Genomic DNA, 461,373 nt, shown 5'->3' with positions numbered 1-461,373 from the left:
GGAACCGATGACCGTCGCCCTGCTGACCAACCACCGCAGGATCCCGCCGTACGGCATGGCGGGCGGTGCCCCGGGTGCGCTGGGCGCCAACTCCATCGAGCGGGCGGACGGTTCGCGCGAGGAGTTGCGGGGCTGTGACGCGGCGGACGTCGGCGTGGACGACGTACTGGTGCTGCGGACGCCGGGCGGCGGCGGATACGGGGCGGCGGACGGCGGCTGACCGGCCGCCCGCCGGCCCCGGAGCGCCGCTACCGCGCGCGGACGAACCGCACCGGTGTCCCCGGTGTCGCCTGCGCCGCGGGGGCCAGGTAGCGCTCGGGGACGACGCCGATGACGGGGTAGCCGCCGGTGGTGGGGTGGTCGTGCAGGAAGAGCACCGGGAGGCCGTCGGGCGGGACCTGGAGGGCGCCCAGCGGCATGCCCTCGCTGGGGAGTTCGCCGGAGCGGGCGCGCTCCAGGGGCGGGCCTTCGGTGCGCAGACCGATGCGGTTGCTCGCCGGGGAGACCCGGAAGCGGCCGGTGGTCAGGGTGCGCAGACCGGCGTCGGTGAACCAGGCGTCGCGCGGGCCCGGCAGGAACGGCAGCAGCAGCTCCGTCACCGGGCCGGCGTGCGGGACGGCGTCGGCGGTGGCCGGCGGGCCGTGCGGGTCGCCCAGCGGGAGGACCGCGCCGTCGGTGAGAGGGTCGGGGCCCAGGCCGGAGAGGAGATCGGCGGCGCGGCTGCCGAGCACCTCTTCGGTGTCGATCCCGCCGGCGAAGGCGAGGTGCGAGCGCAGACCGTGGGTGGCGGGCCCGGCGTCCAGAACGGCGCCCGCCGGGACGCGGACCGGGGCGCCCCAGGGCGCGGGACGGCCGTCGACGGTCACCGGGCAGGGGGCGCCGGTGACGGCGACGGTGGTGGCCGTACGGACGCGGACGGCGCAGCCCGTCAGCGTCGTCTCCAGGCCGGCGGCCGATTCGGGGTTGCCGACCAGGCGATTGGCGAGGCGGTGCGCGGGCTCGTCCAGGGCGCCCGCGCGTGGCACGCCGAGGTGGGCGTGGCCGGGCCTGCCGAGATCCTGGACGGTGGTGAGCGCACCGGCCCGGACGACCGAGAGGGCGCGGTCGGTCATCGGGCGGTCTCCTGCGGGACGAAGCGGACCCGGGTGCCGGGTGCGAGCAGCGCGGCGGGTTCCCGGTACGGGTCCCACAGGACGGTGTCGGTGGTGCCGATCAGCTGCCAGCCGCCGGGGGAGGAGCGCGGATAGACACCGGTGTACGGGCCGGCGAGCGCGACCGAGCCGACCGGGACCTTGGTACGGGGAGTGTCCCGGCGCGGTACGTGCAGCGGCGCGGGCAGACCGGTCAGATAGCCGAAACCGGGGGCGAAACCGCAGAAGGCGACATGGAATTCGGTGGCGGAGTGCAGCCGCACCACCTCGTCCGGGGTGACGTCCCACAGGGCGGCGACATCGGCGAGATCGGGGCCGTCGTAGCGGACCGGGATCTCGACGGCGGGCCGGTCGCCGGCGGTGAGCGGCGGAATGTCCCAGGCGGCGAGTTCGGCGATCAGCCCGCGGGGGTCGGTGAGACCGTCGAGAAGCACCGTGCGGGCGGCCGGCACGATCTCGCGCACCGGCGGCAGGGTGCCGTCGGCCGCCCGGCGCAGCAGCTCGGCGTGCAGCGCCTCGACCTCCTCGGCGTCGTCCAGCTCGATGAGCAGCCCGTGTTCGCCGACCGGCAGCGGCCTCATACGAAGCTCCGTACGCGCACACCGGCCGAGGTCAGCTCGGACCGTACGCGCCGGGCGAGGCCGGCGGCGCCCGGGGTGTCGCCGTGCAGACACAGCGAACGGGCGGTGATCTCGACCCGCCGGCCGTCGAGGGAGGTGACGGTGCGGTCGCGGGCCATGCCCAGGGCGCGCTTGACGACCTCGTCGGGGTCGTGGAGTACGGCGCCGGGCTCCCGGCGCGGCACGAGGGTGCCCTCGGCGGTGTAGGCGCGGTCGGCGAACGCCTCGCCCACGACGGGCAGCCCGGCCCGGCGGGCGGCCTCGTGCAGCCGGGAGCCGGCGAGGCCGAGAACCGGGAGCGCGCCGCCCGCGGTGCGGATGCCCTCGATGACGGCGCCGGCCTGCTCCTCGTCGTGGACACAGCGGTTGTAGAGCGCGCCGTGCGGTTTGACGTAGCCGACGCGGGCACCGGCGGCGCGCGCGAAGACCTCCAGCGCACCGATCTGGTAGGTGATTTCGTCGGCCAGTTCACCCGGCGGCACATCCATCGCGCGCCGGCCGAAGCCGGCCAGGTCGCGGTAGGAGACCTGGGCGCCGATGACCACACCGCGCTCGACGGCCAGCTCGCACACCCGCCGCATCGTGGCCGGGTCGCCGGCGTGGAAGCCGCAGGCGACATTGGCGCTGGTGACCACGGACAGCAGCGCCTCGTCGTCGGTGAGCTGCCAGCGGCCGAAGCCTTCCCCGAGGTCGGCGTTGAGATCGATGACGGCAGGAGCCACCGCGTCACTCATGCCGAAACCTCGCTTCGCTCGGCCTCGCATTCGCTCGGCGCGCACCTTTCCATGATTCTCCCCCAGCCTTCGGCCGGGGGGACCCCCATGCTGCGCTCGCTCATGTATGTCCGTTCCAGAGGTGCTCGATACCGGTCGGGCGCGCTGCGCGCCGGGCGCGGCGGCCCGCTGGCGGGCGGGGCGGGCGGGGGCGTTCCGGCCGGCCGGCCCGTATCCGTAGTGACTCTCCCCCGAGGGCACTCGAGCCGACCGGCGTTGGGGACAACGTAAGGGATCGTTGAACGATCCGACAAGAGGGCCGGTGCATTCGCCCGGTGGTGTGTTGTCTCGTCCCCCTATCTGGGATTGACTTTCGCCACGACACCCGGGACGGCCTCGGACCGCCGCCCGGCACGGTGCGAGAACGGGGAGCGGTATGGCCGGCGGAGTGGCGAAGAACGATCAGTGGCGGCTCGCCGAGGTCTCGGGCCTGGAACGGGACCGTGCCCTGCTCGGGCGCTCCAGCACCGCCGAGCGGGTCGCCGACATCCTGCGCGACCGGATCACCGAGGGGTACTTCCCGCCCGGCGCCCGGCTCTCGGAGGAGAGCATCGGCGGTGCGCTCGGCGTCTCGCGCAACACGCTGCGGGAGGCCTTCCGGCTGCTGACCCACGAGCGGCTGCTGGTGCACGAGCTCAACCGCGGGGTGTTCGTACGGGTGGTGACGGTCGAGGACCTGGACGACATCTACCGGGTGCGCACGCTCGTGGAGTGCGCGGCGGTACGGGGTCTGGGGGAGGGGCCCTATGACGCCCGCACGACCGAAAACATCGCGGCGATCGAGGCCGCCGTGCGGGCCGGTGAGGCCGCCTCCGACGACCGGGAGTGGCAGGACCTCTCGACCGCCAACATCCGCTTCCATCAGGGCATCGTGGCCCTGGCCGGCAGCCCGCGCACGGATGAGCTGATGCGCGGTGTACTGGCCGAACTCCGGCTGGTCTTTCATGTCATGGCCGATCCCCGGCGCTTCCACGCACCCTATTTGACCCGCAATCGCCAGATCGTCGAGGCGTTGCAAGCCGGCGACCCCGCCGAGGCCGAGCAGCTGCTGCTGTCCTATCTGGAGGATTCGCGCAGCCAGTTGTCGGGGGCCTACGCCCAGCGCATCGCGGAGGGGTGACATCCGGGGGGCGGGCCGGCCGCAGACCTCCGCCCCAGGCCCGCCCCGGCACCCGCACGGAATTCGCTGCAGATCAGTATCCGCAGACCCCTTGTCGGATCGTTGAACAATCGCCTAGCCTCCGCTGCAATCTCTTCATCGCTCCCCATGGACCCGTGCCGGGTCCCGTACGCGGAAGGCGGACCCATGATCGTGCTCCTCGGCGTGCTCGTGGTCGTGATCGGCTTCGCCACGAAACGCAATCCCCTCCTGGTGGTCGGGGTGGCCGGCATCGCGACCGGCCTCCTCGGTGGTCTGTCACCCGGCAAGGTGCTGGCCGCCTTCGGCGAGGGCTTCGCCGGCAGCCGGGCGGTGACGATCTTCGCGATCACCCTCCCGGTCATCGGCCTCCTGGAGCGCTACGGCCTCCAGGAGCAGGCCCGTAACCTCATCGCCCGGTTCGCCAAGCTCACCACCGGACGCTTCCTCGCGCTCTACCTGGGCCTGCGGCAGATAGGCGCCGCGGTCGGGCTCACCAATGTCTTCGGGCACGCCCAGACCGTCCGCCCGCTCGCCGTCCCCATGGCCGAGGGCGCAGCCGAGCGCACATACGGCCAACTCCCCGACCGGACACGGGAGAAGGTCAGGTCGTTCTCCGCCAGCGCGGACAACATCGGCCTGTTCTTCGGGGAGGACGTCTTCCTCGCCGTCGGCTCCATCCTGCTGATCACCGGCTTCGTCAACACCACCTACGGCACCCACCTCGAACCGCTGCACCTCGCGCTGTGGGCGATCCCCACCGCCGTGTGCGCGTTCGTGGTCCACGGCTGGCGACTGCTGCGCCTGGACCGCCAGTTGGAGCGCGAACTGCTCACCGCCAACGTCCAGCCCAACGCCGCAGTGGAGGCAGCCCAGTGATCAAGGCAGAGTGGTTCTATTGGCTGGTCGGCCTCAGCTTCCTGGTGATGGCCTCCCAGATGGCCACCGACCGCAGCAACCCCAAGCGCTTCGGCACCGGCGCCTTCTGGGGCCTGATCGGCGCCGGCTTCATCTACAGCAGCTGGGTCGTCACCAAGCAGGCGCCGGCCGAACCGCTGGGCGTCGCGGTGCTCGTGATGGCCGTTCTGGCCGGCTTCGGCTTCACCGGGCGCGGCACCCCGCGCACCACCACCCCCGAGCAGCGCACCGCCAGCGCCGCCAAGCTCGGCAACAAGCTCTTCGTCCCCGCGCTCACCATCCCCGTCGTCGCGATGGCCTGCGCCATCGGCGTCAAGCATCTGTCCATCGGGGGCGAGCCGGTCCTCCAGGAGGGCAGCGAGACCATCCTGGGCCTGGGCATCGGGGCCGTCGTCGCCCTCGTCGTCGGCATGATCATGCTGCGCGAGAAGCGGGTGTCCGTGCCGGTGCAGTCCGGCCGCTCCATGCTGGAGGCGATGGGCTGGGCCATGCTGCTGCCGCAGATGCTGGCTACGTTGGGCGCCATCTTCCAGGTCTCCGGCGTCGGCGACCAGGTCGGCAAGCTCACCACCTCCGTACTGCCCAAGGACTCCCTGTACATCGCGGTCGTCGTCTACTGCGTCGGTATGTTCGCGTTCACCATCATCATGGGCAACGCCTTCGCCGCCTTCCCCGTGATGACCGCGGCCGTCGGCTGGCCCGTCCTGATCGGACACTTCGACGGCAACCCCGCCGCGGTCCTGGCCATCGGCATGCTCGCCGGATTCTGCGGCACCCTGGTGACCCCCATGGCCGCCAACTTCAACATCGTTCCGGCTGCCCTGTTGGAACTGAAGGACCAGTACGGGCCCATCAAGGCGCAGCTGCCCACCGCGGGCGTGCTGCTCGGGTGCAACATCGTGATCATGGCGCTGTTCGCCTTCTGAACCCGCTCCACCGCACCACGGCGCACTCCGCCGCCGCCCCCCCCCACGATCGTTATCGAGCCGCACCGAGGATGACCGTATGACCCGGGTACTGCTGACCGGATTTGCCCCCTTCGAAGGTGAATCCGTCAATCCCTCCTGGCAGGCGGTACGCGCCGCCGCGGCCGAACCGCCCGCCGGAATCGAGGCGTCCGCCGTCGAGCTGCCCTGCGTCTACGGAGCCTCGATCGCGGTGCTGCGCGCCGCGATCGAGGAGACCCGCCCCGAGATAGTGGTGTGCGTCGGCCAGGCCGGCGGCCGCCCCGACATCACCGTCGAACGCATCGCCGTCAACATCGACGACGCCCGCATCCCCGATGCCTCGGGCGCCGAACCGATCGACGAGGTGATCGTGCCCGGCGGCCCCGCCGCGTATTTCTCCACCCTGCCGATCAAGGCATGCGTGGCGGCCGTCCGCGCCGCCGGGCTGCCCGCCTCCGTCTCCAACACGGCGGGCACCTTCGTCTGCAACCACGTCTTCTACGGCCTCGCCCACCTCATCGCCACCGAACTCCCCGGCATCCGCGGCGGGTTCGTGCACGTCCCCTACGCCCCGGAACAGGTCGTCGACCGCGCCCTGCCCTCGCTGCCGGTCAGCGCGGTGGCCCAGGCCCTGCGGGAGATCGCCGCCACCGCCGCACACACCGTCACCGACCTCCGCGTCGCCGAAGGGGCCACCCATTGAGCGGCGGCCCCTCCGCCCAGGAGGCGGCCCCACTCGCCCCGCACGCCGACCGGTTCGCCGCCCTGGCGCTGGCCAACGTGGTCCGCGCCTACCCGTACGCGCCGATGCATCTGCTGACCGGCCCCCAGGACCTGGTGCCGCCGCGCACCCACCACCCCGCCTTCTACGGGTCGTACGACTGGCACTCCTCGGTCCATATGCACTGGCTGCTGGTCCGGCTGCTGCGCCGCTGCCCCGACCGGGTCCCCCGTAGCGAGATCACCGACGCCCTCGACCGCCACCTCACCGCCGCCCACCTCGCCGTCGAAACGGCCTATCTGCGCGCCCACCCCGCCTTCGAGCGGCCCTACGGCTGGGCCTGGCTGCTGGCCCTGGCCGCCGAGTGCCGGGCGCTCGGCGGCGCGGCGGGGGAGCGCTGGGCCACCGCCCTGGCACCGGCGGCCGAGGCCGTCGACGCCCTCCTTCGCGGCTGGCTGCGGCGCGCCACCTACCCGGTCCGGCACGGCACCCACACCAACAGCGCGTTCGCGCTCGGCCTGGTCCTGGACACGGCAGCCGCGGCCGGCCGCCCGGAGCTGGCAGCTCCGGTCACCGGGACACTCCTGCGCTGGTTCGCCGACGACCATGATGCGCCGGCCCACTGGGAGCCCTCCGGCCAGGACTTCCTGTCGCCGGCGCTCGCCGAGGCCGAGGCGATGGGCCGGGTACTGCCGCAGGCGGAGTTCGCCTCCTGGCTGGCCCGCTTCCTGCCCGGCATCGAGCGCCGCGCACCGGCCGCGCTGCTCGGCCCGCCCACCGTCTCCGACCCCGCCGACCCGCAGATCGGCCATCTCACCGGCCTCTCGCTCAGCAGGGCGGCCGCGCTGCGCCGGATCGCCGCCGCGCTGCCGTCGGACGATCCGCGCGGCGCCGTCCTCGCGGCGGCGGCCCGGGACCACCTGGCCGCCGGGCTGCCGCACACCGTCTCGGGAGACTTCACGGGCGACCACTGGCTCGCCACCTTCGCCGTCCTCGCGCTGGACGGCCCGCCGGCGCACGGCGGGACCTGGCGGCCGGCCGCGGCGGGCGACGCCGTAGACTGACGCGTCGGCCGGCCGAGGACCCTCCCCAGGGTCCGTCAACGGATCCACCTGCGGTTCCACCCATGAGCGGATCCGCGCCGTTTCGTCCGTTGTCAGTGCGAGCGCCTACTCTGTGCGACGTGACTTTTCCCGCCCCGGGGGCCGCTGCGCCCCAGCTCAACGGCCCTCACCGGCCCGCGCCGGGCCCGGCCGCCGACGAGGGCCTGGCCCGTCGGCTGCGCGCCCTCGCGTGCACCGCACCGCTGCACGACCTCGATGTGCGCAAGGCCAACCTCGCGGGTGAGTACGGGATCTACGCCATGGCGGAGGTGGCGCTCGCCGTCATCGATCTCGTCACGCTGAACATGGACTTCGACACCGGCGCCGACCACGAGGAGATAGTGGCGAAGGTGCTCCCGCGGGTCGCCGCGCAGGCACCCCGCCGTCCCACGGGTGAGCACGAGCGGGTGGCCCGCTGGGTGCTGGAGAATCTGATCAACGTCGGCAGCGTGGACCGCGGCTTCCGCGCCGTCTACGGCACCTTCAACACCGAGGGCGAGTACGTCCGCCGCGACTACGACTTCAAGCTCATCGAGGAGGTCCCCGGCGCCGGCGGCACCGTCTTCCTGCGGGCCACCGACGAAGCGGTCAACGTCCTGGTGGGCGCGCTCGACACGGACGTCACCAGCGCCCAGATCGCCGCCGAGGTCAAGCTGGAGGTGCTGATCAACCGCGGCCGGCTGGCCGACGCCCAGCTCGCCGCCGAACAGGCCCGCTACCGCACCGTGCAGTATGCCGAGACCCTGCGCCGGACCCTGGACGCCACCCGGCGCAATGTCCGCGCGGTCGACTGGCTGGAAACCGTCCCCGACATGATCAACGAGGCGCTGGACCACGTCGCGGACCGCTACCGCCACGAGAACGCCATCCTCACCAACATCCGCAAGGCCCGCGACGAGACCGAGGAGCCCGAGCACAAGCGGCGCGCCGCCGAGCTCGTCGACATCGTCAAGGACTGCATCCGCCGCCACACCCAGCTCCAGTCCCGGCTGCTGGAGGCCGGCCCGCTCTTCCGCGCTGAGCAGGACCGGCAGGCCTTCGCCACCCCCGTCGCCCGCTCCGGACTCGACCTGTACGGCCAGCTCGTCGCCCGCCTGCTGCCGCTCCCCGCCGAGCAGGCCATCCGCGTCACCGACGCCTTCTTCGCCCACGGCACGGGCCTGCGCACCCCCTCGGCCGTCCGTGTCGGCGACCTCGTCGAGGTGCTGCTGACCCCGCCCGTCGAGCGCGAGCACCTCGGCGCCGAGATGCCCGAGCCCGACCTGGTGGCGACCCCCGACGACAGCCGCTTCAGCGAGGCCCAGCTCGACGCCGCGATGGCGCTGCTCGCCCTGCCCGCCGACGCGCCCCGCCGACTCTCCGGCCTGCTCGCCGAGGCGCGCCGCAGCGATCCCGAACTCCCCTACCTCGTCGCCCTGCTGGCGGTGCACGCCGCCAGCCCGCCGGTCGGCACGGCCTACCGCCAGGGCGAACAGCAGCTGCTGTTCGCCGTCGACGACGGCACCGAGCTGACCGACCCGGAGTTCGGCGGCGCCGACCTCATCGTCGGCACGGCCCTGCTGGACGCCGCCGGGATGGCCGCCGACCGCTCGGAGGTGGCCTGATGCCCCGCGCCCAAGGCGTACGGCCGACGAACGGCGGTGCGCGCCCGGTCCAGCGGGACCGGACCCCGCCGTGCGGCGGCCCACCGCCACGGCGGCCAGAGATGTCCGAGATCGTCCCCCGCAAGGAGCTTGTTCCGTGACCGAGTACGACGCCGACGAGGTGCCGCAGCCGGATCCGGCGTCCGGGACCGGCGGGCCGGGCCGGGGCGTGCCCACCGCCGACGCCGAACCGGCCGTCGCGGGGCCGGCGCCCGTCACCCCCGCCGATGCCGCCGACGCCGCCCGGCTGGTCTCCTTCGGCCTCCAGCCCAAGCTGCTGCCCGCCCGCGACGCCGAATACGGCGAACTGCTGCGCCGCTATCGGGACGAACCCGCCTTCGCCCGGCTCGCCGACGCGGTCGCCACCGGCCTCGGCCTGGTCGTCCTGGAGGTCTCCACCCGCGCCGGGATGGCCGTCACCGCCGCCGAGGACTCCGTCTTCGCCGTACGCATGGGCGACTACGCCCGCCGCGCCTCCGCCGACTCCGCCGACCGCTTCCTGCACGGCCTGGCACATCTGGCGGTCGCCGCGCTGGCCTTCCCGCGCCCCGAAGACCTCGCCGACGACGGCTACATCGGCCGGATCACCGTCAACGGCGTCGACGCGTTCGTCCGGCAGGCCTGCCGCCGCCTGGAGGAGCGCGCCGAGCAGGAGGGCGAGAACACCGACCCCGCCACCGACGCCCCCGGCCTGGAATCCGCCTGGCGCATCTACGCCCGGCGCAGCGCGACCGGCGCCACCAAGGACGCCCGGCGGCTGGCCGGTTCGACCACCGGCATCATCGCCAAGGCCGTCACCTTCCTCGTCGACTCCGGCTTCCTGCAGCGCACCGGCGACGACGCCGGCGGCGCCTACCGCACCACCGCCCGCTATCAGCTCCAGGTCCGTGACATGGCCGGCAGCGCCGCCATGGCCGAGCTGCTGGAGCTGGGCATCGTCCCCGTCACCGACGGCAGCGCCGCGCTGATGCCGGGCGAGGACACCGACGACCTCGACCTGGTCGCAGACGCCGGACTGCCCTTCCACTCCGGCTGACCGCGCCGCACGACCTCCGCCCGCCCCGACCACCGCACCACTACCCGCCACGACAACGAGAGTCCGCCATGTACGAGCTGTCCAGGGTCCGCCTCTACTCCATCGGGCCCGCCGGTGCGCGCTACGCCGACACCGTGCTGGACCTGCGCGGAGTCGGCGCGCCCGTGCCCCAACCGGCCCCGGCCCAGGCGGACTTCTTCGAGGACGAACCGGTCGGCCCGCCACGCCGCCCGGCCCCCGCCGGCGTCCTCTTCCTGGAGAACGGCGGCGGCAAGTCCGTCCTGCTCAAGCTGATCTTCTCGGTGATGCTGCCCGGCCACCGCAACACCCTCGGCGGCGCCAGCTCCGGCGTGCTGCGCAAATTCCTGCTCGCCGACGACTGCGGCCATGTGGCCCTGGAATGGCAGCACGTCCTCACCGGCGAGAGCGTGGTCGTCGGCAAGGTCAGCGAATGGCGCGGCCGGCAGGTCTCCAACGACCCCCGCAAGTTCGCCGAGGCCTGGTACAGCTTCCGGCCCGGCCCCGGCATGAGCCTGGACTCCCTCCCCGTCGCCGAGGCCACCGTCGTCCGCCCCCGCCAGGAGAGCGGCGAGGGCACCTCCGGCGCCCAGGGCCGCCGCCGCACGATGAAGGGCTTCCGCGACGTTCTCACCGAGGCCGGGAAGAACTACCCCAACCTCGACGTCGTCTGGGAAGAGATCCACGAACGCTGGAACGAACACCTCGGCCACTTGGGCCTCGACCCCGAACTCTTCCGCTACCAGCGGGAGATGAACGCCGACGAGGGCGAGGCCGCCGGCCTGTTCGCGGTCAAGAACGACTCGGACTTCACCGATCTGCTGCTGCGTGCCGTCACCGACACCCGGGACACCGACGGCCTCGCCGACCTCGTGCACGGCTTCGCCCACAAGCTCGGCCGGCGCGCCGAGCTGACCGCCGAGCGGGACTTCACCGCCGGCTCCCTCGACCTGCTCTCGCGCATCGCCGACGCCGCCGAGCAGCGCGAACGCGCCCGTGAGGTGCACGCCGGCGCGGAGCGCCGCACCCGCGGCCTCGCCCAGCGGCTGCACGCCCGCGGCACTGAGGAGCGCGGCCGCGCCGCCGAGCTGGCCGAACAGGTCGCCGCCGCGGCCCACCGCGTCACCGACGCCGAGCGGATCCGCGAGCGCCGCTCCCTGGTCTCCGCCGAACTCGCCTACCGGCACGCCTCGCTGGCGCTGGCCGCCGCGGAGAAGGGCGCCGCCGCCCAGCGCCGCGAGCTGAACGACGCCCGTACGCTGCACAGCGCCTGGCAGGCCGCCGAGATCGCGCTGCGGCACCGCGCCGCCGCCGACCGCTCCACACGGGTCGCCGCCGCCATCCGCGAGGCCGAGCGGGACGCCGCACCGGCGCTCGCCGCCCGCGCCACCGCCGCCGCCGACCTCGTCCGCGCCCTGCATGCGGCGGCCGAGGCCGGTGAGGGGATCGCCAACGAGGAGGAGGAGCGCTCCGCCGCCCTCCAGGAAGCCGGCGAATCCGCGCACCGCGACGCCACCACGGCCGCCACCCACGCCCAGCGCGCCCGCAGCGAGGCCGACCACCTCAAGCAGCGGCTCGCCGAGGTCGCCGAGGAGACCGCCGAGGCCGTCCGGGCCGGCTGGCTGGACGACAGCGCCCCCGACGCCGACCCGGCCCGGGCCGCGCTCGCCGCCTCGGACGCCGAGAAGACCGCCGTCGAGGCCTGGGACTCGGCCCGCGAGGCCGCCCGGCAGGCCACCGACCACGCCCGCGAGGCCGCCGCCCGGCACTCCGCCGCGGAGCTCGCGGCGGCCCGCGCCGAGGACGCGGCGCAGGCGGCGGAGCGTGCGTACGACGCCGAGCGCCGGGCCGCCGAGTCCATCGGCGCCGAGCAGCGGCTCGCCGACCTCCTCGGCCTCCCGCAGTCCGAGGCCGGATCCCTCGGGGTGCCCGGCCCCCGTACGGCCACGCCCCCTATGGACCCGGTCGCCCCGCGCCGTCCCGCCGCCGGATCGCTGACCGCCGAGGAGCTGGACCGCAACGCCGATGCGCTGCGCGAGCTGCTGGAGGAGGGCGTCACCGCCGCCGAACGGCAGCTGTTCGACCTGCGGACGGCCGCCGCCGACGACTCCCGGATCCTCGGCGCGCTGGGCGACGGCGGGCTGCTGCCGCCGGGGCCCGATGTGCTGGCCGCCGTGGAGTATCTCGGCGAGCACGGTGTCCCCGCGCTGCCCGGCTGGCGCTATCTCGCCCAGTCCGTCGCCCCCGCCGACCACGCCCGGGTGCTGGCCGCCCGCCCCGAGCTCGTCGACGGCGTGATCATCACGGACCCCGACACCCACGCACGGGCCCGCGAGGTGCTCGCCCAGGCCGCGCTGCTGCCGCGCTCGGCCGTCGCGGTCGGCACCGCCGCCGCGCTGCTCGCGCCCACGCCCGCCCCCGACGAGCGGGACAGCGGCGTATTTCTCGTCCCGCCGAACCCGGCGATGCACGACGAATCCGCCGCCGACGAGGAGCGCCAGGCGCTGCGAGCGCGCGCCATAGAGCGTGACGAGGAGATCCGGGCGCTGGCCGCCCGGCTCGCCGGGGACCGTGCGCTGGCCGCCCGGCTCGGCTCGTGGCGTACGGGCTGCCCGGCCGGCCGCCTCGGTGAGCTGGCCGCCACCGCGGAGGAGACCCGGACGGCCGCGGAGGGGGCCGCCGCCGAGCTGGCCGAGGCCCGGACGGCCCGCGCCGAGGCCGACGAGGTCGCGGCCGAGGCCACCGGGGTGCGCGACGAGCGCCAGGAGACCGCGCAGCGCGCCCGCCGCGCCGCCGACCTGCTGGCCGGCCTCGCCCACCGACTGCGCGAGCGCGCCTCCTGGCAGTCCCGGCTGCGCGAACTCGCCGACGAAGCGGCCGAGTTCGAGGCCCGGGCCGAGGAGTGCGTGGATCGCGCGCGGGCCGCCGACGAGGACCGCAGGGCCGCCCAGCGGGCCGCCGACGACGCCCGCCGCACCGCCCGCGCGCTGCGCGCCGAGCGCGCCGAGATCGCCGGCGTACCGGACGACCTGGGCGAGGCCCCCGAGGGCGTGAGCACCTCCCTGCCCGCGCTGCGCGAGGCCTACCGCGCCGCCTCCCAGCTCTACGAAAAGGTCGGCGTCGGCGCCGATCTGCGCGCCGAGCAGGCCCGCGCCGAGGGCGACGAGAGCGCGGCCCTGGCCGAGCTGAACCGTCTCACCAACAAGGTCCGCACCCGCGCGGAGGCGCTCCTTCAGAGCCCGGACGCCGCCGACGGCCCGTCCCGGCAGGCCGCCGCGGCTCGCGCCGAGTCGCTGGTGCAGATGCTGGAGAGCCGCGCCTCGGCCGCCAGCGAACAGCTCGGCCGGCTGCGCGGCGAGGCCGAACGGCTCGCCCCCACCGACGGCGACGCGCACACCGAGCTGCCCGAGGAGCTGGTCCCCGCGGACGCCGACCGCGCCAAGGAGCTGCTGCGCGCCGCGGCCGGCGAACTGGCCACCGCCACCGAGGCGTTGGACGGCGCCCGGGCACAGCACGAAGAGCTGCTGCGTGCCCACCGCGCCGCCGAGGACGCGGCCGGCGGCTTCGACGAGACCGCCGCCCTGCTGCGCGATCTGCTGCGCGACCACCACGACACCGACGACACGGGCGACGCGCGGATCGAGCCGTACGCCGGCCGGCTCGACGAGGCCCGGCAGGCCGCCGCCGAATCCCGCCGCTCCCTGCGTGGCTGCGCCGCCGACCTCTCCGCCGCCGAGTCCGCGGTCCGGGAGGCCTCCGACATCCTCGTACGGCACGCCAACTCCACCCGCTACGAACAGGTCCGTACCCCCGCCCGGCAGCAGATCCGTGAGCTGCCCGCCGCGGCCCTCCCGGACCACGCCGTCAAGTGGGCGGAGGCCTTCGCGCCCCGGCTGCGGGTGCTCACCGACGAGCTGGAGCAGCTGGAGCGCAACCGCGACTCCATCGTCGACCGGCTCCGCGGCCTGGTCGAGTCGTCGCTGACGACGCTGCGCTCGGCCCAGCGGCTGTCCCGGCTGCCCGAGGGGCTGGGGGAGTGGTCCGGACAGGAGTTCCTGCGGATCCGCTTCGAGGACCCCGACCAGGCCACGCTCACCGAGCGGCTGGGCGAGGTCATCGACGAGGCGACCCGCGCGGCGGTCAGGAAGAACAGCGATCTGCGGCGGGACGGTATGTCCCTGCTGCTGCGCGGTGTCGGCGCGGCGCTCCAGCCGCGCGGCGTGGCGGTGGAGATCCTCAAGCCGGACGCGGTGCTGCGCGCCGAGCGGGTGCCGGTCGGGCAGATGGGCGATGTCTTCTCCGGCGGCCAGCTGCTGACCGCCGCCATCGCCCTGTACTGCACGATGGCGGCGCTGCGCAGCAACGACCGGGGCCGCGACAAGCAGCGGCACGCCGGCACGCTGTTCCTGGACAACCCCATCGGCCGCGCCAATGCGACCTATCTGCTGGAGCTGCAGCGCGCCGTCGCCGACGCGCTGGGCGTTCAGCTCCTGTACACCACCGGCCTGTTCGACACCACCGCGCTCGCCGAGTTCCCGCTGGTCATCCGGCTGCGCAACGACGCGGACCTGCGGGCCGGCCTGAAGTACATCAGCGTCGAGGAGCATCTGCGACCGGGTCTGCCGCAGCAGGATCCGGCCGGAGAGGTGGTGCACGGCCAGATCACGGCGACCCGGATGTACCGCCGCCCGGAAGAGCGCACTTCCCCGGAGCCGTCGGAGGGCGCCACGGGGTGACGGCTCCGGCGGGGCGGCCTGCGGGCGGTTACAGCACCACGACCGACCGCAGGACCTCCCCGCGCTGCATCTTCGCGAAGGCCGGTTCGATGCCGTCGAGCACAATCGTCTCGCTGATGAACCGCTCCAGATCGAGCTTGCCGCTCAGAAACAGATCGATCAGCACCGGGAAGTCGCGGCTGGGCAGACAGTCGCCGTACCAGGACGACTTCAGCGCGCCGCCGCGCGAGAAGAGATCGATCAGCGGCAGCTCGATCCGCATGTCCGGGGCGGGCACACCGACCTGGACCAGCGTGCCGGCCAGATCGCGCATATAGAACGCCTGCCGGTAGGTCTCCGGGCGGCCCACCGCGTCGATGACCACATCGACGCCGTGCCCGCCGGTGAGCGCGCGGACCGCCTCGACCGGGTCCGTACCACGGGAGTTGACGGTGTCGGTGGCGCCGAACCGCTCCGCGGCGTCCAGCTTGCCGTCGTCGAGATCGACGGCGATCACCCGCCGCGCGCCGGCCCGGGAGGCGCCCGCGATGGCGGCATTGCCGACGCCGCCGCAGCCGATGACGGCGACGGTGTCCCCGCTGCCTACACCGCCGGTGTGCACGGCCGCGCCGTACCCGGCCATCACCCCGCAGCCGATCAGGCCCGCGGCCTCCGGGCGCGCCGACGGATCGACCTTCACCGCCTGCTCCGCGGCGACCAGGGTCTTCTCGGTGAAGGCGCCGATGCCCAGGGCCGCGGTCAGCTCCGTACCGTCCAGCAGGGTCATCGGCCGTTTCGCGTTGCGGGAGTTGAAGCAGTACCAGGGGCGGGCGCGGCGGCAGGAGCGGCACTGCCCGCAGGGCGCCCGCCAGGCGAGCACCACGTAGTCGCCGGGCGCCGGCTCCGTGACGCCGGGACCGACCGCCTCGACGACACCGGCCGCCTCATGGCCGAGCAGATACGGGAACTCGTCGCCGATCGCGCCGTCGCGATAGTGCAGATCGGTGTGGCACACCCCGCAGGCCTGGACGGCCACGAGCACTTCGCCCGGGCCGGGATCGGGCACGAGGATCGGCAGCACCTCGACGGGCGCGCCCTTCTTGAGGGCGACGACGGCGCGGGCTTCGTGCGGCATGTCTCACTCCTAAAACAGCGCCTGCGGTGGCGGCAGGGGCGGGTGCGCGCGGAGGTGGCACGGATGCCTGTGAGGGGTGGAGTGGTGCGCTGCGCGGGGAACGAAGACGGGGGTGGAGGGCGCTCCACCCCCGTCTTCGGTGTTGCCTATAGTGCGCTGGGTTGCGCTATAGGAGACATGCTGGAAGTCCGTCAGGGATCCGTCAAGGGGGATTTTTCGCTACGGGTCGAGCGTCGTCCTCGTACCCCGGGCATGAGCTGCTCCGCCCGGGGCGCAAGGACGGGCCCTCACCCCGCGTACCCCATCCGGCGGGAGAGTTCGGCGGCCGCCTTCGCGGACCGCTCCGCGAGCTCCGGCAGCAGTCGGCGCTCCATCCGGTACGCCGGCCCCGAGACACCGATCGCGCCGATCACCGCACCGTCGTGCGCCCGCACCGGCGCCGCCACCGCGTTCAGCCCGATCTCCAACTCCTCGTTGGTACAGGCGAATCCGTCCTGGAGCACGGCGGTCAGCTGCTCGCGCACACCGGCCGCCGTGGTCAGGGTGTTCTCGGTGAACCGCGGAAGCTTGCGGGTGACCAGGGTCTCCCGGCGCTGCTGCGGCAGATGGGCCAGCAGCACCTTGCCGCTGGCGGTGGCGTGCAGCGGGGTGCGCCGGCCCAGCCAGTTGTACGCGGTGACCGCGGCGGCCCCCCTGGCCTGCATGATGTTGACAGCCGCGTCGCCGTCCAGCACCGCGATGTTGGCGGTCTCCCCGGTCTCGTCGGCGAGCGCCCGGCACACCGGCTGGCCCTCCTGCGAGATGTCCAGCCGGATCGCCGCGGCGCCGGCCAGCCGCAGCACCCCGGCGCCCAGGTAGTACTTCCCGCGCTCCTTCTCCTGCTCCACCAGCCCGCGGTTCTCCAGCACGCCCAGGATCCGGAACGCGGTCGACTTGTGGACGCCCAGCTCCTCGGAAATCTCGGTCACCCCGGCGTCGCCCAGCTTGGCCAGGATCTCCAGCACGCTCACCGCACGGTCCACGGACTGGACGGATCCCGCCCCGCCGCGCCGTTCCTCGGACCGGTCGTCTGACGTATCGGTCGTGTTCGACATGGGTCTTTGTGTCACCACCCGGTGGCCCCCGAGGGCCACGTCTGAGGCATCTGTCGGGAAGCCCTTGACGGCCCGCTTCCCGGCCTGGATTCTGTTGCGCATCGCGCTCTGCGATGCGTTATTCAGAACACATGATACCGATCAGCGCGAGGGGGGCCAGATGATTCCCGTCTGCCGCATCGAGGACCTGCCCGAGGGCGAGTCCGTACGGATCGAGATCGACGACGCCACGCCGGCCATCGCGGTCTTCCATGCCGAGGGCGGTTACTACGCCGTCGACGACACCTGCAGCCATCAGGATGCCTCGCTCTCCGAGGGCTGGGTCGAGGGCTGCTTCGTCGAATGCCCGCTGCATGCGGCGCTGTTCGACCTGCGCACCGGCGCACCGACCTGCCTGCCGGCCCGCCGGCCGGTGCGCACGCACGAGGTCAGCGTCCTGGACGGGATGATCCATGTACGGCCCGCCGTACGGGAAGAGGCGGTGGCGTAACGATCCCGGCCGCCGCCCGGCCCCGCCCCGCGCAGTCGTTCATGAGGTCATGTGCGGGCGCTCGGCGGGGAAACCGTGTGCGCGAGCGGCGATCACCACGACCAGCACCGGTATCAGAAGCGCAAGAACGCTCCAGGGGAAGGAAGCGGGACCGAGGAGGCCGAGGAGGATTCCGCCGATGACTCCGCCGCCGGCCATGGCCGCGTTCCACAGGGTGACGAGCATGGCTTGCGCGGCGTCGGCGACCTCGCCGCCCGCGTCGCCCACGGCGGTCTGCAGGAGAGTGGGGGCGCCGCCCCATCCGAGCCCCCACAGCGTCACCGCGAGATAGACCAGGGCGGGGCTGCCGGCCGCCACTGCCAGCAGGGCGGCCGCCCCGGCGACCAGCAGGCCGGCGGCGACGGTCAGGGCTCGCAGCCGGCGGTTGATGTGCGCGCCCACCAGCCAGATGCTCACCAGGGAGGCGGCGCCGAAGACCAGCAGGACGCGGTCGGTCGAGCCGCCCATGCCGAGGCCGTCGAGGAACGGGGCGATATACGCGTACAGGACGGTGTGGGCCAGCACGAAGACCAGGGTGACGAACAGGACCGGTGCCACACCGGGGACGGTCAGGGTCCGCAGCATCGGGGCCCGGCCGTGCTGCCGTTGCCCCGGGAAATCCGGGACCGTAGCGGCGATCCAGGCGAGCAGGGCGACGGTGAGCACGGTCATGCTCCAGAACGCCGCCTGCCAGCCGAGCGCCCTGCCGAGGAAGGTGCCCGCGGGTACGCCCAGCGACAGCGCCACCGGAATGCCGGCCATGGCGATCGCGATCGCCTTGCCCTGTAGGTGAACGGGCGCCATACGGCGGGCGTATCCGGCCAGCAGCGCCCAGGCCAGGCCCGCGGCCACCCCGGCGACGAAACGGGCGACCATGGTCAGCGGATAGTTCACCGAGACCGCCGTGACCGTGTTGGCGACGGCGAAGCCCGCCATCGCCGTCAGCAGCAGGCGCTTGCGCCGCCACCCTGCGGTGGCCGCCGACAGGGGGATCGCCGTGAGTGCGGTCCCGATCGCGTAGACGGTCACCGACTGCCCCATCGCGGACTCGCCGACCCCGAGGCCGGCACTCATCGCGGGCAGCACACCCGCGGGCAGCGTCTCGGTCAGGCTGGTGACGAAGACGGCCGTGGCGAGCGCCAGCAGCGCGGCCAGGGGGAGTCTCGTCCGGTCGCCGGATACGGTGGGGGAACCGGCCAGTTGTGTGGTGTGGTTGCTCATGGTCCGTATGCTCGAACCCTCACATTGATGTGAAGGTCAAGCGACTGGGCGTGAGGTGGACCACATGCGTATCGGAGAGCTGTCGGAGCGTACCGGCACCCCCCGCCGGCTGCTGCGCTACTACGAGGAGCAGGGGCTGATCGTCCCGGACCGCTGCCGGAACGGCTACCGCGCGTACGACGAACGCCTTGTGGACCGGGTCCTGCAGATCAGAGGGTTGCTGGAGGCCGGACTGCCCACCCGGATCATCAAGCAGATCCTCCCGTGCCTGGACAAGCCCCGGGTCATCCATTTCTCCGATGCGAAACCGGAGATGATCGCCACGCTGACCCGCGAACGCGATCGCATGACCGAACGCATCCAGTGCCTGACCCGCAACAGGGACGCCGTGGCCGAATATCTCGACGCGGTGGTCGGCGAACTCCGCCCGGACGCCGCCCCCGAAGCGTCGCCCGGCCCTTCACGCGAGGTGCCGGCGAACAGCGCGACGTAGCCGGTGAGTTCGTCCGGCCCGGGCCCGATCGCACGACGCTGCGTCGCTCACGCCGCCGCGCGGTCCACCCGCGAGCGGCCGTCCCGGGACTCCCGTCGCCCCTGCCGGCGTGCCCGGCGTCGCTCGCGCCGAAGTTCGCGGGCCGTGCTGCTCGGCTGCGACTGCACCCCGTTGCGCTGCACCCACACCTGACGGGTCACCCAGACGTCCAGTACCGCCCAGGTGGCGACCACGGTGCTGGCGACCGTGCTGAGCACCGCGGGGAACGCCAGCCAGGAGCCCGCCAGTGTGCTCAGGAACGCCACCATGGCCTGAGTCAGCGTGATCGCCACGATGATGACCGCGCGCACCGCGGCCGTGCGCACCGGATCCGCCATCCGGGGCCGGGCCGCCGGCTCCTCCTGCCACAACGGCCGCCTGTCGGTGTCCATGAACGCGTCACACTCCCCGCACTCTCCCCGCGTGTCCGACTCCTTGGTGGCTGCCCGGATTTCGCCGGATACACGCCCCTGGTGTCGCACCCCGTCCCCTCCCATGGTCATGCACCGCGGCGGCGCAGGGTTACCCGGGGTAGAGCAAATCCGGCCAACCGGCTGCGCACACCCCAGGATGCCGGTGAGGTCTCCGAGCCCATGAATGCGGGCGGGTTGTCCGGGAATCGTCGGACAACTCAGGACGATCCCTCCCCGGCGCTCCTCCCCAAGGCTTCCGCAACGCCATGAGAGGCCTTCGGGTTGGTCCCCCGACAGTAGTAGGCTCACGCCGTTTGTTGACGGAACACCACCCCCGTGCGCCGGGGTTGACGTAGGGGAGGCCATGCGCTTTCGCGGGAAGTCGGTCCGCCGGAAGATCGTGGCGTTGCTGCTCGTACCGCTGGTGTCCCTGACGTCCATGTGGGCGTTCATGACCTATATCACCGGGCGTGAGGCCAACCAGCTGCTGGACGTCGGCAACGTCGTACAGAACCTCGGCTATCCGGTCGAGGACGTCGTCCAGGCCCTCCAGCGCGAGCGCCGGCAGAGCCTGCTCTACCTCGCCGACCGGCGCGGCGCCACTGCGCTCAGCGAACTCCACGGGCGGACCCGGGCCACCGACGAGGCCGTCGCCCGGCTGCGCGCCGACGCCGATGTCCGCGACGTCCGCGAGGACTTGACCGGCGAGACCGGCGACCGGATGGACAGCGTCCTCAAGGGCCTGGCCTCGCTCGGCTCGCTGCGCGCCCAGGTCGAGGAGAACACCGTCACCCGCGACGAGGCCATGGAGGGCTACAACTCCCTGGTCGACCCCAGCTATGACTTCCTCGCCGCGCTCCACGCCCTGGAGAACGTGGAGATGGACAAGCAGGGCCGCGCACTGGTCAACATCACGCGTGCCCGGGAGGCGGTCTCCCGCGAGGACGCCCTGATGTCCGCGGTGCTCGCCTCCGGCAGCATGAGCAAGCGCGACGTGCGCGCGCTGTCCGACCGGGTCGCCGAACGCCGGGTGCTCTACGGCACCACCCTGCCCGTCCTGCCCACCAAGGACCGCGGGCTCTACGAGGACTACTGGCGCTCCGCCAAGGCCCGCGAACTGACCGCGTACGAGGACCGGGTGATCGCCGCCGGTGCACAGGCCGGACCGCGCGTGGTCAACGCCGAGCGCTGGAACACCGCCGCGGAGAAGGTCCTCGGCGATCTGCAACGGATGGGCAAGGAGACCGGCGACCGCTACCAGCAACGCGTCGCCCCGGTCGCCACGCGCATCCTGCTCAAGGCCGCCGTCGCCGGCGTCCTCGGCTTTGTCGCACTGCTGGTGTCGATCATCGTCTCCTTCCGTATCGGCCGCCGTCACGTCCGGGACCTGACCCGGCTGCGCAAGACCGCCCACGAGGTCTCCGGCGTACGGCTGCCGAGCGTGATGCGCCGGCTCGCGGCCGGCGAACAGGTCGATGTGGAGACCGAGGCACCCCGGCTCGAATTCGGCCACGACGAGACCGGCCAGGTCGGCCAGGCGCTCAACACCCTGCAACGGGCCGCCATCGAGGCCGCCGTCAAACAGGCGGACATGCGCCGCGGCGTCTCCGAGGTGTTCGTCAATCTCGCCCGCCGCAGCCAGGTCCTGCTGCACCGCCAGCTGACCCTGCTGGACGCCATGGAGCGGCGTACCGAGGACACCGACGAGCTCGCCGACCTCTTCCGGCTCGACCATATGACCACCCGTATGCGGCGGCACGCCGAGGGCCTGGTCATCCTCTCCGGCGCGGCCCCCTCCCGGCAGTGGCGCAAACCGATCCAGCTGATGGACGTGGTGCGCGCGGCGGTCGCCGAGGTGGAGGACTACGAGCGGATCGAGGTACGCCGGCTGCCCAGGCTGGCCGTGGACGGCCCCGCCGTCTCGGACCTCACACACCTGATAGCCGAACTCCTGGAGAACGCCACCGTCTTCTCCCCGCCGCACACCGCCGTCCAGGTGCTCGGCGAGCGGGTCGCCAACGGCTACACCCTGGAGATCCACGACCGCGGCCTGGGCATGACGCCGGATCTGCTGCTGGAGGCCAACCTCCGGCTCGCCGAGACCCCCGAGTTCGAGCTGTCCGACACCGACCGGCTCGGTCTGTTCGTGGTCAGCCGGCTCGCCCAGCGGCAGGACGTACGGGTCTCTCTGCAGCCCTCGCCGTACGGCGGCACCACCGCCGTGGTCTTCATCCCGGGGACGATCCTGACCGACACCGGTGACGGTGGCCGGGAGGACGACGAGCCGGGCGCCGGCGAGCTGCGTGGCGGGCCGGCCGGCAACGAACTGGAGCACGCCGCGGGCAAGTTGGCCGCGCTCTCGCAGGTGCCGGTGCCGATCCCGGCGCGCGAGCGGAGCAGCCCGGCCGTCATCGACGGCCCGGTCGAACTCGAGGCGCCGCTCGGCCTGGACGAGCTGGGCCCGGTCGAGGACGAGGACAGTCTCTTCAGGGGCCGTGAGCGGAGCCCGGACCGCGACCGCAGGGGCCGGGCCGGCAGGCCCGCCGGCCCGGGCGCCGCGCCGCGCGGTATCGCACCGGTGCCGCCCGTCCCCGAGGGCGAGCAGCATCAGCAGACCAGGGACCAGTCGCCGCGCGGCGGGCCGGCACCGCTGCCGCGCCGCCCCCGCCCGCCGGTGCTGGTCTCCGACCACGGCAGGACGGTCGACGACCGCGACGCAGACGGGAAGGGCACCACGGAGCGCCCCGAAACCGAGCGCCCGGGGCCCGAGCGTCCCGAGCTCGAACGGCCCGTCGCCGAGCGATCCGGCCCCGAAAGCCCCGGCTCCACTCCGTCGTCCTCCGCGCCGAAGGACCCCGCCCCGGACGCCCCGAACACGGCGGACGGGCCGGAGCCCACCGACGGCACCCCGGCCCGGGGCACGCCCGCGCCCACCACGCCCACGGGACTGCCCCGCCGGGTACGGCAGGCCAGCCTCGCGCCCCAGCTGAAGGCCGACGCCGCCGCCGCGCAGCCCGCGGAGGAACCACGGCCCGCGCCGCCCGCGGACGACCGGGACGCCGAGGCGGTCCGCGCCCGGATGGCTTCGCTCCAGCGCGGCTGGCAGCGCGGCCGTCGCGACAACGGCGAGGACCCGGGCGGGAACGGAACGCCACCGGACGAGAAGACGGACGCCGGGCAGCCGGCGGCCGCGGACACCACAGGCCCGGCTGCCCGTGACACGACCACGCACGACGGCGACGACACAGGCACCACAGCACCACCAGGAACCACATCGGGAGGGGACGGTCCATGACCGCACCGAAGGCAGCAGCTTCCACCGCATCGATCTCGGAGAAGGGATCCGGTGAGCTGAACTGGCTCCTGGACGAGCTGGTCGAGCGGGTCGGCTCGATCCGCAAGGCGCTCGTCCTCTCCAGCGACGGGCTGGCCACCGGCGCCTCGAAGGACCTGACCCGCGAGGACGGCGAGCATCTGGCCGCGGTCGCCTCCGGGTTCCACAGCCTGGCCAAGGGCGTCGGCCGGCACTTCGACGCGGGGCACGTCCGGCAGACCATGGTCGAGCTGGACGACGCGTTCCTGTTCGTCAGTGCGGCCGGCGACGGCAGCTGTCTGGCCGTACTGGCCGATGCGGACTCCGATGTCGGGCTGATCGCGTACGAGATGACGCTGCTGGTCAAGCGCGTGGGAACGCACCTGGGCACCGCGCCCCGGTCCGGTCTTTCGACCTGAACGACGGTGACGCCATGAGCGACCAGGACGGCCGGGCGGCGCGGGACCGGGAGGCGGCCCGTTGGTTCGACGACGACGCGGGCCCGGTCGTCCGGCCGTACGCCATGACGCGGGGGCGCACCCGTACGACCGCGGAGGGGCGCCTCGACCTGATCGCGCAAGTGGTCGCCGAGAGCCGCGCGCAGGAGACGATCGACGACCAGACGCTGTCGCCCGAGCATGTGGACATCGTCGAGCTGTGCCGGCAGGCGCCGCTGTCGGTCGCCGAGCTGGCGGCCGAACTCGATCTGCCGGTCGGCGTCGTACGGGTGCTGATCGGGGATCTGCTGGATGCGGAGCTGGTCCATGTCAGCAGGCCGGTACCACCGGCCGAGCTGCCGGACGAGAAGGTGCTGCGCGAGGTGATCGACGGCCTGCGCGCACTGTGACCGCCCCCGGTGCCCTCAGGCGCCGCCGCCGTCGTCGGGCTTCTTCTTGCGCGGCGGCGGCCACTGCCCGACGACCGTGTCCGCGTCCAGCCGGGAGACCGCCTCGGCCAGTTGTGCGCACACCCGCTGGATCTCCCGGTGGGTGTTGCGCCGCTCGGTGACGACCGCGGCGAGCAGCAGCGCCGTCAGCGCGGTGATCCCGTTGAAGGCTTGCAGGGTGACCATGTTCGTGAACAGATCATGGTGGGCGAACGGCCCCGACTGCTCGGCGGCCGCGATGATCGCGACCGTGGAGACGAGCAGCGCACACGGTGCGGCCCCGGCCCGCTCGAAGCGGAACGCGGCCCAGATCAGGCACGGCGAGACCAGGAAGAGCAGATTCACCGAGCTGCTCACGGCCAGGAGCATGACGGCGAGCGTGCAGCCCGCCAGCAGCACCGCCTCCGCCCACCGGTAGAGGCGGACGCGGGCCCCCGGCGGCCATCGGGCCGAGCTGAGGAGCAGCAGCACCGGCGTGATCACCAGCACCCCCATCGCATCACCGGTCCACCACACCGCCCAGGTCGGCCAGAAGTCTCCCGTCGTCAGCGCTCCGGAGAGCACCAGGACGCCGCTGCCGACGGTCGCGCTCACCAGCATCCCGGTCAGCGCGCCGAGGCACACCAGCGCGACGGCGTCGCGCAGCCGGTCCATCTGCACACGGAACCCCGCCCGTTCCAGCAGCCGGTAGGAGAGCACGGGGCCGAGGGTGTTGCCGGCGACGATCGCCAGCACCACGAGGAGCGACGGCCCCAGTGAAACATTGACCAGAAAGGCACCCAGGGCGATCCCCGGCCAGATCCGCGGGCCGAACAGGAGCAGCGCTGTCAGGGCGATGCCCGTCGGCGGCCACAGCGGAGTGACCTGCCCCCGGACCAGCTCCTGGAGCAGGCCGAGCTGGGCACTGCCGTAGTAGACGCCGGCGACGACGAGGATCTGCACGGCAGTGGTGCCATGACGTTTCAGCCACTCGTTGTGCACCACAGCCTCCACTCGCCGCCGCGCCCCCGCCGGGGGCGCGCGCCTAGGTGTAGGGACCGCCGTCATGGCGGAGGACGAGCACGGCGGCGTCGTCGCTGTGCCCGGTCAGATCGGCGACCGAGATCACCTCGGCGGCGAGATCGTCGGCGTCCCCGTCGTACCCCGCGCGGACCCGGGCCGCCACCTGTGCCAGCCCGTTCTCGATCGGGTAGGTAGGTCCTTCCACCACCCCGTCGGTGATCAGCACGAATGCGCCCACCTGGCTCAGCCGGCGGCGGGTGACCGGGTAGTGCTGGTCGGGGAAGACCCCCAGCGGCAGCCCGCCCGGGTCCTGGAGCACCTCCGTGCCGTCTGCGGTGCCCCAGACCGCCGGCACATGGCCGGCGCGGGCGTCGGTCAGCTCGCCGAGGACCGGATCGAAGCGCAGGAACGTACACGTCGCCAGGAGATCTGAGCTCATCGACAGCAGCAGATTGTTGGCCCTGCTCAGCACCTCGCCGGGGTCGGTGGTGGCACCCGCGACGGCGTGCAGCCCGGTGCGGACCTGGCCCATGAAGGCGGCGGCCTCCACGTCATGGCCCTGGACGTCGCCGATGGCGAAGCCGAGCGAGCCGTCCGGCAGCACGAATGCGTCGTACCAGTCGCCTCCGATGTCCAGACCCGTCTGCGCCGGTACGTAACGGGCCGCGGTCTGCAGTCCGGGCAGGCCCGGCAGCTCGGGCGGAAGCATGTGCCGCTGCAGTTCCACGGCCAGCGCCACCCGTGCCTGCTGGAGCTTGATCCGTTCCATGACCCGGCCGGTGAGCTGGCCGAGGAGGTGCAGAAGCTCCTCGGAGGGCGGACCGGTGGGGGTGCGGCGTCGATTCATTCAGCACTCCGCTCGGGCATGGCCAGTTCCGTTGTGGCGCATCACCGCTGAACTCTCACATTACCGCCGATGACCGGGAGGTTGTTGAGCAATGCTCAATACCGCGTTACGCTTCTATTGAGCAACTGTCAACAGGAGGAGAGCGCAGCCATGGCCACGGACGCGACCCCGGCCCCCTTCGAGCACCTGGAGATCCAGGTCGGCCCGCACACCTACGACGCGCTGGCCTGCGGGCCCGCGGACGGCGAGTTCGCCCTGCTGCTGCACGGCTGGCCCGAATTCGCCGACTCCTGGAGCGCCGTGCTCACCGCCCTGGGTGCGGCCGGCTACCGCGCCGTCGCCGTCGACCAGCGCGGCTACTCCCCGCGCGCCCGCCCGCCCCGGATCGCCGACTACGCCGTCCCCGAACTCGTCGCCGACGCCCTCGCCTTCGCCGATTCCCAGGGCGCGGGCCGCTTCCACCTCGTCTCGCACGACTGGGGCGGCATGGTCGCCTGGGCGCTGGCCGGCGCCCACCCCGAGCGGCTCAAGTCCCTGACCGTGCTGGCCACTCCGCACCCGGACGCGCTCAACCGCGCCGTCGCCGAGGACCTCACCCAGCACCGGCGCCTCGACTACGTCCGCTTCTTCCGCCTCGACGACGGCGCCGCGGAGGCCGCCCTGCTCGCCGACGACGCCGCCCGGCTGCGCGCCGCATACGGCGGCAAGGTCCCCGGCGCGCTCGTCGACGACAACGTCCGCAGGCTCTGCGCGCCCGGCGCGCTGACCGCCACCCTGAACTGGTACCGCGCCCCCGAGTCGGTCATCTCGGTGCCTGCGGGCCGGATCACCGTGCCCACCCTGTTCCTGTGGGGCAGCGAGGACACCGCGCTGGGCCGCGTCGCGGCCGAGTCGACGGGGGAGTGGGTGGACGGCCCCTACCGCTTCGAGGCCCTGGAGGGCGCCAGCCACTGGCTGCCCGAAGAGGTCCCCGACGTCGTCACGCCCAAGATCCTCGACCACCTCGGCCGGCACGCCTGACACCGTGACGGGCCGGGACGCACCGAGCGGCTCCCGGCCCCCGCCGCCGTAAACTGCGGGCATGTCCGGCAAGCGAGCCACCCGCCTCACCCCCGACCAGCGCAGGGAGCAGCTGGTCGGCATCGGTCTGGAGATGCTCGCCGACCGCTCCCTCGACGAGCTGTCCACCGACGAGGTCGCCCGCCGGGCCGGCATCTCCCGCGGACTGCTCTTCCACTACTTCGACTCCAAGCGCCACTTCTACCGCGCCGTCGTCCGCGCCGAGTGCGACCGCTTCACCGCCGCCACGCAACCGGACGACTCGCTGGAGCCGGTCGCCTGGATGCGGGCCTTCATCGCGGGCTTCGTGGCGTACGTCCTGGAGCACCGTCAGGTGTATCTCGCCCTGGTACGGGGCGCCGCGGGCAGCCACCCCGCGGTCACCGACATCGTCGGCGAAACCCGCGAGACGGTCGCCCGCCGGGTGCGCGACGGTCAGCGGCGGCTCGGTATGCCGGACGCCCCGCGGCTCGAACTCGCCTCCCGCGCCTGGATGGCGTTCGCCGAAGAGGCGGTCACCACCTGGCCGGTGGAGGAGGCCCACGCCCAGGAAGAGCTCTGCGCCTTCGTGGAGTCCAGCTTCGTGAGCCTGCTGGGACTGCTCGACCGGCCCGGCACCCTCGCCCCGCGCTGAGCGCCCACGACGCTTTCCCGTCGCACCAACGGACCCCCCTCACCGCCCTTATGAGACGGTTGGCGACCTCTGCCCCCGGGCGTCTCCCAAGCGTGATGCATCTCAAGTGGGCGCCGTGCCGAGCACGTTGTACCGTTCCCTTGCACCTGCTGCCTCGTTCGCCGAGGCTCGGGAACAAGCGTGAGCTCCACCCGCATACCCGGCAAATTCAGGAGAAGATCCCATGGCTTTCGGGCGTTCCGAACGCCGCCGGTCCGCCGCCGTCGAGCCGGTGACGCTCAAGATCCTGGTCGCGGGCGGCTTCGGAGTGGGTAAGACCACCCTGGTCGGCGCCGTCAGCGAGATCAAACCGCTGCGCACCGAGGAGCGGCTGACCGAGGCGGGCCGGCCGGTCGACGACCTCGACGGGGTGGAGGCCAAGACCACCACCACCGTGGCGATGGACTTCGGACGGATCACCGTCAACGACCACCTGGTCCTCTATCTCTTCGGCACCCCGGGCCAGGACCGCTTCTGGTTCCTGTGGGACGAGCTGGCGCTCGGCGCGCTCGGCGCGGTGGTGCTCGCCGACACCCGCCGACTCGCGGACAGCTTCGCCGCCATCGACTACTTCGAGCGGCGCGGTCTGCCCTTCACCGTCGCCGTCAACTGCTTCGACGGCGCCGACCGCTACCCGCCGGAGTCCGTACGGGAAGCCCTGGACCTGGACCCCCAGGTGCCGGTGATGCTGTGCGACGCCCGCCACAAGGACTCCGCGCGGGATGTGCTGATCTCCGTCGTCGAGCATGCGATGCAGGCCGGCGACCGCCGACGGGAGCCCGCACTGCCCTGACCGGGCGCGGGAGTACGGCCCGTACTCCGCCGTCCGGAGTACGGGCCGTACGTCTGCGCACCACCGAAGCCAGGGCCTGTCCGATGGGTCAGGGCCGGAAAGGCCCTAGGACGCCGCCGAGCCGTCCTCCGTCAGCCAGCCGAAGCTGCGCTCCACGGCCCTGCGCCAGTTGGCGAACTCGCGGTCCCGGGTCTGCCCGTCCATCCGCGGCGTCCACTCGGTGTCCCGCTTCCAGTGGGCCCGCAGCTCGTCCAGGTCCTGCCAGACGCCGGTCGCGAGTCCGGCCGCGTAGGCCGCTCCCAGACAGGTGGTCTCCGAAATCACCGGGCGGATCACCGGCACTCCCAGCACATCCGCCTGATGCTGCATCAGCAGTTTGTTGGCGGTCATCCCGCCGTCGACCTTGAGCTGGGTGATCTGTACGCCCGAGTCCTGGTACATGGCGTCCACGACCTCCCTCGTCTGCCAGCTGGTCGCCTCCAGTACGGCACGCGCCAGATGCGCCTTGGTGACAAAGCCGGTCAGACCGGTGATCACCCCACGCGCGTCGGAGCGCCAATAGGGCGCGAACAGACCGGAGAACGCGGGGACGACATACGCCCCGCCGTTGTCCGGGACGCTCGCCGCCAGCGGCTCGATCTCGTCGGCCGACGCGATGATGCCGAGCTGATCGCGGAACCACTGCACCAGCGCGCCCGTGATGGCGATGGAGCCCTCCAGACAGTAGACCGGCGCCTCGCCACCGAGCTGGTAACCCATGGTCGTCAGCAGCCCGTTCTTGGACGGCACCGGGCGGTTGCCGGTGTTCAGCAGCAGGAACGAGCCGGTGCCATAGGTGTTCTTGGCCTCGCCGACGCCGTAGCAGGTCTGCCCGAAGACCGCCGCCTGCTGGTCGCCGAGCGCGGACGCCACCGGCACCCCGTGCAGCTGCCCGACGGCCGTGCCGTACACCTCCGCCGACGATCTGATCTCCGGCAGGATCGCGGCCGGCAGATTCATCGCCGACAGGATCGCCGGATCCCACTGCAGGGTGGACAGGTTCATCAGCATCGTGCGGCCCGCGTTCGTCACATCGGTGACATGCACCCCGCCGTCGGTGCCGCCGGTCAGATTCCAGATCAGCCAGGAGTCGATGGTGCCGAACGCGATCTCGCCGCGCTCGGCACGGGCCCGCAGACCCGGCACCTCATCCAGCAGCCAGGCCGCCTTCGGCCCGGAGAAATAGCTGGCCAGCGGCAGCCCGGTGGCATCCCGGAACCGGTCCTGGCCGTCCGGGCCGCCCAGCTCCGCGCACAGCTGGGAGGTCCGGGTGTCCTGCCAGACGATCGCATGGTGCACCGGCCGGCCGGTGGCCCGGTCCCACAGGACCGTGGTCTCCCGCTGGTTGGTGATGCCCAGCGCGCTGAGCTGGTCCGCGCGCAGCCCCGCCTTGGCGAGCGCACCCGCCACCACGGCCTGCACCTTCGACCAGATCTCGGTGGCATCGTGCTCCACCCAGCCCGGCTTGGGGAAGATCTGGCGGTGCTCACGCTGGTCGACGGCGACGATCGCCCCGCCGTGGTCGAAGATGATGCAGCGACTCGACGTGGTTCCCTGGTCGATCGCGGCAACGTACTTCTCGGTGTGCTCCGTCATGCCGTCACGCCTCCTGAAGTCCTGGTGAGTGGATGCGGCGGGGCCCGCCGGCGTCAGAACGCCGCGGCATGAACCAGGCCGGCCAGCACCGCGCCGATCAGCGGCCCGGCCACCGGGATCCAGGCGTAACTCCAGTCGGAGGACCCCTTGTTGGGAATCGGCAGCAGCGCGTGCACGATGCGCGGACCGAGGTCACGGGCCGGGTTGATGGCGTAGCCGGTGGGACCGCCCAGCGAGAGCCCGATACCGACGACGAGCAGCGCGACCAGCAGCACATTGATCCCCGAGCCGTAGACCCCCGCATGCTCGCCGGGGACCCGGCCGATACCGATGCCCTTGTTCTCGCCGAAGAACAGCAGCGGCAGCACCAGACCGACGGTCGCGATGATCTCGGTGACGAGGTTGGCGACCGGCCGGCGGATCTCCGGGCCGGTGGAGAAGATCCCCAGTGTCGGCTGCGGAGTGACACCGGACCGCCCGTCGTTGGCCGCGAACTGCGCGTAGTACAGCGCCCAGGCCAGTACGGCGCCGATCGCCGCACCGACCATCTGCGCCAGGATGTACAGCGGCACCTTCGACCACTCGGTGCCGCCCGCGACCGCCGAGCCGACCGTCACCGCGGGGTTGAGATGCCCGCCGGACAGCGGTGCCGCGGTGTACGCACCGGCCAGGACGCCCATGCCCCAGCCGAACGCGATCGCGACCCAGCCCGCGGCCTTCGCCTTGGAGTGGTGCAGGGTGACGGCGGCGCACACACCCGCGCCGAACAGAATCAGTATCGCGGTGCCTATCACTTCACCGACGAAGATGTGCCCATTGGAATACATGGCGGCTCCTTGGCTCCCCGGGGGACGTCCCCCGGTCCTCCGTGCAGGGTGCGTGCCAACGGCGGACAGCGGGCAGCCGCCGCCACCCGGCCGGGGTGCCTGAGTGCGGCAATGCCGACCGGCATCCGGAAGTGTTCACCTGAGGTGAGGGAGCGTCAAGGTCGCACACAGCACGGGATGTTGGGGTCCCCGCACCTGCCCGCGGGCACCGCCGCGCCCCGTCACCCCCGGGCCCGTACGCCCCCCTGACCCGGCGGGGCGGTGCACGTGGGGCCGGCCGGGCCGGGCACCCGGGCCGTCGTACCGCGGCGGATCTCGGTGAGCTCCGAGCCGGGCCGGCCCAGCACCCAGCTCGCCCCCGGCAGCCCCTTCGCGGCCTTCTTCAGCGGTGCGAGCGCGGCCGCCGCCTCATGGTGGCCGGTGACGGTCCCGGGCGGACAGACCGCCGTCGCCAGCGACAGCGTGACCGGCCGCCCGCCCGCCTGCCACGCGACGTCCAACAGCGCCGCGGCGAACGGCTCCAAGCCGTCCGGCTCGGCCAGCACCAGGAAGTCATCGCCGCCGATATGGCCCACCCGGCTGGCCGGCTCGCCCGCCGCGACCTGGGCCAGCGTCCGCCCCACCGAACGGATCAGCTCATCGCCGGCCGCGAACCCCGCACCGTCGTTGACCTGCTTGAAACCATCCACATCCAGCCAGCTCAGCGCGAACGCCCGGCCCTCGGCGATCCGCCGGTCCACCTCGCCGTTGACCTCGTCCGAACCGGGCAGCCGGGTCAGCGGATTGAGCCGGGCCGCCTCCTCCACCCGGCTCTCGGCCAGCGCCCGCACGATGTCGGCGAGATGCACCACGCCCATGCACCGGCCGCGCTCGTCCACCACCGCCACATCGTCCCCGGTACGGTCCCGGTCCCCCTCGGCGATCACATCGAGGACCTGCCAGGCGGTGGCGTCCGCACCGACCGTCCGCGGCCGGTCCGCGAGCCGCAGCGCCGGCCGGTCGGCGTACAGCGCATGCCCGTACCGCCCGGACAGCGACAGCAGGAACCGGTCCCGGTCGATCGCCCGGACCGGCACCCCGTCGGTGTCCACCAGCAGCACCCCCGACACCTCGGGGAAGCCGGTGAGATGGCTGCGCACCGCGCCCGCGGACGCGGACATCGGCAGCAGTGCGGCGGGCTGCAGGAACTGGGCGACCGGCGGTCCCGAGGGCGGGCGGTGCGGCACCGCCGGCCCGCTCGCCGCCGGCGGGAGCGCGGCCGGGAAGTACACATCGGTGGCCGGCCGGCGCGCCGGCGGTGCGAACAAGTGGCCCTGCGCCAGCTGCACCCCCGCGTCCCGCACCGCCGCGTACTGCCGCTCGGTCTCCACGCCCTCGATGGCCAGCAGCCCGCCCACCCGCTCGCACAGCTGCCGCGCCGCGGCCACCGCGGCCTGCCGTCCCCGGTCGGTGTCCAGCCGCGCACACAGCGACGCATCGAGCTTGACGAGGTCCGGCGCGAGCTCGCCGAGCAGCCGCAGCGGCAGATCACCGTCCCCGACCCCGTCCGCGCAGATCCGGTAGCCCTCGTCGCGCAGCACCGCCACCGACTCCAGCAGCGCGGCGTGCGGGACATGGGTGAACGGCCCGCCGAGATCGAGAGTGATCTCCCACGGCCGCCGGCCCACATCGTGGACGGCCTTGCCCAGCGACGTCAGCCGGGGCAGTTCGGCGACGGTCGTGGCGAAGACATTGATGTGCAGCGGCAGCAGCGTCTCCTGATGTGCCGCCGTCCGTACCGCCAGCGCCGCGAGTTCCGCGTCCAGTTCGGAGCAGCGGCGCGCGGATGCCAGGACATCGACCTCGCCGTCCTCGGGGCGGGCGAGTATCTCCAGCGCCGCGACCGAACCGGTCGAGAGGTTCACGACGGGCTGGAAGGCGAATCGAAGCTGGTCCGTCCAGGCAGGCACGGGCAGTAGCTTGCCCCTCCGTCACGACGAACAGGGTGTGATTAACGCACTGTTCATGCATCCTTCCGGAGCGTATGGATCACTGCCCCCGCAATGCACACAGGACGTTCGAGGGGCGGGCTCCGGGGGCGCAGGGGAGGCGGCGCCGTACGGCGGCGTGCGCCGCGCCGCGGTGGCCGGGTGAGCCCGGCGGCGCAGGGGAGTCCCGGGGGAGCGGCCGTCGCACGACCGCCCCTCACCGCACCGCGACCACGGCCGATCCATGCCCGAACAACCCCTGATTGGCGGTCACCCCCACCCGGGCACCGGCTACTTGCCGCGCGCCCGCCTGTCCCCGCAGCTGCCAGGTCAGCTCGCAGACCTGCGCGATGGCCTGCGCCGGTACCGCCTCGCCGAACGACGCCAGGCCGCCGCTGGTATTCACCGGCAGCCGCCCGCCCAGCGCCGTCGCGCCCTCCCGCAGCAGCTTGGCACCCTCACCGGCGCCGCACAGCCCCAGATCCTCGTACCACTCCAACTCCAGTGCGGTGGACAGGTCGTAGACCTCGGCCAGCGAGAGGTCCTCGGGGCCGATCCCGGCCTCCTCGTAGGCGGTGTGCGCGATCGACGCCCGGAAACCGGTCGCCGGCTCCGGTACGGCGGCCGACGAGTCGGTGGCGATGTCCGGCAGATCCAGTACGGTCCGCGGATAGTGCGGGGTGGCCGTGGAGACCGCGCGGATCCTGACCGGGTCCGCGACGCCGTGCCGGCGCGCGAAGTCCATGCTGGTCAGGACCAGCGCCGCGGCGCCGTCGGAGGTGGCGCAGATGTCCAGCAGCCGCAGTGGGTCGGAGACCACCGCCGACGCCGCGACCTCCTGCGCGGTGACCCGCTTGCGGTAGCGGGCGTACGGATTGGCCGCGCCCGCCGCCGAGTTCTTCACCTTCACCTGGGCGAAGTCGTCCGTCGTATCGCCGTACAGGGTCATCCGGCGGCGTGCGTACAGCCCGAAGTACGCCGGGTTGGTGGCTCCCAGCAGCCGGAACCGCAACCAGTCAGGGTCGTCGGGCCGGTCGCCGCCCGCCGGGGCGAAGAAGCCCTTGGGCGCGGCGTCCGCGCCCACCACCAGCGCCACCTCCGCGAGGCCCGAAAGGATCTGCGCCCGCGCGGTGCCGATCGCCTGCGCGCCGGACGCACAGGCCGCGTAGACGCTGGTCACCCGGGCGCCCTGCCAGCCCAGCGCCTTCGCGAAGGTCGCGCCCGCCACATAACCGGGGTAGCCCCCGCGCACCGTGTCCGCCCCGACCACGCTCTGCACCTCGCGCCAGTCGAGCCCGGCGTCCACGAGGGCGTCCCTGGCCGCCTTCGTCCCGTACTCGACAAAACTGCGCCCCCACTTGCCCCAGGGGTGCATACCGGCACCGAGCACGGCCACATCGCCGGTCAGGGGGCGGGTTGGGGGCTCGGAATCGCGGCTTGCGCTTGTGTTTGCCCGCGCTTCCCACGAACCGCCTCGGTCTGCGCTCGGGCCTCCGTGCCCTGCGCTCGTACTGCTTTGCGGTGCGCTTGGGGGTGCGTGCCCTGCGCTCCTGTATACCCGCCGCCCACCCGCGCCTTTAGTTTTTTCCCCGCCGCCCACCCCCCTTCGGGGGGTGGGCGGGTGTGGTGATGCGGGTGCCGCTTCGGGGACGGGCGGATGTGGTGATGCGGGTGCCGCTTCGGGGACGGGTGGATGTGGTGATGTGGGTGCCGCTTCGGGGACGGGCGGGTGTAGTGATGTGGGTGCCGCTTCGGGGACGGGCGGATGTGGTGATGTGGGTGCCGCTTCGGGGACGGGCGGATGTGGTGATGTGGGTGCCGCTTCGGGGACGGGCGGGTGTGGTGATGTGGGTGCCGCTTCGGGGACGGGCGGATGTGGTGATGTGGGTGCCGCTTCGGGGACGGGCGGATGTGGTGATGTGGGTGCCGCTTCGGGGACGGGCGGATGTGGTGATGTGGGTGCCGCTTCGGGGACGGGCGGATGTGGTGATGTGGGTGCCGCTTCGGGGACGGGCGGATGTGGTGATGTGGGTGCCGCTTCGGGGACGGGCGGATGCGGTGACGCGGGTGCCGCCTCGGGGACGGGCGGATACGGTGACGCGGGCACCGCTCCGGAGGTGCCTTGTCCCAGCGACGCGGCCCCGCCACCTCCCACCACCCTCCAGCGCCACGTCATCCACGTATGCCCGTCATCCTCGTTCAGCACCCCGGGCACCAGCTCGACCTCCGTGCCCACCGTGAGATCCGCGACGCCGACGCCGGGCGCGGCCTGGCCGAGGACCACCATCCGTTCCGCCGCCAGTTCCACGGCGACCAGGGTGTACGGCTGCCACGCGGCGTCCGGATCGGAGATGTAGGGGGCGGGCGGGCGATAGCGCGCGTCGGTGTACGACCAGACCGTGCCGCGCCGGGACAGCGGCACCTCCGCCAGGTCGTCGCTCGTACACGCGGGGTTGCGGCAGTAGGTGTCCTCGCGGGGGAAGAACACCGCGCCGCAGGCCCGGCACCGGGTCCCCAGCAGCCGGAAGTCCGTCGCGTCCAGATCGAACCACCCCGGAACCACCGGTTTGCGCGTACGTGCCACGGCCCCTCCCCACGCAGAACTGACGGAACGTCAGAAGTGTGGCACGCTGCCGCTCGGCGCGGAACCCCGGTACAGTCACCGGCGCGATCAAGCCGTTCACGAGGGGGAGCACCCGTGACCGAAGCCGCCCGCACCGACGCCCGGCCCGCCCGTACGGGCGCCGCCCCCGCCGTACGGCTGACCGCCGTCAGCAAGGACTTCGGTGCGGTACGCGCCGTCGAAGGAGCCGAACTCACGCTCCAGGAAGGGGAATTCTTCTCCCTCCTCGGGCCGTCCGGCTCCGGGAAGACCACCCTGCTGCGTCTGATCGCCGGCTTCGAGCGGCCCACCGCGGGCCGTATCGAACTCGCCGGCCGCGATGTCACCGCACTCCCGCCCAGCCGCCGCGATGTCCACACCGTCTTCCAGGACTACGCGCTCTTCCCCCATATGACCGTCGAGCAGAATGTCGCCTACGCCCTGACCGTGCGCGGGGTACGTAAACCTGAACGCCTCGCCCGCGCCCGCGAGGCGCTGCGCACCGTACGGCTCGACGACTACGGCCCACGCCGACCGGCCCAGCTCTCCGGCGGCCAGCGTCAACGCGTCGCCCTGGCCCGCGCGCTGATCGACGACCCGGGTCTGCTGCTGCTCGACGAGCCCCTCGGTGCCCTCGACCTCCAGCTGCGCCAGGAGATGCAGCGCGAGCTCACCCGCATCCAGCGCGCCACCGGCGTCACCTTCCTCCTCGTCACCCACGACCAGGAGGAGGCACTGACCCTCAGTGACCGTCTCGCCGTTCTCGACCGCGGCCGCATCGCGCAGATCGGCTCGCCGCTGGAGATCTACGACCGGCCGGCCACCGCCTTCGTCGCGGGTTTCGTCGGCACCACCAATCTGCTGCGCGACCAGGCCGCGGTCCGCGTGGTCGGCGCCCCGGGGACGTACAGCATCCGCCCCGAACGGATCAGGATCGCCGCTCCGGAAGGCGCGGAAGGCCCGGACGGCGCGCCGGGGCCGGGGGAGCGGTGCGTGGCCGGCCGGATCACCGAGATCGCGCACGCCGGCGCCCACACCCGGTTCGTGATCCGGCTCGACGCGGGCGACGACCGGCTCACCGTACTGCGGCTGAACTCGGCGGGGCTGCCGGAAGCGGCCCGTATCGGCGCCGTCCATCTCCTGTGGAACGTCAACGACGCCTTCGCGGTCCCCGGCTGACGAGCCGTCGGTTTCGCGCAACCGGGCGCATTCGATCGAGGATGCGCTCTGGTGGCAGAGGGTCTGCTTCCGGATACTGGCGGGGCTCGACAGCCGTGTGCGACAGGGGAGCTCACCATGCGCAACGCGAATCAGTGGAAGGCCGCCGTGGCGGCCGGTGTCCTGCTGCCGGCCGTCGCCTGCGGCTCCGGCGGCGGGGGCCCGGACGGCGGGGGAGCCGCGGAGCAGAAGTCCGTCGGCAAGGGCGAGGGCCGGGTCGACATCATCGCCTGGGCCGGATACGCCGAGGACGGCTCCAACGACCCCAAGGCCGACTGGGTGCACCCCTTCGAGAAGCAGACCGACTGCCAGGTCAACACCAAGATCGCCGGGACCTCCGACGAGATGGTCTCGCTGATGAAGACCGGCCAGTACGACACCGTATCCGCGTCCGGTGACGCCACCCTGCGGCTGATCGCCGCCAAGGACGTGGTGCCCGTCAACACCCGCCTGGTCCCGAACTACCGCGAGGTCTTCAGCGGCCTGAAGATGCGCCCGTTCAATTCCAAGGACGGGAAGATGTACGGCATTCCGCACGGCCGCGGCGCCAATCTGCTGATGTACCGCACCGACAAGGTCTCGCCGGCCCCCGACTCCTGGAAGGCCGTCTTCGACAGCGCGGCGAAGTACTCGAGCAAGGTCACCGCCTATGACTCGCCCATCTACATCGCCGACGCCGCCCTCTATCTGATGAAGACCCGGCCGGCGCTCGGTATCAAGGACCCCTACGCCCTGGACGGCAAGCAACTCGCCGCCGCCGTCACCCTGTTGAAGAAGCAGCGGCAGCACATCGGCGAATACTGGAGCGACTACCAGAAGGAAGTCACCGCCTTCAAGGGTGGCGACAGCGTCATCGGCACCACCTGGCAGGTCATCGCCAATACCGCCATCGCGGAAAAGGCCCCGGTCAAGGCCGTCCTCCCCAAGGAAGGGGCGACCGGCTGGTCCGACACCTGGATGGTCTCCGCCAAGGCCGCCCACCCCAACTGCGCCTACAAGTGGCTCAACTGGATCGTCTCCCCGAAGGTGAACGCCCAGGTCGCCGAGTACTTCGGCGAGGCCCCTGCCAACGCCAAGGCCTGCAAGGAAACCGCCGACCCCCGGCACTGCGCGGTCTACCACGCCGACGACGAGAGCTACTACCGCCGCGTCCACTTCTGGACCACCCCCGTCCCGCAGTGCCTCGACGGCCGTAAGGGCGTCACATGCACCGACTACGCGGAATGGACCCGTGCCTGGACGGAGATCAAGGGCTGAGCGCGCGGAACCGGTGCCCGTCATGAGCCGCGAGCCGGGCGCGCGCGGCCGGCTCGCGGCGCTGCTCGCCCCGCCCCTCCTGTGGCTGGTCCTCGCCTATCTCGGCTCCCTCGCCATCCTCCTGCTCTCCGCCTTCTGGACGACCGACCCCTTCACCTCCGACGTGGTCCGCACCTGGACCACCGACAACTTCCGGGACATCCTCACCACCCCCGTCTACCGCACCGTCGCCCTGCGCACCCTCGGTATCGCCGTCGCCGTCACCCTCCTCGACGCCGTACTCGCGCTGCCGATGGCGTTCTTCATGGCGCGGGTGGCGCGGGGCCGGCTGCGCCGCGCCCTGCTGGTGGCCGTGCTCACCCCGCTGTGGGCCGGCTATCTCGTCAAGGCGTACGCCTGGCGGGTGATGCTCGGCGAACACGGCCTCGTGAATGCGGCGCTCGCCCCGCTGGGCCTGCGCGGACCCGGATACGGCGCGACCGCCGTGGTCATCGTGCTGGCCTACCTCTGGCTGCCGTACATGATCCTGCCGCTGTACGCGGCCCTGGAGCGGCTGCCCGCCCACCAGCTGGAGGCCTCCGCCGACCTCGGCGCGGGCACCGTACGCACCCTGCGCTCCGTCGTCGCCCCCGCCGTGCGCCCGGCGATCCTGGCGGGCTCCGTCTTCACCTTCTCGCTCAGCCTCGGTGACTACCTCACCGTGCAGATCGTCGGCGGCCGCACCCAGCTCATGGGCAATGTCATCGCCTCCCAGGTCACCCTCGATCTGCCGCTGGCCGCGGCGCTCTCCGCCGTCCCCGTCGCCCTGATCGTCTGCTATCTCGCCGCCGTCCGCCGGGCCGGCGCGCTCGACTCGCTCTGACCGGTCCCCGAGGAGGCAGCCGGATGCATCTCACGCGCACCGCCCGCATCGTGCTCGGCTGTGTGACGGCCGCCGGCCTGGCCCTGATCTACCTTCCGCTGCTTCTGGTGGTGCTCAACTCCCTCAATGCCGACCGCTCGTTCGCCTGGCCGCCCAGCGGGCTGACCGGCGAGTGGTGGAGCCGCGCCGTGCACAGCGCGGGCGCCCGCGACGCGCTGTGGACCTCGTTGCGGGCCGGCCTGGGCGCCACCGCCATCGCCCTGGTCCTCGGCTCGCTCGCCGCCTTCGCCGTGCACCGCCACCGCTTCTTCGGCCGGCAGACCGTCTCGTTCCTGATCGTGCTGCCGATCGCGCTGCCCGGCATCGTCACCGGCATCGCCCTCAACGCCGCGTTCCGCCCCGTTCTTGAGCCACTGGGCATCGGCTTCGGCCTGTTCACCGTCGTCGTCGGCCATGCGACCTTCTGCGTCGTCATCGTCTTCAACAATGTCGCAGCCCGGCTCCGCCGCATCGCGCCCTCGCTGGCCGAGGCCTCCGCCGACCTGGGCGCCCGCCCATGGCAGACCCTGCGGTACGTCACCTTCCCGGCGCTGCGCCCGGCCCTGTTCGCCGGTGCGCTGCTGGCCTTTGCGCTCTCCTTCGACGAGGTCGTGGTGACCACCTTCACGGCGGGCGCGGGCACCAGGACACTGCCGATCTGGATCTACGAGAATCTGGCCCGCCCCCACCAGGCACCGGTCGTCGATGTCGTCGCCGCGGTACTGATCGGCCTGTCGGTCCTCCCTGTCCACGTCGCCCAGCGCCTCTCCTCGGACCCGGCCGGCGGCCGGCTCTGAGCACAGCGCCGGCGACGCTCAGCTGCCCGCCTGCCCGCCTGCCCGCCTGCCCGCCTGCCCGCCTGCCCGCCTGCCCGTCGGAGCGTCAACTCCCGCTTTTTCCTTGGACGTCGTCCGCACCCGGTGCTATGTTGTTCTCGTTCCGAGAAAGACTCAGAGTGAGAATGACGAGCGGAGGTGGCGGTCGTGGACACGGACCGGCAGGGCAACGGGAGCGATACCGCCGACGAGGGCGGCGACAGCGCATTCCTCGCGGCCTACGACCCGCGTGACTTCCCCGCCATCGCCGTGACCGTCGACATCGTCGCGCTGACCCTGCGCGCGGGCATCCTGCACATCCTGCTCGTCGAGCGCGGCGGCCGCCCCTTCCAGGGCGCCTGGGCGCTCCCCGGCGGATTCGTCCGCGCCGGCCGGGAATCGCTCGACGAGGCCGCCGCCCGCGAACTCGCCGAGGAGACCGGGCTGGACGCCACGCAATTGGAGCGCGTCCACCTCGAACAGCTCGGCTCGTACGGCGATCCCGGCCGCGACCCGCGGATGCCCGTCGTCACGGTCGCCTACCTCGCCTTCGCGCCCGACCTCCCCGAGGCGCGGGGCGGCGGCGACGCCTCGTCCGCGGCCTGGATCCCGGTCACCGGGATCGATCTCGGCGCCCTTCGGGACGGCCGTACGGCGGAACCGGCGGCGGACGGGGACACTTCGCAGGCCGACGGCGAACCGGACGCGGCCCGGCCGCGTCCCCCAGAACAGGGTCCGGGGCACGGGATCGACGGGGGTGATTCCGTGCCCCGGCCCGCAGCCGATGCACCGCCGGCGGGGGAGCCCGCTCCCAAAACCCCGCTCCCGCTCGCCTTCGACCACGCCCGGATCGTCGCCGACGGACTCGACCGCGCCCGCGCAAAGATCGAGTACACCCCGCTGGCCACGGCCTTCCTCGGCGAGGAATTCACCATCGTCGAACTCCGCCGCGTCTACGAATCCATCTGGGGCAGCCCGCTGCACGCCGGGAACTTCCACCGCAAGGTGCTCTCCGTCCCCGGATTCGTCGAATCCACCGGCGCGACCGCGGCCCGTGGGGGAGCCCGCGGCGGCCCGCGCGCCCGCCTCTACCGTGCGGGCGACGCCCGCCTGCTGCACCCGGCGCTGCTGCGCCCCGACCGGGAGGAGAGCGTGCGATGACCACCACGGCCGCGGACGCCCCGCGCACCCGCGCCGCCGCCCGCACCGCGCTGGCCGCCGCCCGCCGGCCCGCGGACCTCTTCCCCGCCGACGACTCCGAGGCCGCCGGGACCTACCGCAGACTCGCCCGGCTGCTGCACCCCGACACCGCACCGACGGCCGAACGTCCGGGCGCAGAAGCCGAGTTCACCCGCCTGGGCACCCTCTGGCGGCAGCGCACCGCCACCGCCCACCCGACCCTGACCACCCGCCGCCGTACGTACACCCTCGGCGCCACAACAGCCACCGGCGATCTCGCGGTGCTCCGTGCGGCGACGTACGAGCAGGACGGCACCCGGCACGACGCCCTGCTGAAGATCCCGCGCACGGCCGGCGACAACGACCTCCTGGAGCGCGAGGCCCAGGCGCTGAACCGGCTGGCACGGCACGGCGAGCGCCGCCACCGAGGCTATGCGCCCCGCCTGCTGGAGTCCTTCCGCCACCGCGCACCGGACACCGGCATCGAACGCCGCGTCAACGCCCTCGTACCCCTGGCCGGATTCCACTCCCTCGCGGAGGTTCACGCGGCCTACCCGGACGGACTCGACCCGCGCGACGCCGCCTGGATGTGGCGCAGGCTCCTGGTGGCCCTCGGCTGGGCACACCGGGCCGGCCGGGTACACGGCGCCGTACTCCCCGAACACCTCCTCATCCACCCCGAGCTGCACGGCCTGGTCCTCGTCGACTGGTGCTACAGCACGCCCCTCGGCGACCGCGTCCCCGCGCTCGTCGAACGCCACCGGGACGCCTATCCGCCCGAGGTCACCGGCCGTTGCCCGGCGACCGAGGCCACCGACATCCACCTCGCCTCCCGCACCATGGCCGCCGTCATGGGGGAGCGCACCCCGCAGCCGATGCGGGCGTTCCTGCGCGGCTGCACCCTGCGCGCGCAGGCCCGCCGGCCGCACGACGCCTGGCGGCTGCTGGCCGAGCTGGACCAACTCCTCGACGACCTCTACGGCCCCCGCACCTTCCGGCCGTTCACGATGCCCGCGCGGCATCCGTAAGCCACACCGCGCGCTCTCCACCACAGGGCGCCGGACACCACCCAACCACGCAACCGGTCAACAACTCAGGGGGATTCACCATGGGCAGCGGAACCTGGTCCACCAACGTCTACGGCGCCGCGGCGAACTACCGCGCCGCCGCCGGCACCAGCGCCTTCGACTACAGCGACCGCACCACCGCCTCCTCCCCGCGCCACACCTGGACGGCGCACGCCTCGCTCGACCCCAAGGGGCTGACCACCCGCGAGAGCCGCGACTCCGACGAACACCCCACCTCGCTGGCGATCTCCGTCATCTTCGATGTGACCGGATCCATGCGCTCGGTGCCGCGGGTCCTGCAGACCAAACTCCCCGAGCTGTTCGGCCTGCTGCTGCGCAAGGGGTACGTCGCACATCCGCAGATCCTCTTCGGCGCCGTCGGCGACGCCACCTGCGACCGGGTGCCGCTCCAGCTCGGCCAGTTCGAGTCCGACAACCGCATGGACGACGATCTCGGCAACATCCTCCTGGAGGGCGGCGGAGGCGGTCAGATGACCGAGTCCTACGAACTCGCCCTGTACGCCATGGCGCGCCACACCAGCATCGACTGCCACGAGCAGCGCGGCCGCCGCGGCTACCTCTTCCTCATCGGCGACGAGATGCCGTACGGCAAGGTCAAGGCCCGCGAGGTCCGCGCGGTCTTCGGCGACCACCTCACCGAGGACATCCCCCTCACCACGATCCTCGCCGAGGTGCGGCAGAAGTTCGATGTCTACTTCATCGTCCCGGCCGGTGCCACCCACGTCGGCAACACCGCCGTCCTGGGCACCTGGCGCAAGCTGCTCGGCCAGAACGTCATCGAACTCGACGACCTCGGCGCCGTCTGCGAAACCCTCGCCCTGACCATCGGCCTCGGCGAGGAAGCCATCGACCTCGCCGCCGGACTCGACGATCTCGCCGACATCGGCTCCGACGCGGGCGAGAGCGTCGGCAAGGCGCTGGCCACCCTCGGCCGCGAGCACGGCACCGTCGCCCGCTCCTCGGCGCCGCTGATCGACGCCACCGGCGACACCGGGGCCGGCGGCACCACCCGGCTCTGACCCCGCAGGAACTCCACCGGAAGAGGACCCGTCCGTGCACACCATCGTGGTCGACCTCGGCTACGGCGACGCCGGCAAGGGCACCGTCGTCGACCGGCTCTGCGCCCCCCGACCGGGCGCGGCGCCGGTCACGGCGGTGATCCGCTTCAACGGCGGCGCCCAGGCCGCCCACAACGTCGTCACCGTCGACGGCCGCCACCACACCTTCGCCCAATTCGGCTCCGGCACCTTCAGCGGTGTGCCCACCCACCTCTCCCGTCTGATGCTGGTGGATCCCCTGGCGCTCGCCACCGAGGCCCGGCATCTCGCCTCGCTCGGCGTCCCCGACCCGCTCGCCCTGCTGACCGTCGACCGGCGCGCCCGGCTCACCACGCCTTACCACGCGGCCGCCAACCGGGCCCGGGAGCGCGCCCGCGGCACCGCCCGGCACGGCTCCTGCGGCATGGGCATCGGCGAAACCGCCGCCTACGCCCTCGCCCACCCCGCCGACGCCCCGACGGCCGGCGACTGCACCTCACGGACCACCCTGCGCCGCAAACTCACCCTGCTCCGCGACCGCCTCACCGCGGCCGTCGGCCCGCTCGACGCACCACCCGTCGACGCCTGCCTGGACGCCTTCACCGCCTTCGCCGACCACCTCACCCTCGTCGACGAGACCCACCTGCCCCGCCTGCTGCGCCGCGGCCCGGCCGTCTTCGAAGGCGCCCAGGGCGTCCTCCTGGACGAGTGGCACGGCTTCCACCCCTACACCACCTGGTCCACGACCACGTTCGACGGCGCCGAAACCCTCCTCGCCGAGGCCGGCCGGCCCCGCGCCGCGCTGCGCCTGGGTGTCGTACGGACCTATACGACCCGGCACGGCCCCGGCCCGCTCGTCACCGAGGACCCGTCGCTGCCGCGCGCCCTCCCCGAGGCCCACAACGGCCACGGCACCTGGCAAGGAGGCTTCCGCATCGGCCACTTCGACGCCGTCGCGCATGCCTACGCCGTCGAGGTCTGCGGGGGAGTGGACGCCCTCGCCGTCACCCACCTGGACGCCCCGGCCCGCCGCGGCGCCACCCTGCGCATGGCCCACGCCTACCGCACGCCCGACGGCCTCCTGGACCGCATCCCCACCGCGCCGCCCGGCTGCCTGTCCCGCCAACAGCGGCTCACCGAACGCCTGTTGACCGCCCGTCCCACCTGCTGGCAGTCCCCGGGCGCCGACCCGCAGGCCTGGAGCGGCGCCCTCGCCCAGGCGCTGAACGCCCCGGTCCTCATGGAGTCGTACGGACCCACGGCGGCCGACAAGGTCATCCGGCGGGTCGCCGGAACGGTCACCGAACGGGGAAGTCGAAGTAGGTATCGGGAAAGGTCTCCGGCTTGAAGGTGTAGTGCCACCACTCCTCCGGGAGATTCACGAACCCGGCCCGCTCCAGACCGTTCTTGAGCAGCAGCCGGTTCCTCAGCTGCCGCCCGTGGATGCGCGGGTCGAGGGTGTGCGCGAGCGTGTCGAAGCAGTCGAAGCCGGTCCCCATGTCGAGGGAGTTGTCCGGGAAGCGCTCGGCCCTCGGCCCGTAACAGGGTGCCAGCGGCTCACCCGGCACATACGGGCGGGTGGGCACGGCCGGCAGCCGCACCAGCGTCACATCGAGTGTACTGCCCCTGCTGTGACCGGACTTGGCGGCGATATAGCCGTCGTCGAACAGCTTCGTCTTGTCCTCCTGCGGATAGAACTCGGCCTTCATCCGCTGGTCGTCCAGGTCCTTGGCCCACCGGACGAAATGATCCACGGCGCGTTGCGGCCGGTAGCAGTCGTACACCTTGAGCGAGAACCCCCGCTTCAGGAACGAGAGCTGGGCACGGTGCAGCGCGTTCGCGGCATCCCGCGTCAGAAGGCACTTCGGCCTGCGGTAGCCGTCCACCGGTACGCCCATGAAGTTGTGCGGCGTGTAGTAGCGCATCTCCTGGATGATCGTGGGATCCACCGCGCGCAGCGCGACGAACTCCTTCGGCGCCTTGGACGCGGGCACCGGCCGCTGAGCGGTGCCCGCCTGTGCGCTCGACGGCAGCGTGGTGACGGTCATCAGGGCGGCGGCAGCGACGGCCAGGCCGCGCAGCATGGCAGCGAGTCTCGGCATGGCCCTCGTCTACCAGGCGCGGCACGCGGAGGGGAAGACCCCCACCGGGCCCCGCTACTCGCCCTCCAGCCCCCGCACCCGCACCGGATACCCCACCGCGCCCCCGTCCCGACGCTCCACGACCACCCGGCCGCCCTCCCGCCGCGAGGTGAAGCGCTCCACGGTCGGCCGCTGCCAGCCGTCCCCGGCATCCGGCACCACCAGACCGCTGCCCCCGCGCCCGGCCACCGGCGCCCACACCTCCAGCTCCGTCCCGCCGTCCGCCCCCGCCACCGGCAGCACCGCACCGGCCCGCGCCAGCACCGGAATCCGCGACAGCGGCGCATCCACCCACACCTGCCCGGGACCGTCGTATGCCCGCCCGGTCGCGGTGTCGTACCACCGCCCGCGCGGCAGCCGCACCGGCCGCCGGGTCACGCCCCCCTCCAGTACGGGTGCGACCAGCAGCGCATCCCCCAGCAAAAAGGCGTCCTCGCAGTCCCGCAGCGCCCGGTCCCTCGGCGAACTCCACCACACCGGCCGCACATACGGAGCCCCGGTCAGCCGCGCCAACTGGCCCAGCGTGCCGAAGTACGGCAGCAGCCGCTGCCGTTCGCGCAGCGCCGTACGGGCATGCCCGAGCACCTCGATCCCGTACTCCCACGGCTCCCGCCGCCCCGCCCAGATCGCCGAATGTGTACGGAACAGCGGGAGATGGGCGCCCAGCTGGAACCACCGCAGATACAGCTCGCGGGACGGCTCGGCGGAGAACCCGCCGACATCGGGACCGCTGTACGGCACCCCGCACAGCCCCAGCCCCAGCACCAGTGACAGCGAAGCCCGCAGCCCCGGCCAGCCGGTCGCCACGTCCCCCGACCAGGTGCCCCCGTACCGCTGCATCCCCGCCCAGCCCGAACGGGAGAACAGGAACGGCCGTTCGTCCGGCCGCAGTTCGCACAGCCCCTCGAAGCCGGCCCGCGCCATCGCCAGCCCGTAGACGTTGTGTGCCTCCCGGTGGTCGCCGCCCCGCCCCTCCAGCGCATGCCGGGCCGACCGCGGCAGCGTCGACTCCCCGAACGGGGCAAAGGAGACCGGTTCGTTCATGTCGTGCCAGACGCCCGAGAAGCCTTGCGCCAGCCGCTCCGCGTACAGCCCGCCCCACCACTTGCGCACCCGCGCATCGGTGAAATCCGGGTAGACCGACTCACCCGGCCACACCACCCCGCGCACCTCCCGCCCCCGCGCGTCCCGTACGAAGGCGTCCGCCGCCGCCCCACCCTCGTACACCGCGTCCCCCGGATCCGCCTTCACCGCCGGATCCACGATCGACACCAGCCGCACCCCGTCCGCACGCAACTCCCGTGCCAGACCCGGCAGATCCGGATACCGCTCCCGGTCGACGGTGAAGACCCGGTGCCGGTCGAAATGGTCGATGTCCAAATGGACGGCCGACAACGGCAGTTCGCGCTCCTTGTAGCCGGCCACCACGCGGCGCACCTCGGCCTCTCCGCCGAACCCCCAGCGGGCGTGCTGATATCCGAGCGCCCACCGGGGCGGCAGCGCGGGTGCACCGGTCAGTGCCGTCCAGCCCTGCAGTACCCGGGCCGGGGTGCCGGCCAGCACCCAGTAGCGCAGCGGCCCGCCGTCCATCCGCACCTCGCAGGTGCCCGGCCGGTCATGGCCGGAGCCCGCGCCCTCCACGCCCTCGCGCAGCGCCACCCGGCCGTCCCAGGAATTGTCGTGGAAGACCAGATGCGTCCCGGCGTCCGCCACCACCAGCTGCACCGGCATGGTCAGCGACAGCGGATCGTCGCCCGGCTCGAAGGCGCCGCCCGGATCCGTGTTCCACAGACGGTAGGTACCCGCCCGCAGCCGCGGCCCGTGCGCCCGGCCGCCCAGCCCGAAGAACCGGGCGTCGGCCGCGACCTCCGAGCGCTGTACCCACCGCGACGCCTCGCACCCCTCGGGCCGCCCGGCGCGCTCGACCGCGGCCGCCGCGCCGGCCCCGTCTATCCGGTCCCACCACCGCGGCGGCAGCTCCCGCCGCAGCACCATCCCTCCGGGCGTCCGCACCTCCACCGCGCCGTGCCGGGACACCGCCACCATCACCCGCTCGGAGACCACCCGCCAGCCGCCCTCCGTATCGGGCTCCAGCACCGCCCGCGCATCCACTTCGGGACACGCCCCGGCCAGCGCGTACGACGGCTCCGGCCCGGCACCGTCCCAGCCGCAGAACACCGCGCCGCCGGCCGCCACCCGCACCCGCAGCGACGACCGCGCGAAATGGATCAACCCGCCGCCCGGCTGGGGCTCCGCGTCACGCGCCGCCCCCGGCACCCGCGCCCGCTCCGCGACACGCCGCGGCAGCGCCTGCGCATCCGCCCTCCGCGCCCGCCACGCCGCACGCACGGACCGTAGCCCCTGCGCCGGCCCGACTGCCCTGACCACTCGTACCGACCGCACCAGATCACGCCCGTCCATGCCGGTCAGCCTGCCATTGACGCCAGGGTGTGCGGGCACCGTTCAACTGCCGTTCACCTGCACGGGGTCACGCTCGGCCACCTCATGGCCTGCGGATCGCCGTCCCATGGCCGAATCCCGCCGCAGCCCAGGCCACCGGCCCGCGTCACATGGCCCCACCACATCCGCCACCCCCCGAATGTGGGGAGCCCACCCTGGTGCACAAGTCGATCACATGGCATCGTCCAGGCAAGCCGTGTCACGCGCACACGTCAGGCCGGGGGACCCCCACCGCCGTGCGCGCCCGACGCCGACGACGTGTACCGCCCGGGAGCCGCATCATGACCACCGCACCGCACTCCGCACACCGGCCCGAACCCCTCTGGCAGCCAGGCCCGGACCGGATCGCCGGCGCACAGGTCACCCGTTTCCACACCTGGGCGGCCGCCCACCACGGCGCGCCCGCCCCCACCCCCGGCGACCCTGCCGCGAGCTACACCGACCTGCACCGCTGGTCCGTCGACGAGCTGCCCATCTTCTGGCAGGCCACCGCCGAATGGTTCGACGTCCGCTTCGCCACCCCGTACGAGACCGTCCTCGCCGACCGCGCGATGCCCGGCGCCCGCTGGTTCCCCGGCGCCACCCTCAACTACGCCGAGCACGCCCTGCGCGCCGCCGAGGACCCGGCCCGCGCCGACACCCCCGCGCTGCTGTACGTCGACGAGTCCCACGAACCCACCCCCGTCACCTGGACGGATCTGCGCGCCCAGGTCGGCTCGCTGGCCGCCGAACTCCGCCGCCTCGGCGTCCGCCCCGGCGACCGTGTCAGCGGCTATGTCCCCAACATCCCGCAGGCCGTCGTCGCCCTCCTGGCCACCGCCGCGGTCGGCGGCGTATGGACCTCCTGCGCCCCCGACTTCGGCGCCCGCAGCGTGCTGGACCGCTTCCAGCAGATCGAACCGGTCGTCCTGTTCACCGTCGACGGCTACCGCTACGGCGGCAAGGAACACGACCGCCGCGACACCGTCCGCGAACTCCGCGCCGAACTTCCCACCCTGCGCGCCGTCGTCCACATCCCGCTGCTCGGCACCCCCGCCCCCGAAGGCGCCCTGAACTGGTCGGACCTGACCACCAACGACACCGAACCGGTCTTCGAACAGGTCCCCTTCGACCACCCGCTGTGGGTCCTGTACTCCTCCGGCACCACCGGCCTGCCCAAGGCCATCGTCCAGTCCCAGGGCGGCATCCTGCTCGAACACCTCAAGCAGACCGGCCTGCACTGCGACCTCGGCCCCGACGACCGGTTCTTCTGGTACACCTCCACCGGCTGGATGATGTGGAACTTCCTCGTCGCCGGCCTCCTGGTGGGCTCCACGATCGTGCTCTACGACGGCAGCCCCGGCCACCCCGACATCGCCGCCCAATGGCGGGTCGCCGAAACCACCCGCGCCACCGTCTTCGGCACCTCCGCCGCCTACGTCATGGCCTGCCGCAAGGCCGGGATCCACCCCGCCCGCGACCTCGACCTCTCCGCCATCACCTGCGTCGCCACCACCGGCTCCCCGCTCCCGCCGGACGGCTTCCGCTGGCTGCACGACTCCTTCGCGGAGAGCGGCGCCGACCTGTGGACGGCGTCCGTCAGCGGCGGCACCGACGTCTGCAGCTGCTTCGCCGGCGCCGTCCCCACCCTCCCCGTCCACATCGGCGAACTCCAGGCCCCCTGCCTCGGCACCGACCTACAGGCCTGGGACCCCCAGGGCAAGCCCGTCATCGACGAGGTCGGCGAGCTCGTCGTCACCAACCCCATGCCGTCCATGCCCACCCGCTTCTGGAACGACCCCGACGGCGCCCGCTACCACGACAGCTACTTCGACATGTACCCCGGCGTCTGGCGGCACGGCGACTGGATCACCGTCACCTCCCGCGGCAGCGTCATCATCCACGGCCGCTCCGACTCCACCCTCAACCGCCAGGGCGTCCGGATGGGCTCCGCCGACATCTACGAGGCCGTCGAACGACTCCCCGAGATCCGCGAATCCCTCGTCATCGGCCTGGAACTCCCCGACGGCGGCTACTGGATGCCGCTCTTCGTCCACCTCGCCCCCGGCGCCACCCTCGACGACGCCCTGCGCGACCGCGTCAAACGGACCATCCGGGAACAGCTCTCGCCCCGCCACGTCCCCGACGACATCATCGAGGCGCCCGGCGTACCGCACACCCTCACCGGCAAGCGCATCGAGGTCCCCGTCAAACGCCTCCTGCAGGGCACCCCGCTGGACAAGGCCGTCAACCCCGGCTCCGTCGACAACCTCGAACTGCTCCGCTTCTACGAGCAGGTGGCCCGCGACCGCGCGGCCGACGACAGCGCGCAGTAGGCCGGGCCGGCGCCGGACCGCCAAGGCCCGAACGGGCTCCGGTCCGGCGCCGGGCCGCCATTGTCAGACCCCCCGATTACTCTCAGTGACAAGTGACGTGCGATCCCCGCACGCAGCTCACTCAGGGGGAATCATGACCGCCACATCCCGGCACACCGACCGGTCCGCCGCCCGCCGCAGTCTGCGCCGCGAAGTCCCCAGCACCGCCGCCGTCCTGGCCGACGAGCAGGACTTCACCGCCATGCGCCGCTACCGCACCTTCCCGTTCGACGACCACAACAGCTACCTCCAGCAGATGGAGGCCCTGCTGCGCACCCTCGCCTCCCAGGGCGTGCTCACGACCCTCAGCCTCTTCGACCCGGTCGCCTACGAGAAATACTGCGCGGACCGCGTCCTCGACCCCGACCACCCCGCCAGCCGCACCCGCTACACCGCGGAACTCGCCTGCACCGGCGCCACCTTGACGTACGAGGGCCAGCCGCTCAGCCAGCTGCTCCCCTTACTCGTCGAGGAATCCGACCGCCGGGCGACCTGGGACCACGCCTCCGCCCTCCTGGCCCGCGCCGGCACCTGCGAGGAGTGTGGCGAAGACCTGGCACGCGCCGCCTTCGCCCGCGCCACCCAAGCCCTCCGACAACTCCTCGCATCCCTCGGCGGTGGCACCCACCACCTCGTCTGCTCCGTCGCGGCAGGAGAGCCGTCCCTCCTGGCGACCCTGCACGCCACCGCCCGCGACGGCGCCCGCCCCGGGCTCGCCGAATCCGAAACCCTGCTGTTCTGCACGGTCCTGGCCGCCGGCTTCGCCCTGTGTACCCCCGGCGGCATCGTCTCCCGCACCACCCCCGACCCCGCCGGCCACGACGCCACCGGCGACACCACCCATGACACGGTCCGCGGCTGGTCCCTGCGCGACTCCTGGCCACGCCCCCTCACCGCCGCCGAGGTCTTCACCGCCTACTGCACCGACGCCGACACAGGCGAACCGATCCCACCCGAGCACCGCGTCGACTACGCCCCCGGCCTCCCCCTCACACCCCCGCCCGACACCCACCGCCACCGCTGACCCGGGCAGCGGCACACACAAAGGCGCACGCCAAGAGGCGCGCACAGCCGCACACAAAAGGGCCGCCCCGCCACAAGGGCGGGACGGCCATCACACTCCTGCGACGCACCGCGCCGCACGGAATCACTCCCCGGAGAGCACCACCTGCGCGGCCGCCCGCGCATCGTCGGCGGTGTCCGCGGCACGCGCCGCGGCCGCCGCACGCTCGCACTGCGCCAGCGTGTGCTTGGCCAGCGTCGCCCGCACATAGGGAATCGACGCCGCGCCCATCGAAAGGCTGGTGACACCGAGCCCCGTCAGCACACACGCCAGCAGCGGATCCGAGGCCGCCTCACCACAGACACCACAGCTCTTGCCCTCGGCCTTCGCGGCCTCGGCCGAAGCCGCGACGAGATCCAGCAGCGCCGGCTGCCACGGGTCCTGCAGACGCGACACGGCGCCCACCTGACGGTCGGCGGCGAAGGTGTACTGCGCCAGGTCATTGGTCCCCAGAGAAAGGAACTCGACCTCCTGCAGAATCGACCGCGCCCGAAGAGCCGCGGACGGAATCTCCACCATCGCGCCGAACTTCGCCCGCAGCCCGGCCTCCCGGCACGCGTCCGCGAACGCCTTGGCGTCGATCCGGTCCGCCACCATCGGCGCCATGACCTCGAGGTAGACCGGCAGCCCCTCGGCCGCCTTCGCCAGCGCGGTGAGCTGGGTACGCAGCACATCGGGGTGGTCGAGCAGCGTACGCAGCCCCCGCACGCCCAGCGCGGGGTTCGGCTCATCGGCCGGCGTCAGGAAGTCCAGCGGCTTGTCCGCACCGGCGTCCAGCACGCGCACGACCACGCGCCCCTCGGGAAACGCCTCCAGCACCTTCCGGTACGCCTCGACCTGCTTCTCCTCGGACGGCGCCTGCTTGCTGTCGTCCAGGAACAGGAACTCGGTCCGGAAGAGACCGACGCCCTCCGCACCCGCCTCGACCGCCGCGGCCACATCACCGGGACCGCCGACATTCGCCAGCAGCGGCACCTTGTGCCCGTCGGAGGTGGCACCGGGACCGGACGAAGAGGCCAGCGCCGCCTTCCGCTCCGCAGCCGCCTTCTCCATCTCCACGCGCTTCTCCGCGCTCGGCTCGACGAAGATCTCACCGGTGCTGCCGTCGACGGCGATCACGGTGCCCTCGACCAGCTCACCCGCGCCGGGAAGCGCGACGACGGCCGGCACACCCAGCGCCCGCGCAAGAATCGCGCTGTGGCTGGTCGGCCCGCCCTCCTCGGTCACGAACCCGAGCACCAGCGTCGGGTCCAGCAGCGCGGTGTCGGCCGGCGCCAGATCCCGCGCGATCAGCACATACGGCTCGTCGCTGTCCGGCACACCCGGCATCGGCACACCCAGCAGCCGGGCGACGATCCGGTTGCGCACATCATCGAGGTCGGCGACCCGGCCCGCGAGGTACTCACCTGCGCCCGCAAGCAGCGCCCGGTAGGCGGCGAACGCGTCGTACACCGCGCGCTCGGCGGTGCTGCCGACGGCGATCCGCCGGTCGACATCCGCCATCAGCTCGGGGTCCTGCGCCATCAGCGCCTGGGCCTCCAGCACGGCCTGCGCCTCGCCGCCCGCCAGATTTCCGCGGGCTATGAGGTCGGCAGCGACAGCTTCCACGGCCTGGCGGGCACGCCCCTGTTCGCGCTCCGCCTCGTCCGCCGGAATCCGCTTGGCCGGCGGCTCGAGAACCGCCGTCCCCATGTGCCGCACCTCGCCTATGGCCACACCGTGGCTCACCCCGACGCCTCGCAGCGTTGTCTCCATTGCACCCGTCTCCGGTTAATGCGACGGCCGCACCGCCGCGGTGGATGTCTATCTGCCGTCCGCGACGGCACCCGGCTACTGCCAGGAGAAGAGCGAGTCGCCCGCCTTGACGTCGCCGTCCTCACGCACATCGCCGAGCGAGTCCGCGGTGGCCTCCAGCGCGACGACCGGGCACACCGGCGACTTACCGGCCTCCTCGACCGCGGCCGGGTTCCAGCGCACGACCTCCTGGCCGCGGGTGACGGTGTCGCCCTTGTTCACGAGCAGCTCGAAGCCCTCGCCGTTGAGCTGAACGGTGTCGATACCGAGGTGGGTGAGCACGCCGTGCCCCTCGGAGTCGACGACGACGAACGCATGCGGGTGCAGCGATACAAGAACACCGTCCACGGGCGAGACGGCGGCCGACGGTTCACGAACCGGGTCGATGGCGGTACCGGGACCCACCATCGCTCCGGAGAACACCGGGTCGGGCACTGCCGCGAGTCCGATGGCGCGTCCGGCAAGAGGGGACGTCACGGTGGTCATGGGAAGCCTCCCAGGGGTGGAGATTCATCAGGCCGCCGTCACTACCTGTCCTGGACGGCGCACCGTTCAGAAGCGTAAGTCATAAGAACTGACGGTTCCGCATGACAGACGCTGGTTGCACACCGCGAGTCCCGCCGAATCGATTTGCCTCGCCCACAGCAGGGCTGTACTGTCTGAGACCTGCCCCAGACAGCCAGGACGCAATCAACTGCGGCCGGTTGAGGTGGGCGGCACTCCTCAGCGTCTTGATCGAGACTCAAGAATTGAGCGCTTCTGCATGCCTGCAGAAAAGCGGCGGTTCGAAAGCCCGAAAAGGCCTGATAGAGTGTGAAACACCGAAGGGAAGCGCCCGGAGGAAGCCCGAGAGGGAATCCAAAGGAAGCGTCCGTTCCTTGAGAACTCAACAGCGTGCCAAAAGTCAACGCCAGATATGTTGATACCCCGTCCAGCCGGAAGCATCCGGCGGATGATGTTCCTTTGAAAGTCCTATCGACACTATGTGCCGGTAGGCAACACACAGCGAGGACGCTGTGAACGAGAGGGCTTATTCCGCCCACTCGTTCCGCTCAACGCGAGTGTCACCCGCAGTTTTTAATTAAACGCAGCCGGGAAAACATTCACGGAGAGTTTGATCCTGGCTCAGGACGAACGCTGGCGGCGTGCTTAACACATGCAAGTCGAACGATGAAGCCTTTCGGGGTGGATTAGTGGCGAACGGGTGAGTAACACGTGGGCAATCTGCCCTTCACTCTGGGACAAGCCCTGGAAACGGGGTCTAATACCGGATATGACACACGACCGCATGGTCTGTGTGTGGAAAGCTCCGGCGGTGAAGGATGAGCCCGCGGCCTATCAGCTTGTTGGTGGGGTGATGGCCTACCAAGGCGACGACGGGTAGCCGGCCTGAGAGGGCGACCGGCCACACTGGGACTGAGACACGGCCCAGACTCCTACGGGAGGCAGCAGTGGGGAATATTGCACAATGGGCGAAAGCCTGATGCAGCGACGCCGCGTGAGGGATGACGGCCTTCGGGTTGTAAACCTCTTTCAGCAGGGAAGAAGCGAGAGTGACGGTACCTGCAGAAGAAGCGCCGGCTAACTACGTGCCAGCAGCCGCGGTAATACGTAGGGCGCAAGCGTTGTCCGGAATTATTGGGCGTAAAGAGCTCGTAGGCGGCTTGTCACGTCGGATGTGAAAGCCCGGGGCTTAACCCCGGGTCTGCATTCGATACGGGCAGGCTAGAGTTCGGTAGGGGAGATCGGAATTCCTGGTGTAGCGGTGAAATGCGCAGATATCAGGAGGAACACCGGTGGCGAAGGCGGATCTCTGGGCCGATACTGACGCTGAGGAGCGAAAGCGTGGGGAGCGAACAGGATTAGATACCCTGGTAGTCCACGCCGTAAACGTTGGGAACTAGGTGTGGGCGACATTCCACGTCGTCCGTGCCGCAGCTAACGCATTAAGTTCCCCGCCTGGGGAGTACGGCCGCAAGGCTAAAACTCAAAGGAATTGACGGGGGCCCGCACAAGCAGCGGAGCATGTGGCTTAATTCGACGCAACGCGAAGAACCTTACCAAGGCTTGACATACACCGGAAAACCCTGGAGACAGGGTCCCCCTTGTGGTCGGTGTACAGGTGGTGCATGGCTGTCGTCAGCTCGTGTCGTGAGATGTTGGGTTAAGTCCCGCAACGAGCGCAACCCTTGTTCTGTGTTGCCAGCATGCCCTTCGGGGTGATGGGGACTCACAGGAGACTGCCGGGGTCAACTCGGAGGAAGGTGGGGACGACGTCAAGTCATCATGCCCCTTATGTCTTGGGCTGCACACGTGCTACAATGGCCGGTACAATGAGCTGCGATACCGCGAGGTGGAGCGAATCTCAAAAAGCCGGTCTCAGTTCGGATTGGGGTCTGCAACTCGACCCCATGAAGTCGGAGTTGCTAGTAATCGCAGATCAGCATTGCTGCGGTGAATACGTTCCCGGGCCTTGTACACACCGCCCGTCACGTCACGAAAGTCGGTAACACCCGAAGCCGGTGGCCCAACCCCTTGTGGGAGGGAATCGTCGAAGGTGGGACTGGCGATTGGGACGAAGTCGTAACAAGGTAGCCGTACCGGAAGGTGCGGCTGGATCACCTCCTTTCTAAGGAGCACTTCTTACCAAGCCTGGCTTGGTCAGAGGCCAGTACATCAGCGAATGTCTGATGCTGGTTGCTCATGGGTGGAACGTTGACTATTCGGCGCACTTGGTTGGTTGTCACTAGTACTGCTTCGGCGTGGAACGTGGGGATTGATGGAGTGGGTCGGGCACGCTGTTGGGTATCTGAGGGTGCGGGCTTTCGAGTCTGAACCTTCGCGATGCCGGCCCCGGTGAAAATCTGCTTCGGTGGGTTGTGACGGGTGGCTGGTCGTTGCTTGAGAACTGCACAGTGGACGCGAGCATCTGTGGCCAAGTTTTTAAGGGCGCACGGTGGATGCCTTGGCACCAGGAACCGATGAAGGACGTGGGAGGCCACGATAGGCCCCGGGGAGCTGTCAACCAAGCTTTGATCCGGGGGTGTCCGAATGGGGAAACCCGGCAGTCGTCATGGGCTGTCACCCGCTGCTGAACACATAGGCAGTGTGGAGGGAACGCGGGGAAGTGAAACATCTCAGTACCCGCAGGAAGAGAAAACAACCGTGATTCCGGGAGTAGTGGCGAGCGAAACCGGATGAGGCTAAACCGTATTGGTGTGATACCCGGCAGGGGTTGCCAGTGCGGGGTCGTGGGAGTTCTCTTTCATCGTCTGCCGGCGATGAGACGAGTCAGAAACCGTTGATGTAGGCGAAGGACATGCGAAAGGTCCGGCGTAGAGGGTAAGACCCCCGTAGCTGAAACATTGACGGCTCGTTTGAGAATCACCCAAGTAGCACGGGGCCCGAGAAATCCCGTGTGAATCTGGCGGGACCACCCGTTAAGCCTAAATATTCCCTGGTGACCGATAGCGGATAGTACCGTGAGGGAATGGTGAAAAGTACCGCGGGAGCGGAGTGAAATAGTACCTGAAACCGTGTGCCTACAAGCCGTGGGAGCGTCGCGCATCGAGTTTACTCGGTGCGTCGTGACTGCGTGCCTTTTGAAGAATGAGCCTGCGAGTTTGCGGTATGTTGCGAGGTTAACCCGTGTGGGGAAGCCGTAGCGAAAGCGAGTCCGAATAGGGCGTTGAGTAGCGTGCCCAAGACCCGAAGCGGAGTGATCTAGCCATGGGCAGGTTGAAGCGGAGGTAAGACTTCGTGGAGGACCGAACCCACCAGGGTTGAAAACCTGGGGGATGACCTGTGGTTAGGGGTGAAAGGCCAATCAAACTCCGTGATAGCTGGTTCTCCCCGAAATGCATTTAGGTGCAGCGTCGTGTGTTTCTTGCCGGAGGTAGAGCACTGGATAGGCGATGGGCCCTACCGGGTTACTGACCTTAGCCAAACTCCGAATGCCGGTAAGTGAGAGCGCGGCAGTGAGACTGTGGGGGATAAGCTCCATGGTCGAGAGGGAAACAGCCCAGAGCATCGACTAAGGCCCCTAAGCGTGTGCTAAGTGGGAAAGGATGTGGAGTCGCAGAGACAACCAGGAGGTTGGCTTAGAAGCAGCCACCCTTGAAAGAGTGCGTAATAGCTCACTGGTCAAGTGATTCCGCGCCGACAATGTAGCGGGGCTCAAGCACACCGCCGAAGTCGTGTCATTGCAACATGTGGACCAACGTCCGTTGTGATGGGTAGGGGAGCGTCGTGTGCCGGGTGAAGCAGCCGTGGAAACGAGTTGTGGACGGTTCACGAGTGAGAATGCAGGCATGAGTAGCGATACACACGTGGGAAACGTGTGCGCCGATTGACTAAGGGTTCCTGGGTCAAGCTGATCTGCCCAGGGTAAGTCGGGACCTAAGGCGAGGCCGACAGGCGTAGTCGATGGACAACCGGTTGATATTCCGGTACCCGCTTTGAAACGCCCAATATCGAATCAGACGATGCTAAGCCCGTGAAGCCGGCCTGGAGTCTTCGGACAAAGGGACGTGGTGGAGCCGGTGACCCGGATCTGTAGTAGGTAAGCGATGGGGTGACGCAGGAAGGTAGTCCAGCCCGGGCGGTGGTTGTCCCGGGGTAAGGGTGTAGCCCGAGAGATAGGCAAATCCGTCTCTCGTTAAGGGTGAGACCTGATGCCGAGCCGATTGTGGTGAAGTGGATGATCCTATGCTGTCGAGAAAAGCCTCTAGCGAGTTTCATGGCGGCCCGTACCCTAAACCGACTCAGGTGGTCAGGTAGAGAATACCGAGGCGTTCGGGTGAACTATGGTTAAGGAACTCGGCAAAATGCCCCCGTAACTTCGGGAGAAGGGGGGCCATTTCCGGTGATGAGACTTGCTCTCTGAGCTGGGGGTGGCCGCAGAGACCAGCGAGAAGCGACTGTTTACTAAAAACACAGGTCCGTGCGAAGCCGTAAGGCGATGTATACGGACTGACGCCTGCCCGGTGCTGGAACGTTAAGGGGACCGGTTAGTCAATCTTCGGGTTGGCGAAGCTGAGAACTTAAGCGCCAGTAAACGGCGGTGGTAACTATAACCATCCTAAGGTAGCGAAATTCCTTGTCGGGTAAGTTCCGACCTGCACGAATGGCGTAACGACTTCTCGACTGTCTCAACCATAGGCCCGGTGAAATTGCATTACGAGTAAAGATGCTCGTTTCGCGCAGCAGGACGGAAAGACCCCGGGACCTTTACTATAGCTTGATATTGGTGTTCGGTTCGGCTTGTGTAGGATAGGTGGGAGACTGTGAACTCTGGACGCCAGTTCAGGGGGAGTCATTGTTGAAATACCACTCTGGTCGTGCTGGATGTCTAACCTGGGTCCGTGATCCGGATCAGGGACAGTGTCTGGTGGGTAGTTTAACTGGGGCGGTTGCCTCCTAAAGAGTAACGGAGGCGCCCAAAGGTTCCCTCAGCCTGGTTGGCAATCAGGTGTTGAGTGTAAGTGCACAAGGGAGCTTGACTGTGAGACTGACGGGTCGAGCAGGTACGAAAGTAGGGACTAGTGATCCGGCGGTGGCTTGTGGAAGCGCCGTCGCTCAACGGATAAAAGGTACCCCGGGGATAACAGGCTGATCTTCCCCAAGAGTCCATATCGACGGGATGGTTTGGCACCTCGATGTCGGCTCGTCGCATCCTGGGGCTGGAGTCGGTCCCAAGGGTTGGGCTGTTCGCCCATTAAAGCGGTACGCGAGCTGGGTTTAGAACGTCGTGAGACAGTTCGGTCCCTATCCGCTGTGCGCGTAGGAGTCTTGAGAAGGGCTGTCCCTAGTACGAGAGGACCGGGACGGACGAACCTCTGGTGTGCCAGTTGTCCTGCCAAGGGCATGGCTGGTTGGCTACGTTCGGAAAGGATAACCGCTGAAAGCATCTAAGCGGGAAGCCTGCTTCGAGATGAGGGCTCCCACCCCCTTGAGGGGTTAAGGCTCCCAGTAGACGACTGGGTTGATAGGCCAGATATGGAAGCGCCGTAAGGTGTGGAGTTGACTGGTACTAATAGGCCGAGGGCTTGTCCTCAGTTGCTCGCGTCCACTGTGTAGGTTCTGAAGTAATGACCTGTGTCTTTGCCGGGTTGGTTAACTTCATAGTGTTTCGGTGGTCATAGCGTTAGGGAAACGCCCGGTTACATTTCGAACCCGGAAGCTAAGCCTTTCAGCGCCGATGGTACTGCAGGGGGGACCCTGTGGGAGAGTAGGACGCCGCCGAACAATCATTGTGGGAAAGCCCCGTTGGAACCTTGGTTCCGGCGGGGCTTTTTCGCGTTTCCGGGATCTTGGGACCCGGGGCGCCGCGCGGCCGGCGGGCCAGGTAAGGTCAGGGGGCATCATTGGCACATTTCCCACAGGAGGCCCCCGCGTGGAGGTCCAGGAGACGCGGGTCCAGACGGATCGCGTCCTCACCATCCCGAATATCCTGAGCATGGCTCGCCTCGTCGGCGTGCCGGTGTTCTTGTGGTTGATCCTGTGGCCGAAATTTGGTGGTCCGAAGGCTGATGGCTGGGCGCTGTTGGTCCTTGCGCTGAGTGGCGTCAGTGACTATCTGGACGGCAAGCTCGCCCGGCGCTGGAACCAGATCAGCAGCTTGGGGCGAATCCTCGACCCGGCCGCCGACCGTCTCTACATCCTCTCCACCCTCGCCGGTCTGACGTGGCGCGAGATCCTGCCGGTCTGGCTCACCGCGGCGCTGCTGGCGCGTGAGCTGATGCTCCTCATCGCGGTCGGATTCCTCGGACGCCACGGTTACGGGCCTCCCCAGGTGAACTTCCTGGGCAAAGCGGCTACGTTCAACTTGATGTACGCCTTCCCGTTGCTCCTCCTGAGCGACGGAAGCGGCTGGCTTCACACGCTCGCTGCTATTTTCGGATGGGCGTTCGCAGGTTGGGGTACGGCGCTCTACTGGTGGGCAGGGATCCTCTACGTGGTCCAGGTCCGCCGAATCATCAGGGCGGACACCACGGCCGACTGAGCTCTCCGAACCGGCAGATTGTGCCAGGGCCCGGGCGCCCGTACGTGAGCACAGGAACAGTGGGCGATCCGGGCAGGTGAAGTCGGCAAGACCGTCGTCTCTTAGAGGAGGACGCTTCCGACATGAAGGCCGTTGTGATGGCCGGCGGCGAAGGAACACGCCTTCGCCCGATGACGTCCAGCATGCCCAAGCCGCTGCTTCCCGTCGCCAATAGGCCGATTATGGAGCACGTACTACGGCTGCTGAAACGGCATGGTCTCAACGAGACCGTCGTAACCGTGCAATTCCTGGCGTCGCTCGTCAAGAACTATTTCGGCGACGGCGAAGAGCTGGGAATGGAACTCACCTACGCCCATGAGGAAAAGCCACTCGGCACTGCCGGCAGCGTGAAGAACGCCGAGGAGGCCCTCAAGGATGACGCCTTCCTCGTGATCTCCGGTGACGCCCTCACCGACTTCGATCTCACCGATCTGATCCGTTTCCACAAGGAAAAGGGCGCGCTCGTCACCGTCTGCCTCACACGGGTTCCCAATCCGCTGGAGTTCGGCATCACCATCGTCGACGAGGGCGGCAAGGTCGAGCGTTTCCTGGAAAAGCCCACCTGGGGCCAGGTCTTCTCGGACACGGTCAATACCGGCATCTACGTCATGGAGCCGGAGGTCTTCGACTACTTCGAGCCCGATGTACCGGTCGACTGGTCCGGCGATGTCTTTCCCCAGCTCATGAAGGAAGGCAAGCCGATCTACGGCTATGTCGCCGAGGGCTACTGGGAGGATGTCGGTACCCACGAGAGTTATGTGAAGGCTCAGGCCGATGTGCTCGAAGGCAAGGTCGATGTGGAGATCGACGGCTTCGAGATCTCACCGGGCGTCTGGGTCGCCGAGGGTGCCGAGGTCCATCCCGACGCGGTGCTGCGCGGTCCGTTGTACATCGGCGACTACGCCAAGGTCGAAGCGGATGCGGAGATCCGTGAGCACACCGTCGTCGGCTCCAATGTCGTCGTCAAGAGCGGCGCGTTCCTGCACCGGGCCGTCGTGCACGACAACGTCTATATCGGGCAGCAGTGCAATCTGCGCGGCTGTGTGATCGGCAAGAACACCGATGTCATGCGGGCCGCACGGATCGAGGACGGCGCGGTCATCGGCGATGAATGCCTCATCGGTGAAGAATCGATCGTGCAGGGCAATGTGCGGGTCTATCCGTTCAAGACCATCGAGGCCGGCGCTTTCGTCAACACCTCGGTGATCTGGGAGTCCCGCGGCCAGGCGCATCTCTTCGGCGCCCGCGGCGTGTCCGGGATCCTCAATGTCGAGATCACCCCGGAACTCGCCGTACGGCTCGCGGGCGCGTATGCCACCACGCTCAAGAAGGGCTCCACGGTCACCACCGCGCGCGACCACTCCCGTGGCGCCCGGGCGCTCAAACGCGCGGTGATCTCCGCGCTGCAGGCCAGCGCCATCGACGTACGCGACCTGGAGAACGTCCCGCTGCCCGTCGCCCGTCAGCAGACCGCCCGCGGCAGCGCCGGCGGCATCATGGTGCGCACCACGCCCGGCGTGCCGGACTCCGTCGACATCATGTTCTTCGACGAGCGTGGCGCCGACCTCTCGCAGGCCGGGCAGCGCAAACTCGACCGGGTCTACGCCCGCCAGGAGTACCGTCGCGCCTTCCCCGGCGAGATCGGTGACCTGATGTTCCCGGCCAGCGTCTTCGACTCCTATACCGGGTCCCTGCTGCGTGCCTTGGACACCACGGGCATCAGCGAATCGGGACTGAAGGTCGTCGTGGACGCCTCCAACGGCAGCGCGGGCCTGGTCCTGCCCAGCCTCCTGGGGCGGCTCGGCGTCGACTCCCTGACGATCAACCCGGGGCTCCATGAATCCCGGCCGACCGAGACCGCCGATGCCAAGCGGTCCGGGCTGGTGAGGCTCGGCGAGATCGTGGCCTCGGCGCGGGCCGCGTTCGGCGTCCGCTTCGACCCCGTGGGCGAGCGGCTGTCCCTCGTGGACGAGCGTGGCCGGATCATCGAGGACGACCGTGCGCTGCTGGTCATGCTGGATCTGATCGCCGCCGAGCGGCGCACCGGCCGGGTGGCGCTGCCGGTGACCACGACCCGGATCGCCGAGCAGGTCGCGGCGTACCACGGTACGCAGGTGGAGTGGACGACCACCTCGCCCGACGATCTGACCCGGGTGGCGCGTGAGGACGGCACGGTCTTCGGTGGGGACGGCCTGGGCGGCTTCATCATCCCGGAGTTCAGCAGCGTCTTCGACGGCGCGGCCGCCTTCGTCCGGCTGATCGGCCTGGTGGCCCGCACCCAGCTCACACTCAGCCAGATCGACGCACGGATCCCGCGGGCGCATGTCCTGCGCCGTGACCTGGCCACCCCCTGGGCGGTCAAGGGCCTGGTCATGCGGCATGTCGTCGAGGCGGCCGGTGACCGGGACGTGGACACCACCGACGGCGTACGGGTCGTGGAGGCCGACGGCCGCTGGGTCCTGGTGCTGCCCGACCCGGCCGAGGCGGTCACGCACCTGTGGGCGGAGGGACCGGACGACGCCTCCGCTCAGCAGCTGCTGGACGAGTGGGCCGCCGTGGTGGACAGCGCGGGACGCTGACGCTGACCCCACCGGCGTGCCGCCAATCGGCACGCCGGTGGGGCCATTGGGAGACTGCGCGGGCGACGTGCGACGATGTGCGGCATGTCGCAGCAGCGCCCCGATCGGAGCACCACGAACACGTCGGCCGCGCGCCCCGATGCGTCCATGTCGCTGCTGACCAACGTGATGGATCACAGCCTCGACGACGGATACGCCGAGGCCGCCGCGCGCAAGTCCGAAGCCGGCGTGCGCGGTCTGCCGCGCACCCTGCGGGCCAAGTTGGGGCTGGCGGCCGGCCTGGTGCTGGCCGCGATCGTGGTGACGGTGGGGGCGGCGCAGGCGCGGATATCCGCACCGACGCTGGCCAAGGAGCGCGAAGAGCTGATCAATCGCATCCAGAAGGGCACCGGCGAGGCGGACAAGCAGCAGCAGCGGGTCGACGCGCTGCGGGACGACGTCAGCAGGATGCAGCGCGAGGCGCTGAAGAAGCACGGCGGCGACAAGGCCGAACTGCTGGCGCTGCTGTCCGGTTCGACGCAGGTGACCGGGCCCGGCGTGAAGCTCGTCGTGGACGATGCCAAGGGGGCGGAGTCCAGCGGCGGCGGGCCGCGCGAGAGCAGTGGTTTTTCGGACACCGGGCGGGTACGCGACCGGGACATGCAGCGCGTGGTGAACGGCCTGTGGGAGTCCGGTGCGGAGGCCATCTCCGTCAATGGGCAGCGGCTTACGTCACTCTCGGCGATCAGAGCCGCGGGAGACGCCATACTGGTCGACAACAAGCCACTGGTGCCGCCCTATACGGTGCTGGCGGTGGGGGACGGGCAGCGGCTGAGCACCGCGTTCCAGGACAGCGCCGATGGTCAGTATCTGCATGTGCTGCAGGAGAACTACGGCGTGCGCACCAGGATTTCCGCCGAGAGCGAGGTCACGCTGCCGCCCGCGCCCAGTTTGATCGTACGTACCGCAAAGCCGCAGGCCGGTGCCGCCAAGGCGGACGGCGCCGACACAGGGAAGGGCACATCGTGATCGCCGTACTGGGCCTCATCGTGGGAGTCGTGGTCGGACTTGTCGTCCGACCCGTGGTGCCGACGGTGGTCGAGCCCTACTTGCCGATCGCTGTCGTCGCGGCGCTGGATGCCGTGTTCGGCGGTCTGCGCGCGATGCTGGACGGCATCTTCGACGACAAGGTCTTCGTGGTGTCCTTCCTGTCGAATGTCGTCGTCGCCGCGCTGATCGTCTTCCTCGGCGACAAGTTGGGCGTCGGCGCCCAACTCTCCACCGGCGTCGTCGTGGTGCTGGGCATCCGGATCTTCTCCAACGCCGCCGCGATCCGCCGGCACGTCTTCAGGGCGTGAGGCGGATGGCAACCGATGGGACTCCGGAGCCGGAGAAGAAGCCCGAGCAGCCGCGGCCGGACCGGGAGAGCAGCCCCGTCGGCCGGCGGCCGATGCCGCCCGAGAGCCGGCGCGTCCCTGAGCGGCCGGCGACGGGTGACGGGACCGAAGCCCAGGAACCGGACAGTACTGGACAGAAGAAGGGTAAAGGGGCAGACTCCTCAACTCCGGACGCGGTCGCCGATGACGGGAGCACGGAACGCCCGAAGACCGGTCGGGAGCGGCTTGTTGCGAGCCTGTGGCCGCCTCGGCTGACCCGGGCTCAACTGATCGTTGCGTTGCTCCTGTTCATTCTCGGCCTCGGTCTGGCGATTCAGGTACGTTCCACAAGTGACAGCAGTGCGCTGCGAGGTGCGCGCCAGGAGGACTTGGTGCGCATTCTGGACGAGCTGGACAATCGCTCCCAGCGGTTGACGGACGAACAGCGGCGCCTGGAAGGGCAGAAGACCGAGCTGGAGAACAGCTCGGACCAGGCCGAGGAGGCCCGTAAGCAGACCGTGGAGAAGGAACAGCAGCTGGGCGTGCTGGCCGGGACCGTCGCGGCACAAGGGCCCGGCATCAACCTGACCATCGATGACCCGACGCACTCCGTCGAGGCGGACAAGCTGCTGGACACGATCCAGGAGCTGCGGGCGGCCGGCGCCGAGGCCATCCAGGTCAATGACGTCCGGGTCGTCGCGAACACCTATCTCTCGGACATCCGGGGTGGGGTGCAGATCGACGGCAAGCGCGTCATGCAGCCGTACCACTTCAAGGTCATCGGTAAGCCGGAGGACCTGGAACCGGCGCTGAACATCCCCGGTGGAGTGGTTCAGACGCTGGAAAAGGAGCAGGCCAAGGTGTCTGTGACCCGTGAAGAGAAGATCATTGTGAACGCCTTGCGAGAGGCGAAGCGGCCTGACTACGCTCGGTCGTCATCGCAGTGAGGCGTACAGGTATGTCGAGTGCCCGGCGAGGGCATGAGGTAGCGGGGGGTCGACGCACCGTGCGTGTGGTGTGTGGTGGAAACTGTCTGAAGGCCACGGACGTTTACAGGATGTCCGGATGGGTCGATGTGTGCATCGAGGGTTCGTCCTGCCCCACGGGCGGGTCTGTTTCGTACAAGGGGAATCGCCCGTGAAGTTGTTTGGAAAGCTGTTCGGAAAGAGCGCACGCCAGGAGGGCGGCAGCGGCTCCGCGCGGCACCGCGCTCCGCGCCAGCCCGACGAGAGCGGTGCGGCCGAGGACCGTCCGCTCTTCCGTGATGAGGTCAGCGGTCCGTCCGGGGGGCACGGCGCGGGTTCTGTTGACCCCTCCGGGTCCGGCCGCATAGGTTCCCAGGAACCATCAACCTCACGCACGGGTGGAGGGTTGGCCTTGCCGGTTTGTACGAGGTGTGGGCACCGGAACGCCGAGGCGAGCCGGTTCTGCTCGAACTGTGGAGCGCCGCTGCGCCCGGGCGCTCAGCCCGAGCGGGCGTCCGAGACGACGTCGACGATCTCCATTTCGGGGCTGGAGGCCTACGACTCGGAGGCGACGGGGCAGACCCTGACGCCGTCACTGTCCCCCGAGGCCCAGGCGGCCGTCGATGCCCTGCCGTTGGGTTCGGCGCTGCTGGTCGTCCGCCGGGGTCCGAATTCGGGCAGCCGCTTCCTTCTGGACGGTGAGCTGACGACGGCGGGCCGGCATCCGCAGAGCGACATCTTCCTCGACGATGTGACGGTCTCGCGCCGTCATGTGGAATTCCGTCGTGGCCCGGACGGGCTCTTCACGGTCGCCGACGTCGGCAGCCTCAACGGCACCTACGTCAATCGTGAGCGGATCGACTCCGTCGCCCTCGCGAACGGCGACGAGGTCCAGATCGGCAAGTACCGCCTGGTCTTCTACGCGAGCCAGCGAGGCGCCGGTATCTGACCGGCCAGGGAAGGCATATGCGCCATACACCGAAAGGCGGTGCCGGTTTCGCCGGCACCGCCTCCTCGGACGGCAAGCCGGTGAGCATCGGCACGGTGCTCAATGTGCTGCGCGAGGAGTTCCCCGAGGTCACCATCTCCAAGATCCGCTTCCTGGAGGCCGAGGGGCTGGTCGAGCCGAAGCGCACACCTTCCGGGTACCGCAAATTCACGCCGGCGGACGTGGAGCGGCTGGCGAGCGTCCTGCGGATGCAGCGGGACCACTATCTGCCGCTGAAGGTCATCCGGGAGCATCTGGACGCCCTGGAGCGTGGTGAGCAGGTACAGCTGCCCGCGCCGGCCGCCGCGCCCTCCCGGGATCTCGTCGAGGGCGTGCACGATGTGGGCGAGGAGCGCCCTACGGCTGCCCGGATCGGCCGGGCCGACCTGTTGGCCGCCGCCGAGGTGGACGAGGCGGCGCTCGCCGACTGGGAGTCGTACGGACTCATCGTCCCCCATGCGGACGGCGGATACGACATCGAGGCCGTCACCGTGGCCAAACTTGTCGCGGACCTGGGGCGTTTCGGTCTCGAACCGCGGCATCTGCGCGCCGTGAAGGCTGCCGCCGAGCGCGAGGCGGGGCTGGTCGAGCAGGTCGTTGCACCCCTTCGGCGGCACCGTAATCCGCAGACCAGGGCCCATGCCGAAGCCACTGCCAGGGAGCTGGCAACGCTGTCCGTACGGCTGCATGCGGCGCTGGTGCAGAGCGCTCTGCGGGTCCAGCTGCCGTGAGCAAAAGAGTGCCCGACTACCCAAACCTGCCGGGCACGTCCTAGGGTTGCTGTGTGAACGAGCTCGACGTCGTGGGTGTCCGGGTGGAAATGCCTTCCAGCCAACCGATCGTGCTCCTGCGGGAGGTGGGAGGCGACCGATACTTGCCCATTTGGATCGGGCCAGGGGAGGCCACCGCCATCGCCTTTGCCCAGCAGGGCATGGTCCCTGCCAGGCCGCTGACGCACGACCTTTTCAAGGACGTGCTCGAAGCGGTGGGTCAGGAGCTGACGCAGGTCCGCATCACGGACCTGCGCGAGGGGGTTTTCTATGCCGAATTGGTCTTCGCCAGTGGAGTCGAGGTCAGCGCGCGTCCGTCCGATGCCATAGCGCTGGCGCTGCGCACCGGAACGCCGATCTTCGGTACCGACGGTGTGCTGGACGACGCGGGGATCGCCATCCCGGACGAGCAGGAGGACGAGGTGGAGAAGTTCCGCGAGTTCCTCGACCAGATCTCACCCGAGGACTTCGGCACCAACAGTCAGTGACGCCGGCCGGGCGAAGCGAATGATTCCGGCCAAACTATTTAGCCATTCCCCGCGCGAGGTCACGAGAAACCACTCGTAGGGTGATTATCACTCGGCGTGGCGAGCGCGGCGATCGTTGACGCACCCCGAGTGACTGCATACCGTCGATATGGCAGGTCCCGTCCGGGACGTGGAGGACGGAGGGCGGCGTGGCAATCACCGGCGACGGTATGGCGGCCGAAGGGGCGTTGCCGCTCCACGCGGGCGCGGCAGCGAACCGTGCCGCGGCACCGGCCGCGGCGGTGTCGGGGGACTGCGAGGCGCAGAACATCGGCTATCGCGGCCCGACCGCATGTGCGGCAGCGGGGATCACCTACCGGCAGCTCGACTACTGGGCGCGTACCGGCCTGGTGGAGCCGAGCATCCGGCCCGCGTACGGCTCCGGCACCCAGCGGCTCTACAGCTTCCGGGACGTCGTCGTCCTGAAGATCGTCAAGCGGCTGCTGGACACCGGGGTGTCGCTGCAGAACATCCGCACCGCCGTCCAGCATCTGCGCTCGCGCGGGCTGGCGGATCTGACGCGGATGACGCTGATGAGCGACGGCGCCACGGTCTACGAGTGCACCTCGCCCGACCAGGTCGTGGATCTCCTCCAGGGCGGTCAGGGCGTCTTCGGGATCGCTGTGGGCGTGGTGTGGCGGGACGTGGAGGGCGCGCTGTCACAGCTGCACGGAGAGCGCGTGGACACCGGCGAGACGCTGATCGGGAAGAACCCGCACGACGAGCTGGCGCGGCGGCGCCACCGGGCCGGCTGAGCCCCGCACACAGGTCCCGGCCCGGCATCGGGTCGATTGTCAGTGCCATGCGGGAGCATCGGACATGTGAGAGCCGCGCCGACGATCCTGCATCTGGACATGGATGCGTTCTATGCGGCCGCCGAGCAGGCGGCCAAGCCGAGCCTGCGCGGCAAGCCCGTGGTGGTCGGCGGGATCGGGCCGCGCGGAGTGGTCGCCACGGCGTCGTACGAAGCCCGGGTCTTCGGCGTCCGCTCGGCGATGCCCACGGCCCAGGCGCGCCGGCTGTGTCCCAACGCCGCTTATCTCACTCCTCGCTTCACCCTGTACCGCCAAGTGAGTGAGGCGGTGATGGAGCTGCTGCATGCGCTGTCGCCGCTCGTGGAGCCGCTGAGCCTGGACGAGGCGTTCGTGGATCTGGAAGCGGGCGGGGTGCCGGCCGAGACGGCCGCCGTACGGGCCGTGGGGGAGCGGCTGCGGCGGGACATCCGGTCGGCGACGGGCCTGACCGGCTCGGTGGGGCTCGCGGGCGCCAAGATGCTCGCAAAGATCGCGTCGGAGGCCGCCAAGCCGGACGGCCTGGTGGTGATCGAGCCCGGCACCGAGCGGGAGCTGCTGGGGCCGATGACGGTGCGGACGCTGCCCGGGGTGGGCCCCGCGACGGCCGAGACGTTGCGCCGGGCCGGGATCCACACCGTCGCGGAGACCGCGGAGGCCGGCGAGGCGGAGCTGGTGCGGCTGCTGGGCAAGGCGCACGGCGCAGGGCTGTATGCGATGGCGCTGGGCCAGGACGACCGGCCGGTGGTGGCGGAGCGGGACGCGAAGTCCATCTCCGTCGAGGACACCTTCGAGGTCGATCTGACCGACCGGACGCGGGTGCGGACCGAGGTGCTGCGGCTGGCGGACCGCTGTGTCCAGCGGCTACGGGCGGCCGGGCGCTCCGGGCGCACGGTAGTGATCAAGGTGCGTAACTACGACTTCTCGACGCTGACCCGCTCCGAGACGCTGCGCGGGCCCACCGACGACCCCGCGGTCGTACGGGAGGCGGCCGTGCGGCTGCTGGAGCTGGTGGACACCACGGGCGGGGTGCGGCTGCTGGGCGTGGGGGTCAGCGGGCTGGCCGATTTCACGCAGGAGGATCTGTTCGCCCAGCTGGCGACGGAGCGGGAGGCCGAGGAGCTGGCCAAGGCGGCACCGGAGCCGGTCGGGGGCGAGAGCGGTGAGCGGGAGTCCGAGGAGGAGCGGCCGCGCCGCTGGCATCCGGGGCTGGATGTGGTGCACGACGAGTTCGGCGCCGGGTGGGTGCAGGGAAGCGGGGTGGGGAGAGTGACCGTCCGCTTCGAAACGCCGTGGTCCGCACCGGGGAGGGTGCGGACCTTTGCCGTCGAGGATCCGGCCCTGCGGCCGGGGGAGCCCCTGCCGCTGGTGGGCGGGGAGCCGGGTGGTGCTCAGTCCTCCGAGCCGGCGATCTTGCCGAAGTCCTTGTCGCCGGAGCCGTTGGAGGACACCGGATCCGAGTCGGGGGAGGAGATATCCAGTCGGTAGTGGTGGTAGAGCTGGAGTTCCTGTTCGGGGGAGAGGTGGCGGCCCACGCCGAAGTCCGGGGCGTCCTTGATCAGCTTGCGGTCGTAGGGAATGTGCAGGCTCTCGCCGATCATCTTGCTGGGCTCCAGGGGCACGAACGCATCCCGGCTGAAGAGTCCGGTGCGTACGGCCGCCCACTCCGGTTCCCCCGTCGCGTCGTCGAGATACACCTCGTCGATGGTGCCTATTTTCGCGCCGTTCCGGTCGAACGCTTTGCGGCCGATCAGGCTTCGGGGATCGATATCGGTTTGCACGGCCCCTCCAATTGGTCGCAACTGCCCTGTGACAACTACCAAACGGCACATTTCATGCCTCGGCCACTCGAAGGATCCTTCGAGTGGCGCGCTGGTAGGCTGGCCAATGGCCGTAGACCCCATGCGGGAGAGTCCTTTGTCGTTCGCGACCAGGGCGCCGAAGGAGCAAATCCTCCCCGGAATCTCTCAGGCACACGTACCGCATGGACGAGGTCACTCTGGAAAGCAGGGCGGGCCACGGACAGGCACAGCGCCGGGACCCCTCCTCACCGACGGTGAAAGCCGGGCCGCCTCGCGCGGGCCGGTGAAGCTCTCAGGTTGAGATGACAGAGGGGGAGGCCGTCCGGGCACCCACGCCGTGGTGCCCCTCGAAGGTCGTACCGACCAGGAGGCCCCCGCAGATGACCACCAATCGCATCTCCTTGACCGAGCTGGAGCGCGGCATCCCCTTCGAGCACCGCCACGTCGGTCCCGACCACGAGGCGCAGGCGAAGATGCTCGCGCACGTCGGATTCGGGTCGCTGGACGAGCTCACCGACGCCGCCGTACCCGATGTGATCAAGAGCGCCGAGGCGCTCGGCCTGCCGCAGGGCCGTACCGAGGCCGAGGTCCTCCAGGAACTGCGGGGCCTGGCGGACCGCAACCAGGTGCTGTCGTCCATGATCGGGCTCGGCTACTACGGCACGTTCACCCCGCCGGTGATCCTGCGCAACGTCATGGAGAACCCGGCCTGGTACACGGCGTACACGCCCTACCAGCCGGAGATCTCGCAGGGCCGCCTGGAGGCGCTGCTGAACTTCCAGACGATGGTCGCCGACCTGACCGGACTGCCCACCTCCGGCGCCTCCCTCCTGGACGAGGGCACCGCCGCCGCCGAGGCGATGGCGCTCTCCCGCCGTATCGGCAAGGTCAAGCAGGGCGTCTTCCTGGTCGACGCCGACTGTCTGCCGCAGACCATCGCCGTGATCGAGACCCGCGCCGAGCCGACCGGCGTCGAGGTCGTGGTCGCGGACCTGACCGAGGGCATTCCCGCCGAGATCGCCGAGCGCGGTGTGTTCGGCGTGCTGCTGCAGTACCCGGGCGCCTCCGGCGCGGTCCGCGACCCGCGCGCCGTGATCGAGCAGGCCCACGAGCTGGGCGCGATCGTCACCATGGCCGCCGATCTGCTCGCCCTGACGCTGCTGACCTCGCCCGGCGAGCTCGGCGCGGACATCGCCGTCGGCACGACCCAGCGCTTCGGCGTCCCGATGGGCTTCGGCGGACCGCACGCCGGCTTCATGGCCGTACGCGAGCGGTTCGCCCGCAGCCTGCCCGGCCGCCTGGTGGGCGTCTCCGTCGACGCCGACGGCAACAAGGCCTACCGCCTCGCGCTGCAGACGCGTGAGCAGCACATCCGCCGTGAGAAGGCCACCAGCAACATCTGCACCGCACAGGTGCTGCTCGCCGTCATGGCCGGCATGTACGCCGTCTACCACGGCCCCGAGGGCCTGCGGACCATCGCCCGGCGCACCCACCGCTACGCCGCCGTCCTCGCCGAGGGCCTGCGGGCCGGCGGGGTGGAGATCGTGCACGGTGCGTACTTCGACACGCTGACCGCGCGGGTGCCCGGCCGGGCCGCCGAGGTCGTCGCCGCCGCCCGCGAGGCCGGTGTCAACCTCTGGCAGGCCGACGCGGACCTGGTCGGCATCGCCTGTGACGAGACCACCGGCCGCGCGCAGCTGGCCGGTGTCTGGGGCGCCTTCGGCGTGCAGGGCGACGTCGAGCAGCTGGACGCGGCCGTCGCCGAGACGTTGCCGCAGACGCTGCTGCGCTCGGACGAGTACCTCACCCACCCGGTCTTCCACCAGCACCGTTCCGAGACCGCGATGCTGCGCTACCTGCGCACGCTCGCCGACAAGGACTACGCGCTGGACCGCGGAATGATCCCGCTCGGCTCCTGCACGATGAAGTTGAACGCCACCACCGAGATGGAGCCGGTCACCTGGCCCGCGTTCGGCCAGCTGCACCCCTTCGCGCCGGCCGCGCAGGCCCAGGGCTACCTCACGCTGATCCAGGAGCTGGAGGAGCGGCTGGCCACGGTCACCGGCTACGACAAGGTCTCCATCCAGCCGAACGCCGGATCGCAGGGTGAGCTGGCCGGTCTGCTGGCCGTGCGTGCCTACCACCGCGCCAACGGCGACGAGCAGCGCACCGTCTGCCTGATCCCGTCCTCGGCGCACGGCACCAACGCCGCCAGCGCCGTCATGGCCGGCATGAAGGTCGTCGTCGTCAAGACCGGTGAGGACGGCGAGGTCGACGCCGACGATCTGCACGCCAAGATCGAGAAGTACCGTGACGAGCTCGCGGTCCTGATGGTCACCTACCCCTCCACGCACGGCGTGTTCGAGGAGCACATCACCCAGATCTGTGCGGCGGTGCACGACGCCGGCGGCCAGGTCTACGTCGACGGCGCCAACCTCAATGCGCTGGTGGGGCTCGCCGAGCCCGGCAAGTTCGGCGGCGATGTCTCGCACCTCAACCTGCACAAGACGTTCTGCATCCCGCACGGCGGCGGTGGCCCCGGTGTCGGCCCGGTCGGCGTGCGCGCCCACCTGGCGCCGTACCTGCCCAACCACCCGCTGCAGCCCACCGCGGGCCCCGAGACGGGCGTCGGGCCGATCTCCGCGGCCCCCTGGGGTTCGGCCGGCATCCTGCCGATCTCCTGGGCGTACGTCCGACTGATGGGCGGCGAGGGCCTCAAGCGCGCCACCCAGGTCGCGGTGCTGAGCGCCAACTACATCGCCAAGCGCCTGGAGCCGCACTACCCGGTGCTCTACACCGGCCCTGGCGGTCTGGTCGCCCACGAGTGCATCATCGACGTCCGGCCGCTGACCAAGGCGACCGGTGTGAGCATCGACGATGTCGCCAAGCGGCTCATCGACTACGGCTTCCACGCACCGACGATGTCCTTCCCCGTGGCCGGCACGCTGATGATCGAGCCGACCGAGAGCGAGGACCTGGGCGAGCTGGACCGCTTCTGCGACGCGATGATCGCCATCCGCGCGGAGATCGAGAAGGTCGGCTCGGGGGAGTGGGACAAGGGCGACAACCCGCTGTGCAACGCCCCGCACACCGCGGCCGCGCTCGGCGGTGACTGGAACCACTCGTACACCCGCGAGGAGGCCGTCTTCCCGGCCGGTGTCGTGGCCGCGGAGAAGTACTGGCCGCCGGTGCGCCGTATCGACGGTGCCTTCGGTGACCGTAACCTCGTCTGCTCCTGCCCGCCGCTGGACGAGTACGACAACTGAGCCACCCGGGCAACATCAAGGGCCCTCGGCGATCCGCCGGGGGCCCTGTTGTACGTGCCGGGTGCGCGCGGGTCAGGCCGCGGCGGTGACCCGAGCCCGGTGCGGGGCGATGACCTGCCCGTCCGGCAGCAGCTCACCGGTGTCCTCGAAGAGCAGGACGCCGTTGCAGAGCAGGCTCCAGCCCTGCTCGGGGTGGTGCGCCACAAGGTGTGCGGCCTCCCGGTCGGTGGAGTCTGCTGACGGGCATGGCGGTTGGTGCTGACACATAGAGGTTGTCTTTCGCTGCGGTGTGGTGAACGTCGTTGTGCGGCTCGATGAGGTGTTCATGGCCGCTCCCCCGTTTCAATCGGTCGATCCCAGTGTTGCCCCACGGACGGGATTCCGCAGGGATTTCGCAGCAGCGGTACTCACTCGATACGGACGCGTCACCCGTGCGGGCGGTTGCTCCCAATTGCACTCCTCCCCAAGGGGGTTGGGAATGGTATTCGCGGGCTAGGCCGCGCGGGTGAGTACGACAGAGCGCTCCGCGGCCGGAAAGGGCCGCGGAGCGCGCTCTGGTGGGAGGTTTGCGCCGGTGCGCGGTCGGGTGCGCCGGGGTCAGGCGGGTTCGCGGAGCAGCGGGGTGGGGGCGAGGCGCAGGGTGAGCCGGGGGAGCAGGTCGGCGACGCGCTGCGGACGGTGGGCGGCGATCCCCGGCGGGGCGGGCGCCAGCGGAACCAGCAGGTCACCGGGTGCGGGCAGCCCCTCGGCGCCGTCCGAGTCGAGGTCGTGATGCAGCCATAGCGTGAGCATGTACAGCTCAGGGACGGACAGCAGGCGCGGCTGGTAGGGCGTGGTCAGCGCCTCGGCCTGCGCCAGGGCCCGCTCGGTCGCGGCGACGTAGGGGCCGCCGCAGAAGCGCGCGAACGTCCAGCCGTCCGCCGTGAGCATCGCCTCGGCGGTCGCCACGGCGCGCTCCCCGCCACGGACCAGGAAACGCCAGCCGGCCAGTCGGGTGTGCGGACTGCTGCCGGCCCGGTTGATGTCGTCCCAGACATGGACGGGCAGCGGGTGGTCGGGGCTGAGCGGGCCCTGGTGGGCGCGCAGCGCGGAGACCGGGGCCTCGCGGACGGCGGAGGGCGAGCCGAGGGCGGCGAGGACGCTGCGCAGGGCGGGCGCAGGGGCAGAGGGAACATGCAGCGGCATGGTGGGTCGCCTCTCACTTCGGAGACACGGTGGAGCGTGGCGGGTGCAAACGACGCTGTCTGCGTGCGGGGTCAGAGCATGGCCGGCCGGGGCTGCGGCCCGGCGAGGTCAGCCGCTGTTGCCCCGGCATCGGTGGAAACACCGCGACTCTGGGCGCCAACTCTCTGCCTCGTAAGCGGAGTTTATACGACGTATGTTCTGAAAGTGTTTCGGCTACCGGCCTTGTGGATTTCCGGCAAGGCGGAATCCAGGCCCGTGCGCGAGGTGTTTTCCGCCGCTTTGTTCCATGCTTTTGTCGTGCCACCTCGTATTACACCGACGACGCGGTAGGCCGGATCTCGTCGGTGTTTCTCACGAGCGAAATGCGGACGGCGATGGCCGCCGAGATATGCCCATGGAAAATGCCAGACGTTGCGCCACTTCGAGCCTATCGGTACCGGCACCCCCCTGAGGCGTTATCGATCAGATTGCCGGGGCATCATCGACCGTAGCGCGAGCCCCGGCGTGTCGGGGACGGCCCCAAGCGGCCCGTGGTCGCGGGCCGTTCACTCGAGGAGGGACCCTTCGATGGGGGAGAAGGTCGCCGCGGACGGGATCGACCTGGCGGACCGGGAGCGTTATCGAAGAAAGCTTCACGAGTGTCTCGAGGGATTGCAGAGGCTCTTGAGGGAGAAGAGGTTCGACCGGCCCAGGAATCTCATGGGTCTGGAGATCGAACTCAATCTTGCCGGTGCCGACGGGCTGCCTCGTATGCTGAACTCTCAAGTTCTTGAGCGCATCGCCAGCGGTGATTTCCAGACCGAACTCGCCCAGTGCAATCTGGAAGTCAACATCCTCCCGCACCGATTGTCCGGAAGCGTCCTGGATCAGCTCGCCGAGGAACTCCGTACGGGGCTTGCCTACGCCGAAAGGAAAGCCCGCGAGGTCGCCGCCAGAATCGTGATGATCGGCATTCTGCCGACCCTGCACGCCACCGACCTCACGGCCGCCAGCCTCTCCGAGAACGACCGCTATGTGCTGCTCAACGACCAGATGCGGTCGGCCCGAGGTGAGGACTTCGCACTCGACATCCAAGGCGTCGAGCACCTGGTCTCCCGTTCGTCCTCCATCGCGCCCGAAGCCGCCTGCACCTCCGTCCAGCTGCACCTCCAGGTGACACCGGGCCGCTTCGCCGCCATCTGGAACGCGGCACAGGCCATCGCCGCGGTGCAGGTGGCGGTCGGCGCCAACTCACCGTTCCTCTTCGGCCGTGAGCTGTGGCGCGAGTCGCGGCCGCCGGCCTTCCAGCAGGCCACCGACACCCGCGCACCCGAACTGCAGGCGCAAGGAGTACGGCCCCGCACCTGGTTCGGCGAGCGCTGGATCGACTCCGCGTACGACCTCTTCGAGGAGAATCTGCGCTACTTCCCGCCGCTGCTGCCGGTGTGCGGCCCGCAGGAGCCGCTGCGGGTCCTCGACGCGGGCGGGGTGCCCGACCTGGCCGAACTGGTGCTGCACAACGGCACGATCTACCGCTGGAACCGCCCCGTCTACGCGGTCGCCGACGGCGTCGCCCACCTCAGGGTCGAGAACCGGGTGCTGCCGGCCGGCCCCACCGTCACCGACGTCATCGCCAACACCGCCTTCTACTACGGACTGGTGCGGGCACTGGCCGAGGAACCGCGCCCCGTCTGGTCGCGGCTGCCGTTCGCCGCCGCGGCCCGCAATTTCGACACCGCCTGCCGGTACGGCATCGACGCCACCGTGCACTGGCCACGTCCCGGGCGGGCCGGCGCCCTCACCGAGATCCCGGCCGTACGGCTCGTACGCAAGGAACTGCTGCCGCTGGCGGCGCGCGGGCTGGATGCCTGGGGGGTGGAACCGGCCGACCGCGACCACTACCTGGGCATCATCGAGGAGCGCTGCCGGCGCCGGGTGAACGGGGCGTCCTGGCAGGCCGCGGCCTTCCACCACGCGCGCCGCCAGGGACTGGACCGGCACGCCGCGCTCGCCGCGATGACCCGTCGCTACAGCGAACTGATGCACACCGGGGAACCGGTGCACACCTGGCCGGTGGCCTGGGCGGTCGGCGAGCGGACCACCGTACCGGGACCGCGGCAGGCGGCGACGGAGGGGGCGTAGCGGGGGCGGGAGAGGGCCATCGAGGCAATCCGGACCGCCGTGCGGGCCATGGAGTCACCCGCCCACGGCCTGCTCAGCGCGGTCCTTTGCTGCCCGCCGCCATGATGGCCTTGAGGATCACCTGGTGGATCTGTGACGGATCGTCGACGCGGTGCGCCGAGCCACCGGTCGGCGCCGCGATGCGGTCCAGGGCCGATTTGTCGGCCTCGGAGCCGATCGCGATGGCGATCAGCGGCACCGGCCGCTTCGGGTCGGCGAGTTTCTCCAGCTTGCCGACCAGGGAGTCGAGGCCGATGCCGCTGGAGTCGTCGTTGGCGCCGTCGGTGACGATGACCAGCGCGTTGAACTTCCCGCTCGCATACGCCCCGCAGGCTTCCTCGTACGCCGCGAGCGTGGTGTCGTACAGACCGGTGGCGCCACCGGGCACGGGGGCCAGCGAGCCGAACGCGGCGGCGAGCGCGTCACGGTGGGTGGTGCCGTCCTTGTCCCGGTCGCCGAGGCGGTTGGTGAGCGACAGCTCCACATAGTCCTTGTCGCCGTCCAGGTAGGTGGCGAACTTCCACAGCCCGATCTCGTCCTCGGGCGTGAAGGTGGCCAGCGCCTGGAGCAGGGAATTCTTGGCGAGGTCCATCCGGGACTGGCCGCCCCGGTCCGGGACCGGGTTGGCCATCGAGGCCGAGGCATCCACGACCGTGGTGAGCCGGGCGCTTTGCACCGTGACCGTCCACATGCCCAGCAGCGCCTGGAGCTCCTTGACCGACGGCGGATCGGCGGGGTCGGCGGAGTACGGCTGGGGCTCGCCCCCGCCGGCCGCGTCCACCACCTCGCTGTCCGGCCTGCCGTTGTCGGTCCGGAAGCCGTGCTCGCGCAGCGCGCGCTGCCCGTCGGGCTCGCTCAGCAGCGTCAGGAAGCGGTTGGCGGCGCGGGTTTGTTCAGGGGTGATTTCATCGTCGTCGACCAGGGTGTACGGGTAGTCGAGCTGGGCGGTGCCGTCCTGGGGGTAGAACAGATCGAGATCCGGGCCGCCGTCCTCACCGGTGTTGTGGGCGTACGCGGCCTGCTCGGACAGCAGCAGCGCCTGGTTGCGGCGCGGATTGCCCTGCTCCGCACCGGAATCGTCGCGCGGCAGGGTGGCCAGCACCTGCCCGTCGCCGTCCGCGACCCGCTGGTAGAGCAGTTTCGCCGTGGCCGCGGTGCGGGTGTCGGCCTCGTCGCCGTCCTTGGCGTTGGCGGCGTTGATACGGGCGAGGGCGAGCAGGCCGGTGGCGCTGCGGGCCGGGTCGGCGACGCCCAGGCGCAGTGCGTCATCGGTCGTCGCGGCGTCGGTCAGCTCGGTCCAGGTGTAGGTCTTCTTCGGCCAGCCCAGCGCCTTGGCGGCCTCGGGGACGGCACCCAGCGCGATCGGTGACGAGGCGATGGTGCCTGCGGTGGTCAACGGGGTGCCGCTCCCCGCGTCGACCCGGTCCACCCACAGGCTCGAATCCGGTATCCAGACCTGGAATTCGGGGTCGACGGGCCGCTGTCCGAAGGCGTCGGCGATCTCGTGGGCGGGCCGCGGGGTGATCTTGACGTCCAGGCACCGGCCGTCGGTGCGGGCGGCGCCCTCGCGGGCCGTCTTGGCCACCGCGTCGAGAGCAGGGGCGATATCGGGGGAGGCGGCCACATCGAGCCGCACCGACTGGCCGTCACACGGCTCGCCGAAGGGGAGCAGATCGCTGCGCAGTGCCACCACGGAGCCCGCGGCGACGGCGAGGACGAGGCCGGTGGAGACGGCGATGGTGCGACGACGGGCACCGGGACGGGACCCCGTGCTCGCCGGTGTCGAGCCATCGGGCAAGCTGTGTCGTCCCATTGCGGTAGCGCCTCGCCGTCTCGGAGCTCGATCGGGATTCGATGGGGAGAGGGGAGAACGCGCCACGTGGATGGCGCCCGTCCCCGGCCTGTCGCGCGCGATCTTCGTACCTGCTGTCGAGACCCTAGCGGGGCGGTGGTGGCGAAGAGGCGGTAACGCGGAAGTGGAGGAAGCCGTGCAGTCGGATGCAAGTCCCGTGGCCGATGCGGACGTTCCAGGTCAAGGAACGGGTGCCGGGAAGGGCGCGGGGGTGGCCGAGGAGCCGTCCCGGAGCGTCTTGCGGAGCGAGACGCTGATCGTCCTGGCCCTTTCGCTGGGGGCCAGCGCGCTCTCGGCGCTGATCAGCTTCATCGGGTCGGTGACCAAGCCCGGCGGCCTCAAGGACCAGGCGGCGACGCTGAATGCCTCGCATGCGCCCGGCCGGCCCTGGCTGGATCTCGCCTGGCAGCTGTTCGGTATCGCGACCGCCCTGGTGCCCGTCGCGCTGGTGGCGCATCTGCTGCTGCGCGAGGCGCCCGCCGGGCAGAGGGGGCCCGGACTGCGCGCGATCGGTTTCGACCGGCGGCGGCCGGGCTTCGACCTGGGCCGCGGCACCGCGCTGGCGGCGGTCATCGGCGGCAGCGGGCTGCTGCTCTATCTGGGCGCGCGGGCGGCCGGATTCAATCTGACGGTGGTCCCCGAGGCGCTGCCCGAGGTGTGGTGGAAGATCCCGGTGCTGGTCGCCTCCGCGGTGCAGAACGCCGTCCTGGAGGAGGTCATCGTCGTCGGGTATCTGCTGCGCAGACTGGGGCAGTTGGGCTGGTCGCCGATGGCGGCGCTCGCGGCCAGTTCGCTGCTGCGCGGTTCCTACCACCTCTACCAGGGCATCGGCGGCTTCTTCGGCAACATGGTGATGGGCGTGATCTTCGTGCTGCTCTACCGGCGATGGGGGCGGGTCGGGCCGCTGGTCGCCGCGCATGCCCTCATCGACACCGTGGCGTTCGTCGGCTATGCGCTGCTCGCGGGGCGGGTGGGCTGGCTGCCGACGGCATAAGACGGGCGAGGCGCGGGACGCCGCTTGTGCGTACCGCGCCTCCTGGGCCCTGTGGTGGCCGGGGCCGGTTCAGTCGGTGGCCAGCAGCTCGCCGTCGATGACCGTGACCGCCGAGCCGGTCAGCAGCGTACGGTCGCCGCGCAGTTCGGTCCGTACGAAGCCGGTACGGGCGCCGCCCTGGAGGCCGACCAGTGTGTCGCGGCCCAGCCGGGCCGACCAGAACGGGGCGAGCGCGGTGTGCGCGCTGCCCGTCACCGGGTCCTCGTCGATGCCCAAACCCGGGAAGAAGCAGCGCGAGACGAAGTCATAGCCGCCGTCGGGGGTTTCGGCGCGCGCGGTGGCGATCACACCGCGGCCGCCGTGCCCGGCCAGCGCCCTGAGGTCCGGGGACAGGGCCCGTACGGTCTTCTCGTCGGCCAGCTCCACCAGCAGATCGCCGACATAGGGGCCGGTGTCGTATGTGGAGCGGATCTCGGCGCCCAGCGCGTCCGCCACGACCGGCGGCACCTCGACGGGTGTCAGCGGCGCGGTGGGGAAGTCCATGGTGATCGCCCCGCCGTCGTCGGCCGTGGTGATCAGCACCCCGCTGCGGGTGCGGAAGCGGACCGTGCCGGTGGCCGTCCCGGTGGTGTGCAGGACGTGCGCGGTGGCCAAAGTGGCATGCCCGCACATGTTCACCTCGGCGGCCGGGGTGAGCCAGCGCAGCGCCCAGTCGGCGTCTCCGCCCTCGGGCAGCGGGTGCGCGAAGGCGGTCTCGGAGAGGTTGACCTCCGTGGCGACCTGCTGGAGCCAGGCCGTATCGGGGAAGGTGTCGGAGTCCAGGAGTACGACTCCCGCGGGGTTGCCGGTGAACGGACGCTCACTGAAGGCGTCGACGATGCGAATCCTCATGGCCGTGAGCGTAGAGGTGCCACAGAGCCACAGGCCAAGGCCAATTGCAGGAAATTGGCCATGGATTGAGGGTGTGGTCATCGGCGGACGGGCCTGATGCCCGGCGACACCACGGGCCGCGCCGGCTCGTCGGTGGGCTCGTGCGCGCGGTCGCCGAGGATCTGCCGTTGCTCCGCGATTCGATTCAGGGCCTTGCTTCGACGAACAGTCCCGATATATCGTTGAAGCATCGCGATCGATCAATGAGAGATGAGAGAGAAGGAGGACGCGTCATGCGTTCCCAAGGGCACGATCACGGACATGAGCGTCGGCATGAGCAGTGCGGACCCGGGCGCCATGGCGGCCACGGCGACTTCGCGGGCGGCTGGGAGCGGCGGCGCGCGGCCTTCGGCCCGTTCGGCCCGCCTTTCGGGGGTCCGCCCTTCGGTGGCGGCCGGGGGCGCGGCGGACCGCGCGGCCGGGCGCGTCGCGGCGATGTGCGCGCCTCGATCCTGGCGCTGCTCAAGGACCGTCCGATGCACGGCTACGAAATGATCCAGGAGATCGCCGAGCGCAGCGGCGGGGCGTGGAAGCCCAGTCCCGGCTCGGTCTATCCGACCCTGCAACTCCTCGAGGACGAGGGGCTGATCGCCAGCGCCAGTGAGGGCGGCAAGAAGCTGTTCTCGCTGACCGACGCCGGGCGCGCCGAGGCCGACAGCGGCTCGGACGCCCCCTGGGAGGACGCCGGCCGCGGTGTCGACTGGGAGGCGATGAACGAGATCCGCAAGGCGGGCGGCGGCCTGGTGGAGGCGTTCCGGCAGGTGTGGGCCACCGGCAGTCCCGAGCAGCGGGAGAAGGCCATGGCGGTGGTCAACAAGGCCCGCAAGGAGCTGTATCTGATCCTCGCCGAAGAGGACTGAGTGAGGGGTGAGTGAGGGGGAATGCGGTGGTGAGCGGCCTCCGGGGGGCCGCAATGAGCGGTGGCTCCCGGAGGGTCAGGCGACCAGGCCGGCGAGCTTGCGCAGCGATTCGTTGAGCGCGGCGCTCGCCGAGTCCTTGAGTTTGCCGGCCATCAGCGAGACCGCGGCGCCGGTGAACGCCCCGTCGATCCGTACCGCCGTCGCCTCATCGTCCGGTGTGAGCTCGTAGCGCATCCCCAGGTTGACGCCCATCGGGCCCTTGCCCTCGATGTCGAGCAGCCGGCCGGTCTCCAGCTCCCGCACGGTCCAGGTCACCTCCGCGGGGAAGCCCATCAGCTTCATGTTCTCCTCGTAGGCCGCGCCCACCTCGAGTGTTTCCGGGCCGCCCTTGGGGAAGGTGGTGTGGGTGGCGTTCCACTCCCCGTACGCATCGAAGTCGGTGAGCCGGGCCCAGACCTCTTCGGCCGGTGCCTCGATGCGGGCCTGAGCGGTGACTTCGGCCATGCGATCACCCCTTCGGTGACGGTCCTGGCTGGTGCCGCGGAACGTAGCCGTACGGGGGTGAAGGTTCAATACCGATGACCGTGTATTGCTGATGAGTCGTCAGATTTCTGTGCGGCGCGGTTCGGGGCAGATGGGCGGCGGCGCCCCGCATGTCCGGCCTCCACAGTTCCCCTGTATCTCCTCCCTGAGGAGGAGACGCCGTGCGGGCATGCCCAACCAGCGTTGGATGCGCAAATGCTTCCCGCCGGGGATGCTCCGGCGCTCAGAGGCTGGTGGGGTAGGGGCTGTGCAAAACCGTACTGCGTACAGTGGCGGCGACGGCCCCGCCCAGGAGGACCTCGAAACCCAGGTCACCGTGGAGCTCGCGTCGGTGGTCTCCGCTGCCCGCAGGCGGGCCACCCGCGACGGTGACCGGCAGGTCGACACCGCGCATCTGCTGCACGGCCTGCTGGAATCGGACCCCGCCGTACGCGCCGCCTTCGACGGCGGACCGCAGGTCGCGCGGCTGCTCGGCTACCTCGTACAGCGCAGCATCGGCTACGGACTCGAGTGGCACGGCACCGTCGAGGACTCCGGCGCGGTCCCCATGGTCACCGAGGGCGGCGTCCCCGGCTGGTCGCCGGCCGCGGCCGCCGCCATGGACGGCGCCCTCGACCGCGCGCACGCCCGCTACGCCACCCGCGCCGGCTGCCTCGATCTGCTCGCCGCCCTGGTGGACGACCCCGAATCCCGGGCCGTCGAGGTCCTGCGTCGGGCCTCCGTCGACACCGCCCCGCTCGCCGCCCGCCTGGACGGGGAGCGCCCCGGCCAGGACTGACAGGGGTATCGGGGGTGGCACTGCTGACCGCGGCTGTCATCATGACCCGATGCACGCGTCTTCGGGGAGCCCGGCAGGTCCATCGACCGGCCCGGGCCAGGGAACTCCAGGGTCGGGGACCCAGGCACCGGCCACCGTCGGGGCGAGCCGCAAGGGCGCGCCCCGGGGACGTGGCGCCGGCCTCGGCATCGCCCTGCTCTCCGCGCTCGCGTTCGGCGGTTCGGGCGTCGCCGCCAAGCCCCTGATCGCGGCCGGCCTCGAACCGCTGCATGTCACCTGGCTGCGGGTGGTCGGCGCCGCGCTGGTGATGCTCCCGATCGCCTGGCGCCACCGCGATCTGCCGCGCCGCCGGCCCGCGCTGCTCGCCGGCTTCGGGCTGCTCGCCGTCGCCGGCGTACAGGCCTGCTACTTCGCCGCGATCTCCCGTATCCCCGTCGGTGTCGCGCTGCTCATCGAATATCTGGCGCCCGCCCTCGTCCTGGGCTGGGTCCGGTTCGTCCAGAAGCGACCGGTCACCCGTGCCGCGGCGGTCGGCGTCGTGCTGGCCGTCGGCGGCTTGGCCTGCGTCGTGGAGGTCTGGTCCGGGCTGAGCTTCGACGCCATCGGCCTCGCCCTCGCGCTCGGCGCGGCCTGCTGCCAGGTCGGCTACTTCGTGCTCTCCGACCATGGCAGCGACGGCGATGACCAGGTGGACCCGCTCGGCGTGATCGCCTACGGCCTGCTGATCGGCGCCGTCGTACTCACCGTCATCGCCCGCCCCTGGGGCATGGAGTGGTCGGTGCTGGGCGGCAGTGCGGAGATGAACGGGACCCGGGTGCCCGCCGCCGCGCTGCTCGCCTGGATCGTGCTGATCTCCACGGTGGCCGCCTACCTCACCGGAGTGGTGTCGATACGCCGGCTCTCGCCACAGGTGGCCGGGGTGGTCGCCTGTCTGGAGGCGGTCATCGCGACGGTCCTGGCCTGGGTGCTGCTCGGTGAGCACCTCTTCGCACCGCAGATCGTGGGCGGGGCGGTGGTGTTGATCGGCGCCTTCATCGCGCAGTCGGCCAAGCCGAAGGCGACGGAGACGGTCGTGGTGGCGGCTGCCGGTACGGGGACGATGGACGCCGAGGGAGCGAGTTCCCCTGGTGGCGCCGCATCCCCCGGTGGAGCCGCGGCCCGCTCCGGGGACGACTTGTCGGCCGGATCGTGTACCACGTAGGGTGACGATCATGCATTCGACCGTATTGCCCCCTCCCGCCGCGTAAGGCGGGCGGCGGCCTCCGAGGAAACCCCGGCTCGGGCAGGTTCCCGAGCCGGTCGTCGCTGCCTGCACACGGGATCACGCGACCATTCCACGGCGCACCGCGCCGTCCTGGATTTCCCGGAGCACACCTCCCATGCATGCCACTTCTTCCTCCGCCCTGCCCGTGGGCCGGGGGCTTGTGTACGTGACGTTCGCCGCGACCGCCTGGGGTACCGCCGGCGCGGCCGCCGCCCTCCTCTACCGAGACAGCGGACTCGGCCCGATCTCCCTCACCTTCTGGCGCACCTTCGGCGGCCTGGTGCTCCTGCTCGCCGTACGGGCGGTGCTCCGCCGCCGGACGGGCGCCGCGGCCGTCCCCGCCCCGTACGAGCCGATGCGCCGGCGTGTGCTGCGCATCGCCGTGACCGGCGTCGCCCTCGCCGTCTTCCAGGCCGCGTACTTCGCCGCCGTCGAAGCCACCGGTCTGGCCGTGGGCACCGTCGTCACCATGGGGGCGGGTCCCGTCCTGATCGCCATCGGAGCGCGCGTGACGATGGGTGAACGGCTCGGCGCGGGCGGGGTCCTGGCCGTCGGCGGGGCGCTGGCCGGGCTGGCGATCCTGGTCCTCGGCGGGGCCGGAGCCACCACGGTCCGTCCCGCCGGCATCGGCTACGCCCTGCTGTCCGCGGCCGGTTGTGCCGTGATGACGCTGGCCACCCGGCGGCTGGGCAAGGGCGGCGGCAGTGATCAGTACGCCTCGACCGTCAGCGCGTTCGCGGTCGGTGCGCTGTGCCTGCTGCCGCTCGCGGCGATGCAGGGGCTGTGGCCCCAGGCGCACGAGCTGGGTCGCAGCCTCTGGCTGATGGGTTATATCGCGGCGGTGCCGACGGCGCTGGCCTACGGGCTCTACTTCGCGGGGCTGGCGGTCGTGCGCGCCGCGACCGCCTCCGTGATCTCGCTGATCGAGCCGGTGTCGGCCGCGGCCATCGCGGTGCTGTTCCTCGGGGAGCGGCTGACGATGGCCACGGCGACCGGCACCGGTGTCCTGCTGACGGCCGTGGCCGCACTGGCGGTCACGGAGGCGCGCGGGGCGGTGGCGGCCGCCCGGGCGACGGCGCCGGTGGCGAGCTGAGGGCGGGTGCCCGGCCGGCTGTGTCGGCCGGGCACCCACCAGGCGGTCCGGGCCGTTGTGGCCATCGGGCCAAGGGGCCGTTCAGTGGGGCCGTTCAGGACGGGGGCGTCCCTGTGGAGGTACCGGCGGCCGCCAGGCGGCGCTGCTGGTGGCTGCGGGCCGCCGCATCACCGGGGCCGTCGCGCTGGGCGAGGCGCTCCGAGACACGCTGCTGGACCGCCTCGCTCCGCTTGCCGCCGTACTTGAACTTGGCGCGGACCTCCCGCACTTCGAGGCGTAGACCACGGATGCCGGACAGCAGCCGCCCGTACGGTGCCTCGCCCGCGGCGACCGGCGCCGAGCCGCCGTCCGGCTGGAAGTGGCCCATCTGGCGCTGCAACAGCGCCGCCTTGGCCTCCGGGTCGTCCACGACATGGGCGGTGCAGGTCAGCTGGACCGCGGCGTAGAAGCTGGTGGGGACGCCGTGCTCGGGCGGCTGGTCCTCGGTCGCCTGCCAGGGGCCGGGGACGAAGGTGTAGTCGTCCACCACGCTCAGCAGCACCGTCGGCCGGTCCTCCAGCGCGCCCCAGAGGGGGTTGGGGCGGGCCAGGTGGGTGACGGCCTCGCGGCGGGCGGGGTCGTAGGCGAAGTGCAGCGGCTGCACCATCGGCGGTTCGCCGGGCAGGCCGTTGACGGCCAGCTGGCCGAAGTCGTGGGCCGCGAGCCAGTGTTGCCACTCGGTGTCGTCGGTGGGTGCGTCCCAGGGGTGGATCAGCACGGTGGCTCCTCAGCGGGCGGAGAGGTACGCCGGCTCGGGGGTGCCGGGGGCCAGGTCGTCGGAGGGTATGGGGGCGCCGTACACCGGTGCCACGGGAAGGACGCCGCTCCAGTACGGCAGCGCGAGATCCTCCGGCTCCTCGCTGGGGCCGCCGGTGCGGATCTTGGCGGAGACCTCGCGCAGGTCGAGGCGGATCACGGCGGTGGCGGCCAGTTCCTTGGCGTTGCCGGGGCGGGAGTCCGCGGCGCGGCCGGGCACGACGTGATCGACGAGGGCATCGAGCGCGGCCGTCTTCTCCTCGTCGTCGGTGACCTGGTAGGCGGTGCCGTGCACCACGACGCAGCGGTAGTTGATGGAGTGGTGGAAAGCGGACTTGGCCAGCACCAGACCGTCGACGTGGGTGACGGTGACACAGACCTCGAGGCCGGGGTCCGGTGCCTGACCGGCCATCCGCAGCGGGCGGGAACCGGTCGAACCGTGCAGATAGAGGCGGTCGCCGACCCGGCCGTAGAGCGTCGGCAGGACGACCGGGGAACCGTCGCGGACGAAGCCCAGATGGCACACATAGCCCGCGTCGAGGATCGCGTGCACCGTCTCGTGGTCGTAGGTGGCGCGTTCTCGGGCGCGGGTGGGGGTCGTGCGGTCGGTCGGTGCGTACGACTCGGCGCGGGCCATTGCCATCTCCATTGCACTAGTGCATAATCAAGTTTGTGCTAGGAGAGTATCGGATCGAAGGGCGGCGCGCATCGGAGATTGCCGCCAGTGTCGAGCGAGCCGTCGGTGCGGGCGAGCTCCAACCAGGCGAAGTCCTGCCCCCGCTAAGGGAGTTGGCCGTCTACCTCGAGGTCAATCCGAATACGGTCGCGGCCGCGTACCGCACGCTCCGTGACCGAGGGGTGATCGAGACGGCGGGCCGGCGCGGCAGCCGGGTGCGCCCCCGTCCTCCGACCACGTCACGCGAGGCGTTGCGGGTGGAGGCGCCGCCGGGCGTCCGGGATGCCTCCGACGGCAACCCCGATCCCGCCCTGCTGCCCCCGCTCGAACGGGCGCTGGCCGAGGCCGCTGCGCGCAGCGCGCGGCGCCCCGTGCTCTATGGCGCGTCGGCCGTGGGCGACGATCTGGCGGCGCTGGCCCGCTCGGCCTTCGCCGCCGACGGTGTGGCAGAGGGGCCGATCGCCGTCACCAGCGGTTCACTGGACGCCATAGAGCGGGTGCTCGCCGCCCATCTGCGGCCCGGCGACACGGTGGCGGTCGAGGATCCCGGGTGGGGCAGCCTGCTCGATCTCATCCCGGCCCTCGGGCTGCGTCCCGCACCGGTCGGCGTGGACGAGGAAGGCCCGCTGCCCGAGCAGTTGGCGCGCGCGCTCCAGGACGGCGCCCGGGCCGCCGTCGTCACCGACCGGGCGCAGAACCCTACCGGAGCCGCCGTCAGCCGGGACCGCGCCACCGAACTCCGCACGCTCCTTGCCGGATATCCCGGCGTACTCCTCATCGAGGACGACCACGGCCACGGCATCGTCGACCTTCCGCTGCATCCGCTCTCCGGCGTCACCGACCACTGGGCCCTGGTCCGCTCGACGGCCAAGGCCTACGGCCCGGATCTGCGCCTCGCGGTGCTCACCGGTGACCCCGTGACCGTCGACCGGGTGCGGGGCCGCCAGCTTCTGGGCCCCGGCTGGGTCAGCCATCTGCTCCAGGATGCTGTCGCCCATCTGTGGCGGACCTCCGCGATCGACCCCGAGGAGGTGGCCGGAGCGTACGGCCGGCGCCGGGATGCGCTGATACGGGCACTGGCGGAGCGCGGAGTGCGTGCCCGAGGCCGCAGCGGGATGAACGTCTGGGTACCGGTCCCGGACGAGACCGGCACGGTCGCCCGACTCCTGCACTCCGGCTGGGCGGTGGCTCCCGGCGCCCGCTTCCGGATGCACTCCCCACCGGGCGTGCGCATCACCGTCTCCGGCCTCTCCGACGACGACATAGCCCCCATTGCCGACGCCGTCGCCGCGGCAACGGGGGTGGGGGAGGCGCGGCGGTACGAGTGAGAGGTGCGAGAGAGGTCTGAGTGAGGGGTCTGAGTGAGAGGTCCGAGTGAGAGGTCCGAGTGAGAGGTCCGAGTGAGGGGGAATTGGGGCGGGGTCGAGGGAGCCACGGGGCCTGGGGCATGGGACCCAGGTCCAGCGGTCGCCTGGGCCGGTGGGTGCGGTGGCGGCGGGGACCCTCGCCGATGAGGGCTCAGTCGCTGTAGCTCTGGAACCAGTGGGTTTCGACGTAACGGGCTACGGAGTGAGGGAGCGTCCGGTCGGTGAGCAGGCGGTAGACGTACTCGGTGGTGGAGCCGTCGAAGCGGCTCCATTCGCCCTCCTCGCAGCATGCGAGAAGAGGCCACGTGTCGGGGTCCGGGCCCTCGGTCAGCCAGAAGAACTCGTCCGCCTGCTCGGTGAATGCCCATCGCAGCAGCCCGCCCGGCGCGGGAAACGGCTGGTACGGCTTCCACATCGAGTACCCGTCCGTTCTCGCCCACCCGGCGATACGTAGCGCGTCCCCGACGAGATCGCTCTCCTCGGACGGCAAACCGGGCACTGCGAGATCGATGAAGCCGTCGAACGCCCCGTAACCGAAGATCTCCACCATGTCCTTGTAGTCGGCGGGCAGGCCGCAGCCCAGCCGGGCCTCCACCGCCACCCAGTCGACGGTGTACTCCCGGTCGGCCCGGTGGCCGGTCAAGGCGATCAGCCGGTCCAGCCACGTGGTGTCCTGGGGCAGACCGTCGGCCACCGGCGCGGGCCGGGTGGCGATGATCAGCACCACTCGCCGGCCCTCGCCCGTGTCGATCTCTCCACAGCCGATCCAACTGCCGCCCAGGATCCAGGCACGCATCTCCAGGACCGCGGTCCCGAACGGCCGAAGGAGTGGCAGCCCACGCTGTTCGGTGACCGTCGGATCGATGAAACCCCCGGTGGCGAGATTGCGCGGTGAGCCGTACCGGTCGGAGAGCGTTTCGACGAGCGGAGGGAGCGTCATTTCGGCCGAGCCCATACGGCAGATGTGTCCGGCTCCGTGCCCGCGCACGGAGCACTGCAACTCTTGTCGTGGGGGCCAGGCCAGGGAGTGCACCGAGTCCAGCAGCGTTTCTTCCTTCACGAGGCACAGTGAAGCGCACAACAGTGACAACCCCCGAGCCCGGGCTCGGGGGTCTGGACCTGGATCTCGGGCTGGACCTGGGGTTGGACCTGGGGCTGGATCTGCGGCCGGGGCCCCGGTGCGGCCGTCAGTCGGTGGCCGCTCCGGGCCGCGCGGGCGACGGGCCGGCGGAGCGCGGCTTGCTCTGGGTGAGTGCGGCGCCGGCCAGGACGATCAGCGCGCCGACCGGGGTGTTCCAGCTCAGTTGTTCGTCCAGGACGGCGACTCCGGCCGCGGTGGCGATCACGGGAATGAAGTAGGTGACCATCTGGGCGGTGGTGGGGCCGATCTCGGCGACCAGTCCGTACTGGAGGAGGAAGGCGAGGCCGGTGCCCAGTGCGCCGAGGGCGAAGACGGCGAGCAGCGGGACGAGCGGGTAGCTGGTCGGTGCGGTGGTGAACAGGGGGGTCACCAAGGCCAGTTGGACGGTGGCGAGCAGCAGCTGGGTGCCGGACATGGACAGATGGGAGTGCGGGGCGCCCGCCAGGGTGCGGCGGACGTAGATCCAGCCGATGGGGTAGCTGAGCGAGGCACCGAGCGCCATCGCGGTGCCGGCCAGATCCGTACCGGCGAAGCCCTGCCAGGCGCCGAGCACGGTGAGCACGCCCAGGAACCCGATGCCGAGCCCCGCGACCCGGCGCCGGGTGGGGCGGTCCTCGGAGAGTGCGACGACCGACAGCGCCATGCCCCAGAGCGGGGAGGTGGCGTTGCAGATGCCGGCCAGCGTGGAGGGGATGGTCAGCTCGGAGTAGGCGAACAGGGAGAACGGCAGCGCGTTGAGGAAGAACGCGGCGACGGCGAGGTGACCCCAGGTGCGGGCCGAGCGCGGCAGCCGCTCACGCTTGATCACGAGCATGGTCAGCAGTACCAGCGCACCGAACGCCACCCGGCCCAGCGTGACCTGTAGCGGCGCGAAGCCGTGCGTGCCCACCTTGATGAAGAGAAAGCTGAAGCCCCAGACCAGGCAGAGGGCGGCGAAGCGGATCGGCCAGCCGAGGGCGCGCCCGCGCCGCGCCGTCCCGCTGCCGGGGCCGGGGGCGGCGGAGGCCGGAGTGGCCGGAGGGGTCGTGCCGACGATCTTCGGACCCGCGGCGATGGCCGTGCGGGGCGACGGCGAGTTCGCGGGGTTCGTGCTGGGGGCGGAGGCGGTGGGTGCGCCGGCGGCGGTGCTCATGGCGTCCACGATGCTGTGTACAACTTCGTAGCACAAGCGAGTTTTTGTGCGTGGTATCGCGTAGAGTTGCTTACATGTTGAACCTTGATCGCCTACGGACCCTGAGTGCGGTCGCCCGCCACGGTTCGGTGAGCGCGGCCGCCGACGGACTGCATGTGACGACCTCGGCCGTCTCGCAGCAGATCGCCAAGCTCGAGCGGGAGACCGGGCAGCAGCTGCTGGCGAAGAACGGGCGCGGAGTGCGGCTGACCGACGCCGGCCGGCTGCTCGCCGATCACGCGGGGCGCATCCTCTCCCAGGTCGAGCTGGCACAGGCCGAGCTGGAGGCGCATCGCGGCCAGGCGGTGGGTGAGCTGCGGCTGGGCGCGTTTCCCACCGCGGCGCGCGGGCTCTTCCCGGCCGCGCTCGCGGCCCTGCGCGCCGAGCACCCGCAACTGCGCGCCCGGCTACGGGAGATGGAACCGGACGAGTCGGTGCGCGGCGTGGTGCGCGGCGACACCGATCTGGCGGTCGTCCTGGACTGGTACAACCGGCCGCTGTCACTGCCCGAGGGATTGGCGAAGGCCCCGCTGCTGGACGATCCGGCCGACGTGGCGATGCCGTCGGCGCATCCGCTGGCCCAGCGGCAGTCCGTGGAGCTGGAGGAGTTCGCGGACGACGAGTGGATCTCCTGGCCGCAGGGGGAGTTCTGCCACGAGTGGCTGATGTTCACGCTGCGCAGCAAGGGCATCGAGCCGCGCATCGCGCATATGGCGGAGGAGCATCACACCCAACTCGCCCTGATCGCGGCCGGGTTGGGCGTCGCGGTGGCTCCGCGCCTCGGCCGCGGGCCGGTGCCGGAGGGGGTGAGCGTGGTGCCCGTACGCCATACGATGCGCCGCCATGTCTACGCCATCTGGCGCGCGGATGCCGACCGCAGGCCGTCGATCCGCGCCGCGGTGGGCGCGCTCCGCACGGCCGGGAAGCGTATGGAGGGCTGCTGACGCCGGAGCCGCCGGCCGCATCAGGACTCGGCAGCCCCCTCTCCGGCCGGTCCGACGATGTCGCGGATGATGCCCAGTTCCCGCAAGTCCTGTGGGCGGATGCGGAGTTGGTCGGCCGTGTCGTGGATCTGCGCCTCGTCGCGTTTGAGGATGGCCGCGGCCAGTTCCGGGGCGATCACGGAGAAGTAGCTGTCCGGTGTCGCCCAGAGCCGGTCCGGTGCGGCGAGGGCCAGTGCGCCGCCCGAACCGCCTTCACCGATGAGCAGGGAGGTGACCGGCACCCGGGCGGTGGCCAGCGCCGCGAAGGTGTCGGCGATGGCCGCGCCGGCACCGGCCCGCTCGGCCGCCGCGTCGTTCGCGGCGCCCGGGGTGTCCACCAGGGTGAGGACCGGGATGCCGAGCCGGTCCGCGAGCCGGACGAGGCGCGCGGCGGTACGGAAGCCGGCCGGGCGGGTGGCCGTGCCGCACTGGGCCGCGAAGGCGATCGTACGGCCGTCACGACGGCCGAATCCGCAGCGTATTCCGGGGTCGACACCGCCGCAGCGGTCGCCGCTGATCTCCTCAAGGTCGTCGAAGTACGCCCGCAGATACGCCTCGGCGCGCGGCCGCCGGGCCGCACGGGCGCGGACCACCGCACCCCAGCCGGTCTCCGGCAGCCCGGATGCGCCGAGTGCGTACGGCGGCGGTGCCGATTCGGTGGCGGGACGGCCGGGCTCCCTCGGGGCGCACAGCAGATGCAGCCACCGCTGCAGCGTGGCGCGCAGCCGGTCCGGCGGGACGATGGCGTCGATATGGCCGGACGCCAGCTGTCCCTCGGCGGAGTAGGCGCAGGGATCGGCGTCCGGGGGCCGGACCCGCGAGCCCGCGAAGCCGATCTGTGCCCCGGGGAGCGCGAGGATCACATCGGCGCCCGCACCGAGCGTGGCCCAGCCGCCGCCGGTCGTCGGATCGCGGAGTACGGCGAGCTGCGGCAGCCCGGCGGCACGGTTCAGCGCCGACTGCCCGGCCACCCGCTGGAGTTGGCTCAGCGCGCGCATGCCCTCCTGCATCCGGCTGCCGCCGGTGGCGATCAGCGACACGACCGGCAGGCCCCGCTCACGCGCCCGGGTGTAGGCGGCCTCCAGGCGGTCGCCGGTGCGTTCGCCGAGGGAGCCGCCCAGATAGCGGAACTCGAAGGAGACCACGACCGCTTCCGCCCCGCCGATCGTGGCCAGGGCCGTGACCACCGACTCGTCCTCGCCGGTCCGCGCGCGGGCCCGGGCCCGCGCATCGTCGTAGCCGCTCCAGCCGAGCGGGCCGTCCGGTGTGGACGACGCGGCGGGCACGGCGGACGGGGCTTCGAGCCGGCCGGACTCGGCGAGCTCGGTATACGTATCCGCGACCGCCGCGATGGCCTGACGGGCCGTCAGTCGGATGCAGGGCTTCGCCGCGGCGGAAGCGCCCTCGTCGCGCCCGCCCTCACGCACGGAGCTCTCGCTTCAGGATCTTGCCCATGTCGTTGCGCGGCAGCGCGTCCAGGAAGTGCACCGTGCGTGGGCGTTTGTGCGGCGCGAGCTGGCGGGCGACATGGTCGGCGAGCTCCTCGCCGGACGGCGCCGGGCCGGCATCCGGACCGGTCTCCACCACGACCCAGGCGACGATCCGCTCACCGAGGTCCTCGTCCGGCGCACCCGTGACGGCCGCCTCGGCGACGCCGGGGTGTGCCAGGAGCGCATTCTCGATCTCGCCCGCGCCGATCTTGTAGCCGCCGCTCTTGATCAGGTCGGTGGCCTTGCGGCCGACGATGCGGTAGTTCCCGGAGGCGTCGCGGATCGCCATGTCGCCGGTACGGAACCACCCGCCGTCGAAGGCGGCGGCGGTGGCGTCGGGGCGGTTGAGGTACTCCACGAAGAGGTTCGGGCCGCGGACCTGGATCTCGCCGACCGTCTCGCCGTCGTTCGTCTCGATGGCCCGGCCCGCGTCGTCGACGAGCCGGACATACACCCCCGGAAGCGGTACCCCGACCGTGCCCGCGGCGTCCGGACCGTCGGCCCGCACGCTGGTGTTCATGAGGGTTTCGGTCATGCCGTAGCGCTCGATCACGCGTCGGCCGGAGGCGGCCGCGATCCGCGCATGGTCGGTCAGCGGCAGCGCGGCCGATCCGGAGACCAGCAGCCGGGCGCGGGAGAGCGCCTTGGCGAGCGCCGGATCCCGGCCGGCCTCGGCGGCCAGGCGGTGGTACATCGTCGGCACGCCGAACAGCATCGTGCCGTCCGCGGACAGCTCCCGGGCGACCGCGTCGGTGCTGAAGCGGCCCAGGTGGTGCACGCTGCCGCCACGGCGCAGCGGCCCCAGGATGCCGAGGATCAGACCGTGGACATGAAACAGCGGCAGGGCGTGGACGAGGACGTCGTCGGCGGTCCACTGCCAGGCGTCCTCCAGCGCGTCGAGGGTGTGCGCGATGGCACGCCGGGGGAGGACCACGCCCTTGGGCGGTCCTGTGGTGCCGGAGGTGTAGACGATCAGGGCGGGGGCCTCGTCGCCCGGTTCGTACGGGAGCGAGGCCGGCCCGGGCTCCTCGGCCGGCTCGGCGGCGTCGACGTCGATACGGGGCAGCGCGCCGAGCGGACCCGGCAGGTCGGCGCCCGGCTCGGCCAGCACGAGCGACGGCGCGCTGTCCGCCACGATGTGCGCAAGCTCGCTCTCGCCGATCTTCGGGTTCACCGGTACGGCGGCTACCCCGGCGAGCAGGGCGGCCACCACGCCGACCGAGGTCTCCAGCGTCGGTGTCGCCCAGATCGCGATCCGGGTCTCGCCGCCGATCCGTTCGGCGAGCGCCCCCGCCACCGACGCCAGTTGGTGGTAGCTGAGTGCGCGGTCGCCGAAGCGCAGCGCGGGTGCGGGCGAAGCGTCGCGCAGCGCGGGGAAGAGCACGTTCACCGGATCTCCTTCGTCCTCGTCGGCGCCCGGACCGTCGCGGCCGGGCCGTCCCGCTCCCGCACCCTTGCGCGGTGCGCAGCGGGCTGACCCGTACCACTCTCGCAGAGACCACCGACAACGCGATCACCTCGCCGGGATCGGCCCCGTCCGCGCACGGCAATCGCGCCGATCGCGCGCCCTCACCCCGGGATCTTGCGGAAGTCCCACGAGGCGACGGACTCCGGCGTCAGACGCAGCCATGCGTGGCGGCCGTCGTGCGGCATCTCCGCCATCCCGAAGTACTTCCGCGCGAACAGCCGCTCCGGGGCGGTCAGTTCGGGGCACGGCTCGCCGGTGCGCGGCGCCTCGCCGACGAAGTCCGCACGGCCCGCCAGCTCTGCCCCGCGCAGCTCGCCGTACTCGTGCCCGTCGTCGACGACCACCGCGATCCGCGGGTCCGTGCGCAGCTGCGCCCACCGCTTGCTGCGGGTGATCGAATACAGCCACAGCGCCGCCCCGTCCCAGACGAACCACAGCGCCCCGACATGTGGCGCGCCGTCGCCCCCGACCGTCGCGACCCGGCAGGTGCGCTGCGCCCCGAGGAATACGTCCAACTCGTCCCGCGTCATCATGATCCGGCGCCCGCGCCGCTGAGTGTCGGCCATCCGTCATCGCCCTCCGCCGTGCATCCGCGTATCTGACACCGCTCTGACACCGACCACCTGTACCGAATCGCTGGCGGCCGACCCACCTGACTGAGTGTCAGAAATCATGAGGGCTCTTCCTGGCGGGCGCAATGCCCGATAGCCTCGCGCGCTCGAACAGGCCCGCCAGGGATCAGGCCCATCAGGGATTGGCCCGCCGGGGATCAGGCCCGCCAGAGGGGAATGCGATGTCTTCACACGCTGCACGGCTCATCGAGCAACTGGACCCGGCCACGACGGTGCTGCTCACCGTCGAGTGCCAGCGCGGTGTGGTCGGCCCGGACAGTGCGCTGCCCGAACTTGCCGACGCCGCCCGCACGTCGGGGGCGCTGGCGAACGTGGCCCGCCTGGTGGCGGCCGCGCACGACGCCGGCGTCCAGGTGCTGCACGCGGTCGCCGAACGCCGCCCCGACGGCCGCGGCGCCAATCACAACGCCCGCCTCTTCACGGCGGCCGCGCGGCTGCCCGTCCAGCAGCTCACCGGGTCCACCGCGGTGCGGATCGCCGATCCGATACCGGTCTCGGCGGACGATCTGGTGGTGCGCAGGCTGCACGGTCTCTCGCCGATCGCCGGCACCGATGTGGACGCGCTGCTGCGCAACTTCGGGTGCCGCGCGCTCGTCGTCACCGGGGTGTCGGCGAATGTGGCGATCCCCAACGCCGTGTTCGACGCGGTCAACCTCGGCTACACGGCCGTGGTGCCCGCGGACGCCATCGCCGGGGTGCCCGCCGACTACACCCCCGCGATGGTCCGCAACACCCTCGCCCTGGTCGCCACCGTCACCACCACCGACGACGTCCTGACCAGCTGGAAACGACCGCGCCGCGGCCGCTGACCCGGCCGCGGGGCCCGCCGGGCGGCCCGCTCCGGTCGGCCGAGGGTGACCGAGCCGCCCTTGACGTTCACCTTGGCGGGCGCCAGCCCCTTGGTGGCGGGGCCGTCCTTCACGCTGCCATCGGTGACGTCGAACTTGCTGCCGTGGCACATGCAGTTGATGGTGCCGCCGGAGACCTCGCCGACGAGGCAGCCCGCATGGGTGCAGACCGCGGAGAACGCCTTGAAGTCCTCTACCGAACTTCTCTGACCTGCGGGTATGCGGCTCAGGGCTCGTCTGACCTGCGGAGATCCAACTTTCAGGAGCTTTCAGGGTCATGCCGTTTTACGCAGGCGATTCTCCCCATGCGCTCCCCAGCACTGTGAAACTCCCCAGTTCCTCCCCAACGGACGGCCACATCCGTAGGAGGGCCGTCCCGAGCGCCAGGTCCTCCTGCGCCCGTACACGGAGTCGTCGGGACATCTGTACGTGATTGGGCGGCAGTTGCCTTTAAGGTGCTCCAGCAGCGATTCACCCTTCTGGAGCCTCGGGGTGCACCGGCGCCAGTAGAGTCGGTGGTTCTTCTGTCGCGAGGTCTCCGGCCCGTTCGCGTGTCGAAAGCGGTTCGTCTCCGTCGGTGCGGAGTGCTCCGGGGCTATCGCGGTCACTTCCGTACGGTCGTGAAGGAGAAGTCGTCCGCAGCGAGGACAGGGAGGCGGGCCTTGGCGGTCACCGGTCAGACGAAACACCCCCGCGTCGGCGGGGAGGACGTTCCGGAGGCCGTGGCCGTCATGCCCGGCTTCGCTAACCGGGATTGGGAGTTGTGCATGGCGGTAAGCGCTCTCGGCTGCCCCGGTCTCCGATCAATTCGCCCGAATCGCCATTGCGAGACGCGGACGCTGTCTCCTCAAGCTGTTGAAAATGATCACGAACGCGGCCCAGTCTGCGGAATCGCGCCTTCGAGCCAAAGTGGATATATGGCGGAATCCATCGGATCAGTGAATTGAGGTACAGCGAACCTGGCGGAATGGTCTTACACCTCTCCGGCGGAGAGCGACCTTCAACGTGATCCAGTGACGTTGCGCGAGTATGGCGAGCACCCCGAGGTCCGCCGGGCTGCCACTGCTGAGATGCTGACCGCAATCGTTGAGCGCATCGGGCGGCCGATGCGGTGTGGACCACGGCGCTGAAGGGTTGCAGCTGCCGGTGCGACGCACAGTGGAGATTGAAGGCATGGACAAGGCCGGGTTCGAGTGTGTGGGGCAGGCCGATCCGGCGTCGTACTTCCGCCCGTTGCCATACCTCTGGCAACGGCGTACATGTTGTATCCGATCTCGTGTGCGAGCGGCATGGGAGCCGGAGGTGGCCAGGCCCTGACCGCCTACGTGACCGACAGCCAGGGCCGGATCGCGCGGGTCACCCGTAGGCCGGCCGACGGCGCGGGGTACCTGCCGTCGATACGAGACCAGGGACGCCGCAGACCCCGATTCCGTCGGCGAACCGAGTGAACAGCCTTGCAGAGAGGACGAGTTCATTCTCCGGCCGGTGGGCCAACCTGGAGCCGAGCTCCGCGGGCCGTTGACCTGCCACCGACGGCACGTCGGCCACCGAAGGCGCGCCGGAAGATCTGCTCAGTCCCAGTCGTGGTCCTGGTCGTCGTCGTAGTGGTCATGATCGTCGTCCATGACGCCGTAGCCGTTGCCGTGGTCCGGTACGACGTCGGTGTGCTCGATGTTGATGACGTTCTGCGGCTCGTGCGCACCGGCTGCGTCAAAGGAGTGACCGTCGCCGATGTGGTCATCGTGACCCTGCTGCGGATCATGGTCGCCGTCGTGGTCACTTTGGCCGGAGCCGCCGGCTGAGTCACCCGCGGCCTGCCCGGAGACCCCGGCAATCATGCCCGCGCCGAAGGTGGTTCGGCCGGTGAGGGCTTGCAGCAGTGCCCGACGTTCCCGCCGTCTGCCGAGCGTCTCCACCGCTCTGCGCAACCGCTCGGACTCCTCCATATGGCCATCCGCGGCGAAACAATCGGCGGCGGCGCGCCACGCGGCGCGCCCGGCGCGGACATTTCGGGCGGCGAGGTGTGTCAGGCCGAGGTTCTCCAGGGCCTGCGCTTCACCGTACCGGTCGTCGGCATCGCGGAACAGCTTGGAGGCGAGGTCGTAATCGGTGGCCGCCTGCCCGGGGTCCGCCTTGCGGCGGGCCACATTGCCGAGATTGACCAGCGACTGAGCCACGCCGCGTACGTCCCCGGCCCGTCTGCGTACCGCCATCGCCTCCAGGTGGCAGTTGGATGCGCTGGTGTAGGAACCGTTGTTGTAGTGGAGGTTGCCGAGGTTGGTCAGGACGTTCGCCAGCGTCGTGGGGTCATCCGCCGCACGGCAGAATTCCGCGACCCTCTCGTATCGGGTGATCGCCTTGGCCACGGCCCAAGGTGAGACTTCGACGTCCTGCAAGAGGCGCAGGACCTGGCCGAGCACCACCCGGGTGCCCTGGTCGTTTCCGGCCGTTCGGTACGCCCTGCGGGCCCGGTGGTAGCAGTCCAGGGCGTCATCGAACCGGCGCCGCTGGGCGTGCGCGCGCCCGATGTGTCGGAGGAGGTCGCCTTCGCTCGTGTGGTCACCGGTCTCACGGGCGCAGCGGGCGGCCAGTTCGTGGACGCCGGTCCAGTCGGCCCAGTGCTTGCGCAGATCGAAGTACGAGGTCAGAGGCAGGGCCAGCGCCGTCGCGTCGGCGGGGAAGCCGGAGGCGGCGGCCAGCCGCACGGCGCCAACCAGCGCCGGGTTCTCGCTGTCGAGCCATCGCAGCGCCGACGCCCGGTCGGCGAACCGGTCACCTGCGCCACGGGTCGAGCCGTACCTGAGCCATGCGTCGGCCTGACGGGCGATCCGCACATAATGGCGCAACAGCCGTGCGACGGCATGCCGCCTGACGGTATCCGGGTCCTCCCGCTCGGCGCGCTCGCGCGCATACAGCCGGAGCACGTCATGGAGCCGGTATGTGCCGTATTGCGCGCCGCTCTCCGCGACCACGTGGGCGTTCGCGAGCGATTCCAGGTGAGCGGTGACCTCGGAGAGCGGCAGACCCGTCAACTCGGCGGCGTCCTCGGTGGGGAAGTGGGATCCGGGGTGCAGTGAGACCAGGCGGAAGAGCCGAGCCTGTTCCGGTGGGAGCCGGGCGTAGGACAGATCGAAGGCAGCCCGTACCGCGGTGGTACCGGAGCCGAGATCGAGCGGCCCGGAGGCTTCCCGCAGCCTGGTGACGAGGGCCTGGACCGGCATGTGCTCGACGGCCACGAGCTTGGCCACCGCAAGGTCCAACGCGAGCGGGAGGTGCCCGCACACCTCCGCAAGTGCCCGGAGGTCCGTGAGGTCGCCCGCCCGCTCGTCGCCGGGCCGGGCCTTGGTCATGGCCATCTGGAGGAAGGCGACGGCCTCCGCCTCGTCGAAGACGGTGACCCGGCGCTGCCGTGCGCCCGTGAGTCCGGCGCCTGCCAGTCGCTGCCGGCCGATGACGAGCGTGCAGTTGCGCGGGTGGGGCGGCAGCAGTGGCTCGATCTGTTCGTGTGAGGACGCGTTGTCCAGCAGCACGAGGACCGGATGCCCGCACCGCGCCAAGCCGCTGAGCCGGGAGCGGTAATGCATCGAGCGCGCCTGCACGGTCTCGCCCATGGTCTCCGCGGGAAATCCCAGCGCGCGCAGCAGTGCGCCGAGCGCCCCGACGACATCGGGCTTCAACGAGGGGTCCTCGTAGGCCCGCAGGTCCACGTAGAGCTGGTGGTTGTACCACTTGCGGACTGCCGCCTCATGCCCGGCCCGCAGTGCCAGGCCGGTCTTCCCGCCGCCCGGTGGCCCGGAGAGCATCACCACCGTCCTGCCCTGCTCCCACGTATCGACGGAGCTCCGCCATTTCCGCACCGCCGTACGTGTGCCCTGCAGCCGCAGCGGCGCCTTGCGTGGCCGTACGTCCTCCAAGATCTCCGTCAGCAGCCGGTCCCGGCCGACGAAGATCTCCGGCGCCGGTGGCAGGCCGGCGAGCACCACCGGCGTGGGCGGCGGCAGCACCAGGGTGCCGATGCTGCCCGCCTGCACGACCGGGCCGAAGGCCGTACCGCTGAACTCGTTATGGACGTCCCCCATCCGCCTTTTGTAGCGCAAGGCGCGGCGGCTGGGGCGGAGAATGCCGTAGGATCCCCGCCCTCGAAGACGACCCGGCCGCCGTCGTGGCCCGCGCCGGGGCGGCCGGTCAGGAGTGGTTCACGGTGGACCCCGCCCAGCCTCTGGCCGGGCGGGGTCCACGGGCGACCGGCAGCGGAGCAGGGGCTTGCGCACAGTCGAGGCGGTGTTCGCCTGGCCGATTCAGTGCTCCTGGAACAGCGACTGGGCGTGGTTCAGGCCGTACCTGGCGACATCGGTTCCCAGTGTGACCCCGGCCTCGTCCGCGAGTCGGGTGTGGATGCCCAGCCAGACCCGCGCGTCCATGTTCTCCAGCGTGAGCTGGTGCCATGCGGTGTAGGTACGGACGACGCCTGGTGCGGTGCCGCTGGTCAGGGTGAACGGGGCCGTGCGCGGTCCTACGAGGGCGGTGAGAACGGTTTCCGCCGCGCCTGCGTAGGTGTTGTGGCCGCTGGGGTAGTCCGGGTGCGCCGGGGTGGTGTGCAGTGGGGTCCATGACGGGTCGGCAGGGATCTCGCCGACGCCTGTTCGGATCGCGGTGACGGGGCGCCACAGCGGGTAGGTGTACTTGCTGTCGGAGGTGGCGATCTGGGTGTCCACCAGCGTGGCGTTGGACAGGGCGACGAGTTCGGCCTGCTTGCGCAGCGGCTGGTGCGAGGTGGCGGCGAGCGCGACGCGAATCGGCTTGGTCCACAGGACCAGCGAGGAGCCGAACCAGAAGTTGGCCGTGTCGGTCTGCCGCGCGGTGCGCACGGTGCTGTTCAGCTCGCCGAAGTCTCGAACCTCCTTGAGGTCGGTCCGGTACCGCTTGGACGTCAGAGCGGGAGGCGCGGGCAGTCGGAACTGACGGGCGCTTTTCAGCAGGAAGGGCCGGGCGAACCGGCTGCCGTTTTGGATGGCGGGGGCGAACGCGGGCGGGGTGGGTTGCCAGACGCCTGGCGCGGCCGGCGGCACGGTGAAGGGGGCGTTCACCGAGGCCGCATCGAGGCCGTCTCCCTCGCGGTCGTGCAGGACCTCCAGCGCCTGGCGTTCGCCAGCTGCGGCGCCCAAGGTCTCGGCCGGGCCGTCGGGGGTCTGATCCAGGGTCTGCTGCAGGGCGGCATCCAGCTCCGGGGCACGGGTGGGCACCAGCTCGACCAGGGCGCGGTGCACCGCAGCGGCCAGCGCCGCGTCCTGGTAGTCCCTACGGTCGACCCCAGACGGCACGTGTTGCAGGGCCCGCGCCGCCGCGATCCAACTGATCGCCCAGGTACGGCTGTTGGTCACCGGAGGGAGTGATGAGCCAGCCGTCGCGATCGTGTCAGCTGTGGTGTCGTACCAGGCGAGCGCCACGGAGGTGCGACCGTGCGCAGGCGCAGGGGCGGCGGCGACGCTCGGCGCTGCGCCGGAGGTGACCAGCAGTGCCGTGGAGGCCACCAGGGCCACACGGGTCTTCGGGGAGTTCATGGGAGTAGCTCCTCATGGTGAGGTGGGGGCCGGGTGTCGGCCCGGTCGTCTGGCAGTCATGTGCGACGGGACGTAGAGAATTGACGGGACGTAGAGAATTGAGGACCGTGCACCGGCCGCAGCAGGTTCCCGGACGAAGCCGTGGGGCCCAGGCCCGGGAACCTGCGGAGCACGGTGCCGTGTCGGACCGGACGCCCTGCCCGCGGCCAGGGATGCCGCTGCGAGCGGGGGCGGTCTTCGGCGTGGCCGGGCGTGCGCCGGCAATGATGTATCCGGGGAGCCGGCGAGCCCAGGAAGTGCCCGGACATGTCTGCAGCCGAGTAACGGGTGTCCGCAGGGGACCACGTACGGAGCAGCAGACGAAGACGGGAAGACGGCATCGTCGTCGCTCCGTCTCATCAGCGCCGGCGCGCACTGCGGCACACGCGCAGGCGTTCACAGGCCCAGCAGCGGCGCCCTCCTGACCTGGCGGGGATCAGGCGGGGTCGGCGTTGATGTGGAAGGGGACGGTGACGATGTTGGAGGCGACGCCCATCCGCTTCAGGTCCTTGGCGCCGATCTTCCCATCGCCGTTGAGGTCCTTCACGACGCCGGGTGCGTCGTTGTAGATGCCGTCGTGGTTGAGGTCGTCGACGACGGCCACGGTCAGGGTGGTGTCGACGTTCTGCCCCACGATGGGGGCGCCGACGATCCAGGTGTCCCACAGTTCGGTCTTGTGCGGGGTGCGGTTGGTGACGCCGGAGAGGTTGAACAGGTTGGCCAGGTTGGTGCCGGGCCCGGAGAAGCCGGGGAGGGTGCTGTTGGTGGTGGAGTCCAGCACGACCAGTCCAGGGATCTTGTCGTCCTGGCCGGTGGAGAACGTGCCGGGGAAGGGGGTGATGTCGTTGTGCGCGGCCGGGCCGGTGAGCTGAAGCCCGTTGAAGCCGGTCCGGGCCAGGGTCTTGCCCCGGAAGGAGAGCTTCAGGTCCACGAACCAGCCCTTGCCCTCCACGCCCGCGTCGTCCCCGGGCTTGGGCGCGAAGACGTCCACCTTGACCGGGTGCTTTTTGGTGGAGGCGGACGTGTCCAGGCTCGAGGCGTTCGCGCTGGAGAGCCCGGAGACCGCGGCGCCCAGGCCGAGGATCATGGCCGCACCCGTGCCGAGGGCCCAGCCGAGCTTTTTCTTCCGCATGACGTGTTCTCCTGAGTGTTGGGAGGCTTGCCGTCATGTGTACGACCACCTGCGGCACCCGGTTCAGCCCGCAGGTCGACCGGTAATGCTTTGTTGGGTGGCGCGCGCCGGGGGGCTGGTCACGGTCGTGTTCCGGCGGTTCTTCGTCCGTATGGCTCCGGACGAGCTGGGCCGTTCACGCGATGAGCTGGAGGCGTTCGCGGCGGAGGTGTTCGTTCCCCTGCGGAGCTCGGACCAGCAGGGCAAGGGCGTGAGCTACCTGCGCGGTCAGCCGCTGGGCGGACGGCGCAAGTCGATGCGGCCAATGGCGAGCGGCTGGGCATCGACCACCAGTGCCTGCGACAGTTCATGGCAGGTCGGGCTCCCGAAGGGCGACCCGGGCGACGGACTCAGCGTCGATCGGGCGGATTTGCCCCGCTCGCGGGCGGAGCGCCGGGCGCCGGCCATAAGCCGGTCGTCGCGCTCGCCGGCATCGGCATGAACTTGAATCCCCAGCTCGTCGTATACGTAGGGCAAGGGCACACGATCAGTGCCTCAGGACACAAGAAACCGCATGTCGCAGCCGTCCTCGAAGACGGCGCAGCCGGTGCGGTCATGTAGGGAAGTGAGTCGGATGGATCGGATCTGGTTCCGCGCCTCCCCGGGGCGCGGACTGTCCACCGCCTGCTGGGCCCGGCGATGCTCCAAGCGACCCCAGCCTGCGAGACGAGGACATCGAGCGTGACGCCGGACGAGCAGTTGATGACTGCGTTGTACACCGAGCACCACGATGTGCTGCTCTCCTTCGTGCACAGGTACGTGCACAGTCCTGAGCAGGCGGAGGACGTCGTGCAGGAGACGCTGCTGCGGGCGTGGCGCAGCATCGACAAGATCGAGCCACGCCACGTCACCATCCGCTCCTATCTCTTCACGATCGCCCGCAACGTGCTCACCGACGGCTGGCGCGCTGAGCAGCGGCGTCCGGAACCGCTCTACGACAACGAGGCACTCGCGGCTGTACCTTCTGCCGATGATGTGGAGGCGGCGCTGGAGGGGCACGTGATTTCCGCAGCGTTGGAACGCTTGTCCAGCGAGCATCGTGACGTGATCCAGGCGCTGTACTTCGAGGGGCTGACCGTCGCCGAGTCCGCGTCACGGCTCACGATCCCGGAGGGAACGGTCAAGTCCCGCGCTTACTACGCCGTACGCAACCTGCGCGCAGCCTTTGAAGAAATGGGAGTTCTACGGTGAGTACCGACCACGATGACGTGCGCATGCTGATCGGCGCGTATGTGCTGGGCGGTCTCAGCGAGACCGACCGCCGCGTCCTGGAGTCCCATCTGCCCACGTGCCAGGAATGCCGTGACGAGCTCGCGCGCTCGGCCCCGCTGGCGGGACTGCTCCGCCGTGCCCCGGGCATGTCCGCGCCCGGTCCTCAGGCCACGCGCGAGGCCGACACCGAAGCGGCGCCCCCGGCTTCGTCGGCCGGGCTCGACCGCCTGCTGGAGCAGGTCCGCGCCGCCGATGTCGCACGCAGGCGCCGGGCTCGTCGGCAGTGGCTGGCACTGGCTGCGGCCCTGATCGTGGTTGCCGGGCTCGGACTGGGGTCGATGCTGCCGTTCCGGAACTCGACCGGCCCGGCCACGGCCTTCACCTCGGCCGCCGGGTACTCCGTGTCCGGCCGTGCCACGCTCACGGCCAAGCCCTGGGGCACTGCGGTGAGCGTCACCCTGGCCGACCTGCCCGCAGGAGCACCAGGACCCTTCATCCTCCAGGTCTCCTCGGCAGACGGCCGCAAGGAGCAGGCGGCCACCTGGGCAATCACCCCCAACGGCAGCGCCGCTGTGACGGGGGCGAGTGCCCTGCACCTTCCCGACATCCGATCCATCTCCGTGATGGACCATGCGGGACGCCTGGTCGCCACGACCCGACCACTCTGACCTTGCCTCGACCACCGGGCGTTACCTCTTGATCGTGGACACTCTGATCATTGGATCGTGAAGATCCATAGGGCAGGAGTTCCCGTTGGGGACGTCGAAATACTCGCCTGAGTTCCGGGCCGATGCCGTCACGCTGTACCACCCGAGCCCGAGTGGGACGTACGCGTCGGTGGCCAAGGACCTGGGCGTCAACCACGAGACGCTCCGCACTTGGGTGCGGGATGCCGAGCAGGTCGCCCGGCCCGGGGTCGTGGAGGCCACCGCGATGGAGAAGGAGAACCGGCAGCTGCGGGCGCGGGTGAGGAACTCGAGCTCGAGCGGGAGATCCTGTGGAGGGCCGCGAAGTATTTCGCGGCCGAGACCAGCTGGTGAGCAGCCGCTTCCAGTTCGTCGAGGATCACCGTGGCGCCTTCGGCGTCAAGCGGCTCTGCCGGCAGGCGGCGGTGCGAAACAGCAGCGGGGGTTCACCGGCCAGGCGGCGGACAGGAACTACCGGAGTCGGCAGCGGATCCACAGGCCCTACTGACCGTTCCGGTGGCGAGACTGTCATGGAGACCCGCGCCTGTCCCGGCGGGGGACCTGATCGTCGTCGGTCTGTGCCGCGCGCGGTCTACCCGTGGTCCAGCTGCCTCCTCAGCCACCGCTCGACCCCTGCGACGTGTACGGACGACGCGGCGCGGGCCGACTCCGGATCGCGGTCGATCAGGGCCTCGTAGATCCGCGTGTGCTCGAGGTGGGTCCGCTCGAAGGCGCTCTCTTCCTCGTAGCCGCGCCACACCCGGGTGCGGAACGTCTTTGACGAGAGGCCGTCGAGGACCGCGGCCATGGACTCGTTGCCCGAGGCCGTGGCGATGGCCCGATGGAAGGCGAGGTCGTGCGCGAGGATCTCCTCCGGGTCGCTGCTCATCTCCATAGCTTTGAGGTGCTGTTCCACCTCGGCCAGCTGCTCGGGTCCGATACGCGCCGCGGCCAAGCCCGTCGCCGAGGACTCCAAGACCCGTCGGACTTCGAGGAGTTCGAGCAGGCGCGGGCCGGGCGAAAGGCCCGCGACGGCGCCGAAGGCCTCCAGGAGGCCACCGGCGTCGAGCTGGGTGACGTAGACCCCCGAACCGTGCCGGGACTCGAGCACGCCCATGACGGTCAGGGCGCGGATCGCCTCGCGCATGGAGCTGCGGGAGATGCCGAGCTGTGCCGCCAGCTCACGCTCTGTGGGCAACCGCTGCCCCGGCTCCAGGGTCCCCTCTCCGATCATTGACTTGATCCGGTCGATGGCCCGTTGGGCCACCGTTACCTTCGGTACGTCTGCCCGTTCCGCGCGCGTCTCCATATCGTCCTCCGTAGTTCGCTAAGCGGAGTCTAGATCCGCAATTGGTCGGACCACCACGGCCGAATCTGAGGTAACTGCCGGGCTGAAGCCCATTGACGTGGCTAAGTGGTCCGATGAATAGTCTTACTCGGTCGGTGAAGAGCCCCGGACCCCATCTCCTGCACATCCCAGCAAACCCCCACGATTCAGTACAGCGCCATCAGTGAGGAGCCGCAGCAATGGCCAGAAGGACTCTGAGAATCACGTCGCGGACAGTCCGAACGGCGGCCGGGGTCACCTGTGCCGCTCTCGCCCTGTCGGCGTGCGGAAGCACCAAGGACACCGCCTCCAGCGGCGGAGAAGGCAAGGTCGGCGTCGTCCTTCCGCTCCTGACCTCGCCGTTCTGGCAGTCGTACAACGACTACATCCCCAAGATGGCGAAGTCCGAGGGTGTCGAGGCCATGAAGACGGTGAACTCCAACAGCGACCCGACGCAGCAGATCACCGACATCAACAACCAGCTCAACCAGGACGTCAAGGGCCTGGTTGTGGCCCCGCTCGACAGCGCCGCCATCTCCGCGAGCCTGGACCAGGCCGAGCGTAAGGGCGTTCCGGTCGTCGCCGTCGACGTCGCGCCCGAAAAGGGCAAGGTCGCGATGGTCGTACGGGCCAGCAACGTGGCGTACGGCGAAAAGGCCTGCGACTACCTCGGCGGGCAGGTGTGGCACGGCAAGGTCGTGCAGATCATGGGCGACCTGGCGTCGGTCAACGGCCGGGAGCGCTCGGAGGCGTTCCGTGCTTGCATCAAGAAGAAGTACACGGATCTGAAGGTCCTGGAGATCCCCGCCAAGTGGGAGTCGGACGCGGCCGCGTCCAAGCTGGATACGCTGCTCAACGCCAACCCGGACATCAAGGGGATCTACCTGCAGGCCGGTGGCGTCTACCTCGCGCCGACCCTGCAGATCCTCAAGGCCAAGGGGATGCTGAAGAAGGTCGGCGAGAAGGGGCACATCGCCGTTGTCTCGAACGATGGCATTCCGGAGGAGCTCGCCGCGATCCGCAAGGGCCAGATCGACGCCACGGTCTCGCAGCCCGCTGACGCGTACGCCAAGTACGCCATGCACTACATCAAGGCGGCGATGGCCGGGAAGACCTTCGAGCCAGGCCCGACGGACCACAACTCGACGATCGTCACGTTGCCGAACGGCGCCCTGGAGGACCAGCTGTACGCGCCGCTGGTCACCAAGGAGAACATCGACGACCCCGGTCTGTGGGGAAACACCGTCAAGTGAACGCCGTCGACACCATCACCCACCCACTGGTCGTGGCCGAGGGCATCGTCAAGCGCTTCGGCCCCACCGTCGCCCTACGCGACGGCCGGCTGACCGTCGTACCCGGCGAGTCGCACGCCCTCGTCGGCCGCAACGGCGCCGGAAAGTCCACCCTGGTCTCCATCCTCACCGGGCTGCAGGCCCCCGACGAGGGCACGGTGACCTTCGAAGGTGAGCCGGCGCCGCCCCTCACCGACCGCGACGCCTGGCGCAGCAAGGTCGCCTGCGTCTACCAGAAGCCCACCGTCGTCCCCCAACTCACCGTCGCCGAGAACCTCTTCATCAACCGCCAGCCCACCGGCCTCGGCGGCCTCATCAGTTGGCGCCGCATGCAGGCCGAGGCCGTCGAGCTGCTCGATACCTGGGATGTGCGGGTCGCGCCCGACGCCATCACCGCGGAGCTCTCGGTCGAGGGTCGCCAAATGGTGGAGATCGCCCGGGCGTTGAGCTGCGGTGCACGGTTCATCGTCCTCGACGAACCAACGGCACAGCTCGACAACAAGGAGATCGAGCGGCTCTTCGACCGCATGCGTGGCCTCCAGGAGTCCGGTGTGACCTTCCTGCTCATCTCGCATCACCTGCAGGAGGTGTACGAGGTGTGCCAGACCGTCACCGTGCTGCGCGACGCCCGCTGGATCACCACCGCACCGGTCGCCGAACTACCGCGCGCCGCCCTGGTGGAGGCCATGGCGGGCGAGGAGATCGCCGACCGGGAACGTGGCGCGCGCGCCGGCGTGCCCGACGGCTCGCCCGTGCTGCTCGACGTACGAGGACTGAGCAGCGAGGTGTACGCCGACATCGCCCTGACCATCCGAGAGGGTGAAGTGGTCGGCCTTGCCGGGTCCAGTGGCAGCGGCAAAATCCAGCTCGCCGAGACCCTTGCCGGACTCTACAAGCCGGACGCCGGGACGGCCCGACTGGCCGGTCAGAACCTGCCATTCGGGGATGTCTCCGCCGCGCTGCAGGCCGGAGTCGCCTGTGTGCCCCGCGACCGGCACGACCAGGGTCTCGTCTCCGGGATGACCATCGGCGACAACGCCACCATGAGTGTCCTCGACCGGCTCGGTAGGCATGGCCTCGTCGGGACCACGGCCAAGCGCAAGTTCGCCACCGACCTCATCCAGCGCCTGGACATCCACGCCGAGGGTCCTGACCAGCCGGTATCCGATCTGTCCGGCGGCAACGCCCAGAAGGTCGTGATGGCCCGGGCGCTCGCCTCGGAGCCGCGCCTGCTCGTCCTGATCAACCCGACCGCAGGCGTGGACGTGAAGTCCAAGGAGTCGCTGCTCGCCCGCGTCGACACCGCCCGCGAGGACGGTACCGCCGTGCTCGTGGTCTCCGACGAGCTCGACGACCTGCGCCGCTGCGACCGCGTCCTGGTCCTCTTCCACGGCCGGGTCGTGGCGGAGCACCCGGCGGGCTGGCACGACCACGAGCTGATCGCCTCGATCGAAGGAGTTGACCGTGGCTGACACCAAGGCCCGGACCGTCCCGGCAGCCACAGACGCGCCCGCCACGGCAGCCGGCGCGTCGGGCGCCGCCAAGAGCATACTGCTGCGCAGAGCCCGTGAACTCGCCCTGGTCCCGGCCCTGTTGCTGCTTCTGCTGCTCGGTGCCCTGGTCAACGACTCGTTCCTCACCGAACGCAATCTGATTTCCATCCTCGGCGCGTCCGCGTCCCTCGCGCTGGTCGTGCTCGCCGAGTCCCTGGTCCTGATCACCGGCAAGTTCGATCTGTCTCTGGAGTCGGTGGTCGGCATCGCGCCCGCACTCGGTGCCTTGCTCGTGCTGCCTGTAGCCAATTCCGGCTTCGGCGCCGAGTGGCCGGCGGCCATGGGGTTGCTCGCCATCCTGGTGGCTGGCGCGTTGGTGGGTGCCTTCAACGGCGTCATGGTGGTGAGGTTCAAGCTCAACGCCTTCATCGTGACGCTCGCTATGCTGATCGTGCTGCGCGGCCTGCTCGTCGGCGCCACCCAGGGCAAGACCCTCTTCGGCCTCCCGGAGAGCTTCTACACCCTCGCTACCAGCACTTTCCTCGCCCTCCCGATGTCGGTGTGGCTGGCTGCCGCTGCCTTCGGCACCGCGGGGCTGTTGCTCAAGTACCACCGCTGGGGCCGCGCCCTGTACGCGATCGGCGGCAACCCGGAGGCGGCGCGGGCGGCCGGCATCCGGGTGGAGCGCGTGATGCTCTCCGTGTTCGTGGTCGCCGGGGTGCTCGCCGCGCTCGGCGGCCTGGTGCAGACCGGCTATGTCGGCGCCATCAACGCCAACCAGGGCCAGAACATGATCTTTACGGTGTTCGCCGCCGCGGTCATCGGAGGCATCAGCCTCGACGGGGGCAAGGGCACCATGTTTGGCGCGCTGACCGGCGTCCTGCTGCTCGGCGTCGTACAGAACCTGCTCACCCTCGCCCAGGTGCCGTCCTTCTGGATCCAGGCCATCTACGGCGGAATCATCCTGGTCGCCCTGATGATCGCCCGCGTCACCACCGGCCGTGCCCAGGACTGAGGCCCGCCGGCAACGGCCCGCACGGGCTGAAGTTCCTGCCATCCAGCCCTGCGGAGCCTCCCCTCCGCACGCCGCAAGGAGAACTCCATTGAAACTGCTGCGCCTCGGCGACCGGGGCCGGGAACGGCCCGCCGTCCTCGACGGCGGCGGCCGGTTCCTCGACCTCTCCGGCCTGACCACCGACATCGACGGCGGCTTCCTCGCCTCCGGCGGCCTGGAGCGTGCCCGGGCAGCCGTGGAAGCTGGGGCTCTGCCCGAGCTCGACGCCCGCGGCCTGCGCACCGGAGCCCCTGTCGCCCGCCCCGGCAAGGTCGTCTGCATCGGCCTCAACTACCGTGACCACGCGGCAGAGACCGGTGCCGCTGTCCCACAGCGGCCCGTGGTGTTCATGAAGGATCCGGGCACGGTCGTCGGCCCGCATGACGTGGTGCTCATCCCGCGCCACTCGACCAGGACCGACTGGGAGGTCGAGCTCGCGGTCGTCATCGGCACCCGCGCCCGCTACTTGGACAGCGAAGAAGAAGCCCTCGGCTGCATCGCCGGATACGCGGTCAGCCACGATGTGTCCGAGCGGGAGTTCCAGCTGGACTTCTCCCCGCAGTGGGACCTCGGCAAGTCCTGCGAGACCTTCAACCCGCTCGGGCCGTGGCTGGTCACCCCCGACGAGGTGGGCGATCCGCAGTCCCTCGCTCTGCACCTCACTGTGAACGGGCTGGTCCGCCAGGACGGCCACACCAAGGACATGATCTTTCAAGTGGCCTGTCTCGTCCATTACTTGAGCCAGTACATGGTCCTGGAGCCCGGCGACGTCATCAACACCGGCACCCCGGCCGGCGTCGCGCTCGGCCTGCCCGGACAGCCCTATCTGCGCCCCGGCGACACCGTGGAGCTGTCGATCGACGGCCTCGGTGGCCAGCGCCAGACCTTCGCCGCAGCATGACGCTCGTGTCGCCAGTGAAGGAGGCCCTACCAGTGAATCAGGCCCGAATACCCGTGACTGTCAGCTCCCCCGAACCTGTGACCGCCGGCGTTCCGCGGATCACCGCCGTCGACACGTACGACATCCGCTTTCCGACCTCGCGCGAGCTCGACGGCTCCGACGCGATGAACCCCGACCCCGACTACTCCGCTGCCTATGTCGTGCTGCGCACCGACGCCGGCGACGGCCGCGAGGGGCACGGCTTCACCTTTACCATCGGTCGAGGCAACGACGTGCAGGTCAGCGCCATCGAGGCGCTGCGGTCGCACGTCATCGGGCGCCCGGTGGACGAACTGTGCGCGGACCCGAGCTCGTTGAGCAGCGACCTGTCCGGTGACAGCCAACTGCGCTGGCTGGGGCCCGAAAAGGGCGTGATGCACATGGCAATCGGCGCCGTCGTCAACGCCGTCTGGGACCTGGCCGCCAGACGTGCGGGCAAGCCGCTGTGGCAGCTGCTCGCCGACGCCGAGCCCGAGTGGCTGGCCAGCCAGGTCGACTACCGCTACATCGCCGACGCCCTGACCCCCGACGAAGCCCTGGCCCTCCTCAAACGGGGCCGCGACGGCGCCGCGCAGCGGGCGGTGCGCCTGTGCGCGACGGGCTACCCCGGCTACACCACGTCGCCCGGCTGGCTCGGCTACTCCGATGAGAAGCTCACCCGGCTTGCCGGACAGGCCGTCACGGACGGCTTCACCCAGATCAAGCTGAAGGTCGGCGCAGACCTACAGGACGACATCCGCCGCTGCCGTGCCGCCCGCGCCGCCGTCGGCGACGGCATCCGCATCGCCATCGACGCCAACCAGCGGTGGAACGTCGACGAGGCGGTCGAATGGAGCCGCGCCCTGGCCGAGTTCAACCCGTACTGGATCGAGGAGCCCACCAGCCCGGACGACATCCTCGGCCACGCGGCGATACGGCAGGCCGTGGCCCCGATAAAGGTGGCCACCGGCGAACACGTCCAGAACCGCATCGTCTTCAAACAGCTGCTGCAGGCCGGCGCCATCGACGTGCTGCAGATTGACGCCGCCCGCGTCGGTGGCGTCAACGAGAATCTCGCCATCCTGCTGCTCGCCGCCAAGTACGGAGTGCCGGTCTGCCCACACGCGGGCGGTGTGGGACTGTGCGAACTGGTCCAGCACCTGTCGATGTTCGACTACGTCGCGCTGTCGGGAACCACCGACGACCGGGTCATCGAGTACGTCGACCATCTGCACGAGCACTTCGTCGACCCGGTCCGCATCGTTCACGGTCACTACGCCGCCCCGGCCGCCCCTGGTTTCTCAGCGCAGATGCGGCAGGAGTCCCTTGACACCTACCGCTATCCCGGCGGTGCGTTCTGGGCGGCGGACGGCGCCGCTCGGGAGGAGAAGGCAGGAGCATGAGTGATCAGCACGCCACGCCGGGCCACGACGGCGAACTCCACGGCCTGAAGGCCATCGTCACCGGTGGTGGCTCCGGCATCGGCCTTGCCACGGCCCAGCTCCTGGCCGCCCGAGGAGCCGACGTCGCGGTCCTCGACCTCGAACCCGATGCCGCGAAGACGCCCTTGCGCGGTTACACGATGGACGTCGCCGACGCCTTCATGGTCAGAGCCGCGGTGCGGGAGGCCGCCCGCGGTCTGGGAGGCCTCGACATCCTCGTGAACAACGCCGGGATCGGCGCCATCGGCACCGTAGAAGACAATGACGATGCGGAGTGGGAGCGCGTCCTGGACATCAACGTCCTCGGCATGGTGCGCACCAGCCGCGCCGCCCTGCCCCACCTGCGCAACTCGGCACACGCCTCGATTGTCAACACCTGCTCCATCGCCGCCACGGCGGGACTGCCGCAGCGGGCGCTGTACAGCGCGAGCAAGGGAGCGGTGCAGTCCCTGACCCTGGCGATGGCCGCCGACCACGTGGCCGAGGGCATCCGCGTGAACTGCGTCAACCCCGGCACCGCCGACACCCCTTGGATAGGCCGTCTCCTGGCGCAGGCTCCCTGCCCGGCCGTGGAGCGCGCGGCGCTCGACGCCCGGCAGCCGATGGGCCGTCTGGTGACGGCCGGCGAAGTGGCGGCCGCCATTGTCTACTTGGCCGGCCCTGCCGCGGCGTCGGTGACCGGGACCGCCCTGGCCGTGGACGGCGGCATGCAGGGCCTGCGGCTCCGCCCGAAGGGACAGTGACAGGTCATGGCGAACCAGAACAGAGGGTGCAGCGCAGGACGGCCCTCCGGCGCCCTGACACGGCACACCCTCGGCCGCAGCCGCGTCGAGGTCACGGCACTCGGTTTCGGCGGCGCGGCAGTGGCCGGGCTCTTCCGCCCGGTCGGTGAAGAGAATGCCGTCGCTACCATCGAGGCGGCCTGGGCGGAGGGGGTCCGTTACTTCGACACCGCCCCGCACTACGGCCTGGGCCTGTCCGAGCGGCGCCTCGGTGCCGTTCTGCGGGCCAAACCCCGTTCGGAGTACGTCATCTCCACCAAGGTGGGCCGCCTTCTGGAGCCGTACCACGGCGGTGGCGACGACCTGGAACACGGCTTCGCCGTACCGGCAACGCACCGCCGCGTGTGGGACTTCAGCGCCGACGGCGTGCGCCGCTCCCTTGAAGAGAGCCTGACCCGCCTCGGCCTCGACCGTGTGGACCTCGCCCTGATCCACGACCCCGACGACCACGGCGAGCAGGCCTTCCACGAGGCATACCCGGAGCTGGAGCGGCTGCGCGCCGAGGGCGTGGTGCGCGCCATCGGCGCGGGCATGAACCAGACCGCGATGCTCACCCGTTTCCTCACCGACACGGATGTGGATGCAGTGCTCTGCGCCGGCCGCTACACCCTCCTCGAACAGCCCGCGCTCGCCGAGCTGCTGCCCGCCGCCCTGGACCGTGGCAAGAGCGTGATCGTCGGCGGCGTGTTCAATTCCGGTCTGCTCGCCGACCCCGGACCGGACGCCACGTACAACTACACCGCTGCGCCGGCGGAGTTGCTGCAACGGGCGCTACGGATGAGGGAGATCGCCGAAGCCGGCGGGATCCCGCTGCGTGCAGCGGCTCTGCACTTCCCCTTCGGCCACCCCGCGGTGGCGAGTGTGCTGACCGGAGGACGGTCCGCAGCGGAGGTCCGGGACTCCGTGGAGGCGTTGAACAGGCCGGTTCCGGCAGAGGTTTGGGACCGGTTGCGTGGCGACACCCTGATATCGGGCCATGTCCCCGTGCCGGAGACGCGGTAGCCATGCGCATCGCTCTGTTCATCACGTGCTTCAACGACACGATGTTCCCGCAGACCGGTAAGGCCGTCGTCAAGCTCCTGGAGCGGCTCGGCCACACGGTCCGCTTCCCTCAGGCCCAGACCTGCTGCGGCCAGATGCACTTCAACACCGGCTACCGGGTCGAGGCACTCCCCATGGTGCGGCGATTCGCCGAGGTCTTCGCGGACTACGAGGCGATCGTCACCCCCTCCGGCTCGTGCGCCGGAATGGTCCGGGAACACCACACCACGCTGGCCGCCCAGTACGGGGACGCACGGCTCCAGTCGCGAGTCCGGGATGTCGCCCTCAAAGTCTGCGAACTGTCGGAGTTCCTGGTGGACGTCCTCGGGGTCACCGATGTGGGCGCCTACTTCCCGCACCGGGTCACGTACCACCCCACCTGCCACTCCTTGCGCATGCTCCGCGTCGGCGACCGTCCCCTCCGACTCCTGCGCGCCGTCAAAGGCATCGACCTCGTCGAGCTGCCCGAGGCGGACAGCTGCTGCGGCTTCGGCGGCACGTTCGCTCTGAAGAACCCCGACGTCTCCCACGCGATGCTCGCCGACAAGGTGCGTGCCGTGCAGGGCACCGGCGCCGAGGTGCTCTGCGCCGGCGACAACTCCTGCCTGATGCACATTGCCGGCGGCCTCGGCCGGCTGCGCACCGGCGTGGGCGCACGACACCTGGCGGAGATCCTGGCCGCGACGGAAGGGGACGTGGCATGAGCGCCTCCGACAACGTGGTCTGGCTGGGGAGCCCGGCCTTCCCGGCAGCCGCGAAGGAAGCGGTCGCCGACACCCGGCTCCGGGCCAACCTGCGGAAGGCCACCGGCACCATCCGTGGGAAACGGCTCGCCGCCTCCCGCGAACTCGACGACTGGGAGGAGCTGCGCACCACGGCCGCCGCCATCAAGGAGGCCACACTCCGCCACCTCGACGCACACCTCCTGCGCCTGGAGGAGTCGGTCACCGCCGCGGGCGGCACCGTCCACTGGGCGGCGGACGCCGCCGAGGCCAACCGCATCGTCACCGAGCTCGTCCAGGCCACGGGTGAGACCGAGGTCATCAAGGTCAAGTCCATGGCCACCCAGGAGATCGGCCTCAACGAAGCCCTCGCCGGAGCAGGGATCAGCGCCTACGAGACGGACCTCGCCGAGCTCATCGTGCAGCTCGGCGCCGATCGCCCTTCGCACATCCTGGTCCCTGCCATTCACAAGGGTCGCGCCGAGATCCGTGAGGTGTTCCGCGATGCGATGGGGGAATGGGGCAGACCCGCCCCCGACGACCTCACCGACGAACCCCGCGACCTCGCCGAGGCGGCGCGCCTGCACCTGAGGGAGAAGTTCCTGCACACCAAGGTGGCCGTCTCCGGCGCCAATTTCGCCGCCGCCGACACCGGCACGGTCGCCGTCGTCGAATCCGAGGGCAACGGTCGGATGTGTCTCACCCTCCCCGAGACGCTGATCACCGTGATGGGCATCGAGAAAGTGCTGCCCGCCTTCACCGACCTGGAGGTCTTCCTCCAGCTGCTGCCCCGCTCGTCCACCGGCGAGCGGATGAATCCGTACACCAGCATGTGGACCGGCACCAGCGAGGGCGACGGCCCGCAGGACTTCCATCTGGTGCTGCTCGACAACGGCCGCACCGCCACCCTGCGCGACACCGTCGGCCGCCAGGCCCTTGGCTGCATCCGCTGCTCGGCCTGCCTCAACGTCTGCCCAGTGTATGAGCGTACGGGCGGCCACGCCTACGGCTCCGTCTACCCCGGGCCGATCGGTGCCGTCCTCACCCCGCAGCTGGTCGGTGTCGAGCAGGCCGCTTCGCTGCCCTACGCCTCCACCCTCTGTGGCGCCTGCTACGACGCCTGCCCCGTGAAGATCGACATTCCGGAAGTGCTCGTGCACCTACGCGCCCAGGTGGTCGACGCCAAGCGGAGAGGGCCGGTTCCCACCCCGGAGGCCCTGCTGATGAAGGCCGCGGCCGCAACTCTGTCCTCCCCGCGCCGACTCGGCCTGGCCCAGCGGGCGGGCGCGCTCGGCGCCCGGATCCTCGCCCGGCGCGGTGTGCTGCGCCGCCTCCCGGGCCCGCTCCGCCGCTGGTCGGAGACCCGCGACACCCCGGCCCCGCCAGGCGAGACATTCCGTACTTGGTGGCGCCGCGAAAGGAGCCCGGAATGAACAGCCGCAGGACCGTACTCGACCGGATCCGCTCCGCATTGACGGACGTCCCGGCCGCCGAGTCGTACGACGCCAAGGGCATCCCTCGCGACTACCGCCGAAGCCACGCCGAAGGCGATCTCGTCGACCTGTTCGCCGGTGTCGCCGCCGGCTACCGGGCCACCGTCACCCGCACCACTGAGCCCCGCGCGGCCATCGGCACCGCGCTGATCGACCGGAGCGTGTCCGGCACACTCGTCGTTCCCGAGGGCTTCCCCGCCGACTGGCTGCCGGACGGCGACTGGACCCGGCGCAGCGACACGCCACCGCTCGACGTCTGCGAGCTCGACACGGCCGAAGGCGTGCTCACCACCTGCGCTCTGGCCATCGCCACCACCGGCACGATCGTCCTCGACGCGGGTCCCGGCCAGGGCCGACGCGCCCTCACTCTCCTCCCCGACTACCACCTGTGCGTCCTACGCTCCGACCAGATCGCCCCGGACGTACCGGAAGCCGTGCGCCGCCTCGCCCCCCGCCGCCCGCTGACACTCATCTCCGGCCCGTCCGCCACCAGTGACATCGAGCTGGAGCGGGTCGAGGGTGTACACGGCCCCCGCACCCTGGACATCGTCATCATCGACGACTGAGGAAACAACAGCTGAGCAATCGACAGCCGGAGAGCCGCAAGCTGAGGAGCCAACGCCCCATGCGCATCGCCCTGCACACCACGGTCCGCGCGGACCGCGTCGAGGAGTACGAGGCAGCCCACCGCGAAGTGCCCGAGGAGCTGACGGCGGCGATCCGTGCCGCCGGCGCCACCTCCTGGACGATCTGGCGCAGCGGCACGGACCTCTTCCACGTCCTGGAATGCGAGGACTACACCGGACTGCTCGCCGCACTGGAGAAACTGCCGGTGAACATCGCATGGCAGGCACGCATGGCCGAACTCCTCGACGTCGTCCATGACTACTCCGAGGACGGCGTCGGCGCCGGACTGCCCGTCGTCTGGGACCTGTGATGCCCATAGCCACCACCGACGCCCACCACCATGTCCGGGATCTGTCCGTACGCACAGACGGCACCGCATGAGCCGCGTACGGGCGAAGACCTGGAGCGGAGAGACCTGGGACGACCCCGATGAGGACAAGCTGTACGACCTGCTGAGTGAGATGAACCTGGTCCATAGGGTCCTCATCGTCGAGCCCCTCGAAATGCCGGAGCCACCGGGCCAGCACTTCATCCGGGTTCACCTCAACGACGACAAGAGCTGCCTGATCGAGTACAGCGAGGGTGGCCCGGGCTCCCACTTCCAGGCCACGGTGCCCGCTCCCTTCGAGATGTACGGCCATGACCTCGTGGCCGAGGTCATCAAGAGTTGGGTCCGAGACGATGGCGAATGGCGGGCTGTCCTGCCGTGGACACCGGTGCCGATGCCATGAGCGCCGAGTGGTTCCCGCCTGTCGCCTGGGCAGCCATTTTCCGGCACCGTTCCACGTGCGATGGTGCGGTGAGCAAATGCGCCGCTTCACGCAGGACCCGGTCTGCCACGGCCGGTTGTTCGTGAGGGTCGCTGCTGGGGTCTGTGTCGGTGAGATCGTCCAAGAGGTCTGTGAGCAGGGCTCGCAACCACTCAATGGATTCCTTACGCTCCGTGATTCCCGGCGCTCCCGCGCGTCGTGGCTGTAGCGAGACCCGGTCCTGAGTGTTGTCTGCGACAGGGGACGGCAGCTCGAAGGGGAGCGGGCTTGGTTCTCCCCAGATTCTCCCCAGCGGCTTGAGCGGCGCCCCGTGACACCCGCCCGCCGGGGTTGCAGCCCGGCGGGCGGCTGGGCGGCCGCGCCGTCAGCCGAGGGTGACCGAGCCGCCCTTGACGTTCACCTTGGCGGGCGCCAGCCCCTTGGTGGCGGGGCCCTTCTTCACGCTGCCATCGGTGATGTCGAACTTGCTGCCGTGGCACATGCAGTTGATGGTGCCGCCGGAGACCTCGCCGACGAGGCAGCCCGCGTGGGTGCAGACCGCGGAGAACGCCTTGATCTCGCCGTCCTGCGGCTGGGTGACGACGACCTTCGCGTCCTTGAAGATCTTGCCGCCGCCCTTGGGTATCTCCGCGGTCTTGGCGAGCGCGGCCCCGCCGCCGCCCGCGCTGCCGTCACCGCCCGCGCTGCCGTCCCCACCGGCGGAGTTGTCACCCCCTCCGCTCGCGTCCGGGGCGCCGGCCTGACCGCCACCTCCCTCCTTGCTGCCGGTCGCGTCCGCCATGCTGCCGCCGCAGGCCGCGAGCGCCGCCGTCAGCCCGGCCGCGCCGACCGCGGCCACGACGGTCCGCCGCGCCGTCCCGCGCCCCGCCGGCTCCGCTGTGCCCGATTCCTCCGTCGCCGTCATCGCTTCGGTCTCCGTCCGCTCCGACGCTGCCTGTCGAGCCATGGTGTGCCTCCGGTTCCTGGTGCTTTCGGTGCGTGAGGTGCTCCAAGGACGTTGCACAGGGTCCATACGGAGGGACGGCCGGGCGCGTTCAATACCGGTCGCGATCGTTGCGGCGAAGAGAAGACCGCGCGGTCAGCCCCGGGCGGCGCGTTCTGCCAAGGCATCCAGCAGGAAGTCCCGCTGGAAGTGCAGCAGCTGCTCATTGACCGCGTCGTCGGCCGGCAGATGCGTGGCGCCGGGCAGCGGCAGCACGCTGTGCGGCTTGCCCGCGGCGAGCAGCTCCGCCGAGAAGCGCAGGGTGTGCGCGGCCGCCACATTGTCGTCCGCGAGCCCATGGACGAGCAGCAGCGGGCGGCTCAGCAGATGGCCGTGCCCGACCAGGGAGGAGCGCACATAGTTCTCCGGCTGCTTGTCCGGGTGGCCCAGGAACCGCTCCTTCCAGTGGGTGTCGTACAGCCGCTGGTCGGTGGGCGGGGCGCCGGCGACCGCCGCGTGGAAGACATCGGGCCGGTGCAGCACCGCGGCCGCCGCCAGGAACCCGCCGAACGACCAGCCGCGGATCGCCACCCGCGTCAGATCCAGATCGCCGCAGTGCGCCCCGGCCGCCCGCAGCGCGTCCACCTGGTCCTCCAGCGCCGGCGTGAGCTGGTCGCCGTGCACGGCCTTCTCCCAGGCAGGTCCCCGTCCCGGCGTCCCGCGCCCGTCGACGACCAGCACCGCGAAGCCCTGCTCGGCGAACCACTGCGACACACAGGAGAACCACTCGCGAACCCGCCCCACCAGCTGGATGCCGGGACCGCCGTAGGGGTCGAGCAGCACCGGCAGCTTCCCGGTGCCCTCCTTGTGCCACGACGGCAGATACAGGGCGCCGTGCAACTTCCGTTCGCCGAGCGTGAGATGGACCGGCCGCGGGGTGACCGTCGGCTCCTCGGCGAGCGAGGTGATGACCCCGTACGGCGTGCCCCCGCCCGTCGCCGTGCCCGTCCCCGCGTCCGTCGCCGTGCCCCTCCCCGCGCCCGTCGCCGGGTCCGCCCCTCCGTCCATCGCCGGGTCCGGCTCCGCATCCAGCACCACACCCGCCTCATGACCCCGAGGTGTCAGGCCCGCCACCACGACCGTGCCGCCCCGCCCCACGCCCGTGTACCGTCCCGGGCCCCGGCTCAGCCGGCGGTTGCCGTGACCGGGCCGGTGGCGCCACACATGGGTCTCCAACGGGTCCTCGCTCGCCGTGAACAGCACCCCGTCCCCCTCGACCCCGAGGACCGCTTCCAGCTGCAGCCCCTCCGGGGTGACCCGTCGGCCGCCGATGGTCAGATACCGGGTGTCGCCGTCGTCCTCGGGGAGCACCAGCGCGCCGGAGGCGGTACGGGCCGGGGTGCCGGGTACGAGCTCCACCCAGGCGGGATCGGTCCGTTCGTGCAGCACCTCGGTGCTGCCGGTCGCCGGATCGACCGCGAGGGTCCGCACTATGCGCTGGTCGCGGCTCTGCACGGCGAGGAACGGGCCGTGCGCGTCCCAGCCCGCGTCGACGACGTACTCGTAGGCCTCGCGGTCCCAGTTCACCGCGATGCGCTCCCCGTCCAGAGCGAGCAGGTGCAGGGAGACCTCGGCGTTGGCGGTGCCGGCCGCCGGATACGGAATCGTCCGCGGCGGCTTCGCCGGGTCGGCGGGATCGCCGAGGTAACGCCGTTCCACGGGGCTGGTGTCGACCCTCGCCACCAGGAGGTGGCGGCTGTCCGGTGCCCACCAGTAGCCACGCAGCCGGTTCATGGACTCGGCCGCCACGTATTCGGCGAGCCCGTAGGAGACCTCCGGTCCCTCCGCGTGGGCGAGCCGGACGTCGGCACCGGCCAGGTCGACGACATGGAAGGAGCGGCGACTCACATACGCGATGTGCCGGCCGTCGGGGGAGGGGCGGGGATCGACCACCGGGCCCGCCGCCGGGACGGGGAACGGCACGCCGCCGTCCGTACGCACCGCCCACAGGGCACCCGACAGCGCGAACGCCACCAAGTGGGCGGCGTCATCGGTCGCGTACGACACCACACCCACCGACCGCTCGCGGGCCCGCTCCCGGCGCAGCCGCTCCTCCTCGGGGACCGCCCCGGCGCCGGCGCCCACCAGAAGGCCCGGATCGGCCAACAGCCGTTCCCTGCCGTCCTCGTACTGCCAGAGCCGGCCCACGGGATCGGTGCCCGAGCCGGTACGGACGAAGAGCACACGGCGGCCGTCGGGGGAGACGGTGAAATGCCGCGGCACCCCTAGGGAGAAACGCCGGCTGCGCGCGAATTGACGGGGAAAATCAGCGGAGTTGGTCATGGTGCTGTCCTCCAGGACGGTGTGGTCCGGGCTGCGACGGCCCGGTTGCGGTGATCCCCGCATGCAATGCAGACATGCCGGGACTCCACGGCGGCGACTTCAGGCCAGTGACTTCAGGCCAGTGACTCGGGCCAGAGACTTCACGCCGCGCACTTCATCGGAAAGGCCTTGCCGCGAAGAGTTTTCGCGCAACGCTGTGTGCCGGTACGGGACCGGACACAAAAGAAATTTCGAGCGGCGAGTGGCTGCCGTAGCCTGTGGGGATGTTGACCGAAGTCATTGCGACGCGCTATGTCACGCCTTTGCGTGAGGGCGGATCGCTCCCGGGAATCGTCGAGGCCGACGATCTCGGTACTTATATCATGAAGTCCTCTACCTAGCTGCCCTGACCTGGGGTGATGCGGTCATACGGACCTCTGACCTGCGGGGATAGGTCTTTCAGCGTCTTTCAGGCTCGTGCTGTTCTACTCAGCCGATTCTCCCCATGCGCTCCCCAGCGCCGCCTGAACTCCCCAGATTCTCCCCAGGGGAAGGCACGTGCAGCGGGATGAGGGCACCGTCAGAAGCAAGATCATCTGAGGCGCTGTGAGCTACGTTGCGTGACTGCCGTGGGTCAGGCAGAGGACCACCAGCAGGTTCTTCGTCTGCTGGTGGTACAGCGCTCATGCTGGTGCTGAGCTGCTGAAATAGCGGCTGTGATTGCCGTCGGGAGAGTGTTGGTCCGTGAATGGTCCGGATCTTGGTGTCAGCTACCTGAATGCGGGGCAGGGCTGTCGGCACTGGCCTGGAAGGTGTCTCCCATCAGGCCGTCGGTGCATGTTCAGGAGCAGCGCGGCGTGGTGACCATCGGCTGGCTCGACGGCGGTCGGTGCCGCTGCCCTTCGCGGCTGTACCCGCCGCCTGCGCAGGCTCGGCGCAGGAGAAATTAGGTGTGCAGGACATGAGGGCCTGGGAGCGGCTGAATGTGCATAAGCACGTCAGCGCGTCCGGGGCTTGGCGCAGTGCCTCTTCGGCTTCAATTGAGAGCGTGGCATCCAACGACGCAGCGGCACCGCCGTCACCTTGGTGGGAGGGCACTCACTCTGGTGCGTTGTCGTCGTCGGCGGATGTGTCATCTGTCTCTGCTGTGCTGCCCGCCTGGCCATCGGCAGGGTCTGATTGATCGACATCGTCGTCAAGCGCCTCATCACGCCGTCTCGGCTGGTGCAAGTCAGCGGCGATGTCCAGCTTCGGCATGGAGACCGCCATCTGCCGGGCGACGCGTTGCAAGGAGCTATCGATCAGCTTCAGATGGTCGGCAGCCATCTTCTGGGCGAGACGTTGGGTGGGGGAGTCGATCAGCTTCAGTTTCTCGACAACCTGCTGGGCGAGGCGCTGCGCCGGGCTGTTGATCAGTGCTGCCTGCCGAGCGGCAGCTAGTAGGGCTTGGTCAGGTTGGTGTTGTTGCGGGTATGTCGCGGTGGCAGGTGGGGCAGGCGCCGGTCCAGGTTGCGAGTAGGAGCTGCAGTTCACGGACGACTTGGTAGAGGCTCAGGCTGGCGCCGTGTCTTTTGGGGCTCTGGCCAGTCGTTGCAGGGTGCAGAAGGCGTGGGCGACGGAGACGAGGGTGACGTGGTGGTGCCAGCCGTTCCAGGTGCGGCCTTCGAAGTGGGCCAGGCCGAGGGCTTGTTTCATTTCGCGGTAGTCGTGTTCGATGCGCCAGCGGAGTTTGGCCAGTCGGACCAGCGTGGTGAGCGGTGTGTCGGCGGGCAGGTCGGAGAGCCAGAACTGGACTGGCTCGTTCTCGGTGGCGGGCCACTCGGCCAGGAGCCAGCACTCGGGCAGCGCGGGGCCGTCGGTGGCGCGGGCGATCTCGCGTCCTGCGGGCCGGATCCGCTGGGCGGTGAACCGCGAGTACATCCGCTTCAAGCCGCTCTTGCTCTTGCCGGGGCGGGAGCCCTCCCGCCATTGCACGGGCCTGGCGGCCTTCCGGCCCGCCTCGATGACCAGTTGTTTCACCGATTGCGGCTTGCCCGGGTACTTCGCCACCGGCGGCCGTCCGGTGCCGGTGTAAGGCTCGGTCACCGGGACGGCCTCGCCGGGCTGGGCCGACAGCGTGGTGGAGATTCCGACGACGTAGTTGAGGCCGCGGGACTGCAGGCCGAGCCGGAAGGCCGCCGCGTCGCCGTATCCCGCGTCCGCGATGGCCAGAGGCACCTCGATCCCCCAGGAGCGGGTTTCATCGATCATGTCCAGAGCGAGCTGCCACTTCTCCACATGCCCGACGTCCTCGGGAATCTGGCAAGCGGTGCGGCGGGCGACCTTGTCCGGGTCGGCCTTCGCGGACCCGGGCGCCCAGGTCTCGGGCAGGAACAGCCGCCAGTCGACCGCCGCCGAGGCGTGGTCGGAGGCCAGGTGCAGCGAGACACCCACCTGGCAGTTGGTGACCTTGCCCGCGGTGCCGGTGTACTGCCGCGACACACACGCCGAGGCGTTCCCGTCCTTCAAAAACCCGGTGTCATCGAAGATCAGCGCCCTCGGCCGGATCGCCGCTTCCATCTTCCACGCCAGCCGGGCCCGCACATGCGCCGGATCCCACGGGCTGGTCGTCACGAAATGGGCCAGGGCCTGCCGGTTCCCGTCCTCACCCAGTCGGGCAGCCATCGGCTCGACCGACTTGCGCTGCCCGTCGGTCAGCAGTCCCCGCAGGTAGACCTGCCCCCACCGACGCTGATCGTTACGCGCGAACGGCTCGAAGACCTCAGCCGCGAAGCCATCCAACTCACCACGTACCTCCGCTATTTCATCCGGTGTCATGCCACCACAACTCCACACCACACCCAGAGGACACGCACCACGACCATCAACCTGACCAAGCCCTACTAGGAGCAACGCCGTTCAGTTAGGGCTTGCAGATCAATAACTCGCTGACTTGATCTCTGGTGTGGGGATGCCGAGGTGTGCGGCGTGGTCGGTGAGGTCGTCGAGGGTGGTCAGCTGCGTCTCGGCGGGTTCGATGGTGTGCCCGATGTCGTGGAGGAGTCGGCGGGTTTGGCTGATGGCCCGGTTGAGGGTCACGGGTGTCACGGTGAAGAGCGGGGCGATGGCGACCTGGGGGAGCCCGAGTCGCTGGTAGAGGATGGTGGCCAGGAGTCGGTCGACGAGGGTGAGGCCGGGGCGGCGGCCGGTGTAGAGGCCGGTTGCGGGGACTTTCTGCCGGTCGCCGCCGCGTCGTTGGTGCAGGGCTTCTTCCCGCTGGAGCTCTCGGGCGGCTCTCAACTGGGTGATCAGCTGGTCCCACTGGTCGTGCGGCAGACCGGTCAAGTCTGGATGTACCAGCCAGGCGCGACCGGGACCGGGCAGATCCTGGGGCGGGATGGGAGGGATCCCGTCCCGGCAGTGTGGCTCGGGGCGGACGGTGTAGTTCCAGTCGCCGTGCCAGTCGTGGCGGCTCAGGGGCAGGGCGTCCATCTGCCGGTCGCCGATGCGGATGCCGGTCTCGTAGGCGGTGGTGTCGAGTTCGGCGTGGACGCTCAATCCGGTGCGGGTGGTGGTCGCGGCGATGGACTGAACGATGACGTCATGGCTGGTCAGGGGCCTGCCGCGCCAGTTCATGGTGATGTGCGAGAACAGCCGGTGCTCGATCCGATTCCACTTCGAAGTTCCAGGCGGGAAGTGACACACGGTGATGTTCAGGCCTGTCTCCAGGGCCAGCGCGGCAAGTTCGGTCTTCCAGGCACGGGTGCGGTAGCCGTTGGAGCCACCGGCGTCCGCGGTGACCAGCAGCCGTGTGGCCTGCGGGTACTCGTGCCGACCGCACCCCTCCCACCAGCGGCGGATGGATTCCACCGCGAAGGCCGCGGTGTCGTGGTCGGTACCGACACTGACCCAGCCGGTGTTCGCGGCCAGGTCGTAGATTCCGTAGGGCACGGCTTTCCCGAGCTCCTTGTCGGGGAAGTCATGGGTGCTGACCCGCTCGGGATCGCCTGCGGGCCGCCACTCGCGGCCGCCGTTCCTGTACGGCCCCACGATTTCCTTCTTCTTCGTATCGATGCTGATCACCGGGTCGCCGGCGGCCTGGTGGACCTTGGCCTGCTCGTTGATGTAGCGGAACTGGCCGTCCCGGTCCGGGTGTTGTTTGCCTTCGACGGTCTTGGCGTTGCCCTGGAGGCTGAAGTCTTCCTCGCGCAGTACATCGGCAACGGTGTCGGCGGATATCCGGTGGCCTCGGCGGGTGAGTTCGCTGGCCAGATGGCGGGTGGACTTCGTCGTCCAGCGCAGGGGCGACATTGGGGCGCCCCGCATGTCCGGCTCGACCAGGGCCAATAGCGCCGGACGCAGTCCCGGGTCCAGATCGACGGTCCGCTTACGGCCGCCACCCGCCCGGCGCACCCGCCCCAACGGGGCCTCACCAGAGTCGAGTTCGCCCACTCCAAGCGACACTGTGGCCTCCCGGACACCGGCAGCACGGGCAACCAGCCTGATCCCACCATGGCCGATCGACCGAGCCTCCGCGCCCATCAGCAGACGCCTCTGCCGCTCATCCAGATGTGGCAGGACCGCCTCGAACTTGGCTGCCAGCGCGGCCTGTTGTCCTTCCAGGGCACCCATAGCACACCAATGAACCACAGAACGCGAAGCTACGGGTTAATTGTCTGCAAGCCCTAACTGAACGGCGTTGGTAGAACCTGCGGGTCTCGGCTGCGAGTTGGGCCTGGTTGCGGGCCCTGCTGCTCATGGGCAGGCTGCGTTTGAGGTCGGCGTTGACGAGTTCGTCGGGGTTCAGTTCGGGCGAGTACGAGGGTAGGAAGTGCAGCTCGATCCTGTCGGCGTGGTCGGCCAGCCATGTGCGGACCGCGCGGGAGCGGTGTGCGGAGTGACCGTCCACCACGAGGTGGATCTTGCGGTCGAAGTGGCCGATGAGCCGGTCGAGGAAGCGGCACATGACTTTCGCGTCGAAGGTCTCGGTGAACACCATGAAGTGCATCCGGCCCTTCGCGCTGATCGAGCTTGCGCCATACACCGGGGTACCCCACTTCCGGGAACAGACAGGCGGCCCGGAGCGGGTAGACCCCGACTCAGGAGGGCAGATCCCGCAGCCGCCACTGGACCGTGCCTGGCGCACCTCCAGAACCACGGCGAGGCGCCGTAACACAAAGTACTCATCCATTACACTCTGTGCCTGTGTGGAGTGCCCGGCGACACGGCCCTGCGCCACTCGCCCACGGCACGCACCCCCGCGCACAAGACCCGGAGATCGGAGCAGGACGATGGGCTCACACACGCGGCGGACCGGCAACGGGCCCGACAACCGCACCGCCACCGCGGACACATCCCGACGGCAGTTCCTGCGATCCTCGACGGGCGCCGCTCTCGCGGCCGGCGCACTGGCCGTCACCGCCACCCCCGCCCGGGCCGGTGCGACAACCGGCCCGGCCCGCCGCGTCCTGGTGCGCAAGGACGTCAAGGACCTCACCCGCCGGGAGAAGTACGAATACGTCGAGGCCATCCACCGGCTGAAGCGCATGCCCTCGCCCTACTCTCGCAACCTGAGCTACTACGACGAACTCACCAGCTGGCACCTGCAGGTCCATCGCTGCGGCTTCTACGGCCACATGTCACCAGTGTTCCTCCCCTGGCACCGGGCCCTCCTACTGTGCTTCGAAACCGCACTGGCCCACGCGGCCGGCGGACCGATCGCCGTCCCTTACTGGGACTGGACCGACCCATCGTCGACCGCGGCGGTCCTGGCCGACGACTTCATGGGCCCCTACGGCGCCCCCGAGGACGACTACGCGGTGCTCTCGGGGCCGTTCCGCCGCGGAGCATGGGAAGTGACCCTCCACGGACCGCCGTCGGACGACCCGGGACAGTTCAGGTACCTGGTCCGGGCGCCGGGAACGGCGTCGATCGCCCCCACCCTGCCGACGGCGGCCGACATGCGGGCCGCCCTCTTGCGGCCGGTCTACGACGTCGCGCCGTGGGACCTGTCGTCCGATCCCGAGCAGAGCTTCCGGCAGTACTGGGAAGGCTGGGTCGGCTTCGGGGGGCACGGGGAGTGCGTGGACGACATCATGCAGCCGACTGTGGGCAGTGACGTGTCCAAGGTCGCGATCGTCAACCACAACCGCGTGCATTTCTATGTCGGCGGCATCTTCGTGCCCAGCAGCGCGGTGAAGGTGTACGGCGAGGGCTACCTGGCTGCGCAGTTCGGACTGCACGGAGCCGTCTACGGCACCATCGTCCCCGCGACCGCACCCAACGACCCCCTCTTCTGGCTCTTGCACTCGAACGTCGACCGCGTCTGGAACATGTGGCAACAACACCACCCACACGCCTACCGACCCGTCACCGGCGGACCACGCCCCCAGAACCTCGACGACCGGTTCGACGTACTCGCGCCCTACACGAGGTTCAAGACCATCCGGAGCGTGCAGGACATCCGGGCCCTCGGCTACCGCTACACGTGAGGCGCGCAGGCGCCGCCCACCCCCACGCGCCGACTGGGTGAACGCCGTGACCGCGCCAGCCAGGGGTCCCTCAGCCGGGGCCTACGCCGAAGTACATGCCCATGCGGCGGCGGGCGCCAAGCATGTCCCGTCGCGGCGGAAGACATGGGTGCCGGTGTGCCCGGGAGCGCGAGGGCGACGGGCCAGGTGACGACCTCGAACACGTGCGTACCGCTCAGGCCGATGCAGATGGCGACCTCGGGACTGGTCACGTATCGCTCAGGCCACGTGAATCCGCTGGTAGATCCGGCATGCGGGCCGAGCGCGGTCACCACCGCACGGAGGTAGACGAGAGCACGGCGGCTGCGGGTCAGACCCCGCATCGTCAAACCCGCCATCTCGAAGTATCAAGCCCGAGGCCCCCGCATCGACCGAACCAGCTACAAGGCCACCACCAGCATCCACATCCTCACGCCCGCAGCCACTCGCCAACCCCACCCAGCCGCAAACTTCACGGCGTTGGTGCCAGGGAGCGTTCTAGGCTCGGATCATGTGGTGGGTTGGAGACCGAGTGCTGGTATGTCGCGGTGGCAGGTGGGGCAGGCGCCGGTCCAGGCTGCGAGCAGTAGCTGCAGCTCGCGGACGACTTGGTAGAGGCTCAGGCCAGCGCCGTTCCTTTTGGGGCTCTGGCCAGCCGTTGCAGGGTGCAGAAGGCGTGGGCGACGGAGACGAGGGTGACATGGTGGTGCCAGCCGGTCCAGGTCCGGCCCTCGAAATGGGCCAGACCCAGGGCCTGTTTCATCTCCCCGTAATCGTGCTCGATGCGCCACCGGAGCTTGGCGAGCCGGACCAGCGTGGTCAGTGGAGTGTCGGCGGGCAGGTCGGACAGCCAGAACTGGACCGGTTCCGGTTCGGTGGCGGGCCACTCGGCCAGCAGCCAGCAGCCAGCAGCCAGCAGCCAGCAGCCAGCAGCCAGCACTCCGGCAGCTGCGGCCCCTCGACCGCCTGCCGGATCTCGCGTCCGGCAGGACGAATCCGCAAGACCACAAACCGCGAATACATCCGCTTGAAGCCACGCGGCTTGTCCGGGTACTTTGCCGCCGGCGGACGTCCGTTCCCGCTGTATGCCTCAGTCACCGGCACGGCTTCGCCGGGCTGAGCCGACAACGTGGTGGAGATGCCCACGACGTAGTTGAGGCCGCGGGCCTGCAGGCCGAGGCGGAACGCCGCCGCATCGCCGTATCCGGCGTCCGCGATGGCCAGAGGCACCTCGATCCCCCACGAGCGGGTCTCATCAAGCATGTCGAGTGCGAGCTGCCACTTCTCCACATGCCCGATATCGTCGGGGATCTGGCAAGCGGTGCGTCGGGTGACCTTATGCGGGTCGGCCTTCGCGGACCCGGGCGCCCAGGTCTCGGGCAGGAACAGCCGCCAGTCGACCGCCGCCGAGGCGTGGTCGGAGGCCAGGTGCAGCGAGACACCCACCTGGCAGTTGGTGACCTTGCCCGCGGTGCCGGTGTACTGCCGCGACACACACGCCGAGGCGTTCCCGTCCTTCAAAAACCCGGTGTCATCGAAGATCAGCGCCCTCGGCCGGATCGCCGCTTCCATCTTCCACGCCAGCCGGGCCCGCACATGCGCCGGATCCCACGGGCTGGTCGTCACGAAATGGGCCAGGGCCTGCCGGTTCCCGTCCTCACCCAGTCGGGCAGCCATCGGCTCGACCGACTTGCGCTGCCCGTCGGTCAGCAGTCCCCGCAGGTAGACCTGCCCCCACCGACGCTGATCATCACGCGCGAACGGCTCGAAGACATCTACCGCGAGGTCCTCCAACTCGCCACGCACAGAGGCAAATTTCTTCCGGAGTCACACACCTTCAACGACACACTGAACCCACAGGACACGCACCACCAGCACCGACCTGACCAAGCCCTACTAGGGCGTGTATCGAATGTGCTGGTCACAGCCACTCATTGATGGCCGCTATGAGGACGGTCGCCTCGTAGCGGACCGCGAGTTTGATGCCCCTATGGATGTCAACTGACCGCTGCTGCTGGTGTGTTGCTTCTGGCGGGGGTGATGGTCTGGTAGATCTCCCGGGCGACGTAGCGTTTGAGGCAACGGATGGCTTCGCGACGTGTCTTGCCCTCGGTGATGCGTCGTTCCACGTAGCTGCGGGTACGGGTGTCCCAGCGTAGGCGGGCCGGCACGATGGTGTAGAGCGCGGAGTTGGCCTGGCGGTCACCGCCGCGGTTGAGCCTGCGGCGCTGGGTCTTGCCTGAGGACGCCTCAACAGGACTGACGCCGCAGAGGGCGGCAAAGGACGCTTCGCTGCCCAGCCGGCCGGGGTTGTCGCCGACAGCCGTCAACAGCGCTGCGGCAGTGTCCGGTCCGACTCCGTAGACGTTCAACAGCTTGGGTGCACAAGCGTCGATCGCGGTGGTGATCCGGGCCGTGAGATCGGCGATCTCCTCGGTGAGATGCATGACCCGCCGGGCCAAGAGCCGGAGCGTGCGGCGCGTAGCCGCCTCGGGGCTGGTGTCCTGCGCGGCATTCAGTTCCGAACACTGGCGGATGAGCTTGGGATTGCTCAGGCCGGCCAGTGACTCGCGCAGGGCCGGCTCGGCGGCGACCAGGACGGCCTTTAGCTGGTTGATCGCCTGCGAGCGCGACTTGACCGCAGATGTCTTGGCCATCTTGAACAGCCGAATCGTCTCCACCGGGCCATCGGTGGTCTTGGCCGTAGCGGTGGCCCGGCCAGAGAGCACTGCCTGTGCAGCGGCCGCAGCGTCGATCGCGTCGGTCTTGCCACGGCGGCGCCGGATGGCCTTGTCCGGCTGGTTGACCTCGGTGACCGCGATGCCCTCGCTGTTCAGGAAGCGTGTCAGTGCGGCTCCGTAGGAACCAGTGCACTCCACTCCGGCCCGCCGTAATTGCCCGAAAGCACGTGCCCACGAGAGAAGTTGACGATAGCCCTCTCGGGTTGTCGGGAAGCCGCGTGTGTCCAGAAGGACTCCTGTGGTGGTGATCACCGCGGCCACGTGGACGTCCTTGTGGGTGTCTATGCCCAGGACGACTTCCTCAGATGAGTCGGCCGCGTGGTGACGCGATGGGGTGTGCTGGGTCATGCTGGACACGGTGGTCTGTCTCCTGATCGCCTCGGGAACACCGGCGTTGCCGACGTCGGGCCAGGTGCGGCGGTCAGGACTGTGACGGTGCCTGTCGCGAGGGCCCTATCGGGACACGCCCACCGGTCCGGCGGCAGCATGCACCGCCTCAGGCCGCGGTCGGCAGATCAAACTCAGGGCATCAGAGCCAGTCGTACCTCGGGCCAGACCACCGCCCAAGGCGGCACCCCCACATCCTCACAGTCGTACCTCGTGTCCACGGCGCGGTGTCTTTTGAGGCGATTGATGCCGCACTCGACCGCGTGCCGAGCCTTGTAGTCCGCCGGGTCGAACTTCGGCGGACGGCCACCGCGCGAGCCACGCTTCTTACGGTTGCGGGCTTGGTCGGCCTTGTCCGGGATGGTGCAGCGGATGCCACGTCTGCGCAGGTAGGCGCGGTTCTTACGGGAGGCGTACGCTTTGTCGGCGCGCACTCGCTTGGGACGGGTGCGCGGTCGGCCCGGCCCCGGTCGGGGCACCCTGATGCGGCCCAGGACCACCTCGAACTGCGGGGAGTCTCCGCGCTGCCCTGCGGTGATCACGATGGACATGGGCTTCTGTCGCTGCTCGACGGCCAGGTGCAGCTTGGTGGTCAGGCCGCCGCGCGAGCGCCCGAGGCCGTGGTCGTCGGGCTCGGTGGCGACGCCGCCGGGCGGCTCCTTCTGCAGCTCCCCCTTTTCCTCGCTCCGGCGGCGTGTTGGTGGGCCCGGCAGACGGTGGAGTCGATGTTGAGGTCCCAGGTGATCAGTTCCTTCGCATCGGCCCGGGCCTGGAGTTGGGTGAAGACGCGATGCCAGGTGCCGTCCCGCTGCCAGCGGCGGAACAGGTCGTACGCCCGGCCCCACGGCCCGTACTCGGCAGGCACATCCCGCCATGGGATGCCGGTGCGGACCCGGAAACGTATGCCGTCGATCAGCTGCCGCCGGGTCCATATCGGCGGCCGACCCGGCTTCTTGCCCTTCGGCAACAGCGGCTCCATCACGGCCCATTGCTCGTCTGTCAGATCTCCACGTGCCACGAATCAAGATCACCTCATGGCCAAGATCCACTTTCGATACACGCCCTAGCTTGACTCTGTCGGGGATCTTGTAGTTGTCGAGGTCAGTCGCTGGCGGTCCGCCAGGACTTCGGCCGAGGGATCCCGTGCTGGTCCAGGAAGTCTTGGAAGGCAGTTGGTGGCCGGGGCGGGGATGCTTCTCCGGCCGGCGACACATCGCTGAGGCGCTCGATGTTGACAGCGATGGCCGTGAGCACGTGCTGCAGGTGGGCCTTCGGCTGTCCTCGGTAGCGGCAGCGGCGCATGCCGTGTCCGTGGGCGAACTCGTTGACGGTGCCTTCCACTCCGGAGCGGACTGCGTAGCGGGTTCGCCAGTCGGGTGTCTGCTGTTCGGCGCGGACTTGCAGGTCGCGGAGTTCACGCGGGGGAAGCCCACGTTCCGGGCGCTCTCGCTGGAGCTGGTGCACTGGGTGCGGACTGGGCAGGGCTGGCACTGGCCCTTGGTGAACCGCGCCACGATCAGTGGGGCCGCAGTGGGTGAGGACGTCGGGTAGGGGCTGCGCCAGCCCCTGCTGACCTGGCCGTTGGGGCAGGTCACCTGTCGGCGGTCGAAGTCGATGTGGAAGTCGATGTGGAAGTCGTCCCGGCCGAAGCCTTCGTTCTGGCGGTGCTGGCGGGTGGGGTTGCCCGGCAGCGGTCCGGAGACCGTGACCTGGTGTTTCCGGGCTGCCTGTTCCAGGTGGACCAGGGAGGTGTAGCCGCCATCGACGAGGTGCTCGCAGGGCAACAGACGGCGGCGGGCCAGGCGGGTGTGGATGCCGGGCAGGGCCTGGGCGTCGTTCGTGGTGGCCGGGGTGGTGGCCACATCCGTGATCACGTTTGTCCCGTCGGGAGTGCAGGTCTCGGTGAGGTGGGCGACGAACCCCTTCCATCGGGTGGTCTGCCCCGACGGGCATAGCGGACCGTCGGGTCGTAGGGGGAGACGATCGCCAGGGACGAAGGCGGCAGTCCGCCGTCGTCGGCGGTGCGCCAGCGCAGGCGGCCCGCCGCGTCGCGGTAGTAGTTCTGCACGAGGATCTGCCGCAGGGCCTGGAGGCGCGGACCGAACGCGCGGCCTGCCCCGTGCTCGCGCAGATGCTCCAACAGCCGGACGGCGTCCTCGCCGGTGGTGTTGATCCTGGTCTTGGGCCGGGTGGGATTCTTGTCCAGGCGGACCGGGCGTCCGTAGCGGCGTCCCCACTCCTCGTCCACCAGGCCAACCAGCAGGTGCGGAGCGGTGCCGGCGGTCTCTTCCAGGGCGGCCCGCACCGCCTCGGTGATCAGCTCCAGTCGGGTCAGGTCGCGCACCGCGGCCAGCACATGGGTGGAGTCGGCACGTTGGGTGGTGCGTTCGCGCACCAGCCCGGCGTCCTTGAGGCGGGCCAGTGCGAGGTCGAGCAGACGGTCGGCGCGATCGCCTCGGTGAGACGCTCGCGGAAGTCGGCCAGCACACTGTGGTGGAAGCCGGGATCGTCCAGCTCCAGGGCCATGGCGTATTTGAAGTCGATGCGGCAGCGCACTGCCTCGGCGGCCTGACGGTCCGACAGGCCGAGCAGAAACTGCAGCACGCAGACGGAGGCCAGCTGGGCGGGCGAGAGGCCGGGACGCCCGTCACGGGGGTACCAGTCGGCAAAGTCCTCGTCACACCACAGCCCGTCGAGGTGGTCTCTCACCCACATCGCCGTCGTACCGCCCGGATTACTCGCCCGCGCGACCTGCGCAGTCAGAGACGGGATCTGCTCACCGGAACGGGGACGGAGGGACAACGGACACCTCGGCAACTACATCGATCTACAGAACAGCCCCGAGCATGCCCGTTGATCATGCTGCCGCATGGAGAAACCCCAAGATCCCCGAGAGAGTCAAGCTAGATGACCTGGAAGTTCGCCATCATGGCCATGTCTTCGTGTTCGAGGTTGTGGCAGTGCAGCATGTATCGCCCTCGGTAGCCGTCGAAGCGGGCGAGAACGTCGACGACCTCATAGGGCCGTACGTCGACGGTGTCCTTCCATCCGGCATCGGTCGCGGCCGGGCGACGACCGTTCCTGGAGAGCACCTGGAAGTGCGCGAGGTGGACGTGGACCGGGTGGTGGAAGTCGCTGCTGAAGCGCCATCGTTCCACGGTGCCGAGGCGGGGTGTGGCCAGCAGTGTGGCGGTGTCGAAGGGGTGTCCGTTGACGGTCCACACCTGCTGTTCGTCCGCTCCCTCCGCGCGACGGAAGTCGAACCTGCGCACCGCCACCGCCTCGCGCGGTGTCAGGGCGTCGAGTGCGGACAGGCGGCGAGGGATCGCGCTGTCGTCCTTGACCCGGCGGGTGATGTGGAAGCGCATCACCTGGCGCATGCCGTTCTGGCCGAGGGTGTTGATCAGGGTGACGTGGCTGCCGACCGGGTAGGCGGAGAAGTCGACGATGACGTCGAAGCGTTCGGCCGGGGCCATGGTGAGGGTGGTCAGTTGTTGCGGGGCGGCCAGCAGGCCGCCGTCGCTGCCGATGTGGGTGAACGGGGTGCCGCTGCGGGGTGCCGGTTCCAGGGCCAGGCGGTAGCGGCGGGCGTTGGAGGCGTTCAGCAGGCGGAGACGGTAGCGGGTGTTGGAGACTTCGAGCCGGGGCCAGGGGGCGCCGTTGACGAGTTGGACGTCGCCGAGGACGCCGCCCATGTAGGCGTCGTGGACGCCGGGTGTGCCGGTGCAGGAGGGGTCCAGGGCGGGGTAGCGGAATGCGCCGTCGGCGTCGAACGCACGGTCGCAGAGCATCAGTGGAATGTCCCGCTCGCTGCGGGGCAGCGGCAGCGCGTCCTCCTCGTCGTCGTGGACGAGGAAGAAACCGGCCAGTCCGCGCCAGACCTGCGGGGCGCTGAAGTCCATGCGGTGGTCGTGGTACCAGAGCGTGGTGGCACGCTGGTTCAATGGGTACTCATATGTCCGGTAGCTCTCCCGTACGTTCCAGTCGGCCGGTGCGATGTGCATGGCGTGCCCGGCCCGCTGGGAGTCGAGGACGCCCTTGCGGAGTGCCGGGTTGCAGCCTGCGGGCAGGAGCAGGTCGGTCGGGTAGCCGTCGGACTGAGGCGGGGTGACGCCGCCGTGGAGGTGGGTCACTGTCGGTACGGGCAGCTTGTTGTGGACCCGCACCTGGGCAGGGCGGCCGGAACGGGTGACAAATGTGGGGCCGGGGAAGAGGCCGTCGTAGCCCCAGACGGTGGTTTTGAGGCCGGGCAGGATCTCGATGGCTGCCTCGCGCTGGACGACCTCGTAGGTGTCCCGGCCGCCGTCGGTGCTGGTCGGCCGGGCGACGGGAGGTATGGGCAGCGGCACCTTGAAGGGGGGCGGGAGCTTCGTGGTGCTGGCGAGGACGCGGCCGGTGGTCTGGCCGGCCAGATGTGCGTACCCGGTGGCGCCGAGGGTCATGGCCGTTCCGGCACCGGCGAGCAGGCCCAGCACGGTCCGGCGGGAGAACCGGGAAGTCATTGCAGCTCCTGCGCGGAGTCGGTGAGGGGGCGGAAGGTGAACGCCCAGCAGGTCAGTGCGGCGGCGATCCCGAAGACGGCCATGCCGAGCGGGATGTGTCCGGCGAGGATCCGGGCGTGGCCCAACGCTTGCTGTCCGGCGACCAGGGCGAGCAGCAGCGCTGTTACCGCGACCGGCCAGCGCGGACCCCGGGTGCGGAGCCGGATCAGCATGGCGGCGGCGATCTGCAGGGCTGCGAGCGCCGACAAGACCTGGGCGTTCGCATCGTGCCACCGCAGCAGGTCCACATCGCCGGTGACGAACAGTCCGGCCAGTGCGGCCTGGGCCAGGGTGTCGAGGAGAAAGAGGCAGGCAAGTGCCCGCATCACGGTGATGAGCCAGCGGCTCACCGTCGAGCGTGCCGGCCGCGTCCCGGGCGCCGGTACGACAACGCCGCTCAGGCCGCTCACGCGCCGGCCTCCTGCAGGCTGCCCTCGTATGCCTGATGGCCGTCCTCGATGCCGAGGAAGATGTCCTTGACCGTCAGATAGCCCTGGCCGACGAGCGGGGAGTCACGAAGCTCCTCCACCAGGAAGTAGTACGCCTGCAGGTCCTCGGTCTCCACCAGGGCGAAGTCCGTGAAGCGCGTCTGGAATGCCTCGGCGTCGAAGAACCGCATCCGCACCCGGTCCGCGTACTTCGCGACGAGCGGGCCGATATGGGCCTCCTTGAGACGCTGCCGCTCCGCACGGGGCAACGCCAGCCACGCCGGCGAGAACGAGTAGCCAAGGATGATCACGTACGGCATGCGGTCCCCCTCCATTGCCCCAGCCGGAGAGTTCCGGCTGGGACAAAATGGTTAACGCTGTTTACTGAGTGACACGTAAGATACAGCTAACACCGTTTACTGAGTCAAGTGCGGCCCTGGTCACGGCCGGGCCGGGACGCGAGAGCAGGAGCAGCCGCGATGGCCGACAAGCCGCCCACCCGACGCGCTCAACAGCGCAAGCAGACCGAGGCGGACATCCTTCGCACGGCCCGGCGACTGCTCGCCGAGGCGGGCCCCACGGCGCTGACCCTGCGGGCCATCGCCCGTGAACTCAACATGACCGCACCGGGCATCTACCGCTACTTCCCCGACCACTACGCCCTGGTCCAGGCGGTCATCGCCGACCTCTACCTGGACCTGGCGTCCACGCTGGAAGCGGCGCGCGACGAACGCCCGGAGGCCGCGACTGCCCAGAGACTGGCCGCCGCTGCCCGTCAGCTCCGGCGCTGGGCGCTCTCGCACCGCCGAGAGTTCAGCCTGCTGTTCGGCAAGCCCATCGCGGACTCCGGCACGGCCCCTGACGACCCCTCGCATGACGCGAGTTGGCGCTTCGGCCAGGTCTTCCTCGTCCTCATGACGCAGCTGTGGCGCGAGGGAACGATCCCACTACCTGCCGGCGGCCTGGCCGAGCCGGCCTGGCTGGAGCAGTTGGAGGAGCTGCGTGAGCACCTGACCGAGGACGTACCGCTACCGGTCCTGCATGTCTTCGTCCAGGCATGGGTGCGGCTGTACGGGGTGGTCTCCATGGAGGTGTTCGGCCACCTGGACTTCGCACTGGCCGACCCCGAGCCGCTCTTCGAGCAGACCCTGCACGAGGTCCTGGCCATGTTCGGCGCCCACCCATGAAATGACGCTGACGCACGGTCAGCCGTCGCTACGCAAAGTGGGATGAATTCGGCCAACGGCGGCCGTGACGGAGCCCCGGCACGACCGTCGTCCTGTACGCCACCGCCCCCACGATGGCCTTGGTGGAGCTGGCACGCATCGCGGCGGTCAAGGTCGGCTCCCCACGGGAGGTGTGGCGCGTCCACCGGAACCAAACCGGCATCAGTCGACGGGAGTTCGATGAGTACATGAGCGGCGCCGCCCAGGCCAGCGGGCTCACGCTTGAAGAACCCCAGCCCTTCGAGGAACCGGTGCCGCTCAGCGCTCTGCGTGCCGCCGGGACCTTTCACCCGCCGCAGAGCTACCGGTATCTCAACGGTGAGGCGCTGAGGCAGATGGCGGAAGCCTCGTCGGCCGCGGGCACGGTTCTGCGCGGAATCCTGGGGGACCCCGTACCGGCGTAGGTACCGGGGAACCGCCCGGCGCCCTGCTCGGTTCGACCGGCTGAAAGACGCGGTGCGCGGCATCAGCGACAAGAGGCTCAGCGACCGGCTGCGTGAACTCGTCGATGCTGGGCGCTCAGTCGGAGAAGTCCTGGGTGAGCCAGACGGTGCCGTTGGGATTCCGGTGGACGGCGATGCCGACGTGGGTGAACGTGCTGCTGAGGATGTTCTGGCGGTGACCGTCGTTGGGTGGTTTCTCGTTCAGCATGTCCTGGGTGAGGCTGACGGCAGCCTTCGCGATCTGCTGGGCGTCCGGTCCTGCCGATGCCTGCCCGATGTTTTCTCCTGCGGCGCCCCACTTGGCGCCCGCAGCTGTCTCGCGGTCTCCCAGCGGGGCTTCGCCCGGGCACTGGTGGGACAGGCCGCACCCGTTGTCCATCGCCGTGTTGTGCGCCGTCGCGCTGCGGGTGAGGCCGGTGGTGAGGGTGTAGGCCGGCAGTCCATGGGCGGCTCGTGCCTGGTTGATCAAGGCCAGGACCTGCTCGACCGCGTCGGCGGCCGGCTTGGCGGCCGGGGTGCTTGAGGGGGTGGGCGTCCGGCGGGTCGGGGACGGTGCGGCCGTGCGTGGCGCGACGGTCGGTTTCCGGCTGGGCGAGACCACCGGCCGGTGGGTGGCCGAGGGGGAAGGGGTATGGGGTGGTGGGTTGGATATCGGCGCCGCCTCCACCTGGACCGGCTGGACTGCGGCGGCCTTGGCGTCGGTCTTCCGGGTACTGCCCGGTGAGCCGAAGGATACGGATATCACGGTTGCCGCGGCCGTCACCGCGGCGCTTCCGGCGAGTAGGTGCGTACCTCGCGGCCGGACCCGTGGACGGCGGTGGCCGCCGAACCGCTTGCCGCCCTGACCGGTCAGCCGATGCGCCGCATGCCGTCCCGCCGTCGGGGTCATGGTGCCGGCGTGTCCGCCATGTGCACCGGTCGGCTGGGCCGCCGGCCCGAACGCCGCCGCACTGTGGCCTGCCTGAGCCGCCGACCAGGCGACAGCGGCACTCGGCGGTACCAGGGCGATGCCGACGAGGAGGCTTTGCGCGGGTATCAGGCCGCTGCGCCGCCCCGAGCAGGCCCTGCAGTCACGGACGTGCCGGGAAATGCGCTTGCGCCACAGTGCGGAGGGAACACCGTTCCACTGGGTAACGACGGGCTCCAGCCGCGGGCAACGAGACGTCGCCGACAGCGCGCGCACCACCAACCGGGAGGTTTCCAGCTGCGTCTTCATCCGCTGCACCCGTACCGCGATGAACCGTGCGGGCAGCTTCAAGGCGGAGGCCACCTCGGAGCGGGTCAACTCGCCCGCGGTTTCCAGCCACCACAAGGACAACAAGGCGCGATCGTCCTCGTCCAGCCAGCGGGTTGCCTCGGCGACCTCTTGGCGCTGACCGGAAAGGCCCAGCCGAATGATGGTCAGATCGACGAAGTCCGCACCGGGATCGGCTAGGTCGGCCACCTCGTCCACCCCGGTATCGGCGGCCGACACCTGTTTACTGCGCCAGTGGCGGCGTATCTCGTTCATCGTCACCGACACCAGCCACGAGCGGAACCGATGCGGTTTGCGCAGGCCGACCAGTCCGTCCAAGACGCGGAGCATGGTCTCCTGCACCACGTCGTCGACGTCCGCATGACCGTGGAGCGCGCGTCCGACGATGTTGTAGACCAGCGGCAGACAGCCGACCGCTAGCTCGTCCTGCGCTTGCTGGTCCCCTGCCTGCGCGGCCGCGATGACCGCGGCTTCACGTTCCGGCGTCATGTCCGTCCTCGCTCTCTGTCGCAATCGTTTCTGCATGCCTTCGATACCTGGGAGACCCTGGCGGGGCGGGCCGGATAACAGAAACCCAGGAATTTTTTTCCGGAACTCTCCGGGCCCCTCGACAACTCCCGTCATTCCGGCACATCAGATGCAGATCGGCGCCGATGTACGGACATTTAGGTTGTCCGTCGGGTATTGCCCGTGTCATCGGAGATGGCGGCGCCGGGCAATGGAGTTCACAGTGCGGCGAGTTCGTGGACGGAACAATCCCGTGCCCTCACAGCCCCTGGTGTGGGGTGCCGGCGTGGCCTGCCGCGCTCCGTCGCGCGCACCGGAGCCTGCGGCGACACCTGCTGCGACCTGTGCTGTTGCGGACCTGCCCAGGGCGCATCCAGTGGAGTGGAACGGCGTCGGCACGGTTCCGTACGGCCGTGGCACCGCGCGCCGCGCAGGGTCCGTTATGACCTCTCCCTCGACAACGAGTTTGTGATTGCTGCCACTTGGGACTTGCTTCGGGACGCGTGGCTCCGCTAATTTCTGCTGCCCATTGGACATGCCTTCGAAAGCGTCCAGTTCATGAGAGCTGGGGCAGCCCTCAATTCATTGAGCGGTGCCCCACATTTCTCTCCCATTTTCCGGGTCCATGCGCGAACCGTTCGCCTCGTCGAACGGCCGGATCGCGTACGGCGGGCCCCAAGACACCCACGCACGCCGGGACATCCATCCCGGCTGTCTCACCCAGGGCTCAGAAGTGCTGCCTCGCGGCGGCCAGTCAGAGCCCTGACAGTCCCAGGAGGACATCCATGCGTCGTGCTTCCCACAAGTGGAAGACCATCAGCGGCAAGTCGCGCACCGGCATCGCACTCGCCACAGCGGGAGCCCTGGGGGCCGTGACCGTCGGGGTCTCCTCGGCGAGCACCGACGTACCCCATCGCGACCCAGTCCCCGTCCAGGCACCGCAGGCCGGTCACGGCAACCTGCCGCATGGTCTCGGCGCCCTGCCGTCCCGGTCGCAGTGGCGCGATTCCGTGCTGCGCCAGTCGGTTGAGTCGAGGCTGGTGGCCGCCGCCCCCCGTGTGGCAGGCGCAGGCACATCGCAGGAGAAGGTCGGCGCAACCCCTCCCGCCAGCGTCGATCTGACCAAGTACGCCCCCACGCCCGGCCAGCAGGGCCAGGTCGGCTCCTGTGCCGCGTGGGCCATCGACTACACGGCCTACACCATCCTGGAGAGGGAGCAGAAGATCTCCGCCTACCCCCGGGCGCCCATGTACACCTACGCCCAGATCTCCAAGGGGCACGACGGGGGCAGCTCGCCGCAGCAGCACTTCAAGATAGCCATGTCGCAGGGCATCGACTCCAGGCCCCACTACTGGCAGGGGGACTTCGACTACACCACCCAGCCGACCGCGAGCGAGATACGCAACGCTGCGCACTGGAAGCTGTCCGGCTACACCCCGCTGCACACCGGCGCTCAGATCAAGGACGAAGTGAAATCCGCGCTGGCCAAGGGTGAGCCGGTCGTCATCTCGATGCGCGTGTACAACAGCTTCTTCTACCTCAACTTCCAAAAGGCCGCCTCCTACACGTACTACCCGGCCTCCGGTGAGCAGTACGCGGGCGGTCACGGGGTCACCATCGTCGGCTACAACAGCAAGGGCGTGCGGGTCGAGAACTCCTGGGGGCCCAACTGGGGCGACCACGGCTTCGTCAACCTGTCCTGGAAGTACCTGGCCAGCAACCAGCTGATGGAGGCCAACGCCGTCGGCAAGCTCGTCCACAAGCCGTAACACCCCCAACAGGGCCGACGAGCCCTGAGCGGCCGTGCCGTTCGGACCGACCTGCCAGGGTCGCGCCGAACGGCACAGCCCCGCTGGGACTCAGAACGGGTAGTCGGCGTGCCGGGTGGCAACGGTCAGCCAGCGGGTGTGGGAGAACGCCTCGATGCCCCAGCGGTCGTCGCCCCCCCGTAGCCGGAGGACTTCGTGCCGCCGAATGGTGCCTGCGGTTCGCTAACCCTGCCAGTTCCGCCGTTTCAGCCGTGCCGCCCGACGTGATGACCCGCCAGGACTCGATCGTCGTCCTGATCCGTCACCGCGTTCATCAGTGTCCCCCTTGATCGAGGGGTCTCCTGATGGATTCAGGATGCTCCTGAGGTGGTCCGGGTGCCGGCTGCGAGGGGTGCGTCAGTGAGGTAGGGAAGCGAGATGCGGATCTTCAGGCCGCCGCCGGGATTCGGGTGGGCGGTTACTGAACCGCTGTGTGCCTGCGTGATGGAGGAGACGATGGACAGGCCGAGTCCAGCGCCTTGGGCGGAGCCGGTGCGGGCGGTGCCGAGTCTGTGGAACGGCTCGAACAGATCGGGCAGCGCCTGTGGGGGTACGTGGGGGCCGGTGTTTCGGATGATCAGTCCGGCGGTGGCGGAGAGGTGGATGTCGACGCTGCGGCCGCGGTGATTGTGGCGGATCGCGTTCTGTACCAGGTTCGCTATGAGGTGGGTGAGCAGCACAGGGTCGCCGAGGACAGTGACCGGGTGCAGGTCGGTGTTGATCGTGACGTCGGCGGCCTGCGCGGTGGATGCATACAGGTCGGCCGCCTCGGCGGCCTTGTTCTCCAGTGCGACCGGTACACGCTCCAGTGGTCCCCGGTCGCTCTGCGCGAGGAGCAGCAACCCGTCGATGAGCCGTTCGGCGCGGCGGTTGGCATCGAGGAGTTGTTCCCGGACCGTCGCCAGCTTCTGGGGAGAGGCAGCGGCGTCGGCCAGGGCGATCTGGATGGCGGCGCGCTGGATGGTCAGTGGTGTGCGCAGTTCGTGGGAGGCGTTGGCGATAAAGCGTCGTTGGCTGTCGAAGGCGCTCCCCAACCGCGCGAAGAGGTCGTCGAAGGTGTCTGCCAGTTCCTTGAATTCGTCGCGGGGGCCGGCCAGGGCGATCCGTTCGTGCAGGTTCTGCCAGGACAGCCGTCGGGCGGTGGTGGTGATGCGGTGCACTGGGCGCAGGACGTGGCCGGCCATCCACCAGCCCGAGGAGCACAGCGAGCAGGGCCAGGAGGGCGAGGGCGATCGCGGAGACCGTGAGGAGGTGGTTCAGCATGGCGGCCTTGGCCTGCGCGGCGATGTGCTCGAGCTCGGCGTCGGGAGGCGGGGGAACGGCTCCGGCGGGGCCGGGGAACTGGTCCGGCGTGGTCGGGCCGGCCGCGGCGCCGCCGACTTCTGTGCCGCCGGAAACTGTCACCGGGATGCCGTCGAGGAAGAGGTAGACGACGGTGAGCAGCAGTGTTCCGGACAGGAGGAACAACGCGCCGTACAGGGCCGTCAGCCGGACCCGTACGGTCGGTGCGAGCCGGTGGCGGGTGGTGCTGGTCTTGTGGTGCGGTCTGGCAGGGTGCATCGGTTCCGCCTTCTAGATCCGGTAGCCCACGCCAGGCAGGGCCTCGATCACCGGGGGGTCCCCGAGTTTGGCGCGGAGCCTGGAGATGGTGACGCGGACCGCGTTGGTGAACGGGTCGGCGTTCTCGTCCCAGGCGCGCCACAGCAGTTCCTCGGCGCTGACCGTCGCGCCGCGGGCGCGCATGAGGACGTCCAGGACGGCGAACTCCTTGCGGGACAGTTGCAGGTAGCGGCCGTGCCCGTGAGCCTGGCGGTGCGCGGTGTCGAGGACGATGCCGTCTCGTTCCAGTACCGGGGGCAGCGCGGGCTGGGTGCGGCGGCCGAGCGCTTGGACGCGGGCGACCAGTTCCTCGTATTCGAACGGTTTGGGCAGGTAGTCGTCGGCGCCCAGGCGCAGCCCCGTCACCCGGCGCTGGCTCAGGTCCGCCGAGACCTGCGCGGGAGTCCGTCAGGTGGTCGCGGCGTGATCAGCTCCGGTTTCGGGTAATCACGGTGTTGCCGGTGCGCCGCCCCGTATGGCGGACAGCACTCCTCTGGGGTGGCGCACCGGCACTTTTGATCCGGTGTCCGGGGCGAGCACAGGCGCGTCCCAGGATCAGAGCCCGGCTTCGTCGAGCGCCGTCATGAGAGTGCCCAGCTCTCCGGCGTAGACGATCACAAGACCCGGCGCGAGATCGTCCGATGCCTCAAACGCTACGTTGCCCGAGAGGTCTTCAGCCTGGTCAAGCCCTCACCATCATGACCTCCGCCATAGGGGGCAGCTGTGATGCCGTGCGAGCTCGCAACGGAAGTGCCGCATTCAACAGGCCGCCATTGAGCCCCGAGTCCAGCGTCCATGTTGGCTACACCCGCTCGTATTCGACGTCGGCGTTTGTAACGCTTGCGGCAAGTTGGCGAAGGGCGTCGCGTTCGCGAGGGTCAGCAGTCAGAGGCCGACGCCAGTTTTCTGTCAGAAGCCGTTGCCGTACCGAGGAGTTCGGCTGGCGGTCGAACGTGAGAACCCGGCCGGTTGATCTTGGCCGGGCCCACGACAGCTCCTGGCTGTCTCATCACGGAAAGCCCGTCACGCTCACCGCCGACGTGTTCCCTCCCCGCCGCCCCCGCGCTCATGCCCGGAGAAGCCCGCATTCGTGCCCGGAGCGGAACCGCCAGTATGCTTCCGGCACCCCTCTCGCCATGATCACGTCAGACCGGAGTTCATCATGCCCATAACTCGGTTGTCCGCAGCAGCTTCGATCCTGGCCGCCAGCGCGCTGCTCGTCGGCTGCTCGGCCTCGGCCCACGTGGAAAAGGCCGAGCCGAAGCTGCCTGCGGACAAGCTGGCCACCACGGTCGCCGAAAAGCTCGCCGCCGCAACGGGCCGGCAAAAGCCCCACATCACATGCCCCGAGGGCCTCGCTGGCAAGGTCGGCACCACCACCCGCTGCAAGCTCTCGGCGGACGACGGCAGCACTTTGGGTGTGTCGGTCACGGTGACCTCGGTCGATGGATCCAAGATCAACTTCAACGTCAAGGCCGACGCCACGGCTTCCCCGGCGCAGTAACGCGAACTGACTGCTGATCAGAGATGGTCATGGTCGATCAGACCCCTGGCACGTACAAGCCGATCGGCAAGGTGATGGGGAAGCGGCGGGGCCTGGCCCAGGCGGTCGCGACGCTCAAGCAGGTCATCTGCGGGAAGGTCTGAGAAGCCGCCTCTCAACCGATCTTGGAATGTGTAAGTCGAACGAATTTCCAAGTCGGGTGATCTGCCGGCCCTACGCGCATGAAGGCAGGGCCTCCTGGTAGCTCGGGGGTGCGACCCCAGTGCAGGAATCAAACCCGTGCCCCGATCCTGGTGACCGGCGACCGTGCGCCCGATCTCGTCGCCGATCATGAACCTGTGCCGTGCCCATCCCCTTCACGGGGGCAGCGCGGTTCTCATGATCACGATGCCCCGCGTCCGCGTTGCCGATACAAGGCGGCTGAGAGCGGGACGGACAGCGGCGTGACCTCGTTCCCTTAGGCAAGCTCGGGGTAGCCGCAGGGTCGGCTCCTGGATTACGCCTTCTTCAGGAAGGCGGTCTTGAGGACCAGGCCCTTGACCTTCTTCGTGTTGCATTCGACCTCGTCGGGGCGGCCGGTCAGACGGATGCCCTTCACCAGCGTTCCGCGCTTGAGGGTCTCTGAGGTGCCCTTCACCTTCAGGTCCTTGATCAGGGTTACGGAATCGCCGTCCGCCAGCACGTTGCCGTTGCTGTCTTTCGCGTCACTCATCGTGCTTCCTTGCTCTCTTGATTCATGCGTGGCGGCTGCCAGGTCTGGTCCGCTCCGGCCACGACCGAGCGGCGCCCTATTGACTCCGGGGTCGGCACAGCTTCTGAGCGTCGTCCCTCCCCGGGCTTGCCAGAGTAGCGGGTTAGTGAATTGCGAATTTATGCAATTGGCTACATGCTGTACCTGTCGTGCCCGTAGGTAGCCGCGGGCACGACACTCAGCTGTGCCTCGCCGGGCGGGGCGGTGAGATATGAGGGTCGAGGGTGTTCGTGCCGGTTCCGCTGTACCAGGCCAAGGCCGAGTTCTTCCGGATGCTGGGGCATCCGGTCCGCATCCGTGCGCTGGAGCTGCTGCAGGACGGGCCGATGCCGGTGCGGGAGCTGCTGGCGGCGATCGAGGTGGAGCCGGCTGCGCTGTCGCAGCAGCTGGCGGTGCTGCGCCGCTCGGGCATTGTGACCTCGGCCCGTGAGGGCTCGACCGTCGTGTACGAGCTGGCGGGCGGGGATGTGGCCGACCTGATGCGGGCTGCGCGGCGGATCTTGACGGAGATGCTGGCCGGGCGGAACCAGTTGCTGGCCGAGCTGCGGGAAGCCGGGGTCGACGCGAAGTGAGCACCGTGCTCGGCCGGGCGTGGGCCCCGGTCCGCTCCCTCCTGCCCACCCGCGGCGATCTGACGGCTATGGGCCGCAATCCGCGCCGGGATCTGCTGGCCGGGCTGACCGTGGCGATCGTGGCGCTGCCGCTCGCGCTGGGTTTCGGGGTCTCCTCAGGGCTGGGTGCGGAGGCGGGGCTGGCGACAGCGGTGGTCGCGGGCGCGCTGGCGGCGGTGTTCGGCGGCTCGAATCTGCAGGTGTCTGGTCCGACCGGCGCCATGACCGTCGTCCTCGTCCCGATCGTGGCCCGGTATGGGCCGGGCGGGGTGCTCACCGTCGGGCTGATCGCCGGCCTGATGCTGATCGCGCTCGCCGTGGCACGCGCCGGCCGGTACATGCAGTACGTGCCCGCACCGGTGGTGGAGGGCTTCACCCTCGGCATCGCGTGCGTAATCGGCCTGCAGCAGGTACCGAACGCGCTGGGTGTGGCCAAGCCGGAGGGAGACAAGGTCCTCGTCGTGACGTGGCGCGCGGCCGAGGAGTTCGTACGGCAGCCCAACTGGACGGCCCTCGGCCTGGCGCTCGCCGTCGCCGCCGTCATGCTCATCGGCGCACGGTGGCGCCCCGCAATCCCGTTCTCGATCGTCGCGGTGATCGCCGCCACGCTCGTCGCCCAGGTCTTCCACCTGGACGCCGTCAAGCCGATCGGTGACCTTCCGGCCGGGTTGCCCGCGCCGTCGCTGTGCTTCCTGGATCTCTCCGCGCTCGGCTCCCTACTCGCGCCCGCGGTCGCCGTGGCCGCGCTCGCCGCGCTGGAGTCGCTGTTGTCGGCCTCGGTCGCGGACGGTATGACGGTGGGGCAACGGCACGATTCGGACAAGGAGTTGTTCGGGCAGGGGATCGCCAACCTGGCCGCGCCGCTGTTCGGCGGTGTCCCGGCGACCGGTGCCATCGCCCGTACCGCCGTCAACGTCCGTACCGGCGCGAGTTCCCGGCTCGCCTCGCTCACCCACGCTGCCGTGCTCGCCGTGATCGTGTTCGCCGCCGCGCCGCTGGTCTCCCGCATTCCCCTCGCGGCGCTCGCGGGCGTACTCCTGGCGACCGCGATCCGCATGGTCGAGGTCGGCTCGCTACGGGCCATGGCCAAAGCGACGCGCTCCGATGCCGTCGTCCTGGTCCTGACCGCGGTGGCGACGCTGGCCCTGGACCTGGTGTACGCGGTGATCATCGGCCTGCTGGTGGCCGGGGCGCTGGCGTTGCGGGCGGTCGCCAAACAGGCGCGCATGGAACAGGTGCCCTTCAGGCCGCACCTGCCCGGCGAGGACAGCGAGGAGGAGCACGCACTGCTCGCCGAGCACATCGTCGCGTACCGGATCGACGGCCCACTGTTCTTTGCGGGCGCCCACCGCTTCCTGCTGGAGCTCACAGAGGTCGCCGACGTACGGGTGGTGATCCTGCGCATGTCGCGGGTGACGACCATCGACGCCACCGGGGCGCTGGTCCTCAAGGACGCGGTGCAGAAGCTGAACCGGCGCGGCATCGCCGTACTGACCTCCGGGATACGGCCCGGCCAGCGCCAAGTCCTCGACTCCGTAGGCACGTTGGAGCTGCTCCGGTACGAGGGGCGGGAGTACGCCACCACTCCCGAGGCCATCCAGGGCGCGCGGACTCACCTCCAGTGTGCCGGCGTCCTCCCCATCCCTGCCCAGAAGACCGCACCCAGCCTTGTGATCACCGAGGAGTCCCCCCGATGACCACCACCCCGCGCATGATCGATGTATCCGGAGAGGAGGCCCTGTACCTCCTCGAAGGCGCCTCCCAGGGACGGCTGATGTACGACCAGAGGGCCGTGACCGCCGTACGCCCCGCCTCCCATGTCCTGGAGTACGGGCGACTGATCGTCCGTGCACCGGCCCCCACCGCCGCCCTGTTCGGGCGGGTCACGGTGACCTACCATGCCGACCAGATCCACCCCGTGACCGGGAGCGGCTGGGCGGTGACCGCCTCCGGCCTGGCCGAGGTCATCACCAACGAGGACGAGGCCGCCCACTACCGGCGCACCCTGCCCGGCTGGACGCATGGCCCGCACGACTCCCTGCTGCGCATCCACCCGCAGACCGTCAACGGCTACCGCTTCGCCCGCGCCGCAGGTACCCCGGACGCGGCGTCCGGCGCGGGGAGGCCCCGGTCCCGGTGACCCTGCCTGTCGCTCTGCCGCACCGTCATGTGCTGACCTGCCCTGCCGTGCCGAGCTCGGTTCGACTCGCTCGCCGGGAAGCCGAGACGACCTACGCCTCCTGGGGCATCAATCCCGGCCACCCGGCGCTCGGGCCTTCCCTGTTGGTGCTCAGCGAGCTGGTCACCAACAGCGTCCGCCACGCCGGCACCGTCTCGCCCCACCTCAGTGTCGTCTTCGCCGCGGGGGCGGACGTACTGGCCTTCGCTGTCCACGACCGCCATCCTGCCCCGCTCGACCCGCTGAGCTTTCTCCAAAGTCCGGGAGGGCTGGCCACCGTCGCCGAAGTGATCACTGATTGGGGCGGCACCTGGACGGTACGGCCGGATGCCGACGGCGGCGGCAAGAGCGTGTGGATCACTCTGCCCTTGTGACCTCGACCTCCACCGTGGCTCCTACGATCCCCGGCCCCGCGCCGAGGAAGGTGCGCAACATCATGACCATTCAGTGGCGCTGCACTGCCCGCGACCGTGTCTGTGTCCTGTCGCTGGCCGGATACCTCGGCCCGGAGGAGGCCGACCGCTTGGGCGGCGCTGTCGGCTGGGCACTGGCCCGGGGCAGGGGGCCGGTTGTCCTCGACCTCACCGCCTTGGACGGCTGGTCTGCGGCCGGGCGGCTGGCGATCGCCGAAGCCGCCCGGCAACTGGCTGCACAGGGACGGTCACTGGAGCTGGCGGCGATTCCCGCTGACGGTTCCCTCGTCCCGGACGGGATGTGCCCGCCCATCCCCGTACACCACGACCTGGACGCGGCCCTGGCCACGCACAACGCGTCGGCCGACGGGCCGGGCGCGCGGCGGGAATGGCGCACCGTGAATTGGCCTGGTGACACTCAGCCGGTCTTGTCCTGACCGGTGGCCCACGGAGCCGCGGCGCGGGAACCGAGCCGGTGCATGACCCGGTCGCGCAGCAGCTCGTACTCCGCGCGGTAGCGGGCCGGCGGCCCCGCCGGGCGCGGCACCACGCGGCCGGGAGAGACGGTCTCCTCCGGGCCGAACTGCTCGCGGGTCAGATCCAGTTCGGCCCCCGTGGAGAGGCGGTTCCACCAGTGGTAGCCGCGCGGCTGCCCGTACGCAAACGCATCGCCCAGCACCAGGTCACCGCCGAGCAGATCGTGCACGACCAGGGCCGTTATCCCGCACTGGCCGCGGGCGGGGTTGCCGGGATGCCAGAGCGGGCGGTCATCGGGGGAGCAGGTGTCAGCGGCCCAGCTCGCATGGAAGGCGCGGTCGAGATCGATCAGGTTCCAAGGCGTCATGCCGTACAGCGTGGCGGTCGGCACTGACAACGACGTGGCAGGAGAGCGGTTCTCAGCGCAGTGCCGTATGCGGAGGCGGAGCCCGGCAACGGCGGAACGAGCGCCGCTGCCGGGCGTGTCCTTCTCCCCTCCGCACAGGGGAGAAGGCTTCAGCCCTGGGAGGCGAGGGCGTCCAGGGCGGTGTCGAGGTCGGGGTAGACGCTCAGGGGGACGAGTCGGTTGGCGGTGATGACCAGAGTAGGGAGGTCCCCTACGCCGCACAGGGCCAGTGGCTGCTCGGCGCTGCCGAGGCGCCGGGCAGTGTCCACGATGGCGGCCTCACCGTCGTCGCTCCAGCTGACCAGCCCGGTCACGTCCAGGAGGATGGGGCCCGTGGCGCGGGGCCGGACCCAGTCGATGGCGCCGACGAAGCGGGCGGTGGTCTCGCCGCCGAGGTGACCGGTCAGGGTCAGGACGGTCACGTCGCGGTGGGTGGCGTACTGCCAGTCGAGGCTCATCTCCGGGCCTGCCCGGTCGCAGCAGTGGGCGGCTCGAATCGCGCCGGCTCGAGGGCGTGATCCGGTGTGGAGGCCAGCTGGACCAGGCGGTCGTGGCCGCAGCCGGGGCAGCAGCCCTGCTGCGCGAGAGCGGTGGGCAGGTAGACCAGGCCACAGGCCGGAATGGGGCACTTGAGCAGCGCGGTGCCCGCGCCACGCAGGGGGATGATCCGCACGAGTCTCCCTTCATCGACCTCACTAATTGCTAATGTTAGCAATTGGCTAGGTCGTCACTCTGGATGACCTGGGCGAGGATGGCCGCATGGCAGACAGGACGGAATGGTTGCGATGCGCGGGAAAACGGTCACTGTGGCCGTCGAGAGCTGGGAGCGGCAGGAGGACGGTCCGGTGACCGCGCCGCTGTACCAACTGAAGGCGGAGTTCTTCAAGACGCTGGGGCATCCGGTGCGGATCCGGGTGCTGGAGCTGCTGAGTGAGCGGGAGTACGCGGTGGCCGAGATGCTGCCGGAGGTGGGGATCGAGCCGGCGCATCTGTCCCAGCAGCTCGCTGTATTGCGGCGCGCGAATCTGGTCGTTACCCGCAGGGAGGGTTCGACCGTTTATTACTCGTTGACCAGTCCTGAGGTGGCCGAGTTGCTGATAGTGGCGCGGAGGATCCTGACGGGGGTGCTGTCCGGGCAGGCCGAGCTGCTGGCGGACCTGCGGGCCGCAGCGCCGGAGGAGAAGCCGCCGGGCACCGCGCTGTCGTAGGCCCTTGTACGGCGGCCGTCTCCCGGCGACGACCTGCGCTCTGGCTGACGGCGAGAGGCGGCCGCTTCCCGCATCGTGAGGCACCGAGTTCGCTGACGAGTAGGAGCCTGTGATGAGTCTGCTGCGCAAGATCCGTGACACCGGGCGGGTGGCGGAGGAGGCTCCGCCACGGCCGCAGGGCGAGCCTCCCGCCATCGCACGGGAGCTGGGCGGCTCGGTCCAGGTGCGGTGTGTGGACGCGGGCTCGTGCAACGGGTGCGAGATCGAGATCGCGGCAGCGTTCGGGCCGGTGTACGACGCCGAGCGGTACGGGGCACGTATGGTCGCCTCCCCGCGGCATGCGGATGTGGCGCTGGTGACCGGTCCGGTGACACGGAACATGGCCGAGCCGCTGCGCCGTACGGTCGCCGCGATGCCCGAGCCGAGGGCGGTGGTCGCCGTCGGGGACTGCGCCGTCAACTGCGGTGAGTTCGCCGGGGCGTACGGGGTCGAAGGTGCGGTCGGTGATGTGGTGCCGGTGGACCTGGAGGTACGCGGGTGTCCGCCGCGACCGGAGGAGATCGTGGCGGCGCTGCGTACGTTGACCGGCCGGTGAGCGTGATCGGGCCCGCCCTGGGCGCGGCGGCGGGGCTGGCCGGAGCAGGCGCGGCGGCCGGGCCGCTGACGTCCGGGCGGGGCCGGGCGACGGCGGCCGGCGCGGGTACCGCTGGTGCCGGTATCGCCGGACTCGTCGCGGGTGTGGCCGCGTTGGGCGGGGCCCGGTGGTCGATGGAACTGCCCGGTCTGCTGCCGCTGGCCGGGGTGCACCTGGCCGTGGACGCGCTGTCGGGGCTGTTCATGGCGGTAGCGGGCGCGGTGGTCGCGGCGGTCGCCGTGTACGGAATCGGGTACGCGAGAGGGCATACGGGGCACGGCGGGCACGGTGCGGGCTCGTGCGGGGCACAGACCGTTCTGCCGTTGTTCGCACTGACGTTGGTGCTGGTGCCGGCGGCGGCTTCGGTGTCCACGTTCCTGGTGCTGTGGGAGCTGATGGCGCTCACCTCGCTGCTGCTGGTCCTGGCCGAGCACCGGGAGCGATCCTCGGTGCGGGAGGCCGGAGTCTGGTACGCGGTCATGACCCACCTGGGGTTCATCCTGCTGCTCATCGGCCTGGTGTGGCTGGCCGCGAGCGCCGGCGGCGAGGACTTCGCCGCGCTGCGGGAGGGGGCGCACGACGTATCGGCGCCGGTGCGCGGGGCGGTGTTCGTGCTGCTGGCGGCGGGGTTCACCTCCAAGGCGGGGGCGGTCCCGCTGCACGCCTGGCTGCCGCGGGCGCACCCCGAAGCCCCCAGCCATGTCTCGGCGTTGATGAGCGCGGCGATGGTGAATCTCGGGATCTACGGGATCGTCCGGGTGGGCTTCGATCTGCTGGGCGGCGGGCCGCTGTGGTGGTGGCTGGGTCTGATCGCGGTCGGCGCGCTGTCGGCCGTGTACGGGATTCTGCAGGCGGCGATGGCCTCGGACCTCAAGCGGCTACTGGCGTACTCGACGAGCGAGAACATGGGCCTGGTGCTGATCGGGGTAGGGGCCGCAGGGCTGTTCGCCGCTTCCGGCAATGCCGCATTGGCCGCGCTGGCGTTGGCGGCCGCATTACTTCATGTGGCTAACCACTCCGCGTTCAAGGCGCTGTTGTTCTGTGCGGCGGGCTCGGTCCTGCGGGCCACGGGGCTTCGGGACCTGGACCGGCTCGGGGGCCTGCGGGCGCGGATGCCGGCCACGGCAGCGCTCTTCGCGCTGGCCGCGCTGGGGGCGGTGGCGCTGCCACCAGGGAATGGATTCATCAGCGAGTGGCTGCTGCTGCAGTCCCTGATCCACGGGCTGGTGGTGCCGGGAGTGGCCCCGGCGATCGTGCTGCCGCTGGGGGGCGCGGTGATCGCGCTGTCGGCGGGGCTGGCGGCGGCGGTGTTCGTCAAGGCGATGGGGGTGGGGTTCTTCGCCCGGCCGCGCAGTGAGCAGGCCGCCAACGCGAAGGAGAGCCCACCCAGCATGCTGGCCGGGATGGGGCTGCTCGCGGCGGCGTGTGCCGGACTGGCCCTGGTACCAGGAGTGTTGGGGAGCGGGCTGGATCGCGCGGTGGCAGCGGCGGGCCTCGCGGGCCGGGGCGCCGTGTCCGGTGGCGGAACGCAGCTGCGGCTGGAGGCGGTCTCCGCGTCGCTGTCGCCCCTGTGGGTGGTCCTCGCGCTGACGGTGGCCCTGGCGGTGGCGGCCGGCCTGCCCCGTCTGATCGATCGTAGGCGACGCCGTACGAAGGACCGGTTGTGGGACTGCGGGGGCGGCGCCCCGACACCTCGCATGGCGTACACCGCGACCTCGTTCGCCGAGCCGTTGCAGCGGGTCTTCGATGACGTACTGGCCCCGGAGCAGGACGTGAACGTCACCCCGGTGCGGGAGTCCGCGTACCTGGTGGAGCGGGTGCGCTACCAGCGGCGGGTCCCCGACCGCCTCGAACATCGCTTGTACGAGCCGGTGTTGGCTGGGCTCTCCCGCGTCGGGCAGGAGGCCCGGAGGCTGGCGAGCGGCAGTGTGCACCTGTATCTCGGCTATGGCTTCTTCGCGCTGGTGGCGCTGTTCGTGGCGCTGGTGGTGGGCTGGTGAGCGGATGGGGAGTGGCGGCGGTGGCCGCCCAGGTCGTGGTGGTCGTCGGCGGTGCGCCGCTGCTGACCGGGCTGATGCGGCAGGTGCGGGCGCGTATGGAGGGCCGGGCTGGGGCTGGGGCCGCCCAGCCGTGGCGGGACGTCCGCAAGCTGCTGCGCAAGGAGCCCATTACCCCGGTCGGGACCGGGCCCGCGTTCCGTACGGCGCCCGCGCTGCTGGTCGCCACCACGGGCGTGGTCGCCGCGCTGCTGCCGCTGCTGTCCACCAACACTCCGGTCAGCGCCGGCTCGGATCTGATCGTGGTCGTGGCGCTGCTGGCACTGGGCACGGTGGCCCTGGCGCTGGCAGGGCTGGATACCGGGACGGCATTTGGCGGCATGGGGGCCTCGCGCGAGATGACGGTGGCCGCCCTGGTGGAGCCCACCATTCTGCTGTCGGTGTTCGCCTTGTCGATACCGGCCGGGTCGACGAATCTGGCCACGATCGTCTCCGGAGCTGTCCACCACCCCGCCCGGCTTGCCTCACCCGCTGGGCTGTTGGCGACCGCCGCGCTGGCGGTGGCGGTGCTGGCGGAGACCGGACGGATTCCGGTGGACAACCCGTCCACGCACCTGGAGCTGACCATGGTCCACGAGGCGATGGTGCTGGAGTACGCAGGTCCCGACCTCGCGCTGGTGGAGCTGGGCTCGCAGATGCGGCTGACGGTTCTGCTGGGGCTGCTGGCTTCGCTGTTCGCGCCGTGGGGTGTCGCCACCGATGCTTCGTGGGTGGCTTTGGTGGTGGCGCTGGTGCTGTTCGCCGTCAAGGTCGCGGTGCTGGGGGCGGTGCTGGCGGTGGCCGAGGTGTTCTGGGCCAAATTGCGGCTGTTCCGTGTGCCCGAGCTGCTGGCGGGGTCCTTTCTGCTGGCGCTGCTCGCGGTGACCTCCTCGTACTTCCTGAGCGGAGAGTGAGCGCAGTGCGGATGGTGCGATTTTGGTGAGCGAGAGTACGTACACCCAATTGCTGGACCTGGCCTGCGGGGCGTTCCTGCTCGCAGCGGTGGTGGTGCTGTGGCGGCGCGAAGTGGCCGCGATCGTGAGGATCTTCGCCTTCCAGGGATTCGCGCTGGCTGCGCTGCCACTGCTGCTTGGGCTGCACGAGGAGCGCTGGGACCTGTTCGCCGTGGCATTCGGCCTCGGGGTGCTGCGGGCGGGGGTGCTGCCGTATCTGATGCGCCGCGCCCTGACCGCAGTCGCGACGCCTGCCGGCGCCGAGCAGGCCGAGGAACATCACTACGAGGAGGATGTCAGCGAGGCCCGCGAGACCCAGCCACTGGTCAATGTCGCCGCGTCCCTGCTCACCGCGGCCGTGCTGACCCTGCTGGCCTATGCCGTGGCCCGGCCGCTGGTCGCCCTGGATCCCACGCCCGCCACCCGGGCGCTGCCGGTCGGGCTGGCTGTGGTGCTCATCGGCTTCTTCGTCCTGGCCACCCGGCGCCGGGCGCTGGCCCAGGTGGTCGGCTTCCTGCTGCTGGACAACGGCATCACCGCCACCGCCTTCCTGGCGGCCTCCGGCGTGCCGCTGATCGTCGAACTGAGCGTCTCCTTCGACGTATTGCTCGCCGTCCTGGTCCTGCAGGTCCTCACCACCCGCATGCGGGCCGCCTTCGGCACCACCGACATCGACGACCTGCGGGAGCTGCACGACTGATGCCGAGTCCTCTGGGAGGAGCCGCCCCGCTGGGCGGAGTCGCCGCCGTCCTCGTCCTGTGCGCACCCGTCGCCGTCCCGGCCGCGGTCTGTGCGGCCCATGCGGCCCCCGGCCTGGGCGCCCTGGTCAAACGCGGGGGAACGGTTCCCCCTCGCGAGTTGGACGGAGCGCCGGCGGACGCCGCGCACGGCCGTGCCCGCAGAGCCGTCGCCGACTGGGCAGGGCTGCTCTCCCCGGCCGCGATCCTGGGCTGCGGGGCCGTCCTGTCCGCCACCGTTCCCGCCCACGGAGCGGTCACCGCCCTGGGAAGCCAGTTGCGCGCCGATGCCCTCACCGCCTGGATGCTCCTGGTCGTCGGCGCCGTCGCCCTCCTGGCCTGCGCCGCAAGCACCACCTACCTGGCGCACGAACGCGCCACCGGGCATGCCACCGACCACACCGCACGCCGCTACCACCTCCTCGTCCACGCCTTCCTCGGCGCCATGAGCCTGGCCGTGCTGGCCGCCAACCTCGGCGTGCTGTGGGCCGCCATCGAGGCCACCACCATCGTTACGGCCTTCCTGGTCGGACACCGCCGCACCCGCGCATCCGTGGAAGCGGCCTGGAAGTACGTGGTGGTCTGCTCGGCCGGTATCGCCCTGGCCTTCCTGGGCATCGTCCTGATCTATTACGCCGCGCGTGCCGCGGGCATCCCTGAGGCGAGCGCCCTGGACTGGCCCACCCTGGTCGCCCACGCCGACAGCCTGGACCCCGCGGTCATGCGCCTGGGCACCGCCCTGCTCGTCCTCGGGTTCGGGGCGAAGGCGGGCCTGGTCCCGCTGCACGCATGGCTGCCCGACGCCCACAGCCAGGCCCCCGCCCCCGTCTCCGCCCTGATGTCCGGGGTGCTGCTGTCCGTCGCCTTCACGGCGATCCTGCGTGGCAAGGTCATCGCGGACGCGGCGCTTGGGCCCGGATTCGCCCAGACCCTGCTGGCCGGCGCCGCCCTGCTCACCCTCGCCCTGGCCGCCGCCCTGTTGCTTCGCCAGGGCGACTACAAGCGCATGCTGGCGTATTCCAGCATGGAGCACATGAGCCTGATCGCGCTGGGCGCCGCCATCGGCACCCCGCTCGCAATCGCCGCCACCTTGCTGCACATCGCCGGCCACGGCCTAGCCAAGACCGTCGCCTTCTGCGCCTCGGGCGACATCCTGCACCTCTACCGCACCACCCGGATCGGGCGCGTCCACAGCCTCCTCGCCCGCGCACCCGCCCTCGGCGCCAACTTAGGCCTGGCCGTCGTGGCGCTGCTCGGCTTTCCACCGTTCAGCCTCTTCGCCTCCGAACTGGGCATCGCCCGCGCCGGATTCGCGGCAGGCTTCGGCTGGCCCACCGCGCTGGCACTGCTACTGGCCCTGACCGCGTTCGCCGCCCTCGCCGTCCGTACGGCCCACATGCTGCTCGGCCGCGCCGCAGTCGGCAGGAAGCCGCTTCCCTCCGAGGGCGCTCGTGTCGCCGGCCCTGCCGGGGCGGACGCCGCCAGGGCCGGAGCGCCTGACGGGGTCCCGGTTCCGGACGCCGGACAGGCCCACGCGACCCCCGAACCGGCCCCCGTATCAACCGACGCCGCACCCGTGCGGCTGGGCACCGGCCTCGGCCTGCCACTCGCTCTGGGCCTGCTCGCCTGCGCTGCGCTTGGCATCGCCACCGGACCGCTGACCGATCTGCTCTCCACCGCCGCCGCGATCACCGGAAGGCACTGAAACCGTGCAACCGCGCCCCGTCGAACGCCAGGTCATTGACATCACGGCATCCGAACTGTCGCAATATGCAGGGGACTTGTTGCGCGGGGGCCATCGCATCGCCCTGGTCGCGGCTCACCACGATGACGCGTCGGCTGCCGGAGACAGGACCCTCCGCGTGGTGTATCTCTTCCTCTCCTCCGGCCCTCCGGACACCCGCACGGAACTCCACGTACGCCTCGATCCCGACCGGCCCGAGCTGCCCACCCTGGCCCATCTTTCGTTCCCCGCCGGCCGGTTCGAGCGCGAGATGCGCGACCTGTACGGCGTCGTCCCCCTCGGCCACCCGCTGCCACGGCGCCTCGTGCGCCACTTCCACTGGCCCAAGGGCTGGTACCCCATGCGGCCCGACGCCGGCCCGCCCCCGCCCTTCGCTGAACAGGAGGGCCCCTATCCCTTCCTGGCAGTCGAGGGCGACGGCGTCTACGAGATCCCGGTCGGCCCCGTCCATGCCGGCCTTATCGAACCAGGCCACTTCCGCTTCTCCGTCGTCGGCGAGACCATCCTCAAACTCAAGGCCCGCCTCTGGTTCGTCCACAAAGGCATCGAGAAACTCTTCCACGGCCGCACACCCGAGCACGGCCTGCCACTGGCCGAACGCATCAGCGGCGACACCGCCGTCGGCCACGCCCTCGCCTACTGCCTCGCTGTCGAGGAGGCCACCGGCACCCACGTCCCCGCCGACGCCCAGCGCGCCCGCGCTCTCCTCCTGGAACTGGAACGCCTCCACAACCACGTCGCCGACCTCGGCGCGCTCTGCAACGACGTCGGCCACTCCATCCTCAACGCCCACACCCAACGCATCCGCGAACAACTCCTTCGCCTCAACGACGAGATCACCGGCCATCGCCTGCTGCGCGGCGGCGTCCTCCCCGGCGGCGCCGTGCTCCGTACTGTCCCCGACCCGGTCCGCATGCGGGACGTACGCGACGACATCCGGCAGATCGCCGACCTGGCACTGGGCCACCCCACCGTCCGCGACCGCTTCACCGGCACCGCCCGCCTGCCCCGCGAGGCCGCCCGCGACCTGGGGTGCCTGGGCTATGTCGCCCGTGCCAGCGGCCTCGCCGCGGACGCCCGCATCGCCCACCCTTTCACGCCGTACGACCATCCGCCGACAGTCCCCTGCCACACCAGCGGTGACGTGCTCGCCCGCTTCCTCGTACGCGCCGAGGAGATCGACGCCTCCATCGCCCTGACCATCCACCTTGCCGACGGCCTTCGCCCCGGTGCTGTCTGCACATGGCCGCCCCTCCCGGCCCCACGGGCTGCCGGCTCCGGCGTCGGCATCGTCGAGGGCTGGCGCGGCACCATCACCACCCGCGTCGAACTTGCCGCCGACCAGACCCTCACGCGGGTCAAGCCCGTGGACCCGTCCTTCTTCAACTGGCCCGCCCTGCCCGTCGCCCTTCGCGACACGATCGTCCCCGACTTCCCCCTGACCAATAAGAGCTTCAACCTCTCCTACGCGGGCAACGATCTATGACGCAAACGTGCGGACCAGCCGATAGCCCGTGACGATGTCGGGGCTGATTCTCACGACCTCATCCCTCGCACCGTCGACGGCGCCGTCGATCCAGAGGGGCAACAGGGTGCGATAGCGGGCGAGTTGCGCGGGGTCACGCACGAGGGTCGCTGTGCCTGTGACGCCCACGCTCCATCCGGTGCCCGTCACCGGATCGAGCTCGTCGGCCTCGTACGCCACCACTCCCGTCACCGAGACACGTCCCACCACACAAGCGCCCTCATGGGCACGGAACACCACGCAGCCGTCGAGGACGATGTGGCTGACCAGACGGATGGCGGGCAGCGCATGAAGCGAGAAAGCCACCCGGCCCACGGGCACACCGGCCAGCAGCGCCAACGACTCCTCGCGGGAGAGCTCGCCCCGGTGCGCGGGAGCAGGGGGTGTGGCGGTCATGAGGATTTCCCGGGGGCGGGTATTGTGCTGCGGCGCGTGTACTTCGGCGCCCAAAGAACGTCGGTGGAGACGCCCCGGCTGCGGGCGTAAGCGACCAGGTGGGCCGTGGGGTCCAGGTCGCCGGCGGGCGAGCCGTCCCAGACTGCGAGCAGCGTGGCGCAGGAAGCGATGAGGCGCTCGTCGGCGACCAGACACGCGGCGCGGTCGGCTGGGGCGTAAGTCAGGAGCCGTACGTGTGTGGCGAGGAAAAGCAACTCCCCAGCTGCTGCCCGATCCTGTTGGGGGAGTGGCGCGGGGACCGACTCCTGGGCGGGCATGACGGCCACCACCGGTACACCCGCCTTCCGCGCCGTACGCCCGGCTGCCAACGGCAGCCCCCGCCCGGCCCGGACCACGACGATCGCCCCCGGTGGCGCGAGCCGTTTCACCCTGCCGACCAGCTCGTCCTGCAGCAGCTTCAGCGTCTGCGCGGTGAGATCCGTACGCCCGGCAACGGCGATCACCGTCGGCTGCCTCCCTCGTCGACTGTCATCGGCTGACTCCTCACCGCCCCGAATCGGCAACCATCGCTTCACCTCACTTCTGCGCGTGCGAGCCCAGATAGAACAGCAGCGCCAGGAAGCCGAGCAGGAGATGGCTCCCGGCGATATAGATGAACACCCGCCAGGACGCGCCCCGTTCCTTCCGCTCCTCCGACATCCCGCCGCCGAAGGACGGCTGGTGTGCGGACGGCTCGCGGGCGGGCTGATGGTTGCTGTGGTCGTCAGTCATGTCTGCTCTTCCGGTGTTGCGGAAAATCGGGGGCCGGTGGTCCGGTGACGGGCCGTATCCCGACGGGCACCCCCGTACGACCGGCCCACTCGACCAGCATGGTGATCTCGTCGAGGCTCGCCTCATGCGAGGGATGGTCGCCGCCGTCGGTGTGCAGGTACGTGATCTCAAAGCGCATGGACGCCAGTGCTCTTTCCGTCGGGGCCATGGCTCAACGGGCATAGGCTTCGGCGCGGGCGTCGCCTCCGGGAATCACGAAGCGGGCCAGCACACTCTTGCCGTGGCCGGCCCAGTCGGGCTCCACGTTGAGGGTGCCGTCGTACCGGGACGCCACCTCGGCCACCATCCGCAGGCCCCCACCCGGCGCCGCCGCCTCCACATCCGGGACCCGGGGATCCCGGTCGGCCACTCCGATCACCAATTGGCCCGCCGCCACCGTGACCGAGACATCCGCCGTGGGCGACTGCTCAGCGGCATGCCGCAGCACATTCACCACCAGCTCACTCACCACCAACAGTGCCGCGTCGACGAGGGACGACCGCGGGGCGAAACCGAACTCTGCCAGCGTCGCGGCCACCTCCTGCCGGGCGAGCCGCACCGCACCGGGCCCGACGCGGACCGTGCACACATGCCGCCGCACCGTGGGCAGGACGTGCTCGCGGGCGGCGGCCGGAGGGCCCTGCCGCCGCCATGGCAGAGACCAGCCCTTGGGCGTCACGATGCCCTTCCCATCGTGAACTCACTACCGCGCAGCTGGACCAGCAGGTCCTCCTGCCCGGCCAGCAGCTCCACGAGAATCCGGCGGGCGGCCCTCAGCAGCTCCGCCACCTCCACGCCCGCCAGCTCATACACCACGGTCGAACCCTCGCGGGTGGAGGTCACGATCCCGGCCCGGCGCAGCACCGCCAGCTGCTGCGAGAGGCTGGACGGCTCGACCTCGATCGCCGCCAGCAGATCCCGCACCGGCCTCGGCCCCTCCTGCAGCAGCTCCAGTACACGGATACGCACCGGATGCGCGAGCAGCCGGAAGAACTCCGCCTTCGTCTGGTACAGCGGAATCTGCGCGGCGATCACGACTCGCCCCGGCTCTCTGGCTCTGATCCGGCGTCCGGATCGACGCCGCTGCTCCGGGCCAGCCGCAGCGCGTCGTCCAGCTCGTCCTCCGCCAAGGACACCAAGTACGCGTCCTCGGCCTCCCGCGCTGCGGCGGCCGCGGCCCGCGCCACTCGCACCCGCTCCCGCATCACCTCGGCGAATCCGCCCACCCTGACCTCCGCACGTTGATCTGATTTCCCTCTATGGCAACTAGCGAATTGCGAAACTCTGCAAGTCTAGGTCACGATGCGATGTCGACACGACAGCGGTGACCGCCCGATGATGCCGCGCGCCGTGATGAGCCGTGACGAGCACGGCGCCCAGTTGCGCGGTTGTGGCGGCGTCCGCGGCGGCGGGACACTGGAGGTGTCAGGCGATGAGGCTCGCCGTAACCGCGCCTCAAGGGCGTTGATGGGCTCTGCGTGTCCAGTGGAACCGCTGTCACGGGAGGTGGCTGCCATGGTCGGGATCACCGTAGCGGTGGAGGCGACCGCCGGGTCAGCCATCGGCCGGGAGGACCCCTGGCCGGGTCCGCTGCCCGGTTCTGCGGACGGGCCGCCCGTCGGGGGCGGATGGCCGGTGGGCAGGGGATGCGTGCCGGACACGCTCGGCGAGGGCGCCCGCCCGGTCGAGGCCCTGGTGCTGATGCGGGACCCGGCCGTGCCCGGCGCCGCAGTGCCGGCCCGGCCGGTCGCGGTGCTCCATCTGGCCGCACAGGGGAATCCGGAGGACGAAGTGCTGTGCGTGGCCGGGGACCCGTGCTTCGCTGACCTGGCGGATACACGGGACCTACCGCGTTGGCACGCTGGCCCCGACGCGTGGGCGGCCGTGCTGGCCAGGCTCTCACCGCAACCCGCCTACGAGGTGACCGGCTGCGGATCCCGCGAGGAGGCCGAGCAGCTGGTCGCGGATGCCCGTCACACCTACGAGCGGCTCACCGGATCCCTGGAATGAACGGCGGTATGCCGGTGCTGATCGCCGATCGGTCGCCGACGGACGAACTGGTGCTCCGGATCGTCGATGCCCGCTCTGGCCAGGCTGTCGAGATCGCGCCCGGGCGCCGCAGTCCGCTGCGGGTCTGTGTCCACGTGCCGGGCCTGGGCGGTCTCTCCGATCTGCGCGTGCTGGTGGTGGCCGATGTGCTGGGGCGCACGGCGGAGCTGCTGGGCGGGCAGGTGTTCACCGGGCTCACAGCCCGCGGCCGGTCCGAGGGGTGGTGGCAGGCGCTCGCGCGGCGGGCGTCCGCGCTCGGCATTCACCCCGCCGTGGCATACGGCGATCCCCAAGAGGTTGGGGAGGCGCTGGGCGGCCCGGTGGACATTCATGTGACCGGTCCCATGAAGAGGGAGGGGGCAGGGCGGCCGGCGGACGTGGTGGATGGGATCCGCCTTGCGGTCGACGCGGAAAGCCCACCGGACCGCTCGGAGTACACCGATGATCCCGGGGCCGCCGCATCTGATTCCGTGACAGCCGTATCCGACCCGCTCGCGGTTCGCCTCGCCCTGCTCACCCGCGCCCACCACACCCCCGTCGACCTCACGCCCAAGGCGCTCGCTGCCGCAGACGAGCGGCTCGTGCGCTGGCGCAGCGCAGTGGCCGACTGGGCGAGGGCACCGTCCAAACCCATGTGCGCCGACATCCTGCGCCAAGCCCTCACCGGACTGGAGGAAGACCTTCATACCCCGGCCGTACTGGAGGCCCTGAGCCACCTTGAGAGCCAAGCCCACATCCCCTACGGCGCCAAGTTCGAGACCTTCGTCTACCTCGACCGGGTACTCGGGCTGGATTTCGCCGACGAGGTGGGCCGCAGCAACTCACAGGATCCGCCGCTGTGACGGAGCAGAACAGCCGACAGCTGATCCTCCTTCGTCACGCCAAGTCGGCCTGGCCCGAGGCGGACGACCATGACCGACCGCTCGCCCCACGCGGCCGCCGGGACGCCCCGGCGGCCGGCCGCTGGCTGCGCGATGCCGACTACCTTCCCAATCTCGTCGTCTGCTCCACAGCCTCCCGCGCACGCCAGACCTGGGCCCTGGCCGCCGGGTACCTCGGCTGCGCACCGCAGGTGATCAATGACCCGCGGATCTACGACGGCGACGTCCCGGCCCTGCTCGTCGTCGTACGCGAAACCCCGGAGCCGGTGCGGACGCTGCTGCTGGTCGGGCACAATCCGGGCCTCCAGGAGCTGACGCTACGACTTGCCGGCGAAGCGGCCGGCGACGCGCTGCGCCGGGCACAGGAGAAGTTCCCAACGTCGGCGATCGCGGTGCTGACCTGGCAAGGACCTTGGTCCCAACTCGTGCCGGGCGCCGCCCGACTGGCCGAGTTCGCCGTGCCCCGCGGGAAGCCCCCATCGTCCTGATGGGCTCGGCGGGAAAGCTCACAGCCATGCGGGCTGCCGCTCCGGCTGGGTCTGCTGCTGACGTTCTAGCTAGGAGCGTGCCTCAGTACCGGCAACCGGACCGCGTCTCGTGATCTTTCGTACGGGATGATCTCGGTATGTGCGGTGAGGATGGGCTGTTCGAGGTCGAGGCGGTCGAGGCGAAACGACGGCAGGCCGTCCGGCGGCGGTGGACAAGACCTTCCCCACCCCCGGACACCTGACGGGCAGGACCCGCCAGTCAGAGAGGCGGTGCGATCCAGGTGAAGGCATCCGCAAGGGTGACGACGGTACCGCCCGTGGTGGTGACAGCTACGTCGACAGTTCCGGCGGGACCGGCAGGCGAGACCGCGACGATCGTCGTGTCGTTCACCACAGTGAAGTTGGCCGCGATGCCTCCGAACGTCACACTCTGAGTGGTACCCAATTCGGTGCCGGTGATGGTGACGCTGGTTCCCCCTGAACTGGGCCCTTGATTCGGCGAGATCTGCATGATACCCCTTCGGAGTTCGTCTACCCATAATGTCCCACCGGAAGAGGACGGGAACTTATGAGGAGCGGCGACGATCATTTATGAGCCTTCTGCGAGACCGATCATTTCAATTGAATCAACGGGCAAGAAATAACGAAAGGTGGAACAAGAGTGAAACGGGGAGCACTTGTCGAAATTGACGCTGAGCACAGTACCGGCGTGCGCTCCCGTGGTACCACAAGAGCGCACGCCTCCCGCGACCAAGACTGGGCGATTGCAACCGATTCTCGATCCCCCAGTTGCAGGCGAAGGATCTTCGCGAGGCGCTCTGGGGAAGCCTGTTGGCTGGTCAGGTCGGTGACGACGTAGACAGTCTCACGGCTGCGCTGCCGGTCTTGGTGTCGGTGCCGTGGCGGACGATGCGGGCGACGTGAGCGGCGTGGGGAAAGTCCACACCGAGTCGGTAACGGTCAGCACCTTGATCACGCAAGTCTCGGTGGCCGCGGTCGTAGAAGACGGCCGTCACTTCGCTCCAGGGCAGCGTGTGGAACCGCTGGTAGAGCGTCTTCTGGTTGCGTTTTGACGGTGAAAGCCTTCTTCTCCTCGACTAGCTAGCTAGGGAGACCAGCAACGCCTTGATATGTCGATGAGTTGGCCCCACGGCGGGGTGAGCTTGTTCCGCTTTGACGGACACCATCGGTGTGGTGGTCAGGCTGCGAGTGCGGTCTTGCATTCGGCGGGACTGCGGTAGCCGAGGCTGCTGTGCAGTCGGTGCAAGTTGTACCAGCCCTCGATGAAGTCGAAGATCGCGGTGCGGGCGACGGCGCGGCTGGGCCAGGTGCTCGTGCCGAGCAACTCCCGTTTGATTGTGGCGAAGAACGACTCGGCGAGTGCGTTGTCCCAGCACTGCCCGGTGCGACCGACGGACAGACGGACGCCGAACTCCGTTGCCAGGGTGGCGAATTGCTAACTGGTGTACTGGCAGACGCGATCCGAGTGAAAGATCGCCGGCCGGGTGGGACGACGCCGGCGGCAGGCGGACCTGAGAGCGTCTGCGACCAGTTCGGTCCGCAGGTGGTCGGCGGTGGACCAGCCGACCACGCGGCGGGATGCAATGTCGATGACGGTGGCCAGATAGAGCCAGCCTTCTTCGGTGGGGACGTAGGTGATGTCACCGCACCAGCGGGTGTCGAGGCCGTCCGGGTCAGGCGCGAAGTCCCGGATGATGAGGCCTGGCCGGGCAGCGGCCCGCGGGTCAGGGATCGTCGTCAGCCGTCGTCGCTTGCGGTGCCGGCCCTGCAGCCCGGCGTTGCGCATCAGTCTGGCGATGCGGCGGCGGCCGCAGTCCTCGCCCTGCCGTTGCAGGACGGCGTGGACCCGCGGAGCCCCGTAGGTTGCGCGGGACCGCTCGTGGACTTCGGCAATCTTCTCGGTCAGCTCGGCATCGCGGACCGCCCGCGGACCGGGCCTGCCGCTGCGGCGGGCGTAGAAGGCGGCTCGGGAGACCTGCAGCAGTTCACACGCGCGCTTGACGTTGTGACCGTCTCGCTTCTCCGCCTCGATGAACGGGTGCACCGTCACCGGGTCTCCTTCGCGAAGAAGGCCGTGGCCCGCTTGAGGATCCCCACGTCCTCCCGCAGCCGACGGTTCTCCCGCCGCAACGCGGCCAACTCCTCACGTTCGCTGCTTGTCAACCCGTCGCGCTCGTCCGCTTCGACCTCGGCCTGGCTGGCCCATAGCCGCACCGCGGTCTCGGTCAGGTCCCGTCTACTCGGGAACCCCGTCGATCTTCCTGGCGTGCAACGACACCGACAACCTCCCCAAACACAACGTCGGCCTTCACGACCACAACGGGTCGCGAAGGCCGACGTCACGTTCAGCCCCCAGGATTCGCCAACAGTGTCGCTGCAATGCCGGGGCCGCGCAGGCGGCACTGATCAAGCTGAGCAGGGCCGCCATCAGGCAACCGCCCGGTCCCGCCGTGCCCTGTGACCAACCTACGCTCGTTTGTACTCCTTGTACTTGTCGCCCAGCAGGTGCTTCAGGTCCTGTTTCAGCGCGGCCACCACCTGGGGCGGCGGAGTTTCCGGGCCTTGACCCGCGATCGTGGCGAACCACTCCGCCAGCACGCCCCCTGCGCTGGGTTGGTGGGGTGTCAGGCAGGGCCACTCGGGAGTGCAAATCGGATCGCCCGGGTCAGCCCCGAGTTCCTCGAACTTCGAGGAGGGGTAGGTCAGATGGACCCTCCACCCTCCCGGGATTCGCTTGGCGCTGTAGACGCGTATGCCGTCGCGCTCTGCGAGCCGCTGTAAGGCGTAGGAAGACACGCCGACCATGATGGCACCGGCACACGATCCAGCTGAAGGTTTTGAGCCGACCTGAACTCCCCCTGCCCTGCGGACAGTAGGAGACGCGACCGCCCGCGATCCGCAGTTCCGCAAACCGCCTGCGCGGCAGACGATTTCCTGCTACCGATCACGCCACCAACCAGCACGAGGACCCCCACGACCGGTCACACCAGCCCCGTGACCAGCAACTTCAAGATGAAACGATCTCAATGCGGGCACGCCAGGGGGCAATCCTTGACCGCGAACATCTTGTGGGTGGCACAATTATCCAGGTGCAGGTGTATTTCGGGGCCCTTTGGAGCCTGTAGGTGACTGGCCGGACGCGCCATATGCACCATGTTGATGCTGCATCAGCTTGATGGGCATACGGGGCTGACTGACTGGCCCGACAGATACGCCGCGCGTTCCTGCGGAGTGAGGTCACGGTTGACGGCCTGGCAGATTTTCTGGATCGCTGCGGCAGGTCGAGGGAGGACGACGTCCCAGAGCCGCGCGGTGTGGTCGTCGCTGCCGGTGGCAAGGGTGTGCCCGTCGGGGCTGAACGCCACCGAGTCCACGTCGTCGGTGTGGCCGGTCAGGGTGGTGCGTTTCTTTCCGGTGGCCACGTCCCACAGCCGCACGGTGTTGTCGGCGCTGCCGGTGGCGAGGGTGCTCCCGTCGGGACTGAACGCCACCCACCACACCTCGGCGGTGTGGCCGGTCAGGGTGGCACGGGTCCCGCTGGTAGCCATGTCCCACAGCCGCGCGGTGTGGTCGGTGCTGCCGGTGGCGAGGGTGTGCCCGTCGGGGCTGAACGCCACCGAGCCCACCGGTCCAGCATGGCCGGTCAGGGTGGTGCGTTCCTTACCGCTCGCCACATCCCACAATCGCACGACGTCGTCGGTGCTGCCGGTGGCGACGGTGTGCCCGTCGGGGCTGAACGCCACCGAGCTCACCGCATCGGTGTGGCCTGTCAGGGTGGTGCGTTTCTTTCCGGTGGCCACGTCCCACAGCCGCACGGTAGCGTCGCGGCTGCCGGTGGCGAGGGTGTGCCCGTCGGGGCTGAACGCTACCGAGTACACCGTATCGGTGTGGCCTGTCAGGGTGGTGCGTTTCTTGCCGGTGGCCGCGTCCCACAGTCGCACGGTGTGGTCGGCACTGCTGGTGGCGAGGGTGCGCCCGTCGGGACTGAACGCCACCGAGTACACCGTATCGGTGTGGCCTGTCAGGGTGGTGCGCTTCTTGCCGGTGGCCGCATCCCACAGTCGCACGGCGCCGTTGTCGCTGCCGGCGGCGAGGGCGCGCCCGTCGGGACTGAACGCCACCGCGTCCACCGCGTTGGTGTGGTCCGTCAGGGTGGTGCGGTTCTTGCCGGCCACGTCCCACAGCCGCACCGACTTGTCTTTGCTGCCGGTGGCGAGGGTGTGCCCGTCATGGCTGAACGCTACCGAGTACACCGTATCGGTGTGGCCTGTCAGGGTGGTGCGTTTTTTGCCGGTGGCTACGTCCCACAGCTGCGTGGTGTTGTCGGCGCTGCCGGTGGCGAGGGTGTGCCCGTCGGGGCTGAACGCTACCGAGTACACCGCATCGGTGTGGCCTGTCAGGGTGGTGCGTTTCTTTCCGGTGGCTACGTCCCACAGCTGCGTGGTGCCGTCGTCGTTTCCGGTGGCGAGGGTGTGCCCGTCAGGGCTGAACGCTACCGAGTACACCGCATCGGTGTGGCCTGTCAGGGTGGTGCGTTTCTTTCCGGTGGCTACGTCCCACAGCTGCGTGGTGCCGTCGTCGTTTCCGGTGGCGAGGGTGTGCCCGTCAGGGCTGAACGCCACCGAGTCCACCATTCCAGTGTGGCCGGTCAGGGGAGTGTGTTTCTTGCCGTCGGCCACGTCCAACAACTGCCAGGAGTCGTCGGTGCTGCCGGTGGCGAGGGTTCGCCCGTCAGGGCCGAACGCCACCGAGTTCCGCCAGTCCGCGTGGTCGGTCAGGGCGGTGCGGTCCTTGCCGGTGGCCATGTCTTGCAGCCGCACCGTGCCGTCGTCGCTGCCGGTGGCGAGGGTGTGCCCGTCGGGGCTGAACGCTACCGAGTCCACTGCGTTGGTGTGGCCGGTCAGGACGGTCCGTCTCTTGCCGGTGGCCATATCCCACAGCCGGACAGAGTGGTCGTCGCTGCCGGTGGCGAGGGTGCGCCCGTCAGGACTGAACGCCACCGACTCCACCGTGCCGGTGTGGCCGGACAGGTGCCGCTGCAGCGGGAGGGCTGCGGCGTTTTGCAGGCTTTCGACGGATTCGGGGGTGGGGCTGGTGCGATATGCCTGGATGGCCAGCAGCGAAGCAAGATCGGGACTTGCACTGATAAGCGTGCCGGACTGGGCGGCAAGCTGACGCGACAAGGCTTCTTGACGTTGGCCGACGGCTGTCCGCCACTGCCAGAGAGCTCCTCCAGCGGCGAGGAGCGCGACAACGAGCAGGCTGGCCAGGATCATGTTGAGGTGCCTGCTGCGTCGGATGACGGCCTGTTGGTGCTGCTGGCTCGTGGTGAGGAAGGCTGCGATGTCGCCCGGTAGGCGGCGTTGTTGTGACCATTCGAGGCCCTCTGCAAGTGCTGTTCCCCCGAGGAGGTCCCCAGGGTCGGTCCCTTGAGCCCAGCGTGCGCGCCGTTCACGGGTGCGGTCGAGCCATTCCTGGAAACGGTGGTCCTGGCTGACCCACTCGCGCAGCATGCCCCAGTCCCGGATGAGGGCGTCATGGATCAGTTCGGCCACCGGCTGCCCGGCAGGGGTGTCGGGGCGTCCAGGAGTGCGGGGTGTGTGGGTAGTGATGATGCGATGGCGAGTGAGGGCAGCCAGCACCTCGTCGGTGGCACTGTCGCCGTTAGGCACGGCGTCGGGGTCGGCTGCCAGGTCGCGCAGGTCTTGCAGGGAGACCTGCTCGCGGATGGCGGGAATGTGGTGGCGGGGGTCAGCGGGGCGCACCAGGGAAGTCAGAATCCGCTGTGCGATGGGTAGGTGCTCGGGGGGCAGGTGGTTGAGGGCGGTGTCGCACCAGGTCGTCAGGCTGCCGGTGACTCCGCCAATGCGCCGGTAGGCGTCATGGGTGAGATATCCGTCCTGGCGCCTTTGCCAAAGCTGGCTGAGTGTCAGCTCCAGCAGAGGCAGCACGGTGACGGGTGCCTGGCCGGATGCGGCCCCATCGGGTGTGATGGCTAGGACATCGCTGATGATTTGCTCAGGCAGCCCGTGCTCGAAGTGAGCTCCCATGTCCTGGGCGGGCAGGGTGATGATGTCGTGCAGATCGCGCTGGCTCAGCGCACCTGGCACGTTGAGGAGTCCTGGGATCGCCGCCTCCAACATTCGGGCCAGAGCCGCCAGTTGGGGGTAGAAGTCGTCACGCATGATCAGGATCACGCTGAGCTCGACGTGGGAGTTGACCGCGGTGGTGATCTGGTCCGTGGCGGCCAAGCGGCGCTCGCGTTTCGGGCCGGTGGTGGGCTGGGTGAGGAGCTCTTCGAACTGATCAATGATCAGGATGACACGCTGGTAGGAGGGTTCGGCCGCAAGTTTGCGAGTGACGGCTGCGGTGATCCCCTCCGTGGTGGCCCCGGATAGCCCAGCGCGCTCGAGTTCGGCCAGCAGGTCCTGCCTCGGTCGGGCGAGCACAGGCAACCACCGGTCGCTGCCCGGCAGTTCACCTGCGGCCAGCGCAGGCAGGACACCTGCTTCGACCAGGGAGGACTTGCCTGAACCGGAAGGCCCCAGCAGCAGCGTCAGCCGCTGCTGCTGGGCAAGGTTCGCCAGCACCTGCCGCACTGCGTCTTCCCGGCCTTCGAACCACTGGGCCTGCTCTGCGGTGAACGGCTCCAGTCCCCGGTAGGGGCACACCTCCTGCTCGACCAGTTCGGGCCAGACCTCCCGCAGTACCTGCGTAGGCGTGACATAGGCAATGCCTTGCCCCCTTTCGTGCTCATCCGGGGCGGTGATCTCGGTGAGCATGCCGATGACCAGGCCCGTCACCTCGTCGACAACCGGCCCGCCACTGAACCCGGTGGTCAGGTCGTTGGCGGAAGTCAACTGCAGATGTGTACCCCTGCTATCGGTGGCCGGCAGCAGATCGCCGGTCACCCCGAAGCCGAAGTGCCCGCCAGGCGGGGCCTGAGCGGGGAACCCGAACGAGCGCACCTGATGCCCCCGGCAGCCTGCCGCAGAGCCCAACGGCAATCCCTCCATTCCCGCTGCAGTACTGCTCAGGCGCACAATGGCCACGTCGTCGTCCTCGGGGGAACGCCACGGCTCCTCCAGGACATGTCCCTCAACCTGGGGCGCACCAGCCACGTGGGGGAAAGCCAGCTGCACGCTTTCACCGGGCCCGGCCCCGGCCCCACGCACGACATGCGCACAGGTGACCAGAACGTCCTCGGAGAGCAGAAAGCCCGCCCCAACCACCTCATCATTTGGCCCAAGGATCTGGCTCACGCCGTAAAGAAATCCCGACGCATGGTCACTTTCCGGGCCTCTGCCAGCTATCTCCACCGGATCAGTCCAAACCCTCGTCTGTGCCCGGATGGCCGGGACGATTCCTCTTCCACATCATGGTTACCTTTAAGTGGCAATTGGCGCCGCTCTTGGTGATCACGGCCCCGGCCTCGACCGCCAGATCGATACCGAACTCGACCGCGATCTCGTCAGGGCCGGCCTTGCGCAGTTGGTCGAGTGTGGCGCGCGCCGCCGCCGTGACCGGCTCCAGAGCCCCCTGCAGACTCCCCGGCAGGTCATGAATGGCATCACTGACGCGACCGGCCTTCACCGGCCCCTCCAACGCAGTCGGAGCCTCGACCAGAATGCAGCCCCCGCCACCCAATGGAATCCGAGCCAGCGCTGCCAAAACTCCTCCTTCGCTCGTTCGTGCTCGTTGCAGGCGCTGACGAGCTGGGTGCCGTCCACCAGCGGATGCGATCGATGGCCGCGGATGGCCCCTACGGAGTCCCAGCCAGCATCAACGAATCTGGCATATGCCGCACCTTGGGATGGGCTGTACGAATGAGATGCTCTGACCTGCGCCTCGTTGGAGATGAGATGCGGCTCCTTGTCCGGCATCTTGGTCGTGTGTCTGGTCGAGGGCGCCTGCTTCCTTGGCCAGGTACGTCATGACGTCTTTCCTTGGGCCGTCCTGGCCGCGCCGGACGAAAGTCGCTGCCCGGGCGGAGCTTGGATGATCGCGCCATATACCGGGGCGTCTGGCCTTCGATGACCCGCTGGCGGCGGGGTGGCGGGGCCGAGCGGAATCTCCCCGGATTCTCCCCAGGGCACAGACGGACGGTGGTGTACGCCGTTGCGTGAGAGCGGGTCGCTCCCGGGGATCGTCCAAGGAGACAATCTCGGGAACACCACGGGCTGCTCGGTGAGGGGCTGCCCCGGCCGCGCGTACCAGAGGGCGCCGAGACCGCCGGCGCCGTCCTACCCGAAGACTCGGCAGGCGCTGCCGTCGGGCTCGGGATTGCCGGTCCAGTGGTGCAGCCAGTCGGTGGTCTCCTGAACGGAGTCGAAGGCGTCGCATGGCTCGAAGTCGATGCCCTCGCCTTCGTCGCCGTAGTCGAACTCCACTCGGGCCATATCGGCTAGGGCGGGATGAAAGCGGCGGTCGTCACCGGTCGTCTCGGTCATCTTCGCAGGCTACGTAGCTGCTGCGAGGAAGCTGGCCGCGTACGTCTCAGGGGCCTCGCGTTCTGGTGCATCGAGGAACTGCAACTGATTCTGGGCAAGTTGTGGTGGCTTCTCACCCGTGAGTGAGACGCCCGCGAGCATCCGGCCCAGCAGGCCGAAGGAGCGTCTAGCACGCCACGCGCGCAGCTGCTCGCGAGTGGAACTGACGAGGTATCACTCACCTCCACCTGCCTCCTGCAGCGCCTGCATCGGTGTGGGCGGAGCAGTCGGTCATGAGCATCGTCCGACTTCACGCGGCGGGACGACGGCGGCGCCGTGAGCGATTTCGGAAGCCGAACAAAGTGGCCCCAAGGCGAGCACCATCAACGCTAAATGCAGGGCGGTTGTACTGTGTGGTGCGACAACTGGCATCGGGTCTCGACCTCGGACGTCTGCGGAGGTCTGGACCACGGCGTGCCGCATGACCCCTGGGAGTCGGCTCGTTTCCCGGCGTGGCGCCGCCGATGCTGACTTTGTGCTGACTTGCTGACCTTGAAATGCCCCTGACCTGCAACGATGTCGTGCCGTACCTCTTCGGCTTCCATTGGTACCGGGTTTGGGGCAACGTTGGTGGTGTAGCGGGTTGGCCAGCATCTTTGCAGCTCAGAGGTGGTGCAGAGCAGATCGGCGCATGTGCATGTGTCGTCACCTGTCACCACCTCTGGCAGGACGCATGCTGACTCAACGCTGACTTTGCTAACGCTTCGTCAGCTAAATCTGATGACGTGTCACTTCGATGGCCCTGTGCCTTGAATCGGGGAGCGGGCCGCCTCGGAGGCCCCGTGCGGTTGAGAGGGCTCGATTTCAGCAGTTGACGCCGATGTAAACGCCTTCCCTGAGGGATTGTTCGGTGTCGGGGAAATACCGTCTGAGGCACGATGGCTGAGGATGACGTGCTGGGGTGGCGCAACAGAAGCGTCGTGCTGGCGGAGGGGCTTATGTGCCCATCTCGATCGTGGTCCCGCTCTCAATGGGGATGGCGGTAGCGATTAGTGGACGGCGGGAACCGTCGGGCGACGAGGCTGGATACCGCTGGACTTGCAGGTGGTCTGCGGCGGTCTCCGAGGTGACATTGCCGAACGGATCCTCCCCGCGCCGACGTCATTGACGTCGGTCCCACCTCCGGCGCACCGCTCCCGTAGCCCGGCCACTCCCGCGACTTGAGTGCAGCGGCGAGGCGGGGCATGCGTCGAGTCGGATGCGAGTCATCGGTCTTTTCTCGATGACGCGTCATGTGGAGTGCGTTTCCGTCCTTGAACCTGCCGCAAAGGGCTTAAGACTTGCGGTTTTTGGCTTGTGCGGCACGTGCGTTGTGGGCGATGCGCGCCAGCAAATATCGAAGAGGTAGGCCCTAGCTGGGATGGCGCGCCGTGGACACGGCCCGTCGCGCATCATTCAGCCTTGGGGTGACCTGTGGCTTCGCGCCTTGATCCCCTAACACCACTTGGCGGGACACCATCCGTGAAGAGGCAAGACCGCCCAGACCCAGGCCATGCTGCACAAGGCGCACGCCGCCGGGGTCCGCGCGAGCTTCTTCACCGGCGACGAGGTCTACGGCGCCAAGGCCCTGCGGACCACCTGCCGCCGGCTCAGCCTCGGCTACGCGGTCGCGGTCCGCACCAGCCACCACGTCACCCTGACCTCGGGAGCCAAGCTGTCCGCCACCAAGGCGAGAGCCCTGCTCCCGACGCCGAGCCGGGTCCGCTCACTCCTCGACGTACAGGAATTCCGGTCCGTAGGTCTTCCCGCTGCCGTCGGGCAGCTCCTGCTGCACGAGGGACTTCGCCTTCGGGCTCATGGCGAACATATGGCCGACCGCCTTGCTCACCTCGCTCTTGCCCTCGGCCGGGTCGTCCGTCCGCCAGGCCCGGTCCAGGGCTCGCAGCATCGCGCTGAACTCGGTGTTGAACTCACCGAGCGTCTTCTGGATCTCGGCCGAGGGCGCGTTCAGCTCGTCGTTGGCCCAACCGCCCTGGGGGACCCTCCCCATCGGGTAGGCCGCAGGCATGGGGACGTCGTCGCCCTTGAATTCCCAGACGTCCGGGGACTCGGAGGTCTTGATCAGCTTCTTGCCGTGGAAAATCTCCCGGAACACGTAGAAGTGCGCCAGCTCGCCCGGCTTTCCGGGGAAGGGGTTCTGGGGGGAGGCGGAGGTGCCTTCGCCCTGCTCCTTGATGACCTCGATGGCGGCCCGGACCTTCTCGATGGTGTCGAGCGGGAGGATGTTGTTGCCCTCGCCGTGGTGCGCCAGGGAGTACTCGATCTGCCGGGTGCCCTTGATCAGGTGCTGGTGCACCTCGAAGGCATCCTCGATCGTGGTGTAGAAAGCCCCGATCGTGGTGAAGGTCTCGAACTGCGCGACCGGTTTGTCCGGTCGCTCGATCTCCGAGAACATCTCGACGGAGTCCTTGTTCAGGCCCTCCAGGAAGACGGTCAGCTCGGGCCGCACGCCGCCGGGCAGCGGGCCTTCGTACTTCGGGACGACCTTGGGGTCGGCGATGACCGGAGTCCCGCCGATGGTGGTGAGCATGTTGCACACCAGCCCCATGTGGGTCATCTCGTCGAAGATGATCTCGCGGATGTCGTTGTAGACCGTCTGGCCGGGCTGCTTGATCGACCACATGGCACTGGCGTAGGGGCCGATGGTCGCGAGCTCGACCATGACTGCCTGTTGCAGGGAGTTCTTCAGCCACTCCGCGTCGCGGTCCGCGGGGAGGACTCCCATCAGCTCGACGATGGCGTTGCTCTCGTATTCGAGGACCTGGGTCATGGCGTGCCCTTCTGAAATTACGCATACGGACCGAATGCACATATGCCATGCCATCCACTCGATGGCCGATGGTGGAAATCTACTGGTCCCTCCCGGTACGGCAGGTCATTTGTCTGAGAACTCAGGGGATTGTTCATCCGATTGAGGGCGTGGCGCTGATGGTCACCTCATTCGATCATCGAATCGCGACCGTGATTCCCGGCCTGCCTCTGACACGGCAGCTGCAGCACGGCCGCTCCAAGATCGATGATCTTGCTTAAAACGCCATCTCATTTGGCGAGTCTGCGGTAGCAGATGAGGGTGCAGGCGATGCTGGTGAAGGCCAGGAAGTGCTCGGCTTTGCGCTCGTAGCGACGGTGCAGTCTGGCCCCGGCAATCGCGGTCACTGCCACGCTGGCGATCAGTAGCCGGACGAACACCGATGTGTAGTCAGCGGGGTCCGCGGAACGCTGAAAGAAATAATTGAAGACTGAAAAGAGAGCGCTGCAGAGTGCCATCGCCACGTAACTGCCAGAACGGCGAGGGTCACTGTACAGACGCAGCGGCATCAACGGATGCGCAGTCCGTGCCTGAATGATCAGAAAGACGACGAGCAGTCCGATCGCTGCAGGGATCGAAGTGAGGACGGCTGTATCGGCCCAGCCATCGCGAAAGGCGCGGGAAAGCCCGAGTGCCAAGGCGAGCATGCCGCCGACTCCGGTGATCGCTCCCCACACATCCAGCCGCCCGCGCTGTCGCCCCGCCTCGACCAGGCCCCAGGTGCCGGCCAGGACAACGAGACCGAGGGGGACATTCATGAGGAGCGGCAGCCGCCAGTTCACACGGCCGTTGCGCATGATTCCGCTGAGCAATAGGCCGCTCGTAGTTCCTGTTACGGCCACGGCCGCGAAGACGCCCAGCGCGGTGGTGCGCCGTGCCAGCGAATCTTGAGCGCGTGCCACCGTGCTTTGACGCATGCGAGTTCGTGTCACCGAATCCTGAGCACGTGGATCACTGGGAAACTGTGGCGGTTGGTGGGGTCCATCGGCGGGTGCGAGGTGGCGTGGACGAGACGCCGTAGTCCTTCTTGAGGTGTTCGGGGATGGCGTAGTGCATGACGCGTCCGCGGGTGAGGGAGGACAGTTCGAGGACGCTGGTGAGGTGGCCGAGGCGGTCCAGGGCCCAGGCGCCGAGCGGGGAGCGGTCCTCGATGGTCTCCAGGGCGCCGAGGAGGTGGGGGACGGCCTTGACGACGGTGTCCCAGGGGGTGCGGGGTACCTTCAGCCAGTCGGCGCAGGTGTCGCCGACGAGGTGGCGGATGAGTGCGGAGACGATCGGGTCGAAGAGGGTGCCGGGCACGATCTCCTCGTAGAGGTCGATCAACTGCCGGGTCAGGTGCGCGCCTTCCTCGGACGGACCCATGTGCCGGATCATGTACAGATCGAGGAACTGGCGGGCCTCGTCGAGGGTCTTGGGGACGGCGTCCTGGTTGACGCCGAGCATGGCGCCGACCACGCGCCACACGTAGTAATAGGCGTCCGCCCCCTCCGTGGACATGTGGATGCCGAGGCGGTGCAGGCTGTCCAGGACGAGCAGCGAGAAGAACATCTGCCCGCCGATCATGTCCTCCTGACAGATCGGCACCCCCAACGCTCCGGCGTCCCAGCGGTTCTCGCGCGTGAGGTGGTGGCGGATGGAGGCGTGCAGCAGGCGGACCTTCTGCGCGGCCGGGATGAAGCGGCTGCCGGCCTCAAAGGCGCCGGGCTGCATCAGGTAGACGGTGAATTGGCCGGTCTCCGCCATACGTTTGGACGGGTATTTCAGACCGTGCGTCGCCGACAGCAGCTTCGCCACGTGCGGGACGACGTAACAGGCGGGCATAGAGGCAAAGGACAGCGCGGTGGAGATGTGCACGTTGTTGTCGATGAAGAACATCCGGGCCTTCTCCATCTCCCCCCAGTCCACCCAGGCCGGCGGGGCGCTCGTGGCCTCCAGGTACTCCCGGGCAATGTCGGGCAGCCCGTCCGGAAGGGGAGCGCCGACGGTGGAGACGTACCGCATCAGGGTGTTGAACTTGCCCACCTCCCCGCGCTCGAAGAGGGCGGCGACCGTGGCGTCGGCGAGTTCGTCGCCGTCCTGCCGTAGGGCGTTCATCGATGCCTCGGTGTAGGGCATGGCAGGGCTCCTTGTCTCCATCAGGAACGGCGGACCGCTGCCGAGTGCGCCAGGGCGGTGAGCGCGGCGGCGGCGGGCGCGGGCAGAGTCAGCTCGTCGAGAGCGCAGAGGGCCTCCTCGACCCGCGCGGTGATCATGTTCTCGATGCGGTCGGGCGCCTTCAGTCGGCGCATCACCTCGCGTACGGCCTCCAGACCGTCCCCGTCCGGGTCGCGTTGGCCGAGCAGGGCGCGCAGCCGCTCGCGCTCGTTGTCCCCGGCGAGCCGCCAGGTCTCCGCGAGCAGGGCGGTGGGCCGATGGCCACGCACGTCGTCGGCGCCGGACTTGCCGGTGAGCTCCGGATCTCCGAACACGCCGAGCAGGTCGTCCCTCAGCTGGAACGCCTCGCCCAGCGGCAGCCCGTACGCGGAGTATCCCTCGCGCATCCGCTCGCCGGCCCCGGCCAGGGTGCCACCGATCAACAGGGGCTGCTCGACGGTGTACTTGGCGGTCTTGTAGCGGATGACCTTCAGCGATGCCGCCGTGTCCGGGGCGGCACCGGTGTGAAGGATCTCCAGGCACTCGCCCGCGATCAGGTCCCGGGCGAGCGCCGCCCACAGTGGGCGGGCCCGGCCGAGGTAGGCGGCGGGCAGGCCGCTGGTGACGAACAACTGCCCGGCGAGCGACATCAGCAGATCGCCGACCAGCATCGCCAGCGACCGGGCGGCCGCAGCGGCCCGCGGGTGGTGCTCCACGGCGCCGCGCAGGGCCACGTGTGCGGTGGGCCGTCCGTGCCGCAGCGGGCTGTCGTCGATGAGGTCGTCGTGCACGACCGCGGCCGCGTGCACCAGCTCCATGGAGGCCGCCGCCCGCACCAGCGCGTCGCTGTCCGGCTGCCCCACCGCGCGCCAGCCCCAGTAGCAGAACGCCGCCCGCAGCCGTTTGCCGTCCGCGACCGCTGCCTCCACTTGTCCCGCCACCGGGTTCAAGGCCGGGGCGATCGCCGACAGCTGGTCGGTCTCCCGGGCGACGAAACGCTGGAGCACCTCATCGACGCGCGCCTTGAACGCGGTCGGCTCCCACCGCTCAGACGCCATCGTCGGCCCGTCGGGCCAGCACGTGCTGGGCGAGAACCTCCAGGTGGGCCGGGGGTGCGGACGCATACCGGTCGAGCACGAGGCGCCCGCGCGCCACCAGATCCTGCTCGGCCTCCGCTGCAAGCTCGGCGGCGTCCGAACGCCTCAACAGCCCCCGCACGGCCCCGAAAGCCGAACCCAGCGTGCTCACCGCCAGATCCGCCAGCCCCGCCGCCAGCAGCATCGCCTGCCCGTCCAGGCCCTCGCGGGCTCCCGTATCTCGCGTCATGCCATCCCCCACCCACAGCGCGTCCGAGCGGCGTCGTCCCGCGCCGCTCTTCCCAGCGTCGCGCCAGACAGGGCACCAGAGCATAAAAACTCACCAACGAGTGATCACATCGCTCGAATGTATGACGGACTGTTGTCGCGGCCCGTCGTCGGCCGTTACGAGATCGACGCCATGAACCTCGACCTCGTCACCGACGGCACCCGCCTCACCCTGGCGGTCGACACCAAGCCGGCGATCCGTGAGGCATCGGACGAGGAGATGCCCCCGGGCTACCCGGCCGCGGCTATCGGCTTCCTTCCCGGCGACGGCGACGAGTACATCGTCACCTGGTCGCCGCCTTCTGTGCCGAGAGGCCGGCGCACGCGTCGCGTGTGTCTTCCTGCTGCGGCGGCAGTGGCAGATGTTGCCTGCGGGCCCGTTGGCGGAAAATGGCGGGCTATCTTGGCGTGTTGGTCACGCATGATTGCGCTGCGGTCACGCACCGGCAACAGTTGGCAAGGCTCGATGCCGGGCATGTGAGGCTCCTGCATCTTAAAGGCGAGTATTTGGGCTGTTTTCCCTTCTGCTGTGGTTCGGAAGCTGAGGCTCTGTGGCCGTACGTGTGGGTGAGATCCGGGAAATCCTTGAGCAGGCAGCGCCGTGGGGAGTGGTCAAGATCCCGGCATCTGTGCCGGGTGACCACGCGCCCGACGCGGGCCTGGTGTTTCGTGGCGACGCGCTGCGGGTTGATGGTGCGGAGGGCGATGCGAGGGTGTTGTGGGTCGCCGGGCTGGCCGCCACCACCGCTTCTACGTCCCCGGTGCCGGTACGCATAGCTTTCACCATCCGGCGGGTCCCGGCGCGAATTTCGAGGTGGAACACCTTGGTATTTCATCCGAGACGGATGTCGGCCGGAAGTCGGGGGAAGACTCGATCCGTTCCCGGTGGTGTCGACCGGAATTCGGCATGCCCAGGCCCACACAGGCGCGGCGGAGACAGCGGACGATTCGCCGATGGTCGACGAAGTCGACCTCGACGAGAACGTTCTGCGCCGAACTTTCGCCCTGCCGGGCCGAGGCCGGTCCGGCGGGGTCACGCTCCGCGGCACGTTGCCCACAGATACCACGATCGCGTTGCGCCTCGATCATCGCGAACCACCGTGTCCGCCCGCGATTAGCAACTCCGGTGTCCCGGTGGCTGACCCGGTCGGCCATCGCCGCTGACCTCGCCTACACCCGCTGATGACGCATCGGTGCCACCACAACCGTCTCCAACCGACCCGCACAGAAGGACCCTCATGCCCGAGCACCAAGTGGACGCATTCTTCACGACAGCCAACGCCGGTCAGGGGGCCGAACAGACCGGATTCGTGGTCCAAGGGGACCGCGCGGCCCGGTTCGGCTGGGGGAGCCACCGGATGCTGGACGGGGCGTTGGCGCTCGCGCGCCGGTGGCCCGACCTCCCCGCGGCCTTCCGGTCTGGCTTCGACGCGACCTTGACGACACCGTTGGACGACCCGTGGACCATCGTCTTCCGCGGGACGCAGTGCCTGCGACTGCACCCGTTGGACGAGACGGTCGCGGAGGTCACCACGATCGCGGCGCGGTTCCCGGGGTTGCCGGCGGTGTTCGCGTCCGGGGTCGACGCGGCGCTGCCGGGATCGAGTGGGAATCAGGCGTTCCTGTTCCGCGGGAATCAGTGCGTTCTCTACGACATGCGGGCCCACGCCGTGGTCGAGACGAAGACGCTCGCGGAGATGTGGCCCGGCCTGCAGGCCAAGGCCCCGGAGTTCGTGAACGGGATCAGCGCGGCGACGTACGATCCGAGCAAAGGCGAGTTCCACCTCTTCCGGGGCGCGCACTACGCCAAGGGCGTCCTGGCCACCCGCACCGTGACGACCGATGCGGCCGTGGTCGACGAGAGTTCGTGGCCGGGCCTGGTCCCGACGTTCGCCCGCGGACACGTCTACGCCCAGGACGGCTACGCCAACCACAGCACCGTCGAGAGCGTCGACGTGGAAACCGGAAAGGTGACCTTCAGTCACAAAGTGAGGGGCAGCTACCTCACTCGGCACGCGATCGCCGTCAGCCCGGACGGTCGCTACGTGTACATCCGGTCGGTTTCCACCTGGATGTGTTTCGACACGACCAGCAACCTCCTCCTCGCCGAGACTCCGGTGACGGAGGACACATACGCCTCCAGCAACGTGGGATTCAGTCCAGACGGGCTGCACATCCACGGCATCATCCGCACGTTCGACCCGTCGGTCTTCCACCTGGACACGTTTCGCGTCGGTACCGCCGAGCGGACGCGGCGCATCGAGGTCCGTGGCACCGACTTGTTCGACGACCCGGCCGAGGCCGCCGAGACCGGCGGCCTGGCCCTGTGGGACACACCCATCCTCACCGCGCCGGGTGGTCGGTACCTCTACTTCGGCGGCTCACTCGACGGGGACGCCGTGGTGATCGAGGTCGACGACGAGGCGAGCCGGGTCCGCCAAGCCTTCCGGATCCCCAATTCCACCAAGTTTGAGGACCTGGCCATCTCTTCGGACGGTCTCTTCGTGCACGTGGCAACGCAGACCGACGTCGTGACGGTCGATGTGCGCAACGGGAGCATCCGATGCAGGGGTGTCCTGCCGCACTGCCGGAACGTCGCGCTGACGCCCGATGGGCAGTCGTTGTACTGCCTGCCCGACGCCGAGAAGTCCGGTGTCCTGGTGGCCGATCCGGTCGATCACCGCGTGCGCCATCGGATCCCGGTCAGCGCTCAAGGCGGCCTCGGCAGCCCTCGGGGGATCGCGTTCGACTTTGCCGGAACGTACGCCTTCGTCGGCGATCCCGAGTCGATTTCGGTTTCGGTCATCGACACCGATGAGCACGTACTGGATCGGACGATGCCGATGACCCTGAAAATCGGGCCGGGCGCCGTCGCCTTCACCATCTACTGACCACGCCGCGACCGGCGCCCCACCCGCCCCGCCCGCCGAGGAGGCCCCGTGTCCCCTGCCGCCGAACAAGTCACCCTGCTCGACATGTTCAACGCCATCGACCAACCGATGGTCGAACTCCCCGACGAACTGGTCCCGTACCTGGAGAACGTGGTCGAGCACACCGGCCTGCCGACCGGCGAGAAGCTGTACACCGCGCGCTCGCCGGGTTACGACCAGCCCGGCGAAGCCAGCCCCGTGGACCTGCTGTTCGTCAAGACCAACAAGGTCGGGAACGCCTCGCTGAGCGCGGCCGTACTCGACATCCGGATCGGTTTCGACGCCTCCGGTCTGAGCCTGGTCGGCGAGAGCATCCCCACGGGCGCGTTCGTCTTCCCGACCGTGCGGATCGTCTACATGTCCCGCGCGATCGTCGTGGACGAGGTGAACCAACTCAACAGGGTGCTGTGCGGGTCCGGCGTCACCGAGCCGACGTTCCCGCTCCCGAACGTGATGACCGAGCACGCGTGGCCCAAGAAGTTCAGCGCCGTAGTGAGCTGGTGGGTCAACGGCGGAGAGCTGCCCGCCCTGGCGATCTCGATGGACAAGGAGGAGAAAGACAAGCCGTCCGAGCCGGACAAGGACATCCGGGTACCCGGTCTGCCGGTCAGCTTCGGCCCGGTCGAGATCGCCGCCGTCCGGCGTTCCTTCGACGAGAAGAAGGGGTTACGGATCTTCCTGGTCGGCGAGTTCCGCCTCGCGGGCTTCACGTTCCAGCTCGACGGTCTCGGCATCGTCGTCCCGCTCGCGGGGGGCTTCATCCCCAAGCCGGAACTCATGGGCGCAGCCCTCGACATCACCCGCGTCAAGCCGCCCATGCAGATCATGGCCGCGATGCGCTGGGCCGGCGCCAGGGACCCGGGCATCGCCGGCGGGCTGGTCGGTCTCGTGCGGGTGACCACGCCCGCGGTCGAAGTCCTGGGCGCGGGCGGGTTCTTCCGCGCCACCGAAGGCTTCAACTCGGTGTTCCTGTACGTCGAGGCCCTGCTCGCGAGGGAGGCCCGGTCGCTGTTCGGGCCGTCGCCGTTCACCGTCACCGGGTTGTCCGCCGGTTTCGGCATCAACAGCACCATCCGGCCGCCCACCGCGGCCCAACTGCCCGCCTTCCCGCTGGTCTCCCGACTGGACGAGGCTCCACCGACACCCGCGGACCCCACGCCCGACCCGCCGACGCCGATGGACATGCTCGAAAACCTCGCCGGCAAGGCGGGGTGGGTCCGGCCCGAGGACGGCTCGTACTGGGCGGCGATCGGCGTGCGGTTCACGTCGTTCCGCTTCATCGAGACCAAGGCGCTCGCGCTCGTCGAGTTCGGCAACCGGCTCAACCTGATGTTGCTCGGCCGCACGTCCGTCACTTTCCCCAAGAACGCCGATGTCGGCGGCCGGGTGCACGCGCGCCTCAACATCGACCTGCGCCTGGCGTACCTCTCCGACGAGCATCTGATCAGCCTCGACGTCGCGGTCGCGCCCGGCTCGTTCTTCTTCGACCCGGCGTGCGAGCTGACCGGTGGGATCGCGCTGTGCGTGTGGACCGGCGGGGGGCGCGGCGGCGACTTCGTGATCAGCATCGGCGGCTACCACCCGCAGTTCGCGCTCCCCGACTACTACCCCAGGCCCGCCCGGCTCGGGTTCCGGTGGAACCCGTGCGGCCGGGTGGTGATCCAGGCCCAGGGGTACACCGCGCTCACCCCCGGCGCGATCATGTTCGGCGGCGCGCTCGCCGCCCGCTACGAGAGGGGCCTGCTCAGCGCGTGGTTCACCGCGCACCTGGACGCCCTGATCCAATGGAAGCCGTTCTACCTCGACATCGCGATGGGCGTCTCGATCGGCGTCGCGTTCACCATCAAGGTGATCGTCAAGATCCGGGTCTCCATCGAGGTCGGCATCGACCTGCAACTGTGGACCCCGCCGCTGGGGGGCCACGTCACCGTCAAGGTCTGGTTCATCTCCTTCGGCTTCGACTTCGGCTCCTCCCGCAAGGGCGCACCACCCGTGCCGTGGAGCGAGTTCCAGATGCAGCTGCCCTCGCCGATCCGGGCCAAGCCGGAAAAGGGCCTGCTCCTCGACGTCGACAAGTCCGAAAGGCAGGCGCGCGAGGCCGAGCAGGCGCCGCTCCTGGTCTCCTCCGACGGGTTCGCGTTCTCCACCGAGGCAGCACTGCCGGCGTCCGTGATCCGGCTCAACGGCCAGGCCATCGCGACCGCCCACAACAAGATCGACATCCGGCCGATGGGCAAGACCGGCCTGACCTCCGAACACATCGTCACGCTCGACCTCGACGGTGTGGAGTACACCCCCGACCCCAACCTGTGGACCCGCACTGTCATCCGCCGCGACCTGCCCCGAGCGCTGTGGGGCAAACCGGTGACCAAGCCCTCGCCCAAGGAACCCGGCCTCGAACCGGGCCTGTTCACCGGGCTGCACTTCGAGGTTCCTGGTCCCGACCTGGGCCCCGGCCTCGGCCCGGTCACCTCGGCCGCACTCGGCGTCGAACCGCAGCCCGAGGGCTACACGCCCCTGCGCGAAGCCGACTCCCAGGGCCCGGAGCCCGGCGTCGATCCGGACAGCGTCGGCGTCATCGTCGAAACGCTCGCCTCCCCTACCACGGCGACTCGCCGCAGTGCCGTGTACGACGCGTTGACCCGCCTAGGCGCCGCCCCCGGCAAGGACACCGACGGTGCGCTGACCGACTACGCCCGCCTGGTCGGCCGCAGCATGACCGACGCCCCGCTGACCACGGCCGCACCCGCCATGTCCACCCCGATCGCAGCGAGGTGAGCCGCGTGCCCGATGCCTTCCGGCAGAACGAACCGCCCCGACTCGACGTCACCTTCCACGACTACCTCGTCCCCCGTGCGGACCCCGGCGTATACACCGTGCACGCCGAACACCTTCTCAAGGAGGCGGACGGCACCCGCGTCGACACCGATCCGCTGCCGGCCGCCGAGCAGAAGTTCGAGGTCCGCGCGGCCCGGTTCACCCTGCACGAGACGTCCGTGCACGCCTACTACCCACCCGCCGGAACGAGCGGTCGCTACGACGCGGTGCTGCCGCACATCACCCTCGATCGGGCGATCCTGCCGTGGGAACGCTCGCTCACCGGCGTCCGCTCGCGCGCTCGCGCGCCCTGGGTCGCGCTGCTGGTGTTCCGGGAGGGCGAACTGCCCGACGACCCGGCGGCGGCCGGGGACACGGTTCTGCGCACCGTCGCCGAACTGATCAAGCCCACCGAGCAGGACGTGATCGGCCCCAGCAACCTCCGCGGGATCACCTCCGGCATCGCCGCGAGCAAGTGCGCCACCATCGACGTCCCCCGAGAGGTCTTCCGCCGGGTCGCGCCGTACCAGGAGGAGATGTACTACCTCGCGCACGTGCGCGACGTGGTCCGCCCGGTGCTGGGCGCCCAAGGGGAGGTGCTGACCGAGGGCAAGTACGCGGTGGTCACCGCCAACCGCTTCCCGCGCGAGGCCGGCCGCTATACCGCGCACCTGGTCTCGCTCGAAGGCTACGAGGCGCAACTGGAACCGGGCGCGCCAGGGACCCACCGCGCGCTGCGTCTGGTGTCGCTGTCCTCGTGGTCGTTCACCACCGACCTCACCCACGCGCTCGACATCCCGGACATGCTCCAGCACCTGGTCGAACCGAGCTGGTCCGGCGACCCGGAAGACCTCGCGCTGCGGATCAACCCGCCGAAGGGTGAACCCGCCGACGACGCGGAACGCTACGCCCGGGCCCGGCTCGCACTCGGCTACGCGCCGGTGCCTTTCCGCACCCTCTCCGGCGAACTCACCTACGCCTGGTACCGGGGACCCGCCACCCCGGTCACCACCCCGGACGTCCCCGGCCAGGCCGGCGAGAGCGGCCACACCACGGCCGACCACGCGCTGATCTACGAACGTGAGAACGGCCTGTTCGACGTCAGCTACGCGACCGCGTGGACGCTGGGGCGCACGATCGCCCTCGCCGACCCCGACTACTCGGCGCAGATCACCCGTGCCCGCCGCGAACTCGGCAACCGGGCCGCCACACTGCGCGCAATGGCAGCCGACCCGGTCCGCGCCCGCACCGACCCCGATGCCGGTCGCGGGCTCGCCGCGCTGCACGAACTCGCCGCTGACGGCGGCCGATCGCTGGCCGCCGCGCTCACCGACCGCGCCGATCCGGGCCCCACCCCGCGGGTGACCGGCCGCCGCCGGCTCAACCGGGCCGAGGGCCGCGCGCTGCTCACCGAGGAGCGTTCCATGTCGCTGCTGCGCGCGACCGCCGAGCGCAACACCGGCGACATGCCGGCCTGGCTCGACGAACTCGGCCTGCTGCGTGGCATCCCGTTCTGCTACCTCGTACCCGACCCCCGCATGCTGCCACCCGAATCGATGCGGATGTTCCGGATCGACGAGCAGTGGCTGGACGCCGTGCTCGCCGGTGCGAGCGACGTCGGCATGCACACCTCGATGGACCGCGACCTGGACCCGCAACTGCGCGCCGTCGTCGGCCGGAGCAGGCGGACCGAACTGCGGCCCGGTGCCGGCCTGTTGATCAACTCCGAACTGGTCAAAGCATGGCCGGACTTCCCGCTCGTCGCGAAGACCGCCGACGGCACACCCATCGTCGAACTGCGCCAGGACCGGCTGGCCACCAACCTCATCCTGTACCTCTTCCGGGACGTCCCCGACGTGATCGAGATCCGCGAACCCGGCCAGGGCATCCACTTCGGCATCGACGCCGGCGACCGGATCAACCTGCGCAGCCTCGGCGGCGCCGGGAACCCCCCGTTGGGCGAGGACACCGGCGCCTCCTTCCCCGCTCCCGATCACCCGGACACAGACACGGTGTTCTGCACATACCTGCGCGATCGCCCGGACGGCGGGACCAAGGACGTGCTGCGCCTGTGCGGCGACGCCGGCCTGGTCTCCGGCCTGGCCGCCGCGTTCGAGCTGGACGACCTCACTCCGTCGCAGTTCGCCCTGCAAATGGTCAACTCCCCGGTCCTCCAGCGCCTCGCGCCGAAGCCGCCCGCCTTCCCGGAAGCCACGACCGCCACGACAACCGGGAGCCCGCGATGACGGACACCGATCCCGACCTGATCGTCCCCGTCCAGTTGCACGCCCTGGTGGTCAACGAGACCGTCAAGGAAGGCAACGCCTTCATGCGGTGGCAGCCCAACTTCGCCAAAATGCTGGCGAACAAGACGGCCGCCGAACCCGCGCCCAGCAAGGACACCGAAGGCATCGCGACCGGCGTGCACGTGCAGTGGCAACTGCCCGAGGCACTCACCTCCGGTCACTACGACCCCGACACCGGCGAGACCACCTTCCCCCTCGTGCCCAACCGCTGGCTCGTGGTCCGCCATCACACCGTGCCCTCCCCGCGCCCCGGAGCCGGACAGACCCGGGCCGCGGCATGGATGATCCACAGTGACTACCTGGAATTCACGAACGGCGTCCCCGGCAAGCGCGGCGCGTCCCCCTTCCTGTCCGAGAACCCCGAGGACGGCGAACTCCGCGAGGACTGGATCGGCCGCGCACACGACCTGCGCGAAGGCGGCTGGAGCGAACCCGCCCCCGTCGAGCCCTTCCTCACCGCGATCGGCCCCGGCCTGCCCGCGTTCGCCGGCTTCCAGCCCTACCACCAGAACGTCTTCTCGTTCCACGACACGCTCCTCGACCTCAAGGGCGACGGCCACAACGTGCCCGCGCCCACCACCCTGAGCTACTTCGTGATCGGCTGGTACTCCGACGACACCGCCGAGTTCCTCCGGCGGGCGGCCGACATCCCCGGCCTGCTGCCGCCCGAAACGCCGAGTGATGACAATCCCGGCGTGTTCCCGCCCCTACACCGCACCGACGACCTGCTGCGGGCCCTGCGCTGGGCCCTGCCCGGGTACACCGACCTCCCCGAGGACCAGGACCCACCCGTCGGCGACGGTCCGCGACGCTCGGTCTACACCGGCACCGCGCTCGGCATCCCGTGGACGTACTACAACTGGGCGCCTCCGTCCGCCATGCCCGGCCACAACGACCTCCCGGTCGCCGTCGGCCACAGCACCGCCGACGCGCTCGGCGACATCGCCGCACTCCAGTCGCGCTCGGCCCGTACCGGGGAGCTGATCAAGGCCCTGTACCACGGGACGATCGACGGCCTCGATCAGGCGGACGGGGGCCACGACCTGGACGAGGTCACCCGACGTGCCTGGTTCTCCGCGTCCGCGTCCGGCTACTCGTGGCAGATCGTGCCCCGGCCCACCGACAGCCCCGAACCCGCCCGCGCCGCGCCGACGAACACACCGTCGTGGCTGGCCGAACTCAACGAGCACCAGCGCCGCCACGACGCGGCCGGACGCGAACTCGCCCACGTACAGGAGCGGTTGCGTACCCTGTGGTGGCTCAAGGGCCTGCCCGGCGAGCACCCCGACGGCTTCGACGAGGCCGCCGCGTGGCAACTCGAACCGGACAATGAGGGCACCCCGGCCGAGCGCGCCGCTGCGCTGATCGCCGAGCTGACCGACCTGCGCCAGCACATCCCGCAGGGCACCACCTCCGAACAGGTGCAGGAGGCGATCGACCGTTTCGCCGCCGACCACCATCTGCCCGCCGACCTGGAGCTGCGCCGCGTCGCCGAGCCGCCTTTCCACCGCACCAGCGACCCCGTCGTGCTGATCACCGGCGCGGGTGCCAAGGAACCTCTGACCCGCCACCCCGACGACCCGTTGCCGTGCCGCACCGTGTCCGGGCTGTTGACGGCGCTGCGGGTGAACGGCCAGTGGGACGACACGAGCGTCGCACCGCCGCCGCTGGATCGGCCCGAACCCGGGCCGATCGACGTCCCCAACCTGCCCGCCCCCGGACCCGCGCTGCTCGCCGAGTTCGCGCTGCTCGACCGGGCCGCCCGCACCCGCGCCACCGGCGACCCGGAACAGCGCAGCGCGCTCGAAGTGGCCCTGGAAAAGCCGGACGAGCACGTACAGGGAGTGCTCGCCGAGTACACCTCGGTGTGGAGCCAGCCCTGGCTGCCCATGTACCTGCAATGGGACTTGCGCTATCACCCCATCCCCTACCAGGCCGAGGACGGCACCCGGAACTGGTCCTTCGACGGCAGCGACTACAGCTGGGAGGGCACCGGCGCCGACCCCGGGAACGGCGAGGACGGGCCGGAGTGGATCCCGTTCACCGCACGGACCTTCCTCACCCCGAGTGCGCCGTACGTGTTGGCCAGGCAGATCGACCGGCTGAACGACACCCACGGCACCACCGCCGCCGAACGTGCGGGCCTGCGCACGCTGCGCGACGCCTACGCCGAACTGGACGTGCTCTCCCAGACCCTCGACGGCTTCAACGACGCCCTGCTCATGCGCGACATCGGGGCCCGCGCCGCGACTCCGGAGGCGGTGGCCCGGCTGACCGGGGAGGCCGGACACGTCGCCTCGCCCGGAGTGCCCGGTGACGACGTCGACTTCCGCTTCCAGCCGGTGCGCGCCGGCCAGTTCTACTTCCGTGACCTGCGCATCATCGACCGGTTCGGCCGCTCCGTCGTGATCGCCACTCCGGAGGGGGACGCCCACCTCCAACTGCAACTCCGCCCTGTGGTCAGCACCACCCCCAGTGCCCCGCTGGAGGAGGGCATCGAGGCGCCCAAGCGCTTCGCGCAGTTGCCACCGAGGCTGCTCCAGGACGCGCGGGTGCGGATGCGGACGGTCTCCGGGCGCGACGACGCCGAAGTTCGTGCGGGACGTGCCGGTCGCGCGGGTGACTCGGACAGTCCGCTCGTGGGATGGGTGCTGATCAACAACCTCGACGACAATCTGCTCGTCTACGGCCCGGGTGGAGAGGCGTTCGGCGAACTGCGGATCATCCGCACCGCGCAGAGCACCAGGGAAACCGCGTGGACGCCGCTGCCGTCCTCCCCTTACCACGACGAGACCGACGAAAGTTTCGGCCGCGAACACCCACACCTGGCCGGCTTCGTCCGAGGGCTGGTCGGGCCCACCGGCCCGTACACCGCGCTCCTTGCCACGATCGACCAAGGCGTGGAGAGCATGACCGACACCGCCGCCCAGGACGACCGCGCTCCCGCGCGGCTGGTCGGCCGCCCGGTCGCGTTGTACCGCGTGCGCCTCGACCTCGAGCTGCGCGGGGACCCGCTCAGCAACCCCGGCTGGGACCACGCCCTCGGGCAGTCGGCCGAGGAATACCCCGACTACCGGTGGCCGATCCGCCTCGGCAACCCCGGCCAACTCACCGACGGGCTCCTCGGCTACTACACGAGCGCCGAGGGACCCGGCGGCAAGACCGACTACAGCCGCCTGCACGTCGTCGAGCCCGCGATCGAGGACCCATACCTGGTCGACATCGACAACGGCGCGGGCCTGGAGCTCCCCGCGCGCCCGGCCGACGGCGACCCCGTCTCGCACCACCTCACGATCCTGGCCGATCCGCACAACCCGATCCACGCGACCACGGACATCCTCCCGGTCACCGACCTGGAACTGCCCGCCGACCTGGTACACAACGCGCTGCTGCGGATCCGCGCCGCGTTCCGCCTCAATCCGCTGCTGGCCCCCACCCGGATCCCGGTGACCGCGCCGGCCCGCCGCAACGGCGGCCGGCCCGGCACGTTCGGAGACGGACAGCCGCTGCCCGACGAGATGCTCGTGATGATCCGCCCCGCCGCCTGGCACGGAACGTGGACCTGGGCCGAGCCCCTCTCTGCGGCGGACGGGGACTGGCAGGAGCGCGCGATCCTGGCCGCCGACACCGACCCGCACACCGACGACCCGGTCCCGCACGCGCGCGCCGGCTATCTGCTCCTGCAACCGGCACAGGACGCCACAGAGGAGGAACTCGCGTGATCCTGCACGCCCGAACGGGCGACACTGTGCTCACCCACACGGTGACCACAGTGCCGACGCCGGTCAACGTCAGCAACCCGCAGAAACCCGAACCCCTCCGCCTGGAACTCACCGTCAGGGGCAGCGCCGACACGCCCGTGTACCTCGACCGGATCGACATCGCCATCCCGCACGGCGCCGGCGAGACCCACCTGACCTCGACCGCCGTGGCGACGATCAAGACCACCACGGACTACGCCTCGCCGCCCAACCAGAGCTGGACCACGGACGCGAGCCTGGCCGACGGGGTTGCGACCGTCACCTTCACGGCCCGGCGACCGGTGTACGCGGACGGCGACTTCGCCATCACCATGATCCTCTACGACTTCCTCGTCAACGAGGTGGTCGGCACCGCCGAGATCGTGGTCACCGAGTGGACCTCGCCCCAGAGCGGCGGCGAACCCACCGACCGGGAGACGCCGTTTCGCATCGACAAGTGGCCCGCCGACTTCACGCTCACCAACTTCCACCCAGACGACATCACGGTCGCCAACGGCGAGTGCACCACGCTGCGCTGGGAGCGCAGCCGAGGCCCGGAGTACACGCTGTACTGGGACGACAGATCCCAGCGGGTCGACGCCTGCAGCTCGTGGCCCTCGCACAAGCTCGACCACACCACCGGCTTCATGCTGGTCGCCGTGGACGGCACCGGTACCGGGCGCCGGACGTACGCGCTCACCACCGTCGTCACGGTCACCGAACCCAACCTGCTCGTCGGCAACCTCGACGTCAACGGCATCACCCAACTCCAAGGCCCGCGCCAACAATTCCCGTTGCCGACGAGCGGAACCTCGCAGTACTACAAGGCAGGCACCGACGGCACCCTCGTCGGCTACCTCTCCGGCCTCAGCGGCGCCCCGGGCGCGACCCTGGCCGCAACCGTCTACCGGGCCGGGCAGAACGAGTACACGATGCAATTCACCTCCGAGAACCCCGCAGCGGCGCCACCCGGCGAAACCCCGATCACCGTGCCCGTCCCGCAGGACGCCGAAGTCCTGCTGCACTTCGGCGGCCAGAGCGGCGACACCCTCGACCTGGTCTGGCTGCCCCAGGGCACCGGCAAGTTCGAGGTGATGCCCCGATGACACCGGCGCCCGAACCACTGCTCGCGTACACCCTCACCACCACCCCCGACCCGATCAGAATCGGCGCGCCCGCCACACTGCGCCTGGTCGCCCGCGGCGGCGCCGCCCCCGCGTACTGCCGCCGGATCACCCTCGGAGTGCCCACCGGCACGGGCGCCGGCGCGCTCACGGACAACCCGGCGGCGATCACCACCGCGCCGGTCCAGGGCGGCGGCCACCAGGACCAGGGCGGCGGCTGGACCATCGCCCGCTCCACACCGCCCGGCCGGGCCGACTTCACCGCGATCCCCACCGCGGGCCGGGGCTGGCTCGCCGGCGTCACCCCGCTCACCCTCGAACTCGGCGCCATCGCCGTCAACGCGGCGCTCGGTGGCACGGCGCTGACCGTCACCGAGGAGACCAGCGCCGACGGCACCGACTGGGCCACCCGCACGACCGAACTCCCGGTGCCCAAGTTCTCCGCCGACTTCGTCTTCCGCTACTTCGCCCCGGACGAGATCCACGTGCCCAACGGCGATTCCGTCCGGCTCACCTGGCAGGGCTCGCCCGCCACCTACACGATGCGCTGGGGCCGCCGAGGCGAGTGCGACGTCGGCGACACCAGGGAATGGACCTCCCCACCCCTGCACGACACCACGACCTTCCGCCTCACCGCGACCCAGCCCGGCAGCACCGCCGAACGCGTCCTGACCACCACCGTCACAGTGTTCCGCCCGCACCTGCGCGTCCGCGACCTCAGCGCCCGCCGCAACGTCCGCATGATCGGCGCAGACCAGCGCCTGGACCCACCGCCCCCCGACCGTCCGCTCCGGCTGCGGGCCGGGACCGACGGCATCCTGGTGGGTCACGTCAAGGCGAAGGCCGGCGCCGCCCCGGCCGCGATCAGCGTCACCGCCGGCGGCACCACCGCCGAGTACGCGCAGACCTTCACCTCCGACAACCGGGACACCTCACGGGTCCCGGCGGAAACCCCCTTCCATGTCCCCGTTCGCCGAGGCGCGACCCTCGACATCACCACCGAAGGGACGGCCGACGACGACTTCGGCCTCACCTGGCTGCCGCTGGGAACCGGCCGCCTCGACCCCGCCGACTGACCGACCCGACGGGCTCGGGTGATGTCGTCCGGGGCCAAGTCGGGGCGGAGCCGGTGCCAGGAGGGATGCCGCAGCAGTCCGGCCCGGGTGATCGTGGCGTACGTGACCTCGCTGACCAGCCGTGGCAGCACCCACCGCGCGCCGACCGCGGTGAGCCGCTTGCACACGATGCCCTCCAGGCCCGCTTCACGAGTCGCCTCCAGCGCCCCCGCGCCGTGGCTCACGAGCGCCGCCGACGTCGACCAGCTCGGGCCCGCGAGCCCCAGCCCCTCCCACGCCCGGCGGCGCTCGGCGTGCAGAGTCCGGGCGCGGACCAGGTTGACCCGTCCAGGAACATGGCGTCGAGAAGCATCAGGCGCGCGGGCACCTCGCGGGCCTCCGGGCGGCCTTCGCGGGTTGACCGGATAGCCCCAAGTGGGATTCACCATCAGTCGCTGGCTACTCGCCCCTGTCACGACCTGGCGCGCTCTCCGTATGACCAGGAAGCGTCCAGGCTTAGATCCACGGCGTGGATGGTCGCGCGCCTAGCCACCCATCCAGACGAGATGGGCCTGGCGCGTGCGCATTTGGTTGAAGATTCGAGTCGTCCGCACCGCGGGCCACGTCACCGGGCCGGAGGTACTGGGCAGCATCGAGTACGGAGCGAGCGTGCTGAACTGCCCCCTGGTGGTCGTTCTCGGCCACGACTCATGCGGCGCGGTCGCGGCCACCCGCGACGCCGTAGAAGATGGGGTCGCCGCGCCCGGGTACGTACGGGACGTCATCGAGCGCGTCACGCCCAGCGTGCTGGCCGCCCGCTCCGCCGGCCTCACCCAGGACAGCGACACCATCGCCGAGCACACCTGGCACACCGTCGACCTGCTGCTGGACCGCTCCCGGGTGCTCGCCGACCAAGTGAAGGCCGGACAGACTGCCGTGGTGGGCCTGTCCTACCGGCTGGCCGAGGGCCATTGCAGCGGACGCGAGACCCTCCCTCACCAGCACGTGCCCTGATGGACCGCCTCCTGCTCAGCGCATGCCTCCACAGCTTCACCGTCGAGGCGAATCCGGCCGATACCACGCTGCGCGTCGAACCACTGCACTACATCCACCGGCGCACGCACACTCCTATCCATTCATACCGTCATTTGTCGACCCGGCCAGGCGTGAGCCCCGGATCATCGCCCAGTCGGCACCGAGCGCGGCAGGAGCTCGAACAGCCCCGGACATGGGTGACCGCGCATCCCCAGGAAGCCGTCGGCCGCGAGTTCGAGGGGACCCGGCTGAAAGCGCTGTCGCACAACTTCGGTTGCCGCCGAGACGTTTGGGCTCCCGGATGCAGCTGTACTCTGGTGCCACAACTGGCATCAGGTCCGATCTCCGAATGCTGAGGAGGATCGGACCGCGGCGTCGGCGTATGGCCCCGGTAACCGACTCGTTCCCCGGAGTGGCGCCGCCGATCCTGACTTTGTGCTGACTTGCTGACCTGGAAACACCCTCTGACCTGCAGCGATGCCTTGCTATGCCTCTTCGGCTTCCACTGGCACCGGGTTTGGGGCAAGGTTGCGGGAGTAGCGGGTTGGCCAGCATCTATGCAGGTCAGAGGTGGTGCAGGGCGGATTGACGCATGTGCATGTGTCGCCACCTGTCACCACCTCTGGCAGGGTGCATGCTGACTCAATGCTGACTTGGCTGACGGTTCGTCAGGCAAAAGTGATGGCATGTCAGTTCCATGGTCTCGCGCCTTGAATCGGGGAGCGGGCAGCCTCGCATGTCTGAGTGGTTGAGCAGGCTCGACCTTTATGGTTGGCCCCGATGTAAACGTCTGTCCTGAGTTTTGTTCGGTGTCCAGGGAATGTCGTCGAAGACACAACGGCTGAGGGTGACGTGCTGGGGTGGCGCAAGAGAAGCGTCATGCTGGCGGGAGATGCTTGCATGCCCGTCGCGATCGAGGTCCCCGCTTCCAATGAGGGCCCCGACGGCGATTAGCGGATGGCGGATACCGTCGGGCGACGAGGCTGGATACCGCTGAACTTGCAGGGTGATCTGTGGCGGTCTCCGAGGCGACAATGTCGATCAGATCCTCCCCGCATCGACGTCATTGCCGTTGATCCCGCCTCCCACGCATTGCTCCCGTAGTCTGTGGCTGGCTATTCTCCAGTGACTTGAGCGCATCTGTGAGGCGGGGCGTATTTGCCCAGGCCAGAGGTGTGTTGCCGGTTGGTCTCGGGCGGTGTCGAAGGGTTTTCGGGAGCATTCTCCGATCCGGGGAGGTGGCGAGCCGCCTGCCTTAGGTCTCTTCAGCCTCGTATGGGGCGGGGGTCACCCCGTGAGGGCAAGGTTGTGCAGCCGGGCGATGCCGAGCATGGCGGTGTGCACGCCGTCGCCTTTCAGGCGGCAGTCACGAAGGATCTTCCAGGTCTTCATCCGGGCGAAGACGTGCTCGACGCGGGCGCGAACCTGCTTGTGGGACCGATTGTGTTCCACTTTCCAGTCCGGGAGTTCTTCGTCCTTGCGGCGGCGGTGCGGAATGACCAGTCCGGTGCCCTGATAGCCGCCGTCGGCGATGGTCATCGTGTTGCCGACGGCGGCCTTGGCGCCGGATTCTTCCCAGCCACGCGAGTCGTGTCGGTTGCCCGCTACGGGCCGGCCGACCACCACGACCAGACAGGTGTCGGCGTCGATGACGACCTGGTGGGCTGTGGAATAGCGGTAGTTCTAATAGGTCTTCGGTGAGCCCGAGCACGTGAGTGCAAGGGCCGCCAGGCGAGGCGGAAGTCTGCCGCCGTTCTGGGACTGGATCCCCGTGTTCAGACCGGCTCCGCCTCGCCCGCGCCCTACCGGGCGGAGACCTTCGGTAGTTCCGGGACCTTGATCTCTCGTCAAAGACCGGTCCCGCCCGGCAGGAGCTCGGACATCACCGGTTTCATGTCCTCAGCCCGCCGACAGGGGCCACCTCTCAGCAGTTCGCGAGCCTAGTTGCATGCGTCCGAGACCGGCACGCTGACCGACCGTTACGTGGTGGAGGTCGTCCGGCGCATCCCGGCCGACCAGCGCGGCGACGTGGCTGACGAGCTGCGCGCCACGATCGCCGACACCGTCGAGGCCCGTGGCCTGGCCGATCCGGAGAACGCCGAGCGCGAGGTGCTCACCGAGATGGGCGACCCGATCCGGCTCGCCGCCCGGTACGCGGACCGGCCGCTCGCACTGATCGGGCCCGGGCTCTACCCGACGTACGTACGGCTCCTCACGGTCCTGTTGTCCACCGTGCTGCCGCTGGTCACCGCCCTGAGTGCGGTGCTCGGCATCCTGGACGGCCAGGGGGTCGGCGAGGTGATCGGCGGGGCCGTCGGGGCGGTGCTCTCCGTCGGCGCCCAGATGATCGCCTGGCTCACCGTGGTGTTCGCCCTGATCGAGCGGTCCGGCAAGCGGGCCGGCGCGGTCGGCAGAGCCTGGACGCCCGACGACCTGCCCGACCGCCGCGTGTCGAAGGAACGCGGCGCGGCGGCCTACGCCGGGGTGGCGTGGCACGCGTTGCTGATCGCCCTGATCGTCTGGCAGCACACCGCGCAGCCGTACCAGACCGACGGCGGCACACGCCTCGATGCGCTTAACCCGGGCTTGTGGTCGGGCTGGATCTGGCCGATCCTGGCCGGGCTCGTCGGCCTCGTCACGCTCGACGCGATCCGGGCGGTGCGGGTATGGACGCGTTCACTGGCGATCTGGAGCGCCGGCGCCCAGGCAGCCTTCACGCTGCCGCTGGCGTGGATCCTGCATCGGCAGGAGCTGTTCAACCCGGCCTTCCTATCTGACGCCAACGGTGGCTGGCAAACCCCGCAGTTCCTCTACACCGTGGCGGTGGTGGGGGTCCTTGCGGTGGGCGCGGGCGAGGTGGTGAAGCGGTTCCGCGAGGCGCGGGACTGATTCCGCGGCAGCTGCTGGGGTTCTGCGCACAGGACGTTGATGTCAGGGGGTGGACCTGTGGGTTCGTGGTGAAGTCGCGGGGTCGGTCTCCAGGGGCCGTTCCAGGAGCGCGCGGGCGAGTTCGCGTAGCGGATCGCGGTCTTCTCACTGAGCCCGAAGACCGCGGTGAGGTGAGGGGATCGGGGCCGCGGACGAGTGCCTCTTCGAACTGGCGGTCCATGCGGAGTCGTTCCAATGTCGCGGTCTTGCCGTTCAGCGCCGGTCCGGCGACGGAGCTCTTGCTGATGGGACCGGTTCCCAGCGCGGTCTGCTTGTTGATCAGCAGATGCGGGTTGCCGGTGTCGGGCCAACGGTGGCGGCGGAACTCCAGCCACTCGTTGGCAAGTTGAAGGGTGAGGTCGTCCAGTCGGCGGGTGCGGCCGTCGATGGTCAGGAGGCGGTTGCCGATGTCGAGATCCTCGAGCTGGAGGCGGCGCATGGTGCCGGGCCGTGCCGCGTGGACCGCGGCGAGGGCGAGGATCAGCCGGTCGGCGGGGTGGGTGACGGCGGCGACGGAGCCGTTGATGTGCTCGGGCTCCAGGGCCTGGATGACGCCTTCTTCGCACTGGCCGACGCGGATGCGGAGGGTGGGGTTCTTGAAGATGGTGCCGTTCTTCTTCGCCCACCGGAACAGCGATCGAAGCGCGATGATGGTGTGCCGGCGTGGAGAGCCGTGGACGGTGTCGAGGTGTGTGATCACGTCGTTGCGATCCGTCATAGTGATCCTGTGCCAACTGCCGTCCACCAGATGTCGACGCTGCTGCCAGAACCGATGTCGGCTTTGACCGCGAAATTCCCGGCCGGTACCGGGAACACGGCGACGCCGCTTTGGTTGGTCTGCCAGTAGGTGCCGGTCAAGTCGGTGGCATCGGGAATGCTGACACCATCAATGGTCACGCTGACCTTCACACGTCCCCGACTTCCTGAGCGATAGTGGGCGATCACGAAGCCGGACGTGGTGGTGGTGTAGGTCCTTGTGCCGTTCAATCCCTGGGTGAGACGCTTCGGCTTGCCGAAGACATGCGCGATTCCGTTCACCTGCAGAGTGCCGTCGAAAGTGACGTTGGTGCCAGTGACGAACTTGGTGCTGCTGCCGATCTCTAGAGGTACGTTCCCGTTTCCAAGCAGTCGGCGGATCCTGACGATCTTGTCGGCTCCGACAGCAGTGACGTTGCCGTGAGCGGTGACGTCGCGGTTGGCGGTGACGTTGCCGTTAGCGGTGAGGGCACCTTCGATGGTGACGCCCTTCTTGTCTGCGTCAATGGTCAGGGGTTCATTGACGGGGCCGCGGATGTGCGTGGTCCTGATGCTGTTTCCGCCGGTCACTGTGACGTGAGCGTTGACTTCGACGTACTTGTTGAGCTCCGTTTCGCCGTTGACGGTGAGCTGACCTCCGACGGTGAGCGGGTTTCGAATGGTTGTGCTTCCTGCATGTGTTCCGACGTCGAGTGATGTATGGACCAGGAGTCCTGCGCCTCCGCGAACCGTGAGGGGGCTCTCGTCGTCGGGCCCCGTGATGCCGTCTCTCGCACGGATCAGTCCGCCGGCGGTTGCGGTGTTGACGATGATGTCGGGGTTGTTGACCTTGATGTAGGTGGTGAGGTAGCGGGTCTCATTGCCCATGGTTGCTTTGAGGGTGAAGCTGGTGTCGTCGACCAGGTTTTCCGGTGAGGTCCATGCGCCGTCTTTGGCCGTAGATGACCCCTGAGTGCCGTTCGGTTTCCGGTAGTACATGGTGTAGATGGCGTGGGGGGTGCCTTCCCAGTGGAGGGTGGCCTTGGTGTTTCGGTTGATGACGACGGAGGCCGGTCGGAAGCTGTGGAGGTAGAAGGAGTCGTCGCGCTTGCTGACTTCGCCTCGGCCGGTGCGTTCCCGGTATGCGCCGTCCGCTCCGGTGGTCGAGGTGGATTCCTCCCAGGTGATGTTGACGGGGCCGGCGCCGCCGTTGACCTCGATACCCCACAGCTCCAGCTGGACGTTCCATGTTCCGTCGAACGCGGCGGGCTCGTCCGGCGGTGGCGAGCAGGTGAAGACGACCTGGTTGGGGTCGCGGGCATCGCGCTCGACATTCCATGGCCGCTTGCCTGAGGGAACAGTCAACTCGCTGCGGATCAGGGCTGGTTCGCTGGTCAGGGCTGATGCCTGGCGCCCGGTCGGGATGCGGACCTTGAACCATTTGCAGTGCACGGGCCAGTTGGCGCCGGACTTCACCCGTCCGTAGGTGAAGGTCAGCTTGGCGTACTCCGGTTTGGCGAAGGTGGAGACATGGAGCGGGCTCGGGTCCGGGACCATGGCGGGCGGGAGCAGCATGGGGAGGTCTGGGGTAGTCATGGTTCTCAGGCTCCTGGGCTGGCGGGATGGTGTCAGTTGGGCAGGGGTGTGGCGGTGAGGGTGGCGTTGCCGGCGCGGCGCTGGGGGTTGGTGTCGCCGAGTGCGGTGTCCTCGGTGATGCGGGTCCGGCTGCCGAGCGGGGTGCTGATGTCGAGGGTGAGGGCGAGGGTCCAGGTGCCGTCGAAGCGGGCGGGTTCGGCGGGGAGGAGGGTGAGGAGGGTGGTGGCCGGGGCGGTGGTGGTGGTTTCGACCAGCCATTGCCGGCCTCGGCCGGGGCCGCGTTCGAGGTCGAGGCGGGTGCGCAGGATGGCGGGTTCGTCGGCCGGCACGGATGCGTTGTCGGCAACCGGGAGGGCGAGGGCGATCCGCTGGCACCGGATGGGCCAGGTGGTGCGGCCGGTCGGGTCGTCGCCGATGGTGAGGCGTACGCGGTGGAGGGCCGTCGCACCCGGTTGTGCGGTCGTCGCCGGGGTGTGTTCCAGGCGGTAGGGGAGGAGCAGGGGGGCTGGGTTCGGACTGGTCACGACGGGCTTCCTTCCGGGGCCGGTGCAGCGGCGGGTGCCGGGTTGGAGCGGGTGTGTCCGGGGGCGGCCGGTTGGAGTTGGAGGTAGCCGGAGCGGGCGATGGGCAGGGGCGCGTCCGGGTGGGAGAGCTGGTCTGCGTTGTAGATGAGGTGCTCGTCCCAGTCGGGCAGCGGGAGGCTGGTCGCGGTGCTGTCGACGGGGACGGGTTCGGCCCAGGTCCAGTCGCCGTGCCAGGCCGCGGGGCGGGGCATGACGAGGGACTTGTCCGGCGGTTCGGCGACGACCGTGAACTCCCGGACGGTGCAGGGTTCGTCGGCGGGGCTGGTGTGTCGCAGCCGCAGGTAGCGGGCGGTGAGCGGTGTTTCGGGCGTGTGGTGGATTTCGGTCACCCGGGTGTTGCTCTGGAGCGTGGTCCACTGCTCGCCGTCGGTAGAGGCTTCCAGTTCGGTGTCGGCGGGGGTGTGGCCGCCGTCCGGGCGGCCGAGGAGGATGTCGACGGCTTCCACCCGGCGTTCGGTGTGCAGGTCGAGGCGGACCCAGTCGCCGACGGCGGGCGGCTCGCTGCTCTCGTACGAGGTGGTCGCGTCGCCGTCCGCCATGGCCGAGGCCGGGTGGCCGGGCCGGGCTGTGACGGAGGCCGCTGCCGCCGGCGGGCCGAAGCGGTCGGGGGCGAGCAGCGGGTTGAGGCGGAAGGAAGCGCGGATGCGGGCGAGGGCCCGGTGGGTGGTGTCCGCGTCCACCGAGACTTCGGCGACGGGGAGGATGTCGGTGGTGGCGTGGACGGCGGTGTGGGGGCAGGCGAGGAGGGTGAGGTGGTGGGTGGCGGGGCGGTCGGCGGGCCGGGCGGGCAGGGTGAGGTGTGCGCCGGTGTCGATCGCCGTCACGTAGGTGTTGGTGGGGCCGTCTGGGTCGACCGCGTGGAAGCGGTGGTAGCGGGTTCGCTGGTCGTGGTCGTCGGCGGCGAAGTAGCCGATGAGGCCGTCGGTGAGGCGGTCGGGGTCGCCGAGTCGGACGGTCCAGCGGTGGTCGGGGTAGTCGCGGTAGTCGGGGTGGGCACCGTGGTCGGGGTAGTCCTCGCCTGACGGGGTGAGGACGCGTTTCCAGCTGGGGTCGTTGAGCGGCTCGCCCATCAGGTCCAGGTTGAGGCGGGTGCGGATGAGGGCGATGGGGCGGCCGATCAGCCGGGCCGGGGAGCGGTCCTCGTAGGGTGAGGGTTCGAGGATGTGGTCGAGCGCGGTGTCGATCGTCTTGCTGAGGGCGTCGAAGGCTTCGGGTTCGTGGCCGAGCAGGCCGCGGGCGAAGGCTGCCACATGGGGGTAGGCGGTGACGAAGTCGTCGTCTTCTGGTTGGCGGTAGGGGGCGTGCGGGAGCGCGTTCCAGGCGGTTGTGGGGGTGTTCTGGGCGTCGCGTACCACGCGCAGTTCGCCCAGTGGTTCCCCGTCGGGGCCGTAGACCAGCAGGGTCTGGTCGAGGTGGTTGACCAGCAGCCAGCCGGCCACCGGGGTGTCGGCGCCGGGGAGTTGTGGGGCCGGGCTGGTTGCGCTCGCCTCGGCGGGGGGCTGGTCGGCCCGCAGCGGCACGGGGTTCAGGCGGACGCGGGCCGGTTGGACGAGGCGGGGCGGCAGCTGTACGAAGCGCTGCGGTCCGGGCGGGTCGGGGAACAGGTCGTGGTCCGGCACGACGCTGTCCGCGCGGACCAGGGGGAACTGAATGGGTTCGGTCTGGTTCGGCTGCACCAGCGAGAGCACCCGGCCGAAGCGGTCGATGACGACCAGCTCGATGAAGTGGAACTGCCCCGCGCGTACGGGCTGGAAGCGCTGCTCGCTGTGGCCTTCGGCGCCGTCGGGGACGTGGTTGGTCTCGCCGGCCAGGGCCAGGACCGAGTGGTCGGTGACCGCCTGGGCGGCTCCGTCGTGCTGGATGAGCCAGTCGTGGAAGCCGTCGAGAGCCTGGGAGAGCACGTCCATGCTCTCCAGATCCTCGCGCATGGCCAGCAGTTGCCGCGCCAGGTGCGGTGGGGCATGCTCGGCGAGTCGGCGGGCCTGTTCGCTTAGCACGTAGCGGGTGGAGGGAGTGAGGAAGGCGCGTCCGCCGAAGGCGTTCCAGCGGCGTCCGCCGTCGCCGTCGCCGGAGGCTGCGCCGGTGCCCTTCCATCGGTAGCGGTCGCCGTCGAACTCCCAGTGGGGGGCGGTGTCCTTGCTGCTCTGGTAGGGGGTGGCGCAGTGCTTGATCTCCCACTGGAGGTAGAGCGGGAGCCAGGGCTGGCGCCAGACACGGGTGTATTCGGGCCACGGGCCCTGGGAGCTGGTGAGCGGGCGAGCGACGATGGCGTGCAGCGCGGTGAAATCGGCTTCGCCGCCGGTGACCTGGGTACGCACGGCCTTGTCGAGCAGCGCGAACTCGGCGACTACCGCCCGGATGATGCCTGGGACTTGGGGCGTATTGGCGGGGAGCAGCGGGTCTGCCGGGACGTCCACCCAGGTGTTGTTGATCTTCACTTTGGTGAGGAGGCGGGAGGGCAGGCGGCAGGGCAGCGGGTCGTCCTCGTCACGGCCGAGCGGCTGGGTGGTTCCCTTGCCGGTCAGGGCGAGGACGGGGTCGGCGGGGCGGTAGTAGCTCTGCCGTGGGCTGCGCTTGAGCTCCAGCTCTTTGGGGAGTTCCAGTTCATTGTCGTCGGGGTAGCGGTCGATCGCGTCCTGGACCTCCTCGGGGGTGAGGCCGTGCGGGACCTTGCCGCTCAGCTCTTCGACCTCCGCTTCGAGCTGCGCGACCTGCGCGCCGGCTTCCGCGATCTGCTGGTCCCAGACGGTTTCGTCGAAGTCGAAATTGAGGGGGCGGCGGTCTTCGGGCAGGTGGCGCAGCCACCACAGCGTCCACAGCCGCCAGCGGGCGGCAGCCAGCCGGTGCACGGCCTGGTCGTAGGCATCCTGGTCGTGGTTGAGGGTGGTGATCCAGTCCGGCTGCTCCGGTGGCGGGGCCTGGGTGTCGGCCTGTTCGCTGGGCCGGTTGACGACCTGCCAGGTGGCGCCGCCGTCGTGGCCGCTGAACCAGGTCCGGCGGGTGATCTCATCGAGGGAGACCTGCCAGTCGGGGCCGTCGAGGTCGTCGGGGTTGCCGTGGAACAGGGCGCTGAACTGGTCGGCGAGCGGGGTGCCGCCGGTCTGTTGGTCGGCGAGGGCGGCGACGGCGTCGGCGGTGCTGTGCCCGATCGCGACGTTGACGTCCCGGGTCCTGGGGCGGTCGGAGTCCGGGTGTCCGCCCTCGCGGTTCCAGGGGATGCCGAGGGCGGTGCCGACGTAGCGGGTGCGCGTGATCGTGCCGGACATGTCGTCGGGGGCGGCCCAGCCCAGAGCACGGAGCACGTCGGCCGTGTTGTCGGGGTCGGCGTCGGGGGGCAGCAGGCCCTCGATGTCGCGTGCCTTCTTGAGGATGTCGGCGGTGTCGTCGCTGTACCAGCCGATGACGCAGTAGCTGACGGTGCACGGCGGCGGGTAGTTGTCGTTGGCCTTGAGGTCGGCGAGGGTGTCGTGGAAGAGGAAGACGTTCTCGTGGTAGGGCGCGAAGGCGGCGAAGGCGGGCAGGCCGCTGCCGATGGCAGTGAGGAACAGCGGACGCGCGGCGGGCTCCTGCCAGGGGCCATCAGCCAGGGGGTGGACGCGGCCGATGTAGTCGGCGCGGGGCGTCTCCTTGGAGGAGGCCGGGTCGACGAAAGGCGTGGACGCTGATTCGACGGGCCCGCCGTCGGCCTTCTCCAGGTAGTCGCTGTGCACGAGGAATCCGGCGGCCTTCATCTCGCCGCGCAGCTCGGCGTAGCGGATGACGAGCCAGCGGTTGGGCACCAGGGGAAAGGTGCTGGTGCCGGTTTCGGGGTCGATCGCGCCGGTGGCCAGGGCCTCGGGCAGCTGCCACTGGACGTGGATGCCCTCGTCGGGAGGGCCCTCGGAGTGCTGGATGGAGGGCTCGGCGTTGCTGCGGTGGTCCTTGGAGAACGTCCACGGGTATTTCGGGGTCCAGCGGCGGAAGACGTCGTGCTCGTTCACGTCGCGGGTGGCCAGCAGCGCGTGGACCTCGACGGGGACGATCAGGTCGGTGTCGGTCATCGGGCACTCTCCTGGCCGGGCGCGGGGTCGAGGGTCAGGCGCTGTTCGACGGGGGCGTTGACGAGTTGCAGGGCGAACTCGCCGGGCGCGAGATCACTCAAGGCGGGGTCGAGAGCGGCGGCGAGGGCGGGCACCAGGCCCCGCTCGCCGCGCAGTGCGAGGACGTCCGGGGTATCCCTCCCGGGCAACCGCCGCAGGTGGCGGGTGAGCAGGCCGCCGCCTGCCGGGTAGTCGCGGTACAGCGGGTAGCCGAGGTCGTCGCCGGCCCGGTGGTCGCGCAGGTGGAGGACACTTCGATCGCCGTCGCCGTCGCCGTGGCTGTCGATGCCGAAGTGGATGCCCTGTCCAGGCTCGCGGATGACGATCTCGTCGGGCAGTGTGTCCAGGAGGAGCAGCAGGGTGTCGGGGGCGAGGTGGTCGCGGCGTAGTTCCTCGACGTTGCGGCCGCCGGCGGTGGTGAGGATGTCGAAGTCCGGCCAGGCTTCGACGAGTTCGGAGCGGATCAGCAGTCCGCCGCGGGGGGAGTCGGCGGTGCGGGTGCGGTGGCGGTCGGTGGCGGCGGTGAGTGCGGTGTCGGCGAGTGCGTCCAGGGAGGTGTGGACGCCGACGTCGCGGGCCCCGGCGAGCAGTGCCTCGATCCAGTTCTCGTCGATGCGGAACAGCCGGATCGACTCCGCGGGGAGCATCGCGGGGTTGGGCACCAGGTAGTTGAATGGCACCCGGCGCAGCAGCGTCAGGTCGTCGAGCCAGGCCGGCATGGTGCGGGTGTGGCGTTCGGCGGTGGCCTGCAGAGCAGCGGCCTGGGGTGCGGCGGTGAGCGCGGCGCGGGCGGCGGCCTGGGTGAGGCGGGTACGGCGGGTGCGGCGAGCCGGGGCCTGGTCGGGTGGGGCGAGCGGGCGGGAGAGCACCTCGATCAGTTCGGTGGCGAAACCGGGGGAGGCCAGTTCCCGCAGACTCCGCCCGTTCAGATCGCCGGGGTCGGCCGTGGCAAGCCTCGTGTCGGCGGTCAGGGCCATCATCGTCGCTGCGGTGTTGGCCAGTTCGCGACGGGCCCGGGTCATCTCCTCGCTGTAGTCGGGATCGCTCAGGGCCAGGGTCCGGCCCAGCGTCCAGGCAGCGGCGTAGGAGACGTCGAACAGACCGTGCTCCGGCTCGTAGATCAGTGCGTGGTCGGCGGTGGTCTGCGGGGTGTCGCGGGCGAAGTCGCGGGTCTCGGCGGCGATGACGGGAACGAGGGGGCCGCGGTACCAGCCGTAGGTGGTCTCCCCCGACAGCAGCCGGTAGGGCAGTGGGGTGTAGCCCAGGTGCAGGCGGCGGCGGGCGTACTGCTCGGCGTCCGGCGTGGACCGCGCTGCCACACTCCCGTGCGGGCGCAGGCGCAGCGCCAGGTTCTCCCGGTCGCCGCGGGCGGGTGCCACGAGGTTGCCGAGCAGGGCTGCGGCGTCGCGGGTGCCGGCCGGGTCGCTGGTGAACGTCCAGGAGTGCAGCACGCACAGCCTGACGAACTCCACGCCTTCGTCGAGCTGGCCTGGGTCGAGCTTGCCGTTGAAGCCCTCCAAGGAGACCAGGTGGGCTGTGTAGGTGCCCACCTGGCGGGGGAAGCGGTTGGACGCCAGGACGGCGTACTGGCCCTTGCTGAGGGTCTCGGCGTCGTCGCGCTGCTGCTGCCGGGGGGTGACGTCGCGGACATGGGCGAGATAGTGCAGTTCCTCCTCGCGTGGCACGAGGGCGGTGAACAGCTCGGCGGGGACGTCGATGCTCTGGCAGCGGCTGGCCTCGATGCCCGGGGTGATGCCGATGTCGCTGAGGTCGGGGCCGAGGATGCCCCCGCCGGGCCGGCGCAGCTCGGCGACCGTGCGGGTGGTCGTCTGCCCCAACCCTTCAGGATCGTCGGGGAGTTCGCCCGCGCGGAAGACCATCAGCGCCAGCCACGGGGCCTGCTCGGGCACCGCGCGGGCCTTCAGGAGCCGCTCCCAGGGCAGGATCGACCGGTTGAGGGTGATGTGCGGCAAGGTGCGGCTGAAGTCGCCGGCGGCGCCCTCGGCCGGGTAGTGGGCGTGCACGGACGAGGGGTCCAGGACGAACCGGACCGCGCGGATCTCGAACTGTTGCTGGGTGACGGGGAGGGCCGGGTTCACGTCGACCCGGTTGCCGTTCTTGGTCAGGCGGTGCTCCGCCGTGAGGGTGTAAACGCCGGCGGTGGCCTTCGGCCGACGGTAGTCGTGGAAGGCGACGCGGAGGTCTTCGGTGCCGCTCAACGTCGGTTCACCTCTCGACGGTGGTGGTCATGGGCGGGTTGGTGAACGTGGACCGGGCGAGGACCTCGTAGCCGGTCAGCGCCTCGTCGGTGCCAGGGGCGAGGCCGAGGCCGGCCAGGGCGGCGTGCACCGAGGAGCGGCGGGCGGCGGTGGTGGCGGAGGCGATGCCGGTGTCCGGATCGGCGATCGTGGCGATACTCCCCTCATCCGGGGCGGAGGGCGGCCCCTCCGGCCCGGAGCCCAACAGCGGGATCGGCGCGTCCGGCAATCCGTCCGCGTCCAAGGCCTCCGCGTCGACCCAGCCGACCGCCTCGGCCAGTTCGGGCTTCGGGATCTCGAAGGCCATCCCGGCCAGGCAGCCGCTCAGCAGGCCATCCCCGTCCAGGACGTCACGGGGGTCGCCCAGCGGCGCACCCCACATCGCCTTGGCCATGTCCTGCCGAAAGGCGTCAACCGTCCACCCGGTGGGGGTGTAGAGGCTCTCGAACCGTTTCAGGGTGACGCGGTGTTCGGAGACCACTCCCTGCAGGCGCATCGGCCGGATGTCGATGGTGTCGCCGACGGACCCGGTGAACGGCTCGTCGTCGTTGTTGTTGAAGATGATCCGGCTGGCGGGGATGGCGACCTCGGTGCGCACGGCGAACCCGTCGGCGGAGACCAGCAGGGGCTCCCCCGCGTCGGACCGGGCCGCGGACTCCTCCGGGTCGACGTCGACCAGCAGCCCGCGCAGCGGGGCGATCGACAGCGGGGCGGGCAGCTGGACCTGGAACTCCGGCCACTCGATCGCTGGTACGCCGTCCCGGCCGGTGCCGAACGAGACGGTGAACGAGATGAACCAGACCTTGATCTTGGCCCGGCCGCCGATCGGCGGCCCCCACAGGTCCAGCGACACCCCCACCGACAGGGAGACCCGCACCCGCACGAACAGCACCTTGACGGTGGCCGCGACCCCGATGCTCAGGCCCATCGACAGGTCGAAGTAGAACGGCTTCCACTGCACCAGCGCGTCCAGCCACGCGGTGAACCACGCCTGCAGCTGGATGCCATGGCCCTTGTCGTAGCTGGCGGACAGCTCACCGCCGGCCATGAACGCGCCATCGGTGAGCGCCGCGTACACCTTCCCGCGAATCGTCACCGGGCCGATCGCCCACCGCCAGCCCACACGCGGCGGCGTCGGGTAGTAGTCGGGCCGCTTGAAACGGGGGTGGTAGCCGCCGAGAGTGAACACGAAGCCTTTGCCACCGCCGACTGCGGTGCGGTCCTGGCCCCAGATGTACAGGGACAGGCCACCGGTGAGCTCGGCCGCCGGGTCGATGACGTACGAACCGGGCGCGACCACCGCGTCCATCGAGAACAGGCCCTGGTCATGGTGGTAGCCGATCGCCAGATCGATCACCAGCCGGGCGATCGGCTTCTTGACGGCCCTGCTGCGCGGCAGGTCGATCGTGGTGCGGCCGATCAGCAGCACCTTCCACGACTCACCGCCCTCGACCAGCAGCAGCGCACGGGTGCGCAGGAACTCGAACGAGCTGAAGTCGATCCCGCCCGCGCCCCAGTACTGGCCCTCACGCGGGGTGATCCAGCCGCCGGGGCCCGCCAGTTTCTCCAGCACCTGCTCCGGAGTGTCGCCGCTGCCGCCGCCGTCCAGCCGGTTCACCAGCGGGAACTGGCCGACCTGGTCGATGGTCGGGGTGCGGACGGTGCTGTTGACGCCTAAGCCCAGCGAGATGCCGATCACCCGGAACGGGGGAGGCCCGAACAGCCCACGCTCGCCCCCGGAGATCTCACCGAACAGGAACATCGACGACCAGCCGTCCACCGCCTTGGCATACGACCCGGCCGCGTGCAGGGCGAAGAACCCGGTCTCGATCGCGGCCAGCCCGACGAACTGCTCCTTGAGCCCCGGTGCGACCTCCGAGCCCGTGCGGCGCTCCACCATGCCACTGATCTTCAGCGGCGGCTTGTCCAGCTGCACACCGGCCCCGCGCAGCCGGGGCTCGACGTCCAACTCCCCATCGATGCCCAGACCCAGGCCCATCAGGACCAGACGGACCGGCCCCACCGACAAGACAGCGTCGAGGGCGACGAAGATCTGGCCGTCCGCGAATCCGATCCCGATCCGGGAGAACCGTACCGGCCCGAACGCCAGGTCGAGGTCGCGTGACCAGGTGTCGTCCGCCGCGCGCACGGCGAGCGGGCCCCGGGAGGCAGCCACCAGCGTGCCGCCCGCACCGGTGGTGATCGGCAGGACCAGTGGGGCTTGGGGCACTCCCCCGATACTCAGCTCGATCTGGACGGCGATACCGGGGCCGGCCGCCCTATCGGCGGCGAAGCGCGGCAGCCTGCGTTCCGCCGCGGAATCGACCTGATCCAGTGCGGAGTTGAGCGCGGCAGCCTGGTCGGCGGTCCATCCGGTAGGCGTCGAGGTGAAGGCGACGGCGTCCAGGACCAGGTCCGCGCCGGGCGGGATCGCCTCGCCGACCAACGGCAGATCCGAGGCCCGCGCCCCGAGCCGGGCCCGGAGCGCGGCCGCAGTGCTGCGGGGACTGCCGGGGCCGGTGCCAGGACGACTAGCGTAGACCCAGCCTGTGCGCTCGGTAGCCGCCGTCAACAGCACCTGGCCGGTCGTGGAGTCGTAGCGCACCGACAGGGCATGCAGTTCGGGTCGTAATACCTCGGGCAGATCAGGCAGGTCGACACCGAGCGCGGCCACCAAGTCGGCCAGTGGCACGCCCGTGTCGGCCGCCCAGGAGGCGGTGACTACGTTCGTACCGGACAGCTCCTGGTACACGACGTTGAAGCCCAGTGCGCGCAGATCGCCGTGACCGTCGGGGACCTGGACCGTGAGCGTCCCTGAGACGTCCTTGTCGTAACCGCTGTCCGCCCGCCGCGACAGGCGAGCCCGCAGGGCGAGGTCAGCGTCGGCGTCGCCCAGCGGGAACCCGGCATCCGCCTCGACCCGGAATCCGGTGGTTCCGGCGCCCGTGTCGTACGCCACCATCAGGCGCTCCGGGGCCATGTCCGTCAGGACGAACGGCGGCGCAACGCCGAACAACCCGAAGATCGCCTCTGCGACGTGCCACTCCTTTCCTGACTCAGGCATCAGGAGGAACTCGAAGCTCTGCTGCTCCGCATCGAAATCCAGCGGACAGGTAAGGACGAGTGATTCCCCGTCCTTGACAGCGAGACCCGCCTGGGCGTACAGCCCGCGAACGGCGGCGCCCTCCAGCATGCGGATTTCGTAGACCAGCAGGACGTCCTGCAGTCCGATGCCGCTGAGGACCGACAGCACGGGATGGTCCTTCAGCGACAAGGCGATCTGAACACCGATGATTTCCGCGTCGTCGTCCCCGGGTTCCGAGTCGGCGGCGGTGAAGAACCACAGGGAGACCGTCGGCGTGTCCGGGGCGACGATTCCGCTGAGACGCAGATTGCCCGCGTCCGGGTCGATTTCCGTGAGACCAGATCCGACGGTGAACCAGCCCGTGAGAGCTTTGATGTTCACCGCGTTCTTGAGATCTCCCAACTCGTCCGGAATTCCGTCGGGAAGATCCAGCCCCTGCCCCGGGGAAAGGCCGTTCAGCCATTCCTTGAGCTTGCCGCAGGTCATTGCCACAACGCATTCCCTCCCGACCGTCGGGCCGCGCTGAGCACGGGCCGTCGTAAGCCGACGTGAAACTCGGGCGCACGCTACCAGCGCCAAAATTCATATCGGAGATGATCCGGCCATTCGGAGGGTGGCCACCTCTGACGCTTTAGCCTGTTTCCATGGCATCAGTATGCTTTTGACTGTTTTGTCACAATATTCAACATTGTACCAGTGAATAACCCGTTAGAGCGATCATATCGTACGTTGAATCTGGACCAAGATGGGCCTAAAAGTGCCCTTTGCGGGGTGGCGCAATCCCGACCGGGTATCACTCGACAACGTCCAAAAACCCCTCTCGCCCTCGCGGTAAGACGGGGGCGCAATGCGACTCCGTGCTATTTTCTCCCGCATCTTCGACGCTTCGAGAGAAGGCTGCGCATGCCACCGAAAACAAGGCCCCGCAAGCCGGATAGTGAGCCGAATCTCCTGCACGGCGGGAAGCAGACCGACACCTGCCCTCGATGCCGCTTCCCCAGGAACAAAAAAGACAAGAGCAAGGGGAAGCTGCTGCACGGCATCCCAGAAGTCACCGACAGCGCGCAGCTACGCAATGTCCTCGTCACGATCGACCGCAACCTCAGGCAGGACCACGACCTGATGAATGACCCGGCCGCCATCTTCATGATGGGGGTACTGGAGGCCAGAATCGGCGGGCGCGAATACTTCCTCATCGCTTCCAGCGGGCGGACGGCGGATCCGTGGATCCGGGAAAAGCACCTCAGCGGAATCAGCTATCACCAAGGAGCCTGGGAGTCGGTGAACCCGACGATTCCCGCCGGCCACCGGGGCTGGATGACCATCCGGGGCGAGAAGGTTGATCTTAATACGAACATTGCGGGGGTGACCAGGCCGTGCTCCGCCATGAAACTTCTGCTCGGGCTGGGCGGAAAACGACTTGAATGGAAGTCCGTCGAGTACCTGCGCATGAGCGAAATGGTGTTTGTCGGCCCCGACGCGGACGACGCCGAAATGCGGCAATGGCACGGGAAAGGCGCCACCAGCTCCTGGACCGCCCACTCCTGCAACGCCTGCGAGGCCCGCATCCCGTACCTGATCTGCGATGTCCCTGTCAACCAGATCGTCGACTGACAGCGACGACTTCCGCGACCGACGGCTCCTGCCCGACCTGTCGAGCCATGCGCAAGAGGTTGGCGAACGGGATCCGTACGTGCGTCACCGATGCCCACCACCCAGACGCGCTCCGGCGCCACCCCGACCGCGGCGCCCCGCACGGAGCGCACGCCCGACGACCTGTTCTGTATGGGGCGGGAGTGATCGTTGGCCCTGGGCCCCGCACGAAGCGGTGTGGGACCACGCCCTCAGGCTTCCCGCGAGCTTGTTGTTGTCGATCGCGGAGAGCGTGCGGTGTATGTAGAGGGCGCCGCTCGTCGATCGCCAGCCGAGTTCACGCTGCTGCGGGGCGGGATGCTGATCTGATGGGAGGGCCGGAGAGTTGACGGTTACCCCGCTGATACTGGCGGCTCCAATTCCGGCGCCTCAAGGGAGTGCCGGGAGTAGTGTGGTGCCACCACTGGCACCGGGCCTCGACCTCGGACGTTGCGAAGATCTGGATCACACCGTGCCGCCGCATGGCGGGGAGTCGGCCTCTTTCCCGTCTCGGCGCCGCCGACGCTGACCTTGTGCTGACTTGCTGACCCGGAAACACGCTCTGACCTGCAACGATGCCTTGCCGTACCTCTTCGGCTTCAAGAGACATCGAGCCGTGGCCACGAGGTACGACTGTGAGGATGTGAGGGTGCCGCCTTGGGCGGTGGTCTGGCCCGAGGTACGACTGGCTCTGATGCCCTGAGTTTGATCTGCCGACCGCTGTTCGAGGCGGTGCATGCTGCCGCCGGACCGGTGGGCGTGTCCCGATAGGGCCCTCGCGACAGGCACCGTCACAGTCCTGACCGCCGCACCTGGCCCGACGTCGGCAACGCCGGTGTTCCCGAGGCGATCAGGAGACAGACCACCGTGCCCAGCATGACCCAGCACACCCCATCGCGTCACCACGCGGCCGACTCATCTGAGGAAGTCGTCCTGGGCATAGACACCCACAAGGACGTCCACGTGGCCGCGGTGATCACCACCACAGGAGTCCTTCTGGACACACGTGGCTTCCCGACAACCCGAGAGGGCTATCGTCAACTTCTCTCGTGGGCACGTGCTTTCGGGCAGGTACGGCGGGCCGGAGTGGAGTGCACCGGCTCCTACGGAGCCGCACTGACACGCTTCCTGAACAACGAGGACATCGCGGTCAACCAGCCGGACAAGGCCATCCGGAACTGAATGCCGCGCAGGACGCCAGCCCGGAGGCGGCTACGCGCCGCACGCTCCGGCTCTTGGCCCGGCGGGTCATGCATCTCACCGAGGAGATCGCCGATCTCACGGCCCGGATCACCACCGCGATCGATGCTTGTGCACCCAAGCTGTTGAACGTCTACGGAGTCGGACCGGACACTGCCGCAGCGCTGTTGACGGCTGTCGGCGACAACCCCGGCCGGCTGGGCAGCGAAGCGTCCTTTGCCGCCCTCTGCGGCGTCAGTCCTGTTGAGGCGTCCTCAGGCAAGACCCAGCGCCGCAGGCTCAACCGCGGCGGTGACCGCCAGGCCAACTCCGCGCTCTACACCATCGTGCTGGCCCGCCTACGCTGGGACACCCGTACCCGCAGCTACGTGGAACGACGCATCACCGAGGGCAAGACACGTCGCGAAGCCATCCGTTGCCTCAAACGCTACGTCGCCCGGGAGATCTACCAGACCATCACCCCCGGCAGAAGCAACACACCAGCAACGGCGGTCAGTTGACATCCATAGGGGCATCAAACTCGCGGTCCGCTACGAGGCGACCGTCCTCGTTGCCGCCATCAACGAGTGGTTGCGACGTACTGGTCCGACGACAACGCGAACACCCGTACTCGCCGACCGCAGGTGGGATTGACGGTCTCACGGACCGGATGCATCCCCAGTTTGGTCATGATCCGTTCGGAGGCGTCGTTGCCCACTTGAGTGATGCTGACGATCCGCTCCAGCCCTCGCTCTTCGAACCCGAACCGTACAGCGGCCGCAGCTGCCTCGGTGGCCAAGCCCTGCCCCCAGTGGGAACGTCCCAGCCGCCAGCCGACCTCAACCGCCGGCAGTACCTCCGGCAAGAAGTCGGGCACCGAAAGGCCGGTGAACCCGGCCAGCTCGCCAGTGGACCGGATCTCCACGGCGAACAGGCCGAAGCCCTGTGACTCCCACTCGCTCTCCCATGCCTGGACCCCGCCGCGAGTCTGCTGTTCGTCACGGACGCTGCCGTCACGGATCCACCGCATGACCTCGGGGTCGAAGGGCGGTGCACACACGACAAAGTACGTGAGGTACTGCAGTTTGCTCTCCGTATCGAGGGCATCCGCGTCTCCGTGATGGCTTACTTCGCCACGACGATCCAGTCCCTGCTCGTCGACGAGGTCTATGACGCGAACGACTTGGACCTTGGAGTCATCCGCCTTGCGGCAGACGCGGGGCTCGTCATCACCCTGGTGGGGGACCCTGGCAGGCTCTCTACGGCTTTCGCGGTGCACGCCCCGAGAACGTCCCCCGCCTCCTGAGCCGGCTGGGCTTCGAGCGCAGTGAACTCCAGACCTCGTTCCGCTGGCGTGGCAGTGCTGGCCAGACATCGTTGGCATGCCAGCTGCGCCGCAAGGAGAGGGCAGTCCTTCCCGCAGGGGAGGCAGGGGACGTCGATGTCGTCCTTGCTCGCCAGTGGAGGCTGTTGTGGAATGCTGACCCTCACATCCTTCCTCTGGCCGTCAGGCCCAAGACAGGCCAGTTCCAGGAAGCTGTGTGCACTCTGCTTCTGAACGAACTCGTCCAGAGCACCTTCGGTTGGCCGGCCGTCGACCTCATCGATGCCCGGGCCAGCTTGGGCATCATGGAGAGCGACACTCTTGCGGAGCTGCGTCCGCATCTGCGTAGCGCCCTTGAGCGCCTGGCGGGCCAGGGCAATCTCGCCGGAATCTGGGCCGACTTGGCAGCCACAATGGTCACCATGACGCCCGTCGAGCCGTCGAAGGGCCAGAAACGGGCACCCCGAACCGCCCTCGCCGATTTGCGGACGAGGCTGGAGGTCGCCCGCGAGGGACTGGTCCCTGGTATGACCTGCCACCAGGCGAAGGGGCGGGAGTGGGACCGGGTCGGGGTGAGGCTGGAGGAGGCCGACGCGGCCGCGCTCCGGAGAGGTCTCGACCCCACCGACGAGGCCCACCGCGCGCTCTACGTCGCGCTCACCAGGACACGTCACCTCAGTCTCGCGGTGTAAGAGGTCCGGGGGCGCCGACGTGTGGCGGCTGGGTCTCATACTCGTCGGCCCAGCCGCCGCGATACTCCATCCGCAGTCGGTCAACCGTGGCCGGATCCCTGAGAACACGGCCGGTGATCGACTACCGGTGTCACCCCATGGGGCGAAGCACGGGGCGAGTTGTAGACCTGCACCACCTGCCTCCGTAGCGTGCCAGTTCTACTGGGCAGTCAGGCGAATCGGGAACAATGGATGGGGAGTCGGATGGAAGGAAATCGGCGTCGCGCCAGCCGATCGGCCGGCTGTCGGCTTCGGCGGCCACCATCAGCGGGATGAGGTACGGCAGGGTGATGGGGAATGCCTGCTTCTTGCGTGACGCCCGCTTGCTCTTGGCGCGGTAGTCGCTGAGGAGTTGCAGGCAGAGGCTGTTGTCGGGCTGCTTGCCCACTGGCATGGACGTGCGGATCAGTGACATGTGGTTGCGGATCGTGGTGACGTTGAGCTTCTGGCTCATGAGGTGCCGGCCGTACTCGGTGTACGTGGCTGTGGTGCACGGAACGGCGACGCGGCCCTCATTGGCGCACCACTCCCGGAAGCGGCGCATGGCCGATCCCCGTGGCCCGAACTCGTTGCTGCCGGTTTCGTCCAGGGCGCGAGCGGTCTCCTCGGAGACACATGGTTCCGCTCGGTATAGCGCTGCCCGTCTGCCGCGGTGGGGATCTCGTCGCCCGGCCGGAGGACGGTGTTGTGGTCGACGTACGATCCGGCGGGCGGAGTCGCGACTATCAGTTGCGCGCCGTCTTCGACGAGTTCGGCGTCAACCATCTGGACGAGCTCAGCTCTTGCGCCCATCAAATCCCCGTGTGTCGGATCGCACCGCAGATTTCAGTCGGCGCGGCTGTGACCTGGCTGTTGAAGTCTTCCGTGCGGTCGCGCAGATCACTTCCGCCGCACGGATGGCGTCAGTCCGCCGAGGCTCATGTCCGAATCTCGTCGTAGCGGCTCCATGCGTCTTCAAGGGCATCCAGCGCACCGTCGCACGCGCTCATGGAATCGAGATACTCGTTGTAGAGCTCGAACGACTTGGGTTCGCCGTCGGGCCACTCGTCGTCGTCCCGTACGTCGCGGGCGAGGTCGCCGATGGGTGACTGCTCGTCGACGTGGCGCAGGAGCCAGGCTCGAAAGTCGCTCGGCTTGTTGGACATGCGTAACCCCCTGGGGCTTCGTGATGCCGACCCGTGTGGCCAGCATCCCTTGCTCAACGCCTATCAGGCACTGAAGTGTTCGGTGCGGCAATTGAAGTACCGGCTGAAATCTTCCGTGCGTGACTGAAGCCTTCCGCGCCGTCCGACACCGTGGTCAGCAGCATGTTGAGTCCAGATTACCGACGACAATCCTGATTATCGTCGGCTACCGGTGCGTAACATTTCTGGTGGCGATTACACCCCCTGTCGGTTCTCACTCGGTGTTTCAGTGTCTCGATGAGAATTTCAGAGCCGCGACCGGCGGGCCGACCCTGCCCCTATCTCCCAGGGAGTAGAAGCGTTTTCAGATCCGCTCGGCGGCATCCCCCAGGTGCCGCCGAGCGGGACGGTGAGCCGCCCTGCTGCTACTTGGTTCGCTACACAAGCCGGGCCAACCGCCGACTGGTCCGTACAGTGCGGAACGGCTGCAGGGAGGGCGAGTGTTCTCTCACGGTGCGGCGCTCCGTGCGGTGGACGGAGCAGTGGTGCGGCCCGCTCGGGGGCATGGGAAGGGAGTGACTCCAGCCACGTGTTCGAGGACCGCCACGGTGCCGGGGATGGTGACGAACGAGATGACGACCTGGCTGTACCCGGGCGTGCCAAGGACGAAATGACGAAATCCTCATCGTCATCAATGAGCAGGCGGGGACGGCCTCCCGCCCCCGAGAGTCCAGGAAGGCAGCCCGATTGCGTTGAAACGGTGGATCACGTCCCGGACGGTCCTCGTCCGACTGCGCCAGCCGCGCGTGGCCGGGACCGTGCTGCGCCCTCCGAGTCCGGTGCGCGGCTCCGCCATGGTTGATAACCGTCCGCAAGCGGTTCCCGTCTCGGCATTCGCCTACGGCAGACGAGAAAGAATCTCGAAAGACTGGAACCCTCTCCGGGGCTATGCCAACGTACAACACCACGGAAACACAAGGCCGGTGAGCGGCCTACCGGGTGACCCGATGAGGAGTCTCTTCTGCCGATGCACGCGCTGCGCTCTGTCCAGCTGACCGCACCTGTCCTCTTCGTATTGGGTGTACTTAACGTGTGGACTGCGCACGCCCAATCCAACTACGGGGGGTGCTCTCCACGGCCATCTGTTTGTGTCTGCGCGGCTGGCCTTTTCGGAGGGAACTTGGTGATGCAGCGCGGGTGCCGCCTCGATCGCCGCATTCTTGCCTATGTGGTCAGGAATCCCGGGTGGGTAGCCGTTTGATCGCAGAACAGGTTGGTAGGACGGAACGTATTGTCGCTGCTAGGCTCCAGCGCCTTTGGCAGGCAGAGCTGCTGGTCGCAGACCAGAAGGGGACCGAGCATTTGAGGTCCAACCCGCTGGTGCCGTGACTGGCGGCCAAGGGGGCCTCTGAGCCGGACGCGAGCGGAACATAGACCACGATCGCCGGTTGGCCAAACCGGCGATCGTCGCGACCATCGAGGGTGTTCGCATTCGACTGCGCTTGGCGGTGGAGTCATAACGGACGCAGGGCAGCGCTGCGTGTCGAGAGGAGGCACAGCGCGGCCCTGGCTTGTGCCTCTGGCATGGACAGCACCCGTCTGGTGACGGGCGGCAAACCCTGCACGTGCCGCGCGTGGTGTTGGTGCTGTCGATCCCGCCTGTCGCTCCTCGTCTCTGAGCAAGGAACTCCCAATTCATGTGCCGATCCGCGATACCTCATGCCCTCATTCAGTCTGGCCCGCCTGGCCCACCTGTATCCCCGTCTGAGTCTCCCCGCGCGGCACGCACAGCTTTCCTGACTGTTAAAGACGCCGCTGAGTACCTCGGCCTCTCGCCTCACACGCTCTACGTCTGGCGGCACCGGCGGCAGGGACCGCCGAGCTTCCGCATGGGGCCACGCGGTCGCGTCATGTACCGGAGAAAAGCTCTGGATGCCTGGATCCGTGAACAAGAACAGGCCGACTCCCGCTCCAACACGGCTCTGAGCCCGCTGAGTGCCGCTCCGCAGCATCGGTCCGGCCGCACAGTCGGCATCTGACGCGCCGTCTGTCGTGGAGCGCCGTTTCCACCCCTTTCGATAAGGAGACCAATTGGCCGGCTACATAGAAGATCGCTGGATCAAGAAGAAGAAGGATCCAGTAACGGGGAAAAGGGAAAGAACCGCTCGCTACGGGAAGGGGAAGCGATACAAGGTCGCTGGTATCCCTGGGATCCGGTACCGTTCCTTCGACACCCTGGAGGACGCCAAAGCGTGGTTTCGTCGGTCCGCCACGGACGAGGAGCGCGGGGAGTTCGTGGAGCCGCGTGACGGGTCCATCACCCTGGCCGACTACATCGCGATGCACTGGGCGCCGGGCAGAGGAGGCACTCCGAAGACCCAGCAGAATCAGGAGCGGAGAGCGCGGCTTCACATCGTTCCGCATCTGGGCCAACTCCCGCTCAGGAGCATCACGGCGGCGGAATTGCGCGCGTACACGGCCAAGTTGGAGGCCACGGTCTCCTCGGTCGACTACCGGCGCGGAATCTTGTCCGAGTTGTCCAGCATCCTGGAAGCGGCCGTTGACGACAAGCGGCTCGCCAGGAATCCGATGCACGCGAAATCCGTGCGGTGGCCCAAGGCATCGCGGGAGCGCCGAGAGGCGTGGTCGCTGGACACTGCGCTGCGAGTTCGTGACGTGATCAGCCCTCGGCATCGAGTGGCCGTCGTACTTGGTCTGGGGTGCGGGCTTCGTCAGGGCGAAGTGTTCGGGCTGAGCCCGGCGGACATCGACTATGCGAGAGGCGTACTTCGCGTTCGACGCCAAGTTCAGTCGATCGGCGGCAGGTTGTACTTCGCCCTGCCCAAGGGGGCGAAAACGCGTACCGTCGATATGCCCCCCTCGGTGGCTCAGGAGCTCAAGCGCCATGTCAAGGCGTTCCCGCCGGTAGAGGTTGAGCTCCCGTGGGAGAGGCCCGGGGCAGACAGGCCGCGAAAGAAGTTCTCCCTTGTTCTCGCTACGCGATTCGGCAACGCCGTGGCCGTGAACACGTGGAACACCTACACCTGGAAACCCGCGCTGGCCAAGGCCGGCGTTATCCCGCCGCGCCCCAAAGGAGCGAAGCCGTGGCAGTGGGAGGCGGCGCCAAAGGACGGATTCCACGTGCTGCGGCACACCTACGCCTCGATGATGCTGGAGGCGGGGGAGTCCGTGGTGACTGTGGCGCGGTGGCTCGGGCACTCCTCGCCGGCTGTCACGCTCGGTTACTATGCTCACTTCATGCCGGAGGCCGGAACCAAGGGGCGCACCGCCATTGACGGACTGCTCGAGAGGAAGGGGGATCCACCGTGCCAGTAGAAACTCCCCAGATTCTCCCCAGGGCTGATCGCGGCGGATTCCTCGGCTTGTACGCGTCTGGATTAAATCGTTGATTGTAAGGCCAGTTGGTCAGATAGCCTGGGAAAATGCTGACTGAAGTCACCGCGACCCGCTATGTCACGCCCTTGCGTGAGGGCGGCTCGCTCCCGGGAATCGTGGAAGCGGACGATCTCGGTACATATATCATGAAGTTCACCGGCGCCGGACAGGGCCGCAAGACCCTCGTCGCCGAGATCATCTGCGGACTGCTGGGGCGTCGGCTCGGGCTGCGGGTGCCGGAGCTGGTGCAGATGCAGCTCGACCCCGTCATCGGGCTGAGCGAGCCCGACCAGGAGGTTCAGGAGCTGCTCAAGGCCAGCGGCGGGCTGAACCTCGGGATGGATTACCTCCCCGGATCGCTGGGCTTCGACCCGCTCGCCTTCGAGGTGGGTGCCCGTGAGGCGGGCCGTGTGGTGTGGTTCGACGCGCTGATCAACAACGTCGACCGGTCCTGGCGCAACCCCAATCTGCTGGTCTGGCACGGCGAACTGTGGCTGATCGACCATGGCGCCGCGATGATCTGGCACCACAACTGGCCGAGTGCGGAGAAGGCCTCGGTCAGGCCGTACAACGCCTCCGACCATGTGCTCGCCACCTTCGGGCCGGATCTCGTGGCGGCGGCCGAGGAGTTCGCGCCGCTGATCACCGAGGAGCTGCTGACCGAGATCGCGGCCGAGGTCCCGGACGAATGGCTGACCGGCGAGCCCGGCTTCGACTCCCCGGACACGCTGCGCCAGGCGTATGTGAACACGCTGCTGGCCCGCGCCCGGATGATCAGTGACCAGATCACCATCGGTGAGCCCACCAAGGACAAGCCTTCGCAGGCACCGCAGTGGCTGGCGGGCAAGCCGCCGCGGAGGGTAGTGAAGTGACCGGTCTGCACAACGGGCGCGATGTCTTCGAGTACGCCTTGCTGAAGGTCGTGCCCCGGGTCGAGCGCGGCGAGATGATCAATGCCGGTGTGGTCGTGTACTGCCACGCCCGCCGCTTCGTCGAGGCCAGGACGTATCTGGACGAGGCCCGGCTGCTGGCCCTGGACCCGACGGTCGACGTGGCCGGCGTACGGGCCGCGCTCGGCGCCGTGGAGGGCATCTGCGCGGGCGGCGAACGGGCCGGACAGGCGGCGGGGGACGACGCGGGGCGCCGGTTCCGCTGGCTGATCGCGCCGCGCAGCACCATCGTCCAGCCGGGACCGGTACACACCGGTCTGACCGCCGATCCCGCCGCGGAGGCGGAGCGGTTGCTGGAACTGCTGGTGCGCTGAGGCCGGGACCCGACCGGCCGAAGGGGCGCCCGTCCTGGCCGTCGGCCGTGGAGGGGCGCCCCTTCGTGCGATGCGATCGCGCCAGTTCCGGCGCGCACCGCAGGTGAGGTCGGCGACCGCGCGGTGGTGGGGCGTTGACAGCGGGTTGCCGGGCTTCTAGCGTCAGCCCTGCTCAGGCTACTAAGCGGTTGCTCACCCACGGGATCGGTGCGGCGGACCGCTTGTCGAGGTTTCGAGGGTGAGGAGAACCCGCATGTCCACCACCGAGCAGCGCGTCGCCATCGTGACGGGCGCGGCCCGCGGTATCGGCGCGGCCACCGCCGTACGCCTGGCCGCCGAGGGCCGCGCCGTCGCCGTACTCGACCTCGACGAGGCGGCGTGCAAGGACACCGTCGAGAAGATCACCGCGGCCGGCGGCACGGCCATCGCGGTCGGCTGTGACGTCTCGGACGCGGAGCAGGTGGAGGCGGCGGTCACCCGGATCGCCTCCGAGCTCGGCGCGCCGACCGTCCTCGTCAACAACGCCGGTGTGCTCCGCGACAACCTGCTGTTCAAGATGAGCGAAAGTGACTGGGACACGGTCATGAACGTGCATCTGCGGGGTGCGTTCCTGATGTCCCGCGCCTGCCAGAAGCACATGGTGGACGCCAAGTTCGGCCGGATCGTCAACCTCTCCTCCAGCTCGGCGCTCGGCAACCGCGGCCAGGTCAACTACTCGGCCGCCAAGGCCGGTCTGCAGGGCTTCACCAAGACCCTCGCCATCGAGCTCGGCAAGTTCGGCGTCACCGCCAACGCCGTCGCCCCCGGCTTCATCGTCACCGACATGACCGCCGCCACCGCCGAGCGCGTGGGCATGGGCTTCGAGGAGTTCCAGGCCGCGGCCGCCACCCAGATCCCGGTGCAGCGCGTCGGCCGCCCCGAGGACATCGCCAACGCCATCGCCTTCTTCACCGGCGAGGCGGCCGGCTTCGTCTCCGGCCAGGTCATGTACGTCGCCGGCGGCCCGCTCAACTGACCGCCCCACCGACTCCAGGAGTACAGGACATGACCGAGCAGGACAGCGGGCTCCCCGAGCTCACCGGCAAGGTGGCGCTGGTCACCGGCGCCAGCCGCGGCATCGGCTACGGCATCGCCGAGGCCCTGGTCGCCCGCGGCGACCGGGTCGTCATCACCGGCCGCAACGAGGACGCCCTCAAGGAGGCCGCCGAGAAGCTGGGCGCGGACCGGGTGATCGGCGTCGCCGGCAAGGCGCACGACGAGGCCCACCAGGCCGTCGCCGTCGAGCGGGCGATGGAGGCCTTCGGCCGGGTCGACTACCTCGTCAACAACGCCGGTACGAACCCGGTGTTCGGCCCCATCGCCGACCTCGACCTGGGCGTCGCGCGCAAGGTGTTCGAGACCAACGTCGTCTCGGCGCTCGGCTTCGCGCAGCGCACCTGGCACGCATGGCAGAAGGACAACGGCGGCGCGATCGTCAACATCGCCTCGATCGCCGGCCTCGCACCCTCGCCCTTCATCGGTGCGTACGGGATGAGCAAGGCCGCGATGGTGAACCTGACGCTGCAGCTCGCCCATGAGTTCGCCCCGGTGGTACGGGTCAACTCCATCGCGCCCGCGGTGATCAAGACCAAGTTCGCGGCCGCGCTGTACGAGAACCGCGAGGAGGAGGCGGCGGCCGCCTACCCGATGGCGCGGCTCGGCGTCCCGGAGGACATCGGCGGGGCCGCGGCCTTCCTGCTGTCCGACGCCTCGGGCTGGATCACCGGCCAGACGCTGGTCGTCGACGGCGGTCTGTTCCTCAACGCCGGGGTCTGAACGCCGGGGTCCGACGGCCGGGCGGGGCCCTCAGGGGCCTTGCCTTGGTGTGCGCTCCAAGAGGCAGAGTCCGTGGTGCCGGTCCCCAGGGGGCCGGCACCACCCCGCGTCAGCGGACTGCCAGGAGAGAGCGAGACACGCCATGCACTACCGCACACTCGGCGGCGGTCAGGGGCCCCGGATCAGCGCCGTGTGCCTGGGGGCGCTGCCGTTCGGCACCACGGTCGACGAGCGGACCTCGTTCGCCATCCTGGACCGCTTCGCCGAGGCCGGCGGCACCTTCCTCGACACCGCGAACACCTACGCCAGCTGGGTGCCCGGCGCCACCGGTGACGAGAGCGAGCTGCTGCTCGGCCGCTGGCTGCGCAGCCGGGGCGCGGCCGGCCGCACGGTCCTGGCCACCAAGGTCGGTGCCCGGCCCGACCCGGCCCGCGGCCCCGAATGGCCCGCCAATGCCGAGGGGCTGGGCGCGCCGACCGTACGCGCCGCCATCCAGGGCAGTCTGCGCCGCCTGGGCACCGACCGGGTGGACCTCTACTACGCACATGTCGAGGACCGCGGTGTCCCCTTGGAGGAGACCGTCGAGGCGCTGGCCGGACTCGTCCAGGACGGCGTGGTGGGCACGCTCGGGGCCGGCAACCACCGGACCTGGCGGCTCGCCGAGGCCCGGCACACCGCCGCCGGGCGCGGGCTGCCCGGCTTCCGCGCCGTACAGCAGCGGCACACCTATCTGCGGCCGCGCCGGGGCCTGCCGCCCGACCTCCAGGTGGAGACCGACGAGGAGCTCCTCGACTACGCGGCGGCGCACCCCGATCTGACGCCGGTCGGCTACGGGACACTGATGGGGGGCGCCTACTCGCGTGCGGACCGGCCGCTGCCGGAGCGCTACGACCATCCCGGCTCGGTGGCGCGGCTGCGAGTGCTGGCGGAGGTCGCGGCGGAGTGCGGGGCCACCGTGAACCAGGTGGTGCTGGCCTGGCTGATGGGCGGCCCGGTGCCGGTCGTGCCGGTGCTCGGCGTGAGCTCGGTCGGGCAGCTGGACGAGAGTCTGGCGGCGCTGGATCTACGGCTGGATCCCGTCCAGCGTGCCCGGCTCGACACCGCCTGAGCCGGGCGGTGGCGCGCTCCGGGCCCGGGAAATCGGCCCGCGGACGGCGTTGTCAGTGGTCGCCGGTAGGTTTTGTGACGGAGAACGCAACACACACCGGAGGTTGTTGACGTGGTGACCGACATGCTGCCCGAGTCCTGGCGCGGGGTACTCGGCGACGAGTTGGAGAAGCCCTACTTCAAGGAGCTGACCGACTTCGTCGAGCAGGAGCGGGCCGACGGCCCGGTCTACCCGCCCCGCGAGCAGGTCTTCGCGGCGCTGGAGGCGACGCCCTACGACCAGGTGAAGGTGCTCATCCTCGGCCAGGACCCGTATCACGGCGCGGGGCAGGGCCACGGCCTGTGCTTCTCCGTGCAGCCCGGGGTGAAGACGCCGCCGTCGCTGCGGAACATCTACAAGGAGATGAAGGAGGAGCTGGGCCACCCGGTCCCGGACAACGGCTATCTGATGCCCTGGGCCCAGCAGGGTGTGCTGCTGCTGAACGCGGTCCTCACGGTCCGCGAGGCCGAGGCCAATTCGCACAAGGGCAAGGGGTGGGAGAAGGTGACCGACGCGGTGATCCGCGCGGTGGCCTCCCGGCCCGACCCGGCGGTCTTTGTGCTGTGGGGGAATTACGCCAAGAAGAAGCTGCCGCTGATCGACGAGGAGCGGCATGCCGTGGTGCAGGGCGCGCACCCCTCCCCGCTGTCGGCGAAGAAGTTCTTCGGCTCCCGGCCCTTCACCCAGATCAACGCGGCGATCGCCGCTCAGGGCCATGCCCCGATCGACTGGCGCATCCCTGACCTGGGCTGAGCCGGAGGGTCCGGCCGGCGGATCGGGCCCGGGTCCGCGGCATGATCCGCAGGACGGGCCCGGCCGACCGGCGCGTCGCGCACACCGAGCGAAGGTCCCCTGCGGCGGTTAGCGTCGAGGGAACAGCAGTGACGGTGGTGAGCGAATACGGGGAGTGCGCGGTGGTGGAGAAGCGGCGGAAGGCAACGTCCGAGGACGGTGTGCTGACCCGGATCGGCCAAGCGATCATGTTGCATCGCGCCGGTGACCGGGAAGAGGCACGCAACCGTCTCTCGGCGCTGTGGCACGAGATCGGGCCACAGGGAGACGCCTTCCACCGCTGCACCCTCGCCCACTACATGGCCGACACCCAGGACGACCCCAGGGACGAACTCGACTGGGACCTCAGAGCCCTGGAGGCGGCCGAGGGCTTTGTCACCGAGCGGCCCGAGAGCTCCGGAACCGCCCCCGCGGAGTCGGCCGTCGCCGACGGCCCCGGCCCCCGCCACCCCCTCGTCGCGCTGCGGGCGTTCTTCCCCTCACTGCATCTCAATATCGCGGCCGACTACGCCGCCCTCGACCGCCCGGCCGATGCGCGCGCCCAGCTGCGGCGGGCCCGGGCGTCGGCCAACGCGCTCGCCGACGGTGAGTACCGCCAAGGGCTCAGGGACGCGATCGACCGTCTGCAGCTGCGGATCGACGAGGCCGCGGGGCATGCGTCGTAGCAGGGTCGCAGCACACCCGGCGGCAAGCCGCTGAGCGGCGGCATCACCGCCGCAGCATCCCGGTGAGGAGCTCCGCGCAGGAGGCGCGCAGCGCGGCGCGGCCGGGGACGGCCGCATGGAACTGTCCCGCCGTGCAGGAGAAGAGCACGCCGTCGCACCAGGCGACCATGCTGAGCGCATGCCGCTCCGGCTCGGCGGAGCCGGCCGCCGCCAGCATCGCCACCATCGGCTCCCGGAAGGCCCGGCCGGCCCGGTCGTAGACCGCCCGCAGCTCGGGCCTGCGGGTGGCCTCCAGGGCCAGTTCGTAACGGGCGATGAGCAGCTGCCGGTGCCTGGAGAGATAGTGGTGCAGCGCCAGGGACAGCACATCGGCGACCGCCGCCACAGCCTCATCGGCCGCGGCCCCCGCCCCCTCCGTGAGAGCCGCAGGTGCCGCCGGCATCTCGCCCGGTGTCAGCACCGCCGCCTCCCGCTCGGCCAGCCGGCGTACCGCCGTCTCCAGCAGAGCCGCCCGGGTGCGCGCGAGATTCGACGTGGAGCCCTGTGGCAGCCCGGCCGCTTCGTCGACGGCCCGGTGGGTCAGGCCGCGCATACCGCGCTCGGCGAGCAGCTCCAGCGCCGCATCGGCGATCAGCTCATGGCGAGGAGCGGGGGCGGGCGCCGGGGTGCGGCCATTGCGGACGGTCATGGCAGGGGAGCCTATCGCGCCGACTACAGGTGTAGTCTCAGATTCCAAGGCAACTACACCTGTAGTTGCATGCGGCCGCGCCTGTGGTCGCATCCTGGGGAAGGTGGGAGGCGTCATGCGGCAGCGCACCGCGATCGTGATCGGCGGCGGGATCGGCGGGCTCACCGCCGCGGTGGCACTGGACCGCCGCGGCTGGTCGGTCACCGTCCTGGAGCGCGCCGCCGCGCCGGAGCCGGGCTCCGCGTCCGGATACCCGGCAAGGAGCGGAGGCGCAGCGCAGCCGAGCGGCGCGGGCATCGGCCTCGCGCCCAACGCCCAGCGCGCCCTGGACACCCTCGACGTGGGCGACGCCGTACGCGCCATGGCCGCCTGGCAGGCCACCGGCGAGATCCGCCTCCCCGGCGGCCGCCGACTGGCCCGTACGGACAACGCCGCCGCCGTCCGGCGCTTCGGCGGCCCGGTCGTGGTCGCGCACCGCGCCGAGCTGGTCGCCCTGCTCGCCGCCCGGCTGCCCGACGGCGCGGTACGCACCCGGGCCGCGGCCTCGCTCGTCGACGCGGGCGACCCGCGCGCGGCCGGCCGCCCGGCCCGTGTACGGATCGAAGGGGCCGCCGACGGCCATGAAGAGGAGTTGACCGCCGACCTCGTGGTCGCCGCCGACGGCATCCACTCAGCCGTCCGCCGCACGCTCTTCCCCGGCCACCCCGAACCCCGCTACGCCGGCTTCACCGCCTGGCGTCTCGTCGTCCCGGCCCCCGCCCGCCCCTACGTCGCGCACGAGACCTGGGGCCCCGGTGGCCTGTGGGGCACCGTGCCGCTGCACGACGGGCGGGTCTACGCCTACGCCACCGCGGCCGTACCGCCCGGCGGGCGGGCCGCCGACGACGAGCGGTCCGAACTGCTGCGCCGCTTCGGCACCTGGCACCACCCCATCCCCGCCCTCCTCGCCGCCGCCGACCCCGCCGCCGTGCTCCGCAACGATGTCCACACCGCGGCCGCCCCGCCGCCCGCCTTCCACCGCGGCCGGGTCGCCCTGCTCGGCGACGCCGTCCACCCCATGACCCCCAACCTCGGACAGGGCGGCTGCCAGGCCGTCGAGGACGCCGTCGTGCTGGCGGACGAGGCCGCGCCGGATGCCGATCTCGCCGCCGCGCTCGCCGCGTACACCCGGCAGCGGCTGCCGCGCACCATGGACGTCGTACGCCGGGCCGAGCGGATCGGCCGGCTCACCACCTGGCGCTCCCGGCCGGCCTGTGCGCTGCGCGCCGTCCTGATGGCCACCACCGCCCGCCTCGCACCGGATCTCGCGCTGCGAGCGCTGGACGGTATCGCCGACTGGCGGCCGCCGGCCGCCACGTATGCTGCCCGGGCGCGGGGCACCGGGGCCGCGGCACTACCCAAGGAGCATGAGTGAAGGTCGGCTGCATCGGACTCGGCGACATCGCCCAGAAGGCGTACCTCCCCGTGCTGGGCGCGCAACCGGGGCTCGAACTGCATCTGCACACCCGCACCCCGGCCACCCTCCAACGGGTCGGCGCCGCCCACCGGCTGACCGGGGAACAGCTCCACACGGATCTGGACTCGCTTCTCGCCACGGGCCTGGACGCGGCCTTTGTGCACGCGGCGACCTCGGCCCACCCCGAGATCGTGACCCGGCTGATCGAGGCCGGCGTACCGACCTATGTCGACAAGCCGATCTCCTACGAACTCGCCGAGACCCAGCGCATCGTCGCCCTCGCCGAGGACCGGGGAGTGGGCCTCACCGTCGGCTTCAACCGCCGCTTCGCGCCCGGTTACGCCCAGTGCCGCGAGCACGCCCGCGATCTGATCCTGATGCAGAAGAACCGCGTCGGGCTGCCCGAGGACCCGCGCACGCTGGTGCTGGACGACTTCATCCATGTCGTCGACACCCTGCGGTTCCTCGTCCCCGGCGAGGTCGACCACATCGATGTGCGTGCCCGGATCCGGGACGGGCTGATGGCGCATGTGGTGCTGCAGCTGTCCGGCGACGGCTTCACCGCGATCGGCACCATGAACCGCCTCAGCGGCTCCACCGAGGAGATCCTGGACGTCTCCGGGCAGGACACCAAGCGTCAGGTCGTCAATCTCGCCGAGATCATCGACCACAAGGGGCAGCCGAGCGTCCGGCGCCGCGGCGACTGGGTGCCGGTCGCCCGTCAGCGCGGGATCGAGCAGATCGTCCTGGCGTTCCTGGACGACGTACGTGCCGGCCGGCAGCCGTCCGCCCAGGACGCGCTGCGCACCCATGAACTGTGCGAACGCGTGATCATCGACGCGCTCGCGCAGGCCGCCTGCTGAGCGCCCGCAGGCCCGTGTACCCGCCGGCGAGCACCAGCGCGCCCACCGCCCCGTACAGCGCCCAGTCACCGAACCGGGTGTACGGGCTGGTGCCCGCGGCCAGCGGCAGGTCGTAGACGGCCGCCGCGCTGCGGTCGGTGCCGAGTTGCTCGCCGATCCGTTCGCCCCGGGGGCCGTACACCGCGCTGACGCCGGTCAGCGTGGCGTGCACCATCGGCCGCCAGGTCTCCGCGGCGCGCAGCGCGCCCAGCGAGGCGTGCTGCCGGGGCGCCCAGCTGTCCTGGAACGTCGAGGTCGAGGACTGGGCGACCAGTACCTGCGCACCGTCGCGCGCCAGATGGCGGCTCATGTCGGGGAAGGCGGTCTCGAAGCACACCAGCGGCCCGATGCGCAGTCCGCCGGCGCCGGCGACCGGCAGCACCACCTGGGCGGGGCCGCGCCTGCGGTCGGTCGTGGCCGCCTTGCCCACCCGGGTCGCCCAGCCCAGCACGGACCGGAACGGTATGTACTCGCCGAACGGCACCAGCCGCATCTTCGAGTAGCGCTCCCCGGTCGGTCCGTCCGGCCCGATCAGCACCGCGCTCTTGTAGATGCCCGGCCGGCCGTTCTGCTGCGAATCGGCGTTGACCAGCAGCTCGGTGCCCGTTCGGCGGGACAGCGCGGCCAGCCGGGCGGCGAGCGCCGGATGGTCCGCCGGATCCTGGTAGAGGCTGCTCTCGCCCCAGACGACCAGGCGCACTCCGCGGCCGGCCAGCGACCGGGTGAGTGTTTCGCTGCGCGCGAGCCGCTCGGTCGGGGTGCCGGTGACGCCGGGCTGGACGACCGCGATCCGCACCGTGCCCGCCGGGCGGGGGACCGGCGCCCAGAACCAGGCCGCGGTGCCCGCCAGCGCGCACACCAGTAGCCCCGCGACGGCGGGCAGCCGGGCCGCCGGGAGGGCGATCAGCTCGGCCAGCGCGGTGTTCACCGCCACAATCAGCAGGCTCAGCAGCCACACCCCGCCGATCGACGCCAGCCGCAGCGCGGGCGGCACCTGCCACTGGCTGGCGCCGAGCAGCCCCCAGGGCCCGCCCAAGTACTCCCAGGAGCGGACCAGTTCGACCATCAGCCAGCCGGCGGGCACCAGTACCAGCGCGGCGGTATACCGCCCGCCCGTGGCCCGCCGCCCCCCTTCGCCGGAAGCTCCCCCGGACGTCGTCCGGGGGGACCCCCATCGCGCCGCCCCGCTCGATCCGGGCGGTGGGTCGCCCAGCAGCGCACGCACCAGCACCCCCCAGGGCGCCCACAGCGCACCGAGCAGCAGAGCCAGTACGAGGATGAAGACATGCAGGCTCGGCAGCAGCCAGTGGTGGACGGCCAGTATGAAACCGGTGCCGCCCAGCCAGCCGTCCAGCGCCGCCCGCCGGTTCGTCGGCGCCGAGCGCACCAGCAGCAGCCAGGGCACCAGGGCGACATACGCCAGCCACCACCACGACGGCGCGGGGAAGATGAGGACCGGCAGCGCACCGGCGAGCGCCGCGGCCGCACCGCGTGACCAGGGGGAGCCGAGCCACCGCGCCCGATGGCCGAGCGGTCTGTCCATACGGTCTCCCTCGTGCCGGTTTCCGCCGGTAGGACGGTCAGTGTGCGCGCATGGGCCGATCAGGGAAAGGGGGCCTCGTTGGGTAGGCCGATCGGTGGCACAACGGTCGGTCAGGCGCCGGCGGGCAGCACCTGCCGCCACTTCTCGTGGACGACGACCCCGGTGAGCCGCCAGCCGTCGGCGGTACGGCGGGCGGTGAAGTGGTAGCGGCCGGCGCAGGTGTAGTTGGGGGCGGTGGGGCCGCCTTCCCCCTCCGTCGTGGGGCCGACGAGCCGCATCGGGTTGAGGTAGTCCGCCTGGACGGTGGCCGTGTCGCCCGGTGCCTCGTCCTGCCGGGCGAGGGTGATCCGCCGGTTGACGATCAGATGCTGCCGAATGGCGAAGTGCTGGAGCATCTCGGCGAGCCAGGCCGCGATCTCCTCGGTGCCGCCCTCGATGCCGCCGGCGGAGCGGTAGTCGGCCCGGCCGTCCGGGGTGAACAGGGCCAGATAGCCCGGCCAGTCGCCGTCGTCCAGGGCGACGGCATAGCCGGTGATCAGATCGTCGATGGCGAGGCGGTCCATGACGGTCGAGTGTTCCGCGCGCTGCGTCATCTCCTCAGTTTTCGGCATCCGGAAGGCCCCCGCCAAGGGGCGGGGGCCTTCCGGCGACATCCACCCCGGAGAGCCGGACCGCGCCGGCGTCGGTGTCGTACAGGCGCGGCAGCAGCTGGGCGACGGTCGACTTGCCGGCGCCCGAGGAGCCCACCAGGGCGACCATCTGGCCGGGTTCGGCGCGGAAGGAGATGTTGTGCAGGACCTCTTCGCCGCCCCGGGTGTCGAGGGTGGCGACCTCTTCCAGGGAGGCCAGGGAGACCTTGTCGGCGGACGGGTAGCCGAAGCGTACGGAGTCGAACTCCACCGACACCGGGCCGTCGGGCACCGCGCGGGCATCCGGCTTCTCGGCGATCAGCGGCTTGAGGTCGAGCACCTCGAAGACCCGCTCGAAGCTGACCAGTGCGCTCATCACCTCGATGTGCGCGCCGGACAGGGCGGTCAGCGGGGCGTAGAGCCGGGTGAGCAGCAGGGCGAGGGAGACGATCGCGCCGGGCTCCAGCTGTCCCTGCAGCGCGAAGAACCCGCCCAGGCCGTAGACGACGGCCAGCGCCAGTGCGGAGACCAGGGTGAGAGCGGTGACGAAGTACGTCTGGACCATGGCCGAGCGGACCCCGATGTCGCGCACCCGGCGGGCCCGGGTGGCGAATTCGGCGGACTCACGGTCCGGGCGGCCCATCAGCTTGACGAGGGTGGCGCCCGGCGCGGAGAACCGCTCGGTCATCTGGGTGCCCATCGCCGCGTTGTGGTCGGCGCCCTCCCGGCGCAGATCCGCCAGCCGCCGGCCGACCCGGCGGGCGGGCAGCACGAACACCGGCAGCAGCACCAGCGCGATCAGCGTGATCTGCCAGGACAGGCTGAGCATCACCCCGAGGGTGAGCAGCAGCGTCACGATATTGCTGACGACCCCGGACAGGGTGTCGCTGAACGCCCGCTGGGCGCCGATCACATCGTTGTTGAGACGGCTGACCAGGGCGCCGGTGCGGGTGCGGGTGAAGAACGCGATCGGCATCCGCTGGACGTGGTCGTACACCGTCGTCCGCAGATCGAGGATCAGCCCCTCGCCGATGCTCGCGGACAGCCAGCGGGTCAGCAGCCCCAGCCCCGCCTCGGCGACCGCGATGACGGCGATCAGCCCGGACAGGCCGACGACGATGGCCGACGAGTCACCGCCCACGATCGCGTCCACCACCCGGCCGGCGAGCAGCGGGGTGGCCACCGCGAGCATCGCGGTCACCGTGCTCAGGACGAGGAACCACACCAGGCGGCGGCGGTGCGGGCGGGCGAATGCCGTGATGCGGCGCAGGGTGCCGCGGGAGAAACGGCGCCGGCCCTGCTGTGCGGTCATCGTGCTGTGCAGCGAATGCCAGGCGGTGACTTCCATGTCCATGGTGGCCTCCAGATGTCGGGTCGTCACGGGATCGCCGTGAGTGACCGGCGACATATAAGGAACCTAGGACCTCAACCAATATTGAGGTCAAGGGATTCCTTCGCGATCACCCTCCTGGCCCGCGCCGAGCGCCCTGGAGGGGACGCTCCCACTAAAGGGCGTTGTTCGAGGCGGTTGCGTCGGGTGTCTGCTGTGCGGCGCGGGAGGCGATCAATGGGCCGATCACCTCGGTGCCGGGCCCGGTCCGTCCTCCGGGGCCGGGCAGTTGGGTGGTGTTGTCCGCGGTGAGCCGCTCGCCGCAGTGCGCACAGGCGGCCACCATCGCGGTGTCCCGGTCGCAGGTCAGATGGTGGATACGGGCCGGGGGGCCGGCCTCGCCCGCGTACCAGCGGTCGCCCCAGTCCATCAGCGCCAGCAGCACGGGGTAGAGCTCCCGGCCCTTCTCGGTCGCGATGTAGCGCTCGCGCGGCGGTCGCTCCTGATAGCGCTCGCGGGCCAGTACGCCCTCCTCGACCAGCCGTGACAGCCGGGCGGTGAGGACCTTGCGGGAGATGCCGAGGTCGCGGGCGAGCTCGTCGAACCGACCGATCCCGGTCAGTACGTCACGCATGATCAGCGCCGTCCATGCGTCGCAGAACAGATCGGTGGCACGGGCGATGGAGCAGGCGACATCGGCCAGGGGAGTGCGGGTCACATGTCCAGGCTAACCAAGTTCCCTGAAGGGACTGAGGCTGATAAGTTCCCTTAAGGAACTCGATGGGAAGCCCCGAGGGGCGACGGGCCGAGGAGCTGGGGAGAACGACATGGGCAGCGCTCCGCTGATCGCGCTGGACTCACCCGCCCCGGAGGCGGTCGACGGGCGGCAGATCCGTGCGGCCGCCTTCCAGGGCGTACGTCTGGAGTACACCCGTGGGGTTCTCGCCCGCCTCGGCCGTGCACCCTCCGGGCGCGCGCTCGTCGTCGGCAGCGGCCGCGGACTGCTGGCGCACGGCCTGGCCGGGCTCGGCTTCGAGGTCACCGCCATCGACCCGTCCGAATCCGCGACCGCGCTGGCCCGTGCGGCCGCCGCACGCGACAGCCTTACCGTCGAGCACCGCGCCGCCCCCGCGGAGCGGCTCGACGTCCCCGACGCCGCCTTCGACCTCGTCTACCTCGCGGACACCCTGGAGATCACCGCGGACCCCGACCGCGTGATCGAACAGGCCGCCCGCGCCCTCACGCCCGACGGCGTGCTCGTCTATGACACGGTCAACCGCACCCCGGTCTCCCGGCTGGTCTACCTCGTGGCGTTCCAGCGCCTGCCGATGACCCGCGTCGTACCGGCCGGCCGCTATGCCGCGCGCCGGCTCCGCCCCCCGGCCGAAGTCGCCGCGCTCCTGGCCCGCCACGGCCTTGCCGACGGCGGTATCTGCGACTTCAAGCCGCGCAGTGTCCGGAGCCTCATCGCGGGAGTCCTGGCGCGCCGCCGCGGCCGGATCACCGACGACGAGATCGAGGCCGTGGTCGGCTTTGCCCTGGCCCCGAAGAGCAAACCCTTGGTCACTTATCTCGGCCACGCACGCAAGGGGCGACTTTGAGACAACCTTCAGCGGTGTCGTGCGCCGGGACTTGAGCCGGCGGACGACGGGTAAGCCGTAGGCAACTACGGACAACTGCAGAAACACAGAGGCGCAGGCGACACGCAACAGCACCACCGACGACCCGGAAACGGGCCGGCCTGCCCGGAACGCGCCGGGCGCCCCCCACAACCTTCCGAATGTCTCCGCCGCAGACGCGTGGCCATCTCCCGCGCCGCGGCACGAAAGTGGGTCGGGCCGATGGACGAAGCACAGTACTACCCCGGACTCGTGGGCCCCAGCCGGGTGGCAGGCGGCACGACCGTGCTCGAACTCAGCGGCGATCTGGACATTCTCGCCGTGTCGGTGCTGTCGGGCCGGCTGGACGACCTCACCGGCGCCCAGGGCGCCGATCTCGTACTCGACCTGCGCGCGGTGACCTTCATCGACTGCGCCGGACTGTCCCTGCTCAGCCGCGCCCGTTACCGGACCCGGCAGCGCGGCGGCCGGCTGCGGCTGGCCGGCGTGATCGCCGGCGGGAGCGTCGCCCGGCTGCTCCGGATGACCGGACTGACCGGCGACTTCGAGATCGCGTCCGACGACGGCACAGCCGGAGCCGGGGACGCGGCCACCGAAGCCGCCGGGGCGCCCGGCGCCGGCAGCGCCGTGGCCTGACCGGCCCGCCCGCGCGGCTCAGGCCGGCAGGACCGCCTCGATGGCGGTGACCAGCTCCTCGGCCTCCGGCTCGGTGCGCGGCCGGAAGCGGCCCGCCACCTCGCCCCGGGCGTCGATCAGGAACTTCTCGAAGTTCCACTGCACATCGCCCGCCGCGCCTTCGCCGTCCTCGGTGCCGGTCAGCGCCGCGTACAGCGGGTGCCGCTCCTCGCCGTTGACATCGGTCTTCTCGAACAGCGGGAAGCTGACGCCGTACGTCGCCGAGCAGAAGGTGGCGATCTCCTCGGCGGTGCCCGGCTCCTGGCCCGCGAACTGGTTGCTGGGGAAGCCCAGCACGCTGAAGCCACGGTCCGCGTAGCGCTGCTGAAGCCGCTCCAGACCCGAATACTGCGGGGTCAGCCCGCACTTGGACGCCACATTCACCACCAGCAGGGCCTTGCCCCGGTAGTCGGCGAGCGAAGCGGGCTCACCTGTCAGGGTGCGCAGCGGGATGTCGTACAGGCTCACGGTCATGCTCCTCGTCACGGGTCCGCGGAAAGGGACGTCCATCATCGGTCCCAACAGCGGCGCCCGCTCTGATCTTCCCCGGATCGTCGACCGGCCACGAGACGACCGGCCGGAGCGCACCCGAGCGCCACTCCTTGAGCAGCTGGTCGAAGATCGGCGTCTCCTCCTCGGCCGGGCGGCGCGCCTGGGGGGCGGGAGGCGGCGGCAGCGGCGGGGGCTGATGGGGCAGGGAGATGCGCCGAAAGGGGTGGGAGGCGGGCTTCTTGGCATCCATGCCCGGACTCAACCGGAAATCGGCGCCCGGGTTGCGGGACGCGGCCGGGACGGCTCGCAGATGCCCCTGCGGTGGTGACGGGCAGAAGATACGTTCGCGCCCCACAGGGGCCGATGGTTGCCCCATCGGCCCCTGTGTAATCAACCGTCTCGTGTGCCTCACGACATCGTCCCGTATGCCGTACGACCGGGTTCGCGCCCTTCGTACGGGACCGGGGAGAGCCGGGCGGCTCAGCTCCGGCAGAGCAGCGATTCGAGGACTTCCCGGAGCGCCGCCTCGGGGTCGGCCACCCGCCCCTCCGCCCGCCACGCCACGAATCCGTCGGGGCGCACCAGCACCGCACCCTCGGACGTCGTCCCGTGCTTCTCGGCCCAGTCGGCGCCCTCTTCGGGGACCAGATCGTCGTCCGGCCCGGTGCCGACCAGATAGCAGTCCAACCGGAGGCCGAACTGCTCGACGGCCGCCTTCACCGCGGTCCGCCACATCTCGCCCTCGGAGCCGGTGAGCAGCACGAAGGACTTCTCGTACAGGTCGAGGGTCGAGCGCCGCTCGCCGTTGACCCGCAGCCACATGTGCGGGGCGCGGGTTCCCGGTTCGCCCGTCAGCCGCATCTGTTCGGGTACCACCGGCAGCTCGGGGTCGGCGCCGACGACCGCGCCGCGCGGATAGCAGTACCCCAGAGCGACGGTGAGCACCCCGCGCTGCCGGCCACCGCCCGCGCCGGGCGCCGGCGCATAGCCCGGGTGGCTGTGCTCGGCCGAGCGGGCCGAGGCACGGGCGCTCGTCTCCCGCGCCACCGGCTGCCGCTCCGTCTCGTACGTCGCCAGCAGTTCGGGGCCGGCCGAGCCGTTCAGCACCGCCGCGAGCTTCCAGGCGAGGTTGTGGGCGTCCTGGATGCCGGTGTTGGAGCCGAACGCCCCGGTGGGGGACATCTCGTGGGCCGAGTCGCCGGCCAGGAAGACCCGCCCGGCCGCATATCGCTCCGCGACCCGTTCGGCGGCGTGCCAGGGAGCCTTGCCGGTGATCTCAACATCCAGGTCCAGCACGCCCGTTGCCCGGCGGATGTGGTCGATGCACCGCTCGTCGGTGAAGTCCTCCAGGGTTTCCCCCTGGTCGGGGTGCCACGGGGCGTGGAAGACCCAGTCCGCCTCGTTGTCGACCGGCAGCAGTGCGCCGTCGGCCTCCGGGTTGGTCAAGTAGCAGGCGATGAAGCGGCGGTCGCCCACCACGTCCGCCAGCGCCGGTGCGCGGAAGGTGATGCTGACGTTGTGGAACAGGTCGCCGGGCCCGGTCTGGCCGAAGCCCAGCCGCTCCCGGACCGGGCTGCGCGGGCCGTCGGCCGCGATCAGGTAGTCCGCCTGCACGGTGGTGTGCTCGCCGGTCTCCCGGTTCTTGACGACCGCGGTCACGCCGTGCGCGTCCTGGTCGAAAGAGATCAGCTCGGTGGAGAACCGCAGATCGCCGCCGAGTGCGCGGGCACTGCCCACCAGCACCGGTTCGAGATCGTTCTGGCTGCACAGACACCACGCGGCCGGGCTGATACGGGCCAGCCCACCGCTCGGGTCGATCTCCTTGAACAGCCACTCCTGATCGTCGCCGGTGAGCGACGGCGTCTGCAGAATTCCGTGGTTGTCGGCCAGGATCGACGCGGCCTCGCGGATCTGCCGCTCCGCGCCGGCCACCCGGTACAGCTCCATCGTGCGGACGTTGTTCCCTCGCCCGCGTGGGTGACGTGAGGTGTCGGAGTGCTTCTCGACCAGCAGGTGCCGGACGCCCAGGCGTCCCAGGAACAGTGATGCGGACAGGCCTACCAGGGACCCGCCCACGATGAGTACCGGAACCCTGTCTTCGGCGGTGGGATTCATTGCGTGCTCCAGCTCGGGGGGCGCGTAGGGCAGATGGAGCACGCATGCCCGGCCCGGGACCTGTTCGATCACGGTTCACCTGCATGGCTCACAGATCTCGCGCCGCCCGTGGGTGGCGGCCACGATCGAATCCGGGACGCCCCCGGACACCGGGCGGGCCGCCCCCACCATCCGGCTCAGTCACCGGATCGCACCGGAACTGACGACGCACCACAGGGGCCATCGGGCCCCGAAGGAGATGCGTAGACGATGACAACGCTGTCGGAACGAATATCCCAGTCAGCCTTCGACGGCTCCCGGCTCCGGGTCGTGCTGCTTCTGGATCTCCACGACGGAGCCCAGCAGGACTTCCTGAAAGCCTACGAGCACCTGCGCAACCAGGTCGCGTCCGTGCCCGGACACATCACCGACCAGCTGTGCCAGTCCATCGAGAACCCCTCGCAGTGGCTCATCACCAGTGAATGGGAGAGCGCACCGCCCTTCCTGGCCTGGGTCAACAGCGAGGAACACGTCAAGATGGTCCAGCCGCTGCACGGCTGTGTACGCGACACCCGGTCGCTGCGCTTCAGCGTGCTGCGCGAGACCTCGAACGTCGCCCTCCACACTCCCGAGCCCCCCAAGGGCCGGCTGCAGGCCAACCCCCGCGTCGGCGACGGTGTGGTCCGGCACGCGCTGACCTTCACCGTGAAGCCGGGCAGCGAATCGATGGTCGCCGAGATCCTCGCCGGGTACACCTCCCCGGAGGCCCGGGTCGACGACACCACCCGGCTCCGCCGCACCTCCCTGTTCATGCACGGCAACCGCGTCGTGCGGGCGGTCGAGGTACAGGGCGACCTGGTCGCGGCGCTGCGCCACATCTCCCGGCAGCCCGAGGTCCGGGCCGTCGAGGAGGCCATCAACCCGTATCTGGAGCAGGACCGCGACCTCAGCGACCCGAACTCCGCCCGGGTGTTCTTCACCCGCGCCGCGCTGCCCGCGGTGCACCACGTCGCGGCGGGCAAACAGCAGCCCGACGGCGTACGGCGGCATGCGCTGACCTACCCCGCCAAGGAGGGGTGCGGCATGGCGCTGGCGCAGATGCTGGCGCGCCAGGACGAGCTGGCCGCCGACGACCCGGCGTGCCCCATCGCCGGTAGCACCATCTTCCAGCGTGACGACATCGTCGTCCGGCTCATCGATCTGCGGATCCCCGTCGACAGCGATCCGATGCTGTCGCTCGGTGTGCGCGGTCCCCGCAAGACGGCCGTGCTGCGGCGTCTCCTCGACACCGATGTGGCCGGCGGTCTGTCCAACGACCGCGAGATCGCGCACTTCCTGGAGCGCTCCGACATGGCCCTGATCACCGACCGCCGGGCACCGGGCGCCTGACCGCATCCGGCCGCGGCAGCCATCCACCCCCACTCAACCGCCGGCATCAGCCCCTGGAGGAATCAGCCATGACCACGCACCGCCCACGCATCGTGGACCTCAGTGAGACCCAGCCCAACCGCCGGCGCGGAGGTGATCTGCGCGCCATGCTGACACCCAGCGCGGTGGGCGCCACGAGTGGCTTCATGGGCATGGCACTCGTGCAGCCCGGCGAGCGCATCGGCGAGCACTACCACCCGTACTCCGAGGAGTTCGTGTACGTCGTCCAAGGCGCGCTCGAAGTGGACCTCGACGGGGAACCGCACCCGCTGCGTCCCGACCAGGGACTGCTGATCCCTCCCTATATGCGGCACCGCTTCCGCAATGTCGGCGACGTCGAGGCCCGGATGGTCTTCCACCTCGGCCCGCTGGCCCCGCGCCCCGAGCTCGGGCATGTCGATACCGAGGGCACGGAAGCGGGCACACCCGCCGCGCCACCCGAACGCACGGAGCCGGTGTCATGACCCGCCGCGTGGCGGTCACCGGCGTCGGCATCGTCGCCCCGGGCGGCGTGGGTGTGCCCGCCTTCTGGGACCTGCTGTCCGCCGGCCGTACGGCGACCCGTGGCATCACCCTCTTCAACCCGGAGGGTTTCCGCTCACGCATCGCCGCCGAGTGCGACTTCGACCCCGCGGCCCACGGTCTGAGCGAGGAGCAGGTGGCCCGCTCGGACCGGTACATCCAGTTCGCGATGGTCGCCGCGGACGAGGCGCTGCGCGACGCCGGCCTGGACACCGAGGAGGAGAACCCCTGGCGCATCGGGGTGTCCCTGGGCACCGCGGTCGGCGGCACCACGCGACTGGAGCACGACTATGTCGCCGTCAGCAACCACGGCCTGCGGTGGGATGTCGACCACCGGCCGGCCGGCCGGCACCTGGAGCGGGCGTTCTCGCCCAGTTCGCTGGCGTCCGCCGTGGCGGAGCAGATCGGCGCCCACGGCCCGGTGCAGACCGTCTCGACGGGTTGCACCTCCGGCCTCGACGCCATCGGGTACGCCTTCCACTCGATCGAGGAGGGCCGGGTCGATGTGTGCATCGCCGGCGCGTCGGACTCCCCGATCTCCCCGATCACCGTGGCCTGCTTCGACGCGATCAAGGCGACCTCGGCGAACAACGACGACCCGGCCCACGCCTCCCGGCCGTTCGACGCCCACCGCGACGGATTCGTCATGGGTGAGGGCGGCGCCGTCCTGGTCCTGGAGGAGCTGGAACACGCCCGCGCCCGCGGTGCGACCGTCCACTGCGAGATACGCGGCTACGCCACCTTCGGCAACGCGTATCACATGACCGGTCTCACCCAGGAGGGCCTGGAGATGGCCGAGGCGATCAACCGCGCACTCGGCCACGCCAAGCTCGACGCCACCCAGGTCGACTATGTCAACGCGCACGGCTCGGGCACCCAGCAGAACGACCGGCACGAGACGGCCGCGGTCAAACGGTCCCTCGGTGCGCATGCGCACAAGGTGCCGATGAGCTCCATCAAATCCATGGTGGGCCATTCGCTCGGTGCGATCGGCGCGATCGAGATCGTCGCCTGCGTGCTGGCGCTGACCCATCAAGTGGTGCCGCCGACGGCCAACTACGAGACTCCGGACCCGGAGTGCGATCTCGACTATGTGCCCAAGACGGCACGGGAGCTGCCGCTGCGTTCGGTGCTCTCGGTCGGCAGCGGCTTCGGAGGATTCCAGTCAGCGGTGGTACTGACCCGACAGGGTGGGAGGGCACGATGAGCTCCCCGAAAGAACGTCGTTCCGTCGTCACGGGCATTGGCGTCATCGCCCCCAACGGGGTGAGCACCGACGCCTTCTGGAAGGCGACCAGGGAAGGCATCAGCGTCCTCGACGTGGTGACCCGCGAAGGGTGCGAGCACCTGCCGCTCAAGGTCGCCGGCGAGGTCCGCGGATTCGACCCGGCGGATCTGATCGAGGAGCGATACCTCGTCCAGACCGACCGGTTCACGCACTTCGCCATGGCGGCGGCCAACCTCGCGCTGGACGACGCCCGCCTCGGCCGTGCCGACTACAACGACTCGCCGTTCGCGGTGGGAGTCGTCACGGCCGCCGGATCGGGCGGTGGTGAGTTCGGCCAGCGGGAGCTGCAACGGCTCTGGGGCCAGGGCTCCCGCCACGTCGGCCCGTACCAGTCGATCGCCTGGTTCTACGCGGCGAGCACCGGACAGATCTCCATCCGCGGCGGGTTCAAGGGGCCGTGCGGAGTGGTGGCCAGTGACGAGGCCGGCGGCCTGGATGCCCTGGCGCATGCCTGCCGCACCATACGGCGCGGCACCGACGCGGTCGTCGTGGGCGCCGCCGAGGCGCCGTTGGCCCCCTACTCGGTCGTCTGCCAGCTCGGCTACGACGATCTGAGCACACTCGACGACCCGGCCCGCGCCTACCGCCCGTTCACCAACGGCGCGTGCGGATTCGTACCCGCCGAGGGCGGAGCGATGCTGGTGGTCGAGGAGGAGGCGGCGGCCCGGAGCCGCGGCGCCACCGTCCGGGCCGTGTTGTCCGGGCACGCCGCGACCTTCACCGGAGCCTCCCTGTGGGAGGAGTCCAGGGAGGGGCTCGCCCACGCGATCCGCGGTGCACTGGAGGACGCGCGGTGCGCCCCGGAGGAGATCGACGTGGTGTTCGCCGATGCGCTCGGTGTCCCCGCGGCCGACCGGGCCGAGGCCCTGGCCATCGCGGACACCCTGGGGCGGCACGCCCCGCAGGTCCCGGTGACCGCACCCAAGACCGGCACCGGCCGGGCGTACTGCGGTGCCCCCGTTCTGGACATCGCGGCCGCGGTGCTCGCCATGGAGGACGGCGTCGTGCCGCCCACCCCCAACGTCGTCGACGTCTGCCACGACCTTGACGTGGTAACGGGCCGGGCCCGCCCCGGCGAATTGCGGACGGCGTTGGTGCTGAGCCGGGGACTGATGGGTTCGAACGCGGCGATGGTGCTGCGGAAAGGCCCCAAGTCCCCCTCGTGAGAAGGAGAAACCCAGATGACTGCTCAACTGACTCTCGACGAGCTGGCAGCGCTGATGAAGTCGGCCGCCGGCCTCACCGTCGACCCCAAGGAACTGGCGAACCGGTCCGAATCGACCTTCGCCGAGTTCGGCCTCGACTCGCTCGGCCTGCTCGGCATCGTGGGCGAGCTGGAGAACCGGCACGGCCGGCCGATGCCGACCGACGCGGAGCGCTGCAAGACGCCGCGTGACTTCCTCGACCTCGTCAACACCACCCAGAAGCACACCGACACCGTGCCTACGACAGGAGCCTGACATGCCCGGCCACACCGAGAACGACATCACCATCGCGGCGCCCCTCGACCTCGTCTGGGACATCACCAACGACATCGAGAAGTGGCCCCAGCTGTTCAGCGAGTACGCCTCGGTCGAGGTGATCTCCCGGGAGGGCGACAAGACCACCTTCCGGCTGACGATGCACCCGGACGACAACGGCACCGTCTGGAGCTGGGTCTCCGAGCGGGTCATCGACCGCCAGGGCCGCACCGTCCGCGCCCGCCGTGTCGAGACCGGTCCCTTCGAGCACATGGACATCCACTGGAAGTACGCGGAGATCCCCGGTGGCACCTCGATGCACTGGACCCAGGACTTCGCGATGAAGCCGCAGGCCCCGGTCGACGACAAGGGCATGACCGAGCTCATCAACCGCAACTCCCGGATCCAGATGGAGCTCATCCGGGACAAGATCGAACAGCGGGACCGCGAACTCCGGTCCGCCACCGTCAGCTGACGGCCCGCCAGGCCGTGCCCGGACCGCCACCCGGCGGCAACGAAGGGACCTCCCTGATGCACCACGCTCTGATCGTCGCTCGTATGGCACCCGGTTCGGCTCCGGACATCGCCGAGGTCTTCAAGGCCTCCGACCGTACGGAACTGCCTCACCTGGTCGGTGTCTCGCGGCGGACCCTCTTCCAGTTCGGTGAGGTGTATCTGCACCTCATCGAATCCGACCGGCCGCCCGGACCGGAGATCGCCAAGGTCACGGAACACCCCGAGTTCCGCGCCGTCAGCGAGAAACTGTCCGCCTTCGTCAGCGCGTACGACCCGCAGACCTGGCGAAGCCCCAAGGACGCGATGGCCCAGCAGTTCTACACCTGGGAGCGCGACGGCAGCGGCTGACGTGCACGCGGAGCCGAGGCGATCCCCCGGCTCCCGCGTCCATCCGTGAACGGGCAAGGTCGCCCGGCGAGGAGGCTCCTCCTCACCGGGCGACCTGCTGTTCACGGACCGGCTCATGCCGGGATGTAGCACTCGAAGGCGTGCAGATACGGGTTGACGACCAGGATGTCGCGGACCTCCAGCCCGGCATCCGCCATACGGCTGACGAGGCTCGCCTTGGAGTGCTTCGCGCCGCCGACGTTCAGGAGCAGCAGCAGATCCATGGCGGTGGTGAACTTCATCGAGGGGCTGTCGTCGATGAGATTCTCGATGATCACGACGCGGGCGCCGGGACGGGCGGCCGCCACGACATTGCGCAGCGTCCTGCGGGTGCTCTCGTCGTCCCATTCCAGAATGTTCTTGATGATGTAGACATCGGCCTGGACCGGGATGTCGTCGCGGCAATCGCCGGGCACGATGCGCACCCGGGAGGCGAGCGGGCCGCCCTTCCGCAGCCGGGGGTCCGGGTTCGCCACGACCGTGGGCAGATCGAGCAGCGTGCCCGTGAGCGTGGGGTACTTCTCCAGCAGGCTGGCCAGGACGTGCCCCTGGCCGCCGCCGATGTCCGCCACCGATGACGCCCCGGTCAGGTCGAGAAGCTCGGCGATGTCCTGCGCCGACTGCTTGCTGGACGTGGTCATCGCCCGGTCGAAGACCTGGGCGGAATCCCGCGCGTCCTCGTGCAGATAGTCGAAGAAGCCCTTGCCGTACAGGTCGTCGAAGACGCTGCGGCCGGAGCGCACCGCGTCATCGAGCCGCGGCCAGGCCTCCCAGGTCCACGGCTCCGTGCACCACAGGGAGATATAGCGCAGGCTGTTGGGGGTGTCCTCCCGCAGCAGCCGGGACATGTCGGTGTGGACGTACTTCCCGTCGTCGGTCTCCGCGAAGATCCCGTAGCAGGACAGGGCGCGCAGCAGCCGTTCGAGCGGCCGCGGCTCGGTCTTCACCGCGGCGGCGAGCTCCTCCGCGGTGGCGGGCCGGTCGTCGAGCGCATCGGCGACGCCGAGCCGTGCCGCGGCCCGTACGGCCGCCGCGCATGCGGCGCCGAAGACAAGCTCCCGCAGCCGCATGGCCGGCTGGGGGGTGGGACTTACGGTGGTCATTCCGCCTCTATTCTCCCGTTGAGGTGAGCGCACCGGGTGCACGTGGTGCACCCGGTGCACGTGGTGCACCCGGTGCGGCCGTCAGCACAGACCGGCCGGCTTCGAGGTCCGGCACTCATTGCGGATGAATCGGTTTCGCTTGCCCTTGGGGTCCCCGTTGACCAGGTCCGCCGGCCTGTTCCGCAGCACGATGTTGTGGCTGACGACATTGCGTTCGTTGAGCGCGTTCACAAAGCTGTGGAAGAGGACGATGCCGCCCGAGAGCGGGGACTTGCCGTGGTTGTCCAGGACCAGGTTGTGCCGCACCTGCGCCTTCTCGGTGCCGGTGAGGACGATGCCGGAGCCCTGGATGAAGGGCAGGCGGCTGTTGCCGGGGCAGTGCTTGTTGTTCTCGGTGATGCGGTTGTTCCGCACCGTCAGTTCGCCCGCCCGGGGGCGTGATTCGTCGCCGACGACGAACACTCCGCCGCAGTTCCGGGTGATGGTGTTGTAGGCGACCGTCAGGTTCCTGGCGCGTCGGACCGTGATGCCGAGCCGGTTCCGCGCCAGATAGTTCTCGCTGATCGTGGCGCCGCGGCTGTCGATCGCCCCGCCCTCCTCCTTGACGGTGTTCGCGAGGAAGATGCCGGCGTCGCCGTTGTCGACGGCGAAGTTGTCGCGGATCACCGAGCGGGTGGACTTCTCCTGCGCGATGCCCCACACACCGTTCTTGCGTACGGTCACGCCGTGCACGGACAGTCGGTCGGTGCCGGAGGCCCAGATGCCGTTCTTCTTGAAGCCCGCGACGGTCAGCGAGCGGATGTGGACGTCGCGGAGCGGGTGGCCGGCCTTGCCGATGACACAGATGCCGTTGCCGATCTGCCCGCACGCGTTCTCGGCCCGCTTACCGGGCGGTCTGATCACTGTCTTCTTGCCGGACCCGACGAGCCGCAGCCGCGACTTGTGGATCAGTACGCTCTCCCGGTAGATGCCGGGGCGGATGACGACGGTGTCGCCCGGCCGTGCCCGGTCCACCGCGTGCTGGATCGATTCTCCGGGGTGGACGACGTGCCGTCCCGAGGCGTCGCACGGCATGGTCGCGCCCAGCCCGCTGACCATCGCCGCTACCACGCAGCCCATGTATTTCATCTGTCGTAGCGCCATGAGGCGAAGCTATGGGCGATCACCACCGCTCGCCACACGTGGTAACCCGATGACGACGGTGGGTGCAGCGGCCAGCTTTCGACACGCCGTCAGTTCCCCTGCCCAGTCATCCAGCGGGCCATCCATCAGGGCCGGTCAGCAGGCATTTCCGAGCGCTCGTCGACGTCGCCGGCCGCACCGGCGCACGGCGGACAATCGGCCGGGCCGGAATCACCTGACCGGGTATCGGACGGGGTGTCGGACCGGGCATCGGATCGGTTGTCCGACGGGGCATCAGCCGACCCGTCCGGCCACACCTCGGTCAGGAAAGCCGCGAGGCTGGTCGGCAGGAACCACGGTCTGAAGCGGAAAACGGTCACGGATGCCCAACGCGCCGAACCCGGCCGACGACACCCGTCCAGGGCCGACGCGCCCACTTCATCACCCCAACGGCCGCGGGAGGCACGGCAGCTGCCGGTCAGTCCGTCTTGTGGATCGCCGCCTCGATCCCGTCCAGGATGACGCCGAGCCCGACCTCGAAGGTCTTTCGCGCCTCGCGTTCCAGATACGGCACCGACTCGTCCGTCTCCGGTGCGGCGCCCTCGGTCTCCAGGCGGACCAGTAGCGGGAAGCGCTCCGCGAAGTCGGGGACCATCTCGTCCAGCATGGCGGAACGGGCCTGCCACCACTCCTCGTCGGACACCCCCGTCGAGGCCGCGGCCTGCCGCGCTTCGGCGACGGTCTGCGCGGACCCGCGGACGAAGTGGACCAGTACCCCGACGACCCGCCGCAGCACCGCGGAGCGCAGCTCCGTGGCGTACAGCAGGCGCAGCAGTGTCTCCAGGCCGCGGTATTCGTGGGGGCCGAGCACCGGCCGGGCCTGGGAGACCTGGAGCACCCAGGGATGGCGCAGAGAGAACTCCCAGGTGTCCTCGGCCCAGGACGTCACCGCGGTTCGCCAGCCCGGCGTCAGGTCGTAGTCGGTGGGCAGCTCGGCCAGCACCTGGTCGTACATCAGGTCCACCAGCTCGCTCTTGCCGGGGACGTAGGTGTAGAGCGCCATCGCGGTACGCCCCAGGCGCTCGCCGACCGCGCGCATGGACAGCGCCGCCATGCCGTCGGCGTCGGCGACCGCGATCCCGGCTTCGACGATCGCCTCGACGCTCAGCGCCGGTTTGGGCCCCGGCCACCGTCTCGTACGTGTCCCGGTGGGGCCCTCGGCGCGCCACAACAGCGACATCGAACGGCGGGCGTCGCCCTGCCCGGCGAATACGACCACTTGCGACTCCTTACGGCATAAAGTAACGTCACCGGCTGAACTCTTTACGGCGTAAAGATATCAGGAGGGGTGGCAGCCGACATGGGGGCCGAGCGAACCGGCGGGCAGCCGGACAACGGGAAAACATCCGCCGCGGACAGCCACGACATGATCGAGGTCCGCGGCGCCAGGGAGAACAACCTCGCCGATATCTCGCTCGACATCCCCAAACGCCGCCTCACGGTGTTCACCGGAGTCTCCGGTTCGGGGAAGTCCTCCCTGGTCTTCGGCACCATCGCGGCCGAATCACAGCGACTGATCAATGAGACCTATACGGCCTTCGTGCAGTCCTTCATGCCGAGCCGCGGCCGCCCCGATGTCGACGCACTGCGCAATCTGAGCGCCGCGATCGTCGTCGACCAGGAGAGAATGGGCGCCAACTCCCGCTCCACGGTCGGCACCGCGACCGACGCCCACACCATGCTGCGGATCATCTTCAGCCGCCTCGGCACCCCGCACGCCGGCACCTCCACCGCCTTCAGCTTCAACAGCGCCGAGGGCATGTGCCAGACATGCGAGGGGCTCGGCCGGGTCTCCACGATCGACACCGACGCGCTGGTGGACACCGAACTCTCCCTCAACGAGGGCGCGATCACCGTGCCCGGCTTCACGGTCGGCTCGTGGTACTGGCAGACCCTCGCCCTCTCCGGATTCTTCGACCCCGATGTGAAGCTGAAGGACTACACCCCCGTCCAGTGGGACGATTTCCTGCACAAACCCGCCACCAAAATCACGGTGGGCACCTCCCGTATCACCTATGAGGGCCTGCTGGTGAAGGTGCAGCGGATCCATCTCGCCAAGGACCGCGCCTCCATGCAGCCGCATATCCGCGCCTTTGTCGACCGGGCGGTGACCTTCACCGCCTGCGGTGCCTGCGGCGGCACCCGCCTCAACCCCGCCGCGCTCGGCTCCCGTATCGCCGGCCGCAATATCGCCGAATGCTCGGCGATGCAGATCACCGATCTCGTCCGCTTCGTCCGGGCCCTCGACGACCCGTCGGTGGCCCCGCTGACCGGCACCCTGCGCCACACCCTCGACTCGCTCGTCGAGATCGGCCTGGGCTATCTGAGCCTGGACCGGGAATCCGCCACGCTGTCCGGCGGCGAGGCCCAGCGGGTGAAGATGGTCCGTCACCTCGGCTCCAGCCTGAGCGATGTCACCTACGTCTTCGACGAGCCGACCGTCGGACTGCACCCGCACGACATCCAGCGGATGAACGACCTGCTGCGGCGGCTGCGCGACAAGGGCAACACGGTCCTGGTCGTCGAGCACAAACCCGAGACCATCGCGATGGCCGACCATGTCGTCGACCTCGGCCCGGGAGCCGGATCGGCCGGCGGACAGCTCTGCTTCACCGGCGATGTCGCCGGGCTCCGCGCCTCCGGCACCCTGACCGGGCGCCATCTCGGCCACCGCGCCCGCCTGCGCGAGACCGTCCGGCGGGCCCGCGGACAGCTCCCGATACGGGGCGCGAACCTGCACAACCTCAAGGACGTCGGCGTCGACCTCCCGCTCGGTGTGCTCACCGTCGTCACCGGCGTCGCCGGGTCGGGCAAAAGCTCCCTGATCCATGGTTTCCTGCCGCGGCGGGACGGCGTGATCGTCGCCGACCAGTCTCCGATCCGCGGCTCCCGGCGCTCCAACCCGGCCACCTACACCGGGCTGCTCGGCCCGATCCGCACCGCCTTCGCCAAGGCCAACGGCGTCAAGGCCGCCCTCTTCAGCGCCAACTCCGAAGGCGCCTGCCCCACCTGCAAGGGCATCGGCCTGGTCTACACCGACCTCGCGATGATGGCGGGCGTGGCCTCGGTCTGCGAGGAGTGCGAGGGCAAGCGGTACACCCCCAAGGTGCTCACGTACACCCTGCGTGGCAAGAACATCAGCGAGGTGCTCGCCATGTCGGTGGCCGAGGCCCGGGAGTTCTTCCCCACCGGGCAGGCCCGCGCCCTCCTCGACCGCCTCGCCGAGGTGGGCCTGGGCTACCTCGGCCTGGGGCAGCCGCTCACCACCCTCTCCGGCGGCGAACGACAGCGGCTCAAACTCGCCATCCACATGGCGGAGCGGGGCGCCGTCTACGTCCTCGACGAGCCGACCACCGGACTGCATCTCGCCGATGTGGACCAGCTCCTGGGCCTGCTGGACCGCCTGGTCGACGACGGCAACACCGTCATCGTCATCGAACACCACCAGGCCGTGATGGCCCACGCCGACTGGATCGTCGACCTCGGTCCCGGTGCCGGCCAGGACGGCGGCCGGGTGGTGTTCACCGGCACCCCCGCCGATCTCGTCGCCACCGGCGACTCGCTGACGGCCCGCCATCTGCGGACCTACCTCGGGATGCGCACCGCGTAAGCCCCACCCCACCCCTGCTTCCCGCCACTTCCCTTCATGGAGGATCCGATGACGGACGTGCCCGTCGCGCTCATCCAGGTCACCGACGTCCGGCGGCTCACCCCGCGCATGGTCCGTATCACCTTCGCCGGGGACGGTCTCGACGACTTCCCCACCTGGCCCGACCAGCAGCTCAAACTGTGCTTCCCCCGACCGGGCCAGACCGCGCCCCGGCTGCCCGACGAGGGCGCGGACGGCGATGTGATGCGCTGGTACCAGGCGTTCCTCGCCATCCCCGAGGACGAACGGCCCTGGATGCGCAGCTATACGGTGCGCTCCTACGACCCCGTCCGGCGCCGGATCAGCATCGACTTCGTGCTGCACGGCACGACCGCGGCGACGGCCGGCCCGGCGACCCGATGGGCGGCCTCCGCCGCCGTGGGAGACACCCTTGCCCGGTACGGCCCGGCGGCGATGTACGCCCGGCCGCTGCCGCTCGACACCGCCGACTGGTTGCTGCTGGCCGGCGACGAGACGGCACTGCCGGCCATCGGCACCCTCGTCGAAGCGCTGCCGCCCGGTGCCCGCGCCCTGGCCTGCATCGAGGTGGCCGACGCGGCCGAGGAGCAGCAGCTCGTGAGCCCGGCGGACCTCACCGTGCGGTGGGTGCACCGGGACGGGCACGGCGACGCCCTGCCGGCGGCCGTACGCGCACTGCCCTTCCCGCCGGGTTCGGGCTTCGCCTGGCTGGCCGGTGAGGCGGGCGCGGTACGTGCGCTACGGCGTCATCTGGTCCAGGAGCGCGGCTTCGACAAGCGGCAGATCGACTTCAGCGGCTACTGGCGGCGCACGCTCACCCAGGACGACGCCCCGACCGAGGAGGACCTCGCCGAGGCACGGGAGCGCATCGAGGCCGCCCGGTCCCCGCAGGACTGAGGCTGCCGGGTTCAGCCGGCCCGCTCCGCCGCGCTGCGCTCCACACAGAACTCATTGCCCTCGATATCGGCCAGCGTCGCCCACCCCGTCCCGTCGGGCCGCCGATGGTCGGCCACCAGGGTCGCGCCGAGCGCCAGCAGCCGCGCCACCTCCTCGTCCCGGCTGCGGTCCTGCGGCTGCAGATCCAGATGCACCCGGTTCTTCACGGTCTTGGCGTCGGGCACCGCGATGAACAGCAGCGCGCCGCCGGCGGCCGTGACCGTGGCCTCCGGGTCGCCCGGCCGGTCGTCGTCGGCCAGTGATCCGTCCAGTACCTGCGCCCACCAGCCGGCCAGGCGAAAGGCGTCGGTGCAGTCGATCGTCACATGACGTATGAGTGAAGTCATGCGCGCCACTATGAGGTCGGCGGGTGGTGCTGTCCACCGGGTTGCCCGGCCGCCGACGGGGCGAATCGGGCCGCCGCAACGGCGATGCGAACGCACTGCGTTCGGGTGCCCGCCGCGGTGCGCCGTCTCGCCGGGCCCGGCATCAGGACGCGGTGGCCGGGGCGGGGCCGCTTTGTCCGCCACACCCATTCAAGTCGCCCGCCCCCGTCGTCTACAGTTGCAGAATTCCGCAATTCAACAGATGACGCGACGGCCGTTCGGCCTGAACGCGGAGGACATGCGTGGGCGGTTTCGCCGAATCGGTACGGGAACGGGTGCGCGCGGTACGGGCCGCGGACGGGCCCAAGAGCGGGGCGCGGACGTGAACGGCGCCTGGGTTCCGCTCTATCAGGCCAAGGCCGATTTCTTCCGGATGCTGGGCCATCCGGTCCGTATCCGGGTGCTGGAGCTTCTCCAGGACGGGCCGATGCCGGTACACGGTCTGCTCTCCGCCCTGGAGGTGGAGCCGTCCGCGCTCTCCCAGCAGCTGGCGGTGCTCCGCCGCTCGGGCATCGTGACGGCCACCCGCAGCGGCTCCACCGTCGTCTATGCGCTGGCCGGCGGCGATGTCGCCGAACTGCTGCGCGCCGCCCGACGGGTCCTCACCGATGTGCTCACCGGGCAGCATGCGCTCCTCACCGAGCTGCGGCAGGCCGAGGCCGGCGCGGTGCCGGCCGGCGGTGGCGTGCCGTTGACCACCGGGACCGGGTGATCGCCGATGGCCGGCGTACCGAGGCGTAAGGGGCCGCCGCCATGGCGCGCGGTCCGCTCACGCACCTGCATACCCAAGCCCTCCGGGCCGGGCACGGCATGGCCCTGCCGGGGGCGCCTCCAGGGGCGAGGACCGATCCGTACGACCCGTGGGCACGGCCGTGCCTGTCCGGAGCTCGCCGTCCGCCACCGCACCTCACCACGCTGCGGTGTCCGACGGGCCCGTACGACCGCGGTCCGTCCCGGGACACAACTGGCGAGGCTGCCCGGCACGGTGCTGCTGACCCACCGGGCTCCCCGGCCCAGCCCGTGGCGACGGGTGTTCCTCCACATCGTCGTCACGAATCTGCTGCTGGTCTTCCTGGCGCTGGTCATCTATCTGGGCCGGCACGCGGGGACGTGACGGAGCCGACGGGGGAGCGCGACGGGCCGACGCGGCGGTCTCATACCGTCGCCACCCGCTCCCTGACCCGCCACAGCCATGCGATGTCCCGCCCGAACGACCACACCAGCAACGCCAGCGCCACCGCTACCAGGGCGGCCGCGGACGCCCGCGGCACGATTCCGGCACCGGCCACGACCAGCACGATCCCCTGCAGCGCCGCCACCGTCTTGCGGGCCATGCTGTGCGGCAGGGCACCGCGCAGCCACGGCAGTGCCCAGGACGCCGCGACGAACGCGTACCGCATCAGACCGATGCTCAGCACCCAGGCGCCCAGCGGCATCGCGACATACACACAGAGCACCAGGATGAGAAAGGCGTCGACCTCCATGTCGAAGCGCGCCCCCAGGGGCGTCGCCGTTCCGGTGCGCCGGGCCACCTGCCCGTCGACGGCGTCCAGGATCAGCGCCACGGTGGCCAGTGCGATCAGCGCCGCGACCGGCGCCTGCCGGTCGAAGGAGTCCGCGACCAGCGCCGTCACCCCGCCGACGAGCGTCGCCCGGGCCAGTGTGACGCGGTTGGCCGGCCCGAACGAACCGTTCCACGACCGGCGCAGCGCGAAGGTGAGCACGGCCCAGGTGACCACGGCGAACGCGGAACCCGTGAGCCAGCCCGCGGTTCCCAGACCGACCACCCGGCACAGCACTTCGAGCACCAGCAGCTGTACGCCCATGCCCGCCGTGGTGTCCGGCGCGAACGGCCTTATGTCATAGCGCGCTTGTACAGCCACCGGACCTCCCGGACTTGTGGCGGAGTCGATGGGCGCCGCGTATGGTGACGGCGTCCTCATGATCCCCAGCATCAACGAACCCTCGCCGTAGCGTCCAGGAGGATCCCGATGCCGCGCGTCGCTTGTGCCTTTTGGCTAAGCGCTCCAGGTCAGGGCGAGATCCGGGCGGAGCCGTTGGCGAGCCCCGGCGCCGACGAGGTCCTGGTGCGCACGGTCTGCTCCGCGGTGAGCCGCGGAACCGAGACCCTGGTCTTCCGCGGCGGGGTGCCCGAGAGCCAGCACACCGCGATGCGGGCGCCGTTCCAGGAGGGCGACTTCCCCGCGCCGGTCAAGTACGGCTACCTCAATGTCGGCGTCGTCGAGGAGGGGCCGCCCGCGCTGCGCGGCCGTACGGTCTTCTGCCTCTATCCGCACCAGACGCACTACGTCGTTCCGGCCGGCGCCGTCACCCCGGTACCGGACTCCGTGCCCGCCGCCCGTGCCGTGCTGGCGGGCACGGTGGAGACCGCGGTGAACGCCCTGTGGGACGCCGCGCCCCTGGTCGGCGACCGGATCGCGGTGGTCGGCGCGGGCATGGTCGGCTGCAGTGTCGCCGCAATCCTCGCCCGCTACCCGGCCGTCCGGGTGCAGCTGGTCGACGCCGACCCCGCGCGTGCCGAGACCGCCCGGGCGCTCGGCGTCGACTTCGCGCTGCCGGAGAACGCGCTGGGCGAGTGCGACCTCGTGGTGCACGCCAGCGCCACCGAGGACGGGCTGGCGCGCTCGCTCGAACTGCTCGCCCCGGAAGGCACCGTCATCGAGCTGAGTTGGTACGGCGACCGACGGGTCAGCCTGCCGCTGGGGGAGGCCTTCCACTCCCGCCGGCTGGTCGTCCGCAGCAGCCAGGTGGGCGCCGTCTCCCCGGCCCGGCGGGCCCGCCGTACCTACGCCGACCGGCTCGCGCTCGCCCTCGAACTGCTCGCCGACCCCGCCTTCGACGCGCTGATCACCGGCGAATCAGCCTTCGAGGACCTGCCGCAGGTACTGCCCCGGCTCGCCTCCGGCGACCTCCCGGCACTGTGCCACCGCATCCGGTACGCACCCGCGGGCCGGTAACGGTTCCCCCGGGCGGACCCCGACGCCGCCCCTCCCACGACACCACCACTGAGACCGACATCACACCGGAGGAACGCCCGTGTTCAGCATCACCGTCCGCGATCACCTCATGGTGGCGCACAGCTTCCGCGGCGCCGTTTTCGGACCCGCGCAGCGGCTGCACGGCGCGACCTTCATCGTGGACGCCACCTTCCGCCGCGCCGAGCTCGACGGCGACAACATCGTCGTCGACATCGGCCTGGCCACCCAGGAACTCGGCGGTGTGGTCGGCGAACTGAACTACCGCAACCTCGACGACGAGCCCGCCTTCGCCGGCATCAACACCTCGACGGAGGCCCTGGCCAAGGTCATTGCCGACCGTCTCGCCGACCGCATCCACGCCGGCAACCTGGGGGAGGGCGCCCGCGAACTGACCGGGATATCGGTCACCCTCCATGAATCGCATATCGCCTGGGCGACGTACGAGCGCGCTCTGTGACCCCGGCCGGCGCCACCGCGGCGGCGGAGCGCGTGGTGCACTTCGTGCTGCCCGGTGACGTCGACGATCCGACGGCGCCCAGCGGCGGCAACACCTACGACCGACGGGTGTGCCGCGATCTACCGGCGGCGGGGTGGCGGGTGCGCCCGTACGCGGTGCCCGGGAGCTGGCCCCGGCCGGACCCCGCCGCCCGCACCCGTCTGGCGCGGCGTCTGGCGGCGCTGCCGGACGGCGCCGTCGTCCTCCTGGACGGCCTGGTCGCCTGCGGCGTCCCCGAGGTCCTGGCCCCCGAGGCGGAACGGCTGCGGCTCGCCGTGCTGGTGCATCTTCCGCTGGCCGACGAGACCGGGCTGGACCCCGGCCCGGCGGCGGAGCTGGACGCCCGTGAACGCCGCACACTGCACGCCGTACGGGCCGTGGTGGCCACCAGCGAGTGGGCCGCCCGACGGCTCGTCACGCACCACGATCTGGCGCCCGCGCGCGTCCATGTCGCCAGACCGGGCGCCGACCCCGCCCCGCTCGCGCCCGGTACCGACGGCGCCACCGCGCTGCTGTGCGTCGCCGCCCTCACCCCGCGCAAGGGACAGCACCGCCTGATCGACGCCCTGGCGACCGTCACCGATCTGCCCTGGAACTGCACCTTCGTCGGCGGGCCCGGCCGCGACCCCGGCTACGCCGACCAACTGAAGCGCCGCATCGCGCAGTCCGGCCTCGGCGACCGGATCGGCTTCGCCGGGCCACGAGCGGGCGCGGAGCTCGACGCACACTATGCCGCCGCCGACCTGTTGGTGCTCACCTCGTACGCCGAGACGTACGGCATGGTCGTCACCGAGGCGCTGGCGCGCGGGATTCCGGTGCTGGCGACGGCGGTGGACGGGGTACCGGAAGCCGTCGGGCGGGCCCCCGACGGCAGCCTGCCCGGCCTCCTCGTACCGTCCGGGCCTCCGGCGGCGCTCGCCGACGCCCTGCGTGGCTGGCTCGTGGATCCGCAGCTGCGCGACCGGTCGAAGAACGCGGCGCGCGGGCGGCGTGCCATGCTGGAGGGGTGGGAGATGACGTCGCACAGTCTGGCCGGAGTGCTGGAACGGCTTCGGCACGAGCCCGGGAGCGCGCGATGACCGCGCCCGCCGGGCCCCGATTCGCCCCGCGCTGGCTGGAGTTGCGGGAGCGCGCCGATGCCGCGGCCCGCGCACCGGAACTGCTGCGTCCGCTGCGTACCTGGCTGTCCGACCGGGCGGGCTCCCCGGGCGGCCTGGTGATCCGCGATCTGGGCTGTGGCATCGGCTCGATGGGGCGCTGGCTGGCCGTCCGGCTGCCCGGCCCGCAGCACTGGATCCTCCACGACCACGACCCCGTACTGCTCGCCCACGCCGGCGAGCGGATGCCCGTAACGGCCGCCGACGGCACGCCCGTTACCGCCCTGACCGAACGCGGTGACCTGGCCGCCCTCACCGCCGCGGACCTCGCCGGCACGTCGTTGGTCACCGCGTCCGCGCTGCTCGATCTGCTCACCCGCGACGAGGTGGAGGCGCTCGCCGAGGCCTGTACGGGCGCGGGGTGCCCGGCGCTGCTGGCCCTCTCCGTGGCCGGGCGCGTCGAGTTGACCCCGGCCGATCCGCTCGACGCCGAGTTCGCCGCCGCCTTCAACGACCATCAGCGCCGCACGGACGGGGGCCGCGGCCTGCTCGGCCCGGACGCGATCGGGGCGGCCGTCGCCGCGTTCGAGCGGCGCGGTTGGACGGTCCTGGTGCAGTCCAGCCCATGGCGGCTCGGCTGCGCCGAGTCCGCGCTGATCGCCGAATGGCTGCGCGGCTGGGTCGGTGCCGCACATGCCCAACGCCCGGAGCTGGCGCCCGAGGCCGTCGCGTATCTGCGCCGGCGGCTGGAGGAGTGCGCGGCGGGGGAGCTTGGCGTCGCGGTGCACCACACCGATCTGCTGGCGCTGCCCCGGCCGCCGTCCGGGAGTAAGTGATGAACCGGTCCGGCTGGGCGGCCTGGCTCAGAATGCTCACGGGGTTGGGGATCCTCGTGGTGCTGGTGTGGCATCTGGGGTCCGACGCCTTCCTGAACGGCCTGCGCCGGATCGACGCCGCCACGCTGCTCGCCGCCCTCGGTCTCGGCCTGCTGACCACGGTGTGCAGCGCCTGGCGCTGGTGCCTGGTGGCCCGCGGCCTGGGCCTGCGGCTGTCGCTGCGCCGGGCCGTCGCGGACTACTACCGGGCCCTGTTCCTGAACGCCGCGCTGCCCGGCGGGGTATGGGGAGATGTCCACCGCGCCATAGGGCACGGCCGAAGCGCCGGCGACCTGGGCCGCGGGGTGCGCGCGGTGGTCCTGGAACGCACCGCGGGCCAGCTCGCCCTGTTCGTCGTCGGGGCGGCGGTGCTGCTCGCCCGCCCGTCCCCGGTGCTGGCGCCGGTCACCCGCTTCCTCACCTCGCCCGGCGTCGCCCTGCCCGCCGCCGTGGTGGGCGTGCTCGTGATCGCGACCTCCTGCCGGCTGCGTCGCCGCCGAGGCGCCTCGCGCGGCGAACGCGCCCTGCGCACCGTACTCTCCGAAGCCCGCCAGGGCCTGCTGGCCCGCGGCGTCTGGCCCGGTGTCGCGCTCTCGTCGGTGGCGGTCCTTGCGGGCTACCTCGCGATGTTCGTGCTGGCCGCCCGTGTCGCGGGCGTCACCGCACCGACGGCCGAGCTGGTGCCGCTGGTCGTCCTGGCGCTGCTCGCGATGGCGCTGCCGCTGAACGTCGGCGGCTGGGGCCCACGGGAAGGCGTCGCCGCCTGGGCCTTCGGCGCCGCCGGCCTAGGAGCGGCGCAGGGCCTCACCACCGCCGTGATCTACGGCGTGCTCGCCCTCGCCGCGAGCCTCCCCGGCGTCGCGGTGCTGCTCGCCCGCTGGGCCCTCGGACTGCGTACCGAGCGCCCGCAGTTCGAGCTCGAAGAGCGTGTCCTCGCCGAGCAGGGCGCGCCGCAGCGGCGGACGTAGCGCCTCGCGCATCACCGGCGTACCGGGAAACCGCAGGCCGGGGACGCCGTCGCCGAGCAGGACCGGCGCGACGGTGAGATACAGCCGGTGCAGCGCCCGCTCCTGCAAGAAGCGCGACACGGTGACCCCGCCCCCCTCGATCAGCACCCGGCCGAGGCCGCGCCGCGCCAGCGCCGCCAGCAGGCGCCCCGGTGCGAACGCGGCCGCGTCCGGCAGCGCGAGGATGTCGACCCCGGTGCCCGCAACGTCCCGCACCGCGCCGGCATCCGGCCCCACCACCCACAGCGTCGGCGCGGCCCCGTCGGTGAACACCCCGCTGTGCCGCGGCACCCGGCCCCGCGGATCGAGCACCACCCGCACCGGGTTGTCCCCGGCACAGGCGCGGACGGTCAGCCGCGGATCGTCCGCCACGGCCGTGCCCGCCCCGACGACCACCGCGTCGGCCAGCGCGCGCAGCCGGTGCAGATGGCAGCGGTCGGCCGCACCGGTGACATAGTCGGCGTCGCCGGTGCGGGTCGCGATGAAGCCGTCCAGACTCTGCCCGAGCTGCCCGAACGCGATCCGCGGACCGGCCAGGCAGAGCGGCAGATAGCGCTCCGCGAGCCACCCGGCCTCGGGCGAGGCGGGCCCTGCCCACCGCAGCCCGCCGTCCCCGTCCGCCACCAGTCCGGCGGCTCGTGCCTGCTCCGTCGTACGGATCCGCCGCAGCCGCTCCCAGGCCGCAGCCGCGTCCAGCGCCTCAGCCATCGGCTGCCGCCCGCGCGCCGAACAGCGCGGCGTATTCGCCGAACGCCTCGACCAGTCCGGCCAGCAATTCCCGGCCCTTCCGGGCGGATGCGAGCGACGGGCACCCGATGACCCCGGATTCGGTATAGGCCGACATTCCGAGCGTCAGCAGATGCTTCCGGTCATCGGCGACGCAATCCGCCGATTCATAGCCGTCCTTGACCAATTCGGGATGGGCATGCAGCAGAATGGACGTCTCGACCTCTCCCGCATGCATATCGCGATGCCCGGGCGTGCGCACCCCGGCCCGGGCGCGCGCCGCGTCCCAGTCGGCCGATCCGGGGAACAGTGCCATCCGCACCCCGCTCCCTGCGGATTCCTGAACCACATTGCGCAGTACGTAATTTCCGCCGTGCCCGTTGACCAGAATCAGGGTGCCGATGCCGGACCGGCGGAGCGAATCGGCGATGTCCGTGACCACCGCATGCAGGGTCCGCGCCGAAATGCTCACGGTCCCCGGCCAGGCCGCGTGCTCCTGTGAACAGGACACCGTCAGCGGCGGCAGCAGCACCACGGGATGGACTGCGGCCAGCTCCCTCGCGAGGGTGCAGGCGATGACCGTGTCGGTGGTCAACGGCAGGAAAGCGCCGTGCTGTTCGAAGCTGCCGATGGGCAGCAGGGCCATCGCCGGCCGGCGTGCCCGTACGTCCTCGGTGGTATCCGCCGGCAACAGGCCGGGGGCCGAAGCCGGTTGTCCCGAAGCGGTCATGGTGTGCCGCGGCCTTTCGTCGCCAACTCGCCGAGCCCTGTTCGTCGCAGCATACTTGTTGTCTTCTGAGCGAGCGCTGCCGCTGGTTTCCCCGCACGGGTACCATCGCGCCATGACGGACCCCGACGATGATGCCGGCCCCGGCCCCGATGTCGCATTCAACGCTGCCATTCGTGAAAAACCTTTGGTGTCACGCATGGTGGAGACCCGGCTGCCCACCGTCCACGGTGAATTTCTTGCCGTCGGCTATCTCGACCGGCGGAGCGGGATCGAGCAAGTGGCCCTGGTCCATGGCGATGTCGTGGATGAGTCGGTGCTGACCCGGGTGCATTCGGAATGCCTGACCGGTGATGCCTTTGCGTCCACGCACTGCGAATGCGGCGACCAATTGTCCGCGGCGCTGCGCGCGATCGTGGCGGCCGGGCGCGGCATTCTCGTCTATCTTCAGGGCCACGAGGGTCGGGGTATAGGGCTGTTGGCCAAGCTCCGGGCGATGAAGCTGCAGGAGGGCGGGCTGGACACGGTCGAGGCGAACATCGCGCTGGGACTGCCCGTCGATGCCCGTGAATACGGCGTAGCGGCGGAGATCCTGCAGGATCTCGGCGTCCGCTCCGTGCGGCTGCTGTCGAACAATCCGCGCAAGCGCGAGGCGCTGCTGCGGCACGGCGTCGCCGTCGCCGAACAGGTCCCGCTGCTGATGCCGCCCGGGGTGGAGAACATCCGCTATCTGCGCGCCAAACGGGAGCGCCTGGACCACGATCTGCCCCATCTGGACGGCATCCCCGGTCTGTCCTGACTCCAGCGGCGGCACGGCAGTGAAGGCCACGGGAAAGGGCCCGCGACCAGGAGTCGCGGGCCCTTTCCCGGTGCTTCCCTTCCGGCAGCGGGCGCCGGATCAGGAGGTGACGGGTGCCGCCTGTGCCGCGGCGGCCTGCCGCGCCGGGACGACGCGCTCCGCGAGATGGCCGAAGATCAGCCCGAAGGTGGTCCACAGCACCAGTTGGATGGCGATCGTCGACAGCCGGAACTGCCACAACAGCGTGCCGGAGAAGCCTGCGGGCACGTTGTCGAAGCCCGGCAGGAACGCGTAGGCGATGCCGATGGCGACCACGAAGGCGCCGCCGGCCGCCACCGTCGCGTTCCAGTTGCCCAGCTTCGGAGCCAGCCGCCGGCCGAGGATCGTGGCGGCGACGGCCAGCAGGATGCCGAGCAGCATCATCAGGAAAAACAGGGCGGTGCGTGTGCCGATCGTGTCGGGGTCACCGACCGCGGGCGGGTTGGCGGGGTACTTCAGGAACGGTACGAGGTAGACGACCACCAGCGCCGCGCCGGAGAGCAGCGCGGCGGTGGTGCGGGCACCGAACCGGCCGATCCGCCCCAGTGCGAAGCAGAAGACGAGGGCGGCGATACCGCCCAGCGCCACGCCGTAGACCAGTACGCCGGTGGCCAGCCCGGCCGTGGACTGCACGCCCCGGCTGACCACCTCCATCTCGTGTCCGTGTTCGTGGCTGTGTGCTTCCTCGAACGCGATGGCGGCGTCCACCCTCGGTTCGCCCAGCAGATAGGCGATGACGAGGGCGAGGACACCGGCGGCCAGGCCTGCGAGCATCCCGCGCACCAGAAGGGTTCTGACGGTGACGGAGTTCATGGATGCGGCTTCCGATCAGTGGCAGGGGAAGCCGAGGAGATGGCGCCCGTCGTGGACCCACTCGTGCACGTCGGTACCGGAGAGCAACGAGGTGGCGCCCTGCTCGGCGCCGACGAAGTAGAGCAGAACCAGCATGAGGATGCCGACGAACAGCGCCCACGGGGCAATCGCCTTGAGGGGGAGCGGGGCCGGAGTGACGGCGCCGGCGGCCGGCGGTGCGATGGTCTGAGCCATGGCAGAACCTCCTGTTAGGGGAACTCGCGTCCCTAGTTGTTGGAGTGCGTTGCGACATGCCGGGTCTGGCTCGCCCGGTTCCGTCCCTGCTGGGCTGGTAAAAAACCGGACATACAGTGGCGCGACCGCGCCGGGATCCCACCGGCTTCCGTCATGTCATTGTCAATATCATCGGGAAGGTACCGCGATCCGGCCACGGGGCCAAGGTCCTAAGGGGGGCGGAGAGGCGCAGGACAGGGCGCACCGGCCGGACAACTTGCCTGTACGGGTGGCCTGTTGTCGGCGTTGGTGACGAGCGAGAGAAGAAGGCATGACAACCCGGGTGATGTTGGTCTCACCGGCCGCCGGCGACGCTCAGCGTGAGGTGCGCTTCGATGACGACGGCCCGCTGAACGAGGCCGGGCTGCGGCGCGCCCGCGCGGCGGCCGGGGCGCTGCCCACCGCCGACCGGGTCTTCACCTCGCCCTCCCTCCGGTGCCGGCACACCGCCGAGGAACTGGGGCTGTCGGCCCGGTCCGCGCCGGAGCTGGCGGGCTGTGCGATGGGCGCCTGGCGCGGCCGGACATTGGCGGAGGTCGCCGACGCCGAGCCGCTCGGGGTGTCCGCCTGGCTCTCGGACCCGGACTTCGCCGCGCACGGCGGGGAGTCGCTGCGGCAGCTCTGCGACCGGATCGCGGACTGGCTGACCCGGATGTCCCTGGATGCGGGCCGGGTGGTGGCCGTCGTCGAACCGGACGTCGTACGGGCCGCGGCGGTGTGTGCGCTCAGGGTCCCCGCGGACGCGTTCTGGCGGCTGGATGTGCCGCCGCTGACCGTGACCGAGCTGAGCGGCCGGGGCGGGCGCTGGAATCTGGGGCTGGGGCGGGCGCTGGGCCACGGCTGAGGGCGGGGCGCCGGAAAACGTCACAATTCACCAGCTCCGTCATCTACACATAAAGGCGACATAAGCGCAGAATAAAGATGCGCGGCCCGATGCCACGCGAAACGGCCAGGCTTGTGGACGAAGGAGGCGAGTCGCATGGCCGACGTCTCACACCACAGGGGAGATCTCGCAGGTCACCCCGACGCTACTGAGATGCAAGCCCGATACGAGCGAGTGCTCGGCGGGCGTGACGTCGTACTCGTCGACGGGCCAGTGTTCCTGGTCGGCGTGTACTGCGCCGCTTCCCCGTGGATCGTCCACTTCGCGGCCTCACAGCCCGCGCTCGTGGTGCACAACTTCATTCTCGGTGCCGCGATCGCTCTGCTGGCGGTCGGATTCACCGTGGCGCCTGAGCGGATGTACGGCCTGAGCGGTGCGATGTGCGCGATCGGCGTGTGGATGATCATCTCGCCCTGGATCGTCGGCAGCGGCCCGGACGCCGGCGTCATCTGGAACAACGTCGTCATCGGTGCCCTGACGTTCCTGCTGGGCGCCATGTGTGTCGCTGTGGCATCGAAGAGCCGCCGCGTCACGTGAGGCGCGCTCCCCACGGGGGCGTGTGACAAGCCGCCGACCCGCCCGCCCTCTTTGGGTAGGCGGGTCGGCGGCTGTGTGCCGGGCGGCGTGTGCGGCTGTGGATGCCGTACGGGGCGCAGGTCGGCCCCGGCCGTTACCGGTGCCGGTCGCGGCCGCCGGCGGTGAGGTGTCCGGACAGCCCGGCCAGCATCAGCCCGCTCGCGAGCAGCAGGCCGTGCGCCAGCGCGATGCCGGCGGCCAGGCCGACGACCGCGGCGGCCGCCACCGGCCAGGTGATGCCACGGGAGTAGGGGCGGGGCCGGGCCGGGCGGCCGGCGGTCGGGGTGCGGGTGCGAGTGCGGGGAGCGGCGTCGCGCCGGAACAGCTCGGCGAGCTCGCCGAAGGGGCGGTCGTCGTACGGGGACAGGGGGCGTCCCTCCTCTCCCGGGTGGTGCGGACGGCCGCGCCGTACGGGCAGGGTGCAGTGCGGTGAGCCGGGGGGCATTGCTCCGAAGATCGAGGGAAGTTAGGGTTACCTAACCAAAGGCCGGGGGTGTCACGTCACTGCGTTGTTGTGCCCTGCCAGACCCTGGCCGTAACGCTGTTGACCAGAGAGGTGTGGCACCATGTCGCGCGAAAATCAGCCATCGAACGAGGCCCGGGACACGCTGGTCCGGATCGCCTACGGCGCGATGGCGGCACACGCCGCGGGTGCCGCCGCCCGGCTGCGGATCGTCGATCTGATCGGCGACGGCGCGTGTACGGCGGACGAGCTCGCGACGGAGTGCGCGGCACAACCCCCGGCGATGGGGCGGTTATTGCGGGCGCTGGCCGGCATCGGACTCCTCGTCGAGCGGTCTCCCGGCGCCTTCGCTGTCACCCCGGCCGGCGCCCTGCTGCGCAGCGACGGCCCCGACTCGCTGCACTCCTTCGTCCGGATGTTCACCGACCCGACCATGCTCAGGGCCTGGGAGCGGCTGGACGACAGCGTGCGCACCGGCGAGACCGCCTTCGACGCGGTCTTCGGCAAGGACTTCTTCGGTCACCTCGCCCAACAGCCGCAACTCTCCGCCGACTTCAACGCCGCGATGAGCCAGGCCACCCGCGACACCGCCGCGTTGCTGCCGTCGGCCTTCGACTTCGGCCGCTTCACGACCGTGGCCGATATCGGCGGCGGTGACGGCACCCTGCTCGCCGCGGTCCTGAAGGCGTATCCGTCGCTCGGCGGCATCCTCTTCGACAGCGCGGAGGGCCTGGCGCAGGCCGGTACGAAGCTGGCGCGCGACGGGCTGGACGGCCGCTGTTCGCTGGTCGCCGGGGACTTCTTCGCCACCGCGCCAGAAGGCGCCGACCTGTATCTCCTCAAGAGTGTGATCCACGACTGGAGCGACGAGCAGTGCGCGGAGATCCTCCGGCACTGCCGGCGGGTGATCCCCGACAGCGGCCGGCTGCTGATCGTCGAGCCGGTGCTGCCGCCCGTCGTCGACGCGTCGGCGGCCGGCGTGGTCTACCTCAGCGACCTGAACATGCTGGTCAACGTCGGGGGCCGGGAGCGCACCAGGGAAGACTTCGAGAGCCTGTGTCGCGCCGCCGGCTTCGCCGTCCGCACCGTCACCCGGCTCCCGGAGCCCAACCGCTTCAGCCTCATCGAGGCCGCGCCGGTCTAGTACGGACCCCGGGCCGGTCCGGCGGATCGGGGCCGGCCGGACAGGCCCTGGACGCGCACGGCGGCGGGCCCCGGCGGGTGTCCCCGCGCCCACACTGCGGCAGCCGCCCAAATTGGGTTAAATCGGTTGCGTGGGGCATTTGACTGTGGCCCGCCGCCCCGGAGAGGTAGCGCCCCGTGACCGCTGTACCCGTGGATGACCACGAAGACTTCGCCGACGCGGACCGCGGCTTCATCGCCGCGCTCGACCCGCCCCAGGTCACCACGGACGACGGCCGGGTGGTCTGGGACGCCGAGGCCTATGCGTTTCTGGCCGGAAACTGCCCCGATACCGCGCACGAGAGCCTGTGGCGCCAGGGCCGGCTGGTGAGCCGGCAGGGCCTGTACGAGGTCACCGACGGCATCTACCAGGCCCGTGGTCTGGACCTGTCCACCATGACGCTGGTCGAAGGCGATCACGGTGTCATCGTCATCGACCCGCTCATGTGCGCCGAAACCGCCGCCGCGGCCCTGGAGCTCTACCGCAAACACCGCGGCGACCGGCCGGTCACCGGCCTGATCTACACCCACTCGCACACCGATCACTTCGGCGGCGGACGCGGCGTACTGCCGCACGGCCACCATCCCGTGCCGGTACTCGCACCCGTCGGCTTCCTCGACCACGCGGTCAGCGAGAACGCCTACGCCGGCACCGCGATGTCCCGGCGCGCCGTCTACATGTACGGCACCGAGCTCCCGAGGGGGCCGGCCGGCCAGATCGGCTGCGGTCTGGGCACCACCCTCTCCTCCGGCACCATGGCCCTCATCCCGCCGACCGTGGACATCACCAGCACGGGGCAGGAGGAGATCGTCGACGGCGTACGCATCGTCTTCCAGCTCACCCCGGGCACCGAGGCGCCCGTCGAGATGAACTTCTGCTTCCCGGCGCACAAGGCCCTCTGCCTGGCCGAGAACGCCACCCACACCATGCACAACATCCTGGCGCTGCGCGGCGCCGCCGTCCGCGACGCCAGGGTCTGGTCCCACTACCTGGGCGAGGCGCTCGCCCTCTTCGGCGACGAGGCCGAGGTCGCCTTCGCCTCCCACCACTGGCCGACCTGGGGCAAGGACCGTGTCAAGGCCCTGCTGGCCGACCAGCGTGACCTGTACGCCTATCTGCACGACCAGACGCTGCGGCTGCTCAACGAGGGGCTCACCGGCACCGAGATCGCCGAGGAGCTGCGGTTGCCACCGGGCCTGGAGCGGGTCTGGGCCAACCGGGGCTACTACGGCTCGCTGAACCACAACGTCAAAGCGGTCTACCAGCACTACCTGGGCTGGTTCGACGGCAACCCCGCCCACCTGTGGGAGCACCCACCGGTCGAGCAGGCCAAACGCTATGTGCACACCATGGGCGGCGTGGAGGCCACGGTGGACGCCGGCAAGCGCTACGCCGCCGAGGGCGATCTGCGGTTCGCCGCCACCCTCCTCAACCACGCCGTCTTCGCCGAGCCGGCGAACCTCCGCGCCCGGCGCGAACTGGCCCTCGTCTACGAACGGCTCGGCCACGGCTGCGAGAACGGCACCTGGCGCAACTTCTACCTCACCGGCGCCATGGAACTGCGCGGCACCCCCGCCGAAGGACGGCCGGCCACCGCCGGCCCCGAAATCGCCATGGCGCTCACCGTCGACCAGCTCCTCGACTCGCTCGCCCTCCGCATCGACGGCCCCCGCGCCTGGTCCACCTCGCTCACCCTCGACCTCTACCTCCCCGACGAGGACCGGACCTGGCATCTGACGCTGTCCAACGGGGCACTCACCCACCTCAGTTCGCCCGGCGCCCCGACCCCGAACGACGAGGGCGGCCCGGATCTGACCCTGACCCTCACCAAGCCCCAGCTGCTCGGCCTGCTCACCGGCGGCGGACCGGCCGAGGCCGCACAGCACGGCGAGGCCGGGGCGCTCAGCCGGCTCTTCGGCCTCCTCAGCACCCCGGACCCCAACTTCCCCATCGTCACGCCGTGACGGAGCGCGTCGCCCGCGCCGCGCCGCCGACCGTCAACGCGCGCCCCTGCCCGCTTTCGCCACCCTCCGCCACCCGCGCCGAAGCTGGGGCAAACTGGGCCCGTGGCGAGCAACATTCCCGAGGAGTCGACCAGCTTCGTCGGCCGGCGAACCGAACTTCGCCGGATCGACGACAAGTTGACGGAGCACCGGCTGATCACCCTTACCGGCCCCGGTGGCGTGGGCAAGACCCGGATCGCTATACGGGCCGCGCGCGCGGCGGAGCGGCGGTTCCCCGACGGAGTCCGCTGGGCCGATCTCTGGCCCCTGCACGGCGAAGGACTGCTGATGGCGGCCGTCAGCGATGCCGTCGGACTGGCCGACCACACGGCGCGGACCCCGGCCGCCGCGCTGTGCGCATGGCTCGCCGACAAACGGCTGCTGCTGGTGCTGGACTCCTGCGAACACCTCGTCGACGCCTGCCGCGACCTCCTCGGAGATCTGCTGACGGCGGCCCCCGGGGTGACCGTGCTGGTGACCAGCAGACAGCCGCTGGGCCTCGCCGGCGAGTGGACCACCGAGATCGGCCCGCTGCCCTGCACCGGCGACAACGACGCACTGACCCTGTTCATCGAACGGGCCGGCACCGCGGTCCCCGGACTCCGGCTCACCGCCCCACCGCACGCGGCGGCCGCCGACATCATCTGCCGGCGCCTCGAAGGCATCCCGCTGGCTCTGGAACTGGCCTGCGCCCAACTGGCGAGCACCTCCGTCGAGCGGATCGCCGAGCGGCTCACCACCCGCTTCGACACCCTCGACGGCGACGGGATGCCGCGCCCCCCGCGCCATCGGACGCTGCGCTGCGCCATCGGCTGGAGCCATGAGCTGTGCACCCCGCTGGAGCGGCTGCTGTGGGCCCGGCTCTCGGTCTTCCGCGGCACCTTCGACGAGGACTCCGCGGGCGCCGTCTGTGCCGGTGGCCCGCTCACCGGGCAGGGGGTGCGCACCGCGCTCGCCGGACTGGCCGCCAAGTCGGTGCTCAGCCGCGAGGGCTCGCGCTTCCGCATGCTCGACACGCTGCGCGAGTACGGCCGGATCTGGCTGGCCGAACTCGACGAGGTGGCGGACCTCTCCGACCGGCACGCCGCGCACTTCGTCGCCTTCGGCCGCCGTGCCGAGCTGGGCTGGCTGGGGCCCGAACAGGTCGGCTGGTACCGCAAGGTCGCCGACGCCCATGTCGATCTGTGCACCGCCTTGGACCGACTCCTGGTCACCGACCCGGAACGGGCCCAGGAACTCAGCGCCGCCATCGGCTTCTTCTGGAGCTGCTGCGGCCATCTGCACGAGGCCCGCGACTACTTGGCCCGCGCCCTGGCCGCGCATCACGGCCCCAGCCGGGCCCGTACCCGGGCGCTGTGGGCGCTCGGCGTCGCCGTACTCCTCCAGGGCGATCTGGCGCTGGCCGACGCCCTGGGCCTGGAGTGCTCACAAGCGGCGCGGGCGTCCGACGACGCGGAGGCGGTGCTGGCGGCCGGCTATCTCATCGGCCTCACCCATCTGATCGCCGGCCGCCCGATGTCCGCGCTCACCGTCGCGGACCAGGTGCTCGGCCCGCCGCCGGACGCCCCGTTCGACTCACCCGGGCGGCTGCGCTGCCATCTCGTACGGATCTTCGCGCTCACCGGTCTGGGCAAGCTCACCGAGGCCCGGGCCGAGGCGACCGAACTCCGGCGCGGGTGTGTCCGGCGCGGCGAACACTGGACCCGGTCCTACACCGACTACCAGCTCTCGCTGATCTCGCTGTTCCAGGGCCGGCCCGAGGAGTCGGCGGACCACGCCCGTGCGATGCTGGAGGCCAAACAGGGCATCGGCGACAACTTCGGGATCGCGCTCGGCCTGGACCTGCTCGCGGCCGCGGTGGCGGCCCAGGGCGACGGCGCGGCCGCGGCCCGCGTCTACGGAAGCGGCCAGGCCATCTGGCGCACCGTCGGACATCCGCAGCGCGGTACACCGGAGTTGCGGGCGGTACGCGAGGAGTGCGAGCGGCGGGCCCGCGCGGCGATCGGCGACGAGGCCTACACGGACACCTTCCACCGGGCCAGCGAGGAGCGCCCCGAGATCTCCCTCGCCCGGATCCTGGCGGGCGACCTGTGACCGGCGGCCGCCCCCGCTTCAGACCGGGCGTTCGCCGGCGAGCTCGTACAGCAGCTCGTAGGCGGTGGTCACCATCCGGCAGGTGCGGCCGCGGCGGGTCGCCAGCGCGACCAGGCCGGTGTGCGACGCCGGATGGTAGCCGAGGAACGCCTGCTGGCCGAAGGTCGCCCCGACGTGGAAGAGCAGCGGCCCGCCCGGCGCGGGGTGGTGATACCAGGTCAGGGTATGGGTGTTGCGGTGCCGCCAGCCGCGGCGCAGCAGTGGGACCTGGACATCGCGCAGCGGTCCGGCGAGTGGCGTGTCCTCGGGGGAGAGGTGCGCCTCCAGGTACGTGAGCAGATCGCCGGGGGTGGCGCGGACCGACCCGGCGGCGACGAAGGCGCCCATGTCGGCGCTGCGCACCGGCGTCACCCCGTTCGTACGGTGACCGATGGCGTCGGTGCCGGTGGTGCCGGGGCCCAGCGTGGTGTCGGTCAGCCCGAGGGGGCGCAGCACACGGTCGGTGAGCAGATCGGGGTACCCGGTGCCCGCGGCACGGGACATGGCCGGGCCGAGCAGCGCCAGCCCGAAGTTGGAGTAGCGCCAGCGGGTGCCCGGCCGGTGCCGTGGCCGGGTACGGGCGAAGGTGTCCAGCAGACGTTCGGTGTCGTAGTGGGCGTAGCCGTTGGCGTACGGATGCAGCAGCGCGCCGGCGATCAGGTCGCCGGGGATCCGTGGCAGCCCCGAGGTGTGGGTGGCCAGATGCCGCAGGGTGATACGGCGTGAGTGCGGGTGCTGCAGCGGCAGTTCCGGCAAATGGGCGACGAGCGGATCGTCCAGGGACAGCACACCGGCCCTGGCCAGCTCGGCGAGCAGCAGCACGGTGAAGGTCTTGGAGAGCGAGCCCAGTTCGTAGCGCAGCGCATGGCGTGGTGAGGGCGGCGCCAGGGCGGCGCCGCCGGTGATCACGGTCCGCCGGTCGTGCCGGGTGACCCCCAGCACGATGTCCGGGGCGTCGATCCGGGTGACCGCGTCCGCGAGGCGGTCGGCGAGTGCGGGGCCGCGTTCGGGGCTCATCAGGCGTCCGGGCCCATCAGGCGGCGGACATGGCCCGGGAGGTGGCCATCGCGGAGGCGAACGCGGCGACCAGGGTGGGGTGGTGCACCAGGTCGAAGACGCGCGCCGCGTCGCCCTGCGGCATCCGGCGCTGGATGGGCATCGCGCCGGTGGCCGACTGCGCGGCGGCGTAGCGCTCCCACAGCTCCGCGTCCAGCGTGGGCCGCGGCAGACAGGCGTCCACGACGAGGAGCTCGCCCAGCAGATCCCAGTGTTCGAGATCCGCCCAGTCCTCCATCCAGGCGGGCAGATACCGCGTGAGGTAGTCGGCGATGGCCTCCGGAATGCGCTCGGGTGCCTCGCCCCAGTTGGTGAGGTGGAAGACGGTGTGGGTGAGGTCGTAGGCGATGTGCAGCTGCACCGTCCACGGCTCGGGCAGCTGCCCCAGCCAGGTGCGCTCCACGGCCCGGTCGAAGTCGCTGCTGGGCGCCAGCCCGAGTTTGCGCTCCGCGTTGAGCACGCCGAGCCGCCGGTTGGGCATCATCTCCAGCGCCGTCCAGCTGGTGGTGCGCCGGCAGACCTCCACCGCCGCCTCCAGCCCCGGATGGCGGTGCCCCAGCTCGTGGAAGGTCGCATAGACCTCCAGCGGCACGGGGGAGAGCGGCTCGTCGTGCTGGAGGCGGGCCAGCACATTGCCGCCGTCCAGCAGCTCCCGCCAGGTGAAGTCCAGCAGCTGCCCGGCGCGGGCCTTCTGCCGGGATCCGGCCACACCCTCCCGGAACAGCACCTGCATATTGAGCGCCAGCTCCCCGATGGGCTTGAGCCGCTCGACGACCGCGCCGTTGGAGGCGAAGTCGTCGGGCGTCAGCCGGAAGTGCTCACGATGGTCGTCGAGCCAGGACAGGGCCCGGTCGCCGACAGCGTGCAGCAGGGCGGGGGATGCGGCCGTCACGGTCACAGAGCTGTCTCGCTTTCGCAGGGGGTCCGCCCGCCCACCGACGCCGTGTCCCCGGCCGGGGGACCGGCCTCGGCCTCGTCGGAGGCGATACGGGCGAGGGTGGCGGCGAACGCGGTCACCAGGGTGGAGTGGTAGCAGGCGGTGAACGCCTCGGCCGGGTCGCCCGTGGCCGGCGCGGCACCCATCTCGGGCACACTGCCGTCGGCCGCCTGCGCGTCGGCCAGCCGCTGCCAGGCCACCGGATCGTAGGGGGCGGCGGGCAGACAGGCCGTGACGGCCAGCAGCTCGCCCGCCAGGTCCCACAGCTGTTCCTCCAGCCAGTTCTCCAGCCAGGAGGGGACCCACAGCCGCAGATAGCCGGCGAGTTCGGGGGTCAGCCGCTGCCGGTTGCGCCCCCAGTCGGTGAGGTGGAAGACATCATGGGTCACGCCGTACGCGGACTTGCGGTCCAGCGCCCAGGGCTCCGGCAGCCCGCCGAGGCCGGTCAGCGCCAGCACCGCGCCGAAGTCGGCGTGCTGCCGCAGCCCGATCCGGCGCTCGGCGTTGAGCACGCCGAGCGTACGGGTGTGATCCTCGCGCGCCACCCGCCAGCCACGCAGTCGTGTGGTGGTGTGCACCAGCTCGTCGACCTCGGCATGGCGCAGCCCGGCCTGTGTGAAGACCCCGTAGAGCTCCACGGGGTAGGTCGCGAACGGCTCGCCGCGGATCAGCTCGGCGAATAGCTCGCCGTCACGGGTCTCGTTCCAGGCGAACGCGAACAGACCGCGGGCCGCCGTACGGATCTCCTCCCGCGGGTGCAGCACCCCGATCAGCTGGGTCAGTTCGGCCAGTTCACCCAGTGGTTTGAGGGTCAGATTCGGGTCGGCGTCCGTCGTCACGTTCGAGGGCAGGCGGAAGAGCGGGCGCGCTCCTTCCAGCCACCCCAGGCTGCGCCGGACCATGCGGTCCAGCAGCCCGGGGTCGCCCCGGCCGCCGGTCACCAACCCCGTCCGTAGAAACGCTGGGCGGCGACGACATGCAGCGCCACCCGTGGGTCGGCGCCACCCATCTGGCGGATGAACGCCAGTCCGCTGTCGAGCCCCAGGGTCGGGGGCGCGTCGGGCAGCCGGGCCAGCCAACGGCCCAGGCCGGCCGCCTGCAGCCAGTCCCGGCGGCGAACCGCCCGGACGAAACCGCGGGCCAGATCATCGGTACGGGCGGCCAGTTGCTCGGCGAGACCGGGCGCCAGGCCGGGCAGCGCGAGCGCGGCCACCTGCGACACCCGATGCGACAGCTTCGGCCAGGGGTCGCCGGCGACCCATGCGGCTTCGGCCTCGGGCGGCGCGGGCCAGGGCTGTGCGCCCGCGGGAAGAAATGCGTGCGAGGCCTCGATCAGGCCCCGGTAGCTCCATACCGACACCTGTGAGGCATCGGCTCCGGGTGGATAGGCCGCGAGCGCCTGCCGTACCACCGCTTCATCGTCCGCGCCGACGGGCGCCGCCCGGTGCTCCACCGCGTACGGCGCGAGCGCATCGGCGCCCAGCACCCGGACCGCGGCCGAGGTCAGCGCATCGCTCTGCCGCAGAATGCCGGACAGCGCATAAGGGTCGCCCTCACCCCGCAGGGCGAGGGCGACCCCGGTTGCGGCATCGGCGATCACAGCGCTCAGCGGGACTGCTCCCTGCGTCTGTTCAGCCAACGCTTTCCCCTCAGCCTTAGCGAACGTCAGTCTTGGGCCGGGGGGTGGGCGGCGAGATCAGGAGCAGCGCGGCCAGCAGCAGCGCACCTCCACACTCACGGGTATCGCGGAAAACACCGTCGGCCTCGGCGGGTTCAAGCAGTCCCTCGACCTCGGCGGCCAGGGTGGCCGTCTCGACCGGCGCTGTGCGATCCGTAACCATGCGATCAACTCCTTCGACGAATGGGACACCAGATTCACATCGTCATAAATCGGGCGCAACGGGAAAAAGCAACCTGCCGGGCATTTTGTCGGTTCACATGATGCTCTCTCAGTCGGTCGTCCCACCTGCAACTCCATTGCGTGATGGGGAAGTTGGCGATCCGTCCGGTATCGCCGAGGGGCGTTTCGAGCGATTGCGCCAAGGATGACGACGACGCGCCTATGGGGTGATCGGACTGCTCTGTTCGGAGCAGGGAACCTGGAGATGACGAGCACCACGGAGGGCGCCGGGCCGGGTCCGAGGAGCCACCCGCGCCCGGCGGCCCGCCCTGGCCGGGTCCCCGCGCGGAGAGCTAAATTGGTTGATGTCAAGCAAGTAAATGTCCCGGTGGGAGTGGATGCCCCGTGGGAAGGACTGCTGCTGATCCCGGCGACACCGGAGACCTGGTCGCCAGCGGCGCACGGCCGCGCTTCGCACCCGGGCCGGGCTACAAATGGGTCGCCCTGTCGAATACGACGCTGGGCGTGCTGATCGCCTCCATCAATATGTCGATCATGCTCATCGCGCTGCCCGACATCTTCCGGGGCATCGGCGTGGACCCGTTGCGGCCGGGCAACACGAGCCTGCTGCTGTGGCTGATCATGAGCTATCTGGTGGTCACCGCCGTGCTGGTGGTCAGCTTCGGCAGGCTCGGCGACATGTACGGCAGGACCCGGATGTACAACCTGGGCTTCGCCGTCTTCACCGTCTTCTCCGTGCTGCTGTCGGTGACCTGGCAGCACGGCACGGCCGGCGCCCTCTGGCTGATCGCCATGCGGGTCCTGCAGGGCGTCGGCGGCGCGATGCTGATGGCCAACTCCAACGCGATCCTCACCGACGCCTTCCCCGCCCGGCAGCGCGGCCTCGCCCTCGGCCTGAACCAGGTCGCGGGCATCACCGGATCGTTCGTCGGCCTGGTGCTCGGCGGGCTGCTCGGGCCCGTCAACTGGCGGCTGGTCTTCCTGGTGTCGGTGCCGTTCGGCGTGTTCGGCACCGTCTGGGCGTATCTGAAGCTGCGGGACAGCGGTATCCGCACCCCGGCCCGGCCCGACTGGTGGGGCAACCTCACCTTCGCGGCCGGCCTGATCGCCGTGCTGACCGGGATCACCTACGGCATCCAGCCCTACGGCGGCCACACCATGGGCTGGAGCAACCCCGCCGTGCTCGGCGCGATGGCGGGCGGGGTGCTGCTGCTGGCCGTCTTCTGCGTGGTCGAGACGAAGGTGCCGGCGCCGATGTTCCGGCTCGGGCTCTTCCGGATCCGCGCGTTCACCGCGGGGAATCTCGCCAGCCTGCTCGCCTCGCTCGGTCGTGGCGGCCTGATGTTCCTCCTCATCATCTGGCTGCAGGGCATCTGGCTGCCGCGGCACGGCTACGGCTTCACCGAGACGCCGCTGTGGGCCGGCATCTACATGCTGCCGCTGACGCTGGGCTTCCTGGTGGCGGGGCCGGTGTCGGGATGGGCGTCGGACCGGTTCGGGGCACGGACCTTTGCCACCGGCGGCATGCTGCTCGCGGCCGGCACCTTTGTGGCGCTGCAGGCCCTGCCGGTGGACTTCGGCTACCCCAGCTTCGCGCTGATCCTGCTGCTCAACGGCGTGGGGATGGGTCTGTTCGCGGCGCCCAACCGGGCCGCCGTCATGAACAGCCTGCCGCCCGACCAGCGCGGCGTGGGCGCCGGCATCAGCACCACCTTCCAGAACTCGGCCATGGTGCTGTCCATCGGCATCTTCTTCTCCCTGATGATCGCGGGCCTGGCCGGATCCCTGCCGCACACCCTCTCCAGCGGACTGACCGCCCAGGGTGTCCCGCCGGCCGACGCCGCCAAGATCGCGGCGCTGCCGCCGGTGGGGGTGCTGTTCGCCTCGCTGCTGGGCTACAACCCCGTCCAGACCCTCCTCGGACCGCAGGTGCTCGACCAGCTGCCGCCCGGTCATGCCGCGTATCTGACCGGCCGGGAGTTCTTCCCCCAGCTGATCTCCCAGCCGTTCTCCGACGGGCTGGCCGTCGCCTTCGACTTCGCCATCGCCGCCTGTCTGATCGCCGCCATCGCCTCGATGCTGCGTGGCGGGCGGTATGTCCACGACGACCGGGCGCCCACCCCGGCGGGGAGGGCCCCGGCGCCGGTCGCGGCAACCGTGGCCGAGACCCCCGACACCGCACCCCCAGCCCATCCCGGCGCGGCCACCGCCACCGACGCCCCGCCACCCCCGGCCCGACCCCCGGCCCCACCGGCGGCCCCACCGCCGGCCCCGCCCTCGCGCCACCCGAGGAGCCCCTGATGGACCAGTCCGACGCCACGACCGGGCGGGTGCGAGGCCCCGCGCCCGAGCCCGCCGAGCTGGCCGGCCGGCTGCGCGCGGTCATCCAGCAATTGCTGCCGCTGCTGCGCGGCCAGAGCCTGCACCGCGACCTCACCCCCAGCCGGATGGCCGCCCTCGCGGTGCTCGCCGCCCACGGCCCCCTGAGGGTCGGTGAACTCGCCGCGCGGATGAACATCGCGCTGTCCACCGCCTCCCGGATGGTCGATCTGCTCGGCGGCTGCGGCTGGATAGCCCGCCGCCCCGACCCCGACGACCAGCGCGCCAGCCTGATCAGCCTCAACGACGACGGGCTCGCGCTGCTCGGCGCCGTACGCCGGGAGACCACCGGCATGCTCGCCGAGCGGATCGCCCGGCTGGCCCCCGGCCGGCAGCGCCTGCTGCGCGACGCACTCCCCGCGCTGGAAGATCTTGCCGAGTGGGCACAGCCACCGGCCGCCCGCCCGGTGCGCAGACCGGCCGGCCCCGCCGACGCCGTGACCTGACGCCCGTCCCGCCTGTCGCCCCGTGCCCGTACCCGCACTCGTCCACCGAGGCGTGGTGGTCATCCACCACATGCCCGGCTACGACGCCGCCCCCAAGGCGATCACCCGCTGGTTCGCCGCCGCAGGGCGGTGTCCCCGACGCCCGGCTGATCGGCGATGCCGCGGGCGCCGCCCGGATGTGGGAGTCTCTGTGCGGGCCGGCGCGACCATCGTGCGGCGATGTCGATGCGCACCCCGGAGCGCACGCGCGGAGTCACCTACGGCAGTCTCTCGCCGCTGTACATCATCGGCCCTCCGCGTGCCCACCGCTCCCGGTGAGTGGGCAGCCGTGCCCCTGACAGAGTGCGCGACGACCGGCCGTGGCCCGGCCGGCCAACGTGCCGCCTTGGCTGCCTACCGGCCGAGGTAGGCGCTCGGCGAGAGCCACGTGGGACGGGGCAGGCCACAGTGCTCCTTGGCTTTGTTCACGAGAACGGGCTCTGGTCCACTTCGTGTGGTCGCGTGACTCTCGGTTACGCCAACAGGACTCGTTTGCGCAGGAGCTCGAATCCTGCGCGGCCGAACATCTGGCGCTTGAGCACGGTTCCGTAGACACGGCCCTTGCGCTGGGCGTACTCGTCCACGCCGACCACGCGGGGTACTGCGGTGGCGGGGTCCGGAAGCGAGGCGATCAGCCTCAACCGGGTGTTCCGGCCGACCGGAACCTTGAGGGCGTCCGCCATCCGGGCGCCGGCCCGGCCCGCGAGCGCAAGACCGACCGACACCAGCGTCGACCGAAGCCGCCCGGTCCGTCGCCCGAACCTGCGGGTGAGACCGGGTACGTGCTCGGCGAAGGTCATGCGCTCGCAGGATTCCTCCTCGCAGACGAACCTCCACACCCGCAACGACACCACGACGAACGTGCCCGCCGTCGGCAGATCACGAGGAAATCGCAGGTAGGAGCCGTGTATTCGCCCCGACCAGCACCCGCACCCCGGACAGGCCGCCCGCCCTGCGGTCGTACGGGCCTCGACCCGGACGACCGTGTCGATCACCTCGACCGATTCCACCCACACGCCCTCGACCGAGGAGAACAGCAGCTCGTTCAACTGCGGCAGCACTTCGTTCACGGCGAAGGGCTGTCGACCACACCACCGTCCAGCCAGGCGATTTTCGGGCGGACTTCAGTGGTCGTAGGCGGTCAGCGCGCGCATGACTGGCCGGCCGCGCATGAAGCTGGCTCCACTCATCAGCCCCCTTGGAATCGATCATCTAGGGAACCGGGAGGCGCTCTACCGGCGGACCGCCGAGATCAGTCCGCCGGGCCGCTCCTCGCGCTGCGGCGGGGTGCTGATCGGGCGGCCGTAGGCGGCAGCGCGCTCGCGCAGGGTGTGGCTGTCGGCCTCCCAGCCGTGCCCGGCCAGCCAGCCCACCGGGTCGTCGGGCATCTCCGAGATCCACATGGACGCCGCCGATCCCTGCGCGGCGTCCGCGCCGAAGCGCTCGATCACGCCGCGCGAGCCCAATGTCAGCCCCATCCGACTGCCTGCCGCCGACTGCGCGCTGATCCGGGCCAGCAGTAGCTCCACCGCCTCCTCGGGCAGATAGATCAGTAGTCCTTCGGCGATCCACACGGTCGGCACCGCCGGGTCGTGCCCTGCGGCGGCCAGCGCGCCTGGCCAGTCCTCACGCAGATCCACCGCGACGGTGATCCGCTCGCAGCGTGCGACGGCCCGCTCCTGGCGCAGCACCGAAGCCTTGAAGTCCAGTGGCGCGGCGGTGTCGACCTCGAACAGCCGGGTGCCCTCGGGCCAGTCCATCCGGAAGGCCCGGCTGTCCATGCCGGCGCCGAGCAGCACGACCTGCCGGACCCCGGACGCGGAGGCCTGTTGCAACAGGTCGTCGAGGAACTTCGTCCTGATGACGATGGAGAACGACACGGCCAGCCGGCGGCATCGCGCGGCCTCGTCATCGGGCAGCGGCGGCGAGGAGGGCCACAGGCCGCCGGCGGTGGCGAAGGCCTGTGCCAGTGGGTCGCGGAAAAGCGCGTTCTCCCGCTCGGTCTCCAGCGCCCGCACCCTGGCCACCCCCACCGCCGTGGCCCACACTCCCGACGGCTGCACCCGCTCCTGCCCATCAGTCACCGCGCCAGCCTAGATGATCGATTCCAAGGGGCCTGATAAGGGGAGCCAGCTTCATGCGCGGCCAGCCAGCCCCTGGCAGCGCGGTTCGCACGAGAACACCAACGGCCTGCTGCGGCAGTACTTCCCCAAGGGCACCGACCTGTCCACCCACACCCGCGAGCACCTGGACGCCGTCGCCGCCGAACTCAACGGCGACCACGCAAAACGCTCGGCTGGGAAACCCCGGCCGAGCGCCTGCATGAACTACTCGCCGCCTGATCAAACCAACCCGGTGTTGCGACGATGCCTGGAAACCGCCGAGTTCAGCAGGGGCCCACGGTGTAGAGAGCTGCGGAGGGCCGGGACCTGTCCTCGATGAGCGGCATGCCGGCCGACATCAGCTACCGTCTGCTGCCGGTCTGACGGCCCGGCCTCACTTCAGATGTCGGGTGAAGAACTGGGCTGCGGCGTCCCCCGCGAACTGCGGGACGCCGGTGTGCCCGCCCATATTGGCGTGCAGGGACTTCTCCTTGGAGCCGAAGGCGTCGAACAGGTCCAGGGCCGCCTGCCGGTCGTTCCCTTCGTCGTCCCACTGCAGCAGGACGTGCAGCGGAATGGTGACCTGCCGGGCCTCCTCGAACATGGCGCGAGGCACGAAACTCCCGGCGAACAGAACGGCGGCCGAGATGCGCGGCTCGACCGCCGCCAGGCGGATGCCGATGGAGATCACTCCCCCCGAGTACCCGACCGGGCCGCCGATCTCGGACAGCGCAAGGAGGGCGTCCAGGGCGGCCTGCCATTCCGGGACGGCCTTTTCGACCAGCGGGAGGGTGAGGGCGTCGACGATCTCGTCGCTGACCGGCTCGCCGGCCTCCATCGCCCGGCGCAGGTCGGCGCGGGCCTGCTCGGCGGCGGGCCAACGGGGCCGGTCGCCGCTTCCGGGGAGCTCGATGGTGGCCGTGGCGAAGCCATCCGCCGCGGAGTGCCGGGCCCGGGCCACCAGTCGGGGGTACATCTTGCGCAGCCCGAGGGGAGGGTGGCCCAGCAGGATCAGCGGCGCCGGTGCGGATGCGGATACCGATGCGGGTGTCCACAGGATGCCGGGGATCTCACCGAGGGTGAATTCGCGTTCGAGGACGCCGTCGTCGAGGCGCTGCTCGGAAGTGAAATGCATGGTCGTGCCTTTCGGGAGTGCACTGGAACGGCGCTCCCGGACGACCTGTCTATCGCCCGACCGTGACCCCGGAGGGGAGCACCCACGTCGATACTGCGTTCACGGGTACCACCTCCTCGATCTCTCGCACGGCCTCCGGAAAGCTAGCAGTGGTCGCCCTCGTCCGCCTAACGGGTTTTTGCGGAGTCTCCGTGGCGGGCGGAGGTAGGTGGCTGCGCTGGAACGTGCGGGGGCGCCGGGGCGGTGGCGTCCGTGGGGACTGCCGCCGGCTGTCCTGGTTCTGCTGGTTGCGGCCTACTTGCGCACAAACCTGACGATGCGCCAACTGGCCTTGCTGTTCGGGGTCTCCGTCCGCAGGCCGTGACGTCCCTGGTCGGCCCCGCTCGGCCGCTGCCCTAGAGTGCGAGGGTGCCGACGTACAGCATTGGTCAGGCAGCCGGGCTGCTGGGTGTGAGTTCGGAGACCGTCCGCCGATGGGCCGATGGCGGGCAGCTGCGGATGGACCGGGACGGCGCGGGGAACCGCGTCATCGACGGGGTGAGCCTGGCGGCGTTCGCCAAGGAGCGGGCCTCGGGACTGCATCCGGTGCCCGGCGATGTGCTGACGTCGGTGCGGAACTCGTTCGCGGGGATCGTCACCAAGGTTACCCTCGATGATGTGATCGCCCAGGTCGAGATCCAGTCGGGGCCGCACCGAGTGGTGTCGGTGGTCAGCCGGGAGGCGGTCGAGGAACTGGGCATCGAGGTCGGCGTGACCGCAACGGCCCGGGTGAAGTCGACCAACGTCCATATCGACCGGCCGGACGACCGGAGCTGAGCCCCCCTCAACGGCACAGCAACGCCGCCTGCAGATCCAGTTTGTGATCGAGCCGGGACAGATCGCGCCCGGTGAACGTCTCGATCCGCTGGATGCGGTAGTGCACCGTGTTCACATGCAGATGCAGTGTCTCGGCCGTACGTGCCCATGACCCGTGCTGCGCGAGGAACACCTCCAGCGTCTCCAGCAGCATCCGGTGCGAGGAGCTGCTGCCGCGCGCCAGCGGGCCCAGCACCCGGCTGCTGAAGGCCGTACGGACATCGGCGGGGACCCCGGCGAGCAGGGCGCCCAGCGTGCTGAGGTCCTCGACGGAGGTCACCCGGGCGGCCTCCGGGGCCGCGGCACGGGCCGCCGCCAGCGCATAACGCGCCTGGTCCAGCGCGGAGTTGAGCCCTTCGGCGGTCGCCACCGGTCCGCTGACCCCGGCGTGCAGCGGCGTCTGCGGCCGGCAGGCGTGCAGGGCCGGCCAGACCTCGGCGAGCGGGGTGCGTCCCTCGGTGCCCGGGTCCGCGTGCACGACGGCGACCGCCTCGCCGCCCGGGAGCCGGCCGGCCGCGAACGGTTCACCGGGGGAGTGCCGCAGCGCCTCGGTCAGGGCGCTCAGCGCCCCGCCGTCCTCCTCCCCGCCCAGCGCGGCCAGCACCACCCGGTACGGACCGGTGGTGGGCAGACCGCAGGCGCGCAGCGCTCCGTCGAGCGCCGCACCGTCGGCCGGGCCGGTGCCGGCGAGCGCGATCAGCTCGTCGGCCGCCCGCCGTTCGGCCGCCTCCCGCAGCTCGGCACGGTGGCGGTAGTGGGCGATGACCTCGGCGATCTCGTGCAGCACCCGCGGCGGGGCGTCGGCCGCCCCCCGAAGATGCAACTGCCAGCCGTCGTACGGTCCGTACTCCCCGTCGATCCGCAGACCGGTGCCGACCGCGGACCGCAGATCCCGGACCGCCTGCTGCGCCGAGAGGCCGGGGGCGGCCGGGGTCCGCGCGATCACCCGGCCGGTCGCCGTCAGCAGATAGCAGGGCGGCCCGCCCAGATGGGCAAAGGCGCGGTCCAGCAGCGCGTCCGGTCCGGCGTTCTCGGCGAGCAGACCGGCCAGCTCGGTGCGGACGTTCTCCGGCAGCGCGTAGTGATCGGTGGGGCGCCGGCTCAGATCTCCCCACTGGCGCAGATACACCGCCTCCGTGATGGCACGGAAGGTGGTGTGCGCGGGCACCGCGATCAGCACGATGCCGTGCGCTCGGCAGGCGTCGACGAGGACGTCCGGGACCTTGCCATGGGTCTCCTCGCCGGCCAGCAGCGCGGTGGCCCCGGCCGAGTGCAGCGCCGCGACGAAACGGTCGGTCTTCGCGGGGCTGTCGTCGGGCGACCACCACACCAGTCCGCTCAGCACCAGCTCGCCCGGCTGCAGGAACCGGGCCGGGTCCTCCAGGTCGGTGGCGGTGACACCACTGACCTCCCGGGCGAGCAGGGGGCCCTCGCCCCACAGCAGGGTCAGATCGAGCGAATCAACCTGGAGGAGATCTTGGACGTGCATGTGCTGGCTCCTTGGGCGGCTGCCGGGCGCGAGCCCTCGGCATCTCACATTCACGAGGCGAATGCGAGTGACAGCATCGTAAATGCAAGCTGATCAAGCCCATAGCCCTCTTGGTTGATCATCCAGATCCGCGGCCCGGCGTTGGTGTTTTTCCGTGCTGTGCACCAGTCGTGCCCGGCGGTGCGCCGTTGCTTCACTCAGCGGCACGGACCTGAACACGGTGCTGGAGGTGCGCGACGCCCGGCAGCGCACCCCTGGCGCACCGGCGACGCCTGGCTGGGTGGCGGCACCTACCTCTTCTCCGAACCGCAGCCGCACATACGGCGCCTGGTGGACCTCGGCCGGATGGGCCGGCAGCCGCTGACCCGCCGACCGGACGGCTCGCTGGAGATCGCGGCGACCTGCACCATCGCCCAGCTCTCCCGCTTCGCGGCGGCCTACGACGCCCCGGCGGCACCGCTGTTCGAGCAGTGCTGCCGCGCCTTCCTGGCCTCGTTCAAGATCTGGAACATGGCGACGGTCGGCGGCAACCTCTGCAACGGACTGCCCGCCGGGCCGATGATCTCGCTGACCGCCGCACTCGACGGCAGCTGTCTGCTCCAGGCGCAGGACGGCTCGCTGCGCCGCACCCGGGTCGCGGACTTCATCACCGGCGCCGGACGCAAGGACCTCGGCGCGGGCGAACTGCTCCGCTCGGTCACCCTGCCCGCCCGGGCGCTCATGTGCCGTACCGCCTTCCGACAGGCACCCCTGTACGGACTCGGCCGCTCCGGCGCACTGGTCATCGGCGCCCTCGACCCGCTCGACGGCTCACTGGCGGTGACCCTCACCGCCGCCACCGTACGGCCGTTCCGCCTCTGGTTCCCGCTGCCGCCGGACGCCGAGGAACTGCGCGACACCATCGAGCGGACGGTCGCCGACGGCGACTGGTTCGACGACATCCACGGACTGCCGGCCTGGCGCCGGCACATGGCGCTGCGGCTGGCCGAGGAGGTCCGGTCGGAACTCACCGGGAACCGCGGACTCACCAGGGACGGTGTGCGATGAGCTTCGAGATCCATGTCAATGAGCGGCCCTTCGACGCCGAACCGCGCCCCGGCCAATGTCTGCGCACCTATCTGCGCGACCGCGGCTGGTTCGGGGTCAAGAAGGGCTGCGACGCCGGCGATTGCGGGGCGTGCACCGTCCATGTCGACGGTGAGCCCGTGCACAGCTGCCTGTACCCGGCCGTCCGCGCCGAGGGCCGCCGGGTCACCACCGTCGAGGGGCTCGCCAAGGACGACGGTGAACTCCACCCCGTACAGCAGAGGTTCCTCGACGCGCAGGGCTTCCAGTGCGGATTCTGCACGGCGGGGTTCGTGATGACGACCGCCGCGCTCGACGAGGATCAACTCGCCGATCTGCCACGGGCGTTCAAGGGGAAATCTGTGCCGGTGCACCGGTTACCGGGCGATCGAGGGCGCGGTGCGCGGCGTCCGGCACGCCGAAGCGCCCTGCCCCGGACAGGGCGAAGCGCCCTGTCCGGGGCAGGGCGAAGCGCCCTGTCCGGGGCAGGCGGTGGGCCGCAATCTGCCCGCCCCGGCCGGGCCGCAGGTCGTCACCGGCACCGCCCGCTACACCTTCGACATCGACGTGCCCGTCACCCCCCGCGTTCCGCCGCTACCGGCTGCCGGCCTACGCCGATGTACCGCGCACCGAGGTGCACTTCATGCGGACCTCGGACGCCATCGGGCCGCTGGGCGCCAAGTCGATGAGCGAGAGCCCGTTCAACCCGGTGGCCCCCGCCTTCGCCCATGCCCTGCGGGACGTCACCGGGGTGCGGTTCACGGAGGTCCCGCTGCTGCGCGACAAGGTGTGGCCGGCTCTGGAGGAGCATCGCGCCGGCGGTGCGGTACCGGGCCGGTCGGCGGGACGGCATCCGTCGCGGGAAGAGTCGGTGTGAGGCGACCGGACGGCGAGCGGCGTGGGCGGCGTGGCGTCGCACGGGTGGCGTGGGGTGGCGTAATCCCGGTCCTGGACATGCCGCCCTCTTGGCCCCTTTTGCCTCACAACAGCAAGGGAAAAATGCGGCGGAGGGTGGCATCCGAGATTCACCGGCGGATCGGTCGGGCATCACAGGGAGGCAGCCGCCGCGTGGATCGCCCCAAGGGGGACTCGAATGAGCCGACTCAGCCCGCCGTCCCGCACCACCGCCGTACGCCCGACGCCCGGGGTTTCCGTATCAGCCGGACCCCGGCGCTTTCTGATCCACGGTCAGTTGCGCCGGCCGCTCACGCTGACCGTCGCGGACCTGCGGGAGCGGTGGCCGCAGCGCCGGGCCGAGGTGGTCTTCGACTGCGCGACCAACGGGCCGCAGCACCACACCTTCGAAGGGCCGCTGCTGCGGGACGTCCTCGACGAGGCGGGTCCGGCCTTCGACGCCCGGCGGCGCAAGGACCGCTCCCGCTACCTGCTGGCCGTCACCGGCGGGGACGGGCACCACACGGCGCTGTCCTGGGCGGAGATCGACCCCGACTTCGGCGATGCGCCGGTCCTGCTGGCCACGGCCATGGACGGGCGCCGGCTGGACGAGGCGGGCAGCCAGCTCGTGGTGCCCTCCGACCGTTGCGGGGCGCGTTACATCAGCGCGATCACCGGCATCTGGGTCGGCGTCTGTGACCCGCCGGAGCCGTCGTAGCGGCCGCCGGAAATGTCGAAGTCCCCCGTCGGCCGGGGGACGTGGGGGCGCGGCGTGCTCAGGCGGCGGCGAGTGAGATCTCGGTCGACTTGATCAGCGCGGTGACCTCGGAGCCCGTGGTCAGACCCAGGTCCTCGACCGCGTCCTTGGTGATCGCGGCGGTCAGCTCGCCGCCCGCGACGGCGACCTTGACGCCGGCCATCGCGCCACCGGTGGCGATATCGGTGACCGTGCCGGGGATCTGGTTACGGATGCTGAGGCCGTCGACCGTGCCGGTGGCGAGCGCGACCTCGGTGGACTTGATCAGCGTGCGTACCTCGAAACCCTCCTCGATGCCGAGCTCGTTGACCGCCTCCAGGGTGATCGCGGCGGTGATCTCCTGGCCGCTCGTCAGGCGGACCTTGACGGTCGCCATGACCTCGCCGGGGGTGACGGAGACGACGGTGCCGGGAATCTGGTTTCGGATGCTCAGGCTCATGGAAGTGCCTCATCTGGGAAGAGGAAGGTCAGAGCGAAATGTCGGGAATCTTCCGCTCTGTCGTCAGCACTCTAGCCACTTCCTCCCGGTATACGAGGTGGGTGCGAGCCGGGCGTCGGGCCTTTGTTCCTTCCTCCAAGGAGCCTGGCATCTGCCATATAGCTTCGCCTTATGAATTGCAAATGCGAGCCAAAGTCGCCTATCTTGTCGCACATGCAGTCCTACACGATCGGCCAGGCGGCGCGGTTGCTGGGCGTCAGCCCGGACACCGCCCGCCGCTGGGCGGACGCCGGCAAGGTCGCGACCCATCGCGACGACAGCGGCCGCCGCCTCATCGACGGCCGCGATCTGGCCGCCTTCTCCATCGAGGTGGCGCAGAACGGCACCGGTGAGGACGACCCCTCGTACACTTCCGCCCGCAACGCCTTCCCGGGCATCGTCACCGCCGTCAAGCTCGGCGATGTCGCCGCCCAGGTCGAGATCCAGGCCGGTCCGCACCGCCTGGTGTCCCTCCTTACCCGGGAAGCGGTGGAGGAACTGGGCCTGGAGGTCGGCATGCAGGCCACCGCCCGCGTGAAGTCCACCAGCGTGCACATCGACCGCGGCTGAGCCACCGCGGTCGCAGCTGATCCACCGCGGTACCACCCGCCCCGCACCGCACCTACCGTCCCCACCGGTCGGCTGCCTCATCTCAGCGGCGTCGCCCGTCCACGGCGCGGCTTTTCCATCCGCTCGGACGATCCCTGTCGTCCCGCGTCACAAGGAGTCCCGCCTCATGTCCCAGCTCTTCACCGGGCGCCGCGCCGCCGCCGCGATCGTGACCGCCGCCCTCCTCGTCCCGCTCGCCGCCTGCGACGGCAACGACGGCAAGAAGGACGACGGTGCCAAGAAGTCCGGCGGCGGCGTCACCAAGACGGAGCTCACCGTACTGGCCGCCTCATCGCTGACCGATGTCTTCAAGAAGGCCGGCGCGGTGTACGAGAAGGAGCACCCGGGCACGAAGGTGAACTTCTCCTTCGCCGGCTCCCAGGAACTGGCCGCCCAGGTCAGGGAGGGTGCCCCCGCCGACGCCGTGGTCACCGCCGACACCAAGACCATGGACGGGATCAAGGTGGACGTCGGCACCCCCACCGTCATCGCCAAGAACCGTCTGGTCATCGCCACCGGTGAGGGCAACCCCAAGAAGATCGGCAGCCTCAAGGACCTCACCGACAGCAAGCTGAAGGTCGTCCTCGCCGCCTCCCAGGTGCCGGTCGGCCGCTACAGCAAGCAGGTCCTGGACGCGCAGAAGCTGAACGTCAAGCCGGTCTCCCAGGAGCCCAACGTGCGCGCGGTGCTCAGCAAGGTCGAACTCGGCGAGGCCGACGCCGGTCTCGTCTACAAGACGGACGCCGCCACCGCGCCGAAGAAGGTCGACGCCGTCGACATCCCCGACGCCCAGAACGCCGTCGCCTCCTACCCGGCCGCGACCCTCAGCACGTCCCAGCACGCCGCTGCCGCCGCCGCGTTCGTGAAGTGGCTGAGCACGCCCGAGGCGCAGCAGATCCTGCGGCAGGCGGGCTTCCAGAAGCCGTAATCCCCGACGGCGCGCACGGGACTGTCCGGCTCGGGGGAGTGGACAGCCCCGTGCGCCGCCCGCCGTCCACCGGCCCGCCCCGCTCCGATCCCAGGAACCGCGATGAGACGCCCCCGCACCGCTGCCGCGCCCCCGGCCGGCAGGCTGCGCGCGCCCGGTACCCGAACCCCCGTCGCGCTGGCCGTCCCCGCGCTGGTCGCCGTCGCCTTCCTGCTGATGCCGCTCGTCGGCATCCTCGCCCGCACCACCTGGAGCGACCTCGGCACCCATCTGACCAGCCCGGGTGTCCTCGAAGCGCTCCGGCTGTCGCTGCTGGTGTCCTTCTGGGCGCTGGGGCTGTCGCTGCTGCTGGGCGTACCGCTGGCCTGGCTGCTGGCCCGGGTCAGCTTCCCCGGCAAGGCGCTGGTCCGCTCTCTGGTGCTGCTGCCGATGGTGCTGCCGCCGACCGTCGGCGGTGTCGCGCTGCTGCTCGGTTTCGGCCGCCGCGGGCTGCTCGGCCCCTGGCTGGAGGACACCTTCGGCATCGTGCTGCCGTTCCACACCTCGGGCGCGGTGGTCGCGGCCACCTTCGTCGCGATGCCGTTCCTGGTCATCAGCCTGGAGGGCACGCTCGCCGGCCTGCGCCCCCGTTACGAGGAGACCGCGGCCTCCCTCGGCGCCTCTCCGGTACGGGTGTTCCGCACCGTCACCCTCCCCATGGTCGCCCCCGGCCTCGCCGCGGGCGCCGCGCTGACCTGGGCGCGTGCGCTCGGCGAATTCGGCGCGACGATCACCTTCGCCGGCAATCTGCCCGGCACCACCCAGACCCTGCCGCTCCAGGTCTATCTGCTGCTCCAGGACTCCCCGGAGGCCGCCACCTCCGTCTCCCTGCTGCTGCTCGCCATCGCCATGGCCGTCCTGATCTGTCTGCGCGGCCGCTGGACCGGTGCCACCACCGACCGCGCGGCCCGCAGCGCACGCGCCGCCGACGACACCGTCCCCCCGGCCCCTCCCACCACCGGCGTCCACCCGCCCGTCGCGCAGTCCGTCGCGCAGTCCGCCGCGCCCCAGGAGCGCTGGCCGCTGCACGCCGAGGTCACCGGCTTCAACCAGCTGACCCTGGACGCCGAACCGGGCACCACCATCGCCGTCGTCGGCCCCAACGGCGCCGGCAAGACCACCCTGCTGCGCGCCCTGCTCGGCCTCACCCCGCGCGCCCGCGCCGCGCTCCGCCTCGGCGACACCGACGTCAGTGCACTGCCCCCGCACCGCCGCGGCGTCGCCTGGGTTCCCCAGGACGGCGCGCTCTTCCCGCATCTGAGCGCCCTGACCAACACCGCATACGGGCTGCGCGCGCACGGCACCCCGCGCGCCGAGGCCCGCCGCGCGGCACAGCAGTGGCTCGACCGGCTCGGCGTCGGCCACCTCGCGCACCGCAAGCCCGCCCAGCTCTCCGGCGGACAGGCCCAACGCGTCGCCCTCGCACGGGCATTGGCCGCCCGCCCCCGCCTGCTGCTGCTCGACGAGCCGCTCGCCGCGCTCGACCAGACCACCCGCGCTCACGTCCGCCACACCCTGCGCGGCCATCTCGCGGGCTTCGGCGGCGTCTGCCTGATCGTCACCCATGACCCCGTCGAAGCGGTCTCGCTCGCCGACCGGGTTCTCGTACTCGACGGCGGGCGCGCCCTCCAGGACGCCCCGCCCGCCGAGGTCACCCGCCACCCGCGCTCACCCTGGGTCGCCCGGATGCTCGGCCGCAACGCCTGGCCGGGCACCGCCACCGGCGACCGCCTCGCGCTGGCCGACGGCGGTCATCTCGTCGTCGCCGACCAACTCCCCGACGGCGCCCAGGCCCTGGCGATCATCGCCCCCGAGGCGGTGTCCGTACACCTCGACAAGCCCGCGGGCAGCCCCCGCAACGTCTGGCCGGGGACCGTACGGGAGATCACCTCGGCGGGCAGCCGGCTACGGATCCTCGTCACCTCGCACCAGGCCCCCGACCTGGTGGCCGAAATCACCCCGTCGGCCGCCCTTGAACTCGGCCTCGCCGACGGGGTGTCCGTATGGACCAGCGTCAAGGCCACCGAGGTCTCGCTCGTGACACTCTGAGCGCCGACGGTGCCCGGTCAGTGCTCCGTGGCCGCCGGCTCCAGCACGAAAACCGGGATCTGACGGTCCGTCTTCTTCTGGTAGTCCTCGTAATCGGGGTACGCCTCGACCGCGCGCCCCCACCACAGCCCCTTCTCCTCACCCGTGACCTCACGGGCCGTCATGTCCCGGCGCACCGGGCCGTCCTGGAGCTCCACCCGCGGATCGGCCGCGACATTGTGGTACCAGACCGGGTGCGTGGGGGCGCCGCCCATGGAGGCCACCGCGGCGTACGTCCCGTCGTGCTCCACCCGCATCAGCGGGCTCTTGCGGATCCTGCCGCTCTTTGCACCCCGGGTGGTGAGGACGACGACCGGCAACCCGCGCAGTGTCGTGCCTTCCGTGCCGCCGGAGCTCTCGTACAGCGCGACCTGATCGCGCACCCACTGCGCAGGGCTCGGCTCGTACTCACCCTGAAGAGGCATGCTGTCCGTCCCATCCAACGAAGGCCTGTGTGAATCGACCGTGGCCGGCAGGACCGCCGCCCACGACCGTCATGTCCTTCGCTCAACAACCGTGGTGGGCACCATTATTCCGCTCACGCCGTCGTGTTCCGTGCGCCTCCCGCACGCGGAATGCGCTCTTTCCCACGGGCCGCGCCGCGCCTACGGTCTCGCCAATGAGCACCCAGCCACCCGCGCCGCAAGCCTCCGCGGCCCCCGCGCCACCCGTGGCCCCAACCCTGGAACAGAACGCCATCGGCACCGCTGACCTGGTCTTCTTCGTCGTGGCCGCGGCCGCCCCGCTGACCGTGATGGCCGGTGCGGCCCCGGTGGCGATCAAGATGGCCGGGCAGGCCGCGGCGCTCGGCTATCTCCTCTCCGGACTGCTGCTGATCGTCTTCGCCGCGGGCTTCACCGCGATGAGCCGCCATGTCCGCAACGCCGGCGCGTTCTACGCCTATATCGGCCGCGGGCTCGGACGGGCGGCCGGCGTCGGCTCGGCGTATGTGGCCCTGCTGTCGTACAACGCCATCGAGGTCGGCCTGCTGGCGGTGTTCGGCTGGTTCACCGGGGCCGGGTTCCGCGATCTGACCGGCGTCCGCGTCCCCTGGTGGGCCTGGGCGCTGGCAGGGCTCGTCGCCATCGGTGTCCTCGGCTGCCGCAAGGTCACCCTCAGCGCCAAGGTGCTCGGTGTCGCGCTGGCGCTCGAAGCGCTGATCCTGCTGGTCTTCGAAGCCGCGGTGTTCGCGCACGGCGGCGGGCCCGACGGCCCCCGGTTCGGCGCGCTCTCGCCGGAGCACCTCGGCACCGCGGGCGCCGGCGGCATGTTCGTCCTCTGCGTCGGCGCGTTCATCGGTTTCGAGGCCACCGCGATCTACGCCGAGGAGGCGCGCCGTCCGGAGCGCTCGGTGTCGCGCGCCACCTGTATCGCGGTCGGATTCCTCGCGCTCTTCTACACCTTCACCGTCTGGACGATCATCAACGCCTACGGGGCGGACCACGCACAGACGGTCGCGAAAGCCGCCACGGGCACCGACATGGTCTTCGCCGCCACCCGGCGCTTCGCCGGGGCCTGGGCCGCCGACGCCATGCATCTCCTCCTCATCACCAGCGCCTTCGCCGCCACCCTCGCCTTCCACAACGGCGCCACCCGTTACTTCTACGCCCTCGGCCGCGAACGCCTGCTGCCCCGCCGCCTCGGCACGGTCACCGCGCGGCACCGCTCCCCGGCCGCCGCCGTTCTCCTCCAGTCGGCGATCGCCCTGCTCGCCGTGCTCGCCACGATCCTCACCGGCCAGGACCCGTACGCCGTCACCTTCCTGTGGACCAACGGCACCGGCATCCTCGGCATCATGCTGCTGCAGGCGCTGGCCGCCCTCGCCGTCTTCGGCTTCTTCCGCGGCGACCGCCGCGGGTTGCCCGCCTGGCGTGTCGTGGTCGCACCGCTGGCCTCCTGCGCCGGTCTCGTCGTCCTCATCGTGCTGGTCTGCCGGAACTTCGGCCTTCTGACGGACGCGCCGACGGGCATCAATATCGCCCTGCTGGCACCCCTGCCGCTCGTCTTCGCCGCCGGACCGGTCGTGGCGCTGCGCATCCGGCGCCGGGATCCACGGGCGTACGAGCGGCTGACGACGGTGGACGCGGAACGCGGCTGAGCAACCGACCGGAGAGCGCGCGGACGCCGGACGGACGGAACCGGCTGGGGGAGGCGCGGGTACCGGCCCTCGTGCTCGGGGGCGGCCGCGACACCGCGACCGCCCCCGAGCTCCTGTCCGACGTCGCCCGCCGGATCCCCGTCAGGACACCAGTTCCACCGCCCGGAGGTTACGGCGGTGCTGCTCGGACCAGTTGGTCAGCGCGGCGCCGCAGGCGTGGTCGAGGTGCCGCAGCCCGCTGAGATCGAGTTCCACGTCCCGGTCGGCGGGCAGTGCCTCCAGCTGGTCCAGGATCTTGGGCAGCCGCAGGAAGGTGGCATTGCCGACGGCGCGTACCTGCACCGGCTCCTCGGCGTCGTCCGGGGTGTGGACCTCCAGGTGCACATGGGAGGTCTCCCAGGCCGTCTTCGCGACGGCCATCAGAAGGCCGATCAGGACGCCCTCGAACATATTGACCGTCACGATCGCAAGGGCGGTGACGAGCAGGACGACGGCCTCACCGCGGTGTTCACGCCACAGGGGCCGCAGCTCGCGCAGCGGGATGAGCTTCCAGCCCGCGTGTACGAGGACGCCCGCCAGCGCGGCCAGCGGCACCACACCCAGCGCCGCCGGGAACGCCGCGGCGAACACCAGCAGCCAGACACCGTGCAGCACCCGCGAGGCCTTGGTCTTCGCGCCCGCCTGGACGTTGGCGGCGCTGCGCACGATGACGGCGGTCATCGGCAGGGCACCGAGGACACCGCAGACGGCGTTGCCCGCACCCTGGGCCATCAGCTCCTTGTCGTAATCCGTACGCGGCCCGTCGTGCAGCCGGTCGACCGCGGCGGCGCTGAAGAGCGACTCCGCGGACGCGATCAGCGTGAAGGCGAGGACCGTGCCGAGCACACCGATCTCGGTGAGCCGGCCCAGGTCGGCGAGGCCGGGTGGCTGGATCGCGTCCAGCAGGCCGCTGACCTGGACGCGTGCGACCGGCAGATCGAGCGCCCAGACCGCGCTGGTGGCGAGCGTGACCGCGGCCAGCGGCGCGGGCAGGATGCGTGCGGCGCGGCGCCAACGGGGCCACAGCACCAGGACGGCGATGGTGCCGGCGCCGATGGCGAACGCGGCCAGCGCGGTCCCCGACCGTACGGTGTCGATGACCAGGCCCGGCAGCGAGCCGAGGTTGGCCAGCCCGCTGCCCGGCGCCTTGGCGTCGGTGAGGGCGTAGAGCTGTCCGGCGATCAGGACCAGACCGATGCCGGCCAGCATGCCCTGCACGACGGCGACCGAGATCGCCCGGAACCAGCGCCCCAACTTCAGTGCGCCCATGGCCAGTTGCAGCACACCGGCCGCCAGCACCAGCGCACCCAGCGCGCCGATGCCGTACTCCTTGACGGCTTCGAAGACCAGCACCGTCAGACCGGCGGCGGGGCCGCTGACCTGCAGGCTGCTGCCGGGCAGCAGACCGGTCAGCAGTCCGCCGACGACGCCGGTGACCAGTCCCAGCTCGGCCGGTACGCCGGAGGCGACCGCCACTCCCACGCACAGCGGGACGGCGACGAGAAAGACGACGAGGGAGGCGGTGAAGTCCGCCCGGAATGAGGTGAGTCGCTTCATGAGGTGCACGCTTGCCTTCACAGCGGGAGGAACAGGTCGGAGGTCGGCTGATGTGCTGCCACCAGGCCGGTGTGCACCTCGTAGAACCACCCGTGCAGCGTCACCTCGCCGGCGGCCAGGCGCTCTTGCACACACGGGTAGCCGCGCAGCCGGTCGAGTTGTTCGCGCACATGCTGCTGGACCGCGGCGGCGACCGTCGGCTCCTCGTCCTTGGGCAGCTCGTCGGAGAGCTGCTGGGCGAGCCAGTCCCGTACGGCGGGTGCGCCGGTCAGATCCTCGCCACGGGCCTTGGCGCCGACCGCGCCGCAGTGCGAGTGACCGCACACCACGATGTCGGCCACACGCAGCACCCGCATCGCGTACTCGATGGTCGCGGCCTCCGCGCAGGCCGCCATGCCTTCCTGGTAGACGGGGACGGCGTTGCCGGCCGTCCGGAGTTCGAAGAGTTCGCCGGGCTGTGCCCCGGTGATCAGGGACGGGATGACCCGGGAGTCGGAGCAGGTGATGAACAGGGCGAGAGGCGACTGGCCGGCCGCGAGCCGGCCGTAGGTTTCCTGGGCGTCACGTCGGTCGGCGATACGGGCCATCAGGCCCCGGGCATGCTGGATGAAGGTCTCCATGAGGAGGTCTCCTGCTGATGAGTGGAGCCACTGTGGGGGTGGTGGCGAGAACGTGCGAGGTGCGGCTGGTGGGGCAGGCCACCACAACCGCGTTCAGCAGCGGAACACGCAGTGCAGGACGGGGAGTGAGACCGGTCTGGCCGCCTTGGTTGAGCTGCCGGCGGAGGGGCCGCCGGAGGCCGTGCCGGCATGAGGCGCCGGCGGGCCGTCGGTGTACGGCGGCAGCGGCCGGCCGGGGTGGTGAGGGACTCCGACGGAGGTCCGGGCGGCGCCCCGGGGCTGGCCGCGTTCGGCCTCGCGCTTGGTCTTTTCCTCGTTGTTGTCGGAGCTGGGCTTGGCGGCCGGCGGGGCGCCCGCGGGCTTCGTGGCGGGCGCGGCGAAGGCGGTGGCCGCCGCGCCGGCGGCGGGCCCCACACCGCCCAGCAGGAACGCCAGGACGACGACGAGGGCGGTCAGGAGAGTACGGAGCCGACGCGGCAGCGGTATGCCGGGTATGCCGGTGTCCTTCCGCATCGTGGCCCCCCGTGGCTCGTTCATGCGTCTACAGCCTGTCTCAATAGTGCAGCATCCAGGTTTCCGGCGTGATAACGAGAAATGACGCCAAGTTTCAAGATTTCCCCGATTGTGCGCCGGCCGCACGTGATTGCGGGCCAGGGCCGTGTACAACCGTCGGTCGGACGGGAGTTCATGTCCGTTCCGTATCCGTACGGGGGGCCGCGCGAGCGGCGGGGTGCGGCGGCCGGCGGACCGACCAGGCGACCACCGGCACGACCGCCAGCGCGAGGATCCCGCCGGCCAGCGCCAGCGTCGGATAGCCGCCGAGGACGACGACCAGGCCCGAGGACGCGCCGCCGGTGGCACCGGCGAGCGCGATGCCGACATCCACCAGCCCCTGTGCCGAGGCGCGTCGGGCGGGCGGCAGTGCGTCGGTGACGATGGCGGTGCCGCTGATCAGCCCGAAGTTCCAGCCCAGGCCCAGCAGTACCAGCGCGGTGGCCAGCGCGGGAAGGGAGGACGGCGGGGCCACGGCGGCGAGGACACCGGCGGCCAGCAGGGTCACACCGGACGCGCCGGCGACCCACAGCCGGCCGACCCGGTCGACGAGCAGCCCGGTGAGCGGCGACGGCAGGAACATCGCGCCGACATGGAGGGCGATGACGAAACCGGCCGCCTGGGTGCCATGCCCGTGCGCCCGCATGTGCACGGGCGTCATCGTCATGACCGCGATCATCACAAGCTGGGTGAGGACCATGACCGTGGTGCCGGTGACCACCCCGGCCCGCCGCGGGCGGGCGGCCGTCCGGTCGTCGGAGTCGGCCGTCGGGCCCTCGGCCGTCGGGCCCTCGGCCTCCGCCACGCTCTTGTCCTTGGCCAGCGCCTCGGCCAGCCGGAGTGGATCCGGCCGCAGCAGACAGGCCAGTACCACCGCGGCCGACCCGAACGCGGCGGTGGCCAGCAGGAACGGGCCGGCGAGGCGCGGGATGCCCCAGGAGTGCGCCACCTCTCCCGTCAGCGTCACCAGATTGGGGCCGACCACCGCACCGAGCGTGGTGGCGAAGAGCACCGTGCTCACGGCGCGCCCGCGCCGCGCGGGGGAGGCCAGATCCGCTCCCGCGTAGCGCGCCATCAGATTCGTCGCGGTGCCCGCTCCGTAGACCAGCAGGGCCAGGAACAGCAGCGGAGCGTTGCCGAGGGCGGCCGCCGCCACGACCCCGAGGCTGCCGAGCGCCCCGACGCCGTACCCGAGCGCGAGCCCGGGGCGCCGGCCCCAGCGCCGGCAGATCTGGCCGATGCCGACGGCGCCGAGCGCGGACCCGGCGGTGAACAGCGCACTGGGCACGCCGGCCAGACCCGTCGAGCCGAGCAGTTCTTCGGCCAGCAGTGCGCCGACGGTGATTCCCGCGGCCAGGCCCGCACCGCTGAGTATCTGCGAGAAGACCAGCACGGCCAGAATGCGCCGCTGTTCCGGCACCTCGCGTAGGGCCGGGGCGCCGTTCCGTGCCTTCATGATTCCTTTCCGATCGAACCGGCGGTGAATGTCAGGGGTGAGGTGAGGGACAGGCCTTACGGAGTTGCCATCGGCTCCAGCGCCGCGATATCCGCGAGCGACAGCCCCATCTGCTCATGGAGGAAACGCACAATCGTCCAGTGCGGCAGCGCGCCCTCGTCGAACGGGCCGAATTCCTGGCAGTACAACGGGATCCAGCGCAGGGCTTCTTCGAGCGCCTGCTCGCGGCCCGGCTCCTGCTGGTAGTCCTCGTAGGCGATGCTGCGGTGTTCGATGAAGAACCGTCCCGGCAGCCGCTCCTCGCACAGTGCACGGTATTCGCGGGTCTGCAGGATGAGGTAGTGCCAGATCTCGTCGATGTCCTGCTCGACCGGCAGGAACAGCCCGCCGAGCCGGTCGTGGTGCCGGGAGACGAGATAGAGATAGCGCAGGCATTCGGTGACCTGACGCGCCACGAACTCCCGGGGCGCGGCGCTCTTTTCGTCGAAATACGTCACGACCTCGGCGTGCAGCGCCTCACCGAGCAGGTCCTTGAGATCGTCGGCGGATATCCGCGGCCGGCTGGTCATGTCTCTCCTGTCCGGGTGCTACTGACGTCGTTCGCGAGCCAGGCGTACTTTCCCGACTTGCCGATGGGGATATGCGTACGGTGGTCGAGCCGGCAGCGCCGCCCGGTCAGTTCCCCGATGCCCCGCTCCAACGCCGCGGCCTCCGCGGCCGCGACGGGTGCGCCGTTGAACGTCGTATACGCCAGTCGCGCACCGGAATCCCCGGTCAACTGCAACTGATGCACGAAGACGTGCGGCGAGGCCTCGCCGATGCACCGGTCGAGGTCGCCCTGTGCGACGGGCCCGTGCGGCGTGCTGAGCAATTCCTTCTGCCGGCCGCAGAATTGGGCGATCTTTCCGGGGTCGGCCGTACCGTCCAGTGTGCGGACGCAGTCACCCGAGCGGTACCGGATCAGCGGCATATAGGGATTGCGCACACTGGAGACGATGAGCTGGTAGATCGTGCTTCCGGCGGCGACCGGATGGAGCTCGACGCTCATCTTGTCGAGATGCGGCCAGTAGGTGCCGCGGCGGTCGCTGAAGTAGAGATAGCCGAGCTCGGTGCTGCCGAACAGATCGATGATCGGGCAGGCGAAGTGCTGTTCCAGATAACGCCGGACGTTGACCGGTGTGTATTCGTAGGCGTGGATGATGCTGGCGGGCGGCGGGAAGTCGTCCCACAGCCCCCACTCTCCGACCTTTCGCACCAGATGCGCAAGGTGATATCCGGAGCAGTCGAGGTGATACCAGCCGCGCGGGTGCGCCTGCCGGGCGGCCTGGATCTCGCCGAGCATCCGCACCACCTCGGCGCGCTCCCACTGCGCCGGGTCGAGCCGCAGATTGAGATAGCAGGTGCGTTCGTCGAGCCAACGGTCGTCGAGAGTGGGGACCGGCTCCGGCGGAGTGCCGCGCCGTGTGGCATTGACCCGCGCCACGTGTTCCGTCGCCAGCACCGTGGTCAGCGAGACGCGCCGGCAGCCCGAATCCCAGGTATGGGCGATATCGGGGTGCTCGCTCCACAGCCGGTAATAGGAGCGCAGCAGGAAATACGGGGGCCGGATGATCTGCATCCGGGCGTGGTTGGTGCCCGTCGAGAGCACGAACTCCGCCTCGCCGGATTCCAACGCCGCGGCCAGCCGGGGAGTCATCCAGTTGTCGGGGAAGCCGCGCGCGATCTCCGGCTTGTCGAGCAGGGGGAAGTAGCCCTTCGCCAGCGACTCGCGGTAGATCGGTATGTCGCGGATCTGCTCGATGACCTCGGCGGTCGGCTGACCATCCATGGAATCCTCGTCAACGCTCGGAACGGGGTGTCCGCAGGGGGAATTCGGGGCGCGGTGCCCGGGAGCGGGCGGTGACCGGCGGCGGGGGAAGCGCCGCCGTCCCGCTCCCGGGCCATCGTGGGAGTGGTGCTCAGGAAATACAGCCGGCCTTGGGCGTGGCGCTGATGCAGCCGGCCTTGGGCGCCGCGCTGATGCAGCCGTTCTTCGCCGCCTGCGTGGCGGAGTTGGCGGCGAGCCAGTTCTGCCAGACGGTGTCCTGGGCCATCTTCTTGATGAGCTGCTCCATGGGGACCTCCGGTGAGAGTGCGGAAGACGGACGGGGCCCGGGCGGCGGCAGTGATCGCCTTCCCCGGACCGGGCATACGGCGCTGACCTGCGCTGATGCCGCTGCACCGAAAGTAAAAGAATGACCAAGCGAATGTCAATGAAGCGCAATACCGCCGGCCGTGGAAGCATGCCCGGCGCGCCAACTTTGGCGGAATTGCGTCGAGATGATCAACCGCGGAACCATATGACGAGCAGTCAGGACGGATCGTCCGTGCGCGCCCGGTGCGGGCATTGCGCCGCACGGCGGCCGTCGTTCGGGTGACCTGCCGAGCAGGTCCCGGGGCCCACGGCCACGGGTGGGGAACGATCACGACCAGTTACCCGCTCATCGGTTCCAGCTCCAGGGGGTCTGCCGTGCGCATTCTGCTCATCGCCGGCGCATTCAACAGCCTGACGCAGCGCGTGTACGCCGAACTCGGCGACAGCGGGTACCACGTGAGCGTGGAGCTGGTGACGCGAGAGACGCCGCTCCCCGAGGTCGTACACCGTCATGCGCCCGATCTGATCGTGGCGCCGATGCTCAAGACGGCCGTTCCCCGCGAGGTGTGGTCCGCGTACACCTGCCTGATCGTGCACCCCGGCCCCGTCGGCGACCGCGGCCCTTCCTCGGTGGACTGGGCGGTACACCTGGGCGCCGACCGATGGGGCGTCACGGTCCTGCAGGCCAATGAGGAGATGGACGCCGGTGATGTCTGGGCCGCGGCGAGCTGCCCGGTCCCCGATGTGGGCAAGAGCGATCTCTACCGGAACGAGATCGCCGATGCCGCGATCGAGGCGGTGCTGTCCGCCGTCGAACGCTGCGCGTCCGGCACCCACCGCCCGCAACCGCAGGACTCGCTGCCCGCCGCCGCGAAACCCGGCCGCCCCCGGCCGCCCTTCCGCCAGGAACGCCGCCGGATCGACTGGCACCTGGACCCCACCGACACCGTCGTACGCAAACTGCGCGCTGCCGACTCGCAGCCCGGCGTACGGGACGAACTGCTCGGCGACACCTGGCATTTGCACGGCGGCCACCCGGAGGACACCCTGACGGGCCGGCCGGGCGAACTGCTCGCCACCCGATGTGGCGCGATCTGCCGGGCGACGGCCGACGGCGCGGTATGGATCCCCGAACTGCGGCCGCCACGCGCCCCGGGGCGGCCCGGCACCGTCAAACTCCCCGCCACTCTGGCACTGGGCGACCGTCTCCCACCCGTGCCCGAGGTCCCCGCACCGCTCGCCCCCGGCGACGGCGGCCCTCGCACCTGGGCCGACATCCGCTACCACGAGGACGGCCCGGCCGGCTTCCTGGAGTTCTCTTTCCCCGGCGGCGCGATGAGCACCGACCACTGCCGGCGGCTGCTCGCCGCCTACCACCACGCCTGCGCCCGGCCGACCTCTGTGCTGGTCCTCGGCGGCCGACGGGACTTCTTCTCCAACGGCATCCATCTGAACGTCATCGAGGCCGCCGCCGACCCCGCCGAGGAGTCCTGGGCCAACATCAACGCGATGGACGACCTGGTGCATGCCGTCCTGACGACCACCGACCGGCTGGTGGTCGCCGTGCTCGGCGGCAATGCCGCGGCCGGCGGGGCGATGCTGGCCCTGGCCGCCGACGAGGTGTGGTGCCGCTCGGCCGTCGTGCTCAACCCCCACTACCGGCTGATGGGGCTCTACGGCTCGGAATACTGGACGTACACCCTGCCCGGCCGGGCCGGCTCCGAGGTGGCCGCACAGCTCACCGAACGCGCCCTGCCGATCACCGCGGCGGCCGGGCAGCGGCTCGGGCTGGTGGACCGGCTCATCGACTGCGCCCCGCAGGAGTTCGCCGCACAGACCGCCCATCTCGCCGTCCGGCTGGCGTCGTCACCCGCGACCCAGGCCCGGATCGCCACGAAGAAGGCCGACCGGGAACGCGACGAGGCCGAACGGCCGCTCGCCGCCTACCGGGAGGACGAACTGGCCCGTATGCACCGCATCTTCTACGACCCGGACCAGCCCTACCATGCCCTACGACGCGCCTTCGTCCGCAAGGAACCAGCCGCCGGTACCCCGTCGCACCTCAACGCCGGCCCTGCCGGGGCATTGTCCGGCGGGGCCGGATGAGGGACAACACGGATCTCTCCGGCGCGACGAAGCCGCCGCCGGTTCCGGTCCCCTCCCTCTGACGGGTCGACAGGCGTTGGCCGAAAGGTGACGCCCGGGGAGGCAGCCGTACGCGGTCGGCCGAGGGACGGTGGCCGGCCCCCGACCGGCCATCGTCCCCCCTGTGCGTACGGGCGGCGTCCGCCGCGGCGAAACCCGGCTAAGACGTGGGCTGGTACTTGTACCCGATGCCGAAGACCGTGCTGATCGAGTCGCGCAGCCCCGGTCCCAGGCGCCGGCGCAGCCGTGCGATATGGACATCGACGGTGCGGGTGCTGGACTGGCAGCTGGGCCAGACGGCAGCCATCAGCTGCTCCCTGGTGAAGGCGCGCCGTGGATGCAGCACAAGATGGGCCAGCAGATCGAATTCCAGCCGTGGCAGGCCGAGTTGGCGGCCCTTGATGAAGACGGTCCGGGCCGCGGTATCGATCCGGATCGGCTCCGGCCGGGGCCGGGCGGCCGGTTGCTCGTCGCGGTGGCGCGATTCCTCACGCGGCGGCGCCAGGATGATGTGGACCTCGTCCGAGGGCAGCCGGTGGACCGATACGGGTTCCAGGTCGTGCAGGGTCAGTTGCCACGTGCCGTCGGGAAGCCGGTCGACCGCCAGGGGTGGCCCTTCGCCGGGCCCGGCTATTTCCGGGCGGCCGAAGTCGGCGTCCGGTCGCAACGCAAGCGGGGTCGTCGAGGAGTTCATAAACATGATCTGGGCCCATTCCTCTTGCAAAGCAGGCGTGTACGGACAGACATGGCGGTGCTCGACGTTCAAGGGTGCTGAGGTGCTACGCAGCGAGCGCGACGCAGTCCGGTGGTGAGGCGGGGACGGCGCATAGGCACTCGTGATGCGGGTGCGCCGAGCGGGGGCGATCGCTCCGTTCGTGCCGTAAGAACGCTCGCGCCCATGCCCGTACTCGGCCATGACGTGGTGCGAAGCCACGGCCTCCGGTCCAGACGAACGCTACATGTGATCGCGCGCTTCCGGAAAGTAGCTTCCGCTAATTCGGTTGCTCTTGAGCCGAATCCGTGTTGTCCGGCGCCAAGTCGGGCGGCGGGGTGGTGTGTTGCATCCAGTAGGCCGTTGTTTCGTTCAACAAAACGCACAAGAAATTCATGGCGGGCCGTCGGCTCGGGCGGACGGTGCCCGCCCGGGTGGTCGCGTCCGGCCGGGCGATCGCGCGCCGCCCGCCCCGGGTTCGGTGCCGCTCTCCCCGGCTTCGGGGGAGCCGTCCGCCCCGGCCTCGGTGCCACCCCCGGCCGGCATGGCTGGAAAGCATCGTGAAGTGGCCGAGAGCTATGAGCAGTTACCGAACGGGCTCCGGCGCCACGGTGCGGCGACCCTCCGCCCGCGGGCGTGTCTGCGCCACCGGGGCCGAGTTGTGGGTCCCGGTCCGACCCACGATCAGCCTTGATGTCCGCCGAAGCGGAGGGGTATCCGATAACGTTGTCCAGTTGTGGATGTTCTGTGAACATGTGAATATGCCAAATAAATGCTCAGCGGCGTATCGGGCGGCAAAGTGGAGAGGTTCAGGAGATCGGCCGGAAAGTTGTTTCCTCTTCAATCTCATCAAGACTAAAAGGTGCGGAACCAGATATTCCAGGCGACTTGTTTTCGCGATGAGTTGATGATGAGTAGGGTGTGACCCCTGCCACTTGACCGGTGGTAGGGATCCAGCTGAATTCGGCACGGCTGGAATGCGGTGTGGGGGATGACGCCTTCGTGACCGGGAGGGGACCATGGCGGCCGGCTCTTTCGAGGGGCAGTACGTGTGGAGTCCAGCGGCCAATGACCGAGCGCTGGCGCGCGCGTGTATGGACGTTAGGACCGGACGGTACTTCAGCGCGCACGAGGTTCTGAAGGAAGCCCGGGACGATTTCGAGGTCCGGGCGCACCGGTCGCTGGTGCTGGCCTCCGAGGCGGCCGACTCGGACCTGGCGGAGCGCTGGCTGGCCGAAGAACCGGGCCCCGAGGCGGCGTTGCTCTGGGCGCGGGTGGCGATGCTCCGGGCCCTGCGCATGGCCGACGCCGGCGACCGCCGAAAGGGCGCCCTGGCGCGGATAGCGCAAACGGCGTGTGAGCGGGCCGCCAAGCTGCTTCCCGAGGACCCCACCCCCTGGGTGGCCCAGCTGGCGCTGTCGCGCCTGGACCGCCCGCGGGACCCCGCGCCACAGGGCCTGCTGACCGCACCGCCCGGCCCGTGGTACCTCTTCGCCCACATCCTCCGGCTCGCCCCCTGGCACCGCGAGGCGCACCACCGTTTCCTGTCGTTCTTCTTCACCCGCTACGGCGGTTCGTCCAGCGCGAGCTGGGACGTTGCCGCGTTCCTGAGCCAGCGGGCCGCGGCCGCCTCGCCGCTCCGGCTGCTGCCGCTGGTGGCCCTGGTCGAGGACTACAACCCGTCCGCCCTGCTCGCGGACCGCACATGGGAGCAACCCCAGTGGATCTCCACCGCGATGGGCATCTACCGCAACTGGTTTCCGCGGGCGGCCGATTACCGCTTCACGCCGGTGCTCGACCTGGCGTATCTGGCGCATGCGCTGTTCATGGCGAAGCGTGAATTCGAGGCACGGGAAGTCTTCACGGCCATGGGGCCGTACGCCTCACGTATGCCCTGGAGCGCATTCGGCGATCCCGCGGAGCAATTGACCAAGGCCAGACGCTCCTGCGGACTCCCCGTTCCGCATGACGCCTGATACGCGCCGGATCAATGGCCGCGAAAATCCGCCCGAGCCGCTCCACGCCTTTTCCTTTCCTACCCCCTATCTGTTCTCCGTCTGCTCTGAATCCGCCCCACCTGTTCGATCAGCTCAGCCCGCCAATTCCCCCCTTGGTTCCCCCCAGAAAGGTTGCGGTTGTGTCCGAGCGTACGTCCCCGGCCCGCTCGAAAGCCCCTCACCCGGAAGATCCCGTCACGCTCGATGATGACGCGACGCTCCATGCCATGGGTTATCCGCGGAAACTGACCCGCAGATTCCGCGCATTCGACAATTTCGCCATTTCCTTCACCATCATCAACATCATCTCCGGAATCTTCTCGTCCTTCGGGTTCGGCATGAACGCCGGCGGCCCGCGGGTCCTGATCTTCGGCTGGATCGGCGTATCGGTGATGGTGCTGTTCGTCGGCGCCGCCATGGGCGAGATCGCCTCCGCCTACCCGACCAGCGGCGCGCTCTACTTCTCGGCCGGCAAGCTGGCCAAGCGGCACCAGGGCGCCTGGTCCTGGTACACGGGCTGGCTCAACTTCGTCGGCCAGGTCGGCGGCACGGCCGCCACCAACTTCGCCGCCGCCACCTTCATCCAGGCATTCATCGCCATGCAGTGGCCGTCCTACGAGCCGACGCCGCAACAGACGGTCGGTATCACCGCGGTCATCCTCATTGTCCAGGCGCTGGCCAACACCTATACGGTGCGGCTGGTTGCGGTCGTGAACCGGATTTCCGTGTGGTGGCTACTGATCGGCATGGTGGTGATCGTCGGCGCGCTGACGGTGATACCCGACCACCATCAGTCGCCGTCGTTCGTCACCCACTTCGCCAACAACACCGGCTTCACGCATGCGATTTACGGCGGAATGCTGGGGCTGCTCGTCACCAGCTGGACCTTCACCGGTTTCGACGGAAGTTTCCACATGTCCGAAGAAACGGTGAAGGCAACGGTCAACGCGCCCAGGGGCATCATGCGGGCGATCAGCTACTCCGCGATCACCGGGTTGATCCTCATGCTCGCACTGGTGTACGCGATCCGCGACTATGGCCACGCCGCGACCGCCGAGGCACCGCCGGTGCAGATTCTCATCGACGCGCTCGGCCAAAGCACCGCCAAGTTCCTGCTGTTGATCGTTATCGGCGCCATGCTGTTCTGCGGTCTCGCCAACATGACCAGCAATACCCGGCAGATCTTCGCCTTCTCCCGCGACGGCGCGATGCCCGGCTCCCGTTGGTGGCATTCGGTGTCCGCGCGCACCCGTACGCCCGTCAAGGCGGTCTGGCTCGCCGCGGCCTGCCCCCTGGTGCTGGTGCTGCCCGGCTGGTGGTCCCACACCGCCTTCACCGCGGTGGTGAGCGTCAACGTCGTCGGGCTGTTCCTCGCCTACGCCGTGCCGATCTTCCTGCGGCTGCGGCTCGACGACTTCCAGGCCGGACCCTGGAACCTCGGCCGCTACGGCAAGCCGGTCGCGGCGATCGCGGTGACCTGGATCCTGATCAGCAATGTGCTGTTCATGCTGCCCCAGGCGTACCCGATCACCCCGGCCTCGTTCAACTACGCCCCGATCGCGCTGGCAGTGGTGCTGATCATCGCCACCGTGTGGTGGTTCGCCACCGCCCGACGGCGCTTCCAGGGCCCGGTCAGCTACGGCCGCCCCGACGAGGTCGCCGCCATGGACCTGATCTAGCGCCCGCCCGGCGGACCAGGGCCGACAGGCCCTGGCGCGCCCGCCTCACCACGGGCGGCCCGGCCGGTCGCGACGCCCCGGCCGGCCCGCCCCGCACAGCACCACACCCGATTCCGCCCCCTGCCCCCACAAGAAGGGACGAACCGCGCCATGCCCCACATCGGCGAAGCCCCGCACCACCAGCCGGCCGCGACCGGCGAACTCACCGTCACCACCGCCTCGTTGGACGACTGGCACGAGGTGGCGCAGTGGGCCGCCGACGAAGAGTGGAATCCCGGGCGCGGGGACACCGCCTGCTTCCACCCCACCGACCCCGCCGGCTTCTTCATCGGCCGGCTCGGCGGACGGACCGTCTCCGCGGTCTCGGTCGTCAACTACTCCGACGTCTACGCCTTCCTCGGCTACTACCTCGTCCACCCCGACCACCGCGGACAGGGCCTGGGCCTCGCCACCTGGCGCGCCGCCTTCCCGCACGCCGGCACCCGTACCGTCGGCCTCGACGCGGTCCCCGAGCAGCAAGCCACCTACAAGCGCGCCGGGTTCACCCCCGCCTACGACACCCTCCGCTACGCGGGACGCCCCACCCGCCCCGGCACGCCGCCGTCCTCGGACGTCGTCCCCGTCACCGCCGCCCACCTCGACGCCCTCGCCGCCTATGACCGGCACTGCTTCCCCGCCGACCGGCGCGCCTTTGTCGCCCGCTGGCTGACGGCCCCCGGCCACACCGCCCGCGCGTATGTGCGCGACGGCGTCATCGCCGGCTACGGAGTGATCCGCCCGGCCCGCACCGGCCACCGCATCGGCCCGCTCTTCGCCGACACCCCCGAGGCCGCGGAGGCGCTCTTCGACGCCCTCACCGCGTCCCTCGACCCGGCCGACGAGGTCTTCCTCGACATCCCCGAGCCCCGTCGCGCCGCCCACACCCTGGTCACCACGCGCGGCCTGACCCCGCGGTCGCACACCGTACGCATGTACACCGGCCCGGTCCCGCCTACGGAGCAGCAACGCACCTTCGCCGTGACGAGTCTTGAACTCGGCTAAGGCGTGTCCTGCGCCCTCACGGCACGGCGCGGTCGGGAGTGGTCGTGGTCGCCATCGTGGCAGGGAGGTCTGACCATGCGGTGGCGATCAATGCGGGGGTGACCGGGGCGGCGAAGGCCCCTCCGGCGGCTCAGGCGCCGACCACCCCGTCGATGCCCTCGCGGAGGAAGTCCGCATGGCCGTTGTGGCGGGCGTACTCATGGATCAGGTGGAGCATCACGAGGCGCAGCGAGACATGCTCGCCCCAGCGGGGCTGGTAGCCCGTTACGTCGAGTGAGGCCGCCTGCTGTTCGATGCGGCGGGAGTGTGCCACCTCGGTCTGCCAGGCGTCGAACGCCTCCGCCCGAGTGGCCGTGCTCGCGTCGTACGCCGCCTGGTAGTCGCCCTCGGCCGACCAGACGAGCGGGACGTCCTCACCGTTGATCACCCGGCGGAACCAGCTGCGCTCCACCTCGGCCATGTGCCGCACCAGACCGAGCAGGGTGAGTGTGGAGGGTGGCATCGAGCGGCTGCGCAACTCCTCGTCGGAGAGGCCGTCGGTCTTCATGGCAAGGGTGGCCCGGTGGAAGTCGAGATAGGCCCGCAGGGTCTCCCGCTCGCCTGCGCGTACCGGCGGGGAGATGCGTTCGGTGGTCATGGCTGAATTCCTTATGTACGGCGAGGCCCGGAGCGGGACTCGGCCGAGGGGATCTTGCCGAGCGGCGCGGGCCGCCGCAAGGGGTTTTCCTTTCGCGGACGACTTCACCGGCCGTACGCTCAACACCGCCCGGTGGACGACCCGTTGCGACGGGAGGAAGGCGGTTGGCGGTCGCAGCGGGGTCTCCAGGACGCGCGCGGGTGCGCCGTCCGGGCCGAGCGGCCGGCCGCTCGGCCCGGACGGACCGACGCCACTGACCGGCACCGCGACCCGCGCGGCCGGGCGGATGCCACCGCCCGCTCGCGCGCAGCTGGGCGGCCCCGGACGGGCGAGCCGCCCGTCCGGGGCCGGTGCTCAGGAACTCACGGCAGATACCGCTCGATGGCGCCGGGGCCTTCCTCGGCGATCAGGCGCCTGGCCCATTCCAGGCTCGCGGGGGTGGGCTCGCGCCCGGACGCCTTCACCAGGTCCTCCGGGTCGTAGGGCCGCTCGCTACCGGTGTACAGCTCGGCCGGCCGTCGCTCGGCCGACTGCTCCCTGCCATTGGTCGTCACAGGTCCTCCTCTGTCCGCGCCCGCCGAGTCGCCGGGACCTCGCTTGGTTCCATCATGAGGCTGCCTCCGAACACCCGCACGATGTACGCCGGGCGAGCCCGGGCCCAGGCTTCGCCCGGCGCGTCAGCCGACCGGCCCAGGCGCCCCGGAATACCGCGGCGGATACGCCTGCTCGGTCCAGATCGTCTTGCCGTACGGCGTGTAGCGCGTGCCCCAGCGCTGCACCAGCTGCGCGACGATGAAGAGCCCCCGCCCACCCTCGTCGTCGCTGGCGGCGTACCGCAGATGCGGCGAGGTGTGGCCGGTGTCCGACACCTCGGTCAGCAGGGTCCGGTCGCGCAGCAGCCGCAGATGCAGCGGCCCCGAAGCATGCCGTACGGCGTTGGTGACCAGCTCGCTGACCACGAGCTCGGTCGCGTAGGACAGCTCCTCCAGGCCCCACTCCCGCAGCTGCCGGGTGGCCAGCTCGCGGGCCTTGCCCGCCGCGGCCGGTTCGGCGGGCAGCTCCCAGGCCGTCACCTGCCGGGTGTCCAGCTCGCGGGTGCGCACCAGCAGCAGCGCCGAGTCGTCGGCGGCCGACCCGTCCGGCAGCAGCTCGGCCAGCGCATGGTCACACAGCTCTTCCAGCGGTCTGCGGTGCTCGCCCAGCACCCGGCTCAGGATCTCCAGCCCCTCGTCGACATCCCGGTTGCGGGCCTCGACCAGCCCGTTGGTAAAGAGCCCGATGAGGCTGCCCACCGGCAGCTGGATCTCCAGCGATTCGAACGGCAGGCCCCCGAGGCCCAGTGGTGGGCCGGCCGGCAGATCCGGGAAGTACAGCCCGCCCTCCGGGTCGACGACGGCTGGTGGCAGATGGCCGGCCCGCGCCATGGTGCAGTGCCGCGAGACCGGGTCGTAGACCGCGTACAGGCAGGTCACGCCGGTGGCGACGTCGTACGGGCCGGCGTCCGGGCCGTCCGTGGCCGCCTGGTCCTCCGCGGTCTGGCCCACCAGGTCGTCCAGCCGGGTCAGCAGCTCGTCGGGGGACAGATCCAGCCGGGCCAGGGCGCGTACGGTCGTCCGCAGCCGCCCCATGGTCGCCGCCGCCTGGAGCCCATGGCCGACCACGTCCCCGACGACCAGTCCGACCCGGGTACCGGAGAGGGCGATGACATCGAACCAGTCGCCGCCGACCCCGGCCCGGTCGTCGCTGGGGAGATAGCGGTGGGCCAGATCGACGGCGGACTGCGGCGGCAGATGCTGGGGCAGCAGAGTGCGCTGGAGGGTCAGCGAGGCGGCGTGCTCGCGGGTGAAGCGGCGCGCGTTGTCCAGGCATACCGCGGTACGGATGACCAGCTCGTCGGCGAGTTCGATCTCCCCCTTGTCGAACAGCGACGGGTACTCGCTGCGGATGAAGGTGACCAGTCCCATCGGGGTGCCGCCGGCCCGCAGCGGCACGACCATGGCGCTCTCCCCGCAGACCATCCCGCCGGAGGACATGCTGCGGTACTGGAGCGAGCCCGGCGGGTACTCGATGTCGTACGGGCGGTGCGGCGCGGCGTCCGCCGGATCGTCGGCGGAGCGGGTGGCGACGCGGACCAGCAGGGGCAGGATGCCGTTGCCCGGTTCCGTCTCCTCGCCTTCCAGCACGGACTGCATCAGGTCGACCGTGACCACGGAGGCGAAGTCCGGCACCGCCACCTCGGTGACCTCCCGGGCGGTGACGGCCATGTCGAGCGTGGTGCCGATCCGGGTGCCGGCCTCCACCAGGAGGTTCAGCCGGCGCTGTGCCTGGTAGCGCTCGGTGATGTCGAAGGCGTCCTCGCACACCCCGAGCACCTGCCCGTGGGCGTCCTGCAGCCGGTAGTAGGAGCAGGACCAGACATGGTCGCTCCCGGGGTCGGAGGGCTGCTGACCGACGAAGTGAAGATCGAGGACCGGCTCGCCGGTGTCGAGGACATGTTGCATGACCGCTTCGAGCGTCCTCGGATACCCCTCGGTCACGAACTCGCCGTCCGGGTACAGCGCATCGGCCAAGGTGCCGACGAATTCCTGCAGCGGCAGCCCGATCTCCTGCACAAACGCGGTATTCGCCCAGGTCAGCCGCAGCTCGGTGTCGTAGATGCCCAGGCCGACCGGGGACTCGGTGGCCAGCCCGTGCAGCATCGCCTGCTGGGACTCCCACACCCGCTGTGCCTCCAGCTCGGTCACCGTCAGAAGGCGGGCCGGCGCGGTCTCGTCGGCGTCCCGCGTGACGCTCAGCGGGCAGGCCGTGATCGCCACCCGCAGCAGCCGGCCGTCCTGGTGCCGCGCGGTACGCGGCTCGCTGCCGCTCAGCGGGGTCTGCGGCGGCTGCTCGGCCGCGGGGGGACCGGCCGCCTCGGCGGCCGGCAAGAACGTCTCCAACGGGCGCCCGATGATGTCAGCCGGCCGGTATCCCAGCAGTCGCCGGGCCGCCGGGCTCCACCCGATGACCATGTCCTGGGCATCCAGAACCGCTGTGGCCGCCCTGGTGACGTCGAGGGGACCACGGAAGTCGGCGCCGCCCGCCGCGTTCCATGCGTTCATGGCATCAACCCAGCCCGGTTCAGTAACTACAGCATCGAGCCTGATCAAGACCGGCACAACCGCGCTGGCGGGGGGCGCGTCCTTGGTGCGGCCCCGGCCGGTCGCTGGCAGAGTGGGAAAGGGTGCTGAGCAACAGGAGGCAGATGTCATGTCGGCCCATGGCCCCGCCACTCCCGTACGTGGCGCTCCGTGCTGGGTCAGTCTGATGGCCCGCGATCTGGAGGCCGCGCAGGAGTTCTACTCCGCCGTCCTGGGCTGGCGGTTCCGGCCGGCCAGTCTCGGCGAGGAGTTCTCCGTGGCGATGGCCGACGGGGAGCCGGTCGCCGGCATCGGCGCCCTCGCCCGCAACTACCAGGTCGCCGTGGCCTGGACCTCGTACTTCGCCGTGGCGAATGCCGACGACACCGCGGACCGCATCCGCGAGCGCGGGGCGACCGTCGCCGTCGGCCCGATCAAGCTCGGCCCCGGGCGCGCCGCGCTGGCCGCCGACCCCGACGGCGCCACCTTCGGCTTCTGGGAAGGCCAGACGCTGGCCTGGTCGGTCGGGCAGGGCAACGCACCCGCCTGCCTGGAACTGCGCACCCGTGACGCCTTCGCCGCCGCCATCTTCTACGCGGAGGTCTTCGGCTGGGCCAGCGGCGAGCCGGGCGGCTGCGATGTGACCTACGAACACGACCAGGTCATCGTCCGCGACGGTACGCACACCGTCGCCACCCTGCGCGGTGGCGGCGTCGAGGACGCCCCGGACCCCCGGGTGCGCCCCCGCTGGCATGTCCACTTCCCGGTCCAGGACATCGAGAAGGTGACCGCCACCGCGGTCGCCGCCGGCGGGACCGTCACCCCCGTGACACCGACCGCGGACGGCGAGGGCTCCCAGGCCGTCATCCGCGACCCCGACGGCGGTCTGTTCACCGTCGTCTCGGCCTGAGCGCCTGAGCGCCTGAGCGCCTGAGCGCCTGACCGTCGGTCCGCCCCTCACCGGCCCTGCTCCGCCTCCAACGGCGGACACCACGACGACTGCTTCTGCCCGCCGACCCGGCCGCAGAACCCCGCCTGGGCCGGCCTGCCCACACCGTCGATGTGCTGCACGGACAGCAGCTTGTCCAACGGGACCTGGCGGTCCACATCGCCGCCGAAGCTGATGATGCCGCTCTCCCCGTCGAGCGCCTTGTCGCCGTGGACGCCGCTGATCGCATGCCATACCGCGGGCGGTGTCAGCGGCATCTGCGCGGCCTCCTCGCGCAGTTGCTTGACCGCGTTGATGTACAGCTTGACGGCGTCGAAGCCGAGCGCCGCATGGCCGTCCAGCGAAGAGCTCGCGACCTTGGCGCACTCCTCGGGGAACAGCTTGCTCAACTCCGCGTACAGCTCGCTGGTGCCGTCGCAGCGCGCCGAGCCCAGCGTGAAGTCCAGGAAGTCGTACGGAATCCCGGGATAGTGCTCTCGGCGGTCCGCGTCGGCGGCCAGCCGTGCCACATCGTCGCCGCCGATGATCGTGGGCGGATCCGAGTTGCAGGACTCGTTGATGCCGCCGAGCAGCGACTCGAAATCCTCCGAGCGCCCCGCGAAGAACACCACACCCGGATAGGAACAACTGCGCTGGCCGACCGCCCCCGGGCCGGGGGCGTCCGACGAGGGCTCCTCGCCCGGCGGCGGGGGCGGGGTGAAGGAGGTTCTCTCGACCGCGAACCCGCGCCCGCGAAAGCGCAGGGCGACATCGTCGCCGAGAGTCTTGCTGTAGGTGTCGCTGGGATCGGCGGAGCCGATGATCCGCACCCGCCGGGTCGGCCGCTTCGTGCCCTGTCCCACGAGGTGGTCGGCGTACGCGGCGGCGACATCCGCCTCCCTGGTGTTCTGCGGCGACACCTGGAAGTACATGGGGGACTGCCGTACCAGCGAGTCCGCCGACAGGGTCGTGGCCACCATCGGCAGCCCCACCGCGGTCAGCTTGCGTATCGTCCGGTTGGTCGCCTCCCGGCTCTGGTCGAGCCCGGTGACCCCGACGAGGGACGGATCCTGCTGTTTGAGCTGTTCCAGGATGTCCACGACCTGGGTGCCGAAGCGCATTCCCGACCCGGCGTTGGCGGGGAAGATGCGCAGAATCGGCTCCGTGGCGCCGGTGCTGCGCAGCTGCCGGGACTGGGCGCTGGCCGCGCCCTGGAGTGCCTCACGCCCGTAGGCGAGCTGCCCGGTCGGCTTGCCCGAGACGCTGAGCAGCGCCGACAGATGGACCAGGGTGACGAACGGGCGTTCCGGCGACGCCTGGTGCGCCTCCTCGGCGCGGCTGTTCTGGGCGTAGATGGTCCGCAAGGTCGTGTCGAGCGACGGATCGGGGGAGTGGAAGGTGAAGCCGTGCCGGGCCACCCCGATGCACTCGCCGGTCCCGGCGGTGCGCAGGGTGGCCGCATCGTCCTCGAAGCGGCTCAGACCGCAGTGCGCCTGCCGGTAGTTGCTCTCCCCGCCCAGCACCAGCCCGCCCGCCCCCAGCAGAGCGACGAGCGCACCGCACACCGCCACCACGGACACCACCCGGCGCGCCCACAACGGCGGTTCGGGGATCCGCAGCCGGGCGTCCTGGGCGACCTCCAGCCGCCGGGTCAGCTCGTAGCTCTCCTCGGACGGCGGCATCAGCCGTGGCACGGTGACCGGTAGATACCAGGGCGCGCGATTACGGGCCCGGCCCTGGTGCAGAAAGGTGTCCCGCCAGCCGCCGTAGAGCCGGTCGGAGAGCTCCCACAGCGAGCTGTGGCCCCAGTCGGCACGGATCGGGGTGCCGTCCGCGGGCGGCTCGGCACCACAGCTGATCACCAGCAGCGGATCAAAGGCGCCGGTCTCGTTGCGTACGTCGATGACGGCCTGCAGCAGCGGATAGCCGCAGTTGCCCGGGCCCACGCCGTCCAGCAGCGCCACGCAGTACGCGGTGCGCCGGGCCGTACGGGGTCGCCAGATGCGGCGGCGGAACGCGACCCGCAGATCCTCCAGGAAGGCGTTGACCATCAACTTGCGTAACTGTTCCGGGTCTTCGACCTGGTTGTGCGGTGCGGTCAGCCGCTCGGCGAAGCCTATGAACGTGCCCGGGTCGCGCGGCGCGAGATAGGGCTGGTTGAGCAGCCAGCGGTACTCACAGCCCAGCCCGCGGCGGACCCGGAACCACGCGAGCGGAAAGACATGGACGGCGAACAGCCATACCCACCACGGCACATTGCCGTCCACCGCGAGCTCGGTCTCCGGGGAGCGCAGCAGCCCGAACAGCCGCCGGCGCCGGAACTCCCGCTCCCGCAGTCCTTGCAGCAGGGTGTGGTCATTGCCCTCCAGGCCGCCCGTGTAGCCGGGGCCGTTGCCCACGCCGGTCTGTGTCAGCCAGTTGACCAGGCCGAACCGGCGGAAGCGGACCCGTCCGTCGCTGCCGTTGACGCTGAGCGCGAAGCCTTGCGCCAGCCGCTCCAGGGTGCGGCGCACCGCCTCGACGGACTCCGGGTCCGAGGACGAGGTGTCGGTGCGGAGATCGTGCAGACAGTGCGGTACCCGCCGGGGATCGGCGTGGCTGAGGAAGTAGCTGATGCCCTTGGCGAGTTGGGGATGATCGTCACCGCCCACCAGACAGATCACCGGAAGGCCTTCCCGCCCCTGCGCCACTCCGCGGTGGCGCACCGGCTCCGGACACTCCCGGCGCCGTGGCCTGCGCACCAGATCGGCGATCAGGCGGAGCAGATGCCCGGCTCCGCGGAAGACGGGGATAGGGGAATCGAGTTCGTTCGACGCCATGATTTCCCTGAGGGAGGGTCGGAGTAGGGCCGGTATTTTGACACCGCTCCGCGGGCGGTCGCTATGGTTCCGCCACACTCAGGGGCCCCGTCGTGCGCAGCGGCCCCGCCCACCGGCGTCGTTGCGGGTGGGCGGGGCCGAAGCCACCGTGAATTTCCTTTTGTCTGTGGTCGGTCCGGCGAGCGGTCAGTTCAGCGAATCACCGCTTCCCATACCGGGGTCACTGCTGCCGCCGGCTCCCGGGTCCTGGGCACCGGTACCGGGGTCCTGGGTACCCGCACCGGGGTCCTGGGCGCCGGTACCCGGGTCTTCCGTCCCCGTGCCGGGGTCCTGGGTGCCCGTACCGGGGTCTTCCGTCCCCGTGCCGGCGTTCCCGGCCCCTGCGTTCCCTGCACCGGCGTTCCCGGCCCCCGTGTCGCCGCCGCCCGCGCCGTTGCCGCCGCCACCGCCGGCACCGATCTCCGCACCCGTGGCCTCCAGCGCGTCGGTGACCGGCTGGAAGAAAGTCTCGCCGCCCTGGGTGCAGTCGCCGCTGCCGCCGGAGGTCAGTCCGACGGCCGAGTCGCCGGAGAACATCGAGCCGCCGCTGTCGCCCGGCTCGGCACAGACGTCCGTCTGTATGAGGCCGTTGACGATATCGCCGTTGCCGTAATTCACCGTGGCGTCAAGGCCGGTGACGGTGCCGTCGTGGAGTCCGGTGGTGCTGCCCGACCGCTGCACCTTCATGCCGACGGCGGCCTCCGCGGCCTTGGTGATCTGCTGGGTGCTGCCGTTGCCCAGGTCGACCGCGCTCTGCGGCTGCGCGCCCGGGTCGTCATAGGTGACCAGCGCGAAGTCGGTCTTCGGGAACTGCGAGTCCGCCACGGTGCCCAGCGGCTGACCGCCCCCCTGGTCCGCCGACCAGGTCTTGGAGTCGTTGCCGCAGTGACCCGCCGTCAGGAACGCGGGCGCGCCCTTGACCGTGACGTTGAAGCCCAGGGAGCAGCGCGCATTGCCGCCGAAGATGGCACTGCCGCCGACCGGCCCCGCGGCCTGCCCGCCGCCTTGCGCACCGCCGGCTCCCGCCGCACTGCCCGCGTCGTCGCCGTCGTACCGAGTGAACTCGCCCCGCGACCGCTTGACGGTGACCAGATCGCTCATACCGCCGGTGGTCTTGGACAGTTGGGCCATCTTCGCGCCGGTGACCGTTCTGTCGGCGAGCACCACGATCTTGTTGGTCTTCGGGTCGATCGACCACGCCGTGCCGGGCACCGAGGCGTTCTCGCGCAGGGTCTGCGCGCCGGCCTTCAGTGCGGTCATGCTGTGGCGTACGACCTTGGCGACGGCACCCTTGGCGGTGACGCTCTCGGCGTCGTCCTGCGACAGCACGTTCATGACCAGGTGGCCGTTCGCACCGTCCAGGTACCAGCCGGCGGCCTTGTCCCCGAGATCCGCCTTGAGGGCCGTCGCCAGCTGGGTGGCCGAGTGGGCGCTGAACGTCCGCGGGGCCGTTGGCGTGTCCGTGCTCGCGTTGGCGTTGGGAAGCAGGATCGCCGCGGCCGCGATGGCGGCAGCGGCCGCGCCGACGATGGCGCCCGTCCGCTTGTTGACGTGTCGGTGGCTCAATTCACTGACCTCCAGGGACGCACAGGTACGAAGCACACGGGAGGCCGCGGTGCGTCGCGTCGGTACCCGTGCGGTGTTGCCACCCAGTCGTACGTAACCCCGGGCACCCCGGTCTCATGGCCACTCACGCTGTGATGAATTCCGCCGCCCGCGGCCGGGACCCCCTACACTCCCGGCCGCCTCACGGGCGTAAAGGGCAGCTGTGATCGCGCTTAAGAAAACCTCGATGGACCGGGCGGCCGACGTAAGGAAGATTTTCCGGCGGAGATCGGGCGGCCGGGGCGCCCCCGGCAAGCACGCACTCTTACGCACGGGAGCCACCGCGGTGAAGGCACTGGTCAAGCAGAAGGCGGAGCCGGGACTCTGGCTCATGGACGTGCCGGAACCGGCCATGGGCCCGGGCGACGTACTGATCAAGGTGCTGCGCACCGGCATCTGCGGCACGGATCTGCACATCCGCGCCTGGGACGGCTGGGCCCAGCAGTCGCTGGCCACTCCGCTGACCATCGGCCATGAATTCGTCGGCGAGGTGGTGGACACCGGCCGCGATGTGGCCGACGTCAAGGCCGGCGACCTGGTCAGCGGCGAGGGCCACCTCGTCTGCGGGAAGTGCCGCAACTGTCTCGCGGGCCGCCGTCATCTGTGCCGGTCCACGGTCGGCCTCGGCGTCGGCCGGGATGGTGCCTTCGCCGAGTACGTGGCGCTGCCGGCCGCCAATGTGTGGGTGCACCGCGTCCCCGTCGACCTCGACATCGCCGCCGTCTTCGATCCGTTCGGCAACGCCGTGCACACGGCGCTGTCGTTCCCGCTGGTCGGCGAGGATGTGCTGATCACGGGCGCCGGACCGATCGGGATCATGGCCGCGGCCGTCGCCCGGCACGCGGGCGCCCGCAATGTCGTGATCACCGACGTCAGCGAGCCGCGCCTCGACCTGGCCCGCAAGGTCGGTGTGAGCCTCGCCCTCAACGTCGCCGAGACGACCATCGCCGACGGCCAGCGTGAGCTGGGCCTGCGTGAGGGCTTCGACATCGGACTGGAGATGTCCGGCCGGCCCGAGGCGATGCGGGACATGATCGCCAACATGACGCACGGCGGCCGGATCGCCGTGCTCGGCCTGCCGTCGCAGGAGTTCCCCGTCGACTGGTCCCGGATCGTCACCTCCATGATCACGATCAAGGGCATCTACGGCCGGGAGATGTTCGAGACCTGGTACGCGATGTCCGTGCTGCTCGAAGGCGGTCTGGACCTCGCGCCGGTGATCACCGGCCGCTACTCGCACCAGGACTTCGACGCCGCCTTCGACGACGCCGCCAGCGGCCGCAGCGGCAAGATCATCCTCGACTGGACCAGCTGACCCGCCGCCCGTCCCGCCCCACCCCGATTCCTGGAGAAACCCTGATGTTCGACTCCGTACGCGACGACCTCCGCGGCACCCTCGACGAGATCCGCGCCGCCGGCCTGCACAAGCCCGAGCGCGTCATCGGCACCCCGCAGTCCGCCACCGTCGCGGTCACCGCGGGCGGCAACCCCGGCGAGGTCCTCAACTTCTGCGCCAACAACTACCTCGGTCTCGCCGACCACCCCGAGGTCGTCGCGGCCGCCCACGCGGCGCTCGACCGCTGGGGCTACGGCCTCGCCTCGGTCCGCTTCATCTGCGGCACCCAGGAGGTCCACAAGGAGCTGGAGCAGCGGATCTCCGGCTTCCTCGGCCAGGAGGACACCATCCTCTACTCCTCCTGCTTCGACGCCAACGGCGGTGTCTTCGAGACGCTGCTCGGCCCGGACGACGCGGTCATCTCCGACGCCCTCAACCACGCCTCCATCATCGACGGCATCCGGCTCTCCAAGGCCCGCCGCTTCCGCTACGCCAACCGCGACATGGCGGATCTGGAACGGCAGTTGAAGGAGGCGGGGAGCGCGGGCCGCAAGCTCGTCGTCACCGACGGCGTCTTCTCCATGGACGGCTATGTGGCACCGCTGCGCGAGATCTGCGACCTGGCCGACCGCTACGGCGCCATGGTGATGGTCGACGACTCGCACGCGGTCGGCTTCGTCGGCCCCGGCGGCCGCGGCACCCCCGAACTGCACGACGTGATGGACCGCGTCGACATCATCACCGGCACCCTCGGCAAGGCCCTCGGCGGCGCCTCCGGCGGCTATGTCGCGGCCCGCGCCGAGATCGTCGCGCTGCTGCGCCAGCGCTCGCGCCCCTACCTCTTCTCCAACTCGCTCGCCCCGGTGATCGCGGCCGCCTCGCTCAAGGTGCTCGACCTGCTGGAGTCGGCCGGTGAGCTGCGTGAACGGCTACACGCCAACACCGCGCTGTTCCGCTCCCGGATGACCGAGGAGGGCTTCGACATCCTCCCCGGCGACCACGCCATCGCCCCCGTCATGATCGGCGACGCGGCCGAGGCGGCCAAGATGGCGGAGCTGCTCCTGGAGCGCGGCGTCTACGTCATCGGCTTCTCCTACCCCGTCGTCCCGCAGGGCCAGGCGCGGATCCGGGTGCAGCTGTCCGCGGCCCACTCCACCGAGGACGTCAACCGCGCGGTCGACGCGTTCATCGATGCGAGGTCCGCGCTGGGGCAGTGACGCGACCCGAGCGTCACTGCTGCGAAACTGGAAACATGATCGAAGCACGACGGCTGCACATCCTCCGTGCGGTGGCCGACCACCGCACGGTCACCGCCGCGGCCGCCGCGCTCTATCTCACGCCCTCGGCGGTCTCCCAGCAGCTGGCCGCCCTGGAACAGGAGACCGGCCACCGCCTTGTGGAGCGCAGCGCCCGCGGTGTACGGCTGACCGCCGCGGGCGACATCCTGCTCACCCACGCCAACGCCGTCCTGGCACAGCTGGAGCGCGCCGAGTCCGAGCTCGCCGCCTACGGCTCGGGCGAGGCGGGCACGGTGACCGTCGCGGCCTTCGCCACCGGCATCGGCCTGGTCGTCGCGCCCGCCCTCACCGCGCTCGCCCGCTCCGCGCCCGGCATCCGGGTCCGTGTCCAGGACGCCGAGGGCGACGCCAGCCTGCGGATGGTCCTCGACCGGCAGGTCGATGTCGCGGTGGCCGTCGAATACCGGGGCGCACCGGGCGCGGACGACCCACGGCTGACCCGCGTCCCGCTCTACGCCGAGCCGTTCGACGCCGTACTCCCGCCCGGCCACCGCCTCGCCGACGCGCCACAGGTGGCCGTGGCCGACCTCGCGGGCGACCTCTGGATCGGCCCCTACCCCGGCAACCCCTGCCATGACGTGGTCGTCCTGGCCTGCGAATACGCCGGCTTCCAGCCCCGCCTGGAACACTCCTCCGACGACTTCCGCGCCGTCGTCGCCCTCGCCTCCGCAGCGGCGGGCGTGGCCCTCGTCCCCCGCTCGGCCCTGCGCGACATGGACCTCACGGGGGTGGTGGTCCGCCCCGTCGACGATGTGGCCCCCACCCGCAAGGTCTTCGCCGCGGTACGCCGCGGAGCCGAGGAGCACCCGCTCTTCCGCCCGGTCCTTGCCGCCCTCCAGGAAGCGGCGGCGCCTCAGGGGTGAGGGGCGCAGGAACGCCGCTCGTCCGGATCGTGTCCGAGGTGCCGACCGGAGCCGGTCATGGCAGGCTCGTCACGGCGGCGGCGGTGAGGAGGCGAGGCGATGTCGGTCGGCCCCACCGGCCCGGTCGGCGGAGCACCGGCCACCGTGCCCGAGGATCCGTACGCGATGGTGCGCACCGGCGGGTATCTGAAGCTTCTGCTGGTGGCGACGGTGATCGGGGTCCCGGTCTGTGCCGCCTCGTTCGGCTTTCTCACGCTGGTCCATGCACTCGAACCGCTGATCAATGAGGACCTGCCGCGGGCGCTCGGCTTCGCCGGGACGCCGCTGTGGTGGCCGCTGCCGATGCTCGCAGTGGCCGGTCTCCTGGTCGGGCTGACCATCCGTTACCTCCCCGGCAACGGTGGCCATGAGCCGGCCGACGGGCTGACGGTCGGCGGCGCGCCCGCCCTCTCGGCGCTCCCCGGGATCGTGCTCGCGGCCCTGGCCTCCCTCAGCTTCGGCGCGGTGCTCGGCCCCGAGGCGCCGCTCATCGCCCTCGGCGGTGGACTGGCCGTGGGCGCCGTACGGCTGATGAACCTGAACATGCCGGGCCGGGCCGTCGCCACGGTGGGCGCCGCCGGCAGTTTCGCGGCGGTCAGCGCGCTGCTCGGCTCCCCGCTCCTGGGCGCGTTCCTGCTGATGGAGGTCTCGGGGCTGAGCGGTCCCATGCTCGGGATGATGCTGGTGCCCGGTCTGCTGGCGTCCGGCATCGGTGCGCTGATCTTCATCGGGCTGGGGAACTGGACCGGCCTCGGTACGTACTCGCTCGCACTGCACGACATCCCCCGGGCCACGGAGCCGACGCTCGCGGAGTTCGGCTGGGCGCTGGTCATCGGGGTGGCTGCCGCGGTCGTCGCGTCCGGTGTACGGCGGCTCTCGCTGTTCCTCAAGGGGCGGGTGGTCCGTCACCGGGTACCGGCGACGGTGGTGATGGGCCTGGTGGTGGGGGCGCTGGCGGTCGGTTTCGCCGAGGCGACCGGCAAGCCCGCGACCGAAATGCTCTATTCGGGCCAGTCGGCGCTGGGTTCGCTCTTCCGTGACAGCGCCGGCTATTCGGTGGCGGCGCTGCTGCTCCTCGTCCTGTGCAAGGGCCTGGCGTACTGCGCTTCGCTGAGCGCCTTCCGGGGCGGCCCCATCTTCCCGGCGCTGTTCATCGGGGCTGCGGGCGGTGTGGCGCTCTCGCATCTGCCCGGTCTCTCGCTCACCCCGGGCTTCGCGATGGGCGTCGGGGCGATGTGCGTCGCGATGCTCAGGCTCCCGATGACGTCGGTGCTGTTGGCCACGTTGCTGATGGGCTACAACGGTCTCACCGTCATGCCGCTGGTGATCGTCGCCGTGGTCGTCTCCTACGTCGTGGCGCTGCGGCTCACCCCGGCCGCCCCCGCGACCCCGCCGGCCGCCGGGTGACCGGCCCGTTCAGCGGCGCGGCGTCCGGCCCGTACGGGTCCAGGTGGCCAACTGGCGCTCCGTCCAGGTGTTGATGACCCGGTCTGCCGGCACACCGCACTCCTCGGCGCGGGCACAGCCGTAGATCTGCCAGTCGAGTTGGCCCGGAGCATGCGCATCGCTGTCGATCGAGAAGAGGGTCCCCGTCTCCAGCGCCTGGCGCAGCAGCCGGCGTGGCGGATCGAAGCGGTCCGGACGACAGTTGATCTCCACCGCGGTGTGGTGTTCGGCGCAGGCCGCGAACACCTCCCCGGCGTCGAACTGCGACTCCGGGCGGAGCTTGCCGGTGATCTGCCGCCCGGTGCAGTGCCCGAGCACATCGACGAGCGGATTGCGGACCGCGGCCAGCAGCCGCCGGGTCATCGGTGCCCTCTCCATCCGCAGTTTGGAGTGCACCGATGCCACCACCACATCGAGCTGCTCCAACAGCTCCGGCTCCTGGTCGAGCGCGCCGTCGTCGAGGATGTCGCACTCGATCCCGGTCAGCAGCCGGAACGGCGCCAGCCGTTCGTTCACCTCGGCCACCAGCGACAGTTGCTGCCGCAGCCGCTCGGCGGTCAGTCCGCGGGCGACGGTGAGTCTGGGGGAGTGGTCGGTCAGCACACACCACTTGTGCCCCAGGCCGCGGGCGGTCCTGGCCATCGTCGCGACCGGGCTGCCGCCGTCCGACCAGTCCGAGTGCAGATGGCAGTCGCCGCGCAGCGCCCGCCGCAGCCGCGCTCCCCGCTCCCCTTCGACCAGCGGCCCGCCCGCCTCGTCCTCCAGATGTGCCAGATACTCGGGCCGCACCTCCGCGAGCGCCTCCTCGACCACTCGGGCGGTCTTGGGCCCCAGCCCTTTGAGCCGCCCCAGCGAACCGTCGTGGGCGCGCTTTTGCAGCTCGTCGGGGGAGAGCGCGCCGATCGCCGCCGCGGCCGTACGGAACGCCTGTACGCGGTAGGTCACCGCCCCCTGTCGCTCCAGCAGAAAGGCGATCCGCTCCAGCGCCTCGACGGGGTCCACGTACGGCTCCTTCCCGGTCCGCCGGTCCCGCGGTCTCCTTTCACCGTGCCCCAGCCGGTGAGCGGCTGCCACCGGGGCGGTAAATCGGCCATTTCTGGCGGGTCCGAAGCCCGCGTTGTTATGCGGTTATGTCCGTTCTACCGCCGGTCGATCCGTGTCCAGGGGAATGGCGTACGGATAGTGCCGATGATTCCGTTGAATACCCTCAACACCTGCAATGCCGCCCATGAAGTCCGGGCGAATCGGTCATGGTTAATGCCGGTGCAACATTCGGCGGGCTCCGTCGGGAGCGTGTGCCGGAGTTCGCCGTCCACCCCGTGTCAACGAACCGCAAAAATCGGCGGTCTTCAAAGAATCTGCACACTGAATGCGCAGTCGGCACACGGCCTTCCGTGTCGCTTCCCCGCGCTGACCTGCGCCTAAGCGGTTTGATGCGGGAATGTCCCGTTCGCCTGCGGTGCGTACGACGGCCCCCCGGAAAGGAAACGGGGGAAGATGTGAAGAAGCTGTTACTCATTCATGGACACGCGTGCACGTCAGGTAATTTGGCAGGCCGATGATGTCCCGATCAGCACCGGTCGGATTAGCAGCACAACGCGCCCGCATGCTTTGATCCTTCACACTGCGAGAGACACACCAACGGTTCCCGATTTCGGGCACCCGACTCCCGCTGCCGCGGCCGGACCACCCACCGGACGGTTCGGGCGCGGCTTTTTTCGAGATATTCATCCGAAGGGAAACATCATGAACTCCACCCCCCAGGTTCAGACCCAGGAAATCTCCGACAGCGACCTGGACAACGTGTCCGGTGGCCTCGTCGGCAACGTGCTCGGCACCGTGACCGGCACCGTTGACTCCGTCGCCCCGGTCTCCGGTGTCGTGGGCACCGCCACCGGCCTGGTCGCCCAGACCACCGGTGTCAACACCTCGGGCGTCACGGGCCTGGTCGCCGGTCTCTGAGCCCCCTCTGTGCCGCCACACGGCACAGCCGGCTTTGAACGGTGACAACGGCAGGTCGGCGCCCCCTCCTTGCCGACATGCCGGGCCGAGTGCCCCGGGCCCACCCGGTCCCCCCGGGCCCCGGGGCACTCGGCCGCCACCCGTCTGAAACAGACCATTGCCGTTGAGGGAAGAGTGTCGTGCAGTTTCGCCAACAGGCCCTTTCCAAGCTGCAGTCGCCCGAGGAAATAGATCTGCCGGTGCGATTCGCCCGGCCCCAGGGCTGGCTCGTGCTGACCATCACGGTCCTCGTCGTGATCGCCGCATCCGTGTGGGCGGTGACCGGCACCGTGTCGTCCACCCTCAGCGCCCCCGGAATCCTCACCCACGGCCAGGGCAGCTACATCCTGCAGAGCCCCGTCGCGGGCCAGGTCACCGCCGTACTCGCCGAAGAAGGCACACAGGTGGCCGCCAACACCCCCCTCCTGAAGGTCCGTACGGCACAGGGCACCACCGTCGTCCGCACCCTCGCCGCCGGCCGGCTGACCACGATGTTCGCCACGATCGGCTCCGTCGTCACGACCGGAGCGGATGTCGCGTCCGTGGAACGCGTCGCGCACGCCGGCGATCCGCTGACGGCGACGCTGTACGTACCGGCCGAGAGCGGCGCCTCGGTCCCCGTGGGCGCGTCCGTCGACCTCACCGTCCAGTCCGTGCCGGCCCAGCAGTACGGCGTACTGCGCGGCAAGGTCAAGGCCGTCGGCCGGACCGCCCAGACCCGCCAGCGCATCGGCGCCTTCCTGGGCAGCAGCCAGCTCGGCGAACAGTTCTCGCAGCACGGCCAGCCCGTGGCGGTCCTGGTACAGCTCGACCGCGACCCGCACAGCAGGTCCGGCTACTCCTGGTCGACCTCCGACGGCCCGCCGTACGCCGTCGACTCCATGACCCTGGCCGGCGGCGCCGTCCACTTGGCCGCGCAGCACCCGATCGATTGGCTGCTGCCGTGACCGCACCCCACGACTCCGCCGCAGCACAGCAGCAGCAACTGCCGCCGCCCGTCCGCGGCCGGCACCGCCCGGAGCCCGCGCCCGGCGCCCGTCGCCGCACCCGCCGTGACGCTCCCCCTGCCCAAAAGCCCAAGAAGGCGAAGGCCGTCCGCACCCCCACCGTCCTCCAGATGGAGGCCGTGGAATGCGGCGCCGCGTCCCTGGCCATGGTGCTCGCCCACTTCGGCAAGCATGTGCCGCTCGAAGAGCTGCGGATCGCCTGCGGCGTCTCCCGCGACGGCTCGCGCGCCAGCAATCTGCTCAAGGCCGCCCGCAGCTACGGCCTGCAGGCCAAAGGCATGCAGATGGAACCGGCCGCGCTCGCCGAGGTGCAGGCCCCGGCCATCCTGTTCTGGGAGTTCAACCACTATGTCGTCCACGACGGCATGGGCCGCCGCTTCGGCCGCCGCGGTGTACACATCAACGACCCCGACAAGGGCCGCCGCTTCGTCTCGATGGAGGACTTCGACACCAGCTTCACCGGTGTCGCCCTGGTCCTGGAGCCCGGCGAATCCTTCCGCAAGGGCGGCCGCAAGCCCGGCGTGCTGAGCGCCGTGCCGGCCCGGATGCGCGGCACGAAGGGCACCCTGCTGGCCGCGCTGCTCGCCAGCCTGCTGCTGGTCGCGGTCGGCGCGGCGGTGCCCGCGCTGAGCCGTACGTATATCGACATGTTCCTGATCGGCAACCAGACCTCGCTGCTGGGACCGCTCTTTGCGTCGATGGCCGCGATGGTGGCGCTTACCGCCGTGCTGACCGGACTGCAACAGGCGAACCTGCTGCGCGGCCGGATCATCTCCTCCACCCTCACCAGCGCCCGGTTCCTGCGCCATCTCCTCAGACTCCCGGTCACCTTCTTCGCCCAACGCAGCCCGGCCGACCTGGTCCAGCGACTGCAGTCCAACGACGCGGTCGCCGAAACCCTGGCACGCGACCTCGCCGCGGCGGGTGTCGACGGGATCGTCGTCATCCTCTACGCCCTCCTGCTGTGGACCTACGACCCCCAACTGACGGTCATCGGCGTGGGGATCGCCCTGCTCAACGTGGTCGCGATGCGGATCGTGATCCGGCTGCGCGCCACCCACACCCAGAAGCTGCGCGCCGACACCGCCCGGCTGACCAACACCTCCTACACCGGCCTGCAGCTCATCGAGACGATGAAGGCCACCGGCGGGGAGAACGGCTACTTCCGCCGCTGGGCCGGGCAGCACGCCACCACGCTGGAGGAACAGCAGCGGCTCGGCGTGCCCAGCGCCGCGCTGGCCGTCGTCGCCCCCACCCTCGCCACGCTCAACAGCGCGCTGATCCTGTGGATCGGCGGACTCCGGGCGGTCGAAGGCCATATCTCCATCGGTCTGCTCGTCGCCTTCCAGGCGCTGGTGACCCGCTTCACCGCGCCCATCACCCGGCTCAACGGAGTGGCGGGCAGAATCCAGGACTTCGCCGCCGACGTGGCCCGCCTCAAGGACGTCGAAAGCTTCCCCGTCGACACCCTCTACTCACGCCCGGAGCCGGATGCCAGCACCCGCAGGCTCAAGGGCCATGTGACGCTGGAAGACATCACCTTCGGCTACAGCCCCCTGGACAAACCGCTGCTGACCGGCTTCTCCCTGGCCGTCGGCCCCGGTCGGCAGGTCGCCCTCGTCGGCGGCTCCGGCAGCGGCAAGTCCACCGTCTCCCGGCTGATCTCCGGCCTCTACAGCCCCTGGGAAGGCACCATCCGCATCGACGGACAGCGCCTGGAGGACCTCTCCCGCAGTGCGCTGGCCGCCTCCGTCTCCTTCGTCGACCAGGACATCTTCCTGTTCGAGGGCACGGTCCGTGACAACGTGGCGCTGTGGGACCCGTCGATACCGGACGACGCGGTCATCGCCGCTCTCCAGGACGCCGCGCTCTACGACGATGTGATCGCCCGTCGCCCCGACGGCATCCACAGCCGCGTCGAGCAGGACGGCCGCAACTTCTCCGGCGGACAGCGCCAGCGGCTGGAGATCGCCCGCGCACTGGTCCGGCGCCCCAGCATCCTGGTCCTCGACGAGGTCACCAGCGCACTGGACGCCCAGACCGAGCAGACCATCATGGACAACCTGCGGCGGCGCGGCTGCGCCTGTGTCGTCATCGCCCACCGGCTGAGCACCGTCCGCGACAGCGACGAGATCGTGGTCCTCGACCACGGCGTGGTCGTCGAACGCGGCCGGCACGAGGATCTGGTCGCCGCCGGGGGCCCGTACGCCGAGCTGGTCAAGGAGCACTGACGTGTCATCCGTATCCCCGTCCCCGGTCGTGGGACCGGGCGAGACCGACGCGGTGACGCAGGCGCTGGGCGGCCTGGGCTCGCCCGTCGACTGCGCCGGGCTGCGCAGCGTCCCCCTGGAAGGGCCGCATGTGCTGTGGCTCGTCACGGGCGGGACGCTGGATCTCTTCGCGGTCGACGCCGTCCACGAGGGGCACTGGCACTTCCTCGGCCGGCTCGAAGCGGGCACCCTGCTGCTCGGCCCGGTCGAGGGCCCACAGCACACCCTGCTCGGCCGGCCCTCGCAGGACTGCCGGCTGCGCCGGATCCCGCTGCGCGAGCTGCCCCGGTACGACTACGGCGATCAGTGGGACACCGGGGCCCATGCGCAGTACGGCGCGCAGACCGGCTACGACCACGACCCCGCCCACCCGGGCCAGGGCGGGATGGCGCCCTCCCCGCTGGAGCACGCCGTTGCGCTGGGCACCGCACGCAGTCTGGGCGTCCTGTTCGAGGCACCGTTGGACGGCCGGCCCGGCGACGACGCGGTGGCCGACGACGACGTCCTGTGGATGCCGGTCCCGCCCGGCAGTGTGCAGTACGGCGCCTCCTACAGCGCGGAGGCGGCCGGCGATCTGCTGATGGACCCCGCGCTCTGGCAGCGGATGGTCAACCAGCAGTACCGGCTGCTGTCCGCCGTCGACCGCTGGATCGAGCAGCTGGAGCGCGCTCACGAGGACCGCACGGCGGCCGGCATCAAGGCGGGCGAGACCGTTCGCGAGCGCGCCGACCAGGCGCTGCTGGCCTCCATCGGCCGTCAGGACCGGTCCGGGCGGGCGTCCGCGGGGACGGACCGGGCCGGCGACGACACCACCTTCGCGGTCTGCCGCGCGGTCGCCGAGGCGGCCGGCATCACGCTGACCGAGCCCCCCAAGGGCGGCGCCGTCAACGACCGCATCACTCCCGTCGAGCGGATCGCGGTCAGCTCGCGGATCCGCACCCGCGCGGTCCGGCTCGTCGGGCGCTGGTGGCGGACCGACACCGGCCCCCTGGTGGGCCATCGCGCCAAGTCCGGCGCCCCGGTGGCGCTGCTGTGGCGCCGTGGCCGCTACGAGGCGGTCAACCCGGCCTCGGGGCTGCGGATCCGCATCGGCAAGGACAATGCCGACGCCTTCGAGCCGCGCGCGGTGATGTTCTACCGCCCGCTGCCCGAGCGGCCCATGAGCATGTGGCGGCTGATGCGCTTCAGCCTGCGCGGCACCCGTATGGACGTACGCAATCTGGCCCTCAGCGGACTGGTGACGGTCGGCCTCGGCGCGCTCGTCCCGATCGCGACCGGCAAGGTGCTCGGGGTCTACGTACCGAGCGCCGAGCGGAGCCTGATCGTCCAGGTCTCCCTGGCCGTCATCATCACCAGCGTCGTCTCCGCCGCCTTCATGCTGCTGCAGAACCTCACCGTGCTGCGGATGGAGGGCCGCATCGAGAGCGCTCTGCAACCGGCCGTATGGGACCGGCTGCTGCGGCTGCCGACGAAGTTCTTCACCGAACGCTCCACCGGAGAGCTGGCCAGCGCCGCGATGGGCATCAGCGCCATCCGCCGGGTGCTCTCCGGCATCGGCCCGGTGGCCGTGCAGTCCACCACGATCGGCGCGATGAACCTTGTGCTGCTGCTCTGCTACAGCGTGCCGTTGGCACTGGCGGCGGTCGGCATGCTGGTCGTCATAGGGGCGGTCTTCCTCGTCATGGGCCTGTGGGAGCTGCGCTGGCAGCGACGGCTGGTCACACTCGGCAACAAGCTCAACAACCAGGCCTTCCAGACCCTGCGCGGTCTGCCCAAGCTGCGGGTCGCGGCGGCGGAGAGCTTTGCGTACGCGGCCTGGGCCCGCGAGTTCGCCCGCTCCCGTGAGTTGCAGCAGAAGGCCGGCCGGATCAAGAATCTGACCACCGTGCTCAACGCGGTCTATCTGCCGGTCTGCTCGCTCACCATGTTCATGCTGCTGGCCGGACCGGCCCGCGGCAGCATGTCGGCCGGCTCGTTCCTCACCTTCAACACCGCGGTGACCATGCTGCTGACCTCGGTCACCCAGATCACCGGCGCCTTTGTCTCGGCCGCCGCCGCACTGCCGATGTTCGAGCAGATCAAGCCGGTGCTGGACGAGACACCGGAGGTGCGCGGCGCCAGCGCCCAGCCCGGCGCGCTGTCCGGCGGCCTGGAAGCCAGAAAGCTCTCCTTCCGCTACTCCGACGACGGCCCCCTGGTCCTGGACGATGTCTCGCTGCAGATCCGCCCGGGCGAGTTCGTGGCCGTCGTCGGCCCCAGCGGCTGCGGCAAGTCGACCCTGCTGCGGCTGCTCATCGGCTTCGACAAGCCGTCCTCGGGCAGCGTGCTCTACGACGGGCAGGACCTCGCCGCGCTGGACCAGGCCGCGGTGCGCCGCCAGTGTGGGGTCGTGCTGCAGAACGCACAGCCGCTGACCGGGTCCATCCTGGACTGCATCTGCGGCGCCGAGGCGTTCAGCCAGGAAGAGGCCTGGGCGGCCGCCGAGATGGCGGGCCTGGCCGAGGACATCAAGCGGATGCCGATGGGGCTGCACACCATGATCTCCGGTGGCGGCGCGATCTCCGGCGGTCAGCGGCAGCGACTGATGATCGCTCAGGCGCTGGTCCGCCGCCCGCGGATCCTGTTCTTCGACGAGGCCACCAGCGCCCTGGACAACGAGACCCAGCGCATCGTCATCGACAGCACCCGCAAGCTGAGCGCCAGCCGCCTGGTGATCGCGCACCGGCTGTCCACGGTCATGGACGCCGACCGCGTGATCGTCATGGCGGACGGCCGGATCGTCGAACAGGGCGCCCCGGCGCAGCTGCTCGCCGACACCGGCGGCCGGCTGCACGACCTGGTGCGGCGTCAGCTGACCTGACCGGCCCTGGTTTTGACGCCCGGCCCGGCCCGTTCCCGGGCTCCGACGGCCGGCCCGGGCGTGCCCCGTCGCGGCCCGGCCGGTCGAGCCTCATTCCCGGCATCCCCGTAAAACACCGCATATCGTGCAGGCAGCGGACGGAGGATGAGATGGCCACGACCAGAAACCTGTTCGACGCGATGCCCGAGGACCGGCGCCGCCGGCTGACCGAAATCGCCCACGAGGTGTCGCTGCCCCGTGCCACCCGCGTCTTCGAGGAGGGCCGGCGGGCGGACCGGTTCTGGATCATCCGCAGCGGACAGGTCGCGCTCGACCAGCGCGTCCCCGGGCGCCGCGCGGCCATCGTCGAGACGCTCGGCCGCGACGAACTGCTCGGCTGGTCCTGGCTGTTCCCGCCCTACCTGTGGCACCTGGGAGCGGAGACCGTCGGCCCGGTGGACGCGGTGGAGTTCGACGCGGCGGTGGTCCGCGCCCTGTGCGAATCCGACCCCGTCCTGGGCCGGGCGATGTACCTCTACGTCGCCCAAACGGTGGCCGACCGGCTGCACGGCACCCGGACCCGACTGCTGGATCTGTACGGCCCCCAGGGCAGCGGCCTCGACCCGTGAGCAGCGCCCGGCCCCGCCCCTTGTGACGGATGACTGCCGGATCTGTGCCCGATCACCATGAACCCGCGCCCCTCGCGGCACCACCATCGCGTCCATGAGCGACAGCCGTCTGCTTTCTCCTGCCGGAAAAGGACGCCGCCGCCTTGGAACCGCGCCCCGGGACCGGCCGACTATCTGTGCCGGGCCGTGTCTGCGGCCCGTCGGCCGGTGAGGCGGCCGGTGATACGGCCGGGGAGCCGGCCGGTGATTCGTAGGGGAGAAGCTCGATGCGTCCTGGGAAGTTGTGCGGCCTTGCGGTGGTTCTCGCGCTGGCCGCCACCGCGTGCGGCGGCAGCGGAGGAGGCGCGGAGGGCACGGACCAGAGTGCCTCCGGACGCGGCGGCTCCGGTTTTCCCGTGCAGATCGCCGACTGCAAGGGCGCCAGGACCACCTTCCGGTCCGCGCCGCACAAGATCGTCACCAGCAATGCCGCCGCCCTGGAGATACTGCTGCGCCTGGGCGCCGGCGACCGGGTCATCGGGACCGGATTCCCGCCCGGCAAGGGCGCCTTGCCGGGCGCTCTGGACGCCCGGGCCCGCAAGATACCGGTGCTGGGAAAGCACATCATTCCCAAGGAGAAGCTGCTCGGCTCGGGCGCCGATCTCTATATCGACTCCTTCGCCTCGATGAACACCATGGGCGGCGCGGGCGACGCGCCCACCGCGGAGGAGTTCCGGGCGGCGGGGATCGGGCACATCTATCTGGCGTCCACCGCCTGCGCACCGATGGCCGAGAAGCCGCAGCGGGACCTGTCCGGTGTGGAGGGCGACATCCGGCGGCTGGGCGCGGTGACCGGCACCTCCCGTCGGGCCGACGAACTCGTCGCGGGGATGCGGGCCAAGCTCACCGCGGTGCACAAGGCCGTAGGCGAAGTGCCGCTCGACAAGCGGCCGACGTACTTCTACTTCGACTACGACGCCGGGACCAAGCAGCCGGTCGCCGTGTGCCGTAAGCAGGTGGCCAACGCCGTCATCGGCCAGGCCGGGGCGCGCAATGTCTTCGACGACTGTGACGCGGACTTCAAGCCGGTCTCGTGGGAGGACGTGGTCGCCAAGAACCCGGACTGGATCCAGCTCGCGGTACACAACCGGGGCGATGCGGCGGCCAACGCCAAGGCGTACGACGAGGCGGCGGCCTTCCTGAAGAGCTTCCCCGCCACCAAGGGGCTCACCGCGGTGCGCCGGGGCCACTTCCTGCGGATCGGCGCGGAGCGGACGACGATCGCCGGTGTCGGGAACGCGGACACCGTGGAGGAGATCGCGCACACGCTCCACCCCGCGCGCTTCAAGGCGGCACGGTAGTGGCCCCGACCGTCGCCGACCCGCACGACGAGACGGCGGAGCGGTCCGGGCGACGCACGCCCTCCGCCGGACTGCTCGCCCTGGCACTGGGCCTCGCGCTGGCGGCGGCCCTGACCGCAGCGGTCTCACTGGGCTCCACCGGCATCGCGCCCGCCGAGGTGTGGTCGGTGGTGTTCCGACGGCTGGCCGGCGCACCGGCCCGGCCGGGCACCGACGACCTGATCGTGTGGCAACTACGCGTCCCCAGAGCCCTGTTGGCGGCGCTGGTGGGGGCGGGGCTCGGCCTGGTGGGGACGGCGACCCAGGCGCTGGTGCGCAATCCGCTGGCGGATCCGTATCTGCTGGGTATCTCCCACGGCGCCTCGCTCGGCGCGGTCGCCGCCATCGTGCTGGGTGCGAGCGCCGGCGGGGTGCTGGGGCTGGGGCTGTCGGCGGCCGCCTTCGCCGGCGCGCTCGCCTCGTTCGCGCTGGTGTGGTGCATCGCGCGCCGCGGCGGCGGCTTCTCGCCGCTGCGCCTGGTGCTGGCCGGTGTGGGGGTCGGACAGTTCCTGTCCGGCTTCACCAGCTATCTGGTGCTCCAGGCGGGCGACGAGCAGCAGACCCGCAGCGTGCTGTTCTGGCTGATGGGGAGCCTCGGCGGCGCCACCTGGAACGTGCTGTGGCTGCCGGTGCTCGCGGTCGCCGCCGGGGGGCTGGCCCTCCAGGCGCGCGCCCGCGCCATGAACGCGCTGCTCATGGGCGACGAGACCGCGGCCGGGGTGGGCGTGGACGTCACCCGGCTGCGCCGCGAGCTGTTCGTGGTGACCAGCCTGCTGACCGGCGTACTGGTCGCGGTCTCCGGAGCCATCGGCTTCGTGGGCCTGATGGTGCCGCATCTGTGCCGGCTGGTCATCGGCGGCGACCACCGCCGGCTGCTGCCGCTGTCCGCGCTGACCGGGGCGCTGCTGCTGGTGGTGGTGGACCTTGTGTGCCGTACGGCCATGGACGCCCAGGAGCTGCCGGTCGGCGTGGTGACGGCGATGATCGGCGCGCCCGCCCTGCTGTTCATCCTGGACCGGCGGACGGCGGCGGGCCGATGAACGTCGACATCGAGGATCTGCACGTCGGCTACACGGGCCGCAATGTGGTCGCCGGGGTGCACCTGATGGCCGCGGCCGGCGAGATCGCCGGACTGGTCGGCCCCAACGGCAGCGGCAAGTCCACCGTGCTGCGGACCGTCTACCGGCATCTGCGGCCCACCGCGGGCCGGGTCCTGCTGGCCGGGACCGACCTCCGCACGCTGACCCCCGGGCAGACCGCGCGGCGGGTGGCCGCGCTGCCGCAGGAGCGCGGCAGCGACTTCGAGCTGACCGTGCGCGAAGTGGTGGCGATGGGCCGGACCCCCTACAAACGGGCCTTCGCGGACGAGGACCGCGCCGACCGGGAGAGCGTGGCCCGCGCCCTGGCCGCCGTCGGCCTGGCCGGCGCGGACACCCGCCGGTTCTCCGCGCTGTCCGGCGGCGAGCGCCAACGGGCGTTGCTGGCCAGGGCGTTCGCACAGGACCCGGATGTGCTGGTGCTGGACGAGCCGACCAACCACCTCGATGTACGCCACCAGATCGAGCTGCTGACGCTGCTGCGGGAGCAGCGCCGTACGACGCTGATCTCGCTGCACGATCTGAACGCCGCGGCGTCCCTGTGCGACCGGCTGCATGTGCTGCACGACGGGCGGGTGGTCGCCTCCGGTCCGCCACGTGAGGTGCTGACACCTCAGCTGCTGGCCGAGGTGTTCGGGGTGCGCGCCGCGGTGACTGCACATCCGCTCACCGGCGATCCGTTGATCGCCTTCGACCACCGGCAGCGGCTGCCCACCGGTGGCGGGTGACGGGCACCCCGCACCTCTCACCCGGCCATGAAATGGCTCGGCCGCCCCTGGCGCAGGACCAGCCGGCCGAGCCGTTCGGCATCCGCCCGGTGCAGCAACTCCCGTCGTCCATCGGCATGTTCGAGCACGCAGGAGTGCCAGGGCGTCAGCCACGCATCGGGCGCGGCGAGCAGACGGATACCGAATTTGGCCGAGCCTCGCGGCTGCGGATGGATGGAGAGCCGGAACGCTCCCGGGTGGTGCGCGGCGATCAGCTCGCCCCAGGCGCGGCTGCGCTGCATCACGCCGTACGCCCGACGCCGGCAGTCGCGCTGGAGCGCCGAACGGGTACCGGCGAAGGACGCGGTGTCCTCGAAGAGGAACCGGGTGATGCCCTGGTACAGCCGCCGGGTCGGCTCGTCTTCGCGGGTCAGGGAACGCAGGGTCTCCAGGGCCGGCGCGTACCGCTCGTGGACCAGGGACCGCTTGGCGTCGTGCGACAACCCGGCCCCGTACACCTCGCGCAGGTCGAAGACGTCCAGTCGGGTCAGGCCCTCGGTGTCGATCAGTGCGCGCAGGGCGTCACCGTAGGCGTCGATGTCACGGTCGGGCACCTGGATGAGGTCGCTGAAGACATGCCCGTCCGAGCAGATGACCACCCGCGCGCCGGGCGGGTACACGGCCGCGATACGGGCGCACAGCGCGTCCAGGAAGCGCAGCGCCAGCCGTTCGCCCTCGTCGGGGAGGTGGCCGAGCACCTTGGCCGGGTTGGGCGACTTGCAGGGGAAGCCCGGCAGGGTGAACAGGATCGGCTCGCCCGCCGCCACCGGGGCGGCGAGCTGCCGCAGTTGGGCGGGGAAGGCCTCGGGGGTGTCCCCGTGGGCGGCGTCCAGTGTGCGCCGGTACGGCAGGAGCGTGGTGAGGACCGCCGCGCATATGGCCTCGTGGTCGGCTGCCGTGCCGGGGCGCGGCCGGGGCGGGCTGGTCAGCACGTGGCATCCGGCCCGTCCGCGCCGGGGCATCCGTCCCCGGCGCCGTAGGTCACCGGCAGACGGTCGACCCCGCGCGCCAACACCGCCGGGATCCAGCGGAGTTCGTCCTCGGGGGCCGCCGGCCGGAGGTCCGGCAGCCGTCGTAGCAGGGTGCCGAGAGCGATCTGGAGCTCAATTCGGGCGAGCGCGGCGCCGGGGCAGAAGTGGCTGCCGTGACCGAAGGCGAGGTGCGGGTTGGGGGAGCGGTCGAAGTCGAGGGTGTCCGCGTCGGCGAACTGCCGGGGGTCGCGGTTGGCCGCGCACAGCGAGACGATGACGGAGTCACCCGCCGGGATCCGGGTGCCGTGCAGATCGGCGTCCTCGGCGAAGAACCGCCAGGTCGTCAGCTCGAAGGCGCTGTCGTGCCGCAGAAGTTCCTCGACGGCGCGGGGCAGCAGCTCCGGACGGGCGGCCAGTTGCGCGAGGTGTCCGGGGTGGCGCAGCAGGGTGACCAGGGCGGTGGTGATCTGGTTGGTGACCGGTTCCTGGCCGGCGACCAGCAGCTGGAAGATCATCGAATCGAGCTCTTCCCGACCGAGCCGGCCGTCGTCGCGGGCGGCCACCAGCCGGGAGAGCAGATCCGCACCGTGCGCACGGCGCTTGTGGGCGACCAGATCGGCGATATACCCCTGGAGCCCGCGCAGCCGCGCCTCGTACGCCGGACGGCCCGGATCCGTGGGCCCCACCGGCTGGACGACCTTGCCCCAGTCCCGGTCGAAGCGGTCCGCGAACTCCTTCGGCAGACCGATGACTTCGGCGAGCACCTGGAAGGGGAAGCGGGCGGCGAAGGTCTCGACGAGATCGGCGGTGCCACGCTCCGGGAGTCCGTCGAGCAGGGCCTCGGCCCTCTCCTGGAAGCGGGGCCGGAGCTCCTCGACGCGCTGCGGGGCGAAGGCATCGGTGATCAGCCGGCGCATCTCGGTGTGCCGGGGCGCGTCCTGATGGAGCAGATGCACCTGTAGCTGGGAGCGCTGGGGCTCGGGCATGATCGAGGCGCGGGCCTGCCAGGCCGCGTTGCCGCGTGAGTGATGCTTGCCCAGCCGGGCGTCGGTCAGCGCCTGGTGGGCGGCCTCGTAGCCGGTGACGAGCCAGGCGCACACCCCGCTGGGGAAGCGCACCCGATGGACCGGGCCGCGCGCCCGCAGCTCGGCGTACAAGGGGTAGGGGTCGCGTTTGTACTCCGTCCCGTACAGCTCTACGGGATCGGGCGGCATGGACATGGGGGGTCCTCTTCAACGGTGCTGTCTGCGGACAACCGCGCCCGGACGGCACGGCGTTGGAGAGGTCGGTCGGCGGGCGCGTCGAGTTCCCAACGATCGCGGACGATTTCGGCAGGTGGGGGTGCGGGCCGCGGCGGCACGGTCACCGGTCAAACCCAGTTAGTCGGGTCCGGTGGCCGATGAGTTCCGACGGCGGAACAGGACAAACCTCACGCGTCAAGGGGCCCCCGATCGGCCGCCGGGCACCGTTTTCCCCTGCCACGATGACGCGATGTCCTCCTCTCCGGCCGATCGCAGTCGGCCCCCTCTCGCGCACACCGTCCGACGGCTGCTGCCCGCACGGTCGGTCATCGGATTCATCGCGCTGCTGGCGGTGCTCTTCGCGCTGTCGTACGCGGCCGGAGCGGTCGCCGGGCCGGTGGCCCCGGGGCTGCACCCGGCCGGTGGCACCCGTACGGGAGGCTCCACGCCCGCCGACGACGGGGACATGGGTGGTATGCACGGTATGGGCGCCGGGGCACCCCGCCCGGTGCCGGTGGGAGCGCCGCGATGACACGGCAGCCCCGGCCCGCCTCCCCGACGCCGGACACCGCCGCCTCCCCGGACCCCGGCCGCACCACCACCCTCACGATCGGCGGGATGACCTGCGCCGCCTGTGTGGGCCGGGTCGAGAAGAAGCTCGGCCGGCTCGACGGCGTCGCGGCCACGGTGAACCTGGCGACCGGCCGGGCCACGGTCAGCCACCCCACGGCGGTGTCCGTCACCGACCTCATCACCACCGTCGAGGCGGCCGGCTTCACCGCGCAGCTCCCCGAGCCCGCTCCGGCGCCGGACACCGGCACCGGCCCGGACGGCCGGGCGCCGTCCACCGAGCCCCCAGGCCCCCAGGACGACGGCGCCCGCGCCGAGCGCCACCGGCTGCTGGTGACCGCCCTGCTGTCGCTCCCCGTCCTGGTCCTGTCGATGGTGCCCGCCTGGCAGTTCCGCAACTGGCAGTGGCTGTGCTTCATGCTCGCCGCACCCGTCGCCGTATGGGGCGCCGCGCCCTTCCACACCCGTGCACTGCGCGGCCTGCGGCACGGCGCCGCGACCATGGACACCCTGGTCTCCCTCGGCGTCCTCGCGTCCTTCACCTGGTCCACCTACGCGCTGTTCCTCGGCGGGGCCGGTGCGCCCGGGATGACGATGCCGCTGCGCCTGCTGCCCACCGCCGGCGACGGCACCGCGCACCTGTACCTGGAAGCCGCCGTCGGCGTACCGCTGTTCGTGCTGGCCGGGCGCCGTATGGAGGCCAGGGCCCGGCGGGGCACCGGCTCCGCGCTCCGCGCCCTGGCCGAACTCGCCGCCAAGGACGTCGCCGTACGGGCGGCCGACGGAGGCGAACGGCGCATCCCGGTGGAAGCGCTGCGGGTCGGCGACCGCTTCCTGGTACGGCCCGGGGAACGCGTCGCCACCGACGGCACCGTCGTCGAGGGCAGCTCCGCCCTGGACCTGTCCCTGATCAGCGGGGAGAGCCGCCCGGTCGAGGTCGCGCCGGGCTCGGCGGCCGTCGGCGGTGCGGTGAACTCCGGTGGCCTGCTGGAGATACGGGCCGACGCGGTGGGCGCCGACACCCAACTCGCCCGGATCACCCGGCTCGTCGAGGACGCCCAGACCGGAAAGACCACGGTCCAGCGGCTCGCCGACGCGGTGGCGGCCGTCTTCGTCCCCGCCGTACTGACCGTCTCGGTCACCGTCCTGGGCTTCTGGCTCGGCGCCGGGGCCGACCCGCAGGCCGCCGTCACCGCCGCCGTGGCCGTGCTCGTCGTCGCCTGCCCCTGCGCGCTGGGACTGGCCACCCCCACCGCGCTGCTGGCCGCCACCGGCCGTGGCGCCCAGCTCGGCATCCTGGTCGGCGGACCGCAGGCGCTGGAGCGGCTGCGCCGGATCGACACCGTCGTCCTCGACAAGACCGGCACCCTCACCACGGGGCGGATGAGCGTCACCGCCCTCACCCCGCGGACCGGCGGACTCGACGCCGCGGACACCCTGCGTCTGGCTGCCGTCGTCGAGCAGGGCTCCGAACATCCGCTGGCGCGCGCGGTCATCGCGTACGCCCAAGAGAGCCGGCCCCGGACCGGTCAGCCTGAGCCCGGTCGGTCCCAGCCCGGTCAACTCCTGCCGCCCGTAAGCGACTTCCGCGCCACGCCCGGTCACGGCGTACGCGGCACGGTGGACGGGCACCGGGTGGCGGTCACCCGGCCCGGCGACCTCAGCGGCCTGCCGGCTCCGCTGCCGGACGCCGTGCGGGAGGCGGAGACCGCCGGCCACACCGCGGTCCTGGTCACCGTCGACGACACCCCGGAGGCCGTCATCGCCGTCGGCGACGCGCTCCGCCCCGACGGCTACCGCGCCGTGGACCATCTGCGCCGGCTGGGACTGCGGCCGGTGCTGGCCACCGGCGACCGCGCCGCCACCGCCCGCGCGGTGGCCGGCCAACTGGCCATCACCGAGATCCACGCCGAGGCCCGCCCCGAGGACAAGGCCGCGCTGGTCACCACCTTGAAGGAGCAGGGCGCCCGGGTCGCCGTCGTCGGCGACGGGGTCAACGACGCGGCGGCCCTGGCCCTCGCCGACCTCGGGATCGCCATGGGCAGCGGCACCGACGCCGCGATCGGCGCCGCCGATGTCACCCTGGTGCGCGAGGACCTCCAGGCCGTCGCCGACGCGGTACGCCTGGCCCGCCGCACCCTGGGCACCATCCGCGGCAATCTCCTGTGGGCCTTCGGCTACAACCTCGTCACCGTGCCGCTCGCCGCCGTCGGCCTGCTCAACCCGATGCTCGCGGCGGCCGCCATGTCCGCCAGCTCACTGCTCGTGGTGGGCAACAGCCTGCGGCTGCGCGCCTGGCAGCCGGGCGGGGCGAAGAAGCCCGCCCGTCGCGCCGACCGCGCCCGTCAGCAGACCCGTTGGGAGACCGTATGAACCGGCCGTCCGTGTCGGCCGTCGCCGTACCGCTGCTCACCTGTCTGGCGACCCTGGGCACGCTCACCGTATGGACCGCCACCGGCAATGCGGGAACCCCCGCGCGACTGAGCGTCGCCGAGGGCCGGGTGCTGGTCCCGTCCGGCCCCGAGGCCACCGCCGCATGGTTCACGATCCGCAACACCGGCGGCGCGGACGACGTCCTGACGGGCGTCACCGGCCCCGCCGGGCACCGGGCGATGCTCAGCCGTACCGTCGACATCGGGCGCAACGCCCGGAGCATGGCGATGGTCCGCGCCGCCACCGTCCCGGCCGGCGGTGCGCTGCGGATGACGCCGACCACCCTCGACGTCATGATCAGCCCGCCGCCACGGCTCGCGCCCGGCGACCGGCTCACCTTCACGCTGCACTTCCGCCACAGCCCACCGCAGACGGTACGGGCCCGGGCCGTACGCCCGGGCCACTGAAGATCCGCCTGCCGATGTCTGCCCGCTGCCACCTGTCCGGGCAGATGCCACGGGGCTCATGGACCGGCCACCGCCCGCCCATGAGCCCCGTCGCCACAGCGGAGCGGCCGTCAGGCCACCGCGCCCGCGAGAGCGCGCGACCGGTCACCCGGCTCGGCCCGCTCCGCATCGGTCAGCAGCGCGACCAGCGCTTCCCGGGCGCGCGCCACTCGGGACCGCACGGTCCCCACGGGGCAGCCCATCACCCCGGCGGCCGCCGCGTACGGCAGCCCCAGCAGCTGTGTGAGCACAAACGCCTCCCGCCGCTCCGGAGCCAGCGCCGTCAACAGCTCGGCGAGCGCAACGCCCTCGTCGAACCCCGGTACACCGCGCGGCTGCACCCGCTCCGCCGCCGACTGCCAGTCATCGGTCGCGGCCAGCCGGGGCCGCACCGCGTGGGAGCGGATACGGTCCACCACGACCCGCCGGGCGATCGTCAGCAGCCAGGTACGCGCCGACGACCGGCCCTCGAACCGCGGCAGACTGCGCAGCGCCCGTACATAGGTGTCCTGCACCAGATCGTCGGTGGCCTGCGGATCGCCGCTGAGATGGGTCACATAGCGCCGCACATCGAGCTGGGTGGCCCGCACGAACTGCTCGACGGCCCGTTCGTCACCGCCGCGGGCGGCCAGCGCCCACCCCGTCACCGCCTCGTCATCCCGCATACCGCGACCGCCCCTCGCCGCACATCCGCGCTTCGTGGAGGATGGACGCATGCTCTGCTCGCATATCCGTACGGCACTCTCCGCCCGCCTCGACGAGGAGGAGCTGCCACCCGGCATCACCGCACGCCGGCTCGACGACCACCTCGCCGGCTGCCGCGACTGCCGGCAGTGGGAAGCGCGGACACGAGCGCTGACGGCCGGCCTCGACCGCGCCATGGCGCACGCCGAAGGGGACGCGGCCGCCGCCGATGCGCTGCTCGCCCGGCTGAAGTCGGCGTCCGTGTGGCCGGCTTCGGTCTCTCCCGGCACTCTGGATCCGGGCGGCCGACGAGCCGGTTGACCGGGAGGGCCGGGGGAGCCCGCCCCCGCCGCTCCGCGGGCCGACAGCGGACGCGGGCAGCGCGGCCACCGGCATCCGGACAGGAATCATCATCTGGAGTCCTTCGCATGATCCGGTCGCCGCGCGCGACGACCGGTGAAGTCGAAGCCGGGACCTCGGCGCGTGCGTTCAGCGCCCGTCCGTCCACCGGCTCGGGAATTCGACCGTGCTGTCAGCCGACAGCCGGCTCATGCGGCGGACCCCGCAACGACATCGCATGGGCCAGCAGCAGCTTCTGCACCGCCTGCCGCGGCTCCTGCCGGGCGGCGCGCACCGCGGGCCGCGCCTCGGGCAGCACGATCCGCAGGACCAGCACCAACGGGGCGAACAGCCAGGCCGACACGCTCCGTACGAGCCGGAAGGCCGCCCGCTCGCCACCCCACAGCCACCATGCGCTGAGCAGGGCGACCAGCAGGTGCGCTGCGAGCATGCCGGCCGCGCTGCCGTGCATCCCCGGCATCCGGTCCGCGGCGCCCATGTCTCCCATGTGCGCCATGTTTCCCATGCCGCCGCCCATGTCGCCCATGGCGCCCGCGTGATCCATCGCGGGCATCGACGCCATCTGCTGACGCATCAGCCGCAGCATCTCCGCGGCGTCACCGTCGGAGAGCCGTAACCCCTGCGCGCCACACAGCCAGGTGTCCGCCCACCGGCGCGCGAGCGACAGCCGCTCGCCGCCGCCGGCGGCCACCGCCTGGCCGAACGAGAAGGCGCTGTGCAGGGCGGCCTGGGTGCCGACGGTCAGCAAGCCCACCAGCAGCGGCCCGCGTTCACGGCCCGCGCAGCACCAGGCGGCGGCCGCGGTGGCCGCCCCGGCGGTGAGCAGCATCCACGCGGGCACCACGGCATCCGACATCACCGCGTGCCCCAGGGCAGCGAGCAGCACACAGACCACCGCGAACACCGCGGCGCGTAGCCCCCTGAGTACCTGCCCCGCATCCATGACGGGCCCATCGTCGCACCCCCGCTCCGAGGTGGAACGGGAGGGGCCCCGGACGCGCCGCATCGGCCCGCGGCGCGGGCTCAGTACCTGTGGCCTGGCCAGTGCGGTCGTCCCAGCGGGCCGGGCCGGTGAGGCCGAGCAGCCGTATCCGGTGCAGCAGTTCCTCGGGGGCGCCCTGGGCCCGGAGCCGGTCGGAGGCGTGGTGGACCAGCCAGGAGGTGAGTTCGGTGTACATCTCCTCCTTGTTCTCCCAGGCATCCCAGGGGAGTTGGTCTCCCAGCAGTTCCTTCTCCCAGTGGTCCGCCGCCTCGGCCAGCCGCCGGTCGGCTGCCGGATGAGTCAATGCCTCCCATGTGGTGAGCCACGGGGTGACCGTGGCGGACGCCTCGGCACAGCAGGCGAACACCTCGTACGCGGGCATGGCGGTATCCGCACAGGTGAGACTGTGTGCCCACCAGGCGTGCAGGAACTCCCGTACCGCCGCGGCCTGCTCGGCAGGCCAGCGCTGCCAGTGGCCGCGCGCGAACGAGCGTCCGACTTCCGCCATGCCGAAGACGGTGGTTTCGATACGACCGCTGACGAGAGCCGCGGCGAACTGGGGCAGAATCCGGCGCAGCACCGATCCGTGGTCCTCCCAGTCCACGGCCTGCCAGGTACGCCGCAGCAGGTCGGGGTCGAGCTCCACGTCCGGCACCTTGAGCAGCGCGAGCTCTTCCGCGCTGCCCCAGTGGCACTCACAGTTGGACTCGCCGGGGTGGGCGGTCATGCCGCGGAAGGTGACGGCCAGGCCGTCCAGCGCGGTATCGAGACGGAGTGGTGCGGGGGTCTCGTCGAGGTGCATCGCGGGCCCGGCCTTCGGGGACTCCGGGCGGCTTCCGCCGACCGAAGATCGCAACCCTACAGCGCTCCGGAGCGAAACGGACCGATGGCAGCAGGCGGAACGGGGCGCGGCCACACGCCACGCCCCGCCGACTGCTTCTGATGCCTCCTGTGTCCTACGGCCGAGGCCCGATGACCCGCTCGCCGTCCCGGACGGTGATGGCCATGGCCGGACAGACATCGGCGGCGTCCAGCGCGCGCTCGTCCTCCTCGATCCGGTCGTTCAGCGGCTGGGCGTGCGCGCCGCCGACGGCGAACAGATCCGGCGCGATGGCGGCACAGGACCCCGAGGCCATGCACTGCCGCGGGTCGATCTCCACCTGCCACGTCATGCGCTCACCACCCCACCGGCATGACCCGGGGCCCGCGCACCAGCATCTGGCTCTTCCACTCCACATCACCGGCCAGCCGCAGCGTCGGGAACCGGGTTATCAGCGCGCCGAGCGCTTCCTGGAGCTCCAGTCGTGCCAGCGGCGCGCCCAAGCAGTGATGCACACCGTGTCCGAAGCCGAGGTGCTGATTTCCGGCCCGGGAGATGTCCAGCGTCCCGGGTGAGCCGAAGCGCAGCGCATCCCGGTTGGCCGCGCCCACCGCGACCAGAACCGGGGTGCCGGCCCGTACCAGTGTGCCGCCGACATCGATGTCTTCCGTGGCATAACGGGGCTGGCTCGCACCACTGCCCAGCGGGACGAACCGCAGTAACTCCTCCACGGCGCTCCGGATCAGCTCCGGTCGCTCCCGCAACAGGGCGAGCTGACCCGGGTGATCCAGCAGTGCGAGAACGAAGTTGGGGATCTGGGTGGCGGTGGTCTCGTGCCCGGCGACCAGAATCCCGACGCACAGATCGACGAGTTCGAGCTCGGAGAGCCGGTCGCCGACATCCCGGGCATCGATGAGCGCGGTCATCAGATCGTCCTGCGGGGCGCGCCGGTGCTCCTCGATCAACTGACCCATATATGCGCGGAGTTCTTCGAGATTGGCGTCGAACTCCGCCGCGGTCAGGGAACTTGTCGACAGGGCGGCATCGCTCCACACCCGGAACCGCGGCCGGTCCTCGGTCGGCACACCGAGCAGCCGGCAGATCACCGCGACGGGGATGGGCAGCGCGTAACGGTCCACCAGGTCGGCCGGCGGCCCGGCGGCCTCCAGCTCGTCCAGCAGTTCCTGGGTCAGCTGCTTGACCTGCGGCCGGAGCTTCTCGACCTGGCGAACGGTGAACGCCTTGGCCACCAGCGCACGCAGCCGGGTGTGGTCGGGCGGGTCCATGCCCAGGATGCCGCTGTCGCGGCGCCCTTCGGACTGCCGGGGCTCGTCGTGCAGGGCGCCCTCGGCACGGCTGAAGCGCTGGTCGCCGAGGACGAACCGGGCCTCGGCGTAACGGGTGACGAGCCAGGCCGGCTCGCCGTAGGCCATCCGCACCTTCAGTAGTCCGGGAAGGTTGCGGGCCTGTTCGTACTCGTCGGAAAGCTCAAGGCTCTCAGGGATATTGAAGGGGTAGGAGAGGGGCGCTGTGTCGGCTGTGGTCACGGTGACCTCCCTTGTGTAAGCACCTGCTTACAAAGGTAGGCCGCTCCCTCGGAGTGGTCAACGACGCATTGCGGCCGTCATTGTGACGGACCGTCGGAGAGGAGCGTGATGATGAGGGAGTCCCCGCAGCGCGGCACGGAGGGTGCGTACCGCCGGGACGCGCAGGGCACCCGGCTGCGGCTGCTCGATGCCGCGTCGGAACTGTTCGCGGAGCGCGGCTACGAACGCGCGACGGTACGCGATATCGCGGCCCGGGCCGGGGCCAATCAAGCCCTGCTGTTCCGCTACTTCGGCTCGAAGAAGGCCCTGTTCGGAGAGGTGATGGCGCGGGGAGGCCAGGAGCAGCTGCGGACCACCCCCGCCGAGCGGCTGTTCGAGGTCGCGCTGCGCGGCATGCTGGCCGGCGGCGGGGCGGGTGCCGACCGCTCGCTGGAGGTGTGTCTGCGCTCCATCGGCGGCAGCGACGAGATCGCGGACGCGCTGCGCGGGCTGGGGGAGGAGTACGCGGAGGTCCTCGCCACGCTCTCCGGGTCGGACAACGGCGGACTGCGCGCCGATCTGGCGCTGTCCTGGCTGCTGGGGATCGGCCTGATGCGTGTGGTGGTCGCCAAGGAGCCACTGGCGAGCGCCGACCCGGACACGGTGTGCCGGCTCGTCGCGGGTGCGCTGGGAAGCCTGCTGGAGAGCCTGCCGAACGACGTGGAGAAGAGCGGCGAAAATGGCGGGATTCCGTAGCGGGAAGAGGGGTTTTGGGTGGAATGTCATAGATTCTGCTGCGTTCCAGTGACTCTGCGGCGGGTCGCAAGTCGATGGACAAATGCCACTTTATCGTCGCCTTTGCAGAGAATATTCATTTTCTGCAGAGTCGAGTGAAGGTGGAAACATGCTCCGTTCGATCCCTCGCGGCCTCGCAGTGGCCGGCCTGACCGCGGCTGCCCTCGTGGTGCCGATGGCAGGCGCCGCCACTGCCGCGACCGCGCCCCCCAGCAGCACGCAGAGCACCCTGTGCTCCTCGCACCACCGCTGCGACAAGGGCCACCACGGCAACCAGCACCACCGGCACGGCCACAAGAGCCACGGCCGGCTCGGGCACGGTGGCCACGACGGCTACGACGGCTTCGGGCGCGACGGGCGCCGCGACGGCTACGGCTACGGCAACAACGACGGCTACGGGCGCGACGGCTATGGCCGTGACGGTTACGGGCGCGATGGCTACGGCCGCGACGGCCAGGGCCTGGGCAGAGACGGCCTGCTCGGTCTCGGCCTGCTCGGGCTCCTCTAGTACCCGTCGGGGTCAGGCTGTGGGCCCGGGGTCAGGATCCCGGGCCCATCGCATGTGTCGCCGACGCCGACTGCCCGTACGTCAGCCCCCGGACCCGGACCCGGCCCCGTCCTGCGTCAGCTTCGTCAGCTTCTGCGGCACTCCGCCCGCCCCATCGGCCAGCGGGGCCGCGCCGCCACTCGCTTGCTTCAGGTTGTCGAGAATGGCCAGCCCCTGGCCCACGATGCCGGAGACGATCTCGTTCACCCCGTCGGTGCCGTTCAGGACGGTCAGCCGGGAGCCGGAGATGCCCTCGGCCGCGGCCTGGGCGAGCGCCGGGAGGTTCTCGACGGTGCGGTTGGCGGCGATCAGCTCCTGGTTGCCGTCCCGCAGCGAGGCCGCCACGGCATTGTTCGCATCGGCCCGCGCCTGGGCGATCGCCCGCTCGGTGTAGGCACGGGCGTCCGCCTCGAACCGCACCTGGTCACGCTGTGCCTCCGCCAGGGTGCGCACCCGGTACGCCTCGGCGTCCGCCGGGCGGCGCACCTCGGCCTCCAGCCGCTGGGCGGCCAGCGAGGCCTGCCGCTCGGCCAGCGCGGTCTGCTCCTCGATGACCTCCTGCGAGGCCCTGGCCTGGGACAGCGGGCCGGCCTGCGCGGCACGGGCGTTGTACTGCTCGGTCTCGGCGAGGAACCCGGCCCGTTTGATCGCGGTGTCCCGCTCGTACTCCGCCTTGAGCGCCGCCGCCTGCTGTTCCCGCTCGGTCGCCTCCTGGTCGGCCTTGGCCTCCGCGATCCGGGCCGCGCTGGCGACGGCCGCGGCGTGCGGCGCGGCCAGATTGGTGATGTAGCCGGAGGTGTCGCCGATCTCCTGGATCTGCAGGGCGTCGACGACGATGCCGAGCTTCTCCATCTCGGAGTGGCTGCCCTCCTTGACCTCTTGGGCGACCCGGTCCCGCTCCCGGATGATCTGCTCGACGGTCAGCCCGCCGACGATCGACCGCAGGTGACCGGCGAAGATCCGCCCCACCAGCTCTTCCATGGTGGCCTGCTCGTCCAGGAACCGGCGCGCGGCGTTGGCGATCGACGGATGGTCGTCACCCACCTTGAAGACGGCGACCGCCCGGACGGCGAGCCGGATGCCCTGCTGGGTGACGCAGTCCTCGGATATCTCCGCCTCCCGCAGCGACAGCGACAGCAGACTCGCCTTCTGCTTGACGGGCATGACCCAGCGGCCATGGCCCGTGACGATACGGAATTGGGCATCCCCGGCCCGGCTCTTCGAGCCGGAGATCAACAGCGCCTCGTTCGGCGCGGGTACATGCCAGAACAGCATCGGAAGGCTCCTGGTCGGTGCGACCGGCCTCGGTTCGTGTGCGGGGACGGTTGGACGAAGGTGAAGGGGGCTTGCCCATCCGGCCCGTAGCGGCCAGAGAACGGCCGGGTCATCACGCAGGCAGCGGCGCGACGATCACCGACCGCGCCGAGGTGTGGTCCACCACGATGACCTGCGTATGCCGGGCGATGGGTTCCTGGGACCAGGCGGCGAAGGCCTCGGTCCCGCCGCGTACGGGCAGCAGCACCTCGCCCGGGCCATCGGTCGGGATCGAGACGGTGACCCGCCCGATCACCCCGATCGGGCTGAAGTCCGTGTCATCCGTCGCGCTCACCCGGGCTCCGTCGCTGGTCAAAGCCGCTGCCGGCCAGGAGGCCGGCCAGCGGGACATCTCGACAACTCAACGGTACTCCGGGCCGGGCGCCCCTTCAGGTCGCCCGTTCCGGCGGCCGGCGCACCCGGGTTTCAGGCATCGAGCCGGGGCGGGCGGGCGGCCGGGACCGACTTCCTGGAGGGCAGCACATCGGGTGCGCGGTGCGGCCGCAGGGCCGTGAGGGCGGTCTCGGTCTCCTCCATCAGCGCACGGTAGGAGACCAGTCGCTGCCACTCGGGATCGGCGACGCCGGGCACCGTGGCATCCCGCTCGGTCCAGAGCTTCACCAGCCCCGCGTACAACGGTGTCTGCCGGACAATCTCGGAGGTGATCCACCGCGGTGCGGCCCCGGGGCGGGGAAGGAAAGTCTGTCCGTGACCTGCGACGGTGCCGGAGGAAGGGGCGCTCATGGCCGTAGAAACGATTCTGCGAGCATGTGGTCACTGCGTATTTTTACGGCTCCGGCTCCATACGTCCCGTAGGCAGGGGCGTAACTCCATCGAATATCACCTTATGCAGTGATCTATAGCCGAGAAGCGGGCCAATCCGGGCGAAGGAACGTTGTCGCAGTCATGGAACCGAGGGAGTTGTGGGAGCGCCACGCGGTACTCGCACAGGCGTTTTGCAGCAGCGATGACGAGGTCCGCCGGACGCAGGGACTCCTCGACGAGGCCGAGGCCCGCCGTTCGCGGACCCTGGCCGCCTTCGCCGTGACCGTGGGCAGCGATGCGGTGGTGGCGGACCTGCTCGGCCTGGAGGAGCGCGAAGTACGCCTGGCCCGCCGCACGGTGGGCAAGGACGACGCCCGCGCGGTCGCCAAGAGCCTGCTCGCGCAGCCCGCGTGTGAAGAACCGCCCGCGGAGCAGCCCCCGGCGCAACAGGCCACCGCACACCCCGAGGGCCAGGCCACCGCGGGCCCGGCCACGACGGCCCCGGTCACCGAGCACCGGACCACGGCGGGCCCGCCCGCCGCACCACACACCGCCGCGCCACACACCGCCACGCCACACGCCGCCCCGCCCCAGGCCCCCGCGCCCCAGACCGGCGAACCGGGCTGGGCGCCGGCTCTGGACGCGGTTCTGATGAGCAGCTGGCACACCGGAGTTGACCTCACCGCACTCGCCGCCGAACTCGGCCTCGACGTCAGGCTCCTCGTGGCACGCGCCCAGCAGCTGTCCGCCGAAAACCGGCACACCCCGCCCCCGCAATCGGACCGCACCGGCCGCCACCGGCGGATGGCCAAGCTCCAGAGCACCCCACAGCCGGAGACCCCCCATCTGGCCTGGCGTGAGCGAACACAGCAGCCCCCGGGGGAGCACTACGAACACGAGCCCTGGAAGCAGCAGCCGTACCAGAATTACCAGCACTACCAAAGCCACCAGAACCACCAGAACCACCAGAACTACCCCGACTACCAGACGTACCAGGTGTACGAGGAGCAGCAGCCCTCCCATGCGCCCGCCACCTGGGACGCCAACGCGATCACCGCGGCCCAGCACGACTGGGACGGCATCCTCAGCCACTGGGAGGCCACCACCTCCACCACGCCGCCCCTCTCGGCGCCAGGTCACGGAGGTACGTGATGCCGCCCCCTCATCGGTGCCCCGGTGTCGATTACAGTGGGCGCCGAGCCGTGACTGGCGCTTGGGTGGAGTACCACCGGGGAGCGGCTCGGCCGGTCATGGTCAGTGCCGCGCGCCTGGGCGATCCGTCAACGACGCCCAGGAGCACACCATGTCCTCGACCGCCCGTCTCATGGACGGCAGCGCACTGGCCCGCCGCATCGTCGGACAGGCCGCGGAACGCGCGGCGGACCTCACCCGGCAGACCGGCCAGGCCCCCTGCCTGGCGACCGTGCTGGTGGGTGAAGACCCCGCCTCGGTGACGTACGTACGCATGAAGCGCGCCCGCTGCGAGAAGGCCGGGATCCGGTCCCGGCATGTCGAACTGCCCGCCGCGACCACGACCGCGGAGCTGGTCGGCACGATCACCGCGCTGTCGCAGGACCCCGACGTGCACGGCATCCTGCTCCAGCACCCGGTCGGCCCGCACATCGACGAGCGCGCCGCCTTCGAGGCGATCGCCCCGGAGAAGGACGTCGACGGGGTCACCTTCCACTCCTTCGCCGCGATGAGCTTCGGCCTGGACGGCTTCGCCTCCTGCACGCCCGGCGGCATCCTCCGCCTCCTGGACCACTACGAGGTCGATCTGACCGGTAAGCACGCCGTCGTGGTCGGCCGCAGCGCGATCCTCGGCAAGCCCGTCGGGATGCTGCTGCTCGGCCGCAACGCCACCGTCACCTACTGCCACTCCCGCACCACCGACCTCGCCTCGATCACCAGGGAGGCCGATGTCCTGATAGCCGCCGTCGGCCGGCCCCGCTTCCTGCGCGGCGAGCACATCAAGCCCGGGGCCGTCGTGATCGACGCCGGCTACAACCCCGGCAACGTCGGCGATGTGGACTTCGAGTCGGCGAGCGCCCGCGCCTCCCTGCTCACCCCGGTCCCCGGCGGCGTCGGTCCGATGACCATCGCGGTCCTGCTCACCCAGACCGTCGATGCCGCCGCCCGCCAACTGGGCGTGGCCTGACGGAAGCCGGGGAGGGTGGTCGGCGGTGATCCGTAAGCGGCCGGAAGGGTTCGCCCGGTAGGCGTCGTCCGTACGTATGATCGCGATGCCGGTATGCGATCACTCGCGACCACCCTCGAAGGCTTGAACGACCATGGCGGAACAGCGCGTTGTCATCGTGACGGGCGGCGGTACGGGCATCGGCGCCGCCACCGCCCGGCTGCCGCGGGCGGCCGGCCACCAGGTGGTCATCTCCGGGCGCCGACCCGAACCGTTGCAGCGCATCGCCGAGGAGACCGGAGCGCTGGCTCACCCGTCCGACGCCGCCGATCCCGCGGCGGTGCAGGAACTCGTCGATGCCACCGTGTCCACGTACGGGCGGCTCGACGGACTGGTGCTCAACGCCGGTATCGCCCGCGGCGGGTCCGTCGGCGATCTGTCGGTGGCGGACTGGGAGGCCGTCATGACCACCAACGTCACCGGCCCGTTCCTCCTCCAACGCGCCGCTCCTCCCCACCTGTTGGCGGCGCGTGGCGCGGTCGTCGCGGTCGCCTCGGTGTCCGCCCTGCGCAACGGCGAGGGCAACGCCGCCTATGCCACCTCCAAGGCGGCCCTGCTCCAGCTCTGCCGCTCCCTGGCCGTCGACTACGGACGGGACGGGCTCCGCGCCAACATCGTCTGCCCCAGCTGGGTACGTACGGAGATGGCCGACCGGCGCATGGCGCGATTCGCCGAGGAGGCCGGGCTGGCGGACGGCGGCGTGGCTGCCGCCTACGAGGAGGCCACCCGGCTGCTGCCCACAGGCCGCCCCGGCGAGCCCCACGAGGTCGCGGAGGCAATCAGCTGGCTGCTCTCACCCGCCGCGTCCTTCGTCAACGGGGCGGTACTCACCGTCGACGGCGGGGCGACCGCGGTCGACCCCGGAGGCGCCGCGTTCACCTTCCGCATCGAGCCACGCGACGGCGCGGAAGAGGACGCCGGGCAGCGGTAGAGACCCTGCTGCGCGAACTCGCCGACCCTTCCCGGCATTCGGTTCAGCACTCGATGATGTTGACGGCGAGTCCGCCGCGTGCGGTCTCCTTGTACTTGACGCTCATGTCGGCGCCGGTCTCCTTCATGGTCTTGATGACCTTGTCGAGGGAGACTTTGTGGCTGCCGTCGCCGCGCATGGCCATCTTCGCGGCGGTGACGGCCTTGACGGCGGCCATGCCGTTGCGTTCGATGCAGGGGATCTGGACGAGGCCGCCGACGGGGTCGCAGGTCAGGCCGAGGTTGTGTTCCATGCCGATCTCGGCGGCGTTCTCGACCTGTTCGGGGCTGCCGCCGAGGACTTCGGCGAGGGCGCCGGCGGCCATGGAGCAGGCGGAGCCGACCTCGCCCTGGCAGCCGACCTCGGCGCCGGAGATGGAGGCGTTCTCCTTGAAGAGCATGCCGATGGCGCCGGCCGCGAGCAGGAAGCGGACCACGCCGTCCTCGTCGGCGCCGGGCACGAAGTTCATGTAGTAGTGCAGGACGGCGGGGATGATGCCGGCGGCGCCGTTGGTGGGGGCGGTCACCACGCGGCCGCCGGCGGCGTTCTCCTCGTTGACGGCCATGGCGTAGAGGGTGATCCACTCCATGGCGCGGGCCTGCGCGTCGCCTTCGGCGCGCAGTTGGCGGGCGGAGTTCGCGGCGCGGCGGCGGACCTTGAGGCCGCCGGGCAGGATGCCTTCGCGGGACATGCCGCGTTGGATGCAGGCCTGCATGACGCCCCAGATGTCGAGCAGCCCGGAGCGGATTTCTTCCTCGGTGCGCCAGGCTTTTTCGTTCTCCAGCATGAGGGCGGAGATGGACAGGCCGGTGTCCTGGGCCAGGCGGAGGAGTTCGTCGCCGGTGCGGAAGGGGTGCCCCAGGACGGTGTCGTCGGGGACGATCGGGTTTTGGCCGGCGACCGCGTCCTCGTCGACGACGAAGCCGCCGCCCACGGAGTAGTAGGTCTTCTCCAGGAGGGGTGCGCCTGTGGTGTCGTAGGCGAAGAGGGTCATGCCGTTGGCGTGGTAGGGCAGGGCGCGGCGGCGGTGGAGGATGAGTTCGGTGGATTCGTCGAAGTCGATTTCGTGGGCGGTGCCTATTTCGGCGCCCATCAGTCGCAGTCGTTTGGTGGTGCGGATGCGTTCGACTTCGTCGTCGGCGCTTTCGACGTCGACGGTGCGGGGGGAGTGGCCTTCCAGGCCCAGGAGGACGGCTTTGGGGGTGCCGTGGCCGTGGCCGGTGGCGCCCAGGGAGCCGAAGAGTTCGGCGCGTACGGAGGTGGTCTGGGCGAGCAGACCGTCCTTCTTGAGGCGTCCGACGAACATCCGGGCGGCGCGCATGGGGCCGACGGTGTGGGAGCTGGAGGGGCCGATGCCGATGGAGAAGAGGTCGAAGACGGAGATGGCCACGGGGGCGGACTCCCTCGGTCGGGAAGGGCGGAGCGGAGGGTGGGCCGGAGTGTGGGTCAGAGGGCGGGGTAGAGGGGGAGCTTGTCCGCCAGTGCCGTGACGCGGGCCTTGAGGGCTTCGGTGTCGTAGGTGGGCTTGAGCGCCTCGGCGATGATGTCGGCGACCTCGCGGAAGTCTTCGGCCTGGAAGCCGCGGGTGGCCAGTGCCGGGGTGCCGATGCGCAGACCCGAGGTGACCATGGGGGGTCGGGGGTCGTTGGGGATGGCGTTGCGGTTGACGGTGATGCCGACCTCGTGGAGGCGGTCCTCGGCCTGCTGGCCGTCCAGTTCGGAGTCGCGCAGGTCGACCAGGACGAGGTGGACGTCGGTGCCGCCGGACAGGACGGAGACGCCGTGCTGCTTGATGTCGTCCTGGATGAGGCGTTCGGCGAGGATCTTGGCGCCGTCGAGGGTGCGCTGCTGGCGCTCCTTGAATTCTTCGGAGGCGGCGACCTTGAAGGAGACGGCCTTGGCGGCGATGACGTGTTCGAGGGGGCCGCCCTGCTGGCCGGGGAAGACGGCGGAGTTGATCTTCTTGGCGAGTTCCTGGGTGGAGAGGATCACGCCGCCGCGGGGGCCGCCGAGGGTTTTGTGGGTGGTGGTGGTCACGACGTGGGCGTGCGGGACCGGGTTGGGGTGCAGGCCGGCGGCGACGAGGCCGGCGAAGTGGGCCATGTCGACCATGAGGTAGGCGCCGACCTCGTCGGCGATGCGGCGGAAGGCGGCGAAGTCGAGCTGGCGGGGGTAGGCGGACCAGCCGGCGACGATCAGCTTGGGGCGGTGTTCCTTGGCGAGGCGTTCGACCTCTTCCATGTCGACGAGGTTGGTCTTCTCGTCGACGTGGTAGGGGACGACGTTGTAGAGCTTGCCGGAGAAGTTGATCTTCATGCCGTGGGTCAGGTGCCCGCCGTGGGCGAGGTTGAGGCCCAGGATGGTGTCGCCCGGCTTGATGAGGGCGAACATGGCGGCGGCGTTGGCCTGTGCGCCGGAGTGGGGCTGGACGTTGGCGGCTTCGGCGCCGAAGAGGGCCTTGATGCGGTCGATGGCGATCTGTTCGACGACGTCGACGTGTTCGCAGCCGCCGTAGTAGCGGCGGCCGGGGTAGCCCTCGGCGTACTTGTTGGTCAGGACGGAGCCCTGGGCCTCCATGACGGCGACGGGGGCGAAGTTCTCCGAGGCGATCATTTCGAGGGTGGACTGCTGGCGGTGCAGCTCGGCGTCGACGGCGGCGGCGACGTCGGGGTCGAGCTCATGGAGGGAGCTGTTCACAAGCGATGGGGAGCTGTCGAGAAGCGACATGGGGCGGCGCCTTCCTGGGCGGAGGTCAGGTGGTGGCCGGCTGGGTGGCGCGGGCGAGTTCGCGGCGGAGGCGCATGAAGGGGCGCGGGCGGTTGAGGGCCAGCACCGCGGTGGTGTGCCCGTCGCGTTCGTAGCAGGCGAGGAAGGAACGGTCGTCGGGGGAGCCTTCGACGATGCGCGGGGTGTCGGTGGGCAGCCGCCGGCCGGCGAACTGGATCCGTACGCCGTACTGGTCGGACCAGAAGTACGGCAGGCTCCGGTGGCGGGCGACGGTGCTGCCCGCGAGGAGGTTCTGGGCGGCGACGGCGGCCTGTTCGGTGGCGCTGGTCCAGTGCTCGGCGCGGCTGCCGTCCACCCGGGCGACATCGCCGACGGCCACGATCTGCGGCAGCGGGGTGACACAGCCCGCATCGCAGCGCACACCGTCGTCGAGCGGCAGTCCGGAGCCTTCGAGCCAGGCGGTATTGGGGTGTACGCCGATGCCGATGACGACCACATCGGCGGGGAGCAGCCGGCCGTCGGTCAGCTCGACTCCGGTGACACGGTTGTCGCCGCCGCCGCTGTGCAGGCGGGCGACGCCGGTTCCGGTGAGCAGGGCGACGCCGTGGTCCGCGTGCAAAGCGGAGCAGATCCGGGCCATCGCGTCGCCGAGTTGGGGGACGAGGGGGAGCGGGGCGGCCTCGACGACGGTGACGTCATGGCCGAGGCCAGCGCAGGAGGAGGCGACCTCGGCGCCGATGAAGCCGCCGCCGATCACCACGACCCTGGCCGGGCCCCGGGCCAGGGTCGCGCGCAGTGCCTGGGCGTCGTCGAGGGTGCGCAGGGTGTGCGCTCCGGTGGGTGGTGTGCCGGGGAGGCGGCGCGGGGTGGCGCCGGTGGCGATGACCAGGCCGTCGGTGGTCAGGGACCGGCCGCCGTCGAGGAACACCGTGCGCCCGCCGGTGTCGAGCCCGGTGGCCCGGGTGCCCAGCAGCCATTCGGCGTCGAGTTCGGCGATCTCCTCGGCGTCGGCCAGGGCGAGTTGGTCCTGGCCGGTGGTGCCGGTGAGGAAGTCCTTGGACAGCGGCGGGCGGTCGTAGGGGCGGTGCCGCTCGTCCCCGACGATCACCAGGCGGCCGTCGAACCCCTGGGCGCGCAGGGCCCGCGCGGTGTACAGACCCGCCAGCGAGGCCCCGATGACAGCGACCGACTTCATGCGGCGGTGCCCTCCTCGGCGGCGTGGTGGACGTAGATCATGCCGTTCTCGATGGTCACCGGGTGGGTGCGCACGGCCCGGCGCGCGGGCAGACAGGTGGGCGCTCCGGTACGGAGATCGAATGAAGCGGCGTGCAGCGGGCATTCGACCAGACACCCCTCCAGCCAGCCGTCCGACAGTGAGGCGTCCTGGTGGGTGCAGGTGTCGTCGATGGCGTACAGCTCCCCGTCGGCGTTGAAGACGGCGATCGGAGGTGCGGTGTCGATGCGTACGGACTCGCCTGCGGGCAGGTCGGCAAGGTGGCAGACAGGAATCACAGGACCCCCCTGTTACTGTTCGGTATCATCGAGTTTCGCGTGGCGCACGATGAAGCGCTATGCGCAACAGAATCCCGACGGGTGGCTTGTGCGTCAAGCGATCCCGGGAAATGCCGACCCTTCACATCCCGACCCACGATCGGGCAGCCAGGTGGTGAGATCCAGCAGATGACGGACATGGTGGAGGGGCAGACGGCCGGCAAGCCGGCGAAAGGGCCGGTCAGCGCCGTGCAGTCGGTGGACCGGGCGGTGACCGTGCTGGAGATCCTCGCCCGGCTCGGCGAGGCGGGTGTGACCGAGGTCGCCGACGAGCTGGGCGTGCACAAGTCGACCGCGTTCCGGCTGCTGGGCGTGCTGGAGAGCCGCGGACTGGTCGGTCAGGAGCAGGAGCGCGGCAAGTACTACCTCGGGGCGGGGGTGCTGCGGCTGGCCGGTGCGGCGGCCGTGCGGTTGGACATCTCCCAGGAAGGCGCGGCGGTCTGCCGGCAGCTGGCCGACGAGCTGGGGGAGACGGTCAATATCGCGGTGCTGGAGAGCGATGCCGCCGTGAACATCATGCAGGCCCGCGGCCCCGCGTCGGTCACCGCGCAGAACTGGCTCGGCCGGCGCACCCCGCTGCATGCCACCTCCAGCGGCAAGGCGCTGCTCGCCCATCAGCCCAGCCCGGTCCAGGACGCCGTCCTCGCCCGGAAGTTGCCGCGGCTCACCGAGCGGACGGTCACCTCGGCCACCGCGCTGCGCCGTGAGCTCGCCGAGGTGGTCGAGCAGGGTTTCGCGGTGGCGGTCGAGGAGCTGGAGCTCGGTCTGCGCGCGGTCGCGGCGCCGGTGCGGGCGCACGACGGCTCGGTGATCGGCGCGATCAGCGTGTCCGTGCCCGCCTACCGGCTGGACGAGGAGCGGCTGCCCGAGGTGGTCAAGGGCACCGTTTCCGCAGCTGAGGAGCTCTCCCGGCGGATGGGGTACGCCTGTTGAACGGCTGACGGGCGCGGGTGCGGATGCGGGGTCGGACTTCTGGGTCCGGCCCCGCTGTCCTGTCCGGGGACGTAACAAGTCCTTTACCAAGAGCTAGCTCGTACCTCTTGACGCTGCCGATACGGCGTTCCCACTATGTCTCTCATCGCGCAACCAGTCGTGCACTGCGCAACACTGAGGGGTAGGGCATGCCACACGAAGTTCATGCCGTCGTCGCGGCGAAACAAGGCGCACCGGTCGAGCTGCAGACGATCCTGGTGCCGGACCCCGGACCGGGAGAAGTGCTCGTCGCCGTGCAGGCCTGCGGCGTCTGCCACACCGATCTGCACTACCGGGACGGTGCGATCAACGACGAATTCCCCTTTCTGCTCGGCCATGAGGCGGCCGGCGTCATCGAATCCGTCGGCCCCGGTGTGACCGATCTTGCCCCTGGCGATTACGTCGTACTCGCCTGGAGGGCGCCCTGCGGCAGCTGTCGCTCCTGTCGCCGCGGACGGCCCTGGTACTGCTTCGACTCCCGCAACGCCGCCCAGCCGATGACCCTGTTGGACGGCACCCCGCTCGCCCCCGCACTCGGCATCGGCGCCTTCGCCGAGAAGACCCTGGTCGCCGCCGGGCAGGCGGTGAAGGTCGACCCCGCGGCCCGCCCGGAAGCGGCCGGGCTCATCGGCTGCGGAGTGATGGCGGGATACGGCGCCGCCGTGCACACCGGCGGCGTGGGCAGCGGTGACACCGTCGCCGTCATCGGCTGCGGCGGGGTCGGCAACGCGGCGATCGCCGGCGCCTCGATCGCCGGCGCGCGCCGGGTCATCGCGGTCGACATCGACGACAGAAAGCTGGACGGCGCCACCCGGTTCGGCGCCACCCACACCGTCAACTCCCGTGGTACGGACCCCATCGAGGCCGTACGGGGACTCACCGGCGGCAACGGCGCCGATGTCGTCATCGACGCGGTCGGCCGCCCCGAGACCTACCGGCAGGGCTTCTACATGCGGGATCTGGCCGGGACCCTGGTCCAGGTCGGCGTCCCCGACCCGGACATGCGCATCGACCTGCCGCTCATCGACCTGTTCTCGCGCGGCGGCGCCCTGAAGTCCTCCTGGTACGGCGACTGCCTGCCCAGCCGCGACTTCCCCGTCCTCATCGACCGCTACCTCAGCGGCCGGCTCGACCTCGACGGATTCGTCACCGAGACGATCGCCCTGGACGAGGTGGAGTCCGCTTTCGACAAGATGCGCGACGGCCAGGTACTGCGTTCCGTCGTGGTCCTGTAACGGCGTAACACCCCAGTCGACCACCCCGACCAGCAGGAGGAGGGGCATGTCCCGTACGCCCGCACACCGTTCCCGAGTGGTTGTCATCGGCGCCGGCATCGTCGGCTGTTCCCTGGCCGACGAGCTGACCGCCCGCGGCTGGACCGACGTCACCGTCCTCGAACAGGGCCCGCTGCCGGCCCCCGGCGGCTCCACCTCGCACGCACCGGGGCTGGTCTTCCAGACCGGTCCGTCCAAGACCATGACCGAGTTCGCCGCCTACACCGTGCAGAAGTTCAGCTCCCTGGAGGTGGACGGACTGCCCTGCTTCAACCCGGTCGGCGGTCTGGAAGTCGCCACCACCGCGGCCCGCTGGGCCGATCTGCACCGCAAGGCCGGACTCGCCGCCTCCTGGGGCGTACGCGGCGAACTGCTCACCCCGCAGCAGTGCAAGCAGCTGTGGCCGATGCTGGACGAGACCAAGCTCCACGGCGGCTTCCACACCGCCGACGACGGCCTGGCCCGCGCCCTGCTCGCCTGCCGCGCCCAGATGGAGCGGGCCGCGGGGAGGGGTGCGCGCTTCCTGGAGCGGCACACCGTCACCGGCATCGAGCGGGAGGACGGCCATGTCACCGGCGTCGTCACCGACCGCGGCACCTTCCCCGCCGACCATGTGGTCTCCGCCGCCGGCTTCTGGGGACCGGTGATCGGCGCCATGGCCGGGGTGGACGTACCGCTGCTCCCGCTGGCCCACCAGTACGCCACCACCGAACCGCTCCCCGAGCTCGCCGGCGTCAACGATCCGCATGGGGGCACCCCCTGTTCGAGCGAAGCCGAGAGCTTGGGGGAAGAGGCGAGCAAGCCGATCCTGCGCTTCCAGGATCGCGACCTCTACTTCCGCGAACACACCGACCGGATCGGGATCGGCTCGTACGCCCACCGCCCGATGCCCGTCGACCCCTTCACCGTCCCCGCCTTCGACGAAGCCCCCGTCATGCCGTCCTCGCTGCCCTTCACCGAGGACGACTTCGCCCCGAGCTGGCAGGACAGTGTCGGACTGCTGCCCGCGCTGGGCGAGAGCCGGGTGGCCGAGGGCTTCAACGGCGTCTTCTCCTTCACCCCCGACGGAATGCCGGTCCTCGGCGAATCCCGCGAACTACGCGGATTCTGGCTCGCCGAGGCGGTCTGGGTCACCCACTCCGCGGGCGTCGCCCGGGCCGTCGCCGAGTGGATGACGGACGGCCGGCCCGCCATCGACATCCACGAGTGCGACCTCTACCGCTTCGAGGACGCCCAGCGCTCGCCCGCCTACATCGAAGACCGCGGCGCCCAGAACTTCGTCGAGGTCTATGACGTCATCCACCCGCTGCAGCCCATGGAGCAGCCACGGCCGCTGCGCACCAGCCCCTTCTACGCACGCCAGCAGGAACTCGGCGCGTACTTCCTGGAGGGCGGCGGCTGGGAGCGCCCGCACTGGTACGAGGCCAACGCCCCGCTCGCCGACGGGCTCGAACTCCCCGAACGGGACGCCTGGTCCGCCCGCTACTGGTCGCCGATCGCCGCGGCCGAGGCCCGGGCCACCCGCGAGAAGGTCGCCCTCTACGACATGACCCCGCTGCGCAGGCTGGAGGTCACCGGCCCGGGCGCGCTGGACTTCCTGCACCGTATGACGACCAACAACCTCCGCAAGAAGCCCGGCGCGGTCACCTACACCCTGCTCCTGGACGAGACCGGCGGCATCCGCTCCGATCTCACGGTCGCCCGCCTGGCCCCCGACCGCTTCCAGGTCGGTGCCAACTCCCCGGCCGACCTCGACTGGCTGCTGCGGCACGCGCATGGGGGCACCTCCCGCTCGAGCGGAGCCGAGAGTGGGGGAGGGGTCCAGGTCCGCGACATCACCTCCGGCACCTGCTGTATCGGTGTCTGGGGACCGCTCGCCCGCGACCTGGTTCAGCCGCTGACCCGCGACGACTTCTCCCACGAGGGCTTCGGCTACTTCCGCGCGAAGCAGACGTACCTCGGCCATGTGCCGGTGACGGCGATGCGTCTGTCGTACGTCGGTGAGTTGGGCTGGGAGCTGTACACCACCGCCGACCTGGGGCTGCGGCTCTGGGACACGCTGTGGGAGGCGGGCCGGGAGCACGGAGTGATCGCAGCCGGTCGCTCGGCCTTCAACAGCCTGCGCCTGGAGAAGGGTTACCGCGCCTGGGGCGCCGACATGACCGCCGAGCACAACCCGTACGAGGCGGGAGTCGGATTCGCGGTCCGCACGGACAAGGAGTTCGTGGGACGGGCCGCACTCGAAGGAAACGAGACCCCGAAGCGCAAGCTGACCGCGCTCCTGCTCGACGACCCGGCCGCCAACGTCCTCGGCAAGGAGCCCGTCTCCGTCGACGGAGCCCCGGCAGGCTATGTGACCAGCGCCTCGTACGGCTACACGCTGGGCCGGTGCGTCGCCTACGCCTGGCTGCCGCCGCTCGCCACCGGCACCGGCGTGCACATCGAGTACTTCGGCGAGAAGATCCCGGCGACCGTCGCCGACGAGCCGCTCTTCGACCCCAAGATGACCCGCATCCGCCGCTAGCACGACAGTCACGCCAGGAGGTCCCTGTGTCCCCCTCTTACGACGTCATCGTCCTCGGCCTCGGCGGCATGGGCAGCGCCGCCGCCCACCACCTCGCCGCCCGCGGCGCCCGGGTCCTGGGCCTGGAGAAGTTCGGCCCGGTACACAACCGCGGCTCCAGCCACGGCGGTTCGCGCATCACCCGCCAGTCCTACTTCGAGGACCCTGCCTACGTTCCGCTGCTGCTGCGCTCGTACGAGCTGTACGACAAGCTGGAGCGGGACACCGGCCGTGAGATCGCCACGCTCTGCGGCGGGGTGATGATCGGCCGGCCCGACAGCCGTACCGTCAGCGGTAGTCTGCAATCCGCCCGGCAGTGGGACCTCCCGCACGAGATGCTCGATGCCAAGGAGATCCGCCGCCGGTTCCCGACCCTCACCCCGGCCGACGACGAGGTCGCGCTCTACGAGGCGCGGGCCGGGCTGGTCCGGCCGGAGTACACCGTCGCCGCCCATGTCCAGCTCGCCACCCAGGACGGCGCCGAGCTGCACTTCGAGGAGCCGGTCACCCGGTGGGAGGAGCTGCCCGGCGGCTCCGGCGTCCGCGTCCACACCCCCGAAAACACCTATACCGCAGGCCAGTTGGTGATCTGCCCGGGTGCCTGGGCGCCCCAGCTGCTCACCGACCTGGGCGTGCCGTTCACCATCGAACGGCAGGTCATGTACTGGTTCGCGCCCGAGGGTGGCACCGGGCCCTTCGTCCCCGAGCGGCATCCGATCTACATCTGGGAGGACGACCGGGGCGTTCAGATCTACGGCTTCCCGTCGATCGACGGCCCCGACGGCGGTGCCAAGGTCGCGTTCTTCCGCAAGGGCACCGTCTGCACACCGGAGACCATCGAACGCACCGTGCACGAGCACGAGGTACGCGCCATGGCCGACCAGCTCGGCCCGCGTATCCCCGCCCTGCCCGGCCGTTTCATCAAGGCCGCCACCTGCATGTACTCCAACACCCCCGACGAGCACTTCGTGATCACCCGGCACCCGGCGCACCCGGAGACCGTGACCGTCGCCTGCGGGTTCTCCGGACACGGCTTCAAGTTCGTCCCGGTGGTCGGCGAGATCGTCGCCGATCTCGCGCTGACCGGTGCCACCGCGCACCCCATCGAGCTGTTCGACCCCCGCAGGCCCGCCGCCTCGGCCGCTTGAGGAGACCGCCATGACGACCACACCCACCGAGTCCTCGCCGACGGCAGCCACCGCGCCCGCGACCGGCAGCTCCCCGAGCCTGATCGCCACCCTCGCCGGCCACTACTACACCGACCCCGAGATCTTCCGCCAGGAGCAGGAGAAGATCTTCGAGCGTCTGTGGTTCTGCGCGGTCCGCAGCGCCGACCTGGAGAAGCCCGGAGCCTTCCGTACCGTACGCATCGGCCGGGAGAGCGTACTGATCACCCGCAACCGCGCCGGTGAGCTGCGCGCCTTCCTGAACATCTGCCGGCACCGCGGCGCGCAGCTGTGCACCGAGGAGTCCGGCGAGGTCCGCCGCAACCTCCAGTGCCCCTACCACGCCTGGACCTACGACCTCGACGGCCGCCTGGTCGCCGCGCCCAACCTGCAGAAGATGCCCGACATCGACCGCACCGAGCGCGGTCTGGTCACCCTCCCGCTCCGCGAGTGGCTCGGCTATGCGTGGGTGTGCCTGGCCGACGAGCCGCCGTCCTTCGAGGACACCGTGATCGGCGCGGCCGTGGAGCGGCTGGGGGATCCGGCCGCCATCGACCGCTACCGCACCGAAGGGCTCGCCCTCGGCAAGCGCATCACCTACGACGTGCGCGCCAACTGGAAGCTCATCATCGAGAACTTCATGGAGTGCTACCACTGCGCCACCATCCACCCCGAACTCACCGATGTACTCCCGGAGTTCGCCGACGGCTTCGCCGCCCAGTACTACGTCGGCCATGGCGCGGCCTTCGCCGAGGAGGCCGCGGGATTCACCGTCGACGGCACCGAGGGCTTCGGCCGGCTCCCCGGCATCGAGGACACCCAGGACCGCCGCTACTACGCGATGACCGTCCGGCCGCAGGTGTTCGTCAACCTGGTCCCCGACCATGTCATCGTCCACCGGATGTTCCCGATGGCCGCCGACCGCACCGTCGTCGAATGCGACTGGCTGTATCTGCCCGAGATCGTCGACTCCGGCGCCGATGTCTCCAAGTCCGTCGAGCTCTTCCACCGGGTCAACGCCCAGGACTTCGACGCCTGCGAGCGCACCCAGCCGGCCATGCACTCCCGCGCCTACCGCGACGGTGGGGTGCTCGTGCCCAGCGAGCACCACATCGGCGCCTTCCACCACTGGGTCACCGACTGCCTGGAGGGCGAGCGTGCCTGATCTGTTCATCGACGGCCGCTGGCGCGCCGCGCTCACCGAGCGGACCCGCGAGATCCGCTGCCCCGCCGACGGCAGCCTGGTCGCCGTCGTCGACGAGGCCGGCGGCAAGGACTCCCTGGACGCGGTCGCCGCCGCCCGGCGCGCCTTCGACGAGGGCCCCTGGCCGCACACCCCGGACGCCGAGCGCGGCGATCTGCTGCTGCGCGTCGCCGGTCTCCTCCTGCGCGACAAGGCGGCGCTGGCCCGCGCCGAATCCCTCGACACCGGCAAACGCCTCGTCGAGAGCGAGGCCGATATCGACGACATCGCCGCCTGCTTCCGCTACTTCGGACGTCTCGCCGGCACCGAGGACGGCCGGGTGGTGGACCCGGGCGCGCCCGGTATCGACAGCCGTATCGTCCATGAACCGATCGGGGTCTGCGCCCTGATCACCCCCTGGAACTATCCGCTGCTGCAGACCGCGTGGAAGGTCGCCCCGGCGCTGGCCGCCGGCAACACCTTCGTCCTCAAGCCCAGCGAGCTCACCCCGCACACCGCCATCGCCCTGATCCGGCTGCTCCAGGAGGCCGGGCTGCCGGACGGTGTGGCCAACCTGGTCCTGGGCACCGGACCGGAGGCCGGCGCCCCGCTCGCCGACCACCCGGACGTGGACATGGTCTCCTTCACCGGAGGGCTGCTCACCGGCCGGCGGATCATGGCGGCCGCGGCCGGTACGGTCAAACGCGTCGCCCTCGAACTCGGCGGCAAGAACCCCAATATCGTCTTCGCGGACGCCGACTTCGAGACCGCCGTCGACCATGCGCTGACCGCCGTCTTCCTGCACTCCGGCCAGGTCTGCTCCGCGGGCGCCCGACTGCTCGTCGAGGACGCGCTGCACGACCGGTTCGTCGACGAGATCGTGCGCCGTGCCCGGCTCATCCGGCTCGGCGGCCCCTTCGACGAGCATGCCCGCACCGGACCGCTGATCTCGGCCGCGCACCGCGGCAAGGTCGAGGCGTATGTCGCGGCCGGGCTCGCCGAGGGCGCCGTACTGCGCTGCGGCGGCGCCCGCCCCGACGACCCCGAACTCGCCGATGGCCACTACTACTTGCCCACCGTGCTCGACGACTGCCACGCCGCCATGTCCGTGGTACGCGACGAGTCCTTCGGGCCGGTCCTGACCGTCGAGCGCTTCACCGACGAGGACGAAGCGGTACGGCTCGCCAACGACACCGTCTACGGGCTGGCCGGCGCCGTATGGACCACCGACCAGGCCAGGGCCGAGCGGGTCTCGGCCGCGCTGCGCCTGGGCACCGTATGGATCAACGACTACCACCCCTATCTGCCGCAGGCGGAATGGGGCGGTTTCAAACAGTCCGGGACCGGCCGGGAACTCGGACCCAGCGGTCTGGCGGAGTACCGCGAGATCAAACACATCTGGCGCAACACCGCCCCCACGCCGCTGCACTGGTTCGACTGAGGAGGAACGCTCGTGAAGGCAACCGACGAAGCGCCATCGCAGGACGACACGGAACTCGCCGAATTCGGCTACCGCCCCGAACTCAAGCGAACCCTCGGCAATTTCCATACCTTCGCCGCCGGCATCAGCTATATCTCCATCCTCACCGGCACCTTTCAACTCTTCTACTTCGGCTACGGGATCGGCGGCCCCGCCTACTGGTGGTCCTGGCCGATGGTCTTCGTCGGCCAGCTGATGATCGCGCTGTCCTTCGCCGAGCTGGCCGCCCGCCACCCCGTCGCCGGCTCCGTCTACAACTGGGCCAAGAAACTCGGTAATCCGCATATCGGCTGGCTGGCCGGCTGGATGATGCTGGTCGCCTCGATCGTCTCGCTCTCGGCGGTGGCGCTCGCCTACCAGCTGACCCTGCCGAAGATCTCCGCGGCCTTCCAGTTCATCGGCGACGGCACCGGGATGTACGACACCGCGACCAACGGTGTGCTGCTGGCCTCGGTCCTGATCCTTTTCACCACCCTGGTCAACGCCTTCGGCGTCAAGCTGATGGCCCGGATCAACACCGCGGGCGTCTTCATCGAGCTGCTCGCCACCGTCGCCCTGATCGTGCTGTTCGCGGTCCACGTGGTGCGCGGCCCGGACGTGGTGCTGCAGACCCACCACGCGGGCGCCGGCCAGAACATGGGCTACCTGGGCGCCTTCCTCACCGCGTCACTGGCCTCCGCCTACGTCATGTACGGCTTCGACACCGCGGCCTCGCTCGGCGAGGAGTGCCTGGACCCTTCGCGCAACGCGCCCCGCGCCATCCTCCGGGCGCTGATCGCCTCGTTCGTGCTCGGCGGGCTGATCCTGCTGCTCGCCATGATGAGCGTGAGCAGCCTGAACGGTAAGGGGCTGAGCACCGACGGACTGCAGTACGTCGTGCTGGACGTACTCGGCGACACCGGCGGCAAGGCCATGCTGTGGTGCGTACTGATCGCGGTCACCGTGTGCGCGCTGGCCGTGCACACCGCCGCCATCCGGCTCGCGTTCGCCATGTCCCGCGACAACAACCTGCCCGCCGCGTCGCTGATGGCCAAGGTCAGTCCGCGCTTCCAGACCCCCGTACTCCCCGCGGTGATCGTCGGTGTGCTCTCGCTCGGCGTCCTGGTTATCAACATCCGCCAACCGCAGATCTTCTCGGTGGTGACCAGCATCGGCATCATCATGATCTATCTGGCCTATCTGCTGGTCACCGGACCGATGCTGGTGGCCAGGCTGCGCGGCAGATGGGTGCCGGCCGGCGGCGGCAGATTCACGCTGGGCCGCTGGGGCCTGCCGGTCAATGTCCTTGCCGTCCTCTGGGGCGCCGGCATGATCGTCAACCTCGCCTGGCCCCGGGACGCGGTCTACAACGCCACTCCGCCGCACCACTGGTATCTGCGCTGGGGAGCGGTGCTGTTCGTCGGCGCCGTCGCGCTGGGCGGCTACGCCTACTACTGGTTCATCCAGCGCCATCGCACCGGTGTGCTCGCCGAACACGCCGCGCCGCAGGCCACCACCGCCTCCGAAGCCACCGCCGACACCGATACCCCCGTCACCGTCCAGGCGAACGACTGATCCCTAAGGAGGACAACTCCCCATGCTCACTGAAGAGTTCGACTATGTGATCGTCGGCGGCGGTACCGCGGGGAACGTGGTGGCTGCCCGGCTCAGCGAGGACCCCACCGTCACGGTATGCGTCCTGGAGGCCGGGCCCTCCGACGTCGGCGACGACAATGTGCTCCGTCTGGACCGCTGGATGGGCCTGCTGGAGTCCGGCTACGACTGGGACTACCCCGTCGAGCCGCAGGAGAACGGCAACAGCTTCATGCGGCACGCCCGCGCCAAGGTGCTCGGCGGCTGCTCCTCGCACAACTCCTGTATCGCCTTCTGGGCGCCGGCCGAGGACCTCGACGAGTGGGCCGCGCGGGGCTGTACGGGCTGGAGCGCGGCCGACTGCTTCCCGCTCTACCAGCGGCTGGAGAGCAACGACGCGCCCGGCGACCACCACGGCCGCAGCGGCCCGGTCACCCTGCGCACCATCAAGGGCGAGGACCCCTGCGGTACGGCCCTGCTGGCGGCCTGCGCCCAGCACGGCATCCCCACCACGCCGTTCAACACCGGCACCACCGTGATCCGCGGCGCCAACTGGTTCCAGATCAACTCGGACGAGAACAACACCCGCCAGTCCTCGTCCGTGGCATATCTGCACCCGATCATGGGCAAGCGGCCCAACTTGGAGGTCCGTACCGGAGTACGCGCCAAGCGCCTGCTGATCGACGCCGACCGCCGCTGCACCGGAGCCGAATATCTCGACCCGGATCTGATCCACACCCGTACGGTGACCGCCCGCCGCGAAACCATCGTCTCCTGCGGCTCGATCGACACCCCCAAGCTGCTGATGCTCTCCGGCATCGGCCCCGCCGAGCATCTGCGCGAGGTCGGTGTGGAGGTGCTCGTCAACTCCCCGGGCGTCGGGGAGAACCTCCAGGACCACCCCGAGGGCGTCATCATGTGGGAGGCACAACAGCCCATGGTGACCACCTCCAACCAGTGGTGGGAGATCGGCATCTTCGCCGACACCGAGCCCGGCCTGGACCGTCCGGATCTGATGTTCCACTACGGCTCCGTGCCCTTTGACATGAACACCGCCCGGTACGGCTATCCGACCTCCGAGAACGCCTTCTGCCTCACCCCGAACGTCACCCGGGCCCGCTCCCGCGGCACGGTCCGGCTGCGCACCCGTGACTTCCGCGACAAGCCGAAGGTCGACCCGCGCTACTTCACCCATGAACACGACATCCGCGTGATGACCCACGGCCTCCGGCTCGCCCGCGAGATCGCCGCGCAGCCCGCGCTCTCCGCCTGGGCCGGCGCGGAACTCGCCCCCGGCCCGGACGTCCGCACCGACGACGAGCTGCTCGACTACATCCGCACCACCCACAACACCGTCTACCACCCTTCCTCGACGGTGAAGATGGGCGCCGACGACGACGCCCTGGCGCCGCTGGACGCCCGGCTGCGGGTCAAGGGCATCGCGGGCCTACGGGTCGCCGACGGTTCGGTGATGCCGGAGCTGGTCACCGTCAACCCGTGCATCACCACCATGATGATCGGCGAGAAGTGCGCCGACCTGCTCCGGGAGGATGCGGGGTGAGGCGTTGGCCGGGTGACCTCTGTTCCGCCGTCGTGGCCGCCCGGCGCCAGGCCGTCTCCGGCCGGGAGATCGGCGAGCTGATGGAGATGCGCGGTCCGATCGAGCGCTTCGCCGCGGAGCGTACGACCGACCGGGGCACCGCACCCGTCGAGGAGATGGCCGAGATCCTGGCCGAGCAGGACGCGCTGCGCGGGGAGGACACCGTACCGCTCGGGCAACCGCCAGGACGAGGTGCTCGCCGAACACCGGCAGATCCTCGACGGCTTGGCCGCCGGGGACGCCGCGGCCGCCTGTGCGGCCATCGGCGGCCACCTCCAGGCGACCCAGCGCATCCTCCTGGCGGCCTGACCGCCGAACGGCCTTACAGGCGGCGGTTGTCCAGCACCGCCACCGCCCGCCGTACACGAGTGGTCTCCTCGGTGTCCACGTCGGCCACCAGCAGCTCCGTCGCGCTGCCCAGTTGGGCGCGTACGGTCCCGTCGGGGCCGATCAGCGCGCTGTGCCCGACGCCGGTCGGCGCCTGGGTGGGCACCTCCGGATCGGCCTGCGGATCCGGCGCGGCCTGGTCGACGGCCGCGAGCCAGACCGTCGCGTCCAGTGCGCGGGCCCGCACCAACAGGTCCCACTGCGCGCGCTTGCCCGGTCCCGCGGCCCAAGCGGCGGGCAGTACGGACACCGTCGCCCCCGCGTCGGCGTGCGCCCGGAACAGCTCGGGGAACCGCAGGTCGTAACAGGTCGCCAGGCCCACCCGGACCCCGTCGACATCGATGGTCACCACCCGGCTGCCCGGGGCGACCGTGTCGGACTCCCGGAACCCGAACGCGTCATACAGATGGATCTTGTCGTAGGAGTCCTCGACCTCGGGGCCGGTCGCCAGCAAGGTGTTGGCCACCCGCCCCTCGGCCGCCGGGGTGAACATGCCCGCCACCACCGTCACCCCCGTCTCCCGGGCAACGGCTCGCACGCCCTGGGCCCAGGGCCCGTCCAGCGGCTCGGCCACCGCCCCGAGCGGCACCCCGAACCGCACCATGGCCGCCTCGGGAAGCACCGCCAGCCGCGCCCCCTCGCGCGCCGCACGACGGACGTGGTCCTGTACCTCCGCGAGGTTCTCCTTCGGATCGGTCGATGCCGTCATCTGGCACAGCGCGATACGCATGCGGATCTCTCTTTCCCTCTTCTCTCGTGCTTCTGTTGTGCCGATCTTCCCTCGCGCCGGTCTTCTTGTGCGGCGGTTGCTGCCTTACGGGCCCGGTTCGGCCCTGCCCGGTCCCTGTCCTGGGCCGGTCCGCCTCATGCGCCGGACACGCCCGAGGCCATCCTCTCCGCCGGGCTCCCGGCTGCCCGCCAACGGGGACAGCCCGGCCCGCGGGGTGCGGGCCGGGCTGTCGTGGGCTTGCCGGTCGGGCCTTCGCGGCTCTCGGTGCGCGGCGGCGTAGATGTGCGCCCCGGTGCGGGCGCGTGGGCTCAGGCGCCGGCCGAGTTCCCGCCCGTACCGGCGATTTCCTCCGGTCGCAGCAGGGCGGCCAGCCGCTCGGCCGGCAGCAGGCCCTGTTCCAGGACCAGTTCGGCGACGCCGCGCCCGGTGGCGAGGGCCTCCTTGGCGATCGCGGTCGCGGCGGTGTAGCCGATGTGCGGGTTGAGAGCGGTGACCAGGCCGATGGAGTTCTGCACGCTGGCGAGGAGCGTCTCGGTGTTGGCGGTGATGCCCACCACGCAGCGCTCGGCGAGGGTGCGGCAGGCGGCCCCGAGATGGGTGATGCTCTCCGAGAGGGAGTGCAGGATGATCGGCTCGAAGGCGTTGAGCTGGAGCTGGCCCGCCTCGGCGGCCATGGTGATGGTGACGTCGTTGCCGATGACCTCGAAGGCGACCTGGTTGACGACCTCGGGGATCACCGGGTTGACCTTGCCGGGCATGATGCTCGAACCGGCCTGTACCGGCGGCAGATTGATCTCCGCGAGGCCCGCGCGCGGACCGGAGGACAGCAGCCGCAGATCGTTGCAGCTCTTGGAGAGCTTCACCGCGATGCGCTTGAGGACGCCGGACAGATGGACGAAGGCCCCGCAGTCCTGGGTGGCCTCGACCAGGTTGGCGGCGGTGACCAGGGGCAGGCCGGTGAGCTCGGCAAGGTGGTTGCGGGCCGCTTCGGCGTAGCCCTTGGGGGCGTTGAGGCCGGTGCCGATGGCCGTGGCACCGAGGTTGATCTCATGGATGAGCAGCGCGGCCTCGGCCAGCCGGCTCTGGTCCTCCTCCAGCATCACCGCGTACGCGGAGAACTCCTGGCCCAAGGTCATCGGCACGGCGTCCTGAAGCTGGGTGCGCCCCATCTTGAGGATCTCGCGGAACTCCTCGGCCTTGGCGGCGAAGGCCTGGCGCAGCACGGTCATCGCGTCGAGCAGCTCCCGTACGGCGATGATCGTGGCGACGTTCACCGCGGTCGGGTAGACGTCGTTCGTCGACTGGCTGAGGTTGACATGCTCGTTGGGGTGCAGATGGGCGTAGTCACCCTTTTCATGGCCGAGGATCTCCAGCGCCCGATTGGCGATCACCTCGTTGGCGTTCATGTTCGTCGAGGTGCCGGCACCGCCCTGGATGACATCGACGATGAACTGGTCGTGCAGTTGCCCGCCCGCTCGAATCTCCCGGCAGGCGGCGGCGATGGCATCGGCCCGCTCCGGGTCGAGCAGTCCGAGGTCTTCGTTGGCCCGGGCCGCGGCCTCCTTGACGGCGGCGAGCGCATTGATCAGGTGCGGGTAGGCGGCGATCGGCGTACCGGTGATGGGGAAGTTCTCCGAGGCGCGCAGGGTGTGCACGCCCCAGTACGCATCGGCGGGTATGTCGCGGTCGCCGAGCAGATCGTGTTCGCGGCGGTGGCCGGCGGCAGTCATGGTGCAGAGGGTCCTTTGTGAGGTGGGGAGGGTGGGGCGGCGGGGGGTGCGGGCGGGGAGCGGAGATGCCGCAATCGGGCGCGGGCGGTGGGGAGTTACCCGGCGTGGGTGGTCGGCGGGGCCAGTGCGCCCGCCGGCCGTAGGGTCCCGACGGTGGTGCCGCCTCCGATGACGGGCGTGGTGGCGAATGCGGCCAGCACGTCGGGGTCGACTCCGCAGTGCGCCAGGGCCGCCGCCGTCACCGGCATCCGGGCGCGGTCGGCGCCGTCGGCGATCTTCACACCGACGGCCCGCCCGTCCGGGAGCGCCGCGATCTGGACGCCTTCGAAGCCGTCCTTGGCGAGCAGCCCCGGCACCGCCCGCACCAGCCGGGCGACATCCCGGCCGCTGCCGGAGACCAGCTCCGGGTGCTCGCGCATGGCGTGCGCGACCCGGCCCTCGTCGGTGCCGGGGGCGGCCTTCGCCAGCCGGGCGGCGGCCCGGGTCAGACCGTGCAGGGAGACCGCGAACAGCGGCGCGCCGCAGCCGTCGACGGTGACGTGGGCGATGCCCTGACCGGTGAGGTCCTCCACGGCCGCGGCGATCTCCCACTGCAACGGGTGCCCCGGGTCGAGGTAGTTGTCCAGGCTCCAGCCCCGGGCGCGGGCCGTCAGCAGCATGGCGGCGTGCTTGCCCGAGCAGTTCTGCGCGAGCCGGGTGGGACCGAGGCCGCGTCCGATCCACGCGTCCCGTTCGGCGGTGCCGTACGGGAGATCGGGGACATTGCGCAGATCGTCCTCGGTCAGTCCGGAGGTGGCCAGGATGCGCCGGGCGGTGGCCAGGTGCCGTTCCTCGCCGGAGTGGCTGGCCGCGACCAGGGCCAGCGACTCGTCGTCCAGCGGCGGCAGGCCCGCGCGGAGCAGACCGACCGCCTGGACCGGCTTGAGCGCCGAGCGCGGATAGAACGCGGCCTCGATGTCGCCGGTCCGGAATTCCACGCTCCCGTCGGCCGCCAGCACCACGACCGAGCCGTGGTGGACGCCCTCGACGATGCCTCCGCGCACCACATGGGCGACGGGAACGTGGGCCGGTTCGCGGATCTCGGGCGGTGCGCCCGGAGCGCGGCGCGGCCGGGTGGTGCTGTGGTTCATGATCAGCTTTCGGTGCTTTCGTTGCGCTGGGTTGGTGCTGAGGTGTCGGTGCTCGCCGTGCTGTCAGTGCTCGTGCCGCTGTCGGCGACCGCGTAGTGGCTGTTCGCGCGTGCCGCCGCGTCCCGTACGGTCCCGACCCGGCGTCGTACCAGGAACCAGCCGCCGACCAGCGCCGCCACGATCAGCGGCAGCGACATCACGGTCGTACGGCCGGCGCCGCCGTCGGCCCACATCAGCACCAGCACCATGGCCAGGAAGGCCAGCGTCACGATCTCGGTCCAGGGCGAGCCGGGGAGCCGGTAGCCGGGGCGGACGAGCTGCCCGGCCTGCGTCTTCCGCCAGAAGAGCAGATGACAGATCATGATCATGGCCCAGGTGCTGAGGATGCCGATCGCCGCGAAGTTCAGCACGATCTCGAACGCGTCGCTCGGCACCACGTAGTTGAGGCCGACGCCCAGCACACAGACACCCGAGGTCAGCAGGATGCCGCCGTACGGAACCTGACTGCGGCTCATCAGGCCGGTGAACCGCGGCGCGGACCCGGACATCGCCATCGAGCGCAGAATGCGCCCGGTGGAGTAGAGGCCGGAGTTGAGGCTGGACATCGCGGCGGTGAGCACGACGAGGTTCATCACGCCGCCCGCGGCCGGCACCCCGACGTTGGACAGCACGGTGACGAAGGGGCTCTCGCCGGCCGAGTACGAGCTCCAGGGCAGCAGCATCGCCAGCAGGACCACCGAGCCGACGTAGAAGACGCCCACCCGCCACATGATCGAGTTGATCGCCCTCGGCATGATCTTCTCCGGCTCCGCGGTCTCGCCCGCCGTGACGCCGACCAGCTCGACCGAGGCGTAGGCGAACACCACACCCTGGATGACCAGCAGCATCGCCAGCGTCCCGGTCGGGAAGATCCCGCCGTGGTCGGCGATCAGCGCGGGGCCGGGGGAGTGGCCGGCGACCGGGTGCTGGGTGACCAGCAGGAAGATACCGATCAGCATGAAGACGACCAGCGCACCGACCTTGACGATCGCGAACCAGAATTCCAGCTCGCCGAAGATCTTCACGGAGATGAGGTTCACGGTCAGCACGACCGCGAGCGCGATCAGCGCGATCACCCACTGCGGGACATCGGAGAACATGCCCCAGTAGTGCGTATAGGTCGCCACCGCCGTGATGTCGGCGATTCCGGTGGTCGCCCAGTTCAGGAAGTACATCCAGCCCGCGACGAACGCGCCCTTCTCGCCCAGGAATTCCCGGGCGTAGGACACGAAGGCGCCGGAGGACGGCCGGTGCAGCACCAGCTCACCCAGGGCGCGCACCACGAGGAAGGCGAACAGGCCGCAGAGCGCATACGCGACGGCCAGCGACGGTCCGGCGTCGGCGAGCCGGCCGCCGGCACCGAGGAACAGCCCGGTGCCGATGGCCCCGCCGATCGCGATCATGTTGACATGCCGGGACTTGAGGGACTTCTGGTAGCCGGCGTCACCGGCGTCCACATGCCCGCCCGACTGCCGTGGCGCGGTGTCCTGCCCCGCTGCCTGCTGTTGTTGCCGTTCCGCCTGCCGGAGGGATTGCTCGCTCACGCGTGATCCTCGTCTTCCGTGGAGGGGGCCGTGCGGGGCTGTGGCCGCACGATGGTGGTCAGCGTCGTCTCGACGCGTGCGAGGTGGTGCGCCATGGCTTCCACGGCGTCGTGCTCGGAGCTGTCGACGAGCGCCTCGACGATCGCCCGGTGCTCCCGGTTCGACTGCTCGCGCCGTCCGCCGAGCTCATTGAGGAACGCCGACTGGCGGGCCAGTGCGTCGCGGATCTCCTCGATGACCCTGCGGAAGACCGGGTTGCGGGCCGCCTGGGCGACGGCGAGGTGGAAGAGGGTGTCCATCGCCACCCATGCGGTGGTGTCGGTCTCCTGTTCCATCCGCTCCAGCAGATGGGTGAGGTGGTCGAGATCCTCCGAGGTACGGCGCAGGGCCGCGTACCCGGCCACCGGGATCTCCACATGCCGACGCACCTCCAGCAGATCGCTGGACGCGTAGTCGCCGAAGGTCGGGTCGGCCACCGCGCCGTCGGAGACGACGAAGGTGCCCTTGCCGGTACGTGAGACCGTCAGCCCCATGGTCTGGAGCGCGCGCAGCGCCTCCCGGAGCACGGGTCTGCTCACTTCCAGGCGCCGGCAGAGCTCCGCCTCCGAGGGGAGCTTGTCCCCGACCGCGTAGTCGCCCCGCTCGATGGCGCCGCGCAGATGGTTCAGGACCGCTTCCATCGCGCTGATCCGTCGGGGCACATTGCCAGCTGTCTGGCTGTCTGACAGGTTCACCCCGGGATAGTCGAATCCGGCCAGGGGAGCTGTCAAGGGGTGTGACGCAGATGATGCACCCGGACGGCGATCCGGCCTTGAAGCTCCCGTGCCGTTACGTATCGTTATGCGGCTTTATGCATTGATATTGCTACTGCGTGGGCGGCCGTTCCTCGTCCCCCCGCTGCCCCTCGCCGCGGAAGTCCAGCATGTAGAAGACCTTGTCGTAGCGGCGTCCACCCATCGCGACGAAGTCGGGGAGACGCCCGTATTCGCGGAAGCCGAGCGAGCGGTACAGACGCAGCGCCCTGGCGTTGTCGGCCCGGGCGTCCAGGGTGAGGACCTCGATCCCCGCACCCCGGGCATCGGCGACCAGGGCGCCGGTCAGCGAGCGGCCGAGACCCCGGCCGTGGGCCTCGGAGGCCACCGCGAGCTTCTCCAGATCGGCGTGCTGCCGGTTGGTCGGCCGCGTATAGCGCAGCCAGTAGCCCAGCCCGACCAGCCGGCGGTCGACGTATGCGGCCCGCAGCGCCCCGTCCCCGGCCTGCGCGGCCCGCACGACGCGGTCGACGAGCTGTGCCACCTCGTCCGCCGGGGGCGGGTCGACCCAGCCGAGCGGCGCACCGCCGCGGACCAGGTCCGCGAGTATCCGGTGCGCCGACTCGGCGAAGCGCGCCGACAGCTCCGGGTCGGCGGTCAGCCGGTGGGCGTCGAGAATGTCGGGCTCGGTGCCGGGGTTGCCGGTCATCGCTGGGTTCATGATCGGCAGCCTAGAGCCCGGCCCCGGGCTCCGGCCATGGGCCTGCCCAGAGATCATCAGCCCCGCGGCCGCGGCAGTTCCCGGACGGCGCGCTCCAGTGCCGCGGCGATCCGGCGGGTGTCGGCCTGGGTCGTGCGCCAGTTGCTGAACGCGGCCCGTAGCGCGGGCCGGCCGGCGTGGACGGTGGGCGTCAGGAAGGCCTCGGCGGCCAGCCCGCCGGCCAGTGCGGCAAGGCGTTCGGCGGTGGGGGATTCGGCCAGGGTGAAGCAGACGACGTTCAGCCGGACCGGCGCGAGCAGGCACAGGCCCTCGACGCCTTCGACGGCCGCGCCCAGGGTGTGGGCGCAGGCCACACAGCGCTCGACGATCTCGCGGTGGCCGTCGCGTCCGTAGGCGCGCAGGGTGAACCAGGCCGCGAGCGCCCGCAGCCGCCGGGAGTTCTCCGGGGTGAGATGGACGAGATCGGGGTGCTCGCCCAGCGGGCCGAGATAGGCGGCCGCGTTCTGGAAGACCCGGGCCTGCAGATCACGGCGACGGGTGAACTGCACCGCGCTGTCGTACGGCACATTCAGCCATTTGTGCAGGTCGACGCAGAGCGAGTCGGCCAGGTCGAGGCCGTCGACGAGATGTGCGTGCTCCGGGGAGAGCGTGGCGAAGGCGCCGAAGGCGGCGTCGATGTGCAGCCAGAAGCCGTAGCGGTCGCGCAGCGCGGCGACGGCGCGGAGATCGTCGAAGTCGACGGTGTTGACGGTGCCCGCATTGGCCACGACGACGCAGGGGCCGTCGGTCTCCCGCAGCGCCCGTTCCAACGCCACCGGATCGACCGCCTCCCGCCCGGGGAGGGTGGCCACGGTCCGCAGCGCCGCACGGCCCAGGCCGAGCATCGACAGCCCCTTGGCCACGCTGGAATGCGGGCTGCCCGACAGCACCCGTACGGTCCCCAGCGCGGCCACCCCGTCCTCGGCGGGTGAGACCCCGAGCCGTTCGCCGAGCCATTCGCGGGCGATCGCCAGACCGACGGTGTTGGACATGGTGGCGCCGCTGACAAGGGCCCCGTGGTGGCCGTCGGACAGGCCGAAGAGATCACGCAGCCAGCCGACCGTCTCCCGTTCGAGATGCTGGCCGGTGGCGTCCAGCGACGACATCGCGTTCTGGTCCACGGTCGCGGTCAGCCAGTCGCCGGCGAGCGCCGCGGGGGTCGCACCGCCGGTGACGAAGCCGAGGTAGCGCGGCCCGGCGCTCGCCGACAAACCCGGTTCCCAGCGCGCGGCGAAGTCCCGCAGCGCGGCCTGCAGCCCGGCCGCCTCCGCGGGCAGCGGCACCGCCCGCGGAGCCGGTCGGTCCGGCACGACCGGAGCCTTCGTCAGGCCGTCGAGGAAGGTCACGGCATGCCGTCGGGTGACCTCCAAGAGGTCCGGCAAACGGTCGAGATCTGCGGCGAGTTGAGGGTGCACCGGGGGCTCCGTTCATCGGTTTCGGACGACGCTAAACCGGTGGGGGCCCAGGCCTCCTGGTCCAATCGTGGGAAAGTGGACCAGTGCGAATGAGCGACGACCAGCTGGTCAGGGCCCTGGGTGAGTGGCGCAGACCCGCCGTGCCCTTGATCGATGCGCTGGCCGGCGCGGTACGCGACGCCGTACTGGACGGCCGGCTGCGGACCGGCAGCGCACTGCCCGCGGAGCGCCGGCTGGCGAGTGTCCTCGGCATCAGCCGGGGCACCGTGACCGCCGCGCTGGACCGGCTGCGCGACGGCGGCTGGGTGCACACCCGGCACGGCAGCGCCAGTACGGTCCGGCTGCCGGCCGCGGCCGCCGAGCGGATCGCGCCCATCTCGGCGACCGGGGAGACCAGTTCGCTCGATCTGCGCCGCGCCGTACCGGCCGCTCCGCAGGCGGCCTATCTGGCGGCGACCCGGCGCGCCGTGGACCGTCTGGCTCCGCTGCTGGCACAGGACGGGGAGCCGGGCCCCGGCCTGCCCGAGCTGCGGGCGCTGATCGCCGAGCGGTACACCCGTGAGGGCCTGCCCACCCGCCCCGAGCAGATCCTGATCACCTCCGGGGCGCGGGCCGCGCTCGCCCTGCTCTGTGCGCAGCTGCGCCCCCGCGTCGCCGCCGTCGAGACCCCCACCTTCTTCGACGCGCTCCATGTGCTGCGCGGTGCCGGGGCCCGGCCGGTCGGCTGCCGGGTCACCACCGAGGGCTGGGATCTGGACCAGCTCGACGACGCCCTGCGCGCGGCACACGGCGGGCTCGGCTATCTGGTGCCCGACTTCCACAACCCGACGGGTGCGCTGATGACCGCGGCCACCCGCCGTACGGTCGCCGCACTGGCCGCCCGCCACGGCGTCACCCTGATCGTGGACGAGACCATGCGCGACCTCGATCTGCGCGACGCCCCCCGGCCGCAGCCGCGGATCCGGCGTGCGGTCCTCATCGGCTCGGCCAGCAAGGCGGTCTGGGGCGGGCTGCGCATCGGCTGGATCCGCGGCACCGCGCGGTTCATCGGCGAGCTGGCCGGCAACCCGCTGTGCGGGCCGCTGTCCGCGGCCCCGATGCAGCAGATGGTCGCCGTCGAGCTGCTGGGCGACCCGGACACCGTCCTGATGCGGCGCCGGGCCGAACTGCGTCGGCAGCGCGACCACTTGAGCGGGCTGCTCGCCGGCGACGACCGCTGGCGGTTCACCGTCCCGCCCGGCGGGCTCGCCCTGTGGCTGCGGCTGGCCGGCATCCGGGCCGATACGGTCGTCGAGCGGGCTCGTGCCCACCGGCTCGACCTCACACCGGGCCCGCGCTTCGCGGCGGATGCGACCCTGACCCACCACGTACGGGTGCCGTTCACCCCGCCGCCCGCCGTGCTCGACGACATCGCGGCCGCATTGGACCACGCCTGCCGGAGGTGAGCCGGCCGTACGGACCGCCGCGCCGGGGCGCGGTCACTACGGGCCGGTCCACCGGTAACGGTGCTCGGGGCGGCCGGTGTCACCGTATTTGAGGGTCAGCGTGATGTGGCCGCTGCGTTCGAGGTGCTTGAGGTAGCGCTGGGCCGTGGAGCGGCTGACGCCGGCGCGCTCGGCGACCTCGTGGGCGGACAACGGGTGTCCGGCCCCGCCCAGCACCCGGCGGATGAGGTCGACGGTCGCCGGCGAGTGGCCCTTGGGGAGTTCCGTGTGCGGGGAATCGGCGGCCCGGAAGGCGCCGAAGATCCGGTCCACCTGCTCCTGGCCGGCCTCACCGCGTCCGCCCACCCCCTCGACGGTCCGGCGCAGCGCGGCGTACCCGTCGAGCTTGGCCCGCAGTCCGGAGAAGCCGAACGGCTTGACCAGATACTGCAGTGCGCCGCAGCGCATCGCGTCCTGGACGGTTGCGACATCGCGGGCCGCCGTCACCATGATGACGTCGGCGCGGTGGCCGAGCTGCCGCAGCCGCCGCACCAGCGTCAGGCCCGTTTCGTCCGGCAGATAGTGGTCGAGCAGCACCAGGTCGACATGGGTGCGCTCCAGAGTGGCCAGCGCCTGGGCCGCGGTATGGGCGCGGCCGGTGACGCGGAAGCCGGACACCTGGGACACATACGCGGCATTGATCTCGGCGACGTGGAAGTCGTCGTCCACGACCAGGACATCGATCATCCGTGGCTCTCCGTTCACCATGGCTCTCGGGTTCATCGGGGCTCTCCGGTGGCCGTGAGCCGGTGCCCGGGAGCGCCGTCCTCCAGAGCGAGCGCCTCGGGCAGTACGACGGTGAACACCGCGCCGCCGCCGGCGCGAGCGGTCACCCGGGCCATCCCGCCGTAGCGCTCGGCGAGCCGGCGCACCAGCGCGAGGCCGATGCCCCGGCCGCGGTGGAAGGTCACCGGGCCCGCGGCGGACCGGCCGCCGGGCAGGGGCGGGGCGGCTTTGGTGGACCAGCCCTCGGCGAAGATCCGCTCACGCATCGCGGGCGGCACTCCCGGCCCGGTGTCCGACACCCGCAGGACCACCGTGCTGTGTTCGGCCCGCAGCTCCACCTCGACGAACGGCTGGTCGCGGCGGCGCTCCGCGATGGCGTCCAGCGCATTGTCGATGAGATTGCCCAGTACGGTCACCAGGTCGCGCGGGTCGACCACCGCATCGGGCAGCAGCGTCGAGGACGACACCCGCAGCGACACCCCGCGCTCGGCGGCGATCGCCGCCTTGCCGACCAGCAGCGCGGAGAGCAGCGGATCGTGCACCCGCTCGGCGATCTGCTCCGCGGACGCCCGGTGGGCACTGGCCACCTCGGTGACGAATTCCACCGCCTTCTCGTGTCTGCCGAGCTCCAACAGCCCGCGCAGGGTGTGCAGTTGATTGGCGTGCTCGTGGTCCTGGGCCCGCAGTGCGTCCAACAGCCCCTGGGTTCCGTCCAGTTCACGGCCGAGCAGCTCCAGCTCGGTGCGGTCCCGCAGTGTCACCACGGCCCCGCCGTCCCGCGTCGGCACCCGGTTGGCGATCAGCACCCGGCCGCCGCACACGGCCAGCAGATCCACCCCGGCCACCCGCCCGGCCAGCACATCCGTGGTCCGGCCCGGCGGCAGCACCTCGTCCAACGCCCGCCCGGCGGCCTCGGTGCCCAGCCCGAGCAGCCGCCCGGCCTCGTCGTTGACCAGCCGGATCCGGCCGTGCCGGTCGAAGGCCACCACTCCCTCACGGATGCCGTGCAGCATCGCCTCCCGCTCGTCCAGCAGCGCCGAGATATCGGCGAACGCGACGCCATGCGTACGGCGGCGCAGCCTGCGCGAGATAGCGATCGCGGCCAGCACACCGACGGCCAGCGCCGCGCCCGCGTACCGCAGCAGGGTCGGGATGGTGCCGAGCAGCTGCCCCCGGACGCTGTCGTAGGCGATGCCGACCGAGACCGCGCCGACGATCCGGTCGCGGCCATCGCGGAGCGGCACCTTGGCACGGGCCGAGCGGCCCAGCGTGCCGGTGTCGATCTGCCGCACCTCGCGTCCGGCGAGGGTGCGGCTCGGGTCGGTGGAGACATGCCTGCCGATCTCCGCGGTGTTGGTGTGCGACCAGCGCACCCCGCGGGTGTCCATCACCACGACGTACAGCGCCCCGGTCGCCTTGCGGATCCGCTCCGCTGTGGCCTGCACCGGCCCGCGCGCCTCCGGCTCGGTGCCGACCAGCTTCCGGGCGAGGTCGGGATCGGCGGCGGTGGTCTGGGCGATGGACAGCGCCTGCCGCATCGCCTGGTCGTCGAGCTCGGAGCTGAGCGGGGCGAGAAACAGGCTGGTGGCGAGCACCATCACGCCGGTCGTGAGGGTCACCTGAGCCGTCAGAACCTGCGCGAAGACGCGTCGGGGCCAGTGGATCCGCATGGGTCTCCCTCGTCTTCGGCCCTCCGCATCCATGCGGAACCACCTCATTCGTTTTACGTCGCGATGCCCGCACCGTAAGCCGTGCGTGATCAACTGCCTACCCCCTGGTGAACCGTTGTTGTTCTAGCGTGAGCAAAACGAGCACAACAGGGTTTGCGCGCAGAAAGGCAGCTTGCGCCCACAAGGCTGCCGCTGTGGCCCGGACCACTCCTAGCCTCCCGGGCCATGAACAGCCATCCGAGCCCCGCTATCGAACTGCGCGGAGCGAGCAAGACATTCCGGACCCCCTCAGGGGCCCTGCACACCGCCGTACGGGATCTGGATCTGGTCGTCGAACGCGGTGAGTTCGTCGCCGTGGTCGGCCCCACCGGATGCGGTAAATCCACCACACTGACCCTGATCAGCGGGCTGGAAGAGCCCACCCGAGGCGAGGTGCTGGTCGCCGGCGAGCCGGTCAACGGCATCGGCGACAAGATCGGCTTCGTCTTCCAGCAGGACGCGGTCTTCCCCTGGCGCACCGTGCTGTCGAATGTGATGGCCGGCCCCCGGTTCCGCGGCGTACCGAAGGCCGAGGCCAAGCAGCGGGCGCGCGAGTGGCTCGCCCGGGTCGGGCTGGCGTCCTTCGAGGACCGCTATCCGCATCAGCTCTCCGGCGGTCAGCGCAAACGCGTCGCGCTCGCCGCGACCTTCGTCAACGACCCCGAACTTCTGCTGATGGACGAACCGTTCTCCGCCCTCGATGTGCAGACCCGGGCGCTGATGTCGGACGAGCTCCTGGAGCTGTGGTCGGGGACCGGCGCCTCCGTCGTCTTCGTCACCCATGACCTGGAGGAATCGATCGCGCTCGCCGACAAGGTCGTGGTCATGACCGCGGGCCCGGCGACCGTCAAGGAGGTCTTCGAGATCGATCTGCCCCGGCCCCGCCGGGTCGAGTCGGTACGGCTGGAGCCGCGGTTCATCGAGATCTACCGGGAGATCTGGTCCTCGCTCGGCGAAGAGGTCCGGATCACCCGCGAGAGGGGTGCCGCGGATGCCGCCTGAAACCGTCACGCTGTCCAAGAGGGGCACCGGCGCGTCCGCCATGGACCGTACGCAGGCCAGGGCGCGCGCCGCCCGCAACCACAAGCTCCTGGTCCACGGCACCCGGGTGCTGCTGCTCGTCGGCCTGATCGGACTCTGGGAGTGGCTGGCCCGGGCCGCCGTCATCGATCCCTTCAACTTCTCGATGCCCTCGAAGATCTGGGACCAGATGACCCAGTGGGCGCTGCACGGCACCCCGCAGGGCTCGCTGTGGGAGCAGATCTGGTACACGCTCTACGAAGCGCTCCTCGGCTGGGTCATCGGCGTCATCGGCGGTGTGGTGCTGGGGATCGCGCTCGGCCGGATCCGCTTCCTCGCCGATGTGCTGGGCCCGTACATCAAGGTGCTCAACGCACTGCCACGGATCGTCCTCGCCCCGATCTTCCTCATCTGGTTCGGCCTCGGACCGGCCTCCAAGGTCGCCTCCGCCGTCGTGCTCGTCTTCTTCCCGGTCTTCTTCAACGCCTTCCAGGGCGCCCGGGAGGTCGACCGCAATCTGGTCGCCAACTCCCGGATCCTCGGCGCGAGCAACCGCCAGGTCACCCTGCAAGTGGTGATCCCCTCCGCCACCTCATGGATCTTCACCAGCCTGCATGTCAGCTTCGGCTTCGCGCTGATCGGCGCGATCGTCGGCGAGTACATCGGCGCGACCAAGGGCCTCGGCCTGCTCGTCGCGGCTTCCCAGGGCACCTTCAACGCGGCCGGGGTGTACGCGGCCATGGTGATCCTCGCCGTCGTCGCCCTGCTCGCCGAAGGGCTGCTGGCCTTCCTCGAAAAGCGGCTCTTCCGCTGGAAGCCGGCCGATGCCGGCACCGACCGCTGAACCCCCGCACCGTTTCTCCGCTTCTCCTCACAAGGACGTGACCATGCGCACCCCAGTCAAGATCTCGGCCGCCGCGGCCGCCGCGATGCTCGCCCTCACCTCCCTCACCGCCTGCGGCGGCGGTGGTTCCGCAGCCGCGGGCGGCAAGAACGGCAAGATCAAGATCATGGTGGGCGGCCTCGACAAGGTCATCTATCTGCCCGCGAGACTCACCCAGCAGCTCGGCTACTTCGAGGACGAAGGCATCCACGTCACCCTGCTCACCGAACCGGCCGGTGTCCAGGCCACCACCTCGCTCGTCTCCGGCGACGTACAAGGCGTCGTCGGCTTCTACGACCACACCCTCGATCTCCAGGTCAAGGGCAAGCAGGTGGAATCGGTGGTGCAGCTCGCGCACGCCCCCGGCGAGGTCGAGGTGGTCTCGAACAAGGCGGCCGGCGACCTGACCTCCGCCAAGGACTTCAAGGGCAAGAAGCTCGGTGTCACCGGCCTCGGCTCCTCCACCGACTTCCTGACCAAATACCTCGCGGTGAAGAACGGCGTACAGACCGATGAGTTCACGCCGGTCGCGGTCGGCGCCGGCCAGACCTTCATCTCGGCCATCCAGCAGGGCTCGATCCAGGGCGGTATGACGACCGACCCGACGGTCGCGCAGATCGTGGACAAGAAGCTCGGCAAGGTCCTCATCGACATGCGCACCCCCGAGGGCTCGAAGCAGGCCCTCGGCGGCCCCTACCCCTCCTCCAGCCTCTACATGAACACCGACTGGGTGAACAGCCACAAGAAGGAGGTGCAGAAGCTGGCCAACGCCTTGGTGAAGACCCTCAAGTGGATGTCCACGCACACCGCCGAGCAGATCGCCGCCAAGATGCCGTCCGACTACGCCCAGGGCGGCAAGGAGCTCTACGCCCAGGCGATCAAGGACACCCTGCCGATGTTCACCAAGGACGGGGTGATGCCCGCCGACGGCCCGGCGACCGTCGAGCGCGTCCTGAAGGCCTTCAACCCCAACCTCAAGAACGCCACGGTGGATCTGAAGAAGACCTACACCACCGAATTCGTCAAGAAGTCGGGCTGACCCACCGACGGCGGGCAGCACGGCTCATACGAAGTTGATCTCCGCCCGGCTCAGCAGCGGATCGTCCACCAGCTGCCACAGCGGTACGGCGAAGTTGCCGAAGCCGTAGCGGCCGCCGAAGTGCAGCCCCAGGACGCGGTGGTCGGTGAGGTCGATGACGGGTGAGCCGCTGTTGCCGCCCAGCGTGGAACAGTCGTGCTTGATGACGTTCTTGCCCGGCACCAGTTCCGTGGCGGTGCCGGGCTGCAGCCGCTTGACGTTGTAGATGTCCATGAAGATCCGGCGCATCGACTCCGGCTCGTTGCGCCGGCCGTCGTACGCCGGATAGCCGACGCAGTACACCGGCCGACCGGGCAGGTCGGCCGGCCCGTCCGCGGCCACCGCCAGCGGAGGGGGCAGCGCACCGCCGCCGGCCGGTGGCGCGACCCGCAGCAGGGCCAGATCGACGTCCTCGTGGATTCCCAGCACCTCGACGACGTCATAGGCGGGGCCGCCGCCTCCCGGGACGGTGTCGCCGTACTCCTCGCCCATGTCGACCCGGGAGCTGATGCCCTGCTGGAAGGTCCAGCCCGCGCCGTCGCCGCGGGCGAACTCCGCCGCCACATGGCGGTTCGTCAGCACCACGTCCGGGCCGACCAGGAACGCGGTGCCCAGCCAGTCCAGACTGATGTGCCCGGACAGCTCGACCCGCCCGACGCGGGCGAACGACTCTTGGATCGCCGCCCGGTGGCCGTCGAGCACCGCCCAGTCGCCCTGCTGCGGCGCGAAGTCATGGTTCTGGACCAGGATCGCGGGCCGGCCCTCCAGCAGCACGATGGCTTCCATGCCGAAGGACTCGTCGTCGCTGATCTCGTCCGCGCGCCCTTCGGCGAGCTTCTCCAGCCCGCTGACACCCGCCGCCACCACCCGGGTCCGCTCCTGCTGGGCGAACTGGGAGATCTGCCCGGCGGGCAGCTCCTCCGCGGGGAGCTCCTCCAAGGATTCCGGGATCTCGAAGGACAGCCCTTCGCGCACCCGCGCCGCGACCTCCCGCAGATCCGAGAAGATCTGCTCGGGACCGGCCGCCACCGGTGATCTGCTCCCTCTGTGCATCTCACTCTCCTCGGCCGCGCTGCGCGGCCTGTTGTGCCGTCTCGATCTCGGCATGGATGCCGGGACTGCTGGTTTCCAGATGGCGCATCACGCTGCGCATCTGGGTGCCGACGTTGACAAAGGCCGTCGTCCTGCCCTGGAACAGCACGTTCTCCACGCGCCGGGTGCCCCGGTGCAGCGCCACCACCCTCCAGTCGTCCGTGAGGACGGGCGATCCCGAGGACCCGCCGCGGGTGTCGGTGAAGTAGCGGACATCGTTCTCGTCCGCCTCGTAGACGAGGTTGTTGCGGAGCGCGACCCGCTTCGGCTGGCCACCGGGGTGCTGGATGATGTTGACGGCCACGAAGTCGCCCCTGGCCACCGCCAGCGGCTGGTCCGCCAGCCTCAGCACCGACCGGGAGGGCTCGGCGGTCAGCCGCAGCACCGCATAGTCGAGTTCCGCGTCCGCGGCGACGAGTTCGCTGACGGTGGCCTCCTCCGTCTCCACGTCGTCGGTGTCGTAGTCGAACCGCGCGCGGGTGTGCCGGGCCTGGAGGCGCAGATCCTCGGTGTCGGCCACCGGCCGCCCCGCGCCGGTCCCGGTCCGGGCGTTGACCACATGGTGGTTGGTGACGAGCAGATCCGGAGCGATCAGCCACCCCGTACCGGAGTGCGGGAAGCCGTTCGGCTGCAGCGGAGCGCCGCCTTGGTACGGCGGCACCTTGATCCGGGCCACCGCCCCGCCGGCCAGTTCCCCGCCCCGCAGAAAGCCGATCGGGACGGTGTCGTCCCGATGGACGATCTGCTCCTTGATCTCCGAGGCCGGGGTGGGCAGCCCCGCCAGCACATCCGGTTCGCCGCCCGCCTGCCGCGCCACATCGTCCAGGGCCCGCTGGAAGACGGTGAGCGGCTCGGCCTCGGTGGTCTCGGCGACGGCGTTGCGCAGCCAGATCTCCAGCGGCACCGAGCCGTCCACCAGCCGCTCCACCCGGTTCATCTCGTTGAGATCCGAGTGCACCTGGCGTCCGGGCGCGGGGTTGAGCGGCAGTGTGCTGCGGTAGCGGGGCATGATCCCGTCGAGCAGCAGCGGCCGGACCGCGGGGTCGGCCAGCCCGGTCTCCACCGCGGCGTCGAGCACGCGGCGGATCTCGTCCGGCGAGAGATAGGCGTTCATCGGCGACCGGACCCCGCGGTGCCGTCCCCGTCCGCCGACACACGGCCCGCGGGCCCCGGACCGGAGGTGGTGCAAAACGACGCCGTACGTCCGCCGGTGCCCACCCCCATCGCGGCGGCCACCCCGGCCACGATCTCGCCGCTCTTGTCGGGTACGGCCAGCAGCCGCCGGGCGAGCGCGTCGAGGGTGCCACGGTCGCGGGCCAGCCGCAGGATCCCCGCGATGCTGGTGGGCGCGCCGCCGGACTGCTGCCGGGACGGCCCCGCCGCCTCGTCCAGAATCTCCATCACCGCGCCCAGCAGCGCCGGCTGCCGGCCGGTCGCACGGCGCATCGCCGCCCCGAGAGTGTCCAGCGTCTCGTCGTCGGCCGGCAGTCCCGCCACCTCCAGCGCATGGTTGAGCGCCCCGGGCGCCTGGTCGTAGATCTGCGAGGCGACCGCGCGTACCAGCACGGGCTGGTGGGCGAGGACGGCGTCCGGCAACGTCTGCAGCCGCTCGGCGAGTTGCTGATCGGCCTCCACATCCGTGCCGTCGGCAGTGGCCAGCTGGGCGCGGGCCAGCAGTGCGCCCATCGCTTCCAGGTCCTGCCCGAGGCCCACCGCGACATCCTCCGCCACTCGCAGATCGCGGTTCGCGCTCGCCGGATCGCCGGCGTCCTCCGCGAGGCGGGCGGAGAGCAGCAGCAGCTCCAGCCGGCGCTCACCGCAGCCCGCGCGCTCCGCCGTGCCGATCGCGTCCGCCAGGCCCGTACGGGCCTCCTTCCGCCGCCCGAGCCGGTTGAGGGTCTCGGCGAGCAGCGCGTGCAGGGGGCTGCACGGTGTCCAGGGCCGGCGCCGGTCGAGCCGTTCGAAGGCCGCTTCGGCGAAGCCCTGCGCGAGCAGATCCTCCACCTCGCGGGCGAGGATCCGCTCCCAGTCCTCCTGGTCGGCGCCCGCCGTGACCTGATCGGGAGCGCCACCGCCGAGCCTGGCGGTGAGCAGGCCCGCGGCCCTGGGCGTCATGTCCTGCTGCGCCCCGACCAGGAACCGCTCGATGCCCGGCAGCCACCGTTCCTCCACCGAGCGCGGGTTCTCGTCGAGCCGCAGCCGGTGGTAGATCTCCTCGGCGCGCGCCTCCAGCCCCTCGCGGGCGGCGTAGTGGTCGACCGCGCGCCGTTCGACGGCGCGCATCACGTCGGTACGGTCGCCGCCCGGCAGCCGCAGCATGATGGCCCGGACATCGCCGCGGTAGCGCACGGCGTCCGGGCGGGCGGGCTCCACCATGTCGAGGCGGCGCAGCTCCTCGAAGAGCGCGCGGGCCTCGTCCGGCGTTGTCACCCGCAGCCCGCAGGGTTCGGCGAGAACCTCCTTGATGATCTCCGGGGTGATGACCCGGAGCACCAGGCCGGGATGGGCGAGCCGGCGCAGGTCCTCGTTGGCGATATGGCTGAGGATGCGGTCGTAGAGGATGCCCTGGACCAGCAGCTGGTCGACGCGGCGGAAGACCTGATGGCGGCGCTCGGGCAGACTGCCGATCAGCTCACCCGTCCGCTCGGCCTCCAGCCCCGCGAGGGTGGCGGCCCGGGCGGCCAGCTTCAGACTGAGCGGATGGCCGCCCACCCGGTCGGCCAGCGCCCGGGCCACTTCGGGATCCGTGACACCGCAGGACGCCAGCAGGCCGACGGCCGCCTCCGGATCGAGCTCGCCGAGTTCGATGTCGAGCATGGTCATGGTCTTCGCCGGATGATCGACCGGGGCCCGGCCGGAGACGATGAACCGCAGCCGCGGATAGACGCGCTGGAAGGAGAGGTAGATCGCCCACATCCGGCCGATCACCGGCGATCCGCGGTACTGCGCCTCCTCGAAAGAGTCGATGACCATCGCGAACGGCGGGTCCTCCTGGTCCTCTTTGCCCTTCGCCTTCTTGCTGTCCGCCACCGCCCGCGCCAGGACATCGGCGACCCGCTGGATCAGATCGGTCTCCCGCCCGGTGGCCAGCAGGTGGAACTCGTGCGAGGAGCGGCGGCCCAGGACGGCGCGGGTGGTGGCGAGTTCGTGCAGCTGGGACACCCGGTCCTGCCCCTCCCGCTGGCTGCGGGCCGCCTGCTGGCACTCGTCCGCCAGCGCGTCCAGCTCGGCACAGTGGGCGGGGTACTGGATACCGAGCTGCCGGGCGGCCTCGGCGATCAGCGTGACCGGCTCCTGGATGGAGAGCGTGGGCCGCTCGAAGTCGATGTACGCGAAGGGGAAGCCGCCGGCCGGATCGTGGACGTTGTCGAGCACGAACTTGGCGAGCAGTGTGCTCTTTCCCATGCCGCCGGGACCGTGAATGATCAGCGGAGGCACCGGCGCCGGGTGGCCGGTGGAACCGGCCGACACCTTGGATCCCACAGATCCACCGGGCAGTGCGACATAGTCGCGCATCTCGGCGAGTTCACGGGTACGCCCCTGGAACGGCCGCCGCAGGAGGCGCTCCAGGGGCTCCAGGAGCCTGGCCCGTTCCAGGGCGTGCTGCAGCTCCGCGGTGTCCGGCAGCCCGGTCGCGCCCGGCACCCATGACAGCCACAGCACCGCCTGGAGGGCATCGGCCAGTTCGTCCGCGGTCAGCCGGTCCGTGGCCGGCGGGCTGCCGGACAGATAGGCCAGACAAAAGCGCTCCGGGCTCGCCCCGGGGGGCAGTTGCCCGAGATTGCACTCCAGGACGCGCCGGGCGGCCTCGGGCCCGGTCAGCCCGCGCAACGTCCGTTCCCTGACATCGGACTTGAGGGCCCACGCGGCCTGCTCGTGCATCCCCATGGTCGTGCAGTCGTCGACGAGTTCCAGGACCGCGCCGCCGGTGGCGCGGTCCTCCCCGGGCAGCCGGAGCCGCTGCGGATCGAAGCGGCTCAACAGGCAGGCCGCCTCCCGGTAGGCGCGGCGGGCGTCCGAGACGTCCGGCGTCCGGTCCTCGCCGGTACGCAGCGCCTCGCGTAACCGGGCGGCGAACACCTTTCGGATCTCGGCGGGGCGTACCGGGGGGCTTTCAGAGGGATTGATAGACACGAATGGCCCCCTCTGCCGCCGTGCAGAGCTTCCGCATATAGCTTTCGCCGTGGCCGTCGGCCTTGCCGGTGGCGTGCAGCACCTCTTCCACGGCCACGTCCACGAGTTCGGCGATGGACGATTCGCAGGGCTGCCCGTTGCCGAGGACCTTCGGCGGTGAGGCGTGGAAGACCTGGTCGAAGAAGGTGCGCAGATCGTTGGGTTCGGCGACCCGCGCCGTGTCCCAGCACATGTTTCCCCGTAGGTCGTACGGCAGTTGACGCATCGAGCGGCCATATCCGAGGAGCACCAGCCGGGGCGCCTGATCGCCTCGTGCGGCGGCATGCTCGTAGATGGCCATGGCCAGTTGCCCGATGAAGTCCCACACATCGGAACTGGGATCGAGCTTGTCGCATTCGTCGAGGACCAGCCAGAAGCGTTCCTCGACGGTGGTCGCCCGGCTGACCACCCAGTGCGCGGCCTCGTCGATCGACGGCAGCTTGTCATTGAGTTCGGTGGGGTTCAGCGGGGAAACGCCGGTGTGCGGATCGGCGACGAATTCGGCCAGCCGCCGCAGGACCTTGGCGGCGGTGGAGGTGCGCGCCAGGGTGACGCGCACCGGACGGAATCCGCTGTGCTGTCCGATATGGCGAAGGAAGTTGTAGGTGTACGACCGGCCGCTGTCCGGCTCGCCGTCGACGAGCAGGATGAACTTCTCCGGGTCCGCGATGAACCGGCGCAGTGTCTCCCGCAGGTCCTGACGGTCGATGAAGGCCTCGGTGCCGTTCTTCAGGACGCAGGTGCGGAAGGTGTCCTGTGCGGCATGGGCGCGGAAGTCCTCGCGCAGCCGGTCCAGGAATTCCCGGGCCTTCACGATGTCCGGGAGTACGGCCAGTCTGTCGATCGTGGTGAGGGCCTCGACGAGTCTCAGCTGCCGCTGGATGTCCGTGCGAGAGGTGTGCACGAGCGCCCGGGCATTGTCCGTGCTGACATGCGTCAGCGGCAGCGCGCCGATGAATTCCCGGGAGAATCCGTACTGGGCCAGCTGCGTGTGCGGATCGGTGGTGTCGAGCAGGTAGTTCTGCACCCAGGTGGTGACCAGGTCCCACTCGGTTTCGGTCAGCGGCATGCCACACCTACCCGGCACCGTCGTCGAAGATCCGGTGAACCGGCTCCCTGACCTGGCGCTGGGCCAGATACTCGCTGATGCCGTGATGATTCTTGCTGTCATTGGTGACCAGCAGATCGGTGACCCGTTCGTGGGGCGCGTACTCGGGCCGCAGCGTGTGGTCGAGCGCCACCAGATCCCGCAGATCCGACGCATTGCGCCAGGCCGCCACACCCGCCGGGACCGCCGGTGGCCGCGCCAGGTGATCCTGTACCTCGGAGATGGCCAGCGGCGATCCCACGGTGACCAGCAGGTCCACCTCGCGTCCCTGCTCCATCAGCACCTCGTAGGCGATGATGGTGCCCAGGCTGTGGCTGACCACCACGAGCGGGCCACCGTCCAGGCCCTCCAGTGCCTCCGTGACCACCTCGCGCATGGCCGGTCCCGCCCCGCCGAAGAAATAGGCGTGGACGTCCTTGAACGCATGCTTGACCAGCATCCGGAACACCGCGCTACGGCCCGGCTGGGGCAGCGGCAGCGCCTCCAGCGGCAGCTCCATACCGGACGCCGGCTCCTCGTCCTCCCCGGCATGGGCCAGCGTGTCCGCGAGATACGTCATGTCCCGCAGCCAGTCGACGAGCGCGCCCTCGTCGGCGGCGGCCCGCCCCTCCAGCCCGATTTCACCGGCCTCCAGCCGCGCTTCACCGAGCGTCCGCGCCACGAAGTCCTCAGGCGGTTCGACAGCGGCCGCTTCCGCCCGTGCCGGCAGCTCCTCGATCAGCTCCGGACCGCCGTCCAGCGGATCCGGCCGGAAATCGGGCAGCGGCGCCGGATAGCGCACCGGGGCCCAGTACGCCATCCGCGACGCCTCGGCCATGTCCCTGCCGAAGAGCGCCGTGTCCCACTGGGACTTGAGCAGTTCCGAGCGGACCTTGTTCCCGTTCCCGTGGACGTAGACGACCTTGGGGTGCACTGCGCCTCCTCCTGCCGTTCAGCCGCGCCGCAGCACGATGTCGTCGTGCGCCGCGAGCCGCATCCAGCGCTGCCTCGGGGCGCGGACGACCGGCATCAGATCCGCGCCGGGCAGCGGGCCCAGGTCCAGCGACGTGAGCTCGACGACATCGGAGACCGGCACCTGGAACGTCCGGAAGGCGCCCAGCGGCGGCGGCGCCCCCGGCGTGGCCCCGGCCAGGGCCCGGTCGGCGTCCCTGGTCAGGTCCGGGCTCTGGTCGAGTACGTACGCCGTCGCCGCCAGCGCCCCGTCCTGGATGAACGCCGCGACCTTCCAGAAACGCAGCGGCACTTGAACGTCCCGGTAGGGCGGGTCGGAGTCGTGCAGTACCGGGCCTGTCAGGACGGCCAGCTTGCGGTCGAACCGGGCGGCATTGTCGAGCAGATAGTTCTCCAGGCCCTGCCAGAGCTCCTTGCCCTGGTTGAACACATCCGCCTGCGGGGCGGCGTTCGTGTAGTGGAAGGTGTCGTCATTGGCCTGGTGTGCCTCTGCCGCCTCGCCCCAGACGGGATCGAGCCGGCGCACCAGATGCCCCTTGTCCAGGGAGTTGTCGCGATACACGTCCTTGCCGGTCTGCCGGCTCTCGGCCAGCCGCGGATCGAAACGCCAGCCGCCCTCGCGGGGGGTGTCTTCCAGCAGACGCCGGCCGTCGATGCAGACGGCGGTGGCCGCCGCCATCCGCCGGTCCGGGCGCAGCACCACCGTGAAGTGGGTGTACGGCAGCACCACGGTTTCCACCTCGGGCCTGCTCGGCATCGGCAGCGGTACCTGGACACCGAGGAAGTGCTCGTCATAGCCCGCTCGGTTTGCCAGGGAGTCCCGGGACGCCGCCCCGGCCGTTGCCTCACCGACCCTCGGGGAATCTGATGGGATCATATGAGAACCGCTTCCCGGTGGTGGGGACCACCGATCGGTGCCCACCGGGAAGCCACTCGAACAGCCGCGCGCATCGGTGGCGCACCGCCCGAGGGGACCGTTCAGGCGGTTGGGCGGGGGGCCGCGTTCAGACGGCCGGAGGCTACGGAACGCATCCAGGCGTTGCCCGTCACCCAGTGGTTGCTAAGGAGCTCCCCCCATGGCCACCGGCCTCTCCCTCCATGTCGGACTCAACCGGGTCGATCCAGCCAGGTACGGCGGCTGGGACGGTCGGCTCGTCGCCTGCGACAACGACGCTCACGACATGGCCCGGCTGGCCCGGGGAGCCGGGTTCGGCACGACGACCCTGCTGACCTCCGACGGCACCGTGGAGAACGTCACCGCCGAGCTGCGCAGGGCGGCCAAGACCCTCAAGAGCGGCGACATCCTGCTCTTCACGTACTCGGGCCACGGCGGCCAGGTCCCCTGTGCCGACGGCGCCGACGCGGAACCGGACGCATTTGATGAAACCCTGGTGTTCTACGACCGCGAATTCCTCGACGACGAGCTGCACCGGGAATTCGGGCGCTTCGCCCAGGGCATCCGGATCCTGGCCCTCCTCGACTGCTGCCACAGCGGCACCGGTATCGAGGTACGCGAATTCCTGACCCCCGAGGCCATGCAGGAGCAGTTCCAGACGCGTGACCCCCGGCGGATCGAGAACACCGCACGCCTCATGCCGGTCGTCAAACAGCACGAGATCTACCAGCGGGACCAGGATTTCTTCCAGGAACTCCAGAGCGATCTCGCCGCGCACAAGAGTCGGCAGCCGGCGGCCGGCGCACTGCTCATCTCCGCCTGCCAGGACAATCAACTGGCCTCCGACGGCGACGTCAACGGCAAATTCACCGGAACTCTGCTGGACGTCTGGAAGGACGGGGCATTCCGCGGCGGCTACCGCGCCTTCCACCGCGACATCCTGCGGAACATGCCGCCCACCCAGAGCCCCCACTTCTTCGTTTCCGGACGGCCCGACGAGGCATTCGTGGAGCAGCAGCCGTTCACGGTCTGAGTGACGCGGCGACGCAGCGACGCAGCGACGGGAGGCGGGCCGAGGCCCGCCTCCCGTCTCGATTAGATCTACAACCTTGCCAAGTGGGAGTGGCTGCCGCCCTCACTCGGCGGGGTAGATGTCTCCGCCACGCATAAGGCTTTCCTGCTCACTCTGGGACTGCAGCCTGCGCGCCTTCTCCTGGAGCCGCTTCCGCTCGTCCGGGTCGGTGGTGCGCTCCGCTGCCGCCTTCAATTCCTGAGCCTTGTCCCGCATCTGCTGGATTCGTGCGCGTGATTCTCCTGTTGCGCTCATGATCTGTCCTTGAACGGTGTTATTGAGAACTGCATTTACCAGCGAATCAGGCCGGGCCGTCTTCGGCACCTCGAAGGGTGACTCTCTGTGACGAATGATATCCGGGTGTTTTCGGTGCCGGGCCCGAGTTCGCTGGTGGAGGCCCGCCGGCCACGGCGCGCCCGGGCGTCACGGCGTGTCTCCACCGGATGGCCTTCCTGAATGGCGAGGGCGGCCAAGAGGGACGTTGGCTGAAGCACAGCAGCTCAACGTCCGCTGAGTGTCAGCGCTTCTGGTGTTTGACGCTCCCCCTCGTTCAGTGGAGTCCCTCCATGTCATCCGAACCAGCTCTTTGTGGGGGCGACGCCGAACTGTCCTCGACAGAACACGGCGAGCACATTCCGCCCATCACCCCTGAGAAAAACTCGGCCCGCACCCTTCTGTGGGAGGCAGTCACCCATCGGCCCTTGGAGGAAGTCGCCGCCCTTGTGGAACTGCTCAAGCGCAGCGGCGACGTTCCCAACCCTGGCGATGAAGCCCTGCGAGTGGCGGTCGTTTCCCGTCCGGTGAGCGAGGTGGCTGCGCTCTTCGAACTCCTTCAGGCCGCTCCGCACACCGCGGAATCGAGCCACGAGGCACTGCGTGCGGCGGCCGTCGGCAGATCCGTCGAGGAGGTCGCGCAGCTGATCGAGTTGTTCGACCGCACGAAGGACGGCGGCCCCGGTCCCTACGACCACGATTCCTACGACACCGACCCCTACGGCACGTCCGGGCCCTTCCCTCCCGGTCCCGGTGGCCCCGGTGGCCCCGTCGAACCGGAACCCACCAGGACCATGCCCGTCGGCCTCGACCCCGACGTCCGCCCCCTGGGCACCGCCGCTCAGGCGGCGGCCGCCTCACGCGGCGAGAGCATGGCGCACCAGCCGCCCCCCAACCGCCCGCCCTGGGCCCAGCGGCCCGACGGCACCATGCCGCACGGCGGCCCGCCGTGGGGCGCGCCCTCCGAGGCGTCCCAGCAGCCGGGCTACGCGGTCCCCGGAGTGCTGCGGTCCGTACTGCGCTGGCCCGCGGCCGCGGCCCTGGCGTTGTGCGGTCTGAGCCATCTGCCGGTGAACGCGTCACACATGCAGGGCGCTCAGGCGGCCGCCGGGCTCTCGATGGCCATCGCCGTGATCTACCTGCTGCTGGCGGGCTGGCTGGCGATGCGCGACACCGCCCTGGTCTGGACGGTGAGCGCCGCGGCGGCGATGGTCATCATCGCTCTGCACGCGCTGTCCCGGTCGGGTGTCCTCGCCCCGCTGGGCAGCGGCTTGGGCGACGCCGGCATGTGGCCCGAACTGATGGCGGTGGGACTGGCCATCGTCAGCGCGGGGCTCGCGGGTGCGGCGCTGCTGTTCCGCCCGCGCCGGGTAGGTCCGGCCGCGGCGGGAGTGTAGGCAGCCGGCGCACCGGCGCCACCAAGGGCGCGGGCCGGGACCCCCTCAGGGGCCCGGCCCGCGCCCTTGGTCGGCTCCGCCGGTGGCGCCGCGCTTCAGGTGTGCGGAGCGCCGTAGTACCCGGCGAGCAACCGGTGGTAGTCGTCGTCACCGAAGTGCCGCTCCTTGTCGAACTCCGGGGCGTTCTCGATGTCTTTCTTGGTCCGGGCGAGATAGATCGTGGTCCTGTCGAAGTCGATCGAGGAGATGACGCCGGCCGGCAGCAGGACATGCCTGCCGAAGATCCACCCACCGGTGTCGACGACCAAGGAGGCGGCGCCGGCCTCGTCCGAGTGTTTGTCGACCTTCCCGACGGTGCCGTCGATCGCCTCGACCGTGAAGCCGGTGAGATCGGTCCCGGCCCGGTATCCCGCGCTGTCCTGATAACCCCAGATGCTGTGCGTCACGGAGCACCTCCCATGCCGCTGACGGGCCGCTGCTGCCGCAGATACCTCAATCATGCCTCCGGCGCGGCGAATCGCTCGGTCGCGGTGGCCGCTCACCCCCGCGACGAGTACCGGTGGAGAGCCCAGGCGGGCAGCCCGAACCAGCAGACCACGAACCAGGCGACAAGCCCCGCGACGACCCAGGGGACCGCGGAATTGTCCATGGCGATCCGCAGGATCAGCAGCAGCGCCGAGGTGACCGTCGCCAGGAGGAGAACGATCCCGACAAGGGCCAGGCGCGAGGCCCAGTACACCGTCTCGGGCTTGAGCCGGTGACCGGCGACGAGCCGGTGGAAGGTCACCGTGCCGATCAGCGCGCCGGTGGTCGCCGCCCCCAGCAGGACCGTCACCACGTAGATCGTCCGGTCCGTCGGCCCGAGTGTGGCGAACCGCGGGGTGAAGACGACGGTGAGCAGAAAGCCGAAGAGGATCTGCACACCGGTCTGGATGACCCGCACCTCTTGCAGCAGTTCGTTCCACCGCCGGTCGGCACGCTCCTCCGGCGACTCGTCGCGGCCCTGAGACGTCTGACGCGGGCCCAGCGATTCCACACGGCCTCCCGGCTCACGCCTTCGCATGTGTGCTGAACGCCAGCTTGTTGTCCTTCACCTCCACCCGCACCTCGTCCCCGGCCGACAGCGCACCGTCGAGCAGCAGCCGCGAGAGCGGATTGTCGACCTCGCGCTGGATCGTGCGCCGCAGCGGCCGCGCCCCGTATTCGGGCTGGTGGCCGCTGTGGGTGAGCCAGTCCACGGCCTCGGTCGTGAACGCGACGGAGATGTCCTGGGCGCGCAGCCTGCGGATCGTCCCTTCGAGCAGCAGACCGGTGATCCGGCGCAGCTGGTCGTCGGTGAGCCGGCGGAAGACGATGATCTCGTCGAGCCGGTTGAGGAACTCCGGACGGAAGTGCTCACGCAAGGCGCTCAGCGCCCGCTCCCGTGCGCCGTCGCCGGCCTCCAAGGTGTCCGGGCCGAACCCGAGCACACCACGGCCGCCGCTGAGCGCATCGGAGCCGAGGTTGCTGGTCATCACGATGACGGTGTTCTTGAAGTCGATCGTACGGCCCTGTGAATCGGTCAGATGCCCGTCGTCGAGCACCTGTAGCAGCATGTTGAACACATCCGGGTGGGCCTTTTCCACCTCGTCGAGCAACAGCAGCGAATACGGGTGGCGGCGCACGGCCTCGGTCAGCTGGCCGGCGTCCTCATGACCGACGTATCCCGGGGGCGCACCGACCAGCCGGCTGACGGTGTGCCGCTCCTGATACTCGCTCATGTCGAGCCGCACCATGCGTTCCTCGCTGCCGAACAGCGCCTCGGCGAGCGCGCGGGCCAGCTCGGTCTTGCCCACGCCGGTGGGGCCGAGGAAGAGGAAACTGCCGATCGGACGGCTGGGATCGGCGAGCCCGGCCCGCGAGCGCAAAATGGCATCGGAGACCGCCGTGACGGCGTCCTCCTGACCGATCACACGGGAGTGCAGCCGCTGCTTCAGCCCCAGCAGCCGCTCCTTCTCCTCCTGGGTCAGACTGCTCACCGGCACACCGGTCTGCCGCGACACGATCTCGGCGATGTCCTCGGCGGTGACCACCACGCTGCGCCCGTCGGTCGGCGGCGCTCCCTGGTCGGCCTCTATCCGCACCGTGAGCTCGCCGATACGGTCACGCAGCTCGCTGGCGCGTTCGTACTGCTCCGCGGCGACCGCCTGGTCCTTGTCCCTGACCAGCTCCTCCACCTGGCGCTCCAGCTCGCGCACATCGGTGGTCTTGGCGCCCGAACGGAGCCGCACCCGCGCGCCCGCCTGGTCGATCAGATCGATGGCCTTGTCGGGCAGGAAGCGGTGGGCGATGTAGCGGTCGGAGAGCTCGACGGCCGCGAGCAGCGCCTCGTTCGTGTAACGCACCTGGTGGTGCGCCTCGTAGCGGTCCTGCAGACCGCGCAGGATCTCCACCGCGTCGGTGACGGACGGCTCGGGCACCAGGATGGGCTGGAAGCGGCGGGCCAGCGCGGCGTCCTTCTCGATGTGCCGCCGGTACTCCTCCAGGGTGGTGGCACCGATGACATGCAGTTCCCCGCGCGCCAGGGCGGGTTTGAGCATATTGCTCGCTTCCAGGGAACCGCCCTCACCGCTGCCCCCGCCGGCCCCGACGACCGTGTGCAGCTCGTCGATGAAGACGATCAGCGAGTCGGGGTGCGTACGGACCTCCTCCATGATGCCGTTCATCCGCTCCTCGAAGTCGCCGCGGTAGCGGGTGCCGGCGAGGACGGCCGTCAGGTCCAGGGCGACCACCCGCCGGCCCGCCAGGGTCTCGGGGACGTCGCCGTCGGCCAACCGCTGGGCCAGACCCTCGACGATCGCCGTCTTGCCGACGCCCGCGTCGCCGACCAGCACCGGATTGTTCTTCCCGCGACGCGAGAGCACCTCGATGGTCTGCTCGATCTGCTCCTCGCGGCCGATGACCGGATCGATCCGGCCCGCCCGGGCGATGTCGGTCAGATCGCGGCTGTACTTGTCGAGGGTCGGTGTGTCGTGCTTCGGCGGGACGCCGTGCTCGGGTCCCGCGTGCTGGGGCCCGTGGCTGCCCTGCGGGGTCGCCTGCGGATCGAAGTGGGCGAGGTTCAGGATGCGGCCCGCTGCCGAGTCGGGGTTGGCCGCCAGGGCGTCGAGCAGATGCTCCGGGCCGATGTACGAATCGCCGTTGTCCTTCGCCAGCTCGTGCGCGCCCAGCAGGGCCCGCTTGACCGCCGGGGTCACGGCCACGCTGGACCGCTGCGGGCCCGTACCGGCGCTGCGGTCGATCTCGGCGGCCAGTGCGTCGGGATCCGCCCCCACCTGCCGGAGCAGGCTACGGGTCGGCTCGGCGGCCAGGGCCGCACGCAGCAGATGCTCGGTGCCGAGCTCGGGGCTGCCGTGCTCGGCGGCGTAGGCGGCGGCAGAGGTCACCAGATCCCGGGCCGGCCCGCTCATCATGCGCGCGATATCCGCCTGCCGGGGCATCGGCCGCCCCGCTTCGTCACTCCCGGACTGCGCGGCACCACCCAAGAAGCGCGCGAGGAATTCACCGAACGGGTCCGGGCCGTAACCCTCCGGACCCACGAATCCATTGCTCATGTGTGTCCGTTCCGCTGTCACGGCGGTACCGCGACATGCTGCCTTGTCGGGTTCCTGGTGTGCTCTCCTCATGCTCCTGCCCTGGCGGGTGCCCGAGGGACGAGAGGTCACCCGTCACACGCCACTCCACTGCTTCAGGATCAGGGCCAATCAGGTCATCCGCACCCGGGCGGGACCGCACCGCACACCCTGCATCCGACGGATGACGGCCGCCACACGCGTTCGCCCTCGCCCCCGAAGCGCTCCGCCGGAGCCGGTGCCGTACTTCGCCACCCCGCCGCACACCTCCCTGCCGCGCCTCACATCTCCTCGCGGATGCGGGTCAGATCGGCGGTGAGCGCATCGAGCCAGATGACCGAGTCGATGAGGAGAGCGGCGGAGAGCGCGTGGGCGTCCCCGTCCGGGCTGCCCCGCGCCAGGGGTGGAGCGACGGCCAACAGGCCGCGGATGTCCAGGGGTTGGGGGCGGCGCTCCTCGGGCGGGGCGTCGTCGGTGCGGAGATGCCGGGCCAGGGCGCGGTAGTCGGCCGCCGTGTTGCCGGCGGCCTGTCGTAGCCAGGCGCCCACCTCCTGATGGGTGATCCGGCCGGGGCGGCCGGGCAGCAGCCGTTCGCCGTGGCGGGCGTCCGCGCCGGCCCCCAGCACCGCTGGCCAGTCCGGCTGCCGGGCGGTCTCCTCCCGCGGCTCGCTCTGGTACTGCGCCAGGCTCTCCTGCGCGAGGACGAGGGCACGATTGATCGCGACGATGTCGGTGCTGCCGGTGCGTCCGACGACACGTGCGGTGGTCTGCCCGATGGCGTCGGCGATGGCCGAGCACAGGGCCGCCATGCTTCGGCGCACCTCTCTCCCCGCGCCGCGCGGCCAGGCCACCAGACCGCAGACCAGCCCGATGAGGCTGCCGGTCAGCACATCCTCCAGCCGGACCGGGGCGAGCTGCCAGGTGACGGGGGAGACCTGTGCGAACAGCGTGGCGACGACAAGGGTGAACCCGCCCTGCGCCCAGGCCAGCCCGCGCAGTGGCCCGGCGATGAACGCCAGCAGCATCACCAGGGGCAGTACGAGCGCGTACACCGTGTCCCGGTTGTCGACCAGCGCCAGCAGTCCGCCGGCCATCACGGCACCGATCAGCGTGCCGATCAGCGCCTGCCGGACCGCGGACCAGGTCTCCAGGCTCGTCGTACGGGTGAGCGTCAGCGTCGCCAGCAGCACCCAGAAGCCGTGCTGCAGATCGAGGACTCCGGCGATGGCCCGGGCGGTGGCCAGGCCGAGCGCGAACCGGCAGGCGTTCTGGAAGATCACCGAGCGAGGGGTGAAGTGTGTGGTCAGCCGGCGCCACCACAGCGCGGGGGCGCGCTCCCGCGCATAGGCGAAGGAGTGCCCGGCGGGGTCCCGGTGGACGGAACGGTCGCCGAACAGCAGCCGGGTGGCCAGGACGAGGACGACGGCGCTGTCGGCGGCCTGCACCACCAGGGCCCGGCGGCGCAGATACCTCAGCCGGTCGTCGGTGCTCAGCCGCTCCAGAGTGGTCACCGCCCGGTGCGTACGGACGGGGGCCAGCTCGCTCTGCAACGGCTCGGCGGACGGCCCCTCGCCGGGCCGCAGCCGCCTCCCCCGGCGCAGGGCGTGGGACGCCGCGCGGGCGGTGGCGGCGATGCCCTGGAGCAGTACGACGGTGTCCGGGTGGTACGCGGTGTGCGGTCCGGCCGAGGTGTGCAGCGCGTCCAGCCGGGACAGCAGGGTGCGGACCGCCTCGGCCGCGTGCCCCATGGCCTTGTGGGCGAGGGTGGGGGAGGCGGGCATATCGGCGGGGGGAACACGGGACGGACGCAGGGCGTCGGCGGCCGTGTGCGCGCGGTCGAGTGCCTGTAAGGGAGGGGCCCCGCCGTGGTGGTCAGCCAGGGCCGCGGCCGCGTCGGAGGCATCGGCCAGCAGCCGGCGGAACGGTGGGGTGTCCGGTTCGGGCAGCAGGAAGCGCTGCGCCAGCGCGAGCAGCACCGCTCCCAGCGCGAAGCCGCTCAGCCGCTGGCCAAGGGTGTCCGGGGCGTAGGGCGGGAAGCACGGGAGGATGTAGAGCAGCTGCATCCCGGGGGCCGCGCCGGCGATCCGCGGCCCGGTGGTGCCCGCGTAGGCGACCAGGAAACCGATGACGAGCATGCCGACCACGGCCGCCCAGGTCCGTATGGCCAGCAGGGTGCCCAGCGTGATGAGCGCCAGGCCCGCGGGGACCGCCGTGAGGGTGGTCGCGGCGCGCTGGCGCCCGGATCCGGGGATCCGGGCGAGCGCTCCGAGCGACACCACGGTGAAGGTCGCGTACACGGACATCACGGTCAGGTCGAGCCCGTAGCGGCAGAGGTAGAAGGCGACACAGGAGGCGGCCGTCACCCGGACCGCGTTGCCGACCACCGTCCGGTGTCCGCGCAGGCCGTGTCCGGTGTGCTCCAGTAGGTAGCGCGCTCTGCGCAGCGCCGCCCCGACGGGCCCGCCGGCCGTCTGCCGCGGCCCGGTCGGCGGGGAGGCTCCCTGCTGCGGGCTCACCTTTCCACTATTGGCCCGTGGGTCCCGGTCCGCAGCGCGCGCCGCTCAGCCAGCTGCCGGCCGCATCGAGCGCGGTGTCCGCCGCCGGCAGGGTGCCGACTGCGGCCAGGAAGCCGTGGAAGGTGCCGCGGTACTCGTCGATCCGGGCCGGAACGCCCGCCTGCCGCAGGGCCCGGCCGTAGGCGCGGCCCTCGTCCCGCAGCGGGTCGCACTCGGGCAGGACCAGCAGCGCGGGCGGCAGACCGGTGAGGTCAGGTGCCAGACCGGGGGAGGCGTACGGATGGCAGCCGTCGCCGTCCGGGCCCAGATACTGCTCCCAGTACCAGCGCATATGGGCCGTGGTGTGGAAGAAACCGGTCGCGTAGTCGCGCGCCGACCGGCCCGCCAGGCGGTGGTCCAGGGCCGGATAGAGCAGGAGTTGCGAGGCGAGGGGGTGGCCGCCGCGGTCGCGCGTCATCAGGGTGACCGCGGCGGCGAGCGCGCCCCCGCTGGAGTCGCCCCCGACGGCCACCCGGGCCGGGTCCGCGCCCAGTGCGGCGGCCTGGTCGCAGGCCCACTGCGTGGCCGCGTACGCATCCTCGACGGCGGCCGGGAAGCGGTCCTCGGGGGCCCGCCGGTAGTCCACCGACACCACCGACGCACCACTGCGCAGGGCGAGTTCGCGGCACAGGCCGTCGTGGGTGTCGAGATCGCACAGCACCCATCCGCCGCCGTGGAAGAAGACCAGGAGGGGGCGGGGGCCGCCGGCTTCGGCCCGCGGGCGGTAGAGGCGTACGGGGAGCGGGGGTGCGCCCGGCGGCCCGGGAATGCGGCGGTCGGCGGTTTCCAGATGTCCCGCCGGGGCGGGGCGGCGCCCGCCGCTCCCGGTGCCCGAGGCGCGGCGCAGCGTCCCGGCGTCCAGCGGACCGCGGGCGGGGTCGGGGAAGTCCGCCGACATCGCGTCGACGAGGCGGCGGGCGGTGGGGGAGAGGGGGTCGGGGGACGGGGTCGGCCTGCTCATCCGGTGGTCAGCCCCCCGTCCACCGCGAATTCGGCGCCGGTGATGTACGAGGCGGCGTCGGAGGCGAGGAACCGGACCAGTGCGGCCACCTCGTCCGGTTGCCCGATGCGCCGCAGCGGCACCCGTGGCCACTCCTGTTCCCGGCGGTCCGGGCCCGGTGCGCTCACCACCATGGGAGTGTCGATCACTCCGGGGTGTACGGAGTTCACCCGGATACGGTCGCCGGCCAGGTCGAGCGCGGCGGATGCGGTGAGTCCACGCAGCCCGAACTTGCTTGCCCCGTACGCCGCGTGCTGCGCAATTCCCCTGAGCCCCGCCGTCGACGCGATGTTGACGATCGCCCCGCCGCCCGCCCTGCGCAGCTCGGGGACCACCGCCTTGATGCCGAGGAAGGGGCCGAGCAGATTCACCCGCAACAGCAGCGCGAAGTTCTCCTCGGTCTCCTTGTCGACGGGGGCGGTGCGCCACAGCGCCGCGTTGTTGACGAGGATGTCGAGCCGTCCGAAGGCCGACACCGCGGCCTCGGTCACGGTCCGCCAGCCGACGGCGTCCGTCACCTCGTGCCGGACGAAGAGCGCCGCGTCCCCCAGCTCGGCGGCGACCGCGCGGCCCTCCTCCTCGCGTACGTCACCGAGCACGACGCATGCGCCGGACGCCACGAACAGCCGCGCCTCGGCGGCGCCCTGCCCCCGCCCGGCGCCGGTGATCAGCGCCACCTTGCCGTCCAGGCGCTCCCCGCCGGCGCTCATGCCCGCTCCCCGAGCGCGCGGAAGTGCGGGATCACCGTCTCGCCCCACTGCCGGATGGTCTCCATACAGACCTCCTGCGGCACGGTGCCCATCTGGATCAGGCACATCACCTCGTCCACCCCGATCTCCCGCAGCCGCTCGACGTAGCCGATGGCGTCCTGGGCGGTGCCGTACGCGTGCTGGGCGTTGTAGGTGCCGGTGTCGACGGGCCGCGCCGGGATGTTCGCCTCGTGCAGCCTGGCGACCAGCTGCTCGCGGCGCCGCGCCAGCGCCGCGACATGGTCCTCGTCCACGAAACGGCCGGTCGGCGCGGGCCCGTTGCCGTACCAGTGGGCGATCGCCTCGGCGAAGAACCGCTGGCCGCGGGTCCCGATCCGGTACGCGGCAGCGCCGTCGTCGAGCACGACCGTGGGGCACAGCGCGGAGAGATGGTCGTTGGGCCGGTCGGTGACGAACCGCTCGCCGCTGCGGGCGGCGATCGCCTCGTCGTAGACCTTGCGCATCTCGCGTACGTCATCGGCGCCGGCGAAGCCCATCACCAGGGCGCCCAGGCCCAGTTCGGCGGCGAGCTTGAGGGTGTCGTGTTTGCTGCAGGCCATGAACAGCGGCGGGTGCGGATGCTGCACGGGGCGGGGGAGGACGGCGCCGGGGCCGATGTCGATCGACCCGTGCCACTCGAACTCCTCCTCGCGCCAGGCGCTGCCGAAGATCCGTAGCGCCTCCTCCACCTGCGGATAGGTGTCCTCCGGGCTGACCCCGTACATGGACATCTCCTGTTTGGTGGCGCCTCGGCCGGCGCCGATGTCGACGCGTCCGCCGGAGAGCACATCGAGCATCGCGGCGCGCTCGGCGACCCGGACGGGGTGCTGATAGCCGAAGGGCATGGTCACCACGCCATGGCCGATCCGGATGCGCGAGGTCCGGGCGGCGACCCAGGTCAGGAAGATCTCGGAGGCGCTCATGTGCGCGTACTGGCTCAGCGAATGGTGCTCGACCGCCCAGACGCGGTCGAATCCCATCTCCTCGGCGTGGACGGCCTGTTCGACGCAGTCGTGGATGACCTGGCGTTCGCGTGCGGGGGTCGGGTCGGCGAGTTGCGCCTCGAAGATCATCGAGAATTTCACGGAACCACCTCTCTGGATGTTCCTAATAGAAATATGTCTAGCAGGTATATGAGAGAGGGGGAAGGGAGTGGGTGATGCCCCGTCAGATACCGGTCAGATACCCGTCGGATATCTCGTCGGATGTGCCGTCGCCCGTCCGTCGCCCGTCCGTCGGCCGTCCCTCGGTCGTCCGTCGGTCATCCTTCGGGCGCCGGTCGGTGCGGACCGTAGACTGCGCAACGTGACGGACAAGAAGGCGGGCGCGGCGAGCGCCGGCGATGCGGAGCGACCAGCACTGCCGGCCACGAGTTGGGCGGTGCTGGGACTGCTCTCCTTCGGCGAGGAGCTGTCCGGCTACGACCTGAAGAAGTGGTCCGACTGGTCACTGCGCTTCTTCTACTGGAGCCCGTCCTTCAGCCAGATCTACGGCGAGCTGAAGCGCCTGGAGAAGGTCGGTTACGTCAGCTCGCGGATGGTCGCCCAGGAGACCGGCAATCGCGACAAGCGGGTCTATGTGATCACCGACGAGGGGATGGCGGCGGTCCGCCACTGGGCGCGCGAGGCGCCGGTGGAGCCGCCCGTGCTCAAGCACGGGGTGATGCTGCGGCTGTGGCTCGGCCATCTGCTGGAGGCCGACCGGATGCGCGAAGTGCTCGGCCGGCACCGGGAGTACGCGGAGACGATGCGTGAGCGTGCCGAGGTGGACGTCGAGAGCGCCCGCGCCGAAGAGACCTGGGCCTACCCCGCGCTCGTCCTGAAGTGGTCCGAGCGGTTCTACGCCTCCGAGCGGGATCTGGCCGATGCGATGCTGGCTGACCTGGACGAGATGGACGGTCTGGACGGTCTGGACGCCAAGAGCCGCCCGTAGGCCCGACGGTGTCAGACGGCCAGCACGCGGGCCCGGCAGTCGGCCGGGGTGCCCCAGGCGTCCCGCAGCGGGCGGGCCTTGCGGATCCACAGCGAGAGGTCCAGCTCTTCCGTATAGCCGAGGGCACCGTGCAGCTGTAGCGCCGTACGTGCCGCGGCATGACCGGCCTCGCCCGCCGCGACCTTCGCCGCCGCCACCTCCCGGCCGGCCGACGGGGCGTCCGCCGCCACCGCCAGGGCCGCCGCATGCACCAGCGGCTGCGCGAACTCCAGCCCGATCAGGGTGTCCGCCAGTCGGTGCTTGACGGCCTGGAACGAGCCGATGGCCACTCCGAACTGAGCGCGCCGCTGGACATGTTCGACCGTGGCCGCCAGCAGGGCACGGCCGACGCCGAGCGCCTGCGCGGCGGTGGCCAGCCGGGCGACGTCGATGGCATGCGCGGCGGCCGCGGCCACCGCCGGGCCCCGGGCCAGCACGGTGCCGCTGAGCGGGCGGGACAGCCGCCGGGCCGGGTCGAGGGAGGGCTGCACGGGGCCATGGGTGTCCGTACGGAACACCGTGTCGCCCCGGACGACGAGGACGGCGTCGGCGGCATCCGCGTCCAGCGCGAACGGGGCCCCGGCGCACAGGCCGACCACGGCGTCACCGGAGGCGATCTTGGGCAGCCACTCGCCGGCCGCGACGCCGTCCCCGAGGCGGTCCAGGAACGCGGCCGCCGCCACCGTCTCCACCAGCGGTCCGGGCACCGCATGGCGGCCCAACTCGGTGAAGGCGACGGCAAGTTCGACCGGCAGCGGCCCCAGCCCGTCGTGGCGCTCCGGTACGGCGAGCCCGAACACCCCCGCCTTCGCGATCCGCGCCCACAGATCACGGCCCGGCTTGTGCTCCCCGGACGCCCAGGCCCGCACCACGGCCGGGGTGCCGCACGCCCCCAGCATGCCGTCCAGCGTACGGGCGAACTCCCGCTGCTCATCGGACAGGAGGAACCGCATCACCGGCGTCCCTTCGGCAGGCCGAGCAGCCGCTCGGCGATGATGTCGCGCTGGATCTCATTGGTGCCGGCGTAGATCGGCCCGGCGAGCGAGAAGGTGTAGCCCTCGGCCCAACTCCCGTGCGCCGGCGCTTCCTCGGCGTCATCGGCGAGCGTGCCGTACGGGCCGAGCAGATCGAGTGCGGTCTCGTGCAGGGCGATGTCCAGCTCGGACCAGAAGACCTTGTTCAGGCTCGACTCGGCACCGGTCGACCCGCCGGCCGCGAGCCGGGAGGCGTTGGCGTAGGTGAACAGCTGATAGGCGCGGGCGCCGATCAGTGCGTCGGCCACCCGGTCGCCGAGGGCCGGATCGGCCGTCTCGGGGGCCGCGCGCCACAGTGCGGCCAACCGCTCGGCGGCCGCCGTGAAACGGCCCGGACTGCGCAGCGTCAGGCCGCGCTCGTTGCCCGCGGTGCTCATCGCGACCCGCCAACCCTGCCCCGGCTCGCCGATGACGTCCGCATCGGGCACGAACACCTCGTCGAGGAAGAGTTCGGCGAAGGCGGGCTTGCCGTCGAGGCGGCCGATGGGGCGCACCGTGACGCCCGGCGCGTCCAGCGGGAACATCAGATAGGTGAGCCCCTGATGCGGCTTGGGGGTGTCCGGCTCGCTGCGGAACAGCCCGAACGCGCGGTCGGCGAAGGCGGCCCGGGACGACCAGGTCTTCTGTCCGCCGAGCAGCCAGCCGCCGTCGGTCCGTACGGCCGTCGACCGCAGCGAGGCCAGGTCGGAGCCGGCCTCCGGCTCGGACCACGCCTGGGCCCAGATGACCTCGCCGCGCGCCATGGGGCCCAGGATCCGGGCCCGTTGCTCGTCGGTGCCGTGCTCGAAGAGGGTCGGGGCGAGGAGGCTGATGCCGTTCTGACCGACCCGGCCGGGGGCGCCGGCGGCGTAGTACTCCTCCTCGAAGATCAGCCATTGCAGGATCGATGCGCCCCGGCCGCCGTACTCCTCGGGCCAGGAGACGACCGACCAGCGGTCCGCGAAGAGCCGGCGCTCCCATTCCCGGTGGGCGGCGAACCCCTCCGCGGTCTCCAGCGACGGCAGTGGGGTGGCGGGTACATGGCGGGTGAGCCAGTCGCGGGCCGTGGCCCGGAACGCCTGCTCCGCGGCGGTGAAATCGAGGTTCATCAGGCCCCCGGCCGCTTCATGGTGACGGTCGCGATCGGGCCCTGCCGTGCGTGGCGCACGGGCTCGTCGTCATGGGCAGCGGGCATCCGCCCCTCCTTCCCTAACAAGTGTTTGGTAGGTTAACGTACCGCCAGGAGCAGCGTCGAGGCCCCATCCACGTCGAGCGCCAGGAGGCTCGCGCATGACACCGCCCCCCTATGTGCCCGGCCACCACCTGCTCGCCGGCCGGACCGCGGTCATCACCGCGGCCGCCGGCGCCGGTATCGGCGGCGCCACCGCCCGCCGCTTCCTGGAGGAGGGCGCCCGTATCGTCATCGGCGACGCCCATGCGCGACGTCTGACGGAGAGTGCCGAGGCGCTCACCGAGGAGTTCGGCGCCGGCACGGTGGCCGCCCTGCCCTGCGATGTCACCGACGAAGACCAGGTCAACGCCCTGCTGGAGCTGGCGGAAGAGCGCCATGGACGGCTCGACATCGTGGTCAACAACGCCGGGCTCGGCGGCACCGCCGACCTCGTCGAGATGACCGACGCGCAGTGGAGCACGGTCCTCGATGTGACGCTGAACGGCACCTTCCGCTGTACCCGGGCGGCCCTGCGCCGGATGAAGGCCGCCGGCCGCGGCGGCGTGATCGTCAACAACGCCTCCGTCGTCGGCTGGCGCGCCCAGCGCGGCCAGGCCCACTACGCCGCCGCCAAGGCCGGGGTGATGGCGCTGACCCGCTGCGCCGCGATGGAGGCCGCCGCATACGGCGTACGCATCAACGCGGTCTCGCCGAGCCTCGCCATGCACCCGCACCTGGTGAAGGTCACCACGCCCGAGCTGCTGGCAGAGCTCACCGAGCGGGAGGCGTTCGGTCGCTACGCCGAGCCCTGGGAGGTCGCCAATGTCATCGTCTTCCTGGCCGGCGACTACGCCTCGTACATGACCGGGGAAACCGTCTCCGTCAGCTCCCAACATGCGTGAGACGGGAGTGAGGGGATGTCGAGGGTCGGCGGGAACGGCGAGCGGACGGCCATGACCCCGTCCCCCGGGCGCCGCCGGGAACTCCTCGCCACCGCCGCGGAGGTGTTCGCCGCCCAGGGCTACAACGCGACCACCGTCCGGCAGATCGCGGACGCGGTCGGCATGCTCGCGGGCAGCCTCTACTACCACTTCGACTCCAAGGAGTCGATGCTCGACGAGATCCTCGCCGGCTTCCTCGACGAGCTGTGGGCCGGATATGCCGCGGTGCTCGCCGCGCGGCTCGGCCCCCGGGAGACCCTTGAGGCCCTGGTCACCGAATCCTTCCGGGAAATCGACCGGCACCGCGCGGCCGTCGCGATCTACCAGAAGGAGGCTCGACACCTGGCCGCCCAGCAGCCGCGCTTCGGCTACCTCGCCGACGCCCAGCGCAACTTCGAGCAGGCCTGGCTGGGCACCCTGGAGCGCGGAGTGGCCGCCCAGGTCTTCCGCGCCGATCTCGACATCCGGCTGACGTACCGCTTCGTACGCGACACCGTCTGGGTCGCCGCCTCCTGGTACCGGCCGGGCGCACAGCACGGCCCCGAGGAGATCGCCCGCCAGTACCTGTCGATGGTGCTGGACGGGATCGCCTTGCGGAACTGACCGGCACCTCCGCAGAATCTGACCAAGGAGACCACCATGCCCGAGGCCTACATAGTCGACGCGGTCCGTACCCCGGTCGGGAAGAAGGGCGGGGGTCTGTCGGCCGTCCACCCCGCCGACCTGGGCGCGCATGTGCTGACGGCGCTGATGGCGCGCAGCGGCGCCGATCCGGCCGCCGTCGAGGACGTCGTCTTCGGCTGCCTGGACGCGGTGGGACCGCAGGCCGGGGACATCGCCCGCACCTGCTGGCTGGCCGCCGGACTGCCCGAGGAGGTGCCCGGTGTCACCGTGGACCGCCAGTGCGGCTCCTCACAGCAGGCCGTGCACTTCGCGGCCCAGGGCGTGCTCTCCGGCACCCAGGACCTGGTCGTCGCGGGCGGCGTACAGAACATGTCGCAGATCCCGATCGCCTTCGCCAGCCGCCGGGCCGCCGAGCCGCTGGGGCTGACCGAGGGCCCGTTCACCGGCTCCGGGGGCTGGCGGGCCCGCTACGGCGAAGCGCCGGTCAACCAGTTCCACGGCGCCGAACTGATCGCCACCAAGTGGCACATCTCCCGCCCGGACATGGAGCGGTTCGCGCTCCGCTCCCACCAGCGGGCCGTCCGCGCCCTCGACGAGGGCCGCTTCGACCGCGAGACCGTCGCCTACGGGGACGTCACCGTCGACGAGGGGCCGCGCCGCACCACCTCGCTGGAGAGGATGGCCGCACTGGCGCCGGTCGTCGAGGGCGGCCGGCTGACCGCGGCGGTCTCCTCCCAGGTCTCCGACGGCGCGGCCGCGCTGCTCATCGCCTCCGAGCGGGCGGTGGCCGAGCACGGCCTGACCCCGCGGGCCCGTATCCACCATCTGTCGGTACGCGGCGAGGACCCCATCCGGATGCTCTCCGCACCGATCCCGGCGACGGCGTACGCGCTGAAGAAGGCCGGTATGTCGATCGACGACATCGACCTGGTCGAGATCAATGAGGCGTTCGCGCCGGTGGTGCTGGCCTGGCTGAAGGAGACCGGCGCCGACCCGGAGCGGGTCAATGTCAACGGCGGCGCCATCGCCCTGGGCCATCCGCTCGGTGCGACCGGTGTCCGGCTGATGACGACGCTGCTGCACGAACTGGAGCGCACCGGCGGCCGGTTCGGACTGCAGACCATGTGCGAGGGCGGCGGACAGGCCAATGTCACCATCATCGAACGTCTCTGAACCTCGCTGGCCGACTTCGAGCCCACCCGGGCGCCTCTCACGTCTTTGACGGTCCGTCAGGCGGCCGGGTGGGCTCGCTGCGCCGGCAGCGCGGCCATCGCCCCGTACGCCTCGGCCATGATCCGGTCGACGAGTTCCGCGCAGGACGGCAGATCCTCGATCAGCCCGGCGACCTGGCCGGAGGCCATCACACCGAGGTCGGTGCGGCCGTCGACCATCGATGCCTTCAGCAGCATCGGGGTGTTGGCGGCGAGCAGGACCTGGCTCCAGGAGAGGTCCTTGCCGTGCTTCATCGCCAGGCCGTCCCGGACCATCTGCGGCCAGCTCAGACCGGACAGCTTCCTGAACGACGCGGCATGGCGCACCGCTTTGAGCAGCGCGGTGACGCGCCCGGACCGCTCCAGCGCCTTGACCAGCTCACTGCGCAGCATCCGGTGCGGCAGCCCGTCCACCTTCGTGGTGACGGTGATGTCCTTGACGGCCGCCGCCAGATAGCGGGCCTGTACGGCCTGCGGCACGGTGCTGTCCGACGTCAGCAGAAAGCGGGTGCCCATGGCGATGCCGGCCGCGCCGTAGGCGAGCGCGGCGACCAGGCCCCGGCCGTCGAAGAAGCCGCCCGCGGCGATCACCGGGATGTCGACCGCGTCCACGACCTGGGGGAGCAGCACGGTCGTGGCGACGCTCCCGGTGTGGCCGCCGCCCTCACCACCCTGTACGACGACCGCGTCCGCACCCCAGGCCGCGACCTTCTCGGCGTGACGGCGGGCACCGATGGACGGGATGACGAGGACGCCCGCGTCCTTGAGCCGGGCGATCAGCTCGCGGGAGGGGGCCAGTGCGAACGAGGCGACCCGGACGCCCTCCGCCACGATGACGCCCACCCGCTCGTCCGCATCGCCGGCATCCGCCCGCAGATTGACCCCGAAGGGCGCGTCCGTACGGGACTTGACCTCCCGGACGGCCGCGCGGAGCTGCTCGACGGTCATGGTGGCCGAGGCGAGGATCCCCAGGGCGCCCGCGTCGGCGGCGGCCGAGACCAGCCGGGGCCCCGCCACCCAGCCCATGCCGGTCTGCACGAGGGGATGCCGTACCCCGACGAGCTTGGTCAGCGGGGTCTCGATCCTGGTGTCCGTCATGCCGCCGGCACCTCGCGGTCGCGCAGCGCGTCCGGGTCGATGACCGTGCGGATCAGCCGCAGCTCCTCGGCGGTGGGCTCCCGGGTGTACGGCACCTCGGCGGGCAGTACGAGCGGGAACCCGGTGGCCTCCTGGACCTGCTCGACCGTCACGCCGGGATGCACGGAGGCCAGCCGCATGGCGCGGTCCGATGTCGCGAAGTCGAAGACCCCGAGGTGGGAGACGACGCGCGGGATGCGGTGGTAGCGGGTCGCGGACGGCCCGGCCGCGGCCGCGCTGTCGTAGCCCACCCCGCTGATCATGTCGACCTTCGCCACGAAGACCCGCGTCGAATGCTTCGGAACCCAGTAACTCACCGGATTGTTGAGGGTGTTGACCGGTGCGCCCCGTACACCGAGGAGCTGGCGGGCGGGCTGTTGCCAGTCGCCGATGCAGGAGATGTTCTGGTTGCCGAACCGGTCGAGCTGACTTGCGCCCATCATGACGTGCCGCTTTCCGCCGGTGACCATGGCCAGATGCTGGCGGTACGGCAGCCAGCCCTCGGCCGCACCGTCCAGGCCCACGATCATCGCCTCGCCGTCGGTGAGGAGGAGATCGGGCGAGAAGGTGCGCTTGGCGAGCCGGGCGCCGATGGACGGGATCACGCCCATCGGGCTGGCGAGCACCTCACCGTTGTCGCGCCAGGCCTCGGCGCAGGCGATCACACAGTATTCGGCGCGGGTGGCCGTGGTGGTCGTGCTCACTTCCGCTCCTCCTGCTCTTCGTGCCACGTCTGGACCGCGGACTGGTACGCCTTCTCGTCCCCGTGCAGGAAGCGCCCCGCGAACTGCGGCAAGGGCGTGGTCGCATACAGCTTCTGGAAGGGCTCGTCACGTCCGTAGTCGGGTACGCAGGAGGTGAAATGCGCGCCGTTCGGGGTCTCGACGACTCCGGTGACCGAGTGCCGCTTGACGAGCAGGGTCTGCGGGGCGGCCGTGGCGAAGGTGTCCACGAGCCGCTCGCACGAGACATACGCACTGTCCGCGGCCTCGCAGAACAGATCGTCGAAGTACGGGTCGGGGCCCAGATACTGTCCGTTGCCCAGCCGGTCGGCGCGGTTCACATGGACCAGCGCCGCGTCCAGGCGCAGCGCGGGCATCGCGACGAACTCCTCTCCGTCCGCGTACGGCGAAGTGACGGTCCGCAGCGTGGGGTTGACCCGCATGACGTCCGAGCCTAGGCCGGCCCGTACGGGCAGGAACGGCAGCCGGTTGGCCGCGGCGTGCAGCCCCCACATGAACATCGCCTCGTCCACCTCCATCAGCTCGAACGCACCGCGCTGGCGGGCCGCGCGGAAGTGCGGTTCGAGGGGGATCGAGTCAAGGGTCGCGAACGCGGCGACCAGCTTGCGGATCCTTCCCGCGGCGGCGAGCAGGCCGACATCGGGACCGCCGTACGAGACAACGGTGAGATCGGTGATCTCGGAGCGGAGCAGCGCCCGCACCAGCGCCATCGGCTTACGGCGCGAGCCCCAGCCGCCGATGCCGAGGGTCATACCGCTGCGCAGCCGGGAGACGACCTCTTCGGGTGTCATGGTCTTGTCGGTCACGGTTACCTGTCCCCCTGGTGATGCTCGGTGCCGAAGGTGTCGCGGACGCGGTCGGCGACACCGCTGAGGTTCGCCTCGAAGGTGAAGCCCTGCTCGAAGCGGTAACTGCGATGGACGTCGACGGGGTCGATGCCGTTGATGGCGGCCTTGGCGAGCCGCAGGAGGTAGCCGTCCTTCCGTGCGATCTCACGCGCCAACTCCAGGGCGGCGTCGTGCAGTTCGGCGCGCGGGACGACCTTCCAGACCGAGCCGTGTGTGTACAGTTCGGCGGCGGTGGCGGTGCGTGAGGTGTAGTAGAGCGCGCGCATCAGGTGCTGGGGGACCAGGCGGGCCAGATGGGTGGCCGCGCCGAGCGCGCCGCGGTCCAGCTCCGGAAGGCCGAAGGTGGCGTCCTCGCTCGCCACGATCACATCCGCGTTGCCGACGAGGCCGATACCGCCGCCCAGGCAGTGGCTGTGCACCGCGGCGACGACGGGCACCGCGCACTCGTACACCGCCGAAAACGCCTCGGCGCAGCCGCGGTTGGCGCCGATCAGCGCGTCGTGGCCGCCGGATGCGGTGTCCCGCTGCATCTCCTTGATATCGACGCCCGCGTTGAAGCCGCGGCCCTCGGCGGTGAGCACGACACAGCGGACACCGGGGTCGCGGCCGGCCGCGCGCACGGCGTCGGCGAGGTCGTACCAGCCCTGCACCGGAAGGGCGTTGACCGGAGGGAAGGCCACGGTGACGACCGCGATGCCGTTGTCCGGCTCGGAGGTGGAGACACCCATGAGCAGATCAGCTACCTTTCCACCAAGCGTTTGTTAGGTAGCGAAGTTAGCAGCGGATCGCGCGCTGCGGGAGGGGTGCCGGTTGAGCCTGACTCTCGATCTGTCCGGGCGGGTGGCCGTCATCACCGGCGGCACCCGCGGCGTCGGCGCGGGCATCGCCCGGGCCTTCCTGCAAGCCGGCGCGGAGGTCGTGGTCTGCGCGCGACGGCCACCGGACACCCCCGTCACGGCAGCCGGCCGCACCGCCCACTTCCGCCCCCTCGACCTCCGCGACCCACCGGCCGTACGGGACTTCTTCGCACAGGCCGCCGCCGAACACGGCCGGCTGGACTGCCTGGTCAACAACGCCGGCGGCACGCCGTACCGGCTGCTCGCAGAGGCGGACCCCGAGCGGCACGCCCGGGTCGTCGACCTCAACCTCATCGCGCCGATGACCGCCTCCTTGGCCGCGTACGAGGTGATGCGCGGTCAGCGGACCGGCGGCTCGATCCTCATGATCGGCAGCGTCAGCGGCACCCGCCCCTCGCCCGGCACCGCCGCCTACGGCGCGGCCAAGGCGGGCCTGGACCACCTCGCCCGCTCCATGGCCGTCGAATGGGCCCCGGCGGTCCGGGTCAACACCCTCGTCCTCGGCATGGTGCGCACCGAGCTCGCCGCCCTGCACTACGGCGACGAGGCGGGCATCGCGGCCGTCGGCGCCACCGTGCCGCTCGGCCGGCTCGCCGAACCCGCCGAGATCGGCGACGCCTGCGTCTTCCTCGCCTCCGACCGCGCCGCCTACCTGACCGGCGCGAGCCTGCTCGTCCACGGCGGCGGGGAACGCCCCGCCTTCCTCGACGCCGCCACCGTCAACCACCCCACCGCGCCCGAAGCCGCCAAGGAGAACTGAGATGACCGGTATCTGCACCGGACGCGTCGCCGTCGTCACCGGAGCCGGCCGCGGCCTCGGCCGCGCCCATGCGCTGGCCCTCGCCGCCGAAGGCGCACACGTCGTCGTCAACGACCTCGGTGTGGCACCCGACGGCGCCGGTACCTCCGCGGGCCCGGCCCAGCAGGTCGCCGACGAGATCCGGGCAGCCGGCGGCCGGGCCGTCGCCCACACCGGCGACATCACCACCATCGACGGCGCCGCCTCCCTCGTCACCACCGCCCTGGACGCCTTCGGCCGGCTCGACGCCCTCGTCAACAACGCCGGGTTCCTGCGCGACCGGATGCTGGTCAACCTCGACGAGGACGACTGGGACACCGTCATCCGCGTCCACCTCAAGGGCCACTTCCTGCCGCTCCGGCACGCCGCCGCACACTGGCGGGCCGAGGCCAAGGCCGGCCGCAGGCCCGACGCCCGGGTCATCAACACCAGTTCGGGCGCCGGGCTGCTCGGCAGCGTAGGCCAGGGCAACTACTCCGCCGCGAAGGCCGGCATCCTCGGCCTCACCCTCGTCGCCGCCGCCGAGATGGCCCGCTACGGCGTGCAGATCAACGCCATCGCCCCGGCGGCCCGTACCCGTATGACCGAGCAGACCTTCGCCGACACGATGGCGGCGCCCGCCGAGGGCGAGTTCGACGCGATGGCCCCCGAGAACGTCTCCCCGCTGGTCGTCTGGCTGTCCTCCACCGCCAGCGACGGCGTCACCGGCCGGGTCTTCGAGGCCGAGGCGGGCCGGATCACCGTCATGGAGGGCTGGCGCCCCGGCCCCACCGCCGACAAGGGCAGCCGCTGGACCCCGACCGAGGCAGGCGAAACCGCCCGCACGCTCCTCGCCGCCGCCGAGGTGCCGCAGCCGGTGTACGGCGCGCGATAGCCCGTGCCACGGTGCGCGCTCCAGGACGTCAGAGCCCCGCGGGCCCCAGCCCCGCGAGTCCGGCGGCGCGCGCGAGCAGCTCGACGAGCATGTCGAAGGTGAGCGGAAGAACTCGGGCGCACGGTCCGCACGGTCTTCGCCTGCGACTATGTGGCCAGCCCCGGCCTGCGCCGGGAGATCCACGGCGGGCTCCAGGTCGTGGAGAACTGGAACAGCGCGAACACCGTGCTCCACTACGGCAAGGACGGCGCCCTGACCGGCCCGGACAAGGAGCACGCCGAGACCTCGATGCTCGCCCTGCACCTGCTCCGGTCCGCGCTCGTCCACGTCAACACCCTGCTGGTTCAGCAAGTCCTGGCCGAACCGGCCTGGGCATCGCGGCTGAGCGAGGAGGACCGGCGCGGCCTGACCGCGCTGTTCTGGTCCCATGTCGACCCGTACGGCACCTTCCGCCTGGACAGGGACAAGCGCCTCGACCTGGGGCCGGCCGCCGCCGTGCCCCGCCCCCGCACCCCGGCGGACACCGCGGACCGATCGCGTACCGAGACCCCCTTTCGCGGGCGTGAGTAGTTGCGGGACAGAAAGTGCCGCTGAGATTGATCATGGTCGGCTCGCACGCCGGGCGGTGGTGCCGCTGGGTTTCGGGGAAAGCGCGCCGAGCGGGCCCACTGACGACCGGCACACCACCCCTTCCGGGCACGAGCTCAAGCGGGCGGCGTGACCGGGGACCACACGCCCATCCACTGTTCGGCGCCCCACTCCTCGTACCGTTGCACCTCGGCGAACCCCAGCTTCGCCGCGAGGCGCATCGAGCGGTCGTTGGCGGTCTGGGTGCGGAGCACCACCGGCTCGCCGGGAAGCGCGTCGGCGAACCAGCCGAGCGCCGCCGCGCACGCCTCGGCGGCGTACCCGTGTCCCCATGCCCCTGGCAGGAGCAGGTAGCCGAGTTCGGCCTCCCCGGCATCCGGGCGGACATGACTCCGATGCTCCGCGTCGCGCCGGTTGAGCTCGATGGTGCCGATCACCGCTCCGTCGAGTTCGATCACGAAAAGGCCGGGGCGCCTCTCGGGCGTCTCAGGCAACGCTCGCTCCAACTCATCACGCTGTCGAGGGCCGCCCAGGTAGGTGCCGACCTCTGGCGATGCGAACAACTCGATGAACGCCGCACGGTCCCGGGCCTCGGACTCGCGGAGCACGAGCCGTTCGGTCCGTATCGGGGCAGGTGGCCAGGCGGCGGGTCCGAGTTCAGCCATGGCGGGCAACCTATCGCCCGCCCGCAGAACTACGCTCCCTCGCCATCCCTCGCCAGCTCGAAGCGCCCGCGAACCAGGGCCTGTCCGGAGTCGTGATCAATACGGTCTGATTCGGACCCGAGCGTCACGCCGGGCTGGTAAAACTTCGTGCACGAGCACCAGCGGCTCGGCCGCGGCATCGAGCTCGCCATGCTCACCGAGGAAATGAAGGCGGGCGACGTCGGCCCGGAGTTCCTCAACGGGGAACTGAAGGGCTCGCACGACCCGTCCGGCATCGTGTTCACCGCGCTCGCCGCGATGTCCGGCATGGAACGCGAGTACATCCGAGGCCGCACCCTCGAAGGTCACGAGTCCGCCCGCAAACGCGGCAAGACCATCGGCGGCGCCGGAGTCACCGACAACGACATGCTGTACATGGCCCTCCACCTGCGCGACCAGGAGATGAGCCTGCGCGACATCGCCAAGCGACTCGTTATCACCACGGGCACGAAGAAGGGCCAACACCCCTCGCCCGCCACCATCATGCGCATGCTCCGCGAACACGACGAGCAGACCGCGGCGGCGAATACGTGACCACCCGCTACTTTGCGGCTGGTGTCTGAGCTAGGACACCGGGGCCGTCACCCGCGCGTCAAGCTCCGCCGGCCCACCACAGCGCGGTGCGTAGTAGGCCGGAAAGGCGCCCTCGCCGCTGCCCGGCGGCGCCCCCCGCCGCTCCGGTCGCATCCATCCCCTCACGCTAGAGGATCACGGCCGCTTCCTCAGGGCTGCGACGAGGCGCGGTCGGCGAGGTGCGCAGGGGGTGCGATGCCCGGGGCGAGCGCGGGATCCGGTTCGAGGGGGCCCCAGGACGTACGCAGCGGGAGCACACCGGCCCAGAGGCCGAGTTCGGCGTCGGCGCTGTCCGCGTCGTCCGGCGGGCCGGTGCGGATCTTCACGGACGCCTCGTCGAGAGAGAGGGCGAGCAGCGCCGTTGCGGCGAGTTCCTTGCGGCTCGGGCGCCGGGCGTAGTCCCACTGGCCCGGTGTGGCCTGCTCGGTGAGGCAGCGCAGACCGGCGAGCTTCTCTTCCGGGTCGGTGACCAGGCGGGGCGTGCCGAACACCATCGCACTGCGGTAGTTGACACCGTGCTCGAACACGGAGCGGGCCAGCACCAGCCCGTCGACATGGGTGACGGTGACACAGACGCTCGCCCCGGGAGAGGCGACCAGGCTGCGGCTGGCGACCGACCCGTGGAAGTACAGCGTGCTGCCGTCCGCACCGTAGACCGTGGGCACGACGAGCGGCGTGCCGTCCACCGTCACCCCCAGATGACAGAGGAAACCGGCGGCCAGCACGGCATCGAGCTCATCGCGGTCCAGACTGCCCTGCTCACGCAGCCGGCGATGGCGGGTGCGCTCGGTTTCCGGCAGCTTCCGGCCGTGCGACGGGACGGACGAAGGGGTGGATGCAGGGACGGGCATGGTGAAAATTCTACTGATTCCATGTGTGCGTGACTAGATCGCGCCTGAATTCGTTGCGGCGATGTCTTATGTCAACGAATTCAGTACATTCCCGCGTCCCTGCGGGCCGCTCACAACAGCCCGTCCCACATCTGTTCCACGACCATGGCCCACCAGCGATTGGGGCCGGCCAGGCTCTGCGGGTCGATGGCGGCCAGATCGTTCTGGAAGCGGGCGGTGTCCTGCGCCGCGGCGGCCGGGCTCAGCTGCCTGCGCGCCGCCCAGCGCTGCTTCAGCAGCGCCAGCGAACGGGCAAAGGATTCCAGGTCGGAATTGACGAACGAGGCCCATCCCGAACCGAGTTCAACGGCCCACACCTTGGCCGTCGCCGGCTCGACACAGATTTCCCGCCCGAAGTCGTCCCCGATCCGGACGTAGCCGTAGGAGTCGTACGACTCCTTGATGTGCGGCTTGAGGGTTTCGCCGCGCAGCTCCGCCCGGCCCGGCAGATCCACCGCCGCCGGTTCCCCGGGCGTCAACCGGAAGAAGGGCGGGAAATCAGCCGGCAGTCCGGTCTGGGTGAGGGTGTGGAGCGCGGAGGGAGGGAGCGCGGCATTGTGCAGCTCTTCGGCCTCCCGCTGAATGAGAGAATTCGCGCCGAACGCGGCGAGCAGTTCGCTGCGGGCCGCGGACTCCGGATGCGTGGGCGGGCCGGAATCCGCCCCCTTCGACGGGAGCGGCAGCCGGGCGGGGCGGGCCGCGAGCGGCTTTCCCTCGCGCCGGGCGAGTTCGGCGGCGTGCTCGTAAAGCTTTTGCTGGCCCGCTGCCCGGGACCGGGCATCCGTTCCGTAGTCCACGGTGTGGCTGACCTTCACCTGCGGCCAGGAACGAGAGATCAAAGCGGCGCAATTCCCGCCGGGAAGGGCGCACACCTGCAATTCGGTGTACAGCTCCAGCACATCTTCGGGACGAATTCCCAGCTGCGCGAGATGGTCGACCAACTGCCGTTCGGGGTGCGGGCGTCCCGGACCGCTGCGGGCCAGCTGAGTGCGTTCCGCACCATCGCGATCGCGGAATCGGCAGACCGCTGTGTAACCGAGGCCGGTGCCCAGCGGCGCCCCGTCGTCGTACGTCTGATTGCTGCTCATCTGCCCAGTCCCTTTTACCCGTTGTCGTCAGCAGCCCTCGCCGGACAGCGACCGCTCTGTCGAGCTATTCGAGAATGTACGTGCTGTCACTGACAAGCTGAGGCCACATCGTGGCCAGCGAGCCCTTCACCGGCCGGCGGGTGCACGCGGGATCGATACGCCCGAGCCGGCGCAGGATGTGCTCCCGGAACTCGTCCGCTTCGTGCGGATCACGCTCGTTCGAGGTGACGACCGCTTTCAGCGCAACCGTCCAGCAGCGCAGAAAGACATCCAGCGAACTGTTGACGAGGCATACGAAGGTCCCTCCGCCCTTTCCTACGTCGGCCAGCACGACGCGACCGCTGCCGTGCTCGATGCACAGCCGCATGCTCTCGTCCCCCACGAAACCGATCGCCGAGGCGCCCGGCCGGTCGCCCCGTTCGGCACCCTCACCCTCACCGGCGCCGAGCCGGGGAAGCGTGGGCACGAACTGTTCCGTCCCCCCGAACCAGATCTCGGAGGCGGGCAGACCGACCTCGGTGAGCAGACGCGCGGTATCGGGCAGCGCCGCCAGCGGACCAAGACGCTCCGGATCGGCGAGAACGGGCCGCCCGATCAGGGAGAACAACGGATCCAGCTGCTCCCGCGTCAGCGCACCGCCGCCGTAGAGGGCGTCGTCCACGATCCGCCACGAAATACGCCGGCGCGGACGAGCGGGCAACGCCCGCCGGCCCGGCCGTCCCTGAGCCACATCGATGAGCATCATCCCGCTGCGGCCGAGCAGCAGAGCGCGCTCCCCGGACAGCGGATGAACCTCTCCCACATGCCCTTCGGGGCACACAAGAGCCGCGGTGTCGAAGGACTCCTCGCCCGTCGGTCGCACCCCGACCCACCCGTCGAACTCCTCCCGTACGACCTCCAGGGGCCCGGTCTGCGGAGCCACCTCCTTCGACGGCTCCTCCAGGGCTTCCGGAGGCTCCGTGGACGCGTCGCCGACGGGAACGCCGTCCGCGAGCGCCCACCACTGGTAGAGCCCGCTCAGCTCACTTCGGGTGCAGAACTGCTCGGATCCCTCGACGCTGCGCCAGCCGTGCAACTCCACCGGACCGGGCCATTCGGCATCGAACTCCGTCGGCTCGAAGACCCCCAGCGGGCGCCAATGAGCCCAGTGGGTGCGCCAGATCCGGGGGACGCCGCGCCGCAGCAGCCAGTCCGCGAGTTCGGTGTCGTCACAGACCGAAGCCGTGAGCCCGAGGCGTGAGGCATGCTCCGACACATGGCCGGTTCTCGGCCCGATGTAGAGACGACGCGCCTGGGTGAGCGCCCGCCGACGGGTGCGCAGGGCCGGCCGGGACGCTCGGTCGGCGTGCCGGTCGGCTTCCTCGAAGGACGGCAGATCCGCCAGGAAGGCGACGGCGGGATCGGCGATCCACTCGTCCAGGACGCCACTCGCGGCCGCATGAGCCAGCCCCGGCCCCAGGACGTACTCGGCTTCCGGCGAGAGCCGCTGCACACCGGCCGAGGAGCGCTCCACGTCGGTGAGCACCGCTTGGGGCGCCAGCGCCGTCGCGATCTTGCGCTGCAACTCCGGGAGAGCAAGGCCGTACGAGCGCCGGACCGCGGCGGCGAGGGCGGTGTCGCGCAGCCGCAGATGCCGGACCCGGCCGGCGCCCGAGCTGTCCGTGCCGCCCGTGCCGTCCGCGGAGCCGGGTGCGACATCCGTCTGCCCCGCGCCCGGCTGTTCCGCGCCCGGCTGTTGCGCACCCGACGGTTCCGCGTCGGACTGCTCCGTGTCGGGCAGTTCCGCTTCGGGCTGTTCCGTGTCGGGTTCCGTCGTCACGAACTCCTCCGCGACGTACGCGGCCGCCGCCCCGACCACCCGCGACAGCGCCTCTTCGGAAGTCGGCTGCCCCCGGAGCGTCGACACCGCACGCGCGGCGAGCGATACCGGCATGCCCGCCTCGCCCTCGGCCAGCACCACCGGGGTGAGCGCCATCCCCACCTCGTCGGCGGCCTCCCCGAAGGAGGACAGAAAGAACCGCCAGGCATCGTCCAATGACGTCGGCAGCGGCGCCGACCCCTCCGGGGTCCAGGGCTCCTCCCTGGCGCGCAGATCCATGCAAAGCGTCTCGGCGAGCAGGAAGTTGGGCCAGGAACTACGGGTGACGGCCTCGGCGGCGATCTCCGCCGCGGAGCCGTCCTCGCCGTAGACGGAACCCGTCACACGCAGCAGCCCCGTGACCCACTCCTGGAATGCGCCGCGCTCAGGGGCGAATGCCGCACTGTCCAGATCGATCAGCGCATGCGCGGGCAACTTGGCGCGTCGCATCAGGCGCTCGGCCTGGGCCCGCGGCAGATCGAGCAGGACACGGATCGGCTCGGCCCCGTTGTCCAGCCGCTTCCGGGTCACGCCTCCCGGCTGCACGAGCGGGAACAGCACCTCCTCGGCCACCTGGTCGGGCACATGGCTCAGCGACGTCCGCCCGGCCAGCGCCGTGTCCAGCAGCGCGAGGGTGAAGGGAGTGCCGCGGCGCTTGGCCTCCCTGTACAGGGAGGGGGTGGGGAGCCAAGTCCCGGCCGGAATGGGGCCGTCAGGTGCGCTCCCCGGCAGCAGCGACTGTTCGATCTCCGCCTGGATCTCCCGCTGCGTACGTCCCCGTGACTCCAGTACGAGATCGAAGGCGTTGGGCGGCGGGGACGGCGCGACGGACTGGTCGATGAACGCCCGCGCGTCCGTGTCGGCCGCCATCGCCAGCCACGCCAAGAGCCAGCTCTTGCCGCAGCCAGGGTCCCCCGTGACGATACGCACATGATCGTCGGGCGCCTCGGAAGCGAGCCATGAGACCAGCGAATGTGCGGCGCTCGAGCGGCCTACCAGGCGAAATTCCATGGTGCGCAACCTTACTCGCCATCCGACGACTCGGGACTGTCAGGGGCCGTCGCGGGACCCCTGCCCGCGGGGTGGTGGCGGGAGTCATCACCCAAGATCTCACCGCGCCGCTTCTTGAGATCGTTGATGTGTTTCCGCATTTCCGCCGAACCGCTGCCGTCGTCCGGATGGGGCAGCGTGTGCGTCGTCGGCACTTTGCCGAAGACGCGGTACATCAGGGCCGCGCAGCCCTTCTGCGCACAAGGGGCACGTTCCGTGTAGACCTCGACGAGACGAATCCGCTGGCCGTCGGGGAGCGTGGACTGCATGTGCTGCAGATACTCGACCGCGGCCCGTTCGGAGTGCTTCGACTTGCCCGTCCATGGCTGGTCGTCGGACTTGGTGACATTTCCGCTGGTGCCGAAGCTGCGCGCCAGCATCACATATTCCTTCGAGTCCGGCTCTACGACGTACCGGAATGCCGCGTAGTTCGCGGACGGCGACATACCGAAATTGTTCTTGCCGGTGTGCTGGTCCGCGGCGGAACCAGGCACCGCGTACTGCTGGAAGTAGCCATGGTCCAGCCTTGCCCGCTCGACCATGCGGCCCAGGTCGCTGTCGTCCCAGTCCTGCGGCTGGGAGTCGACCAGCTTCTGCGCCTCGGCCGCGGTGAACTTCGCATCGTCCGGTTCATCGCGGATCAGTCCGTCGTATTCGTCGTCCTTGTCGCTGTCCTTGTCGCTGTCTTCGCCCTTTTCGTCGTCCTTGCCTTCGTCCTTTTCGTTGTCGTCGTCGTTGTCGTTGTCGTTGTCCTGCTTCTCGTCCTTGCCCTCGTCGGTGTCCTTCTGTTCCTTGTCGCTGTCCTTGGTGTCCTGTGGGTTGTCCTTTGTGTTGTCCTTCTCGCCCGGCTGTTTGTCGTTCTCGGTGCCTGCGGGGTCGGCGGGCGGCCGGCGTTCTCCGTCCGGATCGTCCTGGTCGTGCGGGGCGTCGGGCATCTCGACGTCCGAGTGATCGGTGGGATCCGACTCGTTGTCCCGCCGTGGCCGTTTCTTGTCGTCCCCCTCGTCGGTCTCCATGTCCTCGGGGGGTCGCTCACGCTTCTTCCCATCGCCGGACCCCGCCGGCTCGGCGGCCGGCCGCCGGTCGCTCTCGTTGCCCGGCTTCTGTGTGGAGCTGTCGCCGTTGACCGGGCGGCGGTTGGGGTCGAGCGGGATGGCGTGGACGCCGTTGGAGCCGTCGTGCAGGGGCTTGTTGCTGCGTTGGCCGGTCTGGGCGTCGACGTAGGTGATTTTGCCGTTGTGGTTGACGACGTTCCAGGCGTGGGCGCGGCCGTTGCGGTCCTGGGTGACGATGACGGCCTGTGAGCCGTGGCCGGAGTTGCGGAGGTCGTTTTCGAGGCGGTTGAAGGCGTCGCGGCCGTTGCCGTAGTCGTTGAAGCGTGCGCCGAGGGTGTTCTCGATGCGGTCGCGGCCGTTGTTTTCGCCGCGGTCGGAGGGGGTGCCGTCGGGGTTGGTGTCGGGGGTGCGGTGGGCGGCGGCGGTGGGGTTGCCGGAGTAGGTGTCGGCTGCGGCCAGGGCGGCGTCGACGCAGTTGTTGTTGCGGCCCGGTGCGTCGGAGCCCGGCTCGTTGATGGTGTCGACCCAGTTGCCGTCGTCGGGGTCGGGATGGCGCTGGGGATCGCCGTTCTCGTCCTTGGGGACCGAGTCCTCGACGTGCTGCTGGTGCTCGTCGGTGGGCCCGTCGAGACCGCCCGGATGGTCGCGGTTGCGGGTCTCGGAGGAGGGGGTGGGGTCGGCGTCGGAATTGGCGTCGGTGTCCGAGTCGGAATCGGGTTTGGTGTTGCTGTCGGTGTCGGGTTTGGCGTCCGAGTCGGAGTCGGAGTCGGATTTGACGTCGGTGTGGTCGGCGTTGGATCCGGGGTCGGGCTTGGTGTCCGAGTCGGGATTGGTGTCGGGGGTGGAGGTGTCCGCGTGGTCGGCCGGGCGGTCGTCGGGGCGGGTGTCCGCCTGGGTGGGACGGTCGCTGTCGGGGCGCTCGCTGTCCGGGCGGTTGTTGTTCGGGCGCTCGCCGTCTGTGCCCTCGTTGTCCGGGCGGTTGTTGTCCGGGCGGTTGTTGGGCTCGGAGTTCGAGGGCGTGTCCTGGCGCTGCGGGGTGTCGGTGCGCGGCTCGGACGGCGGACGTTGCTGAGGCGGCTGGTTGTTCTGTGGCGGCTGCTGGCGCGGGTCCGGGCGGTTGGTGTCGGGCTGCGGCAGACGGGGGTCGGGGCGCCCGTTCTGAGGGGTGGTGGGGCGCGGGTTGTAGGCGGGGCGGTCCTGGGTGCGTTGCGGGGAGGCGTCCTGGATGGGCCGGGAGCCGTCGGGACGCCGGTTGGGCGAGCCGGGGCCGGTGCCCTGGGGTGTGCCGCCGCGCGGTGGGGCGGTGGTGGGCGTGTGGGCGCCGCCGCCCTGGGCGGGCACGGTGGGTGCGCCCATGATCGGGCCCGCGCTCTGCGGGGTGTTCTGTGGCGACTGCTGCGGGTTGGTGGGCGTGTTGGTGCCGGGGTCCGCGGTGTGCTGGGTGGGCGGTGGTGCGGTGAGGGTGTCGGCGGACTGGGTGCTGACGGTGGTGTCGTCGTCGCCGTGCGTCGGATCGCGGTGCGGCATCGACGGGCCGGAGGCGGGGGAGTGCTGCGCCGGAGCGCCCTGGGAAGGCATGCTCACGTGCGGGGTGGCGGGGCGGCCGCCCGCGCCGGACTGGGAGTTGTCCCCGTTGTTGCTGCCATTACCGCCGCTACCGCTGCTGTTGCCGTCGCTGCCGCTGTTGGAGGTATGGCCGCCGTCGCCCGGAGGGTTGCCGGCCACCGGGTCGGGAGAGGGCGACGGCTGTGAAGCCTGGGACGTGTCCGGACGCGAAGGGCCTTCCGAGGAAGGTGAGTTGGGCTGGTTCGCGGACGACTGGTCGGGGCTCGAGGCGGCGGAATGGTCCGGGGCCGGGCCCGCGTCAGGTGTCGGGGCCGCGTCCGGATGCGGCGCGGGGCCAGGCGTGGGCTGCGTACCGACCGAGTCCGGGTCGGAGTGCGGCCGGGCCGAGTCCGGGGTCGTGTCGGGCGTCGGCCGGGCGCTGATCGAGTCGGGGTCCGGACGGGCGGAGTCCGGGGTGTTGTCGGGGGTGGGGTGGGTGCTGACCGGGTCGGAGTCGGGGCGTGCCGCGTCCGGACGTGCCGAGTCCGGGGAATTGTCGGGGGTCGGCTGAGTGCTGACCGGGTCGGAGTCGGGGCGTGCCGCGTCGGGGCGGGCGGAGTCCGGGGTGTTGTCAGGGGCGGGCTGGGTGCTCGCCGAGTTCGTGTCAGGGCGGGAGGTGTCCGGGGTGGTGCCCCCGGAGTCGGGGGTGGAACCCGAACCCGGGGAAGTTCCTGAGTCTGTGGAGGTTCCCGAGTCCGGGGAGGTTCCCGAGTCCGGTGTGTGTCCGGAGTCGGGGGTGTGGGAGGCCCCGTACGGGTTGTCGTTGCCACCCTGGTAGCCGGCGTCGAAGGGAGAGCGCTGGTCCGGGGGCGGGAGCGGCTGTGACTGGGGGGTGTTGCGGTTGCCGTCCTGGCCCGGGCCGGAGCTGTCGGAAGTGGTGGACGGGTTGCTGCCGCCTGAGCCCGTGTCCGTAGATCCTGAATCGCCGGGGGAGTGGCCGGAGTTGGAGCCGCCACCGGCTCCGGATCCAGACCCGCTGCCGCCGCCGGATCCGCTTCCGCCGGACGAGCCGCTGCCGCCACCGGCACCGCTGCCGGCGCCCGTGCCCGTACCGCCCCCACCGCCGCTGGACTCACCGGACCCGGAGCCAGCCCCTGACCCGGACCCGGAGCCCGACCCACTGCCCGAGCCGGAGCCACCACCGTCGGAGCCGCTACCGGAGCCACTCCCAGAACCGCTCCCGGAGCCACTGCCACTCCCGGACCCGCTGTCGGATCCACTCCCGGATCCACTCCCGGATCCGCTCCCGGACCCGCTCGATTCGTTCGAGCCGCTGCTCTCTCCGCCGCCCCCGTCCCCGCCGCCATGTTCGCCCCCGCCCCGTCCGGCGGCGTGATCCAGGCCGCCGCGGGCGTGGTGGCCCGCCCTGCCACCCGCGCCGTCGCGGAGCGATTCGGCGAAGGTCTGGCCGGAGTTCTTGGCCGCGTCAAGGCCCGCCTCGGCGCCGGTTTTGACGCTGCGGCCGACGTCGAAGCCCTGCTGGGCCCCGAAGTTCATGTTCACGCCCTGCGCGATGGCGTCGGAGATCATGGCCTCCAGCGCGGAGACGGCGGGCTCCTTGACCGTCTCGAGGATCGCCTCGACCAGCGCCTCACGCGCTTCCTTGAGGATGCGTCGGACGATCAGGCGGGTGGCTTGGGTGGCGCCGGCGGCGCCGATCTCGGACAGGCCGAGGGTGAAGGGCGCGGCTGCCTGGGCCGCGATGATCTCCGCGGCGAGGATGGCCAATTGGGCGATCACCGCGACTTTCATCCCGACGATGACCACGGAGCCGGCGTCCAGGGCGAAGGCGATGAGCTCGGCGGCGGTACGGGCGTCGTCGAGGTAGCCGGAGCCGTTGCCGGAGTACTTCTCCCAGGTCTTGCTGAAGCCCTCGATGCTCTCGCCGGAGTTGGCCGACAGAACGTTCCCGGCGGCGGAGACGCCTTCGGACTGCAGCTGCTCTACGGCGTTGGCGAACTCCCGCCAGGCGTCGGCGGACTCGTTCATCTTGTCCTCGTCGCCCGTCGGCCAGTCATAGCCGAGCATCTCAAGGACCCACTCGAGCCAGTCCGGCAGCATGAGCGACATGGCGGCAATCCCCCGTAGGACAGCGAAGCGATCGGTCGAGAGCCTGATGTGGCATCAGAAGCTGGTTCAACAGGTCGTCACGTTCTGTACTGAGTGGGTCAAAGTCTAGTCACCACACCGGAGTTGCCTCAGGGCGTTCACTGTCACAGTGTCGTCACCGACGGGGAAGGGTAACGGGCCAATCCCCCCATTCCCTACCCAACTGCTGTCATGTTGCGTCGGGGTTGGTCCGACCGGTCTGTCCGGTCCGACCGGTCCGGCGCTGCCGGCCGCCCTGCTGTCACGACCGTGCCGCTCTCACCAGCTGCCCCGCCCTCACCAGCTGCCCCGCCCTCACCTGCTGCGCCACGGGGCGGGCGCCGGGTGTCCCTCGCCACTGCGTCACTCTCCACCGCTACGCAGCCCCAGCGCGGTGACGGCAGGGGCGCAGCGTCAAGATCCACGGCACCTTGATCGGGGGCTCGCGGGAAGCCGCTGGCAAGCAGCGGTGCCCGGCTTGGCGCACCCCGGTTCACGGGCCCGGAAGGCCGCGGGCCGGCGACGCGGGCGGAGAGTCCGGGCATGCGTCGGCTATTCACCATTAGAGGTAATATTTTCGACAAATTTGGCACAATTCGACAACTCTCCGGGGGCAGAGCAACATGTGCTTGTGGGAGGTGCACAGATGATCGCGAGCCTCAGGTATTGGGCGGCGCGGCCGGTCGGCGGGCGCCGGGGGCGACCCCTCCGCGGTCGACAGCCATGAGCTCAGATGACTTCATATTCTCTTGGCTACCGGCGAGTAGCTGGCCGTCAGTGCACATCGCCCTTCTCGGCGGTTTCGACCTCGTGGTCGGCGATGTCCCGGTGACGGTCCCGGTCGGCTCGAAGCGACTTCTTGCGTTTATCGCGCTCAACGGCCGTGCCGCTGCCCCTCGGTCTCTGGTCGCCGGGAGTCTTTGGCCCGAAGCATCCGAGCAGTGTGCGTACGCGAACCTGCGGTCGGCGCTGTCGCGCCTGCGCGGCATCGGCAGGAAAGCCCTGGAGGTCTGCCCTACCGAGGTGCGCCTCGCGCGGGAGGTCACCGTCGATCTGTACCGCGCCCGGTCGCTGGCCCAGCGCATACTCGACCCCCATGTCCCGGCCGAGGACCTCAAGCTCAACGCGGCGACCGTCGACCAGTTCTCCGACGACCTGCTGCCCGGCTGGTACGACGAGTGGGCATTGCCGGAGGCGGAGCAATGGCAGCAGCTTCGACTCCACGCCCTGGAGTCACTGGCGGGAGCTTTCATCGACGCGCAGCAGTTCGCCGGGGCGGTGGCGGCCGCCCACGCGGCCGTACAGGCGAATCCGCTGCGGGAGAGCAGCCAGGCCTTGCTGATCCGCGCGTACCTGGCGGAAGGAAACCCGTCCGAGGCGCTGGACGGCTTCGAACGCTACGCGCACCGTCTCCGCGACGAGCTCGGACTTCGCCCCACCCCGCGACTGCGTCAACTGGTGGACGGACTGCAGTGGCCGCACTCCGGCCGGTGACAAATCCCGGTGGCGGTGAGGGTACGGCCAGTTCCCTTTCGGTGTTGTGAGCATCCAGTCGTCCAGTCGTCCAGGCGTCCGGTCATCCGCTACTGAATCGGTGAGGCTCGGCACACCGAAAACAAAGTGGTTGGTGAAGGCTGCTGTTGGCGTGCCCACCGCTTGGCGCGCCTGGGTGCGCCACCGCATCGGCGGCTCGCCCAGGCGCTGTTCTTCGTCGGCCTTCGGGACATTCGTGGGCGTCCGGCTGCAACTCCTCGCGCTGGACGGCGAACTCGTTGCCGTGACGTGAAGCGGGACCCCGAGGCCGGACGCTCCGGCGGCTTCGGCGCTTTCGTCGTCCGCAGTCCCCTTGTCACGGACCGCTCGATCAACCATTCGGCTCAATAGAGTGTCTGTACGGCAATGAGTGTATTTATTCTGATTTGGCGGCGGTGATCCGCTCAATGACCAGGTGATCCGCCAGTGAATCCGCCGAATGTCCGAGACCCGTGATCGAGGGAGCATTGTGGAGCCACGCGAGGCCTCGGACGAGATCGGCCTGGAAAGAGCCGACGAAGGCGAGGCGCCCAGAGAGTCCGCAGCCGTCCGCGCGCTGCCGCCCGCGCCGCACGGGTCCTGGTCACTGCTGTCGCGGATCGTGATCGCGGGGGCCATCGCGGTGATGGCGATCGGCGTCACGCTCCACCTGGTCTTGGTTTTCCTGTACGTCGCCCCACCGAACGCCATCAGCAAGCAGTTCGGCGGGCTGGTCAACGGCTACGTCTATCCGGAGTTCGATCAGAACTGGCAGCTGTTCGCCCCGAACCCGCTCCAGATGAACATCGCCGTGCATGCGCGCGCCGAGGTCGAGCTCCCCGACGGCTCCAGGCGCCTGACGGGCTGGGTGGGCCTGACCGCCCAGGACATCCGCGCGATCAGGGACAATCCGGCGCCCAGCCACGCGCACCAGAACATGCTGCGCCAGGCCTGGGACTTCTACAACAGGACGCACGATGCCAAGGGGAGAGCGGTCGGCCTGCGCGGCGAGCTCTCCGAGGCCTACGTGCGTCGGATCGCGGCACACCGGCTCGGACCGCGGCGAGACGGCGGCCAAGTGGTCAAGGTGCAGATCTACGCGACGAACACCCCGATTCCCGCGCCGAAGTGGAGCGACCAGCGCGAGAACACCCAGACGGGCTACCAGATGCTTCCGTGGTGGCCGGTCTCCAAGGAGGAGTTCCAGTGAGCGTCGAGAAGGACATCGCCCGGGCGCCCTCACCCTTCAAGGGCTTGAGCACGAAGCTCGATGCGGGGATCGCCAGGGGTCTGAACAAGATCACGGGTGCGGCGCTCGCGCCTTACCAGGCCGCAGTCGTCCGGATCGGCTTCGCGCTGACCTTCGCGCTCTACCTCATCCGCGAGTGGCCGCACCGGATGGAGCTGTACGGCACCACCAGCCCGTGGGGATTCGACCTCGCCCATCGCCTTACCGCCTCGAACAACGCGTTCACGGTGCTGCTGTGGTCGAACGACAGGCTGTGGTTCGAGCTGGTCTACCACGGGGTGATCGCCGCGAGCGTGCTGCTGCTCCTGGGGTGGCATACCCGCACGATGTCGTTGCTGTTCATGATCGGGGTGTTGTCGCTCCTGAACCGCAACGTCCTCCTGGGTGACGGCGGCGACACCCTCGTACATCTGATCTCGAGCTACCTGGTGCTGACGCGGTGCGGGCAGGTGTGGTCGCTGGACGCGCGGCGGCGGGAGCGTGCGGCGGCGCTGAGTGGCGATGGCGGCGATCGGGTGAGCGTGGCCCTGTGGGCATGCTCCGGCGTGGGTCTCGCGGTCGCACAAGTGACGGGATTCGCGAAGATCCCGTGGGGTTGGGTACTGATTCTCTGGGGGCTGTGGTCGATCCAGGCCCTGTGGTTCTTGGCGCGGCGGAGTCGTTACTCCGAGTTGCGGGCGCTGTTGAATGTGATCGCCAACCTCACCCACAACGCGGCGATGCTGGTGATCGCCGCCCAGGTGTGCCTGCTCTATGCCACGGCCGGCTGGTACAAGATTCAGGGCCCGCGCTGGCAGGACGGAACCGCCCTGCACTACCCGCTTCATCTGGACTACTTCAGCCCGTGGACCCCGCTGTCCCAGGTGCTCGACAGCCGCTCACTGGTGGTCACGATGATCACCTACGGCACCGTGATCGCGCAGGTCGCCTTCCCCTTCACCCTCCTCAACCGCCGAGTGAAGAACGTGCTGCTCGCGGTCCTGATGACCGAACACGCAACGATCGCGGTGATCTGCGGCTTGCCGTTCTTCTCGCTGGCGATGATCGTCGCGGATATGGTCTTCCTGCCGACGAACTTCCTGCGCTGGATCGGGTCGAGGGCGTCGGCCGCGCGGGGCAGCGTTACCGGGCGACTACGCCGCAGCAAGGACCCACAGGCTGCCGAAGCGAAGGCCGGAGTGTGACCATCTGACGCCCAGGGCCGTGTCAAACACCGAGGCCAAGCCTCGCCGCGGTCGGCCGTGCGGATCGTCATCTGTCGGAAACGTCAAATGTCCCTCCGGCGGAATCGGGCCCGTGCTGGGAACGAACCGCCGGAGGGACCATGCGCTCGGGGCATGAGCCGGGAGCGCTGCAAAGCGTGTGGCTTGCCTTGCCTCAGCCGATGGTGGCGCCGGTGCTGGTGGCACCGGTGGTGCCGCCTCCGCCGCCTCCGCCGATGGTGGCGCCGGTCGTGGTGGCACCGGTGGTGCCGCCTCCGCCGCCTCCGCCGATGGTGGCGCCGGTGCTGGTGGCACCGGTGGTGCCTCCGCCGCCTCCGCCGATGGTGGCGCCGGTCGTGGTGGCACCGGTGGTGCCGCCTCCGCCGCCTCCGCCGATCGTGGCGCCGGTCGTGGTGGCACCGGTGGTGCCGCCTCCGCCTCCGCCGATGGTGGCGCCGGTCGTGGTGGCACCGGTGGTGCCGCCTCCGCCGCCTCCGCCGATCGTGGCGCCGGTCGTGGTGGCACCTGTCGTGCCGCCTCCGCCTCCGCCGATCGTGGCGCCGGTGCTGGTAGCACCCGTGGTGCCGCCGCCGGTAATGGTGGCGCCGGTGCTGGTGGCGCCGGTCGTGGTGCTGGCGCCGGTTGTCACGGTGGCGCCGGTCGTGGTGGCGCCGGTCGTGGTGCTGGCGCCGGTCGTCACGGTGGCGCCGGTGGTGGTGGCGCCTGTGGTGCCGCCTCCGCCTCCGCCGATGGTGGCGCCTGTGGTGGTGGCGCCCGTGGTTCCACCGCGACCCGGAAGCCTGCATCCCACCGGGAACGCGACGAGCTTGCCGTTCACGATGCGGAACTTGCAGATCACGGCTGGTGCCCTGTTCGACGATGTCGTCGAAGCCTTTGTCGCCTTTGCGGCCTTCGTTGTCTGAGGTGCTGTCTCAGCGCTCATCGCGCCTATCGCGCCCACCGTTCCGGTGAGCGTCACGGCCAGGAAAGACGCACCGACCACGTGGGGTATGCGCTTCCGGATGTTCCTCGTCATGATGCCTCCTCTTGATGGATGGCCGTGGTACCTCCATCAGCGTGGGAGGTCGGCCATGACGGCGGCGTTGATCCGGCGTGACCCTCGCGTGACGCCGCCTGGTACCGGCGGCCCAGGGAGCCGACATCTCGTGCTGCCAGTCCGTCTCGGGCGAGCTGATCCATCCCTGGAACCGGTCGCGTTCGACCAGGTCGATTCGGTGCGCCAATCAGCAGGAGGAAGCCGGAGCAAGAAGCTGCCCTCCGCCCCGCTCACCCCGCCGCGCGACGCCGGAGGGCCGGAGCCAGGGGCAGCTGGCACAGGGCCGCGACGAGGGACAAGGCGGCGCAGGACAGCCAGAGGGTCGTGGAGCCGATGACAAGGAGGCGGGTGCCGGCGATCGGTGCGATGAGGAAACCGGTGCCCCAGGCCATGCCGATCAGGCCGTTGTACCGGCCACGGAGATGGGCGGGAGCGAGGTCGGCGACGACGGCAGCGGTGACGGCGAAGACGAGGATCTCGCCGAGCGTCGACACTGCGACGGCGAGACCGTACAAGACGGTCGCCGACGCGGCGGCCGCCACGGCGTTGCCGCAGGCCGCGATGGTGAACCCGGTGGCGAGCCCCCGGCTCTTGTCGAAATCGGCCGGTGGCCTGTCTTCGGTTGTGATCATTGGGCTTTGAGGAGGCCGCTGATCCAGATGGTCGCTGCGCGGAGGTGCAGTCCGGCGAGGTAGCTCTCGGGCGTCTTGTCGTAGCGGGTGGCGATGCCCCGCCAGGCCTTCATCCGGTTGATGGCCCGCCCGACGGTGTTGCGGTCGGGGTAGAGGAGGGCGTCGTGGGTGATGGGCCTGCCGCCCCGGCTGCCCTTCTTCCTGCGGTTGGCGGCCTGGTCCTTCTTCTCCGGGATGACGGCCTTGATATGGCGTTTGCGCAGGTGAGCGCGGTTGGCGCGGGAGGAGTACGCCTTGTCGCCAGCCACGGCGGCGGGCCTGATGCGGGGACGGCCGACGGGCAGACGTACGCGGACCTTGTTCAGGACGGGGATGAACTGGGGGTTGTCGGCGGCCTGCCCAGCGGTGAGCATCAGTGCCATCGGCCGGCACCGCCGATCGGCGGCCGGGTGGATCTTGCTGGTCAGCCCGTCGCGGGACGGGCCGAGGAGGGCGGCCGTGAGCCGGGCGCGCCGTCTTTGGCGGGTACGCCGCCGTTCGACCCGGCCCGGGTCGCTTTTGCCATCCTGCCCGTCTTGTTCCTCGCCGGCTCCCCTTTTTGTGAGGCCGCCTCTTCGAACGCGGCCAGCGTCTCCTCGCTGACCCGCATACCGGCCGCATCGTGATGAGCCCACGTGGTGGTGGAGTCCACGCTGCTGACCAGGGTCATGTCGATCTCGTCCCTGCGGGCAGCCTCGGTGATCAACGCCTCCAGCAGTGCCTGGAAGGCGCCCGCGTCGCGCCCTCGCATGAAGCGGTTGTGGACCGTCTGCCAGGCGCCGAACCGCTCGGGCATCTCCCGCCATTGGCTGCCGGGTGCGGAAGCGCCAGATCACTCCCTCGAACTGCTCACGCAGCCGCTCGGGATACGGGCCGAACCTTCCGACCGGCAGGAACGGCCCGATGAACTCCCAGTTTGCGTCGATGAGTTGTGTGCGTGTCACACCACCGTCCTACCGAGCCGGCGGCCCCACCGGATCCAAAACTCGGATTCTGATTTCCCCTACAGACAGTCCCTAACCCGGTCCACGTAAAAGGGGCTTGGGGCTCGTGGCTTGAGCTTCGGGAGCGTTTCGCCGCTATGTGCGCATGGTTGAGCTGGGCCTTCGTGAAAGAGGCCGGGCGCGACCGGGTGCGGGACCCGAGCTTCGGGCCCGGCCTTCGCGGACGGCGTGAACCGCGCGTGACGCCCCGGGGGGCCTCGCTCGTCGTCGCGTCCGCTACTGCGCGCCCAGGAGCTGGAGGATCCCGTTCACCGCTTCCACGATCGGCACGCCCAGCGCCCCGGCGGTCGCGGCGACGCCGGCGACGGCCATCAGGGCGCGGGTGCGGACCTGCGGCTGGACCACGGCGTTGGGGGCGAGGACCGGCAGGGATTCGTCGATCGTCTGCGCGCCCAGAGGCGACACCTCCGCGCGCAGGTGTCGCAGCTGCGTCGTCAACGCTGCGATGGCGGAGCGCAGTTCAGGGTCCATGGCGGCCGGCGCCGCGTTCTTCACCATGCCGGTGTTGTTCTTGCCGCCGTGCATGGTGACGTTGTCACCGAGGTAGTAGTTGTCGCCGGTCATGACTTCGCCATCCCCACGTTGCCCGATCCGCCGTACATATTGACGTTGTCGCCGAAGTGGTAGTTCCTGGGATTGATCAGGAGCGTCTCGGCCTTCACCTGGAACTCGATCTCGGGGTTCTCGATCCAGTTCACGACCTGGCCGACGAGCTCATTGAGATGCTGGGTGTTTTTGCTGGTCACCAGGGCAGTCGACGCGCCGGACGTCTCGACGGCCAGCACCCAGTGGGAGGCGGCGGTCAGGACCGCCCCCAAATCCCCGGCGCAGTAGACCAGCGACACAACGGCGCCGATCCAGACGAGTCGGGTGATCGTTTGCGAGGCATCCTCGTCGCTGGCGAAGCCGGTGATTCCGTTGAGGATCATTAGGGCGAAGACCACCGACAGGACGATTCCGACGCGCTTGAGGAAGAGCACGGTCGCCTCACCGCGCCGTGGGGTGAGCAGGAACGTGTACACCCGCGTAATGTTCTGCAGCGGGTAGGCGGCGCCGCCTACCCACAGCAGCCGTTTGCTGGTCCGCAGGTCGACGCCGCCCGCCAGGTGCGGGGGTAACGACGGCGGGGGCGGGGGAGCGACTCGGTTGTGCCAGGGCCTGTCGCTACTGGACGCCTTGGACCGTAACGTCGGCGGGGGCTGCTGCCGCGCCATCTCCGGGTTCTGGGGTCTGTCCATGCCCTGTTGATGCCCCCCTGAGGCGTGTGATGCCCGTCACTGGGGGGTGAACTTTAGTGGGGCGGAAGCGAACACCGCCGCTCCTTTCTGGGAAAAGATGGCGCAACGCAGGACGGAGGCTGCCCACTTCATAGGCATCGCCGACGCGGTCCGCGTCCGCACGCCTGGCCTCGGCGGTCGCGGCCACGATCCGCGCGGGCGGCCCACACCTTGATCCGAACGAGGAACATGTCCTAGGAGTTGTCTTCAATTGTCACGCCCACATCAGGAGCGATGCGAGGGTGGCGGCTGGTTGGTAGGACTGGGCGGTCTTGTCGGCCAGGTCCGGATGGCCTTGGAGCTGTAACTCTTGTCGCCCAGGACGTGGGTGGGCCGGGTCCGTGGTCGTCCCGGGCCGATGCGGGGCACCCGCATCGCCTCCATCACCGCGGTGAACCGGAGCCCCCTTTTCGGGCACCGGCAGCGTGCTGGTGGACGCGCACGACCGTGGAGTCGACCGACACGAGCCAGTCGATGTCACAGGCCGCGTCCGCCCGGGCCTGGACGGCCCGGAGCATCCGCTCGAAGGTGCCGTTCAGGGCCCAGTGGTGGAAGCGGGTGTGCAACCTGGCCCACGGGCCGTACCGCTCGGGAACGTCCCGCCGGGCCGTGCCGGTACGGAACTTCCACACGATCCCGTTGAGCACGGTGCGGTCGTCCAACCGCTTCCGACCCCGCAACGACTCAGGCAACAGCGGCCGGATGAACTCCCGCTCAGCATCGGGCAGTTCATGACGATGTATCACCCGACCGTGATCCACCACCCGAGATCATTTGAAGACAGGCCTAGGACTCGTCCGCGACGGACTGCCGGAGGAACGTGTCGACGGTCCGGGTGAAGTGCTCGGGGTCGTCGAGCCACGGGTAGTGGCCGCTGCCGGGCTGTACGGTCAGTTCGGCCTGGGGGAACAGCTGCGCCGCGGCGGCGGCGATGCGGGGCCGCGGACCGCCGTCCAGCTCACCGGCCAGGACCAGAACCGGCGCGCGCAACGCGGCAATGGCGGCGCGTGTGGCGGCGGGCTCGAAGGCGCCGGACGACGCGTAGATCTCGGCGGCCTCCTCATTGCACTGTTCCACCTCCAACGCGGCGTGTGCCTGGGCGGCCGCGTCCCAACGTCCGTAGAAGAAGGGGGTGGCGGCGTCGAATTCGGCGTCGGTCGCGGTGCCGGCCCAGATGGCTTCGAAGGCGTCGCGGGCGGACCCGAACCATGGCTCGGCCGTGCGCAGGGCGGCCGCCTCCAGGCGGTGCTCCACGGTGAAGTCGACACCGAGCGCGCGGGCACGGGCGGTGATCAGAGAGAGGGTACGTATGCGCTCGGGATACCGGGCCGCGTAGAGAAGGGCGAGATCGCCGGCCGCCGAGTGGGCGAGGACGTCAACGCGGTCCAGGCCGAGGTGGCGGCGCAGCGCCTCGACGTCGAGGACCTGCCGGTCGCAGCGGTACGTGGCCGGGTCGACGGGGATTCCGGAGTCGCCGGTGCCACGCAGATCGAGCATGACCAACTGCCGTTGCTTCGACAGTCCACCGAGGTCGCCGAGGTAGGCGGAGGCGCGCATGGGCCCACCCGGCAGGCAGAACAGTGGCTCGCCCTCACCCATGACATGAAAGGCGAGGGCGGTTCCGTCGGGAGCGGTGAAGGTAGGCATGGCGCCATCCTCATGACCGCGAGGCGACCTCGGCAAGCGGTTTGCAGCGGCGGATGTGCGGCCCCGCCGCCTGCCACCAGGCATTCTGCATAACGTGACATTGTACGCTGGTCCTCCGCGCCAACTCGGAGGACCACGATGGGTGAACTCAAGCACCGCAGCCTGATCACTGCTCAGGAGCGGCTCCGCGACCAGGTCGCCCATCAGCTGCGTGCCGCTCTGATAGCGGGCGAACTCCGCCCGGGATCGGTCTACTCGGCCCCGGGCCTCGCCGCCGACTTCGGCGTCTCCGCGACGCCCGTGCGCGAGGCGATGCTGGACCTCGCCCGTGAGGGGCTGGTCGAACCCGTACGCAACAAGGGCTTCCGGATCACCGAGGTCAGCGAGCGCGATCTCGATCAGTACACCGAGATCCGCGCGCTGATCGAGGCCCCGGTCATCGGCCGGATCACCCGCACCGCCACCCGCGAACAGCTCGAAGCGCTGCGCCCGATCGCCCAGGAGATCGTCGCCGCCGCCCGCGCGCACGACCTGATCGGCTACCTGGAGGCCGACCGCCGTTTCCACCTCGAACTGCTGGGCCTGAGCGGCAACGACCGCCTCGTCGAGACGGTCGGCGACCTGCGCAAGCGCTCCCGCCTCTACGGCCTCACCCGCCTCGATGAACGCAACCAGCTGCTGCCCTCCGCCGAGGAGCATCTCGAACTCCTCGATCTGATGCTGACGGGGGACGCCGAGGCGGCGGAGGACTGCATGGCCCGCCATCTCGGGCATATCCGCTCCCTGTGGGCCCAGGGACGCGATGACCGCACGGTGCCGCACCCCGAGGGCAGGCAGGGCCTCCGTCAGGGCTGACGGCCCGCCGGGTCTTCCGTCATCTCGACACCTTCTGACAAGAAGGCGTCTGAGGTCTTGTCAGTGCAATTTCACATTACTATGTTACGGGTCGCACCTCGTGGAGTGAAGGCTCTTGCCTTTCCCCTCGCTCAACCCCCCACACTCTCCCGGAGGTTCAGGTGTTACACCCACATACACCGCGCAGACTCCTGCTGGCCGCGACCCTCGCCACCACCCTCGCCCTGCCGGCCATCCAGACCGCGCAGGCCGCATCCCCATCCAGCGCACCCACCCAGCAGGCACAGCCCAGGCAGCCCCGGGCCGCGGCAGCCCCCACCGCCGACAACCCCTTCGACCACGTCCAACACCTCGCCAGGCAGCCCAAGTTCGACGCGTCACCCGCGCCGGCGCCCCGTTCCCTCACCAAGAACGGCCGCGTACCGGGGCCCCAGACCAAGAAGACCGGCACCGCGCACCACGCGAGACCGGCCGTCGCACCCTGCACCCTCGACGGGATCACCGGCCTGAGCCCCGAGCAGTTCGCGGACTTTCTCGCCGACCCCGCCGTCACCGCCGACGACTGTCTGCGCAAGCTCGTCTGGAACTGGGACCCCCGGCTCATACCCGTGATGTCCGATGCCCACGTCCAGGCCGTGGCCCAGCGCATCGTCAGTCTCGCCGCCGCCCACGACGGCAAGAACACCAGCCACCTGTACGAGATGTTCACATACCTGCACGCGGTGGCGTACCAGGACTTCTCCCACGACGAGATCGACACCACCGACGAACCGACCGTCAACGCGGTACGCGCCGCGGTCGACGCCTTCGGCGCCGCGGCCCACACCTTCGACGCCACCGCGGAGAACGGCAACACCCTGCGGGAGGCCCTGTACGGCGTGGGCCCGGGCGGACGTCAGTACCAACTCGGCCTGATCAAGAAGGTCCTGGCCACCATGGACCCGCAGCACACCGGCACCAACAAGGACCGCGCCTGGGGCGGCGCCGCCCTCTCCGCCCTCTCGCTGAACTACCTCGGCGTCTACTCCGGCAACCAGGACACCAAGTTCCAGGCAGCGGTCGTCGCCGACCCGGCCTACCGTGCCACCTTCAAGGGCTTCGTGGACTACACCCACCTCAAGGGGACCGAAAACGCATGGGTCGTGCGTGACGCGCTCCTTGAGTACGGCCGGTTCGGCGAGATCGCGTCCCTCAAGCCGGACATCGTCAAGGACCTCGGTGAGCTTCTCGGCACCACCGTCCAGAACTTCGGCGAGGGCAGCGAACCCTGGGGCAAGGTCGCCACGTGGCTCAACACCTTCGACGCCTGCAAGCCGTACAACGTCTGCAAGGAGGACATCGAGAAGAAGATCTTCCCGAACACGTACTCCTACGACAGCGGCGCCATCAAGGTCCGCACCGCCCTCGACCGCGCCACCGTCGACCAGCTCTACTACGCCTCCAAGCAGGTCCGGGCGCAGTTCCACCGGGTGCTCGGCACCGACAAGCCGCTGGACGGCGACACCAACACCACGCTCAACATCGTCCTGTACGCCTCGCGCGTCGACTACGAGGTCTACCACCCGCTGCTCACCGGCATGGGCACCAACAACGGCGGCGTCTACATCGAGAAGGGCGCGACCTTCTACACCTACCAGCGCCGCGTCCCCCAGGACTCCACGCTCACCCTCGAAGAGCTCTTCCGGCACGAGTACGTCCACTACCTCAACGGCCGCTTCGCCGTGCCCGGCTCCTTCGGCGAAGGCCCCTGGTACGAGGGCGACCGCACCACCGCCATGGACGAGGGCAGCGCCGAGTTCTTCGACGGCGCAACCCGCGACGACGGCATCGCCGTCCGCCAGTCGCTCGTCAAGGGCATCATCGCGGACACCTCGAACGGCGGCCCGCGGATGAGCGTCGCCCAGCTGCTGCACGCGACCTACAACGGCGACGGCTTCCGCTTCTACAACTACGCCGGCACGTTCTTCGAGTTCCTGTGGCGCGACCACCCCGCGAAACTCCAGGAGATGTACAGGTTTCTGCGGGCGAACGATCCGGCCGCCTTCGACGCCTGGCGCAACCAGCAGGGGTCGGACACAGCGCTCCAGCAGCAGTACGACGCCTTCCTCGACGACCAGATCGCCAAGGTCGACGACCTGTACGTCCCCAACACCAAGTTCACCCCCAACGACTCCCTGAAGTTCGCCAAGGCGGACGAGGTGCAGGGCGCCTTCGCCGCGGCCACCCAGAACACGCCCGCGTGCAAGGACGATGGCGACCCGGCTTACGGCCGCTTCGTGTGCACCGGCCGGATCACCGCCAACCTTGGCAACTCCGGCGATCCCAGCCAGGTCTTCAAGGACATGTCCGAGACGGTCGACAACTTCCTCCTCGACCGCTCAAAGCCCGCCGCCAACAACTTCACCGACATGAACTGCTCCTTCGGCCCGACCACCTTCTGGTCCTCGGGCCAGGCGGGCACCGCGGACTTCAGCTGCGAGGGGCCGCTGCGGCGGTGACCGCGTAGCGGGCGGCCGACCGGCGGGCAACAGGCCGGTCGGCCCCTGTTGCGCGGGGCCGCGGACCTTTCACGCCGGAGATGTCACGTCGGGCAGGCGGCGGCAGTCCGTCCACCGAGGAGGCATCATGCGGCACTCTCCGCACCTTGTCAGTGAGGTGATGACGCAGACCGTGGTCGCGGTCGGCGAGGAGGCGCGGTTCAAGGAAATCGTCGAGACCGTGGGGCAGTGGAAGGTCAGCGCGCTTCCGGTGCCGGCGGGGGAGGGGCGGGTGGTCGGGGTGGTCTCCGAGGCCGATCCGCTGCCCAAGGAGGATCTTGCCCAGGCCGCGCGGACGATGGCGCACAAGTCGGTGAAGCGGCTGCCGGTCGTGGACGGCGAGGGGATGCTTCAGGGGATCGTCAGCCGGGCCGATCTGCTGAAGGTCTTTCTGCGCTCCGACGACGATCTGGCGCAGGAGGTCCGCGAGGAGATCGTGGGCCGGCTGTTCCCGGCGCCTGCCGAGATCTGCGGGTCACGGTGGTGGACGGAGTGGTCACGCTGAGCGGGCGGGTCCGGGACACCTCGCTCATTCCGGTCGCGGCGCGTCTGGTGCGGGCGGTCGAGGGAGTTGTGGACATCGAATTCGACGTCACCGGTCCCGTGACGGGAGGGAGGGAACCACCGGCGGGCGGCCCGCACCGCTGACCGCGAGTTCCCGTTGCCGTTCCGTGGTCTCCGACGCGCCGTCCAGGATGTCGAAGCTGTCGCCGAGGCCGACGGTCCGCAGGATCCACCGGAAGTGGGGATCGGTGACGACCAGGGTCAGCCGGCCGCCGTGTTCGCGGACCCGGCGGCGGGCCCGGCACAGCACCGCGATGCCGCCGCAGTCGAGGAAGTCCACCCGGTCCAGGTCGAGCACCAAGTGCGGCCGCATCCCGGCCGTCACGGGGTCGAGGCGCCTATTGGTGGGCGCTGCGCTCACGTAGTCCAGTTCTCCCGAGAGTTCGACGACGGTCGGCGCGCCCAGGGAGCGCCCTGTCCCGCCATTCGTCGGCTGCCGCAGCATTATGGCTCTCACCTGTCCGTACGATCCGGCACCTGTCCGTACGATCCGGTCTCCATGACCCGGTCTCATTCCCATGCCACCATGAAAAACGCCTGACGTGGTGGGCCGCCAGGGCCGTGCGGGCCAAGCCGGAGGGGGCCGGTCGGCCCTCGTCAGTCGTCGGGGAGGTCGAGCCGGCGGGTCGTGCCGGGGGCGATGGCGAACGACCGGTCGCGCAGCTTCACCCGCACCGGGGCGTTTTCGGAGGCCGGTACCGCGATCCGTACCTGCTCCGCACGGATGCGCAGATCGATGTCCCAGTGGCGCCGGAAGCGGATGCGTACCCCGAACTTCGAGAGCTCGGGCAGCGGCGCCGGATCGAGCCAGAGGGCCTGGTCACGGGTCTCCAGACCGGTCATACCGCGCTGGACGAAGTCCAGGGTGCCGGCCATCGCGCCCAGGTGGATGCCCTCGGCCGTGGTGCCGCCCTGCACGTCCGCCACATCCCCGGTCAGCGCCTCCTCACAGTACGTCCAGGCGTCGGGACGGCGTACGCGGGCCAGCACCCAGGCGTGGACCAGGGCGCTGAGGGTGGAGCCGTGGGTGGTGCGGCGCAGGTAGTACTCGACGGTGGCGTGCCAGATGTCGTCGTCGAGGGGGTGGCCGAGCCGGCGGAACACCGAGGCGAGCTCCGCGGGCGAGAAGAGGTAGCCCAGCATCAGCACATCGGCCTGTTTGGACGCCTGGTAGCGGTTGACCGTGTCGCCCTCCGCCTCCAGGATCCGGTCCAGCCGCCGGATGTCGCCGTAGCGCTGCCGGTAGCCGTCCCAGTCGAGTTCGGCGAGGTCCTCGTAGCCGGCGAACTGGCTGATCACGCCGTGGTGGTACGGCACATGGAGCCGGTGCGTGAGGTCGTCCCAGTGCTCCGGCTCGTCCGGGGCGAGCTCGATCCGCTCGAACAGCTGCCGCTGATGGGCCTCGGGGAGCGTATGGCACAGATCGAGGGCGCGCATCAGCACCCAGGCGGCGGTGACGTTGGTGTAGGCGTTGTCGTCCACCCCCGGCTCCGCGGCTCCCGGGTAGCCGTCGTGGTACTCGTCGGGACCGACGACCCCACGGATGCGGTACCGGCCGAGGGCGGGGTCCCAGTCCGCGGCGGCGGCCCAGAAGCGCGCGATCTGCAGCAGCATCTCCGCACCCTTGGTGTGCAGATACTCCGTGTCGCCGCTGGCCTGCCCGTACTGCCACACGTTGTACGCGATCGCCGACCCGACGTGGTGCTGGAGGTGGGAGTGGTCGGGGAGCCAGCGGCCGGAGCGTGGGTTGAGATGGAGCTGCTGGGTCTCCTCACGGCCGTCGCCGGCGCTCTGCCAGGGATACATCGCGCCCGCCCGGCCGGCTTCGCGCGCCGCGAGGCAGGCGGCCGGCAGCCGCCGGTAGCGGTAGTCGAGCAGGGCCTGGGAGACCTGCGGGAGGTGCAGGTTCAGGAACGGCAGCACGAACAGCTCGTCCCAGAAGACGTGCCCGCGGTACGCCTCGCCGTGCAGGCCCCGTGCCGGTACCCCGACATCGAGATCGGCGGTGTGCGGCGAGAGGGTCTGGAGCACATGGAAGAGGTGCAGACGCAGAATCCGGCCCGCGTCTCCGGGGACGTCGAGCTTGGCCTCCCGCCACAGCTCTTCCCAGGCGCGGCGGTGCGAGGCCCGCAGCCGCCGGAAGTGCGGGGCCCGTAGCGCGCAGTCGACGGCCGTGTGCCGCGGGCTCTCGATCGCCGGGTCACGGGAGGTGTAGAGCGCCACGGTCTTCTCGACGGCCGTGGTGGATCCGGAGGTGATGGGCAGCGACAGCGTGTGGAAGGCCCGCAGTGCGCTGAGCTGGGTCCGCGGAGTTCCGCCGCGGCCGGCGGGGGTGCGGGTCCGCGCGGCCAGCGCGATACGGATGTCCGAGTCGAGGGTGCGGCAGCTCAGCCACAGCGTGTTCCCCTGCTCGCTGCCGGTCTCCCAGCCCGTCAGATGCTGGTCCGCCAGACCGCGGTAGCGCGCCACGCCGGCATTGCAGACCGCGCCGTCGATCCCCGATTCCACCTCCACCGAGCCCGCCCACCCCTCGGCCGTGAACGCCGTGCGCAGCGCCGCCAGATGGGGTTCGCCCATGTGCACCAGACGGCACTGCTCCACGCTCAGCCGCCGGCCGGCCTCGTCCTTGTAGACCGACCAGCACGTCAGGGTGCCGTGCCGCAGATCCAGGGTCTGCCGGTGGTTGGTGAGTTGTGGGTGGTCGGGGGAGAGCCAGGGCCCGGGAGCGGCGTCGGTGGGGCAGATCCGGTAGCGCAGCGGAAGCCAGTTGGGCAGGTTGACGATGTCCTCGTTCTCGATGGGCCGGCCCGCCACGATGGAGGTGAGCCGGTTGTAGCAGCCGGCCGCGTAGGTGCCCGGGTAGTGCGCGGGTCCGGAGAGCACCTCGGAGGCCGCGCCGCGGGTGACGAAGTAGCCGTTGCCCAGTGCGCACAGTGTTTCGCGCAGCCGTTCCGCGCCCGCGTCGTACCCCTCGTACGACCAGGTCCAGGCCCGGGTCATCGGCCCTCCCCGGACGTCAGCAGCTCGCCGGGGTCGGTCACCACCACGTCGGCGCCATGGCGGCGCAGGGCCGCGGCGCTGTCCGGGCCGGCCGTCCGGTCCACGCCCACCACCAGGCCGAAGCCGCCGCGTCTGCCGGCCTCGACTCCGGCCAGCGCGTCCTCCACCACGGCGGCGTCCCGGGCCGGGACCCCGAGCCGTCGCGCCGCTTCCACGAAGAGCGCCGGGTCCGGTTTGCCGGGCAGCCGCAGCCGGCGCGCCTCGTTGCCGTCCACCACGGCCCGGAAGAGCGGCAGCACCTCGGCCGCGGTCAGCAGCTCGGTGGCATGGCGGGACGCCGACACCGCGGCACACGGCACCCGCCTGCTCCGCAGCGCACGCAGCAGGCGCACGGTGCCGGGCCAGGTGGCGATGCCGTGTGCCCGCAGGCTCGCGGTGAACAGCTCGTCCTTGCGGGCCGCGACGGCCCGGACGGTCTCCGTGCCCGGCGCGTCGTCCGGGTCGCCGAGCGGCAGGTCAAGGCCCCGGGAGTGGAGGAACGCGGCCGCGCCGTCCTGCCGCGAGCGGCCGTCGACATGGCGCAGATAGTCGTCCACCGGGTCGAAGGGGCGCTGCCCGCCCGCGGCCGCCAGTACCGGGTCGAAGGCGCCTTTCCAGGCCGCGGCATGGACCCGGGCGGAGTCGGTGATGACCCCGTCGGTGTCGAAGACCACGGCCCGCAGCGAGTGCAGACACGCTGCCAGGGCCGGCGCGCCGGTCATGGTGACGGTTCCGTTCGTCGGTGTCCTTCCATGGCACCACGGCTGCGGCGCAGGGGCCCGTTCGGCCCTGGTGTGCGCACGGAGGCGGGGTGACGATGGGAGACACCTCCCGAAGCCGGACGACCGAGAGCGTGGAGGACGCCATGGATGATGTAGGTGGGTCCGCACCGCAGCGGCCGATCCGGGTGTTCCTGCTTGACGATCATGAAGTGGTGCGCCGCGGAGTCCAGGATCTGCTCGATGCGGAACCCGATATCGAGGTGGTCGGCGACGCCGGGACCGCCGAGCGCGCGCTGGCCCGCGGCCCCGCGCTCCGCCCGGATGTCGCCGTACTCGATGTGCGGCTGCCGGACGGCGACGGGATCAGCGTCTGCCGGGAGTTGCGCTCGCGGCTGCCCGGTCTGGCCTGCCTGATGCTCACCTCGTTCGACGACGACGATGCGCTGCTCGACGCGATCATGGCGGGTGCTGCCGGCTATGTCCTGAAGGAGATCAAGGGATCGGATCTGGTCGCCGCCGTACGCACGGTCGCCGCCGGCCGTTCGATGCTGGATCCGGCGACCACCGCCCGGCTGATGAACAGTCTGCGCGGCGCGGAGTCCGACGCGGCGGCCGAGGAGGATGGGCTGTCCGCGCTGTCGCCGCGGGAACGGGAGATCCTCGGCCTGATCGGCGAAGGGTTGACGAACCGTCAGATCGGCGATCGGCTCTTCCTCTCCGAGAAGACGGTCAAGAACCACATCTCGCGTCTGCTGGCCAAACTCGGCGTGGAACGCCGGGTTCAGGCGGCCGTCCTCGCCGCTCAGGGGCCGCCGCCACCCGCCGGACCGCATCGGCACTGACCTCTGCGCCCGCACGGGGTCGCCGGTCAGGTCGAGGGGAGCGGTGCGCGCCACACCAGGCGGGTGCCGCCGCGGTCCAGTGCCTCGACCGCCATCTCGCCGTCCACGCTCTGCGCCCGCTTGGCGAGATTGCTCAGCCCGCTGCGGCGGCCGCCCCGCGCTATGCCGACACCGTTGTCCGTGACGCTCAGACTCAAGGTGCCGCCGCGCACGATCAGCGAGATATCGACCGCGGTGGCGTGCGCATGCCGCGCCGCGTTGCTCAGTGCCTCACCCAGCACCGCCACCACATGGTCCGCGGTCTCGGTCGGCACATCCGTGTCGATGAGTCCCTCCATGTGCAGGGAGGGGGTGAACCCCAGGGGGCGTGCGGCCTGCTCCACGGCCGTGACGGTCCGGCCCCGCAGACCGTGGCCGGTCCGGCCCGAGGTGTGCGCGCGGAGCCCGAAGATGGTGGACCTGATGATCTTGATCGTCTCGTCCAGATCGTCCACCGCACGCAGCAGCCGCTCACTCGCCTCCGGGTGGTCCACGAAACGCACCGCGCTCTGCAGCGTCATACCGGTGGCGAAGAGCCGCTGGATGGCCAGATCGTGCAGATCACGGGCGATCCGGTCGCGGTCCTTGAGCAGTGCGAGCTGCTCGGTGTCCTGGCGTTGGTCGGCCAGCTCCATGGCCAGGGCCGCCTGACCCGCGAACGTCAGCAGCGAGGCGGTCTCCAGCTCGGTGAACGGGGCGCTCTGCCGCAGCCGCGCCAGCAGCAGCACACCACGAGCCCGCTCACCGGTGATCATCGGGACGGCGACCGCGGGCCCCAGCCCCATCCAGCGCGGCGGACCCGCGGTGATCCGTGGATCGTGCTCGACATCCAGGCTGATCAGCGGCTCCTTGGCGTCGAGCGCGGCTCCCATGAACGACCCCTGACGGGGGAGGAACAGTCCGCGGTGCGCCTCGGCGTCGACGCCCGAGGCCAGGGCGACCCGCAGCGTCTTTTCGCCCTGCTCGGGGACCGCGACGACACCGAGGTCCGCGGTGAGGATCTCCAGCGCACGGTCCACGATCAGCCGGAGCGCCCGCATCTCGTCCGACCCCGCCAGCAGGACGGCGATGATCTCGCTGTGGGCCGCCAGCCAACGCTGGCGGTAGCGGGCCTCCTCGTACAGCCGGGCGTTCTCGATGGCCACCCCCGCCGCGACCGCAAGCGTCGAGAGCACGGTCTCGTCCTCGGCGTCGAACTCACCGCCGCCCCGTTTCTCGGTGAGATACAGATTCCCGAACACCTCGTCACGGACCCGGATGGGCACCCCGAGGAAGGAGTGCATGGGCGGGTGGTGCGGCGGAAAGCCGTACGACGAGGGGTGTTCGGACAGTTCCGGGAGCCGCAACGGCCGGGGATGACGGATCAGCTCACCGAGGATGCCGTGCCCGGCGGGCAGCCGGCCGATCGCCTCCTGCTGTTCCGCACTGACCCCGACCGGCAGGAACTGGGAGAGCCGGGTGCCTTTGGAGACCACGCCCAGCGCCCCGTACTCGGCGTCCACGACCACCACCGCCGCCTCCACGATGCGGCGCAGCACCTGCGGCAGATCCAGCTCCCTGCCCACCGAGAGCACAGCCTCCAGCAGCAGATGCGCCGGTTCGCCGGGGCCCTGCCGCATCGCATCCAGGCGCCTTTGCAGATCGTCCGGCAGCGCACCGAGCTGCCGCCGGGCGGTATCACGCAGAGGGGTTCCGTCGTCGCCCACGATGACTCCGTCGTGGCCCAGGGTGGCAGGGCCACTCCTCCACGGTAGCCGCCGGGCGCAGCAGGGGCCTGCGCGGACGCCGCCCGCCTCCCGCCCCGCCCAGGAGAGCCGGGTGGCCCGTACGGCGATGTCCGTTCGACCGTGCGCGGCACCGGGAAACGGTGCGACGGTGAGAGTACGCACCGCTCCGCCACTGCGCGGGCGGCCGCTGCGAGGAAGGACGTGGGGACGATGGAGCACCCGCTGGTCGTGGGTACCGACGGATCGGATTCCGCCTTCCGGTCGCTGGACTGGGCGGTGGAGGAGGCAGCGCTCCACGGGCTCCCGCTACGGGTGGTCTACGCCTCCAGGTGGGAGCGTTACGAAGGCGCGGCCCTGGCAGAGGGGCTGGAGCGGCCCAGCGAGCAGATGCTCGCGGAACGCATCGTGGAATCGGCCGCCGAACGCGTCCACCGTCGTAACGCCGACGTCAAGGTGTCGACGGAGGTGCTGGCCGACGACGCGGTCGCCGCCCTGCTGGCCGAGGGCCTGCATGCCTCGGCCCTGATCCTGGGCACGCGGGGGCGCGGCGAGATCGCCGGCTGGCTGCTGGGATCGGTCAGCCTGGCGGTGGCGGCCCGGGCCCGCTGTCCGGTGATCGTGGTACGCGGCGATGTGGCGGGAGTGACGGGGACACACGGGCGGATCCTCCTCGGGGTCGGTGACCCGGCCAAGGCGGCGGAGGCCGTCCGCTTCGCCTTCCGCGAGGCCGAGGCCCGCCACTGCACCCTGGTGGCCGCCCATGCGTGGCGCTGCCCGCCACACGAGACGTCCGACCCTCCGCTGCTGGCCGCAGAGGCCCGGCGCCACCACGAGAAGCAGGCGTCGGAGCTGCTCGACAAAGCCCTGAACGAGGCGGCCGGCGAGCATCCGGCGGTAAACGTGCGCCGCACCACGGTCGAGGGGCCGGCTCACAAGGTGCTGGTGCACCGCGCCGCCGCCGCGGACCTGCTCGTCGTCGGCGCGCGGAGCCGCCATGGCCGCTTCCTCGGCCTGCAGCTGGGGCGGGTGGCGCACACCGCGCTCTGCCACGCGGCCTGCCCGGTGGCGGTCGTGCCGCAGCATGCCGAACACGAGCATGCCGAGCACGAGCATGCCGAAGACGAGCACACCGAGCACGGACACGCCTGACCGTGACGTCTCAAGCGGGTCACTGCTCACGTCAAGAGGGTCACTTCTCAAGCCCGGCCGCGTGATCGGGAACGTACGTCTGCAGATCCCGTGGCGGTCGCTGGTAGCCCGTGGCCGGGGGCCGCGGCGGCAGTTCGAGGGTCGGCGGGGTGACGTCGGGATAGGGCACCGTCGACAGCAGATGGGCGATCATGTTCAGCCGCGCGCGGCGTTTGTCGTCGCTCTCGACGACGTACCACGGTGCCTCCGCGATATCCGTGTGCACGAACATCTCGTCCTTCGCCCGCGAATACTCCTCCCAGCGGGTCAGCGACTCAAGATCCATGGGGGAGAGTTTCCAGCGCCGCGTCGGGTCCTCGATCCGGCGCCGGAAGCGCTGCTCCTGTACCTCGTCGCTCACCGAGAACCAGTATTTGCGCAGCAGAATCCCGTCCTCCACCAGCATCCGCTCGAATACCGGGCACTGGCGCAGAAACCGCTGGTGTTCGGCGGGCGTGCAGAATCCCATGACCCGCTCGACGCCGGCCCGGTTGTACCAACTGCGGTCGAACAGCACGATTTCGCCGGCGGCCGGGAGATGTTCCGTATAGCGCTGGAAATACCACTGGGTGCGCTCACGCTCGGTCGGCCTGGGCAGCGCGACGATGCGCGCCACCCGGGGATTGAGATGTTGCGTGACGCGTTGGATCGTGCCGCCCTTGCCGGCGGCGTCCCGCCCTTCGAAGATCACCACGAGCCGGGCGCCCTCGACGCGCACCCATTCCTGCAGTTTCACCAGCTCCGTCTGCAGCCGGTACAGCTCCGATTCGTACCGCGACCGCGACAGTTTTCCGGGGCCGGCGCCGGCCTGCTTGTCCGTCATGCCATGACGTTACGAAGAAAAGCCGCCGTGAGCTCAGGCATGCGAGCCGAACGGGGCCAGCACCTCGCGCTCGATCCGCCGCCGGACCTTGTCGGTCAGGACGGACAGCCGCCGCGACACCTTCGCCCGCACAGGTTGCGGCGACCGGATGCGGCGGGCCGTCGCGGGCAGCTCGGCGACGTCCGCCGCGAGCCGCTGCCGGGCGTCCTCCAGCCGGTCGCGCGGGGCGCTGCGCCCGCCCGCGCGCATCAGCGTTTCCAGCAGCGGCGTACTGCCCTCAGGGGGCGGTTCGTCGGCCAGGCCGATCACATCGTGGCAACCGGGCCGGCGAAATACCTGCTTACGGCCGGGGGCGGTCACCTTCGCCGCCGAAAGCTTCATCACGGAGCGGCCCTCGTAGGCGACGAGCTTGTACGCGGAATCCAGATAGGGAGCGTCGGCGCTCACCCCGACCCGGGTGCCCACCGCGTAAATATCGATCGGCGCTTCCGAGCGCACCAGATCGTGGACGGCGAATTCGTCCAGCCCGCCGCTGGCGACGATCCGCACCTGGGGCAGACCCGCGTTGTCCAGCATCGCGCGGGCATGGAAAGCCAGCCTTCCCAGGTCACCGCTGTCCAGTCGAATCGCCGATCCGTCCCCCCGGCCCAGCGCATTCAGCACGCGGGCCGCTGCCGCCACGCCGGATTCGGTGTCGTAGGTGTCCACCAGCAGGGTCACCGGCCCGGGATGGCACTGCGCGAACGCGGTGAATGCCGCCTCCTCGTCCTCGAACGCCTCGATATAGGAATGCGCCATGGTGCCGACGGCCGGCAGCTGTTCGGCATGCGCCGCCGCCACATTGCTGGTGCCCGCGAAGCCCGCCATGGCACCCAGACGGGCCGCCTGGAAAGCGGCCTGGGTGCCATGAGTGCGCCGCAGCGAGAAATCCACAACGGGGCGCCCCCGCGCGGCGATCACACAGCGGACGCATTTGGAGGCGACGGCCGTCTGATGGTTGAGCTGATTCAGTACGAACGACTCCACGAGCTGGGCCTGCGGCAGCGGAGCGGTGATTTCCATCAGGGGTTCACCGGCCAGCACCACGCGCCCCTCCGGCACGGCGCGCACCTCACCGGTGAAACGCATGTCCAGCAGCGGTGCCACATCCTGCGCGGGCCGCTGCAAGGTCTCGGCGAAGACCTCCACGTCCTCGCGCCGCAGACGGAAATCGGAGAGGAAATCGAGCACCGATTCCGCACCCGCGGCGATCAGGAACCCCCGGTGCGGTGGCAGCTCCCGTACGAAGCAGCTGAATGTCGCCGGCTGCGTCATGCCCTCGCGCAGATACGAAAGCGCCATGGTCACTTCGTACAGGTCGGTGATCGTCGCATCCGACATCGCCGACTCCTTCCACGCCCGCGCCGCCCGCCCCGGGCCCCGCGGGCCCGACGCGCGGCGGCGAGGTTCACGCCATCGCGCTCGTCCAGCCGTAGGCGACCCGCCGCTCCCGTACGGGCGGTCCGGCGCCGATGCCCTCCAGATCGTCGTCCGCCACCCGCAGCAGTTGTCCGGCGAGGTCCCGCATCGCACGCCCGGCCGCGATCTCGTCCCCGATCTCCGGCACATCCCGGTCCTCGGGGTTGCACCGGGCCTTGCCGTGCCCGGTGAGCGAGTTGCTCCCGGTGTTCAGCACCACGCGTGCCGTGGTCGTCCCGTCCTCCTCGAACAGGTACAGACGGACGTCCCACTCGACAGTCTTCGCCATGGCATTCCTCCGCATCCCGGGATCCGGACTCTCATGCCCCCACCGCCATCATCCGCCTTCTCCGGCGGGGCGTCATGGGCACGGCAGAGGGTGACGTGCGGGTCACTCGTGCGGCACCACCGCCACCGGACACGGAGCGTGGTGGACCGCGGCCTGTACGACATGGCCGATACGCGGCGCCGGCAACCGGTGCCGGTGCCGGCGGCCGACCACGAGCAGCGCCGCGTCCGCCGTGTCGCGCAGCAGCGCCGGCGCCGGGCTCTCCATTTCCACCCGGTCGTCCACGCGCAGGTCCGGGTACTTCTCCCGCCACGGACGCAGCGCCGCGTTCAGCTCCATCCGGGCGTCCCGCTCCGCATCCTCCGCGGCGACCGGCTCCACTCCGCCGCCACGGTTGTACGCATACGACGGAAGGTGCCTGCCGTGTACGGCACGCAGCGTGGCACCCCGCCGCGCGGCGCTGTCGAAGGCGAAGGCCAAAAGCGCCTCACACGGCTCGTGCAGACTCAGCCCGACCACCACATCACCGCCCCGCCGTGTCTCGGTGGCGCTCTGCCGGGCGCGTACGAGAACGGTGGGGGAGTCGGTGTGCGCCACGAGCTGGAGCCCCAGCTCCCCGAGGGCATAGCGCTCCACCGGTCCCAGATCGCGGGAGCCGAGGACCAGCAGGTCCGACTGCCCGGCGGCCTCGCGGAGGGCCTCCAGTGGGTCCTTGGCCACCAGGTGCTCGTCCACCGGAAGCTCCGGATGGGCGGTCCGGACGGCCTCGCGGGCCTCGTCCATCATCCGGTGGGCCCAGTAGTTCTGATCCCCTTCGGTCGGAGGACGGTGCGCCGGTTCCGGCGCGAGCAGCACCCATGCGTGCAGCAGCCGCAATCGCGCGTTGCGCAGCTGTGCTTCCTGCGCCGCCCACGAGACGGCCGCCAAGGACTCCGGCGTACCGTCCACACCGGCGGTGATGACGTCCTTCATGACCTCGCTCCGTTTCCTGGGACGGCTGTGGCGGGGCCGGCGGCCGTTGGGCAACTCATGTCCGACGCGCCCAGCCGCAGCGTCCGGCTCGGCACATCCCGCGCCATCTCGTCCCGGATCGCCTCTCTCCAGAGTGCGCCGCCGAGCCCGCTCCGGCATGAGCCACCCGGTACCGTCGGGCAACCGGCGGCCGGAATGAGCCGGATGGTCCACGGTCGGGGCCCGATGGCCCCTGACCGCCCCGCCCCGTACGCACCAGGCTGAAGGAGCCTGCCATCCGGCCGTCCACTCACCACGGAGGTGCCCGGTGTCCACCCGAACCCTCGACGACGCCACGGTGACCGGCATCGTCACCGACGCCACCACCGCCCCCTCCATGCACAACGCCCAGCCATGGCGCTTCCGCTACCACCGCGGCAGCCGCACCTTCGCCCTCCGGGCCGACCTGGAGCGCACGCTGCCGCACGGCGACCCGGCCACCCGCGGCCTGCACCTCGGCTGTGGCGCGGCGCTGCTGAACCTGAGGGTGGCCGCCGGGCAGACCGGACACCGGACGGCCACGACGCTGCTGCCGGTCCCGGCCGATCCGGCACTGCTGGCCACGGTGCGGCTGGACGCCCGGCACGCGATGCCGGACGAGGCGCTCACCGACCTGTATCCCGCGATCCATGAACGGCACACCAGCCGCTACCCCTTCGCGGACCGGCAGATCCCGGAGAGCGTCCGTACGGACCTTTCCGAGGCCGCCCGCCGCGAGGGCGCGCAGTTCACGTGGGTGACGCCGCCGCACCTCCAGACGGTGCTCGCCCTTGTCAGCGACGCGGAAGGCTATGACCACATGGACCCGGACCGGGCGGCGGAGGAGCGGAGCTGGATCCGGGACACCTCGGCCGAGGCGCCCGTGGACGGGATCCCGGACTACGCCTTGGGCCCCCGCAAGCGCGCGGGCATGGCGCCGGCCCGTGATTTCGCCGGACTGCGCCCGGTCCCCGGACGGCCGTTCTTCGACTTCGAGCGCCACCCGCAACTGGCGCTGCTGAGCACCGCGGGCGACACCCCCACCAACTGGCTGAGCGCGGGCCAGGCCCTGGAGCGGGTACTGCTCCTGGCCACGCTGCACGGTGTGACCGCCTCGTTCGCGACCCAGGCCCTCGAATGGCCGGAGCTGCGGTGGATCCTGCGCGACCCGGTCTCCGGAACCGGCCATGTGCAGATGGTCGTCCGCCTGGGCTACGGCCCGTCCGGGCCCCGTACGCCACGGCGTCCGGTGGGGCAGGTACTGACGATCGGGCCGTGACCGGCGACGCGGCGTGACCCGAAGGAGGGGTGATCCGCGGGGTGTCAGGCCGCATGCCCCTCGTGCGGCTCGTGCGGCTCGTGCGGTGAGCCGCCCATCATGCGGAGCATGGCACGGCCCCCGGTGCGCAGGAATCGATGGACCAGCGCGGCGGCGAGCAGCAGAAAGACGATGTTGAGCCAGGTGGTGTAGTTCCAGGAGACGCCCGACATGGGGATCTGCGCGTCGGCCTGGTGAGGGATCAGCCCCAGTGCGCCGAAGGTGAATTCGACGAAGTAGCCCGCCACCACGACGGCCGCGTAGAACGTGCCCAGCAGAAAGAGGGCCATCTTGGCCCCGTAGTACTTCCGGTAGATGTTCAGGATCGGCAGGATCAGCAGGTCGGAGAAGATGAAGGCGACCACCCCGCCGAAGCTGATGCCGCCCTTCCACAGGACCACCGCCAGCGGCACATTGCCGATGGAGCAGACGAACGAGGCGATCGCCACCAGCGGACCGATCAGCGGCCCCCACAGCTTCGCGGCCAGCGGGTGGCCTTCGAAGAAGAAGGAGCGCCAGAAGCTGTCGGGGACCCAGGCGGCGATCGCGCCGGCGATCAGCAGGCCGATCACCAGGTCCTTGATGATCGCGGCCCACTCCATCACGAAGACATGCGCGGTCGAGGTGAATCCCGCACCGGAGAACAGCCGCCCCGCGAAGGAACCCTCGCGCTGCACGGACATGTCCATCGCGGCATGCCCTTCCATCGAGCCGGCCAGGCCACGTTCGGCCTGCTCGCGGGACCGGTCCAGCAGCTTCTCGCGCAGGAAGAGGCGGAACAGCAAGGCCAGCAGCAGGATCATGACCGGTCCGCCGATGAACTCCGCGGCCGTGAACTGCCACCCCAGCAACAGCGCCAGGATGACGCCGAGTTCGACCACCAGGTTCGTGGAAGCGATCTCGAACGCCATGGCGGCGGTGAAATGCGCGCCTTTACGGAACAGGGAACGCGCCAGGGCGACGGCGGCGTACGAGCAGGAGGAGGACGCGGCGCCCAGCGCGGAGGCCAGTGCCAGGGTGCGGGGGCGGTCGTCGCCGAGCAGGCCGACGACGGTGGATTTGCGCACCACGGCCTGGACGATCGCGGACAGCGCAAAGCCCAGGATCAACGCCCAGGTGATTTCCCAGGTCATGGACCCGGCGATGGACAGTGCATGGGTGATCGCGGACATCGGCTGAGGTGTTCCTTGGCGCACCCCGGCCCAAACGCGGCGGTGTCAGACCCGCCCGTGTGCCTTCTGCGCCCGCCGCGACAGCGAGTCGATGACCACGGCGACCAGCAGTACACCACCGGTGATCATGAACTGGGCGGCGGTCTGGATGCCCATGAGCGCCACACCGGAGGCGATCGACTGAATGACCAGGACACCGAGCAGCGCGGACCAGGTCCTGCCCCGGCCGCCGAACATGCTGGTACCGCCGATGACCGCGGCGGCGATGGCGTCCATCAGCAGATTGCCCGACCCCGCGGTCTGGGTGGCCGAGGTGACGCGGGAGGCCAGGAACAGGCCGCCGATGGCGGCCATCGTCCCCGACACCATGAACACCGAGATCCGCACCAGGTCCACATTGAGGCCGGTACGGCGGGCGGCCTCGACGCTGCCGCCGAGCGCGAAGACCATCCGTCCGTAGGGCGTACGGCGCAGGACTTGGTCGAGGCCCACGAGGAAGACCAGGAAGATCAGCAGGGCCAGCGGCAGGCCGTGGAACTCGTTGAGCACAGCGGCCGCGGTCAGGCAGATCACCGCCAGCACACCGGTGCGCAGGACGATCTCGCGCAGCGGCCTGGCCGGCACTCCGGCGGCCTTGCGGCGCCGCACGTCCTGGTAGGAGGCGAGGAAGTACCCGGCGGTGCCGAGCGCCGCCAGGCCGTACGCGGCGGCGACATTGGTGAAGTAGTAGTTGGTCAGCATGGCGACCAGGCCCTTGTCGTCCAGGTTGATGGTGCCGCTGGACCCCAGGATGTAGAGCATCAGACCGTTCCAGCCCAGCAGGCCAGCCAGCGTGACCACGAACGCGGGCACCCCGACCTTGGCGAAGAAGAACCCCTGTACGGCTCCGATCACCGTGCCGGCCACCACCGCGAGCAGCAGCGCAAGGCCTTCCGGCACGCCATGGATCACGTTCAGCACCGCGAACCCGGCCGCCGCCAGGCCGCTCACCGAGCCGACCGACAGATCGATCTCACCGAGCAGCAGCACAAAGATGACCCCGGTCGAGATCATCCCGATACCGACGATATCCACGCTCAGGTTGGACAGATTCCGCGGCGAGAGGAAGTTCTCGTTGAGGCCCGCGAAGATGATCCACACCACGAGCAGGCCGAGGGCGACCGGGACCGAGCCGAGCTCGCCGCTGTGGAATCTGCGTTTGAGCATGTCGAGGGGGTTCTGCCGGGCGCGCCCGGGCGGGGGCCGTTCGTCCCGGCCGGCCGGCCGGCGCTTGCGCAGCGGCGACGTCCATGTCCTGCTCACCTCTCCACCTCCCACCCGGGTGCCGCGCGGCGCGTCACGGCGTTGTCGGTGGCCCCGGTGATGGAGGAGATGATCTGCTCGTGGGACGTCGTCGTGACATCGAAGAACCCGTTGTTGCGGCCGAGCCGCAGTACCGCGATCCAGTCCGCGACGGCCTTGACGTCCCCCATGTTGTGGCTGATCAGCAGCACCCCGAGGCCCCGTTCGCGCAGCTGCTCGACGAGGTCGAGGACCTGTGCGGTCTGCTCGATGCCCAGCGACGCGGTGGGCTCGTCGAGCAGGACCAGCCGTGGCTCGCCGATCAGCGAACGGGAGATCGCGACGGTCTGCCGCTGGCCGCCGGACAGTGAGGCGACCGGGAGGCGCACGCTGGGCATCCGGATGGCGAGTGTCTGGAGCAGGTCCAGGGTGAGGCGCTCCATCTCCACCTCGTCCAGCAGGCCGGCCCGGTGGATCTCGCGGCCGAGGAAGAGATTGCCGACCACGTCGAGGTTGTCGCACAGCGCGAGATCCTGGTACACCGTGGCGATCCCCAGGTCCTGGGCGTCATGCGGCCGGGCGAGGTGGACCGGTCGGCCGTCCCACTCGATGACGCCCTCGTCAGCGGGGTCGACCCCGGCGATCACCTTGATCAGTGTGGACTTGCCCGCGCCGTTGTCCCCCACGAGCGCGACGACCTGACCGGCGCGGATCTCCAGCTCGACGTCCGCGAGGGCCTGGACGGCGCCGAACCGCTTGAAGATTCCGCGCAGCGCCAGCAAGGGCGGTGCTGACATGGGGTACCTGCCTTACCTGGTGAGCCCCGCCTTCGCGCAGGCGGACGCGTACTTGGGGGTGCAGATCTGATCGATCGTGTACATGCCGTCCTTGATCACGGTGTCCTTGATGTGCTGCACGGTCACCGGAACCGGGGTGAGCAGCACGGCCGGGATGCCGTGCGTGGTCGGGCTGTTGATCCGCTGCTTGGCGATGTCGTCGAGCTTCTCGCCGCGCGCCAGTGCGACGGCCATGGTGGCGGCGGCATCGGCCTCGGGCTTGAAGGGCTTGAGGACGGTCATGTACTGCTCGCCCGCGACGATGCGCTGAATGGCGGTGAGTTCGGCGTCCTGGCCGGTGATCGGCGGCAGCGGATCGACCTTCGCGGCCTTCAGCGCGGAGATGATGCCGGAGGCGAGGCCGTCATTGGCGGAGTAGACACCGTCGATGTTCTCGGCGCCGAGGGCCGCGATGGCGCCGGACATATTGGCGTTGGCGACTTCCGGACGCCAACCGGCGGTGTTGTACGCCTTGCCGATCCGCACCTTGCCCTGGAGGACGGACAGCGCGCCCGCCTTGAACCAGGCGGAGTTGGGGTCCGTCGAAGCGCCGTTCATCATGACGATCTGGCTGCTGTGCGCCTTGTCCCCGAGTGCCCTGAGCAGTGCCTCGCCCTGGAGCCGGCCGACCTTCGCGCCGTCGAAGGAGACATAGCCGGAGACCGGCCCCTCCACGAGGCGGTCATATGCGACGACCGGGATGCCGGCCCGGCGCGCGTTCTCGACCGGGGCACGCAGCGACTTGGAGTCGGTGGCGTCGAGGATCAGTACGTTCACCTGCTTGGTGATCATCGCGTCCATCTGCTGCTGCTGGGTGGCCACGTCATGCTGCGCGCTCACGGTCTCCACCGTGCACTCACCGCACAGCTGATGGATCTTCTTCTCGATCAGGGGCTTGTCGAAATAGTGGAAGCGAGAGGTGCTGTCCGGGATCAGCACACCGATCTTCAACGCACCGCCGGAAGCAGGTCCGGTCGGCTCGTGCGCCCCGCCCGCCTCCCCGCAGGCGGCCGGGCCGGCCACCATGCACAGGCCGGCCAGGACGACGGCAGCACCACGCAGGCGAGCGTTCACGTCACCGGACCTCCTCACCCTCCGCAGCGGCCGCCGCATCCCCCGTGCCGAGCCGCTCGCCCGGCAGCAGGGCGACCTCGCTCCACACCTGCTTGCCGCCGCTCAGCGGCACCGAGCCCCAGGACGCCGACATCGCCTCGACCAGCAGCAGCCCGCGGCCGCCGGTCGCCTCCCAGTCCACTGTCGCCGGCTTGACAGGTGCCCGCGGCGAGGCGTCGTTCACAGCGATCCGCAGACGGTCGGCGGTCAGCGTCAGATCCAGCCGCACCTCGCCCTGTGTGTGCGCAATGGCGTTGGTGACCAGCTCGGACACCACCAGCAGCGCCACGTCCACCTCCTCCGTCACACCCCAGGTGCGCAGCGTGCGGCCGGTGAAACGGCGGGCGTGCATGACGGCGTCGGGCAGCCGCCACACCGTCCAGCGGACCCGGGTCGGGCGGACCCGCATCCCGTCGTAGCGCAGGACCAGCACCGCCACATCGTCGTCGCGCCGCTTGTCGCTCCCCAGCAGCGCATCGGCCACCCGCCCGGCATCGGCCGGGTCGGCCGCGGCGAGCAGCTCACGTACGCGACGGATGCCGTCATCCAGGGGAAGGCTGGCCGACTCGGCCAGGCCGTCCGTGAGCAGCACCAGAACGGTGCCGGGAGCCAGTCCGACCTCGGTCAACGGGAATTCCCCGTCCGCGGCCACGCCCAGCGGGGGTCCGCCCTCGACCGACAGTTCCTCGGTGCTGCCGTCCGGGTACCGAAGCAACGGCGGCAGATGCCCGGCCCGGACGAACCAGGCGATGCCTTCCTCCATGTCCAGGTCCACATAGCAGCAGGTGGCGAAGAGATCGGTCTCCATGCCGTGGAGCAGACGGTTGGCGTGGGCGACCACCACATCGGGCGGATGGCCCTCCACCGCGTAGGCCCTGATGGCCGTGCGCATCTGGCCCATGATCGTGGCGGCACCGGCGCTGTGCCCCTCCACATCGCCGATCACGAACGCCACATGGCCGTCGGACAGCGGGATGACGTCATACCAGTCGCCGCCCACTTCGAGCCCCATCGTGGCGGGCAGATAGCGGGCCACGGCCACCCCTCCCGGGAGCTCCGGCAGCTTACGGGGCAGCAGACTGCGCTGCAGCATGGTGGCGAGCTCGTGCCCGGCGTCCAGCGCATGGGCCCGCACCAGGGCCTGCCCCACCAGACCCGCGGTCGCGGTCAGCAGCGACCGCTCCTCCGGCCCGAACGAATGCGGCTCGTCCCACCCGACCAGGCACACCCCCACGATCCGCCCGTCGGCCGGCAGCGGCAGTACGGCGAGCCCACCGGGGCCGATGCCCGCGAGGCCGGGCTCCAAGGGGGCATCCGGAGGCCACAGGGCGACATGCCCGCCCCGCAGCACGCCCTCCAGCGTGGGCATCGCGTGACACGAGGCATCGGGCCATTCGGACCGCCACTCGGACTGCCACACGGCCGGCCAGGCAACGGGTTCCGGAGGGTCGAGGAGCGTCACCACCAGCCGGTCGGCCTCCAGCTCGGCGACCGCCACCCGACTGGCCGACAGCGGTGCACGCAGCGCCGCGACCACCGCCCGGCTCACCTCCCGGATGGTCGTCGCCCCGGCCAGCGCGGCGGACAGCCGCTGCACGACGGAGACCTCGTCGGCACTGGGACGCAGATAGGAGGCGTCGGCGACCACCCCCAGCATCCGCTCCGGAGCGCCGTCGGCGTCGACCAGCACCCGGCAGCGCAGGCTCAGCCAGTGCAGCTCCCCGTTCGGCCGGCGAATACGGAACGACAGCTGCTGGCCGCCGGTGGCCACCCCGCCCGGCTCCACGATCGACATCAGTGCGGGAATGTCGTCCGGCGCGGTGCACGCCAGCAGCGTCTCCACCCGCCGGTCGAACTCCTGCGGAGCGATACCGAACAGCTCCAGCACCTGGGAGTCCGCGTCGATCCGCCCGGTGCCCAGCACCAGGGTGAATGCGCCGCCCCGCAGCGTGTCCAGCCCGGGGCCGAGCAGCGACCGCCGCTCGGTGCGCGCCATGACCCGCGCCGCGACGGCCTCCAGCCCCGCGGCCACCTGGTCGGCGTGCAGCTCCAGAAGGTGCCGGCGGTCCGCGTCAAAGGCGTCGGCCTTGTCCACGACGACCAGGCACCCCAGCCGTTTGGGATCCTCGCCCAGTGGCAGCACGCCCAGCGAGACATCGGCCGGTACCGCCTGGGCACCGTCATAGGCGCCGAAATCCGAGGGTTTCGCAGGGCTCAGCCACTGGGGCAGGCCCGTGCGGAAGGCCGCGGCGACCGCAGAGTTGCCGGACACCGCGTAACTCGTCGGCAGTCCGTAGGGAACGCAGGAACCTCCGACCATCTCGGCCAGCTGAAGATCGCCCTCCCCTTCGGCCGGCACGTAGACGGCGGTCAGCTCCGCCCCGGAATGCCCAAGGACCCGCGCGGTCACTGCCTGCACCGCCTCCGTACGCGGGAAGCCGTCGTCGTAAGCCACGGTCGCCGTATCCGCCCTCGGGGCCAGGGCGTCGACCCCGCCACCGCTTCATCGGATATTTCGTAATTTACCGCCTATCTTCCATGGTGCGGCATGCAGGGAGAGGGGAGCGAGTCGGCGCCGGATCACGGTGCGTGACCGGGGAAGTCCTCGGCCAGCAGCGCGGCCAGGTCGACGAACGCCTCGTACGTCTTGGACCGCAGTCGGGTGATGTCGATATCGCGCTGGCTGTCGAGGCGGTAGTCGAAGGGGATGAAGACCAGCCCGCCGGAATGGTCGCGGAACCCCTCGACGAACTCTTCACGCCGCAGCGGCCGGTCCGGTCCGCTCAGCCCCGTGACGACAAGGACCGCGCGCTCCGCCAGGGCGCGGTACCCGCGGCGCGCCAGATGAGCCAGCAGCAACCGTGTCTGATCGAGACCGCGCTCGGTCATCCGCGCCACGACGACCAGGCGGTCCGTCACCGCCAGGACGGTGTCCGTGACGGTCTCCGTCCGCAGATGGGCCCAGTCCGCGAGGACGACGGAGAAGTGCCGGCTCAGCAGCTCCATCAGCCGGCGGTACTCCTCGTCGAACACCGCGACCGGGGTGGTGCGGCCGAGACCGTGTGTGAGCGCGCGCAGCCCTGACGGAGCGTCCAAGGTGTGGCGCAGCACATCCTCGTAACCGACCGAGGGCAAGGCGCGCAGCAGATCACGGCGCAGCCCCGCGGAGCCGCCGAGATTCAGCCGGCCGGCCAGCTCACCGACCGCGTACCCCGCGTCGACCGCGATCACCCGGCCACCGCGGGCGGCCGCCAGCAGCGACCCGAGCGCGATCGTGACCGTGCTCCGGCCCACGTCCGCCTCCACCCCGACGACCGTGGCCCGATAGCTGAAACCCAGGCGGGCACGGATCAGTTCCCACTTCCGCAGCTGTTCCGGCCCGGCCCGCCGCAACCCCAGCCGCGGAGCCAGGCCCCCGCCCCGCAGCGGCTGCGCCGCCCCCTCGGCCGGCTCCGCCGAGCCGTCGTCCAGCGGGATCTGCGGACCCGGGCGGAACGAGAAGCGCGCGGTGCCCGATGCACCGTCCCCGTCTCCCGCACCCCCGGAGGCCGCGCCGTCACCCGCCCGCAGCTCCGTCGCCAGCGGCACGTAACGGGCGAAGCCCTCGGCGACCTCACCCGCCGTCGGACGCTGCCGCGGATCCTCCGACAGACACGCGGTGACGATGTCCCGCAACGGACGCCAGGTGTCGCCCTGCCACAGCGCCATGTCCCCGCCCTCCGCCGACTGCGGCGCGCGGTGCTTGTCCCCGAGCCTGCGCAGGATCTGCCCCAGCGACTCGACGTTGTCCGCCATGGTGGGGACCGCCTCCGCCCCCCGGGCCCGGAAGCGCCCGTCGATGCCGCACCGCCCCAGGCCGGTCAGCATCAGCGAACGGCCCACGACATGGACGCTCTGCGGCGTCAGCTCGGGCAGCACCAGCCCTTTGAGATGGCACAGATTGACCGCGCTCGCGAGATGCCATCCGTAGGCGATCGACAGCAGCGTGTCGCGCCGCAGATGAGACGCCGCGTCCGGCCGCAGGATGCTGCTCAGCTGCGGCGGCGGCCCGCCCTCGTCCTGCCCGGAAGGACGGTAGAGCTGCATGGCGATCCACGGCGGATCGTCGTGCACACCCGTGCCCAGCAGCAGCGGCGCGTACTGCCCGGCCATCCGCCCGAGCGCCTCCGCCTCGGTGGCCAGCATCGCCCGGGCCTCGTCCGGCGCACCCGGCCGGATCACGCGCAGCGCCGCCTCGTTGCCGTGACGGTCGCGGCCCAGATAGACCAGGGAACGCGCGCCCGGCTGCCGGCCGTGCAGCGTGTACGGGCCCAGCCGGCGCGGATCGCGGGCCGTGAGCGGACGCCAGCCGTCGGGACCCGCGAACTCCATATCGTCCTCGTCCGGCGGCGCCACCTGCACGGAGGCACCGAGCCGGGCCATCAGCCGCCGCTCCACCGAGGTGAACGCGCGCGAACCGGTCGGCAGACGATCCATGCCGTCCGGATGCGCAAGCCATGCGGGGAAATCGGGGGAGCGTCCCGCCAGCTGCTCCAGACGGCGACCGATGTGCCGGCCGGTACGCAGCAGTTCCGGCGTGGAGACGGCGTCCAGCAGCGCAGACTTGGCCCCCTCCGAGAAGTCGAAGATCCGGTGCTGGTCGCGCAGCGGACCGGTCACCGGCGCCTCGGCGGGCTGCATCAGACCGCCCAGGAACACCTCCGCCAGATGGGCGGTGTCGGCGGACCACGGCACCGCGGACTGCACCAGCCGCATCACCGGCACGGACACGGGCGCGACCGCCGCGATATGGGCGGCCAGCCGGTACGCCTCGGGCGAGGCCGCGTCACGGAACCGCCGTACCCCGTCCGGGTCGTCACCGAGCGGGACGGCGGCCCGTCCCGCCGGGGCGTGCAACAACGGGAGCTGGACCGTGCCACCGGTCGAGGCGAGCAACCGCGACCACACCGATACGGGGCCCGCGGCCGCCTCGAGCACCGGCACCGGCAGCCCGTTGAACGGCGCGAGTTCGGCCGGCAGCACCGGATCGCTGACCGTCCACGAGCCACCCGCGGCCCCGCGCCGACGTGTGGTCACACGCCAGCGGTCGGCCCGGATTCCCGAGCCTCCCCACAGCCGCCGCGGAAGCGCATGCAACACGGCCACCGGTCCGTTCGCCGCCCAGCGCCCCAGCACCCGGTGCATCCGCCCGTCCCGCCAGGCGGCGCCCATGCCGTCGCTCAACAGCAGAACCAGGGTCTGGCCCGAGGGATCGGCCAGTACCGCCGGCGGCAGCGAGGTCGTATCCGGGTCGAACGGGCGGCCGCGCAACAACGGAGCATCGGGACCGCGGGTGTCCAGACCGTGCACCCGCACCACCCGGAACGCGCCGATCCGCTGCATCATCGTCCGCCACTCGACGGCGAGCCGCCGCCACAACAGCATCGACATACCGTCGTCCACCACGAGCGCCAGATCGAGCCACCGTTCGTGCCCGGGACGCAGCACGACGTCGGGCAGCCCGCTCTCGGCGAGCGCGGCGGCCGTCGCCGCCTCGTCGAACTCCTGAAGACGGGTGTGGGCCCGGCGCTGCCGCAACGGGCGCAGCGCCCGGCCGATGCCCAACTCCCCGAGGAGCGCCTTGTTCTCCGGAACCCGCAGCGGTACCGCCGCACTGTTCTTCGGCGGCAGCGGATGTTCCGGCCGCCGGGGGCGCGGTGCCGTGGCGGGCGCCGGCGCGGCATGCAGATCACCGCCGAGGTCGTCCAGCGGCAGTACGTCGGGTGGTTCCGCCTCGGTCACGGCGCCGTCGTCCGGCACGGGCGGCGGCGGATCCGCCAGGTCCTCGGCATCCGCTGCCTCATGACCGACACATAACGCCCGGGCAAGAGGCGCCGTGTCCTGCCCCGTGGGCAGCCGGCCGGCCAGCCAGAGCGCATCGAGCAGCGAGTGCCGGTCCAGCTCGACGCCGGCACCCGCGAACACCGCGAGTACCTCCCCCAGCCGCTCCGATCCCCCCGTCATCGCTCAGACAGTCCCGCCCAGTTGATGAAGTACGGCGTCCAGCAGCCCGTCCGCATCCAGATCGACGCCCCCGGCCCGCAGGAAGACGGCGTTCAGCAACTGGTCCGTCGCGAGCTCGCCCGGGCCGCGACGCTGGAGGAACGACCGCAGCAGATCCTCCACGCCGACCAGCGCGCCGTCACCGAGATGGGCCGCCACGATCGCCCGCAGCCGCTCCTCGTCCGGCGTGGGCAGATCCAGCCGGATACAGCGGCGCAGAAAGGCGGGCGGGAAATCCCGCTCCCCGTTGCTCGTGATCACCACGACCGGGAACTCGGTGCACAGCACCTTGCCCCGCTCCACCGTGACCAGGTCGTTGGAGTCGGCCGCCAGAACCTGTACGACCGACTGCGACTCGGGCAGCCGGGCCAGCTCCGGGATCTCGAAGACCCCCTCCTCGAACACGGTCAGCAGATCGTTGGGCAGATCGACATCCCCCTTGTCGAGCTCATCGACGAGCAGCACCCGCGGCCGCGGACCCGGCACGAGGGAGGTACCCAGCGCCCCGAGCCGGACAAAGCTCCCGATGGACGGCTCCACCTCGCCACGGTCACGGCTGAGCGTGGTCTCCCGCAGGCGGCCGATGGCGTCGTACCGATACAGCGCGTCCTGCACAGTGGCCCGGCTGTTCACCGGCCAGCGCAGCACCTCGCCGAGATCCAGCTCATGCGCGATCGCCCGGGCCAGCGACGACTTGCCGGTCCCGGCCGGCCCGGTGACCAGCAGCGGCCTGCGCAGATGGAGCGCCGCATTGACCACATCGGCATGCTGCGGAGCGATCAGATACGGCAGCGGCCCGGCAGCACCACGCCGGGACCCACCGAACCGTCGCCAGGGGGGAGCCTGCGGCAGGGTGACCCGCCGCTGCGTGCCGTCTCCCTGGAACAGCCGCCAATCGGCGGTGGGTTCGGGGTTCATAAGAGCTCCGTGGGTTCGGAAAGCTGGAGTTCGGGCAGGGTGCGGTCGGGGTCGGCCCAGGCGAGTACGGGCCTGCCGGGGTGGGCGGCCGGCTGGTGGAGGGTCTTGGCACGGTAGGAACGGACCTGCTCGGGCAGGGCACGGGCCGGGGAGCCCGAGACTTGACGGACGGCGTGCGAGGCGTCGTGGGCCGGGCCGCGGTCCCACAGCACGACGGGTACGCCCATGGCCAGACACACCTGGATGATCTCCACCCGGACCCGTGCGGACACCTCCACCGACACCCGGGCGGCGTCGCGTCGATCGAGCAACTTGCCGTACACCTCACGCGCTCCGGTGGACGAGCCGGTGATGTGGAGGGGGCCGGAGGATTCCAGATGCCCCCAGCGGTGGCGCCAGTCGGAGAGAAAACGCTCGTTGCGGCGCAGGAGTTCCGGGCAGTGCACCACCAGGGCGTACTCCGCACCCAGCACTCCCGGGATCAGGCCGTCCTGGTCGGCGAACTCCCACTCGTCCACGGGGAGTTCGAGACTGTCACGGTCGAGCAGGGCCTCGACGACCGGCCGGGTGCCTTCGGGTGCGGACCGGCAGAGCCGTTCCAGGACCCGGAGCACCGCCTCGGCGGTCTCCGCGGCGGTGTACTGGCGGTCGGTCTCGGTCGGCGCGCGGTGCGGGCCGGTGCCGTCGTCGCTCCAGATGCGCAGCCGGAAGGCGTCCGCGCCGGTCTTCACCAGGTGCACCAGCAGGCGTGGCGGCCGGGTGCGCCGACGCCGCCCGAGCATCCATTCGTCGGCGTCGGCGCGGCGTTCGCGCAGCGAGGACGCGGGGATACCGAGACGGGCGGCGACGCCGTCGGCCCACAGCCGCAGCCGGGCGCGCTCCGGCGCGGGACACAGCACCGCCGCGTATTCGACCGCCCGCAGCAGTCCGGGTACGCGAAGTTCCCCCGGCCCCGAGCGGCTGTCGCCGGAGAGCTGTTCCAGCCGGTCGAGGAGTTCGGTGAACGGGGCGTCGTAGGGGAGCTCCGCGACCAGGGGCAGCGCGGCCCGTACGGCTTCGGGCAGTTGGTCCGCGATATCGCCGGGCAGGTCCGCGAGGAGTGCGAGCAGCCGGTCGTGCTCCCGGGGCGACAGCAGCCGGGGTACGGCGGAATGCTTCGCCGCGGCGATGAGTGCGGAGACGGCGCCCGGGTCCCTGGAGCGCAGGGCTTCGGTGAGCGCGGCCAACGCCCGCTCCTCGGTCACCAGTAGCCGCGCGAACTCCTCCGGGCTGGGGGCGGATCCGTCCGTGGGGTGTCCGAGGCCGCAGCGTTCGGCGACCGCCCTGGCGTAGTCGGCCCGGAACATCGGTGCGGGAAAGACATTGGCCAGCAGGTCCGCGAGGACGGCCTGGGCCGGGTCGTGGTCGGCGGTCGGCGGGTCGAGGAGGGCGCCGGCGCCCACCGCGCGCAGTTCCTCGTCGACCCGCTGCCAGGGGATGCCCCAACTGCGGCGGGTGATGTGCCGGGAGTCGTAGGGCAGCGCGCAGCCCGATGCCGGATCGACGGGCGGCAGCACACAGGCCGCCACGAGTCCCACGACCGCGCAGTCGGCATCCGACCACAAGGGGCCGCCGCTGTAGGCGGGCCCGATGGCCATACCGGAGAGCGTGCCGTCCATGTAGCCGATGCGGCCGTCGCAGGACTTCACCCGGACATCGGCGTACGAGCCGGTCAGCGCGCTGCCGTGCCAGGCGCGTACGGACTGCCCCATGCGCATCGGCCGGAACTCCGGCGGCGCCGGGGCGGATAACGCGGTGGCGAATCGGAGGACCGCCAGATCGCCGGCCCATTCCAGTTCGCCGCGGCCGGGCGCCCCGTCCGATCCGTCGAGCCGGCGGGGCGGGATCCAGTGGACGGGCCGCGCTTCGTGCACCTGCGCGCCGGACGGCCCGTGCACCTGCACCCGCAGCGTGGCCCCATCCGGCCGGCTTCCGTCGAAGAGCTCCTTCCCGAGCGCGTCGTTCACGACATGGGCGCAGGTGAGCAGGTGATGCGGCGCCAGCACGATGCCCGCGCCCGCCGTTTTGCCGTCCCTCGCATCGAGCACCGACGCCACCCGGAATCGAGGGTCCGCCGGATCGGTGGTGTCCGATCCGGTGCCCGGGGTGGCGCCTGGTATGGCGCGGAACCAGCCCATCACTCCGCCCGCTGCGGCTGCCAGGTCGCCGTGATCGTCAGACTCGCGTGGCCGTTCGCCCCGACGATGCCGAGCTTGAGGTCCTGGCCGACCTGCACCCCGAACTGCACCGACATCTCGTGCGGTGGCCGTTCGGAGGCGGTGACCGCGTCGTGGATCTCCTGGAGCAAGGGCCCGAGCGGACGCAGCGTGGTACGCATCGCCGCGACGGCGCTCGCGCCGGCCGCCGCGCCGCCCCCGCGGGCCACCGGCACGGTCGGGCCCATACCGTCCGGAAGATCGTCGTCGGCGGGCTGAGCCGGGGGGAGCGGCGCGGAGCCGGTCGGAGTGAGTTCCAGCCGGATTGACGTTCCGTCAGCAAGGCTGAATTCAGTGAGATTTGGCACACATCCATTGTGCCGATCATCGGCGGTCATGACAGCAGAACGGAGGGATCGTTCCCGGTCAGCCGGTGTCGGCGGATGCCATCCGGTGTCACTCGGTGTCACCCGGGCACCAGTACCGCGGCACCCTGGACCCGGTCGGCCGCCAGGTCCTCCAGCGCCTGCGGAGCGCGGCTCAACGGATAGGGGCTCACGGTGACTTGGATCCCGATCCGCGCCGCGGTCTCCAGGAACGCGCGGCCGTCCTCCCGGGTGTTGGAGGTCACGCTGCGCAGGTTCCGCTCGTAGAAGAGATGACTCTGATAATTCAGCGCGGGAACGTCGGTGAGGTGGATACCGGCGATGGCGAGGGTTCCCGAACGGTCCAGCGCCGCCAGCGCCACCGGCACCAGATCACCGACCGGCGCGAAGAGGATCGCCGAGTCCAGCGGTTCGGGCGGGGAGTCGTAGGCGCCGCCGGCCGAGGATGCCCCCAGGTCGAGGGCGAGCTCCCGCGCCTGCGCGGACCGGGTCAGCACGTGAACGGTCGCCCCTTCGGCCAGCGCGACCTGCGCGGCCAGATGCGCCGAGGCCCCGAACCCGTAGATGCCGAGCCTGCCACCGGACGGCAGCGCACTGCGGCGCAGCGCCCGGTAGCCGATGATCCCGGCACACAGCAGCGGCGCCAGCCGCGTGGCGCTCTCGCTGTCGGGGAGGGGATAGGCGTAGTCCGCGGGGACGAGCGCGGCATCGGCGAAGCCGCCGTCGGCGTCCCAGCCGGTGTAGCGGGATGCCGGACAGAGGTTCTCGTGGCCCGCGCGGCAGTAGGGGCAGACACCGCAGGTACCGCGCAGCCAGGCCCCGCCGGCCCGGTCACCGACGTGGAACCGGGTGACCGCCGCGCCGACGGCGACCACGCGTCCGACGATCTCATGCCCCGGTACGGTCGACGGCCGACGCGGGGCCAGATCCCCTTCCGCCAGATGCAGATCCGTACGGCACACCCCACAGGCCTCGACCGTGAGCAGCAGATCGTCGGGGCCCGGTTCGGGAGCGGGACGCCGCACGGACGCCAACGGGCCGGAGGCAATCGGACCAGGCCGCCGAACGACCCAGCCGGACACTGCGTCCGGGCCGGAAACCGATGCCATACGTCCAGAATGGCGCGTACCGGTTAGGCGGACAAACGGTGTCCTGGGGCGGGGCGGGGTTGCGGACGGGGGCGGGGCGGGACGTCCGGGGTTGCGGCCGCCCGTCGTTACGCCGCCGGGGGCTGCCGGCCGCCCCATCCACCCCACCGCTTCTGACAAACTCTCCGCCGACGTAATACGCAGTGGGCAGCAGCATGCTCAGTTGGAAGCACCCGGGGGACCTCATGCATCTCACTCTCGCCCGCGTGGTGCAGACCTGCTCGGCCTACCCGTCGCAGTGGGACGCATGGACGACCGCCGGCCAGTACCTGTACCTCCGTTATCGGCGCGGCGTCGGCTGCGTCGAGCAACATCCCAGCGACGACATCGACACCTGGGACGGGGAGGAGTCCGCGCTCGTGACCGAGTGGGACGACGGCACCGGCGGCGGCATCATCGAACTCGCCGACTTCCTCGCCGTAGCGGGCCTGCAGCTCGCACCGGACGCCGAGGTATCACCGCTGTAGACGCTTACCGCCCGATCCGCAGCCGGCCTCGCAGCTTGTCCGCCAGTGGATACTTCTCCCGCTGCTCACGGGACTGCCGGTCCAGCTCCTCCACCAGCCGCTCGGACCGCTTCTCCACCTCCAGCTCGTCCAGGATCCGGTCGATCTCGGCCAGCAGCGCTCCGTGCAGCTGCCACTGGCGCGGGTGCTCCTGTACGCCGTCGAGGAGCAGATGCGCGACGATCTCGCGGCTGGCGAGGCTGGCGGCGAGCTCCTTGACGAGCTGATCTTCCGCCTCGTCGGCGTTGGTGGTGACCTGCGTCGTGATCAGCACGGCGAAGCTCTCGACCGCACGGGCCATATGCGTGAACAGCTCCCGCAAGGCGGTGGCGGTCTCCGCGGGGAAGAGCGGCTCCTCCGTGCGCGCCTTGGCAAGATCGGTCAGCGTGCGGCACACCGTACGCAACACGACCGCAGAGATCTCCAAGGCGTCCAGACCGGTGCGCAGCACCACGCGGTACAGCAGGCCCTCCCTGACCCGAGGGTTGAGCCGGAGGCTTTCCTCCGCCTGCCGGAGAGCCGCGTCCACCTGGACGATGTCATGATCCAGCTGGCGCGCCTCGTGCAGCCGGGCAGCGGCCTCCGCCACGGGGGTGTGACCGCGCACCTCGTCGCCGAGGGCCAGCAGCAGGTCCCGCATACGGCGGGCGAGCCCCTCGATGGCCTCACTGGCGGGTTGCACCCACACCGGTGGTACGAACAGAACGTTGAACAGCAGCCCGACAGCGGCCCCGATCAGCGTCTCCAGCACCCGGTCCCAGGCCGTCGCGGCCACCCGCGTCGTCGTCACCCCCAGCACCAGCATGGCGCTGATCGCCACCTCGGGAACGAACTCACCGGCCCGTACAAAACGGCCGATCACCAGCGACGCAAGGATGATCAGCCCCAGACTCCACCAGGTCAGGCCCACCAGCGAGCTGAAGCCGATGGCGATGACCACCCCGACCACCACCGAGTTCACTCGGCGGATGCTGGTGGTGAGGGTCGCGAACAGGGTGACCTGGACGACGAGCAGTGCGGTCAGCGGCGCGGTCAGCGGTGCCGGCTCACTGCTCAGCATCAGTGCGACGACGTACGAGATCACGGCGGCGACGGTCGACCGGACGGTCTGCACGACCACGGGCTCTCGGTGCCGCCTGACAAGATCCAACAATGGATCGGTAACTTCAGGCACTCCTGGTTTCCTTCCCCCATTTCGCGCCGCAGGCAACATCGGTTACCCGAACGCCTGCATGCCGGCGTCCTGTGCCCGTCCGTGCGCCCGCCCGCGCGACAGGCCGGAGCGGAGGGGCGGAGGGTGAAGACGGGAAAGGGCTCTCGCGTCGCCGCGCACGGAACGCCGAACGGCGCCGGGCGAAACCGAAATGAACCGGTGCGCTAGCCGAAGATCGCTGCCAGCTTCCGCAACATCTTCGCGAGGGGGCGCTTTCCGGCGGAAGGCGACGGTTCTTCGGCGCCGGTCGGCGACTCGGCCGCCGGAGCGGCCGCCTCCGGCCCGTCCGACTTCTGCGTCGCGGCCTCGTCGATGCGCGACGTTGTGGGCTTCGGCGTGGTGCGCGCGGCCTCGGCGCGCACGAGCGCGCCGAGAGCGGCAAAGATATCGATGGGCATGCCAAATCTCCTGCAGTGCGGAAGTCCCGAAAGCTGATGACGGCAGGCCGCGATCGCCCCACCGTCCCCGTCGCAGAACTGGGGACAGGGACGGGGGTGGGGATGGGTACGCGAATGCGGCCGGGTCGGCTCAGCAGCGCAGGACGACCGTGCGCTTCGGCGATTTGGCGGCGGCGGTCGTCACGACGGCCCCTGAAGGGACATCCGCCGACGCTGTGATCGTCTCCTCCACGGGAGGGTCGCCGAGCGCCTTTCCGCTGCTCCCCGTCGGGACCTGGTGGCGTAGATGACAGGCCGACGCCTCACACTTGCGCCGCACGCCACTGCCAGGATGCTTCGTACCGCCTCCGGTCGAAGTCAGCACCGGCCCCGCTGCCACACATGCCTTCCCGGCCGGGCCGTACACGGCAGGAGCACTGGCGCGGGTAAGGCGGCAGCCGTCCCCCTCGGGGATCGGCACCTGGGAGGAGTCGGTGGTGAGCGCGGTGTGCAGTAACGCCAGCAGCGCGACGAACACCAGCAAACGCAAACCGCCAGCTGCCGCGGAGCGGCCTGAGCTGACGGTGTAGCGCATGCGAGTCTCCCAACGCTCTTCCACGAAGAATCCCCTCGAAGAGTACGAAGCACTCCAGAGCCACCAAATGAACGGATATTTCCACCCGATCCGACTACGCCATCGCACACACGCTCCTAGGAGTGTTGAGCTGTGTGGGTGACGGCGAGATCGCGTACACGGCGCCGCGCGGTACGCGGCCGGCATCTCCAGCACGTCACCGTGGTCGCAAAGCGGTTGCCGTTTTGCCAGGGTTCGGCGGGAGCCCTCGCTTCCTTCGAATGGGGCCGGGCTCTATGAGCCACATTCGTACGGGACGAGAAGCAACCCGGCGCGCGCGTACGCTGATTGATGGCGGCATCCGCGCACGCCGAACAATTCCTCACCCTTCGGAGCGCGCCGCGCCGCATCCGCAAGCTGCGACGGCCTGACCGCCGCGAGGAACACCAGCAACGACCGGGAGAGCCACGAATGTCGCGCTATCGCGAGATCAAGTACCGGACCGTCACATCGTTCCAGAGGCGGATCGGTAATCCGATCCTCAAGCGGCTGCCGCATCAGACTCTCGTGGAGACCACGGGGCGAAAGTCCGGCCTGCCACGGCAGACACCTGTCGGTGGACGCCGAATCGGGAATGAATTCTGGCTCGTCTCGGAGTACGGCGAGAAGTCGCAGTATGTGCGAAACATTCAGGCACATCCGCAGGTTCGGGTACGGATCAAGGGGCGATGGCACGCCGGCACCGCCCGTCTGATGCCGCAGGACGACGCCCGTGCGCGGCTCAAGACCTTGCCGCGACTCAACAGCGCCGCGGTCCGAGCGGTCGGCACGAACCTGTTGACGGTGCGGGTCGACCTGACCAGCTGATCAAGCTGCTCGCTGAGCCCTGGGCTTTGCGCAGGGGTTCGTGCGAGGGGTTCCTGATTTTTGACCTGTAGGTCAAGAAAGCTGTTACTGTTCTGATCATGGGAAGGCCGAAGCAGTTCGATCCGGACGCCGCCGTCGAGCAGGCCATGGAGGTGTTCTGGCGCAAGGGGTATGCCGCCACCACGCCGCAGGACCTCGTCGACGCGATCGGTATCGGCAGGGGCAGTCTCTACAACGCCTTCGGCAGCAAGCACGCCTTGTTCGACAAGGCGCTGCGCCGCTACCGCGACAGTCAGGCGCTCGCCCTGATCGAGATGCTTGAGGAGTCGGGGCCCGTCAAGGACCGGTTGCGCAAGACGCTGCGGTTTCTGGTCGAGATGGACCTTGCCGATCCGGACCGGCGCGGCTGTATGGCGGTGAACGTGGCGGCGGAGCTCGCGGGGACGGACGAGGGTGCGACGGAACTGGTCCGGCGCATGTTCGACCGTACCGAGGATGCTTTTCGCGCGCTGGTCGAGGAGGGGCAGCGGGCGGGAGAGATCGCCTCCGGCCGTGACGCTCATGCCATCGGGAGCCTGTTGCTGAACACGGTCGTCGGTCTGCGGCTCATGGCGCGTGTCGCCGAGGGGCCGGACCGTCTTTCCAGGGTGATCGATGCGATGGTCGACGCCCTCTGACCGTGCTCGCCCGCGAGTGGGGGGCGAGCGAGCAGGTGGCAGAAGGTAAGTGGCGGGTGGTCGGGGGTTGTCTTCTGGCCACATTTTGTACCTGTAGTTCAAGAACTGGAGAAATCATGAAGCTCGACCTCAGTTCCAAGACCGCTGTTGTCACCGGCGCCAGCCGAGGCATCGGGCTGGCCACCGTCAGGGCGCTGATCGATGAGGGCGTCCGCGTCGTCGACGCCGCCCGTACGATCACCCCCGACCTCAAGGAATCCGGAGCCTTCGCCGTTTCGGCCGACCTCGGCACCGCTGACGGAGTGGCCACCCTCATGGACAGCGCCTTTGCCGAACTGGGGGGCATAGACCTGCTGGTGAACAACGTCGGCGCCGGCGACGCCGTGGAGCCGATCGGTTTCCTCGACACCGACGACGCGCAGTGGAAGAGCATCTTCGACCTCAACCTGCTGAGCGCGGTCCGTGTCAGCCGGGCCGCGCTGCCCAGCTTGATCGAGCGCCGCGGTGCGATCGTCAACGTCTCGTCCATCAACTCCCGGCTCCCTGCCGCCGGTCCGGTCGCCTACAGCGCGGCCAAGGCGGCACTCACCGCGCTCGGCAAGTCCCTGGCCGAGGAGTTCGGGCCGCGGGGCGTGCGCGTCAACACCGTCTCGCCCGGCGTGGTGCGCACCGCCATCTGGGAAGACCCCGACGGCTTTGGAGGCAAGGTCGCATCCGGGGCAGGGGCTGAGCACGCCGCGTTCCTCGAACAGCTCCCGGACGCGTTCGGCATCACCACCGGGCGGATCACCGAGCCCCGGGAGGTGGCGGCCCTGATCACGTTCCTGCTCTCCGACGTGGCCGGCAACGTCACCGGCGCGGACTACGTCATCGACGGCGGCACGGTCAAGACGATCTGACGGACGGCGGGGGCGGTAACTCCGTTGTCCTGGCGGGGAGTAGAGGACACCATCGGGATGTGTTCGAGTTGCTGCCCGGGGTGGGGCTTGTTCTCCCTCATCTCCCTCATCGCGGAGGTGTTCTGCGGTTCGGCGTGTCCGAGCGGGATGCCCAGTGGGCCGTCGCGGCCCTGGCGGATGTACGGGAGACATGGGTCTGCGGAGCCGGCTGGGCCTTCACGGCCCGGTACGACGGGCTGGAGCTGCTGGCCTACGGAGATGCGCGGGACCGCGAGGGCCTCGGCCGGGACAGGCCCGGTCTGGCCTCGGCCGTTCTGACGCGGTGCCGGGAGTCGCTCGCCAGCCCATCCGCCGTGCCGGTGGTGCTGGACGGCATCGACCTGTTCGGGTATCCGGCCGCCGAGGTGGTGGATGTGCTCGGTCTCGATGTGCCCGGCCTCGATGTGCCTGGCCTCGATGTGCTCGGTCTCGATCGGTATCCCGGCGTCGGCCTCTCGGTGGCGCTCCCTGGCAGTTACTTGTCAGAGGTCAGGATCTCGGCGTAGCTGATCAAGTCGCCAGGGCCCTGCCGATGGCCGTCCCGCAGCCATCACGACCGTTGCCCCTCACTGCCCCGCCGCCCCCTCCCGCTAGAGCACATCACTAACC

General features: G+C 70.5%; 394 protein-coding genes, 3 rRNA genes, 23 pseudogenes and 3 riboswitches (2 of these 423 cut by a window edge). Of the genes and pseudogenes, 213 read left to right on the top strand and 207 right to left on the bottom strand.

The genetic code is table 11. The annotated features are described in order from the left end of the window. Positions 1-220, top strand: partial view of a hydantoinase B/oxoprolinase family protein gene (locus KI385_RS07520; protein ID WP_238571431.1) — the 3' portion only. It extends 3,419 nt beyond the left edge of the window; only the last 220 of its 3,639 coding nucleotides appear in the window; the start codon falls outside the window, past its left edge; its stop codon occupies positions 218-220. A gap of 28 nt (positions 221-248) precedes the next feature. Here KI385_RS07520 and KI385_RS07515 read toward each other — a convergent pair whose 3' ends face one another. Genes KI385_RS07515 through KI385_RS07505 form a run of 3 tightly spaced genes read right to left on the bottom strand, consistent with a single transcriptional unit; the run spans position 249 to position 2,505 of the window. Beyond that, on the bottom strand, positions 249-1,112 hold the full coding sequence (locus KI385_RS07515; RefSeq protein ID WP_238571430.1) for a 5-oxoprolinase subunit C family protein: 864 nt from the start codon (positions 1,110-1,112) through the stop codon (positions 249-251). Further along, complete coding sequence (gene pxpB, locus KI385_RS07510; protein WP_238571429.1) at positions 1,109-1,732, bottom strand: 5-oxoprolinase subunit PxpB; 624 nt, start codon at positions 1,730-1,732, stop codon at positions 1,109-1,111. The genes KI385_RS07515 and pxpB overlap by 4 nt, the downstream gene beginning before the upstream one ends. Continuing rightward, complete coding sequence (locus KI385_RS07505) at positions 1,729-2,505, bottom strand: LamB/YcsF family protein (RefSeq protein ID WP_238571428.1); 777 nt, start codon at positions 2,503-2,505, stop codon at positions 1,729-1,731. The genes pxpB and KI385_RS07505 overlap by 4 nt, the downstream gene beginning before the upstream one ends. A 415-nt stretch (positions 2,506-2,920) precedes the next feature. On the opposite strand from KI385_RS07505, the gene KI385_RS07500 reads away from it, so the two are divergent. The 8 genes from KI385_RS07500 (at position 2,921) to KI385_RS07465 (ending at position 14,804) form a co-directional block, all read left to right on the top strand. Continuing rightward, positions 2,921-3,664, top strand: coding sequence for a GntR family transcriptional regulator (locus KI385_RS07500; RefSeq protein WP_238571427.1), 744 nt, complete (start codon positions 2,921-2,923; stop codon positions 3,662-3,664). A gap of 186 nt (positions 3,665-3,850) precedes the next feature. Then, a complete protein-coding gene (locus KI385_RS07495) occupies positions 3,851-4,561 on the top strand; it encodes a DUF969 domain-containing protein (protein ID WP_238571426.1) in 711 nt (236 codons plus the stop codon). Then, the gene (locus KI385_RS07490; RefSeq protein WP_238571425.1) at positions 4,558-5,526 is read left to right on the top strand and encodes a DUF979 domain-containing protein; all 969 of its coding nucleotides are present in this window, start codon (positions 4,558-4,560) and stop codon (positions 5,524-5,526) included. Before KI385_RS07495 ends, KI385_RS07490 begins: the two co-directional genes overlap by 4 nt. A 79-nt stretch (positions 5,527-5,605) precedes the next feature. Further along, positions 5,606-6,250, top strand: coding sequence for a pyroglutamyl-peptidase I (gene pcp / locus KI385_RS07485; RefSeq protein WP_238571424.1), 645 nt, complete (start codon positions 5,606-5,608; stop codon positions 6,248-6,250). Further along, entirely contained in the window at positions 6,247-7,332 is a 1,086-nt protein-coding gene (locus KI385_RS07480) for a DUF2891 domain-containing protein (protein ID WP_238571423.1), read from the top strand. The genes pcp and KI385_RS07480 overlap by 4 nt, the downstream gene beginning before the upstream one ends. Before the next feature lie 119 nt (positions 7,333-7,451). Then, the gene (locus KI385_RS07475; protein WP_238571422.1) at positions 7,452-8,975 is read left to right on the top strand and encodes a hypothetical protein; all 1,524 of its coding nucleotides are present in this window, start codon (positions 7,452-7,454) and stop codon (positions 8,973-8,975) included. Between the two features lie 136 nt (positions 8,976-9,111). Continuing rightward, positions 9,112-10,050 carry a hypothetical protein gene (locus KI385_RS07470; protein WP_425356883.1) on the top strand — a complete coding sequence of 313 codons (939 nt, stop codon included), beginning with the start codon at positions 9,112-9,114 and terminating at the stop codon, positions 10,048-10,050. A gap of 68 nt (positions 10,051-10,118) precedes the next feature. Further along, a complete protein-coding gene (locus KI385_RS07465; protein ID WP_238571421.1) occupies positions 10,119-14,804 on the top strand; it encodes a coiled-coil domain-containing protein in 4,686 nt (1,561 codons plus the stop codon). Positions 14,805-14,832: 28 nt separating this feature from the next. Here the strand turns inward: KI385_RS07465 and KI385_RS07460 are convergent, their stop codons facing one another. Both KI385_RS07460 and KI385_RS07455 read right to left on the bottom strand, forming a co-directional pair. Continuing rightward, positions 14,833-15,918: an S-(hydroxymethyl)mycothiol dehydrogenase gene (locus KI385_RS07460; RefSeq protein ID WP_238571420.1), complete on the bottom strand. Its 1,086-nt coding sequence runs from the start codon at positions 15,916-15,918 to the stop codon at positions 14,833-14,835. Between the two features lie 287 nt (positions 15,919-16,205). Further along, positions 16,206-17,012, bottom strand: coding sequence for an IclR family transcriptional regulator (locus KI385_RS07455; protein ID WP_238571419.1), 807 nt, complete (start codon positions 17,010-17,012; stop codon positions 16,206-16,208). Between the two features lie 160 nt (positions 17,013-17,172). Between KI385_RS07455 and KI385_RS07450 the strand changes: the two genes are divergently transcribed. After that, complete coding sequence (locus tag KI385_RS07450; protein ID WP_128511281.1) at positions 17,173-17,502, top strand: bifunctional 3-phenylpropionate/cinnamic acid dioxygenase ferredoxin subunit; 330 nt, start codon at positions 17,173-17,175, stop codon at positions 17,500-17,502. A gap of 39 nt (positions 17,503-17,541) precedes the next feature. Here the strand turns inward: KI385_RS07450 and KI385_RS07445 are convergent, their stop codons facing one another. Then, on the bottom strand, positions 17,542-18,762 hold the full coding sequence (locus KI385_RS07445) for an MFS transporter (RefSeq protein WP_238571418.1): 1,221 nt from the start codon (positions 18,760-18,762) through the stop codon (positions 17,542-17,544). 64 nt (positions 18,763-18,826) lie between these two features. Between KI385_RS07445 and KI385_RS07440 the strand changes: the two genes are divergently transcribed. Continuing rightward, complete coding sequence (locus tag KI385_RS07440; RefSeq protein ID WP_238571417.1) at positions 18,827-19,255, top strand: MerR family transcriptional regulator; 429 nt, start codon at positions 18,827-18,829, stop codon at positions 19,253-19,255. A gap of 47 nt (positions 19,256-19,302) precedes the next feature. Here KI385_RS07440 and KI385_RS07435 read toward each other — a convergent pair whose 3' ends face one another. After that, positions 19,303-19,791, bottom strand: coding sequence for a hypothetical protein (locus KI385_RS07435; RefSeq protein ID WP_425357062.1), 489 nt, complete (start codon positions 19,789-19,791; stop codon positions 19,303-19,305). A 280-nt stretch (positions 19,792-20,071) separates the two neighbouring features. Here KI385_RS07435 and KI385_RS07430 point away from each other — a divergent pair, with 280 nt between their 5' ends. The 3 genes from KI385_RS07430 to KI385_RS07420 are packed head-to-tail and all read left to right on the top strand — an operon-like array spanning position 20,072 to position 23,867. Continuing rightward, positions 20,072-23,002, top strand: a complete 2,931-nt coding sequence (locus KI385_RS07430; RefSeq protein WP_238571416.1) for a nitrate- and nitrite sensing domain-containing protein — start codon at positions 20,072-20,074, stop codon at positions 23,000-23,002. Then, positions 22,999-23,439: a roadblock/LC7 domain-containing protein gene (locus KI385_RS07425; protein ID WP_128509258.1), complete on the top strand. Its 441-nt coding sequence runs from the start codon at positions 22,999-23,001 to the stop codon at positions 23,437-23,439. Before KI385_RS07430 ends, KI385_RS07425 begins: the two co-directional genes overlap by 4 nt. Before the next feature lie 14 nt (positions 23,440-23,453). Further along, the gene (locus tag KI385_RS07420) at positions 23,454-23,867 is read left to right on the top strand and encodes a DUF742 domain-containing protein (protein WP_238571415.1); all 414 of its coding nucleotides are present in this window, start codon (positions 23,454-23,456) and stop codon (positions 23,865-23,867) included. Positions 23,868-23,882: 15 nt separating this feature from the next. Here KI385_RS07420 and KI385_RS07415 read toward each other — a convergent pair whose 3' ends face one another. Next, positions 23,883-24,890, bottom strand: a complete 1,008-nt coding sequence (locus tag KI385_RS07415; RefSeq protein ID WP_425356882.1) for an MASE1 domain-containing protein — start codon at positions 24,888-24,890, stop codon at positions 23,883-23,885. Positions 24,891-24,930: 40 nt separating this feature from the next. After that, positions 24,931-25,755 carry a PP2C family protein-serine/threonine phosphatase gene (locus tag KI385_RS07410; RefSeq protein ID WP_238571413.1) on the bottom strand — a complete coding sequence of 275 codons (825 nt, stop codon included), beginning with the start codon at positions 25,753-25,755 and terminating at the stop codon, positions 24,931-24,933. Positions 25,756-25,905: 150 nt separating this feature from the next. Between KI385_RS07410 and KI385_RS07405 the strand changes: the two genes are divergently transcribed. From KI385_RS07405 to KI385_RS07395, 3 genes are all read left to right on the top strand, one after another. Further along, the gene (locus KI385_RS07405) at positions 25,906-26,775 is read left to right on the top strand and encodes an alpha/beta fold hydrolase (RefSeq protein ID WP_238571412.1); all 870 of its coding nucleotides are present in this window, start codon (positions 25,906-25,908) and stop codon (positions 26,773-26,775) included. Positions 26,776-26,836: 61 nt separating this feature from the next. After that, complete coding sequence (locus KI385_RS07400; protein ID WP_238571411.1) at positions 26,837-27,448, top strand: TetR/AcrR family transcriptional regulator; 612 nt, start codon at positions 26,837-26,839, stop codon at positions 27,446-27,448. 223 nt (positions 27,449-27,671) lie between these two features. Then, entirely contained in the window at positions 27,672-28,280 is a 609-nt protein-coding gene (locus tag KI385_RS07395; RefSeq protein WP_238571410.1) for a GTP-binding protein, read from the top strand. Between the two features lie 105 nt (positions 28,281-28,385). On the opposite strand, the gene glpK is transcribed toward KI385_RS07395, so the two are convergent. The 5 genes and pseudogenes from glpK to KI385_RS07370 all read right to left on the bottom strand — a co-directional run. Beyond that, positions 28,386-29,915, bottom strand: coding sequence for a glycerol kinase GlpK (glpK, locus tag KI385_RS07390; protein WP_238571409.1), 1,530 nt, complete (start codon positions 29,913-29,915; stop codon positions 28,386-28,388). Between the two features lie 53 nt (positions 29,916-29,968). Then, entirely contained in the window at positions 29,969-30,742 is a 774-nt protein-coding gene (locus KI385_RS07385; RefSeq protein WP_238571408.1) for an MIP/aquaporin family protein, read from the bottom strand. A gap of 221 nt (positions 30,743-30,963) precedes the next feature. After that, positions 30,964-32,691, bottom strand: a complete 1,728-nt coding sequence (locus KI385_RS07380; protein ID WP_238571407.1) for a bifunctional diguanylate cyclase/phosphodiesterase — start codon at positions 32,689-32,691, stop codon at positions 30,964-30,966. 235 nt (positions 32,692-32,926) lie between these two features. Continuing rightward, complete coding sequence (locus KI385_RS07375; protein WP_238577600.1) at positions 32,927-34,117, bottom strand: lipid-transfer protein; 1,191 nt, start codon at positions 34,115-34,117, stop codon at positions 32,927-32,929. A 741-nt stretch (positions 34,118-34,858) separates the two neighbouring features. Beyond that, positions 34,859-35,293 (bottom strand): annotated as a pseudogene (locus KI385_RS07370) (Zn-ribbon domain-containing OB-fold protein); the annotation flags it as partial. Positions 35,294-35,407: 114 nt separating this feature from the next. On the opposite strand from KI385_RS07370, the gene KI385_RS07365 reads away from it, so the two are divergent. The 8 genes from KI385_RS07365 (at position 35,408) to KI385_RS07330 (ending at position 44,154) form a co-directional block, all read left to right on the top strand. After that, positions 35,408-36,490: an ABC transporter ATP-binding protein gene (locus KI385_RS07365; protein ID WP_238571406.1), complete on the top strand. Its 1,083-nt coding sequence runs from the start codon at positions 35,408-35,410 to the stop codon at positions 36,488-36,490. A 117-nt stretch (positions 36,491-36,607) separates the two neighbouring features. After that, complete coding sequence (locus tag KI385_RS07360; protein ID WP_238571405.1) at positions 36,608-37,786, top strand: ABC transporter substrate-binding protein; 1,179 nt, start codon at positions 36,608-36,610, stop codon at positions 37,784-37,786. Positions 37,787-37,808: 22 nt separating this feature from the next. Beyond that, positions 37,809-38,648 carry an ABC transporter permease gene (locus tag KI385_RS07355; RefSeq protein ID WP_238571404.1) on the top strand — a complete coding sequence of 280 codons (840 nt, stop codon included), beginning with the start codon at positions 37,809-37,811 and terminating at the stop codon, positions 38,646-38,648. Positions 38,649-38,671: 23 nt separating this feature from the next. Beyond that, a complete protein-coding gene (locus tag KI385_RS07350) occupies positions 38,672-39,484 on the top strand; it encodes an ABC transporter permease (protein ID WP_238571403.1) in 813 nt (270 codons plus the stop codon). A gap of 282 nt (positions 39,485-39,766) precedes the next feature. Further along, positions 39,767-40,663: an NUDIX hydrolase gene (locus tag KI385_RS07345; protein ID WP_238577599.1), complete on the top strand. Its 897-nt coding sequence runs from the start codon at positions 39,767-39,769 to the stop codon at positions 40,661-40,663. Next, positions 40,660-41,709: a molecular chaperone DnaJ gene (locus KI385_RS07340; protein ID WP_238571402.1), complete on the top strand. Its 1,050-nt coding sequence runs from the start codon at positions 40,660-40,662 to the stop codon at positions 41,707-41,709. The genes KI385_RS07345 and KI385_RS07340 overlap by 4 nt, the downstream gene beginning before the upstream one ends. Positions 41,710-41,789: 80 nt before the next feature. Further along, entirely contained in the window at positions 41,790-42,788 is a 999-nt protein-coding gene (locus KI385_RS07335) for a hypothetical protein (protein WP_238571401.1), read from the top strand. A 34-nt stretch (positions 42,789-42,822) separates the two neighbouring features. Further along, positions 42,823-44,154, top strand: coding sequence for an adenylosuccinate synthetase (locus KI385_RS07330; RefSeq protein ID WP_238571400.1), 1,332 nt, complete (start codon positions 42,823-42,825; stop codon positions 44,152-44,154). On the opposite strand, the gene KI385_RS07325 is transcribed toward KI385_RS07330, so the two are convergent. Both KI385_RS07325 and KI385_RS07320 read right to left on the bottom strand, forming a co-directional pair. Next, the gene (locus KI385_RS07325) at positions 44,105-44,908 is read right to left on the bottom strand and encodes a M15 family metallopeptidase (protein ID WP_238571399.1); all 804 of its coding nucleotides are present in this window, start codon (positions 44,906-44,908) and stop codon (positions 44,105-44,107) included. The two genes, KI385_RS07330 and KI385_RS07325, sit on opposite strands and share 50 nt — an antisense overlap. Positions 44,909-44,962: 54 nt before the next feature. After that, on the bottom strand, positions 44,963-47,368 hold the full coding sequence (locus KI385_RS07320) for a glycoside hydrolase family 31 protein (protein WP_238571398.1): 2,406 nt from the start codon (positions 47,366-47,368) through the stop codon (positions 44,963-44,965). Between the two features lie 320 nt (positions 47,369-47,688). Here KI385_RS07320 and KI385_RS07315 point away from each other — a divergent pair, with 320 nt between their 5' ends. Both KI385_RS07315 and KI385_RS07310 read left to right on the top strand, forming a co-directional pair. Next, the gene (locus KI385_RS07315) at positions 47,689-49,722 is read left to right on the top strand and encodes an acetoacetate--CoA ligase (RefSeq protein WP_238571397.1); all 2,034 of its coding nucleotides are present in this window, start codon (positions 47,689-47,691) and stop codon (positions 49,720-49,722) included. A gap of 133 nt (positions 49,723-49,855) precedes the next feature. Continuing rightward, the gene (locus tag KI385_RS07310) at positions 49,856-50,785 is read left to right on the top strand and encodes a hypothetical protein (protein ID WP_238571396.1); all 930 of its coding nucleotides are present in this window, start codon (positions 49,856-49,858) and stop codon (positions 50,783-50,785) included. Between the two features lie 123 nt (positions 50,786-50,908). Here KI385_RS07310 and ptsP read toward each other — a convergent pair whose 3' ends face one another. Both ptsP and KI385_RS07300 read right to left on the bottom strand, forming a co-directional pair. Beyond that, entirely contained in the window at positions 50,909-52,579 is a 1,671-nt protein-coding gene (gene ptsP, locus KI385_RS07305) for a phosphoenolpyruvate--protein phosphotransferase (protein ID WP_238571395.1), read from the bottom strand. Between the two features lie 75 nt (positions 52,580-52,654). Continuing rightward, on the bottom strand, positions 52,655-53,104 hold the full coding sequence (locus tag KI385_RS07300; RefSeq protein ID WP_128511012.1) for a PTS sugar transporter subunit IIA: 450 nt from the start codon (positions 53,102-53,104) through the stop codon (positions 52,655-52,657). A 616-nt stretch (positions 53,105-53,720) separates the two neighbouring features. On the opposite strand from KI385_RS07300, the gene KI385_RS07295 reads away from it, so the two are divergent. The 13 genes from KI385_RS07295 (at position 53,721) to KI385_RS07235 (ending at position 69,123) form a co-directional block, all read left to right on the top strand. Then, positions 53,721-55,247: ribosomal RNA gene (locus KI385_RS07295) — 16S ribosomal RNA — on the top strand. A 304-nt stretch (positions 55,248-55,551) separates the two neighbouring features. Further along, positions 55,552-58,673: ribosomal RNA gene (locus tag KI385_RS07290) — 23S ribosomal RNA — on the top strand. A 74-nt stretch (positions 58,674-58,747) separates the two neighbouring features. After that, a 5S ribosomal RNA gene (gene rrf / locus KI385_RS07285) occupies positions 58,748-58,864 on the top strand. The 16S, 23S and 5S rRNA genes sit together here, the layout of an rRNA operon. A 148-nt stretch (positions 58,865-59,012) precedes the next feature. Next, positions 59,013-59,621, top strand: coding sequence for a cardiolipin synthase ClsA (gene clsA, locus KI385_RS07280; RefSeq protein ID WP_238571394.1), 609 nt, complete (start codon positions 59,013-59,015; stop codon positions 59,619-59,621). 122 nt (positions 59,622-59,743) lie between these two features. Continuing rightward, positions 59,744-62,239 (top strand): mannose-1-phosphate guanyltransferase, encoded by a 2,496-nt coding sequence (locus tag KI385_RS07275; protein ID WP_238571393.1) that lies wholly within the window; start codon positions 59,744-59,746, stop codon positions 62,237-62,239. 75 nt (positions 62,240-62,314) lie between these two features. After that, a complete protein-coding gene (locus KI385_RS07270) occupies positions 62,315-63,247 on the top strand; it encodes a DUF881 domain-containing protein (RefSeq protein ID WP_238571392.1) in 933 nt (310 codons plus the stop codon). Beyond that, positions 63,244-63,576, top strand: a complete 333-nt coding sequence (locus tag KI385_RS07265) for a small basic family protein (RefSeq protein ID WP_003984969.1) — start codon at positions 63,244-63,246, stop codon at positions 63,574-63,576. The genes KI385_RS07270 and KI385_RS07265 overlap by 4 nt, the downstream gene beginning before the upstream one ends. A gap of 5 nt (positions 63,577-63,581) precedes the next feature. Further along, positions 63,582-64,541 carry a DUF881 domain-containing protein gene (locus KI385_RS07260; RefSeq protein WP_238571391.1) on the top strand — a complete coding sequence of 320 codons (960 nt, stop codon included), beginning with the start codon at positions 63,582-63,584 and terminating at the stop codon, positions 64,539-64,541. A gap of 118 nt (positions 64,542-64,659) precedes the next feature. Next, complete coding sequence (locus KI385_RS07255) at positions 64,660-65,508, top strand: FHA domain-containing protein (protein ID WP_238571390.1); 849 nt, start codon at positions 64,660-64,662, stop codon at positions 65,506-65,508. A 17-nt stretch (positions 65,509-65,525) separates the two neighbouring features. Then, positions 65,526-66,278: a transcriptional regulator FtsR gene (ftsR, locus tag KI385_RS07250; protein ID WP_238571389.1), complete on the top strand. Its 753-nt coding sequence runs from the start codon at positions 65,526-65,528 to the stop codon at positions 66,276-66,278. A gap of 53 nt (positions 66,279-66,331) precedes the next feature. Then, the gene (locus KI385_RS07245) at positions 66,332-66,805 is read left to right on the top strand and encodes a bifunctional nuclease family protein (protein ID WP_006606439.1); all 474 of its coding nucleotides are present in this window, start codon (positions 66,332-66,334) and stop codon (positions 66,803-66,805) included. A 188-nt stretch (positions 66,806-66,993) separates the two neighbouring features. Then, the gene (locus KI385_RS07240) at positions 66,994-67,599 is read left to right on the top strand and encodes a MerR family transcriptional regulator (protein WP_238571388.1); all 606 of its coding nucleotides are present in this window, start codon (positions 66,994-66,996) and stop codon (positions 67,597-67,599) included. Between the two features lie 66 nt (positions 67,600-67,665). Continuing rightward, the gene (locus KI385_RS07235) at positions 67,666-69,123 is read left to right on the top strand and encodes a DNA polymerase IV (protein WP_238571387.1); all 1,458 of its coding nucleotides are present in this window, start codon (positions 67,666-67,668) and stop codon (positions 69,121-69,123) included. Here KI385_RS07235 and KI385_RS07230 read toward each other — a convergent pair. Then, complete coding sequence (locus tag KI385_RS07230) at positions 69,027-69,416, bottom strand: PRC-barrel domain-containing protein (RefSeq protein WP_181924072.1); 390 nt, start codon at positions 69,414-69,416, stop codon at positions 69,027-69,029. The two genes, KI385_RS07235 and KI385_RS07230, sit on opposite strands and share 97 nt — an antisense overlap. A gap of 114 nt (positions 69,417-69,530) precedes the next feature. Then, positions 69,531-69,628: riboswitch (glycine riboswitch) on the top strand. A gap of 189 nt (positions 69,629-69,817) precedes the next feature. Here KI385_RS07230 and gcvP point away from each other — a divergent pair. Then, positions 69,818-72,703, top strand: a complete 2,886-nt coding sequence (gcvP, locus tag KI385_RS07225) for an aminomethyl-transferring glycine dehydrogenase (protein WP_238571386.1) — start codon at positions 69,818-69,820, stop codon at positions 72,701-72,703. A gap of 72 nt (positions 72,704-72,775) precedes the next feature. On the opposite strand, the gene KI385_RS07220 is transcribed toward gcvP, so the two are convergent. Continuing rightward, the gene (locus KI385_RS07220; RefSeq protein WP_030416598.1) at positions 72,776-72,970 is read right to left on the bottom strand and encodes a DUF5999 family protein; all 195 of its coding nucleotides are present in this window, start codon (positions 72,968-72,970) and stop codon (positions 72,776-72,778) included. A gap of 330 nt (positions 72,971-73,300) precedes the next feature. Then, the gene (locus KI385_RS07215; RefSeq protein WP_238571385.1) at positions 73,301-73,888 is read right to left on the bottom strand and encodes a hypothetical protein; all 588 of its coding nucleotides are present in this window, start codon (positions 73,886-73,888) and stop codon (positions 73,301-73,303) included. 567 nt (positions 73,889-74,455) lie between these two features. Here KI385_RS07215 and KI385_RS07210 point away from each other — a divergent pair. Continuing rightward, positions 74,456-76,009, top strand: coding sequence for a glutamate-cysteine ligase family protein (locus KI385_RS07210; protein WP_238571384.1), 1,554 nt, complete (start codon positions 74,456-74,458; stop codon positions 76,007-76,009). Between the two features lie 73 nt (positions 76,010-76,082). On the opposite strand, the gene KI385_RS07205 is transcribed toward KI385_RS07210, so the two are convergent. Beyond that, positions 76,083-77,861 carry a substrate-binding and VWA domain-containing protein gene (locus KI385_RS07205; protein WP_238571383.1) on the bottom strand — a complete coding sequence of 593 codons (1,779 nt, stop codon included), beginning with the start codon at positions 77,859-77,861 and terminating at the stop codon, positions 76,083-76,085. A gap of 175 nt (positions 77,862-78,036) precedes the next feature. Here KI385_RS07205 and KI385_RS07200 point away from each other — a divergent pair, with 175 nt between their 5' ends. Next, positions 78,037-78,894 (top strand): CPBP family intramembrane glutamic endopeptidase, encoded by an 858-nt coding sequence (locus KI385_RS07200; RefSeq protein WP_238571382.1) that lies wholly within the window; start codon positions 78,037-78,039, stop codon positions 78,892-78,894. Between the two features lie 69 nt (positions 78,895-78,963). Here the strand turns inward: KI385_RS07200 and KI385_RS07195 are convergent, their stop codons facing one another. Then, the gene (locus tag KI385_RS07195; RefSeq protein ID WP_238571381.1) at positions 78,964-79,785 is read right to left on the bottom strand and encodes a PhzF family phenazine biosynthesis protein; all 822 of its coding nucleotides are present in this window, start codon (positions 79,783-79,785) and stop codon (positions 78,964-78,966) included. A gap of 272 nt (positions 79,786-80,057) precedes the next feature. Between KI385_RS07195 and KI385_RS07190 the strand changes: the two genes are divergently transcribed. Beyond that, positions 80,058-80,684 (top strand): PadR family transcriptional regulator, encoded by a 627-nt coding sequence (locus tag KI385_RS07190; RefSeq protein ID WP_238571380.1) that lies wholly within the window; start codon positions 80,058-80,060, stop codon positions 80,682-80,684. Positions 80,685-80,759: 75 nt separating this feature from the next. Here the strand turns inward: KI385_RS07190 and KI385_RS07185 are convergent, their stop codons facing one another. Continuing rightward, entirely contained in the window at positions 80,760-81,188 is a 429-nt protein-coding gene (locus tag KI385_RS07185; RefSeq protein WP_238571379.1) for a type II toxin-antitoxin system Rv0910 family toxin, read from the bottom strand. A gap of 286 nt (positions 81,189-81,474) precedes the next feature. On the opposite strand from KI385_RS07185, the gene KI385_RS07180 reads away from it, so the two are divergent. The 3 genes from KI385_RS07180 (at position 81,475) to KI385_RS07170 (ending at position 84,362) form a co-directional block, all read left to right on the top strand. Beyond that, entirely contained in the window at positions 81,475-82,005 is a 531-nt protein-coding gene (locus KI385_RS07180) for a Clp protease N-terminal domain-containing protein (protein ID WP_238571378.1), read from the top strand. Between the two features lie 49 nt (positions 82,006-82,054). Beyond that, positions 82,055-83,206 carry an EamA family transporter gene (locus KI385_RS07175; RefSeq protein ID WP_238571377.1) on the top strand — a complete coding sequence of 384 codons (1,152 nt, stop codon included), beginning with the start codon at positions 82,055-82,057 and terminating at the stop codon, positions 83,204-83,206. 178 nt (positions 83,207-83,384) lie between these two features. Then, entirely contained in the window at positions 83,385-84,362 is a 978-nt protein-coding gene (locus KI385_RS07170; RefSeq protein WP_238571376.1) for a DMT family transporter, read from the top strand. Between the two features lie 94 nt (positions 84,363-84,456). Here KI385_RS07170 and KI385_RS07165 read toward each other — a convergent pair whose 3' ends face one another. Both KI385_RS07165 and KI385_RS07160 read right to left on the bottom strand, forming a co-directional pair. Continuing rightward, positions 84,457-85,119 (bottom strand): FMN-binding negative transcriptional regulator, encoded by a 663-nt coding sequence (locus KI385_RS07165; RefSeq protein ID WP_238571375.1) that lies wholly within the window; start codon positions 85,117-85,119, stop codon positions 84,457-84,459. Between the two features lie 9 nt (positions 85,120-85,128). Next, positions 85,129-85,806, bottom strand: a complete 678-nt coding sequence (locus KI385_RS07160) for a pyridoxamine 5'-phosphate oxidase family protein (RefSeq protein WP_425356881.1) — start codon at positions 85,804-85,806, stop codon at positions 85,129-85,131. A gap of 23 nt (positions 85,807-85,829) precedes the next feature. On the opposite strand from KI385_RS07160, the gene KI385_RS07155 reads away from it, so the two are divergent. Beyond that, positions 85,830-87,161 (top strand): aminotransferase class I/II-fold pyridoxal phosphate-dependent enzyme, encoded by a 1,332-nt coding sequence (locus KI385_RS07155; protein WP_238571374.1) that lies wholly within the window; start codon positions 85,830-85,832, stop codon positions 87,159-87,161. A gap of 190 nt (positions 87,162-87,351) precedes the next feature. On the opposite strand, the gene KI385_RS07150 is transcribed toward KI385_RS07155, so the two are convergent. Then, positions 87,352-88,260, bottom strand: a complete 909-nt coding sequence (locus KI385_RS07150; protein ID WP_238571373.1) for an SMI1/KNR4 family protein — start codon at positions 88,258-88,260, stop codon at positions 87,352-87,354. A gap of 127 nt (positions 88,261-88,387) precedes the next feature. Then, positions 88,388-89,473: a DMT family transporter gene (locus KI385_RS07145; protein ID WP_238571372.1), complete on the bottom strand. Its 1,086-nt coding sequence runs from the start codon at positions 89,471-89,473 to the stop codon at positions 88,388-88,390. A gap of 74 nt (positions 89,474-89,547) precedes the next feature. Here KI385_RS07145 and KI385_RS07140 point away from each other — a divergent pair, with 74 nt between their 5' ends. Then, positions 89,548-90,456 (top strand): LysR family transcriptional regulator, encoded by a 909-nt coding sequence (locus tag KI385_RS07140; protein ID WP_238571371.1) that lies wholly within the window; start codon positions 89,548-89,550, stop codon positions 90,454-90,456. Between the two features lie 20 nt (positions 90,457-90,476). On the opposite strand, the gene KI385_RS07135 is transcribed toward KI385_RS07140, so the two are convergent. From KI385_RS07135 to KI385_RS07125, 3 genes are all read right to left on the bottom strand, one after another. Further along, positions 90,477-91,847 carry a carboxyl transferase domain-containing protein gene (locus tag KI385_RS07135; RefSeq protein ID WP_425357061.1) on the bottom strand — a complete coding sequence of 457 codons (1,371 nt, stop codon included), beginning with the start codon at positions 91,845-91,847 and terminating at the stop codon, positions 90,477-90,479. 67 nt (positions 91,848-91,914) lie between these two features. Beyond that, on the bottom strand, positions 91,915-93,375 hold the full coding sequence (locus KI385_RS07130) for an acyl-CoA synthetase (protein WP_238571369.1): 1,461 nt from the start codon (positions 93,373-93,375) through the stop codon (positions 91,915-91,917). A 179-nt stretch (positions 93,376-93,554) separates the two neighbouring features. Beyond that, positions 93,555-94,019, bottom strand: a complete 465-nt coding sequence (locus tag KI385_RS07125; protein ID WP_238571368.1) for a pyridoxamine 5'-phosphate oxidase family protein — start codon at positions 94,017-94,019, stop codon at positions 93,555-93,557. Between the two features lie 227 nt (positions 94,020-94,246). Here KI385_RS07125 and KI385_RS07120 point away from each other — a divergent pair, with 227 nt between their 5' ends. Continuing rightward, positions 94,247-94,894, top strand: coding sequence for an isochorismatase family protein (locus tag KI385_RS07120; protein ID WP_238571367.1), 648 nt, complete (start codon positions 94,247-94,249; stop codon positions 94,892-94,894). Between the two features lie 41 nt (positions 94,895-94,935). Here the strand turns inward: KI385_RS07120 and KI385_RS07115 are convergent. The 4 genes and pseudogenes from KI385_RS07115 to KI385_RS07100 form a co-directional block, all read right to left on the bottom strand. Further along, a pseudogene (locus KI385_RS07115) lies at positions 94,936-95,124 on the bottom strand (Rieske (2Fe-2S) protein); the annotation flags it as partial. 1,380 nt (positions 95,125-96,504) lie between these two features. After that, complete coding sequence (locus tag KI385_RS07110; RefSeq protein WP_238571366.1) at positions 96,505-99,012, bottom strand: ATP-binding protein; 2,508 nt, start codon at positions 99,010-99,012, stop codon at positions 96,505-96,507. Between the two features lie 219 nt (positions 99,013-99,231). After that, entirely contained in the window at positions 99,232-100,494 is a 1,263-nt protein-coding gene (locus tag KI385_RS07105) for a vanadium-dependent haloperoxidase (RefSeq protein ID WP_238571365.1), read from the bottom strand. Positions 100,495-100,969: 475 nt separating this feature from the next. Next, positions 100,970-101,665: a hypothetical protein gene (locus tag KI385_RS07100; protein ID WP_238571362.1), complete on the bottom strand. Its 696-nt coding sequence runs from the start codon at positions 101,663-101,665 to the stop codon at positions 100,970-100,972. Positions 101,666-101,816: 151 nt separating this feature from the next. Here KI385_RS07100 and KI385_RS44560 point away from each other — a divergent pair. The 4 genes and pseudogenes from KI385_RS44560 to KI385_RS07080 form a co-directional block, all read left to right on the top strand. Further along, positions 101,817-102,016 (top strand): annotated as a pseudogene (locus tag KI385_RS44560) (IS701 family transposase); the annotation flags it as partial. 369 nt (positions 102,017-102,385) lie between these two features. Then, entirely contained in the window at positions 102,386-102,895 is a 510-nt protein-coding gene (locus KI385_RS07090) for a sigma-70 family RNA polymerase sigma factor (protein WP_238571359.1), read from the top strand. Then, positions 102,892-103,584, top strand: a complete 693-nt coding sequence (locus KI385_RS07085) for an anti-sigma factor family protein (protein WP_238571358.1) — start codon at positions 102,892-102,894, stop codon at positions 103,582-103,584. The genes KI385_RS07090 and KI385_RS07085 overlap by 4 nt, the downstream gene beginning before the upstream one ends. 85 nt (positions 103,585-103,669) lie before the next feature. Further along, positions 103,670-104,110, top strand: coding sequence for a transposase (locus KI385_RS07080; protein WP_425356880.1), 441 nt, complete (start codon positions 103,670-103,672; stop codon positions 104,108-104,110). Positions 104,111-104,194: 84 nt separating this feature from the next. On the opposite strand, the gene KI385_RS07075 is transcribed toward KI385_RS07080, so the two are convergent. Further along, positions 104,195-104,911, bottom strand: a complete 717-nt coding sequence (locus KI385_RS07075; protein WP_238571357.1) for a FadR/GntR family transcriptional regulator — start codon at positions 104,909-104,911, stop codon at positions 104,195-104,197. Positions 104,912-105,129: 218 nt separating this feature from the next. On the opposite strand from KI385_RS07075, the gene KI385_RS07070 reads away from it, so the two are divergent. The 12 genes from KI385_RS07070 (at position 105,130) to KI385_RS07015 (ending at position 116,525) form a co-directional block, all read left to right on the top strand. Further along, positions 105,130-106,182, top strand: coding sequence for a sugar ABC transporter substrate-binding protein (locus KI385_RS07070; protein ID WP_238571356.1), 1,053 nt, complete (start codon positions 105,130-105,132; stop codon positions 106,180-106,182). 14 nt (positions 106,183-106,196) lie between these two features. Continuing rightward, positions 106,197-107,693: a sugar ABC transporter ATP-binding protein gene (locus tag KI385_RS07065; protein ID WP_238577597.1), complete on the top strand. Its 1,497-nt coding sequence runs from the start codon at positions 106,197-106,199 to the stop codon at positions 107,691-107,693. Further along, the gene (locus KI385_RS07060; protein ID WP_425356879.1) at positions 107,686-108,729 is read left to right on the top strand and encodes an ABC transporter permease; all 1,044 of its coding nucleotides are present in this window, start codon (positions 107,686-107,688) and stop codon (positions 108,727-108,729) included. The genes KI385_RS07065 and KI385_RS07060 overlap by 8 nt, the downstream gene beginning before the upstream one ends. A gap of 88 nt (positions 108,730-108,817) precedes the next feature. Then, positions 108,818-109,669: a fumarylacetoacetate hydrolase family protein gene (locus KI385_RS07055; RefSeq protein WP_238571355.1), complete on the top strand. Its 852-nt coding sequence runs from the start codon at positions 108,818-108,820 to the stop codon at positions 109,667-109,669. A gap of 77 nt (positions 109,670-109,746) precedes the next feature. Further along, complete coding sequence (locus tag KI385_RS07050) at positions 109,747-111,090, top strand: enolase C-terminal domain-like protein (RefSeq protein ID WP_238577595.1); 1,344 nt, start codon at positions 109,747-109,749, stop codon at positions 111,088-111,090. Next, entirely contained in the window at positions 111,087-111,872 is a 786-nt protein-coding gene (locus tag KI385_RS07045; protein ID WP_238571354.1) for an SDR family NAD(P)-dependent oxidoreductase, read from the top strand. Before KI385_RS07050 ends, KI385_RS07045 begins: the two co-directional genes overlap by 4 nt. A 6-nt stretch (positions 111,873-111,878) precedes the next feature. Then, complete coding sequence (locus KI385_RS07040) at positions 111,879-112,913, top strand: aldo/keto reductase (protein WP_238571352.1); 1,035 nt, start codon at positions 111,879-111,881, stop codon at positions 112,911-112,913. Between the two features lie 2 nt (positions 112,914-112,915). After that, positions 112,916-113,656 (top strand): (Fe-S)-binding protein, encoded by a 741-nt coding sequence (locus tag KI385_RS07035; protein WP_238571351.1) that lies wholly within the window; start codon positions 112,916-112,918, stop codon positions 113,654-113,656. Beyond that, positions 113,653-115,107: a lactate utilization protein B gene (locus KI385_RS07030; protein ID WP_238571349.1), complete on the top strand. Its 1,455-nt coding sequence runs from the start codon at positions 113,653-113,655 to the stop codon at positions 115,105-115,107. The genes KI385_RS07035 and KI385_RS07030 overlap by 4 nt, the downstream gene beginning before the upstream one ends. Beyond that, the gene (locus tag KI385_RS07025) at positions 115,104-115,733 is read left to right on the top strand and encodes a LutC/YkgG family protein (RefSeq protein WP_238571348.1); all 630 of its coding nucleotides are present in this window, start codon (positions 115,104-115,106) and stop codon (positions 115,731-115,733) included. The genes KI385_RS07030 and KI385_RS07025 overlap by 4 nt, the downstream gene beginning before the upstream one ends. 59 nt (positions 115,734-115,792) lie before the next feature. Then, positions 115,793-116,104, top strand: coding sequence for an L-rhamnose mutarotase (locus tag KI385_RS07020; RefSeq protein WP_238571347.1), 312 nt, complete (start codon positions 115,793-115,795; stop codon positions 116,102-116,104). A gap of 67 nt (positions 116,105-116,171) precedes the next feature. Continuing rightward, positions 116,172-116,525 carry a hypothetical protein gene (locus KI385_RS07015; RefSeq protein ID WP_238571346.1) on the top strand — a complete coding sequence of 118 codons (354 nt, stop codon included), beginning with the start codon at positions 116,172-116,174 and terminating at the stop codon, positions 116,523-116,525. Between the two features lie 403 nt (positions 116,526-116,928). On the opposite strand, the gene KI385_RS07010 is transcribed toward KI385_RS07015, so the two are convergent. Together KI385_RS07010 and KI385_RS07005 are read right to left on the bottom strand one after the other, a co-directional pair. Next, positions 116,929-117,468 carry a Rieske (2Fe-2S) protein gene (locus tag KI385_RS07010; RefSeq protein ID WP_238577594.1) on the bottom strand — a complete coding sequence of 180 codons (540 nt, stop codon included), beginning with the start codon at positions 117,466-117,468 and terminating at the stop codon, positions 116,929-116,931. Positions 117,469-117,642: 174 nt separating this feature from the next. Continuing rightward, positions 117,643-119,829, bottom strand: a complete 2,187-nt coding sequence (locus tag KI385_RS07005; protein WP_238571345.1) for a S9 family peptidase — start codon at positions 119,827-119,829, stop codon at positions 117,643-117,645. Between the two features lie 263 nt (positions 119,830-120,092). Between KI385_RS07005 and KI385_RS44555 the strand changes: the two are divergent. Next, a pseudogene (locus KI385_RS44555) lies at positions 120,093-120,197 on the top strand (HipA family kinase); the annotation flags it as partial. A gap of 709 nt (positions 120,198-120,906) precedes the next feature. Here KI385_RS44555 and KI385_RS07000 read toward each other — a convergent pair. From KI385_RS07000 to KI385_RS44550, 4 genes are all read right to left on the bottom strand, one after another. Further along, on the bottom strand, positions 120,907-121,341 hold the full coding sequence (locus KI385_RS07000) for a hypothetical protein (RefSeq protein WP_238571344.1): 435 nt from the start codon (positions 121,339-121,341) through the stop codon (positions 120,907-120,909). 18 nt (positions 121,342-121,359) lie between these two features. After that, positions 121,360-122,625 carry an IS701 family transposase gene (locus tag KI385_RS06995; RefSeq protein ID WP_238571343.1) on the bottom strand — a complete coding sequence of 422 codons (1,266 nt, stop codon included), beginning with the start codon at positions 122,623-122,625 and terminating at the stop codon, positions 121,360-121,362. 99 nt (positions 122,626-122,724) lie between these two features. Continuing rightward, entirely contained in the window at positions 122,725-124,419 is a 1,695-nt protein-coding gene (locus tag KI385_RS06990) for an ISAzo13 family transposase (RefSeq protein ID WP_238571342.1), read from the bottom strand. After that, positions 124,349-124,978, bottom strand: coding sequence for an IS630 family transposase (locus KI385_RS44550; RefSeq protein ID WP_425356878.1), 630 nt, complete (start codon positions 124,976-124,978; stop codon positions 124,349-124,351). Before KI385_RS44550 ends, KI385_RS06990 begins: the two co-directional genes overlap by 71 nt. Before the next feature lie 100 nt (positions 124,979-125,078). Between KI385_RS44550 and KI385_RS06980 the strand changes: the two genes are divergently transcribed. Continuing rightward, positions 125,079-126,278, top strand: a complete 1,200-nt coding sequence (locus KI385_RS06980; protein WP_238571341.1) for a tyrosinase family protein — start codon at positions 125,079-125,081, stop codon at positions 126,276-126,278. A gap of 637 nt (positions 126,279-126,915) precedes the next feature. On the opposite strand, the pseudogene KI385_RS06975 reads toward KI385_RS06980, so the two are convergent. From KI385_RS06975 to KI385_RS06930, 9 genes and pseudogenes are all read right to left on the bottom strand, one after another. Next, positions 126,916-128,102, bottom strand: a pseudogene (locus tag KI385_RS06975) (IS701 family transposase). A 191-nt stretch (positions 128,103-128,293) separates the two neighbouring features. After that, the gene (locus KI385_RS06970; RefSeq protein ID WP_238571340.1) at positions 128,294-129,385 is read right to left on the bottom strand and encodes an IS110 family RNA-guided transposase; all 1,092 of its coding nucleotides are present in this window, start codon (positions 129,383-129,385) and stop codon (positions 128,294-128,296) included. Positions 129,386-129,558: 173 nt separating this feature from the next. Beyond that, a pseudogene (locus KI385_RS44545) lies at positions 129,559-130,442 on the bottom strand (IS5 family transposase). 83 nt (positions 130,443-130,525) lie between these two features. Next, positions 130,526-131,353 carry a transposase gene (locus tag KI385_RS06955; RefSeq protein ID WP_238571338.1) on the bottom strand — a complete coding sequence of 276 codons (828 nt, stop codon included), beginning with the start codon at positions 131,351-131,353 and terminating at the stop codon, positions 130,526-130,528. Beyond that, positions 131,295-131,819, bottom strand: a complete 525-nt coding sequence (locus KI385_RS06950; RefSeq protein ID WP_238571337.1) for a hypothetical protein — start codon at positions 131,817-131,819, stop codon at positions 131,295-131,297. The genes KI385_RS06955 and KI385_RS06950 overlap by 59 nt, the downstream gene beginning before the upstream one ends. Beyond that, positions 131,756-132,133, bottom strand: coding sequence for a transposase (locus tag KI385_RS06945; RefSeq protein WP_238571336.1), 378 nt, complete (start codon positions 132,131-132,133; stop codon positions 131,756-131,758). The genes KI385_RS06950 and KI385_RS06945 overlap by 64 nt, the downstream gene beginning before the upstream one ends. A gap of 194 nt (positions 132,134-132,327) precedes the next feature. Beyond that, complete coding sequence (locus KI385_RS06940; protein ID WP_238571335.1) at positions 132,328-133,926, bottom strand: multicopper oxidase family protein; 1,599 nt, start codon at positions 133,924-133,926, stop codon at positions 132,328-132,330. Next, positions 133,923-134,375 (bottom strand): hypothetical protein, encoded by a 453-nt coding sequence (locus tag KI385_RS06935; protein WP_238571334.1) that lies wholly within the window; start codon positions 134,373-134,375, stop codon positions 133,923-133,925. The genes KI385_RS06940 and KI385_RS06935 overlap by 4 nt, the downstream gene beginning before the upstream one ends. After that, positions 134,372-134,713, bottom strand: coding sequence for a darcynin family protein (locus tag KI385_RS06930; RefSeq protein ID WP_238571333.1), 342 nt, complete (start codon positions 134,711-134,713; stop codon positions 134,372-134,374). Before KI385_RS06930 ends, KI385_RS06935 begins: the two co-directional genes overlap by 4 nt. A 159-nt stretch (positions 134,714-134,872) precedes the next feature. Between KI385_RS06930 and KI385_RS06925 the strand changes: the two genes are divergently transcribed. Further along, complete coding sequence (locus tag KI385_RS06925) at positions 134,873-135,580, top strand: TetR/AcrR family transcriptional regulator (RefSeq protein ID WP_238571332.1); 708 nt, start codon at positions 134,873-134,875, stop codon at positions 135,578-135,580. Between the two features lie 122 nt (positions 135,581-135,702). Further along, positions 135,703-136,023: a hypothetical protein gene (locus KI385_RS06920; protein ID WP_238571331.1), complete on the top strand. Its 321-nt coding sequence runs from the start codon at positions 135,703-135,705 to the stop codon at positions 136,021-136,023. 115 nt (positions 136,024-136,138) lie between these two features. On the opposite strand, the gene KI385_RS06915 is transcribed toward KI385_RS06920, so the two are convergent. After that, positions 136,139-137,806 (bottom strand): sigma-70 family RNA polymerase sigma factor, encoded by a 1,668-nt coding sequence (locus KI385_RS06915; RefSeq protein WP_238571330.1) that lies wholly within the window; start codon positions 137,804-137,806, stop codon positions 136,139-136,141. A gap of 803 nt (positions 137,807-138,609) precedes the next feature. Here KI385_RS06915 and KI385_RS06910 point away from each other — a divergent pair. Continuing rightward, entirely contained in the window at positions 138,610-139,593 is a 984-nt protein-coding gene (locus KI385_RS06910; RefSeq protein ID WP_238571329.1) for a C1 family peptidase, read from the top strand. 350 nt (positions 139,594-139,943) lie between these two features. Here the strand turns inward: KI385_RS06910 and KI385_RS06905 are convergent, their stop codons facing one another. Continuing rightward, the gene (locus KI385_RS06905; protein WP_238571327.1) at positions 139,944-140,816 is read right to left on the bottom strand and encodes a HAMP domain-containing sensor histidine kinase; all 873 of its coding nucleotides are present in this window, start codon (positions 140,814-140,816) and stop codon (positions 139,944-139,946) included. Positions 140,817-141,204: 388 nt separating this feature from the next. Beyond that, a pseudogene (locus tag KI385_RS06900) lies at positions 141,205-141,621 on the bottom strand (response regulator transcription factor); the annotation flags it as partial. A gap of 772 nt (positions 141,622-142,393) precedes the next feature. On the opposite strand from KI385_RS06900, the gene KI385_RS06895 reads away from it, so the two are divergent. After that, positions 142,394-142,735: a DUF4333 domain-containing protein gene (locus KI385_RS06895; protein WP_238571326.1), complete on the top strand. Its 342-nt coding sequence runs from the start codon at positions 142,394-142,396 to the stop codon at positions 142,733-142,735. A 29-nt stretch (positions 142,736-142,764) separates the two neighbouring features. Then, the gene (locus KI385_RS06890; protein ID WP_238571325.1) at positions 142,765-142,878 is read left to right on the top strand and encodes an RtcB family protein; all 114 of its coding nucleotides are present in this window, start codon (positions 142,765-142,767) and stop codon (positions 142,876-142,878) included. Positions 142,879-143,231: 353 nt separating this feature from the next. Here the strand turns inward: KI385_RS06890 and KI385_RS06885 are convergent, their stop codons facing one another. Then, positions 143,232-143,447, bottom strand: coding sequence for an alkylphosphonate utilization protein (locus KI385_RS06885; protein WP_281066802.1), 216 nt, complete (start codon positions 143,445-143,447; stop codon positions 143,232-143,234). Positions 143,448-143,716: 269 nt separating this feature from the next. On the opposite strand from KI385_RS06885, the gene KI385_RS06880 reads away from it, so the two are divergent. The 5 genes from KI385_RS06880 (at position 143,717) to KI385_RS06860 (ending at position 147,126) form a co-directional block, all read left to right on the top strand. After that, positions 143,717-144,058 (top strand): ArsR/SmtB family transcription factor, encoded by a 342-nt coding sequence (locus KI385_RS06880; RefSeq protein ID WP_238571324.1) that lies wholly within the window; start codon positions 143,717-143,719, stop codon positions 144,056-144,058. Continuing rightward, positions 144,055-145,794, top strand: a complete 1,740-nt coding sequence (locus KI385_RS06875; RefSeq protein ID WP_238571323.1) for a SulP family inorganic anion transporter — start codon at positions 144,055-144,057, stop codon at positions 145,792-145,794. The genes KI385_RS06880 and KI385_RS06875 overlap by 4 nt, the downstream gene beginning before the upstream one ends. After that, positions 145,791-146,237 (top strand): pyridoxamine 5'-phosphate oxidase family protein, encoded by a 447-nt coding sequence (locus KI385_RS06870; RefSeq protein ID WP_238571322.1) that lies wholly within the window; start codon positions 145,791-145,793, stop codon positions 146,235-146,237. The genes KI385_RS06875 and KI385_RS06870 overlap by 4 nt, the downstream gene beginning before the upstream one ends. After that, a complete protein-coding gene (locus KI385_RS06865; RefSeq protein WP_238571321.1) occupies positions 146,234-146,650 on the top strand; it encodes an ATP-binding protein in 417 nt (138 codons plus the stop codon). Before KI385_RS06870 ends, KI385_RS06865 begins: the two co-directional genes overlap by 4 nt. Before the next feature lie 62 nt (positions 146,651-146,712). Then, on the top strand, positions 146,713-147,126 hold the full coding sequence (locus KI385_RS06860; protein ID WP_238571320.1) for an STAS domain-containing protein: 414 nt from the start codon (positions 146,713-146,715) through the stop codon (positions 147,124-147,126). Here the strand turns inward: KI385_RS06860 and KI385_RS06855 are convergent. The 3 genes from KI385_RS06855 to KI385_RS06845 all read right to left on the bottom strand — a co-directional run bounded on the left by KI385_RS06855 (position 147,108) and on the right by KI385_RS06845 (position 148,245). Beyond that, a complete protein-coding gene (locus KI385_RS06855; protein ID WP_238571319.1) occupies positions 147,108-147,533 on the bottom strand; it encodes a YunG family protein in 426 nt (141 codons plus the stop codon). The two genes, KI385_RS06860 and KI385_RS06855, sit on opposite strands and share 19 nt — an antisense overlap. A 149-nt stretch (positions 147,534-147,682) precedes the next feature. Beyond that, the gene (locus KI385_RS06850) at positions 147,683-148,030 is read right to left on the bottom strand and encodes an STAS domain-containing protein (RefSeq protein WP_238571317.1); all 348 of its coding nucleotides are present in this window, start codon (positions 148,028-148,030) and stop codon (positions 147,683-147,685) included. After that, positions 148,027-148,245 (bottom strand): hypothetical protein, encoded by a 219-nt coding sequence (locus KI385_RS06845; protein ID WP_238571316.1) that lies wholly within the window; start codon positions 148,243-148,245, stop codon positions 148,027-148,029. Before KI385_RS06845 ends, KI385_RS06850 begins: the two co-directional genes overlap by 4 nt. A gap of 172 nt (positions 148,246-148,417) precedes the next feature. Here KI385_RS06845 and KI385_RS06840 point away from each other — a divergent pair, with 172 nt between their 5' ends. The 7 genes from KI385_RS06840 (at position 148,418) to KI385_RS06810 (ending at position 156,370) form a co-directional block, all read left to right on the top strand. Then, the gene (locus KI385_RS06840) at positions 148,418-148,780 is read left to right on the top strand and encodes an ArsR/SmtB family transcription factor (protein ID WP_238577592.1); all 363 of its coding nucleotides are present in this window, start codon (positions 148,418-148,420) and stop codon (positions 148,778-148,780) included. A gap of 112 nt (positions 148,781-148,892) precedes the next feature. After that, a complete protein-coding gene (locus KI385_RS06835; RefSeq protein ID WP_238571315.1) occupies positions 148,893-149,375 on the top strand; it encodes an NADH-quinone oxidoreductase subunit B family protein in 483 nt (160 codons plus the stop codon). Further along, positions 149,372-151,414, top strand: coding sequence for a proton-conducting transporter transmembrane domain-containing protein (locus KI385_RS06830; protein WP_238571314.1), 2,043 nt, complete (start codon positions 149,372-149,374; stop codon positions 151,412-151,414). The genes KI385_RS06835 and KI385_RS06830 overlap by 4 nt, the downstream gene beginning before the upstream one ends. After that, positions 151,411-152,364, top strand: a complete 954-nt coding sequence (locus KI385_RS06825) for a respiratory chain complex I subunit 1 family protein (protein ID WP_238571313.1) — start codon at positions 151,411-151,413, stop codon at positions 152,362-152,364. The genes KI385_RS06830 and KI385_RS06825 overlap by 4 nt, the downstream gene beginning before the upstream one ends. A 25-nt stretch (positions 152,365-152,389) precedes the next feature. After that, positions 152,390-153,103 (top strand): hypothetical protein, encoded by a 714-nt coding sequence (locus KI385_RS06820; RefSeq protein ID WP_238571312.1) that lies wholly within the window; start codon positions 152,390-152,392, stop codon positions 153,101-153,103. Continuing rightward, on the top strand, positions 153,103-154,845 hold the full coding sequence (locus KI385_RS06815; RefSeq protein ID WP_238571311.1) for a proton-conducting transporter transmembrane domain-containing protein: 1,743 nt from the start codon (positions 153,103-153,105) through the stop codon (positions 154,843-154,845). Before KI385_RS06820 ends, KI385_RS06815 begins: the two co-directional genes overlap by 1 nt. A gap of 4 nt (positions 154,846-154,849) precedes the next feature. Next, positions 154,850-156,370, top strand: coding sequence for a hydrogenase large subunit (locus KI385_RS06810; RefSeq protein ID WP_281066801.1), 1,521 nt, complete (start codon positions 154,850-154,852; stop codon positions 156,368-156,370). On the opposite strand, the gene KI385_RS06805 is transcribed toward KI385_RS06810, so the two are convergent. The 7 genes from KI385_RS06805 to KI385_RS06775 all read right to left on the bottom strand — a co-directional run bounded on the left by KI385_RS06805 (position 156,365) and on the right by KI385_RS06775 (position 158,841). Beyond that, positions 156,365-156,805 (bottom strand): pyridoxamine 5'-phosphate oxidase family protein, encoded by a 441-nt coding sequence (locus KI385_RS06805; protein WP_238571309.1) that lies wholly within the window; start codon positions 156,803-156,805, stop codon positions 156,365-156,367. The two genes, KI385_RS06810 and KI385_RS06805, sit on opposite strands and share 6 nt — an antisense overlap. After that, positions 156,802-157,308 (bottom strand): hypothetical protein, encoded by a 507-nt coding sequence (locus KI385_RS06800; protein ID WP_238571308.1) that lies wholly within the window; start codon positions 157,306-157,308, stop codon positions 156,802-156,804. The genes KI385_RS06805 and KI385_RS06800 overlap by 4 nt, the downstream gene beginning before the upstream one ends. Before the next feature lie 73 nt (positions 157,309-157,381). Then, complete coding sequence (locus KI385_RS06795; RefSeq protein ID WP_238571307.1) at positions 157,382-157,576, bottom strand: DUF6126 family protein; 195 nt, start codon at positions 157,574-157,576, stop codon at positions 157,382-157,384. After that, positions 157,569-157,754: a hypothetical protein gene (locus KI385_RS06790; protein ID WP_238571306.1), complete on the bottom strand. Its 186-nt coding sequence runs from the start codon at positions 157,752-157,754 to the stop codon at positions 157,569-157,571. Before KI385_RS06790 ends, KI385_RS06795 begins: the two co-directional genes overlap by 8 nt. A 33-nt stretch (positions 157,755-157,787) precedes the next feature. Continuing rightward, a complete protein-coding gene (locus tag KI385_RS06785; protein ID WP_238571305.1) occupies positions 157,788-158,294 on the bottom strand; it encodes an ATP-binding protein in 507 nt (168 codons plus the stop codon). Beyond that, positions 158,291-158,650 (bottom strand): ArsR/SmtB family transcription factor, encoded by a 360-nt coding sequence (locus KI385_RS06780; protein WP_238571304.1) that lies wholly within the window; start codon positions 158,648-158,650, stop codon positions 158,291-158,293. Before KI385_RS06780 ends, KI385_RS06785 begins: the two co-directional genes overlap by 4 nt. Beyond that, positions 158,647-158,841 carry a hypothetical protein gene (locus tag KI385_RS06775; RefSeq protein ID WP_238571302.1) on the bottom strand — a complete coding sequence of 65 codons (195 nt, stop codon included), beginning with the start codon at positions 158,839-158,841 and terminating at the stop codon, positions 158,647-158,649. Before KI385_RS06775 ends, KI385_RS06780 begins: the two co-directional genes overlap by 4 nt. Positions 158,842-159,034: 193 nt before the next feature. Then, positions 159,035-159,099: riboswitch (Fluoride riboswitch) on the top strand. Between the two features lie 31 nt (positions 159,100-159,130). On the opposite strand from KI385_RS06775, the gene KI385_RS06770 reads away from it, so the two are divergent. Genes KI385_RS06770 through KI385_RS06760 form a run of 3 tightly spaced genes read left to right on the top strand, consistent with a single transcriptional unit; the run spans position 159,131 to position 161,033 of the window. Then, positions 159,131-159,625: an inorganic diphosphatase gene (locus KI385_RS06770; RefSeq protein ID WP_238571301.1), complete on the top strand. Its 495-nt coding sequence runs from the start codon at positions 159,131-159,133 to the stop codon at positions 159,623-159,625. An 8-nt stretch (positions 159,626-159,633) separates the two neighbouring features. Further along, positions 159,634-160,506: a cysteine--tRNA ligase gene (locus KI385_RS06765; RefSeq protein ID WP_238571300.1), complete on the top strand. Its 873-nt coding sequence runs from the start codon at positions 159,634-159,636 to the stop codon at positions 160,504-160,506. Next, the gene (locus tag KI385_RS06760; protein WP_238571299.1) at positions 160,503-161,033 is read left to right on the top strand and encodes a SixA phosphatase family protein; all 531 of its coding nucleotides are present in this window, start codon (positions 160,503-160,505) and stop codon (positions 161,031-161,033) included. Before KI385_RS06765 ends, KI385_RS06760 begins: the two co-directional genes overlap by 4 nt. Before the next feature lie 259 nt (positions 161,034-161,292). On the opposite strand, the gene KI385_RS06755 is transcribed toward KI385_RS06760, so the two are convergent. The 13 genes and pseudogenes from KI385_RS06755 to KI385_RS06695 form a co-directional block, all read right to left on the bottom strand. After that, entirely contained in the window at positions 161,293-161,544 is a 252-nt protein-coding gene (locus KI385_RS06755; RefSeq protein ID WP_238571298.1) for an IPT/TIG domain-containing protein, read from the bottom strand. A gap of 687 nt (positions 161,545-162,231) precedes the next feature. Continuing rightward, on the bottom strand, positions 162,232-162,453 hold the full coding sequence (locus KI385_RS06750; RefSeq protein WP_238577591.1) for an integrase core domain-containing protein: 222 nt from the start codon (positions 162,451-162,453) through the stop codon (positions 162,232-162,234). Positions 162,454-162,489: 36 nt separating this feature from the next. Next, positions 162,490-163,104, bottom strand: coding sequence for an IS3 family transposase (locus KI385_RS06745; protein ID WP_238571297.1), 615 nt, complete (start codon positions 163,102-163,104; stop codon positions 162,490-162,492). Next, on the bottom strand, positions 163,101-163,268 hold the full coding sequence (locus KI385_RS06740) for a hypothetical protein (RefSeq protein ID WP_238571296.1): 168 nt from the start codon (positions 163,266-163,268) through the stop codon (positions 163,101-163,103). Before KI385_RS06740 ends, KI385_RS06745 begins: the two co-directional genes overlap by 4 nt. A 252-nt stretch (positions 163,269-163,520) precedes the next feature. Next, the gene (locus KI385_RS06735; protein WP_238571295.1) at positions 163,521-163,850 is read right to left on the bottom strand and encodes a hypothetical protein; all 330 of its coding nucleotides are present in this window, start codon (positions 163,848-163,850) and stop codon (positions 163,521-163,523) included. A 371-nt stretch (positions 163,851-164,221) separates the two neighbouring features. Next, positions 164,222-168,316 (bottom strand): nSTAND1 domain-containing NTPase, encoded by a 4,095-nt coding sequence (locus KI385_RS06730; RefSeq protein ID WP_425356877.1) that lies wholly within the window; start codon positions 168,314-168,316, stop codon positions 164,222-164,224. Between the two features lie 61 nt (positions 168,317-168,377). Then, positions 168,378-168,725: a CU044_2847 family protein gene (locus tag KI385_RS06725; RefSeq protein ID WP_238571294.1), complete on the bottom strand. Its 348-nt coding sequence runs from the start codon at positions 168,723-168,725 to the stop codon at positions 168,378-168,380. Positions 168,726-169,222: 497 nt separating this feature from the next. After that, positions 169,223-169,504 (bottom strand): annotated as a pseudogene (locus KI385_RS06720) (SMI1/KNR4 family protein); the annotation flags it as partial. Between the two features lie 1,744 nt (positions 169,505-171,248). Further along, a complete protein-coding gene (locus tag KI385_RS06715) occupies positions 171,249-172,313 on the bottom strand; it encodes a ferritin-like domain-containing protein (protein WP_238571293.1) in 1,065 nt (354 codons plus the stop codon). Between the two features lie 269 nt (positions 172,314-172,582). After that, positions 172,583-172,678, bottom strand: a pseudogene (locus KI385_RS44540) (IS5/IS1182 family transposase); the annotation flags it as partial. A gap of 625 nt (positions 172,679-173,303) precedes the next feature. Next, on the bottom strand, positions 173,304-174,467 hold the full coding sequence (locus KI385_RS06705; protein WP_238571292.1) for an oxygenase MpaB family protein: 1,164 nt from the start codon (positions 174,465-174,467) through the stop codon (positions 173,304-173,306). 20 nt (positions 174,468-174,487) lie between these two features. Then, positions 174,488-175,543, bottom strand: a complete 1,056-nt coding sequence (locus tag KI385_RS06700) for a polyprenyl synthetase family protein (protein WP_238571290.1) — start codon at positions 175,541-175,543, stop codon at positions 174,488-174,490. Continuing rightward, positions 175,533-175,811 (bottom strand): polyprenyl synthetase, encoded by a 279-nt coding sequence (locus KI385_RS06695; protein WP_238571289.1) that lies wholly within the window; start codon positions 175,809-175,811, stop codon positions 175,533-175,535. Before KI385_RS06695 ends, KI385_RS06700 begins: the two co-directional genes overlap by 11 nt. Before the next feature lie 117 nt (positions 175,812-175,928). Here KI385_RS06695 and KI385_RS06690 point away from each other — a divergent pair, with 117 nt between their 5' ends. The 8 genes from KI385_RS06690 to KI385_RS06655 all read left to right on the top strand — a co-directional run bounded on the left by KI385_RS06690 (position 175,929) and on the right by KI385_RS06655 (position 189,842). Next, positions 175,929-176,330: a hypothetical protein gene (locus KI385_RS06690; protein ID WP_238571288.1), complete on the top strand. Its 402-nt coding sequence runs from the start codon at positions 175,929-175,931 to the stop codon at positions 176,328-176,330. 473 nt (positions 176,331-176,803) lie between these two features. After that, entirely contained in the window at positions 176,804-177,013 is a 210-nt protein-coding gene (locus KI385_RS06685; protein WP_238571287.1) for a hypothetical protein, read from the top strand. A gap of 74 nt (positions 177,014-177,087) precedes the next feature. After that, entirely contained in the window at positions 177,088-178,740 is a 1,653-nt protein-coding gene (locus tag KI385_RS06680; protein ID WP_238571286.1) for a hypothetical protein, read from the top strand. A 48-nt stretch (positions 178,741-178,788) separates the two neighbouring features. Next, positions 178,789-181,557 carry a DUF6603 domain-containing protein gene (locus tag KI385_RS06675; RefSeq protein ID WP_238571285.1) on the top strand — a complete coding sequence of 923 codons (2,769 nt, stop codon included), beginning with the start codon at positions 178,789-178,791 and terminating at the stop codon, positions 181,555-181,557. A gap of 5 nt (positions 181,558-181,562) precedes the next feature. Further along, positions 181,563-183,842 (top strand): hypothetical protein, encoded by a 2,280-nt coding sequence (locus KI385_RS06670; RefSeq protein ID WP_238571284.1) that lies wholly within the window; start codon positions 181,563-181,565, stop codon positions 183,840-183,842. Further along, on the top strand, positions 183,839-187,624 hold the full coding sequence (locus KI385_RS06665) for a hypothetical protein (protein ID WP_238571283.1): 3,786 nt from the start codon (positions 183,839-183,841) through the stop codon (positions 187,622-187,624). Before KI385_RS06670 ends, KI385_RS06665 begins: the two co-directional genes overlap by 4 nt. Beyond that, the gene (locus tag KI385_RS06660) at positions 187,621-188,748 is read left to right on the top strand and encodes a hypothetical protein (RefSeq protein ID WP_238571282.1); all 1,128 of its coding nucleotides are present in this window, start codon (positions 187,621-187,623) and stop codon (positions 188,746-188,748) included. Before KI385_RS06665 ends, KI385_RS06660 begins: the two co-directional genes overlap by 4 nt. After that, the gene (locus KI385_RS06655) at positions 188,745-189,842 is read left to right on the top strand and encodes a hypothetical protein (protein ID WP_238571281.1); all 1,098 of its coding nucleotides are present in this window, start codon (positions 188,745-188,747) and stop codon (positions 189,840-189,842) included. The genes KI385_RS06660 and KI385_RS06655 overlap by 4 nt, the downstream gene beginning before the upstream one ends. A 20-nt stretch (positions 189,843-189,862) precedes the next feature. Here KI385_RS06655 and KI385_RS06650 read toward each other — a convergent pair. Next, positions 189,863-190,265, bottom strand: a pseudogene (locus tag KI385_RS06650) (ATP dependent DNA ligase); the annotation flags it as partial. A 159-nt stretch (positions 190,266-190,424) separates the two neighbouring features. On the opposite strand from KI385_RS06650, the pseudogene KI385_RS06645 reads away from it, so the two are divergent. Beyond that, positions 190,425-190,835: pseudogene (locus KI385_RS06645) on the top strand (carbonic anhydrase); the annotation flags it as partial. Positions 190,836-192,143: 1,308 nt separating this feature from the next. On the opposite strand, the pseudogene KI385_RS06640 reads toward KI385_RS06645, so the two are convergent. Continuing rightward, a pseudogene (locus KI385_RS06640) lies at positions 192,144-192,539 on the bottom strand (transposase); the annotation flags it as partial. A gap of 261 nt (positions 192,540-192,800) precedes the next feature. On the opposite strand from KI385_RS06640, the gene KI385_RS06635 reads away from it, so the two are divergent. Then, positions 192,801-193,745, top strand: a complete 945-nt coding sequence (locus tag KI385_RS06635; protein ID WP_238571280.1) for an HAAS signaling domain-containing protein — start codon at positions 192,801-192,803, stop codon at positions 193,743-193,745. A 753-nt stretch (positions 193,746-194,498) separates the two neighbouring features. On the opposite strand, the gene KI385_RS06630 is transcribed toward KI385_RS06635, so the two are convergent. From KI385_RS06630 to KI385_RS06610, 5 genes are read right to left on the bottom strand one after another with little or no spacing between them, the layout of a single operon-like run. After that, positions 194,499-196,115: a hypothetical protein gene (locus KI385_RS06630; RefSeq protein ID WP_238571279.1), complete on the bottom strand. Its 1,617-nt coding sequence runs from the start codon at positions 196,113-196,115 to the stop codon at positions 194,499-194,501. A gap of 32 nt (positions 196,116-196,147) precedes the next feature. Further along, positions 196,148-196,639, bottom strand: coding sequence for a hypothetical protein (locus KI385_RS06625; RefSeq protein ID WP_238571278.1), 492 nt, complete (start codon positions 196,637-196,639; stop codon positions 196,148-196,150). Then, positions 196,636-200,739: a discoidin domain-containing protein gene (locus tag KI385_RS06620; protein ID WP_238571277.1), complete on the bottom strand. Its 4,104-nt coding sequence runs from the start codon at positions 200,737-200,739 to the stop codon at positions 196,636-196,638. Before KI385_RS06620 ends, KI385_RS06625 begins: the two co-directional genes overlap by 4 nt. Continuing rightward, a complete protein-coding gene (locus KI385_RS06615) occupies positions 200,736-202,997 on the bottom strand; it encodes a hypothetical protein (protein ID WP_238571276.1) in 2,262 nt (753 codons plus the stop codon). Before KI385_RS06615 ends, KI385_RS06620 begins: the two co-directional genes overlap by 4 nt. A gap of 7 nt (positions 202,998-203,004) precedes the next feature. Then, positions 203,005-206,607, bottom strand: coding sequence for a DUF6603 domain-containing protein (locus KI385_RS06610; RefSeq protein ID WP_342593520.1), 3,603 nt, complete (start codon positions 206,605-206,607; stop codon positions 203,005-203,007). A gap of 417 nt (positions 206,608-207,024) precedes the next feature. On the opposite strand from KI385_RS06610, the gene KI385_RS06605 reads away from it, so the two are divergent. Continuing rightward, positions 207,025-207,735 carry a hypothetical protein gene (locus tag KI385_RS06605; protein WP_238571274.1) on the top strand — a complete coding sequence of 237 codons (711 nt, stop codon included), beginning with the start codon at positions 207,025-207,027 and terminating at the stop codon, positions 207,733-207,735. Positions 207,736-208,629: 894 nt separating this feature from the next. Then, positions 208,630-209,453 (top strand): annotated as a pseudogene (locus KI385_RS06600) (transposase). Between the two features lie 59 nt (positions 209,454-209,512). Here KI385_RS06600 and KI385_RS06595 read toward each other — a convergent pair. Continuing rightward, positions 209,513-210,211 carry a GNAT family N-acetyltransferase gene (locus KI385_RS06595; RefSeq protein WP_238571273.1) on the bottom strand — a complete coding sequence of 233 codons (699 nt, stop codon included), beginning with the start codon at positions 210,209-210,211 and terminating at the stop codon, positions 209,513-209,515. 260 nt (positions 210,212-210,471) lie between these two features. Between KI385_RS06595 and KI385_RS06590 the strand changes: the two genes are divergently transcribed. Then, on the top strand, positions 210,472-210,948 hold the full coding sequence (locus KI385_RS06590) for an ATP-binding domain-containing protein (protein WP_238571272.1): 477 nt from the start codon (positions 210,472-210,474) through the stop codon (positions 210,946-210,948). Positions 210,949-211,078: 130 nt separating this feature from the next. Here KI385_RS06590 and KI385_RS06585 read toward each other — a convergent pair whose 3' ends face one another. Continuing rightward, complete coding sequence (locus KI385_RS06585; protein ID WP_238571271.1) at positions 211,079-211,441, bottom strand: hypothetical protein; 363 nt, start codon at positions 211,439-211,441, stop codon at positions 211,079-211,081. Between the two features lie 463 nt (positions 211,442-211,904). Beyond that, complete coding sequence (locus KI385_RS06580; RefSeq protein WP_238571270.1) at positions 211,905-212,132, bottom strand: YozE family protein; 228 nt, start codon at positions 212,130-212,132, stop codon at positions 211,905-211,907. A gap of 1,676 nt (positions 212,133-213,808) precedes the next feature. Between KI385_RS06580 and KI385_RS06575 the strand changes: the two genes are divergently transcribed. From KI385_RS06575 to KI385_RS06535, 9 genes are all read left to right on the top strand, one after another. Beyond that, positions 213,809-214,150, top strand: a complete 342-nt coding sequence (locus KI385_RS06575) for a helix-turn-helix transcriptional regulator (RefSeq protein ID WP_238571269.1) — start codon at positions 213,809-213,811, stop codon at positions 214,148-214,150. Positions 214,151-214,202: 52 nt separating this feature from the next. Beyond that, entirely contained in the window at positions 214,203-215,447 is a 1,245-nt protein-coding gene (locus tag KI385_RS06570; protein WP_238571268.1) for a tyrosine-type recombinase/integrase, read from the top strand. Positions 215,448-215,554: 107 nt separating this feature from the next. Beyond that, positions 215,555-216,379 (top strand): HipA family kinase, encoded by an 825-nt coding sequence (locus KI385_RS06565; RefSeq protein WP_238571267.1) that lies wholly within the window; start codon positions 215,555-215,557, stop codon positions 216,377-216,379. Continuing rightward, entirely contained in the window at positions 216,376-216,771 is a 396-nt protein-coding gene (locus KI385_RS06560; protein ID WP_238571266.1) for a DUF3037 domain-containing protein, read from the top strand. Before KI385_RS06565 ends, KI385_RS06560 begins: the two co-directional genes overlap by 4 nt. Before the next feature lie 253 nt (positions 216,772-217,024). After that, on the top strand, positions 217,025-217,786 hold the full coding sequence (gene fabG, locus KI385_RS06555) for a 3-oxoacyl-ACP reductase FabG (protein WP_128512686.1): 762 nt from the start codon (positions 217,025-217,027) through the stop codon (positions 217,784-217,786). 29 nt (positions 217,787-217,815) lie between these two features. Continuing rightward, a complete protein-coding gene (locus KI385_RS06550) occupies positions 217,816-218,586 on the top strand; it encodes an SDR family oxidoreductase (protein ID WP_238571265.1) in 771 nt (256 codons plus the stop codon). Between the two features lie 142 nt (positions 218,587-218,728). Next, a complete protein-coding gene (locus KI385_RS06545; protein WP_238571264.1) occupies positions 218,729-219,694 on the top strand; it encodes an aldo/keto reductase in 966 nt (321 codons plus the stop codon). A 123-nt stretch (positions 219,695-219,817) separates the two neighbouring features. Continuing rightward, the gene (locus KI385_RS06540; RefSeq protein WP_128512722.1) at positions 219,818-220,486 is read left to right on the top strand and encodes a uracil-DNA glycosylase; all 669 of its coding nucleotides are present in this window, start codon (positions 219,818-219,820) and stop codon (positions 220,484-220,486) included. Positions 220,487-220,650: 164 nt separating this feature from the next. Next, complete coding sequence (locus KI385_RS06535; RefSeq protein WP_238577589.1) at positions 220,651-221,190, top strand: hypothetical protein; 540 nt, start codon at positions 220,651-220,653, stop codon at positions 221,188-221,190. Positions 221,191-221,233: 43 nt separating this feature from the next. Here the strand turns inward: KI385_RS06535 and KI385_RS06530 are convergent, their stop codons facing one another. Then, on the bottom strand, positions 221,234-221,878 hold the full coding sequence (locus KI385_RS06530; RefSeq protein ID WP_238571263.1) for a TetR/AcrR family transcriptional regulator: 645 nt from the start codon (positions 221,876-221,878) through the stop codon (positions 221,234-221,236). 115 nt (positions 221,879-221,993) lie between these two features. Between KI385_RS06530 and KI385_RS06525 the strand changes: the two genes are divergently transcribed. Beyond that, entirely contained in the window at positions 221,994-223,292 is a 1,299-nt protein-coding gene (locus tag KI385_RS06525) for an FAD-dependent monooxygenase (RefSeq protein WP_238571262.1), read from the top strand. Beyond that, positions 223,289-224,197 carry a Gfo/Idh/MocA family protein gene (locus KI385_RS06520; RefSeq protein ID WP_238571261.1) on the top strand — a complete coding sequence of 303 codons (909 nt, stop codon included), beginning with the start codon at positions 223,289-223,291 and terminating at the stop codon, positions 224,195-224,197. The genes KI385_RS06525 and KI385_RS06520 overlap by 4 nt, the downstream gene beginning before the upstream one ends. On the opposite strand, the gene lnt is transcribed toward KI385_RS06520, so the two are convergent. The 4 genes and pseudogenes from lnt to KI385_RS06500 form a co-directional block, all read right to left on the bottom strand. Then, entirely contained in the window at positions 224,166-225,779 is a 1,614-nt protein-coding gene (lnt, locus tag KI385_RS06515) for an apolipoprotein N-acyltransferase (protein ID WP_238571260.1), read from the bottom strand. The genes KI385_RS06520 and lnt overlap by 32 nt on opposite strands. Before the next feature lie 110 nt (positions 225,780-225,889). Continuing rightward, positions 225,890-226,372 carry a nuclear transport factor 2 family protein gene (locus KI385_RS06510; protein WP_238571259.1) on the bottom strand — a complete coding sequence of 161 codons (483 nt, stop codon included), beginning with the start codon at positions 226,370-226,372 and terminating at the stop codon, positions 225,890-225,892. 55 nt (positions 226,373-226,427) lie between these two features. After that, a pseudogene (locus tag KI385_RS06505) lies at positions 226,428-227,762 on the bottom strand (ABC transporter ATP-binding protein); the annotation flags it as partial. A 151-nt stretch (positions 227,763-227,913) separates the two neighbouring features. Then, positions 227,914-228,456: a winged helix-turn-helix transcriptional regulator gene (locus KI385_RS06500; RefSeq protein WP_238571258.1), complete on the bottom strand. Its 543-nt coding sequence runs from the start codon at positions 228,454-228,456 to the stop codon at positions 227,914-227,916. Between the two features lie 109 nt (positions 228,457-228,565). Between KI385_RS06500 and KI385_RS06495 the strand changes: the two genes are divergently transcribed. Next, complete coding sequence (locus KI385_RS06495; RefSeq protein ID WP_238571257.1) at positions 228,566-229,339, top strand: class I SAM-dependent methyltransferase; 774 nt, start codon at positions 228,566-228,568, stop codon at positions 229,337-229,339. A 240-nt stretch (positions 229,340-229,579) separates the two neighbouring features. Beyond that, positions 229,580-229,993, top strand: a complete 414-nt coding sequence (locus KI385_RS06490; RefSeq protein ID WP_238571256.1) for an STAS domain-containing protein — start codon at positions 229,580-229,582, stop codon at positions 229,991-229,993. 18 nt (positions 229,994-230,011) lie between these two features. Here the strand turns inward: KI385_RS06490 and KI385_RS06485 are convergent, their stop codons facing one another. Further along, positions 230,012-230,500 (bottom strand): glutathione peroxidase, encoded by a 489-nt coding sequence (locus KI385_RS06485; protein ID WP_238577588.1) that lies wholly within the window; start codon positions 230,498-230,500, stop codon positions 230,012-230,014. A gap of 504 nt (positions 230,501-231,004) precedes the next feature. Next, complete coding sequence (locus KI385_RS06480) at positions 231,005-232,639, bottom strand: FAD-dependent oxidoreductase (RefSeq protein WP_238577587.1); 1,635 nt, start codon at positions 232,637-232,639, stop codon at positions 231,005-231,007. Between the two features lie 249 nt (positions 232,640-232,888). Between KI385_RS06480 and KI385_RS06475 the strand changes: the two genes are divergently transcribed. From KI385_RS06475 to KI385_RS06445, 7 genes are all read left to right on the top strand, one after another. After that, positions 232,889-234,007 (top strand): SchA/CurD-like domain-containing protein, encoded by a 1,119-nt coding sequence (locus KI385_RS06475; protein WP_238571255.1) that lies wholly within the window; start codon positions 232,889-232,891, stop codon positions 234,005-234,007. A gap of 68 nt (positions 234,008-234,075) precedes the next feature. Continuing rightward, a complete protein-coding gene (locus KI385_RS06470) occupies positions 234,076-234,510 on the top strand; it encodes a cupin domain-containing protein (protein ID WP_238571254.1) in 435 nt (144 codons plus the stop codon). Next, positions 234,507-235,775, top strand: coding sequence for a beta-ketoacyl-[acyl-carrier-protein] synthase family protein (locus tag KI385_RS06465; protein ID WP_128512699.1), 1,269 nt, complete (start codon positions 234,507-234,509; stop codon positions 235,773-235,775). The genes KI385_RS06470 and KI385_RS06465 overlap by 4 nt, the downstream gene beginning before the upstream one ends. Beyond that, complete coding sequence (locus KI385_RS06460) at positions 235,772-237,022, top strand: ketosynthase chain-length factor (protein WP_238571253.1); 1,251 nt, start codon at positions 235,772-235,774, stop codon at positions 237,020-237,022. The genes KI385_RS06465 and KI385_RS06460 overlap by 4 nt, the downstream gene beginning before the upstream one ends. 15 nt (positions 237,023-237,037) lie before the next feature. Then, positions 237,038-237,316, top strand: a complete 279-nt coding sequence (locus KI385_RS06455) for an acyl carrier protein (RefSeq protein ID WP_238571252.1) — start codon at positions 237,038-237,040, stop codon at positions 237,314-237,316. 1 nt (position 237,317) lies between these two features. Further along, positions 237,318-237,791 (top strand): SRPBCC family protein, encoded by a 474-nt coding sequence (locus KI385_RS06450; RefSeq protein WP_128512702.1) that lies wholly within the window; start codon positions 237,318-237,320, stop codon positions 237,789-237,791. Between the two features lie 56 nt (positions 237,792-237,847). Then, positions 237,848-238,180, top strand: a complete 333-nt coding sequence (locus tag KI385_RS06445; RefSeq protein ID WP_238571251.1) for a TcmI family type II polyketide cyclase — start codon at positions 237,848-237,850, stop codon at positions 238,178-238,180. Between the two features lie 113 nt (positions 238,181-238,293). Here KI385_RS06445 and KI385_RS06440 read toward each other — a convergent pair whose 3' ends face one another. From KI385_RS06440 to KI385_RS06430, 3 genes are all read right to left on the bottom strand, one after another. Further along, positions 238,294-239,322 (bottom strand): acetylserotonin O-methyltransferase, encoded by a 1,029-nt coding sequence (locus KI385_RS06440; protein ID WP_238571250.1) that lies wholly within the window; start codon positions 239,320-239,322, stop codon positions 238,294-238,296. 81 nt (positions 239,323-239,403) lie between these two features. After that, positions 239,404-240,465: a right-handed parallel beta-helix repeat-containing protein gene (locus KI385_RS06435; RefSeq protein ID WP_238571249.1), complete on the bottom strand. Its 1,062-nt coding sequence runs from the start codon at positions 240,463-240,465 to the stop codon at positions 239,404-239,406. A 457-nt stretch (positions 240,466-240,922) separates the two neighbouring features. Next, positions 240,923-241,723, bottom strand: coding sequence for a TetR/AcrR family transcriptional regulator (locus KI385_RS06430; RefSeq protein WP_238571248.1), 801 nt, complete (start codon positions 241,721-241,723; stop codon positions 240,923-240,925). 81 nt (positions 241,724-241,804) lie between these two features. Between KI385_RS06430 and KI385_RS06425 the strand changes: the two genes are divergently transcribed. Continuing rightward, on the top strand, positions 241,805-244,114 hold the full coding sequence (locus KI385_RS06425) for an ATP-binding cassette domain-containing protein (protein WP_238571247.1): 2,310 nt from the start codon (positions 241,805-241,807) through the stop codon (positions 244,112-244,114). Positions 244,115-244,162: 48 nt separating this feature from the next. After that, on the top strand, positions 244,163-245,029 hold the full coding sequence (locus tag KI385_RS06420; protein WP_238571246.1) for a siderophore-interacting protein: 867 nt from the start codon (positions 244,163-244,165) through the stop codon (positions 245,027-245,029). Between the two features lie 11 nt (positions 245,030-245,040). Here the strand turns inward: KI385_RS06420 and KI385_RS06415 are convergent, their stop codons facing one another. Then, positions 245,041-245,415, bottom strand: coding sequence for a VOC family protein (locus tag KI385_RS06415; RefSeq protein ID WP_238571245.1), 375 nt, complete (start codon positions 245,413-245,415; stop codon positions 245,041-245,043). A gap of 361 nt (positions 245,416-245,776) precedes the next feature. On the opposite strand from KI385_RS06415, the gene KI385_RS06410 reads away from it, so the two are divergent. After that, positions 245,777-246,166 (top strand): ArsR/SmtB family transcription factor, encoded by a 390-nt coding sequence (locus tag KI385_RS06410; RefSeq protein ID WP_280525065.1) that lies wholly within the window; start codon positions 245,777-245,779, stop codon positions 246,164-246,166. 273 nt (positions 246,167-246,439) lie between these two features. Continuing rightward, positions 246,440-246,568: a hypothetical protein gene (locus KI385_RS43865; RefSeq protein WP_280525066.1), complete on the top strand. Its 129-nt coding sequence runs from the start codon at positions 246,440-246,442 to the stop codon at positions 246,566-246,568. Positions 246,569-246,608: 40 nt separating this feature from the next. Here the strand turns inward: KI385_RS43865 and KI385_RS06405 are convergent, their stop codons facing one another. Further along, positions 246,609-247,337, bottom strand: coding sequence for a CDP-alcohol phosphatidyltransferase family protein (locus KI385_RS06405; RefSeq protein WP_425356876.1), 729 nt, complete (start codon positions 247,335-247,337; stop codon positions 246,609-246,611). Positions 247,338-247,445: 108 nt separating this feature from the next. On the opposite strand from KI385_RS06405, the gene KI385_RS06400 reads away from it, so the two are divergent. The 5 genes from KI385_RS06400 (at position 247,446) to KI385_RS06380 (ending at position 251,889) form a co-directional block, all read left to right on the top strand. Further along, positions 247,446-248,432, top strand: a complete 987-nt coding sequence (locus tag KI385_RS06400) for a zinc-dependent alcohol dehydrogenase (RefSeq protein WP_238571244.1) — start codon at positions 247,446-247,448, stop codon at positions 248,430-248,432. Between the two features lie 79 nt (positions 248,433-248,511). Beyond that, positions 248,512-248,910: a 6-pyruvoyl trahydropterin synthase family protein gene (locus KI385_RS06395; protein WP_238571243.1), complete on the top strand. Its 399-nt coding sequence runs from the start codon at positions 248,512-248,514 to the stop codon at positions 248,908-248,910. Continuing rightward, a complete protein-coding gene (locus KI385_RS06390) occupies positions 248,907-250,028 on the top strand; it encodes a glycosyltransferase family 4 protein (protein WP_238571242.1) in 1,122 nt (373 codons plus the stop codon). Before KI385_RS06395 ends, KI385_RS06390 begins: the two co-directional genes overlap by 4 nt. Beyond that, positions 250,025-250,882 (top strand): class I SAM-dependent methyltransferase, encoded by an 858-nt coding sequence (locus KI385_RS06385; protein WP_238571241.1) that lies wholly within the window; start codon positions 250,025-250,027, stop codon positions 250,880-250,882. Before KI385_RS06390 ends, KI385_RS06385 begins: the two co-directional genes overlap by 4 nt. Further along, positions 250,882-251,889, top strand: a complete 1,008-nt coding sequence (locus KI385_RS06380; RefSeq protein WP_238571240.1) for a lysylphosphatidylglycerol synthase transmembrane domain-containing protein — start codon at positions 250,882-250,884, stop codon at positions 251,887-251,889. The genes KI385_RS06385 and KI385_RS06380 overlap by 1 nt, the downstream gene beginning before the upstream one ends. Before the next feature lie 102 nt (positions 251,890-251,991). On the opposite strand, the pseudogene KI385_RS06375 reads toward KI385_RS06380, so the two are convergent. Beyond that, positions 251,992-252,636 (bottom strand): annotated as a pseudogene (locus tag KI385_RS06375) (RibD family protein); the annotation flags it as partial. After that, entirely contained in the window at positions 252,629-253,384 is a 756-nt protein-coding gene (locus KI385_RS06370; RefSeq protein ID WP_238577584.1) for a creatininase family protein, read from the bottom strand. The gene KI385_RS06370 and the pseudogene KI385_RS06375, both read right to left, overlap by 8 nt. Positions 253,385-253,580: 196 nt before the next feature. Between KI385_RS06370 and ribA the strand changes: the two genes are divergently transcribed. Next, positions 253,581-254,180, top strand: a complete 600-nt coding sequence (ribA, locus tag KI385_RS06365; protein WP_238577583.1) for a GTP cyclohydrolase II — start codon at positions 253,581-253,583, stop codon at positions 254,178-254,180. A gap of 99 nt (positions 254,181-254,279) precedes the next feature. Here the strand turns inward: ribA and KI385_RS06360 are convergent, their stop codons facing one another. Together KI385_RS06360 and KI385_RS06355 are read right to left on the bottom strand one after the other, a co-directional pair. Continuing rightward, positions 254,280-255,032: a CbtA family protein gene (locus KI385_RS06360; protein ID WP_238571239.1), complete on the bottom strand. Its 753-nt coding sequence runs from the start codon at positions 255,030-255,032 to the stop codon at positions 254,280-254,282. A 15-nt stretch (positions 255,033-255,047) separates the two neighbouring features. After that, the gene (locus KI385_RS06355; RefSeq protein WP_238571238.1) at positions 255,048-255,266 is read right to left on the bottom strand and encodes a CbtB domain-containing protein; all 219 of its coding nucleotides are present in this window, start codon (positions 255,264-255,266) and stop codon (positions 255,048-255,050) included. Between the two features lie 310 nt (positions 255,267-255,576). Here KI385_RS06355 and KI385_RS06350 point away from each other — a divergent pair, with 310 nt between their 5' ends. Continuing rightward, positions 255,577-256,149, top strand: a complete 573-nt coding sequence (locus tag KI385_RS06350) for a histidine phosphatase family protein (RefSeq protein ID WP_238571237.1) — start codon at positions 255,577-255,579, stop codon at positions 256,147-256,149. Positions 256,150-256,284: 135 nt separating this feature from the next. After that, positions 256,285-256,725, top strand: a complete 441-nt coding sequence (locus KI385_RS06345) for an SPW repeat protein (RefSeq protein ID WP_238571236.1) — start codon at positions 256,285-256,287, stop codon at positions 256,723-256,725. Positions 256,726-256,858: 133 nt separating this feature from the next. On the opposite strand, the gene KI385_RS06340 is transcribed toward KI385_RS06345, so the two are convergent. Continuing rightward, complete coding sequence (locus tag KI385_RS06340; protein WP_238571235.1) at positions 256,859-257,209, bottom strand: hypothetical protein; 351 nt, start codon at positions 257,207-257,209, stop codon at positions 256,859-256,861. A gap of 121 nt (positions 257,210-257,330) precedes the next feature. On the opposite strand from KI385_RS06340, the gene KI385_RS06335 reads away from it, so the two are divergent. The 3 genes from KI385_RS06335 (at position 257,331) to KI385_RS06325 (ending at position 262,507) form a co-directional block, all read left to right on the top strand. Then, complete coding sequence (locus KI385_RS06335) at positions 257,331-258,371, top strand: acetylserotonin O-methyltransferase (protein ID WP_238571234.1); 1,041 nt, start codon at positions 257,331-257,333, stop codon at positions 258,369-258,371. Between the two features lie 176 nt (positions 258,372-258,547). After that, positions 258,548-260,374 carry an alkyl/aryl-sulfatase gene (locus KI385_RS06330; RefSeq protein ID WP_238571233.1) on the top strand — a complete coding sequence of 609 codons (1,827 nt, stop codon included), beginning with the start codon at positions 258,548-258,550 and terminating at the stop codon, positions 260,372-260,374. Between the two features lie 102 nt (positions 260,375-260,476). Continuing rightward, positions 260,477-262,507 (top strand): ATP-binding protein, encoded by a 2,031-nt coding sequence (locus KI385_RS06325; protein WP_238571232.1) that lies wholly within the window; start codon positions 260,477-260,479, stop codon positions 262,505-262,507. 18 nt (positions 262,508-262,525) lie between these two features. On the opposite strand, the gene KI385_RS06320 is transcribed toward KI385_RS06325, so the two are convergent. The 5 genes from KI385_RS06320 to KI385_RS06300 are packed head-to-tail and all read right to left on the bottom strand — an operon-like array spanning position 262,526 to position 266,380. Then, on the bottom strand, positions 262,526-263,563 hold the full coding sequence (locus KI385_RS06320) for a serine hydrolase domain-containing protein (protein WP_238571231.1): 1,038 nt from the start codon (positions 263,561-263,563) through the stop codon (positions 262,526-262,528). 16 nt (positions 263,564-263,579) lie between these two features. Continuing rightward, positions 263,580-264,500: a DUF6895 family protein gene (locus tag KI385_RS06315; protein ID WP_238571230.1), complete on the bottom strand. Its 921-nt coding sequence runs from the start codon at positions 264,498-264,500 to the stop codon at positions 263,580-263,582. Beyond that, positions 264,497-265,480, bottom strand: coding sequence for a DUF6895 family protein (locus tag KI385_RS06310; RefSeq protein WP_238571229.1), 984 nt, complete (start codon positions 265,478-265,480; stop codon positions 264,497-264,499). Before KI385_RS06310 ends, KI385_RS06315 begins: the two co-directional genes overlap by 4 nt. After that, complete coding sequence (locus KI385_RS06305) at positions 265,477-266,178, bottom strand: hypothetical protein (protein WP_238571228.1); 702 nt, start codon at positions 266,176-266,178, stop codon at positions 265,477-265,479. Before KI385_RS06305 ends, KI385_RS06310 begins: the two co-directional genes overlap by 4 nt. A gap of 16 nt (positions 266,179-266,194) precedes the next feature. After that, entirely contained in the window at positions 266,195-266,380 is a 186-nt protein-coding gene (locus KI385_RS06300) for a hypothetical protein (protein WP_030411128.1), read from the bottom strand. A gap of 404 nt (positions 266,381-266,784) precedes the next feature. On the opposite strand from KI385_RS06300, the gene KI385_RS06295 reads away from it, so the two are divergent. Further along, positions 266,785-268,701 carry an MFS transporter gene (locus KI385_RS06295; protein ID WP_425356875.1) on the top strand — a complete coding sequence of 639 codons (1,917 nt, stop codon included), beginning with the start codon at positions 266,785-266,787 and terminating at the stop codon, positions 268,699-268,701. Further along, positions 268,701-269,225 carry a MarR family winged helix-turn-helix transcriptional regulator gene (locus KI385_RS06290; RefSeq protein WP_238571227.1) on the top strand — a complete coding sequence of 175 codons (525 nt, stop codon included), beginning with the start codon at positions 268,701-268,703 and terminating at the stop codon, positions 269,223-269,225. Before KI385_RS06295 ends, KI385_RS06290 begins: the two co-directional genes overlap by 1 nt. Positions 269,226-269,737: 512 nt before the next feature. On the opposite strand, the gene KI385_RS06285 is transcribed toward KI385_RS06290, so the two are convergent. Continuing rightward, positions 269,738-270,334 (bottom strand): transposase family protein, encoded by a 597-nt coding sequence (locus KI385_RS06285; protein WP_238571226.1) that lies wholly within the window; start codon positions 270,332-270,334, stop codon positions 269,738-269,740. 162 nt (positions 270,335-270,496) lie between these two features. Next, on the bottom strand, positions 270,497-271,312 hold the full coding sequence (locus KI385_RS06280) for a class I SAM-dependent methyltransferase (protein ID WP_238577581.1): 816 nt from the start codon (positions 271,310-271,312) through the stop codon (positions 270,497-270,499). A gap of 97 nt (positions 271,313-271,409) precedes the next feature. Between KI385_RS06280 and KI385_RS06275 the strand changes: the two are divergent. After that, a pseudogene (locus KI385_RS06275) lies at positions 271,410-271,606 on the top strand (transposase); the annotation flags it as partial. 154 nt (positions 271,607-271,760) lie between these two features. On the opposite strand, the gene KI385_RS06270 reads toward KI385_RS06275, so the two are convergent. Beyond that, positions 271,761-272,501: a dienelactone hydrolase family protein gene (locus KI385_RS06270; protein WP_238571225.1), complete on the bottom strand. Its 741-nt coding sequence runs from the start codon at positions 272,499-272,501 to the stop codon at positions 271,761-271,763. A gap of 217 nt (positions 272,502-272,718) precedes the next feature. Between KI385_RS06270 and KI385_RS06265 the strand changes: the two are divergent. Continuing rightward, positions 272,719-272,850: pseudogene (locus KI385_RS06265) on the top strand (transposase family protein); the annotation flags it as partial. A gap of 59 nt (positions 272,851-272,909) precedes the next feature. Then, complete coding sequence (locus KI385_RS06260; RefSeq protein ID WP_238571224.1) at positions 272,910-273,317, top strand: TOBE domain-containing protein; 408 nt, start codon at positions 272,910-272,912, stop codon at positions 273,315-273,317. A 7-nt stretch (positions 273,318-273,324) separates the two neighbouring features. On the opposite strand, the gene KI385_RS06255 is transcribed toward KI385_RS06260, so the two are convergent. Then, positions 273,325-274,845: a PucR family transcriptional regulator gene (locus KI385_RS06255; protein ID WP_238571223.1), complete on the bottom strand. Its 1,521-nt coding sequence runs from the start codon at positions 274,843-274,845 to the stop codon at positions 273,325-273,327. Between the two features lie 157 nt (positions 274,846-275,002). On the opposite strand from KI385_RS06255, the pseudogene KI385_RS06250 reads away from it, so the two are divergent. From KI385_RS06250 to KI385_RS06235, 4 genes and pseudogenes are all read left to right on the top strand, one after another. Further along, a pseudogene (locus KI385_RS06250) lies at positions 275,003-275,892 on the top strand (FAD binding domain-containing protein). After that, positions 275,889-276,483, top strand: a pseudogene (locus tag KI385_RS06245) ((2Fe-2S)-binding protein); the annotation flags it as partial. The pseudogenes KI385_RS06250 and KI385_RS06245, both read left to right, overlap by 4 nt. A gap of 70 nt (positions 276,484-276,553) precedes the next feature. Continuing rightward, complete coding sequence (locus tag KI385_RS06240) at positions 276,554-276,787, top strand: hypothetical protein (RefSeq protein ID WP_238571222.1); 234 nt, start codon at positions 276,554-276,556, stop codon at positions 276,785-276,787. 216 nt (positions 276,788-277,003) lie between these two features. After that, positions 277,004-277,522, top strand: coding sequence for a molybdopterin-dependent oxidoreductase (locus KI385_RS06235; RefSeq protein WP_238571221.1), 519 nt, complete (start codon positions 277,004-277,006; stop codon positions 277,520-277,522). A 58-nt stretch (positions 277,523-277,580) separates the two neighbouring features. Here the strand turns inward: KI385_RS06235 and KI385_RS06230 are convergent, their stop codons facing one another. Beyond that, positions 277,581-278,000, bottom strand: a complete 420-nt coding sequence (locus KI385_RS06230; RefSeq protein ID WP_238571220.1) for a TOBE domain-containing protein — start codon at positions 277,998-278,000, stop codon at positions 277,581-277,583. 213 nt (positions 278,001-278,213) lie between these two features. Here KI385_RS06230 and KI385_RS06225 point away from each other — a divergent pair, with 213 nt between their 5' ends. The 3 genes from KI385_RS06225 (at position 278,214) to KI385_RS06215 (ending at position 281,664) form a co-directional block, all read left to right on the top strand. Then, on the top strand, positions 278,214-278,609 hold the full coding sequence (locus KI385_RS06225; RefSeq protein ID WP_238571219.1) for a TOBE domain-containing protein: 396 nt from the start codon (positions 278,214-278,216) through the stop codon (positions 278,607-278,609). 166 nt (positions 278,610-278,775) lie between these two features. Next, positions 278,776-279,576, top strand: coding sequence for a molybdate ABC transporter substrate-binding protein (gene modA, locus KI385_RS06220; RefSeq protein WP_238571218.1), 801 nt, complete (start codon positions 278,776-278,778; stop codon positions 279,574-279,576). A 102-nt stretch (positions 279,577-279,678) separates the two neighbouring features. After that, positions 279,679-281,664 (top strand): ABC transporter permease, encoded by a 1,986-nt coding sequence (locus KI385_RS06215; RefSeq protein WP_238571217.1) that lies wholly within the window; start codon positions 279,679-279,681, stop codon positions 281,662-281,664. Between the two features lie 17 nt (positions 281,665-281,681). Here KI385_RS06215 and KI385_RS06210 read toward each other — a convergent pair whose 3' ends face one another. Beyond that, positions 281,682-282,128, bottom strand: coding sequence for a nitroreductase family deazaflavin-dependent oxidoreductase (locus KI385_RS06210; RefSeq protein WP_238571216.1), 447 nt, complete (start codon positions 282,126-282,128; stop codon positions 281,682-281,684). 194 nt (positions 282,129-282,322) lie between these two features. On the opposite strand from KI385_RS06210, the gene KI385_RS06205 reads away from it, so the two are divergent. Continuing rightward, a complete protein-coding gene (locus tag KI385_RS06205; protein WP_238571215.1) occupies positions 282,323-283,801 on the top strand; it encodes an APC family permease in 1,479 nt (492 codons plus the stop codon). Between the two features lie 141 nt (positions 283,802-283,942). Here the strand turns inward: KI385_RS06205 and KI385_RS06200 are convergent, their stop codons facing one another. The 7 genes from KI385_RS06200 to KI385_RS06170 form a co-directional block, all read right to left on the bottom strand. Further along, positions 283,943-285,397, bottom strand: coding sequence for a SulP family inorganic anion transporter (locus KI385_RS06200; RefSeq protein ID WP_238571214.1), 1,455 nt, complete (start codon positions 285,395-285,397; stop codon positions 283,943-283,945). Between the two features lie 17 nt (positions 285,398-285,414). Beyond that, entirely contained in the window at positions 285,415-286,017 is a 603-nt protein-coding gene (locus KI385_RS06195) for a carbonic anhydrase (protein WP_238571213.1), read from the bottom strand. A gap of 93 nt (positions 286,018-286,110) precedes the next feature. Then, positions 286,111-286,554: a hypothetical protein gene (locus tag KI385_RS06190; RefSeq protein WP_238571212.1), complete on the bottom strand. Its 444-nt coding sequence runs from the start codon at positions 286,552-286,554 to the stop codon at positions 286,111-286,113. A gap of 148 nt (positions 286,555-286,702) precedes the next feature. After that, positions 286,703-288,025: an MFS transporter gene (locus KI385_RS06185; RefSeq protein ID WP_238571211.1), complete on the bottom strand. Its 1,323-nt coding sequence runs from the start codon at positions 288,023-288,025 to the stop codon at positions 286,703-286,705. 56 nt (positions 288,026-288,081) lie between these two features. Continuing rightward, the gene (locus KI385_RS06180) at positions 288,082-288,594 is read right to left on the bottom strand and encodes a glycine-rich domain-containing protein (protein ID WP_128504915.1); all 513 of its coding nucleotides are present in this window, start codon (positions 288,592-288,594) and stop codon (positions 288,082-288,084) included. Further along, positions 288,591-289,853, bottom strand: coding sequence for a hypothetical protein (locus KI385_RS06175; protein ID WP_238571210.1), 1,263 nt, complete (start codon positions 289,851-289,853; stop codon positions 288,591-288,593). Before KI385_RS06175 ends, KI385_RS06180 begins: the two co-directional genes overlap by 4 nt. A gap of 130 nt (positions 289,854-289,983) precedes the next feature. Next, positions 289,984-290,139, bottom strand: coding sequence for a hypothetical protein (locus KI385_RS06170; protein ID WP_181923569.1), 156 nt, complete (start codon positions 290,137-290,139; stop codon positions 289,984-289,986). A gap of 395 nt (positions 290,140-290,534) precedes the next feature. Here KI385_RS06170 and KI385_RS06165 point away from each other — a divergent pair, with 395 nt between their 5' ends. Further along, positions 290,535-292,265, top strand: a complete 1,731-nt coding sequence (locus KI385_RS06165) for a hydrogenase maturation protein (protein ID WP_238571209.1) — start codon at positions 290,535-290,537, stop codon at positions 292,263-292,265. A gap of 199 nt (positions 292,266-292,464) precedes the next feature. On the opposite strand, the gene KI385_RS06160 is transcribed toward KI385_RS06165, so the two are convergent. Further along, complete coding sequence (locus KI385_RS06160) at positions 292,465-292,998, bottom strand: winged helix-turn-helix domain-containing protein (protein WP_238571208.1); 534 nt, start codon at positions 292,996-292,998, stop codon at positions 292,465-292,467. A 1,037-nt stretch (positions 292,999-294,035) separates the two neighbouring features. Here KI385_RS06160 and KI385_RS06155 point away from each other — a divergent pair. From KI385_RS06155 to KI385_RS06145, 3 genes are all read left to right on the top strand, one after another. After that, the gene (locus KI385_RS06155) at positions 294,036-294,992 is read left to right on the top strand and encodes a hypothetical protein (RefSeq protein WP_238571207.1); all 957 of its coding nucleotides are present in this window, start codon (positions 294,036-294,038) and stop codon (positions 294,990-294,992) included. 248 nt (positions 294,993-295,240) lie between these two features. Next, positions 295,241-296,692 carry an amino acid permease gene (locus KI385_RS06150; protein ID WP_238571206.1) on the top strand — a complete coding sequence of 484 codons (1,452 nt, stop codon included), beginning with the start codon at positions 295,241-295,243 and terminating at the stop codon, positions 296,690-296,692. Between the two features lie 150 nt (positions 296,693-296,842). Continuing rightward, the gene (locus KI385_RS06145; protein ID WP_238571205.1) at positions 296,843-297,733 is read left to right on the top strand and encodes a GNAT family N-acetyltransferase; all 891 of its coding nucleotides are present in this window, start codon (positions 296,843-296,845) and stop codon (positions 297,731-297,733) included. A 130-nt stretch (positions 297,734-297,863) separates the two neighbouring features. Here KI385_RS06145 and KI385_RS06140 read toward each other — a convergent pair whose 3' ends face one another. From KI385_RS06140 to KI385_RS06130, 3 genes are all read right to left on the bottom strand, one after another. After that, positions 297,864-298,370 (bottom strand): DinB family protein, encoded by a 507-nt coding sequence (locus KI385_RS06140; protein ID WP_128504902.1) that lies wholly within the window; start codon positions 298,368-298,370, stop codon positions 297,864-297,866. A 362-nt stretch (positions 298,371-298,732) separates the two neighbouring features. Next, on the bottom strand, positions 298,733-298,924 hold the full coding sequence (locus KI385_RS06135) for a hypothetical protein (RefSeq protein WP_128504900.1): 192 nt from the start codon (positions 298,922-298,924) through the stop codon (positions 298,733-298,735). 123 nt (positions 298,925-299,047) lie between these two features. After that, positions 299,048-301,471 carry a SpoIIE family protein phosphatase gene (locus KI385_RS06130; protein ID WP_238571204.1) on the bottom strand — a complete coding sequence of 808 codons (2,424 nt, stop codon included), beginning with the start codon at positions 301,469-301,471 and terminating at the stop codon, positions 299,048-299,050. 148 nt (positions 301,472-301,619) lie between these two features. Here KI385_RS06130 and KI385_RS06125 point away from each other — a divergent pair, with 148 nt between their 5' ends. Beyond that, positions 301,620-302,399, top strand: a complete 780-nt coding sequence (locus KI385_RS06125) for a VOC family protein (protein WP_238571203.1) — start codon at positions 301,620-301,622, stop codon at positions 302,397-302,399. 47 nt (positions 302,400-302,446) lie between these two features. Here KI385_RS06125 and KI385_RS06120 read toward each other — a convergent pair whose 3' ends face one another. Both KI385_RS06120 and KI385_RS06115 read right to left on the bottom strand, forming a co-directional pair. Next, positions 302,447-305,236, bottom strand: a complete 2,790-nt coding sequence (locus KI385_RS06120) for a hypothetical protein (RefSeq protein ID WP_238571202.1) — start codon at positions 305,234-305,236, stop codon at positions 302,447-302,449. A 186-nt stretch (positions 305,237-305,422) separates the two neighbouring features. Continuing rightward, positions 305,423-306,841 carry a S1 family peptidase gene (locus KI385_RS06115; RefSeq protein ID WP_238571201.1) on the bottom strand — a complete coding sequence of 473 codons (1,419 nt, stop codon included), beginning with the start codon at positions 306,839-306,841 and terminating at the stop codon, positions 305,423-305,425. A gap of 325 nt (positions 306,842-307,166) precedes the next feature. Between KI385_RS06115 and tdh the strand changes: the two genes are divergently transcribed. From tdh to KI385_RS06095, 4 genes are all read left to right on the top strand, one after another. Beyond that, on the top strand, positions 307,167-308,195 hold the full coding sequence (gene tdh, locus KI385_RS06110; RefSeq protein WP_238571200.1) for an L-threonine 3-dehydrogenase: 1,029 nt from the start codon (positions 307,167-307,169) through the stop codon (positions 308,193-308,195). A gap of 44 nt (positions 308,196-308,239) precedes the next feature. After that, positions 308,240-309,433, top strand: a complete 1,194-nt coding sequence (locus KI385_RS06105) for a glycine C-acetyltransferase (RefSeq protein ID WP_238571199.1) — start codon at positions 308,240-308,242, stop codon at positions 309,431-309,433. Between the two features lie 35 nt (positions 309,434-309,468). Continuing rightward, positions 309,469-310,377 (top strand): LysR family transcriptional regulator, encoded by a 909-nt coding sequence (locus tag KI385_RS06100; protein WP_238571198.1) that lies wholly within the window; start codon positions 309,469-309,471, stop codon positions 310,375-310,377. A gap of 99 nt (positions 310,378-310,476) precedes the next feature. Continuing rightward, on the top strand, positions 310,477-311,823 hold the full coding sequence (locus KI385_RS06095; protein WP_238571197.1) for a chloride channel protein: 1,347 nt from the start codon (positions 310,477-310,479) through the stop codon (positions 311,821-311,823). Between the two features lie 9 nt (positions 311,824-311,832). Here the strand turns inward: KI385_RS06095 and KI385_RS06090 are convergent, their stop codons facing one another. Then, the gene (locus KI385_RS06090) at positions 311,833-312,864 is read right to left on the bottom strand and encodes a PHP domain-containing protein (RefSeq protein WP_238571196.1); all 1,032 of its coding nucleotides are present in this window, start codon (positions 312,862-312,864) and stop codon (positions 311,833-311,835) included. Positions 312,865-313,608: 744 nt separating this feature from the next. Here KI385_RS06090 and KI385_RS06085 point away from each other — a divergent pair. The 8 genes from KI385_RS06085 to KI385_RS06050 all read left to right on the top strand — a co-directional run bounded on the left by KI385_RS06085 (position 313,609) and on the right by KI385_RS06050 (position 323,812). After that, entirely contained in the window at positions 313,609-313,824 is a 216-nt protein-coding gene (locus KI385_RS06085) for a type A2 lantipeptide (RefSeq protein ID WP_128504877.1), read from the top strand. 179 nt (positions 313,825-314,003) lie between these two features. Beyond that, the gene (locus tag KI385_RS06080) at positions 314,004-314,810 is read left to right on the top strand and encodes an HlyD family efflux transporter periplasmic adaptor subunit (RefSeq protein WP_238571195.1); all 807 of its coding nucleotides are present in this window, start codon (positions 314,004-314,006) and stop codon (positions 314,808-314,810) included. After that, a complete protein-coding gene (locus tag KI385_RS06075) occupies positions 314,807-317,101 on the top strand; it encodes an NHLP family bacteriocin export ABC transporter peptidase/permease/ATPase subunit (RefSeq protein ID WP_238571194.1) in 2,295 nt (764 codons plus the stop codon). Before KI385_RS06080 ends, KI385_RS06075 begins: the two co-directional genes overlap by 4 nt. A gap of 1 nt (position 317,102) precedes the next feature. Further along, positions 317,103-320,000: an NHLP bacteriocin export ABC transporter permease/ATPase subunit gene (locus KI385_RS06070; protein ID WP_238571193.1), complete on the top strand. Its 2,898-nt coding sequence runs from the start codon at positions 317,103-317,105 to the stop codon at positions 319,998-320,000. 149 nt (positions 320,001-320,149) lie between these two features. Next, complete coding sequence (locus KI385_RS06065) at positions 320,150-320,608, top strand: cyclic nucleotide-binding domain-containing protein (RefSeq protein WP_238571192.1); 459 nt, start codon at positions 320,150-320,152, stop codon at positions 320,606-320,608. A 266-nt stretch (positions 320,609-320,874) separates the two neighbouring features. Further along, the gene (locus KI385_RS06060; RefSeq protein WP_238571191.1) at positions 320,875-321,948 is read left to right on the top strand and encodes an ABC transporter substrate-binding protein; all 1,074 of its coding nucleotides are present in this window, start codon (positions 320,875-320,877) and stop codon (positions 321,946-321,948) included. Continuing rightward, on the top strand, positions 321,948-323,027 hold the full coding sequence (locus tag KI385_RS06055) for a FecCD family ABC transporter permease (RefSeq protein ID WP_238571190.1): 1,080 nt from the start codon (positions 321,948-321,950) through the stop codon (positions 323,025-323,027). The genes KI385_RS06060 and KI385_RS06055 overlap by 1 nt, the downstream gene beginning before the upstream one ends. Then, a complete protein-coding gene (locus KI385_RS06050) occupies positions 323,024-323,812 on the top strand; it encodes an ABC transporter ATP-binding protein (protein ID WP_238571189.1) in 789 nt (262 codons plus the stop codon). The genes KI385_RS06055 and KI385_RS06050 overlap by 4 nt, the downstream gene beginning before the upstream one ends. Before the next feature lie 17 nt (positions 323,813-323,829). Here KI385_RS06050 and KI385_RS06045 read toward each other — a convergent pair whose 3' ends face one another. Then, entirely contained in the window at positions 323,830-324,813 is a 984-nt protein-coding gene (locus KI385_RS06045) for an L-tyrosine/L-tryptophan isonitrile synthase family protein (RefSeq protein ID WP_425356874.1), read from the bottom strand. Then, the gene (locus KI385_RS06040) at positions 324,777-326,042 is read right to left on the bottom strand and encodes a cytochrome P450 family protein (protein WP_238571188.1); all 1,266 of its coding nucleotides are present in this window, start codon (positions 326,040-326,042) and stop codon (positions 324,777-324,779) included. Before KI385_RS06040 ends, KI385_RS06045 begins: the two co-directional genes overlap by 37 nt. Positions 326,043-326,313: 271 nt before the next feature. On the opposite strand from KI385_RS06040, the gene KI385_RS06035 reads away from it, so the two are divergent. The 3 genes from KI385_RS06035 to KI385_RS06025 are packed head-to-tail and all read left to right on the top strand — an operon-like array spanning position 326,314 to position 329,473. Continuing rightward, positions 326,314-326,595, top strand: coding sequence for a hypothetical protein (locus tag KI385_RS06035; RefSeq protein ID WP_238571187.1), 282 nt, complete (start codon positions 326,314-326,316; stop codon positions 326,593-326,595). Continuing rightward, positions 326,592-329,006, top strand: coding sequence for a heavy metal translocating P-type ATPase (locus KI385_RS06030; RefSeq protein ID WP_281066799.1), 2,415 nt, complete (start codon positions 326,592-326,594; stop codon positions 329,004-329,006). The genes KI385_RS06035 and KI385_RS06030 overlap by 4 nt, the downstream gene beginning before the upstream one ends. Next, entirely contained in the window at positions 329,003-329,473 is a 471-nt protein-coding gene (locus KI385_RS06025) for a copper chaperone PCu(A)C (protein ID WP_238571186.1), read from the top strand. Before KI385_RS06030 ends, KI385_RS06025 begins: the two co-directional genes overlap by 4 nt. Positions 329,474-329,583: 110 nt before the next feature. Here KI385_RS06025 and KI385_RS06020 read toward each other — a convergent pair whose 3' ends face one another. Beyond that, complete coding sequence (locus tag KI385_RS06020; protein WP_238571185.1) at positions 329,584-330,177, bottom strand: sigma-70 family RNA polymerase sigma factor; 594 nt, start codon at positions 330,175-330,177, stop codon at positions 329,584-329,586. Between the two features lie 49 nt (positions 330,178-330,226). On the opposite strand from KI385_RS06020, the gene KI385_RS06015 reads away from it, so the two are divergent. Beyond that, positions 330,227-330,517: a zf-HC2 domain-containing protein gene (locus KI385_RS06015; protein ID WP_238571184.1), complete on the top strand. Its 291-nt coding sequence runs from the start codon at positions 330,227-330,229 to the stop codon at positions 330,515-330,517. 211 nt (positions 330,518-330,728) lie between these two features. Here the strand turns inward: KI385_RS06015 and KI385_RS06010 are convergent, their stop codons facing one another. From KI385_RS06010 to KI385_RS05995, 4 genes are all read right to left on the bottom strand, one after another. Further along, positions 330,729-331,385 carry a PE-PGRS family protein gene (locus tag KI385_RS06010; RefSeq protein WP_342593438.1) on the bottom strand — a complete coding sequence of 219 codons (657 nt, stop codon included), beginning with the start codon at positions 331,383-331,385 and terminating at the stop codon, positions 330,729-330,731. After that, positions 331,327-332,340: a hypothetical protein gene (locus KI385_RS06005; protein WP_342593437.1), complete on the bottom strand. Its 1,014-nt coding sequence runs from the start codon at positions 332,338-332,340 to the stop codon at positions 331,327-331,329. The genes KI385_RS06010 and KI385_RS06005 overlap by 59 nt, the downstream gene beginning before the upstream one ends. Before the next feature lie 154 nt (positions 332,341-332,494). Next, positions 332,495-332,710, bottom strand: a complete 216-nt coding sequence (locus KI385_RS06000) for a ferredoxin (protein WP_238571182.1) — start codon at positions 332,708-332,710, stop codon at positions 332,495-332,497. A 4-nt stretch (positions 332,711-332,714) separates the two neighbouring features. Next, the gene (locus KI385_RS05995) at positions 332,715-333,905 is read right to left on the bottom strand and encodes a cytochrome P450 (RefSeq protein WP_238571181.1); all 1,191 of its coding nucleotides are present in this window, start codon (positions 333,903-333,905) and stop codon (positions 332,715-332,717) included. Between the two features lie 111 nt (positions 333,906-334,016). On the opposite strand from KI385_RS05995, the gene KI385_RS05990 reads away from it, so the two are divergent. Further along, complete coding sequence (locus tag KI385_RS05990; protein WP_238571180.1) at positions 334,017-334,640, top strand: TetR/AcrR family transcriptional regulator; 624 nt, start codon at positions 334,017-334,019, stop codon at positions 334,638-334,640. A 148-nt stretch (positions 334,641-334,788) separates the two neighbouring features. Beyond that, on the top strand, positions 334,789-335,187 hold the full coding sequence (locus KI385_RS05985; protein WP_238571179.1) for a hypothetical protein: 399 nt from the start codon (positions 334,789-334,791) through the stop codon (positions 335,185-335,187). Between the two features lie 81 nt (positions 335,188-335,268). On the opposite strand, the gene KI385_RS05980 is transcribed toward KI385_RS05985, so the two are convergent. The 3 genes from KI385_RS05980 to KI385_RS05970 form a co-directional block, all read right to left on the bottom strand. Then, positions 335,269-336,501, bottom strand: a complete 1,233-nt coding sequence (locus tag KI385_RS05980; RefSeq protein ID WP_238571178.1) for an SPFH domain-containing protein — start codon at positions 336,499-336,501, stop codon at positions 335,269-335,271. Positions 336,502-336,613: 112 nt separating this feature from the next. Further along, positions 336,614-336,835: a hypothetical protein gene (locus tag KI385_RS05975; RefSeq protein WP_128504828.1), complete on the bottom strand. Its 222-nt coding sequence runs from the start codon at positions 336,833-336,835 to the stop codon at positions 336,614-336,616. Positions 336,836-336,966: 131 nt separating this feature from the next. Beyond that, on the bottom strand, positions 336,967-337,161 hold the full coding sequence (locus KI385_RS05970; protein ID WP_238571177.1) for a hypothetical protein: 195 nt from the start codon (positions 337,159-337,161) through the stop codon (positions 336,967-336,969). A 285-nt stretch (positions 337,162-337,446) separates the two neighbouring features. On the opposite strand from KI385_RS05970, the gene KI385_RS05965 reads away from it, so the two are divergent. The 3 genes from KI385_RS05965 (at position 337,447) to KI385_RS05955 (ending at position 340,433) form a co-directional block, all read left to right on the top strand. After that, positions 337,447-338,457: a hypothetical protein gene (locus tag KI385_RS05965; protein ID WP_238571176.1), complete on the top strand. Its 1,011-nt coding sequence runs from the start codon at positions 337,447-337,449 to the stop codon at positions 338,455-338,457. Between the two features lie 40 nt (positions 338,458-338,497). After that, a riboswitch (ZMP/ZTP riboswitch) is annotated at positions 338,498-338,586 on the top strand. A gap of 22 nt (positions 338,587-338,608) precedes the next feature. Next, complete coding sequence (locus KI385_RS05960; protein WP_238571175.1) at positions 338,609-339,463, top strand: bifunctional 5,10-methylenetetrahydrofolate dehydrogenase/5,10-methenyltetrahydrofolate cyclohydrolase; 855 nt, start codon at positions 338,609-338,611, stop codon at positions 339,461-339,463. 133 nt (positions 339,464-339,596) lie between these two features. After that, a complete protein-coding gene (locus tag KI385_RS05955) occupies positions 339,597-340,433 on the top strand; it encodes an SDR family NAD(P)-dependent oxidoreductase (RefSeq protein WP_238571174.1) in 837 nt (278 codons plus the stop codon). Positions 340,434-340,476: 43 nt separating this feature from the next. Here KI385_RS05955 and KI385_RS05950 read toward each other — a convergent pair whose 3' ends face one another. The 4 genes from KI385_RS05950 to KI385_RS05935 are packed head-to-tail and all read right to left on the bottom strand — an operon-like array spanning position 340,477 to position 344,711. Continuing rightward, the gene (locus KI385_RS05950; RefSeq protein ID WP_238571173.1) at positions 340,477-341,862 is read right to left on the bottom strand and encodes an L-serine ammonia-lyase; all 1,386 of its coding nucleotides are present in this window, start codon (positions 341,860-341,862) and stop codon (positions 340,477-340,479) included. A gap of 56 nt (positions 341,863-341,918) precedes the next feature. Further along, positions 341,919-343,199, bottom strand: coding sequence for a serine hydroxymethyltransferase (glyA, locus tag KI385_RS05945; RefSeq protein ID WP_238571172.1), 1,281 nt, complete (start codon positions 343,197-343,199; stop codon positions 341,919-341,921). Between the two features lie 25 nt (positions 343,200-343,224). Beyond that, a complete protein-coding gene (locus KI385_RS05940; RefSeq protein WP_238571171.1) occupies positions 343,225-344,394 on the bottom strand; it encodes an NAD(P)/FAD-dependent oxidoreductase in 1,170 nt (389 codons plus the stop codon). Next, a complete protein-coding gene (locus KI385_RS05935; RefSeq protein WP_128509724.1) occupies positions 344,391-344,711 on the bottom strand; it encodes a bifunctional 3-phenylpropionate/cinnamic acid dioxygenase ferredoxin subunit in 321 nt (106 codons plus the stop codon). The genes KI385_RS05940 and KI385_RS05935 overlap by 4 nt, the downstream gene beginning before the upstream one ends. Positions 344,712-344,879: 168 nt before the next feature. On the opposite strand from KI385_RS05935, the gene KI385_RS05930 reads away from it, so the two are divergent. The 9 genes and pseudogenes from KI385_RS05930 to KI385_RS05890 form a co-directional block, all read left to right on the top strand. Then, a complete protein-coding gene (locus tag KI385_RS05930) occupies positions 344,880-345,683 on the top strand; it encodes an IclR family transcriptional regulator (RefSeq protein WP_181923877.1) in 804 nt (267 codons plus the stop codon). A gap of 188 nt (positions 345,684-345,871) precedes the next feature. After that, complete coding sequence (locus tag KI385_RS05925; RefSeq protein ID WP_238571170.1) at positions 345,872-346,957, top strand: S-(hydroxymethyl)mycothiol dehydrogenase; 1,086 nt, start codon at positions 345,872-345,874, stop codon at positions 346,955-346,957. 46 nt (positions 346,958-347,003) lie between these two features. Continuing rightward, a complete protein-coding gene (locus KI385_RS05920; protein ID WP_238571169.1) occupies positions 347,004-349,520 on the top strand; it encodes a GcvT family protein in 2,517 nt (838 codons plus the stop codon). Between the two features lie 26 nt (positions 349,521-349,546). Beyond that, entirely contained in the window at positions 349,547-350,707 is a 1,161-nt protein-coding gene (gene solA / locus KI385_RS05915) for an N-methyl-L-tryptophan oxidase (RefSeq protein WP_238571168.1), read from the top strand. 10 nt (positions 350,708-350,717) lie between these two features. Continuing rightward, a complete protein-coding gene (locus KI385_RS05910; protein ID WP_238571167.1) occupies positions 350,718-351,890 on the top strand; it encodes an aromatic ring-hydroxylating oxygenase subunit alpha in 1,173 nt (390 codons plus the stop codon). Beyond that, complete coding sequence (locus tag KI385_RS05905) at positions 351,883-353,349, top strand: aldehyde dehydrogenase family protein (RefSeq protein WP_238571166.1); 1,467 nt, start codon at positions 351,883-351,885, stop codon at positions 353,347-353,349. The genes KI385_RS05910 and KI385_RS05905 overlap by 8 nt, the downstream gene beginning before the upstream one ends. Before the next feature lie 12 nt (positions 353,350-353,361). Continuing rightward, a complete protein-coding gene (locus KI385_RS05900; protein ID WP_238571165.1) occupies positions 353,362-354,942 on the top strand; it encodes an APC family permease in 1,581 nt (526 codons plus the stop codon). 22 nt (positions 354,943-354,964) lie between these two features. Then, complete coding sequence (locus tag KI385_RS05895; protein ID WP_238571164.1) at positions 354,965-356,521, top strand: GMC family oxidoreductase; 1,557 nt, start codon at positions 354,965-354,967, stop codon at positions 356,519-356,521. Between the two features lie 228 nt (positions 356,522-356,749). Beyond that, a pseudogene (locus KI385_RS05890) lies at positions 356,750-356,869 on the top strand (GntR family transcriptional regulator); the annotation flags it as partial. A gap of 13 nt (positions 356,870-356,882) precedes the next feature. Here KI385_RS05890 and KI385_RS05885 read toward each other — a convergent pair. From KI385_RS05885 to KI385_RS05855, 7 genes are all read right to left on the bottom strand, one after another. Next, positions 356,883-357,677: a carbon-nitrogen hydrolase family protein gene (locus KI385_RS05885; RefSeq protein WP_238571162.1), complete on the bottom strand. Its 795-nt coding sequence runs from the start codon at positions 357,675-357,677 to the stop codon at positions 356,883-356,885. 308 nt (positions 357,678-357,985) lie between these two features. After that, entirely contained in the window at positions 357,986-359,407 is a 1,422-nt protein-coding gene (gene aspA / locus KI385_RS05880; RefSeq protein ID WP_238571161.1) for an aspartate ammonia-lyase, read from the bottom strand. A 95-nt stretch (positions 359,408-359,502) separates the two neighbouring features. Next, entirely contained in the window at positions 359,503-360,537 is a 1,035-nt protein-coding gene (locus KI385_RS05875) for an asparaginase (protein ID WP_238571160.1), read from the bottom strand. A gap of 2 nt (positions 360,538-360,539) precedes the next feature. Further along, a complete protein-coding gene (locus KI385_RS05870) occupies positions 360,540-362,120 on the bottom strand; it encodes an amino acid permease (protein ID WP_425356873.1) in 1,581 nt (526 codons plus the stop codon). After that, the gene (locus tag KI385_RS05865) at positions 362,117-362,854 is read right to left on the bottom strand and encodes a FadR/GntR family transcriptional regulator (RefSeq protein WP_238571159.1); all 738 of its coding nucleotides are present in this window, start codon (positions 362,852-362,854) and stop codon (positions 362,117-362,119) included. Before KI385_RS05865 ends, KI385_RS05870 begins: the two co-directional genes overlap by 4 nt. Positions 362,855-362,984: 130 nt before the next feature. Beyond that, a complete protein-coding gene (locus tag KI385_RS05860) occupies positions 362,985-363,593 on the bottom strand; it encodes a GNAT family N-acetyltransferase (protein ID WP_238571158.1) in 609 nt (202 codons plus the stop codon). 56 nt (positions 363,594-363,649) lie between these two features. Continuing rightward, positions 363,650-365,047: a pyridoxal phosphate-dependent decarboxylase family protein gene (locus tag KI385_RS05855; protein WP_238571157.1), complete on the bottom strand. Its 1,398-nt coding sequence runs from the start codon at positions 365,045-365,047 to the stop codon at positions 363,650-363,652. Between the two features lie 89 nt (positions 365,048-365,136). Between KI385_RS05855 and KI385_RS05850 the strand changes: the two genes are divergently transcribed. Beyond that, on the top strand, positions 365,137-366,492 hold the full coding sequence (locus KI385_RS05850) for an aminotransferase-like domain-containing protein (protein WP_238571156.1): 1,356 nt from the start codon (positions 365,137-365,139) through the stop codon (positions 366,490-366,492). A 36-nt stretch (positions 366,493-366,528) separates the two neighbouring features. Here KI385_RS05850 and KI385_RS05845 read toward each other — a convergent pair whose 3' ends face one another. Further along, on the bottom strand, positions 366,529-367,218 hold the full coding sequence (locus KI385_RS05845) for a response regulator (RefSeq protein WP_128512102.1): 690 nt from the start codon (positions 367,216-367,218) through the stop codon (positions 366,529-366,531). Between the two features lie 32 nt (positions 367,219-367,250). Further along, on the bottom strand, positions 367,251-368,927 hold the full coding sequence (locus KI385_RS05840; RefSeq protein WP_238571155.1) for a sensor histidine kinase: 1,677 nt from the start codon (positions 368,925-368,927) through the stop codon (positions 367,251-367,253). Positions 368,928-369,152: 225 nt separating this feature from the next. On the opposite strand from KI385_RS05840, the gene KI385_RS05835 reads away from it, so the two are divergent. The 3 genes from KI385_RS05835 to KI385_RS05825 are packed head-to-tail and all read left to right on the top strand — an operon-like array spanning position 369,153 to position 371,908. Continuing rightward, the gene (locus tag KI385_RS05835) at positions 369,153-369,968 is read left to right on the top strand and encodes an ABC transporter ATP-binding protein (RefSeq protein ID WP_238571154.1); all 816 of its coding nucleotides are present in this window, start codon (positions 369,153-369,155) and stop codon (positions 369,966-369,968) included. Then, entirely contained in the window at positions 369,958-370,830 is an 873-nt protein-coding gene (locus tag KI385_RS05830) for an ABC transporter permease (protein ID WP_238571153.1), read from the top strand. Before KI385_RS05835 ends, KI385_RS05830 begins: the two co-directional genes overlap by 11 nt. A 43-nt stretch (positions 370,831-370,873) precedes the next feature. Continuing rightward, complete coding sequence (locus KI385_RS05825; RefSeq protein WP_238571152.1) at positions 370,874-371,908, top strand: ABC transporter substrate-binding protein; 1,035 nt, start codon at positions 370,874-370,876, stop codon at positions 371,906-371,908. Between the two features lie 24 nt (positions 371,909-371,932). On the opposite strand, the gene KI385_RS05820 is transcribed toward KI385_RS05825, so the two are convergent. The 6 genes from KI385_RS05820 to KI385_RS05795 are packed head-to-tail and all read right to left on the bottom strand — an operon-like array spanning position 371,933 to position 380,148. Beyond that, entirely contained in the window at positions 371,933-373,000 is a 1,068-nt protein-coding gene (locus KI385_RS05820) for a trypsin-like serine peptidase (protein ID WP_238571151.1), read from the bottom strand. A gap of 1 nt (position 373,001) precedes the next feature. Then, complete coding sequence (locus KI385_RS05815) at positions 373,002-374,153, bottom strand: trypsin-like peptidase domain-containing protein (RefSeq protein ID WP_238571150.1); 1,152 nt, start codon at positions 374,151-374,153, stop codon at positions 373,002-373,004. Next, on the bottom strand, positions 374,150-377,173 hold the full coding sequence (locus KI385_RS05810; RefSeq protein ID WP_238571149.1) for an ATP-binding protein: 3,024 nt from the start codon (positions 377,171-377,173) through the stop codon (positions 374,150-374,152). The genes KI385_RS05815 and KI385_RS05810 overlap by 4 nt, the downstream gene beginning before the upstream one ends. Continuing rightward, on the bottom strand, positions 377,154-378,281 hold the full coding sequence (locus KI385_RS05805) for an HAD family hydrolase (RefSeq protein WP_238571148.1): 1,128 nt from the start codon (positions 378,279-378,281) through the stop codon (positions 377,154-377,156). The genes KI385_RS05810 and KI385_RS05805 overlap by 20 nt, the downstream gene beginning before the upstream one ends. A gap of 7 nt (positions 378,282-378,288) precedes the next feature. After that, the gene (locus KI385_RS05800) at positions 378,289-379,233 is read right to left on the bottom strand and encodes a hypothetical protein (protein WP_238571147.1); all 945 of its coding nucleotides are present in this window, start codon (positions 379,231-379,233) and stop codon (positions 378,289-378,291) included. Between the two features lie 18 nt (positions 379,234-379,251). Next, complete coding sequence (locus KI385_RS05795; RefSeq protein ID WP_238571146.1) at positions 379,252-380,148, bottom strand: DNA/RNA non-specific endonuclease; 897 nt, start codon at positions 380,146-380,148, stop codon at positions 379,252-379,254. Between the two features lie 199 nt (positions 380,149-380,347). Here KI385_RS05795 and KI385_RS05790 point away from each other — a divergent pair, with 199 nt between their 5' ends. Further along, entirely contained in the window at positions 380,348-381,199 is an 852-nt protein-coding gene (locus KI385_RS05790; protein WP_238571145.1) for a caspase family protein, read from the top strand. A gap of 102 nt (positions 381,200-381,301) precedes the next feature. Here KI385_RS05790 and KI385_RS05785 read toward each other — a convergent pair whose 3' ends face one another. Beyond that, positions 381,302-381,493 carry a DUF6381 family protein gene (locus KI385_RS05785; RefSeq protein ID WP_238571144.1) on the bottom strand — a complete coding sequence of 64 codons (192 nt, stop codon included), beginning with the start codon at positions 381,491-381,493 and terminating at the stop codon, positions 381,302-381,304. A 311-nt stretch (positions 381,494-381,804) separates the two neighbouring features. Here KI385_RS05785 and KI385_RS05780 point away from each other — a divergent pair, with 311 nt between their 5' ends. Beyond that, a complete protein-coding gene (locus tag KI385_RS05780; RefSeq protein ID WP_238571143.1) occupies positions 381,805-382,908 on the top strand; it encodes a hypothetical protein in 1,104 nt (367 codons plus the stop codon). Between the two features lie 95 nt (positions 382,909-383,003). Here the strand turns inward: KI385_RS05780 and KI385_RS05775 are convergent, their stop codons facing one another. From KI385_RS05775 to KI385_RS05745, 7 genes are all read right to left on the bottom strand, one after another. After that, positions 383,004-383,354 (bottom strand): PRC-barrel domain containing protein, encoded by a 351-nt coding sequence (locus KI385_RS05775; protein ID WP_238571142.1) that lies wholly within the window; start codon positions 383,352-383,354, stop codon positions 383,004-383,006. Positions 383,355-383,446: 92 nt separating this feature from the next. Further along, positions 383,447-383,971, bottom strand: coding sequence for a DUF6328 family protein (locus tag KI385_RS05770; RefSeq protein ID WP_238571141.1), 525 nt, complete (start codon positions 383,969-383,971; stop codon positions 383,447-383,449). Next, positions 383,958-386,501, bottom strand: coding sequence for an ATP-dependent Clp protease ATP-binding subunit (locus KI385_RS05765; RefSeq protein WP_238571140.1), 2,544 nt, complete (start codon positions 386,499-386,501; stop codon positions 383,958-383,960). The genes KI385_RS05770 and KI385_RS05765 overlap by 14 nt, the downstream gene beginning before the upstream one ends. Positions 386,502-386,800: 299 nt before the next feature. Then, entirely contained in the window at positions 386,801-389,035 is a 2,235-nt protein-coding gene (locus tag KI385_RS05760) for an FUSC family protein (RefSeq protein WP_238571139.1), read from the bottom strand. 7 nt (positions 389,036-389,042) lie between these two features. Continuing rightward, complete coding sequence (locus KI385_RS05755; RefSeq protein ID WP_238571138.1) at positions 389,043-390,035, bottom strand: alpha/beta hydrolase; 993 nt, start codon at positions 390,033-390,035, stop codon at positions 389,043-389,045. After that, positions 390,032-390,784, bottom strand: a complete 753-nt coding sequence (locus KI385_RS05750; RefSeq protein ID WP_238571137.1) for a glucose 1-dehydrogenase — start codon at positions 390,782-390,784, stop codon at positions 390,032-390,034. Before KI385_RS05750 ends, KI385_RS05755 begins: the two co-directional genes overlap by 4 nt. After that, complete coding sequence (locus KI385_RS05745; protein WP_238571136.1) at positions 390,781-391,908, bottom strand: LLM class flavin-dependent oxidoreductase; 1,128 nt, start codon at positions 391,906-391,908, stop codon at positions 390,781-390,783. Before KI385_RS05745 ends, KI385_RS05750 begins: the two co-directional genes overlap by 4 nt. A gap of 220 nt (positions 391,909-392,128) precedes the next feature. On the opposite strand from KI385_RS05745, the gene KI385_RS05740 reads away from it, so the two are divergent. Further along, positions 392,129-392,755, top strand: coding sequence for a PadR family transcriptional regulator (locus KI385_RS05740; RefSeq protein ID WP_238571135.1), 627 nt, complete (start codon positions 392,129-392,131; stop codon positions 392,753-392,755). Positions 392,756-392,766: 11 nt separating this feature from the next. Here the strand turns inward: KI385_RS05740 and KI385_RS05735 are convergent, their stop codons facing one another. Both KI385_RS05735 and KI385_RS05730 read right to left on the bottom strand, forming a co-directional pair. Further along, positions 392,767-393,747: an acyl-CoA dehydrogenase family protein gene (locus tag KI385_RS05735; protein ID WP_238577577.1), complete on the bottom strand. Its 981-nt coding sequence runs from the start codon at positions 393,745-393,747 to the stop codon at positions 392,767-392,769. Next, complete coding sequence (locus tag KI385_RS05730; RefSeq protein ID WP_238571134.1) at positions 393,747-394,916, bottom strand: acyl-CoA dehydrogenase family protein; 1,170 nt, start codon at positions 394,914-394,916, stop codon at positions 393,747-393,749. Before KI385_RS05730 ends, KI385_RS05735 begins: the two co-directional genes overlap by 1 nt. Positions 394,917-395,097: 181 nt before the next feature. Between KI385_RS05730 and KI385_RS05725 the strand changes: the two genes are divergently transcribed. Genes KI385_RS05725 through KI385_RS05715 form a run of 3 tightly spaced genes read left to right on the top strand, consistent with a single transcriptional unit; the run spans position 395,098 to position 397,716 of the window. Further along, positions 395,098-395,880: an SDR family oxidoreductase gene (locus tag KI385_RS05725; protein ID WP_238571133.1), complete on the top strand. Its 783-nt coding sequence runs from the start codon at positions 395,098-395,100 to the stop codon at positions 395,878-395,880. A 15-nt stretch (positions 395,881-395,895) separates the two neighbouring features. Beyond that, complete coding sequence (locus tag KI385_RS05720; RefSeq protein WP_238571132.1) at positions 395,896-396,522, top strand: TetR/AcrR family transcriptional regulator; 627 nt, start codon at positions 395,896-395,898, stop codon at positions 396,520-396,522. Between the two features lie 36 nt (positions 396,523-396,558). Continuing rightward, on the top strand, positions 396,559-397,716 hold the full coding sequence (locus KI385_RS05715; protein ID WP_238571131.1) for an acetyl-CoA C-acetyltransferase: 1,158 nt from the start codon (positions 396,559-396,561) through the stop codon (positions 397,714-397,716). A gap of 56 nt (positions 397,717-397,772) precedes the next feature. On the opposite strand, the gene KI385_RS05710 is transcribed toward KI385_RS05715, so the two are convergent. From KI385_RS05710 to KI385_RS05695, 4 genes are read right to left on the bottom strand one after another with little or no spacing between them, the layout of a single operon-like run. Further along, positions 397,773-398,852, bottom strand: a complete 1,080-nt coding sequence (locus KI385_RS05710) for an NAD(P)H-dependent flavin oxidoreductase (RefSeq protein WP_238571130.1) — start codon at positions 398,850-398,852, stop codon at positions 397,773-397,775. Then, on the bottom strand, positions 398,849-399,595 hold the full coding sequence (locus KI385_RS05705) for a CoA-transferase subunit beta (RefSeq protein ID WP_238571129.1): 747 nt from the start codon (positions 399,593-399,595) through the stop codon (positions 398,849-398,851). Before KI385_RS05705 ends, KI385_RS05710 begins: the two co-directional genes overlap by 4 nt. Next, on the bottom strand, positions 399,592-400,440 hold the full coding sequence (locus tag KI385_RS05700) for a CoA transferase subunit A (protein ID WP_238571128.1): 849 nt from the start codon (positions 400,438-400,440) through the stop codon (positions 399,592-399,594). The genes KI385_RS05705 and KI385_RS05700 overlap by 4 nt, the downstream gene beginning before the upstream one ends. A gap of 2 nt (positions 400,441-400,442) precedes the next feature. Next, positions 400,443-401,210 carry an enoyl-CoA hydratase family protein gene (locus KI385_RS05695; protein WP_238571127.1) on the bottom strand — a complete coding sequence of 256 codons (768 nt, stop codon included), beginning with the start codon at positions 401,208-401,210 and terminating at the stop codon, positions 400,443-400,445. An 82-nt stretch (positions 401,211-401,292) separates the two neighbouring features. Between KI385_RS05695 and KI385_RS05690 the strand changes: the two genes are divergently transcribed. The 3 genes and pseudogenes from KI385_RS05690 to KI385_RS05680 form a co-directional block, all read left to right on the top strand. Further along, on the top strand, positions 401,293-402,099 hold the full coding sequence (locus KI385_RS05690) for an SDR family oxidoreductase (protein WP_238571126.1): 807 nt from the start codon (positions 401,293-401,295) through the stop codon (positions 402,097-402,099). 1 nt (position 402,100) lies between these two features. Beyond that, positions 402,101-403,012 (top strand): SDR family oxidoreductase, encoded by a 912-nt coding sequence (locus tag KI385_RS05685; RefSeq protein WP_238571125.1) that lies wholly within the window; start codon positions 402,101-402,103, stop codon positions 403,010-403,012. 117 nt (positions 403,013-403,129) lie between these two features. Then, positions 403,130-403,582: pseudogene (locus tag KI385_RS05680) on the top strand (Tn3 family transposase); the annotation flags it as partial. Between the two features lie 134 nt (positions 403,583-403,716). On the opposite strand, the gene KI385_RS05675 reads toward KI385_RS05680, so the two are convergent. Continuing rightward, the gene (locus KI385_RS05675; RefSeq protein ID WP_238571123.1) at positions 403,717-404,265 is read right to left on the bottom strand and encodes a GNAT family N-acetyltransferase; all 549 of its coding nucleotides are present in this window, start codon (positions 404,263-404,265) and stop codon (positions 403,717-403,719) included. 147 nt (positions 404,266-404,412) lie between these two features. Here KI385_RS05675 and KI385_RS05670 point away from each other — a divergent pair, with 147 nt between their 5' ends. Continuing rightward, on the top strand, positions 404,413-404,838 hold the full coding sequence (locus tag KI385_RS05670; RefSeq protein ID WP_238571122.1) for a recombinase family protein: 426 nt from the start codon (positions 404,413-404,415) through the stop codon (positions 404,836-404,838). A 188-nt stretch (positions 404,839-405,026) separates the two neighbouring features. Here the strand turns inward: KI385_RS05670 and KI385_RS05665 are convergent, their stop codons facing one another. From KI385_RS05665 to KI385_RS05650, 4 genes are all read right to left on the bottom strand, one after another. Beyond that, positions 405,027-405,728: a pyridoxamine 5'-phosphate oxidase family protein gene (locus KI385_RS05665; protein WP_238571121.1), complete on the bottom strand. Its 702-nt coding sequence runs from the start codon at positions 405,726-405,728 to the stop codon at positions 405,027-405,029. 110 nt (positions 405,729-405,838) lie between these two features. Then, entirely contained in the window at positions 405,839-406,855 is a 1,017-nt protein-coding gene (locus tag KI385_RS05660) for an SUKH-4 family immunity protein (RefSeq protein ID WP_238571120.1), read from the bottom strand. A gap of 64 nt (positions 406,856-406,919) precedes the next feature. Continuing rightward, the gene (locus tag KI385_RS05655; RefSeq protein WP_238571119.1) at positions 406,920-409,724 is read right to left on the bottom strand and encodes an SUKH-4 family immunity protein; all 2,805 of its coding nucleotides are present in this window, start codon (positions 409,722-409,724) and stop codon (positions 406,920-406,922) included. 11 nt (positions 409,725-409,735) lie between these two features. Then, complete coding sequence (locus KI385_RS05650) at positions 409,736-414,493, bottom strand: toxin glutamine deamidase domain-containing protein (protein ID WP_238571118.1); 4,758 nt, start codon at positions 414,491-414,493, stop codon at positions 409,736-409,738. A 795-nt stretch (positions 414,494-415,288) separates the two neighbouring features. Between KI385_RS05650 and KI385_RS05645 the strand changes: the two genes are divergently transcribed. The 4 genes from KI385_RS05645 (at position 415,289) to KI385_RS05630 (ending at position 418,456) form a co-directional block, all read left to right on the top strand. Next, complete coding sequence (locus tag KI385_RS05645) at positions 415,289-416,005, top strand: AfsR/SARP family transcriptional regulator (protein ID WP_238571117.1); 717 nt, start codon at positions 415,289-415,291, stop codon at positions 416,003-416,005. A 133-nt stretch (positions 416,006-416,138) separates the two neighbouring features. Beyond that, on the top strand, positions 416,139-416,297 hold the full coding sequence (locus KI385_RS05640) for a hypothetical protein (protein WP_238571116.1): 159 nt from the start codon (positions 416,139-416,141) through the stop codon (positions 416,295-416,297). A 216-nt stretch (positions 416,298-416,513) separates the two neighbouring features. After that, positions 416,514-417,233, top strand: a complete 720-nt coding sequence (locus KI385_RS05635; protein WP_342593436.1) for a DUF5819 family protein — start codon at positions 416,514-416,516, stop codon at positions 417,231-417,233. Then, a complete protein-coding gene (locus KI385_RS05630; protein WP_238571115.1) occupies positions 417,230-418,456 on the top strand; it encodes an HTTM domain-containing protein in 1,227 nt (408 codons plus the stop codon). The genes KI385_RS05635 and KI385_RS05630 overlap by 4 nt, the downstream gene beginning before the upstream one ends. A gap of 193 nt (positions 418,457-418,649) precedes the next feature. Here KI385_RS05630 and KI385_RS05625 read toward each other — a convergent pair whose 3' ends face one another. From KI385_RS05625 to KI385_RS05595, 7 genes and pseudogenes are all read right to left on the bottom strand, one after another. Then, on the bottom strand, positions 418,650-419,333 hold the full coding sequence (locus KI385_RS05625) for a hypothetical protein (RefSeq protein WP_238571114.1): 684 nt from the start codon (positions 419,331-419,333) through the stop codon (positions 418,650-418,652). Between the two features lie 428 nt (positions 419,334-419,761). After that, positions 419,762-420,163 (bottom strand): MFS transporter, encoded by a 402-nt coding sequence (locus tag KI385_RS05620; protein WP_238571113.1) that lies wholly within the window; start codon positions 420,161-420,163, stop codon positions 419,762-419,764. Further along, positions 420,160-421,146 (bottom strand): annotated as a pseudogene (locus KI385_RS05615) (IS5 family transposase). Before KI385_RS05615 ends, KI385_RS05620 begins: the two are co-directional and overlap by 4 nt. Positions 421,147-421,422: 276 nt before the next feature. After that, positions 421,423-421,770, bottom strand: coding sequence for a hypothetical protein (locus tag KI385_RS05610; RefSeq protein WP_238571112.1), 348 nt, complete (start codon positions 421,768-421,770; stop codon positions 421,423-421,425). Continuing rightward, entirely contained in the window at positions 421,767-422,444 is a 678-nt protein-coding gene (locus KI385_RS05605) for a DUF6232 family protein (RefSeq protein WP_238571111.1), read from the bottom strand. The genes KI385_RS05610 and KI385_RS05605 overlap by 4 nt, the downstream gene beginning before the upstream one ends. A gap of 422 nt (positions 422,445-422,866) precedes the next feature. After that, positions 422,867-423,229 carry a transposase gene (locus tag KI385_RS05600; protein WP_238571110.1) on the bottom strand — a complete coding sequence of 121 codons (363 nt, stop codon included), beginning with the start codon at positions 423,227-423,229 and terminating at the stop codon, positions 422,867-422,869. Between the two features lie 40 nt (positions 423,230-423,269). After that, positions 423,270-424,130 carry an alpha/beta fold hydrolase gene (locus KI385_RS05595; RefSeq protein ID WP_238571109.1) on the bottom strand — a complete coding sequence of 287 codons (861 nt, stop codon included), beginning with the start codon at positions 424,128-424,130 and terminating at the stop codon, positions 423,270-423,272. 138 nt (positions 424,131-424,268) lie between these two features. On the opposite strand from KI385_RS05595, the gene KI385_RS05590 reads away from it, so the two are divergent. From KI385_RS05590 to KI385_RS05580, 3 genes and pseudogenes are all read left to right on the top strand, one after another. Further along, positions 424,269-424,985: a GntR family transcriptional regulator gene (locus tag KI385_RS05590; RefSeq protein WP_238571108.1), complete on the top strand. Its 717-nt coding sequence runs from the start codon at positions 424,269-424,271 to the stop codon at positions 424,983-424,985. A 161-nt stretch (positions 424,986-425,146) separates the two neighbouring features. Continuing rightward, positions 425,147-427,483 (top strand): collagenase, encoded by a 2,337-nt coding sequence (locus KI385_RS05585; protein ID WP_238571107.1) that lies wholly within the window; start codon positions 425,147-425,149, stop codon positions 427,481-427,483. 127 nt (positions 427,484-427,610) lie between these two features. Then, a pseudogene (locus KI385_RS05580) lies at positions 427,611-428,170 on the top strand (CBS domain-containing protein). Here the strand turns inward: KI385_RS05580 and KI385_RS05575 are convergent. From KI385_RS05575 to KI385_RS05565, 3 genes are all read right to left on the bottom strand, one after another. Further along, on the bottom strand, positions 428,115-428,543 hold the full coding sequence (locus KI385_RS05575; protein ID WP_238571106.1) for an STAS domain-containing protein: 429 nt from the start codon (positions 428,541-428,543) through the stop codon (positions 428,115-428,117). The pseudogene KI385_RS05580 and the gene KI385_RS05575 sit on opposite strands and share 56 nt — an antisense overlap. Positions 428,544-428,683: 140 nt before the next feature. Then, positions 428,684-431,086, bottom strand: coding sequence for a glycoside hydrolase family 65 protein (locus KI385_RS05570; protein ID WP_238571105.1), 2,403 nt, complete (start codon positions 431,084-431,086; stop codon positions 428,684-428,686). Continuing rightward, a complete protein-coding gene (locus tag KI385_RS05565) occupies positions 431,083-431,847 on the bottom strand; it encodes an HAD family hydrolase (protein WP_238571104.1) in 765 nt (254 codons plus the stop codon). The genes KI385_RS05570 and KI385_RS05565 overlap by 4 nt, the downstream gene beginning before the upstream one ends. A 143-nt stretch (positions 431,848-431,990) precedes the next feature. Here KI385_RS05565 and KI385_RS05560 point away from each other — a divergent pair, with 143 nt between their 5' ends. Then, positions 431,991-432,689, top strand: a complete 699-nt coding sequence (locus tag KI385_RS05560) for a response regulator (protein ID WP_238571103.1) — start codon at positions 431,991-431,993, stop codon at positions 432,687-432,689. 26 nt (positions 432,690-432,715) lie between these two features. On the opposite strand, the gene KI385_RS05555 is transcribed toward KI385_RS05560, so the two are convergent. After that, entirely contained in the window at positions 432,716-434,347 is a 1,632-nt protein-coding gene (locus tag KI385_RS05555) for a sensor histidine kinase (RefSeq protein ID WP_238577575.1), read from the bottom strand. A 318-nt stretch (positions 434,348-434,665) separates the two neighbouring features. On the opposite strand from KI385_RS05555, the gene KI385_RS05550 reads away from it, so the two are divergent. Further along, positions 434,666-435,604 carry a universal stress protein gene (locus KI385_RS05550; protein ID WP_238571102.1) on the top strand — a complete coding sequence of 313 codons (939 nt, stop codon included), beginning with the start codon at positions 434,666-434,668 and terminating at the stop codon, positions 435,602-435,604. 40 nt (positions 435,605-435,644) lie between these two features. On the opposite strand, the gene ppk2 is transcribed toward KI385_RS05550, so the two are convergent. The 4 genes from ppk2 to KI385_RS05530 form a co-directional block, all read right to left on the bottom strand. Further along, on the bottom strand, positions 435,645-436,466 hold the full coding sequence (gene ppk2 / locus KI385_RS05545; protein WP_238571101.1) for a polyphosphate kinase 2: 822 nt from the start codon (positions 436,464-436,466) through the stop codon (positions 435,645-435,647). A 33-nt stretch (positions 436,467-436,499) separates the two neighbouring features. Continuing rightward, the gene (locus tag KI385_RS05540; RefSeq protein WP_238571100.1) at positions 436,500-437,846 is read right to left on the bottom strand and encodes a nicotinate phosphoribosyltransferase; all 1,347 of its coding nucleotides are present in this window, start codon (positions 437,844-437,846) and stop codon (positions 436,500-436,502) included. A 67-nt stretch (positions 437,847-437,913) separates the two neighbouring features. Further along, positions 437,914-438,213 carry a DUF1876 domain-containing protein gene (locus KI385_RS05535; protein ID WP_238571099.1) on the bottom strand — a complete coding sequence of 100 codons (300 nt, stop codon included), beginning with the start codon at positions 438,211-438,213 and terminating at the stop codon, positions 437,914-437,916. 102 nt (positions 438,214-438,315) lie between these two features. Beyond that, on the bottom strand, positions 438,316-439,185 hold the full coding sequence (locus KI385_RS05530; RefSeq protein ID WP_238571098.1) for a universal stress protein: 870 nt from the start codon (positions 439,183-439,185) through the stop codon (positions 438,316-438,318). Between the two features lie 307 nt (positions 439,186-439,492). On the opposite strand from KI385_RS05530, the gene KI385_RS05525 reads away from it, so the two are divergent. Next, positions 439,493-440,482, top strand: coding sequence for an Acg family FMN-binding oxidoreductase (locus KI385_RS05525; RefSeq protein ID WP_238571097.1), 990 nt, complete (start codon positions 439,493-439,495; stop codon positions 440,480-440,482). Between the two features lie 44 nt (positions 440,483-440,526). Here KI385_RS05525 and KI385_RS05520 read toward each other — a convergent pair whose 3' ends face one another. The 10 genes from KI385_RS05520 to KI385_RS05475 all read right to left on the bottom strand — a co-directional run bounded on the left by KI385_RS05520 (position 440,527) and on the right by KI385_RS05475 (position 455,573). After that, positions 440,527-441,693, bottom strand: a complete 1,167-nt coding sequence (locus KI385_RS05520) for a permease (RefSeq protein WP_238571096.1) — start codon at positions 441,691-441,693, stop codon at positions 440,527-440,529. A 45-nt stretch (positions 441,694-441,738) separates the two neighbouring features. Further along, entirely contained in the window at positions 441,739-442,995 is a 1,257-nt protein-coding gene (locus KI385_RS05515; protein ID WP_425356872.1) for a sugar ABC transporter permease, read from the bottom strand. Further along, a complete protein-coding gene (locus tag KI385_RS05510; RefSeq protein WP_238571095.1) occupies positions 442,992-443,771 on the bottom strand; it encodes an ATP-binding cassette domain-containing protein in 780 nt (259 codons plus the stop codon). Before KI385_RS05510 ends, KI385_RS05515 begins: the two co-directional genes overlap by 4 nt. A gap of 12 nt (positions 443,772-443,783) precedes the next feature. Next, a complete protein-coding gene (locus KI385_RS05505) occupies positions 443,784-444,884 on the bottom strand; it encodes a sugar ABC transporter substrate-binding protein (protein WP_238571094.1) in 1,101 nt (366 codons plus the stop codon). Position 444,885: 1 nt separating this feature from the next. Further along, positions 444,886-447,378 carry a SpoIIE family protein phosphatase gene (locus KI385_RS05500; RefSeq protein ID WP_238571093.1) on the bottom strand — a complete coding sequence of 831 codons (2,493 nt, stop codon included), beginning with the start codon at positions 447,376-447,378 and terminating at the stop codon, positions 444,886-444,888. A 125-nt stretch (positions 447,379-447,503) separates the two neighbouring features. Continuing rightward, positions 447,504-450,926: an SAV_2336 N-terminal domain-related protein gene (locus KI385_RS05495; protein ID WP_238571092.1), complete on the bottom strand. Its 3,423-nt coding sequence runs from the start codon at positions 450,924-450,926 to the stop codon at positions 447,504-447,506. A 3-nt stretch (positions 450,927-450,929) separates the two neighbouring features. Next, positions 450,930-451,883 (bottom strand): AAA family ATPase, encoded by a 954-nt coding sequence (locus KI385_RS05490; RefSeq protein WP_128502518.1) that lies wholly within the window; start codon positions 451,881-451,883, stop codon positions 450,930-450,932. Then, positions 451,880-454,060: a VMAP-C domain-containing protein gene (locus KI385_RS05485; RefSeq protein WP_238571091.1), complete on the bottom strand. Its 2,181-nt coding sequence runs from the start codon at positions 454,058-454,060 to the stop codon at positions 451,880-451,882. Before KI385_RS05485 ends, KI385_RS05490 begins: the two co-directional genes overlap by 4 nt. Next, positions 454,060-454,446: a CU044_2847 family protein gene (locus tag KI385_RS05480; RefSeq protein ID WP_238571090.1), complete on the bottom strand. Its 387-nt coding sequence runs from the start codon at positions 454,444-454,446 to the stop codon at positions 454,060-454,062. Before KI385_RS05480 ends, KI385_RS05485 begins: the two co-directional genes overlap by 1 nt. 98 nt (positions 454,447-454,544) lie before the next feature. Beyond that, positions 454,545-455,573 carry a zinc-dependent alcohol dehydrogenase family protein gene (locus KI385_RS05475; protein WP_238571089.1) on the bottom strand — a complete coding sequence of 343 codons (1,029 nt, stop codon included), beginning with the start codon at positions 455,571-455,573 and terminating at the stop codon, positions 454,545-454,547. Positions 455,574-455,797: 224 nt separating this feature from the next. On the opposite strand from KI385_RS05475, the gene KI385_RS05470 reads away from it, so the two are divergent. Next, on the top strand, positions 455,798-456,079 hold the full coding sequence (locus KI385_RS05470) for a hypothetical protein (protein ID WP_238571088.1): 282 nt from the start codon (positions 455,798-455,800) through the stop codon (positions 456,077-456,079). Between the two features lie 4 nt (positions 456,080-456,083). Here KI385_RS05470 and KI385_RS05465 read toward each other — a convergent pair whose 3' ends face one another. From KI385_RS05465 to KI385_RS05455, 3 genes are all read right to left on the bottom strand, one after another. Continuing rightward, entirely contained in the window at positions 456,084-457,292 is a 1,209-nt protein-coding gene (locus tag KI385_RS05465; RefSeq protein WP_238571087.1) for an FUSC family protein, read from the bottom strand. Positions 457,293-457,495: 203 nt separating this feature from the next. Beyond that, positions 457,496-457,729 (bottom strand): hypothetical protein, encoded by a 234-nt coding sequence (locus tag KI385_RS05460; protein WP_238571086.1) that lies wholly within the window; start codon positions 457,727-457,729, stop codon positions 457,496-457,498. A gap of 130 nt (positions 457,730-457,859) precedes the next feature. After that, the gene (locus KI385_RS05455) at positions 457,860-458,303 is read right to left on the bottom strand and encodes a hypothetical protein (RefSeq protein ID WP_238571085.1); all 444 of its coding nucleotides are present in this window, start codon (positions 458,301-458,303) and stop codon (positions 457,860-457,862) included. A 450-nt stretch (positions 458,304-458,753) separates the two neighbouring features. Here KI385_RS05455 and KI385_RS05450 point away from each other — a divergent pair, with 450 nt between their 5' ends. The 4 genes from KI385_RS05450 to KI385_RS05435 all read left to right on the top strand — a co-directional run bounded on the left by KI385_RS05450 (position 458,754) and on the right by KI385_RS05435 (position 461,270). Then, the gene (locus tag KI385_RS05450) at positions 458,754-459,149 is read left to right on the top strand and encodes a nitroreductase/quinone reductase family protein (RefSeq protein WP_238571084.1); all 396 of its coding nucleotides are present in this window, start codon (positions 458,754-458,756) and stop codon (positions 459,147-459,149) included. Positions 459,150-459,247: 98 nt separating this feature from the next. Continuing rightward, complete coding sequence (locus KI385_RS05445) at positions 459,248-459,826, top strand: TetR/AcrR family transcriptional regulator (RefSeq protein WP_238571083.1); 579 nt, start codon at positions 459,248-459,250, stop codon at positions 459,824-459,826. Between the two features lie 116 nt (positions 459,827-459,942). Continuing rightward, positions 459,943-460,725 (top strand): oxidoreductase, encoded by a 783-nt coding sequence (locus KI385_RS05440; RefSeq protein ID WP_238571082.1) that lies wholly within the window; start codon positions 459,943-459,945, stop codon positions 460,723-460,725. Positions 460,726-460,859: 134 nt separating this feature from the next. Further along, a complete protein-coding gene (locus tag KI385_RS05435; protein WP_238571081.1) occupies positions 460,860-461,270 on the top strand; it encodes a hypothetical protein in 411 nt (136 codons plus the stop codon). An 84-nt stretch (positions 461,271-461,354) separates the two neighbouring features. Here the strand turns inward: KI385_RS05435 and KI385_RS05430 are convergent, their stop codons facing one another. Beyond that, a protein-coding gene (locus KI385_RS05430) for an FtsX-like permease family protein (protein WP_238571080.1) crosses the window boundary here: on the bottom strand, positions 461,355-461,373 show its 3' end. It continues 2,303 nt past the right edge of the window; 19 of the gene's 2,322 nt are visible here — the last part of the coding sequence; its start codon lies off the right edge, out of view; it ends in the stop codon at positions 461,355-461,357.

The organism is Streptomyces inhibens, assembly GCF_022221585.1.
Classification (GTDB): Bacteria; Actinomycetota; Actinomycetes; order Streptomycetales; family Streptomycetaceae; genus Streptomyces; species Streptomyces inhibens.
The sequence above is the reverse complement of the archived record's forward strand: the minus strand, read 5'-3'. Positions and strand labels throughout refer to the sequence as shown.

Excerpts from the sequence above, each read along its gene's own strand:
- KI385_RS06495 (WP_238571257.1), top strand. The coding sequence starts at position 228,566 with ATGGGCAGCGCTCCGCTGATCGCGCTGGACTCACCCGCCCCGGAGGCG.
- KI385_RS05765 (WP_238571140.1), bottom strand. The coding sequence starts at position 386,501 with ATGAGCAATGGATTCGTGGGTCCGGAGGGTTACGGCCCGGACCCGTTC.
- KI385_RS06620 (WP_238571277.1), bottom strand. The coding sequence starts at position 200,739 with ATGACCGACACCGACCTGATCGTCCCCGTCGAGGTCCACGCGCTGCTG.
- KI385_RS05940 (WP_238571171.1), bottom strand. The coding sequence starts at position 344,394 with ATGAAGTCGGTCGCTGTCATCGGGGCCTCGCTGGCGGGTCTGTACACC.
- KI385_RS05960 (WP_238571175.1), top strand. The coding sequence starts at position 338,609 with ATGTCCTCGACCGCCCGTCTCATGGACGGCAGCGCACTGGCCCGCCGC.
- KI385_RS05650 (WP_238571118.1), bottom strand. The coding sequence starts at position 414,493 with ATGTCGCTCATGCTGCCGGACTGGCTCGAGTGGGTCCTTGAGATGCTC.
- KI385_RS06480 (WP_238577587.1), bottom strand. The coding sequence starts at position 232,639 with ATGAATCCCACCGCCGAAGACAGGGTTCCGGTACTCATCGTGGGCGGG.
- KI385_RS07445 (WP_238571418.1), bottom strand. The coding sequence starts at position 18,762 with ATGAGCAACCACACCACACAACTGGCCGGTTCCCCCACCGTATCCGGC.
- KI385_RS06815 (WP_238571311.1), top strand. The coding sequence starts at position 153,103 with ATGCCGAGTCCTCTGGGAGGAGCCGCCCCGCTGGGCGGAGTCGCCGCC.
- KI385_RS05590 (WP_238571108.1), top strand. The coding sequence starts at position 424,269 with ATGGGTGAACTCAAGCACCGCAGCCTGATCACTGCTCAGGAGCGGCTC.
- KI385_RS05440 (WP_238571082.1), top strand. The coding sequence starts at position 459,943 with ATGAAGCTCGACCTCAGTTCCAAGACCGCTGTTGTCACCGGCGCCAGC.
- KI385_RS07440 (WP_238571417.1), top strand. The coding sequence starts at position 18,827 with ATGCGTATCGGAGAGCTGTCGGAGCGTACCGGCACCCCCCGCCGGCTG.
- KI385_RS05540 (WP_238571100.1), bottom strand. The coding sequence starts at position 437,846 with ATGTCGGATGCGACGATCACCGACCTGTACGAAGTGACCATGGCGCTT.
- KI385_RS05815 (WP_238571150.1), bottom strand. The coding sequence starts at position 374,153 with ATGAACGCCTATCTCTCGCCGGACGAGATCCGCCGCGTGCTCGACGCC.
- KI385_RS06415 (WP_238571245.1), bottom strand. The coding sequence starts at position 245,415 with ATGACTTCACTCATACGTCATGTGACGATCGACTGCACCGACGCCTTT.
- KI385_RS07025 (WP_238571348.1), top strand. The coding sequence starts at position 115,104 with ATGAACAGCCGCAGGACCGTACTCGACCGGATCCGCTCCGCATTGACG.
- KI385_RS05820 (WP_238571151.1), bottom strand. The coding sequence starts at position 373,000 with ATGCACAGAGGGAGCAGATCACCGGTGGCGGCCGGTCCCGAGCAGATC.
- KI385_RS05965 (WP_238571176.1), top strand. The coding sequence starts at position 337,447 with ATGGAACCGAGGGAGTTGTGGGAGCGCCACGCGGTACTCGCACAGGCG.
- KI385_RS07355 (WP_238571404.1), top strand. The coding sequence starts at position 37,809 with ATGAGCCGCGAGCCGGGCGCGCGCGGCCGGCTCGCGGCGCTGCTCGCC.
- KI385_RS07195 (WP_238571381.1), bottom strand. The coding sequence starts at position 79,785 with ATGAGGATTCGCATCGTCGACGCCTTCAGTGAGCGTCCGTTCACCGGC.
- KI385_RS06685 (WP_238571287.1), top strand. The coding sequence starts at position 176,804 with ATGGTCGACGAAGTCGACCTCGACGAGAACGTTCTGCGCCGAACTTTC.
- KI385_RS05840 (WP_238571155.1), bottom strand. The coding sequence starts at position 368,927 with ATGCGGATCCACTGGCCCCGACGCGTCTTCGCGCAGGTTCTGACGGCT.
- glyA (WP_238571172.1), bottom strand. The coding sequence starts at position 343,199 with ATGTCGCTTCTCGACAGCTCCCCATCGCTTGTGAACAGCTCCCTCCAT.
- KI385_RS05955 (WP_238571174.1), top strand. The coding sequence starts at position 339,597 with ATGGCGGAACAGCGCGTTGTCATCGTGACGGGCGGCGGTACGGGCATC.
- KI385_RS06380 (WP_238571240.1), top strand. The coding sequence starts at position 250,882 with ATGAACCGGTCCGGCTGGGCGGCCTGGCTCAGAATGCTCACGGGGTTG.
- KI385_RS06530 (WP_238571263.1), bottom strand. The coding sequence starts at position 221,878 with ATGACCGTCCGCAATGGCCGCACCCCGGCGCCCGCCCCCGCTCCTCGC.
- KI385_RS06565 (WP_238571267.1), top strand. The coding sequence starts at position 215,555 with ATGCTGACTGAAGTCACCGCGACCCGCTATGTCACGCCCTTGCGTGAG.
- KI385_RS06795 (WP_238571307.1), bottom strand. The coding sequence starts at position 157,576 with ATGACTGACGACCACAGCAACCATCAGCCCGCCCGCGAGCCGTCCGCA.
- KI385_RS07270 (WP_238571392.1), top strand. The coding sequence starts at position 62,315 with ATGTGCGGCATGTCGCAGCAGCGCCCCGATCGGAGCACCACGAACACG.
- KI385_RS06300 (WP_030411128.1), bottom strand. The coding sequence starts at position 266,380 with ATGGTTACGGATCGCACAGCGCCGGTCGAGACGGCCACCCTGGCCGCC.
- KI385_RS06215 (WP_238571217.1), top strand. The coding sequence starts at position 279,679 with ATGAGACGCCCCCGCACCGCTGCCGCGCCCCCGGCCGGCAGGCTGCGC.
- KI385_RS06370 (WP_238577584.1), bottom strand. The coding sequence starts at position 253,384 with ATGACCGCTTCGGGACAACCGGCTTCGGCCCCCGGCCTGTTGCCGGCG.
- KI385_RS06360 (WP_238571239.1), bottom strand. The coding sequence starts at position 255,032 with ATGAACTCCGTCACCGTCAGAACCCTTCTGGTGCGCGGGATGCTCGCA.
- KI385_RS06850 (WP_238571317.1), bottom strand. The coding sequence starts at position 148,030 with ATGAGCCTCGACTGGCAGTACGCCACCCACCGCGACGTGACCGTCCTG.
- KI385_RS05710 (WP_238571130.1), bottom strand. The coding sequence starts at position 398,852 with ATGACGGACACCAGGATCGAGACCCCGCTGACCAAGCTCGTCGGGGTA.
- KI385_RS05510 (WP_238571095.1), bottom strand. The coding sequence starts at position 443,771 with ATGTCAGCACCGCCCTTGCTGGCGCTGCGCGGAATCTTCAAGCGGTTC.
- KI385_RS06705 (WP_238571292.1), bottom strand. The coding sequence starts at position 174,467 with ATGCCCTACACCGAGGCATCGATGAACGCCCTACGGCAGGACGGCGAC.
- KI385_RS06230 (WP_238571220.1), bottom strand. The coding sequence starts at position 278,000 with ATGAGCCTGAGCATCCGAAACCAGATTCCCGGCACCGTCGTCTCCGTC.
- KI385_RS07140 (WP_238571371.1), top strand. The coding sequence starts at position 89,548 with ATGTTGAACCTTGATCGCCTACGGACCCTGAGTGCGGTCGCCCGCCAC.
- KI385_RS06025 (WP_238571186.1), top strand. The coding sequence starts at position 329,003 with ATGAACCGGCCGTCCGTGTCGGCCGTCGCCGTACCGCTGCTCACCTGT.
- KI385_RS07100 (WP_238571362.1), bottom strand. The coding sequence starts at position 101,665 with ATGCGGAAGAAAAAGCTCGGCTGGGCCCTCGGCACGGGTGCGGCCATG.
- KI385_RS06235 (WP_238571221.1), top strand. The coding sequence starts at position 277,004 with ATGAGCCGACTCAGCCCGCCGTCCCGCACCACCGCCGTACGCCCGACG.
- KI385_RS05825 (WP_238571152.1), top strand. The coding sequence starts at position 370,874 with ATGCGCACCCCAGTCAAGATCTCGGCCGCCGCGGCCGCCGCGATGCTC.
- KI385_RS05455 (WP_238571085.1), bottom strand. The coding sequence starts at position 458,303 with ATGCGCTACACCGTCAGCTCAGGCCGCTCCGCGGCAGCTGGCGGTTTG.
- KI385_RS07205 (WP_238571383.1), bottom strand. The coding sequence starts at position 77,861 with ATGGGACGACACAGCTTGCCCGATGGCTCGACACCGGCGAGCACGGGG.
- KI385_RS05675 (WP_238571123.1), bottom strand. The coding sequence starts at position 404,265 with ATGGCTGAACTCGGACCCGCCGCCTGGCCACCTGCCCCGATACGGACC.
- KI385_RS05805 (WP_238571148.1), bottom strand. The coding sequence starts at position 378,281 with ATGCCGCTGACCGAAACCGAGTGGGACCTGGTCACCACCTGGGTGCAG.
- KI385_RS07310 (WP_238571396.1), top strand. The coding sequence starts at position 49,856 with ATGACCGCCACATCCCGGCACACCGACCGGTCCGCCGCCCGCCGCAGT.
- glpK (WP_238571409.1), bottom strand. The coding sequence starts at position 29,915 with ATGACGGAGCACACCGAGAAGTACGTTGCCGCGATCGACCAGGGAACC.
- KI385_RS06420 (WP_238571246.1), top strand. The coding sequence starts at position 244,163 with ATGACGGACGTGCCCGTCGCGCTCATCCAGGTCACCGACGTCCGGCGG.
- KI385_RS07175 (WP_238571377.1), top strand. The coding sequence starts at position 82,055 with ATGCACGCGTCTTCGGGGAGCCCGGCAGGTCCATCGACCGGCCCGGGC.
- KI385_RS05685 (WP_238571125.1), top strand. The coding sequence starts at position 402,101 with ATGACCGGTATCTGCACCGGACGCGTCGCCGTCGTCACCGGAGCCGGC.
- KI385_RS06695 (WP_238571289.1), bottom strand. The coding sequence starts at position 175,811 with ATGACGCGAGATACGGGAGCCCGCGAGGGCCTGGACGGGCAGGCGATG.
- KI385_RS06885 (WP_281066802.1), bottom strand. The coding sequence starts at position 143,447 with ATGAGTGACGCGAAAGACAGCAACGGCAACGTGCTGGCGGACGGCGAT.
- KI385_RS06490 (WP_238571256.1), top strand. The coding sequence starts at position 229,580 with ATGGACGAAGCACAGTACTACCCCGGACTCGTGGGCCCCAGCCGGGTG.
- KI385_RS06955 (WP_238571338.1), bottom strand. The coding sequence starts at position 131,353 with ATGGAAGGGGTTCGTCGCCCACCTCACCGAGACCTGCACTCCCGACGG.
- KI385_RS05570 (WP_238571105.1), bottom strand. The coding sequence starts at position 431,086 with ATGACCCGGGCCTGGACCTGGTCGTACGAGGGGTACGACGCGGGCGCG.
- KI385_RS07515 (WP_238571430.1), bottom strand. The coding sequence starts at position 1,112 with ATGACCGACCGCGCCCTCTCGGTCGTCCGGGCCGGTGCGCTCACCACC.
- KI385_RS07045 (WP_238571354.1), top strand. The coding sequence starts at position 111,087 with ATGAGTGATCAGCACGCCACGCCGGGCCACGACGGCGAACTCCACGGC.
- ribA (WP_238577583.1), top strand. The coding sequence starts at position 253,581 with ATGGTGGAGACCCGGCTGCCCACCGTCCACGGTGAATTTCTTGCCGTC.
- KI385_RS06045 (WP_425356874.1), bottom strand. The coding sequence starts at position 324,813 with ATGCCCCGGCGCGGACGGGCCGGATGCCACGTGCTGACCAGCCCGCCC.
- KI385_RS07410 (WP_238571413.1), bottom strand. The coding sequence starts at position 25,755 with ATGAATCGACGCCGCACCCCCACCGGTCCGCCCTCCGAGGAGCTTCTG.
- KI385_RS05550 (WP_238571102.1), top strand. The coding sequence starts at position 434,666 with ATGGAGCACCCGCTGGTCGTGGGTACCGACGGATCGGATTCCGCCTTC.
- KI385_RS05920 (WP_238571169.1), top strand. The coding sequence starts at position 347,004 with ATGTCCCGTACGCCCGCACACCGTTCCCGAGTGGTTGTCATCGGCGCC.
- KI385_RS06605 (WP_238571274.1), top strand. The coding sequence starts at position 207,025 with ATGCCACCGAAAACAAGGCCCCGCAAGCCGGATAGTGAGCCGAATCTC.
- KI385_RS07185 (WP_238571379.1), bottom strand. The coding sequence starts at position 81,188 with ATGGCCGAAGTCACCGCTCAGGCCCGCATCGAGGCACCGGCCGAAGAG.
- KI385_RS06150 (WP_238571206.1), top strand. The coding sequence starts at position 295,241 with ATGGGTTATCCGCGGAAACTGACCCGCAGATTCCGCGCATTCGACAAT.
- KI385_RS06155 (WP_238571207.1), top strand. The coding sequence starts at position 294,036 with ATGGCGGCCGGCTCTTTCGAGGGGCAGTACGTGTGGAGTCCAGCGGCC.
- KI385_RS05770 (WP_238571141.1), bottom strand. The coding sequence starts at position 383,971 with ATGCGAAGGCGTGAGCCGGGAGGCCGTGTGGAATCGCTGGGCCCGCGT.
- KI385_RS44550 (WP_425356878.1), bottom strand. The coding sequence starts at position 124,978 with ATGGATGAGTACTTTGTGTTACGGCGCCTCGCCGTGGTTCTGGAGGTG.
- KI385_RS06320 (WP_238571231.1), bottom strand. The coding sequence starts at position 263,563 with ATGAGCCCCGAACGCGGCCCCGCACTCGCCGACCGCCTCGCGGACGCG.
- KI385_RS07430 (WP_238571416.1), top strand. The coding sequence starts at position 20,072 with ATGCGCTTTCGCGGGAAGTCGGTCCGCCGGAAGATCGTGGCGTTGCTG.
- KI385_RS06610 (WP_342593520.1), bottom strand. The coding sequence starts at position 206,607 with ATGACCTGCGGCAAGCTCAAGGAATGGCTGAACGGCCTTTCCCCGGGG.
- KI385_RS07275 (WP_238571393.1), top strand. The coding sequence starts at position 59,744 with ATGAAGGCCGTTGTGATGGCCGGCGGCGAAGGAACACGCCTTCGCCCG.
- KI385_RS05980 (WP_238571178.1), bottom strand. The coding sequence starts at position 336,501 with ATGCTGTTCTGGCATGTACCCGCGCCGAACGAGGCGCTGTTGATCTCC.
- KI385_RS06755 (WP_238571298.1), bottom strand. The coding sequence starts at position 161,544 with ATGCAGATCTCGCCGAATCAAGGGCCCAGTTCAGGGGGAACCAGCGTC.
- KI385_RS07110 (WP_238571366.1), bottom strand. The coding sequence starts at position 99,012 with ATGGGGGACGTCCATAACGAGTTCAGCGGTACGGCCTTCGGCCCGGTC.
- ptsP (WP_238571395.1), bottom strand. The coding sequence starts at position 52,579 with ATGGAGACAACGCTGCGAGGCGTCGGGGTGAGCCACGGTGTGGCCATA.
- KI385_RS07340 (WP_238571402.1), top strand. The coding sequence starts at position 40,660 with ATGACCACCACGGCCGCGGACGCCCCGCGCACCCGCGCCGCCGCCCGC.
- KI385_RS06930 (WP_238571333.1), bottom strand. The coding sequence starts at position 134,713 with ATGCCGTACGTGATCATCCTTGGCTACTCGTTCTCGCCGGCGTGGCTG.
- KI385_RS06125 (WP_238571203.1), top strand. The coding sequence starts at position 301,620 with ATGTCGGCCCATGGCCCCGCCACTCCCGTACGTGGCGCTCCGTGCTGG.
- KI385_RS05620 (WP_238571113.1), bottom strand. The coding sequence starts at position 420,163 with ATGATCACAACCGAAGACAGGCCACCGGCCGATTTCGACAAGAGCCGG.
- KI385_RS05520 (WP_238571096.1), bottom strand. The coding sequence starts at position 441,693 with ATGTCCGCGATCACCCATGCACTGTCCATCGCCGGGTCCATGACCTGG.
- KI385_RS05910 (WP_238571167.1), top strand. The coding sequence starts at position 350,718 with ATGACGACCACACCCACCGAGTCCTCGCCGACGGCAGCCACCGCGCCC.
- KI385_RS06050 (WP_238571189.1), top strand. The coding sequence starts at position 323,024 with ATGAACGTCGACATCGAGGATCTGCACGTCGGCTACACGGGCCGCAAT.
- KI385_RS06680 (WP_238571286.1), top strand. The coding sequence starts at position 177,088 with ATGCCCGAGCACCAAGTGGACGCATTCTTCACGACAGCCAACGCCGGT.
- KI385_RS07125 (WP_238571368.1), bottom strand. The coding sequence starts at position 94,019 with ATGGCCGACACTCAGCGGCGCGGGCGCCGGATCATGATGACGCGGGAC.
- KI385_RS07260 (WP_238571391.1), top strand. The coding sequence starts at position 63,582 with ATGGCAACCGATGGGACTCCGGAGCCGGAGAAGAAGCCCGAGCAGCCG.
- KI385_RS06005 (WP_342593437.1), bottom strand. The coding sequence starts at position 332,340 with ATGCACCTCGACGAGACCCCCGCACCACTCCGTCTCGATACCGCGCTG.
- KI385_RS05560 (WP_238571103.1), top strand. The coding sequence starts at position 431,991 with ATGGATGATGTAGGTGGGTCCGCACCGCAGCGGCCGATCCGGGTGTTC.
- KI385_RS06065 (WP_238571192.1), top strand. The coding sequence starts at position 320,150 with ATGGCCACGACCAGAAACCTGTTCGACGCGATGCCCGAGGACCGGCGC.
- KI385_RS07190 (WP_238571380.1), top strand. The coding sequence starts at position 80,058 with ATGCGTTCCCAAGGGCACGATCACGGACATGAGCGTCGGCATGAGCAG.
- KI385_RS06035 (WP_238571187.1), top strand. The coding sequence starts at position 326,314 with ATGTCCTCCTCTCCGGCCGATCGCAGTCGGCCCCCTCTCGCGCACACC.
- KI385_RS07220 (WP_030416598.1), bottom strand. The coding sequence starts at position 72,970 with ATGTGTCAGCACCAACCGCCATGCCCGTCAGCAGACTCCACCGACCGG.
- KI385_RS07455 (WP_238571419.1), bottom strand. The coding sequence starts at position 17,012 with ATGTCGAACACGACCGATACGTCAGACGACCGGTCCGAGGAACGGCGC.
- KI385_RS06805 (WP_238571309.1), bottom strand. The coding sequence starts at position 156,805 with ATGACCGCCACACCCCCTGCTCCCGCGCACCGGGGCGAGCTCTCCCGC.
- KI385_RS06290 (WP_238571227.1), top strand. The coding sequence starts at position 268,701 with ATGGACCAGTCCGACGCCACGACCGGGCGGGTGCGAGGCCCCGCGCCC.
- KI385_RS05735 (WP_238577577.1), bottom strand. The coding sequence starts at position 393,747 with ATGCGGTTCCTCCTGTCCGATGAGCAGCGGGAGTTCGCCCGTACGCTG.
- KI385_RS05665 (WP_238571121.1), bottom strand. The coding sequence starts at position 405,728 with ATGCCCGTCCCTGCATCCACCCCTTCGTCCGTCCCGTCGCACGGCCGG.
- KI385_RS05490 (WP_128502518.1), bottom strand. The coding sequence starts at position 451,883 with ATGAACCCCGAACCCACCGCCGATTGGCGGCTGTTCCAGGGAGACGGC.
- KI385_RS05850 (WP_238571156.1), top strand. The coding sequence starts at position 365,137 with ATGAGCGACGACCAGCTGGTCAGGGCCCTGGGTGAGTGGCGCAGACCC.
- KI385_RS05695 (WP_238571127.1), bottom strand. The coding sequence starts at position 401,210 with ATGGGTGTCTCCACCTCCGAGCCGGACAACGGCATCGCGGTCGTCACC.
- KI385_RS06170 (WP_181923569.1), bottom strand. The coding sequence starts at position 290,139 with ATGGAGCAGCTCATCAAGAAGATGGCCCAGGACACCGTCTGGCAGAAC.
- KI385_RS05485 (WP_238571091.1), bottom strand. The coding sequence starts at position 454,060 with ATGGGCTGGTTCCGCGCCATACCAGGCGCCACCCCGGGCACCGGATCG.
- KI385_RS06895 (WP_238571326.1), top strand. The coding sequence starts at position 142,394 with ATGCCCATAACTCGGTTGTCCGCAGCAGCTTCGATCCTGGCCGCCAGC.
- KI385_RS05895 (WP_238571164.1), top strand. The coding sequence starts at position 354,965 with ATGCTCACTGAAGAGTTCGACTATGTGATCGTCGGCGGCGGTACCGCG.
- KI385_RS05755 (WP_238571138.1), bottom strand. The coding sequence starts at position 390,035 with ATGAGCAGGCCGACCCCGTCCCCCGACCCCCTCTCCCCCACCGCCCGC.
- KI385_RS06140 (WP_128504902.1), bottom strand. The coding sequence starts at position 298,370 with ATGACCACCGAACGCATCTCCCCGCCGGTACGCGCAGGCGAGCGGGAG.
- KI385_RS06385 (WP_238571241.1), top strand. The coding sequence starts at position 250,025 with ATGACCGCGCCCGCCGGGCCCCGATTCGCCCCGCGCTGGCTGGAGTTG.
- gcvP (WP_238571386.1), top strand. The coding sequence starts at position 69,818 with ATGACCACCAATCGCATCTCCTTGACCGAGCTGGAGCGCGGCATCCCC.
- KI385_RS06085 (WP_128504877.1), top strand. The coding sequence starts at position 313,609 with ATGAACTCCACCCCCCAGGTTCAGACCCAGGAAATCTCCGACAGCGAC.
- KI385_RS07320 (WP_238571398.1), bottom strand. The coding sequence starts at position 47,368 with ATGGACGGGCGTGATCTGGTGCGGTCGGTACGAGTGGTCAGGGCAGTC.
- KI385_RS06015 (WP_238571184.1), top strand. The coding sequence starts at position 330,227 with ATGCTCTGCTCGCATATCCGTACGGCACTCTCCGCCCGCCTCGACGAG.
- KI385_RS06120 (WP_238571202.1), bottom strand. The coding sequence starts at position 305,236 with ATGGCGTCGAACGAACTCGATTCCCCTATCCCCGTCTTCCGCGGAGCC.
- KI385_RS07030 (WP_238571349.1), top strand. The coding sequence starts at position 113,653 with ATGAGCGCCTCCGACAACGTGGTCTGGCTGGGGAGCCCGGCCTTCCCG.
- KI385_RS06915 (WP_238571330.1), bottom strand. The coding sequence starts at position 137,806 with ATGACGCCGGAACGTGAAGCCGCGGTCATCGCGGCCGCGCAGGCAGGG.
- KI385_RS06460 (WP_238571253.1), top strand. The coding sequence starts at position 235,772 with ATGAGCTCCCCGAAAGAACGTCGTTCCGTCGTCACGGGCATTGGCGTC.
- KI385_RS06160 (WP_238571208.1), bottom strand. The coding sequence starts at position 292,998 with ATGAACTCCTCGACGACCCCGCTTGCGTTGCGACCGGACGCCGACTTC.
- KI385_RS06425 (WP_238571247.1), top strand. The coding sequence starts at position 241,805 with ATGGGGGCCGAGCGAACCGGCGGGCAGCCGGACAACGGGAAAACATCC.
- KI385_RS06855 (WP_238571319.1), bottom strand. The coding sequence starts at position 147,533 with ATGACGCCTTGGAACCTGATCGATCTCGACCGCGCCTTCCATGCGAGC.
- KI385_RS07215 (WP_238571385.1), bottom strand. The coding sequence starts at position 73,888 with ATGCCGCTGCATGTTCCCTCTGCCCCTGCGCCCGCCCTGCGCAGCGTC.
- KI385_RS06890 (WP_238571325.1), top strand. The coding sequence starts at position 142,765 with ATGGTCGATCAGACCCCTGGCACGTACAAGCCGATCGGCAAGGTGATG.
- KI385_RS05930 (WP_181923877.1), top strand. The coding sequence starts at position 344,880 with ATGACGGACATGGTGGAGGGGCAGACGGCCGGCAAGCCGGCGAAAGGG.
- KI385_RS07170 (WP_238571376.1), top strand. The coding sequence starts at position 83,385 with ATGCATGCCACTTCTTCCTCCGCCCTGCCCGTGGGCCGGGGGCTTGTG.
- ppk2 (WP_238571101.1), bottom strand. The coding sequence starts at position 436,466 with ATGACGGACAAGCAGGCCGGCGCCGGCCCCGGAAAACTGTCGCGGTCG.
- KI385_RS07465 (WP_238571421.1), top strand. The coding sequence starts at position 10,119 with ATGTACGAGCTGTCCAGGGTCCGCCTCTACTCCATCGGGCCCGCCGGT.
- KI385_RS05655 (WP_238571119.1), bottom strand. The coding sequence starts at position 409,724 with ATGGAATTTCGCCTGGTAGGCCGCTCGAGCGCCGCACATTCGCTGGTC.
- KI385_RS07385 (WP_238571408.1), bottom strand. The coding sequence starts at position 30,742 with ATGTATTCCAATGGGCACATCTTCGTCGGTGAAGTGATAGGCACCGCG.
- KI385_RS07495 (WP_238571426.1), top strand. The coding sequence starts at position 3,851 with ATGATCGTGCTCCTCGGCGTGCTCGTGGTCGTGATCGGCTTCGCCACG.
- KI385_RS05725 (WP_238571133.1), top strand. The coding sequence starts at position 395,098 with ATGACACCGCCCCCCTATGTGCCCGGCCACCACCTGCTCGCCGGCCGG.
- KI385_RS06835 (WP_238571315.1), top strand. The coding sequence starts at position 148,893 with ATGAGTCTGCTGCGCAAGATCCGTGACACCGGGCGGGTGGCGGAGGAG.
- KI385_RS06860 (WP_238571320.1), top strand. The coding sequence starts at position 146,713 with ATGACCATTCAGTGGCGCTGCACTGCCCGCGACCGTGTCTGTGTCCTG.
- KI385_RS06995 (WP_238571343.1), bottom strand. The coding sequence starts at position 122,625 with ATGACACCGGATGAAATAGCGGAGGTACGTGGTGAGTTGGATGGCTTC.
- KI385_RS07105 (WP_238571365.1), bottom strand. The coding sequence starts at position 100,494 with ATGAACTCCCCGAAGACCCGTGTGGCCCTGGTGGCCTCCACGGCACTG.
- KI385_RS06355 (WP_238571238.1), bottom strand. The coding sequence starts at position 255,266 with ATGGCTCAGACCATCGCACCGCCGGCCGCCGGCGCCGTCACTCCGGCC.
- KI385_RS05720 (WP_238571132.1), top strand. The coding sequence starts at position 395,896 with ATGTCGAGGGTCGGCGGGAACGGCGAGCGGACGGCCATGACCCCGTCC.
- KI385_RS07425 (WP_128509258.1), top strand. The coding sequence starts at position 22,999 with ATGACCGCACCGAAGGCAGCAGCTTCCACCGCATCGATCTCGGAGAAG.
- KI385_RS06910 (WP_238571329.1), top strand. The coding sequence starts at position 138,610 with ATGCGTCGTGCTTCCCACAAGTGGAAGACCATCAGCGGCAAGTCGCGC.
- KI385_RS06435 (WP_238571249.1), bottom strand. The coding sequence starts at position 240,465 with ATGGCGCTACGACAGATGAAATACATGGGCTGCGTGGTAGCGGCGATG.
- KI385_RS07435 (WP_425357062.1), bottom strand. The coding sequence starts at position 19,791 with ATGGGAGGGGACGGGGTGCGACACCAGGGGCGTGTATCCGGCGAAATC.
- KI385_RS06475 (WP_238571255.1), top strand. The coding sequence starts at position 232,889 with ATGACAACGCTGTCGGAACGAATATCCCAGTCAGCCTTCGACGGCTCC.
- KI385_RS05565 (WP_238571104.1), bottom strand. The coding sequence starts at position 431,847 with ATGACCGGCGCGCCGGCCCTGGCAGCGTGTCTGCACTCGCTGCGGGCC.
- aspA (WP_238571161.1), bottom strand. The coding sequence starts at position 359,407 with ATGACTGCCGCCGGCCACCGCCGCGAACACGATCTGCTCGGCGACCGC.
- modA (WP_238571218.1), top strand. The coding sequence starts at position 278,776 with ATGTCCCAGCTCTTCACCGGGCGCCGCGCCGCCGCCGCGATCGTGACC.
- KI385_RS06205 (WP_238571215.1), top strand. The coding sequence starts at position 282,323 with ATGAGCACCCAGCCACCCGCGCCGCAAGCCTCCGCGGCCCCCGCGCCA.
- KI385_RS06335 (WP_238571234.1), top strand. The coding sequence starts at position 257,331 with ATGTCGCGCGAAAATCAGCCATCGAACGAGGCCCGGGACACGCTGGTC.
- KI385_RS06185 (WP_238571211.1), bottom strand. The coding sequence starts at position 288,025 with ATGAAGGCACGGAACGGCGCCCCGGCCCTACGCGAGGTGCCGGAACAG.
- KI385_RS06210 (WP_238571216.1), bottom strand. The coding sequence starts at position 282,128 with ATGCCTCTTCAGGGTGAGTACGAGCCGAGCCCTGCGCAGTGGGTGCGC.
- KI385_RS06195 (WP_238571213.1), bottom strand. The coding sequence starts at position 286,017 with ATGGAGACCTTCATCCAGCATGCCCGGGGCCTGATGGCCCGTATCGCC.
- KI385_RS07505 (WP_238571428.1), bottom strand. The coding sequence starts at position 2,505 with ATGAGTGACGCGGTGGCTCCTGCCGTCATCGATCTCAACGCCGACCTC.
- KI385_RS05715 (WP_238571131.1), top strand. The coding sequence starts at position 396,559 with ATGCCCGAGGCCTACATAGTCGACGCGGTCCGTACCCCGGTCGGGAAG.
- KI385_RS06690 (WP_238571288.1), top strand. The coding sequence starts at position 175,929 with ATGTATGACGGACTGTTGTCGCGGCCCGTCGTCGGCCGTTACGAGATC.
- KI385_RS06445 (WP_238571251.1), top strand. The coding sequence starts at position 237,848 with ATGCACCACGCTCTGATCGTCGCTCGTATGGCACCCGGTTCGGCTCCG.
- KI385_RS06180 (WP_128504915.1), bottom strand. The coding sequence starts at position 288,594 with ATGACCAGCCGGCCGCGGATATCCGCCGACGATCTCAAGGACCTGCTC.
- KI385_RS05785 (WP_238571144.1), bottom strand. The coding sequence starts at position 381,493 with ATGAGCGCAACAGGAGAATCACGCGCACGAATCCAGCAGATGCGGGAC.
- KI385_RS05610 (WP_238571112.1), bottom strand. The coding sequence starts at position 421,770 with ATGACCGGCGACAACTACTACCTCGGTGACAACGTCACCATGCACGGC.
- KI385_RS05660 (WP_238571120.1), bottom strand. The coding sequence starts at position 406,855 with ATGAGCAGCAATCAGACGTACGACGACGGGGCGCCGCTGGGCACCGGC.
- KI385_RS07335 (WP_238571401.1), top strand. The coding sequence starts at position 41,790 with ATGGGCAGCGGAACCTGGTCCACCAACGTCTACGGCGCCGCGGCGAAC.
- KI385_RS06525 (WP_238571262.1), top strand. The coding sequence starts at position 221,994 with ATGCGGCAGCGCACCGCGATCGTGATCGGCGGCGGGATCGGCGGGCTC.
- KI385_RS06465 (WP_128512699.1), top strand. The coding sequence starts at position 234,507 with ATGACCCGCCGCGTGGCGGTCACCGGCGTCGGCATCGTCGCCCCGGGC.
- KI385_RS06145 (WP_238571205.1), top strand. The coding sequence starts at position 296,843 with ATGCCCCACATCGGCGAAGCCCCGCACCACCAGCCGGCCGCGACCGGC.
- KI385_RS06450 (WP_128512702.1), top strand. The coding sequence starts at position 237,318 with ATGCCCGGCCACACCGAGAACGACATCACCATCGCGGCGCCCCTCGAC.
- KI385_RS07405 (WP_238571412.1), top strand. The coding sequence starts at position 25,906 with ATGGCCACGGACGCGACCCCGGCCCCCTTCGAGCACCTGGAGATCCAG.
- KI385_RS05730 (WP_238571134.1), bottom strand. The coding sequence starts at position 394,916 with ATGAACCTCGATTTCACCGCCGCGGAGCAGGCGTTCCGGGCCACGGCC.
- KI385_RS05530 (WP_238571098.1), bottom strand. The coding sequence starts at position 439,185 with ATGAAGGACGTCATCACCGCCGGTGTGGACGGTACGCCGGAGTCCTTG.
- KI385_RS07420 (WP_238571415.1), top strand. The coding sequence starts at position 23,454 with ATGAGCGACCAGGACGGCCGGGCGGCGCGGGACCGGGAGGCGGCCCGT.
- KI385_RS05495 (WP_238571092.1), bottom strand. The coding sequence starts at position 450,926 with ATGACGGGGGGATCGGAGCGGCTGGGGGAGGTACTCGCGGTGTTCGCG.
- KI385_RS06550 (WP_238571265.1), top strand. The coding sequence starts at position 217,816 with ATGACCGAGCAGGACAGCGGGCTCCCCGAGCTCACCGGCAAGGTGGCG.
- KI385_RS06350 (WP_238571237.1), top strand. The coding sequence starts at position 255,577 with ATGACAACCCGGGTGATGTTGGTCTCACCGGCCGCCGGCGACGCTCAG.
- fabG (WP_128512686.1), top strand. The coding sequence starts at position 217,025 with ATGTCCACCACCGAGCAGCGCGTCGCCATCGTGACGGGCGCGGCCCGC.
- KI385_RS06040 (WP_238571188.1), bottom strand. The coding sequence starts at position 326,042 with ATGTCCATGCCGCCCGATCCCGTAGAGCTGTACGGGACGGAGTACAAA.
- KI385_RS07395 (WP_238571410.1), top strand. The coding sequence starts at position 27,672 with ATGGCTTTCGGGCGTTCCGAACGCCGCCGGTCCGCCGCCGTCGAGCCG.
- KI385_RS05460 (WP_238571086.1), bottom strand. The coding sequence starts at position 457,729 with ATGCCCATCGATATCTTTGCCGCTCTCGGCGCGCTCGTGCGCGCCGAG.
- KI385_RS07350 (WP_238571403.1), top strand. The coding sequence starts at position 38,672 with ATGCATCTCACGCGCACCGCCCGCATCGTGCTCGGCTGTGTGACGGCC.
- KI385_RS06105 (WP_238571199.1), top strand. The coding sequence starts at position 308,240 with ATGTTCGACTCCGTACGCGACGACCTCCGCGGCACCCTCGACGAGATC.
- KI385_RS05555 (WP_238577575.1), bottom strand. The coding sequence starts at position 434,347 with ATGCGGCAGGGCCCCGGCGAACCGGCGCATCTGCTGCTGGAGGCTGTG.
- KI385_RS05475 (WP_238571089.1), bottom strand. The coding sequence starts at position 455,573 with ATGGCATCGGTTTCCGGCCCGGACGCAGTGTCCGGCTGGGTCGTTCGG.
- KI385_RS06540 (WP_128512722.1), top strand. The coding sequence starts at position 219,818 with ATGCTGCCCGAGTCCTGGCGCGGGGTACTCGGCGACGAGTTGGAGAAG.
- KI385_RS05990 (WP_238571180.1), top strand. The coding sequence starts at position 334,017 with ATGAGGGAGTCCCCGCAGCGCGGCACGGAGGGTGCGTACCGCCGGGAC.
- KI385_RS06130 (WP_238571204.1), bottom strand. The coding sequence starts at position 301,471 with ATGAACGCATGGAACGCGGCGGGCGGCGCCGACTTCCGTGGTCCCCTC.
- KI385_RS06665 (WP_238571283.1), top strand. The coding sequence starts at position 183,839 with ATGACGGACACCGATCCCGACCTGATCGTCCCCGTCCAGTTGCACGCC.
- KI385_RS06020 (WP_238571185.1), bottom strand. The coding sequence starts at position 330,177 with ATGCGGGATGACGAGGCGGTGACGGGGTGGGCGCTGGCCGCCCGCGGC.
- pcp (WP_238571424.1), top strand. The coding sequence starts at position 5,606 with ATGACCCGGGTACTGCTGACCGGATTTGCCCCCTTCGAAGGTGAATCC.
- KI385_RS06345 (WP_238571236.1), top strand. The coding sequence starts at position 256,285 with ATGGCCGACGTCTCACACCACAGGGGAGATCTCGCAGGTCACCCCGAC.
- KI385_RS07015 (WP_238571346.1), top strand. The coding sequence starts at position 116,172 with ATGAGCCGCGTACGGGCGAAGACCTGGAGCGGAGAGACCTGGGACGAC.
- KI385_RS06630 (WP_238571279.1), bottom strand. The coding sequence starts at position 196,115 with ATGACTACCCCAGACCTCCCCATGCTGCTCCCGCCCGCCATGGTCCCG.
- KI385_RS07450 (WP_128511281.1), top strand. The coding sequence starts at position 17,173 with ATGATTCCCGTCTGCCGCATCGAGGACCTGCCCGAGGGCGAGTCCGTA.
- KI385_RS06925 (WP_238571332.1), top strand. The coding sequence starts at position 134,873 with ATGGCCGACAAGCCGCCCACCCGACGCGCTCAACAGCGCAAGCAGACC.
- KI385_RS06400 (WP_238571244.1), top strand. The coding sequence starts at position 247,446 with ATGCCGCGCGTCGCTTGTGCCTTTTGGCTAAGCGCTCCAGGTCAGGGC.
- KI385_RS05925 (WP_238571170.1), top strand. The coding sequence starts at position 345,872 with ATGCCACACGAAGTTCATGCCGTCGTCGCGGCGAAACAAGGCGCACCG.
- KI385_RS07210 (WP_238571384.1), top strand. The coding sequence starts at position 74,456 with ATGGGGGAGAAGGTCGCCGCGGACGGGATCGACCTGGCGGACCGGGAG.
- KI385_RS05830 (WP_238571153.1), top strand. The coding sequence starts at position 369,958 with ATGCCGCCTGAAACCGTCACGCTGTCCAAGAGGGGCACCGGCGCGTCC.
- KI385_RS07300 (WP_128511012.1), bottom strand. The coding sequence starts at position 53,104 with ATGACCACCGTGACGTCCCCTCTTGCCGGACGCGCCATCGGACTCGCG.
- KI385_RS05860 (WP_238571158.1), bottom strand. The coding sequence starts at position 363,593 with ATGAACCCAGCGATGACCGGCAACCCCGGCACCGAGCCCGACATTCTC.
- KI385_RS06545 (WP_238571264.1), top strand. The coding sequence starts at position 218,729 with ATGCACTACCGCACACTCGGCGGCGGTCAGGGGCCCCGGATCAGCGCC.
- KI385_RS07040 (WP_238571352.1), top strand. The coding sequence starts at position 111,879 with ATGGCGAACCAGAACAGAGGGTGCAGCGCAGGACGGCCCTCCGGCGCC.
- KI385_RS07010 (WP_238577594.1), bottom strand. The coding sequence starts at position 117,468 with ATGACGGCGACGGAGGAATCGGGCACAGCGGAGCCGGCGGGGCGCGGG.
- KI385_RS06060 (WP_238571191.1), top strand. The coding sequence starts at position 320,875 with ATGCGTCCTGGGAAGTTGTGCGGCCTTGCGGTGGTTCTCGCGCTGGCC.
- KI385_RS05450 (WP_238571084.1), top strand. The coding sequence starts at position 458,754 with ATGTCGCGCTATCGCGAGATCAAGTACCGGACCGTCACATCGTTCCAG.
- KI385_RS05790 (WP_238571145.1), top strand. The coding sequence starts at position 380,348 with ATGGCCACCGGCCTCTCCCTCCATGTCGGACTCAACCGGGTCGATCCA.
- pxpB (WP_238571429.1), bottom strand. The coding sequence starts at position 1,732 with ATGAGGCCGCTGCCGGTCGGCGAACACGGGCTGCTCATCGAGCTGGAC.
- KI385_RS05470 (WP_238571088.1), top strand. The coding sequence starts at position 455,798 with ATGCATCTCACTCTCGCCCGCGTGGTGCAGACCTGCTCGGCCTACCCG.
- KI385_RS05605 (WP_238571111.1), bottom strand. The coding sequence starts at position 422,444 with ATGGACAGACCCCAGAACCCGGAGATGGCGCGGCAGCAGCCCCCGCCG.
- KI385_RS06870 (WP_238571322.1), top strand. The coding sequence starts at position 145,791 with ATGACCACCACCCCGCGCATGATCGATGTATCCGGAGAGGAGGCCCTG.
- KI385_RS06440 (WP_238571250.1), bottom strand. The coding sequence starts at position 239,322 with ATGACCACCGTAAGTCCCACCCCCCAGCCGGCCATGCGGCTGCGGGAG.
- KI385_RS06940 (WP_238571335.1), bottom strand. The coding sequence starts at position 133,926 with ATGACTTCCCGGTTCTCCCGCCGGACCGTGCTGGGCCTGCTCGCCGGT.
- KI385_RS06225 (WP_238571219.1), top strand. The coding sequence starts at position 278,214 with ATGCAGTCCTACACGATCGGCCAGGCGGCGCGGTTGCTGGGCGTCAGC.
- KI385_RS06030 (WP_281066799.1), top strand. The coding sequence starts at position 326,592 with ATGACACGGCAGCCCCGGCCCGCCTCCCCGACGCCGGACACCGCCGCC.
- KI385_RS05595 (WP_238571109.1), bottom strand. The coding sequence starts at position 424,130 with ATGCCTACCTTCACCGCTCCCGACGGAACCGCCCTCGCCTTTCATGTC.
- KI385_RS06715 (WP_238571293.1), bottom strand. The coding sequence starts at position 172,313 with ATGACCCAGGTCCTCGAATACGAGAGCAACGCCATCGTCGAGCTGATG.
- KI385_RS06100 (WP_238571198.1), top strand. The coding sequence starts at position 309,469 with ATGATCGAAGCACGACGGCTGCACATCCTCCGTGCGGTGGCCGACCAC.
- KI385_RS06000 (WP_238571182.1), bottom strand. The coding sequence starts at position 332,710 with ATGACGTGGCAGGTGGAGATCGACCCGCGGCAGTGCATGGCCTCGGGG.
- KI385_RS07325 (WP_238571399.1), bottom strand. The coding sequence starts at position 44,908 with ATGCCGAGACTCGCTGCCATGCTGCGCGGCCTGGCCGTCGCTGCCGCC.
- KI385_RS07035 (WP_238571351.1), top strand. The coding sequence starts at position 112,916 with ATGCGCATCGCTCTGTTCATCACGTGCTTCAACGACACGATGTTCCCG.
- KI385_RS06790 (WP_238571306.1), bottom strand. The coding sequence starts at position 157,754 with ATGCGCTTTGAGATCACGTACCTGCACACCGACGGCGGCGACCATCCC.
- KI385_RS06010 (WP_342593438.1), bottom strand. The coding sequence starts at position 331,385 with ATGCTGCTCACCGCCGGGGCGGCCACCGCGGCCGCCGCCTGGTGCTGC.
- KI385_RS06340 (WP_238571235.1), bottom strand. The coding sequence starts at position 257,209 with ATGCCCCCCGGCTCACCGCACTGCACCCTGCCCGTACGGCGCGGCCGT.
- KI385_RS05835 (WP_238571154.1), top strand. The coding sequence starts at position 369,153 with ATGAACAGCCATCCGAGCCCCGCTATCGAACTGCGCGGAGCGAGCAAG.
- KI385_RS06905 (WP_238571327.1), bottom strand. The coding sequence starts at position 140,816 with ATGGCCGGCCACGTCCTGCGCCCAGTGCACCGCATCACCACCACCGCC.
- KI385_RS07255 (WP_238571390.1), top strand. The coding sequence starts at position 64,660 with ATGGGTCGATGTGTGCATCGAGGGTTCGTCCTGCCCCACGGGCGGGTC.
- KI385_RS07500 (WP_238571427.1), top strand. The coding sequence starts at position 2,921 with ATGGCCGGCGGAGTGGCGAAGAACGATCAGTGGCGGCTCGCCGAGGTC.
- KI385_RS06190 (WP_238571212.1), bottom strand. The coding sequence starts at position 286,554 with ATGAACGAGCCACGGGGGGCCACGATGCGGAAGGACACCGGCATACCC.
- KI385_RS06270 (WP_238571225.1), bottom strand. The coding sequence starts at position 272,501 with ATGCATTTCACTTCCGAGCAGCGCCTCGACGACGGCGTCCTCGAACGC.
- KI385_RS06470 (WP_238571254.1), top strand. The coding sequence starts at position 234,076 with ATGACCACGCACCGCCCACGCATCGTGGACCTCAGTGAGACCCAGCCC.
- KI385_RS06980 (WP_238571341.1), top strand. The coding sequence starts at position 125,079 with ATGGGCTCACACACGCGGCGGACCGGCAACGGGCCCGACAACCGCACC.
- KI385_RS06585 (WP_238571271.1), bottom strand. The coding sequence starts at position 211,441 with ATGAGCCAGAAGCTCAACGTCACCACGATCCGCAACCACATGTCACTG.
- KI385_RS05795 (WP_238571146.1), bottom strand. The coding sequence starts at position 380,148 with ATGATCCCATCAGATTCCCCGAGGGTCGGTGAGGCAACGGCCGGGGCG.
- KI385_RS06770 (WP_238571301.1), top strand. The coding sequence starts at position 159,131 with ATGGTCGGGATCACCGTAGCGGTGGAGGCGACCGCCGGGTCAGCCATC.
- KI385_RS07120 (WP_238571367.1), top strand. The coding sequence starts at position 94,247 with ATGTCTTCACACGCTGCACGGCTCATCGAGCAACTGGACCCGGCCACG.
- KI385_RS05780 (WP_238571143.1), top strand. The coding sequence starts at position 381,805 with ATGTCATCCGAACCAGCTCTTTGTGGGGGCGACGCCGAACTGTCCTCG.
- KI385_RS06200 (WP_238571214.1), bottom strand. The coding sequence starts at position 285,397 with ATGAAGCGACTCACCTCATTCCGGGCGGACTTCACCGCCTCCCTCGTC.
- KI385_RS07315 (WP_238571397.1), top strand. The coding sequence starts at position 47,689 with ATGACCACCGCACCGCACTCCGCACACCGGCCCGAACCCCTCTGGCAG.
- KI385_RS06655 (WP_238571281.1), top strand. The coding sequence starts at position 188,745 with ATGACACCGGCGCCCGAACCACTGCTCGCGTACACCCTCACCACCACC.
- KI385_RS06240 (WP_238571222.1), top strand. The coding sequence starts at position 276,554 with ATGCGGACCTCGGACGCCATCGGGCCGCTGGGCGCCAAGTCGATGAGC.
- KI385_RS07020 (WP_238571347.1), top strand. The coding sequence starts at position 115,793 with ATGCGCATCGCCCTGCACACCACGGTCCGCGCGGACCGCGTCGAGGAG.
- KI385_RS05985 (WP_238571179.1), top strand. The coding sequence starts at position 334,789 with ATGCTCCGTTCGATCCCTCGCGGCCTCGCAGTGGCCGGCCTGACCGCG.
- KI385_RS06175 (WP_238571210.1), bottom strand. The coding sequence starts at position 289,853 with ATGGATGGTCAGCCGACCGCCGAGGTCATCGAGCAGATCCGCGACATA.
- KI385_RS06765 (WP_238571300.1), top strand. The coding sequence starts at position 159,634 with ATGCCGGTGCTGATCGCCGATCGGTCGCCGACGGACGAACTGGTGCTC.
- KI385_RS06700 (WP_238571290.1), bottom strand. The coding sequence starts at position 175,543 with ATGGCGTCTGAGCGGTGGGAGCCGACCGCGTTCAAGGCGCGCGTCGAT.
- KI385_RS07400 (WP_238571411.1), top strand. The coding sequence starts at position 26,837 with ATGTCCGGCAAGCGAGCCACCCGCCTCACCCCCGACCAGCGCAGGGAG.
- KI385_RS05875 (WP_238571160.1), bottom strand. The coding sequence starts at position 360,537 with ATGAACCACAGCACCACCCGGCCGCGCCGCGCTCCGGGCGCACCGCCC.
- KI385_RS06255 (WP_238571223.1), bottom strand. The coding sequence starts at position 274,845 with ATGCACGTCCAAGATCTCCTCCAGGTTGATTCGCTCGATCTGACCCTG.
- KI385_RS06990 (WP_238571342.1), bottom strand. The coding sequence starts at position 124,419 with ATGGGTGCCCTGGAAGGACAACAGGCCGCGCTGGCAGCCAAGTTCGAG.
- KI385_RS05845 (WP_128512102.1), bottom strand. The coding sequence starts at position 367,218 with ATGATCGATGTCCTGGTCGTGGACGACGACTTCCACGTCGCCGAGATC.
- KI385_RS06580 (WP_238571270.1), bottom strand. The coding sequence starts at position 212,132 with ATGTCCAACAAGCCGAGCGACTTTCGAGCCTGGCTCCTGCGCCACGTC.
- KI385_RS05445 (WP_238571083.1), top strand. The coding sequence starts at position 459,248 with ATGGGAAGGCCGAAGCAGTTCGATCCGGACGCCGCCGTCGAGCAGGCC.
- KI385_RS07070 (WP_238571356.1), top strand. The coding sequence starts at position 105,130 with ATGGCCAGAAGGACTCTGAGAATCACGTCGCGGACAGTCCGAACGGCG.
- KI385_RS06510 (WP_238571259.1), bottom strand. The coding sequence starts at position 226,372 with ATGACGCAGCGCGCGGAACACTCGACCGTCATGGACCGCCTCGCCATC.
- lnt (WP_238571260.1), bottom strand. The coding sequence starts at position 225,779 with ATGGACAGACCGCTCGGCCATCGGGCGCGGTGGCTCGGCTCCCCCTGG.
- KI385_RS06970 (WP_238571340.1), bottom strand. The coding sequence starts at position 129,385 with ATGACCCAGCACACCCCATCGCGTCACCACGCGGCCGACTCATCTGAG.
- KI385_RS07460 (WP_238571420.1), bottom strand. The coding sequence starts at position 15,918 with ATGCCGCACGAAGCCCGCGCCGTCGTCGCCCTCAAGAAGGGCGCGCCC.
- KI385_RS07160 (WP_425356881.1), bottom strand. The coding sequence starts at position 85,806 with ATGGAGATGGCAATGGCCCGCGCCGAGTCGTACGCACCGACCGACCGC.
- KI385_RS06575 (WP_238571269.1), top strand. The coding sequence starts at position 213,809 with ATGTGCCGATCCGCGATACCTCATGCCCTCATTCAGTCTGGCCCGCCT.
- KI385_RS06455 (WP_238571252.1), top strand. The coding sequence starts at position 237,038 with ATGACTGCTCAACTGACTCTCGACGAGCTGGCAGCGCTGATGAAGTCG.
- KI385_RS05750 (WP_238571137.1), bottom strand. The coding sequence starts at position 390,784 with ATGAGCGCCGGCGGGGAGCGCCTGGACGGCAAGGTGGCGCTGATCACC.
- KI385_RS06095 (WP_238571197.1), top strand. The coding sequence starts at position 310,477 with ATGTCGGTCGGCCCCACCGGCCCGGTCGGCGGAGCACCGGCCACCGTG.
- KI385_RS07005 (WP_238571345.1), bottom strand. The coding sequence starts at position 119,829 with ATGACCAACTCCGCTGATTTTCCCCGTCAATTCGCGCGCAGCCGGCGT.
- KI385_RS07075 (WP_238571357.1), bottom strand. The coding sequence starts at position 104,911 with ATGGAGACGCGCGCGGAACGGGCAGACGTACCGAAGGTAACGGTGGCC.
- KI385_RS05535 (WP_238571099.1), bottom strand. The coding sequence starts at position 438,213 with ATGGCGAAGACTGTCGAGTGGGACGTCCGTCTGTACCTGTTCGAGGAG.
- KI385_RS07360 (WP_238571405.1), top strand. The coding sequence starts at position 36,608 with ATGCGCAACGCGAATCAGTGGAAGGCCGCCGTGGCGGCCGGTGTCCTG.
- KI385_RS07145 (WP_238571372.1), bottom strand. The coding sequence starts at position 89,473 with ATGAGCACCGCCGCCGGCGCACCCACCGCCTCCGCCCCCAGCACGAAC.
- KI385_RS05885 (WP_238571162.1), bottom strand. The coding sequence starts at position 357,677 with ATGCGTATCGCGCTGTGCCAGATGACGGCATCGACCGATCCGAAGGAG.
- ftsR (WP_238571389.1), top strand. The coding sequence starts at position 65,526 with ATGCGCCATACACCGAAAGGCGGTGCCGGTTTCGCCGGCACCGCCTCC.